This window comes from Paenibacillus sp. 05T425, assembly GCF_056396205.1.
This window is the reverse complement of record NZ_JBFTLA010000006.1, coordinates 286,225-733,491: the sequence shown is the minus strand read 5'-3', so window position 1 is coordinate 733,491 and position 447,267 is coordinate 286,225. Positions and strand designations below refer to the sequence as shown.

The window sequence follows — 447,267 nt, the reverse complement described above, 5'->3', positions numbered from 1 at the left end:
GTAGGCAAGAAATATATTGAAATGACCGAGTACCACGAGTGGCGAAAGAAAACACCAAAGACAACCGAAAAACCTACTCGCGACGAGTAGGCTTTCTGTTCGAGGATTTTACACACAACTTTGGACTTGACCCTAATATAGTTGTTTTATTCGAAAAATCGTACAAAGTTGAACGCTCCTGCTGTGTATTGCGATTATTTGTATGAAAAGTCGTATAAACGAGAATGTAGCTTAGGTTGGCCTTTGCATTTGTATGAAAAATCACACAAAATGTTCATGAGACTATAGTACGGAAATAATACTTATTGCTGCTTGGCTTTAAATGAATTATTATGGTTTTACTTAAATATGGTTTGGCGAAGAACGCCTCGGTATCCCTTCTAATGTAAGGGAAGTCGAGGCGTTTTATTTTTTGCCAGGGAAGGGTGACACAGTTGAGTTTTGAGATCGAGCATAAGAAGTGGGTAAACGATCACTTGTCCAAACGCCAGGGGGAACGAAAGGATGCTTTGAAAAGAGGGCACGGATTCGGCCTTACTTTGTGGATTTTATTTGGATCATGGGCAGTCTTCGTTATGTATTCGAAGTCATGGATTATGGTTCACATGGCACGGATCGTTCGAAATATCGAATGGATCTAAATAGAGCTTTGTTCTTGCAATCACAAGAATGCCAAGTGATTTCTATACCCTTAGATGAAATGAAAGAAAATCCATTGTTCGTACGAACTATGATTCGCTGCATACTAGCCCCCTATCTAGTGTCAACGGGTGAGAAAAATCAAATGCCTCGTCGCGAATATCAAAAAATCGAACGCCAGTTGATGCGTCTAGCGATTCGGCACAATCGTATCATTAGCCCAGCGAAAGCGGCGATTGAACTGGAGATTCACAAGCAAACGGTCATCAAGTACTGCAGAAGCCTTGTAGAAAGAGGTAAATTCCGAGTAATTCAAACCGGTCCAGCCGGTAAAATATACAAATACGAATACATTGGGTCATTGCAGAGTCCCGACTTATTGTGACTGTAGCAACCTCACACGGGCATTATCTCGTTAAGGCTCCACGGCAATTCAACTAAAAGTATGTTTGTATATCTGTAACTATTTACTATAAAAGTTTAATGGTCTTACCCAAATCCATTTATAGCTTTGAGCATTTCAGTAAACTTTTCAAGTTGTTGATTATCCCATTGTGCTATTCGTTCATAAAAAAAGTTTTCTTTATTCCGCAAAGCTTCAAACGTTTTTTTTCGTCCAAGATCCGTGAGTGTAAGAAGTACCGCTCGACGGTCATTGGGAGAGCCTTCCCTAGTAACATAACCTAGAATCTCTAGTTGTTTGACGAGACGGCTGACCGAGCTACGGTCCATTGCAGTTGAGTCTGCCAATGAAGAGGCGCTAGTTGGTCCGTGGGAGTATAGCCAACGGATGATATGGAAAGCCGCAGGTTGTATTGAGGAATCGAAAAAGGCAGAAGTTCTGACATTTAGCGCATGTGAGGCGCTAATGAGGGCATTAATTTGTTCGCCAAGCCTAAGCTCCAGTTGTCCTCTTACCGTATCTTTGCGTTCAACATTCATTATCGTTACCACCTAACTTAGAATTTTCATAGAGATTCCATTCGTTATATAGTTGACATATATCAATCATCTATCTATAGTTGATATATATCAATTATATAAATCCGGTTATGAGATGTCAAAATGCTAAGCAACACAAGTATCCCATAATAAAGGAGAATGAAGATGACGGTATACGTAAATCCGAAAATAGTAATTACAGGCGCTACAAGTGGTTTGGGGCAACTCGTTGCACTTGAAATGGCTAATCGAGGGGCTCATCTTATCCTAACAGCGAGAAGTAAGAGTCGGGCGGAAGCAACTGAAAAAATGATAAAAGAGCGTGTACCTGCAGCCGAAATGAATTTTTTCTACGGGGACTTGTCCTCAATGAAGGATGTCAGACGATTAGGCCAAGAAATATCTGATGAATTTCCCAAGATAGACGTGTTATTGAACAACGCAGGCCTCCATGCTTTTGAACAGCGGGTAACTACAGACGGATTTGCTGAAATGATGGCTGTGAACTATTTTGCACCATGGTTATTGACTCATTCCTTACGACAATCTCTGCAAAAAGCGGGAAACGCAAAAATTGTTAATGTTGCTTCAGAAGCTTCTCGCCGTCACGGTGTACTTCAACTATCGGAGGATCTACTTGAAACATCTCCTTTTTCACATAGAGGTTCGTCAGAAATATAMGGAAAAACCAAGCTGTTAAATATAATGTTTACTGCCGAACTTGCGCGTCAATGGGAAGGAACGGGAATATCCGTTCATGCCTTGAACCCGGGATTTAACGTTACTGGTCTAGGGAGAGAGCTTTGGTTTGCCTCTCTGCTTGAGCGTTTATTGAATTTCTTCCGTATTGGCGATCCCCGAAGAGGTGCTGATATTATAATTCGTCTAATGACCGATCCGAAGTATGAGGAAAGTTCAGGGGGATATTACAATGTTGGTACCGGTGATCCCATAAAACCCGTGCACCCTGGGGGAGAACTGGCGATGCAAAGTAGATTATGGGAGGACACAAGCAACATTCTTCGGCAGAAAGGCTTTTTGGGCTAGGCGAAGTCGTATTCCCTAAGCCCCATAATGAAAAAGAAGCACTACAACCTTCTGGTTGTGGAGCTTCTTTCCCGTTCCTATTCGGAACCAAAAAGCTTCATCCGATTGGATATCAGCGAGACTGTACTGAGCGGTTGCAACAGTTAGTAATTTCATAGGGCCTCCTCGATCTAGGAACGAATTTGCAACGTATAGATATCCGTCCGACGATCCTTGAACGTAAGGATGTCCGTCGATTTGCGATGCCGTTGCAAAATTTCCATATCCAGCTCAGCCATAATAACCGTTTCCGTGTTCTCGCTGCATTCGCCTGCGATCCCGTCTCGCGGGAAGGAGAAGTCAGCAGGCGTGTATACGCCTGATTGCGCATATTGAATGTCTACGTTATCTACGTGCGTGAGATTTCCAACAGTACCGGAAGTAACCGTAAACACTTGATTTTCTACAGCACGGGCTTGCGCGCAATATTTGACGCGAAGGAAGGCTTGCCTATCTTCCGCACAAAAAGGAACAAATATGATTTGGGCGCCTTCTTCGGCAACGATCCGCGAAATTTCCGGGTACTCGATGTCGCTGCTGAGCTGAATGGATATTTTACCGCAGTCGGTATCGAATACTTCCAGCTCCGATCCGCCGTTAATTCCCCACCATTTCCGCTCGTTCGGCGAAATATGCAGTTTGTACTGCTGCTCAATCGTACCGTCACGGCGGAACAAGTGGCCGACGTTATAAATACGATTGTTTTTTTCCACAAAATGAGAACCGCCGATAATATTTACATTATACTTAACGGCCAGTTCAGTGAACAATTCGATATATTGCTCCGTGAACGTGCTGAGCTTCCGAACGGCAAGGCTGGGCGAACGTTCATCCAGGAAGGAGAGCAGCTGCATGGTCACATTTTCCGGGAACACGGCAAAATCTGATTTGTAATCGGCAGAAACATCGACGTAATGCTCGCATTGCATCGCAAACTCTTCGAAGGAGTCGATTTTTTTCATCATGTACTGGATGACGCAAATTCGCACGGGAAAAGACAGCTTATAGTGTGTCTTGCTGTTGCTGGGTTTATAGTCGATATTGTTCCATTCGAGCAAAGCTGCAAAGTTTTTTGAATCTTTGTCATCGGACAAATAGTTCGTAATAATCCGCTTCAACGTGAAACCGTTCATCATTTGGAAGGTGAGCACAGGATCATAAATGTTCTGCTGCAGCACTTCTTCCGCATACTCTCTTGGCATCATTGCATCGCTATACTTGTGATATCCGGGAATTCGTCCGCCGACGATAATACTGCGCAGGTTCAGCATCTCGGCCAACCGTTTGCGCGCCTCATACAACCGCCTGCCAATTTTCATCCGGCGATAGTCGGGATGAACCATAACCTCCATGCMGTACAGATTCGCCCCGCGCGGATTATGGTTGCGAATGTAGCCTTTGTCCGTAATCTCCGAATACGTATGCTGCTCTAAATAATCGTCAAAATTGACGATAAGGCTGGAGCAAGAGCCAATAATATCGCCATCGAGCTCCACGCAAATTTGTCCTTCAGGGAAAATGCGGACATGGCTTTCCAATTGCTCTATTTTCCAAGGATCCATGTTCGGAAAACAGATATGCTGAAGTGCGATTATTTTCTCGAAATCCTCTGGTTCAATGTTGCGAATGATGACTTTCTTTTCAAATTGCGCTATCTGATTCGAAGTCATGTTTTCCTCTCCCTATTCAAGCCCAGTTTTCTACAGTATAGATGTGGTTAGTATGACCAGTATTATTGGAAAGTAAATGGAATGTAAAAAGTGGTGCGTAATGATTACGCTTACACACTTCTTAAAAATGTTCGCTCGTTTTTAAGTTTTCATCACTATTCATCTTAAAGCTGCGTCTATACAATAAAAATAAGTTCTCCTATTGTTGGCACCGAAGCAAGCTAATCTAGCGAAAGGTATGTTGTCTGCTATTGAAGATCACTCGTATAATAGTTGTAAAACGATTGAAAGCGCTTCAAATGAGGCTGCCGGATGCGAAGGAAGGCCGTTGCAATGAAGAATTTGAGGATCGTACAGAAAATGGCGCTTGGCTACCTGTTGCTCGTACTATTGCCGATTATTGTGTTCGGCGGTTACTTGTACAATCAGTTCTACATGGATGTAATGTCAGAATATTCGGAAGGTAAGCAGAAGCTGGTCATTCAAGCTGGCGATGGGTTCCGGTCAAGTCTGAACCAAGTGGAATCGATTCATGCTCTGTTCCTGAACAACCAGCAGTTGATCGATTATCTTAGCGGCTTTTACCATTCTGAATTGCAACATGTCTATAACTATCTCAAAGATATTCGTCCGCTGTTTATGTATGCGCAATCGCGCGATAACGAGATTTCGTCAATTAAACTGTACAAAACGATGCCCGAGGTCCACTCAGTGGTCGGCGAGCTTGAGGATCTGGACCAACTGGATGATAAGCCGCTAGCTCAACTGAACGAAGTTAACGTAGATGAAGGCGTCTGGCTGCGCCGAAGCGAAGCCGAAACCTCTGCGCTTCCGAACTTGAGCTACTACCAGCGTGTTTACAATAACAGCTATACGAAGCCGCTGGCCGTGCTGGAGATTGTGACGACTGATTCGCTGCTGCGCAATTTTCTCAAGGCGGTCGATGTCAATCACAACATGCTAGTGCTGATTATGCAAGAAGGCGAAGCGGTGTACCATAGCGATGGGATAGAGCTGGACGATGAACAGACGGCAAGCTTGCTGGCTATGGCCGAAGAAAGCGATCGAGGCTACGCCTATTTGCGCAAGCAGAGGACGCTCGTCAACACGTTGTCCATTCCTGAGCTGTCCACGACGTTCTACTTCTTCAGTCAAATGGACGAAGTATTCGTCAACATCCGGACCAAGATGTTCATTCTCGCACTCTCGCTAGTGGTATCGCTGGTCGTGTTGACGGGGGTCTATTACGCGATGGCATCCTCTCTCGTTCGCCGAATTCTTGGTTTGGCAAAACATATGCGACAGGTGGACGAAAGCAAGCTAACCTATTACGAGGTTGGAAAGTCCAACGATGAAATCGACTTTCTGACGCGATCATACAATTCTCTTGTCCATCGCATTGACGAATTGTTGAATACGGTGCATAAAGCCGAGCTAATGAAGAAGGAGGCGGACTATCTTGTGCTGCAAGCTCAGATCAAGCCTCATTTTCTTTACAATACGCTTGAATCGATCCGAATGCTGGCAGAGATCAATAACGATCAGGAAGTGGTCGACGCGACATACACGTTTGGCAGGCTGCTTCGATATACGCTGAACTCAGGAGAAAACGAGACGATGCTGCAGCACGAAATCGATAATGTTCGGCATTATTTGGATATGCATAAGCTGCGCATGTTGGATCGGCTGCAGTTCTCCATTCAAGTTTTGGCGAATATCGACCATATCCGCTGTCCGCGGTTCATTCTGCAGCCGCTCGTGGAGAACTGCATCCAACACGGCATTGGGCGCAGCCGCAAGCGCGGGGTGATCGATATCGTCATCAGACGAGAAGAAGCGGAGCTCGTGATCATGATCGCCGACAACGGCCCTGGCATGCCGGAGGAACGTCTGGCCGTGATTCGAGGAGTGCTTGGAAATGAATTGGATCGTCAAGCTCTGCAGACCGAGAACTCCGGTTATGGCTTATACAATGTCAGCGAACGCATTCGCGCGTTCTACGGCGGTCATACGAGTCTGCATATCGATAGCCGCGAAGGAGAAGGCACGGTATATACCTTGAAGCTTACAGAACCGGAGAGATGAGGTTAGCGGAATCATCGTCCGTGGAGATATCTAATAAAGGAGTGGGAAAAGGGATGGAACAACATCAAAGAAACCTTATACCGGATACGTTAATGCTGGAGGAACGGGCGGCTCATGCGATCAACGCGATAATCGGCATGGCTGACCAGGACCATGGCTATATTCCATTTTTCAGCGCGGACTTGACGCATAAGCCCGCCTATATGGTTCATGGCGATTGGGATTACGGCTCCTCTCACGGGAGAATGGTGGACGGATTGATTCTGGCAAGACATATGTCCGGCGAGACGTTCGGCAAGGAGGTTGAGGAACGGTATCGCGCGAACCTGCTGTCGTTCTTCAAGGAGGACGGCATGAACTACCGGCAAAAGAATCCGAACCATAATTGGGAGCCGAACGCGAATCTGATCGACCAACGTGCCGTTATACTGTCGCTGACGAGCTGGTACATGGAGTCGGGAGATCCGAAGGTGAAGGAAGCGGCGGATAAGCACGTGGCCGCGCTGAAGCAGATCGCTGTGAAGGAACGGGACGTCTGGTATTATCCCGCCTCCGAATACAAGGAGTCGGGCTGGCCGTCGGCGAACGGCGTACAGCTTAGACTGGCGCCGGATCCGGCTGCCTTCTGCGGAAGGCTCGTCATGCCGCTGCTGAAATACTACGAGCTGACGGGCAACGAGGATGCTTATGAGCTTTGTCAGTTCTTCACCGCGCTCATTATGGAGCGGAGCGGCGTCTTCAACGAGGACGGCAGCTTTAACGATTCGCTGGCCTATCGGAGCGGGCACTTCCATACCCGGCTTGGGACGCTGGACGCGATTGCGCGCTTCGGCATGCATTCGGGCAATGCGGCGATGATCGCTTGGGTGAAGAAGTGTTACGATTGGGCGCTAACCAAATGCACGGCGTTCGGCTGGACGCCGGGCGATCTGCACGAGCAGGCCTACGAGCATGAGACGTGCTCGCTTGTCGACTTGATCGCTTGCGGCATTACGCTGGCGAAGAGCGGCTATGTCGAGTATTGGGGTATTGTCGAGCGGTTTCTGCGCAACCATCTTGCTGAATCGCAGCTGCTCGATCTCGACTGGGTAGAGCAGACGGACGATAAGTCGAATGATATTGCTGCGGACAAATCTTTCTATAAAGTGGCCGATCGTACTCGAGGTTCATTCGCGGGTTATTCCGCACCGAATGATTTCGTAAGCGATGTCATCGAAGGACGGGGGCATACGAGCGACCTGCAAATTTGCTGTCTCGGCTCGGGCACGCGCGGCTTGTTCATGGGATGGAGCAACACCATTACGGAGAAGAACGGTACCGTCAGTGTCAACTTTCTGCTGAATCGCGGCTCGAAGTGGCTCGACGTTAGCAGCTATATGCCTCATGAAGGCAAAGTCGTGCTTAACGTTCGTTCAGACATTTCACGTCTTCTGATCCGGATTCCGGAGTGGGCCGGATTTACGAAGATCAGGTACAGTCGCGAGCGGGACGGGGCCGTGACCGAGGGCAAAGGCAGCGAAGCGAGCAGTTGGGTCAACCGTCACTTCCTCGCGCTGGGCCCGGCTGCCGCAGGGGAAACCATTACGGTCACATTCCCTCTGAGCTATCGCAAGACATTGGAGAATGCGGTCGGCCAAACGTTCGAGACGCAGTGGCGCGGCGACGATGTCGTGGGCATAACGCCAACGGGAACGAAGAAGCCTTTGTATAGCGGACGCAAGGTGTTCGAACAGGCGCCGATGCGCGAGGGTGATTATCGTCGATTGGATAAAGAATTCGTATGGTAGATTTGCATGATTATGAAAATTTGAACGTGCTGCAGCTGAATACCGTTCGTGCTAGGGCCGCTGCGATTCCGTTCGAGAATGAACAGGCGGCTTTGGCGAATGATCGTTCAGCCTCCCCCTTTTATCGGAGTCTGAACGGAGACTGGAAGTTTAACTATTCGGAGAACCCATTCGATGCGCCAGAGCGGTTTTACGAAGAAACATTTTCCTGCGAGGCGTGGGATACGCTCCCGGTTCCGTCGAATTGGCAGTTGCACGGCTACGGCGTGCCCTTGTACAGCAGCAGCAAGTATCCGTTCCCGGTTGACCCGCCGTTCATTCCGAAAATGAATCCGACGGGCTGTTATGCGCAATGGTTTCATATCCCGAGCAGTTGGATCGACAGATCCGTTATTCTCGCGTTCGACGGCGTGGATGCCGCTTTTCATTTGTGGGTAAATGGAGCGGAAGTCGGATTCGGTCAAGGCAGCCATAATCGGATGGAATTCGATATTACGCCTTATGTCCGCCCTGGGGAGAACAAGCTGGCGGTTCGCGTTTATCAATGGTCGACAGGCAGCTATCTGGAGGATCAAGACAAATGGCGGCTGAGCGGGATATTCCGGGATGTTTATCTGCTATCCGTTCCCATCGTGCATATGGTAGACGTCCGCATTAGGACCAAGCTCGACGAGACGTACCGAGAAGGGGTGCTTGAGCTTGACATCACCTTAACGAATCGATCCGACCAATTGGGAGAGGATTACGGCCTTCATGCGGTTTTGTTCGGACCGTCGCAGGAACAGCTTGACAGCAGATCGCTTGCCGCCGCATCGCCCGGTCCTCGTGAGGAAGTTGTCGTCCATGCAGAGCTTCCGGTCAGCGCCCCAGAGTTGTGGACGGCTGAGCAGCCTGCTCTTTACTCGCTCCTGCTGACATTGACCGATGCGGAGGGGAAGGTAGCTGAAGTGCATCGTTACACGGTCGGCTTCCGGGACGTGAACGTGAAGGGCGGTCGGCTGCTCGTCAATGGCAAGCCGGTCATCCTTCGCGGAGTGAACCGCAATGAGTTCGATCCTGAGCTCGGCCATGTGACGACGATGGAGGCGATGGTTCGCGACATTACGCTGATGAAGCAGCATAACATTAATACTGTTCGTTGCTCTCATTATCCGAACGACGAGCGCTGGCTCGATCTTTGCGATCAATATGGGCTGTACGTCATCGACGAAGCGGATTTGGAGACGCACGGCTGCGTATTTCTCGGAGAGATCAGCCGCTGGATCAACAATCCCGACGAGAAGACCGCCTACGAAAGCGCTCTGGCTGAGGATCCCGAGTGGAAGGAGGCGTTCCTGGATCGGATGGTTCGGCTGGTGGAGCGGGATAAGAACCACCCTTCCGTCATCGTCTGGTCTCTTGGAAACGAGTCGGGCTATGGGGGCAATCACGACGCCATGGCTGCATGGACGAGAGCGGCGGATCCGACACGTCCGATTCATTACGAACGGGCTAAGGATGCGTCGATTGTCGACATCATCAGCTCCATGTATCCTTCGGTAGATATGCTGGTTGCTGAAGGGGAGAAAGAGGAGACGCGACCGTATCTCATGGTCGAATTCGGGCATGCGATGGGCAATGCTCTCGGCAATCAGAAGGAATACTGGGATACCGTTTACCGTTACCCTCGGCTATGCGGCGGTTTGATTTGGGAATGGACGGATCTCTCGATTCGCCGCCGAGTAAGTGACGGCAGCCTCCAATACGCTTATGGCGGCGACTTCGGAGATATGCCTCATAGCGGCCACTTCTGCATCGACGGCTTGTTGTTCCCTGACCGCAGCCCTAAGCCGGCCTTAATCGAATTCAAGAAGGCGATTGAACCGGTCACCGTTCATCCGGTGCTGCCGGAGCATGGCGTTTTACGGATCGGCAATCGTTACGATATGGTAGCGCTTTCGCATCTTGCCGTCCATTGGCGTATGTATTGCGACGGCATTGCGCTGGAGGAGGGGGAGCTTGCGCCTCTGCATATTCCGGCCGGCGGCGAGGAACTCGTCACGATCCCTTACCGGACGCGGCCGGCGGATGGGTGCGGCGAATATTGGCTGCATGTCAGCTTCATCCTGCGCGAGCGAACGGCTTGGGCGCAGGCAGGCCACGAGGTGGCGTGGGCCGACGTGCCGCTGAACCATTCGGCTTGTTCGGAGTCTGCTGATGCCGATACGCATACACCCGCCGGACTGTTCGCGACGGAGAACGATCGAATTATTCGCGTCGACGGCGATGGCTTCACATTGACGTTCGACAAGCTGATCGGCGAAATAACCGCCTGGAATTATAAAGGCGTATCTGTGCTCGCGCAAGGACCTCGCGTCAATCTGTGGAGGGCGCCGATCGACAACGATGTCCATTTGGCTAAGCAGTGGCGTGATGCAGGTTATCATGAGCTCAACGCCTATGTCCGCAGAGTCGAGTCATGGCCGCTAGAAGACGACTCAGCGGTTCAGATCAAGACGGAGTCCATGCTCGGCGTTCAAGGTTCACGGCCACTATTTCAAGTGGAGCAGCTATATACGATATACAGCAACGGGGAAGTGATGATGGAGAACGAGCTTCAACCTCTGAAGGAAGGGCTGCCGCCTCTGCCGCGAGCCGGTATTCGGTTCACGATGCCGAAGCGATTCGACCGTTTCTCCTGGTTCGGCCGAGGTCCGCATGAATGTTACGCCGACCGCAAAGTCAGCGGGAAGCTTGGCGTGTACGAAGGGACAATCGATGAGCAGTTCGTGCCCTATATCAAGCCGCAAGAGAGCGGAAGCAAGGCTGACGTACGCTGGGCCGCAATCGCGGACGTCGACGGCGTTGGACTGCTTATTGCGGGAGCGGGGATGCCGCTCGGGCAAGTTGGCGCAAACCGATACGGGACCAAAGCCTTGAGCGAGGCCAAACATCATTCTGACCTGATCGATCTGGGCGAAGTGGAAATCAATGCGGATTGGAAACAATCGGGTATTGGCAATCATAGCTGCGGTTATGCTCCGACCTTGCCGTCTTATCTGCTTGCCTCGGAATCGACGGAATTTACGGTTCGACTGAAGCCGTTCCTAGACGACGAGTCTCGAGCGAACGCAATCGGACATCTACATCTTTAATAGAAGAAGGAGGTCAATGTGGCCATGCGAATTACAAATTGTAAAACCGAATACGAACATAATCCAATCGGTATAGATGTGCTGGCTCCCCGCCTTTTCTGGCGGCTGGAATCGGATGAGCGGGGCGCGAAGCAGCAGGCGTATCAAGTGCTGGTCTCGTCCTCCCGCGACAAGCTCGATCGCGGCGAAGCGGATAGGTGGGACAGCGGCAAGGTGGAGTCTCGCAGCTCGGTGCACGTTGTTTACGCCGGACAATCGCTTCAATCGGAGAGAGAGTATTGGTGGAAGGTTCGAGTTTGGGATAACCGGGATCATATATCAGAATGGAGCGAGCCTTCTTACTGGACGATGGGACTGTTGTCTCGCGGGGAGTGGAAGGCGAAGTGGATCGGCAGAAAGCCGCAGCTTGGACCCGGAACTGCGCCGGATTTGCAGCCCTCACCGTTTTTGCGCAAATCATTTGCAATTCGTTCTGCTGTCCGCCGCGCCGTTGTGTATGCTACGGCGCTGGGCGTGTTCCGGCTGACGGTCAACGGAGAGGAAGTTGGACATCTATTCGCTCCGGGTTGGACAGATTACGATACACGTGTTCAAGTTCAGACCTATGATATTACGGACAGCTTGCAACCGGGAGAGAACGCGTTCGGCGTCATCCTCGGTGACGGCTGGTATGCGGGAACCGTCGGATTTCTCGGCAACCGTGTTTATGGCGAGCGGCCGTTTCTTCTCTTGCAGGCAAGCATCGAATATGAGGATGGCAGCAGGGAGCTTGTGGTTTCGGATGGCTCCTGGCAAACGACGGCAGGACCTATCCGCTATTCCGATATGATAATGGGCGAATCGTATGACGCGAGGCTGGAGATGGACGGATGGGATCGGCCGAACTTCAACGCCGCTTCATGGGAGGCTCCGGACATCCGTTCGGGCTACAATGGTCAGCTCACAGCGACGATGGAACCACCGATTCGCATCACACAGACCGTTAAGCCGATATCCGTTCGAAGAACGGAAACCGGTTCGTACATCTTCGATATGGGCCAGAACATGGTCGGCTGGACCGAAGTGAGCGTCCAAGGCGCGCGAGGCACACGAATTACGCTAAGTCATGCGGAGATATTGAATCCGGACGGCACGCTGTATCTGGATAACCTCAGGCTGGCCGTTCAGCAGGATCATTACGTGTTGAAGGGCGAGGGCGAGGAGCGGTACGAACCGCACTTTACATTCCACGGCTTTCGTTACGTAGAGCTGGTCGGCTATCCGGGAGAACCGGATCTGACGACCATCATGGGGAAAGTGATTCACTCCGACACCCCGGTGACGGGAAGTTTGGAAACGTCCGACCCTATGGTCAACCAGCTGTATTCTAATATTACTTGGGGGCAGCGCGGTAATTTTCTATCCGTTCCGACGGATTGCCCGCAGCGGGACGAAAGGCTTGGCTGGACCGGAGATGCCCAAATATTCGCTAGGACGGCCTCTTATAACATGGACGTATCACGTTTCTTCACGAAATTCATGTGGGATATGATCGACTGCCAGCAGCCGTCGGGCGCTTTCACGGACGTTGCCCCCGATGCCGGATGGATTCGCCATAAGATGTGGAACACGCGGCTGAACTGGTTTGCGCCGGACAACGCCGGCTGGGGCGACGCGGGAGTGATCATCCCATGGACGCTGTACCTCATGTACGGGGATATGCGTATTCTTGAAACTCACTACGATGCGATGGCGCGATGGGTGGACTATCTGAAGCATAACAGCAATGAATTGATTCGTCCCGATTACGCCAACTATGGGGATTGGTTGTCGATCCAGGCGGATACGCCGAACGAGGTGCTAGCGACTGCTTATTTTGCATACAGCACGAAGCTGATGGGGTTGATCGCCGGAACGCTTAACAAAACCGAGGATCAACTTCGTTACGAATCATTGTTCGGCGATATCGCGGTGGCATTCCGTAACGCGTTCGTGTCGAATGAAGGAGTTATCAAGGGAGATACGCAGACCGTTTATGTGCTTGCGCTTCAGTTCGGCTTGTTGACGGAAGAGTTGAAGGCCAAAGCGATACGCCGTCTGACTGACAATATCAGCGAGCGGGGAGACCGCTTGTCCACCGGCTTTCTCGGCGTAGGTTACCTGCTGCCGGCACTTACCGACAGCGGAGAGCTTGGCGTCGCCTATAAGCTGCTTACTCAAGAGGCGTTCCCGTCATGGATGTATTCGATCAAGCACGGCGCGACAACGATCTGGGAACGTTGGGATGGTTGGACGGAGGATAATGGTTTCCAGACGCCTTCGATGAATTCATTCAATCACTATTCGCTCGGCTCGGTGGGGGAGTGGATGTTCCGTTACATGGCGGGCATCGAAGCGGATAGGACGGAGCCGGGCTTCCGCCATATGTTAATCAAGCCTAGACCGGGCGGACAGCTGACGCATGTCAAAGCCTCCTATGAGTCAATTTACGGCATCATACATGTCGGTTGGGAGCTAATAGACGGAGCAGAGCTGCGTCTAGAGATCGAAGTGCCTGCGAATACGACCGCGACCGTTCACGTTCCGGGAAGCAGTGCGCGCGTAGACGGCAACGATCCATCAGCTTTAGCCCCGGGTGAAGGCTGCGAATTACTTGGAGAGCAAGCCGAAGGCTTCCAGTTCCGCGTCGGCTCCGGCCGATTCGTATTTACAAGCGCATTCATTCCCCTTGCAGCAGGTGTTTAGTAGAATTTCTTTCATTATGAAGACGGGAGTGAAACCGTATGGATCAACAGCGTGTTACTGCAACATATATGGTAGAAACGCCATTTCCATTGGAACAAGCTGCGATGATCATTGCAGGCGAGCAATCCACGGGAACTTTCACGCATGTACCGGGCGAAACGGATCGTTTGAAGAAAGAGCATGGCGCCATCGTAGAGCATATTGAATGGCTGGAAGACCATGACACGCCGGGCTTGCCGGGAGTGGTGCTGCCTTCCAATCATAACGGCAACTATCATCGCGGACGTATTGTTATTTCATTTCCGCTTCATAACTTCGGACCGTCCATTCCTAATTTAATGTCGGCGATCGCGGGCAACTTGTATGAATTGCAGCAACTGTCCGGATTGCGCTTGCTTGACATCCAATTGCCGGAAGCGTTCGCAACACGTTATGCGGGACCCAAATTCGGCATAGAAGGAACGCGCAGGCTGCTCGATGTGTACGATCGTCCGATTCTAGGCACCATTGTGAAGCCTAGCATCGGGTTGACTATCGAAGAGCTGGCGCAAATGGTAGAGAATCTTGCTAGAGCAGGATTGGACTTCATCAAAGACGATGAGCTTAACGCCGATCCGCCATATGCTCCGCTCCGCCAGAAAGTTGCAGCCGTGACGGCAGCGATCGAGCGGGCGGCAGATGCGACAGGCAAGAAGCTCATGTACGCCTTCAATATTACAGGCGACTGGGATGAGCTTCGCAGGAATCATGATCTTGTCGTCGGGTGCGGCGGCAATTGCGTGATGGTCAGCATATTGAGTGTAGGCCTGGCCGGTCTCGCTCATCTGAACAGCTACAGCGAGGTGCCGATTCACGGACACCGCAACCAGTGGGGAATGATGACCCGCTCGCCGCATCTGGGCATGGAATTCACAGCATACCAGAAGCTATGCCGCCTGGCGGGCGCTGATCATCTTCATGTGAACGGCCTGGATGGCAAGTTCTACGAAAGCAACGAATCGGTCACGCGCTCGATCAAGGCTTGCACTGCGCCGCTTCTAGGCGGGTACAAGGCGATGCCGGTCATTTCTTCAGGGCAATGGGCGGGAACGGCTCATGCTACTTATGACGCTACAAGAACGGTGGACGTGATGCATTTGGCCGGGGGCGGAATGCTGGCACATCCGGATGGCGCGGCTGCAGGCTTCGAGAGCATGAAGCTGGCATGGGAAGCGGCTGTGGCCAATGTACCATTGGAACAATGCGCGGAGCAGCACCAAGTCGTGCAGCGGGCAATCGACAAATTCGGAAGAGCAGGTCAATAAGCGCATGAAGCAGCGATCGGAACGCAGACCTTTACTTAGCTATTACGGCGACGATTTCACAGGCTCGACGGACGTGCTGGAAACGCTGTTTCAAGCAGGTGTCGATGCCGGTTTATTTTTACTCCCTCCGACTTCAGAGCAGCTTAATGGCCAGTTTTCGGATTTGGCCGCATTTGGGGTAGCCGGAATCAGCAGATCGTTGTCGCCGGAGGAAATGGAACTTCAATTAACTCCCATCTTCAAGCAGCTTCATGCCGCCAACACGGCTATTGTCCATTACAAAATATGTTCCACATTTGATTCATCTCCCCAAATAGGAAGCATCGGCAAGGCGGCCGAGCTTGGCCGCGGCCTATTCGGAGGACGTTTTATTCCACTGCTTGCTGGGGCTCCGCATTTGCGGCGTTTCACTCTATTCGGCCATCATTTCGCTGCGGCCCGAGAGCAGATTCACCGGCTTGACCGCCATCCAACGATGTCGAGGCATCCGGTTACACCAATGGAGGAATCCGATCTGCGCTTGCATCTGCAGAAGCAGACCTCGCTTCGGATATCGCTGATGGATATTGTAGCGCTTGAAGGTTCCTATGAAACGGTGCGTACGAATTTGGAGCAGCTGCTTCGGGAGGAGCGGCCGGATATTATTATATTCGACGCGTTTGATGCCAAGCGGATGGAAACCGTCGGTCGCCTTATTTGGGAAGAAGCCGAAGCATCGGAAGAGCCGCTGTTCGTCATAGGCTCATCCGGGGTGGAGCAGGCTCTTGCCGCGCATTGGCAAACAGCCGGAATCGTGAAGACTGAACAGGATACGCAATATGAAGCACAGGATGCAGAAGGACAAGGACAAGTGCTTGTCCTGTCGGGAAGCTGCTCGCCCGTGACTGCCAAGCAATTAAGCTATGCGTTTGCACACGGTTTTTGCGGAATTCGTCTGCCTGTATCCCAGCTTATCGATCCTTCTTCGGGCGAGACTGCGATCGCCGCMGTGCGTGAACAGGCAATGAATCTGCTGAAAACGGGAAAAAGCGTGATTATGTATACGGCGAGCGGACCCGACGATCCGGATGTAGCCAGTACGAGGGAGAGACTCGCTCAGCTCGGCATCAAGTCGGAAGAAAGCAGCAGAAGGCTCGGACCTGTGCTGGGCATGCTGGCCACCTGGCTTATCGAAGCCTGTGGTTTGAACAAGCTGGTCATTGCCGGCGGCGATRCATCCGGTTATATCGTGAAGGAGCTTGATGTGGATGCGCTGGGATGCGACTCCTTGTTCGAGACAGGCAGTCCAATATGCCAAGTTCATGCCAAAGGCCGGGCAATAGACGGGCTGAAGCTTATATTAAAAGGCGGTCAAGTGGGCGGGGAATCGTACTTTGTCCGCGCGCAGCACGAAATTTGAACCCGAGAGCTACCAGTAAAAATAGGATGAGGCAGGTCATGCATAATGGATATCGCCACTTGTTTGACACCGTACAAATGGAAGAAGCCCGTGCTAGTCGGATCAGGTGCGGAAGGCGCATTTGACAGCCGCGCGGTAGATTGCCCGTTCGTATTCAGGCACAATGACCTTTTTTACATGATGTATGTCGGCTTTGATGGAAAGGGATATCAGACGGCACTCGCTACAAGCGACGACCTGTTGAATTGGCAGCATCTGTCGACGATATTGACTAGAGATGAGGAAGGAAACGCCTGGGATTCGCGCAATATTGCCGGTACATGGATGTTGCGCGACAATGATTTGCATGGTCCAGGCCATCTGAAGAAATGGAACGGCAAGTACTGGTTGGCCTATCATTCCTATCCGGGTGACGGTTATGAAGCAGGATCTGCCAAAATCGGGCTTGCCTGGACAGAAGATGAAAGCCTGAGAAGCTGGAATCGCCTGGAGAATCCGATTCTCGTGCCTGAGGATGGCGGGGAATGGGAGAAAGGCGGGCTGTATAAAGAATGTTTGGTGGAGCATGAAGGCACTTTTTATTTGTTTTACAATGCGAAGGATAAAGATGAAGGCCGTTGGATCGAGCAGACTGGCCTAGCGACTTCGAAGGATCTTGTACAATGGACGCGGCATGAGCAAAATCCGGTTGTTCAAGTGACGCCGGACGCATGGGACAGCGGGTTCGTCAGCGATCCTTGCGTGCTGCGGGACGGCGCTCGCTGGGCGATGTTTTATTTTGGCTTTAACTATAAAGCGGCTCAGGAAGGGATTGCGCTCTCGGATAATTTGCTGGACTGGCGCAAATATGAAGAGCCGATTATTACGATTGGCGAAAGCAATATGATCGATTCCGTTTTTGCCCATAAACCGTCGGTTATTACGCATAACGGGATATTGTATCACTTCTATACAGCATGCAGGCGTCCGATGGAAGGCGACGCGACATGCAATGTCTTTCCCGAGTTCCGCACGATTGCGGTCGCGACGTCCTTGCCGATCGCGATCGGTTCGCTGCGGGCGGAAGGCAGGCCTCGTCCGATCGGCCTTGATGAGACGACTCCCCGTCTCAGCTGGTCGTTTCTTGATCAATTGCCGCCGGGGTTTCGCCAAAAGGCTTATCGGATTCAGGTTGCAACAAGCTATGAGCGACTGCTGGAGGGAAATGCGGATACATGGGACAGCGGATTCGTCGCTAGCTGCGATCATACGGCCATTCTTTATTCCGGCGTCCCGCTGCAGCCAAGGCAGCGGTATTATTGGAAGGTTACCATCCAAGATGAACAGGGCACGTTTTATAACAGCGTGGCAGCTTGGTGGGAAATGGGACAGCTGAACAGCGCTGGCTGGCAAGGAAAGTGGATCGCGCATCCTGACGCGAAGAAGGAATCGAAACGAGCGTTCCGCTTCCGTCGCCGTTTCGATGCTAGGCATGAGGTCACGCGCGCGAGAGTGTATATTAGCGGGCTTGGCCATTATGAATTGCGGCTGAACGGCGAGAAGGTTGGCGATCATGAGCTTGATCCCGGCTGGACGGACTATGATAAGACGGTTCTGTATACGACTTATGACATTACGTCGCAGCTGGGGTACGGTGAGCATATCGTTCATATTGAGCTGGGCAACGGCTTCTACCACGTGCCGGGCGGCAAATATACGAAGTTTAAGAATTCTTACGGTACGCCTACATGCTTGGCCGATATCGTTATTGAATATGCCAACGGTACGCGCGAAACGATCGGTACCGACAGCAATTGGCAAGCCGGAGAAAGCCCGTTGCTCTTCAATTGCATATATGGGGGCGAAGAGTACGACGCAACAAGAGAAGATGAGAAAGCTGCTTCGTGGCGTCCTGCCGTAGAGATCGAGGGCCCTTCCGGCAAACTTACGGCGGCATCGGCCCCGCCGGTTAAGGTGATGCGCACATTCGGCACCAAGTCCATCATGAATCCGAAGCCCGGAATATACGTGGCGGATCTAGGTCAAAACTTCTCGGGTTGGCCGAAGATTAGCGTCAGCGGGGCTGCTGGCTCGAGGGTTGTATTGACTTGTGCGGAGCTGCTGACGGAAGAGGGCTTGGTCAATCAGAAGTGGACAGGGTCTCCGAGCGAGTTCTGTTATACATTAAACGGCAAGGGCATAGAGGAATGGCGTCCAAAATTCACGTATACCGGCTTCCGCTACGTGATGATCGAAGGAGCAGTTCCTGAAGCGTTCACCGCTGGAGCACAATCTTCCTTGCCGGTGCTGCATGGTATCGAAGGGCAGATGCTGTACCCTGAGCTGGAAACCGCAGGCGGATTCAAGTGCTCCAATCCGCTGCTTAATCGGATCCACGAAATCATCAATGGGGCGATTCTAAGCAATACGAAGAGCGTATTCACGGATTGCCCGCATCGGGAAAAGCTTGGCTGGCTGGAGCAGGTTCATCTGATGGGACCTTCGATTATGTTCAATTACGATGTGGAGGCGATGCTGCGGAAGGTGCTTCAAGACATCTCTGATGCCCAATTACGGGACGGCATGGTGCCGACGACGGCGCCGKAGTATGTCGTGTTCGACGATACCCTGCGAATATTCCGCGACGCTACGGCTTGGGGCGGAACGTATATATTAACCGCATGGGAAGTCGTGCAGCGATACGGCAACATGAATTTGATTCGGAAACACTATGCAGGCATGAAACGATATATGTCGTATCTCACCGAGAAGTCGGACGGATACATCATAACGGAAGGGCTTGGCGACTGGTATGACATCGGTCCGGCAGGGCCTGGATATTCGCAAAATACGCCTGTTCCATTCACGGAAACAGCGATCTATTACGGCCTGTCCGTCGTCATGCGAAAAATAGCGGCATTGCTGAACGAGCAAGCGGATGTGCAGCAGTATGAGCAATTAAGCGCATCCATCCAATCGGCGTTTCATCTGAAATACTGGGACGAACAAGCAACCAGCTACGCAACGGGAAGTGATACCGCGCTTGCTATGCCGATCGTGATTGGACTTGCCCCGAAGCAGTATTACGGTGTGCTAATCGAGAAGCTCGTGCGGCAAATTGCCGAACGCGGCTACCAGACGACAGCCGGCGATGTAGGCTATCGTTATCTGCTGCTTGCTCTTAGCCGGGCCGGCAGATCGGATGTCATTTACCGTATGTCGCAAATTACGGATAAGCCAAGCTACGGGTATCAAATCGAGCATGGGGCCACGACGCTTACCGAAGCCTGGGACGGCCCGACAGTCGGAAAGTCGCAAAACCACTTCATGCTGGGACATCTGGAGGAATGGCTGTATCAAGGTTTGGCGGGCATGGATTACCGCTATGATACGGAAACGGATCGTTACAACATCATGATTAAGCCTTATATGCCGGAGGACATGAAATGGGCTGAAGCATGGCAGCAGCTGCGTCCGGGTTATGCGAGAGTGCGCTGGGAGAGAGACGAGGAGGGTAAGCCCTCGATGAACATAACGATACCGCCCAATGCTAAGGGGATCGTATACGTACCTCGAACCGTCTGCGGGCAAGAGGAGAATGAGGCATTGCCGACAGGAATCAGGAAACGGCATGACGAAAAGGACTATATTATTTTTGAGACGGAATCAGGAAGCTTTACATTTTGCCGGCAAAAAGTGACTGTTGAAGTGTGACGATATGAACATGATCGCCAGTATTGAAGGAACTCCCTTCGATACTGGCGATCTGCTTTTGTAATCATTTACATCTAAATATTAAGCAAATAAGTTAAGAATAATCACTTCTTGGTTTTGATAATGATTGCGCTTTCAAAAACCTTAAAATTGATCGCTGCATTTTAAGTTTTCAACACTATTCATGTCATGCTATCGACTATACAATTTAGTCATATTCTCCAAACGGCAGCTTGAGCCTAAGGGAAGAGGGAGGAATGAGGAAAGCTTGGAACAGCAAACGAAGATAAGCACATTACAACGGACGCAGCAGCTCCCAGCGGTAAAACGATCCATCTGGCGTGAAATTATAAAACAGAAATATGCGCATGTGTTCGTGTTAACGGGAATGCTGATCGTCTTCGTCTTCCATTATTTGCCGATGTTCGGCATTTTGATGGCGTTTAAAGATTATTCCATATCGAGCGGCATTAAAGGGATCTTTACCAGCGATTGGGTAGGGCTCAAATATTTCGAAGAATTTGTCGGCGCTTACAATTTCAAGCTTCTTGTAACGAATACGCTGGCAATCAGTCTTTTGAAGTTGTTCTTTACCTTCCCGATGCCGATTTTATTGGCCATTATGTTTAACGAGGTACGGCATCAGCTCTTCAAGCGTTTCGCTCAGACCGTCAGCTACTTTCCTCATTTTATTTCGTGGATCGTGGTTTCCGGGTTGCTCGTTATCTTCTTGTCAAGCAATGCTGGAATCGTAAACGATTTCTTAAAGGGAATAGGCATTATTGACAAGTCGCTTCCTTTCCTGTCTAGTAAAAATTATTTCTGGGGACTAGCCGTTTCGACGGCCATGTGGAAAGAGGCAGGCTGGTGGGCCATTATATTCCTCGCAGCGATCAGCGGACTCAGTCCGACGCTGTATGATGCGGCCGAGATGGATGGCGCCGGTCGATTGCGCCGTATCTGGCATATCACTTTGCCTGGCATCCGCGGCACGATCGTAGTCGTACTCATTCTGGCAGTCGGAAGCCTGCTCGGCGGTGGTCTAGTTGGATCCAACTTCGAGCAATCGTACTTGCTCGGTAACGCGATGAATAACGAACGCTCGGAGATTTTGCAAACGTATGCGTTTAAGATGGGCTTGGCTCAGGGCCGATACGCCTATGCGACGGCAATTGACTTGCTTCAGTCGATTATCGCGATCATCCTTGTATTCGGAAGCAACTTCTTGTCCAAAAAAATAACGAAAAACGGCTTGTTCTAACAGCGGAAAGGAGTCCATTATGCATCGCAGAACCGTCGAGGACCGCATCGTGGATACGGTAAATATTAGTTTGCTTATCATCATAGCGCTGGCTACGATGTACCCCTTTTACTACTTGCTCATTGTTTCGTTCAATAACGGGCTTGACACTTCGCTAGGCGGCATCTATTTTTGGCCGAGGGATTTTACCTTTAACAATTACGCGAAGTTTCTGAGCGATCCGAAGTGGCTAATTTCCTTTGGTGTCTCAGGGCTAAGGACAGTTGTCGGAGCGGCTGTAACGATCTTCTTTACGTGTTTGACAGCGTATGGTCTAGCGTATCGCAATCTAGTGTTTCATAAGTTCTACTTCTCGTTTTTCATCATTGCCATGTACACGTCGGGCGGACTTATCCCATACTACGTTGTACTGCGCAGCTTAGGATTGCTCAATACCTTTTGGGTCTATATTGTACCGGGTTCGGTGACGATCTTCTTCCTCATTATTGCGGTCTCGTTCTTCCGTGAAATACCGGCGGAGATGGAGGAATCGGCACGAATAGACGGGGCTTCAGATTTAACCATTTTCATCAAAATGATCATACCGGTATCCAAACCATTGATTGCGGCAATGGGATTGTTCATAGGCGTAGGCCAATGGAACTCTTGGATGGACTCGGCCTACTTCGTCAATAAAGATTCGCTGCGAACTTTAACCTACCGTATGATGGAGGTAATCAATCAAGGCATGATTCCGGTCGACATGGCTTCCGCGGAACGGGCTGCAGCCGTTACTGGCGTAACAACCTTCTCGATACAGGTCACGGCAATGGTTATCGCGGTTATACCGATCCTTCTCGTCTATCCTTTTTTACAAAAGTATTTTGTGCAAGGAATTATGATAGGCTCTGTAAAAGGTTAAGCAGCAGCGGTTGGACAACATGCGTATAACGTTGGTGGATCGCGGAATAAAGCGGAAGTGACAGAAGTTTTATTCCGTTTTCTCATATAAGCAATGCGGCAACATAAAAAAGGAGGCAATTTCAATGGGTAAGGTTTTTAAATCGACAGGTTTGATAACGCTTGCATTGATGCTGTTGCTGACGGCCTGTTCCGGCGGCAATAAAGGCAACAACGAGGCTACCAACGCACCGACAGAGAACAGCGTGGAGCCGACCGATGCGAGTGCGGCAACCGATGCGCCTGCAGAGAAAGAGATCGTAGAGCTTGACTTATTCGTCAATATGTCATGGTGGCCGCTGAAAGACTGGACCGGCAAAGTGCCGGAAGAAATCACTAAGAAAACCGGCGTTAAGCTGAACATCCAGGTTGCCGCCGATGACAAGCAGCTTCCGCTTTTGATCGCCTCAGGCGACTTGCCTGATTTGGTGTATACGGCTACCGATCTGACGCGTATGGCGGATAGCGATGTTTCCTATCCGTTGAACGAATTGATCGAGAAGTATGCTCCTGATTTCAAAATCAGTCAAGAACGTATTGGCGTCAACATGATGCCCGACGGCAACTTCTATACGGTGCGCAATGCTTTCTCCACGGAGCAAGAGTGGAAAGATAATCCGAAGGCGATACCAGGCGCGAACGGCATGACTTTGCGCAAAGATATTATGGAGGAGCTTGGCAACCCGGCGCTCAACAACCTGGATGATTTCCTTTCGATTTTGGGTCAAGTGAAAACGAAGTATCCGGATATGGTGCCGCTCGTTTGGGATAAAGATCAAATCGGCCAAAATCTGCGCATCAATTACGGTCTGAAGAAAAGCAAAGGCTTCGTGGACATCGACGGTGCTGCGCGTTTCTACCTGAAAGACGAGAACTACTTAAATTACTACCTATACATGAACCGTCTGTACCGTGAAGGCTTCATGATCGCCGAGAACTTCACCTTCAAGGATGCGCAGCAAGACGATCAATACGTATTAAACGGTCAAGCCTTTGCTCACGGCGCCGGCAACGCGGATTCCACGAACCCGCAATTAAAAGAGCTTGGAAAGCCATTCGAAATGACGCAAGTGACGAAGCTGCTTAGCGATCAAGCGGGTATTCCGATGGGCGGTTCCGGCTGGGCAGGCATGTACATTACGAAAAACAACAAAAATGCGGAAGCAGCAATTAAATTCCTGCAATACATGTACAGCGAAGAAGGTCAAAAGCTCGGACTTTACGGGCTTGAAGGCGAAGATTGGGAATGGAATGAAGCAGAGAAATATCCGGTTATGAAATATGACTTCAACAATACGGAAGTTCAAACGCAAATGGGTGTCGTTTGGTGGGGCCTGATCGGCAGCAGCGGCGTTAACGAAGCATTGCAGCGCTATGCCCCTGAATCACAAATGACGCAATGGGGTCTGGCTGCCAGGGAGGTGCTTGAGTTCAACCCGGCACTCGGTCTCGTTTCGACTGAACCGGATACAGAGGAGCAAACGATTGAAGCTCAAATTCAGAACATGGTCACGACCGAGGAACTGAAAATTTATATGGCTGCTTCCGAAGAAGAAGCAAAAGCGGAATACGAAGCATTGCTGAAGAAAGCCGAAAGCCTTGGACTGGCGAAGCTGGAAGACTGGGCTACTGCGAAGTACAAGGAATATCAGAAAAACTTTTAATCGTACCTTGATGTAAACCCCACAAAAGTGGATGAACATAAGCGTGGCCGAAATGCTTATGCATTTCGGCTATTGCGTCATCTATAACCGCAGGCTCCGCTCTTAGCTGCGGCCAAGTTCGCCGGCTGCGGCGGTTATCCCCTATCAAGCTCAAATTCCAGGAGGAAACTTACATGAATTTCAACAATCTGCGAGAGAAGTTTGCTTCTCCGGATCCGGATTTCGGTCCTGTGCCATTCTGGTGGTGGAGTGCGGAGGAAATAACGGCGGATCGCGTACGCTGGCAATTGCAGAAATTTCGCAGCGGAGGCCTGCGCAATATCGGCATCATCAATATTGCGCCGACTGGTCCGCAATACGGAAGCGTTGCGGATGATCCGCCATACTTTAGCGAGCGCTGGTGGTCTATGTTCGAGGTGGCTCTGCGTGAAGCGGAGAGACTGGGCATGCGCATTTTCTTCTATGACCAAATCGGCTTTTCGGGAACGAACTTCCCCGCGCATCTTGTCGCGGAGCAGCCGGAATTGGCCGGCTACCAGCTTCGCAGGCTTAAGCATGGCGAGGAGCTGCCGGAAGGCGCGGAGTTGTTAATAGAAACTGGCGACTACCTTTATATAACCATTAGGCAAGGGTTCAACTGGCTCGACAAGCGCGCGACAGAGCAACTGTATGACCGAATTTATGGGGAGTTCGAGCGGCGTTTTCCGAATGATCTGGGCCGAACGATCGCCGGCAGCTTCCAGGATGAGCTTCCTTCGATGCCGTTATGGACCGATGGCCTACCTGAGTTGTATGCGAAGCGCCATGGAGAGAACTTGATCGCAGCATTGCCGGCTCTGTTCGAGGATACGGAGGGAGCTTCGCTCGTCCGCAGGCGCGTGTATGAGCTGTCGACCGAGCTGGCGGAGGAAGCGGTGTTCAAGCTGCAATATGAATGGCATAAGCGCTATAATATGCTGCAATGCTGCGACCAGGCCGGCCCTGCGCGCCGCGTCGAACTCCACGGCGCGCAACGGCTTTACCTGGATTACATGCGCACGCATCGCTGGTATAATGCGGCCGGCAGCGATATGGACGGCGAGATCAAGCCGCATGCTTCAATGGTTCATTTGCACGGGGGCAAACGCGTGTTTCTGGAGTCGTTCCATACGAGCGGCTGGGGCGGAACGCTGGAGGAGACGATGCACTGGCTGGTGCCTTGGCTGCAGGCTGGCGTGACGCTTTACAGTCCTCACTCCGTCTACTACAGCACGCGCGGCGGTTGGTGGGAGTGGGCGCCGCCCGACACAGGCTGGCGCCAGCCGTATTATGAGCATTACGGCGTGTTCGCCGATACGGTCAGCCGCGCATGCTGGCTGTTAACGCAAGGAACGCATGTCGCCGATGTCGCGGTTCATTATCCTTCGCATGCGGCATGCGGCTGGATGTCGCTGTCCGATGGAGGACCATTAGACCATCCGATGCTCGTCGCCAATAGGATGCCGCATGAGCGTCTTGCACATGTGCAAGAGGTTTACCAATCGTTGACGGGCCGCTGGAATCGCAAGGAGCGCAACAAACCGGGTGCGCTTCGCTCCGCCAGCATCGACTTTGACGTGACGGACGATTCCGCTTTGGAGATTGCGGAGCTGTCGGACGGCAGGCTTCGAATCGGCGAGGAATCGTTCTCTGCATTGCTATTGTGCGGCACCACCATTATGGATGATGCTGCTTTGGCGAAGGTGAATTCCTGGATCGCAGCCGGCGGTTTGGTTATCGCCGTACATTGCGGTGAGGATGATCCGGTGCTGGAGGGGGCTATGTATGTCAGCTCTTCCGGCGAAGCATTAGAGCTTCTTAAATCGAGGATGCAGGGAAGGGCCGAAGGACCGAATATGCCGCTTATGCGCAGAACAGAGGACGCAGATATTTTTTTGTTGCTGCCGGAAGCGGGAGAGCTGCTTCCGATGCACGAACCTTCGAGCGAGACGACGCGGCCGCCGCGGAGCGCGCGTTATCGGCTTCGCACCGCTGGGCATCCGCAGCTTTGGGATCCTGTGAGCGGGCGGGTCTACCCGCTATCCTATAGCAGGGACGGTGAGTGGGTCACGCTGGAGGTGACGTTCGACAGCTGGCCGGCGGCATTCGTCGTATGCCCGTGGAATCATGTAGAGGCTGACGTGTTCAGCACATCCCCGCTCGCGTTAGACGGTCTGGCGCAGCCGGCGGAAGTACCCGTCCTTCGGGCCGAGCAAGATTCGGTGGCCGAGCTTAACGAATGGAAGGTATTAGCTGTACCGACGCTAGATAACCGATATGGCGATTTTGATCTGCATGGCGGTCAAACGGCTTTTGCGCCGATCGAGCGCCGCGAGCTGCTAGTTGCGCGAGAGGAGAGCGAAGCGGACGGCGTTGCCGCTAACTGGCATGCGAGCGTCCTTGACGATTCGGAATGGATGAAGCGGCTGTGGAGCGAGGCTGCATACTGGGAAGCGTCCCGGGATCAGAGGTTTGAAGAAGGCAGCGTATGGCCTGTCGTCTATAGCAACACGCTGGGGGACCTGTCGTTTAAGACATGGGCCGGCCGGATGGGCCGAGTTCCGCGCAAATTTTTGAATTTGGGAATGGCGGGTCTTGGCGATAAGGTATGGGCGAGGACGAATGTGGCAGCCCCGGAGGCCGGGACTTACTGGGTGCGCACGGAAAGCAATGCGGCAATAGGTCTGTGGGTGAATGGAGAACGGATCGTATGGAATGGAGGTCCGGAGGAGCAGATTGCTTCCGTGAACCTGAAGGCCGGAGCCAATTCGCTGCTGTTGCGTGCGGAGGCGCTGGCCGAAGGGATGATCCGTATTGGGATTACAGTGTGCGCGGAAGAACAGGAGCAGCTACCGAAGTGGATTTATTCCCCGAGCCCCAATCTGAAAACCCGGCTGTCGTATACGATACCTGAGCAGGAGAGCATTGACGTCAGTCGCGTACGCGTCATCTTCTGCGCGAAGGAGCGCGTGGCGCTCTATGTGAACGGCAAACCTATGACCGAGCACGGCGATTTCAATCCGTATATTCGGCAAGGTCAAGAAGAGATTGATCTGACCCCGTATTGGCAGGGCGGCGACAATACCATCGAGCTTGTCATGCCGGAGGGTGAAGGCGTGGCAATGGTGGACGGCGTGATCGAGCGTGTGGATGGAAGCAGCCAAATGTTCTGCACCGGCCCATCGTGGTTGAATGAACAGGGACAGCGCTCAGAGGTGCTTCATGAAGCGGTGCTGCAGTTCGCCGAGACGGAGACGATGTGGCTTCCCGGCCGCACGCATCCGCTGCCGAATATCGACTGGCTTATGCCGGATGCCAAGCCAAAGTCCCAGCCGCTGCCGTTCGTTCGCGATGCGTCTCAGCCTGGAAAGCCGATTTGGCTGCGCTTTCCGCTACCGGCGGGTGCCACGGCGCTTCAGGTCGTCAGCGCGGGCGAATGTGAATGCTGGATAGACGGCCAGAGGCAGCTAATGCGTGACGGCCAAGCCGGCTTCGATCCGCAGCCGGCGGGGACAGTGGCTGCGCTTCGCATCGTGCCAAGCGATATGAGCACGGAAACGGACGTCCTGCTTGCGCCGATCCGGTTCGAGGTGGCGAAGGTAGAAGGCAAACTTGGCGATTGGAGATCTGCGCTGGGTTTGCCGCATCATAGCGGCGTTGTCGAATATGAATCGATGGCCGAATGGAAAGAAGACAATGGCGCGGTGCTTGAGCTGGGGCATGTTCGCGGCACGGCCGAGGTATGGCTGAACGGAAGGCCGCTCGGTGTGCGCGCATGGGGCCCGTATCGGTTCAAGCTTGATGTCGGCCCGGGAACACATCATCTTCGTATTCGGGTGACGAACACGCTGGGTACCCATTATGAAGTCGGCCGCCCTTCTAGCAATGTCGGAGGATCCACGAATCCGAAGGTGTCTTACTGGCAGCCGAATACAATGCCTGAGCATTGGGAGACGGCGTTCGCGGCTGGCGGCCTGTATGGTCCCGTTCGGTTATATGCCGCCGGCGGGGCTGTAGACACCAAGACATATTGATGGAATTTTCAGTATAATGATATGATTGTATAGATCGTATGAAATAACAAACATGGATGAAATGCTTTCATGCAGGATGCCTAATGCGAAGAAAGGCCGATGCGATGAAAACGATGCGTATTGTTCAGAAAATGGCATTAGGTTATCTCATGCTAGTGCTGCTGCCGATTCTTGTGTTTGGCGTCTACTTGTACAATCAATTCTATATGGATGTCATTTCCGAGTTCTCGGAAGGCAAGCAGGAGCTGGTCGTGCAAGCGGGTGAAGGATTTCGGGCGAGACTGAAGCAAATCGAGTCTATCCATTCGCAGTTTCAGTATAATCAGCAGCTAATCGACTACCTTGGCGGAATGTATCCATCGGAGCTCAATCAGGTGTACACCTATCTAAAAGATATCCGGCCGATTTATGTTTATGCGATAACGGGCAATAAGGAAGTTGCGTCCATTAAATTGTACAAGAACCACCAATCCGTTCAATCGGTTGCCGGTGAGCTGGAGGATTTGAGCCGGATTGATGCGAAAGCAATCGAGCTGTTGAACGCTGTAAATGTGGATAAAGGCGTATGGTTGAACGCTTCGTATCCCGCCAGCAAAGAAGGCGCAGGGCTCCCGTACTTAAGCTATTACCAGCGAATCTTTAATAACAGCTATACGCAGTCATTAGCCGCAATGGAGATCATTGTCGACGATTCCTTGGTCAGAAATTTATTGAAAGCGATCGATGTCGATCAAAATATACATGTACAGATCATTTATAACGGTGAGACTGTTTACCGCGACGGGTATGATTTGAGCGATGAGCAAACAATCGAGTTGCAAGCGCTTGCAGAAGAGAGCGGAAAAGGCTTCGCCTATAAGCGCAGTCAGAAGCTGCTCGTGAATTCACTTTCCGTGCCGGAGCTGTCGACAAGCTTCTACTTCTACAGCCAGATGGACGATGTGTTTGTCGATATTCGCAAGAAAGCCGTTTTTCTCGGGATCTCGCTGCTCTTATCGCTTCTTATCCTTACAGGCATTTATTATGCGACAGCCTCCACGATTGTCAGGCGTATTCTTGGATTGGCGAAGCATATGCGAAAGGTCGACGAGAACAAATTGACTTATTACGAGGGAGGCGGCTCCCGAGACGAGATCGATTTCCTAACCCGATCCTATAATTCTCTTATTCGCCGAATCGATGAACTGCTGACTAATGTCCATAAGGCCGAGCTGATGAAGAAGGAGGCTGATTACCTCGTGCTTCAAGCGCAAATCAAGCCTCACTTTTTGTACAATACGCTGGAATCGATTCGTATGCTGGCGGAAATCAATGACGATCAGGAGGTCGTTGACGCGACGTTCACGTTCGGCAAGCTGTTGCGTTATACGCTAACTTCCAAAGACAACGAGACGATGCTGCAGCATGAACTAACGAATGTCCAGCATTACTTGGATATGCATAAGCTGCGCTTGCTGGATAGATTCCACTACTCGATTGAAGTATTAACTCCTATCGAACATGTAAGCTGTCCTCGGTTTATTTTGCAGCCATTGGTGGAAAATTGCATTCATCATGGCGTTGGACGCAGCCGCAGAAACGGCCGAATCGATATTGTCGTCAAACGGGAGAACGATGCGTTGATCATTGTAATAGCCGATAATGGTCCGGGCATACCGCCAGAACGCCTTGATGTCATTCGCGGCGTACTCGGCAACGTGCTCGACCGGCAAGAGCTGCAGAAGGAGAATTCAGGTCAAGGGCTATACAATGTCAGCGAACGCATCCGTATCTTTTATGGCGATCACTCGGCTCTTATGGTAGAAAGCCAGGCGGGGGAAGGCACGATGTTCACACTAAAGCTCAAAGTTCAAGGAGGGGTTTAGCATGCTTAACCTGATGATCGTAGATGACGAGCCCTTCATGCTGAAGGGGCTGATTAATATCATTGAGAAAGGGCAGACCCCATGCTCGGAGATCGTCAGTGCGCATGATGGATTCGATGCGCTTGAGAAGCTGGAGAACTTCCGTCCCGATTTGCTTATTACGGATATTCAGATGCCGGAGATGAACGGGCTGGAACTGATTCGAAAAGTGCGCGAGCGAGGATTGTGCAACCGCTTTATCATTTTGACCGGATACGATGATCCCACCTATCTGCATCAAGCGATACGCTGCAAAGTGATCGATTATCTGTTGAAGCCGATCAATAAGACAGAGCTTTACGATGTGATGTCGAATTTGTCGCTTGAGCTGCTGGGCGGCGATGATGAGGATTCCTCTCAAGCTTCGTCAGATTGGGAGGACTCTGTCCCGGGCGTCGACTACGATCAAATGTCCAGAAACGTCAAAAAAATTATTCGGCATATCGAAACGCATTATAGGGAAAATATTTCACTCGATCAAATTGCCGAGCATGTATACTTGCATCCGAATTATATCAGCTCGCTCTTTCGGAAGGAGACAGGACTGACTCTGATCCATTATTTGCATCTTTATCGCATTAAGAAAGCGAAGGTATTGATATTAGGCGATTCAGATGATTCCTTGCATCGCATATCCGAGCAAGTCGGGTACGAAAGCGTCCGACACTTCTTCAGCGTTTTCAAAAAATATTGCGGCGTCACGCCGAGCGAATACCGGCAACACTACAAAATGCATTAGGCATGAAGTGAGAGCTTGAGCGTAATTGCGCGTCAAGCTTTTGTTTGTATGCAATGAAACGGGAGGGAATAGGAATGAGTAATGCAATGCCTTGGGATAATGGAAAACTTATTGTTTCGGAGAACGGACGATATTTGCAGCATGCTGACGGCACTCCGTTTTTTTGGCTTGGAGACACGGCATGGCTGCTTCTAAAGCGGACGACGAGGGAAGAGGCTCTAACCTATCTGCATGACCGGAAAAACAAGGGGTACAACGTCATCCAGATTATGCTTGTGCATGATCTGACTACTCCAAACGCTTACGGGAGAACGCCGTTCCGGGATCTCGATCTGGACKAGCCCGATGCGGAACAATCGGCTGAGTATACAAGCTATTGGTCATTTGCCGACGAGGTGATTGGCATGGCGGAGCGCGAAGGGCTGTAYGTCGCGCTTGTCCCCGTATGGGGCAGCGTTGTGGAGTATTATCGGACCGATGCCGAGACAGCGGAGCGTTACGGCGATTGGCTCGGCAACCGCTACAAGGATCGTCCGAACGTGATCTGGCTGAACGGTGGCGATATCCGCGGAAGTGACAATACGGATGTATGGCTCAAGATGGGCCGAGCGTTACGCAAGGCTGCTCCGGAGCACCTGATGACGTTCCATCCATACGGACGGACACAATCGTCGAAGTGGTTCCATAACGAAGATTGGCTCGACTTTAATATGTTCCAGTCGGGGCATCGCAGCTATGACCAGATGGAGGAGACCAATCCGGACACGTTAGTCGGTGAAGACAACTGGCGTTTTGTGAATACGGATTGGGCCAAAGTGCCGGCGAAGCCGACGATAGATGGCGAGCCTTCATACGAGGATATTCCACATGGCTTGCATAATCTGGACGCTCCAAGATGGAAGGCGGATGATGTGAGGCGTTATGCCTATTGGGCGGTGTTCGCAGGCGCGTTCGGACATACTTATGGACATAATGCGGTCATGCAGTTTCATACAGAGGATCGGGGCGTCGGGGCGTACGGATGCACGCGGAGTTGGACCGATGCGCTCAATGATGACGGCGCGAAGCAGATGGTCCATTTGAAACATCTGATTCTATCAAGGCCTTTTGATGAGCGGACGCCTGACGAGAAGGCGATTTGCGGCGATCCGGGATACCGTTACGATCGTTTATTCGTGAACCTGGGTAGAAGCTACATGATGGCGTACACCTATACGGGCCGGGCGATCACTTTGCGGCTGGGTCAATTCTCTGGGAAACGGGCCGCGATTTGGTGGTTCAATCCGCGAACAGGCGAAAGTGAATTCGTCGGCGAGATGGACAACGAGGGAACGCATGAGTTCGTTCCTCCAGCGGCGAGCGCGCCGGGCACCGACTGGGTACTGGTGCTTGACGATGCCGATCAAGGATTTGCGGCGCCGGGTCTCCCTCTTTTGCGCTAATCCAGTAGTAGTTGGTCCATAATTTAAAGCAATTTCATTAATATTGAACGCTGTATTGTGGCAGGTCAATGACTACAATGAATAGAAAAGACAGCGCTTACCTTGCATTTACTAAGGGGGAACTAGGAAATGGATACAGTCGTTGCGGTATATACAGGCCAAGGGCTAGCTGAACCGCTCAAGAAGCAATTCGATGAGCTGCTGCCGGGCGTTAGGCTTGTCAACATTATCGATGACAGTTTGATCGCCGAGGTTGTGCGCGAGGGAGAAGTGACTCCAGGCGTGAAGCGGCGTCTAATGCAATATTATCAGAACGGCGCCGACCTGGGCGCGTCGATTATTCTCAATACTTGCTCTTCCGTTGGCGAAGTTGCTACTGATGCAAGGCCTTTTTTCAACATTCCGCTTGTCAAAATCGATGAGAGCATGGCCGTGGAGGCGGTAGAGTCGTACGGCGCAATCGGCGTATTGGCGACGCTGCCAACGACTCTACAGCCGACGATGCGGCTGTTGCAGCAGCAAGCGAAGTTGCGCGGCAAGTCGGTGCGGTTGATCGACGGCCTTGCTGCGGGAGCCTATGACGCTCTCGTTAGCGGCCGCCCCGATGAGCATGATCGCATCCTTATGGAGACCGCGATCCGAGTCGCGGAGCACGCCGATGCGCTCGTGCTTGCACAGGGCTCGATGGCGCGCATGGAAGCGCAGCTTGCGGATCGGATCGGCAAGCCTGTTCTGTCGAGTCCGCGCCGCAGCGTGATGGAAATTAAGAAGTTGCTTGAAGGCATGAGGGCGAACAGCTGATGTTTACGGACAACTTGCCGAAAATATTGTACGGAGGAGACTATAACCCGGAGCAATGGCCGCGCGAGATATGGGATGAGGATATGCGGATGTTCCAGATCGCCGGCGTTGATATTGCCACGATCAACGTATTCTCGTGGGCGCTTAATCAGCCGGATGAGAACACGTACTGCTTCGACTGGCTGGACGAGATGATGGATTTGCTTCATGAACAAGGGATCAAGGTTTGCCTTGGCACGTCGACGGCAGCTCATCCAGCATGGATGGCGACGCGCTATCCAGATGTCACTTTGGTTGAATATGACGGCCGCAAGCGCAAGTTCGGGCGCAGGCATAATTCTTGCCCGAACAGCCCGACTTTCCGGCTCTATTCGGAGCGGATGGCGCGCAAGCTCGCGGAGCGCTACAACGATCATCCTGCATTGCTGCTATGGCATGTCAATAATGAATACGGTTTGAGATGTTATTGCGACAACTGCGAGAAGGCGTTTCGCGTTTGGCTGCAAGATCGTTACGGCACACTCCAGGAGCTGAACCGCGCCTGGTATACAAGGTTCTGGGGCCATACGTTCTACGCTTGGAACGAAATCGTGCTGCCGAGCGCGCTCAGCGAGCACATAAGCTCGAGCAATCCGGATGATACCGCCTTCCAAGGCATCTCGCTCGACTATGACCGCTTTAATTCGGATTCCATTCTAGCATGCTACAAGCTGGAGCGTGACGCCATCAAGGACGTAACTCCGGATGCGGTAGTGACTACGAACTTTCAAAGCAACGGGACCTATAAGCCGCTTGATTACTTCAAGTGGGCAAAGGAACTGGATGTCGTTGCGCTCGATATGTATCCCGCAGACGATATGACCCCGAGCCAAGTGGCGATGCGCTATGACTTGATGCGCGGCTTGAAAGGGGGAGACCCGTTCATGCTGATGGAATCGTGCCCTACCCAGCTTAACTGGCGTCCTCGCAATGCGCTGAAGCGTCCCGGCGTAAACCGTCTATGGAGTTATCATGCAATCGCCCGCGGCGCCGATGCGGTTATGTACTTCCAGCTGCGGCGCTCGCTCGGCGCATTCGAGAAGTTCCACGGAGCCCTGATCGATCATGCCGGCCATGAGAACACTCGAGTCTTCCGGGAATGCGCCCAGATCGGCAGCGATCTTCAGCAGCTAGGCGATACTTTGCTTGGCGCGCGATCAGATGCGCGGGCGGCGATCGTGTTCGACTGGGATAACTGGTGGGCGATAGAGCATTCCAGCGGGCTTACCGTGGATCTGCGCTATGTCAAGGAAGTTGAGAAGTATTATGAGGCCTTCTACAGCCGGAATATTCCGGTTGATATGATCGGCGTGGAAGCCGATCTGGCTGATTACGACATTGTGGTTGCACCGGTTCTGTATTTGCTCCATCCGGGCTATGCAGCACGGTTGGAGCATTTCGTAGAGCAGGGCGGCACGCTTGTGTCCACGACGTTCAGCGGTATCGTAGGCGAGTCGGATCTGGTTACGCCTGGCGGTTATCCGGGCGAGCTTCGCGAGCTGCTTGGCATATGGGTGGAGGAGATCGACGCGCCGATGGCGCATCAAAGAAATCGAGTCGTCATGACAGCGCAGCTTGGAGAGCTGGAAGGCGCGTACGATTGCGGCGTGCTGTGCGATGTCGTTCATTCCGAAGGAGCAGAGCCGTTCGCCGTATTCGAACGCGACTTCTACCAAGGCTTCCCTGCGCTTACGCGCAACCGACGCGGATTAGGCGAGGCATGGTACGTAGCGACCTCGCCGGAGCCGTCCATGCTTAGCGGACTGATCGGTTATTTGTGTGACAAATGCGGTATACGGCCATTGCTGGATACGCCTTCCGGCGTAGAAGTGTCCGTTCGAGTCAAAGACGGCAAAGCTTTCCTGTTCTTGTTAAATCATAACGAAGCTGCGGCGGAAGTTCAGCTAGGTGAGGACGCCTATGTCGACTTGCTAAGCGGCACGACGTACGAAGGCAGTCTGGCGCTTGCCGCGCTGGATGTCCGAATTTTGGCTGCCGTTAATGGGTAAAGCACGAATGGTTGATCAAATACAACAACAGGGGAGCTGAACCAATGAAAGACAATACAGGCGGCAAACCTATGAAGCTGTGGTACCGCAAGCCGGCTGATGAATGGGTCGAGGCGCTGCCGGTCGGTAACGGCCGCTTGGGCGGCATGATCTATGGCGGCATCAAGCGCGAGCGGATTGCGCTCAACGAGGACACGCTGTGGTCTGGCACGAAGCGGGGCGCGGAGCGCGAGGAGCCGTTGCGGTATTTGGAGGAGAGCCGCAGTCTTATCTTCGCAGGCCGCTTCAGCGATGCTCAAGCGGTGATCGAAGAGCATATGCTGGGGCCGGCGGGCCATGCGTTCCAGGCTATGGGCGATCTGGAACTGGAGATGAGCCATCCCTCCACAGCGGAAAAATACCGGTGCGAGCTTGATCTTCGCACGGGACTGTTCCGGACGGAATATGTATCAGGCGGCATGCGCGTAACACGGGAGGTGTTCGTGTCGGCAGTCGATCAGGTGATGGTCGTGCGAATCGAAGCCGATCGACCAGGGGCAATCGGACTGGAGGCGGCGCTAACCAGCCGTCTTAATTACGGTGTAAATAAATCCGGAAACGATCGCATTATTCTGACTGGCGCAGCGCCAAGCCAGCTGGATCACGAGAAAGAGCAATCGGAAGATACGGTCGTTTACGAGGAAAATAAAGGAATCCGGTTTCAGATTCATCTTCAGGCACTCCCTGAGGGTGGTATTGTCGAGACGCATGGAGGAAGGCTTGTCGTAAAAGGGGCGGATGCGGTAACGCTGCTGCTAACCGCTGCGACCAGCTTTAATGGTTTCGATCATGATCCCGCACTAGAAGGGCTGGACCCTCGGCCGCGTTGCGATGCATGGCTGAACGATGCGGCGAAGCTGAGCTACGCCGAGCTGCGTGAACGCCATATAGCTGACATCACGCCTTACTTCGATCGCGTGACACTGGAGCTTGATTCGCCATTCCGCGATGACATCCCGACCGACGAACGGATTGCGGCAGTACGGGCCGGCCAAGCGGACGAGCGGCTCGTTGAGCTGTTTTTCCAGTTCGGCCGATATCTGATGATAAGCGCTTCCCGTCCGGGGACGCAGGCGACGACGCTGCAGGGCATTTGGAATAACATGACGAAGCCGCCATGGTCTTGCAACTATACGACAAATATCAATACTCAGATGAACTATTGGCCGGCTGAGGTGTGCAATCTTGCGGAGTTTCATGAACCGCTATTCGATTTGCTGGAAGATCTGCGAATCGCCGGAGCGCGTATGGCAGAGGCTTACTATAGTTGTCGGGGCTGGGCTTCGCATCACAACGTCGATTTGTGGCGCAATACGAGTCCTTCCCAAGGCTCGGCAAGCTGGGCTTACTGGCCGATGGGCGGCGTATGGCTGTGCCAGCATTTGTGGGAGCACTACGCATACGGCGGCGATCAGAACTTCCTACAGGACAAGGCATATCCAATTATGAGAGAAGCGGCGCTGTTCTGCCTCGACTACTTGGTGTCGGATGGTGAAGGCAATCTCGTGTCGGTACCGTCGACCTCTCCGGAGAATACATTCCTAACGCCAGATGGACAACGGGCAGCGGTAAGTATGAGTTCAACGATGGATATCGCTCTTATGCGCGAGCTGTTCACGAACTGTATCGAGGCTGCGCGTATTTTGGGAACGGATGCTGAGTTCAGTCAATCGCTTCAGTCTGCTTTGTTGCGGCTGCTACCGCTGCGTATCGGTCGGCACGGTCAATTGCAGGAGTGGTATCGCGACTTCGACGAAGCGGAGCCGGGCCATCGACATACCGCCCATCTGTACCCGTTGCATCCGGGAAATCAGATTACGGTTCGCGGTACGCCAGAACTGGCTAAAGCCGCCCGTGTCAGCCTCGATCGCCGCCGCGTGTACGAAGGCGAGGATACAATCGGCTGGTGCTATTCGTGGAATATTAGCATATATGCGCGCCTAGAGGATGCGGAAATGGCGCACTCCTATTTGACGAAGCTGCTGGGAAATCCATTCCCGAACCTGTTCAATGCGCACCGCCATCCAAAAATTACGTTCTATCCGCTCACAATCGAAGCCAACTTCGCGGCTTCGGCGGGCATTGCCGAATTGCTCATGCAGAGCCATGCCGGCGAACTGCATTTGCTGCCTGCGCTGCCGAAGGCTTGGCCATCCGGCCGGATAATCGGCATCCGCGCCCGCGGCGGCTACGAACTCGATCTAGCCTGGGCAGACGGGAAGCTTCAAAGCGCGGCTATCCGAGCTTCACAATCTGGATGCTGCCGAGTGCGCACCTCAGTGCCGATTGCGGTTGAAGTCGCAGATTGGGAGAAGGTAGAAGAAGGAGTGATCGCGTTCACGGCCGAAGCTGGCCACAGCTACACGATTGTTCAAATCTGATTGAATCCAAATCGACCGATGGATAAATTTTGCATCAAATACATCTTTACAGGACACCATATGGTGTTATATTATGAATTAGGACACTGATTGGTGTCGGATCATAACAGACGAAAAAGGGTGTTGATTCGGTGCATATACTAACCATCGTTCTTCAAAGTTGGCTGCTTTTCTCCATGGCTTTTTTTGGCGGGAGCAAGCTTGCAGGAGCTGCTCATCAGGTCGAACTGTTTGATTCAATTAAACTTCCTCAATGGTTTCGCGTCATTACGGGTTACGTTCAAATTATTGGATGTGTAGGAATCATTATCGGCTACTGGTACCCGGAGATTGCCGCATGGGCAGCAATAATGATAGGCATTAAGATGCTCTTCGCGTTACTCTCGCATCTTAGAGTTAAACATGCGATTGGAAAAATGATACCGGCTTTATTGAACCTCGTGATTTCTATTGCAGTAGTCATCTTATATGCAGATGAACTGTCCTATCTTTTTGGGTAAGCTCATAGCTAAGGTGTGAGAATACCACGTCCGCTGGACGTGGTATTTTATTTTTTAATCGAGATTGCTGTGGCCGTTATCCTAGCTTAGCAAAAGGTTCAATAAGCGGGACTACAATCAACCGCTCAATGCGAAGCACCCGACGATCGTCGCGGTCACAGAGTGCGACTTGATCCGATCTCGACGACGGTGGAGAAGCGGGACGCAACTTTCAAAATTGTATATTGAATAAGTGATGCGACAAGCCCCCGATCTCCGAGGTGGCGATCGGGGGCTTGTTTACTGAGCTGCTACTTGCGCTTACCGCCAGGTTTCCATACCGATAGAATAAACATCGCAAGCAATGAAAGGGTTTGTATCGCTATCCCGATCCATAACCAGGTGTGATTCACTGTAAAACCAGGCTCAGCCCATGCATGAATTCCCGAAGTCTCGGTTAGCATAACGCCCTTCAACGTCCATTCGTAGATCCCGATCAAGCCAATTCCGATCGACAAGAGCGTTAGCAGTTGTTTGGTTATGAGCCAATAGTAGCGGAATAATCCCCAAGATGTAAGGACCGATAAGAGAATGCCGGTTACGGTTGTGCCGATCGTAGAAGCTCGAACGCTTGAATCAGCAAGTAGATGCATAATGGTGTAACAGGCCTGCAGCACGGAAGCTGTGTCAGTTACGGAAGCCGTTAGAGCCAGAATGATGAATGTCGCTTGGCCTCCCAGCATGATGGAGGCAAATATAAGATGGAGCAGCAACAGTATTTTTCTTTGTTTTGCGTTTAGTTTCTTCATGCGTGATAGAACCTCCTGAAGTGCTGCTGAATTAGAGATTGAATCGATAGCCGATACCCCATATCGTCTCGACGTATTGCGGCCTGGAAGGGTCGCGTTCAATCTTCTCCCGAAGCTTGCTGATATGTACCGTAACGGTTGCATAATCACCGAGCGCGTCCATGCCCCATAGCCGTTCGAATAATTCCTCTTTGCGGAATACCCGGTTCGGATTCGTCATGAGGAAGAGGAGCAGCTCGAATTCTTTGGCCGTAAAAGGAACTTCAACATCGTTCACGAATACTCTGCGCGATTGCCGATCGATGCGTATACCGTGGAGCTGAAGTTCGTCCCTGCGCCATTCGCCGCTTCCCACGAGCCGGTCGTAACGTGCAAGATGAGCTTTCACCCTGGCGACAAGCTCGCCAAGCCCGAATGGTTTCAAGATGTAGTCATCGGCTCCGAGCCCAAAGCCGCGAATTTTATCAATTTCCTCATTCTTTGCCGAGACGATCAGTATGGGCACGTTGCTCGCTTCCCGCACACGCCGGCAAATTTCGTAGCCGTCCGTACCTGGGAGCATCAAGTCCAGCAGAATGAGATCGTATGGATGCTGAAGCGCCATCTTAAGGCCGATCTCGCCCTCGCTAGCTATATCCGATATGAAGCCGCTCGCATCTAGATAGTCCTTCTGCACTTCGGCAATAACCGGATCATCCTCGACAATCAATATCCGTTTCATAGCTGGACTCCTTTCTTAGTTGATGCGGATTGCAGAGCCGGAAACGTCATCACAATCGACGTTCCCGCGATTGGCGTGCTAAGCGCGATAACCGAACCGCCGTGACCTTCAACAATTTGCTTCACGATGGCGAGCCCTAAACCGCTGCTGCCTGCTTCCGAACGGCGCGCCGTCTCCGCTCGGAAAAATTGATCGAACACATAGGGGAGCGCAGCTTCAGGAATGCCTGACCCGTTATCTGTCACTCGGATCGTGACAGCTCCGCTTGAGTCATTTGTGAGTTCAAAATGAAGCATCCCCGGTTGAATTACCATATGTTTGAGGCTGTTATCAACAATGTTGAGCATCGCGCGATGCAGCTTCTCTCGATCTGCTTGAATGAGCAGATGTTCATTGCTGCTCCCAACGCTACTCGAACTTCTGCTGTAAGAAACATCAACGCCGCTCATGCGGGGGTTATGCCGCAGCTCGTATACAATTTGCTGCAAGAATGCCGCAATGTCCATTGTTACGAAGTGGAATGGCAGTTTCCCTATATCCAGCGTGGAGTATAGAAGCAGCTCTTCGATCATCCGGTTCATGTCGGTTGTTTTATTTGCAATCATCGTAACGTACTTCTGCCGCTTCTCCTCCGAGTCCGCGATTCCATCCTGCAGACATTCAACGCAGCCTTGGATCGCCGTAATTGGTGTTTTCAAATCATGGGAGATGTTCGCTAGCAGCTCCTTGCGATTCGTCTCCAACTGCACCTGATCGCCAATGGAATCCTTCAGGCGGATGCGCATCTCTTCGAATGCAAGGCCGAGCTGCCCGATCTCATCCTGCCGCCGCAGATGAACCGGTCGGTCCAAATGGCCTTCACGGATTTGTCCTGCTGCTGCCTTAAGCGCGTAAAGCGGCTTGATAAAGCTGCGCGAGACAAAATACGTCAAGACGCCGTTGGTCAGCACAAGCGCCCCAAACAGCGTGATCAGAACGGTTGGCATAAACCTTCGGAAGAAGCGGGCTACCGGCTCCATATCCGATACGATGACAAGTGTGCCGGATTCACCACTTGGGTCTATGTACGAAATGCGGTCCAAGCTGTGATTGAATCCGCMGCTAGACGGGCCAGGGTGACGGATTGCTGTCTGATATTGTTTGCTCCCTTTATTCAGTTGTGCCACAATGTCAGCTTCCGATAACCCGGGGGAGATATAGTTCACGTGCGAATCACCGGAGAGCAGCAGGATACCCGCATCGACTTTCGCAAGCTCGGATTCCGTCTCCTTAATAAATGCGGGTTCGCTGAACAGGCGAGGATCATGCTTCGCGATAAACCGCAAGCCGGAGGCGAGTTCATTGCGTCCACCGAACAGGTCGCGCAGCGCAATGAACGGAATTGAACGCTGCTGCGACGTTTCTTCAACCGAGCCAGGCGTTAAGTCTCGCATGTAAGCTCCATAGGCTAGCGCGGCCGTAACGCCAATCAACACAACGGGTACGACAATCATCGCTATATAGGATAAAAGCAATTTGGTTCGAATCAACATGTGGCATAACTCCTTTCCATCCCATTGTAATCGTTAACCGTTAACCATTCATAAACCAATTCTAAAATAAGTCTAAAATGATTCGTGCGGGTAAAGGTATGTCCCCAAAAGAAAAAGCCCCAAACGGGGCTTTTTCTTTTGTACGTTTATGATTCTAATCCAGCCATACTCTTTTCCCGTTGCTTGGTTGAAGAGAGTCTCTGGATGAACTCCGTGTCCACCGTGATCTTTGTCTTGATCTGATCTTTGGAGCCGATGGATTGAACGAGCAAGTCGACTGCCAAGTAAGCGAGTCGTTCCTTGGCGACATGGACGGTTGTCAGCTCCGGCATGACGATCCGCGCTTCCGAAATATTGTCGAAGCCGACGATGGACACGTCCTCTGGAATGCGATAGCCTAGCTCGGTGAGCGTCTTAATCGCGCTTATGGCAATATAGTCGCATTCGCAGAAGAAGGCAGTCGGCAGCGGATTGCCAGCGGCTAAATAAGATGTAAGCTGCTGCTGCAGCGCCTCTTGCGATGAGAGAATCGTCGGAGCAACGGAGAAGATGCACGGGTCATTAACGTTAAGCCCTCTCTCTCTCAGGGCGTCGTCGAACCCCTTCTTTCTCTCATCGAAATTTTGTATCCGTACATTGGATGCGATATAACCGATATTTGTATGACCTTGCTCGCATAGGTGCAAGCCCGCTTGATAAGCCCCCATCACATTATTAATGCTGACAAAATGGACAGGAAGCGTCTCGAAGCAGTTATCCAGAACGACAAGCGGAATGGAAAGGCCTTCAGCGATCGCAGCTATTTGGGGTTGATTCAGATTGGTTCCGAGCAGGATCACTCCGTCACTTCTCTTCTCGTCCTCCAATGCTTTGATTTTGTCCATATATTGCTCTTGTTCCACGGAAGTGTAGATAAGCGAGAAGCCGCTTTGCCGGCATCTCTCCTCGATAAAGTGAATGAGCTCGCGAAAGAAGGGCTGCTGATAGTACTCCTCAAGCACGATTCCTGAGTTGGCAAAGGCCAAGAAAGTTAAGGCATGCTGAGCAGGGTCTGCTTCCGCAGATTTGGCTTTATGTTTATAGCCGTGTTCCTCCGCAATTTGCATAATACGCTCGCGCGTTTCTTCGCTTATTCCGTGTTTGCCGTTCAAAGCAAGCGATACAGCTGCTTTCGATACGCCTGCAAGCTTAGCGATGTCCTCCATCTTCATAGCAATCTATCTCCAATCATCAAATTAACGGATGTGTTTAGTTCAGTTTAGTTTACACGAAAGTGTTCGGTTAAGCAATATAACGACTTGATTTAACTAAACTATTTAGTGATATGACTAAAATTTTCACTAAAAATCAATTAAACTCGTTGACCATATAACAGAATGATGATAAATTTAGTTTGTAGTTAATGATCTTTAACTAAACTTTATTTAACTAATTAGTCATATTTCATTATTGGTTAAGTTATTTTAAGGAGAGTGCAGCAGTGGAGAAACTTAAGCTGGGCTATGCGCCGACAAGACGTTTTGTATTCAGCGCAGAGGATGCCTACAAGTATAAGGTGTTGATCAAACAGAAGATCGAAAGCTTCGGTATGGACATCGATATCGTCGACCTTGAAGGGATCAATCAGGAGGGCTTGCTGTACGACGACAATATTAATGCAGATCTGATCATTGACCGCTTTAAACAAGAAAAAGTAGATGCCGTTATTTTCCCGCATTGCAATTTCGGCACAGAAGATACAGTTGCTAGAGTAGGCAAAGCGCTGGGCAAGCCGGTATTGCTGTGGGGGCCAAGAGATGAATCGCCTCTAGAGGACGGAATGAGGCTTCGAGATACACAGTGCGGACTGTTCGCAACGGGCAAAGTGCTCCGCCGTTTCAACGTTCCATTCACATATGTAACGAATACACGAGTGGATGATCCCGTATTTCAGCGTGGGTTTACGAACTTCATTGCCGCATCGAATGTGGTGAAGCAATTTAGGAAGCTGCGTATTTTGCAGATCGGGCCGCGCCCGGCATCCTTTTGGACGATGATGTGCAATGAGGGAGAATTGTTAGAGCGGTTCGGCATCGAGATTCATCCGATTACGCTCGTGGACATTCAATCGGAAACGAAACGGATCGAGAAAGGCAATAGCTCTGAGCTTGCAGCATGTATGGATTATATAAAAGAAAAGCTGGATTGGTCAGAAGTGACTGAGGCAGATGTGAGAAGGATAGCGGCTTTGAAAGTAGCAATGAAAAATTATGCGAAAAGAACGGGCAGCTCGGCTATTGCGATTCAATGCTGGTCGTCGCTCCAGGACGCCATGGGAATCATGCCTTGTCTAGCTAATGCGATTCTAACGGACGAGCAAATTCCAGTCACTTGCGAGACCGATATTCACGGAGCGATTACTTCTGTCATGGTGCAGGCTGCAACCATGAATCAGCACCCGACCTTCTTCGCGGATCTAACGGTTCGCCATCCCGAGWATGCGAACGGAGAGCTTCTATTCCATTGCGGCAACTTCMCGGTGTCGTTATCGGTCGAGAATCAGCCGAAGCTTCGCAAACATTTTTTATTCGATGACCATTCCCCTGGAACGCATGAAGGCGAGATTAAAGGCGGGAATATGACGCTTGCTCGTTTCGATGGAGATCATGGCGAATACCAGCTTTTCCTGGGTAAAGCACGCGGCATTCAAGGTCCTTATACTCGCGGTTCGTATGTGTGGGTTGAAGTGAACGACTGGCCGTTATGGGAAGAAAAGCTTGTGAAAGGTCCTTATGTTCATCATTCTGTCGGTATACATGCCAATGCCATTCCAGCTCTATATGAGGCTTGCAATTACATTCCTGGACTGACGCCGGATCCGGTTGACCCTACGGAACAGGAAATTCAGTCATGGCTTCGCGGCAAAGGACTATAGAGTGAAGGAGGAAGTTAGGGTGGAAATAGCAGCTCTTAAAGGAAAAGCGGCGCAAATTCGGATGGATCTTCTGCGCATGATCCATGGTGCCAAGACCGGACATACGGGCGGCTCGCTAAGCAACACCGATATATTAACCGCCTTGTATTACCGCGTGATGTTGGTGGATCCCAAGGATCCGAAGTGGGCTGTGAGGGACCGCTTCATCGCCAGCAAAGGCCACTCGGTGGAGTCGCTGTGGTGCATATTAGCCGATCTTGGTTTTTTTCCGAAAGCGGAATTGGATACGTTCAGCCGGTTCGGCACGCGATTAATCGGCCACCCGAACAACAAAGTGCCGGGCATCGAGATGAATACGGGCGCGCTCGGTCACGGTCTCGCTATCTCGGTTGGCATGGCGCTAGCTTCCAAACGCGATGGATTAGGTTATCGGGTATTCTGCCTCATGGGCGATGGAGAGCAGGCAGAAGGCTCGGTATGGGAAGCGGCGATGGCAGGGGCACACTTTAAGCTTGATAATTTGGTAGGCATTATCGACCGCAACCGACTGCAAATCAGCGGATCAACCGAAGAAGTGATGGGACTTGATCCTCTTGATGACAAGTGGGCGGCATTCGGCTGGAATGTCGTTTCTATAGACGGCAATGACATGGATGCACTGGTGAGGACATTCGATGCTATACCTGCCGTTTCGGGAAAACCGACGTTGATTATGGCGAATACGGTGAAGGGCAAAGGCGTTTCTTTTGCGGAAAACGTACCGCACTGGCATCATCATGTACCGAATGACGAGCAGCTGGCCATGGCGCTTGCCGAGTTGGCGGCATCGCTGGAATCCTATAAGCAGGAAGGGAAGGTGTAACGCGTATGAGCAACAGTATACCGAACAGACAAGTGATCTGCGAGACGCTTCTCGATCTGGCCAAAGAGGATAAAGATATTTTGGTGCTTACCAGTGATTCCAGAGGATCGGCTGCGATGGCTCCTTTTGCAAACGCATACCCGGATCAATTCGTCGAGGTTGGCATCGCGGAGCAAAACATCGTCGGTATTTCGGCAGGTCTTGCGCATAGCGGCAAAAAGCCGTTCGTTGCTTCTCCTGCTTGCTTCCTGAGCATGCGGAGCATCGAGCAGATCAAAGTCGATGTCGCTTATTCGGCTACGAACGTCAAGTTGGTAGGGATAAGCGGTGGGGTTAGCTACGGAGCATTAGGCATGTCGCATCATTCCTTACAGGACTTGGCGGTTATGCGCGCTATTCCGGGGCTAGCTGTCGTTATGCCGGCTGATCGGCACGAAACGAAGAAAATGACGGAGGCGCTCGTAGCGTATGAGGGCGGCGCATACATCCGAATTGGCCGAAACGCCGTAGAGGATGTGTACGATTCCGATGATTACGAGTTCACGATCGGCAAAGCTGTAACGCTGCGAGATGGATCGGATGTAACGATCATTGCGTCCGGTGAAACGGTGCGCGTTGCGTTAGATACGGCAGCCGCGCTCCAAGAGGAAGGCGTCTCGGCTAGAGTCATTAACATGCATACGATTAAGCCGCTCGATGAGGAAGCGATAAAACGAGCCGCGCGCGAGACCGGCAAGATCATTACGGTCGAAGAGCATAGCATTCATGGCGGATTAGGCGCTGCCGTTGCAGAGGTCGTCGTTCAGCATCATCCCGTTCCTGTGCGCATCGTTGGCATTCCGGATGAACCGGCTATCGCGGGAAAGACATCGGAAGTGTTCCGCCACTACGGCATCCATGTCGACCACTTGAAACAAATCGCCTTCGATTTGCTGGGCAGATAGAGGATTGGTGAGCATGGATAACTATATATTAGCCATTGATCAAAGCACGACCGCGACGAAAGCGCTGCTCGTGAATCGGGATGGAACGGTGGTCGGCAAAAGCTCGTTCGAGCATCAGCCATTTTACCCGAGATCGGGTTGGGTGGAGCATGATCCTCTCGAAATTTATGAGAATGTGAAACGCGCTGTTATCGATGTCATGCAGCATACTCAAATAAAGGCAATCGAGCTGGCGGCAATTACCATTACGAATCAACGAGAAACAGCGGTCATGTGGGATCGAATTACTGGCGAGCCTATCTATCACGCAATCGTATGGCAATGCCAACGCACGGCAGAGCACTGCGCTGCTTTGAAGGGGGAGGGGCAAGAACCGTTCGTTACCCTGAAGACCGGGCTAATGATCGATCCCTATTTCTCTGCAACGAAATGGAGCTGGATGTTAAACCATGTACAGGACGCGAAATCCAAGCTGACCGAAGGCAGGCTGATGGCAGGCACGATCGATAGCTGGCTGATCTGGAAGCTGACTGGCGGGGGCGTGCATGCTACCGATTTCACGAATGCCAGTCGAACCTCCTTATTCAATATCCATACGCTGCAATGGGATGAAGAGCTGTGCAATCTGTTCGGCGTTCCGTCTTCGCTGCTTCCGGCGGTGAAGTATTCCGACGAGGTGTTCGGGTACACCGAAGAGAATGATTGGTTGGGCGCTCGCGTGCCGATTTCCGGCATTATCGGAGATTCCCAGGGGGCGTTGTTCGGTCAATTATGCTTTAATGAAGGTATGGCCAAAGCTACGTACGGAACGGGAACTTCCGTGCTAATGAATGTGGGAACGCAGCCCGCCGCTTCGGGCAATGGGCTCGTTCAGACGATAGCATGGGGCTCCCAGGGAAAAGTGACTTATGCGCTTGAAGCTATTATTCGTTCTTCCGGCGACAGCATCAAATGGATTCGCGATAATTTAGGCTTATTCGATAGCTTCGAGGAGATGGACCGGTTGCTGCAGGACGCGCCTTCTAATGAAGGCGTATATCTCGTGCCTGCCTTTGTCGGCCTAGGCGCCCCGCATTGGCGGCCGAATGCGAGAGCGGCTATTACAGGAATGAATCGTGCAACGGGAAAGGGACATATCGTCAGAGCTGCTTTAGAAAGTATTGCGTATCAGGTATACGATGCGTTGGAGCAGCTTCAGAAGATTTCCGGCGTAGCGATGGGCGAGCTTCGAGCAGACGGCGGGGCAGCCGGAAATCCTTTGCTGATGCAGTTCCAATCCGATTTATTAAATAAAAAAGTCGTCCAATCGGACGTTATGGAGCTTTCTGCTTTAGGCTCCGTCTATTTAGGCGGTTTGGCAGTAGGCGTGTGGGGCTCTATGGCGGAGATAGAATCTAGCGTCCGGGGCTATCTAGTATATACGCCGCAGATGGATGCGGCAGCTAGGGACAAATGCTTGGCAGGCTGGCGGCATGCGGTGTCCACTTTGCTTCAAGGCGCAGGCTGAACGGAAAGTTGAAGCAGTAAGGGCAAAGGGGAGCGAGTCTCCTTTGCCTTTCGTTTTTCCATTAAGGAGGGTGTATACGATGAAGTATTCTAATCTTGTTGAACGATGGTGCGTGTTCGAGATTGAATTGCAATCTTCCAAAACTTTCGCTAGACCGTTTCACGATGTAAGGCTGGAAGCTTATTTTCGCAAAGGTCAAACGAGCAAAAAGGTTTTTGGCTTCTATGACGGCGGATCGACTTGGAAAATCAGATTCATGCCCGAGGAGGAAGGGACATACAGCTTCAAGCTTTCCTCCAATCAGGAGGAATTCAACGGGTTAACAGGGACTTTCGAAAGTACGAAAGCACAGAAAGGCAATCACGGCCCGGTCCAAATTAACGGGAAGCACTTCAACTATGCGGATGAAACACCGTTTTTTGTTATGGGAACGACGGCGTACGCTTGGACCTACAGACCCGAGGAGATTCGGCAGCAGACGCTGGAGTCGTTCTCCAAATACGGATTCAACAAGATCCGAATGCTCGTGTTTCCCAAGTACTACAGAGGCGGCGTTAACGACGTGAATGTGTCCTATGATCCGCCTGTTTTTCCTTTCGCCGGACAATCGAACGACTTTGATTTCCAAACCCTTGTTCCTGAGTACTTTCAAAATTACGAGGAGCGCGTAAAGGATCTATTGCGGCTTGGCATTGAGGCGGATGTCATCCTATTCCACCCTTATGATACTTGGGGGATTGATCGTGGCATGCAGCAAGAGGATGAGCTTCAGTACGTCAAATACATGATTGCAAGACTAGCTGCTTTTCGCAACGTATGGTGGTCGTTGGCTAATGAATTTGACATATCCGAAACGGCGGATGGTAAGTTTTGTATCGGGATGGATCATAAAGATTGGGACTTGATCGGCACGTACATCCATACGAACGATCCTCACAATCACCCGAGATCGAATCATAATATTCCTTTGGGATCGGCTTACCCGAAACGGGATTGGATGACCCATGTGTCCTATCAGCACCCGGATACGTATACCTTATTGCTGGAATTAATGAATGACTACAACATGCCCGTCATCAATGACGAGTACCAATATGAAGGGAATATCAAGGATGATTGGGGCAACAGCGACGCGGCAACGACCGTGTTCCGTCACTGGCTCTCGGCAATGGCCGGAGGATATGCGTCCCATGGCGAGGTGTTCAAGATCGAGGGGAATGACCAAGACTTGTTCTGGTCATACGGCGGGACGTTGGTTGGAGAAAGCGGGCCGCGTCTGAAATTCATGAAGCAAATCCTCGAGTCCTGCTCGTATCAGGAAATGGCAAGAGACAGACGCAATACGGAAGGCCATCATTATTTCGCCCTGCACAAAGGCATTGATGAATATCTGTTTTTGTTCCGTTACGATTTACCAGGCAAAGGCTTATGGTACGGGCCGTATGACGGTACCGAGTCTGAGTACGAAGCTAAAATTTACGATGTGTGGAATTGCGAATTAATCGAGGAGAATATCGTAAAGCAAGCACATCGCTTCCCTATTAAGGAATGGACGGCGGTTCACTTAAAGAGAATTCACGTTGATTTGTCCAATTAGATAGAAGGGAGTATCAACCATAATGCTGGAGCAAGCAATCGTTCAACAACTTCGCCGGATTGTAGGCATACAGAACTTTCGGGATGATCGCGAAGCGTTAATTGCTCATTCCTATGATGGAACGCCAATGCTCCAAAGTATACCGGATGGCGTTATTTATCCGGAGAGCACGCAGCAAGTGTCGGATATTATGAAGGTGCTCGCCGCACATCGCATACCGGTCGTATCCCGCGGTTCTGGTTCCAATCTGTGCGGAGGAACGGTTCCTGTCCACGGCGGCATCGTGATGGTCATGCACCGCATGAATGAAATCATAGAGGTTGATCAGGAAAATCTAACGGCGACGGTTCAGCCGGGGATCATTACGGGTGAGTTCATATCGCATATTGAATCGCTCGGACTATTTTATCCGCCGGATCCAAGCAGCATGAGAATATCAACGATTGGCGGAAATATTGCCGAGTGCTCCGGCGGGCTTCGCGGTTTGAAATACGGTACGACGAAGGACTATGTCATCGGGCTTGAAGCGGTCCTTGCGAACGGGGATATTATGCGGACCGGCGGGAAGCTGATGAAGGATGTCGCCGGCTATGACTTGACGAAGCTGCTGGTCGGATCGGAAGGGACGCTTGCCATTATCACCGAGGCAACCTTGAAGCTGGTGCCGCCGCCAAAGACGAAGAAGACGATGCTTGCCATGTATAAGGATCTCTATGGAGCGGCGAGAACCGTATCACGTATTATTGAAGCGAAGATTATCCCGGCAACGCTGGAGTTTATGGATAATCCAACGATTCAGGTCGTGGATGATTTTGCCAAACTCGGTCTGCCTAGAGATATGGAAGCGATTCTACTTATCGAGCAGGATGGCGATCCGGAGGCGGTAGAGCGTGATATGGAGCGAATACAAGAGATCTGCAAGTCGGAGCTTGCGGATCGGGTAGAGGTGGCGCAGAGCCGCGAAGAGGCGGAGAAGCTGCTGACGGCACGGCGCAGCGCTTTCACCGCACTGGCGCGTCTGCGCCCGACTACCATACTGGAGGACGCTACGGTACCTCGATCCAAAATTGCGGAGATGGTGTTGCGGATCAACGAAATTGCTAGAAAACATAATGTAATGATCGCCACCTTCGGACATGCGGGAGATGGCAATTTACATCCGACTGCTACGACAGACGCAAGAGATCAAGACGAAGTGCACCGGGTGGAGCAGGCTTTCGAAGAGATATTCGAAGCGGCTATCGAACTGGGTGGAACCATTACCGGAGAGCATGGCGTTGGCTTGGTGAAAGCCCCGTACCTCGAGTGGAAGATCGGTAAACCCGGAATAGAAATGATGCGAGGGATCAAGCATGCGTTCGACCCGCATAACCTGCTTAATCCGGGTAAAATTTTCGCCAAAGAGACGAGAAAAAGAGTGGTGATATCCCGTGGGTGATACGAGTCCAACGACAATTCCCAAGAAGCCAAATGTAAAGCTCAACGATCCTATGGCCCAGACGCTTCATTTGAAGCTGGACTATGATCAACTGACGAATTGCATGCGATGCGGATTTTGTTTGCCGGCTTGCCCGACTTTTCGGGAAACCGGATTGGAGCAGGAATCTCCTCGCGGTCGACTCGCTCTGATGAAAGCGGTTGTAGACGGCATGATGGAAGCAGATCAACCGTTTCAAGACCAAATGAGCCATTGTCTGGGCTGTAGAGCTTGTGAACCGGCGTGTCCCGCCGATGTCAAATATGGACAGTTAATCGAGCAGGCTCGAGATGCAATTGAGGACCATGCAGAACATAGCATTCCTGTTAACGGTCTGCGTAAAGTGATGCTTCAGGGGATGTTGCCGCACCAGGGACGGATGAAGTGGCTTGGACGTTCTCTCGCAGCCTATCAGAAATCAGGCCTGCGTAAGTTGGCAAGAGGTACGGGCATCATGCATCTATTCCCGAAACATCTTCGTGAAATGGAGCAAATCCTTCCCAATGCAACGGGAAAAGGCGTGGTAGAGAGGATTGGCACCGTCTATCCGGCTAAAGGAAAAACGATTGCCCGTGTTGCCTTGTTCAGGGGTTGTATCATGGATGTGCTGTTCGCAGAAACCAATGTGAATACCGTAAAGCTGCTGTCGGAAGCGGGATTTGAAGTCGTCATTCCGCATGAGCAGGTGTGCTGCGGTGCGCTTCACGCGCATAGTGGTGAGCTGGATTTGGCGAAAGGTTTAGCTCGTACGAATCTTACCGTCTTTAAGGAAGCGGGAGTCGACTATATCGTGTCTAACGCAGGGGGATGCGGAGCTTTGCTAGTGGAGTACGACCACCTCTTGCATGATGACTCCGAATATCAATCTCTTGCAGAATGGTTTGCTTCCAAAGTTATTGATGTGAGCAAGCTGCTCATCGACTATGGAAGACTCCCGGCATTTGCAGATTCGAGCGCTTGTGCCGACGGTCCCATTACGATTACCTATCAGGACTCTTGTCATTTGCGAAATGTCATGAAGAGCGCAAGTGCTCCAAGGCAACTGATGAGGCAAATTTCCAATGTCCAATATGTCGAGATGAAGGAAGCGGATCGATGCTGCGGCTCTGCAGGCATTTATAACGTCACGCAGCCCGAGATGGCAGGCGAAATCCTAGAGCATAAGATGGCGCATGCGAACCGGACAGAAGCACGCTACCTCCTCAGCAGTAACCCAGGATGTATTCTCCAGATGAAGCTGGGGGTAAAGAAGCATGGTGACAGCAGCCGGATGGAAGTAAAACATATAGTTGATTTCCTTTACGAGAGAGTTGTTGAAATAAGTGAAGACGAAAGATTTTCTTGGGGGGAAGTGACCTGACAAGACAATTAGCCAGAATAGTTTGATATGAATGAAGAAAACAACACGTAGTGTGGTATACACTCGTGTTGCTCTCGTGTTTTAATATCCAAATTTCTATTTCATACATGTTGTTATTAGATTTAGTTTATGCGCAGTAAAATTCTTCCGCGTCCATATCTTGCTTCGCTTTTCTCCAGTGCTTTATTAGCTTGGTTTAGCGGGAATATGGAATCAATCGCTGCTTTAATCGTACCGTCGGCAATTAATTCCGTTAAGGTCTGTAGATTCGGGTATGTTGGGAATTTGGTGTTAAATTTAGCTGTAACGCCATGCTTTTGAGCATTCTCTTGAGATGGAGCCTGAGTCAAAGAGACAAGAATTCCCCCCTTCTTCAAAAGGGCCCATGATCGATTCTCAGTCTCGCCTCCAACGGAATCGACGATCAAATCGACTTCTTTGATGACGTCTTCGAAAGCCGTCATGGTATAATCGATGACTTGATCCGCACCCAAAGACTTGACGAAGTCTATGTTAGAGGTTGATGCCGTAGCGATTACGGTCGCTCCCTTCCATTTGGCAGCTGAACGGCAAACTGTCCAACGCCGCCCGCTGCAGCATGTATGAGAAAGGTTTGGCCAGATTGCCATATTCTGAATAGGCTCCTCTAATACTACCAAAAATGCGATCACCGGGCTTGAAATCCGTTACACCTTCTCCTATTTCTTCGACAACTCCGGAAGCGTAAAATCCAGGAATGTAGGGGAAGGTTACAGGAAAAACTTCTTGAAGCCAACCGTTACGGATTTTATAGTCTAGCGGAATAATCGTAGCATATACGATACGAACAAACACTTCGTCCGTTTGCGGTTGGGGGCGTTCAACTGTTTCTATCTTTAAGACATTCGGACCACCGTATTCATTGACCAGAATGGCTTGAATCGACTTATTAGACATGCTTATCTCTCCTTTATTCCCTCATCTTTTTTTAAAAATTACAGTTAAGCTTCTAAAGAAACGGCTATTTTTTTTGCCAGAGCTACAAACTGTATTTTTTCTTCGTCATTGAGAACTTTCGTTGTGATCTCATCCAGCTTGCTCCAAGCCTGAATCACTCTGGGTTCAACTTCACGCCCTTTTTGAGTGAGAGATACGATGGTTACGCGTTTATCTTCATGGGAGCGACTGCAGGTGACCAGCCCCGCATCTTCCAAACGACGAACGGATTTAGCTATTGTCGAGTGATCAAGGCGCAGCGACCTTGAAAGACTATTCTGCGATTGGCTGTTTTGATGCCACAGCTTCATCATTTCGCTCCTAACGGAGAACTTTAGTTCAATAAGATCTAGGAGCAGGTGCCACGGCATTTGCTCTTTTTTTTAAATATAGGAAAGCATTTTGCACATACTTTCTCTATACGTTTCGACGAAACGTTGGCGTCTATAGATAGGAGGCCATCAGGCGGTTCTGCTTATTAAGCTAAAGGGGAAAAAGTGCAACTTTCCAGTATTTGGTTTCGTTTAATAATTGAAACAGACGGGCCAATTGCTAAAGAGTGAACACCTTTATTGCTGTGTATCATGTTGGAGCAAAGAATAAAAAGTATGTTTAAGTGTTGCTCTAACGGTGGGAATAGCATTGTTAATGTAGGAGGACTTTGGATGAAAAAAGTGATTTTACTGGTGTCGCTGCTACTGGGAGCTGCATTGTTGTTATATTTCTATTTATTGTTCACCGATTCTCCTAATGTGGATACCGATTCCACATTGTCTGCTTCGCTGGAACAGCACCAAGAAACGCGAGCTAGCTCGACCCGCGCACCTGAAAAGACTGAACCAATCAAGAGTTCAGTCTTTGATGCAAGCAAAGCGATATATCTTGGTGAAACTGACAGCGGGGTCGTTTATGAATCCTATGGCAAGCTTTTTTCTGTAGACACGCTTGGGGAAGTCATTGAGATGGGAGATCCCGCCATCGAAAAAAGAGGAGCTGTCCTCTCTCCTTCAGGAGACACCCTAATTTACCAGTTTTCCGATACGTCCATCATCACAAGTCCTACAAAATTGGCTTTGCTTCATTTACGAGATAACAAGGAAAATGCTGTCATTGAGCTTGAAACCAGCAATAGGATTGAAGTGATCGGTCCGTACTTCTGGTCAGGCCAAAATGTATTTGTGCAGACAGCACTTGCAACCGATTCGCCGAATTTCCTAATTTTTAATGGTATAACGGGAGCAATGGACGGTTCCGGCAAGCTCTTTCAAACTCTATATGTAAACAATAAATTGACGAAACTGTTAAGGCTCGATCCCTTAAACGAAGTAGACTCCGATAACGGTTTAGGGGCAGTAATTAGGGTTGCGGCATTAACGGAGGATGGTGTTTTGCACGAACTGCTTGAAGAAATGTTTTACGAAACAATGTTTCTGGATATTCAAATATCCGATGACCTAACCGCAATCGCCGTATGGACTCATCTGGTACCGGAGGGCACTTCCACCCTTAGGGTATCGGCCCTGGATCACGCAAATTGGCAAACGAATGATTGGCAAAAGTATGATACTGCTCCCGTAACAGAAGGCTTTATTCGATTTGATATCGACCTCAGAAAAGTGTTACTGAGCAACGGAGAGACGGTCGAGATGCCTCAAGTAGAAGGAGTTGGGCACTAAATACGAGTTGTGAAGTGACGGTTATTTAATATTAAACATTCGTACCAAAGGACCCAGCGTTGTTAGATGTGGTGGAGTATAACTGGGGAGGAGTTTATATTTATACCTTGAATTGGGACCGGAAGGTATAATGCAGGAGGATTGACGCCAACGGAATTATTCACGGGAGAGCGTGGAATGGCGAAGTAATTATTTCGATTGATAAATCAGAGAATGATGAGGGGTACAGCCAATATATTACCAAAAGCGTCTTTTTTGAGGAGAGCGGACATGTCGGTTATGGATATACGTTTAATGCGGATGAAGTTCACACCGCGTTTGGTGATATCCCGTTGCATGAAGAGCAATCGGTCTCGCCCGAAGAGGGCGAGGTGGCAATCTGGGGGTTACAAGCTACCAATCTGAAAACTCTGCACACGATGGATTATTCACCTGAGCAGCTAAAGCTGACTGATTGGGCGGTGATTTTCAAATTAGCGGCCATCGAAACGGATGCGTTAAACGGGGAGCAATAGCATAGATTTCACAGCTACGCCACTTTTCATTAAGCTAGCAATCGCACAATTGAATTATGGTGTAAATGCCGAGGAAACGCTTTGAAGGAGCAAAATGAAATATGAAAAAATGGTTCTTTGCATTGGTACCGTTGTTGCTGTTAACTGCGTGCTCAGTGGCGCCAACACTCATCACGAATTCAGACACTAATTTAGATAATACAACCGCAAGTCCAATCCCAACCTCCCTTACTTTCGATTCCAACGCAATCCTTGTAACGGGACCGCTCACATTGTCTAGGAACGATCTATTTCAGCTTACAAAAAAACATGAATACTTGAGTGTGGTTCTTACTAACGGAAAGTATTACGAAGACTGGACCCCTGGGCCTTTGATGGGTCGCAACTGGGTGGGTGAATTCCAAATTCAGCTTTCCAATGAAAGCGACGAGGTACAAAGCGCCGTCGATTTAAACGGTTATTTTAAGGATGAAATGGTGTTCAACTCGTTCTTTGACATCGATTTCGATGATTATAATGGGGATGGGAATATCGATTTTACGATTGGTCAATATGCATCGAGCAATGGCGGTATATATAAGCTCTTTACGGTTGATGATTCTGGACGCATTAAAGAGTTGCCTATTAAAGGGCATCCAGAAATATTCGTGAGCAGTACAGGGCGTTACTCCACCAAGTTGGCTAAATCTAAATTTGGCTTTTCAAGCACGTTTTATGACAACAGTATCGGAAAAGAAGTCACACAATCCTTCGGTTGGAACGGGAAAGAATTTGTAAGTGAAACGAAATTCGATCAACCTATCGCGGCCACAGAATACGATGTTTCCAATCTGGAATTTCCGCTGCCGAAGGGATGGAACTTGAGTGCCAATGACCGCTTTGGCGCATCCATCACCGACGAGAACGGAATCAATATGGGGAGTGTTGTCACGTACCCGTATACAGACGATTTTGACTTTAGATCTTATAAGCCCAACCATAGTGAAATGACAAATGAAGAAGCAATTGATACTCCTATCGGAAGTGGTAAACTATATACACTCGATGCTGACAACGGAACAGCCGCATCTGGACTAACTGGTACACATGACGTCTATTTTGCCGCTATTCCGATACAAGACAGCATTATTTACGTACTTGAATTTACAAAGCATGATAAAGAAGATGCATCTAAAAAGCAATTCATCGCTCTATTTAACGGTTTGCGGCTAAAAAAGTGAAGGCGGTGCAGTCTTGAACTATATGATCATAGCTTTTTCATTAATCGTTTCAACGATACTATCTATTTTTATAATGAAGAACAGAAGAAGCAAATGGTTTAGCATTATTTCCGTATTCGTTATCAATGGGATAATGTTGGGATCAGCATATGGGTTCCTGTACAACTTAGATGAGGAATCGACGTTGTTTGGCATAGATTTTCAACAACGTTACATATTGATACTTTCCATCCCAGCAGTAAGTTGGATTAACTACATTATTCTTTCTCTTGTCAGCAGAAGGGAATTGAGGGTTTTCGGTGATAAGCTGAATGTACATAGATAGGTATTAAAAAAGATGATTCCTGTTCAAACCAGGAATCATCTTTTTTGGCATTGTTTATCTCAATTAAATGATTATTTCAAGTCGAAACGATCCGCATTCATGACTTTGACCCATGCGGCGATAAAGTCACGCACAAACTTCTCTTTGTTATCGTCTTGAGCATAAACTTCGGCAATGGCACGCAGAACGGAGTTTGAACCGAATGCTAAGTCAACTCTAGAAGCAGTACGTACGACTTCGCCTGTTTTGCGATCGCGTCCTTCGTATACGGTTCCGCTAATAGGCGTCCACGCAACGTTCATGTCGAGCAGGTTAACAAAGAAGTCGTTCGTGAGCGTGCCTGCACGATCCGTGAACACGCCATGTTGTGTACCGCCATAGTTCGTACCTAGAACACGCATGCCGCCTACAAGAACAGTCATTTCCGGTGCCGTAAGGTTCAGCAATTGCGCTTTGTCTACCAGGAGCTCTTCCGCACTTACACTGTAATACTTCTTCAGATAGTTGCGGAAGCCGTCAGCGACAGGCTCAAGCACAGCGAAGCTTTCCACATCCGTTTGTTCTTGGGTAGCATCGCCGCGTCCCGAAGCGAATGGAACAGTGACATTAAAGCCTGCATCTTGTGCAGCTTTCTCAACTGCGGCACTGCCGCCTAGAACAATCAAATCGGCCAAGCTTACTTTCTTATCCAGATCTTCTTGAATGCCTTCTAGAATAGTAAGGACTTTGGTAAGCTGCTGCGGCTGATTGACTTGCCAATCCTTCTGTGGAGCAAGAGCGATGCGGGCACCATTGGCGCCGCCGCGCATATCAGAGCCGCGGAAGGTGCTGGCCGAAGCCCAGGCCGTTGTTACCAGCTCGCTTACTGTAAGTCCCGAGTCTAGAATTTTTATTTTAAGTTCGTTTACTTCCGCATCTGTTAACGTATAATCAACAGCCGGTACAGCATCTTGCCAGATCAGAACTTCATTTGGAACTTCAGGGCCTAAATATCTTGCAAGAGGACCCATGTCACGGTGTGTGAGCTTGAACCAAGCGCGAGCAAACGCGTCCGCGAACTCTTCAGGATTCTCATGGTAACGACGGGAAATCTTCTCGTACGCTGGATCCACGCGCAATGCCATATCCGCAGTAGTCATCATCGTCGGAACTCGAACGGATGCATCCTCTGCATCTGGGGCAAGATGCTCTTCAGCTTGATCTATAGCAGCCCATATATGAGCGCCTGCCGGGCTCTTCGTAAGCTCCCACTCATACCCGAACAGAAGATCGAAGAAACCATTATCCCATTTAGTCGGATTAGCGGTCCAAGCACCTTCAACGCCGCTCGTGATCGTATCGCGTCCTTTGCCGGACCCGTGTGTGCTTAGCCAGCCCAAGCCTTGTGCTTCGATAGGAGCAGCCTCAGGGTCTGGACCGACAAGAGCAGCATCGCCTGCGCCATGTGCTTTGCCAAACGTATGGCCGCCGGCAACGAGCGCAACGGTTTCTTCATCGTTCATTCCCATACGTCCGAACGTTTCGCGAATGTCGCGAGCGCTTCCAAGCGGATCCGGATTGCCGTTAGGACCTTCCGGGTTGACGTAGATAAGACCCATTTGAACGGCAGCAAGCGGATTTTCAAGCTCACGATCGCCTGTGTAACGCTTATCTCCCAGCCATTCCTTCTCATTACCCCAATAGATATCTTCTTCCGGATGCCAAACGTCCGCGCGTCCTCCGCCAAAACCAAACGTCTTGCCGCCCATAGATTCAATCGCGACGTTGCCTGTCAGAATCATCAGGTCGGCCCAAGAAATTTTGTTGCCATACTTTTGCTTAATCGGCCACAGCAGCCTGCGTGCTTTATCAAGGTTGCCATTGTCCGGCCAGCTATTCAGCGGAGCGAAACGTTGTGTGCCGCTTCCAGCACCGCCGCGCCCGTCGCCTGTACGATATGTACCTGCAGAGTGCCAAGCCATACGAATAAAGAACGGGCCGTAATGTCCGAAGTCAGCCGGCCACCATTCTTGACTATTAGTCATTAGATCGACTAGATCTTGTTTAAGAGCATGATAGTCTAACTTTTGGAACTCTTCCGCATAATCAAAGTCTTCTCCCAAAGGATTAGATTTTCTGTCATGCTGATGGAGAATATTCAGGTTTAACTGGTTAGGCCACCAATCACGATTCGAAGTCCCGCTTGATTTGAAGCTAGTAGCGCCTCCGTGCATAACTGGGCACTTTCCTGCTTGAGAAGAAACTGTAGCGTCCACATAATCATCTCCTATTCGTATAATGAAGTAGCAAATCAAAATTAGTACATATTCTCTTTATAAAGCTATATACAAATGAATACAATAGCAGATTTAAAAGTTCATCCAATCTTCACTCAACTCTGATAATTTACGGGTGTTGCGCCTTGTATGACGATCGTCACTTATCATATGACGGTCTTTTTATATATATTTATTTTCGAAATTGACAATGCCTTAGAAGGAGTGGGATGGGTGGATAGAGAAATGGAAACAAATCAATACAGTGTAAGGAAATTTTTGGGGTTTTTGGCTTTGGTCGCGTTGCCGATGGCTTTTTTCGATTCGTCTTGCTGCCCATTCTTGTACCGATCGTCCCTTTTCACCCGGGTATTCTCTATTGGATACTAATGATTGTAGGAATGATCTGGCAGTTTGTACTATCTGTCATAATCTTGAAGAGAGAACTTGGCGATATAAGCTGGGAGAAGCTGAAGAAAAGACTATGGATGAATCATCCTATACATTCGAAAACGCTGCCTCGCTCATCTCCCTTCAGGAGTATGTCATGATCAACTCCATCAAGGAATCGATCACCAATGCCCTAAAGCACGGCAAAGCGAGCATGGTCGACATTAGTATCGTAGAGCAACAAGATACGATTCATATGACGGTAAAGGACAATGGAACAGGCAGCGATTCGGTCATTTACGGCTTCGGTCTAAAAACGATGGAGAAAAGAATCGAGGCCATCGGAGGTCAAATGAGTGTGCGAAGCGAGCCGAACAATGGTCTCACGCTCCAAGTCCGAATGCCTATCGCAAGGGGGGAGGAGTGGTGAATATCGCTCGCAAAATCAGCATCATGCTTGTGGATGATCATGACCGGGCTAAAGCGGTTTTGTTATTAAATAGTTATTTATCGTCATGAGGATGCGACGGCTATGAAACGACCTAGGAGGGTAACGATGAGTATAACGAAAGTAGAAGCAAACGGAGCAAATATTGCCGTTGTAGGCGGCAGTGAGATCGTAATAGAGGATGTTCAATCCGCATTGGATCTAATGGCTACCATTAAATACGAAACAGACTGCGAGCGTTTTGTGATAAGTAAAGAACTGGTCAGCGAAAGCTTTTTCGATTTGAAAACAGGTCTGGCCGGCGAAATTCTTCAGAAGTTCATCAATTACCATGCGAAGGTTGCTTTCGTTGGGGATTTTTCGATATATCCAAGTAAAAGCCTTCGCGATTTTATCTATGAATGCAATAATGGGACAGATTTCTTCTTCTTGCCGTCCGAACAACAAGCGATTGAAAAGTTAAGTTTGTTGAAGTGAAGTTGGAACGGGAGCTACATACGTGTCGGAAGTAAGGCACAGTTATGCTGAATATCGAATGCTGATCATTCCAGCAGGTGAAGTTGTGTATAAACATTGATGCGAGGTGATAAGATGAGCAATCAACATGCTGACAACGATAAGCCTGTTGGCAAGACGGCATCCGTTGGCTTCCAGATTGGCGTTCGGAGAACGTTGCCGATTACGCCTGAACAAGCCTGGTCTTTCTTGACTTCACCGGAAGGGCTGCGATTATGGATAGGTACCGTATCGGGCTTGTCCTTCAAAGAGGGAGAGACGTTTACTTCCGAGGAGGGCATTACAGGTCAATTCAGAGTAGTGAAGCCTGAGAAGCAATTGCGCTTGAAGTGGGGAAGGAATGACTGGGAGAAGCTTTCGACATTACAAATCCGACTGATCCCCATTAAACCCGACCGAACTACCATTAGCTTTCATCAAGAAAACCTGGATCATTCGGGCACGCGAGATCAAATGAAGCAGTTCTGGGAAAATGCGCTGAACGAAATGATCGAATGGAGGGCACATTGATKAAATCGAGAATAACCGTACTCACGTTAGGGGTAGCCGATTTGGAAAGATCGCTTACGTTCTATCGGGACGGATTAGGATTTCCAACGGAAGGCATTATCGGGACCGAATTCGAGCATGGCGCAGTTGCTTTCTTCGACTTGCAGGCAGGAGTGAAGCTCGCGATATGGAGGCGTGAAGATCTAGCGCTTGAAGCGAAGGTTCCTCTGTCGCCTCCCAGCTCTACGGAGATGACAATCGGTCACAATGTAGCGAGCAAAGAGGAAGTAGATGCAATTATGACGCAGGCTGAGCGTGCTGGAGGCGTTATTACGGATCCCGCGCATGTTGCCTTCTGGGGTGGTTATTCCGGGCATTTCCTCGATCCAGATGGCCATCTGTGGGAGATTGTCTGGAATCCGGCATGGGAGTTAGAGACGTAAGCCAGTTCGAGAAACAATGAGAAGAAGTCCACGATGAAGGTCGTGGACTTCTTTTTATTGTCCTATCATTTTGTCTACGTATTCCTTGGCTTCTCTCAGCCCCAGATCGGTTACTTCCCGAAGTTCTTTGATCGCTTGAATTCGTTTGCCCGATGCAACCAGTATACGCAATCTATCGTCAAGATTTGCCGGCACGCTGCCGGAGGCCGATCCGGGTGATGAATAAGGCAATCTTTCATTCCCTTGAAGATCGGATTTGATTTCATTAAGCTGCCGCTGCAGGTTGAACACTTTCAACAGCAGCACAAGTGACAAAATTAAGGCACTGAGCGCTATCCATTCGACGGATTCCATTATGAACCACTCCCATTCATCGGATAGTTCATTATACCATTGAAATATTTTTTGATAATGAGAATGATTCTTACTATAATGAAAGAGTTGGTAAATGTGAACAGACATGGATGGTGAACATGATGACGTTGCAGGATCAATTACCATTATGGAATCATGCAGCTATAAGAGTGCTTGATGTTCGTCGGTCTAAGTTGCAATTGAGCGAGAGTATGAAGGGCTTCCGATTGCCGGCTAGCGCATTCCTGCTGGCAGTAAAGGGAGCAGCCACGATCCTTATTGATGGAACCGAGCATAACGTAGATCGCTGTTATGTATGCCATGCCGGCAAAGGCGCGACCATAGACATTGTTCAAGTGGCAGAACAAATCGATTATTATTTCATTTTCTATAAAGCGGTTCTCGTATTGCCAAGCCGAAAGGAACTTTTGAACGTATATCGAGATCATAATCCGTTCCAAATGCAGTATGGCTTCGCTCCTGCTCATCCTCTTGGTCTCTTATCGAAGATAGAGAGTATGCATTCTTCTTGGCTGCTTGGCGCTCAATTAGAGAAATTTCATGTAAGGGCATCATTTCATCAATTCGTATATGACATCCTGCAGCAGCTTCACGCGCTTGAGGGAGCAGCGATGAGCCAGCCGGATCTCGTAAGCCAAACGATTCGTTTTATGGAGGAACGTTACATAGATCCGATAAGTCTGACGCAATTGGCGGATGCCCTTCACTGCACCGAGAGAAAGCTGCAGCGATTATTCAAATCGAAGCTTGGTTTAGGACCGATGGAATATCTTATTCAAATCCGCATGAATCATGCGCAGGCGATGTTATCGAATACGAATGTATCGCTTAAAGTTATCGCAGAATCCGTAGGTTACGGGGATAGTTATTATTTTAGCAAGGCGTTTAAGAAGTATAGCGGCGTCTCCCCTCTCCATTTTCGTCAAAACCGTCGGAAAAGTACATCATCGATGTCGCGTTATTCCATTGGCGCGAATCAACTCCTCTCCTATAATAATGATTGTGATAATCATTATCAATATACCGACGGGGGAGTAAAAGGAATGAATCGGAGCAAGAGATCAGTATTGGCGGTAAGTTTGATGTTGAGTTTGATTTTATTGTTGAGCGCATGCTCGGCAGGGAGTAACGGAGGTAACAATACCAATGGAGCGAGTCCAACGGCCTCGCCTTCTAATACGGCTGCAACAAGCACGAATGCGCCGCAAGCAGCGCAGCAAGCGTATCCGGTCGTTATTAAGCATGCGAAGGGCGAATTAACGCTGGAGCAGCATCCGGTGAAGATTGCAGTGCTTGATACGAAGTTCGTCGATCAGCTGGTAACTTTAGAAGAGCAGCCTTCGGGCAGCGTGAAGGCAGCCGCGGACAATTCCGATTTCCCTGCTTACTTGGTTAACAAGCTGACGGACGTGAAGGTGCTTGGAACGAGGGATGAGCCTAATCTGGAAGCTATCGTCGCCATGGAACCGGACTTGATCATTTGTACCGAATTTCAAGATAAAGTGTATGACAGCTTGACTAAGATTGCTCCTACCATCATGCTCGACTTCAATGAAGACTGGCGCGATACGTTGGTCACGATTGGCAAAATCGTAGGCAAGTCGGAAGAAGCGAACGCGGTCCTGGAATCCTATAAGGAGAAAACAGCAAAGCTGAAAGAGGAGCTGAAGGCTAAGCTCGGAGATCAGACGGTAGCGTTGATAAGACCGCGGGATGAAGGCATTCGAGTTCATACAGCAGGCCACCGCGCGGCTGCGATCCTATACAATGATCTTGGCTTGTCCGCCCCGCAGCAGGTACAGGAGCAGCAGGACAGCGCCTATGAAATTTCGCTCGAAGCATTGCCGGAAGTAGGAGCAGACCATTACTTCCTTGTTCAGGACGATATGTTCAAGAAAGTCGTCGAGGAGATCCAGCAGTCCGAGGTTTGGAAAAGTATCGATGCCGTGAAAAATAATCAAGTGTATGACGTTGATTCGAACGTATGGATTGCTTATTATGGTCCGATCGCTATTAATATGGTTGTAGACAGAGTCGCGGAAGTGTTCCTTGGAACTCCATAATATACCGAAGCAGCTGTCAAAGTCGGAGTGGGGAGATTTGAAAGGAAGATTTAAACTCACTTTTGAAAATGAAGCTTCTCACACAGCCCTATCTATTGACTCTGGCGATTTGTTGGATAGGGGAAAATGTGAAATCTACTTGGACGGTTTAGCCGCTCAGATCGGCTCGCCATCGAGACGCGCAACAGCGTCGATGCTTGCAAAGCGGTACGCTTATCTTGTCATAGTGCCTGTCTTGTATGCGATGACCGTATACAATAAGGGCTTGCAGTTGACGCCGGATCAATGTCGATTGGCTGCGCCTGACGACAATGAATATAAAGCCAGCAACTCCAAATTTCCTAATCTGAGGATTAGGGAGCTTCGTGTAACGGAACCGGAAGCGGGCAAACGGGAAGAATGGCGGATTCAAGTAGTACATGAGCTGTTTGGAAATCACATTACCCCGTTATTTCGTTCATTATCGGTGTTTGGCCGAGTGCCCATGCCGATCTTATGGGAGAATGCGGTTGTTCGTATTGTTCCGTTGTACGAGGATGGATTAGAAGATGAAGAAGATCCGGCAGTATGGCAACGATATAAGGATGACTATACGTTTATATCTCAGACTGCGCCCGCTAGCCTCTTCGGAGAACGCCGCAATCCGCTAACAAAGTTCATTACCGCAGCGCAGGGTGGAGTCGCCGGCGAGCTGGCTCCCTACATGCGTCAGACATGCTGCTTCTACTACGAGATGTCTCCTGAATATTGCAGAGCTTGCCCGAAGTCGCCTTGTCCCGTTTAGGGGCAAGGCGGCTTTTCTCTGCGCTTTTTTTTTGGACGGTTGATTACAAGTTGATTATATTTTATTGCTGTCTTCTTGCTGCGAATATGCCCTGAACCTTCGCTACCGTACCGCCGTCAACACGGATGTCGGTGCCGGTAATATAGGAGCTGTCGCTGCTGCATAGGAATGCAATGGCGCCAGCGATTTCACTTGCTTCACCCTCGCGTCCTAGCGGGGTATTGTCAAGCAGCATCTTCATGCTTTGACTTTCTTCCGCTTCTTGTCTGCCCATTGGCGTGTTGATCGAACCCGGAGAAACGGAGACGATGCGAGCGCCCTTTTGTCCCCAATCCCAAGCCTGCTCTTCTACGATCAATTGAACGCCAAGCTTCGAGAAGCCATAGGAAGTATCCGACTTGCCTTGCGTAACTTGTTCGATTCGATCCAAGAAGTCTGGAGCAAGCGGGTTCTTTAGAAGATCATTGTATGCCTCGTTGCGTGGGAAGAAAAACGCCGACATCGACGCGATACAGACGGCAACGGAACCGGGAACGGCTAAAGGCAAGAAAGATTTCAGAATCAGTCCAGTCCCAACCATATTGACTTCCATAATTCTGCGACCGTTCGACATCGTCGGCGACAAGCCTGCGGTGTGAACAATTGCCCCCAGCTCGCCTAACTTAGCCGCGGAAGCGGCAAGCTCATCGACTTGCTGTTCGTTCGTAATATCGACAGTCTGGATGTAGACATCCGTAATGCCTTCTGCAGCGAGTTCTGCGATGGCTTGATTCAGGCGCTCTTCGCTTACATCTGCAAGGAGCAATGTTCCTGCTTTGCCGAGACGGCGAGCAGTCGCCTTCCCTATTCCACCGGATCCGCCGGTAATTACATATACTTTGCTCATTGTTTTTGCCTCCTATTAGGTTTGCTGGTATCATGAAGTAGAACTTATTTCTAGCATAGGCTAGATCGAATTTGTTCTTCAACTTACAATCGCATAGCAAATGTCCATTTATATAAGGAGGCGTATCTGATGAGCGTAACTGACAGAAACGTGATATCCGCACGTTGGCTCATTATGGAGGCCTTTACCTTACTATTGGCCGTACTTCCGTTCGAGAAAATTTCGGTACATGCCATCGTCCATAAAGCCGGTATTAGCAGGTCAACGTTCTACTCGCATTTTCAAGATAAATTCGATTTGCTTGAGCAGGTGACTGATGAAATCACGAGCAAGCTTCTCGACATTTACGAAGGAAAAACCAGCGAGGAACATATGCGGATCATGGAATCGTATACGGACCAAATTCCGATTCCGGCTACGTTCGTCATATGCGAGCATATACGTTCCTACGAGAGTTTCTATCGTAACCGCTTTCATGATTCGCATTTCTTAAGCTGGTTGAATGAGAAGCTTCGGGAACGGCTTCAACTCATCTATGGCAATGAAGCTCAAGCAACCTTCGCCGCTGGCGGAACAGTTGGCTTTATTGGCCGCTGGTTGCTTAACGGGCTGCCGGGCACTTCGTTTGAAAATGCGCTCCAACTGAGCGAACTAGCTACGTTCTCGCTGTCCCAAGGGAATACAGGGAAGAGGCAATGAGCCAAATTGGAGGAGATAGAATGAAATTTCAAGCAGTTGTTTTGTTAGCCAAAAAGTCAGCCACGGGAATCGAAGTTCCCGAACACGTTGTTGAAGGCCTGAGCGCTGGGAAGAAGCCTGCAGTTAAAGTGATGATCGGGGATTATAGTTATCGTAGCACCATAGCATCGATGGGAGGTAAATATATGCTACCGCTAAGCGCAGAGCATCGTGCCGGTGCTGGCGCTCAAGCAGGCGATACGGTAGATGTCGAGATCGAGCTGGACACCGAGCCTCGAGAGGTGACGCTGCCAGCCGATTTTTCGGAGGAGCTTGATCGTAATCCGAATGCAAGAGCTTTTTTCGAAACGCTGTCCTACAGCAATAAACGTCGGTTTCTATTAAATATTGAGGGAGCCAAGACGCCAGAAACACGTGCGCGCAGATTGGAGAAATCGATCGCGGCTTTGAATGAAGGACGGCTTCAGTAGAGGTTAGCTAGCGTATTTCTGGCGGGAGCGGGAGATGAAGACTAAGCAGTGCAAATAGCTGCTCGACCATCTCCTCCGCAGGATAGGGCATCGATTGAATAATCCACCATTCCACGAGACCGACAGCAGCCGAAGTTAGAAATTGAACAGTAATATCTCTATTCATCCCTCGCTTCATGCCGTAAACGTCTATTTGCTCCTCGAATCCTCGTGCCATAATGGTCATCAGCCGTTCTCTGAATGCCGGAATTCCTTTTCGGGTCACTAATATTTTATAGATGTAGGCGTTCTGCTCCAAATATTGAAATGTGAGAAGAAGCGACGCCTTGGCGTTCAACGGGAGCGTGTCGCTGTTAGGCATACAGCTTTCGTACAATTGCTGCAAGTATGTTTCGATACATTGATCAAGCAGATCGTATTTGTCTGCGTAATGCAAGTAAACCGTGCCGCGGTTGACATTGGCGCGGTCGGCAATGTCATTGATCGTTATTTGATCCAAATCCCGCACTCCCAGCAGTTCGACGAAAGCGTCGATTATAGCTTTACGCGTCTTGAGTACTCGTCTGTCCATCTGTTTTCCTCCAGCTCTATTAGACAATTTGGGATCATTCGTTGATTATTCAACAATAACGGATTTATTAAGCATTGAAGCGTAACTACGCGTTTGCTAAGCTTATTTTATTCAACGTTTGTTGATAAATCAACGTTTATCTATAAAATACGAGATAGAGGGATGCCGAATGAACATTTTAGTGTACGGTGCAGGCGTATTAGGCAGTTATCTTGCGCATGCTTTGAAGCGCGGAGGCAATGACGTAACTGTTCTTGCCAGAGGGAAGCGGGCCGAGGAGCTGGAGAGGAACGGAGTCGTTGTTCGTCATTATTTTCAACTTCGAACGACCGTGGACCGAGTGCGCGTCATCCGAACGCTCGAAGCCGACGATCAATACGATCTTATTTTCGTCGTGATGAAATATAGCGACTTTCCGTCTGTCCTTCCGATTCTAGCAGCCAATCAAAGCAGACATATCGTTATCGTAGGCAACAATGCGGATGCTAGGCAGATGCAATCTTATATTGAGGAAAACAGTCGGACGAAGAAGCACGTTGCGTTCGGCTTCCAGCTAAGCGGAGGGCGCAGATACGAGGACGGACGCATACTGGCTGTACGCGGAGGCGGACAAATGGTGTTAGGAGGGCTGGACGGCCCGATTCCGTTCCAACTTTTACTGGATAACGCATTCAAGAAGGCTAGCTACAAGCTGGACTATCATGATGATATAGATGCTTGGCTGAAAAGCCATATTATTGCTATTCTTGTGTTGAATACGGTCAGCTTCTCCCCAGAGGGCGGAATGAAGAAGCTGGACGGCGACAAGAGGCTGCTGCTCGAATTGATCGAAGCTATGGATGAGGGCTTTCGCGTACTGGAAGCGATGGACATCACGATTACGCCGGCTGGGCAAGTTAAGTTTATCCGCGAGCGGAAGCGGTTGGTTTATTATTTCTTGAAGCTGTACAGCATAATCCCCATTTATAAATTAATTGACGGAACTATCTCCGAGATGGAAGCGTTAAGCAGCGAATTCGCCCAATGGAAGCGGGCAACGAATAGTTCGACACCTTCCATGGATAAGTTGGCTAACCAGTTTTTTCCTCATCCATAAGTCGCGCATACAGAAATAAATAAGGATCAGCGGATATGTTAAATATCCGCTGATTTTTTTGTTAATAATAGGTAGGGCTTATGTTTAGTTTTAGTTATCGATATTAAGTATTCGTTATTTCGTACAGGATCAGGATCAAGTATCGTTAAGGTTGCTGTAGCAATATCATTTCAGGAGGTAATGGCATGAGGCGATCCGGGGCGGCGCTTATACTTGCAGCTTTAGCGGCAACCGGATGCGGGAACAGCAATAATAATCTTTCCGCTGGGGATAAGAGCACGGCAAACAAGCCTTTAGCCGGACAATCGATCACATTAGTGACGGGTTCTCACCCATGGGTCGATGCCATTAGGCCGCTTCTGCCGCAGTTCGAAGCCGAAACGGGAATGAGCGTTAGCGTGCAAAGTTTTTTTGAGGATCAATTGACTCAGAAGCTGACCGTTCAATTCACTTCGCGCTCCGAAACGCCTGATGTATTCATGTATCGGCCTCTTCAGGAGGGCAAGTTGTTTTTTCGAAATGGCTGGTTAGAGCCGCTTGATGACTTTGTTAAGCGGACAGCGGATTACGATTATGAGGATTTTACGGCTCAATCAATCGGTTCGTCGATCGTGGATGGCAAACTTTCGGGAGTCCCGATAATTATCGAGCAAGCTATATTGTATTATCGCAAAGACCTGCTTCATGAAGCCGGTATACCCGTTCCGCAGACGATCGAGCAATTAGCGGAAGCCGCGTCCCGATTGCATGACCCGGATAACGGGGTGTACGGATTCGTTGCACGCGGCGGGCGCAGCCCGCTTGTCACACAAGTATCTTCCTACCTTTATTCGGAGGGAGGAGACTTTACTTTTGGCAATAAAGCAACGATCAATACGCCTGAGGCAATCAAGGCATTCACGATGTACGGCACGCTCCTTCGAGATTACGGTCCATCAGATGCGATTAATATGTCATGGCCGCAAGCGAGCGCTTTTTTCGCGGAGGGTAAGGCGGCGCTGTATACGGATGCCAATTCGATCTACAAGATGACGATGGATCCAGACTATCCTGATGTTGCAGGTAATGTGGGCTTCGCGACCTTTCCGGCGGGGGCGAAGGGGTCAAGGCCATATAACATCACTTCGTGGGGGCTGGCCATTAACCCGAAATCGGCACATAAAGAAGCGGCATGGACATTTATTGAATGGGCGACCAGCAAGGAGATTACGATGCTGATTCAACAAAAAGGGATTCCAGGGCCGAGATCCTCCGTATGGGATCAGGAAGAAGGAACGGCAGGATTTCCAGTTGAGCTCGTAAAGGTATTCAAGAAATCGGTAAATGGCGGAGTCGACCATGACCGACCGACAACGATCAATGTGGCGGAAGCCCGTGAGACGGTCGGTGAAATCGTGCAAAAGGTTATAACTGGCGAAACGAATATACAGGAGACGGCAGATCATGCGAACGCTGCCTTGCAGGCGATTCTCGATAAAGAAGCGGAGTAAGAAGGTGTAACGAGTGCGGAACAGATTATCTATTTTCAGCAAAATTGTCGTTACGACTGTTCTCTTGCTCATCCCGATCTTGCTTCTGTACAGCTATTCCAATCGCATAGCAAGCAGCGTGGTAGAGAAGCAGGTCCGATCATCCAATTTGAATCAGCTTACTTTCCTGATGAATCAAATGGATTCAATCATCGAGAACTTGTCGGTATTCCCTGTGATCATTAGCTACGATCCTTACATCCGTGAATTTATTAGCGGAACAGGCGAATCGTTGAAAGCGCAAGCTCGCGTGACCGAGAAGCTAAGTCTGCAGAGTGTGTCCAGCGCTTGGTCGAATGATCTTACCATCGAGCTGCCAATTGCGAAGAAGATTCTCTCTTCTAATATTTACGTGAATGGAGCGGCAACAAGGCCGGAAGAGCGACCCATACGTACAACATGGACGTATGACCAGGACAGATCGCGGGGATATCCGGTTGGAACTTTCATTCGGGAAATAACCGAACCAGCTAACGCGAACGCATACAACGATTTAACTGCGATGTTTCAAGTGCGTTTTCCCGTGCAAAATATGAGCGATATGCTTGATATCCACAAAAAAGAAAATAGAAGCGATCCTTTTTTCTATCATCCGAATGAGGAGACGATCCCGAACAGCACGCTTTCTTCAGCAACGGCTGAATCCATTATCCGAGCTGTACTGAACGATGCTTCCGGTAGTTCGGGGCAACAGACGATTAGCATCGACCGCGAAAAGTACCTGGTCAGCTATGTGAAATCTCGTCAGCTTGGATGGTATCTCGTCGATTACGTTCCTGTTGAGCGCATCGTATCGCCAATCATGACCGCGCGTAATTGGTTTTATTGTTCCATTGCGTTACTGCTTATGATGAGCATTGTGGCTGCCTTCCTGTTGTATCGCAACGTTCAGATTCCGCTCCACAAAATGATCCGCGGCGTCCAGCGAATGAAGGATGGCGATCTTTCATGGCGGATTAACTACAAAGCCAAGAGCGAATTCGATGATCTGATTCGTCATTACAATGAGATGGCTGAGCAGATTCAGCGTTTAATCGAAGATGTGTATACCGAGAAGCTGCGTTCGCGGGATGCGACATTAAAGCAGCTGCAGTCTCAAATTAATCCGCATTTCTTATATAATTCGCTGTTCTTCATTATCAATTCAGCGATGATGGACGATCGGGAAGCGGTTATCTCCATGACGGAAAATTTGGCGGAATTTTATCGGTACACGACGAAGGTCGAGAATCAACAGGTCACGGTTGCAGATGAGTTGAATTTAGTGAGGCATTATCTGGCTATCCATCATCTGCGAATGGGACGTCTGGCTTACATCATTAACGTATCTGAAACCATGTTAAGCGAGCCGATATCTCGTCTTATCCTTCAGCCGCTTGTCGAGAATGCCATCGTTCACGGCATCGAGCCGCGTATAGGCGGAGGCATGATCGGCATCACGGGTGAGCAGGGTTATCAATATAATCGGATTCACGTAACGGATAACGGTGTCGGGATGAAGGATGCTGAGTTAGATCAATTGCGAGAACGGTTAGCGCAAAAAGACTCTAGTACGGATGAGTTGGGAAGCGGAATACGAAATGTGCACCAGCGTCTGCGTTATCAATACGGCGAAGGTTCCGGTCTAAGCTTCCGCAACGCGCCAGACGGCGGTCTAATCGTTACCGCAACCTGGACTCGCAATTGCGGCGGCGTTGATTCGGAATAGGAGGACGGGATGCGATGGCACAGCTATTGTTAGTGGACGATGAAGCACATGTAGTGGATCGTTTTGCGACGACTATCGATTGGAAGTCAATAAACATTGAGCAGGTATATCGCGCTTATTCCAGTCTAGAGGCACTTGAGCTGCTAAGGCAGTTCTCCATTGATATCGTCATCACTGATATTAAGATGCCGGGCATGTCGGGGCTTCAGTTGATCGCCGAAATCCGCCGTCTTTGGCCGAAAACCAAATGCATCCTCTTGTCCGGCTATTCCGATTTCGACTTTGCCAAGCAGGCTATTCTGTATCAGACGGAGGATTACTTGCTGAAGCCGGTCAAAGATGTCGAACTGCTGGCAACGGTGAAGCGGGTGTTAATCAAGCTTGAGCAGGATTGGGAAGAAGTGCTTTCCAGCCAGCGAATGAGCTATACGCTCAAAGAAAATATGCCGCTTCTTCGGGCGAATCTCCTTCAAGAGCTGCTTCAGGGCAAGAAGTGGAGCGCAGAGCTGCTTCAAGAGAAGATGGCCAGGCTTGAGATGGGAAGTCACGCTTGGTCAACCATTTCGTTAATGGTTATTCGGCTGGACGAGTCTTTCCTGCAATACGAACTTGAAGATTTGGCATGGAAAGAATATGCCGTAAGCAACATGGTCGAGGAATTGTTCGGTACAAGGTATGCCATTTGGCATACCAAGGACGCTCATGATTATTTAGTGTTTGTGATGACGGCGAAGCAGGATGAACCTGACCAAGATGATACAGTCTGGTTCGAACGGACAGCGGCCTCGCTGCAATCTGCCGTATGTACGTATCTGAAAAGTAAAATATCCATTTTGGTGAGTAATAAAGGGAAGTTTCCGAGCGATGTTGCAGCGTACTACAACCGTGCGATTTCTTCATTCCGGAAGCGGATCGGGAACGAGCGAGAGCTCTTCATGCGCCTTGAAGACGAGCCTAAATCGGAGCCGCCCATCTATTCCTTGCAAAGTCTTTACAACCCGCCAACCTTGATTCATTTGCTTGAGGCAGCGCGGTGGGAGGTCATCGAGGAGAAGCTTCGCTATATTTTTGAATCGATGGAGCAAGGCGATGATCCTTCACAGGAGCATCTGCTCGAGATCTATTTCACGATTGCATCAGCCTACACGTATATAACCCACAAGAACGGACGGCACTTAGCCGACTTAATTGGCAGCCACTTCGATCGGATGTCGGAAGGCATACCTTTTCGGTCTTTGAATCACCTGCGGGAATGGTCGTTCCGCACGCTGCGGCATATTAGGGACGACATGGAACGAGAAACGAAAGATTCCAGATCTAAGCTCATACGGGATATTCAAACCTTTATTGAAGAGAACGTGACGCGCGATATTTCACTGCAAAAGATTGCCGAGAACGTATTTCTCCACCCGGTCTATGTCTCGAAAGTATATAAGCTGGAAACCGGGGAAAATATGAGTGATTATGTGCAGCGCGTCAAAATGAAAAAAGCGGAATATTTGCTGAAGCAGAGCAACGAGAAGATCTATGAGATTGCTGCTCTGCTTGGCTATCAGAGGCCGCACTCCTTCATCTACGCGTTTAAGAAGATGTACGGAATGACACCTCAGGATTATCGAGATCGTTGATCGTTAAATCACATACACAAACGGAGGGAACACACATCATGTTGTTATTTATCGTTCTTGCAGCGATCGTCGTGCTGCTATTGTTGATTACCGTTGTGAAGCTCAATCCTTTCGTCGCTCTGATTATCACCGCAATCGGTGCAGGGCTTGCTGCAGGAATGCCGCTTCTGACAACGGAAGACTCGCCCGGAATCATCGATTCCATTAAGACAGGCATGGGCAATACGCTCGGATTCCTCGCTATCGTCTTGGCGCTTGGCACTATGCTTGGCAAAATGATGGCGGAGTCCGGCGGTGCGGAGCGCATCGCCCGTACCCTTATCAAATTGTTTGGTGAACGCAACGTTCATTGGGCGATGATGTGCGTCGCGTTTATCGTTGGCATTCCGGTGTTCTTCCAAGTCGGATTTGTTCTTCTCATTCCGCTCGTATTCACGATTGCCAGACAAACAGGCCTCTCGTTAGTGAAGATCGGCGTTCCGCTCGTTGCCGGCTTGTCCGTCGTTCACGGCCTGGTGCCTCCTCATCCGGCGGCAATGGCAGCCGTTGGAATCTTTAATGCCGATATCGGCAAGACGATTCTGTACTCCATCATCGTCGGTTTGCCGACCGCTATCGTTGCAGGTCCGCTGTACGGGAACTGGATCGGTAAGCGAATCCATAAGGAAGTTCCGAAGGAAATGGGCGATCAGCTCACGGAAAATGCGGAAACAAAGCAGCTTCCCGGTTTCTTTAACACGTTGTTTACGATATTAGTGCCTGTATTTCTAATGCTCATTGCCACCGTCGCTGATCTGTTCTTAGAGAACGGGACGCTTGCGAGCGGGGACTTCCTCTACCAAGCGGCCAAGTTTGTCGGCGATCCAGTCGTAGCCTTACTGATTGCAACGGTATACTCGTTCTTCAGCCTTGGCTTCTTCAGAGGCTTAAGCCGCGAAACGGTACTGAAATTTACGAATGACTGCTTGGCGCCTACGGCAACCATTCTTCTCGTAATCGGCGCAGGCGGCGCGTTCAACCGCGTATTGCTGGATTCGGGCATCGGCGACTATATCGCTGAGCTTGCTACCGCGTCGAATGTATCGCCGATTCTGCTGGGCTGGGGAATTGCGGCAATGATCCGCGTGGCGACAGGTTCTGCAACCGTATCGATGATGACGGCAGCTGGAATCGTTGCTCCAATCGCAATGGCGATGCCGGGAACGAATGTCGAGCTGCTCGTGCTTGCGACGGGCGCTGGCTCGCTCATCCTCTCGCATGTGAATGACTCGGGCTTCTGGCTGATCAAAGAATATTTTGGCATGAGCGTGAAAGAGACGCTTCTAACGTGGACGGCGCTCGAGACGATCATTTCGGTCGTAGCGCTTGCTTTGATCCTCGTCTTGAACACGGTTGTCTAACCGCGATTCGAGGATAGTGGAAGAAAGGAGTGGAGGTAAGATGGCTTCCTCTTATGTAATTGGCGTTGATATTGGAACAACTAGCACGAAGTCCGTTCTGTTCGATACGAAAGGCGTGCTTCAAGCAAGCCATACCATAGAGTATCCTTTATACTCGCCTAAGCCGGATGTTGCGGAACAGAATCCGGATGAAATCTTTCGCGCGGTTATCGGCACGATCAAGCATGTCGTGCAAGATAGCGGCGTTAATCCAACAAGCGTATTGTGCGTGTCGTTCAGCTCAGCCATGCATAGCGTCATTGCGGTTGACGTTGACGGCAACCCGCTCACCAAATGCATCACCTGGGCGGATAACCGCAGTGCCTTCTGGACGGAACGAATTAAGAACGAGATGAACGGTCATCAAATTTATTTGCGCACGGGAACTCCGCTGCATCCGATGGCCCCGCTATCCAAGCTCACTTGGCTTAGACATGCGGAGCCKGATTTGTTCGCACGAACGCATAAGTTTATTTCCATCAAAGAATATGTGTTCTTTAAGCTGTTCAACCAATATGTGATCGACTATTCCATCGCGTCAGCAACGGGCATGTTTAATTTGACGAAGCTGGCTTGGGATGGGGAGGCACTGGAGGTAGCGGGCGTTACCGCCGAGCGATTGTCTGAGCCGGTGCCGACGACCTATAGCTTGACCGGCCTTGCTTCCGAATGGGCGGCCGAGCTGGGCTTGCCGGCTTCGACGCCTTTTGTCGTAGGCGCAAGTGACGGCGTACTGTCCAATCTCGGGGTGAATGCGATCGATCCGGGAACGGTTGCCGTGACGATCGGGACGAGCGGAGCGATCCGTACCGTCACCGATCGCCCGATCACCGATCCGAAGGGAAGAATTTTCTGTTATGCGCTAACCGAGGATATGTGGGTAATCGGCGGACCGGTCAATAACGGCGGGATGATATTCCGGTGGCTTCGAGACCAGTTATGCTCAGCGGAGGTCGAGACGGCGCTACGGCTTGGCAAGGACCCTTACGAGGTGCTCACCGAAATCGCTGCCCGCGTTCCGGCAGGGGCCGACGGTTTGCTGTTCCACCCTTATCTGGCAGGAGAGCGGGCGCCGCTATGGGATGCGAATGCAAGAGGCTCGTTCTTCGGCCTTGGCCTTCACCATAAGAAGCAGCATATGATTCGAGCTGTTCTGGAAGGCGTTATTTTCAACTTATTTACCGTATTTATGGCGCTCGAAGAATTGATCGGCCAACCGAAGAAAATACAGGCGACAGGCGGCTTCGCACGGTCAGAGCTATGGCGTCAGATGATGGCCGATATATTCGACCAAGAGGTGCAAGTGCCTGAGAGCTTCGAAAGCTCCTGCCTAGGGGCCGCCATTCTAGGGATGTACAGCATCGGCGAGGTCGATTCGCTGCATGTCGTATCGACGATGATGGGCTCGTCGCATAAGCATCTGCCAAATCAAGAGAATGTGGTGAAATACAAAGAGCTGAGCCGCATCTTCGTGCGGATGTCCAGACTTCTGACTGATGAGTACCAGGAAATCGCAGCTTATCAGAAAAAGTGGATGTAATTGGATCAGAGAAGCGTGCTCCCATTTAATGGGGGCATGCTTTTTTTCTGCGACGCCTCAATGAACCACCGTATCCACTCAGTAAGAGCATATATGCACTTACAGGCGCGAACGCAAACCCAGCCTCACTCTTAAGGACGTATATGCTTTTACAAGGTGTTCTTACAAGGGGAGGGGCGGCAGCGATGTCACAAAAGTCGACTCCATATCGTTATACAAGAAATCGAGTCTATGGGAGTGATCGTAATGAAAACATTAACTTGCGTCGTTATTGGGGCTGGATACGCAGGCATACATGCCATGAATGAAATTCGTAAAACCTTGCAGCGACAAGAGGGCAGCCAATCCGTCAAGTTCGTTCTCATCGATAAAAATAAATATCATTTTCGCAAGGTGAAGTTGTTTAAGCCTGCGGTAACGGACGAAGATATTCGAGTGCCGCTCACGCAGCTGTTTCCTGAGGGCATATCGCTCATTCAGGGAACTGTCACGGAGGTTATAACGTCAACGAAAAAAGTACGACTGACAGACGCTTCGGGCGCCTTGCAAAGCTTGGATTATGATATTCTTGTTGTAGCGGCTGGCAGCATCGTTCGGCGGCCTGAGCCAAGTGCAGGGGGGCAACCGCTAGGCAACCTGGATGATGCCCTTCGGATAAGGGAAATATGGCTTGCCAATCTACGCAAGGCTGCCATCGAACGGAATCCGCATGAGCGCAAACGCTTGTTGACGATTGCGGTAGCGGGAGCGGGCATAAGCGGCATTGAGACGGCGGCGGAGCTGGCCTATTATGTCCGGGAGGAAGCCCGGAAGCTCGACATCGAGACGAATGAAGTTGATATTCGCTTGTATAATGCGCATGATCGTCTCTTTACTGACGGACCGGACGGCGTGTCCCGGAAATTGGAGCATTTTTTAAGAGATTGCGGCGTAAAGGTTGTCCATGCAAACCGAGTGCTTCGGGAAAATGCAGGTATCGTTTACTTATCCGACGGCGAGAAGCTGCCTGCAGGCTTATGCGTGTGGACATTGGGACTATTGCCAAGTCCTGCGCTCGAACAATTCGGCCTGCCGGTTACTTCGGACGGGTATGTGAAGGTTGATGCCAGCTACCGGGTACAAGCTGCTCCCGGCGTATACAGTATCGGCGATTGCGCCAAAGTCATCGATCCGCTTAACGGCCGTTCCGACGGGATGACTTGTAAGGAAGCCATCCCTCAAGCGAGTAGATTGGCGAAAGTCCTTGCAGCTGATCTAGCAGGTAAACCGGCACCTGTGCATACCAGCTATATGGACAGCTTCAGTATTGGCTTGGGTCCTGATAAAGGTCTCACATGGGTGCGCAAATGGGGAATTGATTTCATAATTACCGGCAAAATGGGTTATCGGATTAAACATTTTACTTGGAACTTGGCCAGTACAATCAAATAATAGGATATACACATTGTGATGGAGGCGTAGGAATGGAGCAAATGTATATAAAATATAAAGGTTTGCTGCTTTCTCTAGCTTACCAGTTGACCGGCTCATTCTCCGATGCGGAGGACATCGTTCAAGATGTCTTCCTGAAGGCATATGACGGAAACCCGCTAGGTTTGGCGGAAGCGCCGCAAGCGTATTTATGCAAAATGGTGACGAATCGTTGCCGGGATTTGCACAAGTCGGCGCGCAAACGCAAGGAGCAATATTTTGGCGAATGGTTGCCCGAGCCCGTTCCTACCTCTGATGACGAAAATTTCGAAATGATCGCTCGATCCGAATTATTATCCTATGCCATGCTGGTTATGCTGGAAAGGTTGTCGCCCGCGGAGCGGGCGGTGTTTGTCCTTCGCGAAGCGCTTGGTTTTGAATACGCGGGTATAGCAGCCATTATCGACAAGAACGAGGCCAATACCCGCAAGCTGTTCAGCCGTGCGAAAGCGAAAATGAGAGAGGCTGGCAACGCGGCTGCCTTACCCTTCACGAATGAAAATGCAGCATGGGTTCGCCAGTTTTTGAACATGCTTGAACAAGACCGGGTCGACGAAGTGATGGCGATGCTAGCCCAAGATGTCGTGTTGATTTCCGATGGAGGCGGAAAAGTTGTCTCCGCGGTTCATCCGATCGTGAGCAGGTCATTTGTTTCCCGTTTCTTGCTCGGTATCATGCGCAAAAGTGCCAGCGACGGTGTTTCCTCGTCATTCCGAGTAAGTGAAATTAATGGTCAGATCGGCATCTCGATTTACTCCGAGCAGGGCATAGAGGCCGTTACTTTATTTCAAATCGAAGGCCATCTTCTTCGTAACATTTACTTGGTCAGAAATCCGGATAAGCTGAAGCTGTTCCAGAGCATTTGAACCAAGGTTTTGGAATCTGAACCACGTCGTTATGACGTGGTTTTTTTTATCTACTGAGAGCCATGGACATTCACTCAACGATGCAATAGGTTCTGGGATCTTCTCCATTGCGTAGGCGTCGTGCCAACGAAACGCTTGAATACGGTCGCAAAATGCTGGCTTGATTGATACCCTAACTGGAAAGAGATGTCCGTTATCGATGCATCCGATTCCATAAGATGACGACATGCCGCTTTCACGCGAAGCCGCTCGACGAACGTCATTGGCGGCTCTCCGGTAAAGTCCTGAAACGTTCGGTAGCTGACGCCCGCGACAGCTGCAAGCTCATTTACGGAGGGGCGCCATTCCGGCTGTTTGTTCATTCTGGCAATAAGTTCATGAATGGCATGAATCAAATCGGATGCGATATCATTCGTTCCGGAGCGAGGCCCTATAAAGGCAAGAATGATTTCAATTAAAGCGGAACGTACAGCGGTGCTTTGACTAGGGCTATCCTTCACTAACGACAATCTTAATTTCTTGAAAACTTCAACGGCCGGCAGTCCAAGATGGAAATGGTGCGGCAATTGCAACAATGCTTCTTCGATGACTAAGCTCTCTGAAGGCGGCAAGCATAACCAACCTTTATGATGAGGCGCTTCGGGATAATCAACCACCAAAACTTGCAGGGCTCGATCACATTGAAGCCCCCTCTATGCTTCTCGCCGGGACGCGAATGGAATAGATCACCTGTCAATGTCTCATAAAATTGCCCTTCAAGCACCCAGCTTGCTTTTCCTTGCTCAATTAGAACAAATTCATAACATCCGGGATGCTCATGCTCATGCAGCGGCACTGCCTTACGCAATTCATCGCTGCCAAGCATGACGAATTCCGGTACGCTGCGGATAGGCGGATTGCTGTCGGTATCGTATGTCCAGCGTTTGTTCATGAAAGGGGGAGGCTCCTTCGTTCGTTCGTTTGTTTGAGTATGTACTCTATGTTTCTCATCCTACTTCGTACGAACTTGAACGTCAATCGCTATTCGTTCAGGTTAAGATGATGTCAATCGCAAATAAGGAGGAACATAGATGACCTTACAAGCTGAAAGACAGTACAAAATTACGCAACAGGATAAAGAAACATTTAACCGCGATGGCTATTGGATTAGCCCCAAGCTCTTTGATGACGAGCAGATCGAACGGTTGCGCGAGGCGCATCGCCGGATATGGTCGGGCGATTACGATGGCGACGGGGTACCAATGAATCATTTTCGGCTTAGCGACAACCCTGGCGCGCTTCGCAAGCTGGATAACGGCTGGTGGATCAATGACGAGGTGAAGAAGGCGGTATTGGATCCGTTCATTGGAGAGCTGTCCGCCGATTTGTTGGACACGGATGAAATTCGACTTTGGCATGATCAGGTTATTTATAAGCCCGGTATCGGCAGTGAAGTTTCCGATGCAGGCAACGTGGGCTGGCATCAAGACTACGGTTACTGGCAATGCTCGGATACGCCCGATATGATAACCGTTTGGATTGCACTGCAGGACACGGATTTATCGAACGGCGGCATGATGACGATACTCGGCTCTCACAAGTGGGGATTGGTACCTGACAGCGACTCCTTCTTTAACCAGAACATGGAGGAACTGAAGCATAAATATTCGGATGGCCGAAGCTGGATAGAGGAGCCGTGCATTCTGAAGGCGGGACAAGCAAGCTTTCATCACGGTCTTACCTTCCATGGATCGGGACCGAATCGGACGAATGATCCGCGGTTATCGGTTGTATCTCATGTGATGAAAGGCGGTACCAGCTATCGATCGGGTATCCAGCGTCACGACAACATTCGACTGTTGGGGCCGCGTCCGGTTCAAGGTCAGCCGTTCGCTAACGATTATTTCCCGATTCTTTTCAAGAGATAATCATACATGTAGACAAACGAACAGCCCTGCTCTCCCAATGGAGAAGCAGGGCTGTTCTTACTCATTCGGTATTAGTGATTAAGCACTTGTTTTCTTTGTTTATCGAAAGAGACGATTACGGCGAACAGCAGAAGAATGAAGCCCGTGAACATAAAACCTCCGATGGTATCGAAGGGCAGCCAGCCGAGTACGCTGGAACCGGCAACGACACCGAGCGAGAAGAAGGCGTAGAAGTAACCATAGGCTTTGCCTCGCAGATCGGCCGGTGTTGCTTGGATAAGCATTGTATTAATAGATGGGAATAGGAGTGCGAAGCCTACTCCGTATAGACCTAGTACAACATAAAGCGACAGTGTCGTATTCGACTGACTAATCAATAGCTGGCTTGCTCCCATTAGCCCCATGCCGATGGCCATTGTTCTTGACGGAGCGACACGGTCGAATATGCGATTCGTCGGAAGTACAAACAACAGGACGGCAATGATGCCAAACGTGCTCATTAACGTGCCGCTTAACCTTGAATCATAACCGAGCGACTGCACATGGAGAGGCAGTAAGTAAGCAATTACGCCTTGCGAGAACATTAAGAAAAATGCGCCGCCGTAAGCCTTTATTACACCTGCTTGGAAGAGCGAGCCAGCCGATTGTGCTTTAGCTTCAGCCTTCTCGTTTTTTATGATTTTATATTTCCTGAGAAAAATAGCAGATAGGACGGCGAGCAGCAAACCGAGTACGGCTACGCAAGTAAAGACGAACGGCACGGACGTTCTGCTTGCCATTATACCGCTGAAAGCAGGGCCGATAATGGCGGCAAGTCCGACGAACGTACCCGTGAAGGCGACTTTCTTCCCTTGCTCGTTACTCATCGTCGTATTCGCGGAGTAGGTGAACGCTGCCGGAACGATCAGCCCGGCGACGAAGCCGTGCAGGATTCGAACGATAATGAGCAAAGTCGGTTCTTCGACGAAATGATAGAGCAGCAATGCGCCGCTGGATAAGACCATTCCGGCCATCAAGATCCGGAAGGGGCCAACCTTATCCGTCATGATGCCGGACAATATGTTGCCAAGCGTATTGGCCAGCGAGTACAGAGCGATAACGAAACCAACAATAAAAGAGCTGGCGCCGACAGATGCCGCGAAGGTGCTCATGACGGGCAATTGCGCGAACAAATCGAAGAAAGAGAAGAACACGATTGCGTACACAAGCACGGAAATGTTAATCTGGCGCAATTCGTATTTGTTTTTCGCTTTCTTAAGCTGCCAATCGAGCACGAAGTTGCCGAACGGGACGAAGGCCGCAATGACGGCCGCGGCAGGCCAGAGAAGATTCCACTTCACTCGAATAGCTGCGTAGGCAATAGCCGCCGCATAGAGACAGAAGATGCCGCCGTGTATGCTGCCTACTATCGTGACTGCTTCCTCGATTCCACCCTTATACTTCAAAGGCATCGCAATGCCTAATAATACGATCAATGATATACCATCTAGAATGCCTGTTAGGCGTAAAAGGTTAATGGGATGTGCCCGCACTTGATTTGCTCCTAATCGCGTAATAATTGCTTCCTCTATTCTAGCATGCCGTTAAGCGTGTAACACGCAAACAATTGGACATTGTTTAAACTCCGTTTAAATTGGCGCGTTATGATCCTTTTATTCAGTTTTGTATAGGAGGAGTTTCAATGAGTCATGTATACAGAAAAGAAACCGGAGAGTGGGCTGTTGAAGCACAAGGGCTGGTCAAAATTTTCGGTGACAATCGGGCTGTAGACGGTGTGGATCTGAAAGTGCCTACAGGTTCGATCTATGGCGTGCTTGGTCCGAATGGAGCGGGGAAAACAACGACCATCCGCATGCTGGCAACGCTGCTGAGACCGGATGCTGGATCGGCTAAAATATTTGGGCATGATGTGGTGAAGGAATCTCAGATCGTAAGGCAATTGATTGGCGTGACCGGGCAGTATGCTTCGGTCGACGAGTCGCTTAGCGCTACCGAGAACTTAATTATATTTTCCCGCCTGCTGGGTCTAGGAAGAGCGGAGTCGAAGCGCAAGGCGGAGGAGCTGCTGGAGGAATTCGGCCTCACGGAGGCTGCGAAGCGGCCGCTACGCAACTTCTCTGGCGGCATGCGTCGCCGGCTGGATCTTGCGGCCAGTCTGATCGCGCAGCCGCCGCTCCTATTCCTTGACGAGCCGACGACCGGACTCGATCCGCGTACCCGCTCGCAGATGTGGGACACGATTCGCCGTCTGGTGAATACCGGTTCAACCGTTTTGCTTACGACCCAATATCTAGAAGAAGCGGATCAGCTTGCCGACAGAGTAGCGGTTATCGATCGCGGTCTCGTCGTCGCCGAAGGTACCGTAGATGAATTGAAAGCGTCGGTTGGAACGTCGTCCCTGCATTTGCGAGTAGCCGATGCAGAGTACATCGGTCAGGCGCGCCGAATCGTCGAGCAGGTGCTGCGCGTACAGACGAGCGTATCTTCAGAAGCTGCGAAAATTACGGCACCAATGGCGGATGCCGACTTAGTGACCGATCTATTGATCGCGCTTCGCTCGTCAGGTATTCATTTGGCAGAGCTTAGCGTACAAAAGCCGACGCTTGATGAAGTATTTCTAACGATTACAGGACATGGCGTTAAGGAGGAAGTAACCGTATGAACCACACAACTACAAAATCAACAGTCTATAGCGAGCTGAGAAACCGCACGAGCTTCAGACAATCGGTGCGCAACTCGTTCACGATGGCGTACCGGGGCTTGCTCAAAATTAAGCGTACGCCTGAGCAATTATTTGACGTAACGCTGCAGCCGATTATATTCACTCTTATGTTCACTTATATTTTCGGCGGAGCGATTTCCGGCGATGTCATCAGCTACTTGCCTGTCATTATTCCCGGCATTCTCGTTCAAACCGTTATCACGACCTCCGTCGTTACAGGTGTTCAATTGCGCGAGGATATGGACAAAGGCGTATTTGACCGATTCAAGTCGCTGCCGATCGCCCGTATTGCACCGCTTGCCGGAGCGTTGCTGGCAGATACGGTCCGGTACAGCATTGCAACAGTGCTTACCTTCTCCATGGGTTACGTAATGGGCTACCATCCCGAAGGCGGCTTAGGCAGCGTTGCGCTTGCCGCGCTGCTCGTCATCTTCTGCTCGTGGGCGATTAGCTGGATTTTTGCTTTCTTCGGCGTTATTGCGCGTACAGCGTCAAGCGTGCAAGGCATTTCGATGCTCGTGCTGTTCCCGCTTACGTTCCTGTCCAATGCCTTCGTACCGGTCGATACGATGCCGAACTGGCTGCAATGGTTTGTGAAGATCAATCCAATTTCGCATCTCGTTACAGCCGTCCGCGAGCTTACCAATTCAGGCACGGTTGGCATGGATCTTGTTATCTCGCTTATCGGCGCTGCGGTCATCGTAGCGGTCTTCGCACCGATTACGGTCAAAGCGTACATGCGCCGGACATAAGCAAAAACATTGTTAATAATATGTGCCAAACAGTCTTGCTTTATAGCGAGACTGTTTTTTGTTTATATAGGTAATGATTTTTATGCTTTACTAGCGTTTTAAGCTATAGGAAGATCCTATCATTTTGGAATCAAATAAGAGGTGAATGACAGCTAAGAAGCGCGTATAATGGTGCACATGCACTTCTAGAAATTTATCGCAGAATGGATGATTCAAGTTGCAGCTCAAGTTATCGTCGGTCTACTTGCTCTTTTACATGGGGCTTGGCGCATATGCGCCGTATTTAAGCTTGTATTTGCATGATAGGGGAATTAGCGGCTCTCAGATGGGGCTCATACTAGCGCTAGGCTCGCTGGCGGGTATTGTGTCTCAGCCGTTATTCGGACTATTAAACGACCGTTCGAAAGATTATCGCTCGATATTGAGATGGATCTCGCTGCTGTCAGCGGTTGTCGTATTGGCGCTTGTTCCCGACCAAGGATTAACTGCGCTGATTATTACCTTCGTGCTGTTCTCGTTCATTAGTTCGCCTGCTTCGCCGCTAATTGATGCGATTGCCGTTCAGAACGGAACGGGGCACGGTTTTTCCTTCGGTGAAGTCCGGGTATGGGGCGCTATCGGCTTTTCTGTCATTACGGTTTTTGCAGGTTATCTTTTTGAGGATATCGGTTATAAGTATATTTTTACGGCGTATTCGCTGTTTGCGCTGCTGTTGTTTCTCTTCCTCTTCTGGCTGCCTGCTGTTCCAAGAGCCAAGCCGAAGCACCGGATAGAGAAAGGCGCCCTCCGGCAGCTTGTCACTAACTGGCGTTTTGTATGCTTTATTGCCATCAGCATCCTCGTATCGGTAAGTATGACGATGAATTTTAATTACTTATCGATCTTCCTTCAAAGACTCGACTATCCGGTGGAGCTTGTCGGGTGGAGCTTCACGGTTGCCGCCGTCGTCGAAATTCCGTTATTTTGGCTCTCATACAAGGTCATACGCCGGCTCGGCTTGTTCCCGCTGCTCATCGGCAGCGTGCTCATGTACGCCTTGAAGTATCTCGCGCTTAGCTTCGCTCCGCCGACTTACGTCGTTCTATTATTGCAGGCGGTAGACGGCATCGCGCTCGTCTTTTACTTCAGCACGGCTGTTGAGATCGTCAACCTGATGGCGCCGGACAACGGCAAAGCGACCGCGCAGACGATGTTCGCTGCCGCAGGCGGCATTGCCGGAATTGCAGCCAATGCAGCAGCCGGCTGGATCGTAGACCACCAAGGCCCGCAATTTCTGTTCGGCATGATGGGGGCCATGGGAATAACGGCGACGGTATCGTTCCTTTTATTCTACGTTAAAGGCGATAATCGGAAGCAGCTTGCAAACGTCGATCAATAGGACACTTATCTTAATCACGTAGCTTAATGAGCCATGCCCTTCGAGGCATGGCTTTTTTTGTGGGATCATAATTTAGTCAGCTATGTTTAAAATACAGGGAATTTATCCATTTATTTACTAGGAAATACGCCAAGCAGATTAGAATAACGTGATTTCCTCCTGTTAAATTCACCGATATCGCTTAGTCTACTCGTAAACGGAGTTATTAACGGGAGAAAATCCCTCTATATCATAAAAATGAACAGGGGATAGTCGTAATAACGGGAGAAATTCCAGTTATCTCGTTATACAGATAATTGACGGATATTGCTGGTTCACTCTCTCATAAAAAAAGCGCTTGCATAGGAAGTTATTGTCATGGTATATTCTTCTCGACAAAAAATCTAAACGTTTAAATACGGAGGTGCAGTCGTGTCCAGCATAAGCATTAAAGACATCGCCGCAAAGGCTAAAGTATCCACAGCGACCGTATCCTATGTATTGAACGGCACCCGCAACGTCAAGCAGCAAACGCGAGAACGCGTCCTGCAAGTTATTGATGAAATGAATTATAAGCCGAATAACGCCGCCCAAAGTTTGAAGCGCAGACGCACGAATACGATCGGTGTTATTGCGGAGGACGTCACCGTGTTCAACGTACCGGAAATTATCGACGGCATTAACGATTGCGCCGATCGGCTGGACATGCATATTTTGTTGACTAACTTGCGGCTGGATAAGAGAATCGGGCGCAGCTTCGACAATGTCGACGCATACCGGCATTTTGCGGAAAACGCGGTTTCCGAGCTGCTCAGCAAGCAAGTGGAAGGCATTATTTATATTGGCGTGCATCCCCGCGATCTGACGGGACTGTGCGATACTTTGGGCAAGCCGATTGTGTATACATACTGTTACACGCAAAGCGACCTGTCGATTCAATACGATGATGAGCAAGCAGCCTACGAGGCAATGGAATATTTGGTGAACAAAGGCCATTCCCGCATTGCCATTATTAGCGGCGCTATGGATTCGATTCCTTCGCGGCTGCGGTTTAACGGGTTTTATAAGGCGGTTACAGAGTTTGAATTGCCTTTCGATCCGCTCCTAATCAAGATGGGAGACTGGGAGGCGGAATCAGGCTACCGCTTAACGAAGGAGCTTCTGTCACAAGCAGTTCCACCGACGGCAATAATGTCTATGAATGACGTCATGGCGGTTGGGATTCTGCAAGCGGCCCGCGAGATGGGGGTTGCGATTCCCGGAGCGCTTTCGGTCATCGGCTTCGATAACCGGGAATTCAGTGAGTATTTAACACCGCGGCTCACAACAATKGGTTTGCCGCTGCACGAGATTGGCTATAAGGCGATGGATGCATTATCCCGCATCCTTCAAGGCGAAGAACCAGATGTCAATTCGAAGCCGATATGCAAGCTGATTGAAAGAGATTCCGTAGCTTCACCTTAAAAGGCGATCGCCTTTTTTTAATGAAAAATCTAAACGTTTAGATTTTGAATGAAAGCGCTAACTCTAGCATTGGCTATGATCCGAGAGGATTGAGCATATAACAAATCAGTTAAAGGGGATGACGGAATGCGAAAGGCAAGTATGGCTTTAACTGCACTTATCTTCATTTTATCCATGGTATTGTCTGGATGCGGTGGCAACAACAATAACAACAAAGGAACGGAGGAAAGCCCGACTGCAGCGCCGGCGGAGACGAATAAAGCAACCGACGAGGCGCCGCCTTCGGCAGAGCCGACGAAGCTGACGTTATGGACCTTCGTTCAGCAGCATGCAGACTTCTACAAATTCATGGCTGATGAATGGAATAAAGCAAATCCCGATCAGACGATCGAATTGGATGCGCAGAACATTCCTTATGACGATATGCATACACGTTTGCTGCTTGCCTTCCAGTCCGGAGAAGGCGCACCGGATTTGGTCGATATCGAGCAAAGCAAATTCCCGAATTTCATGAAAGGCGACGTGCAACTGGTTGAGCTTAACGACGTCGTCGATCCTGAGATCCCGAACATCGTCAAATCGCGTGTCGACATCTACAGCAAGGACGGCAAATATTATGGCGTTGATATGCACGTAGGCGCGACAGTCATGTACTACAACAAAGAAATTATGGATAAAGCAGGCGTCAATCCAGATGACATTAAGTTGTGGAGCGACGTTGAAACCTACGGCAAAACAGTCGTTGAAAAAACAGGCGTACCGTTCATCACGTTCGAAGGCGCCGGCAACTGGTCTTGGTGGCCCGCCATCAACCAATTGAAGTCCGATCAAGTGGGACCAAATGGAGAAATCACGGTTGACGACCCGCGCAATATTCAAGCGATGACGTACTTTAAGAAGCTGGTCGACGAGAAGATTGCTGCTATATCTCCAGGCGTCGGGCATGATACACCGGAATACAAAGCGTTCATGAACGCAGGCGGCGCAGCAGCCGTATTCATGCCATTCTGGTTCATGAACCGGTTCACCGACGAAATGCCGGATCTGAAGGGTAAAATGATCATTCGTCCAATGCCTGCTTGGGAAGAAGGCGGCAACCGTTCTGCCGGTATGGGCGGAACAGGCTTGTCGATTACGAAGCAGTCGAAAGCGTTGGATATTTCCAAAAAGTTCTTGGCATACGCCAAGCTGTCGAAGGAAGGCAATATTCAAGTATGGAAGCAGCTGGGTATGGACCCGATCCGCACGGAAGTTTGGAACGATCCGGCAATGGCGGAACCGAACAAATTCACGGATTATTTCGGTACGGATATCTTCGTGACGTTGAATGAGGTTAAGGACGAGATCTATCCGGTTAACATCCGTGAAACGTCCCCGAAAGTGTTCGACGCGGTTCGCAACGAGATCGTTCCGAAGATCTTCCAATTCGGCGAAGATCCTGAGACGGTAATCACCAAAGCAGCGGAAGCGCTGCGCAAAGAAACGGGTCAATAAGAACATCCATTAACAAGGCCGCCGGCGAAGCAGTTCACAAAAGCCGTGCCCAGCAACGCCGGCGGCCGATTTATTTTTACAGCAGATTGCTTAGGGGTGAGACGTACATGAATGCCGACAATCGAGTCTCCTATAGGCGGAAGGACAATGCGAAGGCTAGCAGGTTCAACGGTCAGAAGCTGGCTCCTTATCTTTTTATTTTGCCTTTTCTATTATCCTTTGTCATTTTCTTCTCCTACCCGCTCGTGAGTGCCGTCATCATGAGCTTTCAACGGGTACTGCCAGGAGATGTCGCCTTTATTGGACTGGACAATTACAAACGGCTATTCAATCCTGATTTCTACAAAGCGTTGTGGAACAGCACTCGCTATACGTTTTGGACGCTGATCGTACTCGTCCCGTTGCCGCTGCTGCTCGCGGTTCTGCTTAACGCGAAGGTGATGCGTGCCCGCAACTTGTTCAGGGCAAGCTTGTTTATTCCCGCATTGACTTCGATCGTTGTTGCGGGCATCATCTTCCGGCTCATCTTTAGCGAGCTGGACGGAGCTATTATGAATTCCTTCATTAAGCTGTTCGGCTTTGACAGTCAGAAATGGCTGCTGAGTTCATCGCTCAGCATGTTTGCTCTCGTCGTGCTTGCGACATGGCGTTGGGCGGGAATTAACATCTTATACTTTCTATCGGCGCTGCAAAGCATTCCAAGAGAACTGTATGAATCGGCAGATATCGACGGAGCGGGTACGCTAGGCAAGTTTTTCAAAATTACGGTTCCGTTATTAAAGCCAATATCCATTTACGTGTTCACGATATCGATATACGGCGGCTACGCGATGTTTACCGAAAGCTTTATGCTGTGGGGGAGCAGAGGATCACCGCAAAATATCGGTCTTACGATGGTGGGCTACATTTATCAGCAGGGCTTCCAATATTTCGATCTGGGCTTCGGCTCGACAATCGGCATCACGCTTCTGGTGATAACGCTGCTGGTCAGCATGCTGCAGTTGAACGTGCTCGGATTTTTCAAGAAGGAGGACTAACATGACAGGAGCGAAGCGGGTCGGGATTATTCCCTCCTTATTGTTGATTGTGTTGTTCACGGTGCTGGCCATTATTGCGCTGTTTCCATTATTCGCACTGTTTCTGGCGTCAGTGAAACCGGCTTCGGAGCTCTTCCGTTTCGGTCTCAATGTACGGCTGGATTTTGATGTCATGACTTTGGCTAACTATAAGGCCATCTTCGCAGGCAAGGGCGGTTCGCAGAACTTTTTCGACTGGTATAGCAACAGCTTAATCATTACCGCTGTTTTCACGGTTATATGCTTGTTCTTGTCCTCGATGGTCGGTTACGGGCTTGCTATGTATAAATTCAAGGGCAGGACGTTCGTCTTTACGCTCGTGTTAGCCGTGATGATGATTCCGATGGAAATTATAATTTTGCCGCTATACAAGCTATCGATTGATTTGCTAATTATTGATTCGATATGGGGCGTCATATTACCCTTTGTTGTCGCTCCGCTACCGATCTTCTTCTTCCGTCAGTTCGCATCGGGATTGCCGAAGGACTTCATGGATGCAGGGAGAATCGACGGTTGCTCGGAAATGGGTATCTTCTTGCGGATCATGGTGCCGCTGCTTCTACCCGCTTACGGGGCGATGACGATTTTGCAGGCGCTGTCCAGCTGGAACAACTTCCTCTGGCCTGTCATCGTGCTGCGAACGACCGAGAAGTTTACACTGCCGATCGGCCTGGCCGGCCTGCTGTCGCCGACGAGCAACAACTATGAAGTTCTTCTAGCAGGCGCCATTCTAACCATATTACCTATTCTTTTGCTATTCCTATTCTTTCAGCGATTCTTTATTGAAGGCTTAACGGTAGGCGGCGTGAAGGGATAACGATAGAGAGAAAAGGAGAGATCGCCACTATGAAAGCGCAGCATTCAGATCCGGTTCAACCGGGCGTACGCAAAGTAACGATACAGGACAGCTTCTGGTCCGACTATATACAGCTTGTTCGAAGCGTGGTTGTGCCCTATCAATGGGAGGTATTGAATGATCGCGTCGCGGAGGCTGAGCCCAGCCATGCGATCCGGAATTTCAAGATCGCCGCAGGCTTGGAGAAGGGCGAGTTCTATGGAATGGTGTTCCAAGACAGTGATGTGGCGAAGTGGCTGGAGGCTGTATCCTATTTGTTGGAAAGTGAACCTGATTCGGAATTGGAGTCTCTAGCGGATGCCGTCGTTGAGCTGATTGTACGGGCACAGCAGCCTGACGGCTACGTGAATACTTACTTTACGATAAAAGAAAAGGACCAACGCTGGAGCAACCTGGCCGAATGCCATGAGCTCTACTGCGCGGGCCATCTCATAGAAGCAGCCGTCGCGTATTCGAATGCGACGGGCAAACGGGCGATCCTCGATGTGGCTTGCAGGTTCGCCGATTATATTGGCAACGTGTTCGGAGACGAGCCTGGCAAGCTGAACGGATATGACGGCCATCAGGAAATCGAGCTGGCGCTCGTCAAGCTCTATCATGCAACGGGACGGCAGTCTTACTTGGAGCTTAGCCGGTACTTTCTGAATCAGCGCGGGGCGAAGCCGAACTTCTATAACGAGCAATGGGAAGAGCGCGGCCGGACGGTTCACTTTCCGCAGCTGCAAATGTCTCACGATCTGGAATACAGCCAATCCCATCTCCCGGTCAAGGAGCAAGATCATGCGGTCGGTCATGCTGTGCGTCTCGTCTATATGTGCACGGCGATGGCCGATATTGCGGCGGAGACCGGCGACGAAGAACTTCTTGCCGCCTGCAAAAGGCTGTGGGCGAGCATCGTTGCGAAGCGCATGTATTTAACGGGAGCGATCGGCTCTATGGCGCATGGCGAGTCGTTTACGCAGGATTACGATTTGCCGAGCGATACCGCTTACGCCGAGACATGCGCGTCTATCGGACTCATTTTCTTCGCGCAGCGGATGCTGCAAATCGAGCCGAGCAGCGAATACGCGAACGTGATGGAACGGGCGCTGTACAACACGGTCGTCAGCGGGATGTCCAGGGACGGCAAGCAGTTTTTTTATGTGAATCCGCTTGAGGTGTATCCGCCCGTGCTTGGCAAAAACAAAAATTACGATCATGTGCAGCCACGCAGGCAAGGCTGGTTTGGCTGTGCGTGCTGTCCTCCTAATATTGCAAGACTACTGGCTTCGCTCGGCCAATACGTCTACACCGTCAAGGATGAGACGATCTATACGCATTTATACATCGGCGGTATAGCGCAATTCGAGCTAGGCACTTGTGCTGTGACGCTAGAGCAACGCTCCGACTATGCATGGGATGGAGCAGCATCGTTTCACTTTACGGTGCCGCGTGCAACAGCATTCACGCTCGCGCTGCGCATCCCGGATTGGAGCGGGGGAATTAAGCATCTGCGGGTGAACGGCTCCGAATACCTCTATGACGCGAAGGAAATAGAGAAAGGTTATATTCGATTGAACCGATTATGGAGTATCGGCGATACGGTCGAAGTCTCGTTCGAAATGCCCGTTCTCCGCATGCAAGGTCATCCGCTCATCCGTCAGACGGCAGGTAAGGTGGCGCTGCAGCGCGGGCCGTTCGTCTATTGTCTGGAAGAAGCGGATAACGGCGGGCAGCTCTATCAATTATCGTTGCCGGCAACCAGCGAACCTGCTGTTTACTTCGAAGAAGAGCTGTTAGGCGGCATGCAGGTCATTAAGGCACAGGGCGAACGGCGCAGTTCGACGCCGTGGCAGGAAGAGCTCTATCGTCCGGACGCGCAATGGTTGCAGGAGAAGACCGAGCTGACCTTTATCCCTTATTACGCCTGGGCGAACAGAGAGCCTGGCGAGATGACCGTATGGACGAATCATTCCGCTAATTGATACGTCACCATGAATAACGACACCCCCTATTTCCGGCAGCAGGCAATCGACATGCTTAAGCTCTGAGAGGTAGGGGGTTTTTTGTAAGCCCAAAAAAGCCATGAGAGGGGGTGATACGGTCAGCCATTGTCATTAGGAGGAGGTGACGTGTATGGCATTGCGCATGCAATCGCCAGATGGAAACGATAGCCAGACACCATGATGTGGACAAATGCTGCACAAAAAATCCGATATACAGGAGGCTCTATTTATGTGGAATCAAGCCCTGCCCTTTCACCGGAGATGGATGTTACTTGCAGCGTCATTTTTTGTAACCGCTTCATTTATCGTTATTTATCCTCAAATCGCTTCTGCCTACACGCTAACCGACAGCAACTTCAATATTACGACGGGAACGCATGGCGAGATTAACTCCTTAAGACTCGTCGGCGACACATTCAACACCCAATACGTCATGAATCCGACCGTAACGCCGAACCAGAATACGGCAGACCATCAATGGCTGGGCGAGCTGATTTTCAAATACCGCCTCGGCAATGGGGCTTGGCAAACGGCGATGACCCAAAGCTCCGCCGATGCCAGAACGCAGGCCCAAAGCGGCAATACCGCAACCATTACGTATCAAAATTCAACAAACGCGAACGGGATCAAAAACTTCAAGCTCGTTAATAAGTACTCTCTTGTTAGCGACTATTTCCTATGGGAATTCGAAATGACGAACACGAGCACGCAAACGATCGAATTCGGCGATGTTGGACTACCGCTTCCGTTTAACGAATTCTGGACGGGCGGAAGCAACGAGCAAATCTACGAATCGAGGGTACTGACGCATTCCTTCGTGGGCAATAACAGCTCCTACATTACGGTCGGACGTCCAAGCGGTATCGGTCCTTCGCTGCTCATGGTGCCTGATGCCAGCACGGGTGCAGGCTTCGAGTATCAGGATCGCTGGAGAGTCGAAGAGCATCCGGGCAGCATGTGGGCGATGGACCAAGGCGGCTGGATCGAAGGGCTGAACGTATTCTATATCCACTCCAATGTCATCAAGAGCACGAACCGCGGCTATTTGCCGAATACGAGCCTGACGCTCCCGCCGGGCGCAAGCAAGAAATACGCGTTCAAGTTTTTTAAGGTGACCGGCGAGAACCAGGTAAAGGATCGCCTATACAGCGAAGGCCTCATTGACGTGACGGTCGTGCCGGGTATGATGGTTCCTACGGACCAAACGGCGAAGTTCGACCTGCACACGACGAAGACGATTAACTCGATAGTCGCGCAATATCCGTCCGAGACGACAATCACCTCGTTAGGGACGACCGGAACGAATCACAAAATTTATTCCATCCAGATGAACAGGCTCGGTCCAAACAACGTAACGGTGAACTATGGCAATGGGGAGAAAACGGTGCTGCAGTTCTACGCGATCGAACCGATCGGCGATGCTCTTCAGCGGCACTCGACGTTCATGGTCAACAGCACGCAATGGAATGTTCCAGGCGATCTTAGGGATAAAGTGTTCGACGACTGGATGATGAATACGAATTCCAAGCGCAACGTGTTCAATGGCTATTGGGGTTGGGGTGATGACTGGGGCTTGACTCACGGCCAGTTCCTAGCGGAGAAAAACGTTCAGACACCTGTAGCTTCCGAGGTTCAGGCCGTCGACGACTATTTAACGGTAGCGATCTGGCAGAACCTGATGGGCGAGCACCAAACGGACTATCTCATTCACGACTTCCTCATGCCGGATCCGAACGATACGCCTACGTATCGCGGTTATGCCTATCCTCATATTTACAATACCTACTTCAGCATGTACAAGATCGCGAAGCTCTACCCGGATCTGATCACGTACGACAATCCGCGAAATACGTACCTGCTTCGGGCTTATAACATATTTAACGCTCTCTATGGATCGGGGGTCGCCTACAACTGGAATACGGGGCTTATGGGCGAGCTGACGACGCCGGAAATCATCAAGGCGCTTCAGGATGAAGGCTACACGACGCAAGCGAACAGCATCATTACCAAAATGGCTACCAAATACAACAACTTCGCCAATACGACCTATCCGTACGGCTCCGAATACAACTACGACAACACCGGCGAAGAAGCCGTGTATACCCTCGCCAAGATGAACAACAACACTACAATGAAGAGCAAAATCAATACGAAGACGCGCGCGGCTCGCGGACAGATGCCGATCTGGTACTACTACACTTCGCCGGTGACGATTACGGGCGAGAACTGGTGGAACTTCCAGTACACCGTTTCATTGGCCGGTTACGCGATGGACGATTGGATTCGCTTCCACTCCACGACTCCCGAGGTGGAGCAGCGATTGTCCTATGCGGCCAAGATCGCGAACATCGGCGCGATCAATTCGGGTCAGATCAGCTCCGACCCGGCAGATATCGGCGCCGTAGCCTGGACTTACCAAGCGGAGAAAGGCAATTACAATGCGCTAGGTCACGGCGGCGGTCCGCTGCAGAACGGCTGGAGAGGCATGTCCGGCGAGGCTGACCTCGGTTTGTTCGGCGCAATCAAGATTCTAAGCTCCGACGTTGCGGTCGATCCGATATTCGGTCTGTACTGCTACGGCTGCGAAGTAGCGAACACCAGCACAACCTACACAGTCGTGCCGAAGGATGGCGTATTCCAACGCTTGAACCTCATTACCGAGAAATTCGGTATGGAGCTGGAGCGGGACAAATATACGACGGCAACGGTTGCGAAGGCGAAAAATGCGGTTAATTTCACGCTCAAGAGCTCGACGCCGGGCACAGCCCACTCGACAAAAGTGACCTTTAGAGGTCTCGCTGCAGGCAGCTATAATATTTTAGTTAATAACGTTGCTGTTGGTTCCGTCAATGCGGTCAATAACGTCAATGCGACGATTACCCTGAATATCGGCACTGCGGCAACGTACAACATTTCGCTGCAGCAAGGCACGCCGCTTCCGAATACGGCGCCTGTCGTTGATGCCGGCTCGAATGGCACTTTCACGCTGCCGTCAACGGTTGCTCTTGCCGGAACGGTGAGCGACGATGGATTGCCGAGCGGCACGGTCGCAACGACTTGGACGCTGGTAAGCGGACCTGGAACGGCTGCCATCGCGAACAGCGCGGCGTTGAATACAACGGCTACCGTAACGGCAGCGGGAACCTATGTCTTCCAGCTGAGCGCAAGCGATGGAAGCTTGTCAGCTAACGACACCGTTACGCATACGGTTAATCCGGCTGCTCCGGTGCCGGAGGTTATCGCAAGCTACGCCTTTAATGAAACGAGCGGCACCGCAGCCAGCGATTCTTCCGGCAACGGCAAGCATGCGACGCTAACGGGCGGAACAGCTTGGTCGGCGGGCAAGACGGGCAACGGGCTAGAATTGAACGGCAGCAACGCCTATGCCAGTCTGCCAGCGGGTATCGTCAGCAACTTGAACGATTTCACGATTGCGACATGGGTGAAGGTGGATACTTTGAGCGATTGGTCGCGCATCTTCGACTTTGGCACGGGGACAACGAATTATATGTTCCTAGCGCCTAGAGCAGGCGGATCGGGACTGCGATTCGGCATTACGACAGGAGGGAACGGATCGGAGCAGCAGCTTAACGCGCCTGCTTTGCCGACTGGCGTCTGGAAGCATGTTGCCGTTACGCTCACGGGCACGACAGGACGTCTGTATGTTGACGGAGCGCTTGCCGCAACGAATACGGGCATGACCTTGAAGCCTTCAAGTCTTGGCAGCACGACCGCGAACTACATCGGCAAATCGCAATTTTCGGATCCGTATTTGGACGGCATGGTCGACGACTTCAACATTTACAGCCGGGCGCTCAGCGGTACGGAGATCAGCACCTTATTCAGCGGCTCGCCGTCAGCCGCCGACATTGCGCCGCTTGGAGTCGCTACGACCTCCTTTGTATCGACTTGGGAAAGCCTTGCCGGTTTGAATGACGGCTATGCGCCGACAAGTTCGGCAGATCGCGGCCATCCGGTATACGGCAACTGGAACAATCCGAATACGACGCAGTGGGTGCAATACGATTTCTCGCAAAATTACACGATATCCGGCATTCAAGTCTATTGGTTCGACGACAATGGGGGGATCGACCTGCCGGCATCGTATACGATCCAATACTGGGACGGTACGGCTTGGGTGAACGTCTCAAGCCCGTCGGGGCTTGGCGTTCTTGCGGACCAGTACAACGCAACGACGTTCACGCCGGTATCGACGAACAAGATCCGGATCAACGTAACGGCGAAAGCGACGACATCGACAGGTATTTCATCTTGGAAAGTATTAGGGTATTAAAGTGAAAGAGGGGCTTTCCCGAGGGGTCAGATTGTCGACCTCTACGGAAAGCCCTTTTTTTCGATTAACCTTTATTGGATCCGGACGTCAGTCCATCGACAAAGTAGCGCTGCAAGTACATGAACAGCAGCGTGATCGGAATCGCGATAAGCACGGCCCCAGCCGCGAACAGCGTAAAATAGGCGTTTTGGTATGAATTGACCATATCGTACAGCCCGACGGCAACCGTCCATTTTTCCTTGGATCGCAGCACGAGGCTGGCGAATATAAAGTCTACCCATGCGCCGGTAAAGGCGGTCAATGCGACGAATACCAGCATCGGCTTGGACAGGGGCAGCATAATGCTCGTGAACACACGCAGATTGCTGGCGCCGTCGATGCGGGCAGCCTCCTCGATGCCTTTCGGCAGCGTATCAAAGAAACCTTTGGCCACGAACAGATTGAAGATGACCGATCCGAACGAATAGACGATGACCAGCGCCGTATGGGTATTCAGCAGACCTACCTGCATAAGCAGAATATAAACGGCTACCATGCTCATAAATCCAGGGAACATGCCGAGGATGAGCATCAAGGTTAAGGAGGCTTTCCTGAACGGGAAACGGAATCTAGACAAAGCATAAGCAGAGACCGTGACGAGAAGCGTGCTGAAGATCATGCTGAACACGGCCACTTTGAAAGTGTTGAAATACCAGGTTGCGAACATCAGGCTCTCGGAATGGAACAATTCCGCATAATGGCCAAGCGTCAAGCTTTTCGGAATAAACGTTTCGCTGTAGAGCGATTTGCCGGGCTTGAAGGAGGAGATGACGACCCACGCGGCGGGATACAAGCTCCAGCAGACGACGGCGAGCAGAAAAGCATAGCTTGCGTATACGCGTATTTTGGTCGCTGCTTTCATGCTCATTGAATCATCTCCTCATCCTTGAACGATTTCGTTTGTCTATAGTTCCATATGGAAAAGCCGGCGATGATGATGAACAAAATGATGCCGATCGCCGAAGCGATATTGTAAATGTTGTTGTTAAGAGTTAGCTTGTATAGCCAAGTAATCAACAGATCGGTATGACCCGCGTATTGGTACTGCGGATTCGACGGACCGCCGTTCGTAAGCAAATAAATGACGTTGAAGTTGTTGAAATTGCCCGCGGTTTGGATGATCATAATCGGTGCAATCGCGAACAGCAGAATCGGGAACGTCACGATTTTTCCCTGCTGCCAGCGTCCGGCGCCTTCGACCTTCGCGGCTTCGTACAAATCGGCCGGAATCGTCGACAGAACGCTGCTGACGAGAAGGAAGGACAACGGCATCCCGATCCATATGTTAACGATGATGACCGTGAGCTTAGCCCAATAGGGATCGGTCAGCCAAGGCAGCTGTCCCAACCCGAAGTAAGACAGATACTGGTTAATGGGGCCGAACTTGCCGTTAAACATCATTTTCATCGCCAGCAAAGAGATCATTTGGGGAATGGCGTACGGTATGATGACAGCCGTTCTCCATGCCCCTTTCAGCCTGATTTCCTTCTGCGAAAGGACGAGCGCGACGATCAAGCCGCTTGCGAACGTCGTTACGGTCGCGACCGCAGCCCATATTACCGTCCAGCCAAGCACGCCGACGAACGTACTGCTCCAGCTTTTCAACCGAAAAAGCTGCACGAACGAGTCGAACCCGACCCAATCCACTAGATTGCCCGGCGGAATATGGTGCGGCGAGGAATAGTTGGTGAAAGCGAGCAGAATCATGAACACGATCGGCAATATCGTAATGAATAGAATGCCCGCTGCCGGAACGAACAGCAGCAGCTGCGCGAACTTGAAGTCGTGAATAAACGTTAGCGTTTGCCTGAAGCCGGACGGGGAGCATCCGTTATCGCGTAGACGACCGGTACGATAAGCGTCCCTAATCGAGCTGGCGTATAGGAACAGGGCCAGCATGAAAAGAAAGAGCACGATCAAGCTTTCGATCATTAAGTTAATCGAATGGTCGCCGGCGATATGCTGCGATTTGCCGTTGACCTCGACGAGGCGGGAAGGGGCTTCCCCGAGCGTGGAGATTCCCCAGACCGCATGCCCCAAGGTGCTGCCGAAGTAAATTGCCGCCGCCGCGCTTACGGCGACGAGCAACATTCCTTTTATCCATTGCCGGTTGTACAATTGCCCGATGCCTGGTGTCAGTGCCGAGAGGAGGGCTGCGGCCAGCCGATGTTTGCTGTTCGGTTGCATGTTAGAATGGAGCCTCCGGCGATTGTTCCGGCTGCTGGGCGTTAAGCGCAATGGCATCCTTGATTTGCTTTACGGCCCGGTCCAGCGTTTGCTTGATGTCCTTGCCCTCCCAAATTTCGACCATGGCAGCATCCATCGGAACCCAAACGCCGCTAACCTCGGGAACGGACGGGGCCGGGTGCGAGCCGCTGAACTGCTTGTAAAATGCGCTCGTTACTTCGTCGGCTTGAATAACGGGGTTGGCAGCAGCTTCCTTGTGCGTAGGAACGGCGCCCGTAAGCTCATAATTAAGCAGTTGAGCCGATTGGGTGGAAGCGAATCTCGCGAATAGTTTGGCTGCGTTCGGGTATTTGCTATAAGCGCTTACATACCACGAGTTGACTTGGGAAAGCGTAACGGATTCGTTGCCCGCGATTGCCGGAATCGGTGCAACGCCGAAGTTGACGCCAGCTTGCCGGAACGTATCGATAAACCAGGAGCCGGTAACGTTCATGGCTACGCTGCCTTCGCTGAACAACGTTGTTTTGATATCGCTGGCGATATCGCCTGCCGTTACGGGAAGCACCTCCTTGCGCAGCGACGCGAACGTTTCCATGCCTTTTATGGCGCCGTCGTTGTTAAGACCGATGTCTCCCGCGTCGGTGCCGTTTTTGCCGAATATATAGCCGCCGGTAGAGCCGATGAACGGGTAGCTGAAGTAGAAGAAGGGCGCATCGAACATGAACGCGTATTTATTTTTTGCGGTATCGTTGAACGTTTTGGCATACTCGATTACCTCTTCCATCGTAGCCGGAGGTTCGCTAATCAAGTCCTTGTTATAGAACATCGCGTAAGTCATGACCTTAATGGGATAGCCGTACAGCTTATCCTTATAGGATGCGGTCGCGATCGCGACTTCCTCGTGCTCGGCTTTCGTTACCGCTTCGAATTCGTCGTTAGGCAAAATAAGTCCGGCGCTTGCCGCTTTGCCAAGATGATCCTGCGAGGTCGTAATGACGTCGGCGGCCAGGCCGGCTGGGCCATCCAACTCGAACTTGCCGATCTGATCCATGGTGCCGAGCTCCTGCATCGTCACTTCCACGCCGTAAATTTCCGTGAATTGTTTCATAATCGCTTCTACGAACGGCCTTGCTTCCTTGCTCTCCCAGACTAACAGCTTCGCGCCGGGTTCGGGCGTCAGCTCCGTATCCAGCTTCTCGAATTTCAGATCGAACTGGCCTTGCGGCGCATCGTTATTGGATTTCGAGCGTTCCTGCCCGGTTTGATTGGAGCATGCGGCAGTAAGGACGAGAGATAACGATAAGCTGCAAAGCGCGAGCCTTGCTCCCGTGCGGGCCGATAGATTCCACTTCATGGTCATTCCTCCGATTGTTTTTGTCTTATAGGGTATTTCCTTGAACCCAGCCTTTCACTTCGTACCGGATCTTCAGATTTTCATTCGCAATGAATCTGCGCTTCGGCAATTCGGCGCCTCCGGCATCCGTCTCCTGCATACCCGAATAATCGCAGATACGGAATGAATATCCCGTGCCTCTAGGAAGGGAGAAGCGTCTTCTATAGATTTGACGGCCGGTTCTCTGGAGCTCAACTCCGGCATGAATCTTGGCGCCTTGTGGAGTGTCCGCCGGTACGACGACCTTAAGCTCCACTGTTACTTGCGGAGGCAGCTCGTCGATCACCGCAAGGAGATGCTCGCTCTTTAGGCCGAATCGGCGGTACTCCACGTGATAACGGCCTGTTTTGGCAGCGAGAATGGTTCCCTGGGGAGTAATTCGGACACCTTCTCTCGGTATGACGCTGAATGCTGCATGAAGATCGACGATATTTAAACCGCTTTCATATTGAACGATCGGATACAGACAGCTCTTTGCCCCGCTGAGGGCTGCAAGCTCGTCGCCAATCAATAGGACGGCCGCGGGGGCGCCTTTGTCGCCGAAGAAACCAATCAAAGGGCCGTGGACTCTTGATTCCCATGCGGCTTCGTTATGCTCTGCGGTCGGCTCGTAACAGAAGTGCAAGTCGTCTCCCGAACGGTATCCGAGCTGGATGAAATGTTCCGCCATGCTTCTTACATGGGCAGCCAGCACGGTCATCCCTTCCATGCCGCCGACATCGATCCAAAGCTTAAGCGGCTGTTTCTTCTCGAATCGCAGCGCGATGGGGCTATGCTGCATCTTCTCTTCGTCGTATTGGGCGAAATAAGGAGAGAGCATGGCCAGCATGCCGAACACGTCGGGACGGCGAAAGCCGATATGATACGTGACGAGTCCTCCTCTGGACGAGCCCATGAGCGCCGTATGCCGGCTTTCCCGTTTCGTCCGGTACGTACGGTCGATATAGGGCTTTAACTCCTCGACCAAGAAACGTTCATACAATTCGCCGCAGCATGGATAGTCCAGCTCGGCGGCGAACGGTCCGTTGTGTGCAAATTCGCTGTTTCTGGCAATGCCCATGTTGGATACCGCGACGACGACCAGCTTCTCGATACGCCGCTCGGAAATCAATTGGTCGCATATAACGCGAAGATTCCACGTCTGCCCGTTGAACGCTTTGGCAAATACGTTCTGTCCGTCATGCACGTACATAACCGGATACGATGCTTCCGGTTCCTGGTCGTAGCCCGGAGGCAAATAAACGAAAACATCTCTATCGTTGTTTAAGCAAACGGAATGGAAGGAGGTGATCGTCTCTATTCGAGAATGTACGTTCATCATTATTGCTCCTTTCCTATGTTGACGGGGTTTAAGTCTATCCAGTTATTGACGGTATAGCTGACTTTTTTGTCGGCGTCCGCTACGAGCCGTCTATACGGAATCGGCCTGAACTCCTCATCGACTTCTTCTTTCTCGTACCCCCTCGTGATGAGGAAGTCGAAAACCAGATTTCGCGGCAACCGGATCGCCCCTCCGTATAAGCCCTTCTCAAGCTTGGGGATTCCGAAGGTCGCAAAGATTTCTGCGTCTTCCGGCGTGGAAGGCGGTACGCGAACTTCCAACTCAATCGTTACGGTTTCCGATAATTGTTCCGTTACGGTATACGGCTTGGATGTTTGTAAGCCGTCGTACTCGTATACGACCGTCGCGCTCCCCGGTTGTTTGGGCAGCAGCCGCCCATTGGGAGCAACGTCCATGATTTGAGGCTGCAACGAGCGATAGCGGCCGGACAAGTCGCTGAACCGCAGCCCGCTACCCAGCGTAACCACCGCATTGGCATAGGTAGTCGGGCCGACAATGCCAACAAGATCAGGACCCTCAAGCGCCACGCTTGTGGCAACGCCTTTGCCGCCGAAGAAATGAAGCAGCGGCATATGCGCCCTCCGGCCCCAGTCCCATTCGGAATGGGCGGCTTCCTTGTCTTGGAAGTAATAAAGCTCCTCGCCCTGCTTCCAGCCCTCGTTCAGCATAGCCTCGGCTGCCGCCTGAACATGGACAGGCATGAAGAAACCTTCCGCGCCGCCGATATCCAACCATAATTTTTGTCCTTCGTTGTACGGATACAACCGATATTGCGGATTTTCCTTCAGCGTACTCGGTTCAACTTGAATGAAGAAAGGGGACAGGATGCCAAGCAGGCCGAATACGTTCGGATTGCGCAGGCCGATATTGTAAGTCGCGATACCGGCTGCGGAAGATCCCATCAGCGCGGTATGGGCAGCGTCGGTTAACGTTCGGAAACGGCCGTCTATCATTGGCTTGAGTTCTTTCACCAGAAAGTGCTCGTATTGCTTCCCTGTGCAGCGAATCGGATATGCGCAAAGGTCATGGAAATATTCGCTTGTTCCATCTTCGAATTTATGCTCGACGGCAACGATGATGATCGGCCGGATCAAGCCGTCGGCGATCAAGCGATCCGCAATCCGGTGCATCGCCCAGGATTCGCCGGATTGCTTCCGCGGCTCGAACACATGCTGTCCGACGTGCATGTACAGCACGGGATAACGGGCGTCCGCCTTTTCTTCATATCCGGCGGGCAAATAAACGTAAATTTCTCTTTCGTTGCCTAGACGGGAAGCACGGATCCCCGGAAGAACAATCAATTGCGACGTTTGAACGGAATTAGACATGCGTTACGTCCTTTCTATTGCGATTATAGCGTGATTCGATTGTTACTTAACCGGTTAAGTTAAGCTTAGTATAGGGGAAGCCCAATTGACTGTCAACTGCTCGAATTGACATTTTTCCAATGCGGGATTTATGATTAGCTGAGCTTATAATTCGGATAAGGCGGTTCTAATACGATGAAAAAAACGACGTTGAGGGACGTTGCCAAAGAAGCGGGCGTCTCTGTCGCTACGGTCAGTTACGTTCTTAACAATGTAAGCAAGCAAACGATTCCCGAAGAAACGAGACAGCGGGTATTCCAAGCCGCCAGCAAGTTGAAGTACGTTCAGAACCTGACGGCCAAGGCGCTATCACTCGGCAAAACGAACGTCCTCGGCGTCCTCATCGTCAGTCCTAACGATGCCATCGTTCCGAAGACGGTCAGCTACGGGGCATATCTCGACCGGCTGGAGCGGAGATGCAGGGAGAAAGGTTACCATCTGCTTGTATCGCAGCTCGATCCGTCTGAGCCGAGCCTTGATATAATCGCGGAGAGAAAGCTGGACGGTGTGTTTCTAATCGATGCCGTCGCGCATTCGTTTCATGCGATCTCCAGCCATCTTCAATACGGGTCGCCTTTGGTGCTCGTCGATGGCCGGATCAACGACCCTTTGTTTCGCGAAGTGATGCCGGATCTGCAAGGAATATCGGAGATCCTGAATAATCGAATGCTGCCCGGGGAGCCCTTAGCCCTCATACATGAGCAGCTTTMGAATGTACCCTATGAACAGTCGCTCCGTGATGCATTCGGGCTGGATGATTCAAGCATGCTCTTGGCAACGAGCGAGGAGGAAGTGTTGCGGTCCTTTATCGAGCGGCATTCGGACAAGTCTCTTGTCGTATTCAACGAATTCGTCGCGTTGCGGGCGTTACGCTATCGCAGCCCTGACAGCATCGTCGTCGTCTGCACGTCCGAGTGCCCGGAACTTCTGCCGGCGAAGATGAGAAAGCTTGTTCCGCTGCGCTCCAAGGCAGACGCCAGCTTCGACTTGATGAGCGATCTGCTGGTCTCGCCGTTCGGCTCGTCCGCTGAGGGGCGAATCGAGTACCGGGCGGAAGGTTTCGAAACATAATGGAAAAGGTTGCATACGTTCCCCAGCTGATGAGCTCGTCGGCAGGGGATTTTTTTGTGAAAAATTCGTTAAGCGAACCGAATAGCGATATTTCCAAGTAGAATAAGGAAAGGGAAATAAATCCAATGCAAGACGGACGACTATTAGGGGGAAACGCGACGATGTGGAGACGGGTAAGGAGTATAGCTTTATATGGAATAGCTCTACTATTTCTATTAGCAGTAGTTGGAGCCGTATATCAAAGGTACGGAGAACGGCATGATCGGTCGGATTATTCGCCTACGGGCAACGTGTACGACGTGTTCAATCGTCGGATGCACCTTTATGCGGATGGAGCGGGGGATACGACGGTCGTATTCGCCTCGGGCTGGGGGACGGCGAATCCGTACTCCGACTTCTATCCGCTCTACGAAGGACTTCGCGGCCATGTCCAACTCGCCGTATACGACAGGTTCGGCTACGGATATAGCGACACGACGGGCAGGAAAAGGGACATTGACAGCATAACGGACGAAATGCACGAGGTGCTGAGACAGTCCGGACAACAGCCTCCTTATGTGCTGGTCGGCCATTCACTCGGCGCACTGGAGATCATCCGTTACGCACAGCGATTCCCAGACGAAGTAAAAGGGATCGTGATGATCGACAGCGGCAGTCCGGAATATTACAAGGCAAGCTCTGCCTTAACCATCATTCCTATCGTCCAGCGCCTCGCTCTCAAGACCGGACTCATTCGTGCGTTGTATAGGTTCGATCGTTTCCAAGACAATGCCAACGACCAGCGCAACGCATTGAAGCTGCTCCCGCAGGAACTGACAGAGTTGGATCGCAAGTCTACCTTGCTGCTGCTGGGGAACCGGGACATGACAGACGAAATTCGTCAAAGCCGTCGGAATGCCGAAACCATTCTAAAGGATAAAGAGACGTTCGACTTTCCGCTTACGGTCTTATCGGCAGACTACTTTGGACAGTTTGCTAACGATAAGCTCTGGATCGATAGCCAAGCGGCATTCCCGGAGTGGTCGTCTGAGGGAAAGCAGATCATCGTGCCGGATTCCTCCCATTATATCCATCATTACAAACCGGATGTTGTTGTTGAGGAAATATTGAAGATTGCTCAGTCAAAATAGAAAACGCAATAGAAGCCATCATGCGTACGGCGGTTATGCCGGCCTCGTCACATCTTGTGACAAGGTCGGCATAACCGCCGTTTTTTTAATTCGTACGATTACTGCAGTAAATCGAATTCTGCTCACATTGTTGGGTGGGATGCCCCGTTCTATACTTAGCTTAAATTAAAAACAAGCCAACACAGGAGGCACAAAATGACAACCGTTCCGCAGCAATCAACCGTCCTTCCACGCAAGTTTTGGAGGTATCTCATCCGCCATCGCGCATTTTACATTATGCTGTTGCCGGGCATCTTGTTCTTCTTGCTTTTCAAATATTTCCCGCTGATGGGGAGCTTCATCGCTTTCCAAGACTACAATATTTTCAAAGGTTACGGGGGAAGCGAGTGGGTAGGGCTTAAGTGGTTCCATCAATTCGTCACGTATCCGAACTTCGGCCGCTTGATGAAGAATACGCTCATTATCAGTTTATATCAGGTCATATTCGCATTTCCGCTTCCGATTCTGCTAGCCGTCATGCTGAATGAAGTCCGTCACATGTTTTATAAGCGATTCGTCCAAACGCTTCTGTACTTGCCGCATTTCTTGTCTTGGACGATCGTATTCGGCCTCACTTATATGCTGCTCTCGCCGACGAACGGATTGGTCAATCAGTTCATTCACTCCCAGACGGGAGAAACGATCGCCTTCCTGCAGCAGCCCGAGTATTTCCGTTCGATCATCATTACATCGGGTATTTGGAAGGAGATGGGGTGGAACGCCATTATCTTCATAGCAGCTCTAGCCGGCATCAATCCTTCCTTATATGAAGCAGCCAAGATGGACGGCGCCAGCAGATGGAAGCAATTCCTTCATATTTCGCTGCCGGGTCTGCTTCCAGCCATTATGATTCTGCTGCTGCTCAAGCTCGGGCATATTATGGATTCGGGATTCGAACAAATCTATCAATTCCTTAATCCGGCGACATTCGAGACAGGAGACGTGCTTGATACTTATACGTACCGGGTCGGAATTTTGCAAGGGCAATACAGCATTACAACGGCAATCGGATTGTTCAAGTCCGTCATCGGATTCATCTTCCTCGTTGTAGCGAACCGGATTAGCAGATGGACAACAGGTGAAGGTATTTACTAGGAGGCCTAACATGAGAATCAGAAGATCAACAGGGGAAATTGTTTTCGATACGTTCAACTATGTATTACTTGCCGTATTTTGCTTGGCTATCGCGATACCGCTCCTACATGTGGTAGCGGGCTCATTAAGCTCCAATGAAGCGATAACGCATTCGGAAGTAAAGCTGTGGCCCGTCGGACTGAATGTGGAGAACTATAAGTTCGTTATCCAAAATAGCGTGTTCTGGAAATCGTTCGGCGTTACCGTTGTTATCGTACTTGTCGGCACGGCATTTAATATGGTGATGACGCTGATCACCTCGTATCCGCTGTCCAAGACATGGCTTGGCGGACGCAAGTACATATTGCTCTTCATTATTTTCACGATGATATTCCAAGCGCCGATGGTACCGATGTACCTGCTGATTAAGGATCTTAACATGCTGAACAGCATTTGGGCATTGATCGTTCCGAGCGCGTTAAGCGCTTTTAATATGATGCTTTGCATCACCTTCATCAGGTCGATACCGGAGGAGCTGTTCGAAGCCGCGAGAGTGGACGGCATGTCCGAATATCGCATTCTATGGCGGATCGTAACGCCGCTGTCGATGCCAATAAATGTGACTTTAATTTTGTTTTACGCTGTAGGACACTGGAATAATTACCTGGGTCCACTGCTCTACATTACCGATCGGGAGAAGCAGCCGCTGCAGCTGTACTTGTACAAGCTTATCTCTCAATTTGATATGGATTCTGCGGGAGGCCAGTCCGTCACGGAGCTGTCGTCGGCGATTACGCCGCAAGGGCTGCAAATGGCTACGATCGTCGTGGCGACGATTCCGATTATCGTCATCTACCCGTTCCTGCAGAAGCATTTCATCAAAGGCGCTTTGCTCGGCTCGGTGAAAGAGTAGCGATAGACGTACATCTCGCCCAGGAGGTGATGCTTGCTAAACGTGCGATGCACAGCCATATTTAAGAATGACACTATTAGGGAGGGTCAACCAAAGTGAAACAATCGAATAAGAGAAAATTACTGGCAGTAGGCATCACCGTATTTACCTTGATCGCTTCAGCATGCGGTAATACGAACAATGACGGCAATAATACGGGAGCTACTGCTTCCCCGAACTCATCGCCTGCGGCGAATACGACGGATGCTCCGTCACAAGCGGCCGATCCGGCTAAGATCAGCATCTTCGTATCGAACCATGCCCGTCAAATTCCGCCAGGCAAGTCGATGGATCTACCGACGGTTAAATATCTTGCAGAGAAGACGAACACGAATCTCGACATTACGTTCCTGCCGCATGAAAATTACATGGAACAGCTGCGCCTTAAGTTCGCTTCCGGCGACCTTCCTGACGTACATATGGTATGGGGCATCGAGAACTCGGAGCTCGTCACGAACGACCTTGCTCTCGATCTTAAGCCGTATCTTGAGAAATACGGACAAAACCTATTGAAAAATACACCGCAATCCGCATGGGATGCCGTGACCCTTAACGGTAAAATCTTGGCCATTCCGCAAGTTGCTCAAGGCAATGCGCCGGCAGAACGCGTCATCTTCGTCCGCAAGGATTGGATGGATAAGCTCGGTCTGCAAGCGCCTAAGACATCCGATGAATTCCTCGACATGCTAAGAGCGTTCCGGGACAAAGATCCGAACGGCAATGGCAAGCAGGACGAGATTCCGTTCTCTAGCCGCGAGAAGTTCGAATGGGCCGACAACATCTTCGGCATGTACGGCGTCAATCTCGATTCGAACACGCTGATTAATGGCGAAGTGATGCCAGGCTTCGTAACGCCGAACATGAAGCAAGCGCTTGGCCTGCTGCGGACCATGTATGAGGAAAAGCTGATCGATGCCGAGTTCCTGACGAATACAAGAGCGGTCTGGGATCAGAAGATTAAGTCCGACCTTGTCGGTTCTTGGAACCACGTTGTCTTCGGGGTATGGGAGCCATGGCAGAAGGAGCTTAACACCTTGCTAGCGGACAAAAACCCGAACGTTGTCGCCATTCCTACGCCGCACGGCGTCGGCTATGACGGAGAAGTCGGCCGCGTAGAGAAGTCGGTGCTGAAAACGTTCGTTGTGAACAAGGATGCGAAAAATCCGGAAGCGATTGTTAGCATGTTCGATTGGCTGATTTCGGAAGAGGGACAATTGTTCTCCGATCTGGGGATCGAAGGTCAGACGTTCACGAAAGAAGGCACGGAGCTTAAGTACGTGGGCGATAAGGAAGATGCCGACCTGCTCTGGAGACAAGATATTTTCACGATGCACGGATTCAATGAAGAAGCGCAGAAGGTCAAGATCAATAATGAAGAAGCGTTTAATAAGCTGATCGAAACGATCGGAATTTCCCGTAACGAAGGCATCACGAATCCTACAGCGGGCATGCCGCCATCCGAGGCGCTAACGAAAAACGCCGAGCTATCATACAAAGGCGGATTGTTCCAAGAGGCTGCAGCCAAAATCATTATCGGCGAGAAACCGCTCGATTACTTCGACGAGTTCGTAGCCAGCTGGAAGAAACAAGGCGGCGATGCTGCCATCAAAGAAATGACGGATTGGTATAACGCTAACCGTAAATAAATAACAAGCAGAGCTCCCTCTTCCTAGGCCGACCGATCAGCAGATCGTCTATGGAAGAGGGGATGTTTGACGCTTGACGGGAAGGATGAGCAGTTTGCGAACACGATCAGTGAAATGGATATCTATTACGTTGATTGCACTCCTATTATGGCTGCCGCTGCAGTCTATTGCTGTATTCGCGCAAGCTTTGACGGAGGAAGAGCTGAGCGAGCTTGACGGCAGCGAAATTCTGATTGACGATCTAGAGCTGGAAGGCGCCGCGCTTAATCCGGAGGCAGCAGCTTACGGTTCACTCGAACCGGTTGAGGTTGAGGGGCAGACCTTCGAGAATGCGCTTCGGTTCACGACTAATGTCCAGCCGCAGGGCACTTATTTGTTCCAATACGTGATGCCGATCGAAGGAAAGATCGAACAGGATGACGTGCTGCTAGCTTCATTTTATGCCAGGACGATCAGCTCAACCCACGAGACGGCTGAGGGACAGCTGGCCGTCGTCATGGAGAAGACGCAGACCTGGGATAAGTCGATTAACGAAACGATTGCAATCCCATCCCAGTGGAAAAAGTTTCTTATCCCAATCAAAGCGGCTCTGCTTATGCCTGCAGGGGAGTTCCCAGCCAATAACGCGCAACTAACGCTGCGTCTGGGCTTTAAGCCGCAGGTCGTCGAGATCGCCGATCTTCAATTAATCAATTATATGAAAGCGATTACATTCGATCAATTGCCGAGCACGCCCGTTACCTATGAGGGTATGGAGGAGGATGCGCCTTGGCGGGCGGAAGCGGATGAGCGAATCGAGCAGTATCGCAAAGGCGACTTCGCGATTACCGTTATCGATGAAGACGGCAAGCCGGTCGAAGGAGCGGACGTTCATCTGAAGATGAAGAACCACGAGTTTAAGTTCGGCACGGCGGTGAACAGCGCACTGGCGCTTGGTACGGATGCCAATTCCGAAATGTACCGGACGAAGCTGAAGGAAAACTTCAATTCGGTCGTGATGGAGAACGATATGAAGTGGTCATGGTGGGAAGGCAATCGCGCCAGAACGGTGCAGCTGTACAATTGGCTGGGCGAGAACGGGTTCGCCGTCCGAGGCCATGCACTGCTATGGGATGGCGCAAGCCGGATGCCGGCCGATATCGGCGAGCTGCTGAACGACCGCGAAGCGCTGGATAAGCGAATCAAGGATCATTTTCACGAGCTGGCCGGTTATTTCCGGGGTCGCCTATTCGATTGGGATGTGCTTAACGAGCCCGTGCTCAATAAGATGATTCGTGGCGTTTACGGCGACGAGATTGCTGCCGATTGGTTCAAATTAGCCAAGGAAGCGGATCCGGACGCCAAGCTGTATCTCAATGAAACGCAAATTTTAGGCGTTGATGCTCCGGTCATCGACAACCTGTCGGATATTCTTCAGACATTGAAGGATAACGAGGCGCCGATTGACGGCATCGGCATTCAAGCGCATTTCGGCAGCACCCCGGTAGCGCCGATGGACTTCTACGATCAACTGACGCATTTCACCCAATATGCGGATGAGATAGCCATTACGGAGTTCGATATGAATTCGCCGCGGCAGGACGTGCAGGCGATGTTCACGAGAGATATATTGATCGCGACGTTCAGCCACCCGAATGTGCAATCGTTCACGATGTGGGGGTTCTGGGATGGCGCGCATTGGCAGAACAATGCTCCGTTATTCCGAAGCGACTGGAGCTTGAAGCCTTCAGGCGAAGAGTGGCGCAAGCTCATCTACGAGACCTGGTGGACGGATTCACAAGGAATAACAAATGCTAGCGGCGTATATGAAGATCGCGGTTTCTATGGGGATTACGACATTATCATCGACTATGAAGGCGTCAGCCAGACGATTGAGCGGTCGTTGTACAAGAACAGCGACATCCGCGTTACGATCGTGCTTGGTCAAGAGGAGGATACAAGCGAGCCATTCATTCCATTGCCTATTCTGCTTCAGAATGCGGAAATAACGTCTCCCGTGTGGCCATACGGCAGTGTGTTCGGGGCATCCGAAGCTTCCGCAACTGCGGTGACGCTGTCTTGGCCCGACGCGCATGACAATGTGGCCGTAGATGGATACCGCATCTATGAGAACGGAAGCTTGCTTCGTGAGGTGGATGCTGCGATTACGGACTTCGATGTGACAGGCTTGAAGCCTGGAACGAGCTATACGTATACCGTGGAAGCGGTCGATGCGCAAGGCAATCGTTCCGTACCGAGCGAGCCGCTTGCTATAACGACATTATCGGATGCTGATGCCGATGCAACAGCGCCTGGCTGGAGCAAAGGCTCGTTCATCACCGTATCCGGGCTAAGAGAAGACGGAGCAATATTGAACTGGCCGGCAGGCGTCGATAATGGGGTCGTAGGCGGCTACCGGATTTACGTGAATGGACGGATCGTTCATGAAACGACAGCGCGAAGCTACGAGCTAACCGATCTGATGGAACAAACATCGTATACCGTTCGCGTCGAATCGAAGGACGCGAACGGCAATCTGTCGCTGGGCGGACCGATAGTCACCTTCAAGACATTAGGCGCCGCCGATCACTCCGCTCCCGTATGGGTAGACGCGAGCTTGACGCCATCGGATGTCGAGGCCGACAGCGTCAAGGTGAGCTGGAGCGGGGCACGGGATGCCGGCGGCGTAACTGCATACCGATTGTTCGACGGCGTCAAAGAACTCGTAACGCTGCCGTCATCCGTCGATTTCTACCAAATTAACGGATTAACAGAGAATCGTACGTATACGTTCAGAGTAGAGGCTGCCGATCATGCCGGCAATTGGACAACGAATGGGCCAGCAGCAACGGTAAGCACGGCTGTCACTCAAGATGCCGTCTTGCCAACGTGGCCAAAGTCGAGAACGCTCCATTACAGCGCTTTGACGGATCGTACCGTCAGCTTGAACTGGACGACTGCGACGGATAACATAGCGGTTGCCGCTTATCGAATCTACCAAGACGATACGGTCCTAGCTGAAGTGGACGGCAATTCGTTTCACTATAATGCTGATGATCTGGAAGCGGGCCAGACTTATGCGTTTCGGGTCGAAGCGGGAGACGCCGCTGGCAACTGGACTTCGACTGGACCTGCGGTTACGGTTCATACCTCGTCCGGCGTCGTTCGGAACCATACTACGCTTTACCCGAGCGACGACGCCTTCATTCAAGCTCMTGCCGTGTTCGGAGGAGACGGCACGACGAACAATATAGCCTATCTGCGGTACAAGAACGCGGCGGGCGCTTCGGCAACGGAGCAGAACAAAAACACGGGCAATAACCGCAGAGCGTACTTGAAATTCCCGCTCGACACGGTAACTGGAAGTGTATATGAAGCTACATTAAACCTTTACGTGTATGCGGTGCAAACGCCGAATTTGGATATTGGCATGGATCTGTATGCAGCGGGCGACAGCTGGTCCGAGACGACGGTTAATTGGAAGAACAAGCCGGTTGACGGCAGCTTGTTAGGCAGCGCGACCGTGCGAAACGCCGGTTATTGGGTGTCGATTCCGGTGACGGATTACGTTCAATCAGAGCTGAATGGCGATGGAATTGTCACCTTCAAGCTGACTGACGACAGATGGCTTGATCAGAATGTCGATATCCACTCCAAGGAGGCGACTGGGACGAACGCTGCCTTGAAGCCTTATCTATCGGTCGGCACGGACGAGATTCCAGCAGATGCAAGCGCACCGGAGTGGGATGCGGCTACGCTGAACGTGAGCGATGTGAAGCCGAACAGGGTCAAGCTTGCTTGGTCAGCGGCTACCGATGACGCAGGTGTGAATGGTTACAAAATCTATCGCGACGGTACTGCAATCGATACGTTGCCGGCAGATGTACGGAGCTATGAAGCAACAGGATTAACAGCGAATACGAGCTATTCATTCAAGGTAGAAGCGCTGGATGCGGTTCATGAAACGACAACAGGACCTGCCGCGCAGGCAACGACAGCGGCAACCGATACGGTTGCTCCATCTTGGCCAGATGGTGCTGCCGTTCAAGCAGTTTGTGTAACGCGCACTGGCGTTATGCTTGAGTGGACACCAGCCGAGGACCAGTACGGCATTGAAGCTTATGCGATTTATAATGGCGGCGTTAAGATTAATGAAGTGGCTGGCGATGTACATGGATATGAGGTTACGGGACTGCAGCCTGGCACAGCTTATTCGTTCAGCGTGAAGGCGCAAGATGGCACGGGCAACGCGGCAAGCAGCGCAGCGATTCCAGTCACAACGTTAGCCGCCGACGACAGCGTGCCGGTATGGGGGGAAGACGACGAGCTAACGGCATCGATTGTGACAACGTCTGGCGTATGGCTTCATTGGCCTCATGCGACGGATGATACAGCTGTAACAAATTATCGCATCTACAAGGGCGACACGATTATCGGTGAAGCAGGCGCGCAGGCAGACAGTTACTTTGCTTCCGGACTAAGCAGCGATATGTCTTATACGTTTCATGTTCGAGCGCTGGATGAAGCGGGCAACCTCTCAGACCCGCTGTCAGCCGAGACGGTAAAGACGCTGCAGCAGGATATGATTACGCCGCAGTGGCCGACCGGCTCGCGGATCAACGCGGTGCTGGAGACAGGCGCGGTTCATGTAGCATGGGATGCAGCGGTAGACAATATTGCGGTTAAGCATTATCAGCTTTATCGGGACGGTGTGCCAATCGCCCTGATAGATGGCGGCTTCACTAGCTATTCGGATATGGCTGGCGATCCAGATGCCGTGTATAAAGTCGAAGCGGTCGATCTCGTCGGCAACTGGACGGTATTCGGGCCGAGCACGACAGATCCCATCATTCCGGTGCCACAAGATACGATGCCTCCAGGCTGGCCGATTGGCAGCAGGCTCTTGGCTAGCGCAGTAAGCCAAACTTCCATACGGTTAACTTGGGATGCGGCGATCGATCAGATCGGCGTAACAGGCTACAAGCTGTTCATTAATGGAAGTGAAGCAGCGACGCCGCCTGGAACGGGCTGGACAGTAACTGACTTAGCGCCGGGCACGGATTATGACTTTAAGGTAGAAGCGGTCGACGAGGCAGGGAACGAGTCCGTCAATGGCCCATCGGTTCGCGCACGTACGAAGACAGCAGGGAATAACACGCTTCCGCCCGTACAGGAGACGGAGGAGCAGCCATTCATCACGGCTAGCGATGGCAAAGTAAGCATCTTGTTCCCCGATTCGTTCGTGACTCCAGGGAGCGGGCCGATTATATTGTCGCTAGAAGGGACGATACTTGCCGAGGCATTCGGCAAGACCGCAACTGATGCGTCAGGAAAAAACGTGATAAGCGTTAAGCTGCCTCCTGCGCCAGATACGACTTCCTATGGCTTGCAAATACCGGCGAGCTATCTGACAAGCAGCGGCAGCAATAGAGTAATTGAGCTTATTACCGACTGGGGAACGTTGACGCTTCCGGGACATATGCTGGCGAACAACGCCGCTGCCAAAGCTGCGGCATTCGTAACCGTCAGCATATCACGAGCTCAACTGCCAGCCGATACGGAGCTAAGCGGAAAAGTCGGCCTTGTATTAGAGTTGTCGGTGTCGTCGCAAGGCTCTGAGCTGCTTTACGATAATAAGGAAGCACCGATCGAGGTTCGTATTCCTTATCAAGCGACAGACTTGGAGCGCCGGCATTCGCAGCATCTGTCGGTCTGGTATGTCGGCGACGATGGAGGAGTGCGTGGCGTGCCGTCTGGACGCTACAATCAAGCAACAGGGGAGATACGCTTCACTACAGATCATTTCAGTAAATATGCCGTCGTCTATAACGACAAAACATTTACTGATCTGGCTGCTGTACCGTGGGCGCGTGAAGCCGTCGAAGCTCTTGCAGCGAGAGGCGTTGTTCGCGGCGTATCCGAGAACGCCTACAACCCCGTTGCTTCGATAACTCGTGCAGACTTCTTGAAGATGCTGGTTGACACTCTCGAATTATCAGCCGATGTGAAGTCATCTTCCTTCGGAGATGTCAAGGATACCGATTACTTCTATGAAGCAGTCGAAGTTGCGCATTCATTTGGCATAACGAGCGGCAAGGGAGGCGGTCTGTTTCAACCAAGAGCGCCAATCACCCGCCAAGAGATGTTCACGCTAATTGCAAGGGCGCTGCCGCTTGCTGGCAAATCATTGCCGGTTGCATCTCCGGAGCAGCAGCTTGCGCCATTCAAGGATCGCAGCGCGATTGCTCCTTATGCGGAATCTGCGATTGCAGCTATGGTGAAGGAAGGGCTTGTACAAGGCAGCGCAGCGCAACTGAATCCAACGAGCCAATCCAACCGTGCAGAAGCTGCTGTGTTAATGTACAGACTATTAAGCTATATCTTCGATTAAACCCAAATATTGGCCGTGGCGAACATTGTCGTTCGCCGCGGTCTACTCTTGTGATTTGCCGAGAGAGTTATTAGAGTTAATAGAGTAGTAATAGAAGTGCATCCGACCTGGCCTGGAGGAAACGAGATTGTTGAAGCCCATCATCAAGTATATGAAAAGATCGCTAAAGTGGAAGCTGATCGCGCTCATCGTAACGATACTCATCTTCACGGTTTCAGCCATCGGTTATTTCAGCTATGTCCAGACGATGCATTCCGTCAGCAAAGATATCGATAAGCTGACGAATCAAGTGCTTACGCAAGCGAATATGAACCTGAATCGTTTCTATTCGGAATACGAAATGATTTTCCTGCTGCTTGGAAGCAGCCTGGAATACCGGGAATGGCTGCATGCCTCGAACGATACGGAACTCTCTTCCGATCTCGTTCGATATTATGAACGAATTAAGGTCAATTACTTGAACCGCATCTTTCTGCAATATCCGGAGGTCATGTCGGTCACGATGTACAACCCGAATGGACGGGAGCAGACTTTTGCCAACGGCTATGTGCTTTCGCTCGATTACAGCGTGCGGGACGAGCCGTTCTTAGGCGGGCTTGGCAACTATGACAAGGTGAAATTCATACCGCGGGTGGCGGACTATTATTTGGATTTCGGCAATCGCAAGTCGGAGAAACCGGTGCTTACCCTTTTCAAAAAATTCAATAACGGTTATGTCAAAATGGACATTTCGCTTACGCCCTCCCAAAACGTCATGGACGAAATCAGCATCGCCGATTCCAGCGTGGCCGCCGTTATAACCGAGGACGGAACGGTCATTCACCATTCCAATCCGGGCGAGGTGTTGAAGCATACGGACGATCGGATCGTTAGACTGCTGGACGGCAAGAGCGAAGGCTCCATCAATGATCGCTCCAGAGAGGAGCTTATCGTATTCCAATCCATTGATCGAACGAATTGGAAAATATTCGCCGTGATCCCTTACGAGAAAATTGCCGGGAGCATTGATTATGTCCGCAATATGACGATTTTCATATCGGTGACGGCGTTGATTATAGCGGTTGTGCTTACCTATTTGGCCACGACCTCCATCGTTAAGCGGATAGCCAAGCTGAGACAGGCTATGGTCATCACGCAAATCAAAAACGACTTCAAATTTCGCGCGCAGGTCGACGGGAATGATGAGGTGACGGATTTAAGCTTATCGTTCAACAGTCTGCTTGGCCATCTGGAGCAATCGGTTAACGATTTAGCCGAGACTCGCGTTCAGCAGCATAAGGCGGTTGTATCCGCTCTGCAATCCCAGATCAATTCTCATTTTTTATACAATACGCTGGAGTCGATTAACTCGATGGCAGTCATCTACAAGCAACCGGACATAGGGAGCATTGCGGTAGCGCTGTCCCATATGCTCAGGTATACGTCGGACTACAAAGAATGGGAAGTCAGTCTTGCGGATGAGGTTCGTTATACGGAAGATTACTTGGCTATTATGAAAATCCGTTACGGCGATGATTTGACTTACTCTATCGATGTTCCGAAGGAAATGACGCACGTTTGTTGCTCTAAAGCGCTGCTCCAGCCAATCGTGGAGAACAGCATCAAGCATACGAGAGAAACGACCGCGGAATCGGTCGATATCCGTATTGCCGCGGAGATCATCAATGCCTCAAGGCTTCGAATAACGGTCCAAGACAACGGTCACGGCTTCTCGCCAGAAGTATTGGCCCGCCTGAGAGCGGAGCTTGCGAGAGACCCGCGTCATCGTTACGACTATACGGGGGTAGGGATATCGAATCTGATCTATCGGCTGCATATGTTCTATGCGGGCGAGGCGGACATCCGCTTTTACAATGATGCCAGCTCGGGCGGAGCTGTCGTGGAAGTCATATTGCCATTGCGATTAAGAGATGTTGGAGATAAAGGGGAGAATGAATTATGAACCGAATCGTAATCGTCGATGACGAGGAGCTGATCCGCAGAAGCTTGTCCATCCGGTTATCCGATATGGAGGGGGTAGTCGTCTCAGCTGCATTAGCGAATGGTCAGAGAGCTCTCGATTGGCTGGAAGGCCACTTTGCCGATATATGCATTACGGACGTCAGGATGCCGCTCGTTGACGGGCTTCAATTAATTGAGACTGTCAATCGGCAGTATCCGTGGATGACCTGCATCGTTATTTCCAGCTATGACGATTTCGAATATGCGAAGCGGAGCATACAGCTTGGGGCTATCGATTACGTGCTTAAGCCGGTAGACCCGGACGTATTGACCGAAGTGCTGGGCAAGGCATGCGCGAGAATTCAGACGCAGCGGCGATATGAAGCGAACCAGCTGCTGTTGCGCAAGCTGCCAAGCTGCAAGGCATTGCTTAATCAATGGATCGAGATGATCACTTCCGTGTACCTGCACGGACAGCCGCTGCTGATCGTAGATACGCTGGCCGTTCTGGAAGAGTGGCTTGACGGACGGCTCGAAATATTGAACGAGCTGGCGATGGCATGGACGCAGCTCCTCATCGAGGAACTGAAAAAGCAGGATATCGTCGTGAATTACGAGGAAGGGGAAGATACCGGACTCGGAGAAGTTACGTTAGCTAATTCGCGCGTGCGGTCTTACTTTCGGTTATGCGCGGTAAGAAGGCTGGAGGAGGCGGCGAACGTGCTAATGGAGGGAGCGAGAAGAAGTAAAAACCTCCAGAAGCAAGGCGCGGTCGATCAAGTGAAACGATATATCGAAGAACATTACGCGGAGAAATGGGGACTGCAGGATGTAGCCGACCATGTCGCGATGAGCCGCTCGCATTTGGCTATTCTGTTCAAAGAGGAGACCGGGATGACCATCTGGACGTATTGCATTAGCGTTCGGATGCGCAAGGCGAGAGATCTTCTGCTGACCACGACGCTGCGAAGCTATGAGATTGCCAACCGCGTCGGCTATGAGAACAGCGTCCACTTCTCTAGAATATTCAAGGAATATCACGGCATCAATCCGATGGAGTACAAGAATAAGCTGGAAAGCGATTAGTTGGAAAATAGACAAAGAAAAAAGCCCGCGAATCCTCTCTGATTCGCGGGCTTTTATAGTTTTACGCCAATCGCGCGCCCATCCGCTTCGCTTGCTCCAGCCACTTCTTCCGATTCTCTGCCGTCGCGTGGGTAACCGGGCCGATATCCGTTACGCGAACGGGCTTGATGCCGCAGAATTGCAGGATGCTTTGCTTCACGACGCGGTGTCCCGCTTGCCCGTAGATCAGCCGGTTGTACCAAGACGGCGTGTCGCTCGTCACGATGAGCCGGGCGGTCTTGCCGGTTAGCAGCTTATCGAAGAACATGGAGTTCTCCTTATACCTGAAGGCAAAGCCCGGCAGCAGGATGCGGTCGAAGAAACCTTTCATTACGGCAGGCATCATGCCCCACCATACGGGGTAGACAAGCACGATATGATCCGCCCATCGGATAAGCTCTTGGGCTTTAAGCAGATCAGCCTCGAGCTCCGTTCTTTGGCGGTAACCGAACTTTAAGTTCGGCTCGAATTCGAGCTCGCCCATATGAAGGGCGCGAACTTGGACCGGCTGCTCTTTGGCGCCTTCGATATAAGCTTGGGACAACGCCGAACAGAAGCTTTCGGTGTCGGGGTGGCCGGTAATGACGAGAATATTTGATTTCATGATCGATCTCCTCCGCAATATTGTTGTAAGATATATACAGCATAATAAAACTGCGGCAAGTGATGAATGACGAGCGGCGCAATAAAAGTGAACAAAAGCGCAAAGGCGGGATTTAGCTTGAAAGATCAACGAATAGCGATTTCGATGGTTTATTCAAAGTGCAGTTCACGCATGAAGCGCCTTTTTCTACGCAGCCTTACGAGTCGGTATTCGGCAGAACGCCCCGATTCGGCGCAGAGGATAACTTTTTGCGAATGAATAAGGAAGTGCTGAATTACCCTGTTCTGTACGCGGACCCGAAGCTGCTTGGCATCTTCGAGAAGCTGGCGGAAGAGACGAAGGAGAGGCTCATACAAGGGAACGCGTTCTCTGACCAAGTGTTTCAGTGGATGATGAAATGTATGCCCGCCTATTTTCCTACGCTGCAGCAGACGGCCGACTATTTCAATATGAGCACTAGAACGCTGTAAAATAAGCTAAATGACGAGCAAACCTCGTACAATTTATTGTCAGCCCGCGTAAGGAAGGAGCTCGCATTCAGTTATTTGGAAATAAAAGCTTATTCGATAGGCGAGATCGCCTATTTGCTTCACTTCTCCGAGCCTAGCGCGTTCCAGAACGCGTTCAAGAAGTGGACCGGCGTTTCTCCTGGACATTACCGAAATACGGGGCTTGGCGTTCATTGAGTCAAGTGAACTGATTCAAAACTATGCATTTGCAAGCTTTGTTCAAATTTATAGAGCTATATGTCTATTCGATGTGATAAAATACCTATAATTCGGCAAATTATGCCATATCATTGGAATGACTCACCGCTTCTAGCGAGAGGAAGGAGACATCATGGCAAACTATCAAATTTGCGACTTTTGTGGTGAGCTATCCGAGAAAACGAGCAAAAACATGTGCAAAAGCTGCGAGGACATGTACCACAAGCTGCGCGACATTGTTGTCGCTTATCCGGATACGATGGTTCTCGATCTTTCGAACCAAACCGGCATTAGCGTAAGTAGAATCCTTTCCTTCGCGAACAGAGGGTATTTCGTTATGAAGGCAGGAACGATCGAGGTAAACGAGTAAGGAATGGACGAAACATGCCTGCTTCCGGCATGTTTTTTTATATACAAATCTATTGATTTATAAGTTTCACAGTGATGACGATATGATAAACTAAGGAAAACGCTTTTACGCAAAGAGAGAGAGGTCGAATTCGAAAATGCCATTAGTAGACAAACCTATTGCAGAGCTTTATAAGTATGAGGGGCGGAATCCGAAACCGTCTGATCATGCCGAGTATTGGGATCGGGCGATTGCCGAAATGAAGGCGGTCGATGCTCAAATTGAGTTGATTCGAAGCGAATTTCAAGTGCCTAACGCGGAATGCTTCGATCTGTATTTTACCGGTGTCAGAGGGGCGCGAATTCATGCTAAATATTTGAAGCCGCTGCATACTGCCGAGCCTCATCCTGCGATCGTGCAATTCCATGGCTATACGGATAATGCGGGCGACTGGCAGGACAAGCTTCAATACGTTGCACTTGGCTTCTCGGTGTTCTCGATGGATTGCCGCGGGCAAGGCGGGCTGTCGGAAGATACGGGCGGCGTGAAGGGGACGACGATGAACGGACATATTGTCCGCGGATTGGACGGCAACCCTGATCATCTGTTATTCCGCCATATTTTCCTGGACACGGCGCAGCTGGCTGGAATTGCGATGTCCATGCCGGAGGTTGACCCTGAGCGCGTAGGCGCGATGGGCGGCTCGCAAGGAGGCGCGCTCACGATTGCTTGTGCCGCCCTCGAGCCTAGAATTAAGCGGTTAGCGGCTGTATTTCCGTTTCTTAGCGATTATCAGCGCGTGTGGGAGATGGACCTCGCTAAGGATGCATATGCCGAGCTTAGGACGTTCTTCCGTCATTTTGATCCGCAGCATGAGCGTGAGGAAGAAATTTTTACGAAGCTGGGCTATATTGATATCCAATATTTGGCTGAACGAATCGAAGGCGACGTGCTGATGGGTGTTGGGTTAAGCGATACGATCTGCCCTCCATCCACGCAATTTGCGGCTTATAATAAGATCAAAGCTCAGAAGCAGGTTGAGCTGTTCCCGGACTTCGGTCACGAACATTTGCCGGGCTTCAACGATAAAGCGATGCAGTTTTTGCTCAAGCTGTAATATAAGGGAGAATTCGAATATGGATGGAAAAAAGCTTGCTGGAGAAAAAGCGGCCGCGTATGTGGAGAACGGGATGGTCGTAGGCCTCGGTACGGGATCGACGGTTTATTGGACGATTATGAAGCTTGGCGAGAGGGTTCGCGAGGGTCTGCAAATCCAAGGCGTACCGACGTCACGGAGAACGGAAGAGCTGGCGCTTGAGCTAGGCATCCCGCTACTGGACTTGGCTGAGGTGGATGAGATCGACTTGACGATTGACGGCGCCGACGAATCGGACGGCGAATTGAGCTTAATTAAGGGCGGCGGCGGCGCTCTGCTCCGCGAGAAGCTGGTTGCTTCCGTATCCCGGCGATTCATCGTCGTTGCCGATGAGTCCAAATGGGTTGAATCATTAGGAAAGTTTCCGCTGCCGGTGGAAGTCGTGCCGTTCGGCTGGGAGCTGACAAGCAGGCAGTTGGGCAAGCTTGGCTGCGATCCGGTCCTTCGAATGGCCGGTGATGAGATTTACCTTACCGATAACGGAAACTACATTATTGATTGCCACTTCGGCGTAATTAAGGATGCAAAGTCCTTAAGCGAAACTTTGAATAAGTGGCCGGGCGTCGTCGAGAACGGGCTGTTCGTGAACATGGCGGAAAGAATCGTCTTAGGTTTTACGGATGGTTCGGTAGGGGAACGATTGCCGGAGTAAATCATTGCTTATAGCTGCCCCATGGTCATAACATGACCATGGGGCAGCTTCGTTATCCCGATATAGAAGATTCCTTGATTCGGAATGCGCTCGGCAGCAGTGCCGCTGTCAACACAACGAACACGAGCATCGCCGGTAGAATGGAGCCGAACGCGTCGGTGGATTTCTCGAACAAATATACGAATGCAGTGCCTGACACTTGACCGCCCAGCAGAATGACGCCTAGAGACATGCCTTCTTGGACGGGATATGCGGTTTCTGAGCCGTGTTGGAACAAAATCGGCGCTACGCCCATGATGGCGAAGCCGGCAATTCCGGCACTGATGATAAGCCATATGACGTTATTGGCAAGGGCAAGCGCAAGATACGTGGGAAGCAGCACGGCGATTGCCGTAATGAAGAAGGGGACTCTTAGCCGGCGTTTATCGGAATACAGGGGCAGCAGAATAGCACCGATAATTCCTGCAACGATGAAGATAGCTCCTATTATGCTTGCTTCGTCTGTCGTTATTCCTCTTGGCAGCATAATATTCTCAAGCAGCGTTAAGATCGTATTGAAAATGCCGATTGAGATGAAGCTAATGAGTAAGATGCGACCGTAAGCCCGATTATTGATCAGCTGTTTCACAGTCGATAGATTCATAGCTGTTGCAGTCGGTAATGCCTCGCCAGTACTGGCGGGTGACTTTACGAAGGCGAATAGAATAGCGATGCATGCCGATACAATGGCGATAATCGCGAACAGCATGAACAATTGCGGAATGCCGGATTGCTCCGCTACGATCGGTGCCACCACCACGGGAACGATGAATCCCACGTATTGAGCAAGCGTCAACAGACCAGCAGCGGTCGATCGTTCGGTTACAGGAAACCAATCCGCGGCTGCTTTGGTAGACAGATTCAGCAGAAATGGCTGTGCGATAGCAATAATGAACTGGGTTATTAAGACGATTGTAAAGTCATCTGCGAAGACGGCTCTAAGCAATCCGAAGATTGCCGTTAATGATGCGCCGATTATCAAGGAGGTCCGGTACCCGTAACGGTCGATTACCCATGATGCCGGAAAGGAGAACAGGATGAACATCAGCATGAAGCTCATTGAGCATAAAGCGATGGACAAGCTGCCCACTCCGTAATAGCTCTCGGCTAAGCTTGAGATCGGCGCTAATGATAACCACATCATTTCAATTGAAACGATGATCGGGATCATGGAAATCAGAACGATCCATCTGTACTTTGAATGTACATTTGATTTTATAACAATTCCACCTTTGGCCATAGGATCGATCTCAAGTCATAGAAGAAAAATCAACTAGAATATACCATGGATTTGCAGGTTCTGCCAAAGCGTATTTTCGGGCATGAGAGGACGGACTAGACTGCCCAAGCGGCAAAATGCTATGATGGTAATGGGTGAAGCAGACGATGAACAATGAGACGAAAAATGCAGACGTCAATGGCAACAACGAGAATCAAGCAAACGATTCCAACGAAAGAATGGTCGAATTGATCAAGGCAGTCTATCATAACGGACTTACGGCATTGAAGATGTACTTCGACGATGTCGAGGGTCAAGTTGTGAATCAAGAACGATACGGCCCGGTATTCCTCTTTCAAGTGAAGGACGAGTCCAAGAACGGTTATGTATGCGGTTTCTTCCTGCAAGAGCTCGTCGCGAAGTTCCAGTCTGGCGGCGATCCTGCGCAGTGGATGTCTTCGTTCTACTTCGAAATGATGAAGCAAGAAGGCGGCAAACCGTTTCCAACCCCTCCGGCTACTGAGGAAGCAGCCAAAGGCATTATCGACAATCAGCTCGTACCGGCTTGCATGGAAGCCATTCGCTCGGAATTCGCACCGGAGAAGGTGCATGTAGGTCTTGATATGCATCCCGAGCAAGGTCCGGTTCTAGAAGCCGGATTCCCGTCCATTATCGACGGCAACAATGTTTGTGCTGTTCCGCTCCATCTTTTGTTTACGCATCTGATGATGAACCGCGATCCTGCGGAATTGCTCATTCAAGGTCTATACAAGATTCGCGAAGAGCATGGCTTAGACTAGCATTTGCGATACGTTTAACTTAAGTCGAACAACCGACACTCCTTCATTTAGAAGGAGTGTTTTCTATTTGTGTGACAAACGAGAGCCCGCTAGGAATGACTTCTTCCTGGCGGGCTCTCGTTTGTCATACAACTAAGTTAAGCGGCTACGTCGCGTTTCGTGAACAACAGCCAAGCGACAAGCTGGAACACGACATAGTAGGCGACGAGCATGATGATCGAGAACGATAGCGTCATTTCCGGTCGCAGCGGCGAAGAGCCGCTCATATATTGCGTCAAATCGATGTTGGAGAACAGCAGGTACTTCACCCAACCGTAACCGCTCAATAGGGCCGAGAGCATGTTGCCGACCAGCATGAACAGCAGGGAGAAGGCGATTGCCATCGAAGAACTGCGGAATGCGGACGATATCATGAAAGCCATCGTGACGTACATGAGCATCGATACGACGGAAAATCCGTATTTCTCCAACGATTGCACGAAATAGGAGCTTTCTTCGATCACGCCTGCTTCGGTTATGGATATACTCGATTGGCTGGTGCCGTCGAAGCCTTCAAGGATGCCGCCGGCCGCAAATGCGCTTGCGAAGCTTAGGATCAGCAGCAGAAGCGCGAAGCCGAGCGTTGCGATATATTTGCTTAACAATATTTTCGAACGCGATGCCGGACCGACAAGCAGAAGCTTAATCGTACCCCAAGTGAATTCGGCGGCAATCATGTCGGCAGCGATAATGACCGTAAGTATCGTCGCCAGTATAATTAAGGAAGCCGAGTTGTTCACATAGGTCCATAACGATAATTCGTTAGGATTTATGTTCTGTTCCAGATAATATTCGTTGAGCTTTATTTCATTCGTGAAATAGGTTTTGTCGCCTTCGGACAGCTCTTTGTTATTTTGAAGCTCTTGCTGATAATAGTTGTTTTGCTCGATCAGGCTATTTTCCCAGTTGACATTGGAATTCTGGCCCGAATCCCATTTCATAATACCGCTCATCAACGCTATTGCCAAAATGAGAAAGGCGATCATGAGCCACGTTCGAGGACGGCGATAAATTTTCATATTTTCATTTCGAATTAGATTAGACAAACTAGACAACCATCTCACCTCCGGTAATTTCAAGGAACTGGTCTTCCAGCGACTTCTGTACGGCGTGAATGCCAAGCACATCTATTTCCGAGCTGACGAGCAGCCTTGTAATATCGGGAATCGCTGCTTTATCTGCGGCAAGCTCAAGCAGATTGCCTTTCACGGTAATGCGCGAAGCATCGAAGATTGAAGCAAGCAGCTGCTGCGCGCCAATATGGTCGCCGACCTCGATTACGATCTTCGATTCGATCGAATCGCGAGCTTCCTGCAGCGAGCGTATATCGATGAGCTTGCCCGCTTGGATGATGGCGACTCTATCGCACATGAGTTCCATCTCGGATAGCAGATGGGAGGAGACGATGACGGAGATGCCTTCTTCTCTCGTCAGCTTGCGCAAATAATCGCGCAGCTCGCGAATGCCTGCCGGATCAAGTCCGTTAGTCGGCTCGTCAAGGATCAGCAGCGAAGGGCGATGCAGAATCGCCTGGGCAACGCCAAGCCGCTGTCTCATGCCGAGCGAGTAGCGCTTAACCTTCTCGTGGATGCGGTTCTGAAGCCCGAGCAGCTGTACGACTTCATTGATTCTTTCTTTCGTGATTCCTTTGTGCCGTCTTGCAAAATGAACGAGGTTCTGATATCCGGTCAAAAATTTATACATTTCCGGATTTTCGACGATTGCCCCGACATGCGTCATGGCCAGCTCGAAGTGCTCGCTGACGGATATTCCCTTTATGAGGGCTTCCCCTTTGGACATTGAGATCAAGCCTACAATCATACGAATCGTTGTTGTTTTACCGGCACCGTTCGGCCCTAGAAATCCGAATACTTCACCTGCGGGTATATCGAAACTCAGATTGTCGACGATCTTGCGTCCGCCAATCGATTTGGTTACGTTGCGAAGCTGCAACACGGCTTCTGTCATGCGAATAAAACCTCCTAGAATTATTGTACATTTGAACTATACTGGAAGTAGTATCGGTATAAAATAGACCTTTGATTAGTATTTTCCCCCTGCTTAGGTCGAGTATAACCAGAGTTGATCCGGCTATTACTGAAATGATTTTGTATGCAGACGCCGCTTTTTGAATATATAATTCGTTTAGAGCTTAGTGAGAGATTCAGAGCGGGAGGCTGGTCGATGGATACGAAGCAAGGGATGGTTATTTTGCTAGTGCTCGCCGTACTTCTCATGTTGTTCGTCGCTTCGTTGTCCTATCGGAAACGGCATTTGCCCGGCGCGAAAACATTGATTGCCATTATGATAGGCGCAGTCCTTTATGCGTCAGGCTACGTTCTTGAACTACTAAGCAGCGATTTGAATACGTTCAAGCTGTCGCTCCAGATCGAATACCTGGGTATCCCTTTCGTCTCCACGCTTTGGCTGCTGCAGGCGATCCAATTTACGGGGACGGCGGCGAAGCTCGGCAGAAGCATGATGTCAGCTCTCTTCATTATTCCCGTTGTTATCTTTTTCCTGCATCTAACGAATGATTGGCATCATCTTATCTACGAGCAATACATATGGCATTCTGACACCTCCATTCCGCTATACACGACGGTTAAGGGATTCGGATACAAAGTACATACGGCTTACAACTACGCCGTCATGCTTTGCGGCATTATGCTGTACCTATCGATGTACTGGCGATCCATGGCGAATGTGCGCAAGCAAATCGCCGTGCTACTGATCGGCGCAGCAGCTCCATTCTTATTCAATATGTTTTTCTGGACAGGCATTAACGTCGATCTGACTCCGTTCGGCTTTGCCGTGTCGGGCGTTGTTTACTTATGGGGCATCTATCGCATTAATCTGCTCCGTCTGACGCCGCTAGCAATGGCCAAAGTATTCGATACKATTCGCGATGGCGCGATACTGCTCGATTATGAGGATCAGATCGTCAGCTTCAATAAAGCGGCCGGCGAAGTGCTTCCGGAGCTTGGCCTGGCGAAGCAATTGCCGATCCCGGCCGTTCAGGTTCTGTCCGATTGTCCGGAGCTTCTGACGTCTGTTATTGCAGCAACGTCCGAAGAGGAACGCTTCTCTTTCCAACGGTTCATGTTGAACCGCAATCGTCACTATGACTGCAGATTATCGTTCATTTACGATACAAGCACGCTCCCGATAGGCAAAATATTGCTGTTCACCGATATTACGGAGATGAAGGAGAACGAGGCGAGGCTGCGTGAGAACGCAAGGCAATTGTCCGAGCTGAACGCATTCAAGGACAAGCTGTTTACCGTCGTCACCCATGATATTCGCGATCCGATCGCCATTCTCGTTAGCTTAACCGAGCTTCTCGGCGAGGAACTGACTGAGGCTGATATGGAGCATGCCGAGTTGTTCCGCGAGCTGAAAGGGCAAATGCAAAATACGTTTCACCTCGTCGAGAACCTGCTTGACTGGTATCGCAGCCAGCGAGGGAAGGTCGTATTCCGGCCATCGGGCTGGAATTTGCAACAGGTTGTCAGGCAAGCTCTGTCCATGGTTAGTACGAAGGCCGGCATGAAGCAAATCCGTATGACAGAACGGATCGATGAGCGGCTCACCGTACGAGCGGACAAAGAGATGTTGGATCTTATTCTGCGGAACCTGCTCTCGAATGCGATCAAATATACAGGAGTGGGCGAATTTATTGAGCTGGAAGCCGTATTGGAAGGGGAGCTTGTCGTTGTATCTGTACGCGATAACGGTGTCGGCATGGATAAGAAGACGACTGAATTGCTGCTTATGGAGGAGCCCCTCCTCGGTCCTCTAGATCAAGAAGACGAACGCGGTGCGATGCGATTCGGTCTCGTGCTGACTCGGGAATTCGTTCGTATTAACGGAGGCAGCCTATGGTTCAGCACCGAAGCAGGCAAGGGGACGACATTCTCGTTCACGCTGCCAGGTTCTCTTGGCGGTCGCGAGGCGTTCGATAGCGAAGGAAGGGAGGCGGAGTTGTATGAAAGTTATACTGGTTGACGACGAACCCGCAATGCATCTTATTTTGCGTAAAATGTTAGCGAAGCTGCCGGGGATTGAAGTTGCAGGCGCGTTTACGGATACGAAGTCCGCCGCTTCCTTCATACGCGACAGCGGGAATATTGAGCTGGCATTCGTCGATATCTCGATACCGGGAGAGAGCGGAATGGAGTTCGCAGTCAGCATGGAAGCTGCGAATGCTGAATTACAGATTGTATTCGTCACGTCGCATAAGGATTATGCGCTTAGAGCCTATGAGCTTGCCGTCGTTGATTACCTCGTAAAGCCGGTTTCTCAAGAACGGCTTGGGCGGACAGTGAACCGTATCCTTGCGAACCGCAGGCAGGCGAGTCCTTCGCGAGAGGTCGAGCCGGGAACTGAGCAGTCGGACAAGACAAGGGTAACGGTGCTTGGCGATGTTTCCGTCAGCAATGAACGAGGAAGGGTGAAGTGGATCTCGCGCAAGTGCGCGGAGCTGTTCGCCTACTTGCTTATCCATCATGGACGGCGAATTCCGCGTTCCAGGCTCGTCGAGGATATATTCGGCGGTATGGTCGTTTCGAATGCGGAGAGCTATCTGAATACGACTGTTTATCAGCTTCGTAAGTCGCTGGAGACGATAGGCCTGCGCGATGTTGTGCGGTCGGAGAATGACGGATACGCGCTGGAATTAAAGGATTCCATAATCGATTATATAGAGTTCGCAAGGCGAGTCGAAGAGATTCGGCCAAACGAAGTGCGTGATATGGAGCGGGCGCTGCAGGTTGAGCGGCTTTATGCGGGCAGGTTATTCGGCGACAAGGCGTATATATGGGCCATTTATGAAACGGAGCGTTACGAGGATTTGTATGCTTCATTCGTTAAGCAGCTCGCTGAGTTGCTTATCTCCATAGGGGATTCGTCGGTAGCCTCGAAGCTATTGCTCAAGCTAAACGAGCGTAATCCGCTAGATGATTCGGTTATTCGCATGCTGATGACGATTCGGGAGATGACAGGGGATAAGAAAGGGTTGACGGTCCTTTATACGGATTTTGCAAGGCTGCTTAGCCGAGAGCTCGGCATTCGTCCTTCGAATGAAATGATTCATCATTATGATTTATTGATTAGCAGATTTGACGATAGCAATAAGAGAAGTACGACATTGGAAAGGAAATGATATTTGTCCATGGCCCATTTTGCCAAAAAAGTAACCTGGCTTGAATTATTTTATGATCTGCTCTTTGTGGCAGCAGTGTCGAAGGCTGGTCATGTGCTTCTGCATGTCGAGCATGACACGATTCCCATTCAATATTTGCTGAAGTTTGTTCTTATTATTGTGCCCGTCTGGTGGGCTTGGGTAGGTCAATCGCTGTTCGTTAACCGGTACGGGGAGGATAGCGTATCCCATCGTGTGTTTCTTATTCTGCAGTTGTTCTTCTCGCTGATTATGACGGCGAGTTTATCCGTTGAGTTCGACGAATATTACTTGACCTTCCTAATCGGTTATGCTGGACTTAGAGCGATGACGGCTATTCAATATTTAGCGGTCAGCAAGCGGGAGAGCGATCATCGCAAGGATACGGCACGATATTTGGGCAGCCGTTTCTGGATCGGTCTAATCATCTCCTCCCTCTCGTTGTTCTTCGATTCATGGGTACGATATGCTGTCCTTTATGCAGGAATAGTCATCGATATGGCTCTGCCGCTTATGGGCAGACGATATTTGGTTAAGACGTCAATCAATACCCATCATTTGCTGGAGCGCTTCGCCTTGTTCACGCTTATTCTGCTTGGGGAAATATTGGTCAGTATACTTGCTGTCTTGCAGTCCAGCGAGTGGACTTGGGAATCCGTTCTATTCGCTGTACTCACCTTCCTGCTTGCTATCGCGGTATGGTGGCAATACTTTGATAATGTCGAGCTGAAGGTGAACAAAAATATAAATACAACGGGACAAATTATTATTTACGGCCATTTGCTTATTTTCATATCACTATGTATGCTGGCGGCGTCCATTCGTCTATTATTTCTAGATCAGCTGGATTACGTCTACATGGTCACGTTCCTGTTCGGTTCGGTGCTGCTTTACTTTTTCTCAACAACGCTTGTATTCCATAAGTATAGACATAGTGATCAGAGACTCGGGACTTCTCATCTTGCTTTATTGCTCGGCGTTCTCGCCGTATTTATTGTCATAAGCTTCATCACGGTATTGCCTAGCTACCTGCTTGTAGGTGAGGTGATGTTGTTCTTCGCCTTGTATGCCAAAGTGACCACGAAATAGAAAGAAAGGGAGAACATCAAACAAATGACGATACATGTTGCGTTACTGCGCGGGATCAATGTCGGAGGCAATAACAAAATGAAGATGGCGGACCTGAGAGCTGCACTTGCCGACCTTGGTTTAGCGAATGTGCAGACGTATATCCAGAGCGGCAATATTTTGTTCGAATCGGTAGAAGACGAAGGTGTATTGCGTGATCGGATTGAGCAGCAGATTCAGAAGGTATTCGGGTTCTCGATCAAGACGATTATTCGAACGGCTGATGAGTTGAGAGCTATCGTTGCGGGCCTTCCGTTCTCGGATGAGCTCATGGCTGAAGCGGAGGCTGGAGAAGGCGAGAGCTTATATGTGACGATGCTGCTTAGCGAGCCGGAGCCGGAGCGTGTCGAAAGACTGCATACATTCGAGACGGACGAAGAGCAATTCGTAATCGCGGGCAAAGACGTCTACTTATTGTTCAAGCAGAGCATTCGCAACTCCAAGCTGGCCGCTCAAGTGGAGAAGCTCGGCGTACTTCCAACGACTCGCAATTGGAAAACAATGAATAAGCTCATCGCGTTAGCCGACGAGATGGCTAATGGGAAGTCGGAATAATTATGGTTTGGGATGAATGAAAGGTTTAATGGTTTCTAGCAGAGAAGTAACCGGTGAGCCAATCAGCCGCTCCATCGCATCCGAGGTTGACGAGGTGTCCAGCTTGCGAAGAAGTCCGTAGATCCAATGCTGGACAGCCGCGTCCTCTCGTACGGTTATGGTTGTTCCCGTCAGCTCGGATAGAGCATTAGCTAGATCGTTGAACTGCCAAGCGGTCGGTACAGTTAACTCGTAGACTCTATTGCTATGAAGCTCGGGCTCGGATAGGACAGAAGCGATCGCCCTTCCCAGATCGAAACGGCTAACGGCATTGAAATGCCAATTCCCCGGGGCAATCACAAGTTCACGGCTTGTTATAGCTGTGTTCAAGTCTAACACGTTAACGAAATCAACGTAGAAGGCATTGCGAAAAAAGGTATACGTCATTCCTGCTGCCAGAATCGTTTGCTCCGTCGCTCTATGCATATGAGCAAGGGAGGCGGTGGACGCTTCCGGATAAGCGAAGCTCGTGTACATCAAATGGCTGATGCCCGCTCTCTTAGCCGCCTCGATGACATGCGAATGCTGACGAATACGAACAAGATCGTCACTATGGGAGCTGGAAATAAGGAGTACATACGTAGCACCTTCGAATGCCTGCGGCAGCGTATCTGGCTGGTCGTAATCGCACCGCTTAACCGTAACTCCTAACTGCTCAAACCGTTTCATCGTACCCGGCTCTCGAACGCAAGCGATCATTTGCTCGGCGGGGAGGCGCGTGAGCAGCTGCTCCATAATGATCATTCCTAATTGGCCATTCGCTCCTGTTATAGCGATTTTCATATCGAATTATCCTTTCTTGTGGGAGATAGTTAATGGCTTAACTAAATGGGCGAGCAAACGACATTACGCTTGGTGCAACTTATGGAGCAACGCGAGCAGTTGATGAAGCTCCTCTTCAGATAACTGTTGCATCTTATTGGAGATAAGTTGCCGATTGTCAGGCAGATGCTGCAGCAATACGCTTTGGCCTTCAGCTGTAATGGAAATAACCGACATGCGTCCGTCGCTGGGATGAGGCTTGCGGCTAATTAAGCCGTCGCTCTCGAGCGGACTGAGCAACAAGCTAATGTTCGATTTGGTTACGCCGATCTTGCGGGCAAGCGTTGAGGGGAGAATCGTGCCGCCCTCCTTCATGATCTCGACGAGAAGACGAATTCGTGCTCCATTCAGCCCTTTGGATTGCCAATATTGCTCCGATACGTCTACTAAGCTGGCAGTTGCCTCTACAAGCGCGAAAAATACTCGGTTGCGCAAGGGCAGATCATGAATAAATTGTTCGAGATCATCCATTCTTTTGTTGCCTCCACATAGTTAAGTGCTTAACTAAATACAGTATATGATTTTATCTCTGGTTTGTAAATAATGGATTTCATAAGTCTTCTGATTTCATTTACAGGTATTGGCAGAGGAGATACAATTACATTCATAAGTTTGGAAGCCGCAGCACGCGTATGAAAGGATGGTGACGATGTACAACTACCGATTACTGGAGAAGCTGTTGTTTTCCTCTGGGGTGCGGCTAAATAGGAGCAGATTGACCGCTGCTCTTCGCAAGAAGACGATTCTGATTACCGGCGCCAGCTCCGGCATTGGGGAACGACTGGCATATAGGCTGGCCGAATTGCCCGTGCATCTGATCCTTGTAGCTAGGCGAGAGGATAAACTGCTCGTTATGAAACAGGAGATGGAGAAGCTGTCTGCACGGGTGAGCATCTATGGCGCTGATCTTCGTGACGCGGACGAACGGGAAGGGCTGCTGTCATTCATTCATCGATTGCCAGACGGACTTGATATCGTTGTAAGCAATGCAGGTTTATCGATTAATCGCTCCATAATGGATTCATTGGATCGAAAACATGATTTTACGAGAACGATGGCGATTAACTATGTTGCCCCAGTAGAGCTTCTGTTGTCGCTCATTTCGCTGCTGAGACGTGCTCAGGGACATATCATCAATATATCGACGATTAATACATCAATCGTTCCTCTCCCGAAATGGGCTGCCTATCAAGCATCCAAATCGGCTTTCGATATATGGCTGCGATCAGCTTCACCTGAGCTGCGCGTATCAGGCATCGCAACAACGTCTATTTACTTGCCGCTCGTACGGACGCCAATGATCGAGCCAACGGCAGCCTATCGCTCCGTGCCTGCGATGAGTCCGGATCATGTTGCGGACATTATTGCAAAATCATTATATACGAGGCGCCGAAGCTGGATGCCTTGGTGGTTGCCGCTTGGTCAGCTTGCTTCGGTTCTATTCAGAGGAACGCTTGAACGATTCGCGGAAAGACGGCTTTGCGGAAAGGAGAGATGATGCTGCCAATGCTGACATTACTGTCGGTATTATACCGAATGAAGCTGCTAACACCCGTCGGCGTGTACCGATTGCTATTCGTTATTTGCAGGTATGGGATCAACCTGATGGCATTGTTGAAGCTTGCTGCCGGCTCGCATCGTCATCGTGTCGCGCTATCAGACGATCATGAGACGTTAACCTATCAGCAGCTGTTGGATCAAGCAGAGTGCCTGGCCGTGCAGCTACGCGAGCAATACGGACTAGGCAACCGCTCGAAGGCAGGTTTGCTTTGCCGCAACCATGCTTCGCTAGTGAAATCGATTTTTGCGTTATCCATGACAGGTACGGATATTTATTTGATGAACGCCGAGATGAGCTCGGATCAGTTCGCGCAACTGCTGGATGCCCATGCGTTCGATTTCCTTATCTATGATGAGGAATTAACAGCGTTCATAAGGCAATCCACCTATAATGGGGCAAGTGTTTTAAGCTATCACGAAAAATTACCCGCCATTAGCAATATGATTCACGGTCCTCTTTCGAGGAGTTCTAGAGGGCAACGCAACTCGAACAGCAAGCTTATGCTGCTCACGGGCGGCACGACGGGAAGAGCGAAGGAGGTCGCCCACAAGCCCTCGTTGTTCCATTACTTGCCGCCTTTCTCGTCGATGCTGGAGAGGCTGCGGCTCTTGCAGTACAAGACGGTCTATATCGCTACTCCGATTTACCACGGATATGGCATTGCTATATTGCTGCTGTTCGTCGCACTTGGGAAGAAGTCGGTCGTTACGAGTATCTTCCAGGCTGAACATGCTTGCCGTCTCGTACGGGAGCATCAGGCAGAAGTGATAACGGTCGTTCCGCTGATGATCGATAAAATGCTCCGAGCAAGCAATTCCGGAGGAGATTTGAAGTCGCTTGCCTGTATCGCGTCAGGAGGGGCGGAGCTCAATCCGAGACTGGCGGAAGAGGTGTCTGCGAAGCTGGGAGAGGTGCTGTACAATCTGTACGGCACATCGGAAGCGGGACTATGTATCATCGCGTCGCCGCAAGATTTGGATGCGGCATCAGGCACGATCGGCAAGCTCATCGAAGGCGTGGGATTGAAAGTGCTGGATGGGAGCATGCATGAAGCAGCGGCTGGCGTGATTGGACAGTTTTGCGTAAAAAGCGGGTCTACTTGGATCAAGACGGGCGATATGGGCTATCGGGATGAGAAAGGTTACTTCTTTCTGAAAGGAAGAGCGGATGATATGATMGTTTCGGCTGGCGAAAATGTGTACCCGAGCGAGCTTGAGCATATTCTGTTCCAGCATCCTTTCATCGAATATGCCGCCGTCGTTGGCGTTCCGGACGAGCAATTCGGCCAGCGGTTGAAGGCGGTCGTTCAGCTTAAGGCAGGCACCGAGCTTAACGCGGAGACGCTTATCGAATGGCTGCGACCGAGAGTCGCGAGATACCAGATGCCAAGAGAGATCGTATTTGTTGATAGAATTGCCTATACTCCGCTGGGCAAGGTTGATCGCAAGCAATTGCATTGAACGAAGTACGATTTTGGCGCAGCCGAGACCTCTTTAGATCCGTCAAACGGCGGTCGTAGAGAGAGATTCGGAAGAGCGCCTTTTATTTTTGTTAGCCATATAGATGATTAGCGCGGAAATTTGTCCAAAGAATAGTTTGAAATTGTCCATTGGCTTATCGTCCAAATACCGTTATAGTATTGAGTATGATAATCATTATCGAAAAAAAGGGTTAACGAGAGGAAGGAATTTACAAATGCTTCGTCGTTTTTTTGAGTATTATCGTCCTTACAAAGGTTTATTTATTTTGGACTTTTCTTGTGCCATATTGGCTGCGCTGCTTGAGCTTGTATTTCCGTTAGCGCTCAATCGGGTTATTGACGATTTGCTGCCAAGCGGCAAGTGGGACACCATCGTCTATGCATGCTTGGGTCTGCTGGGCGTATATGTTATCAGTGCGCTAATGCACTTTGTAGTTACATATTGGGGCCATAAGCTCGGTATCAACATCGAATCGGATATGCGCAAGAAGCTGTTCGACCGAATCCAGAAGCTCAGCTTCGGATTTTTTGATAACAATAAAACCGGTCATCTTGTCTCCCGCATGACCAACGATCTGATGGATATCGGGGAAATCGCCCATCATGGTCCAGAGGATATGTTTATCGCCGTCATGACCCTTATGGGCACGTTCGGAATTATGCTAAGCATCAACTGGCAGCTTGCCGTGTTGACCTTCATCATCATTCCGCTCATAGTTTACTTGTCCTTATATTTCAGCCGCAAAATGTCGCGCGCATTCGATAGTCTGTTCGCGAATATTGCCGATTATAATGCGCAGGTGGAAAACAACGTAAGCGGAATTCGCGTCGTTCAAGCATTCTCGAACGAAAATCACGAAATTAAACGTTTTGCGGTGCAAAACGAAAACTTCCGTCTTAATAAGCTGCTCACTTATCGGATTATGGCATGGAATTCTTCGATAAGCTTTATTTTGATGAAGCTTATTTCTTTATTCGTAATTGTCGTCGGCGCATGGTATGTGATGGAGGACCGTATGTCTTACGGCCAGTTCATCGCCTTTGTCATGCTGTCGAACATGTTCCTTCAGCCGATTAGACAAATCAATTCGTTCATTGAATCGTTCCCGAAAGGGATTGCCGGTTTTAAGCGATACTTAGAACTGCTCGAGACGGAGCCGGACATCGCCGATGCGCCGGATGCCGTAGCGGTGAGCAAAGTGAAGGGCGATATCGCATTCAAAGGCGTCAGCTTCGGCTATGAGGAGCGGCCGGACGTACTGAAAGGCATCGATCTGTCGGTGCGCGCCGGCGAGACGATCGCCTTGGTCGGTCCTTCGGGAGCCGGCAAGACGACGTTATGCAGTCTGCTGCCAAGGTTCTACGAGGTGACGGGCGGAGCAATTACGATTGACGGCATCGATATTCGAAAGATGACGCTGGAGTCTCTGCGCTCGCATATCGGCATTGTACAGCAGGATGTATTCCTGTTCGATGGTACGATTAGAGATAATATCGCGTACGGCAGATTGGGCGCATCCGAAGCGGAATTATGGGAAGCTGCCCGCCGTGCTCAGCTCGAGGAGCTGATCGCCTCCCAGCCAAGCGGGATGGATACGATTATCGGGGAGCGGGGGGTTAAGTTGTCCGGCGGGCAGAAGCAGCGTCTATCCATTGCCCGGATGTTCCTCAAAAATCCTTCCATTCTCATCTTGGACGAAGCGACCTCGGCGCTCGATACGGAGACGGAAGCGGCGATCCAGCTGGCGCTATCGGAATTATCGAACGGACGGACGACGCTTATTATCGCGCATCGTCTGGCAACGATCAAGAACGCCGACCGTATAGTCGTTATAGCCGACCAAGGCGTAGCAGAGCAAGGCAAGCACGAAGAGCTGCTTAGCGTCGGCGGTGCGTATAGCCGCTTGCATCGCGCATAAGGCTTAAGGTAGTATAAGCTCTAACAACGGTGCTGGAATCGGCAATATATAATAACAGGCTGCCTTAGTCTTAGTGACTATAAGGCAGCCTTTTTCATTTCAATCACTGGAGGAACTATAGAACCTTAGATAAGAAAGATTTTGTCCTGTCGTGCATGGGATTATCGAACAGCTGCTCTGGAGTTCCTTCCTCAATGACAACCCCTTGCTCCATGAAAAGAACGCGATCACCGATCTCGCGGGCGAAACCCATCTCATGCGTAACGACGACCATCGTCATTCCCTCGCTTGCAAGCTGCTTCATGACAGTCAGCACTTCGCCGACCATTTCCGGGTCAAGCGCGGAGGTTGGTTCGTCGAACAGCATAATGGACGGCTGCATAGCGAGCGCTCTTGCGATAGCCACTCGCTGCGCTTGTCCCCCTGACAAAGAGAAGGGACGAAACTCAGCCTTGTCCGTCAGGCCCACCTTCTTCAATAGCTCTAGCGCAATCGCACGCGCGGCTTCCTTCGATTGCTTGCGGACCTGGACCTGCGCAAGCATAATATTATCGATGACAGACATATGCGGGAACAAGTTGAATTGCTGGAACACCATGCCGATATTCGCCCGAATGGCAGGCATAGGAACGGTAGGATTGCTAAGCGATTGACCATCGATTCGAACATCGCCGCTTTGCGGCTTCTCCAGACCGTTCAAGCAGCGCAGCAGTGTTGACTTTCCCGAGCCGGAAGGTCCGATGATGACGACGACTTCCTTCGTATTTACATGAACGTTAACATCATGAAGCACCGGATTATTGCCGTACGCCATCGTTAATTTATTCACTTCGATAATCGGATTCAATCTTCCAGCCTCCTTTCTATCGATGCAAGCAGCTTGCTTAACGAATAGGTAAGGATGAGATAGATGAAAGCTGCTGCTAGATAGGGCTCCCATACGCGGATATATTGGCCGCGCATCGCATTGCTCCAGTACATAATTTCCGGCGCCGCGATTAACGCGACAAGCGAGGAATCCTTAATTAGCATAATGAACTCATTGCCGAAGGCGGGAATGGTTCGTTTGATCGCTTGGGGAAGGATGACGAAGCGCATGGCTTGTCGCTTCGTCATGCCAAGCGAATAGGCGGCTTCAGTCTGTCCTTTGTCGATCGACTGAATACCGGCTCTATAGATCTCTGCCGTATACGCGGCTGAATTAAGAGCTAGCGCGGCAACTGCCGAGACGATAGAGTTCGTATGCCCGATAAACAGAGGCACAAGTCCGAAGTGCACCATTAAGATTTGCACATAAAGAGGTGTGCCGCGGAAGAAGTGGATATAACCGCTCATCGGCCAGCTCAAATACCATTGGGAAGACAGTTTGCCAAGCACGACAGTTAGTCCAAGCAGGGAGCCGAGTAAAATAGAAAGAATCGAGATGCCTATCGTAAGCAATGCGCCTTTCAATAGAAGCGGAAGGTAATCGATGATAATATCGAAGCGGAAATCCAAGTGACGCCCTCCTTATGTAGGAACGTATTCATTTGCAGAAGAGGCATGCGCAACATTCCATTTACGCATGCCTCCCTATTATTTCGCATTCAGTACATTATCGATATTCGGCTCATCGCCAAACCACTTTTTATAAATTTCGGTATATGTCCCGTTCTCCAGCACGGTCTTGATGGCCGGGTCCAACTTCTCTTTCAGCTCGCTGCCCTTCGGATAAAGAATGCCGTAGAACTCGGGCGCGAACTGCTCGGGATCGAGAATGCCTTTGAATTTCTTGTCCGGGTTGTTCTTTAGATATTCGCGAACGATGGCGATGTCCGCTACAACGGCGTCAACGCCGCCGCTATCCAGTTCCAACAGGGCAACCGCATTGCTGTCGAACCGCTTCAGATTCGGATTATCGCCGCCCATGATGTCAACCATTAACGTTTCAGCTGTGGTGGACGATTGCACGGCTACTTTTTTGTCTTTCAGATCAAGAGCGCCTTGAATGGGACTGTCCTCTTTGATCATAATCATATTCGTGGATTCAAAGTAAGGGATGGAGTAATCGTACGATTGCTTACGCTCGTCTGTAATCGAAATGCTTGATATGCCTGCGGCATAATTGTCACCGCTCTGGACTTCCGTTAGCATAGGATCCCAGCCCGTATTGTCGAGCTTGTAATCAAGATCTGCTTCCTTCATGACCGCTTCAAGAAAATCAATGTCGAAGCCGGTTATTTTGTCTTTGTCCATGTACTCCATTGGCGCATAAGCCGCATCCGTCGCGAACTTATAAGTCGTTCCGCCGCTGCCGGAGCTGCAGCCTGCCATAATTGACACCAAACATACAGCGAGTAAAGCTACCGTTCTTCTCCCCATAATCCACTCTCCCTAATGGTTTCATTTTCGCTCGCATACAGCTAATTCATGATATGCAGAGCGATAATCTATCATGATTTTAGCAGAAAATAATAGAGCTAGCTATGTCCATGTCAAATAATATTACATAAGGATGTATTCAAATAAGCTTGTTGAAACATCTCTGATTTCCTCAGCGCTAAGGTTCATCAAGCAGGCGAACCAAGTTCGGCTCCAAGCTCGAGCGGCGGTGACGATATTATTGGGAAGCTGGAGAGGCTGGCCAAATTAAGAGAGCAAAATTTGCTTAGCGAAGCAGAGTTTAACGAGCAAAAGAGACGGCTATTGGGATAATCGTAATAGCGCTTATTCATAACTATTTAAGTAAAAGAACGATCTCCAAAGTCGTGTAATAATGACTTTTAGAGATCGTTCTTTTTTGTTGAGTGAAACGCTGTGATATACTGTTTGTGATATAAACTGTTTATAGACATAACGTGACGGGTGCTGGGGGAGTACTGGGTATGAAAAAGGAAGACCAATGGGAAGACGAAAATAGTCCTATACATACATTGCCTCATGGCGTGAAGCTGAGCTGGGGTTATGTCAAGCGGCAGAAGAGAGGACCGAAGGGCGAGCTCAGCATAAAGCAGATCGTCGATACGGCGATTGAAATCGCGGATAAAGACGGTTTATTCGCTTTGTCGATGAACCGGGTGGCCCAATCACTCGGCTACTCTACGATGTCACTGTATCGATATATTACGGCCAAAGAAGATTTGCTTATTTTGATGCAGGAGGCCGTGAGCGATATTGAAATACCTGACGAAAAGGAGGGGGAGGATTGGCGCGAAAGCATGCGTCAATTCGTGCGCGAATTGATGCGCGTGTATCGGAAGCATTCGTGGTTTGTGGACATTCCCATCATGGGAGCTCCTATGACGCCTAACCAATTGCGATTCGTCGATTGGATGCTGCGGGCGATGCGCGATTTTCCGCTGAGCGACGCCGAGAAAATATCAGTTATTTTGCTGATTAGCGGCTATGCGAGGTCGGCAGGCATTCTTCAGCGCGACATGGACAGGATGATTGGTGCAGGCTCAAGCGAGGAAGCATTCAGTGGTCTAGCCTTTACGTCTGCTCTTAAGCAGCTCGTAACACCTGATCAATTTCCATATTTATCGGGTGTTGTCGCTTCAGGCGTTTACACGGGGGAGAGTGGAGACGCAGGTCCGATTGACGATGACTTCGATTTTGGTCTTGAACGTATCCTTGATGGCATTGCGGCCTATCTCGCTCAACAAAATACTAATCGTTGAAAATATTAAGAAGGGCTGCACCGTCATCGGACGGTGCAGCCCTTTGTAATTAAAACGGGTTCTATCTGCGTGCAACTTTGCGATGGAAAGTCCAAAAGCTCCAGCCGATGGCAATGAGCAGAATGAGCATGCTCCATCCGGCTGCGAGCCAGGCGCTGTTGTCGATTGGCGTGCCGGTGAGCAGTCCGCGAATCGTCTCAATGACGGGAGTTATCGGCTGATTGTCGGCAACTCCGCGCATCCACGTCGGCATCGTATCCGTAGGAACGAAAGCGCTGGAGATATAAGGGAGGAACAGCAATATGAAGCCGTATCCACTAGCTGCGGACGGATTGCCGCTGGCAAGCCCGATTGCTGCGAATAGCCAAGTAAAGGCAATAATAAACAATGTGATCATACCTAGCGCGGCGAGCCAATCCTTCGCGTCGGCTGTTGGGCGGAAGCCTACGAGATAGGCGACGGCAATGACGATGGCGGTTGCGATCAGGTTGCGTATAACGCTTGCCACAACATGGCCGGTTATGACGCTAATACTCGGAATCGGCATCGTTCGGAATCGGTCTATAATGCCGTTCGTCATATCTTCGGCAACATTGACCGCAGTCGAAGATGAACCGAAGACGGCGCATAACAGAATAATGCCGGGAACGACATAATTAACATAATTGCCTGTTGTATCGATTGCTCCTCCGAATACGTAAGTGAACAACAGCATGAGCATGACGGGCAGGATGACGGCCATAAGCATCGCTTCGACATTGCGCAGGCTTAGACGAACGCTCCGGCCGATGAATACGACATTCGTAGTGAGGAATGATGCGGATGGAACAGCCTTGTTAGACGTCGTCATAGCGTTACCGCCTCCAATTGTGTTGTCGTAAGCGCAAGGAATACGTCGTCCATGCTCGGCTTGCGCAGACTTAGCTTGGCATTTCCGGAAATCGTCAAGGAGGGATCATTGATCAACTGCCGCAGATGCTGAAGCGTGCCGTCGGTTGGGATGCTCCGAATCAGCGCATCGTTCTCGTCGCGCAGCTCGAGCACTTCCGTACCGACGCGCGACTTCAATTGTCCGGGAGTGCCCGTTGCGACGATGCGGCCACCGGATATGACGGCAACGGTATCTGCCAGCTGATCGGCTTCCTCCAAGTATTGTGTGGTAAGAAAGATCGTAACGCCGCGTTGCTTCAGCGAAAGAATAATCGTCCATAGGGCGCGGCGGCTGGTTGTATCGAGCCCTGTCGTAGGCTCGTCGAGAAACAGAATAGGACGATCGACGACGAGGCTGGTGGCAAGATCAAGCCGACGTCGCATGCCGCCGGAATAGCTCTTGACGCGCTTGCCCGCTGCCGCAGTCAAATCGAAGCTTTCGAGCAGCTCGGCCGCCCTTGCACGGGACTGTGAAGGCGAAAGCCCGGAGAGCCTTCCGATCATGCGTAAATTCTCTTCGCCGGTAAGCATTTCATCGATGGCTGCGAATTGGCCCGTCAGACTAATAGCGCTCTTGACCGCATTTTTGGCATTTGCTACATCGCTGCCGAACACGCGGGCAATGCCTTCATCTGCTGCGACAAGCGTCGTTAAGATATGAATGAGCGTCGTTTTGCCGGCTCCATTCGGGCCAAGTAAGGCAAAGATCGTTCCGGCTGATACGGCAAGCTCGATGCCGTCTAGAACGACCTGCTTGCCGTAGGTTTTGAGCAGTCCTGTTACTTGAACGGCTAATTCACTCATAGAAACACTCCCCTTATTTGTTTTTATTGCGTATTATATAAACAGTATAGTTCGTAAGCAGTAATGGTGCAATACATTACTTTATGCGGCTGTTGGGAAATTATAGCCGCCATCTCAAAAATAATAAGGTATAATAGTGACCAAGATGGGGGCGGCATAACCGTCTCCGTTTTGCTGTGTGATGAACGCCGTACATTTTATAATAAAGGGAGCATGAACGATGGCTAACGTACAGAGCAGGCAAAGAGAGATCGTCTGCCAATTGGCGAGCCGCGCATGGAATGAGCCTCTACTGGGCAGCGGGCTTTGGCGGCATGATGATATTCGCAACAACGTGTATGATGCGTCTTACTTGGCGGTTGCCTCGTCCGATTCAGTATGCAGCGACAAGCTGGGAATCGACCGTCGGGAGGCGATGGCCAAAGCGGCCAGCGTTCTCGAGCGTGTATTAGAGCTTCAGGACAAAAACAGAGCAAGCGATACATTCGGTCATTGGCCTCTTGGTCTCGGCGATAGGCCTGACGAGGCACGGCCTAATCTGCTTCCGGCCGAGCTGATGGGTGTCTTGATCGTTTACTTCCAGCAGCAATACGGGGCGCATCTTCCCGAGTCTCTCAATCAATCGCTGAATGAGGCGATTGAAGCGTTGTACCAAAGTACTTACTATCGCGTACCGCTGAAGGCATTTAATCATCATGAAGCGAAGTATACGGCGACGAAGCTTATTTTCGGATCTCGCTTCAAGGATGAAGAGCTGTTGGAAAAAGGCAGGCTGGATCTGCAGCAAATTTTGGACCGCGTGAGGACGCTAGGTTTACCGGAATACGGCGCACTACCTTGGTTCTGGCATTGGATTCAGGCGTTCACCTGCGCTTATGAAATCGTAGCCGTTCACGACATTCGCGAGGATCTGGCTTCGCTGTTGAATGAGCTATGGAATTACCGGGCGACCTACTATTTGAAGGGGGCTTGGACAGGCGGACGGATGCGCAGCTTAGGGCATGATTTGCCGAGAGACGGCAACGTCGCATTCGATTATGTTCAGTTCGGCGACTTTTCGTTGCCGCAAGCGCTGACGCGAGTCGAATATGCGGGACTAATGTTCTACCCTGCGCCAGAGAGTGCCATACGCACAGCGATGAACAGAGATCTGCCGCAAATCATCGAGCGAGTCATTGCGCCCGCTGGTGAAGAGGTGAAGCGACCGCTGCATAGCTACTTGTACGTGGATAAAGGTTTCGCCATGGGCGGAATCAGAGAACGCGTCAAGGAGTATGACAATGAGCAGCATCGTTGGGGCATTGATTTTCCATTGCGTCAAGACGGAGGCGTGAACCGGCTGTACATCATGCAGCCGGGCGAAGGTTGCAACGATGGCGATCTCCGCCATGCCGGGGAGTCGGGACAACTATTGTTCCATCGCAATGCAATCATCGCTTTATTTCCTTTCGCGGAAGGCGAGGACGGAAGGCTGGTTGGCGTTCTTCCGAAGGGAGAGTGGATGCGTAGACACCATTCGCTCTTTGGACGCATTGATGATGTGTACATCGCTTTGTATTTGCTCCATGACTTCACGCTTGTCGAAGAGGTTGATCGAATCATGCTAACAAGCAGGGGACTTGCTGCTGGCGGCGTAGTCGTAGAAGCGGTAAGCGCTGATACAGCAGCACGCAAACAGCTTAACAGCTTGAAGGACTTTATGTCGGAAATGGTAAACCATAATCCGTTATGGTCAGTTAGTCTACATGAATCGCTGCGAGTGGAATATGCGAACTTGGATGGAGAAATGTTGGCTTTAGCTCTTCACGAGGAGCCGCAACGCACCAGGCGCAGCATGAATGATACAGGAGAGAGCGAAGGTGATGTAAATTGACAAGCTCGGTTGGAACGCGAGAAACCTTGATCGGCTGGTTCGAGGAGCGGCGCTTAACGGGAGCAGCCTTGTACACGAAGGATGGAAAAGCTGTTGATTGGAAGAGGATAGCGAATGATTCTCTCTATGCCGACATGATCAAGGAAATAAAGGATGAGGGAGAACGACTGCTGACAGAACCGATACCGGAACTGACTCAAGAGTTGTATGCGCTGTTCGAAACGACGGGAAATCGACTGTCCTATGAAGGTCTGTACTTCAATCGGAGACGGAGACTAACGACATTTGCGCTGCTGTCTCTTCTGTATTCGGATAATGCTGCGTATAAAAGTGCGCTTGAAAGAATAGTGGAAGCGATTTTGACTGAACCGACCTGGTGTCTGCCCGCGCATATGAAGGGTCACATCATCGGGAGAAATATCGATCTGTTCGCCGCGGAGACCGGCTTTGCATTTTGTGAGATTTTATCGATGGCAGGCKACTTATTGCCGCAGACTCTGCGGGATGAAATGTTGGGGCAAGTGGATCAGCGATTGTTTACCCCTTACTTAGGTTACGGGCCGTATCATTGGGAGACGGCGGATCATAACTGGGCGGCTGTATGCGCAGGATCGATTGCCTCAGCCGCATTGCTTGTAGAACGCGATAATGAGCGACTCGCTCAAATAATTGTGAAAGCGCTAGACACGATGGAGCATTATTTGTCCGGCTTCGGCTCGGACGGGGCTTGCCTGGAAGGTCCGGGTTACTGGAATTACGGCTTCGGCTATTATATTTATTTCGCTGATCTGCTTAATAACGCAACAGGTGGCAGGGCTAGCTTGCTTGATAAGGCGAAGGTCAGAGAGATTGCGATGTTCCAGCAACGCTGCTATTTAACCGGTAATACGCCAGCCAATTTTTCTGATGCGATGCCGACTGTAAGCGTTCACATCGGGTTATCCGATTATTTGGCCGTTTCCTTTGATGAAACGGAGCATCCGCCGCTCTCCATCCGTGCTGCTTTTACCGAGGATCATTGCATGCGTTATGCGCCTGCCTTGCGAAATTTGATCTGGTATCGTCCAGAGGCGGTCAGACAAGCCGATTGGAGTCCGGCGAGCTGGTACTTGCAAGACGCCGAGTGGCTTATATCGCGCAGCCGATCAAGCGAAGGCAGCTTCGGCTTCGCGGCTAAAGGCGGCAACAATAACGAGCCGCATAACCATAACGACGTCGGCCATTTTATTTTGCTGGCGGATGACGATACGGCATTTGCCGCCGATCTAGGCGCTGGGGAATACACGGCACAATATTTTGGTTCTGATAGATACAGCTATGACTGTACTGGCGCGCAAGGGCATTCGCTTCCAGTCGTGGGTGGGCAACTGCAGCAGACGGGAGCCGGCAGTAAGGCCTCCGTGCTTGAGGCGCATACGAGCGCGGAGGAAGATCGGTTGGAGCTTGAACTAGCTAGCTGTTATTCGGATATTGCCGAATTGTCCTCGTTCAAGCGTCGGTTCATCTGGCGCAAGCTTACGCGGCCGGTACTCGAGTTGACGGATTCATTTCGATTCACAGACAAAGCGCAGCCCATCGTGGAGACCGTCATTACACGCTGCAAGCCGTCGTTGCTCGAAGACGGACGCATACGTCTTCAAGGGGCACGACATGACGTTGCCTTCGAGTTCGAAGCTGGACGTTATGACGTAACGATCGATGAAGTAAGCTTTTCCAATCATTTTGGCCAAGTAGAAAGCTATTACCGCATTCAACTGACCGTGAAGGACGTAGGTTCGAGCGAGCCTGTCTATAAATTGCAATTCAAATTTTGATAGATGGATGGGTGAGATAAATTCAAGAGTGACGGATGATTGAGATGACATCGACTGCAGTAGAGTGAACTTGCAGAGTGCGAGCAACGACTGGACGATGTGCTGAACGGTTAGCGAATATGATTAAAAGAAATCTTCCGGTCTACGGCGGCAACAATCAGTTGCGCTGGAGATCGGATTTTTTTGCGGATAAGTATGGAAGTTAGAGTACGGCAAGTACCCTTTGGTAACACATCACCTTCCATAAAGTTTGAACCGATTTGACCGAATGACTTTTAAATGTCGATGCAAATCATGAAGGCAATAACCTATAGTGCGTTCGGTGGACCTGAGGTGTTGAAGCTGGAGCAGCTATCACGTCCGGCGGCCATTACGGGGGAAGTGGTGGTTCGTATCCTCGCAGCAGGCGTATTGCCTGTCGATTGGAAAATTCGCAAAGGATTGTTCCCGATGCCAGTGAAGTTCCCGGCGATTCCCGGAACAGCCTTCTCGGGTATTATTGAGGAGGTCGGACCAGGCGTTGCCGGGTTCAAACGAGGACAGGCGGTGTTCGGCCGAAGTACAGCAGGCACGTATGCGGAATTTACGGCTGTATCAGCAGAGTCCATTGCAATGAAACCGAAGTCTATTAGCTTCGAGGAGGCTGCCTCCATATCGGGCGGAGCAACAACGGCTTGGCGAGCGATCATGGGCGGTCAAGTGAAGAAGGGTGACCGTGTACTCATCCATGGAGCTGCTGGAGGTGTAGGCCTCTTCGCCGTTCAGTTCGCTAAGCTAAGAGGAGCATATGTGATCGGTACTGCAGGATCTGACAACATCGCGTTTATTCAATCACTTGGCGTTGATCAGCCGATCGATTATAGAGCCGTCATGTTCGAGCAAGAGGCGAAGGACATCGATTTTGTCCTGGATACGATTGGCGGAGAGACACTTGAGCGTTCATGGTCGATTGTAAAAAAAGGCGGCCGGCTCATGACCATTACAGGGCAGCCGCCTCTGGAGCGTGGAAAGGCGCTGGGCATTGAAGTGATTCCTTCCTCGTTGGCATCCAGCCGTGATCTCGAGGAGATCGCCGAGCTGCTCGGAAGTCAACAGGTGAAAGCGTTCGTGCAAAGCGTGCACCCTCTCGCTGAAGCGCGCGAAGCCCATATCCGAAGCGAAGCAGGGCATGGCCGCGGCAGAATTGTGCTACATGTTGCGGAAGAGTAAGAATAATCAATGACCGCCGTTATCGTCCTGCTCGATCGAGCAACTGTTGGCGTTTCCTGCAACAATTATCCATTTTCCAGCGTTTTACTATAGGAAGCGTCAGTAACGACTCAGTGAGAGGATGTAAGGCAATGTTGAAGCAAGCGAAGGTGCGTATTCGAATGACAGGTTTGCTAATCATTGCTGGCCTGCTGCTGCTTGCATCATGCTCTGCAACGAAGAATGAGCAACCTGTAAAAGATTCGGGCTCAGCGGATTCGGGATACGTAGCCTCGGAAGCGCCGCCAACCGCAGCGACGGTCAGCAACGAGCCGGATTTTAAGCCAGAGCAATTAGCATTCATTCAAGGTAAAGACATCTATTTGTATAGTCAAGAGTCAGAAGGCGTAACGCTGCAAGTTGGTGACAAGGAGCAGTCGTTTGATTGGATTTATGCGACGCCAAGAGATATTCCCCCGCATATGAAGGCATTGGATTACGATGGAGATGGGGAAGACGAACTTGCAGTGGACTTGTATATGGGTTCCGGAACAGGCGTTTCTGTTGAGCAGCTGCACGTGATAGAACTAAATGATACAGGGCTAGAAAACGGACATTTCTTCAAAGACTATGTCTATATTCCAGACGTATACTTAGGGCAGCTTCATGATGCGGTTGCTTTCAGTTTGTCGAATGACGATGATGCGTTAAGCGGCCAAATCACGATAGGAGATCATTTGTATACCGTTAACTTAGAGCCCTATAAAGCGCCGGATTTAGGACCGATTAATGAGGGATTGGTGTTCGGAAGCATTGTCCGTTTCACCTTAGAGGACAAGGTCATCAAGGCGGAATTCGGAGCTGGCATTACTGCCGGATCAGCGGTTTCTCCCCAATATATTGGCGTAATTCAAGGAGAAGTTCTGTACTCGGATGGACAATTTCAACTCACGAATATACAATTTGCAGAAACAGAAAGTATCCAAATTGAGCATTGAAATTCACCGATCGTTATGATATGATGATGAAAATTTTTGATAACGGCGTTGATGAGAAGGAATACAATGCGCTTCATGTCCAGAGAGCAAGGGGATTGCTGCAACCTTTGCCTTAAGCCTTGTATATCGTCGTCTCTGAGCTATTCGAAGGAAAGCAGAGTGCATCTTCTTCAGATGCATATGGATTGCGAGTAGAATCGAACGGATTGGCACTCGTTACTGTGCTGCAGGCAAACTATTTTGCCTCATGAGACCGAAATGACAACATTTTGGTGAATCAGGGTGGTACCGCGAAAAGTTAACCCCTTTCGTCCCTTTGGCTTTAGCAGCATATGCTGCCGCCATTGGATGGAAGGGGTTTTGTTATTGCTATCTAAACGATATAAAAAGCGATGAAGAGAAGAAGTACAAAGGCTTTATGCCCAGAGAGCAAGGGGAACGCTGCAACCTTTGCCTTAAGGTCCTGTACAAAGTCGTCTCGGAGCTGTTGAAGGAAACCGCGCCTGTCGTTACTCCACCGCGAGGGCTAGCGAGTAGTAGAATCAACCGGATTGGCACACGATATCGTGCTGCAGACAAGTCGTATGTCTTGTCTCATGAGGCTGGAATGGCAACATTTCGGCAAATCAGGGTGGTACCGCGAAATGATAACCTCTTTCGTCCCTTGGCTTCGCAGCTGTATGCTGTCGCCAACGGATGAGAGAGGTTTTTTAACGTATAGGAAAGCATTTTCTCATACTTTCTCTATACGTTTCGACGAAACGCTGGAGTCTATAGAATGGACGCCATCAGGCGTTTCTTCTTATTTGAGTAAGTTTAACCGATAGAAATAAGCGATGAAGAGAAGCGTTTACGAATGCGTTATGTACAGAGAGCAAAGGAAACGGTGCAACCTTTGCCATAAGGCGCGTGAATGGTCGTCTCGGAGCTGTTGAAGGAAAGCCAAGACGGGCAGAAGCAATACGTTGTTCGTCCATATGGCGAGTAGACTTAACCGGATTGGCACACGTTAACGTGCTGCAGACAGATCGAATGATCTTGTCTCATGAGGCCGAAATCGTAATCGCTACAATAACATTTCGGTGAATCAGGGTGGTACCACGAGAAGCTAACCCCTTTCGTCCCTTTGGCTGGCAGCGCATGCATGCTGTCGCCATGGGAGGAAAGGGGTTTTTGATTTGTATAAATACTAAACCAATGGAGGGATTGGAATGAACAAAGGAACAACGGATTATATTAGCGGGTCGGAAGCGCTTTTGCGTTGCCTACAGGCAGAGGGTGTGGATTGCGTATTCGGCTATCCGGGAGGCAGTGCGCTCTATATTTACGATGCAATGGTAGGCAATCCGGACTTTAAGCATATTTTGACTCGGCATGAACAAGGGGCGGTTCACGCAGCCGACGGTTATGCGCGCTCGACGGGCAAGGTTGGCGTATGTCTCGCGACTTCCGGTCCAGGTGCAACGAACCTCGTTACAGGCATTGCCACGGCACATATGGATTCCGTGCCGCTTGTTATTATTACGGCAAATGTGTTCCAGTCGTTGAAGGGCTCGGATGCGTTCCAAGAAGCGGATATTATATCAATCACGATGCCGATTACGAAGCATAGCTATTATGTCAGCGATGCCGAGGAGCTTCCGCGTATCGTTCATGAAGCGTTCTTTCTTGCGAATAGCGGCAGGAAAGGCCCAGTCCTCATCGATATACCGAAGGACGTATCGAATCAGAAGCTGCATTACAAGCCGCACAAGCACAAGGGGCTCGATATCCGGGGGTATAAAGCTTCTCCGTTACTAGATCTTACGCAAGTAGATGAACTGCTTGAAGCGATTGCCGTGGCGGAACGCCCGGTTATTATAGCGGGGGGCGGTGTCATCTATGCAGGCGCAGCAGATGAGCTGCTAGCTTTCGCTGAGTTGACAAGTATGCCTGTAGCGACGACGCTGCTTGGTCTAGGCGCATTCCCAAGCGCGCATGAGCTATGGCTTGGCATGCCTGGCCATCATGGCACGTATACAGCCAATATGGCGATTCAACAGGCTGATCTCGTTCTGTCCATCGGCTCGAGGTTCGACGATCGGGTCACGATGAAGGTAGACGGCTTCGCACCGCAAGCGAAAGTAATTGCCCATATCGATATCGATCCGGCGGAGATCGGCAAAATCGTCAAGACGGATATTGCTTGTGTCGGAGATATTAAAGAAGTGCTGACTCACGCGAATAGGAGCGCTCGCAGTGCCAGGTCGGCGCAATGGATCGAAGAGCTTAAGCTCAGCAGTCTGAAGCATCCGTTGCGCTATGCCGATTCAGAAAAAGTACTGAAGCCGCAATTCGTCATGGAGCTGATAAGCGAAACGACAGGCGGCGAAGCAATCATTACGACTGATGTCGGCCAACATCAAATGTGGGCAGCGCAGTTCTATAAGTTCAAATACCCGCGCTCGCTCGTAACTTCGGGAGGTTTCGGCACGATGGGCTTCGGATTCCCGTCGGCTATCGGAGCTCAGATCGGCAATCCGCACCGGCTTGTCGTTTCCATTAATGGCGATGGTGGCATGCAAATGTGCGCACAGGAGCTGGCGATATGTGCGATTCATCAAATTCCGGTTAAGATCGTCGTAATCAACAACCAGGTGCTCGGCATGGTTAAGCAGCAGCAAGAGCTCATGTACGACAAACGGTTCAGTCAGATCGACCTTGCCGGCAGTCCGGACTTCGTTATGCTTGCCGACGCTTATGGGGTTAAAGGTCTCAGAGCCAGCACGAAAGCGGAAGCTGTGCGCATATGGGAAGAGGCACTGGCAACCCCTGGTCCAGTATTGCTGGAGTTTGTTATCCCGTCGGACGAGAATGTGTATCCAATGGTGCTAGGGGGGACAACGCTCGATCAGATGCTGCTTGGAAGCTTCGACTCGTAATCGCTGCCCTCAGCTTCCGCGATGCCGAAATGTTGATCGAGTTTCTCGGCAATTCCCGGCTGCTCGTAGAATGCGATTTTATTATCAATAAGCTTCAGATGGTTAGCCAAATCGTCAATCTGCTTCAGCACGGCTTGCCGATGCAAAGTCAGCATTTCCTTTCGTGGATGAATCGATCTGCCGCCTTCTTTGGCCCATTCCATATATTGCTTGATTTCCTTGATCGGCATCCCTGTATCTTTTAAGCAGCAGATGAGCGCAACCCAGTCCAGATCGTTATCGGAGAATGATCGGTTGCCCGATGAATTGCGGGAGATAAAGGGGAGAAGGCCCTCCTTGTCATAATATCGGAGCGTATGAGCGGACAGTCCAAACTTCGCGGCAACCTCATTAATCGTGTATGGCATATTTATTTTCATCCTCTCGCTTGACTTCGAGTTAACTCTAAGTGATAGCCTTACTTTAGACCGAATTGCTTCTATAAGCAAGCGGTTAATAAAACAGGTTAGAGGAGAATGCAGAATGGGCAATACGACCAAAATCGCACTAGTAACCGGCGGCAGCCGCGGCTTAGGCAGGAACTCGGCCATTGCGCTGTCCAAGAAAGGCATCGATGTCATTGTGACTTACAATAAAGAGCAGGAGCTCGCAGATTCCGTCGTTCATGAAATTGAAAGCAATGGAGCAAAGGGTTATGCGATGAAGCTTGATGCAGGAGATGTGTCATCTTTCGAAGCATTCAGGTCGCAGCTACAAGCTGTGCTTAAGGAACAATGGAATCGGAATCATATCGATTTTCTAGTCAACAACGCGGGTTTCGGTATAAATGCTCCGATTGCCGATACGACCGTCGAGCAGTTCGACAGCCTGATGAACGTTCACTTTAAAGGGGTATTTTTCCTTACGCAGACGCTGCTGCCGGTTATGAACGATCATGGCGGTATCGTTAATATTTCTACGGGACTGACGCGCTTCTCCATGAAGGGCAGTGCAGCTTATGCGGCAATGAAAGGCGCAATCGAAGTGCTTACGAAGTATATGGCGCAGGAGCTGGGCGAGCGCGGCATCCGCGTTAACGTCGTTGCGCCAGGTGCGATTGCTACCGATTTTGGCGGTGGACGCATTAAGTCGAACCAAAATCTAAGGGACCACATCGGATCGATTACGGCACTCGGACGAGCGGGCGAAGCCGACGATATTGGCGGCGTTGTCGCGGCACTATGCACGCCGGAGCTCGCTTGGGTTAACGCTCAACGTATCGAAGCATCCGGAGGTATGCTGTTGTAAGTTTGCTGCAATAACTAAGAAGAACGCAAGGCCGAGGCTTCTAAAGCCCTCTGCCTTGCGTTCTTTTGGATTAGGATTCGTAAGGAATCGTCTGAATAGTGCCGTCCTCATTGTAATGCAGCTCTGTAAATTTAACGCTCCGCTTGTTGTCTGCACCGCCCGACAGCGAGCTGTCATGATAGAATAAGTACCACTTCTCGTTGAACTGCACGATCGAGTGATGCGTCGTCCAGCCTAAGACCGGTGTAAGAATCGTACCTTGGTATACATAAGGTCCTTGGGGATCCTTGCTGATCGCGTAGACGATCTTATGCGTCGTTCCCGTGGAGTAGGACAAGTAATAGTATCCGTTATACTTATGTACCCATGGGCCTTCGAAGTATCTGCGGTCTTCGTCGCCTGCCGGTATCGGATTGCCATCCTCGTCTACGATCGAGATTTGCTTCGGCTCGCTCTTGAACGTTAGCAAATCATCGCTAAGCTCAGCTACGATTGGACCGAGCGCCGGTTCAGACGCTGCCGGGCCTTCCGCATCTTCTACAAAGGAACCAGTTTGCCATTTCTCAAGCTGACCGCCCCATAATCCGCCGAAATAAATATATGCCTTATCGTCTTCGTCGATGAAGACGGCTGGGTCGATGCTGAAGCTGCCTGGAATGTAGTCCGGCTGCGCCGTGAAAGGTCCCGCAGGCGATGTGCTTGTTGCTACGCCTAGTCGGAAAATATCGTCATGATCTCTAGCCGGGAAAAATAAATAGTACGTATTGTTGCGATAAGCTGCGTCAGGTGCCCACATTTGCTTTTTGGCCCAAGGAACATCCTTAACGTGAAGCGCTTCGCCATGGTCAACACACTCGGAATTAACGTCATCCATCGATAGAACATGGTAATCTTCCATATCGTATTGGTCGCCGTTATCGTTGGACGTCATCTCGTGATCGAGATCGTGGGAAGGATAAATATAAAGCTTGCCATCGAATACATGGGCAGAAGGGTCAGCGGTATAGATATGGGTTACTAAAGGCTTGTTCGGTGTAGTCATCGTATCCTCCTAGTGAGTTCCTATGTTCGCGAAACCGTTTTCCTCCTTATTCTATCAAATAACGCTGCCCATTAAACCCTAACAATGTTTTGTTTTTAGCCCAAAATATTTAGATTTTATCCCAAGCTTCCGTGATTAGCTCGCCGTTAAGGACAGCTGCAGCTAGCGACCCCATAGATGCGGCGGCAATCGCTTGATACATCTCTGTTGCGGCGTCTCCGGCGCTGTAGACACCGGCAACGTTCGTCTTGCCGAAGTTGTCGATGACGACGGTTCCGGAATCGGTCATGTTGCAACCAAGCCTTGCAGGCAGATCGGAGCCGGCAGCGAGCTTTGGAGCGAAGAAAATGCCCGTGCAGCTAATAACGCTCCCGTCTTCCAGCCGTATTTGGTTTACGATGCCGTCGTTTGACTCAATTTGCTGAATCGGCGAAGAATAAACGGCAACATTATGCCGGTTCAGCTCCTCGCGCTGCTCCTCGGACAGCTCGTCGGGCCCATTCGAGCATATAACCGTTTGATTCGTCCAACCGGTGAGCATCTTCGCGAGATGATGCGCTCCTTGCCCCTTCGCAATAATGGCGAGCGGCTGATCGCTCAGTTCCCAGCCGTCGCAATAAGGACAGACGAAAGCGCTCTTGCCATATACTTCTCGCAATCCATTGATCTCTACCGGCAGATCTCGTTTGCCAACGGCGAAGAGCAGCTTCTTGACATAGTATACCGTCCCTTGAGACGTCGTAATCATGAATCTGCCATCCGAACCGGATACGGCTGTCGCCGCTTCGTCGACGAAACGAACGCTAGGATAGGCGCTTATCTCCTCGCGCGCTACCTTCCTGAAGTCGGCGGGCTTAATGCCGTCGCGAGTGAGGTAACCATGAGTTGCATGTGTAACCCGATTGCGAGCCCGTCCCTCATCGATCAAGACAACGGTTTTTCTTGCTCTGCCTAGCACAAGCGCTGCGCTCAAACCGGCTGGACCGCCGCCGATAATACCAACATCCATCAATTGTTCCATTATAATCTCCCTCTCGGATCTTGAATTATAGACTCTATATATCCATTATAGATGTTATTTGTCCATAATTCAATATACATTATCCAATTAAAAGAAGAGGCTGCCCATGCGGGCAGCCTCCGTTCTTTATTCGCCCCTAACATAGGCAAGCAGCTTCTGCAGCCATGTTAGGTTGTTTTGGAGCATTTGATAGGCATGCTCAGAGATAAGCTTGACCGGCACAAGCTTATTCTCCGGAATGTCGTGAAGAAGCTCGGGATCGCTATTTTCGATGAGTTCTATTCGTTTGGCCATACGATTGATCGATTCCTCAATGAGATAAGCCAGCTTGTGCTTATCGACTTTATCGAGAAATAGGAGCGAGGAGTAAAGCGTTGTTATGTTCGTGACGTTCTGGAAGACGGCATAGATGTCATCCTCCAGCGCCTTACGTCCTTTATCCGTTATGCCGTAAGTCGTTTTCTCGGGACGATTATCCGATTGAACGACTTTAATTTTTTTGATTAAGCCTTTTTTGGCAAGTACCTCAAAATGATAATACAGCGTTCCATCATTAATGGATATGGCGCTGTCCAATGATTTGAGCACCTGCTTCTTCAGATCGTAGGGATGGCGCTCACCCTCGCTTAACGTTCCCAATATAAAAATTTGAAGTGTCATTATGGCCTCCTTAGCAACGGCAGACAAAAGGGCTGGCAGGACTATGAAATCGTCTGCCGGCCCTTGAATTCTATAATAGCACATTAGAAAGCGTAACAATTACGTAAACTTTACATCATGATTGGCTGTGGAGCAGGCGGTTGCTGGGTGCCGGTTAGCTCTGAAGCTTCTTGAACGGCCTCCGATTTGCGGCCTTTGATAGCATGAATAACGGTGTTGATAACAAGCGCGCCGACCGCGACAAGAGCAAGCCCGAGCACATAATAGCCTGTTCGGCCTCCGCCGAATAAGTTGTTGTAGACCAATTGAACGTTGTAGAACATTGGCGTAACGTGGCTAACGGCTTTGAAGAAACCCKGCATCATATCTTGCGGCATCACAGCGCCGTTACTGACCGTTTGGCTAAGCAGGATCGGCAGGTTCACCAGCATACCGGCCTGGCCGAGCAAGATGCAGAAGATGCTTGTGAATTCGATAGCTGCGAACATTTCCAGCGACTGAGTAAGCCACATATGAACAAACGTTTCGAAGCCGTAGCCTTGAACGGCAAAATAAATCGATATTCCAATGAGCGGAAGGATAAGCGACAGCAGTACGTTAACGCCCTGCAACGACATGAACGCTTTCCACTTGCCGAGCTTAGTCTTCAGCTCATTCAAAGCGCCAATGCTCATCATGGAGTAGATCATGGCAGCGGCATAGATAGACATCGTTAGAAACATCGGCGCCATCTGATTGTGCATCCCGGCAGGCGGTTGGTTCGTCATAACGATACTAGCCGCAAACTTGTTCTGAATCGCTTCTGTCATTTGTTTTGACTGCTCCTCAGGGACGTTMAGCGATTGCAGCGCACCTTGCGTCGACTGAGCGAGCAGTTGCGAGMTCATTTGATTAGAAATTTGATCGGCTACGCTCTGGACGGTGCTGACGACAGACGCTGGATTGGATTGATTAATGAAAAACGCAAGCTTTGCTTGCTCGCCTTGCTCTGACAGCATCTGTGAGAAATCGGCCGGGATATGAATAAGCAGATGGGAGCTGCGGTCATCAAGTTGTTTCTTAGCATGATCCAATGAGTCATCCAATATGACTTTAAGCGGCAACTGTTCTTGCATTTGCCTTACGAACTCGTCACCGTATTGCGCATCCTCATTCACGATGGAAACGGTAAGCTGGTCTACATTTTTGGGAATAGCGCTGTAACCCGACATGAAAATAACGATCATTACGACTTGATAAAAAACCATCATGAATATGCCTGATGCAATCCCTTTGTGCTTCAAAAAACTTTTCATGGCTCCACTCTCCGCTCTTTATCTACACTCTATATAATGTACTCTAATTAGAGTACTCTGTCTGTAGTTTGTTGTCAAGTTCAATGGCATTGGACCAAGCATGCAGTGCTTGTACGCGAGGCAAGTGCAAAAGTCCAAAAAATGATGCCTCTTATCTAAAAAATGCTACCTATAACGACCGCGCGCCAATTGCTACTATTTAATCGAAGGATAGTTAGACGTCGTAACGAAGCAAAAAAACGATTCGGGAGGTAACATTCGTGAGGAAGATGGCAACCGTATTTATTGTTCTCGTCTTAGTACTGAACGGGTTCGCGACAATGGTTCATGCTGATTCGTCATCTGCGCCAGAAAACTTGAATGGCATAATGACGGTCAATTCTGCTCAGTTGAGCTGGTCAGCCGCTGAAAATGCAATCGCTTACAATATTTACCGGGCACCAAGCAGTTCAGGGCCATACGAGAAGGTGAATGATGCTTCTATTGCAACTGCAAGCTATACGGACAAAGGGTTGGCGACGAATACAACCTATTATTACAAGGTGTCTACGTTAAGGGAGAGCGGAGAATCAAGTCTATCCGCAGAATTTGCGGGCACGACGGTTGTGGCCCTCGGCCCCAATGTGAAAGTCTATGATCCTACGATGGATATAGCGACGATCCAGTCGGAAGTTGATGACATCTTCGCCGAACAGGAGCGGGCGGAGTTCGGTCAAAGCCGTTATTCGCTTCTATTCAAGCCAGGCGTCTATAACAATCTGAACGTGAGAGTCGGCTTTTACACGCAAGTAGCAGGCCTTGGCCAAGACCCGGACGATGTTCTCATTAACGGCGGCGTTACGGCCGATGCCAAGTGGGATAACGGCAATGCGACACGCAATTTTTGGCGTTCGGTGGAAAATTTATCGTTTAAGCCGCTTGACCTGACCAAAAATCCGCCAACACTGACCGATGCGAAGTGGGCGGTGTCGCAGGCCGCACCGATGCGGCGCGTGCATGTGCTCGGGAAGATTAATTTATTCGACTTTACATCAAGCTGGGATGCGGGCTGGGCGAGCGGCGGCTATATCGCGGATTCGATTATCGACGGCACCATACTTCCGGCATCGCAGCAACAATTTTTCTCCCGAAATAATGAGTATACGAGCTGGTTGAACGGCGTATGGAATATGATGTTCGTCGGCGATACGAATCCGCCCGAAGGAACATTCCCGGCACAGCCCTATACAGTCATCGATGAAACGCCGGCGATTAAGGAAAAGCCTTATCTCTATATCGACGATAGCGGCGAATATAACGTTTTTGTACCTTCATTGCAAACCGATAAAGTAGGCGTTAGCTGGAAGGACGGCTCGACTCCCGGCGACTCGCTGCCGATTAGCGATTTTTACATTGCTGATCCCGAGAGCTCGACGGCGGACGATATTAATGCAGCCCTTGATAATGGACTTCATCTATTGTTTACGCCAGGCTTCTATTACTTGGACGATACGATAAGAGTAGAGAATCCGGACACCGTCGTAATGGGTCTTGGATACGCTTCGCTTGTGCCAACAACAGGATTGCCGGCTATGACGGTCGCCGACGTGGATGGAGTAAGCGTGTCTTCGCTCTTCTTTATTGCCGGAGAGGAAATGTCTCCATCGCTCCTAACCGTTGGAACGGAGAATTCGGGCGTGGACCATTCCGATAATCCGATCCTTATTGCGGACCTATTCTTCGGTATTGGCGGATTTCTTCCAGGCAGCGCAGACGTCGGTCTTATCGTGAACAGCGACGACGTCATTGGCGATCACTTCTGGATATGGCGCGCGGACCATGGCGCCGGAGCAAGCTGGGATACGAATATAAGCAATAACGGTATCATCGTGAACGGCGAGGATGTGACGATCTACGGGCTGTTCAACGAGCATCATGAGCAATACCAGACGATCTGGAACGGCAATGGCGGCAGGCTGTACTTCTATCAGTCCGAGATTCCATACGACCCGCCTTCCCAGGAAGCTTGGATGAGCCATGACGGAACCGTTAACGGCTACGCTTCCTATAAGGTTGGCGACGACGTAACGACTCACGAGGCGTGGGGGCTTGGCATCTATTCCTTTTTCCGGGACGCTGACGTTGACTTGGAAAATGCGATGGAGGTTCCGCGAGTAGAGGGGGTTAAGATCCATCATGTGACTGCGATATGGCTGAACGGCGTGGCAGGCAGCGAAATTACGCATATTATTAACGGCACAGGCGGCAAAGTATATGCCAACTCGCCGGCAAGCGCGATGCGCCAGACGGTTACGCATTATACGACAGGCGACAGCGAAGCGCCTACCGAACCGACAGACTTAACGGCGCTCGCGGTGTCCAGCAAGCAGATCGATCTGACCTGGACAGCTGCAACCGACAATATCGGCGTTGAAAGCTATGATATCTATCGCGATGGCGTGAAGGTGGGCACTGAGAACGGCACGTCGTACAGCGATTCCGGACTTAAAGCGAAGAAGGAGTACAGCTATACGGTCGTAGCGCGAGACTCCGCAGGAAATCAATCGGAGGCCAGCAATGAAGCAAGCGCCGTGACGCAAAGAGAATTAACGACTTACAATCAAAGCGGATGGACAGCAACGGCCTCGTCCGGTACTGGCAGCGTCGGCAATCTAATAGACGGCAATACAAGCTCGCGCTGGAGCTCAGGAACGCCGATGGTGCCGGGACAATACTTTACTATCGATATGAAGTCGGCCAAGCAAATTTCACGCTTGTCGATTACGTTGCCGGCAGGCAATAACGACTATGCGCGCGGTTACGAGATCTACATCTCGCAAGACGGCATCGATTGGGGCACGGCGGTCGCCAGCGGAACGGGCAGCGCATCCATAATCGTTGACTTCGAAGAAGCATTAACGGCGCAATTCGTTAAAGTCGTGCAGACGGGCTCAGCCGGTAGCTGGTGGGCCGTCGATGAATTCGGCGTTTACACGGATACGGAGAAATCGCTTGATCGGAAGACATGGACGGCAACAGCTTCGCCGGCAGGCGATTCGACCGCCAATCTGCTGGACGATAAGCCTTCAACCCGCTGGAGCTCAGGCACGACGATGGTTCCCGGCCAATCGATCGTCATCGATATGAAAGCGGAGCAATGGTTTAACAAAATCGTAGTGGACTCAAGAGGAAGCAACAACGATTATTCGCGTTCGTATGAAATCTATATTTCTGATGATGGCGCAGAATGGGGAACGGCGCTCGTTGCGGGAACGGCGAACGGTCCGCTCATTGTATCCGATTTTGCCGATCAAACGGCTCGCTATTTGAAGCTTGTTCAGACGGCAACGAATAGCAGTTGGTGGTCCGTCCATGAGATTACGGTTTACCGTGACGGTACGGTGCCGGTGCCGGTGAGCGGGATTGAAGTAGCGGGCGCTGGCGGAGCGGAAGCGATTACGGCGAAAGGCGGAACCCTCCAAATGACTGCGCAGGCGCTACCGGTCTATGCAGATGATACGGACGTCTTTTGGTCGGTCACGGGAGCAGATGATGAGGAGACAGAGCTCGCGACGATTAGCGTAAGCGGTCTGGTAACCGCACTCGATAACGGTGCAGTAAAGGTAGTTGCAACGGCGGTTGACGGTTCGGGGGTAACAGGGAGTGCGATCATCGAAATTAGCGGTCAACATCCCGTCACTGCAATAATCGTAACGGCTGAAGACGATGCAACATCGATTACAACCGCAGGCGGAGAGCTGCAGCTGTTCGCAGCCGTTTCGCCGGACAATGCTGACGATCCAGGCGTAATCTGGTCCGTGACGGATTCGAGCGGAGAACTGACGACAGCAGCGGAAATTAACGATAACGGCGTATTGACCGCCCTCGATAACGGTACAGTCAAAGCCGTAGCTACGGCCATCGACGGATCGGGGATAACTGGCAGTCTTACGATTGCGATTAGCGGACAACATCCGGTTACAGATATTGAGGTAACAGGAGCAGGCGGTGCGTCAACGATTACGACAAAAGGCGGTACTTTGCAGTTGAATGCCGAGGTTCGGCCGTCAGATGCGGACAATAAAGAGTACGTTTGGTTGGTAACCGGAACGGATAGCTTGCCTACGGCACTGGCAACGATAAGCAGTTCGGGTCTGTTGACCGCGGTCGATAACGGTTCTGTGAACGTTGTGGCGTCTGCAACAGACGGCTCTGGCGTAACGGGTTTTCTAACCGTCGATATTAGCGGACAACATCCCCTAACAAGTATTGCAGTCACAACAGCAGGCGGTGCAACCACGATTACGGCTAAGGGCGGAACGCTGCAATTGAATGCCGAAGTACTGCCAGCCGATGCGGATAATGATGCGGTAGTATGGTCAGTTTCGTCGCCTGACGACAGCCCGACAGATAAAGCAACGATAAGTGTAGACGGATTATTAACGGCCGTGAAGAACGGAGAAATCAAAGCAGTGGCGACAGCATCGGACGGTTCGGGCGTCAAAGGCACTATAATGATTGTCATTAGCGGTCAGAAGTCACAGAATACAAGCAATCCTCCAGTGGATCAGCCAACCCTCCCTGAGCAGTCGAGAGAGGATACCAAGCTTGTGCTGCAAGGCGAGGAAGCGGTAGCGGAGCTGTCTCCGGGGGAGACGGAGGCGCAACTGTCGGTAGACAGTATCAAAGCAGCTGGCAACCATCCCGTTGTCATTCAATCGGATGAAATGTCCATCACGATTCCGAATGCTGTTCTTGCGCAATTGATCGGTTTGCTTCCTGGGGCGATAGATGCTAAGGTCACCGTTCGCGTTCATGGCGCTGCACAGGCAGATACACCTGCCGGTCCGAACCTGACGTTCGGCGGCCAAGTGTTCGAACTCGATCTTTTCCTTACGGATAAGGAAGGTAAGAAAGTGAAGTTATCGTCTTTCCCTGAACCAGTCGTCATTACGCTTCCTATCACTTCTAATAATGTCGATAAAGAGCTGCTCGGCGTTTATTACTACAACGAAGCGACGAAGGCGTGGGAATATGTAGGCGGGACGGTTGATCCGTCAGGGACAGCAGTCGTCGTCGGCTTGCAGCACTTTAGCAAATATGCGGTTATGGCCTATAACAAGTCATTTATTGATGTGCCAATATCCCATTGGGCATATAAGACGATCAAAGTGCTCGCTTCGAAACATATTGCGAATGGCGTGACAGTTGTATCTTTTAATCCTGCCGGACAGACGTCACGCGCGCAATTCGTTACGATGCTTGCTAATGCGCTCGGGCTGACAAGCGATAACGGGGTTACGCCGTTCACGGATGTGGATGCTCAGGATTGGTACGCAGGAAGTATTGCGGCTGCATACAAGGCCGGGTTAGTAACAGGTGTATCGGAGACGAGTTTCGCACCGAATGCGACAATCACAAGAGAGCAGATGGCGATATTGATGGTGCGGGCTTATGAACTAGCGAGCGGCAAGAAGGCATCGGAACAAGCAAGCTTGGCAAGCTTGAAAGACGGGGAGAAAGTTTCCGTCTGGGCTGCGGATGGTGTTGCGAAAGCTATCGAGCTGGGCTTAATGAAGGGCCAATCAGCAGCGTTGTTCGCTCCTCAGGATCAAGCGAGCCGCGCAGAAACGGCGCAAGCGATCTATAATTTATTGAGCAAGTTGCAGTGGATATAAGAATAACGGACGAGAGCAGAGAGGCTGAACCTGAGCAACGGCAGGTTCAGCCTCTCTGTCGTTTTAATTGTGAACATTGTATGCCAGTCCGGATAAACCTTCATTTTGCGCCGATAGGTTGGTATACTTGGGACAAGTAGCAGGACAAGACGCGATGAATGGAGCTATTCCTATGTATAGTAGTTTGGAGCAATGTTTAATTGATCTTGAGAAAAACGGCCATCTCGTTCGAATTAAGGAAGAGGTTGACCCGTATTTAGAGATGGCGGCTATTCATATGAAAGTTTTTGAGGCGGGAGGACCTGCCTTATTGTTCGAAAATGTGAAAGGAACGAAGTTCCGGTCCGTATCGAATCTGTTCGGTACGACGGAGCGGAGCATGTTCATCTTCCGCCAAACATGGGATGCAGTTCAGAAGGTAATGGCTGTTCGCAGCGATCCGATGAGCGCGCTGAAGCGGCCCTTCAGCAATATCGGAACAGGCTTAGCGGCTTGGAATGCGCTCCCCGCGAAGAAGACGCGCAGTCCGCTTGCGCTTCACGAAGTGAACATCTCCGACTTGCCGCTCATCCAGAGCTGGCCGATGGATGGCGGAGCTTTCGTAACGCTGCCGCAAGTGTACTCGGAGGATCCGGATAAGCCGGGCATTATGAATTCCAATCTCGGGATGTACCGCATTCAACTAAGCGGCAACGAATACGAGATGAACAAGGAAGTCGGTCTTCATTATCAGATACATCGGGGCATTGGAATCCATCAGGAGAAGGCCACGAGGAAGGGGCAGCCGCTCAAGGTAAGCATCTTCATCGGCGGCCCTCCCGCGCATACGCTGTCGGCGGTTATGCCGCTGCCCGAGGGCTTAAGCGAAATGACGTTCGCAGGTCTGCTTGCAGGTCGACGCTTCAATTATAGCTATGTCGACGGATATTGCATTAGCAATGATGCCGACTTTGTCATTACGGGAGAGATTCATCCCGGCGAGACGAAGCCGGAAGGCCCGTTCGGCGATCACCTGGGCTATTACAGCTTGACCCATGAGTTCCCGCTCATGAAGGTGCATAAGGTATACGCCAAGCCCGGCGCCATCTGGCCATTCACGGTCGTAGGTCGTCCGCCGCAAGAAGATACGGCATTCGGCAATCTCATTCATGATCTAACGGGAGATGCGATTAAGCAGGAGATTCCTGGCGTGAAGCAGGTTCACGCGGTCGATGCCGCGGGCGTTCATCCTTTGTTGTTCGCTATCGGCAGCGAGCGCTACACGCCATACCAGCAGGTGAAGCAGCCTGCCGAGCTGCTCACGATTGCCAATCGGATTCTTGGTACAGGGCAGCTAAGTCTTGCCAAATATTTGTTCATTACGGCGGAAGAGAAGCAGCCGCTTGATACGCACCGCGAAGCGGATTTCCTGGCTTATATATTGGAACGTCTTGACTTGAGACGCGATATTCATTTCTATACGAATACGACGATCGATACGCTCGACTATTCGGGGACGGGTATAAATAGCGGCAGTAAAGTCGTGTTCGCTGCCTATGGGGATAAGAAGCGCGAGCTCTGCAGCGAGACGCCGGAGCCGCTTAAGCTGCTGAGCGGCTATGACAATCCGCGTATGATTATGCCGGGGATCGCCGTCTTGCAAGGCGCGGCGTTCACCGATTATGACAGCGCAAAGCTGGAGATGGCCAGCCTAAGCGAAGCTATTGCGGAGAGAGGGCCGCTTGAATCATGCCCCATCATTATTGTCGCCGACGACAGCTCGTTCATGAGCGAGACCTTAGGCAATTTCCTGTGGGCTACGTTCACGCGCAGCAATCCGTCGCACGACATGTACGGAGTGAACAGCTTCTATGAGCATAAGCATTGGAGCTGCGATAACGTCATTATTGATGCCAGAGTAAAGCCGCATCAAGCGCCTCCGCTTATTCCCGATCCGAATGTCGAGAAGAGCATCGAGCGGATATTCGTCAAGGGAGCAAGCCTAGGACATTTGAACATTTAATCTGCGCAACGGCCCTGATGGAATTTTTTTCGGGGCTTTCGATTGGATAAGTATTGTCATTTGTTAAACGCTATGGAAAGTCAGACATCAGGGAGAATGACACATGCCGGCATTATCTAAGCTGCAGACGAGCTTATTGCTCGCTTTTTTAATTATCGTATGGGGGATCAATTGGCCTGTGTCCAAATACGCTTTGGATTACATGCCGCCTGTATTGTTCTCAGGCATTAGAACGTTGATCGGCGGTTTACTGCTGCTCGCAGTCGCCATTCCGAGATGGAGTCGGCTTCGGCTCAAGGAAACATGGGTGATCTATGTCGTATCGTCGATCGTCAATGTTATTTTGTACTATGGCTTGCAGACAATCGGATTAAATTACTTGCCTTCGGGGTTGTTCTCGGCAATCGTATTCCTCCAGCCTGTGCTCGTCGGCATCTTTTCGTGGCTGTGGCTCGGCGAATCAATGAATGTCATGAAGATCGGCGGACTATTACTCGGCTTCGCGGGCGTAGGCGTCATATGCAGCGGAGCGGGCGGACTTTCAGGCCATATATCCGTAGAAGGAATACTGCTAGCGCTTGGTTCCGCGTTTAGCTGGGCATTAGGAACGATATATGTGAAGAAGACGAGCGCTCGCGTTGATCCTATCTGGCTCGTGACGAACCAACTGCTGATCGGCGGCTTATTCATGACGGCTGTCGGTTCGGGGGTAGAGAGCTGGTCTGAAGTCGAATGGAGCTTAGGCTTTATAATCGCTTTATTGTTCATATCGATCTTCGTCATTGCGATTGGCTGGATCATCTTCTATAAACTGATGGATTCGGGCGAAGCGAGCAAGGTGGCCTCGTTTACGTTTCTAATCCCGCTCATCGCTATCCTAATCGGGACGCTGTTTCTGGACGAGCCTTTCACGATGTCTTTGCTTGCCGGCCTTGTGCTCATTCTTCTAAGCATTTACTTCGTCAACCGCAGAACCAATGGAAATTAGAAAAAACAAATCCCCTGCTTCACCGCATATGCGGATAGAGGCAGGGGATTCGTTCTGTATGCAACGTCAGACTAATGGTTGATATCGCATTTGTTCAATATAAACGAGATTTGATTTTCAAGTCGATTGATCGTTTCTTGAGATTCCTTATCTTCTGCTTGCTGTCCACGAAGCGCTTCCAGCTCCTGCTTGAGCTGATGAAGATCGTCTCCGGCATTGGCGCAATCATAATTGCTCTCGAGGTTACCTAGCATGTCTAATCCTCCAATCAGTAGGTAGGTGTACCTGACTATTATGGTGGATTTCAAGCAACTTATTCACTTCCCCTAGATTTTCCCCTGTCTTGCCCTCATTGGATTCCCCTTTTTTGTTTTAGTCGATTATTTGAATTTGGGCCGGACGGATTGCCCTTTTATGAGCGTGACATAGATGCGTTCGTTGTCGACGGAGTCGCCGGCTAACATCTTGAGCAACTGCTCGGAGGCTAGAGCTCCCCATTTGCGCATGGAATAATCGATGGTAGCCAATCTAGGCTGGATGAATTGGGCCAGCTCGATGTTGTCGAAGCCGATCAGATGAATATGCTCGCCAATGATAAGCTTGCTATGGTCGCGAACGTATCCATACACGCCGATGGCCATCTCATCGTTCAGGCACAAGACGGCTGCTGGACCGTTATATTGCTCGACGATTCGCTGAGCTGCCGCTGCGCCGCTTGCCTTACTGAAATCCCCCTCAAGCTCGGTCAACTGCGCGCCGGGCGAGCGCTCGGCAACCTGATGAATGGCGCGCAGCCTCTGGTTGGCATCGTAAGAGCCTTTCGGCCCCGTTACCGCATAGATTCGGTCATGACCTTGTTCAAGCAAAAACTCCATAGCGAGAGTGGCCCCTGCTTTATTGTCGAGCAGCACCTGGTTAATAAGAGGATGATGCAATTCGCGGTCAAGCACGACCGCCCTATGCCCTTGCCCCGCGTATTGAAGAAGCTCTTCATTGGAAAAAGTTTCATCGAGAATAATAGCGCCATCGATCATTCCTTCCGGAATGAGGCGGCGGGATTGCGATCCGCTGCATACGAGCAAGTCATAACCCTTGGCGCTCAAATAGTCTTTGACGCCTTGAAGCAAATCGCCATAGAAGCTGCCGCTGAAATCGGTTAAGAAGATGCCGATCAGATTCGATTTTTTCTTCTTCAGCAGTCGAGCGGCGGCGTGAGGAACGTAATTCAGCTCCTCGGCGATCTGCAATATCCGTGCAGCGGTCTCCTTCGTAACCTTGTCGCTTCCGTTAAGCGCGTAGGAAACGGTGGAGATGGACACGCCGGCTTGCTTTGCAATATCTTTGATGCTTGCCAATGGTTTCGTGCCTCCGATATCGTTGGTGAAACGTTTTTATTTATTCTATATTTGACTATATCGCATTAACAATTGTTTATCAATAGGAGGATTTATGTGTATATAAGGTGCAATTAAAGGTTTGACAGCCCGAATAATGCGGAATTATAATCGATTACAGGATCAATCGAAACGTTTCGATTGAAATACAATTTTATTTTGGAGAGGTTGCGACTGCCATGTCAAATCACAATTCAGTTCAAACGCAGCAAGCCCAATCCCGTAAAGACATTGATCTGAACGGACTCATCAAACAAATGACGCTGGACGAAAAAATCGCCCAGTTAATACAACTGGCCGTACCTTTCTATGAAGGCGCCGTCGGCGCTGGACAAATTACGGGACCGATGGAGTCGCTTGGCATTACGGAAGAGACTGTTCACAACTCGGGCTCCGTACTTGGAATGGCAGGCGCCCAGGACGTTATCAACGTGCAGCGCACGCATTTAAGCAACAATCGGCACGGCATTCCGCTGCTTATGATGGCGGACATCGTGCATGGTTTTAAAACGATCTTCCCAGTGCCGCTTGCAATCGGCTGCTCATGGGACATGGAACTGGCTGAGCAAAGCGCTGCCATTGCTGCGAAGGAGGCTGCCGTATCCGGCGTTCATGTGACGTATGCGCCGATGGTCGATCTTGTTCGCGATCCGAGATGGGGGCGCGTCGTGGAATCGACTGGCGAGGATCCATACTTGAATTCGCTGTATGCCCGCGCTTTCGTACGAGGTTTCCAAGGCTCGGATCTGGCTGGAGACATGGATAAGGTCGCAGCATGCGTGAAGCATTTCGCTGCATACGGCGCGGCTGAGGGCGGTCGTGATTACAATACGGTCGATCTGTCCGACCGCCAAATGCGCGAGTTTTATTTGCCGGCTTACAAAGCTGCTTTGGACGAAGGCTGCGAGATGGTCATGACTTCCTTCAACACCGTGGACGGCGTGCCGGCAACCGGCAATTCCAAGCTGATGCGGAAGCTGCTTCGCGAGGAATGGGGCTTCGACGGCATCCTTATTTCCGACTGGGGAGCGGTGAAGGAGCTAATCGCCCACGGCATTGCCGCAGACGAATCCGAAGCAGCGCTGAAAGCGATCAAAGCAGGCGTAGATATTGAGATGATGACCTCCTGCTATGTGAGTCATCTATCCGAACTAGTAGAGAGCAAGGACGTCAATGAAGAGCTTATTGACGAGGCTGTACTGCGAATATTGAAGCTGAAGCAGAAGCTCGGCTTGTTCGACAATCCGTATCGTGCAGCAGATCCGAAGCGGGAGACAGAAGTCGTGTTTTGCGATGAGCATCGCGATACGGCAAGAGAGCTGGCTGTTAAATCATGCGTTTTGTTGAAAAACGATGGGGCACTTCCGCTGTCAGCCGATCGTAAGATCGCGCTTATCGGCCCTTTTGCCAGACACAGCGACGTGCTTGGCCCGTGGTCGTGGACAGGCTCGAAGGATGCCGCGGTAACGATGGAAGCAGGCATGAGAAACAGGCTCGGCGATGCAGCTGAACTGCTTGTCGCGGAAGGTTGCGGCATCGAAACAGCGACGGAGGAGCAGTGGCAGGAGGCGCTTACAACGGCAACGGCCGCCGATATCGTCGTATTGGCGCTCGGCGAGCACTCGGATATGAGCGGCGAAGCCGGCTGCAGAGCGGACATTCGCTTGCCAGGCATTCAGCTTGAATTGATTCGCAAGCTCAAGGCGTTAGGCAAGCAAGTCGTAGCTGTCCTGTTCAACGGACGCCCGCTCGATCTGCATGGCGTATACGAGGAAGCGGACGCGATTCTAGAAGCGTGGTATCCAGGCTCCGAAGCGGGCAGCGCGGTAGCGGCATTGCTGTTCGGCGATGCGAATCCTTCCGGACGGTTGACGATGTCCTTCCCGTATAGCGTCGGTCAAGTTCCGGTTTACTACAACGCGTATAATACGGGCCGTCCGCAAGGCGCGCCGGATGCTCAGGTTCGCTACGTGTCTCAGTATCTCGACATTCCGAATGAGCCTCTGCTGCCGTTCGGGTTTGGGCTTAGCTACAGTGAATTCGCATATAGTGAAGCAAGCTTGTCGTCGGAGACGATGAAGGAGTCCGATCAACTTAAAGTAACGGTAAAGGTAACGAATGCAGGAAACGTTGCTGGCGTGGAAACGGTACAGCTCTACGTGCGTGATCTGTCGGGCGAGGTTGTCCGTCCAGTGAAGGAACTGAAGGATTTCCGCAAGGTGGTGCTTCAGCCAGGGGAGTCCAGTGTAGTGGAATTCGTACTCACGGAGCAGCAGTTGCGGTACTACCATTCCGATCTTGCGCATGAAAGCGATGCAGGCGCATTCATTGCATTCGTAGGACCGAACAGCAAAACCAATGCGGCGCTGCCATTCAAGCTAATCAAATAATTAACGCCCCGCACAATCAAACGCAAGGGGCTGCCGACGGTACCGAACGCCTGCAGCCTCTTTGCTTTTGGAGAACAACCGCGTATATGCTCTTACAGTGCTTCTCTCTACGGATGTGGGACGGCGAGGGTGGCTGTAAGCTCGTATGTGCTCTTACAGCGCAGGAGTAACTGGTTACTCGGTTGTGTAAGAGCATATATGCTCTTACAGATGGAGACTGAGTCGACGAGAGCGTCTAGGCTCTTATTTGCACATATAAAAAGCCGTCCGCACCATGAAGGGCGGACGGCTGAGGTTGAACCTGTTATTCTTTTACCGCACCAATAACGATACCTTTAACGAAGAAACGCTGCAGGAACGGATAGACGAGCAGGATAGGCAAGGCTCCGATAAAGATTTGCGAGGCGCGGAGCGTCCGCTGCGACAGATTGGCGATAACGGCGGGTTCGAAGCTCGTCGTATTCCCTTGCACGATGATCGTCTGCATGAAGCTCGCAAGCGGGAGATTTTCCGATCCCTTCATATAAATAAGTCCGTCGAAGTACGCGTTCCAATGGCCAACCATCGTGAACAAGGCGATCGTGGCGATTGCCGGCAGCGAAATGGGCAGATAGATCGAAATAAAACTTCGAAAATGTCCCGCGCCGTCCATGAACGTCGCTTCCTCCAGCTCCTTAGGCACGGTGCGGAAAAAGTTAAGCAGCAATATAATGTTGTATACGGTGACGAGGACCGGAAGAATGAGCGCAAGCAGGTTGTTAATCAACCCGAGACGCAAGATAAGAATATAACTCGGAATGAGGCCGCCGCTGAACAGCATTGTGACGACGAAATACCAGAGATAGGCGTTGCGGCCGCGGAATACGCGGTTGTCTTTGGACAGCGCATAGGCGGCAAGCGAGTTTACGAGCAGTGCTAGCGCCGTACCGAATACGGTACGCTTGACCGAGATCCATAACGATGCCAAGAAGTTGGCGTTGTCGAATGTCTTGACGTAGGCCTCGACCGTGAAGCCGATCGGCCAGAAGGTGACAAGTCCGGCATTGGCGGGCGCGGTATCGCTGAGCGATACCATCAGCAAGTGGAACAGCGGGAGCAAGCAGCATACAGAGATGACGGTGAGTAAAATATAGTTGAATACGCTGAAAATGCGGTAAGGCAGCGTCTTGTGGTACATAAGCGTTCATCCTTTCAAATCTAGCAGAGTCGGTTTAGAAGATGCGGTAACCGGCGTATTTGTACGCAAGACGGTATGAGATAACGATCAAGACAAGGCTGATCATCGACTTGAACAGGCTGACCGCGGTCGCGAAGCTGAATTGTCCGCTTAACAAGCCTTCCCGGTAGACGAACGTATCGATAATGTCGCCCTGCTGGTAGATCATCGGACTGTATAGATTAAATACTTGGTCGAAGTTCGCGTTCAGCACGTTGCCGAGCGCAAGCGTAGCAACAACGATCAGGATCGGCACGAGCGAAGGAATTGTAATATGCAGCGTCTGCTTCAAGCGTGTAGCACCGTCAACTTCGGCCGCTTCATAGAGCGCAGGGTTAATGCCGGCAAGCGCAGCCAGGAAGATGATGGTGTTGAACCCGAATTCCTTCCATACGTCGCTGAAAATAATCGTTAAGCGGAACCAGGTACCGTCGCCAAGGAAGAAGATCGGCTTTTCCAATCCAAATACATTCGTCAGCAACTGGTTAACGATGCCGGTCTGAGCGAGCAGGTCGATCAGAATGCCGCCGAGCGTAACCCACGACAGGAAGTGGGGCAAATAAACGAGCGACTGAATCGAACGCTTGAAGCCCATATTGCGGACTTCGTTCAACAGCAAAGCGAAGCCGAATGGAATGATTAAGTTCATGATGATTTTGGAGCAGGCGAAGATTAAGGTGTTGCCGGTAATTTTCATAAAATAGTCATTTTCGAACATGTACTGAAAATGCTTCAAGCCGACGAACGGAGAATCGGCAAAGCCAAGCGATGCCTTGTAATCCTGGAAGGCCATAATAATGCCAGACATCGGCAGGTAGGAAAAGACGAAAACGAGCAATACGGCCGGCAGCACCATCAGATGCAGCACCCACGGTACCCGGTAGCCCTTTCTTTTTCCCGTTTTACGGGCGGCCCCGAGGTTAGCGTCTTTCAAAGTCAATTGTTCCATAGCCCTCTCCCGTTCAATAAAAAATTTATTTGTATATGAGGTGTAGCCCTGCTATATATAATATCAACGCGTACGATCAGCGAACTATAAGACATTATTAGGATCGATAGTGTTTTGTTAGGGTTATTTCCTAGGGGGAGAGAAATATGAAGCGGGGTTCAGTCATCGGTTATCTAAGAAAAAGGATGGGAGCCAAGTTCAGCTTGTTCGCGAAAATGAACGGATTGATCGTCATCTTGTTCATTCCGATCACCATTCTTTTTACTTACTCCAATGGAGTTGCGTCAAGCGTCATCGACAAGGAGCTGCAGGCTTCGAACATTAAGCAGCTGTCGTTCCTCGCGAGTCAGATCGATTCGCGGATCAGCCAAACGATGGACTTCGTCCTGACGTTCTCCAGAGATCCGAACGTCCGCAAGTTCAACGGGCTTAACATCTGGGACGATCAATACGACCGGATGCAGACGAAGTATGTCATACAGGAGAAGATGATGCTGCAATCGGGCGTCATGAATATATGGCCGGTCAAGTTCACCGTCTACTCGCAATTGCACAAGGAAGCGATCTCGAACGCGAGCAGCATGGCTGTGTATGACGAGGATTACTTGAAGAGAAACGTAACCGGCAGGTGGAACTACGGCGACGGAAATGACGTCGCTCCTGGAGGGACGAAGGCGTTCCATTGGTTTTATACCGATTCATTCGGTCAGCAGGGCGCGCTCAAAGGGAGCAATTTGGTCGTACAAGCTACCTTCGAGCATGAAAATATTCAAAATATGCTCGATACGTACAAAGCGGGCGGGCAAGGCGATCCTTTGTTTTACCGCAAGGGAGACGCGCCGATCCTTAACCGCAGCGCCGACGAGAAGCTGACGAACGAGCTTGTCCGGAATCTCGATGACAGCACTCTGAAGGATACATGGCAAGAGGTCATCAAGCTGAATGATCAGCGTTATCTGGTCAGCGCCGTGAAATCGCTGAATTTGGATTGGTATTTGGTCGATCTCGTGCCGCTTGAACAAATAACGGGGCCGATCTCGACAAGCCGCAATCTGTTTTATTTGGCGATGGCGATGCTGTTTGTCGTTGGTCTATCGTCTTCCGTCTTGCTTTACCGCAACGTGCAGCGTCCGATCCGCAAGCTCGTCCGCGGTTTGCAGAGCGTTCAGCGGGGCGATTTCTCGATACAGCTAGATTCGAACGTTAATAACGAGTTTTCGTTTTTATTTTACCGGTTCAACGATATGTCCCGGCAAATCCAGAGCTTGATCGAGAACGTGCTGAACGAGAAGCTGCGATCGCGCGAGGCGACGCTGAAGCAGCTTCAAGCACAGATTAATCCGCATTTCCTGTATAACTGCATCGGCTACATGATCAATATGGCGCAAATGAAGGATGACGAAGCTGTCGTATCGATGGGGCATAATTTGAGCGCCTATTACAGGTACATGACACGGCTTGAGAAACCTACCGCATTGTTAGGCGACGAAATCGGCCTGATCAATAATTATTTGGATATACAGAAGCTGCGCAACGGCAGAATTCATTACGATATAGCCATCCCTGAAGAGATGCTGAAACAGCAGGTTCCGCGGCTCCTGCTGCAGCCGATCGTCGAGAACGCCGTCATTCACGGCGTAGGCAAGTCCTATTCCTCGGGCGAGATCCGTATCACCGGCGAAATGGAGAAGGGCTGCTGCAAGCTGTATGTCGACGACGACGGTCCAGGCATGGACATGGAGCAGCTCGAGACGCTAAACCGCAAGATGAAGGGGCCGCTCGAAGAGGATATGGGCTACGGTTTCTGGAATACGAATCAGCGCATTATCCATCTATTCGGGGACAAGTCTTCGCTGAGTTTCGCGCATTCAGAGCTGGGGGGACTGCGTGCCGTTATCGTCTGGGAGCCCGCCCAAGGAGCATTGCAAAGCAAACAAACGAACAACCTAAAAGGAGAACCGCCGCATGCAAATGATCATCGTTGACGACGAAGCCCACTGGGTAGACAGCCTGTACGCAACAAAGCCGTGGCATACGCTCGGCATCGAACAGGTTCATAAAGCTTATTCCGCGCATGAGGCGCTGCAATTATTGGAAACTCACCCGATMGATCTCGTCCTATCGGATGTTCAAATGCCGGAGATGACGGGAATCGAGCTTATAGCCAAAATCCGCGAAAGAGACCCGAAGATCAAATGCATCATCCTCTCCGGGCACTCTGATTTCGAATACGCGCAGGAAGCGCTTCGTCATCAAGCGGTTAATTATTTGCTGAAGCCGCCGACCGATCAAGAGCTGCTCGACGCGGTGTCTGCGGCCATTGGCCAATTGAAGGCGGAGTGGGAGAGCATCAGCTCGAGCGAGCGGACCGAATTCACGCTACGGGAAAACTTGCCGATGCTGCGAGGCCAATTGCTGCTTGGCGCTTTACGCGGAGAGCGGCAGTCCGAAGCCGACTGGAACCGGAAGCTGGACAGCTACGATTTGCCGTTCTCCTTCGGGGAATGCGCGCTTCTTCTCGTTCGGATGGAGGAGGAGTTCGGGCAGTACCGCAACAATGGCCAGCAGCTGATGGAGTACGCCATTATTAACATGGCGGAAGAAATACTTGGCGAATTCGCGAAGGTGTGGGGCGTCAAGGACGACCATGGCTATCTCGTCTTCCTGCTCCAATTCAAAGAGCCGTACGACAGCGCTCTGAAGGATACGATGCTCGAGAAGTCCGCCATGCAGCTCCAATCGAAGGTAAAGCAATTTTTGAGAGGTTCGTTGTCTATCGTGACGACGGAGCCGTTCCTATTTCCCGATAAGCTGTCTGATCGTTACCGGCACGCTGTTGCATATTTCCGCCAAATCGTCGGCGACGAGCGGGAATTCGTCATGCGGGCTGACGATTTGGAGAACCAAGTGTCGCATGGCGCGCTTGATGCGATCCATGCTCCTCCTGCTTTGCGTAACTTACTTGCGGCCGGCCGCTGGGAAGCGGCGGAGCAGAAGCTGGGTGAAGTATTCGCGGAGCTGGACGAGAAATGGTCCGATTCGTGGGAGCACTGCCTGGAGGCGGGATATATCATCGCATCTTCCTATACGCACTATGCCCATCGCAATGGACATACGTTAGCCGGTCTATTGGGCGATCATATCGAACAGCTGCAGAACGGGGAGGCGTTCTCCTCGATCGGCAAGCTGAGGAGCTGGGCGCTGGGCGCCCTGGACCTGCTGGACAAAGGTACGTCCGAAGAAGTGAAGGACATCCGCTCCGTCTATGTGAAGAAGATTCAATCGTTCGTTGAGGCCAATCTGCATCTTGACGTATCGCTTCGCGCGCTTGCGGACCATGTCAATCTGCATCCCACGCATCTCTCGAAGCTATATAAGATCGAGACGGGTGAAGGCATCAGCGATTACGTATCCCGGCTGCGCATGGAGACGGCTTGCCATCTGTTGCGAACGACCGACAAGAAGGTATACGAAATAAGCTCGGAGATCGGTTATTTGGATCCCGCCTACTTCATCAAAGTGTTCAAAAGACAATTCGGATCTACGCCGCAGGAATTCCGCGAAGGAAATTAACAACATGACAGAGTCCTATGGAAACTAACAAAATCCTATAGATGACCTCCTAGTTGCGCCTGTAAAGTAACACTTGTAACCAACTTACACCATAGGGGGAGAATCAAATGGGTAATTTCAAAAAGCTATGGCTGCCTCTCATTGCGATCGTGATGGTCGTATCGGCTTGCAGCGGCAATGCCGGCAACAACAATGAGAACAAAGGCGGAACGAGTTCGGAAAGTCCGGCTGCGACGGATTCGGCGACGAAGTCCGAAGCGGATCTCGCATTCGAAAAAGGTAAATATGATCCGCCGATTGAAATCAGCACGATCATTATGCCGAAGGAATATACAAAAGGCGAGACAAAAGAAAACAACGTGCATGACCGCTGGATGCTGGAGACGCTTGGTATCAAGCACAAGGATACGTGGTATCCGGCAGGCAGCGACCAATACAAGCAACAGCTTCAACTGGCGTTAACGTCGGGAGAGAAGTTGCCAGACTTCGTCATGGTGCCTACGGACGCCGTACTGACGAATCAACTCATCGATTCCGGTCAATTCATCGCGATTGACGAGCTGTTCGAGAATTACGCGAATGAAACGTGGAAAAGCCATGCTGCCGTGCATCCTGAACTGTGGTACCCGTTCACGAAAGACGGCAAGAAATGGAACCTTCCGATCATGGAATACACAGACAACGATGATACGCTTCTATGGCTCCGTGAAGACTGGATGGAGAAGCTGAATCTCGAAGCGCCGAAGACGATCACCGACCTCGAGAATATCATGGATAAATTCAAAAACGAGAATCCGGACGGATTGGCTGCAAAAGACGTATATCCGCTCGCAATCTCGCTCAAAAACAATACAAACACATGGATGGGCGGACTTGACTGGCTGTTCGGCGCTTATGGCAGCGTGCAAGAGCAATGGAACAAGGACGCAAGCGGCAACTTAGAATACGGTTCGGTTAATCCGGGAGCGAAGCAAGCGCTCGCTAAGCTGCAGGAATGGATGGATAAAGGTTATATTCACCCCGATTCCGCACTTTGGGATGAAGGCAAATCGGCTGAAATTTGGACCAAAGGAAACGCGGGCGTATTGCCAGGCGCGAACTGGGTACCGGATTGGCCGGCTCCAGACCTTCTGAAGAACGTAGCTGGTTCGAAATACAAAGCGTATCCGATCCCTGCAGGACCTGATGGCTTGATCGGCACAAAATGGCAAAATTCCGGCGTCAACAGCAGCTTCATGATCAACAAAGACGCGAAGCATCCGGAAGCGATCATTCTTTATTACAACACACTGCTCGACAATCTAGCCAACCCGGCAGTAGGCAGCAAATACGAATATGGCTTCGCTCAAGGCTACGATTGGGATGTAATTGACGGTCAGCCTACGAATGACAAAGAAAAGATCAAAGACTTCTTCGATGCATTCCCTTATATTACAGGTCCTGCACGTATTCCTGATCTGTACATGAAATCGCTCGTGAAGCTGGCAGACGGCGGTACGCCTGAGACGCCTTACGAGAAACAGCTTGCTACGTTCCGCAAACCGGAGAACTGGTATGCCGCGAAGGTCGTTATGTCTCAAATCGATATTCGCAAGCAAAACTATTTCACGGGCGCAGCAACGCCAACGATGATCGAGAAATGGAACTTGCTTCGTCAATCCGAGCTGGAGACGTTCAACAAAATCATCTACGGCAAACTGCCTGTTGATGCATTCGACGAGTTCGTTGCCAACTGGAAAGCGAATGGCGGCGAGCAAGTAACGAAGGAAGTAAATGAGTGGTTCAAGTCGGTATCGCAATAGGAAGTTCGAGTTCGAGAACCCCGTCTCCCAAGTGGAGAAGGGGTTCTTCACATTCTTGAGCTTATTGTCCCGAAATATGCTAAACTCTAGTCGATATTCAATAGACGAGCTTAGTCGAAGAGGAGCGATACAGATGGCCAAAGAGTTATGGCTTAGCCTTCCAGTGAAGGATCTGGCGAAGTCGAGACAGTTTTTCGCCGAGCTCGGATTTTCTTTTCATCCCAGACACGAGGGCAGCGACGCAATGGCGGGGTTGATCATCGGGGACAAGCAAGTGATGGTCATGCTCGTTCCCGAGACGACGTTCAAGCAATTTACGAGCCACGATATCGCTGATACGGAGCGCGGCAGCGAAGTGCTGATCTCTTTCGATGCGGAGAGCAAGGTAGAGGTCGACGAGCTGCTTGCAAAGGTCGAACGCGCAGGCGGCGCGATCTACGGCAAGCCCAGCGATCAAGGCTGGATGTACGGTGCGGGCTTCTCCGACCTCGATGGACATCGGTGGAACGTACTGTATATGGATGAAAGTCAGATGCCGAAGGTCTGAGTTTGACAGAGTTATCGCAATAGTAATAGACGAACACGTCTTTTCTTTCGAGGCGTGTTCTTTTAACTTTTTATAACCGCTTCAGACAATCGTTGCATCCAAATGTCGCTGTAGATATACGGGAATTTAAAACACCCCCATAAAGTTTTCTTTTGCCCCCGTGCAATCCAAAATACAGTCAGTTAGTATGGAGATAAGCTATTCTATAAATAATCCGACTATGTAAATGCATACTAAGGGAAGGTGAGATAATGCTGCGTGCGCTAATTGTGGATGACGAGTTCGAAATCCGCGAAGGTTTGCGTAACCGCTTTCCATGGGAAGCCTACGGCATCGAAGAAGTATTAACGGCTGATGACGGGGATACGGCGCTCATGCTAGCGCTGGATAAGCGGCCTGATCTTATCGTGTCTGACATCAAGATGAATCGAATGTCGGGAATCGAGTTTATACGTTCTTTGCTGCCTGTAGAGGACTATCATCCTGAGGCCATCGTAATAAGCGGCTATGATGATTTTGAGCTTGTAAGGCAGGCGCTGCAGATTGGCGTGCTGGACTATATTTTGAAACCGATTAATATGCAGGAGCTGGAACAGGTCGTTCGCAGGACGATGGAGAAAATTCATCAGAAGAGGATGGATCTGCATAACGAGCAGCTGCTTATTAATCAAGTGAAGTTTGCAATTCCCAAGATGCGCGAGGAACTGCTGAGGGAAATGGTGGAGAAGGAATACGATCCCTATCGCGAATCGAGAAGAATCCATCGATTGAAGTCATTGAATCTCGATTGGATAGCAAGTGGGCAGCTTACGTTAATCGTTATTGAGGCGGATGATTTGAAGGCGATCGAGAATCGCCGCACCAAAGAGAAAGAACTAATATTGTTCGGAATCGGCAATGTCGTTAATCAGACGCTGGAAGAGGAATATCCTTACTCGTCCGCGCTTTGTATGGATGGAAGCAACAGGTGGGTTATCATCTTAGGCTGCTCTCGTCCCGAGCACGCGGAGCTTAGTCCGGGAATCGCGCAGCTATGCATCAAGCGAATCAACGATTATGTGAAGGTAAAGGCGAGCGCCGGTATTCCAACAGCGATTTGCACGTTCGAGCATTTGCATGAGATATATGTTGAATCATTGTCCGTTCTTGAGCAGAAGGCCGTTTATGGCGGCAACCGAGTGTTCACGGTACAGGAGAATTATCCCGAGGTCGAAGGTGCCGATCTGTCGCTTGCCGAGCCGGAGGAGGTGCTTGATCTCGTGAAGTTCGGTTCAGATGAGGAAATTACGATGGCGATGGATCGATTTGAAGCCATGGTACAAGCTTGGCAATTCACTCAATTGCGCGATATTCAGCAAAAAATATTCGAGTGGTTGTTCGAAGTATTCCGCAGAGCCGCAGCAGCGGGAATGCCGAACAAGCATTGGGGAAACAACCCCATCGCGGTATGGGAGCAGCTGGAGCAATACGATACGCTGCAATCGCTTCGCGTGCAGGTGGAAATATTCCTGAAGTCGATAGCGGACGACTTCCGCAAGCTGTCCTCGACGCCTAGCCAGATCGTATATGAGGCGGAGAAAATTTTGCAGCGCGACTATGCGGAAGGGCTAACGCTGCAAAGCGTGGCGACTGCCGTTCATGTTACGCCGGTATGGCTAAGCAAGCTGTTCAAGAAAGAGAAACGCCAGACATTCCTTGAATATTTGACCGATATACGAATCGAGAAAGCGAAGGAAATGCTCGGCGACATTAAGTATAAAGTGTATCAAATCTCGTTCCAGGTCGGCTACAAGGATCCGGTTCACTTCTCCAAGCTGTTCAAGAAACAGGTCGGCTGCACGCCTAAGGAATATCGGCGGCAGAGAGGGATTAACGACGAATAAACAAACCTTAGATCACCCGCACAAAGAAGCAGCCCCCAAGGTTCAATTTGCATGTCCTTGGAGGCTGTTTTTTAATCTATTTTATTTTGAAGGAATGCCGATCGTCACGATTTTGAACCCTTCGACTTGAACGGTGTTCGCAATCTGCTCGGATGGTTTTTCCTCGAGAATATTGCTCACATAGCTGTTGTCGGCGGAGTCAGGATGAATGGCAAGACTCGTCGTGCTGCCGGACAGATTGTACCAGCGCACCATTTGATCGCCGCGTTCCTCGTTGATCTTGAAGCTAGAGAAGGCAAGGCCATCGCCGCTCCACTTCAGGAAATGCTGTTCAATCGGGAGCTCGCCATCATGCATCTTGCTACTAAAGGCAGTCATCGGAATAGGGAAGCGGTAGGCTTCGCGATAAGCAGAGAAACGTTCTTCTGCGCCGCCGTAAGGAATGATCATCCATTCGGCTTCTTGCAGGCCGATGCACTGAGCGTCAGGCGTATGGAATACGCCCCAGTCGCCAAGCTCGCCAACCGAGCGAAGCAGCGTGACCGCAAGCGTATTGCGACCATCCTGCAGTACCTCGTATTCGTTTAGTCCTTTGCCTGCCACAGTCAATCCGCGATTGTTGTCATGCGTATCGATAAACGTCTGCATGTGCTGAGCGTTGCTTGGATTTTCCCATTCCTTCGACGGCACGTTATCACGTTCTGCTACCTCGAAGATCGAGTCTGCGAAGTGAGTTGTCGCCTTTGTATCGGAAGGCAGAAGGACGCGAATGCGGTGGTCCTTCGATTGATTGTGAATGGTCGCATGGACACGGACGCCTTTGCCGGCTTGTTCCAGGCTAATGCGAGTCACGATCCGCAGCGGTGCAAGCTCGCTCGATCTGCCAGCCTTGCGCTGGCGGAATTCGACCATCGCATTGACCTCTTTAGCGAGTTGCTCATCTGCGCTCGCTGGAATGGAGAGCTCATGGACAACCTCGATCGTCGCGCGATAAGGCGTATCTTCAACAATAGCAATAGAAGAGGCTTTAACGCCTTTGGTCGTAATCGCAATATCGCCGTTCGGCTGCTTGAAAATATATTCGTTGCCGATGTCGCCGACGTTCTCGTAATGGCCTAGGTTCGTATATTGCTGCTTGTTCAGCTTGTCATAAAGCGAGTAGCTGCCGTCTTCTTCGACCGTTACCTTAAGGAGGCTGTTCTCGAGCGTTCTATCATCCTTGACTAAGGATGTAGGTTCAAGCTCGCCGGAATGTTCTGATGATATCCAAGCAAACGTCGAATATCCCATTGCCGGCATCGTGCCTGTCTCGAAGGTGAGGCGCATAGCGCGTGCCATGTAAGGCTGACGGAACTTATCGCTTGGCAGCTCATAGCCGAACCTGACGCCAAGATCCTCTGCCGTGCAGGCGAGCCGTTCGCCGGCTGTGTTCACTAGATACCCGCGTCCATGCGTTCTTGCTCTAACGATGCTGGCGATCTCGATTGGATCTTCGCTTTGATTGAAGAAGCGGTGCGACCATTCGACCTCGGTCGTAATGACGCTAGACCCTTCATAGCCGCTCGTGTTGAATACGACAAGCGGAGCTGCCGCTTCACCGTAAGACGCGAAGCTAGACGTATCGATCTTGCCGCTAATGAACCTGGCGCTCTCCGTCGTTAAGGCTTTGCCGACCTCCATGCTTTTCGCGAAGCGGATCTTCATCTCGTGATACACTTCGTCGACGCTGCAGCCGCAGATGCTGTCATGCGGATGGTTCTGCATGAGCGTCTTCCAAGCGTATTGAAGCATGCCATGCGGATACGGCTTGCCTAATTGGTGGGCGATCGCGGCAATCGGTTCTGTTACTTTCTCTAGCAGCGTTTGGTTTTGTGCATTGAGCTGCTTAATATAGACGCGAGCTGACGCCGTATTAACGAGCGAGTACCAGCCGTCTGTCTTCTGACCGCGTAGCTCGCCGCGCGTCAAGCTTAGGTTCTCAGGCAGCTCTGCTTGCACGGCTGCCACGTAATCGTCATAGTTCGAATGGACGAACTCGTATTCAGGGAACAGCTCTCTTGCGACGCGGAGCGCCTCGGACAGGTTCGTCTGTACCGGCTGATGGTCGCAGCCGTTCATGAGCAGCAGATGCGGCGTCGATGCGAACTGCTCCGCTCTTGCCAGCCGGTGCTCCCAGTACCCCTTCGCTTCAGCCGGATCGACGGGAATTTCCATCCCGTTGTTGTACCAGTTCGCGAACAACAATCCGAGTACCGTCGAGCCGTCGGGGGACTGCCAGAGCAGCTCGGAATAAGGCGACTCAAGCGAAGGACCTTCTTCGACCCGATTGTTGAAGCCGGTAGCCTTGACGCCTCTGCCGAATACGGCAGTGCCGATGCCGGCTTGCTGCAGCAGCTGCGCGGCCTGGCCCATGTTGCCGAATGAATCAGGGAAGTAACCGAGCTTCGAGATCGGACCGAACTTCGCTGCGTCGCGGTGTCCGATTTGCAAGTTGCGAACGTTGGCTTCGCTGCTCGTAAGAAATTCGTCCTGGAGAATGTACCAAGGCCCGAGAGAAAGCTTGCCTTCGTCACACAATTTCTGAATGATGTCGCGCTTCTCAGGATACACCTGCAAATAATCGTCCAGCACAATCGTTTGTCCATCTAAATAAAAGCTGCGGAATTCGGGATCGTTCTCGAACGTCTCCAGCAGCGTGTCCATTGTTTCGATCAGCTTCACGTGATGGGCTTCATATGGCATATACCATTCGCGATCCCAATGGGTATGCGATATGACGTGTACAACCCGCTTCGATGCAGTCATTGTTGTTCCTCTTTTCCATGAAGGTTAAGTGTTACGGAACTAGTGTAAATAATCGGCCATCACCGAACAATGAGAGAATAGCAAACTTTAAGGGGGATTGTTGTCGCCTTCCTGTAAGAGAGGAGTGAGCGGATGTATGAATGTGAAAATAAGCTTGCATGAAAGCGTTTGTATGATTAAAATCGAGGACGAGCATGTTCAATCGATTATTGAATGCTAAAGCTACAATGAGGCAAGGAGGCAGGCACTTGTGAAAAAAGTATCGTTCCGATTGGCATCATCGTTTCGTAATCGAATGATCCTTATTTTTCTTGTCATTATCATCGTGCCTTTCCTGCTTTTCGCTTATTACGCTCATATTAAGTCCATAGAGGGCATTTCCAATACGAATACGAAGATGACGATGAGTTATCTCCAGCAAGCGAAGAAAAACTTCGAAATTTACTTAAACAGGCTAAACGAGCAAGTGAATGAGGTTATCGGGGACAAATCCGTTCAGGAATTGCTGGAGCGGGAGCCAATTACCGATAAGGATGAAGAGGCGTTTGCCGTCAATATGGTCAATGCGGTGCACAACGCAACACAAGTCATTGACGGCTTCCGCGTAAAGGTATATCCGATGAATCCGGCCAAATTCCCTAATTACATGAGAACAATCGACGAGTCGAGGCGCATCGGCGACGAGTATTGGTTCCAGCGCTCTCGGGCTACGGTAAGCCCGACCTGGTATTTAACGATGCCAAGGCAAGGGAAATACAGCAGGCCGCTGCTGACTTATGTCAAACGATTTTCCGGATTATACGATCAGAAGTTAAGGGGTATTATTGCAACGGATTTATCCGAAGATTATTTAAAGCGGTTTTTCTCGCCGTCAGACCAGCTTCAGGATCAGAAGATGCTGCTGATTAACGAGAAAGGGGTCGTCCACTATGATTCCTCGGTCAATCAGTGGACGGGAAAGGTGTTTCCTTCGKCCTCGTTTATTGCAAAAATTCAAGGAAGCGAATCGGGTTCAGAGTCGCTTACGATTGAAGGGCAGACGTTTCTCGCAACGTATTTGAACATGGCGAACCATCCTTGGACGATTGTAAGCTTAACGCCGCTGCAAGAGCTCACGAGCACGATCGACGAAATTAATCGGATGCTGGTCTACTTCCTCATCATTTATTTAATTTGCGGATTTAGTGTGGTTGTATACATTACCGCAACGTATACACAGCCGATCGCTCATCTCGTTCGGCTGATGCGAAGACTCGAAGCGGATAATCTTCATTATTTGCTGCCTTGGTCGTCGCGCAAGGATGAGGTCGGGTGGCTGTACAGAGGCGTTGCCAATCTGGTTTCGCGTATCGAAGGGCTCATTAAGGAAGGAGCGCGCGCAGAACGGAACAAGAAGGCGCTCGAATTCCAAGTGCTCAGTCATCAGATCAATCCTCACTTCCTCTATAATACGCTCGAGTCCATTAGATGGAAGGCAGAGAATCATGGTCGCAGCGACATCAGCGAAATGGTGTCGTCGCTTGGCAATCTACTGCGGCTTAGTTTGAATCAAGGCAAAGAAATTACGACGCTGCGGCGCGAGATCGAGCAAGTAAAGGCTTATGTGTCGATTGAGCAAGCCCGGATGGGCAAGACCGTACGTATCTTATACGCATGCGACGATACGATAATGGATTCGCCGTTCCTCAGACTGTTGCTTCAGCCTTTGGTCGAGAACGCGATTCAACATAGCGTTCGTGACGATTTCGATAAGGGCAAGATTATGATTACGGCTGCCAAGGATGATGAGGATCTCGTACTTGTAATCGCCGATAACGGGAAAGGGATCCCGCAGCATGTGCTTGATCAGCTCGAGCAAGAAGAACAGCCTAGCGACCAATACTCGCATGCGCGCAGAGGCGTCGGGCTTCGCAACGTCAATGACCGGTTAAGGCTTTATTTTGGCGATAACTACAAGCTTCGTATCGAGACTGGACCTGAGATCGGCACCAGGATCACGCTTCGCCACCCGATACTGCAAGAAGGCCAGGAACTGGATACAATCGGAAACGGATAGAGCCAATTTCTAAGGAGGCATAGCCTTGAAAAGCAGACAATCAATTGCATATGCGAAGAGCATGCTGCTGCTTGCCATTCTCTCCATCACCCTTACCGCATGTACCTTAGAAGGATGGCCTGGCGTCGATGGCAAGAATGGACGCAAGCCCCCGGACGATCAGCAGACAGTAGAGAGGACACCGGTTGAATTGAAGCTATTAACCTGGTCGGACGAAACGTACCAGGAGCTTTATGACATGTTCAATCGCAAGTATCCATGGATAACAATAAAGCCGATTTATATTACGAATGGAGGAGACCCGGCAATCGTTGCGAAGATTCAGGAGCTGCAGGCCGCGGGAACGCCTGCCGACCTGACCTGGGTCGCTGGCGATTTGCTCCAATACGAGCAACAAGGATTGCTCGAGAATTTGAAGCCTTACATGGATGCGGACGCTTCCTTCCGGGAGAAGGAGCTTCCCGACGGATATTTCAATATGATGGCGTTCTCCGGCCGCAGACTTGCTGTACCGTTCGTCGATGTGCCGATGTGGATCGTCGTGAACAAAGATTTGCTTAAGAAGAACGGCGTTGAGATGCCGCCGAACAACTGGACGTTCGATGACTTCCGGGAAATCGCGAAGAAGGTGACAGACCCGGCAGCCGGTGAATACGGTCTAACGACGAGCGGAGAATTTGTTATGCGGCTGCTGCCGATGAAGTCTGCTGCGGACGGGCATGCTCCGAATTTGTCTTATATGAATGAGCGTCTCAATCAGAGTCTGCTGAACACGCCGGAAGTAATGGCTGACGTTCGTTGGCTGACGGAATTCGTTACCGTGGACGGCTCGATGCAATCGTGGGAGGAAGCGACTAAGCAAGGCGATGTGACGAGAGATTTCCTGAACGGCAAAACAGCATTCGAAGTCGGAGGGGACTGGCTGCTGCCGCGATTGCAGAAAAATGCGAAGTTTGAATGGGACATTCTCCCGTTTCCGCGCGGCAAGCTCAATCAGTATTCGTTCCATATCTATGGACCGCTTGCGCTGCTTAGTGGCTCGAAGCACAAGGACGAGGCGTACAAATGGATTAGCTTCCAGTTCGAGATGGAAGCGCAGAAGTGGAAGATGGAGAAGGGAGCCAACGCTTCCGTCCTGGATCCCGAGCTAACAGCTTATCTTGACAAAGTGCCGCTCTGGCAGGGCAAAAATCTCGAGGCGGTCAAGATGACGAAGGATAACGGCCTCGTTCTGCCTGGCGCAACGATACCATGGTTCTCGGAGTACGATTGGATCAACGTCATTAACGATATCGTTTTTGGCGGATCGGACCCGAATCGGGTCATCGCCTCGACCGATGCGTGGAATAAGAAAACGTTGGAGCTGCGGCAGCAGTGGAAGCAAAACTAAATGAAATACTGCTCAAATACAAGGCCGTTCTCACATGAGGACGGCCTTGTTAACGTCTTCGGAAGAGGAAAGGGACAGAGGATAAATCAATACTACAAAGTATAAGAATGGCTCATGGTATGCGAATTGCCTCTCAACTACAATAAAACTATCACATAAACGAAAGGAAACACGATATGAAAACAAATGGAGTCATTCGGGAACTGCTTAGAAATCGTACGTTGCTGCTTATGTTCTTGCCCGTAGCCGTACTCMTATTTCTATTCAACTACTTGCCGCTTGCCGGACTCGTAATCGCGTTCAAAGATTTCGATTTCCAGAAAGGCATTTTCGGCAGTGATTGGATGGACCCGCTCTTAAACAACTTTGATTATTTGTTCTCGTCCTCGACAGCTTTCCGGGCGATGAGGAACACTATATTGCTTAATGCGTTGTTCATCGCGGTAGGGCTTATATTCGAAGTAGGCTTCGCTTTGCTGCTCAACGAGGTTCGCAACAAATATTTCAAACGCGTTTCCCAGTCGCTCACCTTCCTGCCTTTCTTCATTTCTTGGATCGTCGTAGGCGTGTTCGCTTACAATCTGCTCGACTTCGAGAGCGGTGCGGTTAACCGGGTACTGGAGAGCATRGGCTTCTCGCCGATCGATTTCTACAGCGAAGCGGGATTATGGCCGCTCATCTTAACAATCGCGATTCGGTGGAAGATTACGGGTTATGGAACGATTATTTATCTGGCTGCACTGACATCGGTTGATAATTCGTATTACGAAGCGGCATCCATAGACGGCGCTACGAGATGGCAACAAATTCGGTACATTAGTATTCCGATGCTGCGGCCGACGATTATTATTTTGACGCTGCTCGCGGTGGGCAGAATTATGAATGCGGACTTCGGCATGTTCTATGCCATGGTCGGCGACGCTTCTCTCCTATTCCCGACAACGGATGTTATCGATACCTTCGTTTATCGGAGCTTGCGCAAATCCGGCGACATCGGCATGGCATCCGCGGCAGGCTTCCTGCAATCGCTCATTGCTTTCGTGCTCATCATCGGCAGCAATTATGCGGCTCGCAAAATCGACAAGGATTCCGCGATATTCTAACCATAATAGAATTTACAAATTTCCGAGTTAAACGAAATGACAAATTCTATTTGGCGATAAAAACAACATCTAAACGCGGTCGCTCATCTCGAATGGCTTCGATAGAGGCTTTTCTCACAGGAGGAGGAACAACATAATGGTAGCAAAAAAATTCTCGATCTCGCAAATGATGATCATTATTGTCATCTCCCTGTTCAGCTTGGCTTGTTTGTTCCCATTCATCATGGTTATATCAGGCTCGCTCAGCACGGAGAAAGACATCATGGATTACGGTTACACGCTTTGGCCGAAGACGTTTACTTTCGATTCGTACCGAATCCTGCTGCTTGGCTCCACCCGTATCATCGATGCTTACGGAGTCAGTATTCTCGTAACGGTAGCCGGAACGGTGTTGTCTCTGCTTGTAACGAGCATGGGCGCATACGTTATGGCAAGACGATCGTTCAAGTATAGAAATATTTTGTCCATTTACGTCATTATCACTATGCTTTTCAATGGCGGACTTGTTCCTTGGTACATCATCTGCGTTCGTTATTTGGATCTGAAGGATACGCTGTGGGCACTCATTCTGCCGATGTTGGCGAATGCGTTCAACATGTTCCTGATCCGCAACTTCATGATGTCGATCCCCGAGGATATGAACGAATCTGCGAAAATGGACGGAGCGGGCGAGTTCAAAATTTTTTACGCCCTCATCATGCCGCTTTCGCTGCCGGTACTTGCGACTGTCGGACTTTTCGTAGCGCTGAGCTATTGGAATGATTGGTTCCTCGGGCTCATGTTCGTCGACAAGCAAGAGCTGCAGCCGCTGCAGCTGCTCCTAAGGACGCTCGTATCGAACGTCGAGTTCCTGAAGAGCTCAAGCAACGCATCCGCGATGCAGCGTATCTCGGCGCAGATTCCTTCGGAGTCGATCAAGATGGCGCTCACGGTCATTACGATAGGGCCGATTATATTCCTGTATCCTTTCGTGCAGCGTTTCTTCGTGAAAGGCTTAATGGTAGGCGCAGTCAAAGGTTAATGATTTGAGGCTATACCGGCTTCGGCCGTGTAGTATATAATGACAAGCTAAAGGGAGAGGTCACGATGAAGAAAAGCATCAAGGGATTACCGTTACTGCTTGCCGTCATCATGCTGTTCAGCGTAATTCTAGCAGCATGCAGCGGAGGCAATGGCAACAATGAACCGGCCAATGGCGGCAAAGCTTCCAACAAGCCATCCGACGGCTCGAAGCAAGAGGAAGAAGTTACGCTTAAATTCTACTTCGGCGGCGATAAGAAAGCGGCTACGGACGAGGTTTGGGCTAAAGTCAGCGAATATGTCAAAGCCAAAGGCCTTAATGTCAAATTCGATATTAACTTCATTCCGTTCGGAGACTTCAAAGAAAAAATGCTCGTTATGGCCGCATCCGGCGATAGCTGGGACATGAACTTCGACGGCGACTGGCTGTCGTACAAGCAAATGGCGGCGAAAGGCTCCTATATGGCGCTGAACGACCTGCTGCCTGAGTTTGCGCCTAACTTGTACAAGAAGTATGAGGAACAAGGCACGCTTCAAGCGGCTACGGTAAACGGCGAAATCGTCGGCTTGCCTTGGACGATGAAGATGAACGAGCGTAAGTTMACGGGCTGGCGTTCTGATTTGACGGAAAAAGCTGGTCTTGATTATCCGAACGGCTCGGTCAAAACGATCGAAGACGTAGATAAATTGCTGCGCGATCTGAAGAAAGCTTATCCAAACGAAAGAATTTCCCGTACACCTCCGGTATCGCTTATTATGATCCGCGATGAGTGGGTTGATCTTAACTTCCACGGTCTCGGCTTCTATCTGAGCGACCCTAAAGTAACGGTTCAAGCTGTAGAGCAACAACCGTTCTACCTGGAAGCTGCTAAGCTGGCTAAAGTATGGTACGACGACAACCTGATTAACCGCGATGCGATGATCGACAAATCGGATGAAGCGGCAGAGTGGAGAAACGGCAAGAAACTGTTCACGGTTACTTCCCATGAGTGGGTAAGCGCTGACCCTGGCTTCTCCGATCCGGCATACAAAATGGAATCGTCCGAGCTTTACCCGGACAAACGCTTTATTAACCGTACAGCGCTTGCCAACGTAGTAGCGATCAACCGCAACTCCAAAAATCCAGAGCGCGTTCTACGCCTGTTGGATATGATCGAAACGGACAAAACGTTGTATGACCTTGTCCAATACGGTATCGAAGGCAAAACCTACGTATTGAACGGCGAGACAGCTGAATATCCGGAAGGCATGGAAACGACGACGAGCAACTACATGGAGTGGGGCGGCCAATGGGCGTTCTGGAAACCGCAATTCATGCGTCCGACTATGACTTACGGACCGGACTTCTGGGTGAAAGAGGCTGAATTCGCAAGCGAAGAACGTAACGTTAACTCTCCAATCGACGGCTTGTTCATTGCTGAAGATGCGATGAAGAACGAAATCGCGAAGCGTGATACAGCAAGCGACGAGCTGAACAGACCGATTGAGTTCGGTGTTGTGAAAGACGTTGAAAAAGCAGTATCCGAATATATCGAAACGCAAAAGAAAAACGGCCTTGATAAAATCATCGCTGAAACGCAAAAACAAATCGATGCATTCCTGGCATCCAAAAAATAAGCAGCACGCACCAATTGACGCTTGGATTGATAGCTACAATTTGATGCCTTAATACAAATGAATGAATAAACATGACTGCCCCTCTTAGTCCTAATCTATCGGACCTGGAGGGGCAGTCTTTATTTTTGCGCGCCTCGAAGCTCTCCGCACATTCCTGCCAATTCAGAACATAAGCCTTTCAACGCTTTAGCTAAGTCTCCCGTCTGCTCAGGAAGCCTGCATTTCAAACCTTTTAGCGCACTCTCCCATCAGCTCAGGACGTATAGCGTTTAACATGTATTGCTAACCTATCCACCACCTCAGCAAGCAAGTAGTTCAACGTTATTTGCTCACTCTCCGGTTATTTTTAAAGTCATATCTGAATCGTAACTGCTGTTGATTGTTTCATCAGCCCTGTTACCTGAGCTAGAGGGATAGTGAGCTAAAGCAGAAAAAGGCAGCAGTATCCTGACAGGTAGGCTGGGAGCAGCAATTAGCAGAATCTGATTGATAGTTATTTATAAGATGCTCGTTCAAAGGCTGTACGTTTTAGAAAGAGATTCGCAAATAATTAATACTAGATGTTATTTTCCTGAGTCATGGAGATAGTGAGCAAAAGAAGAAAAAAGCAACAGTACCTGTATGGATAGGCGGAAAGTTGTAATCAGTCGAATAGGATTGATAGAGACTTAAAATGATGCTCGAGCGATGAAGAGGGCTGTGCAATAAGAGATTGGAGATTCGCTATGATGCGAGTAGTTAAGGTGATATAAACGGTGGTGAGAAAAGAGGCCAATATTGGGATAGAAAGTTTAAGTATGTCTTATTTGGGTGCGGGCTCATTCGGCTTACACTATAGGGGACATACAAAAAAGGATGGTGCCGGCATGGCGAAAATAACGGGAATCCAATGCATTCGCACACGCAAAAACGGGACTTGGACAATCGTAAAGGTAATGACGGATCAGGATGGGCTTTACGGGCTGGGGTCAGCCTCGGATGTATATAATCCGGAAGCTGTTGTGCAAGTTATTGAGCAGTTGATGGCGCCACTGCTGATCGGCAAGGATGCCGCGAATATAGAAGACTTGTGGCAGACCATGTACATGAGCGGGTATTGGCGCAACGGCGCGCTTCTGCATACCGCCATAGGCGGGATCGACATGGCGCTGTGGGACATTAAGGGCAAGGAGGCAGGTCTGCCTGTCTACCAATTGCTCGGCGGAGCGAGCCGTGCGGCCGTTCCTTGCTATGGACATGCCGGGGGGCGGGATATTACCGAACTGAAAGAGGACGTGCATCGTTTCAAGGAGGAAGGGTATACGGTCATCCGTGTGCAAATGGGCGGTTACGGCGGTGGCGGCTTTATCGATCGCGACAAGGCGATCTTGCCGGATCATGCTTGGGGCAAGGGACCGGTATTCGACGAGCAAGCTTATTTGCATGCCATACCGTCCATGTTCGAACAGTTGCGGCTTGAGTTCGGTATGGGCGTACAGTTCACACATGACGTGCACGAGCATTTGTCGCCGATTAACGCGATTCAACTTGCGAAGCGGGTAGAGCCCTATAGTCTATTTTTCCTTGAGGATGCGTTAGCACCTGAACAGATTGGATGGTACCGCCAGTTGCGTCAACAAAGCGCCACTCCGCAAGCAGTCGGCGAGTTATTCGTCAATCCTCAGGAATGGACGCAGCTTGTGCAGGAGAGGCTCATTGACTTCATCCGTGTACGCGTCTCCAAGGCTGGAGGGATTAGCGCATGCCGCAAGATCGCGGCATTATGCGAAGCGTTCGGCGTTCGAACCGCATGGCAGGAAGGCGGGGAGAACGATCCTGTCAACCAAGCGGCAGCCGTCCATTTGGACATKGCGATCTGGAATTTCGGCATTCAGGAAGTGAATCATTTCAAGCAAGAAGAGCTGGATGCATTCGAAGGACATATCGTTCGAAAAGGCGGCTATTTATATCCATCCCAGAAGCCGGGGCTCGGTATCGAGCTTGATGAGCTTAAGGCACAGCTGCTCGTTGGGGACAATTGGAACAAAACAACTTATTTCAATCCATATCAGCTTGATCGCAAGGCAGACGGCACGCTTGTCCGTCCATAATGCCATGCGATACAACGGAGGTGCATAACAGATGAAGACGATTGCGGTAACGGGAGGCAGCGGCAAGCTCGGTACGGCTCTTATCAAGGAGCTGCAGCAGCAGGATTACAAAGTTGTTTCGCTTGATCATCAGCTATCCAAGGAGCTTAGATGCAAGCAGATTAAGGTTGATTTGAACGACTTCGGGCAAGTCGTAGCTGCTGTTCATGGTGCGGACGCAATCATCCACTTGGCGGCGATTCCCGCGCCAATTCTGCATCCGAATCCTTATATTTTCGCGAATAACACGGTAGCCGGCTATCATATCCTAGAGGCTGCTTCTATTCTAGGCATACGGAAGGTGGTTATGGGCTCTAGCGAATCATCATACGGCTTCGCGTGGGCACCGACGCCATTCTCGCCGGATTATTTTCCGATCGATGAAGAGCATCCGCAGCAGCCGCAGGAGTGTTATGGACTTTCCAAAGTCGTGAATGAAGTGACTGCCGCCATGTTCGACAGACGAAATGGCATGCAGGTTGTCTCGCTGCGCTTCTCTATGATTACGAAGCCGGAAGACTATAATCACTTATCGATTCGAAAACCTGAAGCATTCAAGCAAATCATGTGGAGCTATATTGATATTCGCGATGCGGTAAGCGCGTGTATCGCTTCCCTTCAAGTCGAAGATCGAGGGGCGATCAGCCTCAATATTACGAGCAATGATACGCTTAGCGATCGGCAGACGTCAGAGCTTCTGAAGTCGTTCTATCCCGAGGTATCCGTGTTGAAGAATGACCTTCCCGGACGAACTGCCGTCGTCAACAACAAGATGGCGCAAGAAGTATTGAATTGGCGTCCGCTTCATTCATGGGCCGATCATATAGTTGAGCAGGCTTAGCGCAATTAGAAAAATATGTGAAAGACCATCCGGTAGGATGGTCTTTTTGTTAACCATTTAACAAAGTATGACTTTAAATATAGCTTGTATAAAGCTTATGAAACGCTTACAAGATAATTTTTGACAAAAAAAGCATATATCCTCTCATATTTACTCGTGTAATGATCGGATAACATTAGAGGTAGTTTAGGGAAACATATTTGTTCTGAGAGGTGAGCATGGGTGGGAAGCATTACGTTTAGCCATGTCTATAAGCACTACAAAGGGGAACAGCGTCCGGCGGTCAACGATTTCCACCTTTCCATTGAGGAGGGGGAGTTCCTCGTACTGGTCGGTCCATCCGGCTGCGGCAAATCGACTACGCTTCGAATGCTGGCTGGCTTAGAGGAGATCACGGAGGGCGAGCTGTATATCGACGACAAATTCGTTAATTACTTATCGCCGAAGGATCGAGACATTGCGATGGTATTTCAGAATTATGCGCTCTACCCGAACTTATCGGTGTACGAGAATATCGCGCTTGGCCTTAAGCTTCGCAAGACAGCCAAGCATGACATTGAGCTTAAAGTGAACCGCGTAGCCAAAATTTTGGAAATATCGCATTTGCTCGATCGCAAGCCTAGTCAGTTGTCTGGCGGTCAGAAACAGCGTGTTGCGCTGGGGCGTGCGATCGCGAGGGAGCCGCAGGTATTCCTGATGGATGAACCGCTGTCCAATCTTGACGCCAAGCTAAGGGCGCAGACGCGCGCGGAACTAATCAAGCTGCAGAGCGATTTGAAACGAACGACGGTATATGTGACGCATGACCAGGTCGAAGCGATGACGATGGGTACGCGGATCGTAGTCATGAAGGACGGCGTTATCCAGCAAGTAGCGCCGCCAAGGCAACTCTATGATGAACCAGCCAATCTGTTCGTTGCCGGATTCATTGGCTCGCCGCAGATGAATTTCCTGGAAGGAAGCATCGTTCGCCAGAATGGCGTTTATTACTTCTTGAACAAGCGGATTAAGTTCCGAATTCCAGAGAAATATTATGGGCAATTCAATGCGAAACCCGGCACGCTTCGTAATTGCGTTCTCGGTGTTCGCCCGGAGCATGTGCAGCTTGGACCTGATAAAGACGAGTTTCCTGAGGACGAATATGTGCGCGGCGTTGTTGAGATGACTGAGGTCACAGGCGCCGATTCTTATGTGTACGTCAAGATCGGGGAGAAAACGGTAATCGGCCGGACGGAGCCTGAGATTGACTACGAGAAGGAAGAGAAGCTGCTCGTAAGCTTCAACATGAACAAGATCCACTTCTTCGACGAGCAGTCCGGCGAGTCACTTGCAGCCGGGGGAGATGAAGGATGATTCGGTTTAAATCGAAGAAATGGCTGGGCAGAGGATTTCGAATTTTGTTAGCGGTTGCATTGATTGTCGTCGCTGTCCGCTGGGTATCCGGCAGCGAACCGACCTTGTACGCGACTACCGTTACCGCCGAGCAGATGCTTTCGTTCGAGAGCAAGCCGGGTGAAATGCCCTACGCGAAACTGATGTTGGAATACCCGGAAGCTTTCGAGTCCGCAGAACAGTTGCAAGCGATTCCAATAACGCCCGCTGATTATGAATCTGCCTCTGAGGAGTCCGTTCTGGGGTCGGATGGAGGCAATGGACTCGTTTGGGAGAACGAGCTTGGCTGGGTCGAATGGAGCTTCGAGGCGCCGCAGGATGGCTGGTACGAGCTGCACTTCGATTACAAAGCGCTTGAAGGAGGAAATGCCTCCGTCGTGCGAGGGGTTCAAATCGACGGAAGCTATCCTTTCGCGGAATCCAGCAGGATTGAGCTTGAACGGTTATGGAAGGATGCGAAGTATCCATATGATCGCAACGAAATCGGTCAACAAATCCGGCCGGGACAGGTAGAGCTGACAGATTGGAACAAGGCAGCCGCATCCGTATATTCCGCTTCTTCCGAGCCTTTGCTCTATAAGCTGGAGCAAGGCGAGCATAAGTTAAAGCTCATTGGAATTAGGGAGGGAGTCACGCTGCGCGGGATTTCGTTCGAGTCGAAGTCGACAATCCCAACCTATGAGGAATACAAAAGCTCTTTAACCGAATCGAAGCCGCAGTCCGAATGGTTCGAGCTCGTCGAGGCTGAACAATTCCAGCGTAAATCCAGCTTGGCTATTCAGACAGACTTTTGGTCTGAGCCTCATATATCGCCAGATCCGAAAGGGCGCATCACCTACAACGTGCTCGGCGGACAGCGATGGAGGCAGCCTGGCGAGTGGGTCGAATGGCAGATCGAAGTGCCGGAGAGCGGCTTGTATGAGCTTGATGTAAAAGCGTTCCAAAACTACCGGAACGGGTTCGAGGCCTATCGCACGATAACGATCGACGGCGAAGTGCCGTTCAAGGAAATGCTGCACTACGGCATTCCGACACGCAAGGAATTCGAGATCGTGACGCTTTCCGATCAAGCGGGGGAGCCTTATAAGTTCCACCTGGAGAAGGGTACGCACACGCTGCGCATGACGGCAGACTCTTCGCTGGTCCAACCAGTCTATCTGGCGTTGACGGATACGCTGAACCAATTGGCCTTATACGATCGCCAAATTAGGCTGTTGACGGGCAATTACAGCAAGTCGGCGTTCGATGCGAATATCGACTCGACGCGAACTTGGGATATGAAGAAGCTAGATCCGGAGGTCGAGCAGAAGATTAACGGCTTCGTTAACCGCTTCGCCGATATCCGCAACTATATTAACGGTTTGAACAAAAAGGATTCCGATCTGTCCGAAGCGATCAAGAGCTCGGTGCATTTGCTCGAGGTGATGCTGGAGGACGTGAACGAGGTTCCGAACAAAATAAATGATTTCTCGACGATTCAGAACAATATCGGAGCTTGGCTAGCTACGCTGACGCATCAGCAATTGTTGGTGGATTATATCGTGGTGCGGACGCCGGAAGCGGAAACAGGGCTGAAAACGGCGAGCGCGATGTCGCGTATCCCTTATTCCGTAGCCGACTTCGGCCGAACGTTCTACCTGGATTACGATACGCGCAAGCATAACCGCGACGGGGCGCTTACTGTATGGGTGCAACGCGGACGCGATTACGTGGAGCTTCTACGCGAGATGGTCGACCAAGACTTTACGCCAAGAACGGGCATTCAGGTCAACATTAACCTAATGCCGAATCCGAACCAGCTTATACTGGGCAACGCCGCTGGCGATGTGCCGGACGTTGCGCTCGGTCTAGGCGAATCGATGCCTGCCGATTATGCAATGCGAGGAGCGGTCGAGGACTTGTCCTCTTATCCGGGCTTCGAGGAAGTACAAGATCGATTCATTCCTGGCGTAAACCGATCGATGTACTACGACGGCGGCGTCTATGGACTGCCGGAGGTGCAGAACTTCCAGGTGCTGTTCTACCGCACCGATGTTTTGGAAGGGCTTGGACTTCAAGTGCCGGATACATGGGATGACGTATTCGATATGCTGCCGACGCTTCAAGAGAACGGGATGACCATGAACTTCCCGAAAGGCGATTTCTCAACGCTCTTCTTCCAGAACAACGCGGAAGTATATTCGCCGGATGGCCTAAAAGGAAATCTCGATAGCGAAGCGGGCCAAGCGGCCTTCAAGCGCTGGACGGAGCTGTACAAGAAATACAATCTTCCGATCGATGTTCCTGCATTCTTCCAGCATTTCCGCGACGGCGACATTCCGATCGGCGTTGCCGACTTCAACACTTACGTGCAGCTTCTCGTAGCTGCGCCGGAAATTACCGGCCACTGGAAGATCGCTCCGTTGCCTGGCATGAAGCAAGCCAGCGGCGAAGTGGCAAGATGGTCGCCGCAAGGCATCTCGGCGGCGATGATGATGGAGAAGAGCGATAAGAAAGACGAGGCGTGGCAGTTCATGCAATGGTGGACGTCCGCAGAGGTACAGTCGCAATACGCGAAGGACATCGAATCGTTCTATGGTATCGAATTCAGATGGAATACGGCCAACGTCGATGCGATGAAGTCGCTCTCCTGGCCATCCGATGATCTGAAGGCGCTTCGCGAGCAGGCGCGCTGGGCGAAAAATATGCCGTACGTGCCCGGATACTACTTCCTCAGCAGGGAAATGGAATTCGCTTGGAACCGCACGGTAATGGAGGGCATACCTGCTCAGGAATCGCTTGAACAGGCGCAGCTCTCGCTGCAAAGGGAGATGAACCGGAGACAAGGTAACTTCGGCATTAAAGCCGGAGATGATCTCGGCATCCCGCAAATCAATCAACCTTACGAATGGGAGGAATAGCACAGATGAATACAGAGCTTACTCCCGGAATAGCAAGGCCAAAGGCTCGACCGGCGATTGGGGCGAAGCTGACTCGCTTCCTGCGCGATATCAAGCGCGACGCGTTCTGCTATTTGTTCCTCGCGCCGTTCCTGATCTGCTTCCTGCTCTTCATCGTTGTGCCGGTCGTCATGGCCGCGACGCTTGGGTTCACGTCGTACGACGGATTTCAGAAGCTGCATTTTATCGGGATCGACAACTATATTAGCTTGTTCACGCAAGATATTATTTTTCTGACCAAAGCGATACCGAATACGTTCCTGTTCGCGCTTATTGTGGGCCCAGGCGGATATGTGCTTTCCTTCCTATTCGCCTGGCTGATCCATCAACTGCCGATCAAGATCAGGGACTATTACACGCTGGCGTTCTATGCGCCTTCGATGGCGGGCGGTGTTGCGCTGTCCGTCGTATGGATCGCGGCGTTCAGCGGCGACCGCGTCGGCTACGTGAACAACTTCCTGCTCGGCATGGGCTGGATCGACAGTCCGGTCATTTGGCTTCAAGATCCGAAGTATTTGCTTAACATTATGATCATCGTATCGCTTTGGGTCAGCTTCAGTGTAGGCTTCCTCGCCATGTTGGCAGGTCTTCAGACCGTCAATCGCGAGCTTTACGAGGCAGGCCGCATCGACGGCATATCGAATCGCCTTCAAGAAGTGTTCTATATTACGGTGCCTTCGATGAAGCCGCAGATGCTGTTCAGCGCCGTGATGTCGATTGTCGGCACGCTAAAGGCAGGCAGCATATCGACGCAATTGACGGGCTTGCCGATCACGCCTTCCTATTCGGGACATTTAATCATTAACCATATCGACGATTACGCTTTTATCCGTTTCGAGCTCGGCTATGCTTCGGCAGTCTCGGTCATGCTGCTGCTTATCAGCTACTTCGCCATGAGATTTGCCTATCGGCTGTTCGGATCCAAGGAGGAGCTGTAAAACCATGATTCGAAAACTTCGCAGCGTGACGCCGTTTCAAGTAGCGCTCGTCACTTTCTTCACCGCGCTGGCCGCGTTCATGTCGCTGCCGATTATTTTCATACTGAACCATGCGTTCAAGCCGCAGAATGAGCTGTTCTTGTTTCCGCCGAGGTTTCTCGTGCAGAATCCAACCATTCGCAACTTCGAATCACTCATTCTGCATGCATCGAACGCGACTGTGCCGTTCACGAGATATTTGTTCAACAGCATTATCGTAGCCGGATTAACGCTTGCATGCGTAATTATCGTCAGCACGATGGCTGGTTACGTCCTTGCGAAATATCAGTTCCATTTCAAGGGACTCATCTTATCGCTCATTACGCTGTCTCTGATGTTCGCGCCGGAGACGGTCGGCATTCCGAGGTATCTCATCATTAGCGGTATCGGCATCAACAACACGTATTTCGGGCATATATTGCCCGCGCTTGCCTCACCGATTGCTGTCTTCATGCTCGTTGGCTTCATCTCGCAAATTCCTAGCGAGCTGCTCGAGGCGGCGAAGATCGACGGAGCAAGCCACTTCGGGATCTTCACGAAAATGGTGCTCCCGCTGTCTGTACCCGCGATCGCCACAATCTCGATCTTCACGTTCCAAGGCGTATGGGGAGACGTCGAGACTTCGACGCTGTTCATGCAGGACGAGACGATGCGAACGCTGCCTTTCTATGTGAACAGTCTGCTCAGCGGGCTTCAGAACAGTGTCGCCGGGCAGAATATGGCAGCCGCAGCAGGCTTGCTCATGTTCGTGCCCAACCTCATCATCTTCCTGCTCTTCCAGCGGAGGGTGCTCGAGACGATGGTTCATTCCGGCATTAAGTAATTCAAATCAGCAAAGGAAGTCGAAACGATGAAGAAATTGTTATTGTTGTTGCTTCTAGCGGCGACCTCCATGCTCGCCGTTCCGGAAGCGATCCACGCGGAGTTGCCGTACCGAACGTTCTACTACGACAGCAATCAAGCGACATTCCTCCGTATTCAGCCGATCTATACGCCGGCAGATATGGACAGCGCGAGGTTCGCCGAGCCAGTCGACTTGCATGTCGGTGCGGACGACAACGTATACGTCATGGACAAAGGGGCGAATCGGGTTGTCGTCCTTGATCCTGAAGGAACGGTTCTGCGAACGATCGGCGCAGATGAGGGAGAGAGCATGCTTAGCGCGCCTGAAGGCCTGTTCGTTACGCCTGAAGGGATAATCTATGTCGCAGACTCTGGCAATCAACGGATTGTCGTGTTCGACAACGAAGGCAACTTTCTCCGTGATTATAAGAAACCCGAGTCCACTTACATGGAGACCGGTCATTTCGTACCGACGAAGATCGTTGTCGACCGCCGGGGCGTCATGTACATCAACCTGAATTCATCCTACGACGGATTGCTTCGCATGAATCAGGACGGGGAGTTCATGGGTTTCTTCGGTGCTAATAAAGCGCAGCAGACGGTGCTGAACTGGCTGAAGAAGCTGATTCTGAACAAGGAGCAGCTGCTCAAAGAAACAGCTAATCTCCCGCGGCCGATTACGAATGTCGCCCTCGACCAGGACGGCTTCATATTCACGGCTACATCGGGCGGATTCGGCCAAGGGGCCATACGCAAGCTGAATGCCGGCGGCGTCGACGCGCTCAAGAACAAGACGCTGGTGAACGGTCACGGTATCGTGGACGTGGCAAGCGATACGGACGGCTTCCTGTATAACGTCGATATGGAATCCGGACGGGTCAATATATACGATCAGAACGGCGAGGCGTTGTTCGCGTTCGGCTATATCGACAACGAGACGCAGCAATACGGCGTGTTAGGCTTTCCAACATCTATCGGCGTTGATTCCAAGAAAGATATATGGATAGCAGACAGCCGGACAGGAACGATCCATAAGTTCGAGCTTACCGAGTTTGGCGGCGACGTTATGAATGCGCTTACGCTGTATCTTGCCGGAAAGTACGAGGAAAGCAAGCCGTACTGGGATAAAGTATACGCTCGCAATGACATGTACAACGGCACGTTCCAAGGACTCGGTAAAGTGTATCTGCACGAGAACAACAACGAAGAGGCGCTCTCTTTCCTGAAGACGGCTTTCGACACGAAGGGTTATTCCAAAGCGTTCTGGCAAGTAAGGCTGAACTGGCTGCAAAATAACTTCTTAATGCTCGCTGCATGCATCATCATCGCATTTTTGCTCATTCGGTACGTGCCGCGCTTGGTACGCAGACAGTTGAAGCGTCACCCGTTGCCGGCATCATGGGATCGTCCAATCAGCGATTTGCGATTGTTATGGTATGTAATGCTTCATCCGTACCACGGGTTCTACAAGCTGAAGGAGGCTCGCGTATCCTCCTGGATACTCATTCTTATATTGGCCGCGACGATTGGAATGAAGCTGCTATCGCTTTATTTCACCGGATTTCTATTCAATCCGATCGAGACTTCGCAGATTAATCTAGTCAGCAGTCTCGGGTTGTTCGTTGTACCGTGGATCACTTGGATAATCGCCAATTATCTCGTGTGCAGCGTGAAGGACGGGGAAGGAAAGTTCAGGGAGGTTATTCAGGGCAGCACGTACGCGCTCGCACCTTACTTGTTCTTCTCGGTGCCGCTTCTGCTGTTGTCGAATCTCGTGACGCTCGACGAGAGAGTGCTCGTCGATTCGATTAATTCGCTGATGTTCATCTGGATCGGCGTCATGCTTATCGTGATGACGCAGGTAATTCACAACTTCGACTTCTTGGAATCGCTGAAGAACATTGCGATTACGGTGTTCACGATCGGTACGATCTGGCTCTTCGCCTTCCTCGTCTTCGGTCTATCTTACAACTTATACGATTTCTTCTATCAGCTTTACAAGGAGGTCACTTTCTATGGTTGAGTTCATCAAGGGAACGTCCCTCCGCGTAAAGCTGACAACCATCGCTTTGCTTGCGCTAGTTATCATCGTGCTCTCGGTCGTTCTGCAAGGAGAGGATCTGACGCCTGCCAAAGCAATGGAACTCGCGGGTATCGAGACTCACCAGTCGGAGACGGCTGAGCTCTATACGGGAACGCCGTGGAAGCCGGAGACGGGAGCCGATGGTTACGCCGAGGCGCTAAGCAACGAGAAGTTCACTCTTTACGTCGATCCGGCCAACACGCAGATTGCGCTGGTCGACAACCGAACCGGTTATCGCTGGCGAAGCAATCCGAGCGAGGAGGAGCTTGCAGCCGAGACGGTTAAGGGCGTGCTGCTCGCGAATCTGAAGTCGCCTTTCGTTCTAACTTACGTGAGAACGCAAGGCAAGGATCAGACGATCAGAGAAATGCTGAACGCAAATGATCCAAAGATGGTGAAGGAGTTAATTCGAACGGATAAAGGTTTGCAAGTCTCTTATYCCTTCCCTGACAAGAAGCTCGGAGTGTCGTTTCAATACGAGCTTACCGACAAAGGGCTGCAGGTTCGCATCCCGACGAAAGGGATCAAGGAGGAAGGCGATTTCAAAATGTTCTCCCTCGACTTGCTGCCTTACTTCGGAGCGGCAGCGGCCGGAGAGGACGGTTACATCTTCGTACCGGACGGTCCGGGCGGCTTGATCCGCTTCGAAAGCGAACGGCCGGGCGTATCGAGAGGTTATATTCATCAGGTGTACGGTCTCGAGCTGACGAATACGGGCAACTGGAGCCGTTCCGGCGAATGGCGGGAAAATATCGCCTATCCGGTATTCGGCATGAAGCGAGGCGACAACGCTTTCGTCGCGGTGCTTAGAGAAGGCGGTGACTCTGCCGATATCGCCGCGCTGCCGCCGGGGCTGAAGTCCACGACGTACAACGTGTTCGCTAGCCAAATCTATCGCGAGGAATACTTGTACCGGATGAGCAGACTGGCTGCCCCGATCAAGGCGATCCAGAAGCAGCGGCTCGATACCGACMGCGTGCTGGAGTACCGTTTCCTGAACGGAGACGACGCCGATTATGTCGGGATGGCGACCTCCTATCGCGATTACCTGACGGAAACGGAGCAGTTAAAGGAGCAGCTGAAGCCTGTCGATCATACGCCGCTTTATTTGAAAATCATGGGCGGCAATTATACGGAAGCGTATAACCAAATCAAGTATGTGACTGCAACGACCTTCCCTCAAGCGACCGAAATTGTTAATGCTTTGCGGAAGCGTGGAGTCGAAAGCATGAACGTCATTTATTACGGTTGGCAAAATCAAGGCGATTACGATTTGTACGATCGTTTCCCGATCGAGAAGTCGCTCGGCGGCGAGGCGGAGGCGAAGAAGTTCGTTTCCAGCATGAAGCAGCAAGGCAACGACGTTCTATTCGAGGATGACATGGTATGGATCGATTCGGATAATTCCAATTTGTCTGGCAAGAAGAACGGCATTCGCAGCATCGACGAAACGGTATTTCTCGATGAGGGCTGGTTCATAAGCAAACCGGCGCGCACGGTTGCGATGGCTTACGAGACAATCGATAAGCTGAAGGATATCGGCATTTCCGGCATTCTGTACAACTGGGTCGGCGAAATGGTGTTCCACGATTACGATCCCGACGGCATAATGACCCGCAAAGACACGATGGACGTGTATAGCGGCATGCTGGATTACACCCGGCAGATGCTTGGAAAGTCCAGCGTCTATCGCGGCAATGATTACGTCATCGGCCACACGGACTTTATTGCGAATTTGCCGCATGAATCAAGCTATGACTTCTTGGTCGATCAGACGGTACCGTTCTATCAGATCGCTCTGCATGGCTACGTCGCTTATTCATTCGGAGACGGCAACCTGCGCGGTGAAGTGGAGGATGAGTTCCTCAAAGCGATTGAGTACGGAGCAGTGCCTTCCTTCTACCTGACTTACGATGAGTCGAGGAAGCTGAAATACACAAACTCAGGTTTCTTGTTCAGCAGTCAATATTCGAAGTGGACCGATCGCATTGAGAAAGAATATAAGGCATTCGACTCGTTGGCCAGTCTGCACTCGCAACGAATCGTCGATCATGAGCAGTTGTCCAAAGACCGGTTCGCTACCGTGTACGAGGATGGTACGCGCGTAATCGTCGATTATAGCAGCAAGACGTTCGAAGTTGAGAAAGGAGCTGGCGCATAGTGCAACCGAAAGCAAAAATACGCGCAGAGCGCCTCTATCACTGGAAACGTTACGGCACTGGCTTCCTGTTCATGCTTCCGTGGATTATCGGCTTTGCCATATTCGTACTGATCCCGATCAGTTGGTCGCTGTTCATGAGCTTTAATAAGGTGCAAGTTGCGGTAGGCKGCTTCCGATACGAATGGCTCGGCATGCAAAACTATCGCGATGCGTTTCTGAAGGATAATATTTTCCCGATTGAGCTGATCACCTACTTCCAGGAAATGCTGCTGATGGTGCCGATTATCGTCATCTTCGCTCTTCTGATCTCGCTTATGCTGAATCAGCGGTTTCCCGGACGCTTCCTGTACCGCGCGTTGTTCTTCCTTCCGGTTATCTTCGCAACCGGGCAGGTGCTGAACGAGCTGTTCGTGCAGGGCGCCGGCGACATCCCGTTCCTGGAGCAGTACAACCTGCAGCCGCTTGTGGAGGAGTACGTCGGCAAGCAGTTCGGCGAGACCGTCATGGAAGTGCTTGGACGGGCGATTCTCATTCTATGGTATTCAGGCGTGCAAATTCTGATCTTCATCGCCGGGTTCCAAACCATCTCTCCTACGATCTATGAAGCGGTCCGCATCGACGGAGCATCACCGTGGGACAGTTTCTGGAAAATTACGCTGCCGGCATGCGTGCCTTTCATCAGCCTTAATGTGCTTTACACGATCATTGACCTGTTCACGTTCCCGCTTAATCCKGTTCTTGAGCATATCAGGGAGAACATGTTCAAGGTCGATACGGGCTACGGCTACGCCAGCGCGCTCGCCTGGATCTATTTCGCCTTCATCTTCCTGCTGATCGCCATCGTGCTGTGGATGTTCAACCGGAGCATGAAGACAAGGAGGATGCATTCATGATTACTGCGATGAAAACCGAGCTGGAGAAGCTGAACGGGCGAGTACGCGGCATCTTCTGGAGCCGCAGGGCGCAGAAAACGAAGATGCTGGTTCTCGGCAGAAGCGTATCGGACGGCTTGCTAGCCAAGCTCATCATCTACATGCTGCTCTCGATCGTCGCTTACCTGTACTTGCAGCCGATTCTGTATATGGTAAGCACGATGTTCAAGACGGTCAGCGACCTGCTTGACCCGACCGTGAAATGGATTCCGCGCGATATGACGTGGGAGAACATTACGAAAGCGTACAAGGGCTTGCAGTATCCGGAAGCGCTGCGGAATACTTCAATAATTGCGCTTAGCTGCTCGCTTGTACAGGTCATTATTTGCGCGATGACCGGTTATGCGCTCGCAAGGCTGGCGCTACCGTTCAAGTGGCTCTTCATGGCGCTGATCATATTGACGTTTTTGATTCCGCCGCAGGTCATCATTATTCCGTTATACGTTATTTTCAGCAAGCTGGGGCTTCTGAACACGCTCTTCGTGTTCCTAATCCCCGCCATATTCGGGCAAGGGCTGAAGGGAGCGCTCTTCATTCTCATCTTCCTGCAGTTCTTTAAGTCGCAGCCGGCAAGTCTAGAGGAGGCGGCTAAGCTCGACGGCGCATCGACGACGAGATTGTTCTTCGGCATTATGCTGMCGCTGGCGAGATCAGCATGCTTGGTTGTGTTCCTGTTCTCCTTTATCTGGTATTGGAACATGTACTACGAGCCGTCCATGTTTTTGGCTAAGGGTTTCACGCCGCTCTCTATCAGACTCAATATGCTTGAGGAAGTGCTGAATCCGGCGCTGCTCGGCAACACGTTCACGATCACCAATCCGATTACGGAAGGAACGAAAATGGCCGCCGCATTTATGATCATTTTGCCGCCGATCGTTATCTTCATGTTCCTGCAGCGCTGGTTCGTAAGCGGTATTGAAAGAACGGGGATCGTGGAATAGTCCATTAACTTGCTGCCAATCTGACTCACCGAGAGGGGTGATGCTCCAGGATCGTTTTCAGCGATGCAAGAAGCAACAACGGTTAGGATCTAAGGGGTAGGCATTTGGGGGCGAACATGGCTCCCGCACAAAAACGAGGAGGTTTGCGAAGTGAAAAGAAAACGCGCGTTGACCCTTGCATTAAGTCTGGTACTTATGTTCTCAATGGTATTAACGGCTTGCTCCGGCAACAATTCGAAAGGCAGCAATGCGGGCGAAGGTACGAATGCGCCTGCCGAGACACAAGCACCTGCGGATGAAGCGACTGCTGCGCCAGAGGTGAAGAAAGACCCGGTTACGCTCAAGCTGATCTCATGGTCTGACTCCTACACCGAATTGTATGAAATGTTCACTAAAGAGTATCCATGGATTACGATCGAACAAATTCCCGTTAACAGCCAACCGATTATGGAGATCATTGCATCGCTCGAAGCGGCTGGTACGCCTGCCGACTTGACTTGGATCGATTCCGATCTAATCACGTTCGACCAAGCAGGACTGCTTGAAGATTTGACGCCTTATATCGAAAAAGATCCTACGTTCCAATCGGTTCAACTTCCTGATGGATTCTACGACACGATGACGTACAAAGGCATGCGTCTTGCTGTTCCTTTCGTCGACGTACCAATGTGGATCTTGGTTAACAAAGATTTGCTCGCTAAGCATGGCGTTGAGATGCCTGCTAACGATTGGACTTATGACGACTTCCGCGAAATCGCCAAAAAAATCACGGATCCAGTGGCTGGCGAATACGGTCTCACGACGCAGCCTGAATTCCAAATGCGCGTGCTTAGCACGAAAGCGATCGCTGACGGCCATGCAGCCAACATTCATTACCTGAATGAAGACTTGACGCAAAGCTTGCTCGCTACGCCTGAAGTTATGAACGACGTAAGATGGCTGTCGGACTTCGTATGGAAAGACGGCTCGATGCAATCCAATGCGAAAGCGGCAGAAACAGGCGACGTAACGAGAGAATTCATCAACGGTAAAACAGGCTTCGCTATCGGCGGAGACTGGGTGCTGCCTAACCTGAAAAACAACGCGAACTTCGAGTGGGATGTATTGCCGTTCCCGAAAGGCAAAGTCAGCCAGCCTGGATACAGCATCTATGGCCCAATGTCCTTGCTTAAAGGCTCGAAGCATAAGGAAGAAGCGTTCCTATGGATCGCCTTCCAATTCTCGAAGGAAGCACAGAAATGGAAGATCGACCAAGGCGCGAACGCTTCGGTTATCGATCCAGAATTGACAGCTTATTATGACGAGACGCCAATGTGGCAAGGTAAAAACAAAGAAGCCGTGAAGATCGCGAAAGAAAACGCGAAAATTCAACCGKGCGTAACGATTCCGGCTTGGGGCGAATACAACTGGAACAATATTTTGAACGAAATCATCTTCGACGGCGCCGACATCAACCGATTGATTCCGGAAACGGAAAAATGGAACAAGCGCACGCTTGAAGTTGCCGAGTCGTTGAAGTAAGAACGCATGACAAAGACGGTTATTCATCAAGCATCCGTAAGCTTGAGAATAGCCGTCTTTTTTGACCTTAAAAACGAATTAACGATAATTCCAGCCGTTGCCGATGACGGGATGATACTGCGGATATGGCGGCTGCTCGTCGCGGTGCAAATAAACCTTTTTGCCTTGACTCGGTACGAATTGGCTTTGCATCGATTGATTCGTATGAGCGACGTTGCCGGCAGCGGCGCCTTGCACTTGATTATTGGCGCAATTGGCAGGAGGGCCGATGACGACGGTGTTCGTAATTGGCGCAAGAGCCTCTTCGACAAGGTCTTCATTTAAGCAATACGTGTGGGCGAGTACGCTGGCTGGAGTAAGGCGCAGCATATCGGAAGCACCGATGAATTCCGGTATCGGAGCATCGAAGATGGCGAGCAGATGAGTATTGTCAACGGTCGCGATCTCATAATGCCACCAGCCCTGAGGGATGTTGGCCACTTGACCCGGTTGAATCGGATAATTAAGCAGCTTGTTCGTGAACGGATTAATGAGCGATACGACGGCTGAACCGGTGATGCAATAGACGAGCTCGGATGCATTTTGGTGCGTATGCGGCTCGACGACATTGCCTGTACTAAGGAAGATGTCCAGAAGCGATACATTTCCTAGAGTATTGAGTTGATTAATCGACAACGTATTGATGTAGTTGCGATTGTCTTTCGTAAACGTATTATTATTACGCAGATCATAAGTAAATTGTACGGTTGGAGAAGTGAAGTCCATATAAGATACAGCCACTTGATTCCCTGCCTTTCGTATGCGCGCAAGCATGTTCGGATTGTAGGCGTATGACCTACCGTATACCATATGTACGCATGACAAAAACCGTTCCGGTGATCGGAAACGGTAACTTAAGCTTTTTATGGCCTTTAGCGAAACTTGCACGCAAGCTGTGCGTACATACCCCGTATGCCTAATAAGTAATCATATGGAAGAAGCACAGGGGAGGATAAGCGGTGCGGCTTATTTTGGATCAAATCGTCAAGACATTCGATGCGAAGCAAGTATTGCAAAGCGTGGAATATTCATTCGAGCAAGGTAAGATATACGGTCTGCTAGGACGCAACGGTGCGGGCAAGACGACGCTTTTCAATTGCTTGAGCCGGGAAATTGCGACGGATGGCGGCAAAACTTGGCTGGAGCAGGATGGCGTGAAGCGGGAGCTGACGGAGACGGATGTCGGTTATGTGTATTCGATGCCGATCCTGCCAGAGTTTCTTACGGGCTATGAATTCGTCCAGTTCTTCCTAGCTGCGAATCCAAGCATGAAGCTTCAGGATGCTAAGATCGACGAATGGTTCGATCGGATGCGCATGAGCCGAGAGGATCGCCATCGTCTGATCAAGGGGTACTCGCACGGCATGAAGAACAAGCTGCAAATGCTGCTGTTCCTCATTGCGAAGCCGCCAGTCATTCTTCTAGATGAGCCGCTGACGTCGTTCGACGTGATTGTAGCGCTAGAAATGAAAAATATGCTGCGTGAAATGAAAAGTGAACATATTCTTATTTTCTCCACCCATATTCTGCAGCTGGCAACCGATCTCTGCGACGAATTGGTTGTGCTGAACAATGGTCAGCTGACATCGGTGCCTTCCGAGCTGATGCACAGTCCGGAATTCGAACGTGAAGTCATTGAGCTGCTGAAGGACGATCCGACCCATGCTTAAGGCGTATCGGCTGCTGCTAGACGTATCGGTCTCTTCCTTCCTCAATCGTACGGTTTATTACTTGCGCCGGTTGCCGCTTGTCGGCCGCGCCATACCGGAGTCGCTATACGGCAGCCTGGAGTGGAAGCGGGCTATCGCTTGGCTCGTTCTTATTGCACAGCTGCTATGGGCGGTCCTTAACAAAGGGATATACCTTGGACTTATGGCGTTCATGCCGGCGATGGCGATAAACGAGCGCAATCCGGAGCTTCATTCGCTAGAGTTGTTTCTAGCCATATTATTGCCGCTTAGCTTCCTGACGGCAAGCATATGGAATGCGCGAGTGCTCGAGCCGAAGCGGGACAAGTATGTTGCCGTGAAGCTGCTTCGTATCTCGGCAACGGCATACATGAAGGTCACGTTAACGATGCGGTATACGCTGTTCTTCTTATCCTTTGCAATCATGCTGTCGTTCTTCATGGCGGTGCTAGGAGGAACGGTGATTGAAGGCGTGCTCGTTGCAGCTGTTATTACGGGCTGGAGGCTGCTTGCCGAGTTGACGCATTTAGTCGTATTCGAACATACGGGCAAAATCATCATTCGAAGCACTCTACTTGTCTGGTCAAGCATTTTTGCTGGCGGTGCGCTGGCCTATGGACTGCCTCTGCTCGGCGTCTCGCCTGCTTATGGAAGGATTTTGCTGTTCCTGCCGCTTGTTTTGCTCGTTATCGCATCGGGCATAGCAGCTGCTCTGCTGCTCGCGCGCTATAAGCGCTACCCGGAGGCGGTAGAGTCGGCGACGAAGCGGGATGATCCACTGCTTAATCTCGGTCAATACATGGCTGATTCGCGGAAGGCAGAGGTAGCGATGAAAACCGATGATCTGACGGAAGAAGAGAGCCTTCGCACCGATGGGGCGGCGCTTCCTCGTGCAGACTCGGACGGCTACGATTACTTGAACCGGCTATTTTTTCGCCGGCATCGTCGTCTCGTTAGGAAGCCGCTATGGAATCGGCTTGCGATCAGCGTTAGCGTGAGCGCGATTGCCGTTTTGGCGCTAGCGTTAATCGGTGACGGAGTAACATTGACCGAGCTGGCGAGGTTCGTTCCGTACTTCGCGTTTAGCGTATTCGTAGGAGAGAAGCTATGCCGCGCTTTATTCTACAACTGCGACATGCCGCTTATGCGTTACGGGTTCTACCGGCAAGCGGCACAGAAGCATTATGTGCTGCGTCTCGCCAGGCTGTCCGGCATGAACCTGCTGCTGTCGGTCGCGGTTGGCGCAGTGCTGACGATTGCGGCAACGTTCACCGGCAGCTTGCCGGATACAAGCGAGCTGATCGCTTTATGGATATTGCTGCTTGCTATGGCGCTGCTAATATCGGTCCATCATATGACGCTTTACTATTTGCTGCAGCCGTATACGACGGAGATGAATGCAAGGAATCCACTGTTCCTAATTGTGAACATGATGCTTTCTGCCGTATGTGCGGTCGCATTCGTCATTAGTCCTCCGATCGCAACACTTGCCATTATCGCACTGACGCTGCTGCTGTTATACTTGGTTATTGCCCTGCTGCTCGTGAGTCGCTTCGGGGCGGTAACATTTAGAATCAAATAAGCTTTCGCGATTTTCATCATTGACACTCTTGGGCGGCTATGTTGCAATCATAGTGCAGTCTAATTTGCGGATAGCGGGTGAGCGGGACGATGACGAGGGTGCGGTTGTACAAAGATTTTTTTCTTCATACGGATATTACGGTTATGTTTGTGCTGCTGCTTGCGCTTGTTGGGGCGCATCTGGCGTTGTTCGGAGCGGGCATTCGAAGTCTGATCTGCTTCGGGGCGGGTCTCGTTGGGTTTATGTTCAGCGAATATATGACGCATCGGTTCTTTTTCCATCTGAAGGCGCCCCGTAACTTAACGTTTCTGAAACTGCTCAAGCGCTTACATTACGATCATCACACACATCCGAGCGACTTGAAGCTGCTGTTCCTGCCGCTCTGGTACAGCTTGCCGAACTTCGTCGTGTTCGTTGGCGTATTCTATCTTATAACAGGTTTGCCAGACGCATCAGCCGCGTTCGCTGCGGGACTAATTACGATGCTGCTTATGTACGAATGGAAGCATTACGTCGCCCACCGTCCGATGCAGCCTAGAACGAGGCTGGGCAAGTGGGTGAAGAAGACGCATCTGCTGCATCACTTCAAGAACGAGAACTATTGGTACGGCGTATCGACGCCGTTCGTGGATGCAATCTTCGGAACGCTAAAGGACGAGAAGCAAGTGCCGACCAGCGCGTTCGTGAAAGATTTGGAAGGGCGCGCAGAGGGGCAATAGTGCGTTGGCGTGAGAAGAGGGGGGCGATTCGCCCCCCTCTTCCTTTATTTTTTCTCGTTTATTTGGCCTGCGGCAAACTCCGCTTCGTAGATGGAGCTGACGAGCTGAAGTACCTTGCTGCCTTGATCTGTGAACTTGAGCTTGGCGGCTTTGCCCCTCACTAGAAAATCGCCTGGCTGCATGCTGCGCGCATGAATGGCTGCCGAATAGAGCAGCGATGCTCCGGCGGTCGGCGGCGGGAAAAACAGTTTAATAATCGGCCTCAAGTAAAACGGAATACCGGAATGCTTACCTGATCGAATCGTATTGTTGCCGCCCGGGTCGACGCTTAACATCGTGATACCTTCCTTGCTGACGGAGGGCGCAAGCTCCTTCGTCCAAAGGGAGAGCGCAAGCTTCGTTGCTGCATAAGGGCCAAGCAGCTTCTTGAAGGAAGCCGGATGCTCAAGCTGGCCGGAATCGAAGTTGGTATACGTTTTGAAGGCATGGGATGACGTATTGATTACAGTCTTCATTGTACCGCGCAGTAACAGCGGCTTCAGTTCCATCCATATGATGTATGGCGCTGCGGTTTGGAGATCGAAATGGAGTTCTCGACCTTGCTTGGATAAGAGAAGCTTAGGCAAGCTGCCGCCAGCATTGTTGAAGAGCAGGTCAATCTTGTCGACTTGTTCTTTTATCGCGTTCAGTGCTGTTCTTAAGCTAACGAAGTCAGCAAGGTCGGCTTTAAATACGCGGAGCCGTCCTTGTCGTTCGCTCTGTATGAACAGGGTATCTTCCCTATTAAAGTCGGAACGGTTAAGCGCAATAACTTGCCAGCCTTCGGATAACAGCTTGCGAGCAAGCTCGCGTCCGATTCCATTGCTCGCGCCGGTAATAAGAGCGACGCGCTCTTCGGTATAAGTTGTCATAATAAAATGGTTCCTCCTTGCATGATGCATTTGGCATCTGCTCGTATTTGTGACCTCAGTCTACAAGCTGGAGTCGGCTCCAAGTCAAGCGCATTCTGAAATAATTTGACTTGGAGTCAGCTCCAGGTTATACAATGATGACAACAGCAATGAGGAGGGAATGAACCATGAACGATATGGACATCTATTCAATTAAGGAAACATCGGAATTGACCGGCATTGCAGTGGATACGCTGCGCTATTATGAGAAAATCAGCCTTTTGCCGCGAGCTGACCGCAAGCCTAACAGCCATCGCATCTATCGAGATGATGATATTCAGACGCTCAAGCTTATTGCTTGCCTGAAAAAAACGGGCATGTCGCTAGATGAGATGAAGCCGTTCCTAAGCTTGACGACACGTTCCGATCTTATGGATTTTCCAGAGCTTCACGATAGGATCGTGAACCATAAGCGGAAGATTGAGAGCCAGATCGCTTCGCTGCAGGAGGTTGTCGAGTTTATCGATTCGAAGCTGATTCATGGCGAGGCAGTGCCGCAGAATTGCACATTAACCGGCGATAGCAGTCGGAAATTGCCTGTTCGTAAACCGTAGGGCAATTAAACGAGTGGAGGAATTGACAGATGAGAAGATGTCTGTTACGTTAAACCTAATAAAACACAGTTAAATAGTTGGGATTAACGTCGTGTGAAACGGTAATGGCAAGGAGAGGTTCGGCATGAATATTGAGAATATTGAAGCGTTCGTATATGTCATTCACTGCGGGAGCTTCAACAAAGCGGCCGAGGCGCTTTATTTGTCCCAACCGTCGGTAACGGCCCGGATCAAATCGTTGGAGCAGGAGCTTGATTGCCGATTATTCGATCGTCAGGGCAAGCAGGCTCAGGTGACTGAGGACGGGAAACGATTTCTGCCTTACGCTCAGCAGCTCCTTATGATTTATCAAAAGGGGAAGCTTCATCTGAATCAGAAGAAGTCGGAGCTTAGCGAGCTGCGGATCGGATGCACCGTATCGGTATCCAACTATATCATTCCAGAGCTGCTTCCGCGGCTTAAGGAACGGTTTCCCGAGACGCATTACAAATTTACGACAGGCACGACCGACGAAATCGTAAGCAAGGTGTTAAGCAGAGAGGTCGACATCGGATTCGTTCGCAACATCTCGCATCCGAATCTGCAGTCGACGAAGTTCTATGAGGATCCCATTCGTCTCTATGCATACGAAGGTCATCCGTTCCTTCATAATCATAATCCGACCATTGAAGAAGTCGCCGAGCAGCCGCTTGTTTTCTTCGAGTGCGGCTCGATGGATTGGCTCCGCATTCATCGGATTTTCGAGCATTTGGAGAAGTCGCCGAATATCCGGATTCATACCGATAATTCGGAGATGGCCAAGAAGCTGGTCATCCGCAAGACGGGAATCGGCTTTCTGCCCGGTCTATGCGCGCAGCAGGAAGTGCGCGAAGGGAAGCTCCATTCAATAAGCGTTCCCGAGGCCGACGGCATATCTCTGCAGACGAATCTGATTGCACAGCACGGCGAGTTTGCCGAAATCATTACTGAAATATTAGATATAGGCAGAAGTTTGTTCGAGGTCAAGCCTAGTCTCTCCGCTATATCTTAATAAGAGTGCGCCCGTTGATCCTACTAGGATTGCGGGCGTTCTGCATATCGGAAACTAAAGATTGAATTGTTGAATCGACATATAGAATATCTCTATTAGCAATAGCATTGACGAGTCGGCGAGCCAGGTGATAAAGTGAATGCAACACTAATCCTTACTTATCCACTAGGAATTATAAGGATAACAAATTAACCATTATTAGGGGGAAAAGAAAATGAAAAAATCATTATTGCTTTTAGCGTCTTCCGTGCTCGTATTAACTTTAGCAGGCTGCGGCGGAAGTAAGGATAACAACGCTGAACCAGCCAGCGCAGACGGCGCCGGCAAAGTGACAAAGATCGTTGTAGGAACGGGAACACAATTCCCTCAAGTATGCTTTATCGATGAAAACGGCAAGCTGACCGGCTTCGACGTGGAGCTGATTCGCGAAATCGACAAACGTCTGGACGAATACGAATTCGATATTCAAACGCTGGAATTTACGAATTTGCTGTTAAGCCTTGAGACGAATAAGATCGATCTCGTAGCGCATGAAATGGAGAAAAATCCGGAGCGCGAAGAGAAGTACCTATTCAACAAAGAACCGTACGCGCACTGGAGAAACAAAATCGTTGTCGCTAAGGACAATAATTCCGTTCAATCGCTCGACGATCTGAAAGGTAAAAAAGTGTTAACGACGGCAACTAGCGCGCAAGCAACGATTCTTGAAAACTACAATAAAGAAAACAACAACGCGCTTGAAATCGTCTACCAGAACGGTGGAGCAAATGATACCGTGCAACAAGTGACATCCGGAAGGGTGGAAGCTTTCCTGGCAGCTGACTTCACCCTGTCACTCGTCGATTCGAAGCAAGAATTGAAGACGGTTGGCCCGGCGCTTAGCGAAGCAGATATTTTGTTCATGTTCCGCAAAAACGACCCTGACCAGCAAAAGCTTTCCGATCGCGTCGACGAAGCGATTAAGGAATTGAAGGCTGACGGGACGCTTGGTAAGCTGAGCTCGGAGTGGCTGGGCGATGACTTCACATCGGAAGAATAGTCTAGTAAAAGAGACTGAAGGAGGGGCACACCATGGGAGAGCCGTTTGACTTTCATTACTTGATTGAATACTTCATAAAGCTGCTGCCTACGTTACAGATGACTCTGCTCATCGTCGTGTGCTCCATCTTGATCGGTCTGGGGATCGGGCTTATCGTAGCCCTTCCCCAGCTTTACAAAATACCGGTATTAAGACGAGTATCTCAAGTCTATCTATCGTTCTTCCGCGGAACACCGATTCTGATCCAGTTGTTCCTATTCTATTACGGCTTGCCGGAAATATTGAAGATGGTTCATGTAGATGTCTCGAGGGTTCCTGCTCTGTACTTCGTTATTCTGACTTATGCGCTTCATAGCGGCGCATACATGTCGGAGATGATAAGAGCGGCGGTTGGCGCAGTCGATCGCGGGCAAGTGGAGGCGGCCTATGCGGTTGGCATGACCGGCTTTCAAGCGTTCACAAAAATCGTGCTGCCGCAAGCGGCTGCCATCGCGTTGCCTGTCTTTTCCAATCTCGTAATCGCCAATCTGAAGGATACATCGCTTGCCTTCTCGCTAGGCATTATGGAGCTGACTGGCAAGTCGCAGACGTTAGCCGTCATGTCGAGACATTTTGTGGAGACGTATATTTCGCTCGCTGTTATCTATTTCATTATTAGCTTTGGGCTTGAGAAGCTGTTCCATCTTGTGGAACGCAGGCTGCTTCGCCATGAACGCCAGATCGTTACGGATGAGAAACCATCCCGTTTCGTGAAATGGAAGCAACGTCGATTCGCTATTACACCGAGCTTCGGCAGAGGGGGGCAAGAGAATGAAGCTTGATTTCGGATTCATCTGGACCGCATTCGTTGCCTTGCTCTCGGCGGTGCCGACAGCGCTTGCGATTACGGCAGTCTCGGTCTTATGCGGACTGATCATCGGAACGGCTGTAGCTGTTGTTCGGCTCTATAAAGTTCCCGTCCTTTATCCGCTGGCCTCTGCATACGTAACCGTAATTCGCGGTACGCCGATGCTCACTCATCTCTTAATTATTTATTTCGGGCTTCCCATGCTTATCGATGGGATAGCGGAGTCGCTGGGTCTAGCATTCCGCTCAGTGTCCATACCAATGATTGGCTTCGCGTACATTTCATTCTCGATTACAGCCGGTGCCTACATGTCCGAAGTCGTTCGTTCAGGCTTGCTGGCGGTTAACCGAGGCCAGATCGAGGCTGCGTATTCGATTGGCATGACGACGCCGCAGGCGATGCGGAGGATTATTCTTCCGCAAGCATTCGCGGCAAGCATGCCGAACCTATCGAATATGGTTATCGGCATGCTTCACGGCTCGACGCTTGCTTTCACCGTGTCGGTCGTCGAGATTAACGCCAAAGCGCAAATAGTCGCAACAACGAACTGGAAGTTTTTCGAGGCATACATCGCGGCAGCGCTCATATTCTGGGGATTAACGTTCCTAATCGAGCGGCTGACTGCATTGGCAGAGAAACGATTTAATCTTTATAACCGAGGCGGTGTCTCATGATTAAGCTAACGCAAATTCGCAAGAGCTTTGGACGAAATGAAGTGCTGAAGGGCATCGACCTAACAGTCGAGAAAGGCGAGGTTGTCGCCATTCTTGGGCCGAGCGGTTCGGGCAAGACGACGCTGCTGCGCTGCATCAATTATTTGGAGAAGCCGAATGACGGTCATATCGTCATCGATGACTTCTCGGTGCAATGCAAGCGGCCGGATAAGAAGGATATTCATACGCTGCGCCAGAAGACGGCGATGGTGTTTCAACAATACAACCTATTCAAGCATAAGACGGCTCTCGAGAACGTAATGGAAGGGCTGGTCGTGGTCAAAAAAGTGCCGAAGGAGCAAGCCCGTAAGCGCAGCGTTGAACTGCTGGAGAAGGTCGGACTTGGCAATAAGCTGGATTCTTATCCGAGCGAGCTGTCCGGCGGACAGCAGCAGCGTGTCGGGATTGCGAGAGCGCTGGCGCTTAATCCCGAAGTTATTTTGTTCGACGAGCCAACATCGGCGCTCGATCCGGAGCTAGTCGGCGAGGTACTGGCTGTAATTCGCAAAATCGCGAAGGAAGGCATCACGATGATAATCGTGACGCATGAAATGGGCTTTGCTCAGGACGTAGCGAGCCACGTCGTCTTCATGGACGAAGGCGTCATTGTCGAGCAAGGCAAGCCGAACGAACTGTTCACGTCTCCGAAGGAGGAGAGGACGAAGCAGTTTCTGAAGCGCATTACGCCTGAGGCGGCCTATTCCATCTAACGAACAGAGGAGAGAGTCAAGATGACACTTACATTTGGCATATTGGATCAAAGCATTGTTTTTCCGGGCCAGACGGCTGCGGAGGCACTTGGCAATACGGTAAAGTTGGCGCAGCAGGCGGAGGCGCTAGGTTATGAGAGGTTTTGGGTTGCGGAGCATCACGATTCGCCGGTGACGGCGGGTTCGTCGCCGGAAGTTCTCATTGCTTTCTTGCTTGCGAACACGAGCTCGATTCGGATCGGATCAGGCGGCGTCATGCTGCAGCATTACAGCCCGTACAAGGTAGCGGAAAACTTTAACGTGCTCGCATCGCTCGCGCCAGGCCGGGTAGAACTCGGCATCGGCCGCGCTCCCGGAGGTCTTCCCCGGTCGACGAAGGCGCTGCAGAAAGGGATCGCCGAACCTGCGACGCTGGATGAGAAGCTGACGGAGCTGGAGGGTTTCCTTCATGGCAAGACAGGTGAAGATCACCCGCTCGCGGGTCTTGAAGCGAGCCCGCTCCCTGTACAGCCTGCCGACGTCTTCTTGCTTGGAACGAGTTTATCAAGCGCGAAGCTCGCTGCCGAACGCGGTTATCCATATGCCTTCGCACTCTTCATTAACAACGATCCGGCATTGGCAAGTCAAGCGCTCGACCTTTATCGCAGCAGCTTCAATACGGAGCATGGCAGGACGCCGAAAGCGATACTGGCGCTTTCTGTCATTGCTTCGGATTCGGAGGAAGAAGCGAATGCAATAGCAGGACAGATGAAGAGCGTAAGGGTGACGCTCGCCAGCGGCAAAACGGTAAACGTCGGCTCATTGGCGCAAGCGGAGGAGTTCGCGAGACAAGCGGGCGAGACTTATACGGTCGAGGAGCGGGAGGCCGACATTACGAGAGGGACGAAGGAAACGGTCCGCAAGCGGCTGCTCGAAATTAAGGAGCAATATGGCGTAGATGAGTTTATTTTCACAACGATAATTCCTGACTTCGCGAAGAGAGTTCGTTCCTTCGAGCTGCTTAAGGAAGCATTCCAAGGAGAGCTTGTATGAGCCGCGAGCAGTTGGTTGCGGAAACATTGCAGGTTCGATTAACCGCAATCCGCAGACAGCTGCATGAGCAGCCGGAGTTGTCGCATGAAGAGTTTGAGACGACAGCATCGATTAAGCGCTGGTTGGAGGAAGCAAGCATACGCGTCATCGATTATGGGTTGAAGACGGGCGTAATTGCCGAGGTTGGTGGTACGCGCGGCGATGGCGGACCGATTGTCGCCGTAAGAGCCGATATCGACGCTTTGCCCATACAGGAGGAGACGGGATTGCCGTTCGCCTCGAAGGTACCGGGTAAGATGCACGCATGCGGGCATGACTTTCATACGGCATCCATTATTGGAACAGCTTTGCTGCTAAAGGAGCGGGAGGCGGAACTTGCCGGAACGGTGCGGTTCTTGTTCCAGCCCGCGGAGGAGAAAGCGAAGGGCGCGCAGCAACTGATTCGGGCCGGTGCGCTAGCCGGCGTCGATGCGGTATTCGGCTTGCACAACAAGCCGGACTTGCCGGTAGGTACGATCGGGATTAAGGGCGGACCGCTCATGGCGGCAGCGGACGGCTTCGTTGTTGAGGTGGAAGGTCGAGGCAGTCATGCCGCCGTACCGGAAGCAGGGCTTGACCCTATCGTAACGGCAGCGCATATGATAACAGCGCTGCAGTCGATCGTCAGCCGCAACGTTAGCGCGCTGGATAGCGCGGTCATCAGCGTGACGAGACTTAACGCCGGAACGGCGTGGAACATCATCTCGGACAAAGCGGTCTTCGACGGCACGCTGCGGACGTTCGGCGATGAAGTGCGAAGTGTGGTGCGAGAGCGGTTCGAGCAGGTTGTGCATGGCGTGGCGGCAGCTTTCGCCACGAAAGCAGCAGTGAAATGGATCGAGGGTCCGCCAGCTGTACGCAATGATCAGAAATGGGCGGAAGCTGCGATTCCGATTGCCGAGAAGCTAGGGTATAAGGTCATAGCGCCAACCCCTTCACCAGCAGGCGAAGATTTCGCTTTCTACTTGAAGGAGACGGAAGGTTTGTTCGTCTTCCTCGGAACGGACGGTCCGCAGGAATGGCATCATCCGGCCTTCGATCTTGATGAGTCTGCGCTGCCAGTAGCGGCTTCGTTCTTTGCAGCGCTTGCGGATGAAGCTCTTCACAAGCTGTCGGCACAGTCCCGTCAAGGAGGATAGACTATGTCTAATGCGTATGACGTCATCATCATTGGAGCCGGTTCGGCAGGGATGAGCGCAGGTTACGAGCTTGCTTCGCGAGGGCACAAGACGCTGATGTTAGATGCCTTCGATCCGCCTCATCAGGAAGGCAGCCACCATGGCGAGCCGCGCCTCATCAGGCATGCTTATCATGGCGGAGACGTATATGTGAAGCTTGCTCTGCGCGCGGATGAGCGATGGCTGGAACTGGAGCAGTTAACCGGGAAGAAGTTGCTGGAGCGGTCAGGCGTTCTGAACATGGCCGATATTAGCTATTACGATTACGCAGGCCGTCTTGACGATGCACAGGCGAATGGCGTTGTAACCGAGTTGCTGGAAGCAGATGAAATCAATCAAAATTTCCGAGGCGTACAAGTACAAGACCGCTTCCGCGGCTTATATGAGCCGAATGCGGGTTACCTGTATAGCGAGCGATGCGTGGCTGCATACAAGCAGTTAGCTATCGCTGCAGGAGCGGAGCTTGTTACGAACACCATCGTGACGAAGATCGTCCCGCAGCAGTCAGGTGTGACGGTGTATACGAAAGATCGCTTTTATACCGCAGAGCAGGTCATTGTCGCTGCGGGTGCAGCGTTCAACCGGTTATTTTCATACGAGGTTGTTCCAGTGAAGGCCGTTCGCAAAGTAGTAGGCTGGTTCGAGACGAGCAGCGGAAACTTCGATGCCGGCATTTTTCCTGGTTTTACATGGGGCGGCGCATCGGGCGGCTATTATGGATTTCCGAGCATTGACGGTGCCGGAGTGAAGATCGGTCGTCATGATGGAGGCTACGAATGGAAGCCGGGAGAGACAATCGCACCTTTCGGGACATACCCCGAGGATGAAGCCGATCTGCGAAGAGCACTCGAATCCTTTATGCCAGGCGCGGCCGGAAAGCTGCTTCGGGGCGTCGTGTGCAAATACGAGATGACGCCGGATGAAGATTTTATAATCGATGCTCATCCCGAGTATCCGAATGTGAGGCTGGCTGGAGGCTTCTCCGGGCATGGCTTCAAATTCGCAAGCGTGATAGGCGAAGTGCTTGCCAATCAGATTGAAGGCGTAGATACCGGCTATGATCTGACTAAGTTCAAGATCGGCCGCTTCAAATCGCATTGAGTAAATTAGAAACGTTCGTAACGACGAGGGGGAGCTTGCATGAGCCAGATAACTGAAAATGTGAAAGCTTATTTGAACGCCTATGATGAAATCGAACAAGAAATTAAGGGATTAACGGAGGAGCAGCTCAAGTGGAAAGCGGCTCCGGAATCATGGAGTGTGACGGAGGTGCTTACCCATCTTGTGGATCACAGCATCGTCGTCTCCTTCCGTATACGCGAGCTGCTATCTGGATCGGAAGCGAAGCTTCCTGCCTTCAATCAAGATGCTTGGGTGAGCGGTCAGCTTGCGAATGAAGAGGATGTGCAACATATCGTGGCGGCAGCTCATGCCTTCGTTTATTACAATAGCTTGTTGTTCAAACGAATACCTGCGTCAGATTGGGATCGCACGGCCGTTAATTTCAAAGGCGAAAGCGTATCGTTATCGACGATTGTTAAGGCATTCGTTACTCACGTTAATGGACATTTAGGGCAAATTCGAAGAATTAAGGCGGCTGAGTCGGCTGCACGCAACATCATATAAGAGGGCAGGTGGCAGTATGAGTCAGCAATCTATTAACATCCGTCATGCGGAAAAAACCGATCGCGCAGCGATCGAAGAGGTGCTGTTAGACGCTTACGGTCAGTATGAATCGGTGCTGCCTTCGCCATATTGGGAGCAATATAAGTCAAATATATTGGAAGCCATCGATGCCGGTACGACAAAAGCAAGATTGGTAGCAGAGCTGGATGGAGAGGTTGTTGGCAGTGTGTTCCTGTTTGATTCCTCGGAGCTTGCTTACGGCAATCCCGAGCTGGATATTCAATCTCCGATCATTCGTTTGCTTGCTGTATCGCGCAAGGCGCGCGGCCATGGCGTGGCTACCGAACTTATCCGCGGCAGCGCTAGATTGGCKCTCGAGTGGGGAGCCGAAACGCTGCATCTCCATACTTCCGATATGATGGATTCGGCCGTCCGCTTGTATGAGCGTCTTGGTTTCGAGCGAGCGTTCGACAAAGATATCGTGAACGGTGCAACGCTTGTGAAGAGTTACCGACTGCAATTGAAGGAGACAGCGTTGTTACAAGCTTGACAATCAGTCAGCAATTTCATGCAAAAATGAATCATATAGGAGGTTGACTGCAATGGCGAAGAAGCGTAAATCGATCAAGTTTGGTGCAATTATTCATGGTGTAGGAGGCAATATATCGGCTTGGAGACATCCTGAAGTGCCTGCCGATGCGAGCGTTAATCTCGATTTCTACAAACGGCAAGCACAAACGGCAGAAGCCGGTAAATTCGATCTCGTATTTATTGCCGATGGACTTTATATTAACGAGAAATCGATTCCTCACTTCTTGAACCGGTTCGAACCGATTACGATCTTATCAGCATTAGCCGCGATTACATCCAAGATCGGGCTAGTCGGTACGTTGTCGAGCTCCTATGCCGAGCCGTTCACGGTCGCTAGACAATTCGGCTCGCTCGATCATATTAGCGGAGGTCGCGCAGGCTGGAACGTCGTTACTTCGCCGCTTGAGGGCTCGGCGAACAATTACAGCAAGAAAGAGCATCCGACGCATGATGAGCGTTACAAAATTGCCGAGGAGTTTCTCGAAGTAACTCGCGGGTTATGGGATTCGTGGGAGGACGACGCTTTCGTAAGGGATAAGGAAGCGGGCGTATTCTTCGATCCATCGAAGATGCACCGTCTCGACCATAAAGGCGAATATTTCTCGGTCCAAGGGCCGCTTAATATTGCACGTTCCAAGCAAGGACATCCCGTCATCTTCCAAGCGGGCTCGTCGGAGAGCGGCAAGCGGCTGGCAGGCAAAGCGGCGGACGCTGTCTTCACTGGCCATGAGAATATTGAGGAAGCAAAAGCTTTCTACAAAGAAGTGAAGGAACGTACCGTTGCCGAAGGTCGATCGGTCGACGACATCGCGATCTTCCCTGGTATTGGTCCGATTATCGGCCGGACAGAAGAGGAAGCGGAGCGCAAGTATCAGGAGCTCGCCGAGCTTGTCTCGATCGAGAACGCGCTGAACTACCTAGGCCGTTTCTTCGAGCACCACGACTTCTCACAGTATCCGCTTGACGAGCCATTCCCGGATCTCGGCGATCTCGGCAGCAATAGCTTCCGCAGCGGCACGGATAAGATTAAGCAGAACGCCAAAGCTCATAATCTGACGCTTCGTCAAGTTGCGCTGCAATCGGCTACTCCGCGCGGCCAGTTCATTGGTACGCCTGAGAAGATTGCTGACCTTATTCAGCAATGGCATGAGGAAGAAGCGGCAGACGGCTTCATTATTCACTCCTCTATCCCTACCGGGCTGAACGACTTCGTCGAGCTGGTCGTTCCTATTTTGCAAGAACGCGGCATCTATCGTACCGAATACGAGTCGGATACGCTGCGCGGCAATCTCGGGCTGCCAATCCCTGAAAACCGTTATGCGAAGCAGAAAGTAAACATCTAATTTTAGAGGTTGTATCTTAAGGCCAATTGGCATCAACTGCCGTTTGGCTTTTTTTTGCTATCTTCCGACCCTGTCTGTTAGTAGAAGTAACGAAGCTGAAACGGCAATTGGAGGAATGCATAGTTAGTTCGATCAATAAATCTTCAATCGCTGCGAATGCGAACAAAACTATATTATTTCTGTGTATGTCCCTTCTCTAAAAATCGCTTTAGCTAACACTCCCAACAGCTCAGGAAACACTCATCGCGATAGCTGAGGAATACATAGATAGGCGAACATTAAGTCGCAAACACAACTTTGATTCCCTGTTTTTTTCAGTAGGTCCACTTCCCAAAACTAAAGTTATCCTCAGCTAAGATTCCCCGCAGCTCAGGAAAGGCTTCTCATAAGAACAGGGGAATAAGATGCAAATCATTTTTGTTTTATTTAGTAGGTATTTTAACGAGACAGCGATCTACTCTTTAGTAGGCTATACAGCTTGTTGATAGTGGTTATTTTGTTGTTGAGACATAGCCTGATCTTGTTTAAGACATATGTTGAGGAGGGTTTCCATGGCATGCAAGGGAGACATATGCTTCGTGTTTTGGCGGAAACAGAATTCATCCAAATATGGCTGTGCAGAGGAGGAAGGAAGGCCGTAGAAGGAAACATTTATCCAATTGAAAGCTGCTTTTGCGAACTGTTTCAATGGTGATTGATCTACCAGCCCAAAAGCAGGACGACGATGGATTACTAGATTGTTGACGTTCTCGTTGACATGAGCAGCCAGAAACTCTTCTTCGGCTTCTTGGGTAAGCAGTTTTCGCGGCTCTTGTTTGCGGGAAGTGAACTTTATTTTGTAATAGGGAACATCAGCGTGGCTCGTCGAACGAGCTACTATGACGGCGCGTTCGGCTTGCTGCTTCTCCACTGTTTGGTAAAGTTTAAGACTGTAGATGGCTGGTTTGACTTCTACTTTGCCAGACAGAAGTATCGTACAATCCATGTCAGAAATAGCACGTCTGATTTTGCCCAGCATGGACCAAGCTGTCTTGTACGATACCGATATAAGCTCGGCGAGCGTAACAGCATTCATCCTCTTCTTGCATGCAGCAACTAAATACATCGTACAAAGCCATTTGTTAAGCGGAGTCTTGCTCTTATCCATAACTGTACCTGAAGTAAGCGAGGTTTGATGCTTGCATCCGGAGCATTCGTACAAGGGCAATCGGCGAGTATTAATCGTGTAAGCGGAGTTGTGATCGCAACGAGGACACCGAAAGCCGGCCGGCCACTTAAGCMGATGCAACAGTTCAATACAAGCTGCTTCATCCGAATATTGTCGTTGAAATAAGACTAATTCATCTTCCATCATTAATCGCCTCCACCAAATTATAAGAACATATGTTCTTATTTAATTTTAACATAGCTTTCACGAAATAACAATGTTTGGATGCTCAAAATTTCTATAATCCGAAATGGAGTAGTAGTAACAAGTCGTATGAAAATCGCATACTGCTGGCTGCTAGTTGCAGGAGAAACAGAGTAAAAAGTAATTTCCTGAGCAGATGGGAGGCCTGTCTAAAGCGTTTTTTTGAGGGATAGGTTCTTAAGTCAAGGAGGAGGAGGAAGCGCCACGATAAATGGGATGGGGGGGTTCGGACTCTGAGGTGTGAACGAACTTTTTTATTGAACTGGAGGGTGAAGGCGTCAAATTGAAGGATCTTGTTTCCTGAGCAGAAGGGAGATGTGTCTAAAGCGTTTTTTTGAGGGATAGGGTCGTACGGTCGAGAATGACGAGGAGGAGAGACCAGCTGGAGATTGGACGTGATTGAATTGTGGAGGCGCCCTGGAGCAGTGAGTAGTAGGTGTTTGCACTTGAAAAGTAATGTGTGSTAGAATCATTTGCTGGATTAGTTGGTTTTTATAGATTGAATTGAGCATGTTTTTCACAGTGAATGTTAGGATGATGAGGAGTCTTACATATGATTTGGATAAAGAGAAAGAATAGCCGCTTCGGCCGTTTTATGGTCACACTTGGCGCTGCTCTAGCAGGGGGAATTCTTTTCAAGCTGCTTCATGTACCAATACCTTGGCTGTTAGGTCCTATGATCGCTACCTTAATCGTATGTAATACGACGAAAGCAAAGCTTGTGTGGCCGGGACAACTGCGGCAAGCGGCTATGATCACGGTCGGATATACGATTGGATTATCGCTGACCGGTTCAGCACTGCGCGAGATGTCGCTGCAGCTTCCTACCATGCTGTTAATGACGGCGTTATTGCTACTATTTTGCGCTTTCATCGCACTTATTATTTCCAAGCTGTCTCATTCGGATTACAAATCGGCGTTGTTAGGAAGCGTGCCGGGCGGACTCTCTCAAGTGATATTGCTGGCAGAAGAGACGAAGGGCACGAATCTTACAATGGTTACGGTGACTCAGGTTATACGGTTGATGGTGATCGTTATCTGCATCCCGCTGCTCGCCTATAGTCCAATGATTAGTCATTATGACGCCGGATCATCTACAACTGCAGAAACTACTGTTACTGCTGTTGTTGAAGCGTCCACTTCATCGGCTGCATTATGGAGCGGCTTGTTTCCTAATCTTATATTGTTCGCGGTAGTAGGTGTAGCGTGCGCATGGATAGGTGACAAAATCAAATTTCCGACCGCGTATTTACTCGGTCCGGCGATCGGAACGGCAGCCCTGCAGTTCGCAGGCGTTCATGGACCGGAACTTCCGTCCTTGTTCGTTAATGCCGCCCAGCTAATGATTGGAGTCTATGTAGGAATGTTGCTTAAGCCGCAGCAATTGGAGCATAAAGTGAGAACGCTGCTTTTGGCTATTGCCAGCGGGCTGCTCATGCTTCTCTGTGCACTTGGTCTCAGCGTCCTGCTCTCAAAGCTTCAATCGGTATCCGAAGCGACCGCTATGCTGAGCCTCGCTCCTGGAGGCATGGATCAGATGGGCATTATCGCCCATGCCATCAATGCCGATCTGTCGATGGTAGCCGGGTATCAGCTTTTCCGCATGCTGTTTATTTTCTTTGTCGTTCCGCCATTAATTAGATTCGTGTTCAAGGTTGTTGACAAACGGCTGAGCAGTGGCATATAATTCAAATAATTTCATCCACAAATGTTACGATTAGAAATAGTAGAAATGTTATGACCTTTCAGAGAGCCGCTGGGTGGTGCGAAGCGGTAACGTCGTTCATTTCGAACTCGTCTATGAACAGCTGCCTGATATGTAGGGTATGCCGGAATTCCACCGTTACAGGGATAGATGGTGACAGCCATCGAAGAAGATCATTTCGCAACGAAATGAATTAGAGTGGTACCGCGAGCTAACGCCTCGTCTCTATACATAGAGACGGGGCTTTTTTGCGTGTTGAATTCCGGGTTCAGCATGCCTCGCTTCACATATAACCGAACAAAATCCCAATACGTAAAGTCCAAGGAGGACATACCTATGAGCCGTAAAATTATTGTATTCGACACCACATTGCGCGACGGAGAACAAGTGCCGGGAGCCAAGCTTAACATACAGCAAAAAATCGAGATCGCTCAGCAGCTCAAGCGGTTGAACGTTGATATCATCGAAGCGGGTTTCCCCGCGTCTTCGCTCGGAGATTTCCAAGCCGTGCAGCAAATCGCCCGCAGCGTTGGCGACAGCGTGTCTATTACAGCGCTTGCGAGAGCAGTCAAAGGCGATATCGACGCCGTCTACGAAAGTATAAAACTGGCGCAAAATCCGTTGATCCACATTGTGCTGGGCACATCCAATATTCACGTGGAGAAGAAGTTCAGCCGCTCCAAGGACGCGGTGCTGCAGATGGGCGTCGACGCCGTCAAATACGCGAAGACGCTGCTGCCGCAGGTGCAATATTCGACCGAGGATGCTTCGCGTTCGGAGTTCGAATATTTGTGGAGCACGATCGAGGCCGTCGTCAAAGCGGGAGCGACGATGATTAACGTGCCGGATACGGTCGGCTACGCGGTACCTGAAGAGTTTGGCGAGCTGATTCGCAGAATCAACGATCGTCTGAAAAATCTTAACGATCAAGTCATTCTTAGCGTTCATTGCCATAACGATCTTGGTCTTGCTACGGCCAATACGCTGAGCGCAATCAAGAACGGTGCCCAGAAGGTCGAAGTTACGATTAACGGTCTTGGCGAGCGGGCAGGCAATGCTTCCTTGGAAGAGGTCGTGATGGGGCTTAAGGTGAGAGAAAACCATTTCGGCTGCTACACGGATATTAATACGAAGGAGCTGCTCAAATCGTCGAGACTCGTTACTTTGTTAACGGGGCTTGATGTGCAGGTGAACAAAGCGATTACGGGAGACAATGCCTTCGCTCACTCGTCGGGCATTCATCAGGACGGTCTGCTGAAGGATAAGCAGGTGTACGAAATTATGTCTCCGGAGGATATCGGAGCCGACAGCATGGAGTTGATCTTGACGGCAAGATCCGGCAGGCACGCATTCAAAAACGCGGTCGAGAAAATGGGCTTCGATACGAGCGATGCGGAAGACTTCGAAGCGTTGTTCGCCAAGTTTCTGACGCTGGCCGATGCGAAGAAGGAAGTATACGACCATGATGTGTTCTATCTCGTGACGAATCACCGTACGATCGATGCAAGCAGCAAGCAGCTGTTCGAGCTGGAGTCGTTCCAGGTCGTCAGCGGCGACGTAAGTCCGTCAGCGTCCGTTACACTGAGAAAAGGCGCGGAATCGGTTCAAGGAAGCTCGGGCGGAGACGGCCCGATCGACGCGCTCTATAGCGTCATCAAGTCATTGGTTGGCCTTGATGTCCAGCTCAAAGACTACAAGATCAACAGTCTATCCAGAGGCATGGAAGCAGTCGGAAGAGTCAATATCCGAATCGATTACGCAGGCAAGACGTATTCGGGCCGCGCGATGGATACCGATATCATTAAAGCGAGCGCGTTAGCTTTCTTGAATGCAATCAATGCTGTATTGTTGGACAGCGCAAATGAAAGCCAAAGCTAGGAGCAAGTACCAAAGAAGGGACGCTGGACATCTATGTTCAGTGTCCTTTTTATTTGGATTGGATGTCCGATTTTTTTGGATCGCGGACATTAGGCTGGCATATGACCTTGTGCAGGGTGCAAGGAAGCAGTTATATTTATGAATACTTACTGATGATCGATCAAGGGGGCGGATATATAGATGAAGCAATGGCTGCACAATCTGTTCGTCCAGATTCGCTTTCGTAAAATTAGAAGCCGTTTCTTCGCCGCCATGATTTTGTTATCCGTTCCGCCGCTGGCGATTCTCGGATATATTTCCTTCAATATTGCCAAAGAGACACTTATGGATACGAACAAGCAGACGACGCAGGATCATCTTCGCACATCGAGTGAGGTAGCAGACTTAATGTTTCGCAATGTCATTAACCTTAATCGATCTGTCATCTTGAACAATGACATCCGCGACGACTTGAGAGCGAGTCGAAATCCGACTGCCGAAGAGCAAAGCCTCATTAAAGATCGTACAATGGATCAATTGCAAAAAATGATAAACAGCAACTTCCTCGATTCTAGGTTTGTCGATTCGATTTGCCTGTACGACCTTCGGTTCGAAGCGTATTGCTTAGGCCGATCGGACGATGCGGGTATTTATAAGGGTGAGAATAAGTACGAGCAAATCGAACAGAGCGACTGGTATCAGAAAGCTTTTAAACGCCAAGGCGGAGTCGTTTTTTTTAGCAGCAATATCTTGGGGGATAAGTCCAATACGTTCTCTACGGTTAAGCTGTTTCGCGACTCTGATACGAATAACGGAGAACCGATCGGGCTGCTCGTTATTAACATATCGAAGTCCATCTTCGATACGATATTTACGAGAAACATTCATTACAGCGGTGAATTCCTCGCTATCGATTCGTCCGACGACAAGGTCCAAGTGATCTATCCGAAGCAATCTAAAATGATAGAACAGCAGACCAATGACAATCTTGAGGCAACGTACCGCAGACTGCAGGATCAGGGTTACTTGAGCGTCAACTACGAGAATGAGACGACGGGATGGATATTCATCCATGTAATCGCCATGCAGGATCTGTTGAAGGAGTCGAACAAGATTGGCTGGGCGACGGCGCTCATTGCTTCTGTAATCGGATTCATTGCGCTGGTCATATCGTTCATTATTTCCGGCAGCATTACGAAGCCGCTATTGCAGCTCAAAAAAATGATGGTGAAATGGACGACGGGCACACGGGATTTCGACGAAACATTCGAGGAGGATGAGGTCGGCGCGATCGGAGAGTCGTTCAAGCGAATGTCGTCTGTTAACGAGGAGCTCAGCGAAAGACTGCTCCATTCGGAACTGAAGGAACGCGATGCCGAGCTTCGCGCTCTCCAAGCTCAGATAAAGCCGCATTTCTTGTACAATACGTTAGATTCGATCTATTGGATGGCGACGCTACAGAATAATCATGATGTTGCCCAGATGGCCATCTCGTTGTCGGAAAGCTTCAAGCTCAGCTTGAACAAAGGCAAGGAAACGATTCCATTGTACAAAGAATTGAAGCATGTCGAGCACTATATGACGATTCAAAATATACGCTATAATAATCGCTTTCAATATATAGAGGATGTGGAGCCTGCTCTAATGGGCATCGAAATTTTGAAATTGCTGCTGCAGCCTTTAGTCGAGAATGCGATTTACCACGGCTTGGAGCCTAAGGTTGGCGAAGGTACGATCAGCTTAAAGGGACGCAGAGACGGCGAGTTCGTGCAGTTCACCGTGGAGGATGACGGAGTCGGTATCGAAGATATGGCAAAGACCGAGCAAGGCTACGGACTTAGCAATGTAAAGGAACGTATTCTGTTGTTCTACGGGGAAACGAGCTCATTCCTTATCGCAAGCGAACCAAACGCTGGCACGAAAATTGAAATACGATTTAAATACCAGGAAGAAGGAGGCGCTGGACATGCTTAAAGCGGTCGTATTCGATGACGAGTATATCGTGCTTAAGGGGTTGCAAGCGATGATCGATTGGACCAGCTTCGGCATCGAGCTGGCGGGTACGGCAAGCGATGGTTACGGTGCGCTTGAGCTGTTCCGAAAGGCGCAGCCTGACATTATCCTGACGGATATACGCATGCCCGGCATGGACGGTCTGCAATTAATCGAGGCGGTCATGAAGGAAGCTCCGAACACGTACTGCATCGTCTTCAGCGGCTTTAATGAATTCGAATACGTTCGGCGAGCTATAGAACTGGGTGTTGCCGATTATTTGGATAAGCCTATTACAATTCAAAGTATCGAAAAGGCGATCCGTAAAATGTTGGTAAAAAAGGAAGAGCAGAAGGAAAACTTGGCGATTAAGCAAAAATGGGAAGAGAGCAAGCAGGAGCTGCTGGAAAAGGCGACGCTGGACTTGCTGCTGACAGGCATAGAATCGATGCCGAAGTGGCGCTCCTGCTTTGGACCGGATGTCGAGCGGATTAAAGGCGTTACGGTTCTGGCCTATAGCGGAAGGTTTGTTTGGACGAAGCACGATCAGGTAGAGGCGGTTGCTGTCAAGCATGGCCAGGAGCATTGGCTTGCGTTATTTCATTATGAGCACCCTACTCATGAATGGTGGGAGTGGCTGGCTTACGATGTTGATCTTAATGACCAAGAAGCGATTGCGATAGGGATTGGCCATACGTATTCGGACCTAGAGCAAGCGTCAACAAGCTGTAAGGAAGCGGTTCGCGCTTTGCGTTCGGCTCGCTTACTGCAGACGAAAGGGATCGTTCGGTTCGAGGAGCTCGGCGAGGCGATGACAACACCTAAGGGGCTGAGCGAGCGGGAAGAAGCAATCGTACTTAGCATCCGTGCGGGCAAAAAGGCTGGATTGCTGGAGCAAATTGATTATTTTATCGCGTGGATCCAAAACGAGAAGGTTGACCCGGAAATCATAGAGCGGGAGATGCTGAAGCTTATTTATATGACGCTGCAGGCTGCTCATGAATCGGGCTTGGACGCTAAGGCGGATGAGTTCCAGCGCCGTTACATGCCTCATGTTGAAATCCGAGAAATGGCTGTCAGCGGACAGCTGCTTCCATGGTTTCGCGAGCAAATCGAGAAGATCGCTGACTTGACAATGGAATCGAGAGAACAAACGAAGCATGCTGCCGTCGAGCAAGCTAGAGCATATATCGAGCTGAACATTTCGCGTGATTTGTCTCTTCAGGAGGTTGCAGGCCATGTCGGCTTGAATGCAACGTATTTGAGCGTGCTGTTCAAGGAAGTGATGGGTGAAACGTATATTAAGTTTTTGACCCGCTATCGGATGGAATATGCGAAGATCCTGCTTGCCAAAGGGTTGAAGGTGAATGAAGCGAGCGAGAAGGTCGGCTATCATACGTATCGGCATTTTTCCGAGGTATTCAAAAAGTATACAGGGTTAACGCCGGGTCAATATAAGGATGAATTAGGGAATCCGTCGTGACTCCCTATTTTTATGTACATATTCATTGGTATCCAAAAAAAACAGACACCAATCGATGAAATGCAGCACTGCAAACGCATACAACATCCGGTTTATAATCATATCAGAGGGTACCCGGGCCCTAACTGCCATATTAATTTCGAAGAATCAGGGGGATTTAAGCATATGACGAATACAAGAAAAGGCTTGATTACTCTTTTTTGCGGGGTACTGATGACAAGCATGCTTGCAGCTTGCGGCAGCAACTCGAACGGAACGAACGACAACCAGGCGCCAGCAGCTAATGACAATGCAACGTCGGCACCGGCAACTAACGATAACGGCGCTTCCGACAAGAAAGTGACGATCTCATTGCTGACTGACAATACGCAGGATGCGGTGAATACGGCCAAAGCAGTTATCGAAGCGTTCGAGGCGAAATTTCCGAACATTACGGTCGAGCATGAAACTCGTCCCAGCGGCGGCGAAGGCGACAACTTCGTCAAAACTCGTCTATCGACCGGCGATATGAACGACGTCTTCTTTTATAACTCCGGATCTCTTATGCAGRCTTTAAATCCGGAACAAAATATGGTGGACCTCACGAACGAGCCGTATATGGCTAATGTTCTTGATACTTTCAAGACGACGGTCGCTTTCGACGGGAAAGTGTACGGCGCGCCTGCAGGAGCGGCAATGGGCGGCGGTTGGTTTTACAACAAAAAGGTGTATGCGGATCTAGGTCTTTCCGTTCCGAAAACATGGGATGAGCTCATGGCAAACAACGAGAAGATCAAAGCAGCAGGCATTACGCCGGTCATCGGCACGTACAAGGACGACTGGACCAGCCAACTGATTCTTCTCGCCGATTACTATAACGTACAAGCGCAAGCGCCGGCTTTCGCTGAGGAGTATACGGCTAATAAAGCCAAATTCGCAACAACGCCAGCTGCCTTGAGAGGCTTCGAGAAGCTGCAAGAAGTGTTCGATAAAGGTTATCTGAACAAGGATTTCAAGGCGACAACCTACGATGCGGGCGTGAAAATGCTGGCAGAGGGCAAAGGCGCGCATTATCCGATGCTGACTTTCGCGGTGCCTGTCTTTGAACAAAACTATCCAGATACGCTTAACGATATCGGTTTCTTCGCTCAGCCTGGCGACAACGCGGACGATAACGGCTTGACGGCTTGGATGCCTGGCGGCGCGTATATTTACAAAAATACGGAGCATCTGGAAGAAGCGAAGAAATTCGTCGAATTCGTCGCTTCGGCAGAGGCAATGGAAGTATGGGCAAAAGTGTCGAAACCGACCGGTCCATATCTGATTAAGGACGCTAAAATGCCGGAAGATACTTCGCAAATCGTCAAGGATATGCTTCCGTACTTCGAGAACAACAAGACGGCTCCTGCGCTTGAGTTCGTATCGCCGCTCAAAGGACCTAGCTTGCCGCAAATCACGACCGAGGTGGGTGCGGGCTTCAGACCAGCTAAGGAAGGCGCTGAGCTGTATGACAAGGACGTAGAGAAGCAAGCGCAGCAGCTTGGAATTGAAGGCTGGTAATAAATAAGGGCAATTGAATAGCGGCACAGTCGGCCCTGATCTTCAATCAGGGCCGACTTTATCGAACAATCGGGAGGGGACAGCATGAACAAGGTATGGAAAAGGAACTATTCGTATACCTTCCTACTGCCTGGAGCTATCATTTATTTCATTATCTTTATATTGCCGACCTTCATGTCCTTTTTCTTCAGCATGACAAGATGGTCGTTGCTCGATTACGAGTTTATCGGCTTTGATAATTTCATTACGTTCTTTCAAGAGCCATCGCTTACGATCGGATTCAAAAATACGTTCATTTACGCACTTGTGACCTGTGTTCTTAAAGTCGTATTAGGTCTGCTGCTAGGTGTGTTCCTCACATCGAAGATCAAGTCCAAAGCGTATCTTCGCTCGGTCGTGTTTTTCCCGACCTTGGTCAGTACGATCGCGATCGGAACGGCCTTCAGCATGATGATGCATCCGACCGAAGGGCTTATCAATTCCGCATTAAGCGCAATCGGAATTGCCGGACCCGACTGGCTCGGCGATACGCGGATGGCGCTGCTGTCCGTCGCTTTTGTTGATGTATGGAAGGGTGTAGGCTTCGCTACCGTTATTTATATTGCAGGCATTATGTCGATTCCGGAAGAGTATTACGAGGCGCTGCAAATAGACGGGGGCAATGCTTTCAATAAGTTCTGGAATATTATCGTTCCCTTGAGCCGACCGGCAACGAACTCGGTCATTACGCTTGCTTTTATAGGCGGCTTGCGTTCTTTCGATCTGATCTGGGCGATGACGAAGGGCGGACCGGGATTCACGACGGACGTGCTTGCATCGGTTATTTACAAGCAATATCAGGGCGGATTCTACGGTTTAGCGACAGCGGGCAACGTTATATTATTTATCTTCGTAACCTTACTCGTATATCCACTCACGGCATATTTGAACAGAAAAGAGGTTGACCTATGATTCGATCCTCCCGCAAGTTCATCGTTGAAATTATCGCAATCCTAGCGTCAATCATTATTTTCTGGGTGCCGTTCTATTTCATCATCGTTAATGCAATGAAGGATGTGAAGGAAGCGTCGCTTATGAACCTCTCATGGCCTTCCCGCATTCATATCTGGGATAATATTGTCGAGGTTATTTCGGTTCGCGATTATATGCTCGTTCGAGCGTTCTACAACAGCACCTTGCTGACGGTTCTATCAATCGTCATAATGGTCGTCGTCTGTGCCATGACCGGCTTCGTCATGCAGCGCCGGAGAGACAGATTCACCCCATGGCTTAGCTTCTTCGTCCTTGCGGGTCTTATTATCCCTCCTGCCATCGTGCCAACTATATGGGTACTTGACGGGATCGGCCTATTCAAGACGATGACCGGTATCGTGCTTGTAGAGGTTGCGCTCGGATTTCCTTTCGGCGTGCTTCTCTATCGCGGTTTTATGAGCGGTATTCCCCGCGAGATCGACGAAGCGGCAACGATTGACGGCGCTGGTGGATACCGATTGTTCTTCCAAATGATTCTTCCGCTGCTGAAGCCAGTCACAGCAACGATTATCGTTACGTCGTCCGTCTCTATCTTTAACGATTTCACGAATCCGCTTTATTTCTTCCCGGGTTCCAAAAACGCGACGGTTCAGCTCACACTCTACAATTTCACGAGCCAGTTCGTGTCGCAGTGGAATTTGTTGTTTACGAACATACTGCTTATTACGATTCCGCCTTTGCTGCTGTTTATTTTCTTCAATAAGAAAATCGTAGCCGGTATGACCGCTGGATCGGTTAAAGGCTAATCAAATATTTGATTCAGTAGGAAAGTGAAGTCCTGTCGGTGGTTGGCAGGACTTTTTTTGCTTTTGTAGGTTGAGTTGACTTTAATAGATCGTTTCGCAATACTTAAAGGAGGAATTTGAGAGGAGCGATAGGCAATGAATGTACTCCTATTCGGCGCATCAGGCATGGTCGGTCAAGGCGCGCTTCGCGAATGTTTGCTTGATCCTGAAGTAACAAACGTGCTGTCAGTTGGGCGAAGCGGGACGGGGAAGCAGCATCCTAAGCTTACGGAGATTATACATAACGATTTACTTGACCTAGCTGCGATCGAGGATCAGCTTACCGGCTATGACGCCTGCATCTTCTGCCTTGGCGTATCCTCTGCCGGCATGTCCGAAGAGAAGTATCGGGCCATTACTTACGATATTACGATGAGTGTAGCGCGTACGCTTGTTAAGCTAAACCCTCAAATGACATTCCTGTATGTGACGGGCACAGGGACGGACAGTACGGAGCAGGGCCGAAGCATGTGGGCAAGAGTGAAGGGCAAGACGGAAAATGATTTGCTGAAGATTCCTTTCAAGGGTGCGTATATGTTCCGTCCCGGCGCGATATTGCCGAAGCATGGCGTAAAGTCCAAGACGAAGCTGTACCAATTTTTCTACGTCATATTGAAGCCGTTATATCCATTGATGGAGCGTATGAAATCGGTCACGACCTCGGATAATTTGGCTTGGGCGATGGTCAAGGTTGCCAAGCATGGCCATGGCAAGGCGATAATCGATAGCGAAGAGATTAATCGGATTGCAGCCGTGCGTTGAGCATTTCTTATCCGCTGCTCCTTATGAGGGAGCAGCTTTTTTATTAGCGCATAAAATGCTTCCTATTGTCGGAAATTGTTCGATCTCCCATTGAGTTGTCCCCGTCCTCCGCTTATAATATAACGAGACTAATAATTGAAGAAAAGGTGTTAATCAATGAGCATATTAAACGTAGAAAGACTAAGCCACGGCTTTGGGGATCGTGCGATCTTCAATAACGTGTCGTTTCGCTTGCTTAAGGGCGAGCATATCGGGCTGATCGGCGCCAACGGCGAAGGCAAGTCCACCTTCATGAACATTATTACAGGCAAGCTGCAACCGGATGACGGCAAGGTCGAGTGGTCGAGAAGGATGCGTGTCGGTTACCTTGACCAGCATGCCGTACTAAGCAAAGGCATGACAATGCGGGATGTATTGAAGGGCGCGTTCCAATACTTGTTCGACTTGGAGCAAGAGATGAACGACAGCTACGCGAGAATGGGCGATGTAACGCCGGAAGAACTTGAGCAGTTGCTTGAGGATGTCGGCACGATTCAAGATACGCTGACGAATCAGGATTTCTATATGATCGATGCGAAGATCGATGAGACGGCTCGAGGTCTTGGACTTACGGACATCGGCCTCGACAAGGACGTTAACGATCTAAGCGGCGGTCAACGCACGAAGGTGCTTCTTGCTAAGCTTCTGCTCGAGAAGCCAGACGTGCTTCTGCTCGATGAGCCTACCAACTACTTGGACGAACAGCATATTGAGTGGCTGAAGCGTTATTTGCAAGAATATGAGAATGCCTTCATTCTTATTTCGCATGATATTCCGTTCCTGGACAGCGTTATTAACCTGATCTACCATATGGAAAACCAAGAGCTGAACCGTTATGTAGGCGACTACAGCCACTTCCAGCAAGTGCATGAAATGAAAAAGCAACAGCTGGAATCGGCTTATAAGCGTCAGCAGCAGGAGATTGCAGACTTGAAGGATTTCGTCGCGCGCAACAAAGCGAGCGTTGCAACACGCAACATGGCGATGTCGAGACAGAAGAAGCTCGACAAGATGGAAGTCATCGAGCTTGCGGCCGAGAAGCCGAAGCCGCAATTCAACTTCAAAGACGCGAGAGCATCAGGCAAACTTATTTTCGAGACGAAAGGTCTCGTTATCGGTTATGACAGCCCGCTCTCCAGGCCGCTCGATCTGCGGATGGAACGCGGACAGAAGATTGCGCTTGTCGGTGCGAACGGTATCGGTAAGACGACGCTTATGCGCAGTATCTTAGGCGAAATCCCTGCTCTTGAAGGAACGGTCGAACGCGGCGAGCACCAGTACATCGGCTATTTCGAGCAAGAGATGAAGGAAGCGAATTACAACACCTGTATCGAAGAGGTATGGAAGGAGTTCCCTTCCTTCTCGCAATTCGAGGTGCGTGCGGCGCTTGCTAAATGCGGACTAACGACTAAACATATTGAGAGCAAGATCGCAGTACTGAGCGGAGGCGAGAAAGCAAAGGTTCGCCTATGCAAGCTTATAAACCGCGAAACGAATCTGCTCGTGCTCGATGAGCCTACGAACCATTTGGACGTGGATGCTAAGGAAGAACTGAAACGAGCGCTTAAAGCCTTCAAAGGCAGCATTCTGCTTATTTCCCACGAACCTGAATTTTATCGGGATGTTGTGACGGAAACTTGGAATTGCGAGTCTTGGACAACAAAAGTATTTTAATATTAATGAATGAATAAGGAAAGCCTGCCTGACTGCTGCAGTCAGGCAGGCTTTCGCATATTTTAGCCGATAAATTCTTGCACCCATTCACCTTTGTAATAAGCGACGCCGATCTTCGTGAAGCTCGACTTAAGAATGTTCGCTCGGTKGCCCGGGCTATTCATCCAGTCGTTCATGACTTGCTGCGGGGTAGGCTGGCCTTTGGCAATATTTTCGCCTGCATATTGATAAGTGATGCCGAATTGACGCATCATATCGAATGGCGACCCGTATGTCRGCGAGTTATGATCGAAGTAGTTGTTGTCGAACATATCCTTTGCTTTGACCATCGCCATATTGGCAAGCTTCGCATCCATGCTCAGCGCACCAAGCCCAGCGCTCTGACGCTGCGCATTAACAAGCTTCAGCACTTCCTGCTCGAAATCGCCCGTACCTTGGCTAGTGCCCGTATTCGGGTTCGCGTTCGGAGCGTTCGTTACGGTTGGAGCCGGTGAATTGGAAGGATTTTGTACATAATTGCCATTTCCGTAGTTGTAATTGCCATCATTCGTAGTACCGCCCGGATAACCGATCTGTATTCTTCCCATCAGCCAGTCAGGCAAGTTAAGCGATCTTGTTCTCATCGTATTGTCCGGCTGTCCGTGTGGATACGTAAGAGAAGAAGAAAAAGTGCCATTCTGCGAGTTGATCTTCATATTGCTGTCGGTATGAGGGATGGTTGTCCGCGTATTGGCATAATTGTTGATCCGCATATGCTCGCCAGTCGATTGTTTTTCAACCGTGTTAGGCGTGGAGGAACAAGCAGTAACAAGCAACAAAGCAGCCAGCGCAACGTATTTCTTCATGAAATTCGATCAGCTCCTCGGCAAAGTATGATGTCGTGCGGGTTCGGCATTATGGTTGCCCGTTCACGCTTCCGCTATCCCGACATTCCGAGTCAAACGATGCCAATTTGCCATTCTTTGATGGCAATGGAGTATATTATTTCAGAATGACGTTGAAACTAGAATGAAATATGCTATCATAAAAATAAGTGATTAATCAAGCAAAAAGAAAAGCTGCTTTGTGGAAGGAGTAGTAACCCTGAACGCCGCAATGAAGATGTTGAAAAAGACAAGCCGTACTTTTTTTATTCCCATTAACCGTTTGAAAGCAGGCTTGAAAGAAGCTGTTAGTTCTGCTTATTTGTGTATGAGAGCGATCGATGAGATTGAGGACCACGAGACTCTCCCCGATGATCTGAAGGTGGAGCTGCTGTTAGCGATCCACGAGGCGTTTCAATCCGAGGATGTCGTTAAGAAGACGCAGGAAGTGCTTGCTCCGCACAGCAAAGTGCTGCCTGAAGTAACGATGATGCTTCATGATTGGGCGTTGTTATGCCCTCCGACGGTTGCGCCGGTTGTGTATCGCTATATTTCCAAAATGTCCAAGCAGATGGCCGATTGGGTGCATACGAGCTGGAATATCGATACGGAAGAGGATCTTGATCGTTATACGTACAGCGTTGCCGGCATGGTTGGCGAAATGCTCTCCGAAATCTGGCTGTGGTTCGACGGTACGAAGAGCGACTTCGCAAAAGCGGTTGCATTCGGCAGAGGTTTGCAGGCGGTTAACATTTTGCGTAATCGCAAGGAAGACTTGGAACGAGGGGTAGACTTTTTCCCTAACGGCTGGGGCTCTGAAGAAATGATAACGTACACTCGCCGCAATCTGAAACTTGCCGATGCTTACATCGTGGAGTTGAAGGGCGGACCGGCACTCGATTTTTGCAAAATACCGCTCACTTTAGCTCATGCAACAGTTAATCTCATTGCCTCCGGCGGCAACAAGCTAACGAGAGATACGGTTTTGAAGCTCGTGAACAGTATTACTTAGCGGAACCGCGCGAACCGACTAAAGTCTAATCTCACTTCGATTGAGTGATGGTTAGGCTTTTTTTTGACGTATAGGAAAGTATATGATATTGCACATACTTTCTCTATCCGTTTCGACGAAACGTTGGCGTCTATAGAAAAGAAGCCGTTAGGCGTTTCTTCTTATGCTTCATTGTAATCGTTTGTCATCTGTTATTCACACTCCGTTCATGTTGCGTTCCTAAACTTGGAGCTATTCGAAGGGAGGAGAAAGCCATGTATCTAGCTCTTAGAGAAATGCGTCACGCCAAGACGAGATATGCTTTAATCATTACGATTATGCTGCTCGTTTCTTTTCTGGTGCTGTTCGTAACGGGGCTTGCGCGAGGGCTGGCCTATGCGAACGGTTCGGTTATCGAGAATATGGAAGCGGACTATATGATCCTGCAGGATGATGCCGATCATCGATTGATGCGATCGGAACTCAGTGCTCACCAGCTGGGGGCTGCCGAAGTCGTATTGGGGAAGGAACGCGTGTCAGCCTTTAACTTGAAAATGACAACATTGTCGCAAGAAAACGGGCAAGGAAAAGCGGACGTCGCGTTAATAGCTATTGATCCCGATAGCTGGATCGCCCCCGTCGTCACCCAAGGCAAAACGTTGACGGGGGATATTGAAGGGGCGATTGTCGTCGATCGCAAGCTAGCGAAGGAAGGTTATACGATTGGTAACGTTGTTGTGGATCACGCTAGCGGTACAAGCTGGACAATAAGCGGTTATACCGACGATCAGTCGTTCAGCCATACGCCGGTCGTGTTCCTGAATCCGCTGGAATGGAGCAAGCTGCAGGCCAAGATGGCACTCGGGAGAGATGCTCGTACCGACATCGGTCAATACAACGCTTTTGCCGTACTAGCATCGGAGGATGAGGCTGACCAGTTACGTACGATAGTAGAGGGAGTCGAAGTGATTTCGAAGGGCGAAGCCGTGTCGGCAATACCGGGTTATAAGGAAGAACAGGGCTCTTTAATGATGATGATCGTATTTTTGTTCGTTATTTCGGCTTTTGTACTGGCGGTATTTTTCTATGTCGTCACGATTCAGAAATCTGGCCAATTCGGCGTACTGAAAGCGATTGGAACGAAAACGGCATATCTTGTAGCCGGTGTCGTCGGACAAGTGCTGGTGCTTTCGGTAGGCAGTTTGACGGTTAGTTTGCTTCTTATATGGGCAGCTGAAGCCGTTCTTCCTAACTCGCTGCCTTTCCAACTGGAGAGCGGAACATTGGCGTTCGTGTGCGGTTCATTCGTCGCCATGTCGCTAGCCGGTTCATTGCTGTCGGTGTATCAGGTTGCCAAGACAGACGCTTTAGAAGCTATCGGGAGGACGACATAATGGCCATTAAGCTGCAATTGGATGATGTAAGCCGTACGTTTCAAGACGGCGGTACAACGCTTACCGTACTGAGCAAGCTGTCGCTCCAAGTGAAGGAAAACGAATTGATCGCGGTAATGGGACCTTCGGGTTCCGGAAAAAGCACGTTTCTGTCTATCGCCGGCGCGTTGCTTACGCCAACGAGCGGGGAAGTATTCATTGGCGGCGAAGAAGTCTCGGGTTTGAAGGCGAAGCAGCTTGCCGATTTAAGGCTCCGCAAGATCGGCTTCGTCTTTCAAAGCGCCAACCTCATCCCCTACTTGAAGGTTGAAGAGCAATTACTGCTGATTGCCAAGCTGGCTGGCCTAAGGAAAGAGGAAGCGCGCATACGTGCCAAGTCACTACTAGAGCGGCTGGGACTGTCGCATAGAAGCCGATTCTATCCAAGCCGTCTGTCAGGTGGGGAAAAGCAGCGAGTCGCTATTGCAAGAGCGCTAATGAACAAGCCCGACGTGCTGTTCGCCGACGAGCCGACGGCGAGTCTCGATGCTGAGCGAGGAGCAGCTGTCGTCAAGATGCTGGCGGAAGAGGTGCGGGCCGAAGGCCGCGCTGCAGTAATGGTAACTCATGATGAACGCGTTTTGTCTTATTGCGATCGTGTGCTTTATTTAGAGAAAGGGGCTCTACGTGAAGCTTAGCCTAATGTAAAGCTATATAGCGGAAGCTGCCTGGGAAAAAGGATCCTAGGCAGCTTCTTTTTTTTTGGTAAAAAAGAAAATTACTTTACAACTAAAGTATTTTGGAGTAGCATACATTTTATCGTTATAAAGAACGAAAAGTCATTATAGAGAAAAAGGTGTGAAGAGAACAATATGAAACAGAACGATCTTAACCATGTACGATTCTGGCCGGTAATGCTTGCGATCTTTATCGGATCCTTTCTGTGCGTGCTTGCATCAGCAAGTATTAACCTTGCATTGGAGCCGCTCAAGGATCATTTCCATACGACCTTAGGCTCGGTGCAGTGGACGCTAACCGGCTTCATGCTTGCAATGGGTACGACAGCGCCTATCGCCGGCTACTTAGGGGAGAAGCTGAGCTATAGACGCTTATACTTGTACTCCTTAATTGGCTTCACGCTTGCGTCCGTATTGTGCGCGGCAGCTTGGAGCGAGGGATCGCTTATCGCGTTCCGCGTTATGCAAGGCGCGTTCAGCGGCTTGATCATTCCGGCTACGATGTCTATTATTTATCAAATTATTCCGAAGGAAAGACAAGCGATGGCTGTAGCCTTCTGGGGCTTGTCCGCGATGCTCGCTCCAGCCTTCGGACCGACGATCAGCGGTTGGGTGCTTGAGAACTTCAATTGGCATTGGCTATTCCTAATGAACATTCCGATTGGACTTATTGCGATCGGCTTTGTATATGCCTATATTCCTTATTACCGTATGAATGTGCCAAAGGCGTTCGACGGTATCGGATTCATTACTGTTATCATAAGCAGCTCATCCTTGCTGTTAGCGTTAGGGCAAGGACATGGCTGGGGATGGAGCTCGATCAAGGTTATTGGCTTGTTCGTAGTTGGCGGTATTTCACTGATCTTGTTCATATGGCGTGAATTGACCGCGGAGACGCCGCTTCTGAATTTGCGCGTGTTCGCGAACGGACGATTTACATTGAATGCGATTATCGCGAACATTATTACAATCAGCTTATATTCGGGTACGCTGCTTACCCCAATATTCCTGCAACGCATCCAGCATGTATCAGCCATGGACACGGGGATGATACTTCTCCCGGCTTCTCTGGCTATGGCGCTGTTGATGCCCGTTGTCGGCAAGCTGTACGGCATTATCGGTCCGCGCTGGTTGATGTCGATCGGCATCGTGCTCTTGTCGGTCGGTACGCTTGCACTTAGCTGGCTTAGCGTAGATGTATCCCATTCCTACGTCATCTGGTGGATGGTCGTTCGAAATCTCGGCATCGCCTTCGTCGTAATGCCGTCGAGCAACGCGGCGATGGAGCAAATTCCGGCGGAGCTGTCCGGACACGCATCAGCGATCACGAACTGGACGCGGAACGTATTCGGCTCGTTCGCGATTGCGATCTTCACGACGATGTTAACGTCAAGGTCGATCGGCCATGCTACGGATTTCGTGAAGGCAGGCGACACCGATCCGCTGCATATTGAAATGATGTCGTTCACGATGAGCGTGAATGACGTGTATGTAGTGGCAACGATTATTGCCATCGTTGCATTGCCGCTAAGCTTGTTCGTCGGCAAGTTAAATCGTGCAACACCGGTGGACAAAGCAACTGCCAAGTCTGCTGATGGTCAATTGACCGCGAAAGTCGCATCGAAATAATAAAGCAAATGGAAGAAGCAGACTGCTCCGCGCAGTTTGCTTCTTTTTGCATTCTTATGCTCAGCGCTCGATCAAGCATAATTCCATATTTAGTCCGCATAGTTCCATTTACTGACGTTGCTCTGCGGATTAGTATGAGAGGGATTGCACATACGACATGCAGCATAAGGAGGAGCTATCGATGATAACCGCACCTTTCTTCAAAGGGATGACTTATGGATGGGGCTCAAAGCACGGAGAGTATCGTCAGCCATACGCCATCGATTCTATGCGCAAGCTGAGAGAGACAGGTAGCGAGTGGATTGCTTTATCATTCTGGACATACCAGGATACGATACATGCTACTCAAATTTATTTTGATTACGGCTATACGGTAACCGATAGAGACATTGAGTTTGCGGTGAAGCAAGCGAAGAGTCTTGGGCTTCGAGTATGTCTGAAGCCGGTCGTCAATTCACGTGACGGCATATGGCGTGCGCATATCGGCTTCCCGAACGATAACGATGCTTCACCGTATTGGGAGAAATGGTTCGAATCCTATTCGAATTTCTTGTGCCATTATGCGGAGCTGGCTGAAGAGCTGGACTGCGAAATGTTATGTATCGGGTGCGAGATGGTGAAGACGGAATCGCGCTCTGCACAGTGGCGCACACTTATTGCCAAGCTCCGCACCATCTATAGCGGACCGATTATTTATAACGCGAATCACGGCAAGGAGGAGGGTGTTGATTGGTTCGATGCGGTAGATTATATCGGTACTAGCGCATATTATCCGGTTGGCGTGAAGCCGGGAGACAGCGCGCAGTCGATGGCAACCAATTGGGAACGGTATAAGCCGCGGCTTGCTGCCTTGTCGGCGAGATTCAATAAGCCAGTCGTATTCATGGAGATTGGCTGCCGAAGCGCGCTTGGCTGCGCGACGATGCCGTGGGACTTCATGCATAAGGAGCTTCCGGCGAGCGAAAGCGAGCAGGCTAACTTCTATCAATCCACGCTACAAGCGTTTTGGGACGAGCCGTGGTTCGCCGGATTTTTCTGGTGGGACTGGAGCGCGAAGCTGTACGCTGCTGAGGATGCTGCATCAAATCGGGGATTTGGTATATACGGGAAACAAGCGGAGCACATATTAAAAGAGTATTATGCGAAAACCGTTGTGAAGCAACGATTGTAATAAGCGGCATAGCTGAGGGGCGTTCGAAGGCGAACGCCCCTTTGTTATGTTGCGCGGATCGGGTTTACTTCTCGTTGAAGCTCAGAGCATCGTTGAATCGCTCGTTAATCGTATCCATGTCGATGTCGCTTATTGGGCCATCGTTATCGCTTAGCGCATACTTGGCTTTCAGCGCCAATATCCGATGGACATGCTCATCGATCTTTTCTTTGCTTAGTTCGCCTGAGGCAGCGCTTGCCTTAAGCGCATTATACACTTTGTTCTGCATTACGTTGTCATGCCCCACTAATACGATATCGGTGCCAGCCTGGATGGAACGAACGGCCGCTTCACCAATATCATGATGGTTAATAATACCGCCCATCGTCATATCATCAGTCATAACGACACCATCGTATCCGAGCTCGTCACGCAGCAAATCGGTGATGATCTCTTTGGACAAGGATGCTGGATTAGTATCATCTATGGACGGAATGAGCAGGTGCGCAACCATTACCGCATCGGCATCATGAGCGATCGCCTCCTTGAAGGGAAGCAGTTCAAACTGTTCCAGCTCGGATAAGCTCTTGCCGACTACAGGCAGCTCTAGATGAGAGTCGACCGATGTATCTCCATGCCCGGGAAAATGCTTCACGACCGCCGCGATATGATTCGACCGCAGTCCTTCCATCGTGCCGATACCATGACGTATGACCGAGTCTGGATTCGAGCCAAAGGCTCGGCTTCCGATAACGGGATTGTTCGGGTTGCTGTTAATATCGAGAACGGGGGCGAAGTCCATATTGAAGCCAAGCGACTTAAGCGCTAGACCGGTTGCCTGGCTAACGGCTTGCGTATAGCTGTCGTTATCCGCTGCGCCGATGGACTTCGCGGTAGGGATGGCAACAAAGGATTTCGGCAGGCGATTCACTTTGCCGCCTTCCTGATCGACGCTCAGCCATAACGGGACTTTGTTCGATTCGTTCTCGGACTTAAGCGCATTCAGCAGGGAGATGATCTGGTCAGCGCTGCTCATGTTGTCTTTGAACAAAATAAAACCGCCAATCTTATTATCTTTAATCATTTTAATGGCTTCCTTATCGGCTTTCGTACCTTCTAATCCGATAATGATCATTTGGCCGATCTTCTCATTAAGGGTCATTTCATCAATCTGCTCCTGTATAGGATCGATAACGGGTTTTGCTGTTTCGGCAGGCGGCGGATCGGTCTGAGCGGCGGTTGTAGCAGTTGGTTCGGGTTCGGTAGATTGGATAGGCGGGGTTTCGTTTGGCACATTCGTATTGTTGGCCTGGTTCGAGCCGCAGCCCGCAACGATTAAGCAAATCATTAGCAGTACAAGAAGATGGAATGACTTTCTGTGCATCATGCATCCCTCCATTATTGAATGGCTGTACCTATCATTGTAATCAATGTCGCGGAGCGATACAAATCGTCTGCATGCATATGAAAAAAATGGCAAACAAAAAGACAAGCCGGCGTTTAAGCCGGCTTGCCTCTCACTCTTATATAAACGACGTTAGTCGGGAATGCTTAGCATTGTTCTTGTTGCGGCTATCGTAGTTGTCCAGCAGCTTCACGGCCTGCAGTTGATCGGTCAGCTCCATGAACCAAGCTTCATCTCTAGTCGCCAAAGCAAGATCGATCATGCTTAACAATTGCTGTGCATTCAGTGGTGCGTCTTCGGGAATTTTTTTGATCCAATGCTCGCGAACGGCGGTAGGTTTGCCTACTGAATCTTCATTGTCCGATTTAATAACCTGCACGGTGACGATTCCTTCAAGAGAATCGATATGCTCGATAAATCCTTGAATTAATTCTCCGTTGCTCGTTCTTCCTTGTACCCAATCGCTTGTTTCAAATCTCATCTTTTCCACCGCCCCTATTCAAATGTGTTTAACTGTAATCAATGTTGTTACTGTAATAATATAATATACAGTTAGAGCTGTCAAGCGGGTAATTGCTTATTTTTTCAAGTGAGATTTAACGCTTGACAGTCTAACTGTATCATAATATAGTACAGTATACAAAATAGTTACAGTTTGAGCTGAAGCTATATATGAAGTATATACAATGAGGAGTGTTGAAATGAAGGAACAATACAAACCACTGTTCGAAAGCTTTACGTTCAAAAGCGGTGTTCAGATAAAAAATAAAATCGTAATGGCTCCAATGACTAACTTTTCTTCCCTTGAGGACGGAACGGTATCTGAGGATGAGCTTCATTATTATGAACGCAGAGCGGGCGGCGTGGGGATGGTTGTAACGGCCTGCATCTACGTATCTCCGAATGGCAAAGGCTTTCCCGGTCAATTCGCGGGCGATCGCGATGAAATGATTCCAAGCATGAGCCGCGTAGCGGCCTCCATTAAGGAAAAGGGCGCTAAAGCAGTGCTTCAAATTTATCATGGAGGCAGATTGTGCCCGGCAGCGTTAGTGCCTGGCGGCGATGTCGTCGGCGCAAGCGCCGTTGCTTCCGAACAAAATGACGGCGTTGTGCCAAGAGCGTTAACGGAGTCAGAGATCGAGTCGATTGTGCGCGATTTCGGCGCAACGACAAGACGGGCTATTGAAGCTGGGTTCGACGGCGTGGAGATTCATGGCGCTAACGGATATTTGCTGCAGCAGTTTTTCTCCGAGCAATCGAATACGAGGGATGACCGTTATGGCGGCGATATCGACAGACGCCTCGTCTTCCCGTTAGCGGTTGTTGATGAAGTGAAACGAGTTGCAGCGCAGCATGCGAAGGAACCGTTCCTCGTTGGATATCGGTTCTCCCCTGAGGAAGCGACGACTCCGGGCATTACGATGGAGCATACATTTAGGCTTGTGGATGAATTGGCAAGGAAGGATCTAGACTACCTGCATATATCGCTCATGGAGGCGGATTCTTTGCCAAAACGCGGAGCTGAGCCTATCAAATCTCGTCTCGAGTGGATTCAAGAGCGCGTAGGGCATCTCGTACCGATTATCGGGGTAGGCTCGATTCGCACGCCTGACGAAGCGCTTCGTACGCTTGAAGTCGTACCGCTTGTCGCGATTGGGCGGGAGCTCATTATGGAGCCTGAATGGGTGGAAAAAGTGGAGAGCGGACAAGAGGAGCAGATTAGAACGAAGCTGTCGAGAAGCGGGCAAGCGGATCTGACCGTGCCAACCCCGTTATGGGAGATGATCGTAAGACCGACGAACTGGTTCCCGGTTGGAGATTAATCTAATATAGTAAGCCGCAACGGCTGCCTGGGTGATGCTTTAGCATCATCCATGGCAGCCGTTTTCTGATCGTTGAAGCTGTAACCGTAGTGTAACGCTCTATTTCGTATACTATATAAATGAAGGATTGCGGGGGAGAGTCGAAGAGTCGGATGAATACGAACACTAATCTTTACTTTAATCGGATTGAGCTTGTAGGCGTACTTACCTACGTCCCTGGGCAGCCCATGCAGACGGGCAAACGTTTAATACATAGCATGAAGATGGAGGCAAAACGGCCTAACGGAGCCGTTGATGAGCTCGATCTTGTATGGTTCGACCGAAAGGATGTTCCATATAAGGCAGGGGATTCGGTACGGCTGGAAGGCGCGGTGATCAGCAGTGTTTATGATAGAAAGGGTTATAACGTAGATAAGCTATATCAAAGTGCAGTAGAGCACTACTATAATTTGTTTCGAGAATATCCGACTACGAGAGTTCCTGTGTCCGGCAAAGGGGAAATCATCGATTGGGATAAGCTCGTAAATCGCGGACTCATCCCTTTTATGCCTCATGATACGTTATTTCAGTCACAAGGGAATAAGCTTCGCGGTGAGGATGCCGAATACTTATACGAAGTTAACGAGCATTTGACGGTTACGAAGAAATCACCGCATACCGCTTGTCAGGTTATGGTGACTGCTATGCAGCCCGTGAAAGCGGATGATAACAGAGTGCAAAAAGGGGTCAATCAAGTCCATATTCAAGGACATATCAATAAAGTGATTTCATACTTTCCAGAACACGGGGCGCGGAAAATTCCATATTTGAACCTTGGGATAACCGTAAATGCACATGGCTTCAAAAGTTATTTGCATTTGACTTGCTGGGGAGAGATAGCTAAACGGAACGCAGATCTGATCGTTGGCGAGTTTGTGCAAATAAGAGGGCATCTGCACAAACGTTTCTATAACGTCAATGTGATGAAGAAGCGCAAAGAACAGCAATATACGAACTTCACTAGAGAGATATATGTCAACGAGCTGACACGGATTCCCAAAGGAGCGCACTAATATGACGGCTGCACGGAAGCAAGTGCAAGGTGCAAAAAGAGGCATCAGACTGTTCTTATCGTCGCCGTTTCTCGATATGGATGCGGAGCGTGACGAGCTGGTCACGAATATTTTTCCCGAATTAAGGAGTATATGCGCAAAGCGCGGTGTCGTGTGGAGCGAAGTAGACCTGCGATGGGGCATCCAAGAGGAGAAGATCCACGCTAAGGAAGTGCTGCCCATCTGTTTAAGTGAGATTGACAGCTGCATTCCGTTCTTCGTCGGTATACTCGGAGAGAGGTACGGCTCGTCGCATTCGTATCCGGAACATATTGTTCATCAATATCCGGAGCTGGCGCCTTATATGGACCGTTCGATAACGGAGATTGAGATTCGCCATGCGCTCTCGCAACCTTCCGTGCTCAGCAACGGCTTCTTCTACTTCCGCGATCCTGCGTTCCTGGAGACGGTTGCCGAAGATGAACTTTATAAATACGTAGAGCAAGTGCGGGGAGATGAAGTGCGCGACCTAGACGAAGCGCGAGCGAAAGAGCTGATGCTGGATCGGCAGAGCAAGCTTGCGCAGCTTAAACAAGATATTAAGGCCAGCGGCGTTACTTGCAGAGACGGCTTCCGAGACAGACAGGAGCTTGGACAATGGGTGAAACGTGATTTCATCCACCTTATTAATAGTTTGTTTCCCGAGGAGAAGCGAGCAGACGATGTAGAACGTGAACGGTACGAGCATGAGGTGAATGCCTTGAATCTCGTAAACGAAACGTTTATCAAAAACTCGCATTATTTCGAGGAGCTTGATCGCCTTGTGCTAGCAGAAGGCAAGTCTATCGTGGTGCACGGCATGTCGGGGCTGGGCAAGTCTGCGCTGCTTAGCAACTGGATGCATGAGAAGCTCGAGGAGCAGGCGGAAGGCAAGAGCTCGCTTCAAGGCATTGCTCATTTCGTCGGTCTCACGAGGAACAGTATGACCGCGCTCGGCACGGTGAAGAGGCTGATCGCCGAGATGAACGGTTTATTTGCGCTGCGCATCGACAATCCCATTCAAGCTGATCTCGTTAGAGATGCATTCTTAAGATGCCTAAATTCCGTCCCGGAGACGGAGAAGCTGCTGATTGTGATCGACGCGATTAACCAATTCGAAGATGCAGCAGACGAGGAGTTTTTCAGCTGGCTGCCGCTTGAAGTGCCGAACAACGTTCTGATCGTCGTTTCCAGTACAACCAATTGCGCGCCGAAGCACGACAAATGGAAGTCTCTCGAGATCGGGCCGCTCAATCGAGAACAGAAGGAACAGATCATTAATCAAGTGCTGACCGTAATGCACGGCAAATCGCTTGAACCGCGGGAGCATAAAGCGATTGTTGAATCGGTGCAAACGAATAATCCGTTGTTTTTGCGGGCTCTTCTGGAAGAAATAAGACTGATCGGAGATTCGCGAAGCAGGCTGCAGAACGAACTGGCTAATTATTTGCAAGCAGAGACGCCTGACGTTCTCTATGAACAAATATTGAGTCGTTTCGAGCGTGTGTATGACGAATGGATCGTTCCGGGCTTCGTAAAAAATACGCTGCTGCTGTTATGGTCTTCGCGTTCCGGCTTGCTTTACAGTGAGCTCAAGCACATATGGAGCCGCATCGGACACAAAATTCCGGATACGATATGGGCAACGTTCATGGTTGCGCTAGAGCCTTACTTGACGCATCGTTCCGGACCGCTTCGCATCTATCATATGTATATGCGGATCGCTGTTCAGAGGCGGTATGGCAGACAATCGCAAGATGTGTCGTATGCTCGAGGACAAATTATAAACTACTTCCAAAGCGAGATCGGGTTAGAAAATAAAGGCCGTCTCATTGACGAACTGCCTTGGCAATACATTCAAGCAAATGAGTGGGAGCTTCTCAAACATCAGTATCAGGATACGGACTTCCTGCTCGCAGCCTGGAACAAAGACGCCTATTATGTGAAGGAAGTATTATCGACGCTGGAGCAGAGGACGCTTCCTTGGGAGAATGCCGGCATCGAACAGGTAAAGCTGCCCTACATGTACAGCAATGTCATGTATAACAAAGCGGATTACGCCAAAGAGATTGTATTGCTTCTTGCAGAGCTTCTCGCCGACAGTTATCCCGATGAATCTCTTGCGTTATATTCGAATGCCGAAGATAGATATAGAGAAAGCAATGAACTGAAAACGTTACAGCACATTTTGTACAAGCAAGCGCTCATTCTGCAAGACCGCGGTAATTTTCCAGCATGTATGGAGAAGCTTGTCCTGCAAAAGGAAATTTGCTTAGCTAATGATTACGTTGACGGTTTGCAAAATTGTCTTGGACTCGAAGCCGGCGTGCTTAGTTCGCAAGGCCGTATGGAGGAAGCATACGAGCTGCTATCGAAGCAGCGGGAGCTTCTTGGCCGACTGGCAACTTTCGAAGGGCGCAAACAATACTTAATTCGCCGTGCGGAGATGAACCGGATTCGCTTTCGTTTGGATGAGGCTGCAGAGCAATTGAAGGAGCTGGAACAGCTCTGCCTGGCGACAGGCAATCGCGATGCGCTGCAGGAGTGTCTTGGCGAGCAAGTGTGGCTGCAGTTTGAAATCATCTATATCGGCAATAAGGAAGGGATCGACGCGGCGCTTCGCTTGCTCGATAGAAGAGAAGCGATTTGTTCTGAAATTGGACATCACCGGGGTTTATTGCAGACCTCGTTAATGCGTTCGGACCTTATGCGGCTGAAAGGCAATTATTATGAGGCAAGATATTCGGAGAAATATCAAATTCATATGAACCGCCAGTTGAAGAACGACTACTTGGAGCAGCAAGCTTATGGCGTTCATGCAGCGATTCTTTTCCACAGCGAGGTGGAGATTGCGAGAACTTCCGGCCGCTTCATACGGCATAATCGATGCAATCGAGCGCTCGAAATGCTTCGCAGCCGCGAGACGATCTGCAAGGAGTTGCAACTGTACGAGGAGCTTCAGGATACGTATGGAATGCAGGCAAGTATTCTATACCGCGGCATGCGCAACAAAGATGGCGTCGTCGAAGAGGCGTTGGAGAAGCGCGAGAAGCAGGAAAGCATATGCCGCAGCATTGGCTACACTATGGGGCTTCAACGAGCGTTGAAAGGCAAAGGCCTAATCTATGAGTATTTGAAAAACTACCCTGAATCGATTCGTACGTTCCAACAACAGATCGAAATTTTGCGCGAGTGCGGCATGGAGAATGGCAACCAGATGCAATATGCGCTGGGCAACTTGTCCAAAGTGTATATCCAGTTTTATAAGCAAGAGCCGGTCAAGGCTTATCTGCAACATGCGATTGCGAATTTGCAGGAGCAGGAAAGGATTAACGCGCTGCTCGATAATGGGAAAGGCGTATTATTCTCGCTCCTAAAGCAAGCGGAAGTGCTGGAGCTGCTGCATCGGCAGGAGGATGCGCTTGTTATTATCGACAGATATTTGCTTCTCTCCGAACAGAATAGGTGGGAGAACGAGCAGCGTACTGGCGAACAGTTCCGCCAGAAGCTGCTTGCGAGGATGAATGGGATAGAAAAAGCAGCTGCAGCGGCCGTCAACATTACCGCCCAAGGTGAGCCTGACGCTTCACCATTGTCGGAGGAAGAAGAAGCTTTGCTGGAGCGGATTGGAAGAACCGGACATTCAAGAGGGCGGAAACTTTATTCGGGAGAAGTAGAGTGGCATGTTATGCTTAAGCAGCTCAAGCTGCTAGAGAAGCGAGGACTTGTTTTGATCCATGTGAACAAGTACCAATCTATGCATACGAAGGGCGAATATAGGCATCTACTCTTCCAATTGACGGATATGGGGAGAGCGATATATTCGGAGAGATGGAGGCTGATTCCAGCCGACTCCGAATACGACCAGCTTGCAAGCAGTCCTTACGGAATTAAGTACCGGTATTTGCTGGCGGAGACAAAGGATAATTTGACTGCGTTAGGCTATGAACTGGATGTTTCAAAAGATGACAGGCTGATCCAACTTAACAAGGAGGATACCGGGTCGTTGCTATACATTGCGCTTGAGTCGGATACAGAGGCGGTTATGTTCCATTTGTTCGAGGATTGGTCGATGCGAGGAAGTAAACAGCCTCATTCTCTGCACGTGCTAAGTACGAATGATGAATTCATTTATAACCAAGTGATGCCTAGATTTTATAAGTGGCTCTTCAACAAATACGGACAATTGCGCGAACTCCAGGAGCAGTATATCGTGCAGATTATCCCCGTATCGTTCTCAATGAATCCAAGGCCGGAGAAGCTGCATACGCATGACGTACTAATACATGCCCATATGGAATAGGAGTAAGAAGAATGAATACGAGTGAGCTAACACCGCTATTGTTCGGAGTCAGCGGACATATTGATTTGTTCGAAGAGCATAAGCAGTTGCTAAGGGCAACCATAAGAGAACAACTGAGGCAATACCTCGAGAAGTATCCGCATACGCCGATCATTATGCTATCGCCGCTGGCTGCCGGAGCCGATCAGATCGCAGCCGAAGCGGCCATCGAGTTGCGGGACAGCGGACAGCCGGTGAAGCTGTATGTTCCGCTTCCGATGGCAGAAGCGTCCTATTTGGAGCTGTTTCAGGAGGAGCAATCCCGCGCAAGCTACTATTCGCTGCGGGACAAGGCCGACTATGTATACGTGCTGGACGAGCCTGCGATTAGCGCTGGAATGACGCTGCAGCCGGAGGATTATTACGGGCAGGTGTCGGACCATATTACGAAGTACTGCCATGTGCTGCTAGCACTCTGGGATGGCGTCGAGAGAGACGATCTGAAGGCGGGAACCTCTTATTCGGTTCGTAATATGCGCTACGGAATCGAGTCGGAGATAGCTGGCGCGAACAAGCTGCTCGATCCGGTAACGAGCGGGATCGTCATTCATATCCGCACGCCGCGTAAGTCCAATGGCAGCGTAAACGATAAAATAGCCGAGCCTGTTCCCATCTATCCGGCTAATTTTCAGGATGCGCAAATGACATTCGACCGCATCTTAACGAACATCGAAACATTCAACGAAGACATTCATTTGAAAGTGGCTCCCGATTCGGATGTTCGTGAAGCCATAGACAATCTATGTCCTGCAGGTCGCGTGCTCCCACCGATATTGGAATCGTTGGCGCTGAAGTATGCCGCTAGCGACAAAATGGCTGTCAGATTAAAAAATATGCGCAAAAAAGTATTCAAGATGCTTCTTATAACGGGGGTTCTGCTAGTCGCTTCCTATGAGCTGATGAGCCAGCTGCCTATTATCGTTATTGCGTACATCATATTGTTGGCTTGGGCCGGCTACAAGTATAAAGTAGGAAGGAAACGGGAGTATCATCGCAAGTATCTGGATTACCGCGCTTTATCCGAAGGTCTTCGCGTGCAGCTATTCTGGTATTTGGTAGGCGTCGATCAGGATGTATCGGACGTCTACTTGACGCAGCAGAGAAGCGAGATTGAATGGATATGCAGCGTTATACGGACGCAAAATTATTTGATCAAGGTACAGAAGGCGAGCAATCGGATCAAGGAATTTGAATGGGTGAAGGTTAAGTGGATCGAGGATCAGATCAGCTATTTCAATGGGTCCAAGGAAACGAAGAAGCGGGAGGGGAAGAGAGCCGCTCTGCAATCCGATTGGCTGTTTCTATCCGGCGTTGTGCTGATCGCATTGGTCTACATATGGAATGTGTTCGAAAGCCCGTTGGCGATGGAGACATGGGCGTCATGGCTAATGGTCCCCGCAGCTGTACTAGTAGCCGCCGGAATCGTGAGAACGGATTTCGATTCGCAAATGTCGGACAACTCGCTGTCGGGCGAGCATGCGCGGATGCATGTGCTTTTCACCTACGGCCTCAACAAGACGGAGCAATATTTGAATCCGAAGGACGGTTCATCGGCTAATGAAGCATCCGCCAGAGAAGTCATCTATAAGCTCGGCCAGGAATTACTTGACGAGAACGGCTCGTGGATTTATGTGAATCGGGAGAGAGACGTCAGATTGCCTATCGGCTTGAAATAGGAGTCGTTTAGAAGCATTTAGCAGGAGAGCGAGAGTGAATGACAGCGTGTCGAATACAATCATAGAGGGATCGACGTCCGCGAGTGAGCGATCAGAGCGATTCGAGGCAGCCTTCAATAAAATTCATCTGAAGCTGAAGCAGCTATGCGCCATGGACGGCAGTTTCGTTGAGCTCGTTGGCCGGGCTCAGCCTCGATATGCCATTATCCGCCAATATGCGGACGCATTACGCTCATTCGCGAAGCTTCGGAACGTCATTGTTCATGAGAAAATAAAACCTAACTATTATATAGCCGAGCCGCATGTGGAAATCGTACAACAGATCGAGAAAATATGCGATCAGCTCTGCGATCCGCCGGTAGCGATAAATATCGCATCGCGCAACGTCGTCGCTTTCGATGCAACCGACCCGCTCTCCCTTGTACTCGCAGAGATAAGCGATACTTCGTATTCGCAATATCCGGTTTACAAGGATTTCAAATTTTGCAAGCTTATTACCGCTGACGGAATCTTGAAATGGATGCATGCTGTCGTCGTTGACGGGTTGCTGGATCTGAATGGGGTAAAGCTCGATCATATTATGCCCTATGAGCTAAAACAGAATTGTCGGTTCGTTAGCAGAAGGACGAGCGTGTTCGAGCTGGAGGAGTTGTTCGAGGACTGTTACCACAGCGGAAACAAGATCGATGCGGTACTCGTAACCGAGAATGGACGAGAGCAAGAGGGGGTTCTTGGGATCGTGACGGCGTGGGATCTCATAAAGATCGATGAAGATTATTTGGACAAACGGTTGGCTGGCTATTAATATGGAGAAAATATGAATAGCAGTTTGCGAGCTTTGGAGGTTGAGAGAATTCATGGGATATAATCCGAAACCGATTGATACAAGCGGAGTAGAGCTGGGCGACGACATATTGGAACTGACGGAGAAGCTGGCTGAGAATACGCATGATGAGTGGGCTCTGCAGCGCATGTCGGACGGTTGGACGTTAGGCGCACAGCGAGACGACGTCAACAAGCTGCATCCAAGCCTTATTCCTTATGCAGATCTGACCGAGAGCGAGAAGGAATACGATCGTATTACAGCGTTAAAGACGCTGAAGGCGCTTATCGCCCTCGGTTATTCAATCCAGAAGAAGTAGCGGGAAGTTATAGTGAGAAGCGAACCGTATCCGCCTGGGATACGGTTTTTTTGTGCGCTTTCGCTGCGAAAAATTAGTTCTAATCGGGCGCGCAAACCGCTATAACTAAATAACATGGAGTAAAGCAGCGGCAATTGAAGGCAAGCGTGGCAACGTTGTTTTGGGGAAGGGAGAGAGGAGGAGTAGTTCTGGAGGACATTCGGAATTTGAACGATTTCCTTGCCGTGTTCGGGCTTCCTATCGCGATGAGTCTTATCGGGGGATTGATCGGACATTTTGTTAAAAATGGGATAGTCGAACTGCCGAAGTTCGTCATAGAATATGACGAGGAAGGGGCTAACTTCTCCAGCAGCAAGCTGATCCGCGCTGTACAGCGGCCGCTTCGCTTCCTCTTCTTTATGATTGGATACCGCAATGGCGGCAGCGCCAAAAAAAATATATTTTTTGACCTCGGCTTCCTTGGTGACCTGCTTATAGCCATCGGCACGGGCATCGTGGCGAAAAGCACGCTGGCCATGGCCAACACGGACAATATATATGCCGTTGTCAGCAGCTCCCTGCTGGCCGGCTATGCGGGATTGTCTTACTTGAAGGCGAAGCAAAGCAAGGAGATCGCCGATACGGTAATCGAGCAATTGGAAGTGGATCATAAGGGAAAGGAGGAGGGCGCGCGTGGCGAGAGCAACAGCTAAAGTAACGCCGGACGAGATGAAGCAGCTTAAGATGCTGGCCGAAATTGTGAAGAACCCTCAACTTCCAATGTCCGACAGAAGAATAGCGAAATCGCAATACGAGACAATTATCAAAAATGCGAAAGGTTTAAAACGCGGTATCATATCCTCATTTTCAATTTAATAGCTATGTAAGTCGTAAGCCGCTCCCTGGTGGGGCGGCTTTTTGCATGTTCTTTATTGACGCACGAACCTATGTTGGATTCTGGCAGTAACTTTCTGCAGTTTGGGTCATATTGGGAAGCTATAATGGACAATTGCAATAACTTTATCCTCCATGGCTTGGAATTAGCTCGTTTTGATCAAAGTTAGTGCTGATATCCAAGATAGCCTTCTAAACCTTTTCTATCGAACGAAGTTAATGCAGATATCCAATTTAGCTTATTCTACAAGTTCGGAAAAACCAATATTCAAAGGTATAAAAAGGAAATAAAATTTATGATCATACCTTCTGACAGTGATTCAGTCATTTCAGATATCGTGGATGAAATCATTGTTGCGCGTCTATGAAGTGGTGAGACAACTTTTATTAATAAAACGCTATATTTTTGAACCCCGCCCTGGCKGGGTTATTTTTTTGCGCAGCCAAACGAATCTCGTTCAACGCTCGTTCAAAAAACTTTCGAAATATGCCAGTTGTCTTAGTACTAAAATTGTTGTAAGATACATGGATAGGTAGGTAACCTAACTATTTAGTGGTAGTAATTTTACTGCTAAAGGGTAATATTAAATTATAAAAGCAAGGAGAGTAAACTTCATGGAGCAATTATCACAGAAGAAAAAAGTTACGATCATGATTGCGCTAATGGCCGCGATGTTCTTCGCCGCGATTAACCAAACGATCGTTAGTACGGCGATGCCGCGCATTATTGCGATGCTTGGCGGCATTGAGCACTATTCTTGGGTTATTACGATTTACATGCTTACCTCTACGATCGCAACCGTTCTGGTCGGCAAGCTATCCGATATTTATGGACGAAAACCGTTTCTGTTATTCGGTATCGTCATCTTTATGATCGGGGCATTTTTATCAGGAACGTCTACATCCATATTCCAAATGATTACTTACCGCGGTATTCAAGGTCTTGGCGGCGGTATTCTAATGTCCGCAACCGTAACTGCAGTCGGCGACTTGTTCGCACCGCGCGAACGTGCAAAATGGACCGGCATCATGATGGCCATCTTCGGCTTCTCCAGCGTTATTGGCCCGACTTTAGGCGGTTTCATGGTCGATCATATGGACTGGGAATGGATCTTCTGGATCTTCCTTCCGCTTGGTTTAGTCGCTTTCGTCATGATTATGAGAATGTTCCCTAAGACGGTACGGAAAACAACCGAACCGATCGACTATTGGGGCTCGCTCTTCTTGACTCTAATGATCGTTGCCTTGCTGCTTGGTTTCTCATGGGCAGGAACGAAATACGATTGGGGTTCGTTCGAAATTATCGGCTTAATGTCGTTGGCAGCTGTATTTCTCGTTATTCTGCTGCTTATTGAGCGTAAAGCGAAAAGCCCAGTCCTTCCGCTTGGAATGTTCAAGAACAGTATCGTAACCGTATCGAACGTCATCGGCTTCTTGATGAACGCAGGTATGATGGGCGCTATGATGTACCTGCCGTTCTTTACGCAAGGCGTTCTCGGCTATTCGCCGACCACTTCCGGCTTTATCAATATGCCGATGTCGGTTGCGATGATCGTGCTTAGTACATTGTCCGGCCGCTGGATTTCCAAATCCGGCAAATACAAACGTTTTGCAATCGCCGGTATGCCATTCATGGTAGTTGGCATGCTGCTGATGGCGTACATGACGAACGTATGGATGGCTGTCGGAGCAATGGTCGTCTTCGGTATCGGCCTTGGCATCTCGATGCCGGTCTTCACGCTGACGGTTCAGAACGCGGTGGAACCAAGCCAGCTCGGGGTTGCTACAGGTACGGCTACGCTGTTCCGTAACATGGGCGGCACCATCGGTATCGCAGTGCTCGGCACTGTTATGAATTCGACAATGGCAGGTAAGCTGAAGGATGCCCTTGCTGCGGGCGAAGGTCCGGATCTGTCCAAAGTCGACCCTGAAGTGGCGAAAGAAATGGGAAGCTTCATGAACCCGCAATTGCTGCTTAATCAGCCGAAGCTGAAGGAGCTGCAACAATCGCTTCCGACAGAGGTTCACGATCTGTTCAATCAGACGATTGATTTTATTCGTAATGTTCTTAGCGATTCGCTAACTGTCGTCTTTTTATTCGGGATGTCACTGCTTATCGTTGCACTCGTTGCGGTGTTCTTCTTGAAGGAGATCCCTCTTCGTACATCGAATAACATGAAGGCCGCAGCAGCACCATCCGATGATAAAGCCAAAGATTTAACAAAAAAAGAGCCAGCTATTCAATAACTTGAATTAGCTGACTCATGAGGGGGGATTTCGAGTCGGCCAACGTGCCTATTCGAAATCCCTTTTTTCTCATTTGTATATTTTCCCTAGTTTTCCTGATGTCTGACTAGATCCAAATATTCGAAGACGTCATTCAGCAATCCGATTAATTGATCGCTTTGCTCCTTGCCGAGATGATCAATCAGACCAATAAACATTTCATGATATCGTTTTTTGGCTTCAACCGCGAGCAGCTCGCCCTTCTCGGTAAGCATGATTTCGGTAATCCGTCGATCATTATTGTCTGATTTACGGTAGACGTAGCCGCTTTCAATAAGGCTGTTCACCATTTGGGTAACGGTTGGCGAGGTTACTTGAAGACGTTTGCTTATATATTTAACGGTTGTCCCTCTGGAACCATTGACTGAACCATGCTTAACGCAGAGCAATACCCGCATTTCGCTCGCTTTGAGACCTAAAATCGTCTTCTTGCGCCAGTCGGCCTTGCCGAAGCGTTGAAATATATCGATTAATTTTTCGACATTTTCGTATTTATCGATACTCATTACAATCACCTCGGATGATGGAATATAGAAAGGCTAACAAGAACGTTGCCAAGGTCATTATAGATATTTTGTGCCAAAATAGTCAACAAAACTTAATCCTCGTTACGGCATTTGAGTGTTAAAATAAATAAGTGAGGTGTAATAATGAGCAATTATGAAGAGTGGTTGTCACTATCGCCCTTATTGAAGAGCACGTACAAGAAGCTAAAAGCCGAATGGTATAAAGGCGTTGATGATTCGTTTTCCATAAGCCAAATTCGGATGATGCAGCATTTGAGCAGGACGAGTCCAATAAAATCGACGGATTTAGCTGAGATGCTGTGTGTGACCGCAGGCGCAGTAACGCTAATGGGAGACAAGCTCTATGAACGCGGTCTAATTGACCGATATCGAGGCGAGCAGGATCGAAGAGTTGTTTATATTGCTATAACGGAGCAAGGCAAGCAATACATTTCCTCCTTCCGGGCCAATGACGAGCAGCTTATTAAGATTATAGCGGAACGTATAACGGAGAAGGATATGCATGAGCTTAAGCGAATCATCTTGCTGTTGAACGAAAGTTTGGAAGGGGATTATCAGTAGGATGGACCAAATGCTAATGATTAAAGACTTGAAGACACAAATGACTCGGTTCATGATGATGTATAAGTTCGCGCTTAGCGAGCTGGAGACAAGAATTGAAATTTTGCAGGAAGAATTCCATTTGCTTCATGAATATAATCCGATTGAGAATACAAAATCGCGGCTGAAGTCTCCAAAAAGTATTTTCGAGAAGCTGTATCGGAAGCAGACAGGGCTGAGCTTAACTAGCATTCGCAACAGTATTCGGGATATTGCCGGCATGCGCATTACATGCTCGTTTATCTCCGATATCTATCGGATCAGCGATATGCTTCGTAATCAGTCGGACCTGAATATCGTTGAGGTCAAGGACTATATTAAGGAACCAAAGCCGAATGGCTACCAAAGCTTGCATTTGATCATTGAAGTGCCTGTATACATTTCGGACCGCCGAGAAAATGTGTTCGTCGAGGTACAGATTCGCACGATTGCGATGGACTTCTGGGCAAGTTTGGAGCACAAAATTTTTTATAAATATAATCAGGAAATTCCCGAGCGCCTGTTGAACGAGCTTCGCGAAGCGGCTGTCTCCGCCTCGGCTCTCGATCATAAGATGGAACGTCTGCATGATGAGATCGAGGCAATCAAGGAAGAGCAGGACAATGATTTCAGCGACGAGCTACTTCAACTGCTGATGAATAATAACAAGCAATTAGGCCAGATCGGCTTGCCTAACGTGCTTGCGGAATTCCTCGACGACCAGTTTACGAAGTAGTCGGCTGCTAGCCGTTTAGCTATTGTCGGGACGGAAGCTGTCGATAAAATATTGCGCGCGCTTCGGAAGGTAGCGATCGTTCAGCCATAAGATGCCTACACCGGATTGGAAGTCTGCATCCTCGATCCGAAGCATAGTAACGACATCGGACGGGAAGGAAGACAAGACAGACTTCGGAAATACAGTTGCGCCGATACCGGTGGCGATTAGTGACATAATAATAGCGACGCTGGAGCATTCGCATATAATATTAGGCTCGAAGCCATGGCGTCGGCATTCATTGACGACCTGCTCGTGCATTCGAAGCGTTTTGTCCGTCTTGAKGGTCAGGAACGGGAACTGGGCAATCTCCGCCATGTTGATCGATCTGCGGCTCGCGAGCGACGTCCAAGCGCTTGGAATGACGACTACGAACGGATCTGAAGGGAGCGGGAGAACGGTATAATCGCTCACGATCGACTGTGCTTCGAACGGCAGACGCGCAACGATTAGATCAATCGCACCTTTCTCAAGCTGCTCGCCAAGGTAGAAGTGATCGCCCTCGAGTATTTTGTAGGTCACTTGGGGGTAGCGTTCCCGATAACGCTCGATCTGCTTCGGCAGCAGCGAGATGCAGGATACGACGGAGCCGATGGACAAGACGCCGCGAGCGCCTTCCTCCGTTTCTTGCACTTCGCGGATCGCGCCGTCGAATTGGAGCAAGAGCGATTCCGCTTTTTCCAGCAGCAGCTGCCCGGCGTCGGTGAGCTTAAGTCCTTTGCCGCTGCGGTCGAACAGCGTTACGCCAAGCTCTTCTTCGATGAGCTTAAGCTGGCGGCTAAGAGGAGGCTGCTCCATATTAAGCCTTTTGGCGGCGCGCGTAATTTGCCCTTCTTCGGCAATCGCAACGAAATATTTGAGCTGGCGCATATCCATGGGGCATCCCTCACTGTCTCATACCTTTAAGGTATGGGGTTTGTATAAAATAGATATTTTAAATATATCGCATGAAGTGTTAGCATTCAATTAACAGCCCTAAAAAAAAGGAGAGTTGCATGATGTTAGAAGGTTTGCAAATCGAGCGCACAACGACAAAGAAGGCTAAGCCTCCGGAGTCAAAGCTAGGATTCGGCAATTATTATACAGATCATATGTTTATCATGAATTACGAAGAGGGCAAAGGGTGGTTCAACCCGCGCGTAGTACCTTACCAACCGATCGTACTTGATCCGGCAGCGAAGGTGTTCCACTATGGCCAGACGATATTCGAAGGTTTGAAAGCGTACCGTACGAAGGACGGCCGCGTGCAATTGTTCAGACCGCACAACAACTTCCTGCGGATGAACCGTTCCAACGAGCGTCTGAGCGTTCCCGAGATTAATCCGGATGTTGCTGTTGAAGCGCTTAAACAGTTGATCCAAGTCGATATAGACTGGATTCCTTTCGAGGAAGGCAATTCGCTCTATATTCGTCCGTACGTAATTGCTACGCAAGCTCAGCTAGGAGTTGCACCATCGACTGAATATCAATTCCTGATCATCATGTCGCCGGTAGGGGCGTATTATCCGGAGGGCGTGAACCCGGTTAAGATCTACGTTGAGTCTGATTACGTTCGCTCGGTGAAGGGCGGCGTCGGTGAAGCGAAGACGGCAGGCAACTATGCGGCTGGCCTTAAAGCGCAAGAGATCGCTAAGGAGAAAGGTTATACGCAAGTGCTTTGGCTGGACGGCGTTCACCGTAAGTATATCGAGGAAGTAGGCAGTATGAACGTCTTCTTCAAGATCGATGGCGTTATTCATACACCAGCGCTTAGCGGCAGTATCCTAGACGGTATTACGCGCAACTCGATTATTCACCTGCTGAGACATTGGGGTTATGAGGTTCAAGAACGCGCGATTGAAATCGGCGAGCTGTACGAAGCGAGCAAGCAAGGCAAGCTGGAGGAAGCGTTCGGTACAGGTACGGCTGCTGTTATTTCTCCAATCGGAGAGCTGAACTGGCAGGACGAAGTGCTTGTCATTAATAACGGCAAGACGGGCGAGCTTTCGCAGAAGCTGTACGATACGCTAACAGGAATCCAAAAGGGCGAGCTTGAAGATCCGTTCGGGTGGATGATCGAAGCAGCTGTATTCGATTCGCAATTGGCGAAATAATATAAAGAAAAACAAGAAAGGCTTTCCTACGGGTCGGAGATCAAGCGACCTTGCAGGAAAGCCTTTTTGTTATGCGGCGGCGTTGGGCTGTAAGTGCAAATATGCGCTTACATGCCGAACAGCTGTCGATAAGCCGTCGGCGTCATGCCCTCATGCTCGATGAAGCGTTTGTTGAAATAGCTGACGCTCGGGTAGCCTGCATCTTGGGCGATTTGGCCGATGTTCGCCTCTTTGCGGTCGAGCAGCCATTGTTTGGCCATCTGCAGGCGGCACCTCGTTATGAAGTCCATCGGAGTCATCTTCATCGTGCTCTTGAACAGCTTGCAGAAGTAATGCGGCGTAACGCCGGCTCTCACGGCCCATTCTTCCAAGATGAACGGACGCATGGCTTCCTCCTGCATATACGGAAGCAGCTCCAATATCCGGTTGCCGGCCGAGCTCGCTTTGTTGCTGCCCGTCAGCGGCACCGCCTGCTCGGCGAACAGCGCGAGCAGCGTATAGGTCAATGTCGACAAGCGGATCGGATGCAGCATCCGATGTGTCTCCGCCTCCACGAGCAGCTCCATATGCGCCTGCTCCCAGCCCTTCGTCTGCCGCAGCGTCCATAGCTGGCTCTTGTGAAGTCCGCGTTCCAAGAAATAATCATGCACGCCGCTTCCGTAGAAGTGAACCCATCGTACGTCCCAAGGTTCATCTTTGCTGCTGTAATAATGCTGAGATTGCATCGGAAAGTAGAGGACGGCATCTCCTTGCGTGAGCTGATGCGTTTTTCCTTCCCATTCAACATACCCTTTGCCAGAGGCGACATAGTGAATATTGAAGGTGTTGTGCGCATCCGCCGCACGAATCGTATGATGCTCGGGATATTCACTGTATGCGCCTACCGATTCTGGCAGGCAAAAGTAAGGCGTCTGCGAAAGCGTAAGCAGATGGCTMTGGCGTTGCATGGTTATCAATCACCCCGATGACAATATTGTTTCAATTGCGTACAAAATAATATCATTTTAATTTTGATTTGATCGTCATATAATCACAATATAGTCGTAGTAAATATTCGATGAGGTGATTATAGCATGACCAGCAAAAAGTTAAAATGGGGTATCATGGGCTGTGCGGGGATTGCGAAACGCGCTGTCATTCCGGGATTGCAATTATCCGTTCTGAATGAAGCGGCGGCAATCGCTAGCCGTGATCTAGACAATGCGAAGCGGACTGCCGAAGAGCTGAACATACCTACCGCTTACGGCAGCTACGAGGAACTGCTCGCTGACGATTCGCTCGACGTTATCTACATTCCATTGCCGAACCATCTGCACCGTGAATGGACGATCCGCGCAGCGGAAGCGGGCAAGCATATCTTGTGCGAGAAGCCGCTCGCACTGAATGAGAAGGAAGCGGCAGAGATGGCGGAAGCTTGCGCCAAGGCCGGCGTGCTGTTGTCGGAAGCATTCATGTACCGTTATCACCCTCGTTATGCGATGATCAAAGACATTATCGCATCAAGCCAGATCGGCGAAGTAAGAGCGATTCGCAGCGCCTTCACCTTCAACAATGCCGGCGACAAGAAGAACGTGAGATACCGTAAGGATTGGGGCGGCGGCTCGATCTATGATGTGGGCTGTTATCCGATCAATGCAGCAAGGCTGCTGCTCGGCCAAGAGCCGCAAGCGGTTACAGTACAAGCTTTGTTCTCACAGGAGCATGACGATGTCGATATGATGGCGTCCGGCCTCATTGAATTCGACAACGCGGTATCGCTTAGCTTTGATTGCGGCATGTGGGCAGCGTTCCGCAATCCGCTGGAAGTGCTCGGCTCGGAAGGCATTATCGAGGTGCCAAGCGCCTACGTTACGCCTAACCCGGGAAGCGGCAATTTCTTCGTCACTGCTCAAGGCGAACGCAAAGAAATCGAGGTTCCTCATGTAAATGCTTACACGGAACAGGCGGATCACTTGGCACGCGCAATTGCTGGAGATTCTGCGATGCGCTTCGATACAGTGGACGCTCTTGCGAATATGAGAGTCATTGATGCTTGCCTAGAATCAGCGCGTACGCGCTCTAGAATTACTATCTAATGAAGAGAGAGGATGGAGATATAGATGGAATACATTACAATTCAAGGCGCTAAGAAGCCGGTCTCGCGGCTTATGAAAGGCTCGGACTACTTCTTCCATCATTCATATGAGAAGGCGGCTGCCAACTTAGACGCTTATCTGGCTATCGGCGGCAACTCGATTGATACGGCGCATATTTATTGCGGCGGACAGAGCGAGGAAGTCATTGGCCGTTATATGAGCGAACGCGGTAATCGGGAGCAGATCGTCGTATTGACGAAAGGCGCCCATCATGATCAATCCGGCCCGCGCGTTAGCAAGGAAGCGATCGCCGCAGATCTGAAGGATAGCTTGAGAAAGCTGCAAACGGACTACATCGACTTGTATGCCCTGCATCGAGATGACCCGTCTATTCCTGTCAGCGTCATTATCGACGCGTTGAACGAGCATGTTGCCGCAGGCGTAGTACAAGCAATCGGCGTATCGAACTGGACTTGGCAGCGTATTGAGGAAGCAAACCGCTACGCAGCGGATCGCGGACTAGTAGGGTTCACGTTCAGCAGTCCTAATCTAAGCCTTGCCAAAGCGAACGAGCCGTTCTGGTCGGGCTGCGTATCGGCAGATGAGGAAACTTGCGCATGGCACGAAGCTAATCAGTTGCCTTTGCTATCGTGGTCGTCGCAAGCCAGAGGGTTCTTCACGGGCAGATTCTCTCCGGAAGTGCGTGACAATGCCGATCTAGTAAGGGTGTTCTACAGCGACGACAACTGGGAGCGGCTTGAGCGCGCGAAGCAGCTTGCAGCAGACAAGGGCGTTAGTGCGATTCAGATCGCCCTCGCTTACGTGCTTAATCAATCGTTCCCGACCTGCGCCTTGATCGGCGCTCAATCGACGGAAGAACTGCAATCCTGTGACGAAGGTTCGCTTATTAAGCTGACGAAGGCTGAGATGGACTGGCTGGATCTGACGAAACAGACGGTATAACAGGCTGCAAGACTAAAGATTAAACCATTCAGAACGTTTCTTTTGACTTCATTATTCATGGAGTCAAGAGGAACGTTCTTTATTTTACAACGAAGCAGGTTTGACGGTATTCAATAACTTATGTATGATTACTTACATAAAGTAACTGCGTTAGCGGGCTTGATGAAAGCTGCATAAATAGGGAAATATAGAACGTTGAACACTATTAGGGGGAAAGGCAGATGCTCAGTCACGAGAAGGTAAAGGCAAATAATGGGACAGATTTCGAATTCGGTATATATACATTAGGAGATTTGGCTGCTGATCCTCATACGGGCAGGTCACTATCCGCAGCACAGAGGATCAAGGAGGTGCTTGCAGCGGCTAAGCTAGCCGATGATGCAGGGCTCGACGTATTTGGCGTTGGAGAGCATCATAGGCTTGATTTTGCGATTACGTCGCCGCCCGTATTGTTGGCAGCTATTGCGCAGGCTACCAAACGCATTCGTCTGACCAGCGCAACGACAGTGCTTGGGACTGCGGACCCTGTAAGAGTATTCGAAGACTTCGCCACGCTTGATCTATTGTCGGAGGGACGTGCAGAGATMATTGCAGGACGAGGAGCATACGTGGAATCATTTCCATTGTTTGGTTATGAACTGGATGACTATAAAGAGTTGTTCACGGAGAAAATGGACCTGTTGTTGGAGCTCGGCGAGCATGAGCGAATTACGTGGAACGGCGAGCTTCGATCTTCGCTGGATGACGCCGAGATTGCACCGAGGCCCTTCCAGCCGAAGATGCCGATATGGATAGGCGTTGGCGGAACGCCTTCGAGCGCGCAGACGGCTGGCAAGCTGGGCGTAGGGATGGCACTAGCTATATTGGGCGGCGATCCGCAGCGTTTCCAGCATCTCGTTACAGCGTATAGGGAAGCTGCGCTTGAAGCGAAGTTTTCTGCGAAACACGCTAAAGTAGCGATAACGAGCCACGGTTTCATTGCTAAGACGTCCGAGCAGGCTATAGCTGATTATTATCCGTATTACGCGAATTATGTATATGAATTCATGGGCGGCCGCGAACGCGGAGAGAAAATAACGAAGCAGCAGTTCGAGCTGATGGCGGGACCAGATACGGCTCTAGCTGTAGGCAGTCCACAGCAGATCGTCGAGAAAATATTGGCGCAGCACGAGCTGTTCGGACATAACCGATATATGGTGCAGTTCGATATCGGCGGCCAGCCTTACGCGAAGGTTGCTGAAGCGATTGAGCTGCTGGCGACAGACGTTATGCCGGTTGTACGGAGAGAGCTCGGAAAGAAGCAGGGCTAGAACAAGCATTACAACATATAAGCTGCTTATGAAGGTCGCAGGACTTTTCATGAGCAGCTTATTTGTTGTGTATGTCATTTACTCATTGCAAGTAACCAACAAACCAAGGAGTGGTCACCAGCGTAACGAAAGCGGTCAGCATCATGGCAATTGTCGCAACGGAGCCGGATATGGGATCGTATTCCATTGCTTTCGTAATTCCGGCTGAGTGGGCGCTGGTGCCGAACAAAACGCCTCTGGCAATCGGGTTGTCGATTCTGCACCATTTGACGATTAGCGGCCCTACAATCATGCTCAGCAACCCAGTGACGAGCGTTGCAACAGCTGTAATCGTCGGCAGCCCGCCGATGCTGGCAGAGATGGATATCGCGATAGGCGTTGTGGCGGAACGCGGGGCCAAGCTGTCGATGATAGCGATCGGCAGTCCGAACATATAGGCGATGCTGGCGGAGGTGACGATCGCTAACGCAGCGCCGCAGCTAGCGCTAATCGTAATGATGGCGGCATCTTTTTTGAATACGGCAGCATTCTTGTACAAAATGACGGCAAGCGCGATCGTTGCAGGCTCAATCAGCTTTGTCAGCAGACCGGCCCCTGCGTTATACGATCGAAAGGATACACCGCTCCAATGCAGGGCGGCAATGACGATGATCGGCGTAATGAGGAGCGGGGTTAAAAGGATTTTACCTGTTTTGGAATAGACAAGCTTTGAAAACCAGAAAACGGCGATCGTGATACATAACCAGCCAATCGGCTCTAACAGCTTCATCATTGCCGGCCACCTGCTCTCCGTCTGCTTATGTATTGCCCGAGCAGTCCGCTGCACAGCATGACGGCGATGAGGCTCAACAGGATCGTCAACAAGATAGGTATGCCGCTTCGCGCAATCAAACTTCCGTAATCAATAATGCCGACTGTCGAAGGGATGAAGAACAGCAGCATTTGGGCGAGCAGCCAGGTAGCGCCTTGATCGATCCAATGCAATCGAATAACCCCGAGTTGGAGCAAAGCGAATAGGAAGATAATGCCGACAATCGTGCCAGGGATCGGAATATGCAGCCATGCAACGAAGGCGTCCGATCCTTGGGCGAGCAGGACGAAAAAGATAATCTGAGCAATGGTGCGCAATATGGATTTCACTTTCATCAGTCCGAACCTCGCTTTCATTCCATTAAGTATACGCAGTGCCCTCTTATGAGTAAAATGAATATATTGAATTGTTTTCATTCCATTTGGTTATGTAAAGAGGTGATCGTATCGACGTTCGGCAATTGCAGGTTGTATCGGAAATTGTACGGCAAGGCAGCTTTACGAAGGCTGCAGAGACTCTCCATGTCACGCAGCCTACGATTAGCAAAATAATTAAGAGCATAGAGGATGAACTGCAAATGGAACTGTTCGCGCGCGAAGGGAGAGCCTTCAAGCTGACAGATGCAGGTCATGCGATTCTACAGCATGCAGGCCCGATTTTGCAGGCCTTCGACAATCTGATGCAGGAATTAAACGATCTGTCCTACTTGAATAAAGGGAGTATCCGCTTCGGCGTGCCGCCGATGGCGGGCGCGCGTTTCTTCCCGGAAGTCATCAAGCAATTTCAAGAAAATTACCCGGGCATCACGCTCGGCATGCTGGAGGACGGCGCGAGGAAGATTGAAGAGAGCGTTGCGGACGGCACGTTGGATGCCGGGGTAGTCCTATGGCCGGCCGATGAGGCGATGTTCAATTCCATCCCCATTGTGAAAGACCGGCTAAAAGTGATCGTGCCGGCGAATCATCCCTTCGCGGAGCGTCAGCGGATCAGCCTGAGAGAGCTTGCAGCAGAAAGCTTTATTTTGTTCAATAGCGACTTTGCGCTTCACGGACGGATTATTAACGAATGCCGACAAGCGGGCTTCGATCCTCGCATCGTTCATGAAAGCTCGCAGTGGGATTTCATTGGCGGGATGGTCGGTGCGGGCTTGGGGGTTGCCATGCTGCCCGGAGCCGTATGCAATCTTCTTGATGAGGAGAAGACGAGGGCAATCGAGCTTGATGATCCGATCATTCCTTGGGAGCCGGTGCTCGTATGGCGAAGGGAAGGTTATCTGTCCCGCGCAGCAAGGGAATGGGTACAGTTTATGACGGACTATTTCAGAGAAAAGCAGACTAAATTGCACGAGCAATCGGGGATGATTGGCGAAAACGGTTGACATAGCAGCCTATTGTAACTATTATAGTTACAGGAAGTGTAATTGTGATAGTTACAATAAATCGGGAGGTCATTTATGATGAAAATAGCAGTTATCGGTGCAAGCGGCAAAGCAGGGAACTTAATCTTGAAGGAAGCGGCTGCTAGAGGCCATGAAGTTACAGCGATCGTTCGCAACGCAGCCAAAGTTAACGAAGAAGGCGTGAACGTCATAGAGAAGGATTTATTCAATCTGACTTCGGCAGACTTGAAATCATTTGATGCGGTTGTTAACGCATATGCGGCACCTCACGGCGAAGAGCATCTGCATGTGGAGGCTGGACAAGTGCTTATTCATGCACTCCAGGATGCTCCGAACACTCGATTGCTCGTCGTGGGCGGAGCAGGAAGCCTGTTCGTCGATGAAGCGAAGACGGTCAGACTAGTTGAAACACCGGAATTCCCTGACTTGTATAAGCCGACTGCGCTTAACCAAGCGAAGAACCTGAACGACTTGGAACAGTCGACAGGCGTTCAATGGACGTTCATTAGTCCTGCCGCATTCTTCGATGCAGAAGGCAAGCGGACGGGCGCTTATCAGGTAGGCGCGGATAACCTGCTCGTTAACGCAAAGGGCGACAGTTATGTCAGCTACGCTGACTATGCAATCGCAGTGGTTGACGAAATCGAGCAGCCGAAGCATCTGAACAAACGGTTCACGCTTGTATCCGAAGGTCAATAAATCGATTACCACAGCACACAAAAAAACCGGCCGCAGCTCACGCTGCTTGGCCGGTTTATTGCGTTCCGTTGCAATTTATACTACAACTGAAGCTTCTAGTCGATCAGACCTGCATACTGCAGCCCTTTGCGAATGCCGCCTTCGTCGACGTGAGCAGTCACATAGTCCGCATAAGGCTTCACTTCTTCATGGGAGTTGCCCATCGCGATGCCGAGGCCGACAACGGACAACATCTCTACGTCATTGAGTCCATCCCCGAAGGCCACCGCTTCGGATACGGATAGATTGAGGTGCTTCAGCAGCGCCTCAATGCCTTGCGCCTTCGATCCATCGGATGGCAGTACGTCGAGCGCAGTCTTATGCCAACGGATGTAGCGCAGCGCAGGTACGGCTTCGTTATACAGATGCTCTTCATGCTCCTCGCAATGAAGGAACACTTGATAGATGCTGTCGTTCTTCCAGAAGTCAGGGTCGTAACCCGGCAAGTCGACTCGAAGCGACTTGACGGCATCCACCATATGCGGATGGCTTTCCTCGCTCGCATAGAACTCGCTGTGTCCTTCGAACACGAGTGAATGGTTATGCTTGGCCGCATGGCCTACGAGCGCTTCAAGATGCTCGCGCGGAATTGCTTTCTCGAAGATCGGTTTTCCTTTGTAAACCACATATGCGCCGTTCAGGCTGACGAAGCTGTCGATGCCGAGCTGCTCGGCGATCGGCCGGAAGAAATATGGAGCTCTGCCGGTTGCGATAACGGCTTCCACACCGCGGCTCTGCAGCGCGCGTATGGCGTCGATCGTATCCTGCGGAATTTGCTTCCGCTCATTTACTAACGTTCCGTCAATGTCAAAAAAAGCAATTTTGTAGCTCATCCCAATATGATCTCCTATCCATAAATCTTCTATTTGATTCATTGCGTTGTATATTGTGGTAATATAACATCAGATGCCGTTATTAGGCAATCCAAAAACCATTTCCAATCGGACAAGGAGTCGTTGATTACATATGAAAATCGCAGCGCTTGTCGGCAGCAGCCGCAAAGGTTCGTTCAACAAACAAATTGCTGAGTTTATGGTGAAGCGTTATGCCGGTAACGGCAAGCTGACCATCGAGTTTGTGACTATCTCGGACCTTCCGCTCTACAACCAAGATAATGAATTGACACCGCCGCCGTCTGTTATTGAAGCCAAACGAATTGTCGCTGAGTGCGAAGGCGTACTTATTGTAACGCCTGAATATAATCATTCCGTGCCGACCCTGCTTAAGAACGCATTAGACTGGTTCTCCCGCGTCGACAAGGTGCTTGTAGGCAAGCCGGTATTCATCGTTGGCGCATCGCCAGGCGTGTTAGGCACGGCAAGAGCCCAAATACATCTCCGCCAAATTCTTAATTCGCCGGGCATTGCAGCCCTCACGCTGCCGGGTAATGAAGTATTCATTAATGGAGTCAGCGAGAAATTGAACGCCGATGGCGAGCTTATACATGAATCGACGGTTCAGCACTTGGACAAGCTGGTCGACAACTTTATCGGCTGGACACAGCGTTTGAAGCAGCAATAATAACCTCGTTATTAACGATAAAGGCCGGTTCGTAAGCTAGCTTATGAGCCGGTTTTTTTGCGTCTTGATGAAAGCGCTCCATAAAAGTTGAGGTTGACAGCGAACAAATATTCTGGTTTTATTATGTAGACCGATCGTTATAATGAAGAGGGTGATCCGGTGTCAGAGAAGCAAAATGCTAAGCAATCGATTGTGGAAACAGCCTCCAAGCTATTCGTTACGCAAGGCTATCATGCGACGGGACTTAGTCAAATTATTAAGGAAAGCGACTGTCCCAAAGGCTCTGTATATTATTACTTTCCGAAAGGGAAAGAGGAGCTGGCGATTGCTTCCATCGAATGTACGAAGCAAGAGGTGCTTGCGAAGTGGCATGATTGCTTCGATAGAAACGAACATCCCGCTGACGCAATTGCGATGTGCATCAACGAGCTGGCCGAAGACGTCGCCAAGAACGAGTATGAAGGTTATGTGCCGTTCAGCTTCTGGTTGGCTGCCGAGACATCATCGGTCAGCGACAAGCTGCGGGAAGCATGCCAATCCGTATTCGCCGCATGGCAAAATGTCATTTCCAGCCGATTGATGGTGACGGGGATCGGACAAGCTAAGGCTGCCGAGCTCGGCATGGTCATCGTATCCCTGCTCGAGGGGGCGTTGCTGCTCGCCATCACCAACCGCGATACGACACCGCTTTTAAGCGCTGCGAAATACGTGCCCTATCTGATCACGAAATGCCCTTCTTTATAAGGTGAAAACGTCATGCATACATCAAGACCTGATATAGGAGGAGAGAAATTTGCAAGCTACAATGACAGCAGGCATGCAAGATACGGGAGTGAAATACAAAGTGCTCCCGATTATGATTTCATTATTATTAAGCGGCTTTATCGGCATGTTCAGCGAAACGGCCCTAAATGTCGCGCTTAGCGATCTCATTCAAGTATTTCAAATTACGCCGGCAACGGTTCAATGGCTGACGACGGGGTACTTGCTTACTTTGGGCATTTTAGTGCCGATATCCGGCTTATTGCTTCAATGGTTTACGACGAGGCAGCTGTTTATTGCAGCGGTTAGCTTCTCGATTCTCGGAACGTTCATCGCGGCGATGGCGCCGAGCTTCGAAATGCTGATGACCGCACGCGTCGTGCAAGCAGTCGGCACAGCGCTGCTGCTGCCGCTTATGTTCAATACGATCCTTATTATTTTCCCAGCGGAAAAAAGAGGCGCGGCCATGGGCATTATCGGCCTAGTCATTATGGTTGCTCCGGCGGTCGGACCAACGATTGCCGGTCTGCTCATCGATAAGCTGAGCTGGAACTGGATTTTCTGGCTTTCGCTGCCTTTCCTTGTTATTGCTCTTATCTTCGGTATGTTCTTCATGCAGAACGTTTCGGAAATTACGAAGCCGCGAATCGACTTGTTCTCGATCCTGTTCTCGACGCTTGGCTTTGGCGGCGTCGTGTTCGGCTTCAGCAGCGCCGGTGAAGGTGATCATGGCTGGAGCAGCACGAAAGTGATCGTCTCGATGGTTGTGGGCATCATTGCCCTCATTATTTTCGCAATACGCCAATTACGCATGAAAGAACCGATGATGAATCTTCGCGCGTTCAAGAAGCCGATGTTCGTAGTCGGAACGTTAATGGTATTCATTTGCATGATGGTTATTCTGTCTTCGATGCTCGTCTTGCCGATGTTCCTGATATCCGGGCTAGGTCTTAGCGCGCTGACAGCAGGCTTGGTGTTGCTGCCGGGCGGCTTGATCAACGGTATTATGTCTCCGATCATGGGCGGCCTGTTCGATAAATTCGGACCCAAATGGCTCGTTATTCCTGGTCTAGTCATCGTTGCTGCCGTACTTTGGTTCTTCTCCGGCATTACAACGGCATCAACGCTCGCGCTCATTATCGTGCTTCATTCCTGCCTGATGATCGGCATTTCGATGGTATGGATGCCGGCGCAAACGAACGGCCTGAACCAATTGCCGCGCGAGCTGTACCCGGATGGCACGGCGATCATGAATACGCTGCAGCAGGTAGCCGGTGCGATCGGCACAGCGCTTGCGGTAAGCATTATGACGGCGGGCAGCAAGACGTTTATGGAAGGCGTGGACAACGCAGCCGACCCGGCGAACATTCCGCTAGCCTTGACGGCAGGCATCCAGAACGCCTTCATCTTCGCGATGGTTGTCGCGGTTATCGGCCTTGTCGTTGCGTTCTTCATCAAGCGCGTGAAGGTAGACAAAGCGAATCAGCATTAAACTTTATACTTGGCGGCTAAGTGCACACTCGTGCAGTTAGCCGCCTTTTTTTTCGTTATCGGAAATTCAAAACATGTTTAAAAAAAGCACACGGAACTAAAAAAACTTGCATACGCGCAGCGAACCTCCTGTGCTAGTCTGATTAACATAGGCTAAGTATCATTATTATTGGAGGAACGCGTATGCAGTCATCTAATCTAACCATTCAAAATCCGATTCTCCCCGGCTTTCAGCCCGATCCTTCTTTTGTCCGAGCGGGAGAAGACTATTATATCGCCACTTCGACGTTTGAGTGGTTTCCCGGCGTGCAGATCCATCATTCGCGAGATTTGATTCATTGGGAGCTCCTGCCTCAGCCGTTAACCCGCCCAGAGCAATTGGATCTTCGAGGCATACCGAGCTCAGGCGGCGTATGGGCGCCGGCGCTCTCTTATCATGACGGCATGTTCTATTTGCTCTACACAAATGTAGCTGCCCGCAAGAGCGTCTACAAGGACTTGCGCAATTATTTGGTGACGGCCGAGAGCATAGAAGGACCATGGTCCGATCCGGTCTTCCTGAACGGCAGCGGCTTCGACCCTTACTTATTCCATGACAAGGACGGCACGAAGTGGGTGCTCAATATGCAGTGGGATTTCCGAGATGACCACAAGCGGTTCCGCGGCATCGTCATGCAGCAATATGATCCTCGGCAGCAGAAGCTTATCGGTCCTGTTAAGACCATATACAATGGAACGGATATTGGCGTTACTGAAGGGCCGCAGCTATTCCATCGGGATGGATACTACTACTTGCTCGTAGCCGAAGGCGGTACAGGAGTTAATCATGCGGCAACCCTTTCACGCTCGCGCCATATCGAAGGTCCCTATGAGACGGATCCTGAGTATCCGATCATGACAACGAGAAGCAATCCGGACTTCCCGCTGCAAAATGCGGGCCACGGCTCGCTCGTCGAGACGCATACGGGCGAGTGGTATATGGCCCATATTTGCAGTCGTCCATTCGAAGGGACGAAGCTTAATCCGCTTGGCAGGGAGACGTCGATCCAGCGCTGCCGCTGGACGGAGGACGGCTGGCTGCGCCTCGACCACGAGGGTCGGCTTCCGGCCTTGACCGTGCCTGCGCCGCAGTTCGCTTCCGAAGCGGCAACAGCCATTCAGGCGATAATGGAGAAGGACGACTTCGATGCGGCTGAGCTTCATCGCGGCTTCCAGACGCTTCGGGTGCCTGCCGACCCGTCGTGGCTCACTTTGACGGAGCGTCCGGGTTATTTGCGTTTGCGCGGGAGAGAGTCGCTGTTATCGTGGCACCGGCAGAGTATGGCCGCGCGCAGGCTTCAGCATTTTAGATGCTCGGTCGAGACCCGGATGGAATATAATCCAGATCATTTTATGCAGATGGCCGGTCTCGTCTTCTATTATGATGAAGCGGATTATTATTATTTGCGAGTGACGCAGGACAGCGAGAAGGGCCGTGTGTTAGGCGTCGTGATGAGCAAGGCTGGCAAGTATGAGGAATGCAGAGGGCAGGAAATCAACGTGGATACATGGGACAGCTTCTATTTGCGAGCTGTCGTTCGGGATAGGGAGCTTTGCTTCTTCGCTTCGCCTGACGGGGATCTTTGGCAGGCGGTCAGCGATACGCTCGACATCGGCAGTTTATCCGATGAATATGGCGGCAAGCTTGGCTTCACGGGCACGATGATAGGCTTATGCGCGCAAGATTTGAACGGAGAGCTTAAGCATGCAGACTTTGATTATTTTAGTTATCGCCCCTTTTTGCATTAGCCGAGCCTATGCGGGCATGGTAAAGTTATGAAGGGGAGGGATGCCGATGTTCAGCGTGTGGCAGCAAAAGCGGCGAAGCATGTTCGTCAAGTTTTCGGCAGCTTTCATTCTCGTTGGTTTGATTCCGTTGCTTGCGCTCAGCTATTATTCCGTCCAGACGTTTACGGGCCATGTGGAGCGGTATACGTCTAACAATTTGAATCAAATGATGCTCTACATGAGCTATAACCTCAATTCGGTGTTCAAAGATTACGACGATGTGTCTCAGCTCATGTATACAGGGAGATATGACGGTTTCTACGAAGGCTCGAACGACAATCAGAGCTATAACGTCAATGAGCTGGAGCAAATCAATTCCATGCCGATCGACGGTTTTTTGAAGACGATCATCTTTAGCGATTCCTATATTCGGACAGCCTATTTCGTAAGGTCCTCGGATAGCAAGCTTTTTTACCAGTACAAAGAAAATCAAGTATTTCAGCCCGAGCTGCTTCCGATCGAGGAATGGGGCAGAAGCTTCGACGAGAAGAAAAACAAAATCGCGATATTTCCGATGCACAAAGAAAGCTACTATAAAAATTCGGATGTGAACGTAATAACGGTCGGCCGTAATTTGATCGACGTATCGGGCACGCTTACAAGCGAGCCGAAGGTGCTCGGAACGCTTTACTTCGATGTCGATATCGCCGTGTTCGATCAGTTTTTCAAAGAGCTGAGCATCGGGAAGGACGACGAGCTTTACGTGCTGGACAGTGAAAACAACGTGTTCTTCAGCAATATGGACATCATGGGTAAGAAAGAGCAGCTGCTGCGGGCTTCTAACGATGATACTCTTGTGTTAACGGAGACCATACCGTATTTGAAAGGGCAAGTGACCGCCTTATTCGTGAAAGAGGACCTGTACGAGCAGTTGGTGACCACGCGTCTTGCCGTCTATATCGCGATCTTCGTCAGCGCGGTCGTTCTTATCGTCATGGGCGCATGGTTCTCGCGCAGGTTGGCAGCTCCGATCAGCAGTTTGATCAAGCAGATGATCAAGGTCGAGTCTGGCAACTTGGATGCCCAGGTCGAAATCAAAGGCAATGATGAAATGGGCAGGCTCGGCCATGGCTTCAACCGTATGGTCGAACGCTTGGGGATATTTATCAACGATGCCTATGTAGCGGAAATCAAGCAGAAGCAGGCGGAGCTTAATGCGCTTAAGAGCCAAATCCGGCCGCATTATTTATACAACACGCTGGAGGTTATCCGTATGAACGCGGTTCATAATGACGCTGACGAGGTGGGCGATATGATTTTATCGTTGTCCAATCAGCTGAAGTACGTCATTGATTACGGTGAGGATTGGGTAACGCTACAGAAAGAGCTTGATCATCTTCGGGACTATTTTTATATCATCCAAGTGCGTTATGAGAACCGCTTCGAGCTGCGCGTTCATCTTTCCGAGCAGGTAGATCCTAACTGGCCCGTGCTGAAGCTGTCGCTGCAACCGATCGTGGAGAATGCGATCCAGCATGGCGTGCGGCCCAAAGGCAAAGGGACGGTAGGCATATCCGTCGAAGCGGCGGATGGACAACTTGCGATTACGGTATACGACGACGGCGTTGGCATGGAGAAGGAGCAGCTTCAGCGCTTGAACGAAATGTTATCCGATCCGAACACCCCCTCTAAGCATGTCGGTATCAAAAACGTCCATGAACGAATCAAAACGGTATGCGGCAGCGAGTACGGGCTAACCATCAGCAGCCGCCAGCATGTCGGTACATCGGTTCATTTGGCTATGCCGATCAAGGAGGGCTATGGACATGATTAAGGTTATACTTGCCGACGATGAGCCGCTTATTATCAAAGGGTTGCGCAAGCTCATCAATTGGGAGTCGATGGGCCTCGACATTGTAGGCCAAGCCTACGACGGCAACGAGCTGCTCGAATTAATCGAGACCAGCCAACCGGACATTATCATCAGCGATATTAGCATGCCGCATCGAACGGGAATCGAGATCATCAAAGAACTGAAGCGAAGAAACCATCCCGCCAAGGTGATATTCATTAGCGCTTATCAAGAGTTTTCCTACGCGAGAGATGCTGTTACGTACGGCGCTGCCGACTATTTGGTCAAACCCGTCGTGAAGCAGCAGTTGGAAGACGTGCTGCTTGGCGTGCTGTCGTCTATTACAGAGCAGCAGGAGGAGTTAAAGCGGAAGAGCAAGCTCCAGCTCTTGGAGAAGAAGAACAGGCATGAAGAGCTGCAGGAGTGGCTGCATCAATTGACGGACGGCACGCTAACGCCGCATTCGGAGGCTTACCGGCTGCTGGCTGCGGAACTGCCCGGTCCCCTGTATTCCGTTGCCATTATCGAGATCGATCAGTTCAAGGACGGTTCGGACCGTTGGTCGGAGAAGGAAGGACGTCTCATTGAATTTGCGATTGGCAACATCGTGCAGGAAATCGTCGTTGCCTCGCATAACGGGTTCGCTTTTCTAAAGGATCATAAATTCGTAGCCGTTATCAGCCACACGGATCGTAATGGGGCTGCTGCGATAGCGGACAACATCGTACACAATATCATGGTTTATTTGAAATTAAGCGTTTCTGCGGGAGTGAGCGAGCCCGTCGACGGAACGGATCGACTGGAGCACGCTTATCGATATGCGGAGCAGGCGCTGCAGATGAACTATTTTCTCGGGCGCGGCAAGGTCATCGCTTATGAGGCTCAAGAATCCAAGCAGCCGTTCGATAAAGAGCTGTACGGCATGCAAATGGAGGTTGTACGCAGTCTGACGGCGAATGCGTGGCCGGATGCCGTCCAAGCTCTGATCAAGCTGCTAGCGATCGTTAGAACGGGCGCCTACGGCAACCGAACGCTCGCCGTATCGACGAGTCTTTCTTCCGTCCTATTTATTTTGCAGGAAATGACCAAAAATGGCGTTCAACTGCCGGACGGCGCGATCGACATGCATGAGCTGCAGAGCAGGCTCGGCTCCTGCGAGACGTTCGAGCGATTGCAGGATGAAACGATCCGCGCGATCGAGCAAATTTACACCATGGTGGACGTCGATTCCGGGAATAAGGACAAAATATTGTTAGCCAAAATCAAGCAATATATCGAGAAGAACTATGCGCAAGAAATTACGCTCGAGTCGGTCGCCGGCATTGCGTTCATGAATCCTTATTACTTCAGCAGCTTCTTCAAAAAACATACGAAGCAGAACTTCAAGCAATACGTTACCGAGGTTAGAATGAAGCACGCGATCAGGCTGCTCCTTCATACAGATGGGATGGTATACGAAATAGCGGAGCAGGTCGGGTACAACAACGCCCGGCATTTCAGCGATATGTTCAAGAAGCAATTCGGCCAGCTGCCGAACGATTACCGCCAGGAACGGAAAAAAAGCGAATGACCGGGCTTCCGGTCATTTTCGTTTTAAGGGAAGCGTCAGAACGTGTCAACGATCTTAAATTAACCGCATACGCGGCTTAAAAAAGTTCATTCTAACGGTTTTCGAACGATGTTACTCTATGTACAGGGAAAGCGTATACACTCGATGCTGCGCACATCGACGACCCAATCCCGGAACATGCATATCAAAGGGGAGGCTTATACACATATGAACAAAAAATCATGGACTCAGCTTGCATCAGTAGCCATTGCTACTTCGCTCGTATTGACGGCATGCGGAGGAAACAATAACGGCGGCAATACGAACAACACCGGCGGGACGAATGAAGKGACGGCAACGAACGCGCCGGGCAAGGAAGAGGCGAAAGAAGTCAGCTTCTCGATCGGTTACGCAACCGGCGATCCGGCAGGCAAAAAAGCGATCGGCGATGCGATCAAAGCGTTCACCGAAGCAAATCCTAACATTAAGATCGTCGACATAAGCGAAGGTACGTCATCCTCTTACTTGGATTGGCTCAAAACGAAGGATGCCGTAGGCGAGTTTCCCGATCTAGTGGAAATGCGCGATACGGAGCTGTTCGCTAATGCCGGCAAGATCGTCGAGCTGCCGTCGGAGCTTCTTGACTTGTTCGGAGAAGTACCGATGGTCGGCGGCAAAGTATACAACGCGCCGCTGACGCTGAACGCGCCCCAAGGCATTATTTATAGTAAAAAAGCTTACGCGGATGCAGGCATTGCCGAGCTTCCGAAAACATACGACGAATTTCTTGCCGCGCAAGAAAAGCTGAAAGCAACAGGCATTACGCCGATCGTCGTTGGCGGCAAAGATATTTTCCATATGGGCTTCTGGCTTAACAAGTTCCTGATTGACGATGTCTATTCCAAGGATGCGGACTGGAACTCCAAGCGCACAGCGAAAACGGTTAGCTTCACGGACGAAGGTCCCGTGCAAGCAATGACGGATTACAAAGAGCTGTTCTCGAAATACGTCGACAAAGGCTGGCTCAGCACGGCCGACAACCAAACGGCATCGATTCTCGTATCGGGCAAAGCGGCGCAGCTGTTCTCCGGTCCGTGGATGTTCACGCAGATCGCCGAAGCCGATCCGAACTTCGAGTTTGGCTATTATCCGCTGCCTGATAGAACGGGCGCCATCAACGTCATCGGCCTGCCGTCGCCTGCTGGTTGGACATTGTCCGCCGAAGCGGCCAAAGATGCGGATAAAGCCGAAGCAATCAAAACGTTTATCAAGTTTTTCTTCAGCAAGGAGCAGTACTCGCAATTTTTGAAAGCGTCAAACGGCATCCCTTCGACGAAGGAACAGATTACGTACGAGTCGACGCCGCAAATGCAAGACGTGCTCAAAGTGATGGCTGATCCTAACGTGAAAAAGTCGCTGGCAATCAATAACTGGTGGGGCGAGAACCAAATTCCTCCGCAATTCCGCAACTGGTTCTACAAGCTGATGCAGGATCTGGTGCTTAAGGATGCGGACGTAAAAGAGTACATGTCCAAAGCGGACGCGGAGTACGATACGCAGGTTAAKGCAAACCAGCAGTAATAGAATGAAGTCGGATGGACCCGAGGCCTTTGCACATTGCAAGGGCCTCCGTTAATCCGGCGTTTAATCGGAGGAGGAGAGCACCATGGCCATGCCGCTTGCAAACAAAAAGAAAAAGAAAAAATGGCAGATCTATGCGGTTTTGTTCATCTTGCCGTCTTTCTTATTGTATACGCTGTTCGTTATCGTACCGACGATCAGCAGCATGTACTTAAGCTTAACGTCGTGGGATGGCGTTAGCAGCGATATACGGTTTATCGGACTAAGCAACTTCGTGGAAATTTGGAATAGCGAACGGGTTCATAACGCGCTGAAAAATACGTTGCTTATGGCGGTAGTGTTGGTTTTGTTGGAAAATATCGTCGCCATGGCGCTTGCGATTTTCGTCGATCAAGTGAGATGGTTCCGCAATTTGTTTCGCAGCGTGTTCTACTTCCCGGTGCTGCTAAGCGGCATCGTTATGGGTTTCGTATGGACGATTATCCTAAATTACAACTTCGGCGTATTGAATCAACTGCTGGACGTCGTTGGACTGGGCGAGCTTAAGGCGGATTGGCTCGGAAATCCCGATTATGCCCTTATTTCGATCATTCTGTCGACGGTTTGGAAATCGGCGGGCTACTACATGATTATTTATTTGGCCGGATTGCAGAGCATTCCGCAGGATCTGTCGGAAGCGGCAAGCATCGACGGAGCGAACAGATGGCAGCAGTTCCGCCATATTACGTTCCCGCTGCTTGCGGGCGCTATGACGGTATGCATCGTGCTCTCCATGATCAGCGCGCTCAAAATTTTCGACCAAATCGCGGTCATGACCGACGGCGGCCCTGGATTCGAGACCGAGACATTGACGTATATCATTTACAAAGTAGGCTTCGGCGAGCTGCGTCAAGGCTTCGGTACGGCGCTTGCGCAAGTGCTTTTCGTCCTCATCATGATCGTTACGGTTATTCAGGTTAAATTTTTGCGGAAGCGGGAGGTGCAGCTCTAAGATGCAGAAGAGAAGAAAGCTTAACGACATCCTGTTGTTTGCAGGGACGCTGCTGCTCGCTCTCGTGTTTTTCTTCCCTATTTTGTTCAATATCATGTCGGCGTTCAAAAGCAATGCGGAAATTATGAAAGACGCCATCGCTTTTCCGAAAGGCTTGTATCTGGACAGCTTCAAATATTTGCTGATGGAGACGGAGTATCCTCGGGCGATCTTGAACAGCCTGATCCTAACGGCTATCTCGATTTTGTTCATGATATTGCTCATCCCGATGGCGGGTTATGCCATTGAGCGCCATGACAAGAGATGGACGCGTGCCGTATTCGTCTTCTTTCTTGCAGGCATGATGATTCCGTTCCAAGCGTACATGATACCTTTGTTCAAGGAATTGAAAATGCTGGGGCTGTACGGTAATCTGGCGGGACCTGTTATGATCTATATTTCCGGGTCAGTCGGCTTTGGCAGCTTACTGTATACGAGCTTCCTGAAGGGCATTCCGAAGGAGATCGAGGAATCCGCTGAAATCGATGGCTGCTCGAAGTACGGTATATTCTGGCGCATCGTCTTTCCGCTGCTCGGACCATGTACGGCTACACTGGTTGTACTGAACGGCCTTGGGATATGGAACGATTTCCTTATGCCGATGCTTGTCCTGCCTTCGGGCCAAACGAAAACGATGATTGTCGAGATCTTCTACTATGTCGGCGAGTTTTCGTCCCGTTGGGACATGATCTTCGCTGGAACGACGATGTCGATTATCCCGATTCTGATCGTATTCCTGTCGCTGCAGAGGTACTTCGTGAAGGGTATCGCTTCGGGTGCTATTAAAGGGTAATTTATAGGTAAGTAGAGAGACAGCGCTTAAAGGTGAGTTCTTCGCCTTTAAGCGCTGTCTCTTTGCAATGTGCGGAGTCGGACGTTAGTTATTTGCACGTATACCTTAGTTTCATCCAATGTTATGGGATGTAATCGTTTTTATAATAGTAGTGAACAATGGAATCCCTTATGGAGTGTGATGAGGCGCAGCGCGGTACTCGGTAGGCGAAAGGCTCGTTTCTTTGCGGAAAAACTTCGTAAAATGGCTTGTATCCTGAAAGCCTATCTGATCGGCTATTTCCTTGATGCTCAGCGGTGTTGTGGTCAGCAGAAGCTTGGCGCGCTCGACGCGCTTAAGGCCTACGTATTTCATTGGCGGTACGCCGAGGTGCTTCTTGAAATAGGCGATAAAGTAGTTAGGGTGCAGATGGACAGCCTCGGCCATTTGCTCAACGGTGATGCTTGTGTTCAGATGTGAGGCGACATATTGCTGAATCACGGCAAGCCGGCTTATTTCATCCGAACGATGCTGCAATACACGTACCCGCACGTCATCGAGGTAAAGCGCGACAAGCTCTAGCAGCATCGCTTTCTCCCGCAGGCGAGCGGCTATCGTATGCTTCCATTTGGCATCCACCATAGCTTGGAAAAGCGTCGTTATGCGGTTCGAATCTTGCGCATCGATACATAGCGGCATGCCGATCCATTGAAACAGATCGAACGGTCCGGCCGTAATCGAGAAATGGCACCAATATTTCAAGAAGGGACGGCGGCCGTTAACGGTGCCGAAGGATATCGGAGCATGTGCCGGCGCAATGAACAGCTGACCAGCCTTCGGGGTATATTCGGTATCGCCGACCCGTATCCAGCCTTCGCCTTCGCATATGTAATACAGCTTATTGTAAGGCGGATGAGTGACATCTTCGCCCCACTCATTGGATACTTGCGTGTAATCGGCAGCATGAATTTGCAACTGAATCGATTGCAGCAGATCGGACAAAGTCTGTTGTTCGTCAAGAAATAACATAAGTTCACCTGCAGTCGGCATGAATGGTCGTACAAATTCTATATTAAAGCAATCTTAGCGTAATTCATAGAACCATTCCAAACGGAGGTTATTAAATGACGAATCAGCTTGAAAAACGTATCTGGTACAAGCAGCCAGCTGGCGCATGGGAAGAAGCGCTGCCGATCGGCAACGGAAAGTTAGGAGGCATGGTGTTCGGCGATCCAAAGCGCGAACGAATCGCGCTTAATGAGGACAGCGTATGGTACGGAGGCCCGCGGGATCGGAACAATCCAAGTGCGCTGCCTAACCTTCCTAAGATTCGCAGTCTGCTTAGTGAAGGCAAGCTTCGCGAAGCAGAGGAGCTCAGCGTGATGGCGCTGTCCGGCGTCCCCGAATCGCAGCGCCACTACTTGCCGCTAGGCGATCTTGCTTTGCAATTCCGGTACGAGAATAACGAAGTATCGGAGTATACGCGCGAGCTGGATGTCTTCAGCGGCATTGCCGCCGTATCGTATCAGATGGGAAGCATCAAGTATTTAAGAGAAAGCTTCGCAAGTTTTCCGGACGAGTCGATCGTTACGCGTATAACAGCTGACCAGCCGGGAAGCATTAGCTTCACCGCGAGGCTGCTTCGCGGTCCCGGCAACCGTTTTTATGATGAGCTCGTGAATGCCAATGATGCAGGGAATACGCTGCTTATGCGGGGCAACTGCGGCGGGGCTGGAGGCATGGAGTTCCGAATGGCGCTGAAGGCTGTCGCCGAAGGCGGCAGCGTTAAGATTATAGGCGAGCATCTTATCGTCGACAAGGCTAACAGCGTTACGTTATTGCTAACCGCTGCAACCGAGTTTCGGCATGAAGATCCAGAATGGTATGTGCTGCATTCGGCTGACATGGCAGGGACATACTCCTATGAGGAGCTTCGATCAAGACATGTGCAGGATATAAGCCGTCTTACCGAGCGTGTGACACTGAAGCTTGGCGGAGAAGAGCTATTCGCCCAATTAACAACGGATGAGCGGCTCAAGCGGGTACAGCAGGGCGAAGAGGATAGCGGTCTTATGGCGCTGTATTATCATTTTGGACGTTATTTGTTATGTGCCAGCAGCCGTCCCGGCTCTTTGCCGGCGAATCTGCAGGGGATATGGAACGATAAGATGCTTCCGCCTTGGGACAGCAAATATACGATTAACATCAATGCGCAAATGAACTATTGGCCAGCGGAATCGGGCAATTTGGCAGAATGCCATGAGCCGTTGTTCGACCTGATCGAGCGGATGCGCGAACCGGGCCGTCATACGGCTCGCGTGATGTATAATTGCGGCGGCTTCGTTGCTCATCACAATACCGATATATGGGGCGATACGGCGCCTCAGGATCTTTATTTGCCGGCGACCTATTGGCAGATGGGCGCCGCTTGGCTTTGCTTGCATCTATGGGAGCATTATGAATACAGCTTAGACAGAAGCTTCTTGGGGAAGGCCTATCCGACGCTGAAGGAAGCAGCTCAGTTCTTCGTTGAATTTTTGATTGAGACAAACAACGGCTTGCTCGTTGCGTCGCCGTCGGTATCGCCTGAGAATACGTATATTTTGCCGAGTGGACAATCAGGTGTTCTATGCGTTGGCTCGTCGATGGACAGCCAAATTTTATATGAGCTGTTTGGTGCCTGTATCGAAGCGTCGCGAACGCTTGCGGTAGACGAGACGGAGAGGGCGCAATGGCACGGAATCGTGGAGCGCTTGCCGCAGCCTAAGATCGGCAAGCATGGACAAATCCAGGAATGGCTGGAAGATTACGAGGAGGCCGAGCCGGGACATCGGCATATTTCGCATTTGTTCGCCCTTCATCCTGGCAAGCGATTCACCGTACGCGGAACGCCGGAATGGGCGGAAGCGGCCAAGGTAACGCTGGAGCGCCGATTGGCGAGCGGAGGCGGTCATACCGGCTGGAGCAGAGCATGGATCATCAACTTCTGGGCTAGACTTGAGGAAGGCGAAAAAGCTTATGACAATGTGCATGCGCTTCTCAGCCATTCGACGCTGCCGAATTTGTTCGACAATCATCCTCCGTTCCAAATCGACGGCAACTTCGGCGGTTCGGCAGGCATCGCCGAAATGCTTGTGCAAAGCCATGAAGGCGAGATTCATCTGCTTCCTGCGCTGCCAAAGGCATGGGCCAACAATGGAGAGTTAGCAGGTATTCGTGCCAGAGGCGGTTATTCGGTCGACCTTCGTTGGGCAGACGGCCGGTTAACGGATGCAACGATTCGCTCGCAAGCAGGAGGAAGCTGCATTGTCCGGGCTGCTGGACTAACAGGCGTAGAGGAAGAGGGCGAATCATCAGTTGCTTATCGTATATCGGAAAACGGCGTTGGGAGCTGGGAAGCAGCGGCTGGCAGCAGCTACCGCTTGAGGTTTAACAATTAAAAGATGCGTTCATATATGAATTGGTTGTTCCAAATGTATTCGCGCGACATGGGACGTCCTAATTAATTCTCGAAGGGCCTCTAAATTCCTCTACAAAGTGGAACTTGGAGGCCCTTTTTTCATGTCAGGGGGATGGATGGATTAAACTTCGTGGATGAATTAGCCACTTTTGTATGATAAAACGTATAAGTTTTGACTAGTTACATCGGTTTTATCAGATCTTATCTGAAAAATCATATAAATTGAGATCTAGATCGTATCTAATTGGTTAACAGTTAATAAGCTTTTTACGATAGTTATACGATAACCGACAACTCCAAATAACGTCACAAAAAACTCAGCATTATCGCCTAATATAAGTGCATGGTATAGTATAATCTATAGGAGCTTGGATTACTTGCGAAGGAGGAGTTAGAATGGGTGTACCGGTTGGCGTGTGGATAGCCGCAGCTATTATCGTTGTTTTATTATGCTGGATGACGTTCTGGGTAACTAACAAGGCGTACTCCAAGAAGTGGGATGACCAAGAGGAAGACAAAATATAAAGCGTGGGATGCTTAGGCGCGCTGTCTGGAGTTATAAATATGGATGAGCTTGAACAGGTGCAGGAGACGGTTCGTCCAAGCACGCAAAAAAAATGCTCGCACTGCGGGCAGAGCAAGCCGCTTGCGGAGTTTCTGCGAAGGACGGGCAGGCGCTCCGGTCCCGGATCTAGACGCGGCGCATGCAAAGATTGCCGCAAGCTTCGGGCATCTGCTGCCGAACCTTCAGAGACGGCTGCCCGCGCCTCGACGGGCAAAGCTCGGACAACGTTAGAGCAAGCATTGCCTGTAACAACAGCACCAGCGCCAGCGCCAGCACCAGTAACACCTGAAGTTTCTGCCAAAGGCGAGATTGTTCTTAGACCAACGCGCAAAGGGTTCATATGGATGCGAGGGTTGACGGATAAAGGCCGGAGATGGCATCAGGAGATCGAGCTGGCGCTGGCGAGTTTGCTTGTGAAGGAAGGGATGGCTGTTGTTGTCAACCGCCATACGATTCGCCGGCTCTATAGCAACAAGTCTTTCCGTCAATATATACTTGCTAGAGACCATCATACCTGTTATTTCTGCGGTGAATATGGCGATACGATCGACCATAAGCTTCCGCGCGCGAAGGGCGGCMACACGACACCTGTCAACTGTGTATGCGCTTGCAATTCTTGCAATCAATCGAAGGCTGACCAAGACGTTGAGTCGTTTATGAACCTATAATTCAGACAGTTTCAGCCGATTTCTCCGAAAAATCAGCCCTTTATCGAGAAGGGCAACCCCTTATTTCTCCACAAAAGGAGCCAAATCCTTGACTAGGCTGCTGCGGAATTGCCGCGGAGATAAGCCTTTCGTTTTTTTGAAAATTTTCGAAAATAATAGCGGATCATCATATCCGACGGACCTGGATATGTCGCCGATCGATAGCTCGCTATGCTCGATGAGCTCGCAAGCCTTATTAATGCGATACAGGATCAAATAATCCTGTATGCTGAAGTGAACGTTCGCCTTGAATATCGAGCATAAATAACTGCGATCAAGCCCGATCATCGAGGCAATGCGGGATACGCTTATTTTGCTGGCGTAATTGTGCTCGATGAAGTCGATCACTTGCTTAACGTATTGCTTCTTGCGGTTCTCCCTCTTATCGGTTGCCTGTTCAGCCGTCCCCGTTTCAACGAGCAGTGAGAGCAGCATATATAGCAGTCCGGTCAATCTCAGATCGCGCGAGCGATTCAGGTTTTTAGACTGGATGATCTGCTCCATATAGCGATAGAGCAAGTCGTCCTTGTCGTAGGTGAAAATAGGCGAGGCCGATGTCAAATTGGCCTGAATGAGAAACGATTCCGCCTGAGCCCCGTGAAAGCCGAGCCAACAGTAATGCCATGGATTGGATGTATCCGCTTCATAATAGCTGATCTCATCCGGACAGATCAGAAATCCTTGTCCTCTTCGCAACCGATATGTATGTCCTCCCGATTCGAATATTCCCTCACCCTCAAGCACGTAATGCAGCAGATAATGATCGCGTGTTGCCGGTCCGAAATAGTGTCCAGGCAAGCATTGTTCGATACCGTACTGATTCAATTGAAGATCGGTATGCTTCACATTTCGAGAAAGAAATTCAATGATATCGCATCACCTCGCAAGAACTTCATCTCTGATAATGACGTCGGCTTGAATCAATATTTTCTCATAGACGGCCTCCGGATTCAGGATTCGCCATAGCAATTGATCAACTGCTCGCTTGCCCAACTGTTCCATATCGATATTAACGGTCGCCCAAATCGGATGATTGGGATGCGTGTTGTCATAGCCGGTAAGGATTAAGCTGTCGGGAACCGTGATATTCATCTGTTTGAACTGGTACAAGATATGGTCTACAACAATGTCGTTTATACAAATGAATGCTTCCGGCAGTCCATGTTGCCTTATTGCGATCGGGAACGTTTCATGGAATTTTTCATGTTCATTCTCTGGACCAATAAGCGATGGAATTTGCTTGAGCTCTATGTCATGATCCTCAAGTGCTGCGCGAAAGCCCAGATACCGTTCGTAGAAGCTAGGAGCATCCTTGATGTTGCCGACGAACTGAAAGTTCCGATAGCCTTTGCGTATCGCCGCTGTCGTAATTATCCGCATGTTGGACAGATTATCCGTAAAGATGGCATCGCTCTTGAAAGCGGGATCATTATGGTMAACCATCATGACAGGTATACCAAGGCGCTTGATCTCAAGCAGGATCGACGTCGAAATACAGCCAACCGTAAGGATACCCATGATCGCTTCTGGATTGAGCAGCGAAAACACGGAATCGTCCTTTGGCTCAGTCAGCGTAAGGATATTAATCCCCTTCTGATCAAGATGAGTAGAGATTCCGTTTATAATAGGACCCCAATAAAGCGATTCCGTATTCTGATAGCGAACGTTCGGGAACAGCACGAGTACGGTACCCGACCATTCACGCGTATTTAGATCGGTTAGTTCGTTCGATACAGGCGCATTCGGAGATTCCTTGAAATAACCGAGATGCGCGGCAGCTTTCAATATACTTTCGCGAGTCTGGGGACTGACTCCGGATTTGCCGGATAATCCGCGGGAAACGGCGAATTTGGATAACCCTGTATAGTCAGCTATAGCTTGAATAGTTACTTTACCTTTCACGATATCATCCTACTTTGGTTAGTTTAGTGGGTAGCTTTTGGCATATTAACCTTAATATTAACTGATTGGACGAGCGAGTAAAACCATTCTTTTCATACATCGTGTGACTTTGTTCCTATGTTTGGTTAATGGAGCTAGTAAATAAAAAATGTTAGCATCATTAACAAAAAACAAACATAATAACTTTTGTTTTGTTATTTTTGTTATGTTATTAAAGATAGCATCATTTGGCATAACGCACAAGGGGGTAAATGCTATAAGAATAAGTATATTAGGCGCTTTTTCATGTAGAACCAATAGAATAACATAAAAAACAATTGACCGATTTGGAAAACGATGCTAGAGTTTGTTATGTGATATAAAACGTTTTACATAACAAAAGAAAGGTTGATGCCCTAACAACAAATAACCATATTCGCGTTTTTATTTTTTAGATCAGCCTTGCAAGCGCTTTATTTCTAGGGATTTCGCTTGTTCGAACGCTGGTGAGTACCAACTGATGAACAATAAAATTGGGAGGTTCTGCTATGAGAAAGATGAAAGGGTTTACAATTTTGGTGTTGGGTCTAATGCTTCTATTAACGGCTTGCGGCGGAGGAAATAACGGCAACAACGAGGCGACAACGCCTCCGGCAAACGATGCGACGAACGCTCCGGCGGTGGAAGCTACGGAAGCTCCGACAGCTGAACCGATTGATATGGGCGGACGCGTCATTAAGGCAGCGGCTTGGTGGGACTTGAAGCCAGCGGGCAACACGGCTTCGGAGAAAGCTCGTCTCGACAAAATCGCGGAAGTTGAGAAAAAATACAATGTCAAATTCGAATTCGTAAACGTACCTTTTGAAGAATATATGCCTAAATTCACAGCATCCGTGCTGGGCGGCGAACCGTTCGCCGACATCGTCCAAATGGAGTACAAATCTGCACTGCCTGCCATTCTGAAAGGTCAGCTGCTTAAAGTAAGCGAGTTCACGACGGCAGCTAACAATATTAACAATGAAGCGAACCTGCTCTGGAAAACAGCGCCGATCGCTGGCGAAGAGTACGGCTTCGACAATCCGAACACGGGCGGCGTAGGCTTGCACTACAACCGCGACCTGTTCCAAAAGCTTGGCCTTCCTGATCCGAAAGAGCTGTATGAAAGTGGTCAATGGAACTGGGATAAATTCCTGGAAGTTGCGAAGCAAGCGACAAAAGACAATGACAATGACGGTAAAATCGACACTTACGGGTTCTCCGGTTGGGCGCTGGACGTGTTCCGCAACTTCACTTACGCGAACGGCGGATTCGTCGTTGACGAAAGCGCTAAGACGCAAGGGTTCACGGATCCAAAAACGATCGAAGCGGCTGAGTTCGTTAACCGCATGTATAACGTAGACAAAGTTGTTCGAATCAAGGGCAGCAACAAAACGGCATGGGATGAATACAACACGTTCAAAGACGGCGACGTTGCTATGTTCATCACGGCTGCTTGGAACCTTGGCGGCTTTACGTTTGACCTTGGCGTTGTTCCAATGCCAACAGGACCGCAAGGCGATCCATCCATTACCTTTGCCGACAATGCTGCATCAGGCAAATTTATTCCAAAAGGCGTCAAAGATGCGCAATTGGTATACCAAGCTTGGGAAGAAACGTTCGACATCCCGCAAACGGAAGATTTCCCAAGCCAAGAATGGCTTGAAGGCATCTATACGCATGAGGATGACATCTTGATCACGCGCGATCATATTAACGGAACTGGCAGAGTACTGCTTGACGATTCGTTCCCTGAATTCCCTACTGGCTTGTTCGTAGAGGACATTATCGTGGGCAATCAATCGGTTACGGCGACTGCCGAGAAGGTTAAGCCTCTCGCGGAAGCCTCCATCGGGAAGCTCGGTCAATAATAGAAGCAATTAATAGGGCATAACGGTTGGGGGATGTCGGGTGCGACCTCCCCCAACTTCATGAATAAAGCCTAAGGAGGACCTCTGGTGATAAGCAATATGCGGCTTACTCATTTAGCTGGAAAGATAGTGCTCGCTGTAATGGCATTAATCATCGTGCTGCCGATCGGAACAACCTTGCACGCGGATGCAAGCCCAGACGCCGCATCATCAGATGAACAGCAAGGCAGCAGCGCAGCCAAACAGTCGGCTTACAACGAACAAAGATATGCGCAATATTTGTCMGAATTCGAAGGAGAGGCTAGGCCAGAGCAAGAGATTGTGTTGGAAGCGGCTGATCATAGCCGCATCGAAGGGGAAGGCTTCCAGAAGCTGGAGCAATATGAGGGGATGGATGGAACCTCGCTGCTGACCGGTGAATCAGGCAGCGTAGAGTGGACGTTCCAAGTTGCCGAAGCAGGGCTGTACAACCTGTCGCTGCTCTATTATCCGGTAGAAGGGAAGAGCTCGGCGATTGAAAGATCGCTAACGATCGACGGCGAGCGCCCATTCCGCGAAGCGGCATTCCTGCAGTTCGACCGCATCTGGAGCAATCTGAAGGAAGAAGTAGTAAGGGATAATCAAGGCAATGAGCTGCGTCCGAAGCAGATCGAGAAGCCAAGATGGAGCGAGAAGCTGTTCCAAGATTCCGACGGCTATGAGAACGAGCCCTTTTTATTTTACTTATCGCAAGGAACGCATACGATTGCCCTGGATTCGACTCGCGAGCCGATGGTCGTAAAGCAGTTGAAAATTTTGCAGCAGCGGACGCCTTTATCTTATGAAGATAGGGTTAAGCAGTATGACACAGAAGGTGTTAAACCGACTACTGGCAAGCTGATAACAATTGAAGGGGAAGCGTCGACTGCCAAATCTTCGCCTACCTTGTATCCTTTGAGCGAACGTTCAAGTGCTGCGGTGTATCCATACAGTGCTTCAAAAATAAAAATCAACACAATCGGCGGCTTCAACTGGCGTCTACCCGGTCAATGGATGGAATGGGAAGTCGAGGTGCCGGAGACGGGCCTGTATAAGATTGCCTTTAAGTCGCAGCAAAACTTCGTCAGAGGTATTTACTCCACACGCAGGTTGACCATTGACGGCGAGGTGCCTTTCAAAGAGATGGAGAAAGTAGCCTTCCGTTATAAAGGCGGCTATCGAATGGATGTTATGGGCGGCGACGAGCCTTACCTGTACAGCCTGGAGAAGGGCAAGCATACGATTCGGATGGAAGTCAGCTTGGGCGAATTCGCCCCGCTTATCCGCGAGGTGGAAGAAAGTCTTTATAGCCTGAACGACATGTATCGCAAAATATTGATGATCACGGGCACGAAGCCGGATGAATTCCGCGATTATCAGCTCGATAAGAAAATTCCTGATCTGTTAGAAGTGTTCAGTGCTGAAAGCGACCGACTGAAGCGTATATCGAAGCAATTAGTAACGCTGTCCGGTCAATCGAGCGATCAGGAGGCGTTGCTTAAAACGATGGCGCTGCAGCTCGACGAGATGATCGACAAGCCTGAGAGCGTATCGAAGCGACTGTCCGCTTATAAGACGAATACAGGCGGTCTCGGCACTTGGGTGCAGCAGGCTAGACAACAGCCGCTCGAATTCGATGCGATCTATATTGCTTCGCCGGACAAAAAGTTTCCGAAGAAGGGCATGAGCTTCTTCTCGAAGATGAAGCATGAAGCATCGACCTTCATGTATTCCTTCTTCACCGATTACAATCAGATCGGCAACGTAACGGACAAGGCGGATCAACGTTCCGTAACGGTATGGATCGGAAGCGGCCGCGACCAAGCGAATACGATCAAAGCGATGATCGACGAGACGTTCACTTCGGCAACCGGCATTAACGTGAATCTGAAGCTCGTCAATATGGGTACGCTGCTCCCGGCGACATTGGCCGGTCAAGGTCCTGACGTAGCGATGCAGATCGAGAACGATATTCCGGTCAACTACGCGATGAGGAATGCGTCGGTCGACCTGTCGCAATTCGCCGACTTTAATGAAGTGAAGGAACGGTTCCGCTCAAGCGCACTCGTACCGTACAGCTACCAAAGCGGTGTGTATGCGCTGCCGGAGACACAGACGTTCAACATGCTCTTCTACCGCAAGGACGTGCTTGAGGAGCTGGAGCTTGAAGTTCCGGAGACATGGGATGACGTATCCAATCTTCTAGCTGTACTTAGCAAAAACCATATGCAATTCGGCTTGCCGGTCGTTGCCCAAGCAGCCGTTCAAGGACAGAACATCCCGCCGAACTCGATGTACGCGACACTGCTCTATCAGAATGGCGGCCAGTTCTATCGCAACGATGGCAAAGAGTCGGATCTGGATTCGCGAGTCGGCATCGAGACATTCAAGCAATGGACCGAGTTCTATACCGACTATAAGCTGGAACGAGAATACGACTTTGCCAACCGGTTCCGTACCGGTCAGATGCCGATCGGCATTGCCGACTATACGACGTATAACCAGCTCTCCGTATTTGCTCCGGAAATCCGCGGCATGTGGGGCTTCGCTCCTGTTCCGGGAACGGTTAAAGAGGACGGCACGCTCGATCGTACCGTGCCAAGCGGAGGCAGCGGCGTCGTAATGATGAATGCGGCGGAAGACAAGGAAGCGGCGTGGGAATTCATGAAATGGTGGACGGACGAAGCGACACAGACGACTTTCGGCCGCGAGATGGAAGGTCTTATGGGCGCGGCGGCGCGCTATCCGACTGCTAATATTAAGGCGCTCGACAGCCTGCCATGGCCGGTTGCCGACTATGAGAACTTGAAAGAGCAGTTCGATGCCGTGAAAGGCGTGCCGGAGGTGCCTGGCGGTTACTTCACAGGCCGTCATTTGTTCAACGCATTCTACAAGTCGGTCGTTGGCGCCGTTGAAGCGCGCGAGTCGATTATGGATTACGTCCAATACATGCAAGATGAGATTCGAACGAAACGAAAAGAGTTCGGATTACCGCAATAATGGGGGGGTTAAGCGTGCAAAACTGGTTGAGCCTGAAGTTGCGGGAAGCGAAAGCGGCTAAGCATTCGTACATTTTGCTGGCTCCGTACATGCTGTTGTTCACCGTATTTACGGTATTGCCGGTGTTAATATCGATTGTACTGAGCTTTACGTACTTTAATATGTTGGAATTTCCGAAATTTATCGGCTGGCAGAACTATACGCGGCTGTTTCTAGAAGATGACGTCTTCTTGATCGCGATCAAAAATACGATTCTGTTCGCCGTTATTACCGGACCGATCAGTTATATCGCCTGCTTCGTGTTTGCCTGGATTATCAATGAGCTGTCGCCGAAGCTGAGAGCCGTAATGACGCTCGTATTCTACGCGCCGTCGATCTCCGGCAACGTGTTCTTCATTTGGCTGATGATCTTCTCCGGCGACCGTTACGGAATCGCGAACGGCTTGCTTATCAAGCTTGGCATTATACTCGAGCCGCTGCAATGGCTGAAGACCGAAGCTTACGTATTGCCGATCATTATTCTTGTACAGCTGTGGCTCAGTCTAGGTACAGGCTTCCTGGCCTTCATCGCCGGCTTGCAGACGGTTGACGGCACGCTGTACGAGGCCGGTGCGGTTGACGGAATTAAGAACCGTTGGCAGGAGCTATGGTATATAACGCTGCCTTCGATGCGTCCTCAGCTCATGTTCGGCGCGGTTATTCAGTTGACCTCGGCGTTCGCCGTTGCCGACGTATCCATCGCGCTCGCGGGATTCCCGAGCGTCAACTATGCGGCAGAGACGATCGTTACGCATCTGATCGATTACGGGACGACAAGGTTCGAGATGGGCTACGCTTCTTCCATCGCGACGGTGCTGTTCATGATTATGGTCGGAACGAACATCCTTGTACAAAAACTTCTTCGTAAGGTAGGTGAATGAGCTGATGACGTTCTCGTTTCGACTTCGCAAGAAGCGGGTCAACCGCTCGTTCTGGGGCAGCTTCTCGCTATTTGCACTGTTGACCTTATTCGGCGCATTCATGATTCTGCCGCTTATCTATGCGATCAACAACGCATTCAAGCCGCTGGATGAAATCTTTATGTTCCCGCCGACGTTGTTCGTCCGCAATCCGACGATGAACAACTTCGTGGACTTAATCAACCTGCTCGGCAATTCCTGGGTACCTTTCTCTAGATATATTTTTAACACCGTATTTATTACGGGCATGGGCATTATCGGCCATGTGCTGCTGGCGTCGGCAGCGGCTTACCCGCTTGCCAAGCATCGGTTCCCGGGCAAAGGCTTCATGTTCACGATTGTCGTCCTGTCGCTGATGTTCACGCCGGCCGTAACGGCCATTCCGACTTATATGATTATGTCGTGGATCGGTCTTATCGATACGTACTGGGCGGTAATTATACCGGCGTTCGCGTATTCGCTTGGCTTATATCTAATGAAGCAATTCATGGAGCAAATTCCGGATGTGCTGCTGGAAGCGGCCAAGATCGACGGCGCGAGCGAATATCGCATCTTCTGGACCATCGTTATGCCGAACGTGAAGCCCGCTTGGTTAACGCTCATTATTTTGCTGTTCCAGATTTTGTGGGGCAGCGACGGCAACGGCTTCATCTACAGCGAGCAGCTTAAATCGCTGCACTTCGCGGCGAATCAGATCGTGCAGGGCGGTATCGCCCGTGCCGGCGCGGCGGCGGCAGTGGCGCTCATTCTGATGAGCGTGCCGATTACGCTGTTCGTATTCTCGCAGAGCCGCATTATCGAGACTATGGCTACTTCAGGAATGAAGGATTAAGGAGGGACAGCACTTGACAGCGAAAAAATGGTTTCTCGTAGTCGCGGCGGCTTCCCTACTGTTCATTAATGCAGCGCCGGCGCCGGCGTACGCTTCATCTACGCCTTATGAGAGCTACAACTACAATTACTGGGAAGAATCCGTTCCCGCACCTGCGTCTTACGTGCCGGGTCGCGTCGTCTCCGGCAAGGATCTCGGCGTAGGCGACTTCATCGAGCCGGCCGATATGGTCGTAGACGATAAAGGTCTCATCTATGTGGTCGACAGCGGCAACAACCGAATTGTACGCATCGACGAGGAGTGGCGCGTGCAAGACATCATAACGAGCTTCGTGAAAGACGGCAAGGAGGACGGCTTCAAGAATCCGTCCGGCATGTACGTCGACGGTGACGGCATGATGTACATTGCCGATACGGACAATGGGCGGGTCGTCGTCCTAGATACGGACGGCAGCTTTATTCGCTTACTCGAGCAGCCGAAGTCCGATATATTGGCGAGCGACTTCAAGTTCGCGCCGATCAAGGTAACGGTTGACAAAGCGAAGCGTATATTCGTCATCGCTCAAGGGATGTTCGAGGGGATTATGCAATTCGATCCGGACGGCGAGTTCATCGGCTTCGTAGGCACGAATAAAGTGCAGCGCGATTACACGGAGTTTTTCTGGAGACTGTTCTCCACGAAAGCTCAGAAGGCGCAGATGATGTTATTCATCCCGACCGAATTTTCCAATATTGACATCGATGCCAAAGGGTTCGTATATGCCACTAATATCGACCCTGGATCCCAGGAGCCTGTAAAGCGGCTTAATCCTTCGGGCGAGGACGTGCTGAAACGTTACGGCTACTTCGATGTAAAGGGCGACATTCGGTACCGTCTGTCGGTTGGACCTTCGAAGCTGATCGACGTGAAGGTGCAAGAGGGCGGCATGTACAGCGTACTCGACTCCAATCAGGGTCGAATATTCACGTACAACGACGAAGGCGATCTGCTCTATGTCTACGGCGGCAAGAGCAACCAGGCAGGCACGTTCAAGACGCCGGTAGCGATCGAGAGCATCGGCGACGATCGGCTTGTACTCGACAGGGGCAAAAGCAATATCATCGTCTTTAAACCGACGAAGTTCGGATTGAAGATTAATGAGGCGGTCGCGCTTCACCATAACGGCGATGACAAGCTGGCTGTACCGGTGTGGGAAGAGGTGCTGCGTCTGAATTCCAACTACGATATTGCTTATATCGGCATCGGCAAGTCGCTGCTCATGGAGAAGCGGAACAAAGAAGCAATCAAATATTTCAAGCTCGGCATGGATCGTGATAGTTATTCGGTCGCCTACAAGCGTTATCGCCGAGAATATATGAAGGAACATTTCGGAACGTTATTGTCGGTCATCGTCGCGCTTGCGGCAGTATGGCTAGCGTTCAAGCTTTACCGCGTCATCAGCCGCTATCGTAAGGTTAAGCTGAAGTTGAATCAATCGACAGGGGAGGGCAAAGCGCTATGAAGCAAGATTTCATTAAATTTCCGCTGCATTTGATCGTACATCCGTTCGACGGTTTCTGGGATATGAAATATGACGGCAAAGGCAAGGTGCGCGTCGCTTTGTTCATTCTGGCTTTGGTCGTCCTGTCGGTTATTCTGCAAAATCAGTTCGCGGGATTCCTCGTCAACTATAACGATCCGCGGTATCTGAACAGCTTGACGCAGCTTATAACAATCGTATTCCCGTTTTTCTTATGGTGCGTATCGAACTGGGCGATTACGACGCTTATGGACGGCGAAGGAAAGTTCAAGGAAATTGTTATGGCCACGGGTTATGCGCTTCTGCCGCTCGTGCTCATCTATGTACCGTTTACGGTTGCCAGCCGCTTCATGGTGCAGGAAGAAACGGCATTCTACTATTTGTTTAATTCAATCTCGACGATATGGTTCATCGGCTTGCTGTTCGTCGGCACGATGACCGTACACCAATATTCAGCGATGAAGACGATTGTAACGATGATCCTTACGGTGATCGTTATGGGCATTATCGTGTTTCTTGGCACGCTTGTCATGAGTATGATGCAGCAAATCTATGAATTCATCGTCAACATTTATCGGGAACTTATTTTCCGTACGTAAAGGAGGCCGCATCAAGTGAAAAACAGAAAGATTCTCGTTGCGGCGCTTTCTTGTGTCGCAGCAATTATCGTCATTGCCGCCGTGCTTATACTCGTTATTGACCGCGGCGTGAAGGCTGTGGACACAGCCTCTTACACGGAGACGACTGCGGAGCTTGCGGCCGGAAGCGAATTGAAGGCTCTGCCGGATTCGTCGCAAGGCGTACCGGGGATGAAGCTCGTAGCGGATAATGAAGAGGTGTCGCTGTATTTCAATCCGGAGACGACGGAAGTCGCCGTTAAGGATAAACGCGAGAACCGGATATGGTACAGCAATCCGGAGAAGCGCGCTGAAGATACGATCGCATCGCCATACGAGAAGGAAGTTATGTCGTCGCAGGTGTCCGTCAGCTATCGCGATTCGGTAGGGACGCTGAATACGTTCACGAACTTCGCGAAGAGCATCAGCTCGAAGCAGTTTACAGTGGAAAGCATCGCCAGCGGCGTGCGCATTACTTATACGCTTGGTGATATGTCGCTTGGCGTCGATGCACTGCCGAAGTATATTAGCAAGGCGCGAATGGAAGAAAAGCTGATCTCGAAGCTCGATGCATCGCAAGCGAGATACGTCTCGACGCGATATTATCCGAAGGAAGGCAGCGACGATATATTGGAACGTCTCGACGAGCAAGTATCGAAGCAGCTCGTCCTTAACAAGATGATCGCGGCTTTCCAGGCGGCGGGTTATACCGAAGAGGATCTTGCCTTCGACAACGCGGAGAACGGCGTCTCGGGCGGCGGCGCAAGCGACAAGCCGACCTTCACGATCCCGCTGGAATATCGTCTGGACGGCGGCGAGCTGCTCGTATCCGTACCTGTCAGCCAGATCAAGGAAAGCGGTCCCTTTAAGATCGGCACGATCGAACTGCTTAACTTCTTCGGAGCGGCAGACATGGGCACGGACGGCTACATCTTCGTGCCTGACGGTTCAGGCAGTCTTATTAATCTGAACAACGGCAAAGTGAAGGAAGAGCAGTACGTACAGAAGGTGTACGGCTTCGACCCGAATGACAACAGCTGGCGGCGCGGACAAGTGACGGAGAGCGCTAGATTGCCGGTATTCGGTATGAAGGCGGGCGAAGCGGCTTGGTTCGCGGTTATTGAGAAAGGCGACGCGATCGCAAGCATCGCGGCCGATATTAGCGGTCGCAAAAATTCATACAACTACGCTTATACGACATTTGCTCTTCGCGGAGAAGATGAGCTGGAGCTGTATACGGGAGCTAACATTCAAGAAATTCAATTGCTCGGCGAGCAAATCTATACCGGCGATATTCAGATTCGATACAGCTTTCTCCCAAGCGAGCAAGCAAGCTATTCCGGTATGGCCGAGCTATATAGAGAGAAGCTTGTGAAGGAACAATCGCTTCAGCCGCTTAGCGGCGACAAGCAATTGCCGTTCTATCTGACGATCACGGGTTCCGTTGACAAAAGAAAATCGATGCTTGGCGTGCCTTATGACGCCGTCATCTCGATGACTAGCTTCAAGGAGGCATCGCAGATTGCATCGGAGCTGAAGCAGGACGGCGTTGACCGGCTGATGATGCGTTATGCCGGTTGGTTCGGCAAAGGCGTCAACCATAAGACGCCGGTTAAGCTTAAGACGGACGGCGTGCTTGGCAGCAAGAAAGAGCTGAGCGCTCTGGCGAAGCAGCTCGAGGAAGCGGGAGGCATGCTTTTCCCGGATGTGGCATTCCAACAAATGTACCATGACGACAGCGCCTTCTCTCCTTCATCCGATGCGTCGAGGTTCGTCACTCGCGAGGAAGCGGAGCTGTATCCTTACAACCGGGCTTTAAACCGAATGGATATGACACTAGGCACTTATTATTTGTTGTCGCCGGCAAAGCTGCCGTATTATGTCGATAAGTTCATCAATCAATACGATAAGCTTGGCATGGAGGGTCTATCCTTGCGTGATCTTGGCGGGATGCTGACGTCTGATTATCGGGTTAGCCGGGTCGTACAGCGCGAGACAGCGAAGGAAATCGTCAAGGAGCAGCTCGGCAAGCTGGACGAGAGCATCGGCGAGACGATGCTCGCCGGCGGCAATTCGTACGCACTCCCGTATGCTGATCATTTGATTGATGTACCAACTGCTTCCAGCGGCTTCCTAATTACGGATGCAGAGGTGCCGTTCTACGAAATGGTCGTGCACGGATTCATCGATTATGCAGGCAAAGCGATCAATCTTAGCGATGAGCAAGATACGAAGCAGCAATTGCTGAAGGCGATCGAGCTAGGCGCGGCTCCTTACTTCTCATGGACGTATGAACCGTCCTCGAAGCTGAAGTTCACGCATTTTGACACAAGCTTCTCTACTTATTACAAGGATTGGTATGATGAAGCGTTAGCTATGTACAAAGAAACGAATGCCGCGCTTGCGCCTCTCCGAAACGAGAAGATGGTGGAGCATATCCGCCATCAAGAAGGTGTTGTCGAAGTGAAGTACAGCAATGGCAGCTCGATCATCGTCAATTATACGGATCAAGCGGTGAACGTTGGCGGCGTTACGGTTGAACCACAACATTATTCGATAGGCGGTGAACAGCCATGAATGGAACGAAGCTTACATTAGCCCACAAACGCTCATTGCTCGGAATCGCCTTCATCTTGCCTTGGTTGATCGGTTTCATTCTGCTGTTCGCGGCGCCGCTCTTCCAATCGCTGCAATTCAGCTTCAGCAAGCTGACTGTCGGAATTAACGGCTTCGAGCTGGAGGGAGCCGGCTGGAGCAACTTCAATAACGCTTTGTTCGTCGATGCGACGTTCAACCGGATATTGACCCAGTCGGTATCGGAGATGCTGCTTAACGTGCCTATGATCTTGTTTTTCAGCTTATTCTCCGCAACGCTGCTGAACCAGAAGTTCCGGGGAAGAACGCTCGCGCGGGCGATCTTCTTCCTTCCGGTCATTCTGGCATCGAACGCGATTGCTTCGGCCGAGTCGGCAGGTCTTATCAACCTTGTCGGCGATGCCAGCGTCGTGAATGAAATGGGCGGCTCGACATCGCAATACAACATCATGTCGATGGTTATGATCTTAAGCGATATCGGCCTTCCGATCTCATTCGTCGACTATATCGTCAGCGCCATTATGCGCATTTACGAGATTATTACGAGCTCCGGCGTTCAAATTCTGATTTTCCTGGCGGCACTGCAATCCGTGCCCGGCTCGATGTATGAAGTAGCTAAGATGGAAGGCGCAACGGCTTACGAATCGTTCTGGAAAATTACGTTTCCGATGGTTAGCCCGCTCATCTTGACGAACATCATCTATACGGTTATCGATTCGTTCGCGGGAAGCGCGGTAACCGACATCATCTTCACGACCGCATTCAAAACGCAAAATTTCGGGCTTAGCTCAGCCATGTCATGGATTTATACGCTTATCGTCAGCTTGATACTCGTCATTATCGGATGGGTGCTGGCTAAGAGAATCCATTACAACTAAGCGCCAGCCATAGCGAAGGAGGAAACAAGATGGAAGCTCAAGCTTCTGAGGCGGTCCGCAGTGAAGCGAACAAATACAAGCTCCAAAAGGCGAGAAACAAAACGGTTGATATTCTTTTCTCGATCTTCCGTTATCTGCTCGTCATCGGCATCTCGTTCATTATCATTTATCCGTTGCTGATGAAGTTCTCGACCGCATTCAAGGACAAAGTCGATATTTACAATCCGACGATCTATATGGTCCCTGTCCACTTTACGCTCGACAACCTGAAGCTGGCGATGGAAATATTGGATTACTTCCCGCTGCTTAGCAACACGATGCTGTTCGTCGTCATTACGACGCTGCTGACAGCCGCGTCTTGCGCGCTCGCCGGCTACGGATTCGCCCGGTTCAACTTCCCGGGCAGCAATATTTTGTTCGCGCTCGTTATTTTAACGATTCTTGTGCCGACCAGCACGCTGCTCGTCCCGATGTACCTGCACTTTAGAAGCTTCGATGTGCTTGGACTGATCTCCTTATTCACCGGCAAGGAAGGCGTTAATCTGTTGAACACGTATTGGCCGTCGATAATTACGTCGGCTACGGCAATGGGGCTGAAGGCCGGGTTGTTCATCTACATTTTCCGCCAGTTTTTCAAAGGGATGCCGAAGGAAATCGAAGAGGCGGCGCTTATCGACGGCGCTGGCGGCGTTAAGACGTTTTTGCGCATTATGCTGCCTAACGCTATACCGCCAATCATTACCGTCATCTTGTTCTGCTTCGTATGGCAATACAACGATACGATCTATACGTCGCTGTTCATGAGCGAGACTTCGCTTATGCCGATCAAGATCGCTTCGCTGCCGGCTCAGGCGAACGCGCTTATTCCAGTATTGACGGGTGTAGGAAGCGGAACGAATGTGAAGGCCGACCCGAACCATGTCGCGCTCATTATCGATACGGGAATTTTGCTTGCTATTATTCCGCTCATTATCTTGTACTTGATCGTACAGCGCTATTTCGTAGAGAGCGTTGAGCGTTCCGGTATTATCGGTTGATAAATGAAAAAGTCATGAATAGGAGAAGCCGCTAATGATAAACACGAACGATCAAGCCACATTTCAAGTAGAGCCGACGCTAATTAATCCGAATGCGGAAGATAATGCGAAGCGGCTCATGACCTACTTATGCGACATGTATGGAAAGCGGATTTTGACGGGACAGCAGATTGGCGTCGTTACTTCTCCGGAGGTAGAAATCATTTACGAAACGACTGGCAAATATCCAGCGGTATACGGTTTCGACTTTATGAACTACTCGCCTTCGCGAACGGAGCGAGGTTCCACATGCAGCGATACCGACATCGCGATCGACTGGTGGAATAAGGGCGGAATCGTCACTTTTTGCTGGCATTGGAACGCGCCGAAGGACCTTATCGACGAGTTGCCGGATCGCAACTGGGACAGAGGCTTCTATACGAACGCCACAACGTTCGACATCGAGAAAGCGATGGCCGACGAGGCGTCCGACGAATATTTGCTGCTTATTAGGGATATCGACGCGATTACGATTCAGTTGAAGCGGCTGCAGGAGGCAGGCGTTCCCGTACTTTGGAGACCGCTGCATGAAGCGTCTGGCGGTTGGTTCTGGTGGGGGGCGAAGGGCGCCGAGCCTTGCCTGAAGCTGTGGAAGCTGATGTACGAGCGGATGACGAACGTACACAAGCTGAATCATCTCATCTGGGTATGGAACGGGCAGCATGCCGATTGGTATCCGGGTGACGAGTACGTCGATATTATCGGTGAAGATATTTATCCGCCTGCGCAGACGTATGAGTCGCAGTCCGAGCGGTTCCAACAAGCTCGGTCCTACACGAAAGCGAGCAAAATTATCGCTTTGTCCGAGAACGGCCCGATTCCGGATCCGGATCTGATGCTTCGCGATCAAGCACCGTGGGCATGGAATTGTACGTGGTATGGCAACTTTGTCTTTACGGAGAAGGATGGCGTTAGGGAGTATTCAGGCGACTATACGGAGCTTCAGCAGTTGCTCAAGTTCTATCATCATCCATTCTCGGTAACAAGAGACGAGATTCCCGATCTGAAGAGCTATCCATTGCGCTAACTTGTTAGGTAAAGTAGGATAAAAAGAGAGATATAATTATAACTAAAAGTGTGGTAGGACGACAGAAGTTACAGTGGATACACACAACAGGAGGATATGATGAGAGAAACATTTACGCTAACAAACAATTGGAATTTTAAGTCCGTCGAGGAGGAGAAGTGGCTCCCGGCCGTCGTACCAGGCTGCGTTCATACCGATTTACTGAAAAATGGTGTCATCAAAGATCCGTTCTATGCGACGAATGAGCATGATTTGCAATGGATCGACAAAATAGACTGGGAATACGAATCTACCTTCGACGTGCCTCTCAGCTTACTGGCTTTATCGTCTATCGAGCTCGTATTCGACGGACTTGATACGTATGCCGAGGTTTATGTGAATGGTACACATGTGTTGTCTGCAAACAATATGTTCCGTTCTTGGCGCGCGGATGTGAAGGAATATGTGAAAGAGCAAGGCAACAGCCTTCATATTGTGTTCCGCTCGCCGATACGCGAGGATCTGCCTAAGATCGAGGCGCTCGGCTATAATTTGCCGGCTTCGAACGACCAGTCCGAGCTTGGCGGGTTAGGCGACGATAAAGTTAGTATCTTTGCGCGCAAAGCGCCTTATCATTATGGCTGGGACTGGGGCCCGCGCTTCGTTACGAGCGGGATATGGAGAGAGGCTCGGCTGGAAGGCTGGTCCGAAAGCGTCATCTCTGATCTGTATGTAGAGCAGAACGAGGTGTCCGCTTCCGAAGCCAAGCTTACCGTTCATGTCGAGCTGGAATCCGAACAGGATTGGAGCGGGACGCTTCACCTTTCCGCAGATGGCTTGACTTGGGAAAGCGAAGTAAGCGTGAAGGCGGGTAAACAAACGCTCGCCGTTCCGGTTGTCATCGAGGATCCGAAGTTATGGTGGAGCAGAGGTCTGGGCGAAGCTCATCTGTACTGCTTCTCGGCTAAGCTGCTTGCGGGCGATAAGGTCGTTGCCGATAAATCGGTTCGTACCGGCTTGCGCAAGGTAAAGCTTGTAAGGGAAAAGGATGCCGTCGGCGCAAGTTTCTACTTCGAGCTGAACGGCGTGCCCGTATTCGCGAAAGGCGCGAACCATATTCCGAATGACAGCTTCATTACGGAAGTGACGGCTGAGCGATACAGACATGAGATCGCATCGGCTGCGGAGTCGAACATGAACATGCTGCGTATTTGGGGCGGCGGCATTTATGAGCAGTCGGTCTTCTATGAGCTGTGCGACGAATACGGCATTCTCGTTTGGCAGGACTTCATGTTCGCATGCAGCATGTATCCGGGCGATGAGGCGTTCCTTGCCAATGTGAGAGCGGAAGCGGAACAGAACGTGAAGCGTCTGCGCAATCATCCGTCCGTCGCATTATGGTGCGGCAACAATGAGATTGATTCCGCTTGGGCGCAATACGACGAGACCGGCGGCTGGGGCTGGAAGAAGAATTATACGGCCGAACAGCGCGAGAAGATCTGGGCGGACTATGAAGCGATCTTCCATAGCATCTTGCCTGAAGTAGTGGAGAGCTATGCTCCAGGCATCGATTATTGGCCGTCCTCGCCGATCGTATCGGTATCCGGCGACATTAACCAGCATGCGCATCCGCTCACGACGGAAGGGGACGTCCATTATTGGGGCGTATGGCATGCGGTTGAGCCTTTCGAGAACTACAATGTGAAGATTGGCCGCTTCATGAGCGAATACGGCTTCCAGTCGTTCCCTGAGTACGATACGGTCATGACATTCGCGACCGAGCAGGATCTGGCGCTGGACTCGAAGGTGATGCGCGCCCATCAGAAAAATGGCGACGGCAATCGTCTCATCAAGCAGTATATGGACATCTATATGAACGAGCCGAAAGATTTCCCGTCGTTCCTGTATATGAGCCAGGTGCTGCAAGCGGAAGCGATGAAGATGGCTATCGAAGCGCATCGCCGCCGGATGCCATATTGCATGGGCACGCTATATTGGCAGATGAATGATTGCTGGCCGGTCGCTTCATGGGCGGGCATTGATTATTACGGCAAGTGGAAAGCGATGCAATATTACGCGAAACATAGCTTCGAAGATACGATTCTTTCATTCGACCGTTCGGAAGACGGACATGTGCGCGTTCATTTGGTTACGGATAAGCTTGAAGATGTCGAAGGAAATCTTACGCTGAAACTGTACGATTTCTCAGGTAGGCTGGTAAGAGAAGCGACTGCCCCAGTAGCTATGCAAGGCAATAGCGCTGCGGTCATCTATTCGCTGAACGAAAGCGAATGGCTTGGCGGACGCGAAGCGGGTTCCATTGTGCTGCATGCGGAGTTCGCTGCTGCCGGGGGTAGTGAAGCTTCTGCGATCAGCAAGCTATTCTACTTCGCTAGCGCGAAGGAGCTTCGGCTAGAGGCGGCGACGATTACAGTGAAGGAAGTATCGGGCAGCGATGGAACGGCGTATGAGCTTTCGACGGATAAGCTGGCGAAGCAAGTATGGCTGAAGACGGAGCGCGCGGGCCGCTTCACCGATAACTTCTTCGATCTGATCCCAGGCGTAACGAAGGTCGTTCTATTCGTGAATCGCGAGGAAGGCGAAGCAGTAAGCAAACCAACCGCTACTAACGCAATTACAGTAAGCTCGATGATTGATTACTTGGCTGAAAGTCAGGTTAAAGTCGTATAAAAAGATTTGAACAAAGGCTGGGGACGGGCAAGAAGGTTCTCCAGCCTTTTGTTCGAAATTCAGCAATGAATATAGTGAGTTTGTTTCGTCTGTAGATGCTGTTTGACTGTACGAATTCCACTCAAATCTAGACAGGAATTGAAATAGAGAGCGTTCTTAGTAGGGGGCCGATATGTTAAAAAGAAAACAGTGGTTCATGGCGGGTGCGTCACTTTTCGTCATCATTTTGGCGGTAGTCGTTGTATGGCAGATTAACGATAATGGCAATTCTGATGCTGTTCAAGCGCCAATCCTTGTTTTGCAAGACCCGGACGGTGATGCAGGGCCTGTGATTACTTCTATTGAAGCAAAAGCAGGGGCTGAAGCTGTAGAAGAGGGAGAAAGTCCGAAGCCGGTCACGCTGTTAACCTATGACAAGCTTGAACTTGCGCTTGACATGAAAGCCGAATACGTTAATCCGTACGATCCGGAGGAGATTGACGTTCGGGCCGTTTTCCTTGCGCCTAGCGGCAAGGAGTGGCGGATCAACGGCTTTTATAACGGAGCAGCATGGCGGCTGCGGTTCGCGCCTAATGAGAGTGGAAAGTGGCGGTATAAGGTGGCCGTGACGGATAAGTCGGGAACCTCGGTTAGCGAGGAAGCGGAGTTCGTTGCGGAGCAAGGCGCGAATAAAGGCTGGATACGCGTGTCCGATACGAATAAACGTTTCTTCGAATACGACGATGGTTCTTCCTTCTATGGGGTTGGTGTCGCATATCCGTGGGGAATAACAGAGAGCAACTTGACGAAGATCGCAGACAACGGCGGCAATCTGGTTACGTATTGGAATGGCAACTACGACAACGCGGGCATGGGCGGCGGCAAGGAGCAGCTGGAATCATCTGCTTCCGGAATCGGCAGCTACGATATGCTGAAGGGCTTCCGCATAGATGAGCTGGTCGATTGGTTCGGTGCGCGCGATCTTCATATGAATTTTGTTATTTGGCCGCATGATTCCTTGGCTGATGAAATCGAGAACTGGCCGGCGACCTGGAAGCGCAGCGCTTATTCGTCGCTCGGATCGGCGGAAAATTTCTATAGCAGCGAAGAAATGTGGAAATACCAGGAGAAGCTGTACCGCTATATAATCGCTCGGTGGGGTTATAGCTCCTCTATCGGCATATGGAACTTGATTACCGAGATTAACGGAACGGACGGTTGGGCGTTCGGCCGCCAAGACGAGGCGAACGCTTGGGTAACGAAGGTGCATAACTATTTCAAGGGGAACGATCCTTACGGACATCCAACGATGGGCTCAATGGCCGGCGGAGGAGAGGACTTCTKGGATCATGGCTACAAGACGCTCGATATTGCGGATCGCGAGAACTATTACGATCTAAACTTTGGCGCGTACGCGGAAGATATCGGGTTGAGATGGAAGCAATACGAGAAGCCGGTTATGACCGGAGAGACCGGCAATGTAACGGACGCCGTTGTCCATCATAACTCGATGTGGTCTTCGCTAGCGAACGGCGCAGCATCCGGTCCTATCTGGTGGGCGCTTGAGAGCTATAACGATGAGATGTATAAGCAAATGAACGTCTTCGCTTCATTCGTTCGGACGATCGACTTCAACGAGCAGCGGCAGCCGGTTACGATGGATACACCTAAGGTGAATCAGCAATTAGCGCATGAGGTGATGCTTGAGGATGGATCCGATGCGGCGAATTGGTTGATGCCAGACTGGCCGGAAGCGAATAAGGATGCGACAGGTTCGCTGTTTAAGCCGGAAGCGACAGGCGGTGCGATACAGACGTCGATGCGGTTCGCAACGGGAAGTTTTGCGCAAGGCTTCCTTCAGCAAGTTGGCGGTAAGTCAGACTGGCAAGGCTATGACGAGCTGCTCATAGACGTATATGCCGACTATGAAGGTGCAGAGCCGCTTAAAGCTAGACCGGTGCTGATGCCTAACGGTAATTGGACAGAGGGTGACGATGCCAGCGACATCGTGTTGCAAAGCGGGGAATGGACGACACTGCGTGTTCCGCTAACGGATGTACCAGCCGGCTATTGGCGGGAAGGCAAGCTGATTACGGGCGAGCAGCTTAACCAAATTAGCGGCTGGGGCGTTAAAGTCTATGCGTCTAGCACGGATAAAGCAGCGGGAGCGGCCGTAGTGAAACTGCGCAATCCGCGACTTAGCGCTGCCGAACCGCCATCCATAGAGATACATGATAGCGAGGGCTGGACGATGGTTGGAGCAAAAACGTCCTATGGTTGGCTTGTCAGCGAGAATGGCACAATCGGAGGAAAGACGGCAACGATTAACGGATTCGGGGAAGGCGAGGCTAAGGTGACGTGGTTTGATGCGTGGACGGGAGAAGAGGCCGGAACGTCCGTTGTCCTACCGGAGAATGGCGCGCTTAAGCTGACGGCTCCTGCAAGCGAAAGATCGGATATGGCATTTCTCATTACACGTTAAGGCAAGCTGCTCTTATTCGTATTCAGGAAAGGGGACAGGTGGGATGAGGAAACTCAACTTGTCTACGATTGCGATTGCTATTGTATGCGTTGCCATTGTGTTGGCAGGGATAGGCATGTCGGCACAGCCGCTTTACGCGGATAAGAAGAAGGAGGGAAATGAAATGAATATGCAGGCTTACGTAGATGCGATGCAGCCAGGTTGGAATTTGGGCAATACATTCGATGCTACCGGTTCGGAGACGTCATGGGGCAATCCGGCTACATCGAAGGAATTAATTGAGAGTCTGGCCGGTCAAGGCTATCGAAGCATTCGTATTCCGATTACGTGGAAGCACAGAATGGGCGACGCGCCCGATTACCGTATTGATGATGCATTCATGGATCGCATTCAGGAGGTTGTGGATTGGTCGCTTGATGCGGGAATGTACGTCATGATTAACCTCCATCACGATTCGCATTGGATATTCGATATGGAATCGAATCATGACGACGTATTAGGCAGATATAAGTCGGCATGGGTACAAATTGCGGACCGCTTCAAGGATTATCCGATGGAGCTGATGTTCGAGGGCATTAATGAGCCCCGTTTCTCGGAAGATTGGGGCAGAGATACGGAGACTTACTTTGTTATGCTGGATGAATTGAACACTTCTTTCCATTCGATTGTTCGCGGATCGGGCGGATCGAATAAGCTGAGACCAATCGTGCTTTCAACGCTGACGGCATCGTCCTCGCAGAAACGATTGAATGAGTTGGATAAAACAATCGCCAAGCTGGATGACAAACGGATTATTGCCACGGTTCATTATTACGGCTTCTATCCGTTCAGCGTTAATCTAGGTGGAGTTACGACGTTTAACGAAGAGGCGCGCAATGATCTTGTACAAACGTTCGATCGCGTTCATGAAACGTTCGTAGCCAAGGGCATTCCGGTCATTATCGGGGAATTCGGTCTGCTTGGCTTCGATAAATCGGTTGACACGATCGAGCAAGGCGAGAAGCTCAAATATTTCGAGTATTTGGGTTATTACGCGAAGCAGAAGCAGCTCACTACGATGCTGTGGGACAACGGGCAGCACTTTGACAGACGAGCTCTCGAATGGAAGGATCCTGAGCTGTTCGCCGTTATGAAAGCTTCTGCTGGTGGGCGATCATCGACTGCGTCTACCGATCAGCTATTCGTGAAGAAGGATGCAGAAGCAGCGGATCAGAACGTTACGCTTCAATTAAACGGCAATACGTTAAGCGAGCTTCGGCAAGGAGACAAAGTGCTTGCCCGGGGAGTCGATTACGAGCTGACCGGTGATACGCTCACGATCAGTGCTAATTTGATTAAGTCGTTGCTAATGGATGATTACGGCATACAGGCAGTTCTAACTGCCGTATTCTCCGCAGGCGCGGACTGGCATATTCATATTATTCATTACAATACCCCGATACTTAAAAATACGGAAGGAACTAGCGGCGGATTGTCTATTCCGACGGCTTTCAAGGGCGATCGGCTTGCGACGATGGAGGCGGTGTACGCAGACGGACGAAACACGGACCCTAATGATTGGACGCCATTTAAAGAAATGGCGCACTCCTATAAGCCGGCGTATGACCTCAGCGCGATTATATTGACGAAAGAATTTCTAGAACAGCTTAATGATGGCGACATTAAGCTGCGGATGCATTTCTGGAGCGGTGAAGTCATCGACTATAAGCTTGCGAAGTCGGGGACTGCGATCGTAGGCGTTTCGTCTAATGATCCGGAGGCAACGGCAGAGCAGGTTCAACCGGAGGCAGACGGCGATGAGCCATCGCAGCCGGGCGGCTCAACTGTTGCGATAGAAGGCGAGCCATCACAGGAGGTTGCCGCTGCTGCGGAGGACGACGGAGAATCTGATTCTGCAAATGGAAGGATGGCTGCAGGCGCAATTGGTCTCGTAGCGGTAATAGCAGCGGGAGTACTAGCGGGCATTCTGATGCATAATCGCAATCGGAGAAAACATAAATAAGCGGAGGCGAACAAACAATGACGCTACAGGTGTGGAAGCATCGAGGCTCTTTGAAGCATACGAAGGCAAAAATTATAGAGGGAAAATTGACCGTCGGCTTTATAGGCGGTTCGATTACGGATGCCAGACCAAGGCATAACTGGCCAGAGCCGGTTATTGGCTGGCTGGCGGAGCAGTTCCCGAATACCCGTATTGCTGTGGAAAACGCGGCGATCGGGGCGACAGGCAGCGATTTGGCAGCGTTCCGCGCGAAGCGGGACTTGATCGATCGCGGCTGTGATCTCGTATTCGTCGAATATGCGGTTAACGACGAAGGTACAGCGTCTGAGCAGCGGGGGCGTTCTCGCGAAGGGTTAATCCGTCAACTGCTTGCAGACGGAGTGCGGGATATCGTTCTTGTATATACGTATTCCTCCGGCATGTATGAAGCGATGTCAAGTGGCGAAGTACCGGACACGATCGGTGAATTCGAACGTATTKCCGACCATTACAGCATCAGCTCCGTATGGATGGGCTTGCATGCATTCGAGGAAGTGAAGCGGGGACTCATGCGCTTCGAGGAATGGCTGCCTGACGGCTTGCATCCAACGAGCAGAGGAAGTCTAAGCTACGGGGCGAGCGTCATCCACTATTTGCGCCAGCGGCTTGATAAGGCGGCTTTATTCGACTCAGACAGCTGCGTAGATGAAGCTTCTGAGCATGCAGCTCCCACGGAGCTGCCGGCGCCGCTCGATGCGAAATGCTGGGACGATGTGTATGAGCTGCCCTTGGAGAGCATTCATACGACTGGACCATGGACGATTCGTAGATGGCCTTATTATGAATGGATTGATCGTGTATTGGAGACGGCAGCGATAGACGCCCGGCTTTCTTTCGAATTCGAAGGGAGGGGGCTGGCGCTTGGCTTCGACTTTGGCAAGAATTCCGCGGAATTCCGTTATCGCATTGATGGGGGAGAGTGGCAGACGGAGAAGCGCGATCGGCCTGACTGGGTAGGTGCAGACGGCTGGTATCGCTTGAGCTAGCTCTGATGAGCTCCAGCGCTTCTTCGTTTATAGCAGCCTAACGAAGGTTCGGAATATCTACTTCCGGATTCGTATCCGCTTCGTAATCGATGCCGTCGGTTTCAAAGCCGAACAACTGGAAGAACTCGCGGCGGTAGCCGGCCAGATCAGAAAGATCGTATACGTTCTCCGTCGTCAATTGCTCCCATACGGTTGCAACGGCAGCTTGAATTTCCGGTTTCATCTCGAGATCGTCGACTCGGATGAGCCCTTTCTCGTCAACGGCCGTCTCGCCCGGTCCGTACAGACGCTCGGAGAACAGACGGTACATTTGCTCGATGCAGCCTTCATGCGTGCCGTTTTCCTTCATTATTTTGTAAAGGGCGGAGATGTATAGAGGAACAACGGGAATGGCAGAGCTGGATTGCGTTACAAGTGCTTTGTTGACCGAGACGTACGCACGGCCGCCGCTTGTGCTCAGCTGCTCATGAAGACGCTTAGCTGTTGCTTCTAGGTCGTTCTTCGCCGCGCCGATCGTTCCATCGCGGTAGACAGCATGTGTAATAGCTGGTCCGATATAAGAGTATGCGACCGTTGTAGCGTCTTCAGCTAGAACGCCGGCAGCTTGAAGCTGGTCGATCCACATTTGCCAATCTTCGCCGCCCATTACGGCGATCGTCTGACGAAGCTCGTCCTCTGTAGCCGGCTCGATCGTCGCTTCCGTCACTTCGCCGTTGTGGAAGTTGACCGTTTTGTTCGTGTACGTGCCGCCCAACGGCTTAATGACCGAGGAGAACGTCTCGCCCGTTACCGGGTGTGTGCGTCGCGGCGATGCTACGCTGTAGACGACAAGATCGATCTGGCCAAGCTCCGTACGGATCAGGTCGATGGTTTTGGCTTTAATCTCGTCTGAGAAAGCGTCACCAACAATGCTGTACGACTTTACTCCTGCTTCTGCTGCGGCTTGCTCGAATGCGGCAGAATTGTACCAGCCAGCGGAAGCGGTGCGTGCGCCTTCTGCTGCTTTGTCAAAATAAATGCCAATCGTGTTCGCGCCTGCGCCGAACGAGGATACGATTCGCGATGCAAGGCCGTAGCCTGTGGAAGCGCCTACGACTAACACATTGCGCGGTCCCTCAATTGCCGGTTTGGACTTTACGTAATCGACTTGACGCTGCACTTGGCTAGCGCAGCCCTCTGGATGTGCAGTGGTGCAAATAAAGCCGCGGGATTTTGGCTGAATAATCATAGTAGGGTATTCCTTTCTCCAAATAAAAATGGCATAGCGTATGTAACAGGACAACTCTATTCTATTTTACCGATAATTCGGGTTAAAGGGAAGTTTGGCTTTCGCTAAAAATAAAAAAGAGAGCGCTATTGGCGCTCTCGGTGTTGCACGAAATATAAGAAAGTATAAAATGTCACTCTTATACTAGGCTTATATTTCATCCGCGAAACGGTAGCTTACGCCGCCAAAGGACGGCGATAGCCGTTTACGCTTGGCTCGCATTAGAAGCGTCCAGCGAGCTGCTGTTCGGCGATTTGAACGAGACGGCGTGTTATGTATCCGCCAATGGAGCCCATGTCGCGCGTGGTCATGTTGCCATAATAACCGTCGGCTGGAAGTTGAATGCCCAGCTCTTGCGCGATTTCGTACTTCATTTGCTCAAGCGCTGCCCGAGCTCCCGGTACGACAAGTGTTTGGTTTGCCATTTATTATCAGCCTCCTTCTAGTCAGTATTATGTGAAGGCTTTCAAAGGATTATTCGCTAATTTCACCTTTATTTACCGACTAATTTTTGAATGCTTCCATGCTAATATAGATGTACGGGAGGGGACGGCTATGTTTTTGAAACCGATGCAGATGACGGAGCGCAAGCTGCCGTTTGACGATGATCGTTACTTGTTCGAGCCGTTGATTGACGGACACCGCCTGCAGCTTTCTTTTATTAGAAACACGGCAAAGCTATATACAAGGCATCATAATGATGTGTCTAAGCAATATCCTGAGCTGCTTAATGTGCCAGCTGTACAACCGGCCGACTTCGTGCTGGATGGAGAAGTGGCCTATATTAATCCGACGACAGGTGAAGCTGAATTCAAGACGCTGATCGACGAGCGATTCAAGCTGAGTAAAGAGCCGGCCATTCGCGATGCAAAACGATTATTGCCCGTTCATTTCTATGTATTCGATGTGCTTTATTACAACGGTGTCGATATGCGGAATAAGCCGCTTGCTGAACGAAAGCAGCTGCTGGGGCAAATTGTTGAAAATAACGCCTATTACGAACAGCTGCCTTACGTCGATGGCGCAGGCAAAGCGCTGTACGAATTCGTGAAGCAATCAGGACTGGAAGGGATCGCTTGCAAACGGAAGGATAGCTTGTACGCGGCAGAAGACAGTGGAAGCTGGATCAAAGTAAGGAATCCGTATTACAAAGATTTACATATGTCAGATGCGCCTAAGGATCGAAGCAGCAATGCGTTCGCAGATGGCATATGTCGACAGTTGAGTTGCGTTTAGTGTTCTCCATATCGTCCTGTACTATTCGAATATCATTACAATATCATTACATGATCTAAGGCTCTGCGTTTTCGCGCAGAGCCTTATTTTGTTTTTTTGGAATTCATTCAATTAAAAGCAGGAGATCGGATCGGAATGATCGAATATAATCGTTTCCAATAATCGAAGTCATTTTATTTTTAACAGAAAGAGGAAAATAATGAGTTATTTTCAACAGGAAGATATACGAATTCATTACCAAATCTATGAATCAAATGTTCGAAGCTGCGATACGATCGTTTTGTTGCATGGCGTAGGACTTAGCGCAGCCTCATGGAACTGGATTATCCCTTATCTAACGAGCCATTCCCGTGTTGTCGCACTTGATCTGCGGGGGCATGGACTATCGGAGCGCGGCACGAAGCCAATTAGCTGGCGGCTATTCGTCGATGATTTGCGGGCATTGCTCTTGCACCTGAATATTGGACGTGTTCATCTTATGGGACACGGCTTCGGCGCCAATGTTGCGCTCAAATACAGCATGAATTACATACAAGACGTAAGCAGCTTAATATTAATTGCCATACCGATCATGTACCCGAAGAAGACGGCCCAGAAGCTTCTTTCGAACCGGAAGCAGTTAACTGCAGATGGCTCGATGAGCAAGCTTGCCTATCGAATGGCGCAGAGCATTACGTTGCTTGATGAGGGGAGTCCCATTTTCCAAGCAATCATTGCAGATTACAGCCTCGTTGAGCCGAAGACGTATTTGGATATTATTGAGTTATATGCAAACCATCCGCCTAGAGACGATCTCAAATTTACGCAGAGCCCGATATTGCTGCTTGCTGGCGATCGAGACCCTGTGTATCTCGCTTCGATGCACATTTCTTCACAGATGTTGATGAATAAGAGGCTGCTCATCGTACCGGAAGCCTCGAACGCCATTTTCATAGATCAACCGGAAGCAACGGCGAAGTGGGTAAATAAGTTCATAGCGCAACCGATAATGGATAATTACCGGCATGTATTAATGAATGAAGCGAGCGCCGCGGAAGTGTTCGGTGCGTTCGAGGAAATGATTGAAGCCGGCGTCAAGCAGGTGGATGAAGAGAATACGCTGCACGTTGACTTTCTTGATTCGTTTCGAGTGCGGGTGAATGGGGCGGAGGTTGTTGAGGGCTGGAACAAAAGGTATGCCAAGAACCTGCTAATATACCTTGTGCTGCATCCGACTTCCACTAGAGAGCAGCTATGCGATGCGTTATTCCCCGATCGTCCGCTCCGGCAGGCGCTTAACAATCTGAAGGTCTATCTGCATTATCTGAAAGGGCTATTAACGCCAAGCGAAACAGATAAGCCATTATTGTATATGGATAAGCAATATGTTGCGCTTCAAGGCGCTATAAAGTCAGATGTTCTTTCTCTCATTCAGAAACTAGTCGATGTTGCGAATGAAACGGAGACGATAGCGAAGCAACAAGCGGCAGGTCGGCTGCTTGCAGCTCTTCCAACCGTGCTTATGCCTGGTGTCTACGACGATTGGATCATCCCGTTAAGAGAGTCTCTTGAGAATCAGACATCCGAGCTTGCAAAGTATGAGTGGCTTTGTGTAACGAAAGTGTAACCGAACATTTGGTACAATATGGATCGTGTTGCTAAAACAGTTGAGGAGGATCATGATTTTGAACAGATTATCAAAAATGATGTTGGCATTAGCGCTCGTATTTACCGTATTCGCATCAGCCGGACAGGTTAATGCCGCGTCTTCGACGACGGCAGTGAATGTTACGATTGACGGGGTGAAACAAAGCTATAAGCAGCCAGCGGTATTATCTAACGGATCGGTGCTTGTGCCGCTCCGCCCGATCTTCGAATCGCTGGGTGCACAACTTCACTGGGATGCGAACGAGAAAGTAGCGACGGCTTATAAAGACAATCAAATCGTGTCGCTGCGGATCGGCAGCAGCGAAGCAAGAATCGGCGATAGCTATGTAGGGCTTAACCAACCTGCACAAATCATTAATGGAAATACGCTTGTCCCTGTTCGATTTGTCAGCGAAGGGCTTGGGGCGGAAGTGAAATGGAACAGTGCGACGAAGACGGTAGAAATTAAAAAACGCGATGCGTCGCCGGACAAGCAAGTGTACGGCTATACAATGAACGTTACGCAGGACTTATTGCAATCGATATCCGTATACGGCGTTTCCCATATCGGCAACATCGCCTCGTCTACACCGCTGTTAGCCGGCAGAGAGTTCTATTATTACTTCGACGATCTGGTAGGCGAAGGCGACAAAGTAGACTTCCCGTTCGCTCGCATTCGTACGTTCAATGGAGATGCCGCGGCGTTCGAGCAGGCAGATCATGAGGATTTTACTTATTTAGCTACTGCGAACGGTATAACTTTCGCCTATGATCTGATGTTTGATTCGGCAGATCAGGTTCGCGAGTTGATCTACGAAGATTATAACTATTATGGCGAGGAGCTGTCGGATGCTGGCTATAACCGTGTAGCCAAAGCGTTCGAGCAGTTTCCAGCGGCAATTCAATCGTTCCAAATGGTAACGCAAAAGCCTGCGGTCACGACGCTTACGAACTCCCGCAGCTACGAAGGCTTGTGGACGGGAGCAGATAATGGTTCGATATCCCTTACATTCATTTCAGACCAGGAAGCCATTCTGAAGTATAGCGAATATGGCGTCGATACGGTCGTCTCGTTCTTCTCGGACAATACATTGAACTATCACTTCTACGATAAGTTCATCATTGCAGAGGACGGCAAGCTGTCGCTTGAACGACCGATTGTCATCGACGGTATGTTCGACGGTGAATATGAAACGATTGCGTTTACGAAATAACGAACGATAATGGAGCGAATGAGACAGCCACGGGCGGCAAGCCTGGCTGTCTTTCTTTTTTGCAGCCTTTTCAAATCGGTCAATTGTTGCCATACTAGAATTTGCAGTCATCGCATCATCATGAACAAGCAGGAGGCGTTATGCACTTTCTATTCGAACCTGTTCGTTTCGACGACAAGCATCTGAGCTGGAGCGGCCGGACACGATCCGTTAAGGATTATCCGGGCTTTTATCATTGGCATCAATGCACGGAAATATTGTTTGTCCATCAAGGGGTTGGCTACATAATCGTCAATCAGCGCACCTATGAGCTGCGGCGGGGGATGCTGTTCGTATTCCAACCGTTTCAATTGCACAAAATTTTCGCCGATGTCGCGCAGGATAAGCCGTTTGAGCGTACGATCCTGTACGTTGACCCGTCACAAACGGAAGAAGCGCTGCGCCCGTTTCCGAAGCGCCATGCTCTCTTTCATAAGCTATGGAAAGATCAGGGAATCCGAACGGTGTTCGATATGCAGGAGGAGACAGGACGATTGGAAGCGTTATTTGAGAGCTATGGGTTGCTTGAAGCTCGAAGCCGAGAGTATGATCAAGAAGAGATCACCTTGCTGCTGCTGCAATTAATGGGGAGCATTGCTTCGGTGCGAKACGAGGAAGAGATGCAGGCATCTGTGCATAGCTTTGAACGAAAGCCGCGTTATTCGGAGCAAATGATGCAATGGATTGAAGCCCATTACGCGGAGGAAGTTACGTTGGAGCGGCTGGCGGAGCAGCTTCATTTGTCCAAATATTATATTTCACGGGTCTTTCATGAGGAAACAGGAAGCCAGATTACCGAATATTTGACGGCGAGGCGCATTAAGCAGGCGTGCAGGCTGCTGCAGACGACGGTCTACTCGGTCGAGCGAATCGGGATTGATGTCGGCTATCCTAACGTTTCCTATTTCATCAACATGTTCAAGAGAGTTGTCGGAACGACGCCGCTTAAGTACCGCCAGCGCCATATGGGGCTGTAAATGGCGGCTTATAAGAGAAAAGGGCTAACCACTTGTCACCGTAGGTGATTCGTGATAGCCCTTTGTGTTTAAATATAACTATAGAACGCGACGTGCAGTAACGTAGTACTTCTTCCAGTAGCTGCTGTTCAGATCGGAGAGCGTAACGCCCTGGCTGCTGGAGCTGTGAACGATCTTATTGTTGCCGGCGTAGATGGCAACGTGGCTGATTGTTTTCCCGTTCGTCTTAAAGAAGACGAGATCTCCCATGCTGAGCGAACCTTTCGCGACTTTCTCGCCTTCGGTTGCTTGCGCTGTCGAGGTGCGAGGCAGGCTGACATCGAATGCTTTGAAGATGAATTGGGTGAAAGACGAGCAATCGAACGCGTATGTAACGCCAGCTGGTGCGCCGTACTTATAAGGTGTTCCGATGAAAGTTTTGCTTTCGGAAATGAGTTTGATTGATTCGGTCGTTGCTGCGTGAGCGTGTTGCGTGTTCGAACCAAAAGTAAATGCCGACAGGACGATGGCGGCGCAAATGCCCGCTTTAGCAACCGTTTTAAATACGTTTGTTTTTCTCATGATGTCAGGATATCCCTTCGTGTTTCGTTTTATGAGTTTACTATAACACACTCAAAAACCGGCATTTTGCCCGTATGAGAGAGCAAAAGCGCTTATTTCGGGGATTATGAGCATTTATGAGAAAAAGATGAAAAATTATTAATGTTTGCGGCGTATAGTTGCCGCTTAAGGCATTACAGCTCCTCGTGCCGATACATACAGCTCGTTCCATTGCTCTCTAGTCATTCGTTCGGCTTGCTGGATAGCGTCCTTGCAGGCGATGATGCGCTCCGGATTAGCGCTTCCGATAACAGGCTGAATGCGCGACGGATGACGCATAAGCCAACCAAGCGAAATCGCCTCCGGTGTCGTTTCGTTCTGTTTCGCAAGCTTAGCGATCAGCTCGGTTGTAGCAAGCTCTGCCGCGGATGGGTTATCCGAAGGTTTGCCTGTAAATCTGCCGCGGGCGAGCGGGCCCCAGGCTTGAATTTGCATATTCTCGGTTTGCATGTATTCCATTAATCCATCAGCGAAGTTGGAGGCGAGCCCTGCTTGCTGGTTCACATGGATGCCTTGATTGAGCCAGTCTAGCCGTGCAAAGTTCATCTCCAGTTGATTAACGACAAGCTCGTCTTGAAGCTCGCGCTGGATGAACCGAATTTGTCCGGGGCTCATATTGGAGACGCCGAAGTGACGAACCTTGCCTGCTTGCTTCAAAATATGGAATGCTTCCGCGATTTCCTCGGGTTCCATGAGCGGATCAGGACGATGCAGGAGAAGGACGTCCAAGTATTCGACTCCAAGACGTTCCAATGTGCCGTCGACGGACTTTAGAATATGCTCTTTGGAGAAGTCGAAGCGGGTTAACTTGCCGCCTTCGGCGAGCACGATTCCACATTTCGATTGAATAACGATTTTGTCGCGAAGGTCGGGCTGCTGCTTCAATACTTGTCCGAAAACAGCTTCGGCTTTGCCCATAGTATAAATGTCTGCATGATCGTACATCGTGATACCAATCGAAAGAGCTGCTTCAACGGCAGCTTGCCCTTGCTTAATATGTTCGGTTGAATACGGTTCGCGATTCCAGCCTCCACCGAAGCTCATACAGCCAAGCACAAGGCGGCTGTCGGAAATTCCACGTTTCTCTAGCGGCATTTTTCTCATCTTAAACGATACCTCCATTTGGATAAATGATATGACGGTGTCTATTATACCTTCATGCAGGCATTCGCATAAGCACTGAAAAAAAGTTCACTAACTAAACTTCGAGCGCAGCGTCATCATGTGAGTATGGTAATAGTTGCAACCGCTTTATTTTGCTGATACATTACTAGTGAACTTATGAACTCATTCTAGCAGGCTTCATATACGGGAGGGATTCGCGTTGGCTTTAATTACTTGTCACTTTTTCTCGGAATCGCTAGGTCTTAGCACATCTATGACCGTCATATTGCCGCAGGAGACCACGGGGCAGATTGGTCTTCGTAATGTCGGCTCGCGCAAAAAGTTTCCGACGCTTTATTTGCTGCACGGCTTGTCGGACGACGATACGATCTGGCTGCGGAGAACTTCGATCGAACGATATGTTGCGGAGCTCGGCCTTGCAGTCGTGATGCCGAATGTACATCGGAGCTTCTATACAGATATGAAGTATGGCAACCAATATTGGACATTCCTGACGGAGGAGCTGCCAGCCGTAGCGCGCTCGTTCTTCCCGCTGTCGGAGGAGCGTGAGGATAACTTTGTGGCCGGGCTGTCGATGGGCGGTTATGGCGCATTTAAGTGGGCGCTTCGCCATCCGGACCGCTTCGCCGCAGCAGGCAGTCTCTCAGGAGCAGTCGATCTCGTAAAACATATCGAGAGCGGCAAGAGCCCGATTGCCGGCATTGAGCAGCTCTTCGAGCAAATATTCGGCCAGGAGTCGATTCGCGGTACGGATAATGACCTTATACATGTTATGCAGCAGCAATCCGGATCATCGGCAGAGAGGCCGCTCCTGTATCAATGCTGCGGAACGGAGGATTTCCTCTACGAGGATAACGTATCGTTCCGCGAAGCCTGCTTGGAAGCAGGTTATGAGCTGATATACGAGGAAGGCCCGGGCAGTCATGACTGGGGTTATTGGGATGAGCATATTCAACGTTTCTTGAAGCTCCTTCCTTTGAAGTAGATGAGTGAATAGAGAGCAGCAAACGATTTCGTGCTTAGAATCAAGAGCATGAAGCGTTTGCTGTTTTTTTTCTTTTTCCTATAGAATATGGGGTTGCAAAATAGAGGTAACCGCTATATCATTTGTTTAGGATTAATAAATTAGTAATAGAAATAACATTTTTATTAATTCAATGAAAAACATAACCTACATTAACATTAAAAGTGAGGGAAATTCGATGAGCAATCGCATCACAATCAATGCCGATGTGGCAGCAGGCACAATCAACCGCAATATTTACGGACATTTCTCCGAGCATCTCGGTCGTTGTATTTACGAAGGAATTTGGGTTGGAGAGGATTCCCCGATTCCGAATACGAACGGCATTCGCAACGACGTCGTGGAAGCGCTTAAGAAAATCAAAATTCCAGTCCTTCGTTGGCCGGGCGGCTGCTTCGCTGACGAATATCACTGGAAGGACGGCATAGGTCCGCGCGAAGGCCGCAAACGGATGATTAACACGCATTGGGGCGGCGTACTGGAGAATAACCATTTCGGCACGCATGAGTTTCTGATGCTGTGCGAAATGTTGGAGTGCGAGCCTTACATTTCCGGCAACGTAGGCAGCGGCACGGTACAGGAAATGTCCGAATGGGTCGAGTATATGACGTTCGACGGCGTGTCTCCGATGGCAGACTGGCGCAAAGAGAACGGCCGCGAGAAGCCTTGGAACGTGAAGTACTTCGGCGTGGGCAACGAGAACTGGGGCTGCGGCGGCAACATGCGACCTGAGTATTATGCCGACCTGTATAGAAGATACCAGACGTTCGTGCGCAATTACGGCGACAACAAAATTTACAAGATCGCATGCGGCCCTAACGTAGATGACTACCGTTGGATGGATGTCGTTATGCGTGAGGCGCACAATCATATGGACGCGATTTCGCTTCATTACTACACCGTTCCGGGCGAGTGGACGAACAAAGGTCCGGCAACAGGATTCACGGAAGACGAATGGTACACGACGATGAAAAAGGCGCTATGGATGGAGGAGCTTATTACTCGTCATGAGACGATTATGGACCGTTACGATCCGAAGAAGCGCGTAGGCATGATCGTCGATGAGTGGGGAACATGGTTCGACGTAGAGCCGGGCACGAACCCAGGCTTCCTCTATCAGCAGAATACAATTCGCGATGCAATCGTGGCAGGACTTACGCTTAACATTTTCCACGATCATTGCGACCGTGTCGTTATGGCGAACATTGCGCAAGTGATTAACGTGCTGCAAGCCGTCATTCTTACGGAGGGCGAGAAAATGGTTCTGACGCCGACCTACCACGTATTCGATATGTACAAGGTGCACCAAGATGCGACGGCGCTGACGACTTCGATCAGCGGCGATGAGTACAAACGCGGCAGCCAAGCGATTCCGCAAGTATCCGTGTCCGCTTCCAAGGATGCGGAAGGCCGCATTCACGTCAGCCTGTGCAATCTCGATAACGAGAACGCTGCGGACGTGGACATCGATCTTCGCGGACTAGCCGCTGCAGCCATTAAGGTAACGGGCACGGAACTTACGGCTTCCGTTAAGGATGCGCACAATACGTTCGAACAGCCGGATACGGTTGCTCCTGCGGCTTACAGCGCGTTCTCGGTCGAAGGTTCGGCTATTCGCGCGAAGCTGTCTCCGATGTCGGTTACGGTGCTTGAAGTTATCGCCGAGTAGGTGCGAGACATGGCCAGCAGCGCGGGGCAGTGCAAAGGCTGCCGAGACGATTACCGTGTAACCGATGCGCAGATAGACCGCATATTGTCTGCGCCGATGTTCCAATCCGACATTTGCGTTCCGGACGATGTGTATGCGGAGCGGCTTGAGGCATGCAGCAAATGTGAGAAGTTCCAATACGGCACGACCTGTGCCGTATGCGGATGCTTCGTACGTATCGCGGCCAAGTACAAGGACCGCGCCTGCCCGAAGGCCGGCGACAGCCGCTGGGCGAAGCATGTGTCATAAGCTTGTGTTACTTATTTCTACGACAAGCCTCCCGTGAGTGAGCGGAGCTGTTTTTTTACTGCTTGTGAAATAGATAAGATGGAATCTTCAGCTTAATGTAAGTACATTAGTCAAAATGATCGAATTAGGATGGGAAATCCATCCTATCCCGGTTTGTGAGCCAAGATGGACGATCAACAAGCCTAGCTTTTGTACTATAGGATGGGAAATTCATCTTATTGAACGTTATAATAACGAGCTACTTAATAATAGGATGGAAAAGCCCGCTTATCGCAAAACAGCAAACGAATGTTAGCTGCTTATTAGCCGACCGGCGGCGAAAAAAGAGGCAGTGCCGAACATCTCGGCACTGCCTCTTATTCGTATTTTACTTATAGCTCGGCAGCCAAGTGCCGTGCGCTTCGATCAGATCGTCGCAGAGCGAGACGATGTCGTCCATCGACAGCTCGGCGGACGTATGCGGATCGAGCAGTGCCGCATGGTAGATATGATCGCGCTTGCCGGTGATGGCAGCTTCGATCGTCAGCAATTGAGTGTTGATGTTGGTACGATTCAGAGCCGCAAGCTGCGGCGGCAAGTCTCCGACGTACGTTGGCGTTACGCCGTTCGCATCGACGAGACAAGGTACTTCCACGCAAGCTTCCTTCGGCAAGTTGGTGATGAGTCCTGTATTCATAACGTTAGCACCGATTTTGAACGGTTTGTTCGTCTCAATAGCCTCGAAAATATAAGATGCATATTCATGACTGCGGCAGTGCTCGAGATTGCTGTCATTAACGAGCGACTCGCGCATCGACTTCCAGCCCTCGATTTGATTGACGCAGCGGCGCGGATATTCGTCGAGTGGGATGTTGAAGCGCTCCACAAGCTCAGGGTAACTTTTCTTAATGAAGTACGGGTGATACTCGGCATTATGCTCGGACGATTCGGTAATATAGTAGCCGAACTTAAGCATAAGCTCGAAGCGAACCATATCGTGATGCTTTTCCTTCTGCTTCTCCGCAGCGCGGCGTTTAATTTCCGGATACAGATCGACGCCGTCTTTGCTTGCTTCGAGCAGCCAAGCCATATGATTGATGCCGGCAATATTCCATTTGACGCCGGTCGGGTCCATATCCAGGTGCTTGAACAGGTCGGGTACGCATACTTGCACGCTATGGCATAGACCGACCGTGCGCACGCCGCCGTACGTATTCATGACATTCGTAAGGACGGCCATTGGGTTCGTGTAGTTGAGGAATAAGGCGTCCGGGCATACCTCGTTGATGTCGCGGGCGAAGTCAAGCATAACCGGAATCGTACGAAGGTTGCGGAAAATGCCCCCAATGCCGACCGTATCGGCGATCGTCTGACGCAAGCCGTATTTCTTCGGAATTTCGAAGTCGGTAATCGTACAAGGATCATAGCCGCCTACTTGGATCGCATTCACGACGTACTTCGCGCCGCGAAGAGCTTCCTTACGATCTGTATACGCTTTCACGACACAGCTGCTTCCACTCGTTTGCTTCAGGTTGAGCAGCATTTTCTCGGAATCGCTAAGACGAACGGCGTCGATATCGAATAACGCGATTTCGAAGCCTTGAAGTGCGGGAGTATGCATAACGTCACCCAAAATGTTTTTGGCGAAGACCGTACTGCCTGCCCCGATAAAAGTAACTTTCGACATAATCAATAATGACCTCCTGGATTAGTATAGTATGGTGTTGCTGAATTTGAAGTTGCTTGAATCGATGCGTTATTCACAACTTCAGTATAACGAGAAGGCAATGAAATTAATATGGAATTAACGATTTTATATATGGAGTAATGTTGCATCATTTAGTATGATGTAAGCAGTTCGAATTCAGGGGGCAATCAGATGGAAACGCATCATCAATTTGCGGTATCAGTCAATTCGGCGCCTATGAAAGGCGAGATGTCCGTATTATTCAGCGGCCGAGGCAAGCCTGTCGGCGGGCATTACATTGGCCCTGCCGTACATGATCATTATTTGATCCATGTCGTGTTGGCAGGTGAGGGCGTATTTGAAACGTTAGGCGAATCTTATGTGTGCAAGGCAGGTGATGTATTCATCATTTTCCCGGACATATTGGTTAGATATGAAGCGGATAAGGTGAATCCGTGGCAATATATGTGGGTAGCTTTCACGGGCGATATTGCAGATGCTTCATTGTCGGCCATCGGGATAACGCCTGATCGGGCCGTCATTCGCGATTGCTCGCTGCAGGCGATGAAGAAGCTGTTCCGCAGCGTTAGGAGCAGTATTGAGCGGGAAAGCTTCGCCTCGCTCGGCAATATGGAGGCGTCGGGCTGGCTTAGACTTATTTTGCATGAAATAGCGAGTAAGGGGGAGGGAGCGGCAGAGCATTCGGAGTCTGCTGCCGGGCAATCACGTTCTTACCGTCAAGTCGATCAGGCGATTCGCCTATTGACACTTCAATATGGGCAACCCCTGTCGATCGAGAGCCTCGCTCATCAACTAGGCTACCACCGGGCGCATCTGAATAAACTGTTCAAGGAGGCGACGGGGCTGTCGCCAATGCAATATTTATTCAAGGTACGAATGAAGAAGGCTGAGGAGCTGCTGGGAGGCGACTTAACGATTGCCCAGATTGCGTCATCCGTAGGCTACAACGACCCGCTCTTCTTTACGAAGCAGTTCCGAAAGTGGAGCGGGCGCACGCCAACCGATTATAGACGAGGAATTGAAGCTGACAGGCGTCCATAATGACACTCTATTTTCATTAGGTTTCGGCGTCCATCGTCTGTACAGAACGCCGGATGATGAGGTCGGCAGGGAGGACGATTTTTTTCCAAGGAAGAACCGCTTCCTTTTCTTGAATGCGCTCGATGAGCATTTGCGTGCCCATGTAGCCGAACTGATACGCTTGCTGGGCGGCAACGGTCAGGAACGGCTCCGCTTCCGAATAGGGGCCAAGATCGTCGAAGCAAACGAGCGATAGATCGTCGGGAACGCGCACGCCGCGTCCGCGCAGCATTCTAAGCGTCTCCACGGCAAGTACGTTATTGCCCGCCACGATAGCGGTCGGTTTCGGATCCAACTGCTGAAACCATTGCTCCATATCGGATAGGTCGCTAACAGGGCCGAAGCTCGTTTCGAACAAATAACTCGCATCATAGCTTAGATCGCTTAGCTTAAGTCCGTCCTGGTAGCCTTGCAGCCGAAGTCTGGCGCTGGACACCGAGGGCGAGCCATTGACCATAGCGATATGGCGGTGACCGGCGACGACGAGATGCGAGACCAGCTGTCTCGCGCCTTCCTTGCTGTCTCCGAGCACAATGTCGCATTCGATGCCGGGCACTTCACGGTCAAGCAGCACGAACGGCACGTTGTGCTTTCGGAGCGTCTCAAGATGCGGCAGCGACGGATCGCCGGCAGGAGCGACGAGCACGCCGTCCACGCGCGCGGTCAGTATCGTCGTAATATAGTCCGCTTCCTTCTCGAGGCTTTCATCGCTGTTGCCGAACAGCAGCCGATAGCCGAACTTTTTGGCAGCATCCTCCGCACCGCGCGATAGCGTCGTGTAGAACGGATTCATGATGTCCGTAATAAGCAGGAACAGCAGCTTGGTTTGCTGAAGGACGAGGCTGCGAGCCGTTTGGTTCGGCACATAGTTCATTTCCTCCATTACACGCTTTACCTTTGCCCGTGTCTTCTCACTGATTTTCCCCGTGTTATTGATAACTCTAGAAACGGTCATTGCCGATACATTCGCTTTGGCCGCTATATCATAGATCGTAACCATCTCATTAACCCCTTAACGTTAGCTTCCGCATGTTCTTTGATTTCTCTTACGTTCTATCATAACGAAAACTAGTCGTTGACAGCAACCGTTTTGCTTGTTATTTTAAGGTTATCGGTAACATTATTTTGATCCTATGGAGGTTGTTCTGACATGACAGAAGCAAATAATCGGTTTCAAAGCGGTTTTCCGAAGATCGGCATTCGCCCGACTATTGACGGCAGACGCAAAGGGGTAAGGGAATCGCTGGAGCAGCAGACGATGAACATGGCGATCGCAACGGCCGAGCTTTTGTCGGCTAATCTGCGTTATCCGAACGGCGAGCCAGTGGAATGCGTGATAGCGGATACATGCATCGGCGGAGTTGCAGAGGCGGCTGCTTGCGCGGATAAGTTCCTCAAAGTAGGCGTAGGGGTATCGATAACCGTAACGCCTTGCTGGTGTTATGGAACGGAAACGATGGATATGGATCCGTCCATCCCGAAAGCAGTATGGGGCTTCAACGGAACGGAGCGTCCGGGCGCCGTGTATCTCGCTGCTGTATTGTCCGGTTATGCGCAAAAAGGTCTTCCGGCATTCGGCATTTATGGCGAGCATGTGCAAGATGCGGGCGATACATCGATTCCTTATGACGTGAAGGATAAGCTGATCGGCTTCGCAAAAGCGGGTCTGGCAGTTGCTATTATGCGCGGCAAATCGTATTTGTCGATGGGCTCGGTATCAATGGGTATTGCCGGCTCGATCGTAAACGATGCTTTCTTCCAAGAATACCTCGGCATGCGCACCGAATATATCGATATGAGCGAGTTCGTAAGACGTATGGAAGAAAATATATATGACGGCGTGGAATTTGAGAAAGCGCTTACGTGGGTGAAAGAGAATTGTATCGAGGGTAAGGACAACAATCCCGACCATTTGCAGACATCCCGCGAGCGTAAGGATAGAGACTGGGAAACGGTTGTAAAAATGACGCAAATCGCGCGCGACCTCATGGTTGGCAATCCTCGCCTAGCAGAGCTTGGCTTCGGGGAAGAGGCTATGGGACATAATGCGATCGTCTCCGGCTTCCAAGGGCAGCGGCAATGGACGGACCATTTTCCAAACGGCGACTTCATGGAGGCTATGCTGAATTCTTCGTTCGACTGGAATGGCATTCGCGCTCCGTATATGGTGGCGACGGAGAACGACAGCCTGAACGGCGCCGTTATGCTGTTCGGTTATCTGCTTACGAATACGGCGCAAATCTTCGCGGACGTGCGCACCTACTGGAGTCCGGAATCGGTTGAACGCGTTACTGGCTACAAGCTGACAGGAGAAGCGGCAGGCGGCCTGCTGCATCTAATCAACTCCGGACCTGCGGCGCTTGACGGAACGGGTCAACAATCGAAGGACGGCAAGCCGGCGCTGAAGCCATTCTGGGAGATTAGCTCCGAGGAAGCGCAGGCGTGTCTGGATGCGACTTCATGGCGTCCGGCATCGGTCGAATATTTCCGCGGCGGCGGCTATTCCTCCGACTTCCTGACAAAGGGCGGCATGCCTATGACGATGTCCCGCATCAATCTCGTGAAAGGGATCGGACCTGTGCTCCAAATCTCAGAAGGTTATTCGGTCGAGCTGCCTGACCTTGTTCACGATACGCTTGATGTACGGACGGACTCGACTTGGCCGACGACTTGGTTCGCCCCTATCGTAACAGGCGAAGGTGCGTTTAAGTCGGTATATGAAGTCATGAACAATTGGGGAGCTAATCACGGCTCGATCAGCTACGGACATATCGGCGGCGATCTCATTACGCTGGCGTCGATGCTGCGTATTCCAGTGAATATGCATAACGTGCCGGAGGATCGACAATTCCGTCCGCGCGCCTGGGGTCTGTTCGGCACGGCCGATTCGGAAGGCGCCGACTACCGCGCTTGCAACAACTTCGGACCGCTTTATAAATAATACAAACGATCTACTGATGGAGGGTATCAAATGAGCAGCTTAGCCATTCGCGAAGAATTATGCAAGTATGCCCGCAAGACGGTCACGAATAAGCTCGTTGTCGGACCAGGCGGCAATATTAGCGCAAGGCATGAAGGTAAAATGTATTTGTCCCCAAGCGGCTTCGCTTTGGATGAGGTCGAGCCTGAGCAATGGGTCGAGGTCGATATCGAGTCGGGCGAAATAACGGATATCGGTCTGCGTCCATCCTCGGAGGTGCTCATGCATCTGTATGCGTATCGGGCCAATCCGAATATGGGCGCAATCGTGCATACGCATCCTCCATATTGTATCGCCTTCACGCTTGTCGAGCAGGAGCTGCCGATTATGTTCCCAGACCAGGCTGCATTAGTGGGCAAAACGTTGTACGTCCCTTATGTGTTGCCCACGACCCACAAGCTGGCCGACGCCTACGTTGAGGTCGCGGGTCAAGCAAGCTCGGTCTTGCTTGGCAATCACGGTCTCGTGACGTCGGGGCGCAACCTGCGCGAGGCGTATTATCGGACAGAGGTCGTGGAGGAGAGCGCGAAAATTTTCTTAATCGCCAAAGCGATCCGCGAGCCGAAAGAGCTCACGAAAGAAGAGTTCGAAGAAATCGCTTCGCTGGAGAGCGAAGCTTACCGCATCCAATTGCTGCAAAAGATGAAATGACGGTCAGGAGGTCGAAAGGATGAATAAGCTGGCATCCGTGCTCGCATTCGACCTTGGCGCGAGCAGCGGCAGAGCGTTGATTGGCGAGCTTATCTCGGGAGATGGCGATGGCGGGCCGAAGCTTAAGGTTACCGAAATTCATCGTTTTCCGAATGATGCGATTGCGGTAGGCGACCATCTGCATTGGGATATATTACGACTGCTGCAAGAGTTGAAGTCGGCGATTCGCCGGGCTTTCCAGGACGGCTTCGAGCCGCAAACGTTCGGCATCGACACATGGGGCGTCGACTTCGGGCTGCTGGATTCGAACGGCGAGCTTCTCGGCAATCCGTATCATTACCGTGATCCGCAGACCGAAGGTATCGTAGAAGAGCTCGCAGCGCTTATCGGCAAGGAAAACCTTTATGAGCAGGGCGGACTGCAATTCATGCCGTTCAATACGATTAATCAGATTTATGCGATGAAAAAAGCAGGTTCGCCTAAGCTTGAGGCGGCGCACACCCTGCTCCTTACTCCGGATTTGCTGACCTACTTCCTTACGGGAGCGAAGGTAAACGAGTTCACGATGGCGACGACGACGCAGCTGTTGCTGCCTCAGACGCAAGCTTGGAACGTCGAACTCATGGAGCAATTAGGAATTCCAAGCAGGCTGTTCCAAGCTTTGGTTAAGCCTGGAACGCGTATTGCTCCGCTAACTTCAGCGGTATGCTCCGAGCTCGATGTTCCGCCAATCGAGGCGGTTGCCGTCGGAACGCATGATACAGAGTCTGCCGTTGCGGCCATTCCGGCTACCAAGGTTGAACCGTTCGCTTATATTGTAAGCGGCACATGGTCGCTGCTTGGCAGCGAGCTGCAGCATCCCGTCGTCACGCCGGAAGCGATGGCGCTTGACTTCTCGAATGAAGGCGGCGCTTGCGATACGTATCAGCTGATCAAAAATATTATGGGTCTCTGGATTGTGCAGGAGTGCAAGCGCGAATGGGAGGAGCAGGGTTCTACGCTTGACTTCGGCGAGCTTGTTGAGCTGGCCAAGGAAGAGTTGCCTTTCCGCAGCCTGATACAGCCCGATAACCATTTGTTCTATGCGCCTGGAGGCATGATTGCTAGAATTCAAAGCTATTGCGAACATTCCGGTCAGCCTGTTCCGCAGACGAAAGGTCAAATCATGCGTTGCGTCATTGAAAGTCTCGCATTGCGTTATCGGCAAGTGCTTGGACAATTGGAGTCCTTGACGGGTCATACGTTCGGCGGGCTGCATATGGTAGGCGGCGGCATTCAAAATGAGCTGCTTTGCCAATTCACGGCCGATGCGATCGGCAGGCCGGTATGGACCGGCCCGGTTGAAGCGAGCGCGATTGGCAATATGCTCATGCAGCTTGTGTCGCTAGGACATTGTGCCGACTTGATGGAGGCGCGAATAGTTGTCTCCAGATCTTTCCCTGGGGGAGTCTATTTACCCTCGGAGGAATCAACCGATATCCAAGGCTTGGAAACGGCATATGAGCGGTTCATGCAGTTGCACTTATAAGGAGAGGAGCTTGCAACGATGTTAATCGGAATATCCAAACTCATTTCTCCTGAGCTGCTTAAAGTGCTTATGGAGATGGGGCATAGCGATGAGATCGTGCTTGCGGACGGTAATTTCCCGGCAGCAAGCCATGCTCAGCGGCTCATACGCGCAGACGGGCATCATGTGCCCGAGCTGCTGGATGCGATCCTTCAGCTGTTCCCGCTGGACCAATACGTCGATAAGCCGGCGGCTCTTATGCAGGTCGTTCCCGGCGACACGGTTGAAACGCCGATTTGGGCCAATTATGGTTCAATCATTGCGAAGCATACGGGGCTGGACTCTCCATTCGAGGAAGTGGAGCGATTCGCATTCTACGAACGGGCGAAGAAGGCGTATGCCATTATTGCCACCGGCGAGAGCGCATTGTATGCGAATTTGATATTGAAGAAAGGCGTCATCGCCGCTGAGAACTGAATATTAATAATTGAAGCAATCGCGATTAATTTAAGCCGTCTGCAGGACATGATCCTGCTGACGGCTTTTTGTCATGGATAATTTTGCATGGCCGCGCAAATGCTACTAATAATGTCCGAACTGCAATAGAGCCCCGGCGGAGAAGGAGATGAGCAATTGCCTATTTTTCATGGAACGAAAAAAAAGAAGCATGTTTATAATTCGACGGATACGCCACCCAGTCAATTTCTTGCAAGCCATAAGGATGATTTGATCAATGGGAGCCTTGAGGATACGATTGCTTTCATTTCGAAGCTGATCGGGACGAATACGGATCTGACTACACGGCGTTTTCGTATCTTCGGCCAGCATGAAGCAGCGTTGTTTTATTATACGAACCTCGTCAACCATACGAACATTAACGTAGATATCATGAAACCGCTCATGTATAAGCCGATCCATCTGACGGACAGAACGATCGCGGTCGATGAGCTGCAAGACATTCTAATCAATGATACGTTATACCAGAGCGAGGCGCTGCTGGAAAACAAAGTCGCTTTGCTTGTGGATGCAATCCTGCGCGGCGGAACGGTTGTCGCTATCGAAGGCGTCGATCAGGCGTTCGTGATCGGAACGCGCCAGATCGAGTCGCGAAGCATTGACCAGCCCGCAACAGAGCAAGTTATTCGCGGTCCGCGCGAAGGCTTTGTCGAGCTGCTCGGCACGAATATATCGCTGATTCGCTACAGGCTTCAATCACCGGATTTACGCATCGAATCGACGGAGATCGGGCAGAGGACCAAATCCAAGGTCGCCGTATGTTATATGGACGGGATCACGAATTCCGATCTGGTTAAGGAAGTGAACAGCCGGCTGTCGAAAATCGATATTGACGGCGTGCTCGATTCGGGTTATCTGGAACAGTTCATAGAAGACAATCATATGTCCCCGTTTCCCCAGGTTCAATATACAGAGCGGCCGGATAAGATCGTCGCCAATCTGTTGGAAGGCAGAGTTGCCATTCTCGTGGACGGCTCGCCGCTTGCGCTTGTCGTTCCAACGGTATTCAATCAGTTCTATCAGACGGTTGAGGATTATACGGAACGATATTTGCTGATGAGCGCCATTCGGCTGGCGAGGTTGGTCGCGCTAATGTTTTCGCTCATATTCCCGTCCTTGTACGTGGCGATCATTTCCTTCAATCCGGAGCTTATCCCGACGGAATTTGCGGTAGCGGTAGCGGGGGGGCGCGCGGGCGTTCCGTTTCCGGCTGTAATAGAGGTGTTGATCATCGAAACCTCGATGGAGGTACTGCGAGAAGCTACAATTAGGCTGCCGCAGCAGGTCGGCGGGGCGCTTTCCATTGTAGGCGTGCTCGTTATCGGACAAGCGGCAGTAGCGGCTGGTTTTTCCAGTCCGATTACGGTCGTTACCATCGCGTTAACGACAATTGGCTCATTCGCCACGCCGGCATACAATGCGGCACTCGCTTTGCGCCTGCTGCGTTTTCCTTTAATCATTATGGCCGGAATATTCGGGCTATACGGCATTATGATCGGATTGATCCTGATTGCCAACCATCTACTGTCGCTAAGATCGTTCGGCGTTCCTTACTTAAGCCCGCTCGTGCCAGGAAGCTATTCGGGCATGAAGGATTTAATTATCCGGGGGCCGCTGTCGTGGTTAAAAGAAAGGCCGTTCTTTCTTCAAACGGCTAATAAAACAAGATTCGCCGAACAGCCACAGCAGCCCTCGCCATCAGGGCGCGAGCCGGAGCTGCTGCAACCAGCCATAAACGATAACGAAGGAGAGTCGGAGCAATGAATCAATCCCGCCAAATAACAGCGATGCAGGCAGGTGCTATTATGGGCAGTACGGTCATAGGCGTAGGCGTATTGCCGTTGCCTCTGTTTGCCGTCCGCGCGGCTGATTCTGCGGCGCCTTTAGTTACGCTAATCGGCTTGTTGCTCGGATCGATAGGACTTTCGTTAGTTATTTGGCTTGGCATCCGGTTTCCCCGGAAGTCGATCATACAATATAGCGAGGATTTAATCGGCAGATGGCTGGCCTCGATTKGAAGTATTTCTATAATCGGATTTTTCGCTGTGTTGACGTCTCTGGCGGCACGTGAATTCGGCGAGGTGGTCGTAACCTCAGTCTTGAAATCGACGCCCGTGGAGATAACGGTAATCGTCATGCTTCTGCTTTCTGCCATTGCGACGAGAAACGGGATTACGACTTTCGCATATATGCATTATTTTTATTTTCCTCTATTGCTTGTTCCGGGGCTGTTAATCGTAGCGCTCTCTCTGAAGAACGCGGAGGTAATCAATCTTTACCCGATTATGATTCAGAAGCCTCAAGGCGTCATGCAAGGCGTGCTGACGATCGCTGCTTTATTTCAGGGAAATTTCATCATGACGTTGGTTATTCCTTACATGCTTGCACCGCGCAAAGCGATCAAGTCTGGGCTGTGGGGGATGATGATCGGGGGCGGCCTGTACGTTGTTATCGTTGCGGCAGCCGTCGGCGTCTTTGGTGCGGAAGAGATTAAAAATTTGCTCTGGCCGACGCTGGAGCTTGCGAAAGCGACTTCGCTGCCGGCTAACGTATTGGAACGGCTTGACGCCGCTTTTCTGGCCGTCTGGGTGACGGCCGTGTTTACGACTTTGCTGACGAGCTACTTTTTGACACTTTATGCGATGCGGCAGCTATTCCGATTAGGCGATCATAAGATGCTTTCCTTCTTCATGCTTCCTTTCGTCTTCGCAATGGCCATGATGCCGCAGAATATCGTCCAAATGTATAACATCGTTGAACTGGTGGGCCGAGTTGGCTTATGTATTACGATTGGATATCCAGCCTTGCTCATCATGATATCGCTCATGCGCAAGAAGAGAGGGAAGCCTGTTGCGGACCAATAGGATATGGAAACACATTCATATCGTTAGTATGCTTCTACTTTCCTCCATTCTGTTAAGCGGCTGCTGGGATCGCGTCGAGATCGACGAACGTGCGGTCGTGCTCGGTGTATCGATCGATACGGCGAGCGAAGAAGAGGAAGAGGTTGAGAGTGAGGTGACTCACGTGCAAGGCTCGCTGCCGGCTCCCGGCAAAGATATGGTCCACGTTGCGATCCAGATTGCACTGCCGGGCAGAATTCCGCTGGGACCAGGCGAAGGAGGCGGAGCAAGCGGAAATCCGGAGCAAACGCTGTGGGTGGTTGACGTCTTCGGACACTCTATCGACGATGCGTTCATGAATTTGCAGCAGCAGGTTTCGAGCAAGCTTTTTTTTGGGCATCTTCGAGTCATCGTTATCTCCGAGGAAGTCGCTAAACGGGGACTCGCCAACATCAACGATTTTTTTCGCCGGAACTCAGAGGTTCGAAGAATGGCTTGGTTAATGGTGTCCAAGGGAAAAGCGATTGAGCTAATGAAAGCCTCGCCGAAACTAGAACGAATCCCGACGTTATATTTGATGTCCACCTTGGATGAAGGCATAAGAATGGGGAAGTTTCCTAAGGATTATATCGGAATATTTTGGAGTAACATGTCCAAGAAGGGACAAGAGGGGTTCCTGCCGTATGTCGAGCTCAAAAAAAGCGACAACGTCGAGATAAAAGGGTTAGCTTATTTCAGAGGACAGAAAATGGTAGGCACCACTAAACCTCTCGAAATTGCCGGCTACCTGGGACTTCGCGGCGTGAATCCGGCCGGATATCGCGCAGTCATTAAGTTGGACAGTCCGACCGGTACCGTCATTACGAACGTCGCTCATCGCAGCTCGAAGATCAAGGTCAGTATCAATAGCGGCACGCCTCATTTTGTAATCGACGTCATGCTCGAGGTGAATGTGGAAGAAGTAATCGGGGGCGAAAGCTTATCGCTGGACAATCCCGGCATATTAACGCAGATTGAACAGAAACAGGGAGAGGCATCGGTCAAATTTTATGAAAACATCATTCGAAAAACACAGGAGAAGAAATCCGATATATTCGGTTTTGGGGAATACGTGAGAGCCAAAGAGCCGGGTTATTGGATGCGGCAAATCGGGACGAAGGAGAAATGGGAACGGATGTATCCGGACGCAACCTTCGAGGTCCATGTCGTTACGAAAATCCGCCGGATCGGCATGAAGGCAAAATAAAGGGCTGCGAAGCGGGCTTGGAGGCGTATGGCGACGATGATAGGCAGCGGATATACGACGAGTTATCTCATTTACGCGATATTTTTAACTCTGGCCTGCGGCGTTCTTATTTTGCAGGTCGACGTTAAAGGTTTTAAGAAAAACAACATGCACAAGGAGGGGAAGGTCTCGAACGTGTTCGGGTGGCTGCTGATCGTTCTGGGAGTAACCTTGTATGTTGTGGATTTGTTCCTGAAATAAGTATTTCACGTCGCCGGATTTTGTAGTAGCATTTAGATAACCTTGATCTTCCAAGGATTGGACGACGTGATGGAAGGAGCAGATATCGGTATGGGAAAACAATTCGATTCCATGCTGCCGCAGCATGAAGGGTTTATCGCCAAGCAGCATATTTTTTTCGTAGGCTCGGCCCCTTTATCGGAGGAGGGGAATGTTAATCTTTCTCCTAAAGGACATGATGCTTTACGCGTGTTATCGCCCAATCGGGTTGCCTATTTGGACATGACGGGAAGCGGCAATGAAACGAGCGCTCATATTATGGAGAACGGAAGAGTTACCATTATGTTCTGTGCGTTCGAGGGGGCACCGCTGATTTTGCGCTTATACGGAAAAGGCACGGTTATATTGCCGGGAACGGAGCAGTGGGAGCAGCTATATCCGTTGTTTAATCCGCTTCCGGGCGCGAGGCAGATCGTGACGATCGATATCCATAAGGTTCAGACGTCTTGCGGCTTCGCCGTACCGTTCATGGAATATACGAGTGACCGGGATACGCTGAAGCGCTGGGCGGAGCAGAAAGGGACTGAAGGGATAGAAGATTATTGGCAGGAGAAAAACATGCGGAGCATCGATGGGCTGCCGACGCATTTGGCGCTTCGCGATTGAATGAATAAGGGCAATGCAGAGGACGTCAGCCGTCAGCCTGCATTGCCCTTTTTTATGAACTTAGAAGCATGTGAACGACTCTACGAGATTCAGGTCGTAACCTGCATACATCCAGAAAAATCCGTTCCATCTAAAGCCGGCAACCGAATTGCGGCCTACGAAGACCGGGAAATACCAGAACTGATTGCCGTTTCTGAGCCATATATACGTATTGCGGAACAAGCATCTGCGAATGGCTCCCGGATCAACGGCGAATGCAGTAGCCTGCGGCCGAGGCGGAACGAATTGGGGCGGCGGCGCAGTAGGTGCCTGCGATCCCGACGGACCTGGAGGACCCGGAGGACCTGGAGGACCTGGCGGAGGCGATGGAGGACCGAATGGCGGAGGCGGCGGCCCCGGCGGTCCGAACGGCGGCAGTCCGCCGCCTTGCGAACCCGGCGGTCCGAATGGCGGCAGTCCGCCGCCTTGCGAACCCGGTGGTCCGAATGGAGGAAATATTGACATGTTGATTCACTCCTTATTAGTAGGCGCATTCCATTGTTCTTCATGAGCAAGACAATCGTCTATGCATAAAGCTGGTGTATTGTATGCAAATTGCCTTTATGGAGTGATTCTTTCGTATAGAAGTCGTGCTCATGGTGTCATTGCCGATTGTTACGGACCGAGTGGACTCTAAATGGTGGAAAGTAGGCAAGTTGTACGAGCTACGGACACAGCTGCCCCTAACGGAGAGATTGAGCCTCCGTTTTGTTTATTTTTGATTAGTTAGAGTCAACTCGGTCCGCAACTTCACGTTTTCCCTCCAATATGGCGTAATACGTGCATCTGAGTCCGTAACGGAAGTGGGAGTGTAGGTGTAGGTGTAGGTGTAGGTGTAGGTGTAGGTGTGTTGGAGGTAACTAGGCTTGGTTTTAACACATTTTCTTTACGTTACTGACTGTTGAGGACCGAGTGGACTCTAAATGGTGGAAAGTAGGCAAATTGTACGAGTTACGGACACAGCTGTCCCTAACGGAGGAGTTGAGCCTCCGTTTTGTTTGCTTTTGATTAGTTAGAGTTATCTCAGTCCGCAACTTCATGCTTTCCCTCCAATATGGCCTAATACGTGCATCTGAGTCCGTAACGGAAGTGGATAGTTACATTTTTATCATAAAAGTTTTTAAGCGTCGCTGGCCGTTGGCGATAATAATGAGCTGCAGCTCCACCAAGGAGTTCAATATACGTCTTGCATGACGAACCGTGACACGGAGGTGGGCGGTAAGTTCGGCGGGTGTGAATGGTCGCAGCAAACGTCTCGCGAATCGAAGTGTTTCAGCTTCTAACCAGTTAAGTTCCGAAGCGACATTAGTGGAAATAAACTTCCCGATAAAAGCTAGCACAAGTTGTTGGCATTGCTGCGGTTCATCCATTATCGATGGATAAGCGATTGAAAGAAATGTCCAACCATCGAGCGATAACAAGCTGTGCCTTCTGCATAAATCTTTGAACCGCCTGACATCAAGGTCTCTGGCATGCGAGCCATCCCTCCCTTTGCACCTCCCGGCATATAAGCGAGATCGAGATAACGATAGCCGCTGCCGAAGTCGCGAACTTCCCACTCAGGAAACAAATGATCGAGGTTGCCCACCGCTGGAAGCCAAACATATCGCAGAAACTCTACCGTACCGTGTCCGAGCCCTTTACACAACAATTCTTTCCTTCGAGGATTGCTTTCTGCTTCAATATTTGCTTGCAACCATTGATCGTATTTCAACTGAAATCTAGTCATACTTATCACACTCCTCTAGCTTGTATAAAATGAAACACGCCGCTATGATGCAAGCACTCCCATAAGGGGGCTCATATCGTAGCGGCGTGTTCTTCACGACCTATGGTGACAGTATATCTCTTACTTCTTAAATCAGCAAGAGTGTGTGTCAGTTGGTTGATTGGCAAAGGTTGAACTTGCGGACTGAAAAGACCTTAATTGGTGTTTTTAGGTTTATTTGTGTGCGTTGCGGACTCAGAAGCACTTAGCTATTAAGTTCTGTACCTAATTAATGCTCAAACGATAGGTTATTAAGTAAATAGAGTCAAGCGTGTCCGCAATGAACCCTAATAATACAAAATAGAGTGATAAGCGGCATCTGTGTCCGTAACGAAATAAATACTTCTAATCTTAGGTTGACTGGAAGCTGTATTGACATAGTACTTGGGAATGCGACAAACTACTTCCGCCGCGTCTGCGAAGGGGTTGTTCCTTTGTACTGCTTGTACAGCTTTGTAAAATAGTTCGGGTTGTCGCAGCCGACCTTGCCCGCTATCTCGGTGACGGATAGATCGGTGTCGCGCAGCAGGCGCTCCGCTTCATTCATGCGGCTGACGTTGACGTACTCGATGAAGGTGCGGCCTGTTAGTTTCTTGAACAGCTTGCAGAAGTGATACGGATTCAAGTTGACCTTAGCTGCTGCCTGCTCGACCGACAGCTTGGATTCGAAGTTTGTCTCGATGACACGAATCAGTCCCTTGAACCGATCGCGGTTCGCCGAATAGGGCTCGTTCCCTTTTCCGGCAGTTTGCTGTGGGAGGAACATTCGCGAGAGCAGCGTGAACAAAGCATGCAGCTGCGACTTGGCGATCAGTTGGTAGGCTGGACGTTTTGCATTAATTTCATCGATTACCTGCTGCAGCATGGGATAGTAAGCCTGGAACTGTTCGTCGTGCTCGACAGGTTTAACCGGAAACTGGGATCGTCCTTCCAAATAAGGGGCTACGTATTGCGTATGCACAGGGTCATGCACCCAGTCGTTGAACAATGAAGCGTTGAACACAAGGCAATCAAATATGACCTCTTCGTAACGAAGCGCATAACCGACATGCAATCCTCCGCCTGGAATAATCAGCACATCTCCGGCATTTGCCACATACGGTCGGCTATCAATATGGAACAAAGCGCTGCCTTGGCGCATGACGATAATTTCGAAGTGTTCATGCCAGTGTAGATAGAGAATACAGTCATTAGGCTTCACGTCGCCGGATCGGTTGCGGAACAGCTGAACCGGGTGCGTTTTATGCTCGATATGCGTATTTTCCCATAGTTCCTTCGGATAGCTCATCATTTACCCTCCAACACAAGATCCGACTAGTAATGCACAAGATTATATAGAGTAATCGAAAAATGACAGCGCTATAATAAGGGTGTTCATTCAACTATAAGCCAATATTGGAGTGGTATTCAAGATGGTAAATAAATTGCGCATTGGAACCTTAGTAGGCGGCGGGGATGCGGTTAGAGTCATTCCGCAAATCGTAGGTCACGGCTTTGAATCGTTTAGCTTAACTTTCTGGCAATCAACGGGCCAGACGGATCTTGTAGAAACCGCGAAGCGGGTCAGAGAGCTTGCGGAGGAACATGATTTTGTTATATCGACGGTTGGCGTATTCGGCAATCCGCTGACGGGAACGAACGGCAACGAAGATACGCTTGCTAGCTGGGAGAGACTGATCGATCACGCGCATCTATTCGGGGCAGACATCGTATCCGGCTTCACAGGACGTTTGACGGGCGAGTCTATCGATGCCTCGATTCCTAAGTTCGAGCAAGTGTTCGGCGAGTTGTCGCGCAGAGCGGCTGACCGCGGCGTTCGAATCGCTTTCGAGAACTGCGATATGGGCGGCACGTGGGCGAGCGGCGATTGGAACATCGCACATAATCCGACGGCATGGGAAAAGATGTTTAACGCCGTGCCTGCAGACAACCTCGGATTGGAATGGGAGCCATGCCATCAAATGGTTAGCTTGATCGATCCGATTCCGCAGTTGCGCAAATGGGTAGATAAAGTGTTCCATGTGCATGGCAAAGATGCGACGATCGCATGGGATGTCGTAAAAGAACACGGTATCCACGGACCAAAACCATTCGTATGGCATCGCACGCCGGGTTTCGGCGATACGAACTGGGCGGATATTATTACGATCCTTCGCCAAGCGAACTACCAAGGTCAAATCAATATCGAGGGCTGGCATGATCCGGTATACAAAGATGAACTGGAAATGACAGGACAAGTGCATGCGCTGAATTATTTGAAACGTTGCCGCGGCGGTGATTTTGTACCGAACCCGGTTTAGATTCGAAAGGCAAACCAATTAAAGGAAGAGAGGTAACGGTAAATGACAGTATCTAATACAATTAAGCATCGAATCGTCGTAGCTGGCTGCGGAGGCATGGCGAATACTTGGGTTTCCTATGCAAAAGAACGCGAGGATGCCGAGATTGTCGGTCTCGTAGATATAAAGCAAGAATTCGCGCAAGCGATGGCGGATCGACATGGGCTTGCTTGTCCGACCTTCACAGATCTACATGAAGCGTTAACGGCTACGGAAGCGAATATGGTATTCGATGTAACGATTCCCGCAAGCCATTATGCGATTGCGACAACGGCTCTGAAGCACGGCTGCCATGTATTTGGCGAGAAGCCGCTAGCGGAGTCGATTTCCGAATGTAACGATATCGTTGTTCTTAGCGAATCAATGGGACGTACTCATGCCGTTATGCAAAACCGACGTTTCGATCCGCGCATCCGCGCTTTCCACGAGATCGTAACTGGCGGTGCGATCGGCAAGCCAGGTTTCGTCGGTGCCGACTTCTTTATCGGCGCACACTTCGGCGGCTTCCGCGATGCGATGGAAAGTCCGCTGCTGCTGGACATGGCAATCCATACGTTCGACCAAGCGCGTTATATTATCGGCGCGAATCCGGTGTCCGTTTATTGCCATGAGTTCAACCCGGCCGGTTCTTGGTATGAKGGCAACGCGAACGCTATTTGTATTTTTGAAATGTCGGATGGCTCGGTATTCAATTACCGCGGCTCGTGGTGCGCGGAAGGCGCGCAAACGTCATGGGAAGCTTCGTGGCGAGTAACCGGCGAGCGAGGTACTGCGATTTGGGACGGACATGGCGAACCGTATGCGGAAGTTGTAGCGGCAGGCGACCAAACGGGTAAATTCATTCGCGATTTTGAGCGGGTGACGGTTGCATTGCCGGAGATGAACCATACATTCCATCAGGGCTGCCTTGACGATATGTTCGCATCCCTTGAGGAGAACCGCAAGGCGGAGACGGATTGCAGCGACAATATTTACAGTATGGCCATGGTTCTAGCTTCATTAGAGAGCGCTAAGACAGGTGCAAGAGTGAACATTGCTGATTTCATGAATCGTCCTTCCAATTATTAAAGGTAAGTGTAAGAACAGGGGGTAAACACGGGATTTCATTCTGTGTTTACTCTTTTTTTATTGGATAAAACTCTTGAAAATTAACTTTAGTTAATCGTATTAACTCGGTTGTTCCTGCTATAATCCATATGAAAATTCGTGACTCAATAGATTATGGAACGAAGGTGGCAACTATGATGAAACGCATGGGGAGAAAAATAAGGCAACGATCGATAAAGCTGCTTATTATTGTATCGATGCTGGCCGTATACGGCTTTGGATTTACAGAGGGCAGGGCTAATGCGGAAGCTTCGCTGCTGAAGGATATATCCAACTCGTACTCGCAGAAAGAAATAGAGGCATTAGTTGAGGCTGGCATTCTGTCGGGTTATGGCGATGGGAGCTTCAAGCCTGAAAAAATGATAACAAGAGCCGAAATTGCCGCGGTGATTGCCAAGCTGCTCGATTTGCCGATGATGCCGAATAAAGCGGCCGTATTTGCAGACGTAGAACCTTCCGCTTGGTACAGCGGCTATATAGGCGCTCTTGTGAGTGCAGGAATTACAAGCGGAACCGCATCCGATCGTTATGATCCTCGGACATTTATCACAAGGGAGGAACTGGCTGTCATAGTGATTCGGGCTCTAGGTCTTGGCGAAACGGCTCTGAAAATGGATTTGCAAAACGTATTCACCGATTCGGAGCTTGTATCGAATTGGGCAAAACCATACCTTTCTCTCGCGTTCCGGATCGGACTCATTCGCGGAATCGAAGATGCGAACGGAAACGTTATGATCCAACCAAAGCATAAGGCAGAGCGGCAAGCGGCGGCCAGGCTTGCTTACGAGTTAATGAAGAATAAAGAGTTCTATTGGAATGAGGCTCAGCGATTAGTGCTGCCGTCGACAAGTCCGAGCCCAGTACCGTCGGCTGTTTCTTCCGCTACACCGACAAGCGTACCAACGTCGACAAACGCGCCGACTTCACCTCCAACGGTGTCGCCGACACCGACACCGACACCGACAGCAACACCAACACCAACACCAACACCGACGGCAACGCCAATTCCAACGCCTGAACCGCCGATCGGTTTGAACGCAGTCGGCGGAGATACCGTTGTTACATTGAACTGGGAAGCTTCGGTGAATGCGGCGTCTTATACGGTTTACCAATCTACCGTATCAGGTACAACATTCACGGAAGCTGCAAGCAATCTTACGGCAACTAACGCTGCCATAACGGGATTAACAAATGGAACGCCGTATTACTTTATTGTTAAGGCGGTCAACGAGAGCGGTGAAAGCGAAGCTTCAGCCGAAGTTTCCGCGACACCACAAGTCGCAGCGCCAGCCGCTCCCGTATTAAATGGAGCAGTATCCGGAGACATGCAAGTCACTCTCTCTTGGACTTCAGTTCCTAAGGCAACGAGCTACATTATTTATAAGTCGACGACGCAAGGCACGGACTATGTTGAGGCAACCAGCGGAATAACGGATACATCTGCGACGATTACGGGACTCGKAAACGGAACAACCTATTATTTTGTTGTTAGAGCCGTTAATGCCGGGGGGGGAAGTTCGGTTTCCAATGAAAGGGCAGCCACGCCTGTTATGCCGCCTCCAACTGCGCCGACCAACATACGGGTGACGAACGGGTATCAACAAACGACTGTGCAGTGGAATGCATCGACCAGAGCAGCAAGCTATAACGTGTATATGGGGACCGTTTCCGGAGGCGAATACGATCTTATTGCTTCGAATGTAATAGGGTTAACATACACCGTAACCGGCTTGACGACTGGCGTTCAGTATTTCGTTGTCATAAAGGCGGTTAACGCTTCGGGAGAGAGCGCAGCCTCTTCCGAAGCGAGCGCTGCGTCGTATCTCCAGACGCCATACGGCTTCTCCCATTATAATTACTCCAGCGATATTATGTTATATTGGACAAAGCCTGCAAATGCAACAAGAGTAAAAATATTTTGGGCCACATCGAGCGATGGTGTATACACTGAATATTACCCGCAGTTTACGTTAACTAGTAGTGTTTCTTTCAGGCCGGTAACGAGCGGAACGACTTATTATTTTAGGTATAAAGCGGTTTATCCCGACGGGGAGAGCGACTTCTCCTCTACTTATAACGTTACTTTTAACTAAATCTTATACGAATGCCGTGGACGCACTTGTCCGCGGCATTGTTCGTTCAACTAACAGTTGAATGAAGTCACCGCTTCACTCTACTACTATTCGATACCAACTAATGGAAGTATGCATTACAATCAAATCAAGCACTAAAGTTGACATTTGATCGAGGCGGGGGAATGGGCGTGGATTACTCAAAAAATATTAGCGAGCGGATTAGCAAGCTTCGCAAGCAAAATGGCATGACGCAGGAGCAATTGGCGCAGCGGATGGGGGTTACGTATCAAGCGGTCAGCAAATGGGAGAACGGGTTATCCTGCCCTGATGTCTCGTTGCTGCCGCAGCTCTCAGACGCATTCAAGGTCTCGCTTGATGAGTTGTTCGGCCGCAGCTTCCGGAATGCGGATCTGCGCAAAGGGCTGATCGCGGAGTATTTGTTCCAAGGATATGCAAAGGACAGCAGTGGTCAAGGTCGGCACGCCATCGTGAAAGGAGCGACATTGTGCGAGGATCGGTTCGGAAGGCCGAATAACGCGTATGCGTTCGATGGCAAGGATGATTATATCGTTGCCCAGCCGGCGCCTCTTTTGAATGAAGAGGGATTCTCGCTGTCGGTATGGTGCAGCTTTGGATCAACCACAAAGTTCGAAGGCTGGCATAGCGCGATCGTGTCGCAGGATGGCCATCATGCACGCCGGGTATTCCAGCTTAGCACGCTTGATGCGAGCATTACTTTTCACCGCTTCATGTCCTATCCCGAGCCGTATGCGGAAGGTCCGATTCATTGCAACTTCTGGTATCATCTAGCTATAACGTATGACGGCAGCCATTTCAGATTATATCGCAACGGACAACTTGTCAGCGAAGAGCAGGGCAGGCTGAAGCCGGATGGCGAAGAGGCGTTATACATCGGAAGAAAATCGACCGATGAGCCGTATTTCTTTTTCCAAGGCAAGATCGACGACTTAAGGATGTACGACAGGCCGCTGACACCTGACGAAGTGAATGAGCTATTGTTGGAGAACGGCTGGGAACCGGCAGAGACGCCGGAGCTGCTGGATGATGAGCTGCAGGAGCAGAGAGTACTCGAGTACTTGGAAGACATACAGATGATCGTTCAGCGGAATCGTATTCATGAGGCGGCTGAGTGGTATATCAACAACCTTGGATTCAAGAAACATGCAGGCGGTCCTGATGAGAACTTCTATATATTAAGCTTATACAAAGGGCCTGATCTGATTATGTCGGCAGGTGAGGAGGTTGAGGATTATGCGTGGCAAGTATCGCCGGTATTCTACCGAACCAAAATGGATTTGGAAAAGCTGAAACAACGCCTTGAGTCTGCTGGCGCTGAGACAGGTGCGGTGCGTGATGAAGGCTTTGCGTATTTCCTCGACCTGAAGGACCCGTTCGGCAATGCTTTGATACTTTCCAAGCACAAGCGATAATAATAGAAGAAGAGCRGCTGCGCTTCCCTGGCGGCCGCTCTTCTTTTGTTCAATTGCGTTTAGAAGTTAAAGTTGTCCGGATCAGGGCCGAAGCGTTGATTGCGGTTCAATTCGTTAATTAGGGCCATATCGTCAGCCGACAGCTCGAAGTCGAAGATAGCCGCGTTCTCTTGCATGCGCACCGGGTTCGTCGATTTCGGGATCGTAACGACTTTGTTCTGAAGATCCCAGCGAAGCACGATTTGAGCTGCCGATTTGCCATGTTTTGCGCCGAGGTCGGCTAGCACGCTTTGATCAAGATTGCCTTGCATAAGCGGGCTCCAAGCTTCAAGCTGTATGCCTTTGCTCTCACAGTAGGCGCGAAGCTCGGTTTGGCTAAGCAGCGGATGGTATTCGACTTGATTGACCATCGGCGTTATGGAGCCTGAAGCTTCGATGTCTTTCAAATGATGAATTTGGAAGTTGCTGACGCCGATTGCGCGAACCGCACCGTCGTTGTACAGCTTCTCAAGCGCGCGCCATGTTTCTGTATATTTGCCTTTAACCGGCCAGTGGATCAGAAGCAGGTCGATGACTTCAAGCCCCAGCTTGCGACGGCTTTCCTCGAAAGCGGCTAACGTCGTGTCATACCCTTGATTAGCATTCCAAATCTTCGTCGTTACAAAAATCTCGTCGCGTGCAATGTCGCTGTTGCGGATCGCGGCGCCAACACCTTCTTCATTATTATAGGCAGCTGCGGTATCGATACTTCTGTATCCAAGCTCGAGTGCCGAGGCGACTGTTCTTTCTGCTTCGCCGTCATCCTTAACTTTCCAAACGCCTAAACCGAGCCATGGCATTGTCACACCGTTGCTAAGTGTTGTTGATTGTGTAAATGGTTGCGTCATTTGTGTTTCCTCCCGTACTTGGAATAATGAAAAGGTTAGGTCTAATTAAAGCGACAAGGCCAGAATGGCGCGCACATCGTCTTTGCCAAGCGACTTAAATGAACCAATATTGCCGTATTGTACGGCTTCCTCTGCCATGCGGTCGAGATTTTCTTCGCCGATACCAAAGTCAGCAAGTCTTGACTCCGCGCCGATCTGCGTAAAGAAATCGCGAGTCGCCTGAATACCCGCAAGCGCGATTTCATCGTCGGTCATTCCTTCGCCCGTAATGCCCCAAATGCGCTGAGCGTATTGTACGAAACKGTCGACACGCTGCTTATACACGTACTTCATCCAGTTAGGGAAAATAACCGCAAGCCCTGCGCCATGCGGAATGTCATAGATCGCGCTCACTTCATGCTCGATGCCGTGCGACGCCCAGTCATTCGCCATGCCGACGCTGATCTGCCCGCCGTTAAGCGCCATCGTGCCGCACCACATTAAGTTCGCGCGAGCGGCTGCATCATCGGGTTTCTCAATAGCGATCTGGACATTCTCGATAACCGTCTGCAAAATCGATTCGCAGAAGCGCTCTTGGAGAGGCGTGTTCGGCGTTAAGCTGAAGTATTGCTCGAATACATGCGACATAATATCAACCGATCCATATACGGTATGATTACGCGGCACGGTATACGTCAGCGTAGGATCAAGGATGGAAAACTTCGGATATGTATGCGGGCTCACGAACGATTGCTTCTGCTTTTCTTCCCAATTGGTCACGACCGTACCGCCGTTCATCTCTGATCCGGTTGCGGAGAGTGTTAGAATCGTACCTAGCGGAAGAGCTTGCTGCACGACGGCTTTGCGCGTGTAGAAGTCCCAAACGTCGCCTTCGTAAAGCGTGCCTGCCGCAATTGCTTTAGCTGCATCAATGACGCTGCCGCCGCCTACGGCAAGAATGAAATCAACGCCGTGCTCGCGGCAGATGGAGATACCTTTGTTCACCGTTGTAAGTCGCGGGTTCGGCTCGATATTCGGCAGTTCGTGTACCGTAATGCCTGCTTCGGCCAAGCTCCCTAACGTCCGGTCAAGCAAGCCCGTCTTCTTAACGCTGCCAGATCCATACACAAGCAGTACCGTCTTGCCGTAGCGAGCCGTAAGTTCGCCTACACGGTCCGCCGTGCCTTCACCGAAAACGATGTGCGTCGGATTATAAAATTGGAATGCGTTCATGGTTTACCTCCAATAGTCAAATAGATAACTTTAAAAGCAACTAATTATCGTGAAAGTTATGTTTACGCCGTTTATTTTAGTATAGCGCGTGAAACAATGTCAAGTGAGCCGAAAGAAGCTATTGATACGTTAACTTTAAAGTTATATAATGAGAGCCGAATACTGCTCGAGCAGCTTAACGTAAAAAGGGGATCAGCGGCTATGGAAATCGAAGTAAGCAGCCGAAATATGAAGTTTCTTGAATGTTTCTCATCGCATACGCGAGTAAAAATGATCGAGCTGCTTGGCGTGCAGCCCATGAATATTAAGAGCTTGTCGGAGGCGCTAGACATAAAGTCTCCTATCGTAACGAGACATATTCATATGCTGGAGGAAGCAGGGATCGTTGGCTGCGAGACGGCGGCGGGCAAGCGGGGGATGCAGAAGATTTGTTATTTGCAGCTATCGCATGCGATGCTGCTTTTCCCGGGAGCGCCAGCCCAGCTTCAGCCCGTTCAGAGCAACCGTTATTTTGTTTCGCTTCCGGTTGGCCATTACTCTTCCTATCAGATCAAGCCAACCTGCGGACTAGCCTCCGATACGTCCATGATTGGAATGTGCGACGACCCGCGTTATTTTGCAGATCCGGAGCATGTGCAGGCGAAAGTGATCTGGTTCGGCTCGGGGTTTGTTGAATATCGCATACCTAATTATATGGTTAATACGGAAACGCCCGAATCGCTGGAAATCGCGATGGAAATTTGCTCGGAGACTCCGTGCACGGTCAACCACCTGCCGTCGGATATATATTTTACGATTAACGGAATTGGAATTGGAACGTGGACGTATCCGGGCGACTTCGGTAATTCGAGAGGGCTGTACACACCGGAATGGTGGCATAAGAACATTCAGCATGGGCTCATGAAAACGATTCGCATTAATAAGCAAGGGTCGTTCATCGACGGGGTTCAGGTATCGAACGTAACGATCGAGCAACTTGCGCTTGCTTATGATAAGGAAATCTTGTTCCGCATCTCCTGCAGCGAAACGGCCAAAAACTGCGGCGGCGTCACGCTGTTCGGCAAAGGCTTCGGCAATTACAATCAAGACATTGAAGTTACGCTCCGCTGCTAAGGGGGCGTTTTTTCTATTTTAAAATAGGCTTGGAAAAACATATCGATTGAGACTGTTGACAAATACATTAAATTAAAGTATCTTTAAATCAAGATAAATGAAATTGAGAAATTAAATGAATGAGGTGAGTAAGATGAGCACAACAAAAAACGAATCTCTTGACCTCTACATTGCTCTTTCAAGAGCGAGCGAGTGGGTGAACGCACATGCCGATCGTGATATTAGAAGCCACGGATTGAACCGGACGGAGTTCGGCGTTCTGGAGCTGCTGTATCATAAAGGCGCTCAGCCCATTCAGCAGATCGGCACCAAAGTATTAATGAGCAGCGGCAACATCACCTATGTGGTTGATAAGCTCGAGAAGAAGCAGTTCGTGAAACGCAACCCCTCGCCGAGGGATCGCCGGCTCATTCTTGCGGAAATAACGGATGCGGGCAGAACGTTCATGGAAGAGGTTTTTCCTCAGCATACGAAGGTGATCGAGCAAGCGGTAGCCGGTTTGACGGAGGAAGAGAAGAAAGCTGCGGGTCAATTATTGAAGAAGCTTGGGAAGTACGCGCAGGATGGCTTCAAGTAGTCGTTGCTCGTAAGCGAAAGCGATGGCTGCTTTTCTCTCATAGCAATATCTTAATTTTAAGACATCGAAAATATAGGCATGAACAAGTTAATTATAATTTTATATAAACCAAGGAGATGGATGACAATGACAAACCAACAAACAGCAGGTATTCACCATGTAACAGCTTTCGTACGCAGCGCGCAAGAAACGGTAGATTTTTATGCGGGTATTCTCGGACTTCGTCTGGTCAAAAAAACGATCAACTTCGATGCGCCGGAAGTGTACCATCTGTACTTCGGCAATGAATCAGGCGGACCGGGCACGATCATTACGTTCTTCCCATCCGAAAACTCGCGCAAAGGACGTGTCGGAGGCGGCCAAGTCGGATTCACGACTTATGCGGTGCCTGTAGGCAGCTTATCCTTTTGGTCGGACCGTCTATCGCAATTCAGCGTACCGTTCGAGACAACGCAGCGCTTCGGCGAAACGTACCTCAGATTCGAAGACCGCGACGGTCTGAAAATCGAAATCGTAGAGCGCGCGGAAGGCGCGAAAAGCACTTGGGCTTTCGGCGGCGTGTCGGTAGATAACGCGATCAAAGGCTTCGGCGGTGCCGTCCTATTCAGTACGGCTCCTGACAAAACCGCACAACTGCTGGAGCAAGTGATGGGGCTTGAGAAAATCGGGCAAGAGGGCGCATATGCACGGTTCAAATCATATGGCGATATCGGCAACATTATTGATGTGAACGTGACTCCGATGGATTACGGCGCCGGCGGCGCAGGTACGGTCCACCATATCGCATGGCGCGCGAAAGACGACGCCGAGCATGCGGCTTGGAGAAGCCACGTTGAAGCAAGCGGCTACCGTCCAACACCGATCGTCGACCGTCAATACTTCAATGCGATCTACTTCCGCGAAGAAGGCGGCATCTTGTTCGAGATTGCAACGGATCCTCCAGGCTTCGCTCGTGACGAAGCGCCAGAGGTTTTGGGCGAAAAAATTATGCTTCCTGAATGGTTCGAGGAGCACCGCGAGCTTATCGAGCAAAACCTGCCTCCAATTCAAGTAAGGGTGTTGGAAGCTGATCAACAATAATAATTAGTGGTTGGGCCCTCGTCATAGACGAGGGCTTTTTTTTCTTTTTTCTTTATACAGGTATTTCTTGTCTCTCACTATTGAACATAGCACCATACGTTGGCGCGGTGAGGTAGCGGCTGGCTGAGATTGTAAGTAAGAAGTAGCTTAGGTAATATGCTGTCGGATCCAGTGGGTGACGATGGAAACAAAGAAAAAGAGGTTTCTGTTTTTGTTTGAAATAGGTGTATTCAAAAACAAACAAATATGATATTATCAAAACAAACAAAAACAAAACATTATTCGGAGGTATATCCATGGTACAAAGTTTGTGGGATTCAGCAGAAGCTTCGAAGTTTGAAAGCGGACTTGATCAACTCGTTTATCGCTCCAACATTATCGGCGCGGATCGCCGCGTATGCAATTATGGCGGCGGCAATACGTCGACGAAAACAATCGTTAAGGACTTCCGCGGACGCGAAGTAGAAGTCATGTACGTGAAGGGCAGCGGCTCTGACCTTGCAACGATGAAAGCGGGCAATTTCACAGGTCTTCGCATGGACGATATTCGTCCGTTGTTCGAGCGCTCCGAAATGCCGGATGAGGAAATGGTCGCTTATCTCGTTAATTGCATGATCGATTCTAAACATCCACGCGCTTCGATCGAGACTTTGCTGCACGCATTCCTGCCTTTCAAACATGTCGATCATACGCATCCGGATTCGATTATCAGCCTATGCTGCGCGGATAACGGCAAGGAGCTTGCTAAGGAAATTTTCGGCGACCGTTTTGTATGGGTTCCTTATGTTCGTCCAGGCTTCAACCTGTCGAAAATGATCGCGGAAGGCGTCCTTGCCAACCCGAACGCCGAGCTCGTGCTTATGGAGAAGCATGGTCTTGTTACTTGGGGCGAAACGTCGGAAGAGTGTTATGCACAGACGATCAAGATCATCTCCGAAGCGGAAGCATTCATTGAAGCACGCGTAAATGAAGCGAAGTTGTTCGGCGGCGCGAAGCATGAAGTGCTAGCAGCCGAAGTTCGCCGCAGCGTTGCAGCTAGTGTAATGCCAACGATTCGCGGTGCGGTAAGCGACGCTAAGAAAATGATCCTGTCGTACGACGACGAAGCGGACGTGCTGGCATTCGTTAGCGGCGAAGCTTCGCCGAAGCTGTCCCAAGTAGGCGCAGCTTGCCCGGATCACCTTGTTCATACGAAGGTTGTTCCGCTCTTCATCGACTGGACGCCTAACGCGGACGATATCGAAGGACTGAAAGCGAAGCTGATCGAAGGCATCGCTTCCTATAAAGAGCAATACCAAGCTTACTTCGAACGGAACAAAAACGAAGGCGACGTCATGTTCGAAGCAGCGCCGCGCGTTATTCTCATTCCAGGTATCGGGATGATCAACACAGGCAAGAGCTGGGCCATGTCCAAAGTCAGCGGTGCTCTTTACCACCGTGCGATTGCGGTTATGCGCGGAGCAACTGCACTTGGGGACTTCGTATCGCTTAGCGAGAACGAGTCTTACAACGTGGAGTACTGGCCGCTTGAGCTTTATAAGCTGTCGCTTGCTCCGGCAGAAGCCGAATTCTCCCGCAAGGTTGCTTTCATTACTGGCGGTGCTGGCGGCATCGGCAGCGAGACAGCTCGCCGTCTCGTATCTGAAGGCGCCCATGTGGTGCTTGCCGACCTTAACCTTGAAGGAGCTCAGAAGGTTGCTGACGAGATTAACGCCAAGTATGGTGAGAACCGTGCGATTGCGGTTAAAATGGATGTAACGAGCGAGGAGCAGGTTACTGCGGCTTACGCGGAAACGGCGATTGCTTACGGCGGCGTTGACATTATCGTCAATAATGCAGGGCTTGCAACTTCCAGTCCGTTCGACGAAACGTCGCTTAAGGAATGGAATTTGAATATGAACGTGCTTGGCACGGGCTACTTCCTTGTTGCCCGCGAAGCGTTCAAGCTAATGAAACAGCAGGCAATCGGCGGCAACATGGTATTCATCGGTTCGAAAAACTCGGTTTATGCAGGCAAAAACGCTTCGGCGTACAGCGCGGCCAAAGCGCTTGAAGCGCATCTTGCGCGCTGCATCGCAGCGGAAGGCGGCGAGTTCGGCATTCGCGTCAACACGATTCTGCCGGATGCGATCCTGCAAGGCTCGGCGATCTGGAACGGAAGCTGGCGCAATGAGCGGGCTGCCGCTTACGGCATCGAGCCTGATCAGTTGGAAGAATACTACCGCAAGCGCACGACATTGCTTGTGAATATCTACCCGCGTGATATTGCGGAAGGCATCGCGTTCTTCGCTTCATCCAAAGCGGACAAAACGACGGGCTGCATGCTGACAATCGACGGCGGCGTACCTGCAGCGTTCACGCGTTAATCCAATAGGGAAAGCATAAACAGGGCAGCAGAGAAGAGCGTCGCCTTCGGCGGCGGCGCTTGCTGTTTGCTGCTTCAAGGAGGGCACTTTAACCATGTATCAAGCGCGTGGAGAGAAGCATTGGTTCATACCTGACGGATTCATACCGCCGGACAGCACGGGTGCGCTTACGAGCCACGAATCGGTGTGCGTCCTGAATTGCTCCTCGGAAGAGGCGCTTATCCGGTTTACGATATTTTTCGAAGACCGCGAACCTATTGAAGACATCCTGGTCGTCGTGCCAGGCAGACGTACGAAGCATATTCGTACGAGCTCATTAGTGAAGAACGATGAGGGTATCCCMGTTGGCGTTCCATACGCGATCGAGGTTCTAAGCGATATTCCAATCATTGTCCAATACAGCAGACTCGATTCGACGCAAGCGGAGAACACGCTTATGTCGACGATTGCTTATCCTTTGAAGTCATAAATCACTATATTTTATATTGAAAGGGTGTTCACCATGTCCGATCGTGCATATGCACTATTTGCAGAGCAACAGCAAGCTAGAGGAATTAACCTGGAGGACGTAAAGTCCAAATTGAAAGCGCTCAAAATCGAGACGCCATCTTGGGGGTACGGAGATTCGGGTACGCGGTTCAAAAACTTCCAAAAAGTCGGCGTTCCCCGCAATCCGTTCGAGAAGTTCGACGACGCCGCACAGGTTCATAAACTGACAGGTCTTGCTCCATCGGTTGCCATCCATATTCCTTGGGATAAGGTTGATGATTACAGCAAGCTGAGAAGCCATGCGGAGAGCCTCGGCCTTAAAATTGGTGCCATCAATCCGAACTTGTTCCAAGAAGACGACTACATGCTTGGCAGCGTAACGAATGCCGACCCGGCTATCCGTCGCAAAGCAACGAACCACTTGCTCGAATGCGTTGATATTGCGAAAGAAACGGGCTCGCGCGATATTAGCCTATGGTTCGCTGACGGCACGAACTACCCAGGCCAAGGCGACATTCGCAAGCGCAAAGGCTGGATGTACGAAGCGCTTGCCGAAATGTACGGCGCAATGACGCCAGAGATGCGCATGCTGATCGAATACAAATGCTTCGAGCCTGCATTCTACCATACCGATCTTGCGGATTGGGGCATGGCGTACAACATGGCGCTTAAGCTTGGACCTCAAGCGGAAGTACTCGTCGATACGGGCCACCATCTGCCTGGCGCGAACATTGAACATATCGTGGCTTACTTGCTGGACGAGAAACGTCTTGGCGGTTTCCACTTCAACAGCCGCAAATACGCGGACGATGATCTGATCGTCGGCACGGTCAATCCATACGAGCTGTTCTTGATCTTCTATCAAATCTTGAATGCAGCAGGCGACGATGATGCGGCTATTCGCAGCAACGTAGAGAATATCGCGTACATGATCGACCAGTCGCATAACATCGAGCAGAAGATCCCGGCTATGCTGCGTTCCGTGCTCAATGTTCAGACGAACTTCGCCAAAGCGCTGCTTATTAACCATGAAGAAGTGGCTGCTGCTGCTAACAGCAACGATGTGCTCGGCGCGGAAGATGCCGTTCGCAAAGCGTTCGAATTCGACGTTACGCCGCTGCTTCACGCGATTCGCGAAGAGCAAGGCTTGCCGCTTGATCCGATGAAGGCTTATCTTGCCAGCAGCTACGGCAAAGACATTCTTGCTAGAGGCAAGGGCGGTGCGAGCTGGTGACCATACTCGCATTCGATCTTGGCGCGAGCAGCGGCAGAGCGCTGCTCGGCCGCTTGCAGGATGGCAAGATCGAGGTCGAAGAGCTGCACCGGTTCAGCAATGATCCGGTGCAGGTAGGCGACCGGCTGCAGTGGGATATTTTGCGCCTGCTGCATGAGTTGAAACAAAGCTTGCTGCTTGTGAAGCATCGCGGCATTAAGCTGGACAGCATTGCGATCGATTCATGGGCGGTCGACTTCGGACTGATCGGCGAGAACGGCGAGCTGCTTGGCAATCCGTATCACTATCGCGATTCGCATACGAACGGCGTGATGGAGAAGGTTCGCGAGGAGCTAAGCGATTCGGAGATATTCGGACGTACAGGCATTCAGTTTTTGCCTTTTAATACGATTTATCAGCTTGCCGCGCTTAAGCAAGCTCATTCGCCGTTATTGCGGGAAGCGAAACATTTCTTGATGATCCCGGATCTGCTCCGTTATTTCCTGACTGGCGAAATGTACAATGAGTTCTCCAATGCGACGACGACGCAGTTGTACAACCCGTTAACTGGAGGCTGGGATGAGACGCTTATTCGTGCCATTGGATTGTCGCCGGATCTGTTTGGTGAGGTTGTACAGCCTGGAACAGGCGTTGGCATGCTGCGCCCATCCTTGTGCGAGGAGCTCGGCATTGATCCGGTTCCGGTTATTGCGGTCGCTGAGCACGACACGGGTTCGGCTGTTGCAGCCGTTCCGGCGTTCGATCGCTCATTCGCTTACTTAAGCTGCGGAACATGGTCGCTCATGGGTACGGAAGTGGGAGAGCCGGTCATTAACGAGCTGTCGGAGCAACTGAACTTCACGAACGAAGGCGGTGCGTATGGCACGTATCGTTTGTTGAAGAACATTATGGGCCTATGGATTTTGCAGGAATGCAGAAGAGCGTGGGAACGTGCAGGAAAATCGTTCTCCTTCCCCGAATTAGTTAAGTTGGCCGGCGAAGCAGAACCGTTCGCGGCTTTCGTTGATCCTGACGATCCCGTATTTATGCCTCCTGGCGATATGCCTGCACGCGTCGTTGAATACTGCAAGCGTACGGGGCAGCAAGCACCTGAGAGCGTAGGCGCGATTACGCGCTGCGTGCTGGAGAGCTTGGCGCTGAAATATCGCTTTGTGTTGGAGCTGACGGAGAAGCTGTCGGGCAATCGATTCGGCGGGCTGCATATGGTTGGCGGCGGCATTCAGAATCAATTGCTTTGCCAATGGACCGCTAACGCGATCGGCAAGCCGGTATGGGCCGGTCCGGTCGAAGGCAGCGCCATCGGCAACATGATCGTACAGTGGATTGCCGGCGGCAAGCTGACCGATATTTGGGAAGCGCGCAAGGTAATTCGCGATTCGTTCCCTGTGGACGAATACGAGCCGGAGCAGTCGGAAGCTTGGGAACGGGCTTATGAAGCTTTTGTTGTGAAGACAGGGGTCGCTTAAACAACTGTTTGGGCTGCCATCAAATATAGGTTAGAAAGAGGTACGGTATGCTGGTCGCGGAACGCTACGATAAAATTGTACAGCTAGTGAATGAAAGAGGAAGCATTCGAGTGACGGAGCTAAGCGAGCTCTGTCAGGTGACGGAGGAAACGATCCGCCGCGACCTTGATCGTTTGGAGCAAGCCGGCAGGCTCCGCCGTTCTCATGGCGGTGCGGTAAGCGTGAAGGATCAGCAGCCGGAGATACCTTTTTTTGAACGAGAGATTACGCATGCCGATGAGAAGCGGCTAATTGCCGAGGCAGCGGTGAAGCTAATCCAGCCGAAGGATCGCATATTGCTAGATGCGAGCTCGACAGCTTGGTACATGGCTGCCAGCATGCCGGATATTCCGCTCACGGTATTGACGAATTCGATCAAGGTAGCGATGGAGCTGAGCGGCAAGGAGAAGATCGAGGTCATTTCGACGGGCGGAATTCTTGCCTCCCGCTCGCTCTCTTATGTGGGACCGTTAGCCGAGCGCTCGCTTGATGCATACCATGTGGATAAGGCATTTATTTCGTGCAAGGGCGTCCATCTGGAGCGCGGCGTCAGCGAATCGAATGAGCTGCAGGCTCGGATCAAGCAGAAGATGGTCGGCATGGCCGATCAGGTCATTTTGCTTGCCGACTCTAGCAAGTTCGGCGTCATCGCCTTCACGAACGTCGCCGAGCTTGGCGATATTGACACCATCGTTACCGATAAGCGGTTGTCAGGCGAGCTGCTCAGTCAGCTCGAAGAACGGCAGATCGCTGTAACGATTGTGTAGCAGCGTAGAGTCACGCCGCAACTATTCCATTTGCCGTCTACGGACGGCTCATTTTTATATTCAACATGTCTGACAACCTGATATAATGACATTATTAGATGTGAAGAGAGGGGTGCCGGAATGAAGGTTTCCTTATTTATTACTTGCTTAAGCGATGCGATTTATCCGCGCGTTGGGGAAGCGATGGTGCGGCTGCTTGCGAAGTACGGCGTATCGCTGCAGTTTCCGACCGTACAGACCTGCTGCGGGCAGCCGGCTTTCAACAGCGGCTATTGGAAGGAAGCGAGAGAATCAGCGAAGACGATTTTGGATGCTTTTGAGGATAGCGACTTCGTTATTTCGCCATCAGGCTCGTGCACAGGCATGATTCATMATTATCCGAAGCTGTTCGAGAATGATCCTGTGATGCTGAAGCGTGCGAAGTCCTTGGAGAGCAAGTCCTATGAATTCACGCAGTTTCTCGTGCAGGTGCTTGGGGTTACGGACGTAGGTGCCGCTTTCCCGCATAAAGTTACGTATCATCCGTCGTGTCACGGCAGCCGGATACTCGGCGTGAAGGATGAGCCGATGGCGCTTATGAAACAAGTGAAGGGCCTTGAGCTTGTGCCGCTTCCATTCGCGGAAGATTGCTGCGGATTCGGCGGAACGTTCGCGGTTAAGATGGCGGACATTTCCGGTGCGATGGTTACGGAGAAGGCTGATCACGTACTTGAGACGGAAGCAGAGGTGCTTGTCGGCCTCGACATGGCATGCCTTATGAACATTGCTGGCAACTTGAGATATCGAAACGAGCCGGTGCGGGTCATGCATCTCGCCGAGCTGCTGTACGAAGGGGTGAAGGAAGCATGAGCGGAGCACATCAAGCGGGGGCAACGGTAAAGGCAAGGGCGGAGCTGGCGCTGAATGACGAGTTTCTGCGCAAAGCGGTGAAGTTCACGACCGAACGACTGCGCAACGGGAAGAAAAAAGCGTCAGAGGAGCATGGCAACTGGGAAGAGTGGCGTGAGCGCGGCAAACAGATTCGGCTGCATACGATCGCGCATCTCGACTATTATTTGAACCTGTTCGTCAACAACGCCCGCGCGAACGGCGTTCATGTGCACTTTGCGAATACGACGGAGGAAGCGGTCAAGCTGACACTGGACATCGCCGAACATGCGAACGCAAAGTCGGTCGTGAAGTCCAAGTCGATGGTTACCGAGGAGCTGCATCTGAACCATGCGCTGGAATCGATCGGCGTCGAAGCGATTGAGACCGACCTTGGCGAATATATTATCCAATTGGCGGGCGAGATGCCGTCGCATATCGTTATTCCGGCGATTCATAAGAATAGATACCAAATTGCCGATCTTCTCTCCAAGGAAGCGGGGTACACGCTGCCGCCGGATACAACGGCGCTGGCGGGCTTCGTGCGCAAGAAGCTGCGCGAGAAGTTTCTCGAAGCAGACATCGGCATGACCGGCTGCAACTTCGCCATTGCCGAGACCGGCTCGATGGTTCTGTTCGAGAACGAAGGAAATGCCCGTATGGTAAGTACGGTTCCGAAGACACAGATTACGCTAATGGGCATGGAGCGTATTATTCCATCCTGGGAAGACCTTGAAGTGATGGCGACGCTGCTTCCTCGCTCGGCTACGGGACAGAAGCTGACGATGTACATGTCCGGCATTACGGGTCCGCGCCGCGAGGAAGATGCCGACGGTCCGGATGAAATGCACATAATTATCGTCGATAACGGACGCTCGCTGCAGCTCGGCGACCCTGAGTTCCAAGAGCTGCTGAACTGCATTCGCTGCGGCGCTTGCTTGAACGCTTGTCCCGTGTATCGCCATATCGGCGGGCACGCATACGGAAGCACGTACAGCGGGCCGATCGGTGCGGTCCTTACCCCGTCGCTCAACAAAAATATCGCGGAATGGGACGACATCGCGAACGCATCCAGCTTATGCGGCGCTTGCTATGAAGCCTGCCCTGTGAAGATTCCGCTGCATGATATGCTCGTCTACCTGCGGCGTCGCAAGGTCGAGAGCGGCAACGGCAGCAAGCTGGAGTCGATCGGGATGCAAGGATTTGCAACCGTAATGGGCAACTCGTCCCGCCTTGGCGGCGTATTGCGCTTAGGAAAGCTGGGGCAGAAGCTTGTCGTTCGCAGCGGCGTCATCAAGACGAAGCTTGGTCCGCTCAAAGGCTGGAATACCTATCGTGTGACGCCGAGCTTGCCGAAGGAATCGTTCCGCGACCGCTTCGATACGCTTGATCAGGAATTGAAGCAAGGTTTGAAGGCGATGGATCCAGCGATGCAGAGCCGTATGGAGAAACTGGTACAGCAGCGCAAGGACAACGAGAAGAACGGCGGAGGAGGACATGGTCATGGCTAATACGGATACATCGGCACATAAGGAATGGCTCGCCAAGCTGGAAGCGCAATCGAAGACGAAGCAGGAGCAATTCATGAACGGCATTTCGCAGCGGCTCGGACATCCCCGCATGACCGAGAAGCCTCAGCATCCGTTCCGCGGCGCGCCGGACTTCTGGAAGGCGTTCGAGTGGAGCGAAGAAGAGCGTATTAAGGCGTTCACGGACAACTTCGTTTCGGTTGGCGGACATGTGGCAAGGCTCGAGACAATGAATGACGCGAAACAGTTCATCGCTGACAAGGCGCAGGAGATGAGCGCGAAGTACGTCATTCGCCAGAACCAGCCGGAGCTGGATGCGCTGGATCTCGAAGGCGAGCTTGCGGATGCGAAGGTGTCGGTATGGAATTCCGATCCTGAACAATATTGGCGGGCACGGGCGGCAGAAGCCGACTTCGGCGTCGTTATCGCCGACCATGCCGTCGCGTATACGGGGTCCGTAACCGTATTGTCCGCGCCGAATAAAGGACGTTCCGTCAGCCTGCTGCCGACCGTGCTTGTCATTATTATTCCAATAGAGCGCTTGAAGACGAAGCTGGGCGAAGTGTTGAAGACCTTCGATGAGGCAGGGCGCGAGAAGCTTCCTGCCGGCATTCATTTCATTACCGGTCCTAGCCGATCGTCAGATATCGAGAATGATCTGACGATCGGTGTCCATGGTCCGGGAATCGTTTACGCGCTATTAGTCGGTTAAGAAACAGGAGGTAGGCGCATGTCGTCGCTGGATGTCGTGAAGTTGTCCAAACGCAATCATTACGAGGAAATAACGGAGCAAATCAAGGGACTCATTATGGACGGAAAGCTGAAGGTTGGCGACAAGCTGCCTTCAACGAAAACGATGTCGGAGCAATTCGGCGTCGGACGCTCGACAACGCGCGAAGCGCTTAGCGCGCTCAAAGCGATGGGCATGATCGAGATTCGGCAAGGGGGCGGCTGCCGCGTCATTCGCAGCGCGCCTGCGTAGGTAGAGCTTCCTGAGCTCCTGTCACTGCGGATGAACCGCGAGACGGTGCTGGAGCTGCTCGAAGCGCGCGAGTCGCTTGAAGTGTCGAACGCAGCCATTGCCGCTAAGAAACGCACAAATCACGATCTTGAGGCGTTAGCCGGCATCATTCATCAGATGGAGACGACGGTGGGCAATGACGCGGAAGGTGAGCGGCTTGATCTGCTCTTCCATCTGACGCTTGCGAAGGCCACGCATAATACGATTATGGCGCGGTTGTTCGAATCGATCATGGGCAAGATCGAAACAGCGATCCACGATATTCGCCGCGTCGAGCTGTATGCGAACGAGCAGGTCGCCGGAAGGCTGTACGAGGAACATTCCGCTATCTATGAAGCCGTCAAGGAGCAGCAAGCCGAACTTGCCGCCGAGCGGATGGAGCGCCATCTGCAGCATATTGAGTCTATCGTGCTGAAGCATATCGGATCCTAACTACTTGCATTTTCACACTAGGATAGACGAAGAGAAGAGGCTGCACCTGCATCGCCATGACGCGGGTACAGCCTCTTTCTCATGGATGGTCATACCGTTACTTAACCGTCCCCAAATACTTCTTAATAAATTGCAGCGCCTTGTCCGGGTTCTTCGCATTGACGCGAATGCCGACGATCATATCCTGCTTGTAGAGCGGCAGGTCCGTTACGAGCGAACTTGCGCTTAGATCGATGCCGTAAATCCGTTCGGTAGTATCTTCCTCTGTCTTGAGCTTTTGTGCTAGGCCGTCCTTGAGCAACGGCTTCAGTTCCCCTTCAGCTGCATCGTCAAGCGGCAACAACACCCCTTGAACGCCTACCCATTGGAAAATATTTTTGTCCATCACATAGACATCCGGATTTTCGGTTGCCAGCATGAGAACAGCTTTTTGCATATACGCATATTGGTTCGCTTCGTCCGCAGGCACAGGAGTCAGCATCGTCTTGAAACGCTTCCRTTCCGGAAAAGCAGCCAGCAGCGCTTTCTCAAGAGGCTCTTCTTTCTCCGCGGTATCATTCAAGTAGTAGTTGCCCATGAACGATACTTCAAGATCGACGGGAGGCAGACTTGCCAGGTAGGCTTTCTCTTCGCGATAGTTAACAAAGCTGATAACACCATAAATAATGAGTGCGACGGCTACGACGGCGCCGAGCGTATGGAACTTATAATACCGCCAAAAATGGTCCATCTTCTGGGCTTTGTCAGCCATGCCCTTGTACTTGCCGTATTCCTGTTCATTGAACGCATCGGTCGTCTTGCGGTCCTCGTATTCGAGGATGAATCGATACGCCCCAGTGATAAGCGCGAACTCATCATTGCCGCTGCTTCCCGTACCGCTATCCTGCTGCTGCGCTCGCGAGCGTTCTCTGCGCATCAATGTCGTGTAGCGCTTCTCTACTTCTTCTCTCGGAGCTAATTCCGGCAACCCCAAGCGTTCATATGCTTGCTTCAAATCGTCCACTTCGTCACCCCAATTAGTAAAATAGCTCTTGTATGCATCCTATCTATAAGTATACGGAATTCCGCGCCCAACGCAAACTTTGGGAGAAGAAAGAGAGTCATGTCGATTATAGGCGCAAATAAAGCTTGATAGCCTAGCTTTGCCGCCATTTTTTGCGGTAGACGAGCGGCGTTTGCTCCACACGGTCTTTGAACAGCGATATAAAATGGCTGACATTGTCGATGCCAATCTGCACGGCGATCTCGGCGATCGGCATATCGGAATATTTGAGCAGCTCCTTCGCTCTCGTAATCCGAGTATTAATGAGGTACTCATTCGGCGAGAAGCCGGTATAACGCTTGAATTGTTTGGCCAGATAGTATTTGCTGACCGCATGCTCCGCTGCCAGCTCGGTTAGCGACATCCTTTMCGCGAAATGCTCATCCATCCACTGCGTGATCTCGCCGATGTAGCTTGGGATATCCGCATAAGGAAGCTCAAGCTGTTGAGCGGTCAAGACCAGCTCGGTCAATAGCTCCGTAATCAGCTGCGAGCCGACTAGCTCGGTTCGGAAGCTTTTGCGAGCATGCAGCTCTAGCAATTGACGAAGCAGCGCAGGCACTGGTGTGTCAGGCTGGAGCTTCAGTACAGGCTCTGAGCTTAATGCGAATTGCTCGTAGTAGGCACGGACTGCGCTGCCATTGAAGTGCACCCATAACATGTCCCAGGACTGGCCTTGCTCGGTTGCATAGTGCTGATAATCCATACAATCGATGAAGAACAGCTGCTTGGCCATTAACGGGTATGTCGTGCCCCGGTAGGTCAATCGCCCGCTTCCGGCTAGGGTGTATACAAGAAGATACGATTCAAGCTGTTCCCTTTCTGTAAAATAACGTTCGAGCGTCTCGAAATATCCGATCTCCTGCACATAGAACAACGATTCCTTGGCGAAGGCCGACGGTGTAGCGAACAGCCGGACGGAGTTATCCGACCAGGCGGGATAACTTCTTTCGCTATATGCGCACATGATAGGAGTTCACCTCGCAAGATTGTGTTATTTTTGACCAAGATGATCTGATGTTATTGGTATTGAAAGCCGTTACAATGTGGATATAAAGCTATTATTTCATAAAATGACGAGGTGGTAAAGCTGACGTTACTATCTGCTATTAAACCAAGCAAGAGAGCACGGATCGGTCTTTATTCTGTTGGCTTGAGAGCATATTGGGAGCAATTTCCTGGTCTGCGTGAGCGGTTGATTGAATACGGGACATTCATCGAGAAGCGGATGTCCGCTTGGGGAGACGTATACAACTACGGACTTGTGGATACGGAAGGGGAAGGACGAAAGGCAGGGGAGTGGCTGAACGAGCAGCAGGTGGACTTGGTGTTCTGCCATGCTGCTACGTATTCGACGAGCTCAACCGTGCTGCCCGTTCATCTGATTAATAAAGCGCCGGTCGTATTTCTTAATCTGCAGCCGACGGAGCGCATTAGTTACGACCGGACGACAACCGGCGAATGGCTGGCGCATTGCGGAGCGTGTCCGGTACCCGAATTCGCCAACACGTTCAATCGCGCAGCGATCCCGTTCCGCGTCGTTAACGGGCTGCTCGGCTTGGACTATACGCCCGCTATTTCACTAACGAACGAAATTACAGCCCAGCGCAAGGAAGCGGTGCGCGCTTGGCGGGAGATTGAGGAATGGGTGCGCGCGGCCGCCGTACCGCGCAACCTGCAGCACAGCCGTTTCGGCTTCTTAGGAAATACGTACAGCGGCATGCTGGATATGTACAGCGACTTCACGATGATTGCGGCGCAGACTGGACTTCATGTCGAAGTGCTCGAGATGTGCGATCTCGATCGGCATTTGCGGCAAGTTACGCCCCAGGAAGTGAAGGCGAAGCTGGATGAGGTGCATGAGATGTTCCAGATTAGCGGCGATTCGCCGTCCGATCCGATTGCAAGGAAGCCGACAGAAGAACAGCTCGAATGGTCGTGCAAGGTGGCGGCGGCGCAGGAGCGTCTCGTTCGCGAGTATGATTTGGATGCGCTAACCTACTACTATCATGGCGCTCCGGGCGGTGAATACGAGACACTGCAATCGGGCTTCATTGTCGGTCATTCCTTGCTGACGGCTCGCGGCATTCCATGCTCGGGCGAAGGCGATCTCAAGACGGCCGTTGCGATGAAAATATGCGATCTGCTTGGAACGGGAGGCAGCTTCTCCGAAATCGTTGTCGTTGATTATGTAGACGATACGATTCTGCTCGGACATGACGGACCGTTCCATATTGCGATCTCGGAAGGCAAGCCTGTACTGAGGGGGATGGGGCTGTATCACGGCAAGCAGGGTACGGGCGTATCCGTCGAGGCGAAGGTTCGCGCGGGGGCCGTAACGACGCTGAACGTCACGCAGACCGGAGACGGAAAGCTGAAGCTGATCGCAAGCGAAGGGGAGTCGACGAACGGTCCGATTATGCGCATCGGCAATACGCAGACGCCTATCAAGTTCCGCCTTGCGCCGGATGATTATATGACGAGCTGGTTCGCTGAAGCGCCGACGCATCATTGCGCATTATCCATCGGTCATAATGCCTCGTTGTTCGCTAAGGTTGGCGAGCTGATGAAAGTGAAGCATGTGACGCTATAGCATCATCGCAACATATCGGAATATTGAACAAAATGATCCGTTATTTGCTACCTTTATAAGCAGCTATTCTGCTATTCTATCATTAATGATACTTGATGATAGGATGGTGCAAAGTGGCTACAACTTATCGATTCGATTTCGGCATTGGCGATTCGCCGCAGCCAGGTACAGAATATATTCAAATCCTGCCGGATACGGCGTATACCGATGAACAGGGTTACGGCTTTGAATCCTGTGAGCGTGTGAGCTCGCGCGATCGCGGCGAAGGCGACCGGCTGCGCAGCGCCTTCTGCATTCCTCTAGATTCTGCGTTCATCGTGAAGCTGCCTAATGGTCTGTACACGATTACAGTAACGATGGGCGACGCAATAGCGCCTACCGTTACTAGCTTGAAATACGGGGTCGGCCGAATGGTGCTGAACAAGATAGTGACGTCGGCGGGGCAATACGCGGTGCACAGCTTCACGGTGAAAGTGACGGACGGCAAGCTGCGGCTTGCCTTCTCCGGCGTAGCGCCGCGTATTAATGCGCTTGATATTGCGGAAGCGAAGCAAGCGACGACGATCTTCCTTGCCGGCGATTCCACGGTGACCGATCAGGACGTCTTCCCTTATGCGGGTTGGGGACAGATGCTGCCGCTGTACTTCAAGACCGATGTAGCGATCGACAATCATGCAAAGTCGGGACGCAGCTCGAAGAGCTTCATCTCTGAAGGGCGCTTGAAGCCAATATTGGACGAAATCAAGTCCGGCGATTATTTATGGATTCAGTTCGGCCATAACGACGAGAAGCAGGATGAGGAGCGGGCAACCGAGCCTTTTGGCTCCTACAAGGAGAAGCTGGCAATTTATGTGGAGGAAGCAAGCGCAAGAGGGGCAATTCCTGTCCTCATAACGCCGATGCATCGCCGCAAGTTCGATTCGCAAGGCCGCATTATCGATACGCATGGCGATTACTTGCTGGGCATGAAGGAGCTTGCGAGCGAGCTCGACGTTCCGCTTATCGATTTGGCAGCGAAGAGCAAGACGCTGTACGAGGGGCTTGGAGACGAGCCTTCCAAAGCGCTGTTCATGTGGGCGTATCCAGGCGAGTTCATTCATTTTCCGGATGGGGCGCAGGACGATACGCATTTCCAGGAGCTTGGCGCGATCCGTGTTGCCGGATTGGTAGTCGAAGGGGTGCGCGAGCTGGGGCTTGCGCCGCTGAACTTGTATTTGCGATAAAGGCTGTCGATTTTTTTAGATAATTGAACTAGAATAGATGGATCAACGTTATAGATCGCGAGGTATGCGGGTGTTTGATCCAACGGTGTTMGAAAATGTAAAAGTCGCGCTCGAGAATCATTTTTACGATTTAGACAATCTGGATCGGCTGATCGATATCGTGGGCCGGAATGACCGGATGGAAATGGCGGTTATGGCGCGCGAGTTCGGACTGCGATTCACGCTTGCGGGGCAGTCCGGAGTGTCGGCCGAAGTTAGGCTGGCGTCCTCGCTCCGGCAGCTTGCGGCCGAGCTGATGGACCAAGACGGCGATGCGGCGGCGGCCGGAGCCGGATGCTCGTTATCGTTGCGTTTCCGAGTCGCGATAAGCGAACCGGCCGACCAGTGTCGTCAGATTGAAGGCATTATGAGAACGATATGGGGCGACGATATGCCCTTTACTCAGACGATCAGCTATGTGCATGGGCAGGATTCTCCGCCACAGGCCGTTTTTTATACGAACAAAATTGAACTAAAGTTCAATCGAACGATCGGCGAGGAGCAAATGGAGGATATTCCCGAGCTGGCGGAACATATGCTGCAGACGTTAAGAGAACTGAAAGCCGTAGCTATTTAGCTCGAACTGGCAGTATCCAATCGGGAACGGTTGTGCTATAGTACTCCTATACAACTGAAGAAGAAATTCCGGCGCCGTTGGCGGCCGGGAGAGGTTCGCGAACTCCCTCTATAAAAAACTATGCAAAACGAAGGCTTCTCACGAGAGCCTCGTCTTTTTGCGTTCGGCGCGAAGCGGCAGTACCCGCTTCGCGCCGTTTCTTTGGAATCGGAACGCAAGCAGCATAAGGATGGAACTAGGGCGATCTCTTTCTTCTCCGATCAATGATCTATAAAGCGAGAGGAAGATGGAGCATGAAGCAAGGTAAAGCAGTCGTCGTATTCAGCGGCGGTCAAGACAGCACGACATGCCTATTCTGGGCAATGGAGCGGTTCAATGAAGTAGAGGCGATTACGTTCGATTACGGACAGCGCCATAAGCTGGAGCTTGAGGTTGCCGCTCAGATTACGAAAGACTTAAACGTGAAGCATCATATTTTGGATATGTCGCTCCTGAATCAGTTAGCGCCTAACGCGCTGACTCGCGACGATATCGAGATTGAACATAAAGAAGGCGAGCTGCCTACGACATTCGTTGACGGACGCAATATGTTGTTTCTAACGTTCGCTGCTGTGCTCGCGAAGCAGATTGGCGCTGCACATATTGTTACCGGCGTATGCGAGACGGACTTCAGCGGATATCCCGATTGCAGGGATGTATTCGTGAAGTCGCTTAACGTAACGCTTAATTTATCGATGGATTATCCTTTCGTTATCGATACGCCGCTGATGTGGCTGAACAAAGCAGAGACGTGGGCGCTTGCCGACGAGCTTGGAGCCTTCGATTATGTGCGGGAGCGGACGTTGACCTGTTATAACGGCATTCCATCGGACGGCTGCGGACATTGTCCGGCCTGTCTGCTTCGTCAGAAAGGGCTTGATGATTACTTGGAGGCTAAGGGCGACAAGGAGGAGGTTAATTGATGCTTCAACAAATTTATCCTTCGGTCGCGCATGATTATAGTTATGAGCTGAACAAAGACTTTCATTTCGCCGCAGCGCACTTTGTCCCTTCGGAAGATGCAGGCAAGTGCCGCCAAACGCACGGACATACGTATTATGCGAACGTGACGGTAGCGGCCGACGAGCTCGACCAGTCCGGCTTTCTCGTGAATTTCGCGATTATTAAGCGGCTGATCCATGATCGGTTCGATCATACGCTGCTTAATGACGATACGGAGAGCTTCAGCGACGAGCAGCCGGAGCGATATCCGACGACGGAAGTCGTGGCGCGCACGATCGCTGAGCTCGTGCAGAATTATCTGGACGCTACTGCCAATCAGCCGCGCGTCTTGCAGGTGTTTCTTCGCGAGACGCCTACAAGCTATTGCGTATATCGGCCGAAGCGAAAGGCGGCGGCAGTCGATGAGCGCTAATTCGAAGCTTATTCCTGTATTGGAGCTGTTCGGCCCGACTGTTCAAGGCGAGGGAATGGTCATCGGACGCAAGACGATGTTCGTCCGCACAGCCGGCTGCGATTATCGGTGCAGCTGGTGCGATTCCGCCTTCACCTGGGACGGCACCGGCAAGGACGATATCCGAATGCTCGCAGCGAATGAAATTATAGGGAAGTTGCGGGCGCTGGGCGGAGACTGCTTTGATCATGTGACGATCTCAGGCGGCAATCCTGCTCTGCTGCCCGCCCTCGGCGAGTTAATTGATGGGCTGCACGAGCGGGGGATTCGTTCTGCGCTTGAGACGCAGGGAAGCCGATGGCAGGACTGGTTCTTGGACATTGACGATCTGACGCTGTCGCCGAAGCCGCCGAGCTCCGGCATGACGACGGACTGGGCCGTACTTGACGATATTGTGGGCAAGCTGCAAAGCAAGTCGCGCAGCTTCTGCTTGAAAACGGTCGTATTCGATGAGCTGGATTTGGAATATGCGACATTCGTCCATCTCCGTTATCCAGGCGTACCGTTCTATGTACAGGCGGGCAATGCGAATCTGCGAGAGACGGAGCCTACGCGAATGCTGCCTTATTTGGTAGAGCGCTATGAATGGCTCATCGAGCAAGTAATGCACAATTCGGAGCTGCGCAGCGTACATGTGCTGCCGCAATTGCATACATGGGTTTGGGGCAATAAGAAAGGCGTTTAGAGCATGAACCATTTTAAAACAAAGTTGGAGGGTATCGGTTATGGAAGGAAGAAGCAAAGAAGAGCTGAACGGCGTGACGCTGCTTGGCAATCAAGGAACGAACTATATTTTTGAATATGCGCCTCAAATATTAGAGACGTTCGATAATAAGCACCCGAATAGGGACTACTTCGTCAAGTTCAATTGTCCTGAATTCACGAGCTTGTGCCCGATGACGGGGCAGCCGGATTTCGCGACGATCTATATTTCTTATATTCCCGATGTGAAAATGGTCGAGAGCAAGTCGTTAAAGCTGTATTTGTTCAGCTTCCGCAATCATGGCGATTTCCACGAGGATTGCATGAACATCATTATGAACGACTTGATTGCGCTCATGAATCCGCGTTACATTGAAGTATGGGGTAAATTTACGCCAAGAGGCGGCATTTCTATCGATCCGTATTGCAATTGGGGCCAGCCAGGCACCAAATACGAGCAAATGGCAGATTTCCGCCTTATGAATCATGATCTCTATCCGGAGAAAGTAGACAATCGCTAACGATAGCTGTACCCGGAGGAGACGAAACCGAATAGGAGATTAAGAAGTTGTCTATGGATCACAACAAGCTGCGCGAGGCAGCGATGGCGGTTACGGTAATTCCGCCCGGCTACCTCCTTGTGATGGAGGACAGCATCCCTAAGGATGATGCGCGGGAACGCGGCTATATTTGGGAGCATCCAGAGCATTCTGAAGAGCGCATTGAGATCGCGCTTGATCTGGACACTGCTGCGCTGCTCGAATTGCGAATCGAATCCGCGAGTCAGCCGGCCGGGCCGCGCAAGTGTCCTCTGGAGGATGTAAAGGCGGTTACGGATGCTTTTCTAACGAAACATGCAGTTGATCCTTCTCGACTAACATGGGTGCATGTAGAAGAAGGACAAAGCTGCACGTATATGACGTTCAGGGAAGAGGTCGGCGGTGTTGCACTGCCGGATACCGGCTGCGAGCTGACGCTTGACGCCGAGCTGAACGTGATCAGATATCGGAATTGCTATGGCGCTGACATGCCTGCAAGGCCGGAATGGCCGAAGGAAATAACGACTGCCGATACGATCAAATCACGGCTTCTGCGGGAGCTTCGTATGGAGCTTGCGATAGTTGCCATGCACCCTGCTGTCCATGAAGGTTATGCCGTCGATGCGGATACGAATGATGATTACGACGCATACAGGCTCGTCTATGTTCCTACTGATGCATGGCGTATGCTTGATGCGGCTACCGGCCTTGATCTCTACGAACCCGATCACTACCGTATGCCGCCTAGCTTCCCTATCTTGAGAAGAGAAGGAGACATGCGGGCTCCCCTTCGGTATGCGGATGCCGACCGAGCCGAGATCGAAACGAAGCTAGGCGTGGATAGCCGGGCGTATAGGCTTGATCGCAGCCATGACGATGGCGAATTCATTACGCTGATTTATAGGCACAAGGATGAGAAACAGCCAAGCACAGAGGCGGAAGCTCTGTCGGTTGACGGTTATATGGAGCGGAGATGGGGCGAGCAACTGCGCAACATGAGTGCTTCGCATAGACTTCGGTTCGAGAAGTCGACCGGACGTCTTATCGAGTACAGCTGTTATAGCCGCCGAGTAAGTGCTGCACGTACGGAGGGTTCGAAGACGCCGCTAAGCCGTCCCGAATGCTGGCGCCGTGCGAAGCAATTTATGGAGCTTGTGTTTCCCGAGTACGATCGCTACCTCCAGTTGCAAGAAGCGCACGGCTCTGAGGATGGAGAAGCCGAAGCCGTTGAGCGGGAGTTCTTTTATTTGCCTGTCTATATCAGTGACGTGCCTCTTCATCTGGAGCGTGTCACGATCAGCGTCAGCACAGCAACCGGAGAGGTGCTGCTCTATAGCGGAGTATCCGCGTATCTGCTCCATAAGCTTGAGCAGCATAAGCTTGAGCCGTCACTTACAGCTGAAGATGCGTTGAAGCCATATTTGGCCTACAATCGGCTGCGATTAAGATGGTACTTAGATCAAAATCAAGATCAAGATAAGCCGCCGTCCGCCTATCGGCTTATTTATGAATCCATTGCCTCCGAGGACGAGCTGCCCTTTGAGGGAAGTCACAGCAGAACTTTACGTTATATCGATGCGGTTAGCGGCGATCTTATTTGGGATAAGGTCACAAAACGCAAATAATGAGCTGAACCGAGCTTCAGCCTGACGTGCATGGAATGCCGGATCGATGGCAAACTTAAGGTTAATAATGGTACTATGGATTCAAATGCAAAGCTAAAGGATCAAATAAGAGCGAGCAGCGAGCCATGTGAGAAGGCGCGGGCTGGGTGGMTGGTTAGCTGGCAATCMAAGGTGAAATGAGCGGACGCATATGAACGGAATCGTAGTCGTAATCGGGATCATTTTATTAGTGCTTATCGTGATAGCCGTGCTGGCTGTCATTAGTGTTTACTTCTATAACCTCGCGATCAAGCGCGGGTCCAAAGATTTTCTTAGCAGCAGCGGAGATCTGGTTCAGAACGACGGGGGCGGCGAGAAAGAATCGGCGATCGACCTTGGGTTGCAGGAGGAGGATGTGCCCGCCGCGCTCGAGCTGGACGGCGTACAATGGGTAGACAGCCAAAACCCTCAGATTTGGCATATTACGACGAAGGATGGTCTTAAGCTTCAGGGCTATTATTTGCCGGCCAAATCGCCTACTGCGAATACGGTTATCTTGGCACACGGTTATTCGTCGAAAGGCAAGGATCTAGGGCTTATCGCTCGTTTCTATTACGAGCAGTTCGGTTATAACGTGCTGATGCCGGATGACCGGGGACATGGAGAGAGCGAAGGGAACTACATCGGCTTCGGATGGGTTGATCGGAATGATTATTTGCAGTGGATTCGGAAGACGGTGGATACCGTCGGGGAAGAAGCACGGATCGTCCTGCACGGCATATCCATGGGCGGAGCGACCGTCATGATGGTTAGCGGAGAACCGCTTCCGAAGCAAGTCAAAGCCATTATCGAGGATTGCGGCTATACGTCGGTGCGCGACCAATTGGCGTACCAGCTTAATCGGCTGTACAAGCTGCCGGCTTTCCCTATTCTGCAGGCTACCAGCTTATTGACGAAGCTAAAGGCCGGTTACAGCTTTGCCGAAGCGTCGGCGCTGCGCCAATTGGCGCGCAACAAGCTGCCGATGCTGTTCATTCACGGCAGCGACGATACGTTCGTGCCGACGGAGATGGTTTACCGGCTGTATGACGCTTGCCATACGGAGAAGGAGCTGTACGTCGCGGAAGGGGCTGGGCACGGACTCGCTTATAGCACGAATAAAGCTGTCTATGAACGCAAAGTCCATGATTTTATTGCCCGCTACGTCGTATAGCGATGCTTGCAACGTTGGTAGGAGGTTTCCTAATTACGATTAGCCTGTATTTCATACAGTCTAATTGGGCTAATCGCCTATTAAGTGACTCTTGAGTGGAAAACATACAGTCAAAACCGGCATTTGAGTCCTCATTGGCCATCCTCCGTCCATTTGACTGTACAAAATCCACTCATGAAGCTCAAAACAAATGAACACCCCTTCAACAGGGGGCTGCGATAAGCCGCCTCTAAGAAGGGGTGTTTTTTAATCCAACTGCCCGTAACGTTCAAGCGCCATATTGGCTGTGTTCAGCATTCGGCTCTTTAAGTAATCGCCGTCTACGAGTCTAACCCGCTTGCCTAGAAAACGAAGCTTGGAGAGCACATATTCCTGCTCTTCGCCGGGGAATGTCAGCTGAATCGTGTACACATGGGCAACGGCATCGTATTCGACTTTCTTATCGAAGCAGGAGAAAGCGTAAAGGATACGCGACAGCTCTTCGTTGTATTGCTGTACGACCTCGATCGCCACGGTCATATTGCGTCTGTCAATTAACCGGCGAATAGAACTTTGAAGCTGCTCATACTGCGAAGGCGGCAGTTCCATTTCCTGTACATCGACTATTTTGTTCAGCCTTGTCGTAAGCAGCTTGCGGCGGCTTAGGTGAAACCATAGCAGGTACCATTCCCGCTTCACCATCGAATATTCGAGCTTATAGGGAACAGCGCTCTGGCGAGCGTTAAGGCTGCCGTCCTTCGTCAGGAAGCTTAGCGTGATCCCGCTTCGATTCATAATGGCTCGCCGCAGTTGACGCAGCAGCGGATGGTACACATGGACGACTTTACTGCGTGCCTTCTCGCTGAGTCGGTCGTCCGTTCGCAGCACGGGATCAGCCTCCAGCATCGTCAGCAGCTTGTTCAGCGTCTCCGGAGTGAATGCGTGCTGCGAGGCAGCTTCGGACAGCATCGTCTTCAGCCAGCTTCTCTCGTGAGCGGTGGCCAGGAATGTCCCGGAGTCGTCGAGCTTCGAGATGACTTGATAATTGAAAATTTTCTCAAACGGATTCATAATACGACTTCAGCTCCTTCCATTCTTCGATCATTTCCCGCCGCAGCTGGGCTGGCTCCAGCACCTCGCAGCTTGAACCGAAGCTGCGTATCCAAGGCTTAATCTCCAACGTGCCGTTCACTTCAATCTCGTATAGAAAGGAGGTTTCATCCTCCTGAAAAATGACTCCCCATTGCCCTTGATGAAGCACGCGCTCCTTCACGAAATTACGCGAGCCGTCGCCGGGATTGAAGAACCGCAGCCGAACCGTAACGCGCCTTCCCGTATCGATTAGCCAGGAATAAGCGATCTTCTCCTCCAGCTCGGCAAGCTTCTGCCCGAACAGCTCGGCAGGAGCAGATACCCCGTCATCCGCATTTTGGGTGACGCCCTCCAACCGGTATTTGCGAATGTTATGCCGCGCATGGTAGGCGAGCAAGTACCAACGGCCGTATTGATGATCGTATACGACCTTCAGCGGCAGGGCCCGCTCCAATACGCCATCGGAATCTCGTTCGAATAGCGGGTTCGTGTTCTGCGAAGCATAGCTCTTCTTTTTTTTCGGCGAGAAGTAGAGAAACGTAACGTATTTGCGCTGCTCAATGGCGGCTAGCAGGCTGAACAGATGAGCCTCATCCAGCAGGCGGGAGTAGTAATGATATTTATATAAAAAAGCGCCTAGCGCCTCTTGCTCCACGTTGCTGCGCAACAGCTGTTTCTTCAAGCTGTCGCGCAGCAGATAGCCTTGGAGCGAAGGGACCTGCGTATTCGCCATAACGTCTACAAAATCGTACAGATCCAGCCATTCATCCTCTGTCAGCGCTGTCAGCCAATCGTTATGAAGGCGGTAGCGGGATGGGCGCGGACCGGGAGCTTTGCGAATGACGCCGACCTGCTCTAAGTATTTAAGGTCGGATCGAATCGTCTTCTCATCGGGCAGAGCCTGCTCCTCCGGTAGACTTGCGTAACAAATATCGAGCAGCTCCATCGCCGTCCGCGCTTGGTCGCTCATCGCCGCGAGCAGCAGAGATATGCGTTCGCTCTCCGACTCTTTGAGCGACTTGGCGCGGAATAGGAAGAGCAGCATCGGATCGGCCCTGTCGAAGTAATTGAACCGGATCGTCTCCGCCAGCTCCTTGCTCTGCTCCGCGGGAAGCTGCTGGTGAACCGAGCTTACGATTTCTTTAAGCCGCTTCAGCGTTTTATCGAAGGTATGTACCGAAATGCCGAGCCTGTCGGCGAACTGCTGACGGCTGTAAGCGCCGCTCGTTAGCGCCAGCATCCGCAAAAACTGAATTTCCTTATCGAAGCTTTCTCTTGCCATGTTCGTTTTGCTCCTCTCCAGGGGCGTCCTCATTTATCCATTGTATCATCGAATTTCTGATTTGATTATGCTTTGTAATACTTTCGCCATGTTCGCAGCTAACGAAATGAGTCATGATAGAACTCGTAAGACGCCTTAACCTACAACATTCGAATCAGACACTAACGATACACGGACATAGAGTCAGGAGGAATGACAATGGAGCTTCAATGGAACCATTCTTACAAAAACCACGGCGGTAATCACTACGAGCTAGAGCTTGCGAGCGGCAAGCTTCATCTGTTCGCCAACGAGGAAGTGCTCGCTTCTTTCGAACCGAAGGTGTTCGAGATGGCGAACAACAATCTGCAAATTCCGCGCAACGTCTATATGAGCTATACGCCGGACGCGCATGTCGGAGTAGGAACATGCATTGGCACGACGGCGGTATGGAGCATGAAGGACGGCTGCGTGTCGCCCTCGATCGTAGGCTCGGATATCGGCTGCGGCATGCGCGTTCATACAACGCCGCTGCATAAGCGCGATATACAAAATAAAGAGATTCGCCGAAGCCTCATTGGGGCAATCGAAAAATATGTCCCGACGAACGAGCGTACGAATACGAATTACAATGACATCGATATTATGAGCGTCGTAAGAAACGGCCTCAAGGGCTTGCCGGATAAATATATTCCGAATAAGCAATGGCTTACCCACGTGGAGCTACGTTCCCATATGATCACGCTTATCTCGAGCAGCTGCCTCCCAAGATTCGCAAGCATGCGCATGGCCAATTAGGGTCGCTGGGCAGCGGCAACCATTTTATCGAGATTCAGTACTTGGAAATTAACGAGGAGTACGAGGCGGTAGCGGCAAAATGGGGCTTATTCGACGGGCAAGTCGTCGTCATGATCCACTCCGGTTCCCGTTCTTGGGGAGCAATGGTAGGGCGCGAGCATAACAACGTCATTAAGGAAGCGATGAGTCAATGGGGCGTCAGCAATCCCGACCCGCAGCTGATCTACGCGCCAATCGCGAGCCGCGAAGGGCAGACGTACCTGAATCTGATGTACTCCGCGCTTAACTTTGCGGTAAGCAACCGCCATATGATTGCTTACGGCGTACGCGAAGCGTTCAAGGAAGTGTTCGGCGAGGGGATGGAGCTGCCGGTGCTGTATGACTTGATGCATAATTACGCGCTCAAGGAATTCCACCGCAATCAACCGATGCTCGTTCATCGCAAGGGCGCGACGCGCGCGTTGCCGCCAGGCCATTTTTTGAACACGGCGGCATACAAGGAGACGGGGCATCCGGCGTTGATCCCCGGTTCGATGGGAACGTCCTCCTACATTATGGTTGGCCGCGAGGAAGGAATGAAAAACTTTTATTCCATCTGCCATGGAGCGGGGCGGGCGAGATCGCGCAAAGCGACGAAGCTGCTCGTCACGGTCGACCAATTCGAGCAATCGATGAAGGTCGGCACGGACGATGAGGTGCTCGTGAATCACCGCTCGCTGCAGAGCATTCTGGATGAATGCCCGCAAGCCTACAAGGACGTCGATCAAATTATCGACAGCGTTGTCGGCGCGTCGTTAGCCGGCGTCGTCGCCAAATGCAAGCCGATGGCTGCGATCAAGGGCATCTAGTTTTTTTACGCTTACCAATGCGCTATTAAAGATAACATCAATAATAGATGAGGTTAGCGGCAGGGGTGGCATACCTTGGCTGGGATTTCATAGAGTCCCGCAGTGCTTGCGCATGTTATGCGCTTGTATGCTGTATCGCGCATCGCCTCGCTAATCTCCCACATGTAGTATGAAGCAGGGGTTCGATTCCCCACGTGCCTTTCACGCACGCTCATGGTAGAGCACTCGACTTTTAATCGAGAGAACCTAATCCTATTAACGACCAGCCTCGGCAATTTTCACGGAGGGCTTACATAGACTCCGACTGAAGATGGACTAAGCAGCCGTGCGGATACCGCTTAAGGAACGCATGCTCCATCGCTCACGCCTGACATACCGCGGTGCAAGCGGCAAGCGAGCTTGTCGCCGCTTATGGATGACTGCGCGCATGAGGCACGCCGCCCTTCCTCTTAAGCCCGGTTCCGTCTCATCGACAGGAAAATTGCCGTCCAGGCCAGGTCACCCATCAACCGAAATGAAACGACATGTAAAGAGGTGTTGATATGTTTACTAAAGTAACGATCAAAGACGACGAGCGCGGCTTGCTGTTCAAGAAAGGCAGCTATGTGAAGCATTTGCCGCCAGGCGTCTATCGCTATACGAAGTTTTCCGAGGAGTCGATCGTCGTGCTGAATGCAGCGAAACGATTCGATGTGCCGAATAAAGATTTGAATCTTTTTTTGAAGGATGCGGAGCTGCTTTCGGAACTGACCGTCATTGACGTGCAAGACTATGAATACGCGCTCCATTACCGGGACGGCAAGTTCGTCTCGCTGTTAACGGCCGGCACATACGCATACTGGAATGTTCTGCATAAGCATACGTTCGTGACCGTTGACTTCCGAAATCCGGAGATAAGCTCCGATGTTAGCCTGATCGCCTTGAACAAGCTGCAGGGCTATTATCAAATGTCGGAGGTCGCAAACCATGAGACGGGCTTGCTGTTCTATAACAATATGCTTAAGCGGGAGCTCCGTCCGGGCAAATATTATTTTTGGAAAAGCCCAACGTCCGTGCTGGTGAAAACATTCGACCTGCGTCAGCAGCAGCTCGACATGACGGGCCAAGAGATAATGACGGAGGATAAGGTAACGCTTAGGCTTAACTTCGTCTGCCAATATAAGATTGTCGATCCGCTCAAGGCGTTCGCGATCAAGTCGTTCGAGGATCAAGTGTATATCCTGCTCCAGCTCATATTGCGAGAGTATGTCGGCACGATGAAGCTTGACGATCTGCTGCGCATGAAGCAGGAAATCGCGGCGTTCGTCCTATCGCGCCTGAACGAGAAGAGCGACAGCTATGGCGTGGAATTCGTATCGGCAGGTCTTAAGGATATTATCTTGCCAGGCGAGATTAAGGACATTCTTAACACGGTGCTGCTCGCGGAGAAGAAGGCGCAAGCCAACATCATTACCCGCCGCGAAGAAACGGCCTCGACTCGGAGCCTGCTGAACACGGCGAAGCTGATGGACGAGAACGTTACGCTGTACCGGCTCAAGGAGCTTGAGTTTCTGGAGAAAATATGCGAGAAGATCGGCACGATCTCGCTTACCGGCGGCGGCAACGTGTTGGAGCAGCTAGGCTCGCTGCTTAGCGTGAAGGGCGCGGACAAATGATGAAGCCCAGACGAAGAGGCTGTCTATCGGTGCTGTTGAACCGTTGTGACAGCCTCTTCGCATCGTTCCGCCTCATTATGATATAGTAGGGTAATAGAGAAACAGGCGACATACGAAGAAGGCGTGAATGTATGAAAAACTTGCTAGTAACGGGATACCGGGCGCATGAGCTGCAAATTTTCAACCAGAAGCATAAAGGGATCGGTTATATTCAGAAGGCGCTGACGAACAAGCTCATTCCTATTATCGAGGATGGACTGGAATGGGTCATTACGCCGGGTCAATACGGCGTTGATCTATGGGCGTGCGAAGCTGTCATTGCGCTCAAGGAGACGTATCCGCATCTGAAGCTGTCTATTATTGCGGCGTACAGCAATCCCGAGGAGAACTGGAAGGACGATAAGAAGGAGTACTTTCAGCAGTTGCTGAAGGGCGTCGACTACTATTCCTCCGTCAGCAATCAGCCTTATAGCGGCGTATGGCAACTGACGGCGAGAGATGATCTGCTATTCCGCAAAACCGACGGCATCCTGCTCGTCTATGACGACGATGCGGCCGAGGGAAGTCCGCGCTATATGAAGCAGAAGGCGCTCAAGAAACACGACGCTGACGGATACGGTTATTACACGTTAACCTCCGAGGAAATTCAGGATGCGGCGAATGAAGAGAGCTATTCGTTTATGGATGATGATCGAACCGCTACAATGGATGAAGATACCGGCGATCCGTATGGACCAAACGATAATGGACGAGGAGAGTTGCCGGAATGGTGAACAAATGCGCCGCGGCGTTTGAGGCTTGGCTGAGAGAGCATGCCGATCCGGAGCAGGCTGCGCCGATGGAGGCGTATATGCGCAATCAGTTTCTGTTTCTAGGCATTCGCAATCCAGAGCGGCAGGCGCTCACGCGCGAGTTCTGGAAAGCGAATCCGTTGCCGAAAGGGGACGAGCTGCGCGAGACGGCCCTTCAGCTGTGGAGCTTGCCGGAGCGCGAGTTTCATTATACGGCGATGAGTCTGCTGGAGAAATACGGGAAGCATGCAAGCGAGCGGCATATCGATGTGCTGGAAACGCTTGTGACGCAGCATTCCTGGTGGGATACGGTTGATTTCATCGCGTCCCATCTCATTGGCAGGCAGCTGTCGGCGTATCCGCAGCTAGTGACGGACTATCCCGATCGCTGGATAAAGGGCGACAATATGTGGCTGCGACGGTCGGCGATATTGTACCAGCTGAAATATAAGCATAGCACCGACTTCGACCGTTTGACGGACTATATCGAGCGCTGCAAGGACGACAGCGAGTTCTTCATCCGCAAGGCGATCGGCTGGGCGCTTCGCGAATATGCGAAGACGGATGCGGGAGCGGTGAGCCGCTACGTTGCGACAGCCGGTTTATCGCCGCTGAGCGAGAAGGAAGCGATGAAGCATTTGCGGTAGAAAAAAGCAGGCAGCCCCGAAGGTCGGTGAAGACCTTCGGGGCTGCCTGCTTTTTGTTAGATTAGCGCACGGTGTAGAAGATCGTCTCTACGACGGGCTGCTGGCCGTTCAGATCAAGCAGCGACTCTGCGCCTTGGGAGGAGAACTTAACGCCCACGACCGTACCGACAGAGGTCGTCGGCAGCTTAAGCGTGACGACGTTGCCTTGCAGCGTCGTTGTGGTCGGGCTCAGCTTCTTGCCGCTTGCCGTTACGATCTCGAAGGCGCCGGCAGGATTGCCTTTGACCGTTTCGCTCAGCGTAATATACAATCCCGTCGACCAACCGTCGACGGCTGTAATATACGGCCTGGCATTATCGCGATCGGAGCCGCTGAAATGAACGGCGGCATCTTGCTCGATGAGCTTGCCTTGGAGATCGGCGATATCCTCGTCGTCCGCCTCATAGGACAGCTTGTAGCTTCTGTCTTGGCGAAGCGGGCCTGCATTCTCGGCATTCAGATGAACAGTCACTTTCTGCCGGTCAGCTGACAGCTCGTAGAGCGCATAACCGTCGTCCGTAATGCGGACGTTTGTTTTATCCGATTCGTTGTAGAGCGAATAGACGTCGTTGTCCGCTCCTGTAACGGGCTCGCTGAATATAATTTCGAAATTGTATCGATCCTTCACGGTAACCCCTTGAATCGTGGGCGCTCCGTTCTGCTGGTCGATGCCTTGGAAGGAGACGACATACGGCGAGTCGCCCTGCTTCGTAACGAGGCCGTTCCAGCCGGCCGCATCCGTGACGCCGGAGACGAAGCTCATGCGGTAGGTTTTGCCGTTAGCTAATCGATCGCCCAGGTTTAGCGTTACTTCGGTAACGATTCGATTGCGGTCGTTCAACTGGTCTCCGTTAATGCGCACCGAATCGTCTCTGTCGTTCGTCAGACGGAAGCTGTCGGCACTTACGTTTTTGACCGGCTCGCTGAAGTAGACGGTAACGGCAGTTGCGTTGACCGGTACGATTTTTGTCACATAAGGCGCGCCATTAGCCTCATCGATACCTGCGAAGCGCGCGCTGTTCGCGTTGTTTGCCGTTTCGAGACCCGGCAGTCCAGTCACCTTCGCCACGTAGACGTGGCCTTGCTTGAACAAGGAAGGATTGCCGTTATCTCTCGTTGCGAATTGGACGCGGATGATCGTGTCGTCACCTGGCTTTAGCGACGTATAGACGCGCCAGCCGGACATCGATACGGTATTACCGTTATCCGTCACGATGTCGATGTCGATGGAGCTTAAGGAAATGCCGGCAAGCGAGCGGGTGAAATCGACTTCAACGGTGTTCTCGTTCAAGGCGATGATTGATTGCAGGCTGACCGCAGGCGATTCGTAGCTGCCTTCTCCAGCGAAGACGAGCTTCGTGTTCGCGGCGATGGCATTGCCTGCCTTATCTTTGACGCCATTGATCGTAAGCGTATATTTTTTGCCTCTCGTCTGATTCGTCGTCGTGAGCGTTACCGTCTTGTCATCTTCGTTGTAGGTTGCCCTTGTCGGATTGTCTAGTCCGCCGTCAATATCATAGTTGTCTTCGTCATTCGCTGTTCCGCTATCGAGCGCTTCGCTGAACGTAATAACGATCTTATTGCCCTGCTGCGTGAACTTGGTTACGGCCGGGGCAGTTCTGTCGACTACGGCGCCGAAGTACAGATCGCTGCGGGAATCCATCGTATTTCCGGCAAGGTCTTTAATATTTTTGACCGTCAGCGTATAGACTGTTCCGGACTCCTGCTTCTCGGTCGTGATCGTAACCTTCTTGCGGTCTGAAGACAGGTCGATGCCCGTAATATCGAGATTGTTGCTAAAACGGTAGTTGGACCAGTTCTCGGCGGAGCTTTCCGTAACCTGCTCGCTGAATACGAGCTCAATCTTCGCCTCGCTCGTGATTTTGCTGGATGTGATGCGCGGTTTAGTCGTATCTCTCGGCGGTTCTGGATCGCTCTCGTACACTTTGTAGCTCCAAGTATCGCCGTCGACGGTAAGCCGGTACGTCTTGCCGCTTGTTTGCTTGTCGGTCGTCAAGGTGACGAGCGTTCCGAAATCGCTTAGCGAAGCGCGTTGAATGCGGACATCTCTGCCGTAATCGTCTCTCAGCTTGAACTGGTCAAGCGATATTTCCTTGACGGACTTGCGAAGATCGACGAGCAGCACGTTGTTCGATATGGAGACGATTGAGTTCACCTCGAGCTTCTCGCGCTCCGGATCTTTGTCTGGATTCATATCGATATAGACGGAGTAAGCCGCCTGTACAAGCTGCGATCGCAATGCGTTCGTGCGGTAGTCGGATTGGGGCGTGATCCAGCCTTTGTTCAGCGCGACGCCGACATCGCGTTTCGCCCATGCGGAGACGCTGCCGTATACGGTGTTGGAAGCATCGCCGGATGCGCCGTAGCCGCGTACGAGAACAGCTGCCAGTTGTTCAATGGTTACGTTCGACGTTGGCGAGAACTTTCCTTTGCCGACGCCTTGCATAAGGCCTGCTCTGGATACGGCTTGTATTTCGCCATAAGACCATCTTGTCTTAAGTACGTCGGTATAAATCGCTTTGGATGAGTCCTCGGTCAGATCCCACAGTCTTAACAGCACAGTCGCGAATTGCTCACGCGTCATGGTCGTATAGAGCTGCGAGCTTCCGTCTGCAAAGCCGGTGAATATGCCTTCATTGACTAAGAATCGGTACTTCTCCTCCGTGCTTAAATCATCGGCTGCCGTAGCGGCAGCAGGCATGACTGCAAACAACAAAATGGCGGACAGTAGAACTAACAATAATTTTCGGATAGCTCATTCCTCCTTTAAAATAGCTGCAGCGTACGTTTCCACCTATTGGCTTAAATTCCTTGATTAGTCTCTAAAACGAAGGAATGATACAAAATGTTTCAAGCAATAGATGGCAACGCAAACTTTTTTTTGCATGCCGGCGGACGCCCTCTGCTCCTTGCGCTTGAAACTATATGTATTCATCCTGGAGTCGATTCATTACGGCATCGTTCGCGCTCTGCGCGCCTCTTTCGCAAAATGCGCCGGCAGCATATAATGATAGAGAGCACGTATATTTAAGCCTAGGAGGCAATGACAATGGCTATAAGCAAAGCAAGGAAAGCTAGAGAGAAGATGGCTAAGCAAGGACGTATCGCGCCTGATCTGCTCAGAGGAAGCTGGCAGGGGGTTAACCCGTTGACCAAACGAAGCGAGACATTGAAGGAGAAACAGCATAAGCTGCAAAGCAAACATAAGAGGAATCTCGCCGGGTACAGCGATGATTCCTTTTATTTTTGGCGGGCTATATGTCATGAACGGGTAGGGAGCAAGCAGTCAGGATGAGAAATGCATCTTATATCCGATAAAAGTGGCATTGGCGGATGATAGGCCGAGAAACCAGGCTTATTATTGAAGGAAGGAGGCGGGAATGTCTATCCGAACAAGAGGTTGGACGAAATAGGATGTATTGTTCGGCTTATGAGGAGCCATTGTTGGTGTTTGGCTGACAATAGGCTGGGAAATTCGGCTTATGCTGGAGGAAGCAGGCGGGTGGAGAAGCTGCAATTGGGCAAGAGGGGCGCGGGGGAGAGATAGCTGGAGAAAACACCGGCCCTCTCGCATGTAGAGGTGTTGGTGATTCTCCAGCTGCTTTAAGCCGGTTACATCAGGAACGTGCCGATGACGATCGATACGCCGATGATGATCGAGCGCAGCAGCTGCGCGACGGCCATATTGCCCTGAGCAATCTGATCGCATACTTTGAAGCGCGGCGTCAGGAAGTCGAAGATGATATAAACGAGACAAAGAATGACGATGCCGATACCCGACCAAATGAGCATCGATACCCAAGAGTCCGAGCTGAAAGAAACCATGCCGACGATAATGCAGAGGCCGAGAAGCTTACTGCCCATGTACAAGCCGGCCGCTTCGTTGCCCTTCTCAATTTCCTTGGCATCGTCGTAGCGCGTCAGCTTGCTGAATACGAATGCGCCAACGACGAGAATAACAAAAATAATAACGAGTCCGATACCGACGTTACCCGCATTTTCCAAAAAATCATTCATCGTTAAAACCTCCTTAAAGTTTTGCGAAGCAAAACTGCTTCGTAAGCATCATCTTAGATATGTAAAACAAATCTGCTTCTAACCGTAACTCCGCTCCGATATCGACCTACTCGTCCTGCTGCACGACGGCGGGGCAGAAGTAAGCCATATCGCCGGTAATGATGCCGCCGATACGCGGCAACAGGCCCGCGAAGCGTCCGCCTATGACATATGCGCCTGTAAGCAGATAGCCTTCGTATATTCCGGTCTCTGTCTGTACGGAGGCATTCTCCATCGGGACACGCTGCTGATACACCTTCGGCTGCCCGCTGTAATATTGCTTTGTTTCGTCGGCTTCCTCTGCATCCTCCTGATTGCCCCACTCATCTTGTTCCATCAATCCGTCCGCGCCGTACAGCGCCGTTCCTTTGCCTTCGCGCCCCCAGTAGCCTTTGGCCACGAAGGGAATATGCTCCTGCAAGAAGACGGTGTTCTCAAAATAGGTAGGAAGCAGGTAGGCGCGAATCGCCTCAAGCTCACCGGCGTCAAACAGCGGATGTCCCAGAACGTCGCACGACAGCTCGTTCCTTTCATACAAAGCCCAGATCAGCGCCATAAAACCTTTGCTTTGCGTAATCGCGCTTTGCGGCGGATTGATTAGACCGAGCTTCCCTTCCGCAACGAGCTCAATCAAGGCTTCGCCGACCTTGAATCCGCTGTCTGCGTCGGTATCATGGATCAAATATTCAAGCGGATACAGCCGGTACAAAATACCGATACGTTTGCCGTCGGCGTATAGGCCGTCTCCAGGAATAATCTCAAGCTGATCGAGCGGTACATAGATCGCTTCATTACCAAGCTCTTGGATGACGTCCACCACATATTCGGTATTGCATTTGTCCTCCAGATGCCAATCATAGCTGCTGCAGGCGATGATGCCGTCCAGTCCCGCTTCGCGATAATGGCGGATCAACCCGCCGAAGGCTTCCAGCATGCAATCGCGCATTCCCGTCGCGGCCGAGCGGTAAGGCGTATAGCGACCGGCAACGATGTTGCCAAGATAAGCAGCTTCCGGTACGCCCGACGGCGTATCGGTATTGTTCTCGATACATTTCATACCGTCAGCGCTTAGGATCCAATCTTGTCTGGAGAGTCCATGTGCAGGCGTCTCAATTCGCGCTGTATCGACCAAAGAAGGGTGAATGCCCAGTTGCACCGATAAAAACTGGTCCGGCAGGCAGCGCTGGGCGAACCGAAGCGCTTTCCAATAAATGCGGTCCACAAGCTCGGAAGCGTTTCGAAGTTCCTCGTATTCATCGCGCGCATACAAGGTTACGGAAGGGAGGCAATATTGCTTGCCGTACATCCGGTGATAAGGAAGGCGCTCTGCAAGCTCGCCTTGGAACAGCTCTTCCGCCGTAAGGCCCAGCGGGATAACTCGCTGCATGGCGTTATCCTCCGCTGCTGAAGCCGGAGCTGCCGAACCCTTTGGAGGAGCTGGTGCTGGACTTGATGCTGGACGATTTTTTTATTTTTTTGCCGCTGCCTATAACCGTAGTGCCGTCATCGTCGCAATAATTGTTGTTGTTGAAATCATCGCAATCGTAGCTGCTTGCGGTATTGCAGCCGCTTAACGCGACTGGAACGGTAAGCATGAGGGCGAAGGCGAGCGCCTTCTGGCTGTTCGATCGCCATTTCGCAGGACGGGAAGGCTCGCTGCTCTGCGAGGCCATCTTCATTATGTGCTCGTCTTTCATTTACAGATTGACTCCTTTCAAAAATACGACGATTTTGCTGCGGTCCATATCATAAATGGTATACACCGTTTCGTAGGTGCTCCGCTCTGAGACAATGTAATGGTCCAGTAGCAACTGTGCGAAGTCTAGCTGACCGGCCAGCGGCCTCATTGCGAGCACGCATGGGTTGAACCGATAGCCGTTCCATAGCAGAAACTCAGCTTCCAGATAAGGAGAAACGCTGCAATTTTCGTAGAGAGCGGTTCGTATCGCCGTTCCATAGATGGAATCGTCGAATTCGCTGTACGGCTTCATATAAATAAGATGCTGCTGCCCGTCCTCGGATTCATTGGCCGTGTGCTCATACAGACCGTTGCGCACGGCGGTTGCGTTGACGAGCTTGCGGACGAATAGCTCCCCTTGCGATACGGTTGCTTCGGCAATCGTGCGCAGGACGCGTTGCTCGTATTCGGACCACTCCACATAGGATAGAGGGCTGGACATAAGTTAGGACCGCCTTTCGGATCGGATCTTCTGAATCGTATCTTCGTTGGAAATGACGAACAAGCGAGCGTCTGCCGGAATTGTCGTATCCAGCTTGCGGTTGATGCTCATATCCGTTCGGTCTGCGATAAGCGTCGCTCCTTGGCGAAGAAGCGCGGCGAAAGCGTCGCCATAAGTTTGCCAGGCAGGGTCAGGATTGATGTCGAATACGTCCTCGCCGTATTGCTTGCTCAGCAGCTGTGTGAACAGATCGACGCTGCCTTCCTTCAGGGCGGAGCGTACGGCGAGCCTCGATACGGCATCATGAGATAAAATAAAATCATTTACTTGTACGTGGCGGAAATTGAGAATATGCTTCTCAATCACGATTTCTACCGTCGTATGAACGGCCGGCGCCGCTTGCTCGATACTGGAGACGATCAAGAGCGACTTGCCGTCGATCAGCGATGCGTCGTCGATGCGCGGATCGGCGAAAATAATAGCGGAGCGGGCCGCATGAATATTCGCCATCGCCAGCACTTCGATCGAGGTTGGATCGCCGCTGACGAATTGCACGTTCGGCCGATCATAAGGATGTTTCTCAGCGTTATCGATAATGACAATATGTATGCCGGGTTCGGAGCTGAGCAGTTCTTCGATGGCTAGCTGCGCTTTTTTGCTCCAATTAATGACGATAATATGATTGCTTTCCTGCACCTTCAATGTGCCGCTCTCCCTTCTCCTATGGAAACTGGCGACCCCGTCGATGATTTTGCCGATCAACAAGCTCAGCAGCCCGATGCCGAATACGTATAGAAACATTGCGAGCACTTTGCCGGGCACCGTCTTCGGAAAATAATCGCCGTAGCCGACGGTCGGGACCGTCGTCATTACCCACCATACCGCATTAAACCACGTCCCGAACGTCTCGGGCTCGATCACATAAGCGAGAGCAGAGCTGATTGCCACGAGCGCCAGCGTAAGCGCGGCAATCAAATAATGGTTCAAACGCACGAGCTTGAAGGCAAGTTTCATTATGAGCTGCATCGTAGCCCCTCTTTCCTATTTCCTTCTCTATTAACGCAAAATAGGTTATGCCCGTTTCATAGATAGTAAGGGAATATTTGAGACTTGTCACGGACAACCTTGATGCCCGAAGCATAGTATATAGCAAATTTATTTGAATATGGGGTGACAAAATATGCCGTTAGTCTTACTATGCTCAATTTGCGGAATACTAGGATCGATCGTTACCTTTGCTTTTGGCTCATGGATTGAATCCCTTACTCTATTAGTAGTGGCGATGGGAGTTGATTATGTTACCGGCGTAACGGCATCGATCAAGGAAGGAAGAGGGCTTAACAGCGCATTCGGCGCTTGGGGGCTTGCACGCAAAGGGTTAATGCTGCTCGTTATTTTGCTTGCGCACCGCATCGATATTTTATTGGATTTGCATGATGTGACGATGGGTGCGGCAATCTACTTTTATATCGCGAACGAGCTCATATCCATAACGGAAAATTACGGCCGAATGGGGCTGCCGATGCCTGATCGCCTGCGCGAGCTTATCGAGGTGCTTAAGCGTAAGAAATAAGCGCCTTGGCGGACAGGGCTAAGGCTGCGATTGGCAGCAGGAAGTTTTTTCTCTATTGCATGAACAAGCTGTCATTGGATATAATGAGAACAGATGTTCTTATCATGCGGCTGTGCAAGGAGGGAAAGCTATGGCCGTAAGCAAGGAAGAAGGACGCAGCGAGGCGAAGGCGGCTTCGCATCCACCCGTTCAGACCGACGAGGAGCTGGAGCTGGTGAAGCGGTATGAGCTGCTTGGCATCGTCATGCGGATATTGGATCATGACATTCGGGTGATCGGGACGGCCTCGATCAAGCTGCCAAGGCTCTATGAGTCGATGCTGCGCGGGGTGCAGGATCGGGTGTTGCTCGATTTGTCCGCCATTAGGCGGCAATTCCGCGAAACCGGCATTAAAGTATATGAAGAGAAGCAGGAGGCGGACGGATTAAGCGCGCATTACATGTGCCGGGGCTACCATCACCGCTTCTTCATGCTGTGGGGCTTCGTGAAGGCCGAGTCCGAAAGGGTACTCAAGCAGTATTTGTCACGTTAATTCACGAATTGTTCATGGTTTTGTCAAAAAAACAAAAAAACTTTTCCTCTTTGCTCAGTTTAAGGTTGAGAACTTCGGACGATCTTATGTAATATAAGAGGTAGACATTATGATCGCAAAGGGGAGCACGTAGCAATGCACAAATGGATTATGTTCGTACTTTTTACAGCGGCGTCGTTGCTGGGCGTTTATATGCTCACATTCGGCTTGCCGGCTAAGCCTGTTGACGAGGCTGCCTCGTTGCCAGAAGGCGTATCGCTTCTGAAGCTTGTGGCATCGAATGACTTCACGTTCGACCAAGAAACGTACACGGTGAAGGTTGGCGACAAAGTTAAGATGAAGCTTGAGAATAAGAGCGGCATTCACGGCGTTCACATTAAAGATCTGCAAGTTGAGCTTGACAACGACCACCCGGAAACAGACCTAGAGTTCGATAAGCCGGGCGAATATTTGATCGAATGCTCGATCCCTTGCGGACAAGGTCATACGACAATGCATGCGAAGCTGGTAGTAGAAGCTGCATAAGCAGCTAATGCGATAATGAACAATGGAAAAGGAGCCGAAAGGCTCCTTTTTCAAAGTTATTAGCTTGCACTGCGGCGACGGCCGCTTTCTCGGCCCGAGAAGATGATCTTGTCGGCGATAAAGCCGAGCAAAGCCCAAGTCAGCACCGTCAAGACGTACATAAGCAGGACGCTCACCTCATGAATATCGACGAGTAAATCGACGACCCATGCCGGTGGGCTGAACATAAAGAAGATCATGTTGTGCGGGTCGTAGCCCGTGTAATTGAACAGGCAGATCGCAAGTCCGATCAGCGTTGCCGCTAAAGTAACGGGATAGCGCATTCTAGTATCAAGCTCCTTCGCCGTAAAGTTGCAGAGATTGCCCTTATACGGATGCATAGGGTATGATGTGTCTTAGGTTATTATGCGACAAATGATTCGATGTCATGCGAATGCGAACCCATTCAGAGCAGCAATTAGAGGAGGAACAGCCGATGCTTACACACATCGTTTTTTTCAAACTAAAGGACGGAAGCGCTGAGAACGTAGCTAACACTGCACAGGTGCTAAGAGATATGGAAGGCAAGATCGAGGTGCTTAAGTCGATTGAGGTTGGTATTGACGTCCTTCATTCGGAGAGATCGTACCACATTGCCTTAATTACGAAATTCGACTCCTTGGAGGCGCTTGACGAATACCAAGTGCATCCTGTCCATAAAAAAGTAATCGAGCATATGACGCAAGTGCGCGAAGCTTCCGTCAGCATCGACTTCATAAGCTGAAAGGCGGGCTGTACGTAACATGGAAGAACAGATCAGCATGGGCGATGTATATGAAATTATGACTTATTTGCTCGTTATTATATTGAGCAGCATTATTATGGTGGCATGGCTTAAACGGAAAGCAAAGAAAAAAAAGCAAGGCTGAAGGCAGGCGACGACAATTGTATTATGTAAATCGCGAGCAAATTGAGGTCAGGCTGCAAGCAGTGCCCGAGATCGCAGCGGCACTGCATGACGTTGCATCGAACTGGCAAGCGACATTATTGCAGGGACTTGCGCAGGAGCGCGCGCTGCATCTGGCAATCGAGACGGTAACGGATGTTGGAAGCTATCTGATTGACGGTTTTATTATGCGCGATGCGAGCAGTTATGAGGATATTATAGAGATTACGGGCGAGGAAGGCGTTTTTCCGGCGGACATGCTGGGGACGTTAATTGAATTGGTCAGGCTTCGTCGGCCGCTCGTCCAAGAGTATTTCGTATGGCCGCGCAGCGAGCTGCATCCGTTGTCGGAGCGCATCGCGAAGCTGCTGCCGGAATATAAGTTAGCGGTGGAGCAATATTTGGATCGCGAGCTATAGCGTGTAAATTGTTGGCCGTTTGCATTTGTTAACACTTGCAAAACGGCCAATTTGCGTTACAATGACGCTAATAGATGTGCAAGGGCGGTGAAGGTTTGAAGCGCAACGATACGAATCGCGCAGCAAGACGGACAGTAGACAATAACAATGACACTTCAACGCGAGAGCGTCTATTGCTGCTGCTTCGGACGAAGGGACGGATGAGTGCTGGCGAGCTGTCGGTGGAGGTTGGGCTGACGGAAATGGCGATACGCCGCCATATGTACGCCCTTGAGACGGAAGGCAGCATTCATATTGTCTCCGTACGTCAAGCGATGGGCAGGCCGCTGCACGCATATGAACTGACGAGGCAAGCCGATGAGCTGTTTCCGAAAAATTATCACCTGCTCGCTCTCGATTTGCTCGATGAGTTGGCTGATAACCCGGATACGGCTGGGCTCATTGATGTGATGTTCGAAGGCAGGAAGCAGAAGCTGCTTGAGAGGTATGAGCCGAAGATGGCAGGAAAGAGTCTCGAGCATCGGGTTATCGAGCTAGCGGCCATTCAAAGCGCCGGAGGGTATATGGCGGAGCTGGAGCCGCAGGGTAACGGAGCGTATATGCTTAATGAATATAATTGCCCGATTGCGAAGGTGGCAGGCAAGTATCAGCAAGCGTGCAGTTGCGAGCTTGCGTTGTTCCAAGCGCTGCTGGATGCGCCTGTCGAGCGAACGGAATGTTTGGCTAAGGGCGGCGGCAAGTGCAGTTATAAGATTGGCTAAAGTTAAGTGTAGAATAAGAGGTCGTTCTTTGGAATCGTGTGCGGATTCCAGGGAGCGGCCTTTTTTGCATACGCCTGTGTCAAGACAAGCCCATTCTGCTTATACTGTCATTACGCAAGTGGGCATTCGTCTATATGGCATACGCACGGTGAGGAGGAGAGAGGAGCATGATCGTAACATGGAGCGCAGCGGTTGCCGCAGGCGCATTCGTCATTCTAGTGGCGGGCTTACTTGTCGGCATGCGAATATTGCTTGGCAGGCTTGCACAGGTACAGCAATCTGCTGAAGCGATGCAGCGTGAAGTAGCCCGTCTAGGGGAAGAGCTGCGCGGTCTCGTACCGCCGGCCGAGGAGACGATTCGGACCGCGAATCGGCAGCTAACCAACGTGAATCGATTATTCGAAGCGGCTGGCGAGGTCGGAGGCGCGATTAAGCATACGACATCGGCCGTACAGAGCGTAACGGCTGTACTTGCGGATTCGGCGGCAAGGCATGCCGAACGAGCTGCAACGAAGCGCCAGGTCGGCGAAGCGTTCGAATGGGCGGAGCTGGGCATTGCAGCCTGGCAGCTATGGCAATCGAAGCGCAGCACAGCGGCGTCGGCGTCGGCTGACGAAGCCGGGCATCATGCACATGTTACCGCTGCTTTCTCCGAATCGACAGGCAGAGACGAAGGGCACGCTAAGAACGAAAGGAGCGAATCATGATGACAACTCGTAAAGGGACTAAAGGATTTTTGCTGGGGGCATTAGCTGGAGGTGTCGTTGGTTCTGTGACAGCATTGTTGCTGGCGCCAAAAGCCGGCAAGGAGCTGCGCCAGGATATTTCGACAGGTGCTCAGAAGGTTGGCCAAACGACGGTTAAGGTTGCCGGTCAAGTTGGCGAATCAACAGGACGTTTTGCTAAGCAAATCGGCGATCAAGCGGTGCAGCTTGCTGACCGTACGAAGCAGGCAGCTGGCAATTTCGTAAGCACGGTCAAAGGCAAAAACTTGATCGACGCTGACGAAGCAGCAGCTGCACTGAACGCTGGTGACGGCGAGCAGCAAGTCGCTATCGCGCTTGAATCGGTGGAAGCAGGCGAGTCCGAAGCCGCAGTAACGAAAGAACTGTAATGCCGCATAAGAAGGCGCCGGTCATGGATTCGATTATGAATCATGAGCCGGCGCCTTCTGCTAAAATATAGGATAGTATATCGTTTCACTACTATACTGACGCCTATATTTCTCCGGAATGAAACGCGCTGCGCCGCCGAGGACGGCGTCAGCCGTATTACCTTGTGCGTATGAGGTTACATATGATTAAGCTGCGGCTCGCTTGCCGCTGCTACAGCTTCCTTGTCTTCCTTCGCTGGCTGAATGAGCTTCATGTTGCGAACGAACAGCGCTAGCACAGTGCCAATAGCAATGAAGAGCAGGCCGACCCAAAAGACGGCGTGCAGCGAACCGATTAACGTTGACTTCACAACGGGCACCAGCTTGTCGGTAAGCTCCTTCGGCAGCTGAGACAACACTGACGGATCAAGCAAGCTGGAATATACAGCCTGCGGATTCGATTCAATCGTGCTTGCTGTTTGGTCGGCCAGCTGCTTCGCTTCCTCAGGAAGCTGCCCAAGCATAGGTGTCAGCTTCTCCTTGAGCGCGCTGCTTGATTGCAGGTTCATGACCGCTCCCAGCAGCGTCATCCCGAACGTAGCTCCGATCTGACGGAAGAATGTACTGGACGAGGTGACGACGCCAAGCTGCGATTTCGGATATGAATCCTGCAGTACGAGCGTGAGCAGCGGCATGACGAGGCCGATGCCTGTTCCAAGCACGACCATGTAGCTCGATGCCACGAGCCTTGTCGTAGATCCGTCCAGCAGCGTAAGGAGGAAGAAAGCGGCGGCAATAATGAGCATGCCGATCATTAATTGCGCCCGAACGCCAAGCTTATAGACAATCTGTCCGCCAATTATGCTGAACAGCATCATCGATACCATCATCGGAATCATAATTGAGCCGGAAGCCGTAGCGGAGATGCCTACGATCCATTGCATGAAGAGCGGCACGAACATCGTTGCACCGAACATGCCAAGGCTCATGAAGAAGCCAACGCTGTTAATCAAAGTAAAGGTTTTGTCCTTGAACAGCTTGACGGGAAGAACGGGCTCCTCGGCTTTAGCTTCCACGAATACGAATACGGTCAAGGCCGCGATGGCCAATACAAGCATTCCGATGATCTGCCAGGACAGCCATTTGAATTCATTGCCGCCCAGCGACATCGCAAGCAACAAGCTGACGACGCCGACGACCATAGTGAAGATGCCGGCCCAGTCGAATTTCACTTTGCCTTCGGACTTCTTGCCGCTTAACGATACGGCGATGAAGATCGTTGCGATTACGCCGACAGGCAAGTTAATATAGAACACCCAGCGCCAGTCCCAAGCGTCGACGATCCAGCCGCCGATTTGCKGACCTAGGACGGAGGAAAGGCCGAACACGGCGGCGAATATCCCCTGCMACTTCGCGCGCTGCTTGCCTGTGAAAAGGTCGCCGACAATGATCATGGCCATCGGCATCATGATCCCGCCGCCAAGGCCTTGAATCGCGCGGTAAATGATAAGCTGCTCGATGTTGCCTGCAACACCGCAGAGCGCCGAGCCGATTATAAAAATAAGGAGACCCGATACATATACGATCTTGCGTCCGAATAAGTCGGAAAGCTTGCCGGCGATAGGAACAATTGTTGTAGAGGTCAGCATATAGGCGGTTGTCACCCAAGCCATCAGCTCCAAGCCGCCCATCTCAAGAATGATGGTCGGCATCGCCGTACCGACGATCGTGCCGTCAAGCGCCGCGAACAGCATGGCGATGAGCAAGCCGATAATTAGCAAGCCGCGTTTGTTGCCGGAATTAACGTCGTTCTCTTGCGCTGCGGATTTCGTTTGTTCCGTCATAGTAGGCTAACTCCTGTCTATAGATGTATATAACCTAGCCGGGGTTTAGGACAGAATAGTTAAATCAATTAAATATTAAGCGATACATATTTTTACTGTCAATATAAGGTTAGAAGGCCGATTTTCATTGGTTTTCATTTGTTGAAGCTTGTCTGTTTTTGCGATAAGTTGTAGGTACGTTTTTTTGCCAGTATTCATATGCTATTGTGTCATTCTATTTGACGATCATGTTCAAGGAAAGCGGTGTGTTCGTGCAGCAACCGATTGCGATACTTGATTCAGGCGTAGGCGGTCTTACCGTTGCCAAAGAAGTGATGCGCCAACTGCCGCGAGAAAAAATCGTTTATTTCGGAGATACAGCCAGGACGCCTTACGGTCCTCGCTCCTCAGAGGAAATCATTCGCTTCACGAGAGAAATTGTGGATTACTTAATTCAATTCAGTCCCAAAATGATTGTTATAGCATGCAACACCGCAACGGCAGCGGCGCTTGGCGATATTCGCGCAAGAGTTGCTGTGCCAGTAGTCGGCGTGATCAACCCCGGTGCAAGAGCTGCTATCGGCCGCTCTGCAACCGGTTGTATTGGTGTTATCGGTACGGAAGGGACGATCAAGAGCCGTGCATACGACAGCGCTTTGCGTGAACTTTCGCCGCATGTGGAGGTCATAAGCGAAGCTTGCCCGTTATTCGTACCGCTCGTGGAGAAAGGCAATTTTCGATCGCCGGAAACGTATGAGGCTGTACGCAAGTCAATCGGACATTTGCGCATGTATCCGATCGATTGTCTCATTCTTGGCTGTACGCATTATCCGTTTCTGACCGACACGATTGCAGAGGTAATGGGTCAAGGCGTGGCGCTCATTAATTCGGCCGATGAGACGGCGAGAGAGGTAAGCATTATTTTGCGGGATCAAAAAAGACTTGCGCTCAGAGACGACGTACCGGTGCACCAGTTTTTCTGCAGCGGAGATTCGCTTCTGTTCAAGGCCATTGCGCAGCAATGGCTGGGCGAGCAGATTGAATTGACGCCAGTCGTTTGGCAGGTTCCGAATATCGTTTGAACCTTGCCCGAAGACGGGCGTAACGAAGAAGCCGAAGATCTCATCTGCTTGCAGACGGGTATCGGCTTCTTTGTTTTGTAAGTGGGCTGCGGTTAGCTAGATAACATAGGGCAAGCTTGAGCGGCATAGCATGGTCATGGTAGGAATGATAAGGGCTGACGCTCGCTGGAGGCGATATTGCGATGAACGAGAAGGACACATACCGTTATCATGATATGCTGGAGGGCTGCAGACAGCTTGCCAGCCGCTATTCCTTCGTTACCGTCTATGAGATTGGGCGCAGCGTTCTCGGCAGGCCGATTATCGCGCTGCGCTGCGGACGAGGTTCAAGAAATATTCATATTAACGCTTCATTCCATGCTAATGAGTGGATTACATCGGCACTGTTAATGCGTTTTGTTGGCGACTTGTCCGCCTCGTACGCAAATGATGAGCTGCTAAGAGGACAGGAGGTAGCGGAGCTATGCAGAGAGGTGACGCTCTGGGCTGTCCCGATGGTTAATCCCGACGGCGTCGAGCTAGCCCAATGCGGGGTAACTAAGTCCAATCCCTTATACGAACAGTTGATTGCCTGGAACGGCGGCTCGAACAACTTCAGCGGCTGGAAGGCGAATGCGAGAGGCGTTGATCTTAACGATCAGTTCCCGGCGCATTGGGAAGACGAGTGCAAGCGCCGCGGAGTGGAAGGACCAGGTCCGCGCGATTACCCCGGGCCGCAGCCGCTAAGCGAGCCCGAAGCGCTTGCAATGGCAAGCCTTACGGAAAACATCGGGTTCGATGCGGTTATTGCCCTTCATACGCAAGGGCGGGAGATTTATTGGAACTATCGCGATTACGAGCCTATCGAGGCTGAGATGATTGCAAAGCGGCTTGGCCAAGCAAGCGGCTACAAGCCGGTGAAGCTGTCAGGCAGCGATGCGGGGTATAAGGACTGGTTCATTCAGTACTATCGCAAGCCGGGCTTCACGGTAGAGGCCGGGTACGGCGAGAATCCGCTCCCGTTCCAAAATTTCGATCACATCTATATGGAATTGCAGCCCCTATTGGTGGAGGCGCTGCAAATCGGCAGACATCGTCCTTCGTAGATGATGTCTGCTTTGTTATTTATGATATACTAGTCGTAAATGCAATCAAGGTGGGACATCCTATGCGTAAATTGTTTTCGCTTCGCCATTGGAAAGGGACGTTCGGTCTTATTTTCAAGCTCCTGAAGTCACGGGACGTAGAGGTAAAGGACAAGCTGATATTCGGCGTGCCCGTATTGCTTTATTGGGTTTTGCCMGATGTGCTGCCGATGATGCCGATCGACGATATTGCGGTAACGATGATTGTTTCAGAATGGTTTGCCCGCAGAATGCAGACGAAGTATAATATAAAATAGTAAAACCTGCCGAAGGGCATAACGATAAGAGGAGCTGGATAACGATGAACTGCAAAATTTCCAAAAACGCTGCGAAAATGTTGAAGGTAGAGCTGGACAAGCCAGAGAATGAAGGCAAGAAGCTTCGCGTATACGTAACACACGCGCACGGCGATCATGCGCATTACGGCATGGCGATTGATGAGCCTACCGATAAGGACGTCGTTGTATCGACGGACAAAGATATTGATGTTATTTTGGAAGATGGCAACGAGTTTCTAGATGGCGTTCGCATTGATTACTTCTACGTGCCGGAGGAAGGCTTTGCCGTTACGAATCCAACTAAAGGCAACCACGGCGACCACTAAGCTTCGCAGGCTGCCGGAGCAAGATAGGAAGATGTTGAATGGCTAACGATATACGCATATGCGACAAATGCAAGCATATGAAGATGAAGACGTCCATTGCCAAGCTGCAGAAGCTGGCCCCTAATGACGAGATCGGCGTAGTAAGCTGCAAGTCTTACTGCGGCCCTTGTGCAAGGTATGCGTTCGTCTTCATTAATGGACGGTATGTGAAGGGCGCTTCCGAGGACGATGCGATCGAGAAGGCTAGCCAATATATTAAGAAATAAATGCCGCCTTCAAACGCTCGATTGAAATTGAACTTCATAGAATACTTACACATCAGGACCCAACGGCAAAGCTTCCGTTGGGTTCTCGCTCGTTGTGGATACATGCGCATAATAAAAAACAAAGAAACAGGAATCTAACGGCGAAGAGGTCTGCTGGATGACTATAAAATCGAGGCTTAGAAATAGAAATCATCGGAACTATTATGTTGTCGGATTTGTCGTTGCATTAAGTTATTTGATTTTTGCCGAATTGATATGGCTTCCTGCTCCGCTTAAGACAGCCGGGGGCATGCAATGGATCGAGATGATCGATTGGCTGCTTATGCTGCTTGCGCTGCCTCCGTTGCTATGGGCGGCGGGAGCTTTGCTTGGTAGCATTAAGCTCCGTAGAGTATATCTAAGCGCTGGCACAGACGTGCGCCGCAGCAAGCTTTCGTATGTTGTGATGCATGTACTGAAGTTGGCAGTCGCAGTCGTCAGCCTATATGCTGCTGCCGTTGCTCTAATCACTCCAACTAAGCTGATGCTTATACTCCTGCTTATCGGCGCATCAGCACTGCTTGTTGGCATTGATATGCTCCTTAGCGAGCTAATGGGTTGGGAGGCGGAAAACGGCAAGCTGCGATTCCCGAAACGCACACTGCTGTTATGGATGGGAATTGCGATTGTAATGGCACTGCTTGTTACTCCTACAGGCTATAATGTCACTTATCCGGGAATGACGCTAAATATGAACCGTTATGCGCATGTGGAGAGCGGAGCGGCGGGAGGATCCATTAACGGTGTACTCGTATTCGAACGGCCGGCTGTGCCGATGGATTGGGTATACGGAAAGCTGTTCCCGGAATACCGCTTCGACCCCATTCCTGAGGACGAGCCTCCGCTTACGGAGTCATACTCCCAGGTTGTCATGATGAAGACGAATGCCAATCAAGTAGCAGAGGCTGTTGCGATGGAGAAAGCCGGGATCGGCAAGGGCGTCACTGCGGATGGGGTGTTCGTCGTGGCGATTGTAACGGGTAGCCCGGTTGAAGGGCAACTTCAGGCTGGCGACATTATTCGTGGCTTGAACGATCGAGCGGTACAGTCGTTGGAAGATATGACTGGTTATATGGGTGAGGCAATCAAGCCAGGCGACACTGTGTCGCTAACGATTGACAGGGGTAAGGAGTCATTGCGGATCAATGCGCCCACACGCGCTGCGGATGACGATAAGAACCGAGCGGTGTTCGGCATTTCTGTGCGGACGAATCCGAAGCTCGATACTCCGCGAGCGGTGGACTACAAACCGTATATCGCGCATATAGGAGGTCCGTCTCATGGAGCTATGTTGACGCTGGCGATCATCGATCAGCTGACGCCAGGCGGTGTAACAGGGGGCTTGCAGGTTGCGGGTACAGGAACTATCGAGGTCGACGGCAGTGTCGGACTTGTCGGAGGCATTCCTCAGAAGGCTTATGCGGTAAGTCGCACCGATGCGGATGTCTTCTTCGTACCGGCCGCTTCCGTAGAAGCTGCGAGATCGGCCGCGCCTTCGCTTAATATTGTGCCAGTCCAGACGATTGACGATGTGCTCGGCTGGTTGAAGGAACATGGTCATTAGTGTTAGTTATATCATTCGAGCTAAGAATAGGGCAGGTGGTTCAGATTAATGCTGAAATTCTGCTTAATTGTAAATATAGGGAGGATAAGTTTCACTCATATCCTTACGCCTATATTTCACTGCGAAACGAAGGCTGTAAGCTGCGTATCTTTTTCTAATGGACACTACGAACGCTTAGCGATCAATTATCGCTCTGTTCATTTTCTAATGGACATCACAGATCGTTACAGGCACTTAATTAACAAAACCAGTCTTTATATACCATCTTAGCGTCACATTTGTCCATTAGCACCCCAAAATCAGTCGAAAGTTAGTTTAAGTGGCTATTTTGTCCGTTATCTGTTATCGGTTATTGATTAACTGAAAGGTCAGCTAGCCCATAGATGCGGTATTGTTGTTTATCTCCAATGCTCAGTCCCCGTCATCTGAAAATAGAAAAGTCTCCAGCGCATTTTTATTCAGCGAGCCGTACAACAGGCGATTGATTATATGGAGACGCTGAGGCGAGTATATGTGCTGTTGAGAAACCGCGTTCCGATGGATAGTGATAAAAAGGGGGTGTCCCAAAAGCCATAGGCCTTTGGGACACCCCCTTCACAGATATAATTCGTTTACTTAGCAGAAGCAAGGGCGTCGGCGTCTTCTTCCGTGCTGCCCGCTCGTGCTTCGGTAGCGTCTTGCTTCTTGTAATCGGCGATGAGATCGTTCTCGATGATCTGATCGGACATCGCCAGCTCCGTGCTCGCTTCCTCAATGCCTGACAAACAGCCATTGATATCGCCGACTGCATTATCGGCTATATTCCAGCACTTGCCGTTCTCCGGAATACCGTCAGCGGAAGGCATGAAGAAGACGGTTCCGTCTGTCCAATACCCGTTGCGAAGAACAACCTTGTGACCTGCAACCGGCTGTTCGGTAATGAGCGGCATGCCAATCATATACTTGTCTGCCGTCGAGATACCAAGCAGGTGCATGACCGTTGGCGTAATGTCAATCTGACCTCCAACGTTTGTATACTCACCGGCATGCTCGCCGCGAGGCAAATGGACGATGAGCGGTACCTGCTTCATAATCATCATTTGCTCGGCCTCGGACAATGACTTGCCAAGGAACGTTTCAAACAGCTTCATATCCTTGATCGAGTTATCATGATCACCGTACATCAGAAGGATCGTATTGTCCCATAGGCCCTCGGCTTTCATACGTTCAACCAATTCGCCGATTGCGGCATCTACGTAATGGGTTGCTTGCAAATAATCGCCCATAATCGTACCGTCGAGTTCTCCGACATTCAGCGTTTGTACGTCTTCCTTCAACGTATAAGGATGATGGCTGGACAATGTAATCAGGAACGAATAGAAAGGTTGTTTTTGATCCGAAATGACATCGAGCGATTGTCGGAAGAACGACTTGTCGCCTAGCGACCAACCGACTTTTTCGTCCAATGTGAAATGCTTACGGCTGTAAAATTTATCGTATTCCATATTGTTGTACATCGTATTCCGATTCCAGAAACCGCCCTCATACGCATGGAAGACGTTGGCCGTGTAGCCTTCTTGCTTCAGCGTCTGAGGCATGCATTCAAATTCGTGGTTTGCGAATTGGATAAATACAGAGCCGTTGCCGACAGGCTGCATCGAGCAGTTCGCCGCGAAATCGGCGTCAGACGTACGGCCTTGCGCAGTCTGGTGGTAGAAATCGTTGAAATAGGCGCTTTCTTTGATGAGCTTGTTCATATTCGGCGTTATTTCCTCGCCGCCGATCGATTGGCCGATCATGAAGTTTTGGAAAGCTTCCATCTGGATCATCAGCACGTTGCTGCCTTTGTAGGCGCCGAACAGCGCATCGCTTTCCAACTCCTTGCGATCTTCACCGCGCTCGGCAATCCAAGCTTTCGATTCGGAAGCTTGCTCCGCCGAAACGTTGGACGTGTCGAACCAGTTCTGCTTCGCATAACGGTATATATCGAACCCGTGGAAGCCGATTTCACCGGTTACGTTGTAGATGGACAGATTCCACCATGCCCCGACGAAAATACCTTGCGCCCACGTCCGCTTCGCCTCTTCCACGTTCGTAAAGACGAGGTTCGAGCCCAGCATGAACACGGCGACGCTAATGATGATGCGGGCAACAGTTTTGCGCCACAACGGTGCGGACTTGATGCCGGCTTGTTCGTTCGCTCTGCGAAGATCGCCGCGGCCTTTCCAAATGACATACACGAGGAATGGAACGATAACAATCCAATCAACGAAGAAAACAATGTCATTCCAAGACAAAAGCGTATTAATACTTTCGCCGAGCGAGTCAACTTGGTTCATCTGCATAAGCACGGGAACCGTAATTAAATCTTGAAAATAACGATAGTAAATAAGATCGGCATACATGACGAAAGATAAAATGAGATTAATAATGATGAGTGCAATAATACGGCCGCGCGGAGGCAGCCATATGGTCCAAAAGACGGTAAGCAAAAGCGCTCCCAGCTCGATGAAAAAATCCTCGCCGTTCATTCTCATTTTGGACATGCCGATAACGTCGGAAAAAATATATAGCTTAGCCATCAAGACGACCGTAAACAGAAAAAAATCTACAGTCTTGAGACGAGTCAGCCATACGAGCACACTGCTCATGCATCGTCGTACAATATTGTAATTATTCGAATACATAATGAGCTTGTCCTTCCTTTCTTTCTAGTTCCGGCCGCCGCGCGGAGGCAATGGTCCGAAAAATTGGTAATAGTTGCATTCGATTCGGCCATTGAACAGCTTGCGTTTTTTATCTGCCGGGCGGCCGAAATAGGTCTCAATCGTAGTTGACGGACTTATTGCGAAATAGGACCATGTCGGGTAATGAAGCGCTGTAAGTCCGAATTGGCGCAATGCCATTTCGGCTTCGCGATCATCGCCAAGCCGCTCGCCGTAAGGAGGGTTCGTAATGATTACGCCGTATTCGCCCTCAGGCTTCGCCTTAGCGACCGGAAGGACGTTAAGCTTGATTTCTTTGCCGAAGCCGGCTTTCTTGACGGCCGCCTCCGCAATCTCGATCGCGTTCGGATCGATGTCCGAGCCGGCGATTTGAAGCGGAATGTCGTCCTTGACGGCATCGTACGCTTCTTCGCGGGCTGCATCCCACAACTCATCGGGCAGGAGCGGCCAGCCTTCACTGTTGAACGATCTGCGAAGTCCTGGCGCGATATTCCAGCCAATCATCGCTGCTTCTATTAGAATAGTGCCTGAACCGCAGAACGGGTCATAGAGCGGGCGATCCGGCTGCCAGCGGCTAAGCTGGATGAGCGCTGCTGCCATCGTTTCGCGAATCGGTGCTTCCGTCGATACTTTGCGATAGCCGCGTTTGTGCAGGCCGGCGCCTGTCGTATCGAGTGTCAGCATCGCTTTGTCGTTAAGCAGCGTCACCTCAATGACGTAGCGGCCGCCATCCTCCGGAAACCATTCCGTGTGATAACGTTCCTTCATTTTCTCGACAACCGCTTTTTTCACGATGCCTTGGCAGGCAGGAACGCTCGTTAATTGCGATTTTTGGGAGCGACCGTCAACTGGGAATTCTCCATCCTCAGGAATCCAAGTTGGCCAGTCAAGCGCTTTCGTACCTTCGAACAGCTCATCGAACGTCGTCGCGCGGAACTCTCCCATTTTGATCAAAATTCGGCCTGCGGAACGAAGCCATAGATTCGTCCGGCATATGTCGGCGGGACCGCCCGTAAAGTTGACTCTGCCGTTCTCGACCTGCAAGTCCGTGTAACCGAGGTCTTTAAGCTCTCGGGCAACAACCGCCTCAAGCCCCATCGGCGAGGTTGCGATTAATTGTAGCTTTTCCATCTAACACTCTCTTTTCATTAGTTCTGCGAGTCCTGTCGACTGATGTCCGGAGCTGCGCTTGTATCCCTGCTAAGAAGAAACGCCAGATGGCGTCCTTGGCAGCATAAGCTTTCGTTTCGCGGTGAAATATAGGCGTAAGGATAAAAGTAAAACTTATCCTTTCCTATATTTGAACAAAAACATACAATCAAGTATAGGACAAACTAGGTTGTTTTTACAAATTGTAAAAATGGAGAGAGATGAATAATGTTTCTGAATGAGCAATATGTGGATGATTTATATGCAAAAGATGCCGATCTTGAACATGTGAAAGCGGTGCTTGCGGAACGCGGAATGCCTGATATTTCGGTAGCTGACGGGTATGGAAGGCTATTGACGATGCTTGTGAAGCTGAAGGGAGCAAGCAGCGTTCTGGAGATAGGAGCGCTTGGCGGTTATAGCGGCATCTGTCTCGCCCGGGGCATGGGAGAAGCGGGGAAGCTAGTATCGTTGGAACTGCTGCAGCATTACGCGGACGTCGCTAAGGCTAATATGGAAGCTGCGGGACTTGGCGATAAAGTGGAGTATGTTGTCGGAGATGCTAAGGCGAGCTTAGCGCAGCTAGCATCCGAAGGAAGAAAGTTCGATTTCTTCTTTATTGATGCGGACAAGGAAGGATATCCGATCTACTTGGACTTTGCGCTAGAGATGGCCAATCCAGGAGCGCTGATCGTTGGCGACAATATTTTCTTGCGCGGGCGGACGGTCGATGAAACGAAGCAAGGTCCGGCTGTGCGCGCCGTGCGTTCTTTTAATGAACGCATCGCGACCGACGAGCGGCTCATGAGCACCGTCATACCGGGTTATGACGGTCTCGCGATTGCTATTGTGAAGTAAGTAGTTTACATGAACTTGTATAGGTATGGAGGACGAATCTCTACAAACTGTGTGTGGGATTGCGCAATAGTGTCATTCTCTGCAACTAAATAGTCTTGTGCATGGCGCTCTGCCTGTTTAGTTCGATTTGAGGCAACTAAACGGGCGGGTTTGGTGTTTTGGGCGTGAATCGGAGAATTAGTTTGATGAAATGCAACTAATGAGCATGTAACCGCGTGGCAGATGAAATTAGTTCGACGAAACGCAACTAATGAGCAATATACCCGTTGGTGATTACCTCCACGGCATGTTGCAGAACTCTCCAAAGCTAGCTAATACCGCAATAGTGTCATTCTGGGAAACTAATTAGTTTTGTACGAGGAACCCCGCCTGTTTAGTTCGATATTGGGCAACTAAACGGGCGGGTTTGGTGTTTTGGCGCGTGAATCGGCGAATTAGTTCGATGAAACGCAATTAATGGGCTCATAACTGCGCGGCAGATGAAATTAGTTCGATGAAATGCAACTAATGAGCAATATACCCGTTGGTGTCAGGCTGTTAGCATCAAAGCCATACGTGCTTCACTACAGCACGTATGGCTTTGATGCTGAAGAGGGGGCCAAACGCCAGGAGTGGATACGTTTGGTTCCCCGGCCTGCGGTTTGCAACCAGCCCTTCTGCTCCAACTCAAGCAGCAGGTTGCGTTGCGTGCTGTTCTGTAGCCGCATCCAAGTAAATTCCGGACATCGATCAATTGCACGGGCCGATCAAGATGGCGTACGAGCCGGATAATGTCCCGTTCTTCTGCGATCAGCTCTGCTCTCCATTCAGATTCCCGAACAATCTCCCCATCATTTGCTGCAAAAGCTGCTGCCACAGTCTGGGGCGCTGTTCAATATCGTCATATGAAATACGGACAATGATCCACCTGTCGTTTGTAAGATGCATCTGGCGCACCCATTGATCGCTGAACTGCCTCCTCGAGATATTTCGCACATGAGGGCCGTAACCATCCACCTCGATTGCAATTCGAACATGATTTTTAACGAATGCAAAGTCTAAGTAGCGAAATCCTTCGCTAAAGTCTTTCACCTCAAACTCGGGATGCAAGTTGGTAAAATGGCCAAAAGCAGGCCACCACACATTACGAACAAACTTTTGCTCGGCATGGGCATGTCCTTTTTTAAGTCTGCGCAAACGCTCACCTTTCCTCTGCTTAAGATGCTGCTCAAGCCAATGCATATGTGCTTCCTCGAATAAAGTCATATTCATCTGCAAGATCCTCTCCTTAATTAAAATGAAAAACGCCGTTTAATCCGGTTCATCCCGGATCAAACGGCGCATGCTTTACGACGCATTAAGTGAAGTTACGCATCCATATTAGCATGGATGAAGCAGTTCAGCCAATCATTTGATAACTGATCGTCCACGCAGCAAAGAATGCCAAACCCATGCCGCATTGAGCATCATCATGACGGCAGACAGTACGAATAAACCTTTAATGCCGATGTAGCCGGACAATGCGCCGCCTGTAATTGGACCGATCATGTTGCCGATGGCAAGCGAGCTTGTATTGAAGCTGTATGAGCGGCTTTCCATTCCGTCAGGTGTGTACTTGCGAATCAGAGTATTCACCGCGGGTATAAGGCCGCCGAGGAAAATACCGAGCATGAATCTTGCGAGCAGCAGTTGCCATACCGTTCCCGCGAGAGCTTGCGGGATGAAGGAGATCGCCGCGCCGATTAGTGCGACGCCGAGAATTTTCTCGCCGCCGATCCGATCGGCGAGCTTGCCGAGTAGCGGCGATGCAACAAGATTAGAGAGTCCCGTCACAGAGCCGACGAACCCCGCCCAGAATGCCAAGTTAGCCGCTGTTCCATGCAATTCCTGCACATAAAGCGGGATCAGCGTCATCGGGCTCATCATCGCGAACTGGATGAGGAAGGTGACCGCGAACAGCGAAGTCAGCTGCGGAATGCGGGCAAGCTTCTTCAGCCCCTCGACGACGGAAGCCTGCACGCGCGCCGCTGCTTTCGCGCGGTCGAACGGTTCCTTAACGACAATGAGGGCAAGCAGCGATGCGCCGAATAATAATGCGCCGGTCAGATAGAAGATCGGCCGGTAGCCAACCGTATCGGCAAGCAGACCGCCGAACAGCGGCCCGAGAATCGTGCCGGCAATGCCGCCCGATTGAATGGTACCCATAGCGAAGCCCATACGTTCCTTAGGCGTTGTAGCTGAGATTAGCGCTATAGAGGCCGGATTGAAGCCGGATATTGTTCCGTTCAGCATTCGTAAGAAAAGCAGATGCCATGGGTTCGTAGCGAAGCCCATCAGCACCATGACGACGGCCATGCCGAAGCCTGAGCGCAGCAGCATGATTTTGCGGCCATAGCGGTCAGCGAACTTCCCCCATATCGGCTGGAAGATGAAGGAGGTGACGAAGTTGCCTGCGAATATAACGCCCGCCCAAACGCCGATCTCATGTGTATCGCTAAGGCCTAGATCGAATTGCAAATAAAGCGACAAAAAAGGGATGATCATCGTCATCCCCGCCATCACAAGAAACTGACCAAACCACAGGACGATTAGATTTTTTTTCCACTGTTCCATAGCTATAAGTATAACATAAGAGGGCGGCATGCGATAAATGGGAGGTAAGGGCAAACTTTCATACCTTCTTCATGCAAAGTGACATCGATTGTCATACTATTGTCATAGGAACGCATTTGAGAGCGGTTGTTAGGGTAGAGGAAAAAGGGCATAATGGATACAGATGACACTACATAGAAATGGGGAACGGGAATGTCTTATAACGACCGTTTCATTCGGGCGTGCATGAAGCAAGAAGTAGACCGCGTGCCGGTATGGTACATGAGGCAGGCAGGTCGCTACGATCCGGATTATCGCAAAATAAAAGAGAAATATTCACTGCTTGAAATATGCAAGCAGCCGGAGCTAGCTGCGGAAGTGACGATGATGCCGGTGAAAAAGCTCGGCGTCGACGCAGCGATTCTGTACTCGGACATTATGAATCCTGTCGCTTCGATAGGGATTGACTTTGATATTGTCGGCGGCATCGGGCCGGTCATTGCGAACCCGATCAAGACGGCGGCGGACGTAGAACGGCTGAAACCGATTGACGTGGAAGGCGATCTCGGCCATGTGCTGGAGACGATTCGGATATTGAACCGCGAGCTGGATGTGCCGCTTATTACGTTTGCCGGCGCGCCGTTCACGATTGCTAGTTACTTAATAGAAGGAAGACCTTCGAAAAACTATTTGCGCACGAAAGAAATGATGTACAGCCAGCCGAAAGTGTGGCATGAGCTAATGCGAAAGCTTGGCGATATGGTTATCGCTTATTTGCGCGCCCATATGGCGGCCGGCGGCAAGGCGTTCCAGCTGTTCGACAGCTGGGTTGKAGCGCTTGCTCCAGCGGACTTCCGCACGTATGTGCTGCCGACGATTGAACGTATATTCGACGAGCTTAGCGATTTGCCGCAGCCGAAAATTTATTTTCCTGGCGTCAGCTCAGGTGAACTATTGCCAGAGCTTGGCGGCGTGAAGGCAGACGTGTTCGGTCTGGATTGGCGCGTGTCGATCCCAGAAGGACGCCGTCGCTTGAATAACGGCGCAGCGGTGCAAGGCAATCTCGATCCAACGGTGCTAACGGCGCCAATCGGCGTCATTGAATCGTATGCGAAGGAAATTATCGATCAAGGGATCGAGCAGGACGGATTCATTTTTAACCTTGGACACGGCTTGTTCCCGGAAGCGTCGCTGGAGAAGCTGGCTGAATTGACGGCGTTCGTACATGCCTATTCGACCAAAGCGATTCGTGAACGCAAGGGGAAGGAGACTAGCCATGTCTGATCATAATCAAAAGATCGGCGTACTTGTCATGTCTTACGGAACGCCGGAATCATTAGATGACGTCGAAACGTACTATACGCATATTCGCCGCGGACATGCTCCGACACCGGAGCTGCTTGCCGAGCTGAAGGGTCGTTACGAAGCGATCGTAGGCGGGGTATTCCCGCTTCGCGAGAATACGAATGGGCAAGTGGCAGGCTTGCAGGATAAGCTGGAGCAGCTTGCTCCTGGCAAGTATGCTTGCTACCAGGGTCTTAAGCATGCGAAGCCTTATATCGAGGATGGCGTAGAGCAGATGGCTGCAGACGGCATCAAGCAGGCAGTCGGCATCGTGCTCGCGCCGCATTTCTCGACGATGAGCGTAGGCAGCTATATGAAGCGCGCTCAAGAAAAGGCGGATGAGCTGGGCATTAAGCTGGCAGTTGTGGAGCAATACCATATGCATCCTAAGCTGTTGCAGGCCCTTACGGAACGCGTGCAGGACGGCTTGCGACGCCTAGCGGAGCAGACGGACGGCAAACCAGTAAAAGTATTGTTCAGCGCGCATAGCTTGCCGGAGAAGATTCGCGAGCTTGGCGATCCCTACGAGCAGCAGTTGCTGGAGACTTCAGCGGCGGTTGCCGAAGCGGCCGGCGTTACGGATTGGCAGTTCACTTGGCAAAGCGCTGGTCGGACGAGAGATCCTTGGCTTGGTCCGGACATTCTCGAGACGCTACCTGTGCTCAGGGAAGAAGGCGTTAAGGCGGTGCTAGTCGCACCTGTGGGCTTTGTGTCCGACCATCTAGAGGTGCTTTATGACCTCGATATCGAGGCGAAGGCAGCGGCCAAAGAGCTGGATATGGCACTTGATCGAATTGCGATGCTGAATCGCGATCCGTTATATATGGAGACATTGGCAGAATCGGTCATACAAGCACTGGCAAGCGAGAGAGAGGAATGAATGAGATGCGGAGAATCGGAGAACCTGATCGAATTGTCGTCATTGGCGGAGGGATCAGCGGACTGAGCTCCGCTTTTTATTTGCAGCGGGAAGCGGAGCGGCTAGGCAAGGAAATCCATCTGACGATTGTTGATGGAGCTCCTGTGCTTGGCGGTAAAATCAATACGCTGCAGCGTGACGGCTTCGTCATTGAGAAAGGGCCGGATTCGTTCCTTGCGCGCAAGCTGGCCATTATCGATTTGGCAATGGAGCTTGGGTTGACGGATGAATTAACGACGACGAACCCAGGGGCGAAGAAAACTTATATTTTGCATCAGAAAAAGCTGCATCCCATGCCGGCCGGACTCGTGCTTGGCGTGCCGACGGAAATTAAGCCGTTTCTTAAGACGGGGCTTGTATCTTGGGGTGGGAAGCTTCGCGCTTTAATGGATTTTGCGCTGCCTGCGCGCAAGGTGAAGGGTGACGAGTCGCTTGGCGGATTCCTGGAGCGCCGTGTCGGTCCGCAAATCATGACGCAGATCGCCGAGCCGCTGCTGGCCGGCATCTATGCGGGAGATCTTAGAAAGCTTAGCATTCAAGCGACTTTCCCGCAGTTCGCGGCATCGGAGCAGAAGCACGGCAGCCTGATCCGCGGCATGCAGCATAACCGCAAAGCGGGATCGGCTGCTCTTCCCGCGGTGGCGAAGGGCGGAACCTTCCTAACGTTCAAGGGCGGATTGACGACTGTCGTAAATGCGCTGGATAAGGCGTTAAGCAGCGCGGAGCGCAGGCTTGGCGTGAAGGTGGCAGAAATTCGCGACGAACAGCGGGCAGCTGCGAAAGAAAAAGAGCGAGAACGGGAGATCGGACAAGCCCGCTATACCGTTGTATTGGAAAATGGCGAGCAACTGCTAGCGGACCGCATCGTGATGACCGCGCCTGCTTACAACGCGGCCGATCTGCTCGAGCCGCTAACCAACGTGAGCGAGCTGCGAGCGATTCATTACGTATCGGTAGCGAATGTGGTGATGGCTTTCGATAAGGCGACATTCGGACTCGAATTCGATGGCTCCGGCTTCTTAGTTCCGCGTTCGGAAGGACTTAGCATTACGGCATGCACATGGACATCGAGCAAGTGGCTTCATACGAGTCCGGACGATAAGGTGCTGCTTCGCTGCTATGTAGGACGAGCAGGCGACGAGGAAAAGGCGAAGCTGCCGGACGCCGAGCTGATTGCTGCAGTTCGCAGCGACATCAAGACGACGATGGGCATAACGGCAGAGCCTCTTTTTACAGAGATTACAAGACTGTATCGCTCTATGCCGCAGTATCCGGTCGGACATCTCGACAATGTGAAGAGGCTGCGCGCAAGGCTGGCGGAAGAGCTTCCAGGTGTATGGATTACAGGCGCGGCCTTCGACGGCGTCGGTCTTCCCGACTGCATACGGCAAGGGAAGGAAGCGGCGAAAGCCATTCTAGCAGAGTCGTAATATTTGTTGACCATGAAGCTCCTATCATTGATATAATGGAAAAGTCTTGATAGACAAACTTCCAATTATATCAACGAAGGAGCTTATTTTCATATGAACGTATCCCGGTCTGAGACGCGTCAGCATGAGAAGAGAATGCGCAAGAGAAGAATGAGGCGGCTTATGATCCTTAATGTGACATTGCTGACCATTATTGCTGCAGTGATTGCCGTCTGGTTAATTGGTTTGAATATGAATGCGGATAAGGAAGCGGCCAGTTCGAATAGGGGCGAGGACAGCGGGGACAATCAGCCGATCGAACAGAAGCAGCCCGATGATTCTAATGGAGCTGAGACTTCTACCGAGGAAGAAACAGCCCCAAATAACAACGAGGGCAATACGGAGGCCGTAGATTCGGGCAGCACGGATGGCGAAGAAGGAGAAAAGATCAGTCTTTCTTTTGTAGGCGATGTGTTGTTAGCCCCTTATGTGGAAGGTGTCATGAAGAAGAACGGGTACGATTTTCCATATCGGGAATCGTTGCTGTACCTAAGCGAGCCTGATGTAACGGCGGCAAATTTTGAATATCCAGTCACGTTACGCGAAGCTCCTGCAGAAAATAAACAGTATGTGTATAAAGGACCGCCTGATTCGCTGCCTGCATTCCGGGACGCGGGGTTCGATGTCGTCAACCTGGCGAACAACCACACGATGGATCACGGGGTAGAAGGTTTGCTCGATACGATGGACTATTTGGACAAAGCGGGCATTGCGCATATGGGGGCGGGCAAAAACGATACGGAGGCTTTTGCCCCAAGCATTCATGAGGTGCGCGGTGTAAAGGTTGCGTATGTCGGACTTAGCCGAGTCGTCCCTGAAGTGTCGTGGAAGGCGGACAAAAATACGCCCGGTGTGGCGGAAACGTATGATACGAGACGGGCGGTAGAAGCGATTACCAAAGCGAAGGATATGGCTGACATTGTAGTCGTCATGGTACACTGGGGAACAGAGCGGACGACGGTTCTGGAAGATTATCAGAAGCAGTTCGCAAGGCAATATATCGATGCAGGCGCGGATCTGGTTATTGGAAGCCATCCGCATGTGCTGCAAGGATTCGAAATGTATAACGGCAAATGGATTGCATACAGTTTAGGGAACTTTATTTTTGGCATGAACCCGAAAGGTGAGGAGAAGGATACCGGCGTGCTTGACGCGGTATGCTCGAAGAACGGCGATTGTGATCTGACTTTCCATCCGATGGTTTCGGTGAATTCGCAGCCGATTCCGTTAGAAGGCGACGAAGCGAAGACGCTTCTGGATCGAATGACGTCGATTTCTCTAGGAGTTGCCCTGCGGGAAGACGGAAGACTGGAAGCGCAATAGAGCTGGCAGTCCGAAAGGATGAGTGCATAATGAGAAATCCGTGCGTAGCGCATCGAGGCTGGTCGGGCCGCGCGCCGGAAAATACGATGGCTGCGATTCGATTGGCAATCGCCGAGCCGGACATTGAATGGATTGAAATCGATGTACAGCTTTCGAAGGATTATGTGCCGGTTGTTATCCACGATTATAAGCTAAGACGTACGACGAACGGCAAAGGCGATGTGAAGGATTGGACGGCAGCGGAGCTGGCGCAGCTGGATGCCGGACACTGGTTCTCGCAAAAATATCAAGGAGAACCGATTCCGACGCTCGATGACGTGCTTCGTGAATCAATCGGACATTGCAAGCTCAATATCGAGCTTAAGACGGACGGTATTCGGTATCCGATGCTGGAGGAGAAAGTGCTGGAGCGTATCTATGCTTTCGACGCAGTAAAAGAGGTTGTATTGACTTCGTTCCATGAAGGTACGTTGTACAATGCGCGTAAATTTAGCGGCGAGGTTAGGACTGGACTTATTCTAGACGCATGGCGGAATTCGCTTCCGAAAGAGCTGGAGGAGCTTGGCGCTGATTTTTTATCCATCGGCTACTCGCGGCTTAATAAGGAGCGCATGGCGCTATTGAATGAATCAGGCATACAGACGATGGCATGGACGGCAAATGATGAGCGGACGATCCGCAAGCTGACTGAGCTTGATCCGAATCTGATGATATGCACGAATTATCCGGAAAGGTGGCGCGAGGCATTGCATCGCAAAACGAGATTGTCCAGCGTTTCGCAGTGGCTGCAATGGTAGGTCTGGTGGATGAATGGTGGTTAAGGCTGCTCGTTGGCTTCTTATGCAGCAGCCTTGCTGCTGCCGCGGCATATAAGGCGCGATCATTATCCCTTTCAGGGGCATGGTCGGCGCTCGTGATGGGGACAGGCTTCGTGACGCTTGGCGAGCCCATATGGTTCGGTGTTCTGATTGCTTTCTTCATATCGTCATCGGCGCTGTCGAAATATAAGCGCAAGCATCGGGCGAAAGCGGAGGCGGAAGCGAAGTATGAGAAGACCGGCAGGCGCGACGCCGGACAAGTGTGGGCGAACGGCGGAGCGGGGCTGTTGCTGTGCGCGGCCCATTACATATGGCCGCATGAGGGCTGGCTGTTCGCGTACGTCGGCGTCATGGCCGCCGTGAACGCGGATACGTGGGCGACGGAAATCGGCGCCCTCAGCCGCAGCGCGCCGCGCATGATCGTGAGCGGCAAGCGCGTAGCGGCTGGCACGAGCGGCGGAGTCACGCCGCTCGGCAGCGCAGCAGCGCTCGCAGGCGCCGTGTTCATCGGCGCCGTTGCCGCACTGCTGCTGGCGGCCACGCAGCAGCCTGCGCATGCTGCTGCGGGCACGCTCTTCGGCGCCGCCGCGGCATACATCGCCGCCGCGGCCGCCGCAGGCCTGGCAGGGGCCTTCGCCGACTCTCTGCTCGGCGCCACCGGCCAGGCCATGTACCGCTGCCGGACCTGCGGCAGCGTAACCGAGCGCGCCGCCCATTGCGGCGGCGCGGCCGAGCTCGTGCGCGGCTTCGCCTGGCTGAACAACGACAGGGTGAACCTCCTGTCGTCCTTGTTCGCCGGCTTGCTCGGCTTCATGCTCGGCGCGGCGCTTCTCTAGCCGCCGCGCCCGCAACAAAACAAAGGGACTATCCGGTAGACGCCTTGCGGCTCTCGGATAGTCCCTTTTTATGCCCAATCAATGTTACTTCGTCAACTGCTCCATCTGTCCGATCAGCTCTTCGAACACGCTCATCGCTTGCTCGATCGGCTCTGGCGAAGACATGTCTACGCCGGCTTTCTTCAAGATGTTGATCGAGAAGTCGCTGCCCCCGCTCTTCAGGAAGCCGAGGTAACGATCGACGGCAGGTAACCCTTCTTCAAGAATTTGCTTCGAGAAGCTCGTCGCCGCGGAGAAGCCCGTCGCGTATTTGTACACATAGAAGCTGTTGTAGAAATGCGGAATTCGCGCCCATTCCATCTCGATATCTTTGTCAATGACCATTCCCGGTCCGTAATAGTGGACGTTCAGGTCGTAATAGATTTTGTTCAGCTCTTGCGGGGTCAGCGACTCGCCTTGCTCGACGCGCTCGTGAACGATTTTCTCGAACTCGGCGAACATCGTCTGGCGGAACACCGTCGTACGGAATTGATCCGCATAATACGTAAGCAGGTACATTTTTTCCTTCGGATCGGTCGATTTCTTCAACATATAGTCCATCAGCAGCGCTTCGTTCAGCGTGGATGCCACTTCTGCTAGAAAGATCGTATATTGCGCATCCCGATAGTTCTGATTGTTGTCAGAGTAATAGGAATGAAGCGCATGGCCCATCTCATGGGTGAGCGTGAACATGCTGTTCAAGTTGTCGTTATGGTTCAACAATACGTAAGGATGCGTGCCGAAAGCTCCCCAGCTGTAAGCGCCGCTGCGCTTGCCTTCGTTCTCATACACGTCGATCCAGCCGTTATCGAAGCCGTCTTGCAGCACGTTCAGGTAATCCTCGCCCAGAGGTTTCAAGCTTTCTTTGATCGTTTTCTTCGCTTCGTCATACGTAATGTCCATCTTGAACTCCTCAACGAGCGGAGCAAACAGATCGTACATATGAAGCTCTTCAAGGCCTAACAGCTTCTTGCGAAGGTCCATATAGCGGTGCATCAGCGGGAGATGCTTATGGATCGTATCAATGAGATTCGTATAGACGGACTGCGGGATGTTGTCGCCATAGAGAGACATATCGAGTGCAGAATCGTATTTACGCGCTTTGGCATAAAAAATATTTTTGGTTACGTTAGCGCCCAAAGTAGAAGCGAGCGTGTTTTTCAGCTTGCCGTACGTATCGTACATTGCTTTGAACKCATCACGTCTAACGTCTTGATTTTTGCTTTCGAGAAACTGTATGTAACGGCCATGCGTCAGCTCGACTTCTTCGCCGTCCTCGTTTTTCACTTTAGGGAATTTTAAGTCCGCATTGTTCAGCATGCCGAAGATCGTGCCGGGAGCGGAGCTGACGTTGCCCACTTGAGCAAGCAGCGCTTCCTCGTTCTTCGATAGCACATGCGCTTTCTGACGGCGCATTTCTTCCAGCGTATGACGGAACTTCGCAAGCGACTCGTTGCCAATCATCGCTTCAAGATCATTATCGGATAACCCAAGCACCTCAGGTGTAATGTAGGACAGCGCTTCGCCGGTTTCGACGCTAAGCTTCTTCGATTTGTCGGAGAGAGCTTGGTACACAGGCTCTGCCGTATCCTCGTGATGCTTCATATTCGCGTATACGTACAGGCGTTCAACATGCAGCGACAATTCATCCTCTAGCTCGAAGCAAGCTTTGAGCTGAGCAGGGTCGGCAAGCTTGCCTTCGAAAGCGGCTGCTTTCTTAATCAAACTCTTCGCTTCCGCGAACTCGCTATCCCATGCTGCTTGATTCGCGAAGAGATCCTCCAGCTTCCATGTTGTTTCTGGCGCGGATTCGGAACGTTTCGGAACGTGATTCATCGAACTCCTCCTTGGTATCGAAAAAGTAGATTGCGGCTTGGCTTCGGAGTTTGGCTTCGTGCTCGCATATGCGTGAGCTGCTCCGTTGCCGGGTATTAAGCTTAAAGCTACAAGCAATGGGAGCCATTTCACCCGTTAATCACCTCAGGCACAGTTTTCCATTAACATGCCCGGGCGCCCCCGTGAATATGTAACAACCGCTTAGATTAAGCGGAGCCCATTGTAAAGAACGCATACACAATAAGGAAAAAAGCGAATGCGATGAAAATAATCGAGAAGATGGCCATGCCGCGGCGCAAACCAGGCGACAATGTATCCTTCTTCAAGACAACAAGGCCCCCAAGGACAAAGGAAGCAATGATGAAAATAATAGTAGCTGTTGGATCCATCCCGAAGCTGCTCCTCCTCTATTCAAGCGACAAGCATCATGATGCGGTGCGCAAATCGAAGCTTGCTTGTGCTTTATCGTTACCTATGCGGACGCTTGTAACGTTATGTTCGCCGCATAGGACATTTTTTCCTGCTGCTGATTAATCCTTTAACTTACACTTCTTTGAATGCAGCCATAATAGCGGCAAGCTCGTCTTCCTTGCCGACGAAGTCGGAAGGACGGAAGCGGTTCTCGGCCCAATGCAGCATTTCCGGGCGGCTGACGAATGTATGGCAGTCCTCACCCCATTGGTCGGAAATTTCTCTGACGATCAATGTTTTGCCTTGAACCTCGACAGTCAGCATATTGTATTTGTCTGTTTTGTAAATTTCGTGCTTTTTGAACATAAATTTTCCACCTTCGAATAGTTAATTATGGTATAGTTAACATCATGCCAAATCACAAGCTATAAAGCAACATCGTTAAGCAATAATACGGTGTCAGCGATTAGACGACTGGCATGAGATGAGTTCAGATGAGAAGAGATTAGATGAGACGAGACGAGGAGAGTGTCAAGATGAGTCAAGTAAAGTATGAGCAGATTGGGGTCGCTATGACCTGCAGAGGATATGAGGAATATATCCGAATGTTCGATCTGAATGAGAGTGACCTTGCATGCGGTCCTGTACTGGATGTTGCGGCAGGGGGTTCCTCTTTCACGGCAGAGGCTAAAGCAAGAGGTTATGAGGCATGCGCGGTTGATCCGCGATATGGGAACGACGTGACGAGATGGGTCGAAGAGGCCAGAGAAGAGATTGGCACTTCTACTGCAAAGCTTGCCAAACTCGCTGATATATTCGATTGGAGCTATTACGGCTCGATCGATCAGCATCGTGCCGGACGAGAGGCATCGTTATTGAAGTTCGAAACGGATGTGAATGACCCGAGTGGACAATCCTCCTATGTGTCAGGCAAACTTCCGAATCTGCCTTTCGCGGATGGAACATTTTCGCTTGTGCTGTGCAGCCATTTCTTATTTTTATATGCGGAGCAATTCGGCCTTGAGTTCCATAAGCAGGCGATTGCCGAGTTAATGCGTGTTACGAAGAAAGGCGGCCAGATTCGCATCTATCCGTTGCAAGCGCTGAACTGGGAGCCATTCGCCCAATTAGATGAGCTATTGACCTTTACCCGGGCGAACGGAGGCAACGTACAATTATTGCCCTCCAAGCTTCCTTTTATACCTAAAAAAAGCGATTTTATACGGATTTCACATTAATTGCAATCGCCTAAAGTTATCGCTATAATGATTCTACTCGCCGTTAATAACGGCGGTCATCTTTAGGAGGTTGTTCAATTGAAAGGTACAGTTAAATGGTTTAATGCAGAGAAGGGTTACGGCTTTATCCAAGTCGACAATGGAGAAGATGTATTCGTACATTACTCCGCCATTCAAAGCGAAGGGTTCAAGGCGCTTGAAGAAGGTCAAGCGGTCGAGTTTGACATTACTGAGGGTAACCGCGGGGCTCAAGCGGCCAACGTCATTAAATTATAAGATCGACGCTTCTTATAATAGGGTATGACCGTGTTACATCTGTAAGGTATAACAAAGAAGCGGCTGAACGTGGGGACTTATCCCTCGCTCAGCCGCTTTTTCTTATTATGGCAGTAACCCGCTACCGCTCATCACTATAATAATATTTCGCAAAGAACCCTACCGCCGCGACCATCGCAATGATGGAGCCCATTCGGAAGAAGCTTTCCCTGCCGAACTGCTCGTAGATGAATCCTCCGAAGAAGCCGCTAATTGCGCCGGCAAGTCCTGTCCATACGACGGCATATACCGCTTGACCAGATGCGCGGAATTCGTCGGGGATAATTCTAGAAATGTAACGAAGCGCCGTCGAGAAATAAATGCCGAACGTGATGCTGTGCATCGCTTGAGCTGCAAGCGCCCATCTCGGATCTTGAATATCGCTTACGAACCATAAGCGGACCGCATACATAATCGAAGCAATCATAAGGAGCGGAAGTTCCTTGAACTTATGACCATATTTGCCGAGCAGGAACAGAACCGGAATCTCGCTTAGCGAGGACATAAGCCATGACAGGCCAACTAAGGAGTCGCTTGCCCCTAAGTGCCTCATCGTTACAGCCAAGAAGCCCTCATTCATTCGGTGAGGAATCGAGATCGCCAAGACGAGCAGAAAGAAGATAACGATATTACGCTGCCGCAGCAGCTTGAAGAAACCGGAAAAATCCATTTTGCGTGAAGTCGCCTGGTAGTCCTTCAGTCCAAAAACAAGACAAAGCGTAATCGCAATCGTCAACAATGCGAGGGGCATCGTCCAGTTTGACCCAATTTGCTTCAATATGAGTCCAAGTGAATAGGCAGTTGCTGCAAAACCAAGTGAACCGAATATACGAATAAGAGCATAAGGTTTGCCGGTATATTGACTGGATAACAGGATAAGGCTGTCTGTCAGCGGGTTAATTGGCGTCTGAAAAAAATAAAAACCCATCATAACGAGGCAGACGACCGCAAAATGTTCAACTGGAAGCAGGATCGATATCATGACGAGCTGGCCGAACAGGAGCAGTATGAGCAGCTTCTTAATCGTTCTCAGCTTGTCGCTCGCCATGCCGAATAAAATGTTGGCGAAGATCGACATAAGCGGGCCGATCGCATAAATAATGCCGATCTGCTGCTCCGAGTAACCGCGCTCTAAAAAATACAGCGGTATGAAGGACACGATCATCGCGGCTGTCGAATAGGAGAAAAACGTATACGTTCGCAGTGCAAAAATTTCTTTGCGGGCTGTGGCTGAGGTTGCCGGTCTATCAGCCTCGGAAGTTCCGGAAGTTTCCATTGGTGTAAGTCTCACTCCATCTCTATACGATTGCTTAATCGTCATTAATTATAGCATGGCTCTGGAAACCGACCAATTTGATTTTTGAAGCTGGATTATTGTGTATCGAAATGGTACATTTAGATGTGGAGGTTTACAATGGGGGAGTATCGATTTGATTGGAACGAACGGCTTCGCATTAGCCTTCCCATCCTTGAGAGGGATTGGGAGCAATACGAAGTATCCGAGCAAATGAAAATCATTGAGCAATGGGAGTCGATAAGGGGAACGATTCCGGATCGCGTCATCGAATTCGAACGATTGATTAACGGGAAGCAGGCAGAGCTGTTCGAGGAGCATGATTTTGATAAATGCTGCGAATTGAACTATGAAATTGCCGAATATGCAAGCCGGATTAACGAATTGCATATATGGTACCGAATTAATCAAGAGATGGAATCTCGTTGGCATTCATGAAATGGAGTTCGAGGAGGATCCCATCTTGCGTGTAACGACTCTTTCAAGCGGACGCGTGCCCCAGAGCCCGATAAAGCTCATGCATCGCGTATACAAATATGTGCTGCCAGGTGTTGAGAAGGAGCTGAAGCTGCTTCGCGCTCGCGCAGAGGCTATCCCCGACGAGGAGCTTAGGAGTCAGGCTCTAAGCAGTATGGAAAGCAAAAAGTTTCATTGCCAAGGCGGCGCCGTATATGCAATCGTAAGTCTGGAGCATCGACATATTTTGATTCCGCTAATTGTATCACTCCAGACGATTAGCGATTATTTGGACAATCTATGCGACCGAAGCACATCGCTTGATCCTGATGACTTCCGTCAGCTTCATCAATCGATGCTGGATGCGGTTAATCCCGCAGCTCCGCTTCAAGATTATTACAAGTATCGTAAAGAAAACAACGACGGCGGTTATCTGCATCATTTGGTGCTAACCTGCCAACGAATGGCGTCTAGCTTGCCTTCCTATTCGAGCGTCGAGCCTTATGTTACCGAGCTTGTTGCGCTTTATAGCGACTTGCAAGTCTATAAGCATATTCGTAAGGATGAACGTGAGCCGATGCTGCTGAGTTGGTGGGAGAAGCAGATGAGCAGTTGCCCGGACCTGAAGTGGAATGAGTTTGCCGCTGCTACAGGCTCCACGCTTGGGATGTTCATGCTGTTCCTGGCGGCGACAGAGGACAAGTTGTCCTCTGTCGATGCTGCCGCGATTAAGAGCGGTTATTTCCCGCACGTTTGTGCTCTGCATATTTTGCTTGATTACCTGATTGATCAGGAAGAAGATCAAGAGGGCGGCGATCTAAACTTTTGCAACTATTATGATAATGATAGTCTGCTCGTTGATCGGTTAAGCATGATTGTTGCTAGAGCGCGTGAGGATGTGAAGGGGCTGCCCGCTTCGCGCTTTCATCGCCTGATTATTGAAGGGCTGCTTGCGCTGTACTTATCGGATCCGAAGGTGCGGCATCAGCCGCCGGTGAGAGACATCTCGCGCAGGCTAATGAAGAACAGTCCGCTTACACGCCTGTTTTTCCTTGTCAACAGCATTTGGATTAGGAAAAAACAAGCTTGATATTATAACCAATACAATTACACAGTGAAAGTGGAGGAATGAAACATGTCTGCAGTCAAATCAATCGCTGTACTGACAAGTGGAGGAGATTCTCAAGGAATGAACGCGGCTGTCCGTGCTGTCGTGCGGAGCGCGCTGTTCCATGGGCTAGACGTATACGGTGTACAACGGGGTTACCAAGGGTTGCTTAACGACGATTTGCGCCAAATGGATTTACGCAGCGTAGGCGATATTATTCAACGCGGCGGCACGATTCTGCAAACGGCTCGCTGCAAGGAGTTTATGACGGCGGAAGGTCAGCAACGCGGCGCGGAAGTGCTTCGGGCAAGAGGAATTGACGGTCTTGTCGTTATCGGCGGAGACGGCTCATACCAAGGCGCGAACAAGCTGAGCAAGCTCGGCATTAAGACGATGGGTTTGCCGGGAACGATCGATAATGACATTCCGTTCACGGATATGACGATTGGTTTCGATACGGCTGTAAGCATCGTTGTCGATGCTATTAACAAAATCCGCGATACGATGTCTTCGCACGAGCGTTCATCGATTGTCGAGGTTATGGGACGCCATTGCGGCGATATTGCTTTGCACGCTGGTCTTGCTAGCGGTGCGGAGACGATTCTTGTTCCTGAAGTTCCGTTCGATCTGAACGAGGTTGCAGATCGTATGAAAACAAACTTTGCCAAAGGCAAACGCCACAGTATTATCGTTGTTGCGGAAGGCGCTGGCAAAGGGGAGGACGTGTCGCAGAAAATTACCGATTGTTGCGGCATCGAGCCCCGTGTTACGGTACTTGGACATATTCAGCGCGGCGGCACGCCAACCGCTGTTGATCGTATTCTTGCAAGCCGCTTAGGCGACTTTGCCGTTAGCCAGCTGATGGCTGGCATATCTGGCAAAGCATGCGGCGTCGTTCGCGGCGAGCTTGTGACGACAGACATCGATACTGTCGTCAATTCCAAGAAGCCTTTCAACATGGACATGTACGAGCTGGCGCTTCGTCTATCGCAATAAGAGCTTTGTTCACACAGCATAAAAGGCTGCACTCAACATCCGGAGGATGAAGAGTGCAGCCTTTTTGGTTTGGTTCATTTGTAATCGACGTTCGGCGAATACTTATTGCCTGCATTCCACAGCAGGTACTCGTTAACGTTCGAGTCGTGCAATGCCTTGATTTGCGCTTCGACCTCCGCTTTGCCATATTTCATGAATTGGCCTTTGCCGAGCCAGCTAGCAGTGAAGTCTTGAATCCATGGCCGAATGATCGGTTTCAGCTCCGCCGTGCCTTCAAGCTTCTTATGCGTATCCTCCATAGCGCCCTTGATAACGGCGTAGGGGCTTAGATCGGGATACTTCTGCTTGAACCAGCCTGTACTGTAATGGCTCGGGTAGATCATCGGCGAGATGACATGCACGTCATTCGATATTTTCACGAAGTCTTGTCCGATTCCTTCCGCTGCCGATACGGAGGCCGCATACCCGAAGATATCGACCGATACGCGAACGCCGAGCGGCTCGAGCTGTTCTCTTGCGTATTTGACGAAGCCGGCGACTGCGTCAACGCGGCTAAGTTCCGACTTCGTAAAGGTGAGTGAATCCGCCTTCTTATCGAAGCCTTCAGGGAAACGCACATAATCGAACTGTATTTCCTTGAAGCCGAGTCGGGCCGCTTCCTTGGCGACCGTAACGTTGTAGTCCCACACTTCCTTGCGGTAAGGATTCACGAAGCTCTCGCCTTTATTATTTTTCCATATTGTTCCGTCCTGGTGGAGGAATGACAGCTCTGGCTTCTTGCGGGCGAGCACCGTATCCTTGAACACAACGATCCGGGCAATCGGATAAATTTCATGTTTCTTCAGGCTTGCCATTAAATTTCCGATATTGCCGATGAACCGCTGAGGGGTTCCAACCTCGAGCAGCTCGGGGGTTGTTGTCGGATAGGTAATATAGCCGTTATCGTCCTTAATGTCGATGACCATGCTGTTAAGCTCGGTGCTGTCGACAAGCTTAATCAGCGACTCCATTCGTGCTCCGCCTGCGCTGTGCGCGGTTACGTAAATGCCCTTAATGGCCGGCGCCTCAGGCTGCGGATCTTGTTTCACGGCTGCGATGCCGCCTGTTCCGCCGGGAAGCCCGCTTAGGCCGGGAGAGTCGGGTTGTATAATCGTCTGACCTGCGGCAGCGTTTATGTATGCGGCGGCGAGCTGCTTAGCCGCCATGCTTTCTTCGCCGGAGCCGGTTAGCAAATTGTACAGCAGCAGTAAAGTTGATAGAATGATATCCACTATGTTCTCTCCCCGTTAGCTCTTCTGTACCCAAATTATAAAGCAGATTCCGCGGCTGGGTCATCATTTATTTTCCTAATAAGACAAAAAAACCTGCCGAGAGCGTTCTCGACAGGCGCATGGGTAATCTGTATATCCCGTATTGTCATTGCAGGAAAGCTTCTCTTTGATGCTCGCAAATACTGTGTTGCACGATTTCCATCGCGTCTGACGGCTCAAGTACAGCAAGTCCGTCCCGCAGCACAATGCTGATGTCCATCTCGCGTTCCGTGAGAAAAGGACTAAGCTCAGGTGCAAGCTTCTCCACAATTTGAGACAGTTTTACCGTTTCCAAATCCACCTTAGCATCACCCTTTCGTCGATCGATTGTTCAAAGATAGGGGAAATCCTATGGGAAAAGAAACCTAAACTACGGGTTACACACATTATAGCAGGATCATTTTCAAAAACATAGGGATACTCCATAAAATCCATATTCGCGTATATACTTAATCCTTCGGCTTGGAGAAGTCGCCGATTACGCCTACGGTTTCCACTATGTTAATGAAAGCATGCGGGTCGATGGAACGTATGGTTTTGCTTAGATCAGACAATTCGTACCTTGTTCTGACGGTCATCAGCATATCGCGCTCAGCCGCAGAGTAAGCTCCTTTCGTCTTAATAATGGTAATTCCGCGAGGATGGGTCAGCAGTCTCGCCAGAAGCTCCTCGGTTTTCGTCGTAATAATAAAGGCGGTAACTTTAATGTGACGAACGTGGATGATGTCGACAATCTTGCCTGCCGTATAGATGGATACGAGCGAGTATAGAGCTAAATCCCAATTTTTTGTGAAAAAAACCAGGATGGCGATGACGAGGCTATTGAGTACGAATATGATCATGCCAACCGGAAAGTCCCGTCTCCGCGTTACGATCGAAGCGATAATGTCGAACCCGCCGGACGATCCGCCGTAACGAAGCGAAAGTCCGCTCCCGAATCCGACGATAATGCCTCCGAAGACGGAGCCAAGCACGATATCTTCGGCGATTTTGACTACAGGCAAGATTTGGAGGAACAAGGTAGACGCAATGACCATATAAATGCTCCAAATGATAAATCGGTGGCCGACAGCGAACCAACCCCAAAGCAGTACGGGCAGATTGAGCAAGAAGTATAACAAGCCGATATTGCCTCCGGTAAGGTAGCCGATCATCATGGATATGCCAGATAAACCGCCGCTTAGCAGTTGATGCGGAATAAGGAATAAGTTGAAGCCTGCTGCAACGAGCAGCGCTCCGATCGTCATGACTGGAACGTTGTATAGATGCTGCAAAATTTGACGATTCAAGTCAGGACGCCTCCCTTGAAACAGACTAGACAAGCCGTTTTTTGTCGTATGTAGTATGGCTTTAATTGGTTTACTGGTATTCACAATTGTTTCTGTGCTATAATGATTTGGATATTCTTAAGTAGGCTGTAGATAGAAGGAGTTTGAGAAAAGTTTGAAAACATTTGCTGAATTTGGCTTGGAACCTAAGGTGTTGCAAGCAATTACTGAACTTGGATTTGAGGAATCAACCCCGATTCAAGACAAAGCGATCCCTATCGCACTGGCAGGAACCGATCTTATCGGCCAAGCACAAACAGGAACAGGGAAGACAGCGGCATTCGGAATACCGCTCATTAACAAAATTCCGACAAGCGAGGAACGCATTGTCGCATTAATAATGACGCCAACCCGTGAACTCGCTATTCAGGTGGCTGACGAGATCGGGAAGTTGACTCGATACAAAGGTCTTCGCTCATTGCCGATTTACGGCGGTCAAGAAATCGGTCGCCAAATCCGTGCATTGAAGAAGAAGCCACAAATCATTATCGGTACGCCGGGACGTTTGCTCGACCATATCAACCGCAAGACGATTCGTCTCGAAGACGTTCAAACGGTTATTTTGGACGAAGCGGACGAAATGCTGGACATGGGCTTCATGGAAGACATTCAGTCGATCCTGAAGCAAGTACCGGAAGAGCGTCATACGATGTTGTTCTCGGCAACAATGCCGGCTAACATCCAGAAGCTTGCACAACAATTTCTGAAGAATCCGGAGCATGTCTCGGTAATCCCGAAACAAATTACGGCTCCATCGATCGAGCAAGCTTACATTGAAGTGCATGAGCGTCAGAAGTTCGAAGCGCTTAGCCGCCTGCTCGATATGGAATCGCCTGAGCTTGCCATCATCTTCGGCCGTACGAAACGCCGGGTAGATGAGCTGAGCGAAGCGCTTCAGAAGCGTGGCTATTCCGCTGACGGCTTGCATGGCGACTTGTCGCAGAACCAACGTGACAGCGTTATGCGTAAGTTCCGTGACGGAAGCATTGACGTGCTTGTTGCAACAGACGTTGCGGCACGCGGTCTCGACGTATCCGGCGTAACGCATGTAATCAACTTTGACCTTCCGCAAGATCCGGAGAGCTATGTTCACCGTATCGGCCGTACTGGCCGCGCAGGCAAAGAAGGAACAGCATGGTCGTTCGTAACGCCGCGCGAGACGGATCACCTTCACTTCATCGAGAAAATCACTCGTCAGAAGATGAACCGCAAGCCGCTTCCTAGCATTGCAGAAGCAATCGAAGGCAAGCAACGCGTAACAGCGGAGCGTTTGCTCGAAATCATCAACAACGATGATTTCAATGAGTACAAAGCCATCTCGATCCAACTTCTCGAGCAATACGATTCGGTTCACCTGCTTGCAGCTGCAATTAAATTGCTGACTGGCGAGAAGAAGAACGTCGATATCGAATTGACGCCGGAAGAACCGCTTCGCGCTAAGAAGCGTAGACCGGATGTTCGTTCCAACGGCCGTCCATTCAATCGCAGCGGCTCCTCCTCCTCTTATGGCGGCAACCGCAGCGGTGGTACAGGCGGAAGCAGCGGCGGCGGTTATCGCGGACGCGATGACAGACGCAGCAGCGCTGGAAGCAGCAGCGGTAGCAGCAGCTCGCGCGGCGGTTATGAGAGCCGTGGCGGAAGCGGCGGTTATGGCGGCAAGCGCAGCAGCGAAGGCCGCAGCGACAGCCGTCGTCCGAAGAGCAGCAGCGAAGGTTTCGTCAACAATTAATTGTGTCTAAGCTATGAGCTGCGCTAAGACAAAGGCAGCCAGCGCTTCGCGGTCATTGAAACCGGGGAAGTCCGTTATGCCCGGCGGGCATTCGGGTTTCCCTGGTTTTTTATTTCGCAAAACGTTGCTTTACGTCGCTTTATAGGACGAGTTAGCCGTTTCACCTTGCATTCTTAAGAATGGACTTATCTGGAGGCAGATCAAATGGAACCAAGAGGACTAATGGGGGGATTTTACCGAATCTCCGAATGGATTATGCGTTTAGCGGTAATTAATGTATTATGGTTGGTCTGCTCAATACCATTTGTGTTTTTTGCCTGGACACTCCTTATTGCTGGAACGGGTACGGAAGCCGAAATGCTTAGCCAAGTGTATATGACACTTATATTCATGGCTGTCGTTGCGCCGTTCACGTTGTTCCCTGCTACTGCAGCGATGTTCGCCGTCGCGCGTAAGTGGGTTACGGGTGAAGTGGATGTTGCGTTGTTCAAAACCTATTTCCGCAGCTATAAGGAAAATTACAAGCAGAGTATGTTGGGCGGTATTATCTACACGCTGCTGCTCACTATTATGATTGTCGATTTTATCGTGTACCGCGAACAATTAAATCTATTGTCGTACATTTTCGTCGCATTTCTTATTTTGCTCGTCGTATCGCTGTTCAACTTCTTCTCGATGCTCGTCCATTATCATATGAAAACGTTTCAATTGCTGAAGAACGCCGTATTGATCACGATCGGAAGACCATTCCGTTCCTTGTCCACGGCGATTATGGCCGGAGCTGTCCTGTACTTCAGCACGAGATTTACGTTTCTTATTCCGTTCTTCATGGGGAGCATCATCGCGTACTTATCGTATTGGAACTTCAACTTGATTTACCAGAAGCTCCAAGACCAAGCCGAGAAAGCAAGGCTTGCTGAGGAAGAAGCGGCAGAGGAAGCGGCAGAACTTGATCGAGTCGATCTGATTAAGCATGATTCGGACAACTCCAACAAATAACAACCTGTCAGCGTTTACTTTTGCATCGCATACGTCTATAATAACAATACATCCTGCGATGTTCGTTTCGGCTTTTCGTTGTTTTGAACCAATGGCTGTTTCACGGGAGACCTAGATTGGAACGCGGCTGACAAGCCCTCGAAAGGGGATCTCAAAAGCGTTTCTGCGGACACCCACCTGCGAGAGCAGGGTTCAGAAACATGTAAGTCGGACGGCATAGGCGGGTTTCTTATTCAACCAAAGGGAGCTTTTGCCGGAGAGATCCGGTGAATGCTCTTTTTTCATACGAAACATGAGTAAATGCCAGCGAGCATAGCGTATATCGTTTACGCTTAAATTCTAAGTTAATAACGGATGCCTCGTTATTATTGGCTTAGAATTTTCCGCGAAACGTAAGCTAACGCCGCAATGACGGCGTCTGCCGTTTACGCTCGGGACAAATCATGGTATCATAGAGAGTAATGTACATAGATTTCGGAGGGGGAGATCGTTGTTGTTGAAGCGGACCTTTATCGGGCTGCTGCGCAGTCATGAACAGACAGGCGACAGAGCCAAGGATCCAATGCTGAAATCTCATTTCTACAAGCTCTCGAAGGAGAAGGCTTGGGAGGAAGTTATATCGACTCTTAAGAAGATGCAGGGCTACAAGGTATTACATGAGGTGCAATCTGTAGGAGAGATCGTACTGGAGAAGCGTACAGCATTCGGCAGAACGATGGACATTACCGTTTCCGTCATCAGCGTTAATCCGCTTACCTCGGCTGTCGACATCTATTCGGCATCGCGCGGCTCGCTGGGCGACCTCGGATCGAATTATAGGGTTATTATAGACCTCTATCGGACGCTGGACAAAAAACTTTCGGCGTTCAAAGTATCAAGCTAACGAACATACATGTTTTAATTAAAAAATCAAAAACAAAGCGAGGAAGGATGTCCTTCACTCGCTTTGTTTGCGGTCATGCGCCTATTGCGTTATGGATGAATATCGCTTGTCTTATAGAAGGGCTTTGACAGCGCTAATCGCTTGCTCGTAGTTCGGGTGCTCTGTCATTTCTGGCAAGTACTCAACATATTGGATCGTATCGTTCGCATCGATTACGAAGATCGAACGCATATCGAGACCCAATTCTTTAATGTATACGCCGTAAGCTTCGCCGAAGCTGTGCGCTTTGTAGTCCGAGAGCAGAACGACTTTGTCAACGCCGGACGCGCCGCACCAGCGCGACTGAGCGAATGGCAAGTCTACGCTTACCGTTAGAATAGCGACGTTCTCGCCCAAGGAAGCTGCTTCAACATTGAAGCGGCGCGTCTGTGCATCGCATACGCCTGTGTCGATCGAAGGAACAACGCTGATTAGCTTTACTTTGCCTGCGTAGTCAGCAAGCGATGCATTTTCAACCAAGTTTTTGTTAATGGAGAAGTCTGGAGCTTTGTCTCCAACTTTAAGTTCCGGGCCGATAAGTGTAATTGGGTTGCCCTTGAATGTTGCAACGCCTGTACGTTCCTGTGACATGTGTAATGTCCTCCTCGATTTGAATGGTCAATACCAAATTCATTATAATCGTAATGAAACAACATTGTCCAATTCATGGATGGAAAAAAGGGGCTGAAATAATGATTTTTTTGCGGTATGAGAGTTTTCGCGAGTACTTGAAGCAATTTCCGGTTACGGCAACGATTATTGCGCTTAATATCTTATATTTTATTGTCATCGCAATCAATGGCAATCCGAACAATGCAAGCCATGCCTATGATTATGGAGCGTTTGTAACCATACCTGGGGTTGATCCGTATGGTATGCAAGAGCCTTGGCGATATTTGACCTCCATGTTCATGCATTCAGGTGTAGAGCATTTGCTCTACAATATGTTTTCGCTGCTCATCTTCGCTCCGCCGCTTGAAAGACTGCTTCGATCGTCGAGGTACATCTTTTTCTATCTTCTATGCGGTATTGGAGGCGACGTCATGAGTGCTTGGGTGCACGCGTTGCAGAATGATGGCGCACATATTGCGGTAGGGGCATCAGGTGCGATTTATGGCGTGTTCGGTGCGTTTCTATATTTATCGTTATTCCGAAGAGCAAGGATGGATGAAAGCTCAAGGAAGACGGTCTACATGATACTTATATTTGGGGTCATCTATTCGTTCCTCATCCCAAGGGTTGATCTTTGGGGGCATGTTGGCGGAGGAGTAACGGGGTTTCTTCTCTACAATTTGTTCGACCGCAGCATGCTGCGCAAGAAGCGCGTTGGGTGATAGGTAAGAGGAGTGTAGGAAGGACAACAATCAAATTAAAGGTCCTTGACAGGAGAGAGAAAAACCTAGATGGAACTTCGTCAGCTTTATTATTTTGTAAAAGTAGCAAAAAAAGAACATGTAACGCAAGCGGCGGAAGAACTGCACGTTGCGCAATCGGCTGTTAGCCGTCAAATCCACCAGCTGGAAGAGGAGCTTGGGGTCAAGCTGTTCGTTCAGAAAGGCAGAAATCTGCAGTTGACCCAGGTCGGCCAGTTATTTCTAAAGCGTGCTGAAGCGATACTCGTCGATTTGGAACGGGCGGTTGTGGAAATTCATGAGTTTCTGGATCCGGAGAAAGGTGAGATCAGGCTTGGTTTTCCGCATAGCTTGGGCATTTCTTTGATTCCACAGGTCGTTGCGGCATTCCGCAAGCTGTATCCGAACGTGAAGTTTCGCTTCAAGCAAGGAATGTATCCGTCACTCATTCGCGATATGATCAAGGGAGAGATTGATTTGGCCTTTATATCGCCATTTCCTGACGATCATGAATTCGTATGCGGCGAGGTGTTGCTGACAGAGGAACTGTACGCTATTCTGCCTCCGGGTCACCCGCTGTCGGATGAACCGGCAATCGAGCTTAAACAGCTGGAGCATGAGACATTCGTGCTGTTCAGTGAAGGTTATTCCCTTCGGCCGATTGTATGGGAAGCGTGCCAGCAGGCTGGATTCACGCCGAATATCGGGTTCGAAGGCGAAGAGACGGATACGATTCGCGGGCTCGTCGCCGCCGGTATGGGAGTAAGCTTGCTGCCTGAATTGGCGCTCCATTATACAGGACCGCTTCAACCGGCTAAGGTGCGGATCAGCCACCCGCAGGTGACGAGGACAATTGGACTTATTCGCCGTTCGAATGAGAAGCTTCCGCTTGTTGCCAAAGTATTTCATGGCTTTCTTATTCGGTATTTTAATGATCGCAAGAACAATTCCTAATCATATAGGAAAGGCTTCCTGGGTTGCTTGTTGCCCTAGGAAGCCTTTTTTGTTATTCATCGCGCCTAGATGTGAAGATCATAATATATTTGAGCAGCTCCAGTAAGGAGATAAGCGCTGCCGCTACATAAGTAAGCGCCGCCGCGTTCAGCACCTTAGCTGTACCGCGTTCCTCTTCGTTCGTAATGATGCCCTCTGCAATCATTAGATCGCGCGCTCGGCTGCTGGCATTGAACTCGACTGGCAGCGTAATGAGCTGGAAAGCAACGGCAACCGAGAAGAAAGCAATACCGATACCAATAAGAGTAGGGGCGGTGAACAATAGTCCTGCCAGAAACAGGAACGGAGCTGTGCCGGATGCGAAGTTAACGACTGGGAAGATGCGATGACGGATAACAAGCATGGGGTAATGAACGGAATGTTGAATGGCATGTCCGATTTCATGACAAGCGACGGAAACGGCGGATATGGATCTTTCGTAATAGACGGGCTCCGATAAACGTACAATACGATGTACCGGATCGTAATGGTCGGTCAGGGAGCCCCTGACAGGCTCTATAGGAACACTCGACAGTCCGTTACTGTCGAGCAGCAGTCTAGCCGCCTCGTAGCCGGTGAGGCCTCTCGCGGCAGGTATGCGCGACCATTTGTTGAACGTGGCCTTAACACGGAATTGAGCCCAGATGCTGACCGCTAAAGCGATTAGGATGACTGAATCCATCGGGTGAAATAGCAGCATAGATGCATTCCTCCATAGGTGACTGACATCGGCGCAAGCAAGCTTGGATTTCGGAATTACATGAAAGGTCCTTTATTAATGAGCAGCATAAGCGCCTCGATGCACGCGGCGGTCTGAGGGACGAGACGAGTATAGAGCTGATTGGCTTGCTTAGGCTTAAGCTTCTTAATATCGGGCTCCAATTCCTTCACTTGACGCTCCAGTTGGCTTAATTGATGCTGCAAGTCGGTGAGCCGCTGCGATACATGCTCTTCAGGCGTTACTTTGCTCCAGGTCTTTAGATTTACTTTAATCTCGTCTAATGTATATTTATCTTTTTTCAATTGTTCAATACGCTCCAAGCGGAGCAGCGTCTCGTGGGCATACAGTCGATAATTTTTGGCAGAACGCTCCGCTGGCTCGATTAAGCCGATCGAAGTGTAATAATCAAGCGTTCTCTGACTAATTTGCGCAAGCTTGGATAATTCTCCAATCCGGTATAAAGCTGCACCTTGCATAACAACACCTTCCTTCATTAGACGAATACTCTGATCTATATTAAATATGATAATAGGAAGTATCCGCGCAGTCAAACCTGACATGCGACTTTACAACTAGATGTCAGATACACGATCTTATAGAGCTGTCTATTCTATTAATAGAGGCTAAACGCGAAGAATGAGATGCCCTCACAACCCTTTTTGGAGATGAATTGTAAAAAAACTTAACGTTCGTGTTAGATTTTATGCCGAACGTTAGATTTTTTTTCGAAAATAGAAGAAAGCGTATTGTCAAATTGAGTACTTCTGACTATAATGACATTAAGTCTTTCCTCACATGTTAGGAAACATTACATTAAGGGAGTGGTCGTATTGATTAAGAAAACGGTGTTAGCTTTTGGTGCTTTAACTCTTTTATTCCCGGCAATGGCTTTTGCTGAGGACCCATCCGGCGGCACGCTGAACATGGGATTGAACGCTCTATGGGTTATGCTATCATTCATCCTCGTATTATTGATGCAAGGCGGCTTCATCCTTCTTGAAACGGGTTCGACTCGAATGAAAAACGCTGGTCACGTTGCCGGCAAGACGATTTTCACGACAGGCCTTGCGGCAATTATTTATTGGGCGTTTGGTTACGGCTTCGCATTCGGCGGAGACAGCAGCGTCAGCGCGATATTCGGATGGGGCGACTTCTTCTTCGATCCGTCGAAGGCAAGCGTAGAGAACGCATTGCCAAGCACGATCTTCTTCTTGTTCCAACTCGCATTCGCGGCTGTATCGCTTTCGATCGCATGGGGCGGCTTCGCAGAACGCGCTAAGCTTTCATCTTATGTTGTATTTACAGTATTCTTCATTGCCATCATTTATCCAACGGTTGCTCACTGGATCTGGGGCGGCGGCTGGCTTGCAAAAGACGGCGCGCAAGACTTCGCGGGTTCGACCGTCGTTCACTTAACGGGTGCTCTAGCGGCATTCGCAGCTACAGTATTACTTAAACCTCGTATCGGCAAGTTCAACAAAGACGGCTCGGCGAACGAAATTTTGGGACATAACCAAGTATTCACTGCACTATCCGTATTGCTTCTCTGGGTGGGCTGGTTCGGCTTCAATGCCGGCTCGACAGTAGCGATCGGCGACGGCTTCTTCGGCTTCGTAGCATTCAACACAATGCTGGGCGCTGGCGCCGGCGGTGTGGCAGCACTTCTCATTTCATGGGCAGTTACCGGAAAAGCTGACATCACAACAATGCTTAACGGTACGCTTGCAGGTCTAGTAGCCATTACGGCATCTTGCGCATTCGTAGATCCTTGGGCGGCAGTAGTTATCGGTTTGGTAGCTGGCGTACTCGTATTCTACAGCGTGAAATTTTTCGAGAAAATCAAAGTTGACGATCCAATCTACGCTCTTTCGGTTCACGGCGCTGCTGGTATCTGGGGTACGCTTGCTAACGGTATCTTCGCTACGCAAGAATTGGCTGAGAAAGTGGCCGTTGGTGAAGGCGGTCTGATTGATACAGGCAACTGGCACCAATTGTGGGTTCAATTCGAATCGGTAGTCGTAGTTGGCGCATTCGTACTTGCTGCTTCGTTCCTTGTTCTTGGCGTAATGAAACTTATCATGGGCTTCCGCGTAACAGAAGAGCAAGAAATTATCGGTCTTGACCTTAGTGAGCACGGTGCTTACGGTTACCCTGAGCAAATGAAAAAAGCTGACAAAACGATTCAAGGGTAATCATTAATTGGCTATCATGAGGGACTGACCGAAGGGAGAGGCATCAGATGGTTGATCCGGTGTGGGCGCAGCTGCTTGCACGGATCGGTTCAGCCGATCATGTGGAAGAGCTGCGAAGCTTGCGGGATCATGTACACGAGCAGATGGAGGCTCTTCTCTGGGCGCGCCCAGTCGAACAATTTAATGAATATCTGAATGAGATGCACGACGCGGTTATTAGCCGCGCCGTTGCTCTCGCAGAGACGCAGATGGCACGGATGGGGATGGGTTCTCCTCCCGTGCCTTATGCGTATTTATTGTTTGGCAGCGGCGGTCGGAAAGAGCAGACATTGTCTAGCGATCAAGACAGCGGTGTTGTCTACGAGGATCCAGTGTCTGATTCGGCGAAAGTAAAGCAATATTTCAAGCAATTGACTGACATTGTTGTCGGTTATCTTCAGACAAGCGGTTATCCGCCATGCGAAGGCAATGTGCTTAGCAGTAATTCGGAATGGTGTCTCTCGTTATCCGAATGGCGGGCGAAGCTCGATCATTGGTTCGAGGAGCCAGCTTGGGAATCGGTTCGTTATTTGCTCATCATTGCGGACGGTCGGGGCGTTTATGGCAATCAAGACTTAGTGGATTCGCTCAAGGATTGTTTTTTTACCGATATGCTTAATCATCCGATCATCGTTAGGCGTATGCTTGAGAATACGATGCGGCACAAAGTGCTTCTCGGTGTATTCGGTCATCTGCTTAAGGAACGTTACGGGGAAGATGCGGGCAGCCTCGATATCAAATACGGCGCCTACATACCGATGGTCAATTCCATTAGGCTGATGTCCATTCATCGAGGGATTAGGGAGACGGCAACGCTCGAGCGCATTAAGAGGCTTGCGCAGACTGGCTTACTGCAGGAATCGGATGCTCGTCAATATGAGCAGGCGTTTCGTTTCTTCCTGCGCCTGAGGCTCATGACGACAGAACAGATGGAAGACGGGTATTATGCCAACAATGGCAAGATTTCGAGCAGGAAACTGACGAGGGAAATGACGGATGAGCTGAAGAGCAGTCTGCGACTAGGCAAGAAGCTGCAGCGTTTGGTGATGAAGCAGACAATGGGAAGGCTAACGTAGGGCGGTGGAGATGTTATGAAGGAACAAAAAGGCGTCGGTCGCATGTGGAACCTATACAAAATGGGAGGATTTACGCCTGCCATCGCTTCTATGTTAGGCTCTCAGAATGCACAGCAAATGGCGTTTATTCGATCGGTGAATAAGGAGCAGCGCAAGCAGTCGATGCTGGACACTCCTCTTCGGGAGCTGGAGGTCGTTATATTCGACTTGGAGACGACAGGCTTCTATCCGAACAATGGCGATGAGATTATATCGTTTGGTGCGGTGCTCATGCAAGGGGTTGAAGTGCATGAGTCGAATACGTTTTACAGTCTCGTTAATCCGAAGCGAAAGATACCGAAATCGATAATCGAGCTGACCGGCATTACGAATGAGATGGCGCAGGATGCCCCTGATCTGATGCAGGTGCTCCATGATTTCATGGAGTTCGTTGGCAAAAGGCTGCTTGTCGCTCATGCGGCAGGGCATGACAAACAGTTTTTAAATGCAGCATTATGGCGTACGTCGAAGGTGAATTTGAATCATCGTGTGCTGGATACGATGATGGTTGCCAAGTGGCTTGAACCGAAACGTGACAGCTACGCCCTTGATGATCTGCTGGAAAGCTGCAACATCGAGATCGTAGACCGTCATCACGCGCTGCAGGATTCGTTAATGACAGCGAAGCTATGGCAGAACTATTTGACCCGTGTACTAGAACGGAATATTACGACGCTTGGCGATTTGTACGCTTATTTAAGCAAACACTAGCTCGAGCGGCTCGAACCGGGCATTCGTTCGGCGATAAGGTTGAATGTACGGTGCACTGCGGTCGGCAAGCGATATGATCCAATAAGAAACAGATGAGGCGGGCCAGAAGCCGGCTTGATCCAGGCTTGATGGGATAGCCTCGGTAGTAGGATGGGAGTGGAACAAGCCGACAAGCGATTGTCGGTTTGTTTGCATGGTATAATAAGCAGCCGTCCATTCAGCAGGATCGAATGTGAACGCTTTACGCGGATCGTTATGTATGTTGCGAATAGGGATAACGGTATCTATAGGAGCTTGTTCACCGCCATGAACGGCTATTCCGCTGGCAACAATCCCGCAAGCTTCCTCAGGCAGCCTGCTTATGCAAATGCTAAGCAATTGATCATAGGCCTGCTTAGTGATTCGTCCAACCTCATGATGCGGTATCGAATGCAATTGTTCCATTTACGAAACCTCCTTCTCAGCGTAAGTCTTACATTCATTATAACATCTCAAGGATGGACCAGCGGCTAATAATTAGCCGCTGTTTGCTGCTTGCTCCTTCGGATGGATGAAGCGAAAGACGAGCCATAAGGAAGCAGCGGCTAATAGGACAAGAATAATGAATAGCATCGTTACTGACTTATCGGCAATATAGCTGAACAAGGGAGGACCGGCAGCTACGCCAAGAAAGCGCAGGCTGCTGTAGAACGATGTGACCGTCCCTCGATAAGCTCTTTCGGCACAGCCGGTTATCATCGTATTTAAGCAAGGAAGCAGCAGACCCGTTCCAATACTGCTGATCGTTACAAATGCGATTAATGCAATTAGACTTCGGTGCCATATAGCCGCAGCTCCCAAGGATAAAACAATTACGCTCAAACCGGCAATCATAAGCTTGCGCATGAGCGTTTGCTTCTTTTTGATGATTCGACCAGTCGTATAGGCAGTCAAGACGAGTCCCAGCAGAGGGATGGCAAGCAAGCCCCCTTTGGCAACTCCGTCAATTGAATAGGGCGGCTTCTCGACCATATCGGATAAGTAGAACAGCACGCCGAATAGGATGAACAGGCCTAACGCCCCTGAGGCGTAGGCTGTAAGCAGCCAGGCTAGGTTTTTAGCATAGATAGCTTTAATTTCGACGATATATTTCTTGAATGGCAATGGCTTCTCCTTTTGTTTAGGTTCTTTGATAAGAAAAATGACAGCAATAAGCGAACCTGCGCAGAAAAAAGGAAAAGCAAAAAAAGGCGCATACCAAGACCACAGTCCGAGCAGAGATCCGATAATCGGACTGATGACTTTGCCCGCGCCGTTCGATGCTTCAATTAAGCCCAGCGCTTCGCTTTCTTCTCCATCCTTGTACATGTCGCCAACGAGTGCCATTGCAATCGGCGCCGTGCCGGCCGCTGCAAGTCCTTGTACGCTTCGCATGGCAATGAGAAGGGGGTAGGAGTTCCATACGGCTGCCATGCCAGCCATGATCCCTGCAGCGCCGTATAGGGCCAGTGCGGGCACTATAACGGTTTTACGGCGGATACGATCGGATAAATACCCGATGAAAGGTATGAACAGACCGGCACTAACCGAGAATAACGTTATAACGAGGCTGGATTGCAGCTCGGAGAGCTTCATATGCTTAGCCATATCGGGCAGCACGGGGACGAGCATAGAGTTGCCCAGCACGAGCACAAGAGGAACGGTTGCGAATGCGGAGAACTGAATCCACTTGGACTTCGATTGGGCCATTAGCGTATCTCCATTTCTAATTCGTGACGTATTTATGGCTAATATGCCCTTCGTCTTGAGCTTCCATGCGGTGCATGTTACGATGTAGGCAGTTTGTATAGGTTGGTTAGAAACCATTTTTAAGAAAGAAGGGCGTGCAGCATGAAACGCGTGATTGCTTTGTTTACGATCGCTTTTGTTTTTGCGGGATTAGCGGTATATCAATATATAAATCGAGGAAACGAGCAAGTATCGCTTGCGGCTTCCGCGGAAGGCTTTAAGCCGAAAGCGGGATTCGAGGCTGCTTCCTTCGAGCTGCCGGCGCTCGATGAACAATCCTATGCTGTCGGAGGCAAGCGCGAAAAGCTGACATTCGTTAACTTCTGGGCTTCTTGGTGCGGTCCTTGCGAACTTGAAGCGCCTGATCTGCAGAAGCTGCATGAGACATACGGCGATGCTATCACGTTATACGGCGTCAATGCGACGAAATATGATAAGGAGCGGGCAGCGCGCGAGTTTGTCGCCGATCATGAATTCACATTTCCGATTCTGATGGACAGAGAAGGGGATGTAACGAAGAAATACAAAGTGGATACGTTCCCGACAACCTTCCTCATCGACAGCAATGGCGTCATCCGTGAACGAATTAATGGCGTCATTACATTCGCAGAATGGGAACGTTTGATTGAGAAGTGGACATAGGAAGGGATAGGAAGAAGAAGAGGCGATTGGACATCATCATGTATGATGTTCGATCGCCTCTTCTTTCGTTGCGGACTGTAAGCGCTATCTGAGACCCTTACCATACGAATGGAAGTCAGAAGGAAGAAAAAAACTGCCCTCCAAAAGCTTTGGTCTAGGGCAGTCTCATTAAAATTTAAGTCAATTAGTGGTTCACGAGACCGATTCTGTCCGTATGCTCATGAGAAGGCGATTCAACCTTCACCATGCCGAGTAGCGCATAGCGAATGCTGTCGACTAGCGCTTCCCAGCTTGCCTCGATGACATTGTTGGAGACGCCGACCGTGCTCCACGTATTGTCGAGGCCGGTTGACTCGATTAGTACGCGTACCTTTGCTGCTGTCGCGTCCTTCTCGTCGATGACACGCACTTTATAGTCGGACAGGTGAATTTGTTCGATCTTCGGATAAAATTGCACAAGCGCCTTACGAAGCGCGTTATCAAGCGCATTGACCGGACCGTTGCCTTCCGCGGCGGTGTACACCTGCTCGCCGTCCACGTTGATTTTGACAATCGCTTCCGACAGCATTTGACCGTTCGTTTTCTCTACGAGCATTTTGAACGATTCAATCTTGAACAATTCCTTCGATTCGCCGCCAAATGCATCACGCAGCAGAAGTTCAAGCGAGGCGTCCGCGCCCTCGAACTGATAGCCCTGATGCTCCAGCTCTTTAATTTGATCCATAATCTGCTTCGTCTTCTCGTTGTTGGCGTTGACGTCCAGGCCAAGCTCCTGAGCTTTCGAGATAATATTGCTTTGACCGGCAAGCTCGGAGACGAGAATACGCTGCTTATTGCCTACAAGCTCCGGCTGAATATGCTCATAGGTTTTGGAATCCTTCATAATAGCGGATACGTGAATGCCGCCTTTGTGGGCGAATGCCGCATTGCCGACATAAGCTTGGCCGACAGGCATATGCACATTGGCAATCTCGCTGACATAACGCGCCGTGTTCGTAAGCGTGCGGAGCTTGTCTTCCGGCAAGCAGTCGTATCCGAGCTTAAGCTGCAAATTCGGAATGATGGAGCACAAGTTAGCGTTGCCGCAACGCTCGCCATAGCCGTTGATGGTTCCTTGCACCTGTCTAGCGCCCGCTTGAACGGCAGCCAAAGTGTTCGCAACAGCCAGCTCGCAATCGTTATGCGTGTGAATACCGATCTCGGCGCTAAGCTCCTGACGGACGCGAGATACGATTTCCGTAATTTCACCTGGCAGCGTGCCGCCGTTCGTATCGCATAGTACGAGCCAGTCAGCTCCGGCGTCTTGTGCTTTCTTCAAGGCGGCAAGCGCATATTCCGGGTTATGCTTGTAGCCGTCGAAGAAGTGCTCGGCGTCGTACATCGCTTCGACACCGCTGCGCTTCAGGAAAGCGAACGAGTCGTAGATCATCGCCAAATTTTCTTCCAGCGTCGTCTGCAGCGCAGTATGAACGTGGAAGTCCCATGCTTTGCCGACGAGCGTCGCCGCCGGTACGCCTGATTCTACGATCCGCAGCAGGCTGGCGTCTTGCTCCGCTAAGCTGTTCTTGCGGCGCGTACTGCCGAAAGCCGTTATTTTTGCTCGCAAATTCAAAGATTTGACACGTTGAAAAAATTCAATATCCTTGCTGTTGCTTCCTGGATTGCCGCCTTCAATATAATGAACACCCAGTGCGTCAAGCTTCTGAGCGATTTTCAATTTATCATCCGCCGACAGGCTGATCCCTTCGCCTTGCGTTCCATCGCGCAGCGTCGTATCAAAGATTGAGATGATTGTTGTCATTATCGGGACGCCTCCTTCACTGATAGCCTTTTCAAATCATAATGTACTATTATAACACTTGTTCAGTTGATTGTAGAGAGGAGGAAACGTTTTTTTCTTGTTCGTAGCCAAATGGACAGCAATATCCACTTCGCTTCAGTTGACTAGAATATGTACCAATCGTATATTAAGGATATTCGAAAGTTTGGGAACATATGTTTTGTAATTATGGAGGTGAATCCGATCATGCCAGTGTCCGATACGAATGAGCACTATCCCGCCAAGGGACGCGTAATTATTCATTTGGATATGAATGCCTTCTATTGCTCTGTGCATGAAGCGGAGCAACCTGAGAATTATAAGGATAAGCCAACTGCTGTAGCCGGCAGTGTCGAGCTTCGCAAAGGCATTGTCGTTACTTGCTCCTATGAGGCAAGACGTATGGGCGTGAAGACGGGGATGACGGTCAGGCAAGCGATGAAGTTATGTCCATCGCTAATCCTTATCCGACCCGACTTTGACCTGTACCGCAAATACTCCAGAGGTTTTATGGCGATTGCAAGGCAGTACACGCCGCTTGTGGAGTCCGTATCGATTGACGAATGTTATATGGATATAACGGGATCCAAGTTGTTCGGAACGCCGCTCGAGATTGCCGATTCGCTGCAGAAGCGCATACAGACGGAATGGTCGCTGCCATGCTCTATTGGACTGGCACCCAACAAGCTGCTTGCCAAGATGGCATCCGATATGAAGAAGCCAAACGGTTTAACGGTCCTTCGCATTAGAGACGTCCCGCAATTGTTATGGGATAAGCCATGCGATACGCTGTTCGGTATCGGCAGGAAAACAGCGGAGAAGCTGACGAAGATGAATATTCGCACGATTGGACAATTGGCTCACACTGACGAGCAGTTGCTCATCAAGCAATTTGGCGTAATGGGTTCCTGGATGAAGACGGCTGCGCACGGAATTGATCATTCAGCCGTGAATGGGAATCGAGAGCTTAACAAATCGATTGGCCATACGACCACGCTGCCCAGCGACATCGTAGCCAAAGAGGATGCTCATCGCGTGCTGCTTAACCTATCCGATCAGACGTGCCGCCGCTTGCGCCGCCAGAAGCTAGTCGCTCTAACCGTTCAGATTACCGTTCGCAGACAGGATATGACGACGATCAATCGATCGCATACGCTAGCCGTTCCGACGGACACAACGGACATTGTCTATCGTGAGGCTTGCCGGTTATTCGACCTTCATTGGAGTCATGGGGAACCGGTACGCTTGCTTGGTGTTGCGCTACAGAATCTGTCGTTAGTCGATGAGACGGCGATGCAGCTTGATCTGTTCAGCTATGAGGAGCAGCCCAAGAAGGAAGCGCTGACGAAAGCGATGGATCGGCTCCGGGATAAGTTCGGCGAGGATGCCGTGTTGACGGCAGGCATGCTGGGGGATGATCCGTCAGCCTTAATTAGGAATAAACGAATTCGCGGGACATCCTTGCAAAGGGACGATGGTTTGTTATATATTGATGAGTGAGGGTTTACGGCATGTATACTAGAGATTATACCGTACATTTATAGGAGGGAATTTTCCATGGGTAAATTTACTTGGGTAGAGAAAGACACTTGCATCGCTTGTGGAGCTTGCGGAGCAACTGCTCCTGACATTTATGATTACGACGATGAAGGCTTAGCTGAAGTTATTTATAAAGCAGACGGAAACAAAGGCAATACTGAAATTCCAGAAGATCTTTACGACGATCTGCAAGACGCAGCTGACGGCTGCCCTACTGATTCCATCAAGATTGCAGATGAGCCGTTTAACTACTAATACAATCATCTCATACATCTAGACAGAAGCTCTCTATCGTCCTTATGGACGGTGGGGAGCTTTTTTTTGCCAGGCAAATCATGACATACTGTTGTCATAGTTGTTCGTGTATGGTTGGAGTATCAAACACAAACATACTGAGGAGAGAATTGGCTATGAACAAAAAAATAGACTACAAAAAAGACTATAAAAAGATTTATCTCCCCCCTGTGGAGCCCGTTATTATTGATGTGGACGCGATGCCGTATATGATGATTAGCGGTGAAGGCAATCCGAACGGTGAGGAATATGTCAAAAAGGTCGAAGCGCTGTATCGATTAAGCTACGCGGTTAAGATGTCATATAAGAGCGTTGAAGTACCTCCGGGGTACTATGAATACACCGTTTTTCCTCTTGAGGGCATATGGGACTTGATCGATACGTCTAAACCCGCAACGGACCTTGATAATTTAAAATATACGATAATGATAAGGCAGCCCGACTTTCTGACAGAGGAGCTGTTCAATAAGCTGGTAGATCAGACTAACAAGAAGAAGCCGATGCCTGTACTTAATGACGTTGTGTACGGGGAGATGACGGACGGGCTAAGCTGCCAAATGATGCACATTGGACGTTATGCGGATGAACCGGCCAGCTTCGCCAAGATGGAAGCTTACTGTAACGAGCATGGATACGAACGTTCTGCGCTTATTCATCGTGAAATTTATATATCTGACCCTCGTAAGACGGAAGCAGACAAGCTGAAAACGGTATTGCGATTCAATGTAAATAAACGAAACTGAGCAATGAATTTCGTCATATGAGCCTCCTGGGCATAACCCTTTAAACTCTTTTAGACATAAAATACTCTATTGTTCCTTCATAGATTGCAACGAACGCAGCAATTAGCCGATATAGGGTATATACATGTTAATGGAGGGATTAGGGATGGAATCGCCGGAGGACATATTCTATTTGAAGCAATTTGTGAAGCAGCATCCCGACAACCAAATGGGCTGGTACTTGCTCGGCAAGCAATATTTGCTCGCTGGCAAGGAAGGAAAAGCAAACTATTGTTTTATACAGGCAGGCGAAATATATGATGCATTCGAGCGTGAGAGTCATCCGCTAGCCGAGCATCAGTTGCAATTCTTGAAGGAATGGAGTCAAAAACAGAAGAAAAAACGGACTGCCAGGCGTTTAGCCCTCGTTGCTATTGTGCTTATGGGGGTTGTCTTAAGCTTGCCCGCCGGCCGGGAGTTGAATCATGAAGAGGCTGTATCGCCGATTATTGGCTCGCAGCAGACGGTTTCCAAGGTCGGCGTCATCTTAGTTCCTCAGAAGGAGCTTCGTCCGGTAGGTTATGCTTGGGAAGGGCTGATGAATGCTGGCCAATCGGCACCTCTTAAGACGATCGCGGCCAAGCTGGAAGAGGACAAAGGCTGGCGTAAATGGACGGGACGCGCTACGATTGTGATGGCGGTAGAAGTGAAGCAGTCTGATGAAGAGGACGATACGAGTGCGGAAGGAAGCCGCGGCGTGCGAACGTCTGACGGCAATGAGTTGGGTGCGACGATGTTCGACTCCAATACATGCAACTGCATTCCTGCGGAGTCGTCCGGCATCTATATAGAGTACCGCGATTGGCAGACGAAGCAGGAGCTTCATTGGACGGTTGGCAGCGCGGTCACGCAATATAAGAAGCTGTATGGAAATTGGCCGGACAAGCTGGAGGATCTCGTAAGGCCTTATCCGAACAATGTGCTTGCAGGCGAGAAGGAAGGCATGAGAGAAGTATTCCGCGAAGTGCTTGAGCGTTTGAAAACGAAGGACCAGTCTGGTCAGAGCGGCGAGAAGGGAACGGAAGCATCGAGAGGTTCGAATGGCAACGGCAACGAGATTCGGACGGCCTCATCTGTCGGGTCGAATGGCTATTTGGAGCCGAATTGGAGCAAGCCGCTGGAGATTGTAGTCGATAAGTCTACCCACCGGTTGGCTGTCGTACAGGGGAATATCATCGTTCGCAGCTATAAGGTTGGCTTAGGAGCGGATCGCACGCCGGAAGGCAACTTCTACATAAGCGAGAAGGTGAAAAATCCGAACGGGAGCGATAACGGAACGTTCGGCAGCAGAGGCATGACCTTGTCGAATACGCTTTACGCGATTCACGGAACGGATGAGCCGGACAGCATCGGCAAGGACGAATCGCTAGGATGCATCCGCATGGGCAAAGCCGATGTTGAGGAGCTGTACGATCTTGTGCCGCTTGGAACGCCTGTGAAAGTGAAAAACGGGACGCTTCCATCTGATTCGAAGCCAGCAGCCGTTAGATTCAAGCTGGAACCGAAGCAGGATGAAACCAATCCCGTCAAAGTGTATGAATGGTTGAACTAGGCTAGCAAGCGCAATACTAGGATACGATAAGAAGAACGGCGACCGCGATTACAACTACAGCAGCGATGGAGCCGATCCAGATCAGAGCTTTCTTGTTTACTTCTTCCTTCGGCTTTGTTTTCATAACGGGCGGTTTTCTTTTGGTTGTGCTCATCGACAATCAACCTTTCTATCTCTTAATGAAAATAGCTGTTTTCATTGTAATCGTTTTCTTCCAAAGCCGCAACCATGCTAGCGTTTTCAAATKGTTGCAGCTCTTTTCTTTTTGTCGCAAAAAAGATAAACTGTTCCGTAGAACATACATCTTGGAACGGAGTGGTAAGTTGCTTTATTCTTCTATACTCAAACCGATTTTTTTCAAAATGGATCCAGAAAAGGCGCATCATCTCGTCATTGACGGGTTAGCAACAGGCGGGCGTATTCCCGGCATGACAGGTATGATGCACGCGATGTACGGAGTTGCCCCTTCGCCGGAGCTGAAGATGGACCTGTTCGGACTTCATTTTCCCCATCCAGTCGGTCTTGCGGCTGGACTTGATAAGAACGGCAAGGCGGCTGACGGCTTCTCCAGCATCGGCTTCGGCTTCGCCGAGGTAGGCACAGTTACGCCGAAGGGACAAGCTGGCAATGAGCTACCGAGGTTGTTCCGTCTTCCGCCGGATGAAGCGCTTATTAATCGAATGGGCTTCAACAATGAAGGGACGGAAGCGATGGCAGGCCGCCTGGCGCGTCGCAAAATCAACCGAATCMCGATCGCGGTCAACATCGGCAAAAATAAAGTAACGCCTAATGAGCAGGCTCATGAAGACTACGAGGCTTGCATTCGTACGTTATATAACTACGGTGATTTCTTCGTCGTTAACATTAGCTCTCCGAATACGCAAGGGTTGCGCGATCTGCAGCATGGCGACGAGCTGCGCAAGCTGCTTGCCGCCGTTATGGAGGAGATGAGCCGTCAAGGAGCGAAGTCGGGACAGAAGACAAAGCCGATTCTCGTCAAGATTGCTCCCGACATGACGGGCGACGAGCTTGAGCATACGGTCAATACCATTGTGGAGAGCGGCGTATCCGGTATTATTGCGACCAATACGACATTATCGCGCGAAGGGCTTCGCCATCACAATGCCGGCGAGTCTGGCGGGCTTAGCGGCAAGCCGCTTCGCGACCGTTCGACTGAGGTAATCCGCGCTGTTTACCGCCAGACTGGCGGACAATTGCCTATTATTGGCTCAGGCGGCATTTTTACAGCTCAAGATGCATACGATAAAATCCGCGCAGGAGCGTCGCTGGTTGAAATATACACCGCGCTCATCTATAAAGGGCCAGGATTGCTTCGCGAATTAACGAACGGACTGAAGGAATGCTTGCGCAAGGATGGCTATCGGAATATTGCCGAAGCAATTGGCGCAGATCATCGTTAGGAACAGGAGGCGGCCGGATGGACGGTAGAGATTGGAGTCTTTTTTTACAGCCTTATGAACAAGCGGTCGAAGAACTGAAAGTGAAGTTTAAGACGATGCGAGTTGAATTAAAGATTCGAGAGGCGTATGCGCCAATAGAGTTTGTCACCGGCCGAGTGAAACGGATATCCAGCATTCTCGAGAAGGCGAAGCGGCTTAACGTTCCGGCAGATAAGCTGGATACGGGAATTGAGGATATAGCGGGAATACGAATTATGTGTCAGTTCGTAGACGATATTATCCGCGTGGCAAGCTTAATTCGCAGCCGGAAGGACTTGACGCTCGTTTACGAGAAGGACTATATTACAAACTTCAAGGACAGCGGTTATCGCAGCTACCATATGATCGTGGAGTATCCGGTTCAGACGGCGCTCGGGTATACGAAAGTGCTCGCAGAAATTCAGATACGGACGTTGGCCATGAATTTTTGGGCGACGATCGAGCATTCGCTTAATTATAAATTTAAGGAAAGCTTGCCCGAAGATGTGCGCGCGCGTTTGAAGAAAGCGTCAGAGGCGGCATTCCTGCTTGATAACGAGATGACGAGCATTCGTAAAGAAATTCTCGATGCTCAGACGGAATTCGAGGAGCAGTCGAATGTCGTATCGAAGGTGCTGAAGGGCATCCAAGATTTATATTACTTCCATCGCGTGCGCGAAGCGGCTCAATACCAGATGAAGTTCAACGAGCTGTTCGAGAAAGAAGATTATCAAGGTCTCAGTCAGTTATCGTCCGATATACAGCTTGCAATCAGCAAAGCGAAGAAGGCAAGCCAATCCTAATTGCGCCACATCATAAAACAAAACCTCCAGCGCAATGTGCGGCTGGAGGTTTTGTTGATTCTTTGTTATTAGCTGGCTTTATTCGGTTTGAACGCCTCGTCAATTGCGGCATGGACTTCGTCTGGTGTCTTACCCTGCTTAGTCAAGTCGATGACCATCTCCATCTCCTTCTTGCATATCCCGCAGCTCGTGCTGTGATCGGTCCATGTGACGCCGTCTTCGCCGGCAGGATGCTCTGCCAAGTAACAGCGAAGCAAGGAGTCATGAGGCGTCTCTACGGCCAAACCGTCCATACAGCCGCAGTAGCAATTCATTTGGGCCATAATGTCCGCATGCTGATGAACAGCACGATAGAGATCGCTCGTATGCTCGGTATGATTGGATAGGAAATCGGGAAGAACGTCAGGAGAGGCCGTTGTCTGCCACGTTTCCGAACCGTGCTGATGCTCGGCGCCCTTCTGCTTGTCGTCATCGGATAAGCCGCATGCCGTAAGCAGCGTAATGAAGGCGAAGGCGAGCAGCATTCCGTACATAATGCCCCGGGCGCTGCTGCCCCTTCCGCTTGTCTTGGGAGCATGAACACCAACTGCAGGCGTTTGATCATGCTCTATCATTGGGCAGCTTCTCCCGAATACTTATTGAAAAATTGTTTGAAATCGTCCAACGTATAGCCTTGAGTTGTTCCTTCGGCGGCAATGCCGCCTTCCATGCGCTCGACTTCAACGCCGTCTTTGAAATAAGCGAGCGTAGGCGTGTATTCAACCTTCAAGCTCTTGAAGTATGAATCGAATTCACGCAGGTTGAACTGCGGAAGGTCGATTCCAAGCTCCTTGACCAGCGGCATAAGCTCAGGTGTCGTTTGGCGGCAAAAACCGCAGTCGGAAGCGAACAGATAGACGAAGAAATCTTCCTTATCGGCGATCTTCTTATCCAATTCAGCCGGCAATATGATATTCTGATAGTTAGGGTCGTCAAGCAGTTCACGCGTAGCCGGATTCAGCTTGGAGGCAGGCTTGTCGTACAAAGCGTTAATTGTCTCGTTATTATTAAGATAAATGATTGCGCCGAACAAGACGACTATGATACCGATGTAGACATAAAACATTTTGAACTTTTTTTTCTTTTTCATGAAAGTATTCAGCCTCCAACTCTTTATTGAACGGACAAGCAATTATGCTCTTGCAGGTCTTGTCCACATTATATTCTATTATACAACATAGCCGATTGCGTTTGTACATCAGACCGCAACCTAGACAATTAGCAGGAGGAGACCGTATGATCGGCCATTTGCCTACAAAATTCACGCAAAAGATGGAAAAGCTGCTTGGCAGCGAATATGACAATTTTATGGCATCTTATGCTGCGCCGCGTGTATACGGGCTTAGAATAAATGCATTGAAGCTGACAATCGGCGACTGGAAGAAGCTGTCCCCGATGGGCGATCGCGTCCGTCCAATTCCATGGACCCAGGATGGACTATATTACGCCGAGGAAGACAGGCCGGGCAAGCACCCGCATTATTATGCAGGGCTGTATTATATCCAAGAGCCCAGCGCGATGGCGCCGGTGGAACTGCTTGATGTGAAGCCGGGTCATAAAGTGCTTGATCTATGCGCTGCGCCAGGAGGCAAGTCCACGCAAATTGCGGCCAAGCTTCAAGGTAAAGGCGTACTCGTTACGAACGACAATGCGCAGGAGCGGACGAAAGCGCTGACCAAAAATATCGAACGGGTAGGCGTTCGCAATGCCGTTATTCTGAACGAAGAGCCGGCAGCTCTTGCTCCGGTTTTCGCGGAATGGTTCGATCGTATCCTTATTGATGCGCCATGCTCGGGTGAAGGGATGTTCCGCAAGGACGAATCGATGATTGCCGATTGGGAGAAGCATTCCGTCGAGCGATGCGCGGCGATGCAGCGGGATATATTGCGCCATGCTGCTGGGATGCTTGCCCCAGGAGGAATACTCGTCTATTCGACATGTACCTTCTCGCCTGAAGAAGATGAATGGCAGATCGCTGAATTGCTGGCTAATCATAGCGACTTTGAAGTTGTTCCGGTAGCGCATCGTTATGGCTGGGCGGAAGGAAGAGCAGACCTTGCGGCGGCATCGTCAGCCGCCGCTGAGCTTGACGAGAAGCGATTGCGCAGCATAGAGGGCACTGTTCGGCTCTGGCCTCATCGGATCGAAGGAGAGGGCCATTACGCGGCTGTATTAAGGAGACGTGAAGCGGTGCCTGTAGTAATGGGCAGCGAGACGATTGTTGTTCCTGAGGAACGTGCTTTGGCATCCGCAGAAGCTCCTCTTCCTCCTTCCCGGCATGCGAAGGATAAGCTGCTGAGAGCAGCCGATACTCGCGGAGGACGTGATTCCGGACGTCATTCCCAGCAAAGGGACAAGCGCGGCGCCAAAGCAGCCGCAGATCGCGGACGTGCTGCCGGCGGAAGGAAGGACGTACAGGACGATCAAGATCCGATCAGCTTGTGGAAGGCATATGCAAGTCAATTCGTAAACGGTGCGGAAGCATGGGAAGGCAAACCAATCGCCTACGGTTCAAGGGTTTATTTGCAGCCTGAGGGTGTACCGTCGCTTAATGGGCTCAAAGTCGTTAGGGCAGGCTGGTTCGTCGGCGAGGCTGACCGAGGCAAGTTTGTTCCCTCACAGCCGTTAGCAATGGGCTTGGCGGCGCAAGAAGCCGTAAGAGCGATTAGCTTCCGATCGGATGATCCGCAGACGCAGCGGTATTTGCGCGGGGAGACGTTGTTTGCGGAGGATGGGGATATTGTTAGACAAAGCGATGTTATCGCGAAAGGGTATGTGCTCGTATGCACAGACGGTTATCCGCTCGGCTGGGCGAAGTATGCGGGCGGCATGATTAAAAATGAGCTTCCAGCAGGATGGAGATGGATATAAAATGGCGAAGCGAATCAGAATCGATAAGCTGCTGTCTCATATGGGAATCGGTACGCGAAGCGAGATTAAGAAGGCGGTCAAGCAAGGGAAAGTGGCAGTAGACGGCAAGCCGGTGAAGGATAGCGGCCTCATTGTCGATCCGGATGTGCATAAGGTTTCTTTCGAGGGTGAGATCGTCGCCTATAAGGAGGTCGTCTATCTCATGCTGAATAAGCCCCCCGGCGTTATTTCCGCAACAGAGGACGGCAGGGAGCGAACGGTCATCGATCTGCTGGCGCCTGAGGATCGTGTACTGTCGCCTTTTCCAGTGGGAAGGCTCGATAAGGATACGGTAGGGCTGCTGCTGCTTACGAATGACGGTCAACTCGCGCACGAGCTGCTGTCGCCGCGCAAGCATGTGGACAAAACCTACGTAGCGCATGTTCTAGGAGACGTCGATGAACAGGATCGGCAGCAATTCGCCTCTGGAGTAACGCTCGACGACGGTTATGTGACGATGCCTGCCGAGCTTAGTATCGATAGCAAGGAGCAGCGCGGCGAAGATGTGATCTCAATAATCACCCTCACCATTAAAGAGGGCAAGTTCCATCAGGTAAAGCGTATGTTCGAGTCGGTCGGGAAACAAGTGATATTTTTGAAGAGAGTGTCAATGGGACCGCTTCAGTTGGACAATCATTTGCCGGAGGGTGAATATCGCGAACTATTGGAAGAGGAAGTAGAGCTCTTGCGCACATACAAACGAACGTAATGGTTTGCAAATAACTCATAGAGATAGAGACAAAGTGGGTAGTACCGCTACAACAGGATGGGAGAGATAGAGATGGCTTTGAATTACGACTTAATTGCACTGGATGTAGACGGAACCTTGCTAACCGACGACCATGTTTTAACCGATGAAGTGCKGGAAGCAGTTCAGGAGGCGGCTGCCAAAGGCGCTCAGATCGTATTATGTTCGGGACGCGGACCGTCTGGCGTTTTGCCGATCATGGAGCAGTTGGAGCTTGCAGGAACACTCATCTCGCATAACGGCGCCGCGACAGTAAGCTCGTATGACCTGGCGGTTGTTCATCAATACGAGATTATCCCGGAATACCTTGCCCCCTATATCGCTTATTGCAAAGAGAACGGCGTTCATTTTGATTTAAATACTGCGTTTGACATGATGGTCGAGCGAATGACGCCTGAAGCGGAAGTGATGTATGCGCGCTTCCACGCGAAACCTTCTGTATTTGACTTTGCAGCTGGATTGCCGTCAGGGCTATTGAAATTCACGATATTCGGAAGCAAAGAGCAGATGGATGTCGTACAATCCGATTGGGAGCAATGGCCAAGACAGCTTCAATCGATCCGGAGCGGGGATTTCTTCATCGATGTGCAGCATGCGGATGCGAACAAAGGGAAAGCGCTTAGGCAGTTGGCTCTAAGCCGGGGGATCGATCGGGAACGGATATTGGCTATCGGCAATTATTATAACGATATTTCGATGCTTGAGTTCGCGGGGTTAGGCATTGCGATGGACAACTCACCAGAGCTTGTTAAGCAGTCAGCGGGCGCAGTCACGCTATCTAACCATGAGGACGGCGTTGCTGCTGCACTGCGGAAATATGTATCTTAGATGAAGTACGGGCAGCAGAGGACGGCGGCACATATAAAATAGAGGCAAGCACGAAGCAGATAGCTCTGCTCAGTGCTTGCCTCTTACCCTTGTTTATTATCTGCCGCGACCGCCAGGTCCGCCCGGTCTGCCAGAGGATCTGCCGCCGCCGGAGGACTTGCCGCCTCTAGGCTGTCCGGACTTGCTGCCTGAGCCGCCCGACATGTTGCCGCGTGCTGCGCCACGGCTGCGGTTAGCGCTGCCGCGACCGCCTTGGCCGCTTGGTTTCGATTCTCCTCGCAGCGCCGTCCATGGATTGTTGACCGCATCCATCTCGCGTCCCGCTACGTGAGCACCGTCTCTTACGCGCTCCAGGCTTCCGCCACCGCTGGCGCGACCGCCGCGCTTACCGGCAGACACACCGTCGTTTCCAGCACGGCTTCCACGTCCGCGGTCAGCGCCGCGAGGTGCTGAAGAATCACGTTCCGCGAAGCGTTCCGCACCGCGTCCAGCGGCGCGGGGAACGTCCCAGCCTGGCTTCTCCGTGTTTGCGCTTGCGCTCCGTTCAGTGCTTCTGCCGCCGCGTCTGCCTTCATTCTTCTGCTCGCGACCGCCGCTTCGGCCAGCAGACTTAAAGCTGCTTGAACCTTCGCTCCGTTGTCGTCCACGGCCTTTGCCTTTAGCATCGCGTGACCGGTCACTGCCGCCGGCGCTAACTGGCTTGCCAGTTCTGCCGCGTCCAGCCCCGCGCTCGCTGCCTTGCTCGTTAGATGCTGACAAGACGCCTTCGTTATCGATCTTACGGCGCTCAAGCTTCGCATTAATGCTTTGCTCGATAAGCAATAGATTGTTTTTGTCGTAAGGAGTAGCAAGAGTAATCGCCATACCGTTATGACCCGCGCGTCCGGTTCTGCCGATCCGATGGATATACAGCTCGCCATCTTGCGGGACATCGTAATTGTATACATGCGTAACGCCGTCAACATCAAGTCCGCGCGCCGCTACGTCCGTAGCGACAAGCACCTGTAGACGTGCGTCTCTGAAACGCTTCATCACTTGCTCGCGCTTAGCTTGCGTCAAGTCGCCGTGCAGCTCATCGGACTCGATGTCCAGATCCTGCAGCGCCTCGTTCAGCTTCTTCGCACGCACCTTCGTGCGGCAGAAGATAACAGCCAAGTAAGGCTGATGAAGCTGCAGCAGGTGTACAAGCGCGTCTTGCTTGGTACGGTCCGTTGTGTCGATGACTAGCTGCTTAATATTATCAAGCGTCACGTTCGCGCTGCGGATTCGAACATCCGATGGCGTCTTCATATATTCTGCGGCTAGGCGTCTGATCGCATCCGGCATAGTAGCCGAGAACAGCATCGTCTGACGAGCGCGTGGCGTTTGGGTGACAATGCTCTCCACCTCGGGCAGGAAGCCCATGTGCAACATTTGGTCAGCCTCGTCGAGCACAAGCATCTGCAGCTTGCCGAGATTGATCGTTTGCCGCTTCATATGGTCGATTAATCGGCCTGGCGTTGCGACAACGATATGCGGCGCACGCTTCAGCTTATGAATCTGAGCCTCTACGTCTTGACCGCCGTAAGCGGCCAGCACGCTGGCTCCGACGATAGGCGCAAGCTTCTTGAGCTCGCTCGTTATTTGGATTGCAAGCTCGCGGGTAGGCGTTAGAATTAGCGCCTGCACCTGCTCCTTCTCCGTGTTGATCCGTTGGAGAATCGGAAGCGCGAACGCCATCGTCTTGCCTGTTCCGGTCTGCGCTTGCGCAATGACGTCCTGTCCCTCGAGCAGCATCGGTATCGTCTGCTTCTGTACCGGGGTTGGGTCGGTTATTCCGTTCTTTTGGAGCAAATCGCTTAATTCGGGGCTGATCCCCAAAGCTTTAAAAGCGTTAGACATTCGTATATTTCCTCATTTCATTTCGATCGTTTGAAGACTAGTATAACAGTTGTCCACTTAATGTGCATCTTTACATTACATATGTTATGCTGATTTTCATCGAAGATTAGCAGAGGAATGATAAAAAAATGAATGGCACAATCAGATCGGCGATTAAAGCGGGGCTAACGGTTGATATTGTCCTCAAACAGGATCAACGTACAGGCAAGCTTACGCGAGGCATCGTCAAAGATATACTTACTAACTCGCCGAACCACCCGCATGGCATTAAAGTGCGTCTGACGGATGGTCAGGTCGGCAGAGTCAAACAAATCGTAAATGAATCGCAAGCATAGAAGGATAGTTGAACCTTTCTGTTAGGCTGTGATGACGAGGGAAAGGAGGAACGGCTCAACATGGCTTTTGGAATAACGCGAGCGGAGATGGAGAGTTGGAAAACGGCGGTTGCGGGGGGCGATATCGCCTTTCTGACCCATTACTGGCTTGATCCGAGATTTCCGGATATGCGAACCGTAACGAAGGTCGGCTGCTCCGATCTGGCGAAGCTGTCACGTTGGTGTCTCGATAATGGATTGAACCCGCGATATATTCACAATCGAGATCCATTTCCTCATTTTGATCTTCTTGGAGCGAAGCAGCGCGAGTTGCTTCTAAAGGAGAACAAGCATGACCAGCTGGAGAGATTCGGACTACTATAACCATATCGCAGCAGCTGCCGAATCGGCGGCTTTTTTTTACCACATAAGAATGTTTAAGTGCTTTACAGCGATAAAGCGTGAAGGAGATCATTCAGATTGGCGATAAAAACTTCCGCTTAAACGCKGTCGCTCATCCTCGAAGTACTCMGGTAGGAGTTTTTCTCATTGTGGCGGTATCCTTCAAGTGATAGAATCTATGAAAATCGGATTTGACTACACGAGGTTAACACTTATTGGGAGGACGGGGTATGAGTATGGAGCAGCAGTCAAGAGCGCAATTGCTAGAGCAATTCGTTTCATGGAATACATTCATCCATCATATCGAGCGGCTTGGAGAGCAGCTGTKGAATCAGAACATTGCGGAAGGTAAATGGTCGGTTCGCGAAGTTGTGGCCCATATCGCGCGTTGGGACGATTATTTCTTTGAGGAAGCAGTTGCCAAAGCTGCCAGAATGGAATCTCTAACGGTCAAGCACTTGGATTATGATACATTTAACGAAATCTCCAAGGCTTACGGAACTTCGACGGA

At 50.6% G+C, this 447,267-nt stretch carries 376 protein-coding genes, 1 other RNA gene, 2 pseudogenes, 1 riboswitch and 1 other annotated feature (1 of these 381 only partly in view); of the genes and pseudogenes, 278 read left to right on the top strand and 101 right to left on the bottom strand.

The genetic code is table 11. The features are described from left to right. The first annotated feature begins 460 nt into the window (after positions 1-460). Positions 461-1,024 (top strand): hypothetical protein, encoded by a 564-nt coding sequence (locus AC1DF0_RS17275; protein WP_442053580.1) that lies wholly within the window; start codon positions 461-463, stop codon positions 1,022-1,024. Positions 1,025-1,128: 104 nt separating this feature from the next. Here AC1DF0_RS17275 and AC1DF0_RS17270 read toward each other — a convergent pair whose 3' ends face one another. Beyond that, positions 1,129-1,581 carry a MarR family winged helix-turn-helix transcriptional regulator gene (locus AC1DF0_RS17270; protein WP_477574757.1) on the bottom strand — a complete coding sequence of 151 codons (453 nt, stop codon included), beginning with the start codon at positions 1,579-1,581 and terminating at the stop codon, positions 1,129-1,131. Between the two features lie 165 nt (positions 1,582-1,746). On the opposite strand from AC1DF0_RS17270, the gene AC1DF0_RS17265 reads away from it, so the two are divergent. After that, entirely contained in the window at positions 1,747-2,628 is an 882-nt protein-coding gene (locus AC1DF0_RS17265) for an SDR family NAD(P)-dependent oxidoreductase (protein WP_477574756.1), read from the top strand. 170 nt (positions 2,629-2,798) lie between these two features. On the opposite strand, the gene AC1DF0_RS17260 is transcribed toward AC1DF0_RS17265, so the two are convergent. Continuing rightward, positions 2,799-4,337 carry a GNAT family N-acetyltransferase gene (locus AC1DF0_RS17260; RefSeq protein WP_477574755.1) on the bottom strand — a complete coding sequence of 513 codons (1,539 nt, stop codon included), beginning with the start codon at positions 4,335-4,337 and terminating at the stop codon, positions 2,799-2,801. A gap of 333 nt (positions 4,338-4,670) precedes the next feature. On the opposite strand from AC1DF0_RS17260, the gene AC1DF0_RS17255 reads away from it, so the two are divergent. From AC1DF0_RS17255 to AC1DF0_RS17170, 18 genes are all read left to right on the top strand, one after another. Continuing rightward, positions 4,671-6,422 carry a sensor histidine kinase gene (locus AC1DF0_RS17255; RefSeq protein ID WP_477574754.1) on the top strand — a complete coding sequence of 584 codons (1,752 nt, stop codon included), beginning with the start codon at positions 4,671-4,673 and terminating at the stop codon, positions 6,420-6,422. A 53-nt stretch (positions 6,423-6,475) separates the two neighbouring features. Then, positions 6,476-8,209 (top strand): glycoside hydrolase family protein, encoded by a 1,734-nt coding sequence (locus AC1DF0_RS17250; protein ID WP_442052105.1) that lies wholly within the window; start codon positions 6,476-6,478, stop codon positions 8,207-8,209. Next, positions 8,203-11,343 (top strand): glycoside hydrolase family 2 TIM barrel-domain containing protein, encoded by a 3,141-nt coding sequence (locus AC1DF0_RS17245; RefSeq protein WP_477574753.1) that lies wholly within the window; start codon positions 8,203-8,205, stop codon positions 11,341-11,343. The genes AC1DF0_RS17250 and AC1DF0_RS17245 overlap by 7 nt, the downstream gene beginning before the upstream one ends. A gap of 24 nt (positions 11,344-11,367) precedes the next feature. Further along, positions 11,368-14,067: a family 78 glycoside hydrolase catalytic domain gene (locus AC1DF0_RS17240; RefSeq protein ID WP_477574752.1), complete on the top strand. Its 2,700-nt coding sequence runs from the start codon at positions 11,368-11,370 to the stop codon at positions 14,065-14,067. A 38-nt stretch (positions 14,068-14,105) separates the two neighbouring features. Beyond that, positions 14,106-15,371, top strand: coding sequence for a ribulose-bisphosphate carboxylase large subunit family protein (locus AC1DF0_RS17235; RefSeq protein WP_442052108.1), 1,266 nt, complete (start codon positions 14,106-14,108; stop codon positions 15,369-15,371). Next, positions 15,292-16,770 carry a four-carbon acid sugar kinase family protein gene (locus AC1DF0_RS17230; protein WP_477574751.1) on the top strand — a complete coding sequence of 493 codons (1,479 nt, stop codon included), beginning with the start codon at positions 15,292-15,294 and terminating at the stop codon, positions 16,768-16,770. Before AC1DF0_RS17235 ends, AC1DF0_RS17230 begins: the two co-directional genes overlap by 80 nt. A 45-nt stretch (positions 16,771-16,815) precedes the next feature. Next, positions 16,816-20,463, top strand: a complete 3,648-nt coding sequence (locus tag AC1DF0_RS17225) for a family 78 glycoside hydrolase catalytic domain (RefSeq protein ID WP_477574750.1) — start codon at positions 16,816-16,818, stop codon at positions 20,461-20,463. A gap of 268 nt (positions 20,464-20,731) precedes the next feature. Continuing rightward, positions 20,732-21,724, top strand: coding sequence for an ABC transporter permease (locus AC1DF0_RS17220; protein ID WP_442052111.1), 993 nt, complete (start codon positions 20,732-20,734; stop codon positions 21,722-21,724). Between the two features lie 19 nt (positions 21,725-21,743). Beyond that, positions 21,744-22,625, top strand: a complete 882-nt coding sequence (locus AC1DF0_RS17215) for a carbohydrate ABC transporter permease (protein ID WP_442052112.1) — start codon at positions 21,744-21,746, stop codon at positions 22,623-22,625. Positions 22,626-22,749: 124 nt separating this feature from the next. Beyond that, positions 22,750-24,327: an extracellular solute-binding protein gene (locus tag AC1DF0_RS17210; protein WP_477574749.1), complete on the top strand. Its 1,578-nt coding sequence runs from the start codon at positions 22,750-22,752 to the stop codon at positions 24,325-24,327. A gap of 173 nt (positions 24,328-24,500) precedes the next feature. Next, positions 24,501-28,379, top strand: coding sequence for a hypothetical protein (locus tag AC1DF0_RS17205; RefSeq protein WP_477574748.1), 3,879 nt, complete (start codon positions 24,501-24,503; stop codon positions 28,377-28,379). Positions 28,380-28,462: 83 nt separating this feature from the next. Then, a complete protein-coding gene (locus AC1DF0_RS17200; RefSeq protein ID WP_477574747.1) occupies positions 28,463-30,244 on the top strand; it encodes a sensor histidine kinase in 1,782 nt (593 codons plus the stop codon). A 1-nt stretch (position 30,245) separates the two neighbouring features. Next, positions 30,246-31,022, top strand: coding sequence for a response regulator transcription factor (locus tag AC1DF0_RS17195; protein WP_442052116.1), 777 nt, complete (start codon positions 30,246-30,248; stop codon positions 31,020-31,022). 74 nt (positions 31,023-31,096) lie between these two features. Then, positions 31,097-32,464, top strand: coding sequence for a glycoside hydrolase family 140 protein (locus AC1DF0_RS17190; RefSeq protein WP_477574746.1), 1,368 nt, complete (start codon positions 31,097-31,099; stop codon positions 32,462-32,464). Between the two features lie 129 nt (positions 32,465-32,593). Continuing rightward, complete coding sequence (locus AC1DF0_RS17185) at positions 32,594-33,265, top strand: aspartate/glutamate racemase family protein (protein ID WP_442052118.1); 672 nt, start codon at positions 32,594-32,596, stop codon at positions 33,263-33,265. Next, complete coding sequence (locus AC1DF0_RS17180) at positions 33,265-35,313, top strand: beta-galactosidase (RefSeq protein WP_477574745.1); 2,049 nt, start codon at positions 33,265-33,267, stop codon at positions 35,311-35,313. Before AC1DF0_RS17185 ends, AC1DF0_RS17180 begins: the two co-directional genes overlap by 1 nt. Positions 35,314-35,357: 44 nt before the next feature. Then, complete coding sequence (locus tag AC1DF0_RS17175; protein ID WP_477574744.1) at positions 35,358-37,733, top strand: glycoside hydrolase family 95 protein; 2,376 nt, start codon at positions 35,358-35,360, stop codon at positions 37,731-37,733. A 131-nt stretch (positions 37,734-37,864) separates the two neighbouring features. Continuing rightward, positions 37,865-38,233: a DoxX family protein gene (locus tag AC1DF0_RS17170; protein ID WP_477574743.1), complete on the top strand. Its 369-nt coding sequence runs from the start codon at positions 37,865-37,867 to the stop codon at positions 38,231-38,233. A 290-nt stretch (positions 38,234-38,523) separates the two neighbouring features. On the opposite strand, the gene AC1DF0_RS17165 is transcribed toward AC1DF0_RS17170, so the two are convergent. The 4 genes from AC1DF0_RS17165 to AC1DF0_RS17150 form a co-directional block, all read right to left on the bottom strand. Beyond that, entirely contained in the window at positions 38,524-39,021 is a 498-nt protein-coding gene (locus AC1DF0_RS17165) for a hypothetical protein (protein ID WP_477574742.1), read from the bottom strand. Positions 39,022-39,052: 31 nt separating this feature from the next. Beyond that, positions 39,053-39,742, bottom strand: coding sequence for a response regulator transcription factor (locus tag AC1DF0_RS17160; RefSeq protein WP_442052123.1), 690 nt, complete (start codon positions 39,740-39,742; stop codon positions 39,053-39,055). Continuing rightward, positions 39,739-41,274, bottom strand: a complete 1,536-nt coding sequence (locus AC1DF0_RS17155) for a sensor histidine kinase (protein ID WP_477574741.1) — start codon at positions 41,272-41,274, stop codon at positions 39,739-39,741. Before AC1DF0_RS17155 ends, AC1DF0_RS17160 begins: the two co-directional genes overlap by 4 nt. Before the next feature lie 146 nt (positions 41,275-41,420). Continuing rightward, on the bottom strand, positions 41,421-42,485 hold the full coding sequence (locus AC1DF0_RS17150) for a LacI family DNA-binding transcriptional regulator (RefSeq protein ID WP_477574740.1): 1,065 nt from the start codon (positions 42,483-42,485) through the stop codon (positions 41,421-41,423). A 269-nt stretch (positions 42,486-42,754) separates the two neighbouring features. On the opposite strand from AC1DF0_RS17150, the gene AC1DF0_RS17145 reads away from it, so the two are divergent. The 7 genes from AC1DF0_RS17145 to AC1DF0_RS17115 all read left to right on the top strand — a co-directional run bounded on the left by AC1DF0_RS17145 (position 42,755) and on the right by AC1DF0_RS17115 (position 51,935). After that, a complete protein-coding gene (locus AC1DF0_RS17145; protein WP_477574739.1) occupies positions 42,755-44,188 on the top strand; it encodes an L-fucose/L-arabinose isomerase family protein in 1,434 nt (477 codons plus the stop codon). A 19-nt stretch (positions 44,189-44,207) separates the two neighbouring features. Then, positions 44,208-45,050: a transketolase gene (locus tag AC1DF0_RS17140; protein ID WP_442053067.1), complete on the top strand. Its 843-nt coding sequence runs from the start codon at positions 44,208-44,210 to the stop codon at positions 45,048-45,050. 5 nt (positions 45,051-45,055) lie between these two features. Then, positions 45,056-45,994 (top strand): transketolase family protein, encoded by a 939-nt coding sequence (locus AC1DF0_RS17135; protein WP_477574738.1) that lies wholly within the window; start codon positions 45,056-45,058, stop codon positions 45,992-45,994. A gap of 13 nt (positions 45,995-46,007) precedes the next feature. Further along, on the top strand, positions 46,008-47,501 hold the full coding sequence (glpK, locus tag AC1DF0_RS17130) for a glycerol kinase GlpK (RefSeq protein ID WP_477574737.1): 1,494 nt from the start codon (positions 46,008-46,010) through the stop codon (positions 47,499-47,501). A gap of 79 nt (positions 47,502-47,580) precedes the next feature. After that, the gene (locus tag AC1DF0_RS17125) at positions 47,581-49,098 is read left to right on the top strand and encodes a DUF5060 domain-containing protein (RefSeq protein WP_477574736.1); all 1,518 of its coding nucleotides are present in this window, start codon (positions 47,581-47,583) and stop codon (positions 49,096-49,098) included. Between the two features lie 22 nt (positions 49,099-49,120). After that, positions 49,121-50,536 (top strand): FAD-binding oxidoreductase, encoded by a 1,416-nt coding sequence (locus AC1DF0_RS17120; protein WP_477574735.1) that lies wholly within the window; start codon positions 49,121-49,123, stop codon positions 50,534-50,536. Between the two features lie 52 nt (positions 50,537-50,588). After that, positions 50,589-51,935, top strand: a complete 1,347-nt coding sequence (locus AC1DF0_RS17115) for a (Fe-S)-binding protein (protein WP_477574772.1) — start codon at positions 50,589-50,591, stop codon at positions 51,933-51,935. A 122-nt stretch (positions 51,936-52,057) separates the two neighbouring features. On the opposite strand, the gene AC1DF0_RS17110 is transcribed toward AC1DF0_RS17115, so the two are convergent. From AC1DF0_RS17110 to AC1DF0_RS17100, 3 genes are read right to left on the bottom strand one after another with little or no spacing between them, the layout of a single operon-like run. After that, positions 52,058-52,564: a zinc-binding dehydrogenase gene (locus AC1DF0_RS17110; protein WP_442053061.1), complete on the bottom strand. Its 507-nt coding sequence runs from the start codon at positions 52,562-52,564 to the stop codon at positions 52,058-52,060. Then, positions 52,449-52,871: an alcohol dehydrogenase catalytic domain-containing protein gene (locus AC1DF0_RS17105; RefSeq protein ID WP_477574734.1), complete on the bottom strand. Its 423-nt coding sequence runs from the start codon at positions 52,869-52,871 to the stop codon at positions 52,449-52,451. Before AC1DF0_RS17105 ends, AC1DF0_RS17110 begins: the two co-directional genes overlap by 116 nt. Before the next feature lie 44 nt (positions 52,872-52,915). After that, positions 52,916-53,221, bottom strand: a complete 306-nt coding sequence (locus AC1DF0_RS17100) for a MarR family winged helix-turn-helix transcriptional regulator (protein WP_477574733.1) — start codon at positions 53,219-53,221, stop codon at positions 52,916-52,918. Positions 53,222-53,575: 354 nt separating this feature from the next. On the opposite strand from AC1DF0_RS17100, the gene AC1DF0_RS17095 reads away from it, so the two are divergent. From AC1DF0_RS17095 to AC1DF0_RS17085, 3 genes are all read left to right on the top strand, one after another. Then, on the top strand, positions 53,576-54,586 hold the full coding sequence (locus AC1DF0_RS17095) for a hypothetical protein (protein ID WP_477574732.1): 1,011 nt from the start codon (positions 53,576-53,578) through the stop codon (positions 54,584-54,586). A 332-nt stretch (positions 54,587-54,918) separates the two neighbouring features. Next, a complete protein-coding gene (locus AC1DF0_RS17090; RefSeq protein ID WP_442053057.1) occupies positions 54,919-55,101 on the top strand; it encodes a hypothetical protein in 183 nt (60 codons plus the stop codon). 101 nt (positions 55,102-55,202) lie between these two features. After that, positions 55,203-56,321 (top strand): putative periplasmic lipoprotein, encoded by a 1,119-nt coding sequence (locus AC1DF0_RS17085; protein WP_477574731.1) that lies wholly within the window; start codon positions 55,203-55,205, stop codon positions 56,319-56,321. A gap of 396 nt (positions 56,322-56,717) precedes the next feature. Here the strand turns inward: AC1DF0_RS17085 and katG are convergent, their stop codons facing one another. Continuing rightward, positions 56,718-58,901, bottom strand: coding sequence for a catalase/peroxidase HPI (gene katG, locus AC1DF0_RS17080; RefSeq protein ID WP_477574730.1), 2,184 nt, complete (start codon positions 58,899-58,901; stop codon positions 56,718-56,720). Between the two features lie 484 nt (positions 58,902-59,385). Between katG and AC1DF0_RS17075 the strand changes: the two genes are divergently transcribed. The 4 genes from AC1DF0_RS17075 to AC1DF0_RS17060 all read left to right on the top strand — a co-directional run bounded on the left by AC1DF0_RS17075 (position 59,386) and on the right by AC1DF0_RS17060 (position 61,187). After that, on the top strand, positions 59,386-59,721 hold the full coding sequence (locus AC1DF0_RS17075) for a sensor histidine kinase (protein WP_442052401.1): 336 nt from the start codon (positions 59,386-59,388) through the stop codon (positions 59,719-59,721). A gap of 126 nt (positions 59,722-59,847) precedes the next feature. Continuing rightward, positions 59,848-60,216: a DUF4180 domain-containing protein gene (locus AC1DF0_RS17070; protein ID WP_442052402.1), complete on the top strand. Its 369-nt coding sequence runs from the start codon at positions 59,848-59,850 to the stop codon at positions 60,214-60,216. A 114-nt stretch (positions 60,217-60,330) separates the two neighbouring features. After that, complete coding sequence (locus tag AC1DF0_RS17065) at positions 60,331-60,765, top strand: SRPBCC family protein (RefSeq protein WP_477574729.1); 435 nt, start codon at positions 60,331-60,333, stop codon at positions 60,763-60,765. Next, positions 60,765-61,187 carry a VOC family protein gene (locus tag AC1DF0_RS17060; RefSeq protein WP_477574771.1) on the top strand — a complete coding sequence of 141 codons (423 nt, stop codon included), beginning with the start codon at positions 60,765-60,767 and terminating at the stop codon, positions 61,185-61,187. The genes AC1DF0_RS17065 and AC1DF0_RS17060 overlap by 1 nt, the downstream gene beginning before the upstream one ends. A 54-nt stretch (positions 61,188-61,241) precedes the next feature. On the opposite strand, the gene AC1DF0_RS17055 is transcribed toward AC1DF0_RS17060, so the two are convergent. Then, entirely contained in the window at positions 61,242-61,541 is a 300-nt protein-coding gene (locus AC1DF0_RS17055) for a ribosomal protein L7/L12 (protein ID WP_442052405.1), read from the bottom strand. A gap of 119 nt (positions 61,542-61,660) precedes the next feature. Here AC1DF0_RS17055 and AC1DF0_RS17050 point away from each other — a divergent pair, with 119 nt between their 5' ends. Both AC1DF0_RS17050 and AC1DF0_RS17045 read left to right on the top strand, forming a co-directional pair. Then, positions 61,661-63,625, top strand: a complete 1,965-nt coding sequence (locus AC1DF0_RS17050) for an ABC transporter substrate-binding protein (protein ID WP_477574728.1) — start codon at positions 61,661-61,663, stop codon at positions 63,623-63,625. A 139-nt stretch (positions 63,626-63,764) separates the two neighbouring features. Next, on the top strand, positions 63,765-64,409 hold the full coding sequence (locus tag AC1DF0_RS17045) for an IucA/IucC family C-terminal-domain containing protein (RefSeq protein ID WP_442052407.1): 645 nt from the start codon (positions 63,765-63,767) through the stop codon (positions 64,407-64,409). Positions 64,410-64,470: 61 nt separating this feature from the next. Here the strand turns inward: AC1DF0_RS17045 and AC1DF0_RS17040 are convergent, their stop codons facing one another. Continuing rightward, complete coding sequence (locus AC1DF0_RS17040) at positions 64,471-65,295, bottom strand: SDR family oxidoreductase (protein WP_477574727.1); 825 nt, start codon at positions 65,293-65,295, stop codon at positions 64,471-64,473. Between the two features lie 129 nt (positions 65,296-65,424). On the opposite strand from AC1DF0_RS17040, the gene AC1DF0_RS17035 reads away from it, so the two are divergent. Further along, positions 65,425-65,994, top strand: a complete 570-nt coding sequence (locus tag AC1DF0_RS17035; RefSeq protein ID WP_442052409.1) for a TetR/AcrR family transcriptional regulator — start codon at positions 65,425-65,427, stop codon at positions 65,992-65,994. A 20-nt stretch (positions 65,995-66,014) separates the two neighbouring features. After that, a complete protein-coding gene (locus tag AC1DF0_RS17030; RefSeq protein WP_477574726.1) occupies positions 66,015-66,464 on the top strand; it encodes a YdeI/OmpD-associated family protein in 450 nt (149 codons plus the stop codon). 7 nt (positions 66,465-66,471) lie between these two features. Here the strand turns inward: AC1DF0_RS17030 and AC1DF0_RS17025 are convergent, their stop codons facing one another. After that, on the bottom strand, positions 66,472-67,035 hold the full coding sequence (locus AC1DF0_RS17025) for a TetR/AcrR family transcriptional regulator (protein ID WP_442052411.1): 564 nt from the start codon (positions 67,033-67,035) through the stop codon (positions 66,472-66,474). A 169-nt stretch (positions 67,036-67,204) separates the two neighbouring features. On the opposite strand from AC1DF0_RS17025, the gene AC1DF0_RS17020 reads away from it, so the two are divergent. The 8 genes from AC1DF0_RS17020 (at position 67,205) to sigJ (ending at position 78,311) form a co-directional block, all read left to right on the top strand. After that, entirely contained in the window at positions 67,205-68,131 is a 927-nt protein-coding gene (locus tag AC1DF0_RS17020; RefSeq protein WP_477574725.1) for a ketopantoate reductase family protein, read from the top strand. A gap of 185 nt (positions 68,132-68,316) precedes the next feature. Beyond that, positions 68,317-69,621 carry an ABC transporter substrate-binding protein gene (locus AC1DF0_RS17015; RefSeq protein ID WP_442052413.1) on the top strand — a complete coding sequence of 435 codons (1,305 nt, stop codon included), beginning with the start codon at positions 68,317-68,319 and terminating at the stop codon, positions 69,619-69,621. A gap of 13 nt (positions 69,622-69,634) precedes the next feature. Beyond that, entirely contained in the window at positions 69,635-71,368 is a 1,734-nt protein-coding gene (locus tag AC1DF0_RS17010) for a sensor histidine kinase (protein ID WP_477574724.1), read from the top strand. A gap of 14 nt (positions 71,369-71,382) precedes the next feature. Further along, the gene (locus AC1DF0_RS17005) at positions 71,383-72,996 is read left to right on the top strand and encodes a response regulator transcription factor (protein ID WP_477574723.1); all 1,614 of its coding nucleotides are present in this window, start codon (positions 71,383-71,385) and stop codon (positions 72,994-72,996) included. 38 nt (positions 72,997-73,034) lie between these two features. Then, complete coding sequence (locus AC1DF0_RS17000; RefSeq protein WP_442052416.1) at positions 73,035-74,396, top strand: GntP family permease; 1,362 nt, start codon at positions 73,035-73,037, stop codon at positions 74,394-74,396. 40 nt (positions 74,397-74,436) lie between these two features. Further along, entirely contained in the window at positions 74,437-75,975 is a 1,539-nt protein-coding gene (gntK, locus tag AC1DF0_RS16995) for a gluconokinase (RefSeq protein WP_477574722.1), read from the top strand. Between the two features lie 246 nt (positions 75,976-76,221). Then, positions 76,222-77,406: an NAD(P)/FAD-dependent oxidoreductase gene (locus AC1DF0_RS16990; RefSeq protein ID WP_477574721.1), complete on the top strand. Its 1,185-nt coding sequence runs from the start codon at positions 76,222-76,224 to the stop codon at positions 77,404-77,406. Between the two features lie 32 nt (positions 77,407-77,438). Then, positions 77,439-78,311, top strand: coding sequence for an RNA polymerase sigma factor SigJ (gene sigJ, locus AC1DF0_RS16985; protein ID WP_442052419.1), 873 nt, complete (start codon positions 77,439-77,441; stop codon positions 78,309-78,311). Between the two features lie 74 nt (positions 78,312-78,385). On the opposite strand, the gene AC1DF0_RS16980 is transcribed toward sigJ, so the two are convergent. Next, positions 78,386-78,922, bottom strand: a complete 537-nt coding sequence (locus AC1DF0_RS16980) for a helix-turn-helix domain-containing protein (protein ID WP_477574720.1) — start codon at positions 78,920-78,922, stop codon at positions 78,386-78,388. Next, positions 78,901-79,242: a cupin domain-containing protein gene (locus AC1DF0_RS16975; RefSeq protein ID WP_477574719.1), complete on the bottom strand. Its 342-nt coding sequence runs from the start codon at positions 79,240-79,242 to the stop codon at positions 78,901-78,903. The genes AC1DF0_RS16980 and AC1DF0_RS16975 overlap by 22 nt, the downstream gene beginning before the upstream one ends. Positions 79,243-79,381: 139 nt before the next feature. Between AC1DF0_RS16975 and AC1DF0_RS16970 the strand changes: the two genes are divergently transcribed. Continuing rightward, a complete protein-coding gene (locus AC1DF0_RS16970; protein WP_477574718.1) occupies positions 79,382-80,218 on the top strand; it encodes a phytanoyl-CoA dioxygenase family protein in 837 nt (278 codons plus the stop codon). Positions 80,219-80,289: 71 nt separating this feature from the next. Here the strand turns inward: AC1DF0_RS16970 and AC1DF0_RS16965 are convergent, their stop codons facing one another. Then, positions 80,290-81,750 (bottom strand): MFS transporter, encoded by a 1,461-nt coding sequence (locus AC1DF0_RS16965; RefSeq protein ID WP_442052422.1) that lies wholly within the window; start codon positions 81,748-81,750, stop codon positions 80,290-80,292. Positions 81,751-81,899: 149 nt separating this feature from the next. Between AC1DF0_RS16965 and AC1DF0_RS16960 the strand changes: the two genes are divergently transcribed. From AC1DF0_RS16960 to AC1DF0_RS16920, 9 genes are all read left to right on the top strand, one after another. Next, on the top strand, positions 81,900-82,880 hold the full coding sequence (locus AC1DF0_RS16960) for an ATP-binding cassette domain-containing protein (protein WP_337099186.1): 981 nt from the start codon (positions 81,900-81,902) through the stop codon (positions 82,878-82,880). Continuing rightward, positions 82,877-83,692, top strand: a complete 816-nt coding sequence (locus tag AC1DF0_RS16955; RefSeq protein ID WP_442052424.1) for an ABC transporter permease — start codon at positions 82,877-82,879, stop codon at positions 83,690-83,692. Before AC1DF0_RS16960 ends, AC1DF0_RS16955 begins: the two co-directional genes overlap by 4 nt. 217 nt (positions 83,693-83,909) lie before the next feature. Next, positions 83,910-85,070 (top strand): MFS transporter, encoded by a 1,161-nt coding sequence (locus AC1DF0_RS16950; protein ID WP_477574717.1) that lies wholly within the window; start codon positions 83,910-83,912, stop codon positions 85,068-85,070. Positions 85,071-85,481: 411 nt separating this feature from the next. After that, positions 85,482-86,513 carry a LacI family DNA-binding transcriptional regulator gene (locus AC1DF0_RS16945; RefSeq protein ID WP_477574716.1) on the top strand — a complete coding sequence of 344 codons (1,032 nt, stop codon included), beginning with the start codon at positions 85,482-85,484 and terminating at the stop codon, positions 86,511-86,513. Positions 86,514-86,639: 126 nt separating this feature from the next. Continuing rightward, positions 86,640-88,007, top strand: coding sequence for an ABC transporter substrate-binding protein (locus AC1DF0_RS16940; RefSeq protein WP_477574715.1), 1,368 nt, complete (start codon positions 86,640-86,642; stop codon positions 88,005-88,007). Positions 88,008-88,114: 107 nt separating this feature from the next. Continuing rightward, positions 88,115-89,044: a carbohydrate ABC transporter permease gene (locus AC1DF0_RS16935; RefSeq protein WP_477574714.1), complete on the top strand. Its 930-nt coding sequence runs from the start codon at positions 88,115-88,117 to the stop codon at positions 89,042-89,044. Position 89,045: 1 nt separating this feature from the next. Next, entirely contained in the window at positions 89,046-89,900 is an 855-nt protein-coding gene (locus AC1DF0_RS16930) for a carbohydrate ABC transporter permease (protein WP_477574713.1), read from the top strand. 29 nt (positions 89,901-89,929) lie between these two features. After that, positions 89,930-91,903 (top strand): glycoside hydrolase family 127 protein, encoded by a 1,974-nt coding sequence (locus AC1DF0_RS16925; RefSeq protein WP_442051957.1) that lies wholly within the window; start codon positions 89,930-89,932, stop codon positions 91,901-91,903. A gap of 250 nt (positions 91,904-92,153) precedes the next feature. Then, positions 92,154-96,218 carry a DUF5695 domain-containing protein gene (locus AC1DF0_RS16920; RefSeq protein ID WP_477574712.1) on the top strand — a complete coding sequence of 1,355 codons (4,065 nt, stop codon included), beginning with the start codon at positions 92,154-92,156 and terminating at the stop codon, positions 96,216-96,218. A gap of 64 nt (positions 96,219-96,282) precedes the next feature. On the opposite strand, the gene AC1DF0_RS16915 is transcribed toward AC1DF0_RS16920, so the two are convergent. The 5 genes from AC1DF0_RS16915 to AC1DF0_RS16895 are packed head-to-tail and all read right to left on the bottom strand — an operon-like array spanning position 96,283 to position 102,507. Next, the gene (locus AC1DF0_RS16915; RefSeq protein ID WP_442051955.1) at positions 96,283-97,125 is read right to left on the bottom strand and encodes a sugar ABC transporter permease; all 843 of its coding nucleotides are present in this window, start codon (positions 97,123-97,125) and stop codon (positions 96,283-96,285) included. Next, entirely contained in the window at positions 97,122-98,444 is a 1,323-nt protein-coding gene (locus AC1DF0_RS16910; protein WP_442051954.1) for a carbohydrate ABC transporter permease, read from the bottom strand. The genes AC1DF0_RS16915 and AC1DF0_RS16910 overlap by 4 nt, the downstream gene beginning before the upstream one ends. 1 nt (position 98,445) lies before the next feature. Next, positions 98,446-99,798, bottom strand: coding sequence for a sugar ABC transporter substrate-binding protein (locus AC1DF0_RS16905; protein WP_477574711.1), 1,353 nt, complete (start codon positions 99,796-99,798; stop codon positions 98,446-98,448). A gap of 25 nt (positions 99,799-99,823) precedes the next feature. Beyond that, a complete protein-coding gene (locus AC1DF0_RS16900) occupies positions 99,824-101,158 on the bottom strand; it encodes an alpha/beta hydrolase (RefSeq protein ID WP_477574710.1) in 1,335 nt (444 codons plus the stop codon). Further along, positions 101,158-102,507 carry an alpha/beta hydrolase gene (locus tag AC1DF0_RS16895; protein ID WP_477574709.1) on the bottom strand — a complete coding sequence of 450 codons (1,350 nt, stop codon included), beginning with the start codon at positions 102,505-102,507 and terminating at the stop codon, positions 101,158-101,160. Before AC1DF0_RS16895 ends, AC1DF0_RS16900 begins: the two co-directional genes overlap by 1 nt. Before the next feature lie 174 nt (positions 102,508-102,681). Here AC1DF0_RS16895 and AC1DF0_RS16890 point away from each other — a divergent pair, with 174 nt between their 5' ends. The 8 genes from AC1DF0_RS16890 to AC1DF0_RS16855 all read left to right on the top strand — a co-directional run bounded on the left by AC1DF0_RS16890 (position 102,682) and on the right by AC1DF0_RS16855 (position 117,855). Continuing rightward, positions 102,682-103,617, top strand: coding sequence for a LacI family DNA-binding transcriptional regulator (locus AC1DF0_RS16890; protein WP_477574708.1), 936 nt, complete (start codon positions 102,682-102,684; stop codon positions 103,615-103,617). A 161-nt stretch (positions 103,618-103,778) separates the two neighbouring features. Next, a complete protein-coding gene (locus AC1DF0_RS16885; protein ID WP_477574707.1) occupies positions 103,779-104,747 on the top strand; it encodes an alpha/beta fold hydrolase in 969 nt (322 codons plus the stop codon). A 195-nt stretch (positions 104,748-104,942) separates the two neighbouring features. After that, on the top strand, positions 104,943-105,881 hold the full coding sequence (locus AC1DF0_RS16880; RefSeq protein WP_477574706.1) for an ABC transporter permease: 939 nt from the start codon (positions 104,943-104,945) through the stop codon (positions 105,879-105,881). A gap of 10 nt (positions 105,882-105,891) precedes the next feature. Continuing rightward, the gene (locus AC1DF0_RS16875; RefSeq protein WP_477574705.1) at positions 105,892-106,773 is read left to right on the top strand and encodes a carbohydrate ABC transporter permease; all 882 of its coding nucleotides are present in this window, start codon (positions 105,892-105,894) and stop codon (positions 106,771-106,773) included. 95 nt (positions 106,774-106,868) lie between these two features. Next, positions 106,869-108,458: an extracellular solute-binding protein gene (locus tag AC1DF0_RS16870; RefSeq protein WP_477574704.1), complete on the top strand. Its 1,590-nt coding sequence runs from the start codon at positions 106,869-106,871 to the stop codon at positions 108,456-108,458. Between the two features lie 94 nt (positions 108,459-108,552). Further along, entirely contained in the window at positions 108,553-114,828 is a 6,276-nt protein-coding gene (locus tag AC1DF0_RS16865) for a fibronectin type III domain-containing protein (protein WP_477574703.1), read from the top strand. 127 nt (positions 114,829-114,955) lie between these two features. Further along, the gene (locus AC1DF0_RS16860) at positions 114,956-116,770 is read left to right on the top strand and encodes a cache domain-containing sensor histidine kinase (RefSeq protein WP_477574702.1); all 1,815 of its coding nucleotides are present in this window, start codon (positions 114,956-114,958) and stop codon (positions 116,768-116,770) included. Beyond that, positions 116,767-117,855 carry a response regulator transcription factor gene (locus AC1DF0_RS16855; RefSeq protein WP_477574701.1) on the top strand — a complete coding sequence of 363 codons (1,089 nt, stop codon included), beginning with the start codon at positions 116,767-116,769 and terminating at the stop codon, positions 117,853-117,855. Before AC1DF0_RS16860 ends, AC1DF0_RS16855 begins: the two co-directional genes overlap by 4 nt. Positions 117,856-117,916: 61 nt before the next feature. Here AC1DF0_RS16855 and AC1DF0_RS16850 read toward each other — a convergent pair whose 3' ends face one another. Next, on the bottom strand, positions 117,917-118,498 hold the full coding sequence (locus AC1DF0_RS16850) for an NAD(P)H-dependent oxidoreductase (protein ID WP_477574700.1): 582 nt from the start codon (positions 118,496-118,498) through the stop codon (positions 117,917-117,919). 158 nt (positions 118,499-118,656) lie between these two features. Between AC1DF0_RS16850 and AC1DF0_RS16845 the strand changes: the two genes are divergently transcribed. The 5 genes from AC1DF0_RS16845 to rpiA all read left to right on the top strand — a co-directional run bounded on the left by AC1DF0_RS16845 (position 118,657) and on the right by rpiA (position 121,362). Then, a complete protein-coding gene (locus tag AC1DF0_RS16845) occupies positions 118,657-118,968 on the top strand; it encodes an AraC family transcriptional regulator ligand-binding domain-containing protein (RefSeq protein ID WP_442051941.1) in 312 nt (103 codons plus the stop codon). A gap of 36 nt (positions 118,969-119,004) precedes the next feature. Further along, on the top strand, positions 119,005-119,184 hold the full coding sequence (locus tag AC1DF0_RS16840; RefSeq protein WP_442051940.1) for a helix-turn-helix domain-containing protein: 180 nt from the start codon (positions 119,005-119,007) through the stop codon (positions 119,182-119,184). 154 nt (positions 119,185-119,338) lie between these two features. Continuing rightward, positions 119,339-119,575 carry a hypothetical protein gene (locus tag AC1DF0_RS16835; protein WP_442051939.1) on the top strand — a complete coding sequence of 79 codons (237 nt, stop codon included), beginning with the start codon at positions 119,339-119,341 and terminating at the stop codon, positions 119,573-119,575. A 136-nt stretch (positions 119,576-119,711) separates the two neighbouring features. Further along, positions 119,712-120,671 carry an acetylxylan esterase gene (locus AC1DF0_RS16830; RefSeq protein WP_477574699.1) on the top strand — a complete coding sequence of 320 codons (960 nt, stop codon included), beginning with the start codon at positions 119,712-119,714 and terminating at the stop codon, positions 120,669-120,671. Positions 120,672-120,690: 19 nt separating this feature from the next. Next, complete coding sequence (gene rpiA, locus AC1DF0_RS16825; RefSeq protein WP_477574698.1) at positions 120,691-121,362, top strand: ribose-5-phosphate isomerase RpiA; 672 nt, start codon at positions 120,691-120,693, stop codon at positions 121,360-121,362. 52 nt (positions 121,363-121,414) lie between these two features. Here the strand turns inward: rpiA and AC1DF0_RS16820 are convergent, their stop codons facing one another. Then, complete coding sequence (locus AC1DF0_RS16820) at positions 121,415-122,572, bottom strand: MFS transporter (protein WP_477574697.1); 1,158 nt, start codon at positions 122,570-122,572, stop codon at positions 121,415-121,417. A gap of 215 nt (positions 122,573-122,787) precedes the next feature. Here AC1DF0_RS16820 and AC1DF0_RS16815 point away from each other — a divergent pair, with 215 nt between their 5' ends. Further along, a complete protein-coding gene (locus tag AC1DF0_RS16815; protein WP_337099209.1) occupies positions 122,788-123,420 on the top strand; it encodes a hypothetical protein in 633 nt (210 codons plus the stop codon). Positions 123,421-123,557: 137 nt separating this feature from the next. Here the strand turns inward: AC1DF0_RS16815 and AC1DF0_RS16810 are convergent, their stop codons facing one another. Together AC1DF0_RS16810 and AC1DF0_RS16805 are read right to left on the bottom strand one after the other, a co-directional pair. Continuing rightward, positions 123,558-124,523, bottom strand: coding sequence for an ABC transporter permease (locus tag AC1DF0_RS16810; protein ID WP_477574770.1), 966 nt, complete (start codon positions 124,521-124,523; stop codon positions 123,558-123,560). Then, complete coding sequence (locus tag AC1DF0_RS16805; RefSeq protein ID WP_477574696.1) at positions 124,507-125,427, bottom strand: ABC transporter ATP-binding protein; 921 nt, start codon at positions 125,425-125,427, stop codon at positions 124,507-124,509. The genes AC1DF0_RS16810 and AC1DF0_RS16805 overlap by 17 nt, the downstream gene beginning before the upstream one ends. Positions 125,428-125,643: 216 nt before the next feature. Here AC1DF0_RS16805 and AC1DF0_RS16800 point away from each other — a divergent pair, with 216 nt between their 5' ends. The 4 genes from AC1DF0_RS16800 to AC1DF0_RS16785 are packed head-to-tail and all read left to right on the top strand — an operon-like array spanning position 125,644 to position 130,324. After that, the gene (locus AC1DF0_RS16800) at positions 125,644-127,467 is read left to right on the top strand and encodes a sensor histidine kinase (RefSeq protein ID WP_477574695.1); all 1,824 of its coding nucleotides are present in this window, start codon (positions 125,644-125,646) and stop codon (positions 127,465-127,467) included. Continuing rightward, positions 127,448-128,623, top strand: a complete 1,176-nt coding sequence (locus AC1DF0_RS16795) for a response regulator (protein WP_442051933.1) — start codon at positions 127,448-127,450, stop codon at positions 128,621-128,623. Before AC1DF0_RS16800 ends, AC1DF0_RS16795 begins: the two co-directional genes overlap by 20 nt. Positions 128,624-128,632: 9 nt before the next feature. Beyond that, positions 128,633-129,730, top strand: coding sequence for a low temperature requirement protein A (locus AC1DF0_RS16790; RefSeq protein ID WP_442051932.1), 1,098 nt, complete (start codon positions 128,633-128,635; stop codon positions 129,728-129,730). Between the two features lie 24 nt (positions 129,731-129,754). Continuing rightward, complete coding sequence (locus tag AC1DF0_RS16785) at positions 129,755-130,324, top strand: DUF1697 domain-containing protein (protein ID WP_477574694.1); 570 nt, start codon at positions 129,755-129,757, stop codon at positions 130,322-130,324. On the opposite strand, the gene AC1DF0_RS16780 is transcribed toward AC1DF0_RS16785, so the two are convergent. Together AC1DF0_RS16780 and AC1DF0_RS16775 are read right to left on the bottom strand one after the other, a co-directional pair. After that, a complete protein-coding gene (locus AC1DF0_RS16780; RefSeq protein WP_477574693.1) occupies positions 130,325-131,146 on the bottom strand; it encodes an NmrA family NAD(P)-binding protein in 822 nt (273 codons plus the stop codon). It lies immediately after the preceding gene. A gap of 63 nt (positions 131,147-131,209) precedes the next feature. Then, entirely contained in the window at positions 131,210-131,656 is a 447-nt protein-coding gene (locus tag AC1DF0_RS16775) for a MarR family winged helix-turn-helix transcriptional regulator (protein WP_442051929.1), read from the bottom strand. Positions 131,657-131,834: 178 nt separating this feature from the next. Between AC1DF0_RS16775 and AC1DF0_RS16770 the strand changes: the two genes are divergently transcribed. From AC1DF0_RS16770 to AC1DF0_RS16760, 3 genes are all read left to right on the top strand, one after another. Next, positions 131,835-132,683 carry an SDR family NAD(P)-dependent oxidoreductase gene (locus AC1DF0_RS16770; RefSeq protein ID WP_477574692.1) on the top strand — a complete coding sequence of 283 codons (849 nt, stop codon included), beginning with the start codon at positions 131,835-131,837 and terminating at the stop codon, positions 132,681-132,683. An 8-nt stretch (positions 132,684-132,691) separates the two neighbouring features. Further along, entirely contained in the window at positions 132,692-134,206 is a 1,515-nt protein-coding gene (locus AC1DF0_RS16765) for an AMP-binding protein (RefSeq protein ID WP_477574691.1), read from the top strand. A 235-nt stretch (positions 134,207-134,441) separates the two neighbouring features. Next, on the top strand, positions 134,442-136,145 hold the full coding sequence (locus AC1DF0_RS16760; RefSeq protein WP_477574690.1) for an ABC transporter ATP-binding protein: 1,704 nt from the start codon (positions 134,442-134,444) through the stop codon (positions 136,143-136,145). Between the two features lie 115 nt (positions 136,146-136,260). Here the strand turns inward: AC1DF0_RS16760 and AC1DF0_RS16755 are convergent, their stop codons facing one another. From AC1DF0_RS16755 to AC1DF0_RS16745, 3 genes are all read right to left on the bottom strand, one after another. Beyond that, a complete protein-coding gene (locus AC1DF0_RS16755) occupies positions 136,261-136,983 on the bottom strand; it encodes an amino acid ABC transporter ATP-binding protein (protein WP_442051258.1) in 723 nt (240 codons plus the stop codon). 5 nt (positions 136,984-136,988) lie between these two features. Then, positions 136,989-137,642 (bottom strand): amino acid ABC transporter permease, encoded by a 654-nt coding sequence (locus AC1DF0_RS16750; RefSeq protein ID WP_442051223.1) that lies wholly within the window; start codon positions 137,640-137,642, stop codon positions 136,989-136,991. A gap of 78 nt (positions 137,643-137,720) precedes the next feature. Beyond that, positions 137,721-138,506, bottom strand: a complete 786-nt coding sequence (locus AC1DF0_RS16745; RefSeq protein ID WP_477574689.1) for a basic amino acid ABC transporter substrate-binding protein — start codon at positions 138,504-138,506, stop codon at positions 137,721-137,723. Positions 138,507-139,009: 503 nt separating this feature from the next. Between AC1DF0_RS16745 and AC1DF0_RS16740 the strand changes: the two genes are divergently transcribed. After that, on the top strand, positions 139,010-139,804 hold the full coding sequence (locus AC1DF0_RS16740) for a TetR/AcrR family transcriptional regulator (protein WP_477574688.1): 795 nt from the start codon (positions 139,010-139,012) through the stop codon (positions 139,802-139,804). 61 nt (positions 139,805-139,865) lie between these two features. Here AC1DF0_RS16740 and AC1DF0_RS16735 read toward each other — a convergent pair whose 3' ends face one another. After that, positions 139,866-140,654 (bottom strand): ABC transporter permease, encoded by a 789-nt coding sequence (locus AC1DF0_RS16735; RefSeq protein WP_477574687.1) that lies wholly within the window; start codon positions 140,652-140,654, stop codon positions 139,866-139,868. Beyond that, entirely contained in the window at positions 140,651-141,538 is an 888-nt protein-coding gene (locus AC1DF0_RS16730; protein WP_477574686.1) for an ATP-binding cassette domain-containing protein, read from the bottom strand. The genes AC1DF0_RS16735 and AC1DF0_RS16730 overlap by 4 nt, the downstream gene beginning before the upstream one ends. 220 nt (positions 141,539-141,758) lie before the next feature. On the opposite strand from AC1DF0_RS16730, the gene AC1DF0_RS16725 reads away from it, so the two are divergent. The 5 genes from AC1DF0_RS16725 to ilvB all read left to right on the top strand — a co-directional run bounded on the left by AC1DF0_RS16725 (position 141,759) and on the right by ilvB (position 150,332). Then, positions 141,759-143,411: a hypothetical protein gene (locus AC1DF0_RS16725; RefSeq protein WP_477574685.1), complete on the top strand. Its 1,653-nt coding sequence runs from the start codon at positions 141,759-141,761 to the stop codon at positions 143,409-143,411. Then, positions 143,408-145,225 (top strand): hypothetical protein, encoded by a 1,818-nt coding sequence (locus AC1DF0_RS16720; protein WP_477574684.1) that lies wholly within the window; start codon positions 143,408-143,410, stop codon positions 145,223-145,225. Before AC1DF0_RS16725 ends, AC1DF0_RS16720 begins: the two co-directional genes overlap by 4 nt. A 279-nt stretch (positions 145,226-145,504) precedes the next feature. Beyond that, entirely contained in the window at positions 145,505-146,434 is a 930-nt protein-coding gene (locus AC1DF0_RS16715; protein ID WP_477574683.1) for an NADP-dependent oxidoreductase, read from the top strand. A gap of 131 nt (positions 146,435-146,565) precedes the next feature. Continuing rightward, positions 146,566-147,411: a hypothetical protein gene (locus tag AC1DF0_RS16710; protein ID WP_477574682.1), complete on the top strand. Its 846-nt coding sequence runs from the start codon at positions 146,566-146,568 to the stop codon at positions 147,409-147,411. A 1,211-nt stretch (positions 147,412-148,622) separates the two neighbouring features. Further along, positions 148,623-150,332 (top strand): biosynthetic-type acetolactate synthase large subunit, encoded by a 1,710-nt coding sequence (gene ilvB / locus AC1DF0_RS16705; protein ID WP_477574681.1) that lies wholly within the window; start codon positions 148,623-148,625, stop codon positions 150,330-150,332. Here ilvB and AC1DF0_RS16700 read toward each other — a convergent pair. Further along, the gene (locus AC1DF0_RS16700) at positions 150,302-150,739 is read right to left on the bottom strand and encodes a MerR family transcriptional regulator (protein WP_477574680.1); all 438 of its coding nucleotides are present in this window, start codon (positions 150,737-150,739) and stop codon (positions 150,302-150,304) included. The genes ilvB and AC1DF0_RS16700 overlap by 31 nt on opposite strands. Before the next feature lie 115 nt (positions 150,740-150,854). Here AC1DF0_RS16700 and AC1DF0_RS16695 point away from each other — a divergent pair, with 115 nt between their 5' ends. Beyond that, complete coding sequence (locus AC1DF0_RS16695; RefSeq protein ID WP_477574679.1) at positions 150,855-151,619, top strand: SDR family NAD(P)-dependent oxidoreductase; 765 nt, start codon at positions 150,855-150,857, stop codon at positions 151,617-151,619. A 70-nt stretch (positions 151,620-151,689) separates the two neighbouring features. Here the strand turns inward: AC1DF0_RS16695 and AC1DF0_RS16690 are convergent, their stop codons facing one another. From AC1DF0_RS16690 to AC1DF0_RS16675, 4 genes are all read right to left on the bottom strand, one after another. After that, the gene (locus tag AC1DF0_RS16690) at positions 151,690-152,661 is read right to left on the bottom strand and encodes a glycoside hydrolase family 43 protein (protein WP_442051235.1); all 972 of its coding nucleotides are present in this window, start codon (positions 152,659-152,661) and stop codon (positions 151,690-151,692) included. Between the two features lie 109 nt (positions 152,662-152,770). Continuing rightward, on the bottom strand, positions 152,771-153,682 hold the full coding sequence (locus AC1DF0_RS16685; RefSeq protein WP_477574678.1) for an NAD(P)/FAD-dependent oxidoreductase: 912 nt from the start codon (positions 153,680-153,682) through the stop codon (positions 152,771-152,773). Positions 153,683-153,808: 126 nt separating this feature from the next. Then, positions 153,809-154,342, bottom strand: coding sequence for a PadR family transcriptional regulator (locus tag AC1DF0_RS16680; protein WP_477574677.1), 534 nt, complete (start codon positions 154,340-154,342; stop codon positions 153,809-153,811). A gap of 110 nt (positions 154,343-154,452) precedes the next feature. Then, positions 154,453-155,637, bottom strand: coding sequence for a YhgE/Pip domain-containing protein (locus tag AC1DF0_RS16675; protein ID WP_477574676.1), 1,185 nt, complete (start codon positions 155,635-155,637; stop codon positions 154,453-154,455). 269 nt (positions 155,638-155,906) lie between these two features. Between AC1DF0_RS16675 and AC1DF0_RS16670 the strand changes: the two genes are divergently transcribed. The 3 genes from AC1DF0_RS16670 to AC1DF0_RS16660 all read left to right on the top strand — a co-directional run bounded on the left by AC1DF0_RS16670 (position 155,907) and on the right by AC1DF0_RS16660 (position 164,284). Then, positions 155,907-161,294 carry a discoidin domain-containing protein gene (locus AC1DF0_RS16670; protein WP_477574769.1) on the top strand — a complete coding sequence of 1,796 codons (5,388 nt, stop codon included), beginning with the start codon at positions 155,907-155,909 and terminating at the stop codon, positions 161,292-161,294. 172 nt (positions 161,295-161,466) lie between these two features. Beyond that, entirely contained in the window at positions 161,467-163,296 is a 1,830-nt protein-coding gene (locus tag AC1DF0_RS16665; protein WP_477574675.1) for a UbiD family decarboxylase, read from the top strand. Between the two features lie 103 nt (positions 163,297-163,399). Then, positions 163,400-164,284, top strand: a complete 885-nt coding sequence (locus tag AC1DF0_RS16660) for a DMT family transporter (protein ID WP_442051240.1) — start codon at positions 163,400-163,402, stop codon at positions 164,282-164,284. Positions 164,285-164,355: 71 nt separating this feature from the next. On the opposite strand, the gene AC1DF0_RS16655 is transcribed toward AC1DF0_RS16660, so the two are convergent. Both AC1DF0_RS16655 and AC1DF0_RS16650 read right to left on the bottom strand, forming a co-directional pair. Continuing rightward, a complete protein-coding gene (locus tag AC1DF0_RS16655; protein ID WP_442051241.1) occupies positions 164,356-164,538 on the bottom strand; it encodes a DUF2524 domain-containing protein in 183 nt (60 codons plus the stop codon). Between the two features lie 126 nt (positions 164,539-164,664). Continuing rightward, positions 164,665-165,639: a LacI family DNA-binding transcriptional regulator gene (locus AC1DF0_RS16650; RefSeq protein ID WP_477574674.1), complete on the bottom strand. Its 975-nt coding sequence runs from the start codon at positions 165,637-165,639 to the stop codon at positions 164,665-164,667. A gap of 218 nt (positions 165,640-165,857) precedes the next feature. Between AC1DF0_RS16650 and bglX the strand changes: the two genes are divergently transcribed. Further along, positions 165,858-168,068 carry a beta-glucosidase BglX gene (gene bglX / locus AC1DF0_RS16645; RefSeq protein WP_477574673.1) on the top strand — a complete coding sequence of 737 codons (2,211 nt, stop codon included), beginning with the start codon at positions 165,858-165,860 and terminating at the stop codon, positions 168,066-168,068. A gap of 304 nt (positions 168,069-168,372) precedes the next feature. On the opposite strand, the gene AC1DF0_RS16640 is transcribed toward bglX, so the two are convergent. Further along, positions 168,373-169,245, bottom strand: a complete 873-nt coding sequence (locus AC1DF0_RS16640; RefSeq protein ID WP_477574672.1) for a carbohydrate ABC transporter permease — start codon at positions 169,243-169,245, stop codon at positions 168,373-168,375. A 34-nt stretch (positions 169,246-169,279) separates the two neighbouring features. Then, positions 169,280-170,233: an ABC transporter permease gene (locus AC1DF0_RS16635; protein WP_442051245.1), complete on the bottom strand. Its 954-nt coding sequence runs from the start codon at positions 170,231-170,233 to the stop codon at positions 169,280-169,282. A gap of 146 nt (positions 170,234-170,379) precedes the next feature. On the opposite strand from AC1DF0_RS16635, the gene AC1DF0_RS16630 reads away from it, so the two are divergent. The 5 genes from AC1DF0_RS16630 to AC1DF0_RS16610 all read left to right on the top strand — a co-directional run bounded on the left by AC1DF0_RS16630 (position 170,380) and on the right by AC1DF0_RS16610 (position 178,038). After that, positions 170,380-172,218, top strand: a complete 1,839-nt coding sequence (locus tag AC1DF0_RS16630) for a sensor histidine kinase (protein ID WP_477574671.1) — start codon at positions 170,380-170,382, stop codon at positions 172,216-172,218. After that, positions 172,199-173,806 carry a response regulator transcription factor gene (locus AC1DF0_RS16625; RefSeq protein ID WP_477574670.1) on the top strand — a complete coding sequence of 536 codons (1,608 nt, stop codon included), beginning with the start codon at positions 172,199-172,201 and terminating at the stop codon, positions 173,804-173,806. Before AC1DF0_RS16630 ends, AC1DF0_RS16625 begins: the two co-directional genes overlap by 20 nt. A gap of 107 nt (positions 173,807-173,913) precedes the next feature. Beyond that, entirely contained in the window at positions 173,914-175,608 is a 1,695-nt protein-coding gene (locus tag AC1DF0_RS16620) for a type 2 periplasmic-binding domain-containing protein (protein ID WP_477574669.1), read from the top strand. Positions 175,609-175,741: 133 nt separating this feature from the next. Continuing rightward, entirely contained in the window at positions 175,742-176,155 is a 414-nt protein-coding gene (locus tag AC1DF0_RS16615) for a VOC family protein (protein WP_442051249.1), read from the top strand. A gap of 251 nt (positions 176,156-176,406) precedes the next feature. Beyond that, a complete protein-coding gene (locus tag AC1DF0_RS16610) occupies positions 176,407-178,038 on the top strand; it encodes a response regulator transcription factor (RefSeq protein WP_442051250.1) in 1,632 nt (543 codons plus the stop codon). Between the two features lie 81 nt (positions 178,039-178,119). Here AC1DF0_RS16610 and AC1DF0_RS16605 read toward each other — a convergent pair whose 3' ends face one another. After that, positions 178,120-180,843: an alpha-mannosidase gene (locus tag AC1DF0_RS16605; protein WP_477574668.1), complete on the bottom strand. Its 2,724-nt coding sequence runs from the start codon at positions 180,841-180,843 to the stop codon at positions 178,120-178,122. 250 nt (positions 180,844-181,093) lie between these two features. Here AC1DF0_RS16605 and AC1DF0_RS16600 point away from each other — a divergent pair, with 250 nt between their 5' ends. From AC1DF0_RS16600 to AC1DF0_RS16525, 16 genes are all read left to right on the top strand, one after another. Continuing rightward, positions 181,094-182,899, top strand: a complete 1,806-nt coding sequence (locus tag AC1DF0_RS16600) for a sensor histidine kinase (protein ID WP_477574667.1) — start codon at positions 181,094-181,096, stop codon at positions 182,897-182,899. Between the two features lie 25 nt (positions 182,900-182,924). Then, on the top strand, positions 182,925-184,289 hold the full coding sequence (locus AC1DF0_RS16595) for an ABC transporter substrate-binding protein (protein WP_477574666.1): 1,365 nt from the start codon (positions 182,925-182,927) through the stop codon (positions 184,287-184,289). A 176-nt stretch (positions 184,290-184,465) separates the two neighbouring features. Further along, complete coding sequence (locus AC1DF0_RS16590; protein WP_477574665.1) at positions 184,466-185,392, top strand: ABC transporter permease; 927 nt, start codon at positions 184,466-184,468, stop codon at positions 185,390-185,392. Between the two features lie 136 nt (positions 185,393-185,528). Beyond that, on the top strand, positions 185,529-186,413 hold the full coding sequence (locus tag AC1DF0_RS16585) for a carbohydrate ABC transporter permease (RefSeq protein ID WP_442051254.1): 885 nt from the start codon (positions 185,529-185,531) through the stop codon (positions 186,411-186,413). A gap of 65 nt (positions 186,414-186,478) precedes the next feature. Beyond that, the gene (locus tag AC1DF0_RS16580) at positions 186,479-188,029 is read left to right on the top strand and encodes an extracellular solute-binding protein (RefSeq protein ID WP_477574664.1); all 1,551 of its coding nucleotides are present in this window, start codon (positions 186,479-186,481) and stop codon (positions 188,027-188,029) included. An 866-nt stretch (positions 188,030-188,895) separates the two neighbouring features. Next, positions 188,896-190,119 carry an enolase C-terminal domain-like protein gene (locus AC1DF0_RS16575; RefSeq protein WP_477574663.1) on the top strand — a complete coding sequence of 408 codons (1,224 nt, stop codon included), beginning with the start codon at positions 188,896-188,898 and terminating at the stop codon, positions 190,117-190,119. Positions 190,120-190,150: 31 nt separating this feature from the next. Then, on the top strand, positions 190,151-190,999 hold the full coding sequence (locus tag AC1DF0_RS16570) for an NAD-dependent epimerase/dehydratase family protein (RefSeq protein ID WP_477574662.1): 849 nt from the start codon (positions 190,151-190,153) through the stop codon (positions 190,997-190,999). Positions 191,000-191,221: 222 nt separating this feature from the next. Beyond that, positions 191,222-192,352, top strand: coding sequence for an ABC transporter ATP-binding protein (locus AC1DF0_RS16565; RefSeq protein WP_477574661.1), 1,131 nt, complete (start codon positions 191,222-191,224; stop codon positions 192,350-192,352). Next, a complete protein-coding gene (locus AC1DF0_RS16560; RefSeq protein WP_477574660.1) occupies positions 192,349-195,291 on the top strand; it encodes an extracellular solute-binding protein in 2,943 nt (980 codons plus the stop codon). Before AC1DF0_RS16565 ends, AC1DF0_RS16560 begins: the two co-directional genes overlap by 4 nt. Before the next feature lie 5 nt (positions 195,292-195,296). Further along, on the top strand, positions 195,297-196,268 hold the full coding sequence (locus AC1DF0_RS16555; protein WP_442049327.1) for a carbohydrate ABC transporter permease: 972 nt from the start codon (positions 195,297-195,299) through the stop codon (positions 196,266-196,268). A 4-nt stretch (positions 196,269-196,272) separates the two neighbouring features. Beyond that, on the top strand, positions 196,273-197,130 hold the full coding sequence (locus AC1DF0_RS16550; protein ID WP_442049326.1) for a carbohydrate ABC transporter permease: 858 nt from the start codon (positions 196,273-196,275) through the stop codon (positions 197,128-197,130). Between the two features lie 27 nt (positions 197,131-197,157). Then, positions 197,158-199,173, top strand: a complete 2,016-nt coding sequence (locus AC1DF0_RS16545; RefSeq protein ID WP_477574659.1) for a YIP1 family protein — start codon at positions 197,158-197,160, stop codon at positions 199,171-199,173. Beyond that, the gene (locus tag AC1DF0_RS16540) at positions 199,166-201,394 is read left to right on the top strand and encodes a DUF5696 domain-containing protein (protein WP_477574658.1); all 2,229 of its coding nucleotides are present in this window, start codon (positions 199,166-199,168) and stop codon (positions 201,392-201,394) included. Before AC1DF0_RS16545 ends, AC1DF0_RS16540 begins: the two co-directional genes overlap by 8 nt. After that, entirely contained in the window at positions 201,394-202,287 is an 894-nt protein-coding gene (locus AC1DF0_RS16535; protein WP_477574657.1) for a carbohydrate ABC transporter permease, read from the top strand. The genes AC1DF0_RS16540 and AC1DF0_RS16535 overlap by 1 nt, the downstream gene beginning before the upstream one ends. Next, complete coding sequence (locus AC1DF0_RS16530) at positions 202,284-203,267, top strand: carbohydrate ABC transporter permease (RefSeq protein WP_477574656.1); 984 nt, start codon at positions 202,284-202,286, stop codon at positions 203,265-203,267. The genes AC1DF0_RS16535 and AC1DF0_RS16530 overlap by 4 nt, the downstream gene beginning before the upstream one ends. 150 nt (positions 203,268-203,417) lie before the next feature. Continuing rightward, entirely contained in the window at positions 203,418-204,788 is a 1,371-nt protein-coding gene (locus AC1DF0_RS16525) for an ABC transporter substrate-binding protein (protein ID WP_477574655.1), read from the top strand. Between the two features lie 78 nt (positions 204,789-204,866). On the opposite strand, the gene AC1DF0_RS16520 is transcribed toward AC1DF0_RS16525, so the two are convergent. Beyond that, positions 204,867-205,568, bottom strand: a complete 702-nt coding sequence (locus tag AC1DF0_RS16520; RefSeq protein ID WP_477574654.1) for a cupin domain-containing protein — start codon at positions 205,566-205,568, stop codon at positions 204,867-204,869. A gap of 218 nt (positions 205,569-205,786) precedes the next feature. Between AC1DF0_RS16520 and AC1DF0_RS16515 the strand changes: the two genes are divergently transcribed. From AC1DF0_RS16515 to AC1DF0_RS16505, 3 genes are all read left to right on the top strand, one after another. Continuing rightward, positions 205,787-206,497, top strand: coding sequence for an ABC transporter ATP-binding protein (locus tag AC1DF0_RS16515; protein WP_477574653.1), 711 nt, complete (start codon positions 205,787-205,789; stop codon positions 206,495-206,497). After that, positions 206,490-208,097, top strand: coding sequence for a hypothetical protein (locus AC1DF0_RS16510; protein ID WP_477574652.1), 1,608 nt, complete (start codon positions 206,490-206,492; stop codon positions 208,095-208,097). The genes AC1DF0_RS16515 and AC1DF0_RS16510 overlap by 8 nt, the downstream gene beginning before the upstream one ends. A gap of 89 nt (positions 208,098-208,186) precedes the next feature. Continuing rightward, positions 208,187-208,816 carry a sterol desaturase family protein gene (locus AC1DF0_RS16505; RefSeq protein WP_477574651.1) on the top strand — a complete coding sequence of 210 codons (630 nt, stop codon included), beginning with the start codon at positions 208,187-208,189 and terminating at the stop codon, positions 208,814-208,816. Between the two features lie 44 nt (positions 208,817-208,860). Here the strand turns inward: AC1DF0_RS16505 and AC1DF0_RS16500 are convergent, their stop codons facing one another. Beyond that, on the bottom strand, positions 208,861-209,727 hold the full coding sequence (locus AC1DF0_RS16500; RefSeq protein WP_477574650.1) for an SDR family NAD(P)-dependent oxidoreductase: 867 nt from the start codon (positions 209,725-209,727) through the stop codon (positions 208,861-208,863). 167 nt (positions 209,728-209,894) lie between these two features. Between AC1DF0_RS16500 and AC1DF0_RS16495 the strand changes: the two genes are divergently transcribed. From AC1DF0_RS16495 to AC1DF0_RS16440, 12 genes are all read left to right on the top strand, one after another. Further along, positions 209,895-210,320: a MerR family transcriptional regulator gene (locus AC1DF0_RS16495; RefSeq protein ID WP_477574649.1), complete on the top strand. Its 426-nt coding sequence runs from the start codon at positions 209,895-209,897 to the stop codon at positions 210,318-210,320. Between the two features lie 124 nt (positions 210,321-210,444). Then, entirely contained in the window at positions 210,445-211,350 is a 906-nt protein-coding gene (locus tag AC1DF0_RS16490; protein WP_477574648.1) for a LysR family transcriptional regulator, read from the top strand. A gap of 214 nt (positions 211,351-211,564) precedes the next feature. Further along, positions 211,565-212,389: a transporter substrate-binding domain-containing protein gene (locus AC1DF0_RS16485; protein WP_442049317.1), complete on the top strand. Its 825-nt coding sequence runs from the start codon at positions 211,565-211,567 to the stop codon at positions 212,387-212,389. Between the two features lie 32 nt (positions 212,390-212,421). Then, the gene (locus AC1DF0_RS16480; RefSeq protein WP_477574647.1) at positions 212,422-213,210 is read left to right on the top strand and encodes an amino acid ABC transporter permease; all 789 of its coding nucleotides are present in this window, start codon (positions 212,422-212,424) and stop codon (positions 213,208-213,210) included. Beyond that, a complete protein-coding gene (locus AC1DF0_RS16475) occupies positions 213,200-213,910 on the top strand; it encodes an amino acid ABC transporter permease (RefSeq protein WP_477574646.1) in 711 nt (236 codons plus the stop codon). The genes AC1DF0_RS16480 and AC1DF0_RS16475 overlap by 11 nt, the downstream gene beginning before the upstream one ends. Beyond that, the gene (locus AC1DF0_RS16470) at positions 213,907-214,659 is read left to right on the top strand and encodes an amino acid ABC transporter ATP-binding protein (protein ID WP_337099277.1); all 753 of its coding nucleotides are present in this window, start codon (positions 213,907-213,909) and stop codon (positions 214,657-214,659) included. The genes AC1DF0_RS16475 and AC1DF0_RS16470 overlap by 4 nt, the downstream gene beginning before the upstream one ends. A 21-nt stretch (positions 214,660-214,680) precedes the next feature. Then, positions 214,681-215,691, top strand: coding sequence for an LLM class flavin-dependent oxidoreductase (locus AC1DF0_RS16465; protein WP_477574645.1), 1,011 nt, complete (start codon positions 214,681-214,683; stop codon positions 215,689-215,691). Beyond that, positions 215,688-216,869 (top strand): amidohydrolase, encoded by a 1,182-nt coding sequence (locus tag AC1DF0_RS16460; RefSeq protein ID WP_477574644.1) that lies wholly within the window; start codon positions 215,688-215,690, stop codon positions 216,867-216,869. The genes AC1DF0_RS16465 and AC1DF0_RS16460 overlap by 4 nt, the downstream gene beginning before the upstream one ends. Before the next feature lie 3 nt (positions 216,870-216,872). Further along, positions 216,873-218,009, top strand: a complete 1,137-nt coding sequence (solA, locus tag AC1DF0_RS16455) for an N-methyl-L-tryptophan oxidase (RefSeq protein WP_477574643.1) — start codon at positions 216,873-216,875, stop codon at positions 218,007-218,009. 39 nt (positions 218,010-218,048) lie between these two features. Continuing rightward, complete coding sequence (locus tag AC1DF0_RS16450; protein ID WP_477574642.1) at positions 218,049-218,534, top strand: DinB family protein; 486 nt, start codon at positions 218,049-218,051, stop codon at positions 218,532-218,534. A gap of 16 nt (positions 218,535-218,550) precedes the next feature. After that, positions 218,551-219,084: a GNAT family N-acetyltransferase gene (locus tag AC1DF0_RS16445; protein ID WP_477574641.1), complete on the top strand. Its 534-nt coding sequence runs from the start codon at positions 218,551-218,553 to the stop codon at positions 219,082-219,084. Positions 219,085-219,136: 52 nt separating this feature from the next. After that, positions 219,137-220,468 (top strand): LLM class flavin-dependent oxidoreductase, encoded by a 1,332-nt coding sequence (locus AC1DF0_RS16440; protein WP_477574640.1) that lies wholly within the window; start codon positions 219,137-219,139, stop codon positions 220,466-220,468. A 469-nt stretch (positions 220,469-220,937) separates the two neighbouring features. Here AC1DF0_RS16440 and AC1DF0_RS16435 read toward each other — a convergent pair whose 3' ends face one another. Beyond that, positions 220,938-221,822, bottom strand: a complete 885-nt coding sequence (locus AC1DF0_RS16435) for an IS1595 family transposase (RefSeq protein ID WP_477574639.1) — start codon at positions 221,820-221,822, stop codon at positions 220,938-220,940. Between the two features lie 610 nt (positions 221,823-222,432). Here AC1DF0_RS16435 and AC1DF0_RS16430 point away from each other — a divergent pair. From AC1DF0_RS16430 to AC1DF0_RS16390, 9 genes are all read left to right on the top strand, one after another. Next, positions 222,433-223,566 carry an AbrB family transcriptional regulator gene (locus AC1DF0_RS16430; protein WP_477574638.1) on the top strand — a complete coding sequence of 378 codons (1,134 nt, stop codon included), beginning with the start codon at positions 222,433-222,435 and terminating at the stop codon, positions 223,564-223,566. Between the two features lie 17 nt (positions 223,567-223,583). Beyond that, positions 223,584-223,814: a binding site (T-box leader), on the top strand. Positions 223,815-223,920: 106 nt separating this feature from the next. Further along, entirely contained in the window at positions 223,921-225,462 is a 1,542-nt protein-coding gene (locus tag AC1DF0_RS16425) for a 2-isopropylmalate synthase (RefSeq protein WP_442049307.1), read from the top strand. Between the two features lie 180 nt (positions 225,463-225,642). Then, a complete protein-coding gene (locus AC1DF0_RS16420; RefSeq protein WP_477574637.1) occupies positions 225,643-227,415 on the top strand; it encodes a cache domain-containing sensor histidine kinase in 1,773 nt (590 codons plus the stop codon). Next, positions 227,408-228,916, top strand: a complete 1,509-nt coding sequence (locus AC1DF0_RS16415) for a response regulator transcription factor (RefSeq protein WP_477574636.1) — start codon at positions 227,408-227,410, stop codon at positions 228,914-228,916. Before AC1DF0_RS16420 ends, AC1DF0_RS16415 begins: the two co-directional genes overlap by 8 nt. Before the next feature lie 165 nt (positions 228,917-229,081). Beyond that, the gene (locus AC1DF0_RS16410; protein WP_477574635.1) at positions 229,082-230,455 is read left to right on the top strand and encodes an ABC transporter substrate-binding protein; all 1,374 of its coding nucleotides are present in this window, start codon (positions 229,082-229,084) and stop codon (positions 230,453-230,455) included. Positions 230,456-230,539: 84 nt separating this feature from the next. After that, positions 230,540-231,406 carry a carbohydrate ABC transporter permease gene (locus AC1DF0_RS16405; protein ID WP_442049303.1) on the top strand — a complete coding sequence of 289 codons (867 nt, stop codon included), beginning with the start codon at positions 230,540-230,542 and terminating at the stop codon, positions 231,404-231,406. Continuing rightward, entirely contained in the window at positions 231,403-232,233 is an 831-nt protein-coding gene (locus tag AC1DF0_RS16400; protein WP_477574634.1) for a carbohydrate ABC transporter permease, read from the top strand. The genes AC1DF0_RS16405 and AC1DF0_RS16400 overlap by 4 nt, the downstream gene beginning before the upstream one ends. A 135-nt stretch (positions 232,234-232,368) precedes the next feature. Continuing rightward, positions 232,369-233,034: an NAD-dependent epimerase/dehydratase family protein gene (locus AC1DF0_RS16395; RefSeq protein WP_477574633.1), complete on the top strand. Its 666-nt coding sequence runs from the start codon at positions 232,369-232,371 to the stop codon at positions 233,032-233,034. A gap of 156 nt (positions 233,035-233,190) precedes the next feature. Further along, positions 233,191-234,747 carry an ABC-F family ATP-binding cassette domain-containing protein gene (locus tag AC1DF0_RS16390; RefSeq protein ID WP_442049300.1) on the top strand — a complete coding sequence of 519 codons (1,557 nt, stop codon included), beginning with the start codon at positions 233,191-233,193 and terminating at the stop codon, positions 234,745-234,747. Positions 234,748-234,809: 62 nt separating this feature from the next. On the opposite strand, the gene AC1DF0_RS16385 is transcribed toward AC1DF0_RS16390, so the two are convergent. Further along, the gene (locus AC1DF0_RS16385; protein WP_477574632.1) at positions 234,810-235,592 is read right to left on the bottom strand and encodes a CAP domain-containing protein; all 783 of its coding nucleotides are present in this window, start codon (positions 235,590-235,592) and stop codon (positions 234,810-234,812) included. A 250-nt stretch (positions 235,593-235,842) separates the two neighbouring features. Between AC1DF0_RS16385 and AC1DF0_RS16380 the strand changes: the two genes are divergently transcribed. The 5 genes from AC1DF0_RS16380 (at position 235,843) to AC1DF0_RS16360 (ending at position 241,511) form a co-directional block, all read left to right on the top strand. Next, positions 235,843-236,622 carry a phytoene/squalene synthase family protein gene (locus tag AC1DF0_RS16380; RefSeq protein WP_337099300.1) on the top strand — a complete coding sequence of 260 codons (780 nt, stop codon included), beginning with the start codon at positions 235,843-235,845 and terminating at the stop codon, positions 236,620-236,622. 254 nt (positions 236,623-236,876) lie between these two features. Further along, on the top strand, positions 236,877-237,995 hold the full coding sequence (locus AC1DF0_RS16375; protein WP_477574631.1) for an ABC transporter permease: 1,119 nt from the start codon (positions 236,877-236,879) through the stop codon (positions 237,993-237,995). Beyond that, positions 237,995-238,672: an ABC transporter ATP-binding protein gene (locus AC1DF0_RS16370; protein WP_442049297.1), complete on the top strand. Its 678-nt coding sequence runs from the start codon at positions 237,995-237,997 to the stop codon at positions 238,670-238,672. The genes AC1DF0_RS16375 and AC1DF0_RS16370 overlap by 1 nt, the downstream gene beginning before the upstream one ends. 174 nt (positions 238,673-238,846) lie before the next feature. Continuing rightward, entirely contained in the window at positions 238,847-240,340 is a 1,494-nt protein-coding gene (locus AC1DF0_RS16365) for a DHA2 family efflux MFS transporter permease subunit (protein ID WP_477574630.1), read from the top strand. 181 nt (positions 240,341-240,521) lie between these two features. Continuing rightward, positions 240,522-241,511, top strand: coding sequence for a glycoside hydrolase family 113 (locus AC1DF0_RS16360; protein ID WP_477574629.1), 990 nt, complete (start codon positions 240,522-240,524; stop codon positions 241,509-241,511). 64 nt (positions 241,512-241,575) lie between these two features. On the opposite strand, the gene nagZ is transcribed toward AC1DF0_RS16360, so the two are convergent. Together nagZ and AC1DF0_RS16350 are read right to left on the bottom strand one after the other, a co-directional pair. Continuing rightward, positions 241,576-242,877 (bottom strand): beta-N-acetylhexosaminidase, encoded by a 1,302-nt coding sequence (nagZ, locus tag AC1DF0_RS16355; RefSeq protein ID WP_477574628.1) that lies wholly within the window; start codon positions 242,875-242,877, stop codon positions 241,576-241,578. A gap of 136 nt (positions 242,878-243,013) precedes the next feature. Next, positions 243,014-243,376: an IDEAL domain-containing protein gene (locus tag AC1DF0_RS16350; RefSeq protein ID WP_477574627.1), complete on the bottom strand. Its 363-nt coding sequence runs from the start codon at positions 243,374-243,376 to the stop codon at positions 243,014-243,016. 220 nt (positions 243,377-243,596) lie between these two features. Between AC1DF0_RS16350 and AC1DF0_RS16345 the strand changes: the two genes are divergently transcribed. The 9 genes from AC1DF0_RS16345 (at position 243,597) to AC1DF0_RS16305 (ending at position 256,068) form a co-directional block, all read left to right on the top strand. Then, a complete protein-coding gene (locus AC1DF0_RS16345; RefSeq protein ID WP_442049292.1) occupies positions 243,597-244,718 on the top strand; it encodes an NADH-dependent flavin oxidoreductase in 1,122 nt (373 codons plus the stop codon). Between the two features lie 152 nt (positions 244,719-244,870). After that, positions 244,871-245,770 (top strand): hypothetical protein, encoded by a 900-nt coding sequence (locus tag AC1DF0_RS16340; RefSeq protein ID WP_442049291.1) that lies wholly within the window; start codon positions 244,871-244,873, stop codon positions 245,768-245,770. Between the two features lies 1 nt (position 245,771). Then, positions 245,772-250,091, top strand: coding sequence for a DUF4062 domain-containing protein (locus tag AC1DF0_RS16335; RefSeq protein WP_477574626.1), 4,320 nt, complete (start codon positions 245,772-245,774; stop codon positions 250,089-250,091). An 11-nt stretch (positions 250,092-250,102) separates the two neighbouring features. Next, complete coding sequence (locus AC1DF0_RS16330; RefSeq protein ID WP_477574625.1) at positions 250,103-251,806, top strand: hypothetical protein; 1,704 nt, start codon at positions 250,103-250,105, stop codon at positions 251,804-251,806. Positions 251,807-251,840: 34 nt separating this feature from the next. After that, positions 251,841-252,611, top strand: coding sequence for a CBS domain-containing protein (locus AC1DF0_RS16325; protein ID WP_477574624.1), 771 nt, complete (start codon positions 251,841-251,843; stop codon positions 252,609-252,611). Positions 252,612-252,663: 52 nt separating this feature from the next. Continuing rightward, complete coding sequence (locus AC1DF0_RS16320; RefSeq protein ID WP_442049287.1) at positions 252,664-252,948, top strand: RyR domain-containing protein; 285 nt, start codon at positions 252,664-252,666, stop codon at positions 252,946-252,948. Between the two features lie 206 nt (positions 252,949-253,154). Then, the gene (locus AC1DF0_RS16315) at positions 253,155-253,640 is read left to right on the top strand and encodes a hypothetical protein (protein WP_477574623.1); all 486 of its coding nucleotides are present in this window, start codon (positions 253,155-253,157) and stop codon (positions 253,638-253,640) included. After that, on the top strand, positions 253,621-253,803 hold the full coding sequence (locus AC1DF0_RS16310; RefSeq protein ID WP_337099311.1) for a hypothetical protein: 183 nt from the start codon (positions 253,621-253,623) through the stop codon (positions 253,801-253,803). Before AC1DF0_RS16315 ends, AC1DF0_RS16310 begins: the two co-directional genes overlap by 20 nt. Positions 253,804-254,436: 633 nt before the next feature. Further along, a complete protein-coding gene (locus tag AC1DF0_RS16305) occupies positions 254,437-256,068 on the top strand; it encodes a DHA2 family efflux MFS transporter permease subunit (protein WP_475821275.1) in 1,632 nt (543 codons plus the stop codon). A gap of 86 nt (positions 256,069-256,154) precedes the next feature. On the opposite strand, the gene AC1DF0_RS16300 is transcribed toward AC1DF0_RS16305, so the two are convergent. Further along, positions 256,155-256,613 (bottom strand): MarR family winged helix-turn-helix transcriptional regulator, encoded by a 459-nt coding sequence (locus AC1DF0_RS16300; RefSeq protein ID WP_442049283.1) that lies wholly within the window; start codon positions 256,611-256,613, stop codon positions 256,155-256,157. A gap of 144 nt (positions 256,614-256,757) precedes the next feature. Between AC1DF0_RS16300 and AC1DF0_RS16295 the strand changes: the two genes are divergently transcribed. Both AC1DF0_RS16295 and AC1DF0_RS16290 read left to right on the top strand, forming a co-directional pair. Further along, entirely contained in the window at positions 256,758-257,195 is a 438-nt protein-coding gene (locus AC1DF0_RS16295) for a MarR family winged helix-turn-helix transcriptional regulator (RefSeq protein ID WP_442049282.1), read from the top strand. 1 nt (position 257,196) lies between these two features. Beyond that, positions 257,197-257,949, top strand: a complete 753-nt coding sequence (locus tag AC1DF0_RS16290) for a GTP pyrophosphokinase (RefSeq protein ID WP_477574622.1) — start codon at positions 257,197-257,199, stop codon at positions 257,947-257,949. 15 nt (positions 257,950-257,964) lie between these two features. On the opposite strand, the gene AC1DF0_RS16285 is transcribed toward AC1DF0_RS16290, so the two are convergent. After that, complete coding sequence (locus AC1DF0_RS16285) at positions 257,965-258,864, bottom strand: LysR family transcriptional regulator (protein WP_477574621.1); 900 nt, start codon at positions 258,862-258,864, stop codon at positions 257,965-257,967. A 122-nt stretch (positions 258,865-258,986) separates the two neighbouring features. Between AC1DF0_RS16285 and AC1DF0_RS16280 the strand changes: the two genes are divergently transcribed. Next, on the top strand, positions 258,987-260,081 hold the full coding sequence (locus tag AC1DF0_RS16280) for a branched-chain amino acid aminotransferase (protein WP_442049333.1): 1,095 nt from the start codon (positions 258,987-258,989) through the stop codon (positions 260,079-260,081). A 107-nt stretch (positions 260,082-260,188) separates the two neighbouring features. Here the strand turns inward: AC1DF0_RS16280 and AC1DF0_RS16275 are convergent, their stop codons facing one another. Then, on the bottom strand, positions 260,189-261,028 hold the full coding sequence (locus AC1DF0_RS16275) for a helix-turn-helix transcriptional regulator (RefSeq protein WP_477574620.1): 840 nt from the start codon (positions 261,026-261,028) through the stop codon (positions 260,189-260,191). Positions 261,029-261,154: 126 nt separating this feature from the next. On the opposite strand from AC1DF0_RS16275, the gene AC1DF0_RS16270 reads away from it, so the two are divergent. From AC1DF0_RS16270 to AC1DF0_RS16260, 3 genes are all read left to right on the top strand, one after another. Further along, positions 261,155-262,156 carry a Gfo/Idh/MocA family protein gene (locus AC1DF0_RS16270; RefSeq protein ID WP_477574619.1) on the top strand — a complete coding sequence of 334 codons (1,002 nt, stop codon included), beginning with the start codon at positions 261,155-261,157 and terminating at the stop codon, positions 262,154-262,156. Between the two features lie 24 nt (positions 262,157-262,180). Beyond that, entirely contained in the window at positions 262,181-263,119 is a 939-nt protein-coding gene (locus AC1DF0_RS16265; RefSeq protein ID WP_442049277.1) for an aldo/keto reductase, read from the top strand. Between the two features lie 221 nt (positions 263,120-263,340). Next, positions 263,341-264,429, top strand: coding sequence for an LLM class flavin-dependent oxidoreductase (locus AC1DF0_RS16260; protein ID WP_477574618.1), 1,089 nt, complete (start codon positions 263,341-263,343; stop codon positions 264,427-264,429). An 82-nt stretch (positions 264,430-264,511) separates the two neighbouring features. On the opposite strand, the gene AC1DF0_RS16255 is transcribed toward AC1DF0_RS16260, so the two are convergent. Next, entirely contained in the window at positions 264,512-265,201 is a 690-nt protein-coding gene (locus AC1DF0_RS16255; protein WP_442049275.1) for an LrgB family protein, read from the bottom strand. After that, the gene (locus AC1DF0_RS16250) at positions 265,198-265,575 is read right to left on the bottom strand and encodes a CidA/LrgA family protein (protein WP_442049274.1); all 378 of its coding nucleotides are present in this window, start codon (positions 265,573-265,575) and stop codon (positions 265,198-265,200) included. Before AC1DF0_RS16250 ends, AC1DF0_RS16255 begins: the two co-directional genes overlap by 4 nt. Before the next feature lie 110 nt (positions 265,576-265,685). On the opposite strand from AC1DF0_RS16250, the gene AC1DF0_RS16245 reads away from it, so the two are divergent. Then, positions 265,686-266,618 carry a LysR family transcriptional regulator gene (locus AC1DF0_RS16245; RefSeq protein ID WP_477574768.1) on the top strand — a complete coding sequence of 311 codons (933 nt, stop codon included), beginning with the start codon at positions 265,686-265,688 and terminating at the stop codon, positions 266,616-266,618. Positions 266,619-266,696: 78 nt separating this feature from the next. Further along, complete coding sequence (locus tag AC1DF0_RS16240) at positions 266,697-267,338, top strand: NAD(P)-dependent oxidoreductase (protein ID WP_477574767.1); 642 nt, start codon at positions 266,697-266,699, stop codon at positions 267,336-267,338. A 95-nt stretch (positions 267,339-267,433) separates the two neighbouring features. Here the strand turns inward: AC1DF0_RS16240 and AC1DF0_RS16235 are convergent, their stop codons facing one another. Then, the gene (locus tag AC1DF0_RS16235) at positions 267,434-268,210 is read right to left on the bottom strand and encodes a Cof-type HAD-IIB family hydrolase (protein ID WP_477574617.1); all 777 of its coding nucleotides are present in this window, start codon (positions 268,208-268,210) and stop codon (positions 267,434-267,436) included. Between the two features lie 133 nt (positions 268,211-268,343). Between AC1DF0_RS16235 and AC1DF0_RS16230 the strand changes: the two genes are divergently transcribed. From AC1DF0_RS16230 to AC1DF0_RS16190, 9 genes are all read left to right on the top strand, one after another. Further along, positions 268,344-268,898, top strand: coding sequence for an NADPH-dependent FMN reductase (locus AC1DF0_RS16230; protein ID WP_442049272.1), 555 nt, complete (start codon positions 268,344-268,346; stop codon positions 268,896-268,898). 159 nt (positions 268,899-269,057) lie between these two features. Next, positions 269,058-269,642, top strand: coding sequence for a TetR/AcrR family transcriptional regulator (locus tag AC1DF0_RS16225; protein WP_442049271.1), 585 nt, complete (start codon positions 269,058-269,060; stop codon positions 269,640-269,642). Between the two features lie 61 nt (positions 269,643-269,703). Beyond that, the gene (locus AC1DF0_RS16220) at positions 269,704-271,152 is read left to right on the top strand and encodes a DHA2 family efflux MFS transporter permease subunit (RefSeq protein WP_442049330.1); all 1,449 of its coding nucleotides are present in this window, start codon (positions 269,704-269,706) and stop codon (positions 271,150-271,152) included. Positions 271,153-271,334: 182 nt separating this feature from the next. After that, a complete protein-coding gene (locus AC1DF0_RS16215) occupies positions 271,335-272,939 on the top strand; it encodes a glycoside hydrolase family 43 protein (protein ID WP_442049270.1) in 1,605 nt (534 codons plus the stop codon). Positions 272,940-272,985: 46 nt separating this feature from the next. Continuing rightward, complete coding sequence (locus AC1DF0_RS16210) at positions 272,986-274,752, top strand: sensor histidine kinase (protein WP_477574616.1); 1,767 nt, start codon at positions 272,986-272,988, stop codon at positions 274,750-274,752. Then, complete coding sequence (locus AC1DF0_RS16205; protein ID WP_442049268.1) at positions 274,745-276,340, top strand: response regulator; 1,596 nt, start codon at positions 274,745-274,747, stop codon at positions 276,338-276,340. Before AC1DF0_RS16210 ends, AC1DF0_RS16205 begins: the two co-directional genes overlap by 8 nt. 207 nt (positions 276,341-276,547) lie before the next feature. Next, positions 276,548-277,900, top strand: a complete 1,353-nt coding sequence (locus AC1DF0_RS16200; RefSeq protein ID WP_477574615.1) for an ABC transporter substrate-binding protein — start codon at positions 276,548-276,550, stop codon at positions 277,898-277,900. Between the two features lie 85 nt (positions 277,901-277,985). Beyond that, positions 277,986-278,891, top strand: a complete 906-nt coding sequence (locus AC1DF0_RS16195; RefSeq protein ID WP_477574614.1) for a carbohydrate ABC transporter permease — start codon at positions 277,986-277,988, stop codon at positions 278,889-278,891. Between the two features lies 1 nt (position 278,892). Beyond that, positions 278,893-279,723, top strand: coding sequence for a carbohydrate ABC transporter permease (locus AC1DF0_RS16190; protein ID WP_477574613.1), 831 nt, complete (start codon positions 278,893-278,895; stop codon positions 279,721-279,723). Between the two features lie 168 nt (positions 279,724-279,891). On the opposite strand, the gene AC1DF0_RS16185 is transcribed toward AC1DF0_RS16190, so the two are convergent. Further along, positions 279,892-280,731: a helix-turn-helix domain-containing protein gene (locus AC1DF0_RS16185; protein ID WP_477574612.1), complete on the bottom strand. Its 840-nt coding sequence runs from the start codon at positions 280,729-280,731 to the stop codon at positions 279,892-279,894. A 95-nt stretch (positions 280,732-280,826) separates the two neighbouring features. On the opposite strand from AC1DF0_RS16185, the gene AC1DF0_RS16180 reads away from it, so the two are divergent. The 3 genes from AC1DF0_RS16180 (at position 280,827) to AC1DF0_RS16170 (ending at position 284,395) form a co-directional block, all read left to right on the top strand. Then, positions 280,827-283,142 (top strand): glycoside hydrolase family 95 protein, encoded by a 2,316-nt coding sequence (locus tag AC1DF0_RS16180; RefSeq protein ID WP_477574611.1) that lies wholly within the window; start codon positions 280,827-280,829, stop codon positions 283,140-283,142. Between the two features lie 416 nt (positions 283,143-283,558). After that, positions 283,559-283,687, top strand: coding sequence for a hypothetical protein (locus tag AC1DF0_RS16175; RefSeq protein ID WP_442049262.1), 129 nt, complete (start codon positions 283,559-283,561; stop codon positions 283,685-283,687). Between the two features lie 39 nt (positions 283,688-283,726). Continuing rightward, the gene (locus AC1DF0_RS16170) at positions 283,727-284,395 is read left to right on the top strand and encodes an HNH endonuclease (protein ID WP_477574610.1); all 669 of its coding nucleotides are present in this window, start codon (positions 283,727-283,729) and stop codon (positions 284,393-284,395) included. A gap of 60 nt (positions 284,396-284,455) precedes the next feature. On the opposite strand, the gene AC1DF0_RS16165 is transcribed toward AC1DF0_RS16170, so the two are convergent. Both AC1DF0_RS16165 and AC1DF0_RS16160 read right to left on the bottom strand, forming a co-directional pair. Next, positions 284,456-285,280 carry an AraC family transcriptional regulator gene (locus AC1DF0_RS16165; RefSeq protein ID WP_477574609.1) on the bottom strand — a complete coding sequence of 275 codons (825 nt, stop codon included), beginning with the start codon at positions 285,278-285,280 and terminating at the stop codon, positions 284,456-284,458. A 30-nt stretch (positions 285,281-285,310) separates the two neighbouring features. Further along, a complete protein-coding gene (locus tag AC1DF0_RS16160; RefSeq protein ID WP_477574608.1) occupies positions 285,311-286,336 on the bottom strand; it encodes a substrate-binding domain-containing protein in 1,026 nt (341 codons plus the stop codon). A 527-nt stretch (positions 286,337-286,863) separates the two neighbouring features. Between AC1DF0_RS16160 and AC1DF0_RS16155 the strand changes: the two genes are divergently transcribed. From AC1DF0_RS16155 to AC1DF0_RS16090, 14 genes are all read left to right on the top strand, one after another. Further along, positions 286,864-288,222 carry an ABC transporter substrate-binding protein gene (locus tag AC1DF0_RS16155; RefSeq protein ID WP_477574607.1) on the top strand — a complete coding sequence of 453 codons (1,359 nt, stop codon included), beginning with the start codon at positions 286,864-286,866 and terminating at the stop codon, positions 288,220-288,222. A gap of 141 nt (positions 288,223-288,363) precedes the next feature. Next, the gene (locus AC1DF0_RS16150; RefSeq protein WP_477574766.1) at positions 288,364-291,240 is read left to right on the top strand and encodes an extracellular solute-binding protein; all 2,877 of its coding nucleotides are present in this window, start codon (positions 288,364-288,366) and stop codon (positions 291,238-291,240) included. A 14-nt stretch (positions 291,241-291,254) separates the two neighbouring features. Beyond that, positions 291,255-292,160 carry a carbohydrate ABC transporter permease gene (locus AC1DF0_RS16145; RefSeq protein ID WP_442049257.1) on the top strand — a complete coding sequence of 302 codons (906 nt, stop codon included), beginning with the start codon at positions 291,255-291,257 and terminating at the stop codon, positions 292,158-292,160. A gap of 4 nt (positions 292,161-292,164) precedes the next feature. After that, positions 292,165-293,031 carry a carbohydrate ABC transporter permease gene (locus AC1DF0_RS16140; protein WP_337099383.1) on the top strand — a complete coding sequence of 289 codons (867 nt, stop codon included), beginning with the start codon at positions 292,165-292,167 and terminating at the stop codon, positions 293,029-293,031. Between the two features lie 13 nt (positions 293,032-293,044). Continuing rightward, positions 293,045-294,532, top strand: a complete 1,488-nt coding sequence (locus AC1DF0_RS16135; RefSeq protein WP_442049256.1) for an NHL repeat-containing protein — start codon at positions 293,045-293,047, stop codon at positions 294,530-294,532. After that, positions 294,529-295,149, top strand: a complete 621-nt coding sequence (locus AC1DF0_RS16130; RefSeq protein WP_442049255.1) for a Yip1 family protein — start codon at positions 294,529-294,531, stop codon at positions 295,147-295,149. Before AC1DF0_RS16135 ends, AC1DF0_RS16130 begins: the two co-directional genes overlap by 4 nt. Positions 295,150-295,164: 15 nt before the next feature. Next, positions 295,165-297,744, top strand: a complete 2,580-nt coding sequence (locus AC1DF0_RS16125) for a DUF5696 domain-containing protein (protein ID WP_477574606.1) — start codon at positions 295,165-295,167, stop codon at positions 297,742-297,744. Further along, complete coding sequence (locus AC1DF0_RS16120; protein ID WP_475821302.1) at positions 297,741-298,640, top strand: ABC transporter permease subunit; 900 nt, start codon at positions 297,741-297,743, stop codon at positions 298,638-298,640. Before AC1DF0_RS16125 ends, AC1DF0_RS16120 begins: the two co-directional genes overlap by 4 nt. A 29-nt stretch (positions 298,641-298,669) precedes the next feature. Continuing rightward, entirely contained in the window at positions 298,670-299,677 is a 1,008-nt protein-coding gene (locus AC1DF0_RS16115; RefSeq protein ID WP_477574605.1) for a carbohydrate ABC transporter permease, read from the top strand. Positions 299,678-299,711: 34 nt separating this feature from the next. Further along, positions 299,712-300,743, top strand: coding sequence for a glycosyl hydrolase (locus AC1DF0_RS16110; protein WP_442049251.1), 1,032 nt, complete (start codon positions 299,712-299,714; stop codon positions 300,741-300,743). 99 nt (positions 300,744-300,842) lie between these two features. Continuing rightward, the gene (locus AC1DF0_RS16105; protein ID WP_477574765.1) at positions 300,843-303,413 is read left to right on the top strand and encodes a beta-mannosidase; all 2,571 of its coding nucleotides are present in this window, start codon (positions 300,843-300,845) and stop codon (positions 303,411-303,413) included. 172 nt (positions 303,414-303,585) lie between these two features. Beyond that, entirely contained in the window at positions 303,586-305,874 is a 2,289-nt protein-coding gene (locus AC1DF0_RS16100) for a DUF5060 domain-containing protein (protein ID WP_477574604.1), read from the top strand. A gap of 43 nt (positions 305,875-305,917) precedes the next feature. Beyond that, positions 305,918-307,876, top strand: a complete 1,959-nt coding sequence (locus tag AC1DF0_RS16095) for a cellulase family glycosylhydrolase (RefSeq protein ID WP_442049248.1) — start codon at positions 305,918-305,920, stop codon at positions 307,874-307,876. 17 nt (positions 307,877-307,893) lie between these two features. Continuing rightward, complete coding sequence (locus AC1DF0_RS16090) at positions 307,894-308,901, top strand: SGNH/GDSL hydrolase family protein (RefSeq protein WP_477574603.1); 1,008 nt, start codon at positions 307,894-307,896, stop codon at positions 308,899-308,901. 37 nt (positions 308,902-308,938) lie between these two features. Here AC1DF0_RS16090 and fabV read toward each other — a convergent pair whose 3' ends face one another. Both fabV and AC1DF0_RS16080 read right to left on the bottom strand, forming a co-directional pair. Continuing rightward, the gene (gene fabV, locus AC1DF0_RS16085; RefSeq protein WP_442049246.1) at positions 308,939-310,129 is read right to left on the bottom strand and encodes an enoyl-ACP reductase FabV; all 1,191 of its coding nucleotides are present in this window, start codon (positions 310,127-310,129) and stop codon (positions 308,939-308,941) included. A gap of 260 nt (positions 310,130-310,389) precedes the next feature. Then, positions 310,390-310,593 (bottom strand): alpha/beta-type small acid-soluble spore protein, encoded by a 204-nt coding sequence (locus AC1DF0_RS16080; protein WP_337104319.1) that lies wholly within the window; start codon positions 310,591-310,593, stop codon positions 310,390-310,392. Positions 310,594-310,723: 130 nt separating this feature from the next. Here AC1DF0_RS16080 and AC1DF0_RS16075 point away from each other — a divergent pair, with 130 nt between their 5' ends. From AC1DF0_RS16075 to AC1DF0_RS16060, 4 genes are all read left to right on the top strand, one after another. Further along, on the top strand, positions 310,724-311,404 hold the full coding sequence (locus AC1DF0_RS16075) for an ATP-dependent DNA ligase (RefSeq protein ID WP_442049245.1): 681 nt from the start codon (positions 310,724-310,726) through the stop codon (positions 311,402-311,404). Between the two features lie 199 nt (positions 311,405-311,603). Next, entirely contained in the window at positions 311,604-313,010 is a 1,407-nt protein-coding gene (locus AC1DF0_RS16070) for an alpha/beta fold hydrolase (protein WP_477574602.1), read from the top strand. Positions 313,011-313,068: 58 nt separating this feature from the next. Next, the gene (locus AC1DF0_RS16065; protein ID WP_477574601.1) at positions 313,069-314,244 is read left to right on the top strand and encodes a copper amine oxidase N-terminal domain-containing protein; all 1,176 of its coding nucleotides are present in this window, start codon (positions 313,069-313,071) and stop codon (positions 314,242-314,244) included. A gap of 140 nt (positions 314,245-314,384) precedes the next feature. Further along, positions 314,385-315,260, top strand: coding sequence for a helix-turn-helix domain-containing protein (locus AC1DF0_RS16060; RefSeq protein WP_477574600.1), 876 nt, complete (start codon positions 314,385-314,387; stop codon positions 315,258-315,260). 78 nt (positions 315,261-315,338) lie between these two features. Here AC1DF0_RS16060 and AC1DF0_RS16055 read toward each other — a convergent pair whose 3' ends face one another. Then, the gene (locus AC1DF0_RS16055) at positions 315,339-315,821 is read right to left on the bottom strand and encodes a C40 family peptidase (protein WP_442053198.1); all 483 of its coding nucleotides are present in this window, start codon (positions 315,819-315,821) and stop codon (positions 315,339-315,341) included. A 165-nt stretch (positions 315,822-315,986) separates the two neighbouring features. Then, on the bottom strand, positions 315,987-316,964 hold the full coding sequence (locus AC1DF0_RS16050; protein WP_477574599.1) for an aldo/keto reductase: 978 nt from the start codon (positions 316,962-316,964) through the stop codon (positions 315,987-315,989). Between the two features lie 220 nt (positions 316,965-317,184). Here AC1DF0_RS16050 and AC1DF0_RS16045 point away from each other — a divergent pair, with 220 nt between their 5' ends. From AC1DF0_RS16045 to AC1DF0_RS16035, 3 genes are all read left to right on the top strand, one after another. Then, complete coding sequence (locus AC1DF0_RS16045; RefSeq protein WP_442053200.1) at positions 317,185-317,970, top strand: alpha/beta hydrolase; 786 nt, start codon at positions 317,185-317,187, stop codon at positions 317,968-317,970. Positions 317,971-318,187: 217 nt separating this feature from the next. Further along, positions 318,188-319,678 carry an alpha-N-arabinofuranosidase gene (locus tag AC1DF0_RS16040; RefSeq protein ID WP_442053201.1) on the top strand — a complete coding sequence of 497 codons (1,491 nt, stop codon included), beginning with the start codon at positions 318,188-318,190 and terminating at the stop codon, positions 319,676-319,678. A 9-nt stretch (positions 319,679-319,687) separates the two neighbouring features. Beyond that, positions 319,688-319,966, top strand: coding sequence for a DUF6171 family protein (locus AC1DF0_RS16035; protein ID WP_442053202.1), 279 nt, complete (start codon positions 319,688-319,690; stop codon positions 319,964-319,966). 367 nt (positions 319,967-320,333) lie between these two features. Here AC1DF0_RS16035 and melA read toward each other — a convergent pair whose 3' ends face one another. Then, complete coding sequence (gene melA / locus AC1DF0_RS16030) at positions 320,334-321,632, bottom strand: alpha-galactosidase (protein ID WP_477574598.1); 1,299 nt, start codon at positions 321,630-321,632, stop codon at positions 320,334-320,336. Positions 321,633-321,824: 192 nt separating this feature from the next. Between melA and AC1DF0_RS16025 the strand changes: the two genes are divergently transcribed. Then, complete coding sequence (locus AC1DF0_RS16025; protein WP_442053204.1) at positions 321,825-322,694, top strand: AraC family transcriptional regulator; 870 nt, start codon at positions 321,825-321,827, stop codon at positions 322,692-322,694. A 16-nt stretch (positions 322,695-322,710) separates the two neighbouring features. Here the strand turns inward: AC1DF0_RS16025 and AC1DF0_RS16020 are convergent, their stop codons facing one another. Beyond that, entirely contained in the window at positions 322,711-323,733 is a 1,023-nt protein-coding gene (locus AC1DF0_RS16020; protein ID WP_477574597.1) for a LacI family DNA-binding transcriptional regulator, read from the bottom strand. 150 nt (positions 323,734-323,883) lie between these two features. On the opposite strand from AC1DF0_RS16020, the gene AC1DF0_RS16015 reads away from it, so the two are divergent. The 9 genes from AC1DF0_RS16015 (at position 323,884) to AC1DF0_RS15975 (ending at position 333,361) form a co-directional block, all read left to right on the top strand. Next, positions 323,884-325,674, top strand: a complete 1,791-nt coding sequence (locus AC1DF0_RS16015) for an L-fucose isomerase (protein ID WP_477574596.1) — start codon at positions 323,884-323,886, stop codon at positions 325,672-325,674. A 30-nt stretch (positions 325,675-325,704) separates the two neighbouring features. Next, positions 325,705-326,364, top strand: a complete 660-nt coding sequence (locus AC1DF0_RS16010; RefSeq protein ID WP_477574595.1) for a class II aldolase/adducin family protein — start codon at positions 325,705-325,707, stop codon at positions 326,362-326,364. Between the two features lie 19 nt (positions 326,365-326,383). Beyond that, a complete protein-coding gene (locus AC1DF0_RS16005) occupies positions 326,384-327,892 on the top strand; it encodes a rhamnulokinase (RefSeq protein ID WP_477574594.1) in 1,509 nt (502 codons plus the stop codon). A gap of 18 nt (positions 327,893-327,910) precedes the next feature. Continuing rightward, positions 327,911-328,348 (top strand): L-fucose mutarotase, encoded by a 438-nt coding sequence (gene fucU, locus AC1DF0_RS16000; RefSeq protein ID WP_442052868.1) that lies wholly within the window; start codon positions 327,911-327,913, stop codon positions 328,346-328,348. A 249-nt stretch (positions 328,349-328,597) separates the two neighbouring features. Further along, positions 328,598-330,151 (top strand): spore germination protein, encoded by a 1,554-nt coding sequence (locus AC1DF0_RS15995; protein WP_442052872.1) that lies wholly within the window; start codon positions 328,598-328,600, stop codon positions 330,149-330,151. Next, a complete protein-coding gene (locus AC1DF0_RS15990) occupies positions 330,148-331,251 on the top strand; it encodes a GerAB/ArcD/ProY family transporter (protein ID WP_477574593.1) in 1,104 nt (367 codons plus the stop codon). Before AC1DF0_RS15995 ends, AC1DF0_RS15990 begins: the two co-directional genes overlap by 4 nt. Further along, the gene (locus tag AC1DF0_RS15985) at positions 331,238-332,476 is read left to right on the top strand and encodes a Ger(x)C family spore germination protein (RefSeq protein WP_477574592.1); all 1,239 of its coding nucleotides are present in this window, start codon (positions 331,238-331,240) and stop codon (positions 332,474-332,476) included. The genes AC1DF0_RS15990 and AC1DF0_RS15985 overlap by 14 nt, the downstream gene beginning before the upstream one ends. Before the next feature lie 27 nt (positions 332,477-332,503). After that, the gene (locus AC1DF0_RS15980) at positions 332,504-332,716 is read left to right on the top strand and encodes a CLC_0170 family protein (protein WP_477574591.1); all 213 of its coding nucleotides are present in this window, start codon (positions 332,504-332,506) and stop codon (positions 332,714-332,716) included. A 90-nt stretch (positions 332,717-332,806) separates the two neighbouring features. Beyond that, entirely contained in the window at positions 332,807-333,361 is a 555-nt protein-coding gene (locus AC1DF0_RS15975; RefSeq protein WP_477574590.1) for a pyridoxamine 5'-phosphate oxidase family protein, read from the top strand. Between the two features lie 60 nt (positions 333,362-333,421). Here the strand turns inward: AC1DF0_RS15975 and AC1DF0_RS15970 are convergent, their stop codons facing one another. The 3 genes and pseudogenes from AC1DF0_RS15970 to AC1DF0_RS15960 all read right to left on the bottom strand — a co-directional run bounded on the left by AC1DF0_RS15970 (position 333,422) and on the right by AC1DF0_RS15960 (position 336,459). After that, positions 333,422-333,865 (bottom strand): collagen-like protein, encoded by a 444-nt coding sequence (locus tag AC1DF0_RS15970; protein WP_477574589.1) that lies wholly within the window; start codon positions 333,863-333,865, stop codon positions 333,422-333,424. 632 nt (positions 333,866-334,497) lie between these two features. Continuing rightward, positions 334,498-335,129: pseudogene (locus AC1DF0_RS15965) on the bottom strand (transcriptional regulator). 439 nt (positions 335,130-335,568) lie between these two features. Further along, positions 335,569-336,459 carry a helix-turn-helix transcriptional regulator gene (locus AC1DF0_RS15960; RefSeq protein ID WP_477574588.1) on the bottom strand — a complete coding sequence of 297 codons (891 nt, stop codon included), beginning with the start codon at positions 336,457-336,459 and terminating at the stop codon, positions 335,569-335,571. A 121-nt stretch (positions 336,460-336,580) separates the two neighbouring features. On the opposite strand from AC1DF0_RS15960, the gene AC1DF0_RS15955 reads away from it, so the two are divergent. The 4 genes from AC1DF0_RS15955 to AC1DF0_RS15940 all read left to right on the top strand — a co-directional run bounded on the left by AC1DF0_RS15955 (position 336,581) and on the right by AC1DF0_RS15940 (position 342,140). Then, positions 336,581-337,468 carry a sugar phosphate isomerase/epimerase family protein gene (locus AC1DF0_RS15955; protein WP_477574587.1) on the top strand — a complete coding sequence of 296 codons (888 nt, stop codon included), beginning with the start codon at positions 336,581-336,583 and terminating at the stop codon, positions 337,466-337,468. Positions 337,469-337,510: 42 nt separating this feature from the next. Further along, a complete protein-coding gene (locus AC1DF0_RS15950) occupies positions 337,511-338,575 on the top strand; it encodes a Gfo/Idh/MocA family protein (RefSeq protein WP_477574586.1) in 1,065 nt (354 codons plus the stop codon). Positions 338,576-338,748: 173 nt separating this feature from the next. Beyond that, positions 338,749-340,707 (top strand): S-layer homology domain-containing protein, encoded by a 1,959-nt coding sequence (locus AC1DF0_RS15945; RefSeq protein ID WP_477574585.1) that lies wholly within the window; start codon positions 338,749-338,751, stop codon positions 340,705-340,707. A gap of 170 nt (positions 340,708-340,877) precedes the next feature. Further along, entirely contained in the window at positions 340,878-342,140 is a 1,263-nt protein-coding gene (locus tag AC1DF0_RS15940; RefSeq protein ID WP_477574584.1) for a LamG-like jellyroll fold domain-containing protein, read from the top strand. A gap of 59 nt (positions 342,141-342,199) precedes the next feature. Here the strand turns inward: AC1DF0_RS15940 and AC1DF0_RS15935 are convergent, their stop codons facing one another. Beyond that, positions 342,200-343,027, bottom strand: a complete 828-nt coding sequence (locus AC1DF0_RS15935; protein WP_477574583.1) for an aldo/keto reductase — start codon at positions 343,025-343,027, stop codon at positions 342,200-342,202. Between the two features lie 45 nt (positions 343,028-343,072). Next, a complete protein-coding gene (locus tag AC1DF0_RS15930) occupies positions 343,073-344,239 on the bottom strand; it encodes an iron-containing alcohol dehydrogenase (RefSeq protein ID WP_477574582.1) in 1,167 nt (388 codons plus the stop codon). A gap of 201 nt (positions 344,240-344,440) precedes the next feature. Between AC1DF0_RS15930 and AC1DF0_RS15925 the strand changes: the two genes are divergently transcribed. The 13 genes from AC1DF0_RS15925 (at position 344,441) to AC1DF0_RS15865 (ending at position 357,219) form a co-directional block, all read left to right on the top strand. Beyond that, positions 344,441-345,352, top strand: coding sequence for an ArsR/SmtB family transcription factor (locus AC1DF0_RS15925; protein WP_477574581.1), 912 nt, complete (start codon positions 344,441-344,443; stop codon positions 345,350-345,352). Positions 345,353-345,485: 133 nt separating this feature from the next. Beyond that, positions 345,486-345,929: a MarR family winged helix-turn-helix transcriptional regulator gene (locus tag AC1DF0_RS15920; RefSeq protein WP_442050595.1), complete on the top strand. Its 444-nt coding sequence runs from the start codon at positions 345,486-345,488 to the stop codon at positions 345,927-345,929. Positions 345,930-346,055: 126 nt separating this feature from the next. Further along, positions 346,056-347,009, top strand: a complete 954-nt coding sequence (locus AC1DF0_RS15915; RefSeq protein WP_477574580.1) for a ring-cleaving dioxygenase — start codon at positions 346,056-346,058, stop codon at positions 347,007-347,009. Positions 347,010-347,305: 296 nt separating this feature from the next. Beyond that, positions 347,306-349,375 (top strand): bifunctional aldolase/short-chain dehydrogenase, encoded by a 2,070-nt coding sequence (locus AC1DF0_RS15910; RefSeq protein ID WP_477574579.1) that lies wholly within the window; start codon positions 347,306-347,308, stop codon positions 349,373-349,375. A 94-nt stretch (positions 349,376-349,469) separates the two neighbouring features. Beyond that, entirely contained in the window at positions 349,470-349,844 is a 375-nt protein-coding gene (locus AC1DF0_RS15905; RefSeq protein ID WP_442050592.1) for a sensory rhodopsin transducer, read from the top strand. Between the two features lie 33 nt (positions 349,845-349,877). After that, on the top strand, positions 349,878-351,098 hold the full coding sequence (gene rhaI / locus AC1DF0_RS15900) for an L-rhamnose isomerase (RefSeq protein ID WP_442050591.1): 1,221 nt from the start codon (positions 349,878-349,880) through the stop codon (positions 351,096-351,098). Further along, positions 351,095-352,564, top strand: a complete 1,470-nt coding sequence (locus AC1DF0_RS15895; protein ID WP_442050590.1) for a rhamnulokinase — start codon at positions 351,095-351,097, stop codon at positions 352,562-352,564. Before rhaI ends, AC1DF0_RS15895 begins: the two co-directional genes overlap by 4 nt. A gap of 47 nt (positions 352,565-352,611) precedes the next feature. Continuing rightward, positions 352,612-353,370, top strand: a complete 759-nt coding sequence (locus tag AC1DF0_RS15890; protein WP_475821341.1) for a DeoR family transcriptional regulator — start codon at positions 352,612-352,614, stop codon at positions 353,368-353,370. A gap of 120 nt (positions 353,371-353,490) precedes the next feature. Further along, a complete protein-coding gene (locus tag AC1DF0_RS15885; RefSeq protein ID WP_477574578.1) occupies positions 353,491-354,219 on the top strand; it encodes a (Fe-S)-binding protein in 729 nt (242 codons plus the stop codon). Beyond that, on the top strand, positions 354,216-355,748 hold the full coding sequence (locus AC1DF0_RS15880; protein WP_477574577.1) for a LutB/LldF family L-lactate oxidation iron-sulfur protein: 1,533 nt from the start codon (positions 354,216-354,218) through the stop codon (positions 355,746-355,748). The genes AC1DF0_RS15885 and AC1DF0_RS15880 overlap by 4 nt, the downstream gene beginning before the upstream one ends. After that, positions 355,741-356,478: a LutC/YkgG family protein gene (locus AC1DF0_RS15875; protein WP_477574576.1), complete on the top strand. Its 738-nt coding sequence runs from the start codon at positions 355,741-355,743 to the stop codon at positions 356,476-356,478. The genes AC1DF0_RS15880 and AC1DF0_RS15875 overlap by 8 nt, the downstream gene beginning before the upstream one ends. Positions 356,479-356,496: 18 nt before the next feature. Continuing rightward, positions 356,497-356,748, top strand: a complete 252-nt coding sequence (locus AC1DF0_RS15870) for a FadR/GntR family transcriptional regulator (protein WP_477574575.1) — start codon at positions 356,497-356,499, stop codon at positions 356,746-356,748. A gap of 30 nt (positions 356,749-356,778) precedes the next feature. Further along, a complete protein-coding gene (locus AC1DF0_RS15865; protein WP_477574574.1) occupies positions 356,779-357,219 on the top strand; it encodes a FadR/GntR family transcriptional regulator in 441 nt (146 codons plus the stop codon). 97 nt (positions 357,220-357,316) lie between these two features. Here AC1DF0_RS15865 and AC1DF0_RS15860 read toward each other — a convergent pair whose 3' ends face one another. Then, the gene (locus AC1DF0_RS15860) at positions 357,317-358,222 is read right to left on the bottom strand and encodes a J domain-containing protein (RefSeq protein WP_477574573.1); all 906 of its coding nucleotides are present in this window, start codon (positions 358,220-358,222) and stop codon (positions 357,317-357,319) included. 133 nt (positions 358,223-358,355) lie between these two features. Then, positions 358,356-359,228, bottom strand: coding sequence for a helix-turn-helix domain-containing protein (locus tag AC1DF0_RS15855; RefSeq protein WP_477574572.1), 873 nt, complete (start codon positions 359,226-359,228; stop codon positions 358,356-358,358). Between the two features lie 186 nt (positions 359,229-359,414). Here AC1DF0_RS15855 and AC1DF0_RS15850 point away from each other — a divergent pair, with 186 nt between their 5' ends. The 9 genes from AC1DF0_RS15850 to AC1DF0_RS15810 all read left to right on the top strand — a co-directional run bounded on the left by AC1DF0_RS15850 (position 359,415) and on the right by AC1DF0_RS15810 (position 368,204). Further along, complete coding sequence (locus AC1DF0_RS15850) at positions 359,415-360,854, top strand: L-fucose/L-arabinose isomerase family protein (protein WP_477574571.1); 1,440 nt, start codon at positions 359,415-359,417, stop codon at positions 360,852-360,854. A 113-nt stretch (positions 360,855-360,967) separates the two neighbouring features. Then, positions 360,968-362,077, top strand: coding sequence for a rhamnogalacturonan acetylesterase (locus AC1DF0_RS15845; protein ID WP_477574570.1), 1,110 nt, complete (start codon positions 360,968-360,970; stop codon positions 362,075-362,077). A gap of 70 nt (positions 362,078-362,147) precedes the next feature. Continuing rightward, positions 362,148-362,693 (top strand): hypothetical protein, encoded by a 546-nt coding sequence (locus AC1DF0_RS15840; protein ID WP_477574569.1) that lies wholly within the window; start codon positions 362,148-362,150, stop codon positions 362,691-362,693. Positions 362,694-362,777: 84 nt separating this feature from the next. Then, a riboswitch (PreQ1 riboswitch) is annotated at positions 362,778-362,821 on the top strand. A 165-nt stretch (positions 362,822-362,986) separates the two neighbouring features. Further along, the gene (queC, locus tag AC1DF0_RS15835; protein ID WP_477574568.1) at positions 362,987-363,655 is read left to right on the top strand and encodes a 7-cyano-7-deazaguanine synthase QueC; all 669 of its coding nucleotides are present in this window, start codon (positions 362,987-362,989) and stop codon (positions 363,653-363,655) included. Further along, positions 363,655-364,107 carry a 6-pyruvoyl trahydropterin synthase family protein gene (locus tag AC1DF0_RS15830; protein WP_477574567.1) on the top strand — a complete coding sequence of 151 codons (453 nt, stop codon included), beginning with the start codon at positions 363,655-363,657 and terminating at the stop codon, positions 364,105-364,107. Before queC ends, AC1DF0_RS15830 begins: the two co-directional genes overlap by 1 nt. Then, positions 364,097-364,831 (top strand): 7-carboxy-7-deazaguanine synthase QueE, encoded by a 735-nt coding sequence (gene queE, locus AC1DF0_RS15825; protein WP_477574566.1) that lies wholly within the window; start codon positions 364,097-364,099, stop codon positions 364,829-364,831. The genes AC1DF0_RS15830 and queE overlap by 11 nt, the downstream gene beginning before the upstream one ends. A 40-nt stretch (positions 364,832-364,871) precedes the next feature. Further along, positions 364,872-365,369: a preQ(1) synthase gene (gene queF, locus AC1DF0_RS15820; RefSeq protein WP_337103747.1), complete on the top strand. Its 498-nt coding sequence runs from the start codon at positions 364,872-364,874 to the stop codon at positions 365,367-365,369. 53 nt (positions 365,370-365,422) lie between these two features. Further along, the gene (locus AC1DF0_RS15815; RefSeq protein ID WP_477574764.1) at positions 365,423-367,012 is read left to right on the top strand and encodes a YcdB/YcdC domain-containing protein; all 1,590 of its coding nucleotides are present in this window, start codon (positions 365,423-365,425) and stop codon (positions 367,010-367,012) included. A 190-nt stretch (positions 367,013-367,202) separates the two neighbouring features. Further along, a complete protein-coding gene (locus AC1DF0_RS15810; protein WP_477574565.1) occupies positions 367,203-368,204 on the top strand; it encodes an alpha/beta hydrolase in 1,002 nt (333 codons plus the stop codon). Between the two features lie 246 nt (positions 368,205-368,450). Here AC1DF0_RS15810 and AC1DF0_RS15805 read toward each other — a convergent pair whose 3' ends face one another. Together AC1DF0_RS15805 and AC1DF0_RS15800 are read right to left on the bottom strand one after the other, a co-directional pair. Further along, positions 368,451-369,254: a WYL domain-containing protein gene (locus tag AC1DF0_RS15805; protein ID WP_477574564.1), complete on the bottom strand. Its 804-nt coding sequence runs from the start codon at positions 369,252-369,254 to the stop codon at positions 368,451-368,453. Further along, complete coding sequence (locus tag AC1DF0_RS15800; RefSeq protein WP_477574563.1) at positions 369,241-370,557, bottom strand: helix-turn-helix transcriptional regulator; 1,317 nt, start codon at positions 370,555-370,557, stop codon at positions 369,241-369,243. The genes AC1DF0_RS15805 and AC1DF0_RS15800 overlap by 14 nt, the downstream gene beginning before the upstream one ends. Positions 370,558-370,755: 198 nt before the next feature. Between AC1DF0_RS15800 and AC1DF0_RS15795 the strand changes: the two are divergent. The 4 genes and pseudogenes from AC1DF0_RS15795 to AC1DF0_RS15780 all read left to right on the top strand — a co-directional run bounded on the left by AC1DF0_RS15795 (position 370,756) and on the right by AC1DF0_RS15780 (position 375,275). Next, positions 370,756-372,182, top strand: a pseudogene (locus tag AC1DF0_RS15795) (RtcB family protein). Positions 372,183-372,724: 542 nt separating this feature from the next. Beyond that, positions 372,725-373,837, top strand: coding sequence for a slipin family protein (locus tag AC1DF0_RS15790; protein ID WP_477574562.1), 1,113 nt, complete (start codon positions 372,725-372,727; stop codon positions 373,835-373,837). Between the two features lie 131 nt (positions 373,838-373,968). Continuing rightward, positions 373,969-374,610, top strand: a complete 642-nt coding sequence (locus AC1DF0_RS15785; RefSeq protein WP_477574561.1) for an SLOG family protein — start codon at positions 373,969-373,971, stop codon at positions 374,608-374,610. Then, positions 374,604-375,275, top strand: coding sequence for a DNA alkylation repair protein (locus AC1DF0_RS15780; RefSeq protein WP_477574560.1), 672 nt, complete (start codon positions 374,604-374,606; stop codon positions 375,273-375,275). Before AC1DF0_RS15785 ends, AC1DF0_RS15780 begins: the two co-directional genes overlap by 7 nt. Positions 375,276-375,336: 61 nt before the next feature. Here the strand turns inward: AC1DF0_RS15780 and AC1DF0_RS15775 are convergent, their stop codons facing one another. Further along, positions 375,337-378,075, bottom strand: coding sequence for an Ig-like domain-containing protein (locus AC1DF0_RS15775; protein WP_477574559.1), 2,739 nt, complete (start codon positions 378,073-378,075; stop codon positions 375,337-375,339). Between the two features lie 309 nt (positions 378,076-378,384). On the opposite strand from AC1DF0_RS15775, the gene AC1DF0_RS15770 reads away from it, so the two are divergent. Beyond that, positions 378,385-378,630, top strand: coding sequence for a hypothetical protein (locus tag AC1DF0_RS15770; protein ID WP_442050568.1), 246 nt, complete (start codon positions 378,385-378,387; stop codon positions 378,628-378,630). Between the two features lie 317 nt (positions 378,631-378,947). Here AC1DF0_RS15770 and AC1DF0_RS15765 read toward each other — a convergent pair whose 3' ends face one another. From AC1DF0_RS15765 to AC1DF0_RS15745, 5 genes are all read right to left on the bottom strand, one after another. Next, the gene (locus AC1DF0_RS15765) at positions 378,948-379,352 is read right to left on the bottom strand and encodes a DUF350 domain-containing protein (RefSeq protein ID WP_442050567.1); all 405 of its coding nucleotides are present in this window, start codon (positions 379,350-379,352) and stop codon (positions 378,948-378,950) included. Positions 379,353-379,458: 106 nt separating this feature from the next. After that, complete coding sequence (locus AC1DF0_RS15760) at positions 379,459-380,778, bottom strand: glutathionylspermidine synthase family protein (RefSeq protein ID WP_477574558.1); 1,320 nt, start codon at positions 380,776-380,778, stop codon at positions 379,459-379,461. 4 nt (positions 380,779-380,782) lie between these two features. After that, on the bottom strand, positions 380,783-381,088 hold the full coding sequence (locus AC1DF0_RS15755) for a hypothetical protein (protein WP_442050565.1): 306 nt from the start codon (positions 381,086-381,088) through the stop codon (positions 380,783-380,785). Then, a complete protein-coding gene (locus AC1DF0_RS15750) occupies positions 381,089-381,571 on the bottom strand; it encodes a hypothetical protein (protein ID WP_477574557.1) in 483 nt (160 codons plus the stop codon). Between the two features lie 3 nt (positions 381,572-381,574). Then, complete coding sequence (locus AC1DF0_RS15745) at positions 381,575-382,597, bottom strand: potassium channel family protein (protein ID WP_477574556.1); 1,023 nt, start codon at positions 382,595-382,597, stop codon at positions 381,575-381,577. A gap of 154 nt (positions 382,598-382,751) precedes the next feature. On the opposite strand from AC1DF0_RS15745, the gene AC1DF0_RS15740 reads away from it, so the two are divergent. The 3 genes from AC1DF0_RS15740 (at position 382,752) to AC1DF0_RS15730 (ending at position 384,201) form a co-directional block, all read left to right on the top strand. Beyond that, on the top strand, positions 382,752-383,144 hold the full coding sequence (locus AC1DF0_RS15740) for a phage holin family protein (RefSeq protein ID WP_442050562.1): 393 nt from the start codon (positions 382,752-382,754) through the stop codon (positions 383,142-383,144). Between the two features lie 130 nt (positions 383,145-383,274). Beyond that, positions 383,275-383,676: a YhjD family protein gene (locus AC1DF0_RS15735; protein ID WP_337103728.1), complete on the top strand. Its 402-nt coding sequence runs from the start codon at positions 383,275-383,277 to the stop codon at positions 383,674-383,676. Between the two features lie 135 nt (positions 383,677-383,811). Continuing rightward, positions 383,812-384,201 carry a cupredoxin domain-containing protein gene (locus AC1DF0_RS15730; RefSeq protein WP_442050561.1) on the top strand — a complete coding sequence of 130 codons (390 nt, stop codon included), beginning with the start codon at positions 383,812-383,814 and terminating at the stop codon, positions 384,199-384,201. 59 nt (positions 384,202-384,260) lie between these two features. On the opposite strand, the gene AC1DF0_RS15725 is transcribed toward AC1DF0_RS15730, so the two are convergent. Then, positions 384,261-384,524, bottom strand: coding sequence for a hypothetical protein (locus tag AC1DF0_RS15725; RefSeq protein WP_477574555.1), 264 nt, complete (start codon positions 384,522-384,524; stop codon positions 384,261-384,263). Between the two features lie 152 nt (positions 384,525-384,676). On the opposite strand from AC1DF0_RS15725, the gene AC1DF0_RS15720 reads away from it, so the two are divergent. From AC1DF0_RS15720 to AC1DF0_RS15695, 6 genes are all read left to right on the top strand, one after another. Next, positions 384,677-384,964 carry a Dabb family protein gene (locus tag AC1DF0_RS15720; RefSeq protein ID WP_337103725.1) on the top strand — a complete coding sequence of 96 codons (288 nt, stop codon included), beginning with the start codon at positions 384,677-384,679 and terminating at the stop codon, positions 384,962-384,964. A gap of 19 nt (positions 384,965-384,983) precedes the next feature. Further along, positions 384,984-385,109, top strand: coding sequence for a hypothetical protein (locus AC1DF0_RS15715; RefSeq protein WP_475821368.1), 126 nt, complete (start codon positions 384,984-384,986; stop codon positions 385,107-385,109). Between the two features lie 16 nt (positions 385,110-385,125). Continuing rightward, complete coding sequence (locus AC1DF0_RS15710; protein ID WP_442050558.1) at positions 385,126-385,545, top strand: DUF86 domain-containing protein; 420 nt, start codon at positions 385,126-385,128, stop codon at positions 385,543-385,545. A 95-nt stretch (positions 385,546-385,640) separates the two neighbouring features. Further along, entirely contained in the window at positions 385,641-386,306 is a 666-nt protein-coding gene (locus AC1DF0_RS15705) for a helix-turn-helix transcriptional regulator (protein WP_477574554.1), read from the top strand. 167 nt (positions 386,307-386,473) lie between these two features. After that, positions 386,474-387,013: a DUF948 domain-containing protein gene (locus AC1DF0_RS15700; protein ID WP_442050556.1), complete on the top strand. Its 540-nt coding sequence runs from the start codon at positions 386,474-386,476 to the stop codon at positions 387,011-387,013. Next, complete coding sequence (locus AC1DF0_RS15695; protein ID WP_477574553.1) at positions 387,010-387,420, top strand: YtxH domain-containing protein; 411 nt, start codon at positions 387,010-387,012, stop codon at positions 387,418-387,420. Before AC1DF0_RS15700 ends, AC1DF0_RS15695 begins: the two co-directional genes overlap by 4 nt. 176 nt (positions 387,421-387,596) lie before the next feature. Here AC1DF0_RS15695 and AC1DF0_RS15690 read toward each other — a convergent pair whose 3' ends face one another. Further along, the gene (locus AC1DF0_RS15690; protein ID WP_477574552.1) at positions 387,597-389,243 is read right to left on the bottom strand and encodes an MDR family MFS transporter; all 1,647 of its coding nucleotides are present in this window, start codon (positions 389,241-389,243) and stop codon (positions 387,597-387,599) included. A 251-nt stretch (positions 389,244-389,494) separates the two neighbouring features. Between AC1DF0_RS15690 and racE the strand changes: the two genes are divergently transcribed. The 6 genes from racE (at position 389,495) to AC1DF0_RS15660 (ending at position 393,901) form a co-directional block, all read left to right on the top strand. Then, positions 389,495-390,304 carry a glutamate racemase gene (gene racE / locus AC1DF0_RS15685; RefSeq protein ID WP_477574551.1) on the top strand — a complete coding sequence of 270 codons (810 nt, stop codon included), beginning with the start codon at positions 389,495-389,497 and terminating at the stop codon, positions 390,302-390,304. A gap of 182 nt (positions 390,305-390,486) precedes the next feature. Beyond that, a complete protein-coding gene (locus AC1DF0_RS15680; RefSeq protein ID WP_477574550.1) occupies positions 390,487-391,389 on the top strand; it encodes a M14 family metallopeptidase in 903 nt (300 codons plus the stop codon). A gap of 62 nt (positions 391,390-391,451) precedes the next feature. Next, positions 391,452-391,685, top strand: coding sequence for a hypothetical protein (locus AC1DF0_RS15675; RefSeq protein WP_442050552.1), 234 nt, complete (start codon positions 391,452-391,454; stop codon positions 391,683-391,685). A 44-nt stretch (positions 391,686-391,729) separates the two neighbouring features. Beyond that, positions 391,730-392,032, top strand: a complete 303-nt coding sequence (locus tag AC1DF0_RS15670; protein WP_477574549.1) for an iron-sulfur cluster assembly accessory protein — start codon at positions 391,730-391,732, stop codon at positions 392,030-392,032. A gap of 38 nt (positions 392,033-392,070) precedes the next feature. Beyond that, positions 392,071-392,298 carry a YuzB family protein gene (locus AC1DF0_RS15665; RefSeq protein ID WP_337103715.1) on the top strand — a complete coding sequence of 76 codons (228 nt, stop codon included), beginning with the start codon at positions 392,071-392,073 and terminating at the stop codon, positions 392,296-392,298. Between the two features lie 157 nt (positions 392,299-392,455). Next, positions 392,456-393,901, top strand: a complete 1,446-nt coding sequence (locus tag AC1DF0_RS15660; RefSeq protein ID WP_477574548.1) for a PDZ domain-containing protein — start codon at positions 392,456-392,458, stop codon at positions 393,899-393,901. Between the two features lie 611 nt (positions 393,902-394,512). Here the strand turns inward: AC1DF0_RS15660 and AC1DF0_RS15655 are convergent. Further along, on the bottom strand, positions 394,513-396,567 hold the full coding sequence (locus tag AC1DF0_RS15655; RefSeq protein ID WP_477574547.1) for an LTA synthase family protein: 2,055 nt from the start codon (positions 396,565-396,567) through the stop codon (positions 394,513-394,515). 24 nt (positions 396,568-396,591) lie between these two features. Continuing rightward, a complete protein-coding gene (locus AC1DF0_RS15650; RefSeq protein WP_442050548.1) occupies positions 396,592-397,737 on the bottom strand; it encodes a THUMP domain-containing class I SAM-dependent RNA methyltransferase in 1,146 nt (381 codons plus the stop codon). 246 nt (positions 397,738-397,983) lie between these two features. Between AC1DF0_RS15650 and AC1DF0_RS15645 the strand changes: the two genes are divergently transcribed. Beyond that, entirely contained in the window at positions 397,984-398,613 is a 630-nt protein-coding gene (locus tag AC1DF0_RS15645; RefSeq protein WP_477574546.1) for an O-methyltransferase, read from the top strand. A gap of 789 nt (positions 398,614-399,402) precedes the next feature. On the opposite strand, the gene AC1DF0_RS15640 is transcribed toward AC1DF0_RS15645, so the two are convergent. Further along, the gene (locus AC1DF0_RS15640; protein ID WP_477574545.1) at positions 399,403-399,864 is read right to left on the bottom strand and encodes a hypothetical protein; all 462 of its coding nucleotides are present in this window, start codon (positions 399,862-399,864) and stop codon (positions 399,403-399,405) included. Positions 399,865-399,999: 135 nt separating this feature from the next. Further along, positions 400,000-401,205 carry an MFS transporter gene (locus AC1DF0_RS15635; RefSeq protein ID WP_477574544.1) on the bottom strand — a complete coding sequence of 402 codons (1,206 nt, stop codon included), beginning with the start codon at positions 401,203-401,205 and terminating at the stop codon, positions 400,000-400,002. A 192-nt stretch (positions 401,206-401,397) separates the two neighbouring features. On the opposite strand from AC1DF0_RS15635, the gene hemE reads away from it, so the two are divergent. The 6 genes from hemE (at position 401,398) to AC1DF0_RS15605 (ending at position 407,893) form a co-directional block, all read left to right on the top strand. Next, positions 401,398-402,468 (top strand): uroporphyrinogen decarboxylase, encoded by a 1,071-nt coding sequence (hemE, locus tag AC1DF0_RS15630; RefSeq protein ID WP_477574543.1) that lies wholly within the window; start codon positions 401,398-401,400, stop codon positions 402,466-402,468. Then, a complete protein-coding gene (gene hemH / locus AC1DF0_RS15625; protein ID WP_477574542.1) occupies positions 402,461-403,408 on the top strand; it encodes a ferrochelatase in 948 nt (315 codons plus the stop codon). Before hemE ends, hemH begins: the two co-directional genes overlap by 8 nt. Positions 403,409-403,413: 5 nt before the next feature. Beyond that, positions 403,414-404,877, top strand: a complete 1,464-nt coding sequence (gene hemG / locus AC1DF0_RS15620; RefSeq protein ID WP_477574541.1) for a protoporphyrinogen oxidase — start codon at positions 403,414-403,416, stop codon at positions 404,875-404,877. Between the two features lie 93 nt (positions 404,878-404,970). Beyond that, positions 404,971-406,239: a CapA family protein gene (locus AC1DF0_RS15615; RefSeq protein ID WP_477574540.1), complete on the top strand. Its 1,269-nt coding sequence runs from the start codon at positions 404,971-404,973 to the stop codon at positions 406,237-406,239. 29 nt (positions 406,240-406,268) lie between these two features. Next, on the top strand, positions 406,269-407,036 hold the full coding sequence (locus tag AC1DF0_RS15610) for a glycerophosphodiester phosphodiesterase (protein ID WP_477574539.1): 768 nt from the start codon (positions 406,269-406,271) through the stop codon (positions 407,034-407,036). After that, positions 407,030-407,893 (top strand): DUF92 domain-containing protein, encoded by an 864-nt coding sequence (locus tag AC1DF0_RS15605; protein WP_477574538.1) that lies wholly within the window; start codon positions 407,030-407,032, stop codon positions 407,891-407,893. Before AC1DF0_RS15610 ends, AC1DF0_RS15605 begins: the two co-directional genes overlap by 7 nt. An 84-nt stretch (positions 407,894-407,977) precedes the next feature. Here AC1DF0_RS15605 and pepF read toward each other — a convergent pair whose 3' ends face one another. The 3 genes from pepF to AC1DF0_RS15590 form a co-directional block, all read right to left on the bottom strand. Beyond that, complete coding sequence (pepF, locus tag AC1DF0_RS15600; protein ID WP_477574537.1) at positions 407,978-409,768, bottom strand: oligoendopeptidase F; 1,791 nt, start codon at positions 409,766-409,768, stop codon at positions 407,978-407,980. A gap of 206 nt (positions 409,769-409,974) precedes the next feature. Beyond that, positions 409,975-410,157: a hypothetical protein gene (locus tag AC1DF0_RS15595; RefSeq protein WP_442050537.1), complete on the bottom strand. Its 183-nt coding sequence runs from the start codon at positions 410,155-410,157 to the stop codon at positions 409,975-409,977. A 154-nt stretch (positions 410,158-410,311) separates the two neighbouring features. Continuing rightward, on the bottom strand, positions 410,312-410,545 hold the full coding sequence (locus AC1DF0_RS15590; protein ID WP_307202023.1) for a hypothetical protein: 234 nt from the start codon (positions 410,543-410,545) through the stop codon (positions 410,312-410,314). Between the two features lie 170 nt (positions 410,546-410,715). Here AC1DF0_RS15590 and AC1DF0_RS15585 point away from each other — a divergent pair, with 170 nt between their 5' ends. Together AC1DF0_RS15585 and AC1DF0_RS15580 are read left to right on the top strand one after the other, a co-directional pair. Continuing rightward, positions 410,716-411,417 (top strand): methyltransferase domain-containing protein, encoded by a 702-nt coding sequence (locus AC1DF0_RS15585; protein WP_442050535.1) that lies wholly within the window; start codon positions 410,716-410,718, stop codon positions 411,415-411,417. 78 nt (positions 411,418-411,495) lie between these two features. Then, positions 411,496-411,693, top strand: coding sequence for a cold-shock protein (locus AC1DF0_RS15580; RefSeq protein WP_307202019.1), 198 nt, complete (start codon positions 411,496-411,498; stop codon positions 411,691-411,693). Between the two features lie 121 nt (positions 411,694-411,814). Here the strand turns inward: AC1DF0_RS15580 and AC1DF0_RS15575 are convergent, their stop codons facing one another. Next, entirely contained in the window at positions 411,815-413,008 is a 1,194-nt protein-coding gene (locus AC1DF0_RS15575; protein ID WP_477574536.1) for an MFS transporter, read from the bottom strand. Between the two features lie 138 nt (positions 413,009-413,146). Here AC1DF0_RS15575 and AC1DF0_RS15570 point away from each other — a divergent pair, with 138 nt between their 5' ends. The 3 genes from AC1DF0_RS15570 to pfkA all read left to right on the top strand — a co-directional run bounded on the left by AC1DF0_RS15570 (position 413,147) and on the right by pfkA (position 415,586). Beyond that, the gene (locus AC1DF0_RS15570; protein WP_337101513.1) at positions 413,147-413,464 is read left to right on the top strand and encodes a hypothetical protein; all 318 of its coding nucleotides are present in this window, start codon (positions 413,147-413,149) and stop codon (positions 413,462-413,464) included. 79 nt (positions 413,465-413,543) lie between these two features. Next, complete coding sequence (locus AC1DF0_RS15565; RefSeq protein WP_477574763.1) at positions 413,544-414,572, top strand: tetraprenyl-beta-curcumene synthase family protein; 1,029 nt, start codon at positions 413,544-413,546, stop codon at positions 414,570-414,572. Positions 414,573-414,617: 45 nt separating this feature from the next. Then, entirely contained in the window at positions 414,618-415,586 is a 969-nt protein-coding gene (gene pfkA / locus AC1DF0_RS15560) for a 6-phosphofructokinase (RefSeq protein ID WP_337101514.1), read from the top strand. Between the two features lie 74 nt (positions 415,587-415,660). Here pfkA and AC1DF0_RS15555 read toward each other — a convergent pair whose 3' ends face one another. The 3 genes from AC1DF0_RS15555 to AC1DF0_RS15545 all read right to left on the bottom strand — a co-directional run bounded on the left by AC1DF0_RS15555 (position 415,661) and on the right by AC1DF0_RS15545 (position 418,143). Then, a complete protein-coding gene (locus AC1DF0_RS15555) occupies positions 415,661-416,857 on the bottom strand; it encodes a putative glycoside hydrolase (RefSeq protein ID WP_442050533.1) in 1,197 nt (398 codons plus the stop codon). 145 nt (positions 416,858-417,002) lie between these two features. After that, entirely contained in the window at positions 417,003-417,197 is a 195-nt protein-coding gene (locus AC1DF0_RS15550) for a hypothetical protein (protein ID WP_337101516.1), read from the bottom strand. Between the two features lie 148 nt (positions 417,198-417,345). Further along, the gene (locus tag AC1DF0_RS15545) at positions 417,346-418,143 is read right to left on the bottom strand and encodes a YitT family protein (RefSeq protein WP_442050596.1); all 798 of its coding nucleotides are present in this window, start codon (positions 418,141-418,143) and stop codon (positions 417,346-417,348) included. A gap of 196 nt (positions 418,144-418,339) precedes the next feature. Here AC1DF0_RS15545 and cshA point away from each other — a divergent pair, with 196 nt between their 5' ends. The 4 genes from cshA to AC1DF0_RS15525 all read left to right on the top strand — a co-directional run bounded on the left by cshA (position 418,340) and on the right by AC1DF0_RS15525 (position 421,835). After that, positions 418,340-419,953, top strand: coding sequence for a degradosome RNA helicase CshA (gene cshA / locus AC1DF0_RS15540; RefSeq protein WP_477574535.1), 1,614 nt, complete (start codon positions 418,340-418,342; stop codon positions 419,951-419,953). Between the two features lie 204 nt (positions 419,954-420,157). After that, on the top strand, positions 420,158-420,952 hold the full coding sequence (locus AC1DF0_RS15535) for a DUF624 domain-containing protein (protein WP_475821393.1): 795 nt from the start codon (positions 420,158-420,160) through the stop codon (positions 420,950-420,952). 47 nt (positions 420,953-420,999) lie between these two features. Beyond that, positions 421,000-421,183, top strand: a non-coding RNA gene (gene ssrS / locus AC1DF0_RS15530) — 6S RNA. Between the two features lie 262 nt (positions 421,184-421,445). Next, positions 421,446-421,835: a DUF1499 domain-containing protein gene (locus AC1DF0_RS15525; RefSeq protein ID WP_337101519.1), complete on the top strand. Its 390-nt coding sequence runs from the start codon at positions 421,446-421,448 to the stop codon at positions 421,833-421,835. Between the two features lie 111 nt (positions 421,836-421,946). Here AC1DF0_RS15525 and tpx read toward each other — a convergent pair whose 3' ends face one another. After that, a complete protein-coding gene (gene tpx, locus AC1DF0_RS15520; protein ID WP_442050531.1) occupies positions 421,947-422,465 on the bottom strand; it encodes a thiol peroxidase in 519 nt (172 codons plus the stop codon). 101 nt (positions 422,466-422,566) lie between these two features. Here tpx and AC1DF0_RS15515 point away from each other — a divergent pair, with 101 nt between their 5' ends. Together AC1DF0_RS15515 and gltC are read left to right on the top strand one after the other, a co-directional pair. Next, the gene (locus AC1DF0_RS15515) at positions 422,567-423,208 is read left to right on the top strand and encodes a rhomboid family intramembrane serine protease (RefSeq protein ID WP_477574534.1); all 642 of its coding nucleotides are present in this window, start codon (positions 422,567-422,569) and stop codon (positions 423,206-423,208) included. 69 nt (positions 423,209-423,277) lie between these two features. Next, positions 423,278-424,180, top strand: coding sequence for a glutamate biosynthesis transcriptional regulator GltC (gene gltC / locus AC1DF0_RS15510; RefSeq protein ID WP_442050529.1), 903 nt, complete (start codon positions 423,278-423,280; stop codon positions 424,178-424,180). 52 nt (positions 424,181-424,232) lie between these two features. Here gltC and AC1DF0_RS15505 read toward each other — a convergent pair whose 3' ends face one another. Both AC1DF0_RS15505 and AC1DF0_RS15500 read right to left on the bottom strand, forming a co-directional pair. Next, positions 424,233-424,919, bottom strand: a complete 687-nt coding sequence (locus AC1DF0_RS15505; protein WP_442050528.1) for a zinc metallopeptidase — start codon at positions 424,917-424,919, stop codon at positions 424,233-424,235. A 56-nt stretch (positions 424,920-424,975) separates the two neighbouring features. After that, positions 424,976-425,416 (bottom strand): MerR family transcriptional regulator, encoded by a 441-nt coding sequence (locus AC1DF0_RS15500; protein ID WP_475821396.1) that lies wholly within the window; start codon positions 425,414-425,416, stop codon positions 424,976-424,978. Positions 425,417-425,770: 354 nt separating this feature from the next. Between AC1DF0_RS15500 and AC1DF0_RS15495 the strand changes: the two genes are divergently transcribed. From AC1DF0_RS15495 to AC1DF0_RS15485, 3 genes are read left to right on the top strand one after another with little or no spacing between them, the layout of a single operon-like run. Then, the gene (locus AC1DF0_RS15495) at positions 425,771-427,132 is read left to right on the top strand and encodes an ammonium transporter (RefSeq protein ID WP_477574533.1); all 1,362 of its coding nucleotides are present in this window, start codon (positions 425,771-425,773) and stop codon (positions 427,130-427,132) included. Between the two features lie 47 nt (positions 427,133-427,179). Continuing rightward, positions 427,180-428,247 (top strand): DUF294 nucleotidyltransferase-like domain-containing protein, encoded by a 1,068-nt coding sequence (locus AC1DF0_RS15490; RefSeq protein WP_442051791.1) that lies wholly within the window; start codon positions 427,180-427,182, stop codon positions 428,245-428,247. A 15-nt stretch (positions 428,248-428,262) separates the two neighbouring features. After that, positions 428,263-428,997, top strand: coding sequence for a 3'-5' exonuclease (locus AC1DF0_RS15485; RefSeq protein ID WP_442051790.1), 735 nt, complete (start codon positions 428,263-428,265; stop codon positions 428,995-428,997). Here the strand turns inward: AC1DF0_RS15485 and AC1DF0_RS15480 are convergent. After that, positions 428,983-429,441, bottom strand: coding sequence for a M67 family metallopeptidase (locus AC1DF0_RS15480; RefSeq protein ID WP_442051789.1), 459 nt, complete (start codon positions 429,439-429,441; stop codon positions 428,983-428,985). The two genes, AC1DF0_RS15485 and AC1DF0_RS15480, sit on opposite strands and share 15 nt — an antisense overlap. Positions 429,442-429,513: 72 nt before the next feature. After that, the gene (locus tag AC1DF0_RS15475) at positions 429,514-430,725 is read right to left on the bottom strand and encodes an MFS transporter (RefSeq protein WP_442051788.1); all 1,212 of its coding nucleotides are present in this window, start codon (positions 430,723-430,725) and stop codon (positions 429,514-429,516) included. A 141-nt stretch (positions 430,726-430,866) separates the two neighbouring features. On the opposite strand from AC1DF0_RS15475, the gene AC1DF0_RS15470 reads away from it, so the two are divergent. Next, positions 430,867-431,406, top strand: coding sequence for a TlpA family protein disulfide reductase (locus AC1DF0_RS15470; protein WP_477574532.1), 540 nt, complete (start codon positions 430,867-430,869; stop codon positions 431,404-431,406). Between the two features lie 184 nt (positions 431,407-431,590). On the opposite strand, the gene cimA is transcribed toward AC1DF0_RS15470, so the two are convergent. After that, the gene (gene cimA, locus AC1DF0_RS15465) at positions 431,591-433,207 is read right to left on the bottom strand and encodes a citramalate synthase (RefSeq protein ID WP_475821402.1); all 1,617 of its coding nucleotides are present in this window, start codon (positions 433,205-433,207) and stop codon (positions 431,591-431,593) included. Between the two features lie 225 nt (positions 433,208-433,432). Here cimA and AC1DF0_RS15460 point away from each other — a divergent pair, with 225 nt between their 5' ends. From AC1DF0_RS15460 to AC1DF0_RS15445, 4 genes are all read left to right on the top strand, one after another. Then, the gene (locus AC1DF0_RS15460) at positions 433,433-434,725 is read left to right on the top strand and encodes a DNA polymerase IV (RefSeq protein ID WP_477574531.1); all 1,293 of its coding nucleotides are present in this window, start codon (positions 433,433-433,435) and stop codon (positions 434,723-434,725) included. Between the two features lie 57 nt (positions 434,726-434,782). Further along, the gene (locus tag AC1DF0_RS15455; protein WP_307201979.1) at positions 434,783-435,019 is read left to right on the top strand and encodes a ferredoxin; all 237 of its coding nucleotides are present in this window, start codon (positions 434,783-434,785) and stop codon (positions 435,017-435,019) included. A 155-nt stretch (positions 435,020-435,174) separates the two neighbouring features. After that, positions 435,175-435,801 (top strand): GyrI-like domain-containing protein, encoded by a 627-nt coding sequence (locus tag AC1DF0_RS15450; RefSeq protein WP_442051784.1) that lies wholly within the window; start codon positions 435,175-435,177, stop codon positions 435,799-435,801. A 145-nt stretch (positions 435,802-435,946) separates the two neighbouring features. Further along, the gene (locus AC1DF0_RS15445) at positions 435,947-437,392 is read left to right on the top strand and encodes a L,D-transpeptidase (RefSeq protein ID WP_477574530.1); all 1,446 of its coding nucleotides are present in this window, start codon (positions 435,947-435,949) and stop codon (positions 437,390-437,392) included. A gap of 16 nt (positions 437,393-437,408) precedes the next feature. Here the strand turns inward: AC1DF0_RS15445 and AC1DF0_RS15440 are convergent, their stop codons facing one another. After that, entirely contained in the window at positions 437,409-437,546 is a 138-nt protein-coding gene (locus AC1DF0_RS15440; RefSeq protein WP_337101536.1) for a hypothetical protein, read from the bottom strand. A gap of 169 nt (positions 437,547-437,715) precedes the next feature. Here AC1DF0_RS15440 and AC1DF0_RS15435 point away from each other — a divergent pair, with 169 nt between their 5' ends. Both AC1DF0_RS15435 and yjbM read left to right on the top strand, forming a co-directional pair. Further along, positions 437,716-438,813 (top strand): quinone-dependent dihydroorotate dehydrogenase, encoded by a 1,098-nt coding sequence (locus tag AC1DF0_RS15435; protein ID WP_477574529.1) that lies wholly within the window; start codon positions 437,716-437,718, stop codon positions 438,811-438,813. 17 nt (positions 438,814-438,830) lie between these two features. Continuing rightward, the gene (gene yjbM / locus AC1DF0_RS15430) at positions 438,831-439,634 is read left to right on the top strand and encodes a GTP diphosphokinase (RefSeq protein ID WP_337101538.1); all 804 of its coding nucleotides are present in this window, start codon (positions 438,831-438,833) and stop codon (positions 439,632-439,634) included. A 68-nt stretch (positions 439,635-439,702) separates the two neighbouring features. Here yjbM and AC1DF0_RS15425 read toward each other — a convergent pair whose 3' ends face one another. Further along, positions 439,703-440,248, bottom strand: a complete 546-nt coding sequence (locus tag AC1DF0_RS15425) for a PCYCGC motif-containing (lipo)protein (protein ID WP_442051780.1) — start codon at positions 440,246-440,248, stop codon at positions 439,703-439,705. Further along, positions 440,245-440,763: a thioredoxin domain-containing protein gene (locus AC1DF0_RS15420; protein WP_475821408.1), complete on the bottom strand. Its 519-nt coding sequence runs from the start codon at positions 440,761-440,763 to the stop codon at positions 440,245-440,247. Before AC1DF0_RS15420 ends, AC1DF0_RS15425 begins: the two co-directional genes overlap by 4 nt. A 146-nt stretch (positions 440,764-440,909) precedes the next feature. On the opposite strand from AC1DF0_RS15420, the gene AC1DF0_RS15415 reads away from it, so the two are divergent. The 3 genes from AC1DF0_RS15415 (at position 440,910) to AC1DF0_RS15405 (ending at position 444,159) form a co-directional block, all read left to right on the top strand. Beyond that, positions 440,910-442,544, top strand: a complete 1,635-nt coding sequence (locus AC1DF0_RS15415) for an RsmB/NOP family class I SAM-dependent RNA methyltransferase (protein ID WP_442051778.1) — start codon at positions 440,910-440,912, stop codon at positions 442,542-442,544. 1 nt (position 442,545) lies between these two features. Next, positions 442,546-443,292: a pseudouridine synthase gene (locus AC1DF0_RS15410; protein ID WP_442051777.1), complete on the top strand. Its 747-nt coding sequence runs from the start codon at positions 442,546-442,548 to the stop codon at positions 443,290-443,292. Positions 443,293-443,364: 72 nt separating this feature from the next. After that, a complete protein-coding gene (locus tag AC1DF0_RS15405) occupies positions 443,365-444,159 on the top strand; it encodes a Cof-type HAD-IIB family hydrolase (protein ID WP_477574528.1) in 795 nt (264 codons plus the stop codon). A gap of 96 nt (positions 444,160-444,255) precedes the next feature. On the opposite strand, the gene AC1DF0_RS15400 is transcribed toward AC1DF0_RS15405, so the two are convergent. Then, complete coding sequence (locus tag AC1DF0_RS15400) at positions 444,256-446,040, bottom strand: DEAD/DEAH box helicase (RefSeq protein WP_442051775.1); 1,785 nt, start codon at positions 446,038-446,040, stop codon at positions 444,256-444,258. Positions 446,041-446,168: 128 nt separating this feature from the next. Here AC1DF0_RS15400 and AC1DF0_RS15395 point away from each other — a divergent pair, with 128 nt between their 5' ends. From AC1DF0_RS15395 to AC1DF0_RS15385, 3 genes are all read left to right on the top strand, one after another. Further along, a complete protein-coding gene (locus tag AC1DF0_RS15395; RefSeq protein ID WP_442051774.1) occupies positions 446,169-446,375 on the top strand; it encodes a YwbE family protein in 207 nt (68 codons plus the stop codon). A gap of 60 nt (positions 446,376-446,435) precedes the next feature. Further along, positions 446,436-446,738: a hypothetical protein gene (locus AC1DF0_RS15390; protein WP_442051773.1), complete on the top strand. Its 303-nt coding sequence runs from the start codon at positions 446,436-446,438 to the stop codon at positions 446,736-446,738. 248 nt (positions 446,739-446,986) lie between these two features. Then, on the top strand, positions 446,987-447,267 hold the start of the coding sequence (locus AC1DF0_RS15385) for a GNAT family N-acetyltransferase (protein ID WP_477574527.1). It continues 937 nt past the right edge of the window; only the first 281 of its 1,218 coding nucleotides appear in the window; it begins with the start codon at positions 446,987-446,989; the stop codon falls past the right edge of the window.

What these genes read in the sequence shown, in the direction of transcription:
- AC1DF0_RS17270 (WP_477574757.1), bottom strand. Translation starts at nt 1,581, where the DNA reads ATGAATGTTGAACGCAAAGATACGGTAAGAGGACAACTGGAGCTTAGG.
- AC1DF0_RS17255 (WP_477574754.1), top strand. Translation starts at nt 4,671, where the DNA reads ATGAAGAATTTGAGGATCGTACAGAAAATGGCGCTTGGCTACCTGTTG.
- AC1DF0_RS17250 (WP_442052105.1), top strand. Translation starts at nt 6,476, where the DNA reads ATGGAACAACATCAAAGAAACCTTATACCGGATACGTTAATGCTGGAG.
- AC1DF0_RS17245 (WP_477574753.1), top strand. Translation starts at nt 8,203, where the DNA reads ATGGTAGATTTGCATGATTATGAAAATTTGAACGTGCTGCAGCTGAAT.
- AC1DF0_RS17240 (WP_477574752.1), top strand. Translation starts at nt 11,368, where the DNA reads ATGCGAATTACAAATTGTAAAACCGAATACGAACATAATCCAATCGGT.
- AC1DF0_RS17235 (WP_442052108.1), top strand. Translation starts at nt 14,106, where the DNA reads ATGGATCAACAGCGTGTTACTGCAACATATATGGTAGAAACGCCATTT.
- AC1DF0_RS17215 (WP_442052112.1), top strand. Translation starts at nt 21,744, where the DNA reads ATGCATCGCAGAACCGTCGAGGACCGCATCGTGGATACGGTAAATATT.
- AC1DF0_RS17210 (WP_477574749.1), top strand. Translation starts at nt 22,750, where the DNA reads ATGGGTAAGGTTTTTAAATCGACAGGTTTGATAACGCTTGCATTGATG.
- AC1DF0_RS17205 (WP_477574748.1), top strand. Translation starts at nt 24,501, where the DNA reads ATGAATTTCAACAATCTGCGAGAGAAGTTTGCTTCTCCGGATCCGGAT.
- AC1DF0_RS17200 (WP_477574747.1), top strand. Translation starts at nt 28,463, where the DNA reads ATGCGAAGAAAGGCCGATGCGATGAAAACGATGCGTATTGTTCAGAAA.
- AC1DF0_RS17195 (WP_442052116.1), top strand. Translation starts at nt 30,246, where the DNA reads ATGCTTAACCTGATGATCGTAGATGACGAGCCCTTCATGCTGAAGGGG.
- AC1DF0_RS17185 (WP_442052118.1), top strand. Translation starts at nt 32,594, where the DNA reads ATGGATACAGTCGTTGCGGTATATACAGGCCAAGGGCTAGCTGAACCG.
- AC1DF0_RS17180 (WP_477574745.1), top strand. Translation starts at nt 33,265, where the DNA reads ATGTTTACGGACAACTTGCCGAAAATATTGTACGGAGGAGACTATAAC.
- AC1DF0_RS17175 (WP_477574744.1), top strand. Translation starts at nt 35,358, where the DNA reads ATGAAAGACAATACAGGCGGCAAACCTATGAAGCTGTGGTACCGCAAG.
- AC1DF0_RS17165 (WP_477574742.1), bottom strand. Translation starts at nt 39,021, where the DNA reads ATGAAGAAACTAAACGCAAAACAAAGAAAAATACTGTTGCTGCTCCAT.
- AC1DF0_RS17160 (WP_442052123.1), bottom strand. Translation starts at nt 39,742, where the DNA reads ATGAAACGGATATTGATTGTCGAGGATGATCCGGTTATTGCCGAAGTG.
- AC1DF0_RS17150 (WP_477574740.1), bottom strand. Translation starts at nt 42,485, where the DNA reads ATGAAGATGGAGGACATCGCTAAGCTTGCAGGCGTATCGAAAGCAGCT.
- AC1DF0_RS17135 (WP_477574738.1), top strand. Translation starts at nt 45,056, where the DNA reads ATGAGCAACAGTATACCGAACAGACAAGTGATCTGCGAGACGCTTCTC.
- glpK (WP_477574737.1), top strand. Translation starts at nt 46,008, where the DNA reads ATGGATAACTATATATTAGCCATTGATCAAAGCACGACCGCGACGAAA.
- AC1DF0_RS17125 (WP_477574736.1), top strand. Translation starts at nt 47,581, where the DNA reads ATGAAGTATTCTAATCTTGTTGAACGATGGTGCGTGTTCGAGATTGAA.
- AC1DF0_RS17120 (WP_477574735.1), top strand. Translation starts at nt 49,121, where the DNA reads ATGCTGGAGCAAGCAATCGTTCAACAACTTCGCCGGATTGTAGGCATA.
- AC1DF0_RS17115 (WP_477574772.1), top strand. Translation starts at nt 50,589, where the DNA reads ATGGCCCAGACGCTTCATTTGAAGCTGGACTATGATCAACTGACGAAT.
- AC1DF0_RS17110 (WP_442053061.1), bottom strand. Translation starts at nt 52,564, where the DNA reads ATGGCAATCTGGCCAAACCTTTCTCATACATGCTGCAGCGGGCGGCGT.
- AC1DF0_RS17105 (WP_477574734.1), bottom strand. Translation starts at nt 52,871, where the DNA reads ATGTCTAATAAGTCGATTCAAGCCATTCTGGTCAATGAATACGGTGGT.
- AC1DF0_RS17100 (WP_477574733.1), bottom strand. Translation starts at nt 53,221, where the DNA reads ATGAAGCTGTGGCATCAAAACAGCCAATCGCAGAATAGTCTTTCAAGG.
- AC1DF0_RS17095 (WP_477574732.1), top strand. Translation starts at nt 53,576, where the DNA reads ATGAAAAAAGTGATTTTACTGGTGTCGCTGCTACTGGGAGCTGCATTG.
- AC1DF0_RS17085 (WP_477574731.1), top strand. Translation starts at nt 55,203, where the DNA reads ATGAAAAAATGGTTCTTTGCATTGGTACCGTTGTTGCTGTTAACTGCG.
- AC1DF0_RS17075 (WP_442052401.1), top strand. Translation starts at nt 59,386, where the DNA reads ATGGATGAATCATCCTATACATTCGAAAACGCTGCCTCGCTCATCTCC.
- AC1DF0_RS17070 (WP_442052402.1), top strand. Translation starts at nt 59,848, where the DNA reads ATGAGTATAACGAAAGTAGAAGCAAACGGAGCAAATATTGCCGTTGTA.
- AC1DF0_RS17065 (WP_477574729.1), top strand. Translation starts at nt 60,331, where the DNA reads ATGAGCAATCAACATGCTGACAACGATAAGCCTGTTGGCAAGACGGCA.
- AC1DF0_RS17055 (WP_442052405.1), bottom strand. Translation starts at nt 61,541, where the DNA reads ATGGAATCCGTCGAATGGATAGCGCTCAGTGCCTTAATTTTGTCACTT.
- AC1DF0_RS17050 (WP_477574728.1), top strand. Translation starts at nt 61,661, where the DNA reads ATGATGACGTTGCAGGATCAATTACCATTATGGAATCATGCAGCTATA.
- AC1DF0_RS17040 (WP_477574727.1), bottom strand. Translation starts at nt 65,295, where the DNA reads ATGAGCAAAGTATATGTAATTACCGGCGGATCCGGTGGAATAGGGAAG.
- AC1DF0_RS17035 (WP_442052409.1), top strand. Translation starts at nt 65,425, where the DNA reads ATGAGCGTAACTGACAGAAACGTGATATCCGCACGTTGGCTCATTATG.
- AC1DF0_RS17030 (WP_477574726.1), top strand. Translation starts at nt 66,015, where the DNA reads ATGAAATTTCAAGCAGTTGTTTTGTTAGCCAAAAAGTCAGCCACGGGA.
- AC1DF0_RS17025 (WP_442052411.1), bottom strand. Translation starts at nt 67,035, where the DNA reads ATGGACAGACGAGTACTCAAGACGCGTAAAGCTATAATCGACGCTTTC.
- AC1DF0_RS17020 (WP_477574725.1), top strand. Translation starts at nt 67,205, where the DNA reads ATGAACATTTTAGTGTACGGTGCAGGCGTATTAGGCAGTTATCTTGCG.
- AC1DF0_RS17015 (WP_442052413.1), top strand. Translation starts at nt 68,317, where the DNA reads ATGAGGCGATCCGGGGCGGCGCTTATACTTGCAGCTTTAGCGGCAACC.
- AC1DF0_RS17005 (WP_477574723.1), top strand. Translation starts at nt 71,383, where the DNA reads ATGGCACAGCTATTGTTAGTGGACGATGAAGCACATGTAGTGGATCGT.
- AC1DF0_RS17000 (WP_442052416.1), top strand. Translation starts at nt 73,035, where the DNA reads ATGTTGTTATTTATCGTTCTTGCAGCGATCGTCGTGCTGCTATTGTTG.
- AC1DF0_RS16990 (WP_477574721.1), top strand. Translation starts at nt 76,222, where the DNA reads ATGAAAACATTAACTTGCGTCGTTATTGGGGCTGGATACGCAGGCATA.
- sigJ (WP_442052419.1), top strand. Translation starts at nt 77,439, where the DNA reads ATGGAGCAAATGTATATAAAATATAAAGGTTTGCTGCTTTCTCTAGCT.
- AC1DF0_RS16975 (WP_477574719.1), bottom strand. Translation starts at nt 79,242, where the DNA reads ATGAACAAACGCTGGACATACGATACCGACAGCAATCCGCCTATCCGC.
- AC1DF0_RS16970 (WP_477574718.1), top strand. Translation starts at nt 79,382, where the DNA reads ATGACCTTACAAGCTGAAAGACAGTACAAAATTACGCAACAGGATAAA.
- AC1DF0_RS16960 (WP_337099186.1), top strand. Translation starts at nt 81,900, where the DNA reads ATGAGTCATGTATACAGAAAAGAAACCGGAGAGTGGGCTGTTGAAGCA.
- AC1DF0_RS16955 (WP_442052424.1), top strand. Translation starts at nt 82,877, where the DNA reads ATGAACCACACAACTACAAAATCAACAGTCTATAGCGAGCTGAGAAAC.
- AC1DF0_RS16940 (WP_477574715.1), top strand. Translation starts at nt 86,640, where the DNA reads ATGCGAAAGGCAAGTATGGCTTTAACTGCACTTATCTTCATTTTATCC.
- AC1DF0_RS16935 (WP_477574714.1), top strand. Translation starts at nt 88,115, where the DNA reads ATGAATGCCGACAATCGAGTCTCCTATAGGCGGAAGGACAATGCGAAG.
- AC1DF0_RS16930 (WP_477574713.1), top strand. Translation starts at nt 89,046, where the DNA reads ATGACAGGAGCGAAGCGGGTCGGGATTATTCCCTCCTTATTGTTGATT.
- AC1DF0_RS16925 (WP_442051957.1), top strand. Translation starts at nt 89,930, where the DNA reads ATGAAAGCGCAGCATTCAGATCCGGTTCAACCGGGCGTACGCAAAGTA.
- AC1DF0_RS16920 (WP_477574712.1), top strand. Translation starts at nt 92,154, where the DNA reads ATGTGGAATCAAGCCCTGCCCTTTCACCGGAGATGGATGTTACTTGCA.
- AC1DF0_RS16915 (WP_442051955.1), bottom strand. Translation starts at nt 97,125, where the DNA reads ATGAGCATGAAAGCAGCGACCAAAATACGCGTATACGCAAGCTATGCT.
- AC1DF0_RS16910 (WP_442051954.1), bottom strand. Translation starts at nt 98,444, where the DNA reads ATGCAACCGAACAGCAAACATCGGCTGGCCGCAGCCCTCCTCTCGGCA.
- AC1DF0_RS16905 (WP_477574711.1), bottom strand. Translation starts at nt 99,798, where the DNA reads ATGAAGTGGAATCTATCGGCCCGCACGGGAGCAAGGCTCGCGCTTTGC.
- AC1DF0_RS16900 (WP_477574710.1), bottom strand. Translation starts at nt 101,158, where the DNA reads ATGATGAACGTACATTCTCGAATAGAGACGATCACCTCCTTCCATTCC.
- AC1DF0_RS16895 (WP_477574709.1), bottom strand. Translation starts at nt 102,507, where the DNA reads ATGTCTAATTCCGTTCAAACGTCGCAATTGATTGTTCTTCCGGGGATC.
- AC1DF0_RS16885 (WP_477574707.1), top strand. Translation starts at nt 103,779, where the DNA reads ATGTGGAGACGGGTAAGGAGTATAGCTTTATATGGAATAGCTCTACTA.
- AC1DF0_RS16880 (WP_477574706.1), top strand. Translation starts at nt 104,943, where the DNA reads ATGACAACCGTTCCGCAGCAATCAACCGTCCTTCCACGCAAGTTTTGG.
- AC1DF0_RS16875 (WP_477574705.1), top strand. Translation starts at nt 105,892, where the DNA reads ATGAGAATCAGAAGATCAACAGGGGAAATTGTTTTCGATACGTTCAAC.
- AC1DF0_RS16855 (WP_477574701.1), top strand. Translation starts at nt 116,767, where the DNA reads ATGAACCGAATCGTAATCGTCGATGACGAGGAGCTGATCCGCAGAAGC.
- AC1DF0_RS16850 (WP_477574700.1), bottom strand. Translation starts at nt 118,498, where the DNA reads ATGAAATCAAATATTCTCGTCATTACCGGCCACCCCGACACCGAAAGC.
- AC1DF0_RS16835 (WP_442051939.1), top strand. Translation starts at nt 119,339, where the DNA reads ATGGCAAACTATCAAATTTGCGACTTTTGTGGTGAGCTATCCGAGAAA.
- AC1DF0_RS16830 (WP_477574699.1), top strand. Translation starts at nt 119,712, where the DNA reads ATGCCATTAGTAGACAAACCTATTGCAGAGCTTTATAAGTATGAGGGG.
- rpiA (WP_477574698.1), top strand. Translation starts at nt 120,691, where the DNA reads ATGGATGGAAAAAAGCTTGCTGGAGAAAAAGCGGCCGCGTATGTGGAG.
- AC1DF0_RS16820 (WP_477574697.1), bottom strand. Translation starts at nt 122,572, where the DNA reads ATGATCCCGATCATCGTTTCAATTGAAATGATGTGGTTATCATTAGCG.
- AC1DF0_RS16815 (WP_337099209.1), top strand. Translation starts at nt 122,788, where the DNA reads ATGAACAATGAGACGAAAAATGCAGACGTCAATGGCAACAACGAGAAT.
- AC1DF0_RS16805 (WP_477574696.1), bottom strand. Translation starts at nt 125,427, where the DNA reads ATGACAGAAGCCGTGTTGCAGCTTCGCAACGTAACCAAATCGATTGGC.
- AC1DF0_RS16795 (WP_442051933.1), top strand. Translation starts at nt 127,448, where the DNA reads ATGAAAGTTATACTGGTTGACGACGAACCCGCAATGCATCTTATTTTG.
- AC1DF0_RS16790 (WP_442051932.1), top strand. Translation starts at nt 128,633, where the DNA reads ATGGCCCATTTTGCCAAAAAAGTAACCTGGCTTGAATTATTTTATGAT.
- AC1DF0_RS16785 (WP_477574694.1), top strand. Translation starts at nt 129,755, where the DNA reads ATGACGATACATGTTGCGTTACTGCGCGGGATCAATGTCGGAGGCAAT.
- AC1DF0_RS16780 (WP_477574693.1), bottom strand. Translation starts at nt 131,146, where the DNA reads ATGAAAATCGCTATAACAGGAGCGAATGGCCAATTAGGAATGATCATT.
- AC1DF0_RS16775 (WP_442051929.1), bottom strand. Translation starts at nt 131,656, where the DNA reads ATGGATGATCTCGAACAATTTATTCATGATCTGCCCTTGCGCAACCGA.
- AC1DF0_RS16770 (WP_477574692.1), top strand. Translation starts at nt 131,835, where the DNA reads ATGTACAACTACCGATTACTGGAGAAGCTGTTGTTTTCCTCTGGGGTG.
- AC1DF0_RS16760 (WP_477574690.1), top strand. Translation starts at nt 134,442, where the DNA reads ATGCTTCGTCGTTTTTTTGAGTATTATCGTCCTTACAAAGGTTTATTT.
- AC1DF0_RS16745 (WP_477574689.1), bottom strand. Translation starts at nt 138,506, where the DNA reads ATGGGGAGAAGAACGGTAGCTTTACTCGCTGTATGTTTGGTGTCAATT.
- AC1DF0_RS16740 (WP_477574688.1), top strand. Translation starts at nt 139,010, where the DNA reads ATGAAAAAGGAAGACCAATGGGAAGACGAAAATAGTCCTATACATACA.
- AC1DF0_RS16735 (WP_477574687.1), bottom strand. Translation starts at nt 140,654, where the DNA reads ATGACGACGTCTAACAAGGCTGTTCCATCCGCATCATTCCTCACTACG.
- AC1DF0_RS16730 (WP_477574686.1), bottom strand. Translation starts at nt 141,538, where the DNA reads ATGAGTGAATTAGCCGTTCAAGTAACAGGACTGCTCAAAACCTACGGC.
- AC1DF0_RS16725 (WP_477574685.1), top strand. Translation starts at nt 141,759, where the DNA reads ATGGCTAACGTACAGAGCAGGCAAAGAGAGATCGTCTGCCAATTGGCG.
- AC1DF0_RS16715 (WP_477574683.1), top strand. Translation starts at nt 145,505, where the DNA reads ATGTCGATGCAAATCATGAAGGCAATAACCTATAGTGCGTTCGGTGGA.
- AC1DF0_RS16710 (WP_477574682.1), top strand. Translation starts at nt 146,566, where the DNA reads ATGTTGAAGCAAGCGAAGGTGCGTATTCGAATGACAGGTTTGCTAATC.
- ilvB (WP_477574681.1), top strand. Translation starts at nt 148,623, where the DNA reads ATGAACAAAGGAACAACGGATTATATTAGCGGGTCGGAAGCGCTTTTG.
- AC1DF0_RS16700 (WP_477574680.1), bottom strand. Translation starts at nt 150,739, where the DNA reads ATGCCATACACGATTAATGAGGTTGCCGCGAAGTTTGGACTGTCCGCT.
- AC1DF0_RS16695 (WP_477574679.1), top strand. Translation starts at nt 150,855, where the DNA reads ATGGGCAATACGACCAAAATCGCACTAGTAACCGGCGGCAGCCGCGGC.
- AC1DF0_RS16690 (WP_442051235.1), bottom strand. Translation starts at nt 152,661, where the DNA reads ATGACTACACCGAACAAGCCTTTAGTAACCCATATCTATACCGCTGAC.
- AC1DF0_RS16685 (WP_477574678.1), bottom strand. Translation starts at nt 153,682, where the DNA reads ATGGAACAATTGATGGATGTTGGTATTATCGGCGGCGGTCCAGCCGGT.
- AC1DF0_RS16680 (WP_477574677.1), bottom strand. Translation starts at nt 154,342, where the DNA reads ATGACACTTCAAATTTTTATATTGGGAACGTTAAGCGAGGGTGAGCGC.
- AC1DF0_RS16670 (WP_477574769.1), top strand. Translation starts at nt 155,907, where the DNA reads ATGGCAACCGTATTTATTGTTCTCGTCTTAGTACTGAACGGGTTCGCG.
- AC1DF0_RS16665 (WP_477574675.1), top strand. Translation starts at nt 161,467, where the DNA reads ATGTATAGTAGTTTGGAGCAATGTTTAATTGATCTTGAGAAAAACGGC.
- AC1DF0_RS16660 (WP_442051240.1), top strand. Translation starts at nt 163,400, where the DNA reads ATGCCGGCATTATCTAAGCTGCAGACGAGCTTATTGCTCGCTTTTTTA.
- AC1DF0_RS16655 (WP_442051241.1), bottom strand. Translation starts at nt 164,538, where the DNA reads ATGCTAGGTAACCTCGAGAGCAATTATGATTGCGCCAATGCCGGAGAC.
- bglX (WP_477574673.1), top strand. Translation starts at nt 165,858, where the DNA reads ATGTCAAATCACAATTCAGTTCAAACGCAGCAAGCCCAATCCCGTAAA.
- AC1DF0_RS16640 (WP_477574672.1), bottom strand. Translation starts at nt 169,245, where the DNA reads ATGTACCACAAGACGCTGCCTTACCGCATTTTCAGCGTATTCAACTAT.
- AC1DF0_RS16635 (WP_442051245.1), bottom strand. Translation starts at nt 170,233, where the DNA reads ATGGAACAATTGACTTTGAAAGACGCTAACCTCGGGGCCGCCCGTAAA.
- AC1DF0_RS16630 (WP_477574671.1), top strand. Translation starts at nt 170,380, where the DNA reads ATGAAGCGGGGTTCAGTCATCGGTTATCTAAGAAAAAGGATGGGAGCC.
- AC1DF0_RS16620 (WP_477574669.1), top strand. Translation starts at nt 173,914, where the DNA reads ATGGGTAATTTCAAAAAGCTATGGCTGCCTCTCATTGCGATCGTGATG.
- AC1DF0_RS16615 (WP_442051249.1), top strand. Translation starts at nt 175,742, where the DNA reads ATGGCCAAAGAGTTATGGCTTAGCCTTCCAGTGAAGGATCTGGCGAAG.
- AC1DF0_RS16610 (WP_442051250.1), top strand. Translation starts at nt 176,407, where the DNA reads ATGCTGCGTGCGCTAATTGTGGATGACGAGTTCGAAATCCGCGAAGGT.
- AC1DF0_RS16605 (WP_477574668.1), bottom strand. Translation starts at nt 180,843, where the DNA reads ATGACTGCATCGAAGCGGGTTGTACACGTCATATCGCATACCCATTGG.
- AC1DF0_RS16585 (WP_442051254.1), top strand. Translation starts at nt 185,529, where the DNA reads ATGGTAGCAAAAAAATTCTCGATCTCGCAAATGATGATCATTATTGTC.
- AC1DF0_RS16570 (WP_477574662.1), top strand. Translation starts at nt 190,151, where the DNA reads ATGAAGACGATTGCGGTAACGGGAGGCAGCGGCAAGCTCGGTACGGCT.
- AC1DF0_RS16560 (WP_477574660.1), top strand. Translation starts at nt 192,349, where the DNA reads ATGATTCGGTTTAAATCGAAGAAATGGCTGGGCAGAGGATTTCGAATT.
- AC1DF0_RS16555 (WP_442049327.1), top strand. Translation starts at nt 195,297, where the DNA reads ATGAATACAGAGCTTACTCCCGGAATAGCAAGGCCAAAGGCTCGACCG.
- AC1DF0_RS16550 (WP_442049326.1), top strand. Translation starts at nt 196,273, where the DNA reads ATGATTCGAAAACTTCGCAGCGTGACGCCGTTTCAAGTAGCGCTCGTC.
- AC1DF0_RS16545 (WP_477574659.1), top strand. Translation starts at nt 197,158, where the DNA reads ATGAAGAAATTGTTATTGTTGTTGCTTCTAGCGGCGACCTCCATGCTC.
- AC1DF0_RS16510 (WP_477574652.1), top strand. Translation starts at nt 206,490, where the DNA reads ATGCTTAAGGCGTATCGGCTGCTGCTAGACGTATCGGTCTCTTCCTTC.
- AC1DF0_RS16505 (WP_477574651.1), top strand. Translation starts at nt 208,187, where the DNA reads ATGACGAGGGTGCGGTTGTACAAAGATTTTTTTCTTCATACGGATATT.
- AC1DF0_RS16500 (WP_477574650.1), bottom strand. Translation starts at nt 209,727, where the DNA reads ATGACAACTTATACCGAAGAGCGCGTCGCTCTTATTACCGGCGCGAGC.
- AC1DF0_RS16495 (WP_477574649.1), top strand. Translation starts at nt 209,895, where the DNA reads ATGAACGATATGGACATCTATTCAATTAAGGAAACATCGGAATTGACC.
- AC1DF0_RS16490 (WP_477574648.1), top strand. Translation starts at nt 210,445, where the DNA reads ATGAATATTGAGAATATTGAAGCGTTCGTATATGTCATTCACTGCGGG.
- AC1DF0_RS16485 (WP_442049317.1), top strand. Translation starts at nt 211,565, where the DNA reads ATGAAAAAATCATTATTGCTTTTAGCGTCTTCCGTGCTCGTATTAACT.
- AC1DF0_RS16480 (WP_477574647.1), top strand. Translation starts at nt 212,422, where the DNA reads ATGGGAGAGCCGTTTGACTTTCATTACTTGATTGAATACTTCATAAAG.
- AC1DF0_RS16475 (WP_477574646.1), top strand. Translation starts at nt 213,200, where the DNA reads ATGAAGCTTGATTTCGGATTCATCTGGACCGCATTCGTTGCCTTGCTC.
- AC1DF0_RS16470 (WP_337099277.1), top strand. Translation starts at nt 213,907, where the DNA reads ATGATTAAGCTAACGCAAATTCGCAAGAGCTTTGGACGAAATGAAGTG.
- AC1DF0_RS16465 (WP_477574645.1), top strand. Translation starts at nt 214,681, where the DNA reads ATGACACTTACATTTGGCATATTGGATCAAAGCATTGTTTTTCCGGGC.
- AC1DF0_RS16460 (WP_477574644.1), top strand. Translation starts at nt 215,688, where the DNA reads ATGAGCCGCGAGCAGTTGGTTGCGGAAACATTGCAGGTTCGATTAACC.
- solA (WP_477574643.1), top strand. Translation starts at nt 216,873, where the DNA reads ATGTCTAATGCGTATGACGTCATCATCATTGGAGCCGGTTCGGCAGGG.
- AC1DF0_RS16450 (WP_477574642.1), top strand. Translation starts at nt 218,049, where the DNA reads ATGAGCCAGATAACTGAAAATGTGAAAGCTTATTTGAACGCCTATGAT.
- AC1DF0_RS16440 (WP_477574640.1), top strand. Translation starts at nt 219,137, where the DNA reads ATGGCGAAGAAGCGTAAATCGATCAAGTTTGGTGCAATTATTCATGGT.
- AC1DF0_RS16430 (WP_477574638.1), top strand. Translation starts at nt 222,433, where the DNA reads ATGATTTGGATAAAGAGAAAGAATAGCCGCTTCGGCCGTTTTATGGTC.
- AC1DF0_RS16425 (WP_442049307.1), top strand. Translation starts at nt 223,921, where the DNA reads ATGAGCCGTAAAATTATTGTATTCGACACCACATTGCGCGACGGAGAA.
- AC1DF0_RS16420 (WP_477574637.1), top strand. Translation starts at nt 225,643, where the DNA reads ATGAAGCAATGGCTGCACAATCTGTTCGTCCAGATTCGCTTTCGTAAA.
- AC1DF0_RS16415 (WP_477574636.1), top strand. Translation starts at nt 227,408, where the DNA reads ATGCTTAAAGCGGTCGTATTCGATGACGAGTATATCGTGCTTAAGGGG.
- AC1DF0_RS16405 (WP_442049303.1), top strand. Translation starts at nt 230,540, where the DNA reads ATGAACAAGGTATGGAAAAGGAACTATTCGTATACCTTCCTACTGCCT.
- AC1DF0_RS16400 (WP_477574634.1), top strand. Translation starts at nt 231,403, where the DNA reads ATGATTCGATCCTCCCGCAAGTTCATCGTTGAAATTATCGCAATCCTA.
- AC1DF0_RS16395 (WP_477574633.1), top strand. Translation starts at nt 232,369, where the DNA reads ATGAATGTACTCCTATTCGGCGCATCAGGCATGGTCGGTCAAGGCGCG.
- AC1DF0_RS16390 (WP_442049300.1), top strand. Translation starts at nt 233,191, where the DNA reads ATGAGCATATTAAACGTAGAAAGACTAAGCCACGGCTTTGGGGATCGT.
- AC1DF0_RS16380 (WP_337099300.1), top strand. Translation starts at nt 235,843, where the DNA reads ATGAAGATGTTGAAAAAGACAAGCCGTACTTTTTTTATTCCCATTAAC.
- AC1DF0_RS16375 (WP_477574631.1), top strand. Translation starts at nt 236,877, where the DNA reads ATGTATCTAGCTCTTAGAGAAATGCGTCACGCCAAGACGAGATATGCT.
- AC1DF0_RS16370 (WP_442049297.1), top strand. Translation starts at nt 237,995, where the DNA reads ATGGCCATTAAGCTGCAATTGGATGATGTAAGCCGTACGTTTCAAGAC.
- AC1DF0_RS16365 (WP_477574630.1), top strand. Translation starts at nt 238,847, where the DNA reads ATGAAACAGAACGATCTTAACCATGTACGATTCTGGCCGGTAATGCTT.
- AC1DF0_RS16360 (WP_477574629.1), top strand. Translation starts at nt 240,522, where the DNA reads ATGATAACCGCACCTTTCTTCAAAGGGATGACTTATGGATGGGGCTCA.
- nagZ (WP_477574628.1), bottom strand. Translation starts at nt 242,877, where the DNA reads ATGATGCACAGAAAGTCATTCCATCTTCTTGTACTGCTAATGATTTGC.
- AC1DF0_RS16350 (WP_477574627.1), bottom strand. Translation starts at nt 243,376, where the DNA reads ATGAGATTTGAAACAAGCGATTGGGTACAAGGAAGAACGAGCAACGGA.
- AC1DF0_RS16345 (WP_442049292.1), top strand. Translation starts at nt 243,597, where the DNA reads ATGAAGGAACAATACAAACCACTGTTCGAAAGCTTTACGTTCAAAAGC.
- AC1DF0_RS16340 (WP_442049291.1), top strand. Translation starts at nt 244,871, where the DNA reads ATGAATACGAACACTAATCTTTACTTTAATCGGATTGAGCTTGTAGGC.
- AC1DF0_RS16335 (WP_477574626.1), top strand. Translation starts at nt 245,772, where the DNA reads ATGACGGCTGCACGGAAGCAAGTGCAAGGTGCAAAAAGAGGCATCAGA.
- AC1DF0_RS16330 (WP_477574625.1), top strand. Translation starts at nt 250,103, where the DNA reads ATGAATACGAGTGAGCTAACACCGCTATTGTTCGGAGTCAGCGGACAT.
- AC1DF0_RS16320 (WP_442049287.1), top strand. Translation starts at nt 252,664, where the DNA reads ATGGGATATAATCCGAAACCGATTGATACAAGCGGAGTAGAGCTGGGC.
- AC1DF0_RS16305 (WP_475821275.1), top strand. Translation starts at nt 254,437, where the DNA reads ATGGAGCAATTATCACAGAAGAAAAAAGTTACGATCATGATTGCGCTA.
- AC1DF0_RS16300 (WP_442049283.1), bottom strand. Translation starts at nt 256,613, where the DNA reads ATGAGTATCGATAAATACGAAAATGTCGAAAAATTAATCGATATATTT.
- AC1DF0_RS16295 (WP_442049282.1), top strand. Translation starts at nt 256,758, where the DNA reads ATGAGCAATTATGAAGAGTGGTTGTCACTATCGCCCTTATTGAAGAGC.
- AC1DF0_RS16290 (WP_477574622.1), top strand. Translation starts at nt 257,197, where the DNA reads ATGGACCAAATGCTAATGATTAAAGACTTGAAGACACAAATGACTCGG.
- AC1DF0_RS16280 (WP_442049333.1), top strand. Translation starts at nt 258,987, where the DNA reads ATGTTAGAAGGTTTGCAAATCGAGCGCACAACGACAAAGAAGGCTAAG.
- AC1DF0_RS16270 (WP_477574619.1), top strand. Translation starts at nt 261,155, where the DNA reads ATGACCAGCAAAAAGTTAAAATGGGGTATCATGGGCTGTGCGGGGATT.
- AC1DF0_RS16265 (WP_442049277.1), top strand. Translation starts at nt 262,181, where the DNA reads ATGGAATACATTACAATTCAAGGCGCTAAGAAGCCGGTCTCGCGGCTT.
- AC1DF0_RS16255 (WP_442049275.1), bottom strand. Translation starts at nt 265,201, where the DNA reads ATGATGAAGCTGTTAGAGCCGATTGGCTGGTTATGTATCACGATCGCC.
- AC1DF0_RS16250 (WP_442049274.1), bottom strand. Translation starts at nt 265,575, where the DNA reads ATGAAAGTGAAATCCATATTGCGCACCATTGCTCAGATTATCTTTTTC.
- AC1DF0_RS16240 (WP_477574767.1), top strand. Translation starts at nt 266,697, where the DNA reads ATGAAAATAGCAGTTATCGGTGCAAGCGGCAAAGCAGGGAACTTAATC.
- AC1DF0_RS16235 (WP_477574617.1), bottom strand. Translation starts at nt 268,210, where the DNA reads ATGAGCTACAAAATTGCTTTTTTTGACATTGACGGAACGTTAGTAAAT.
- AC1DF0_RS16230 (WP_442049272.1), top strand. Translation starts at nt 268,344, where the DNA reads ATGAAAATCGCAGCGCTTGTCGGCAGCAGCCGCAAAGGTTCGTTCAAC.
- AC1DF0_RS16220 (WP_442049330.1), top strand. Translation starts at nt 269,704, where the DNA reads ATGACAGCAGGCATGCAAGATACGGGAGTGAAATACAAAGTGCTCCCG.
- AC1DF0_RS16215 (WP_442049270.1), top strand. Translation starts at nt 271,335, where the DNA reads ATGCAGTCATCTAATCTAACCATTCAAAATCCGATTCTCCCCGGCTTT.
- AC1DF0_RS16210 (WP_477574616.1), top strand. Translation starts at nt 272,986, where the DNA reads ATGTTCAGCGTGTGGCAGCAAAAGCGGCGAAGCATGTTCGTCAAGTTT.
- AC1DF0_RS16205 (WP_442049268.1), top strand. Translation starts at nt 274,745, where the DNA reads ATGATTAAGGTTATACTTGCCGACGATGAGCCGCTTATTATCAAAGGG.
- AC1DF0_RS16195 (WP_477574614.1), top strand. Translation starts at nt 277,986, where the DNA reads ATGGCCATGCCGCTTGCAAACAAAAAGAAAAAGAAAAAATGGCAGATC.
- AC1DF0_RS16190 (WP_477574613.1), top strand. Translation starts at nt 278,893, where the DNA reads ATGCAGAAGAGAAGAAAGCTTAACGACATCCTGTTGTTTGCAGGGACG.
- AC1DF0_RS16185 (WP_477574612.1), bottom strand. Translation starts at nt 280,731, where the DNA reads ATGTTATTTCTTGACGAACAACAGACTTTGTCCGATCTGCTGCAATCG.
- AC1DF0_RS16180 (WP_477574611.1), top strand. Translation starts at nt 280,827, where the DNA reads ATGACGAATCAGCTTGAAAAACGTATCTGGTACAAGCAGCCAGCTGGC.
- AC1DF0_RS16175 (WP_442049262.1), top strand. Translation starts at nt 283,559, where the DNA reads ATGGGTGTACCGGTTGGCGTGTGGATAGCCGCAGCTATTATCGTTGTT.
- AC1DF0_RS16155 (WP_477574607.1), top strand. Translation starts at nt 286,864, where the DNA reads ATGAGAAAGATGAAAGGGTTTACAATTTTGGTGTTGGGTCTAATGCTT.
- AC1DF0_RS16140 (WP_337099383.1), top strand. Translation starts at nt 292,165, where the DNA reads ATGACGTTCTCGTTTCGACTTCGCAAGAAGCGGGTCAACCGCTCGTTC.
- AC1DF0_RS16130 (WP_442049255.1), top strand. Translation starts at nt 294,529, where the DNA reads ATGAAGCAAGATTTCATTAAATTTCCGCTGCATTTGATCGTACATCCG.
- AC1DF0_RS16120 (WP_475821302.1), top strand. Translation starts at nt 297,741, where the DNA reads ATGAATGGAACGAAGCTTACATTAGCCCACAAACGCTCATTGCTCGGA.
- AC1DF0_RS16115 (WP_477574605.1), top strand. Translation starts at nt 298,670, where the DNA reads ATGGAAGCTCAAGCTTCTGAGGCGGTCCGCAGTGAAGCGAACAAATAC.
- AC1DF0_RS16110 (WP_442049251.1), top strand. Translation starts at nt 299,712, where the DNA reads ATGATAAACACGAACGATCAAGCCACATTTCAAGTAGAGCCGACGCTA.
- AC1DF0_RS16105 (WP_477574765.1), top strand. Translation starts at nt 300,843, where the DNA reads ATGAGAGAAACATTTACGCTAACAAACAATTGGAATTTTAAGTCCGTC.
- AC1DF0_RS16095 (WP_442049248.1), top strand. Translation starts at nt 305,918, where the DNA reads ATGAGGAAACTCAACTTGTCTACGATTGCGATTGCTATTGTATGCGTT.
- fabV (WP_442049246.1), bottom strand. Translation starts at nt 310,129, where the DNA reads ATGATTATTCAGCCAAAATCCCGCGGCTTTATTTGCACCACTGCACAT.
- AC1DF0_RS16080 (WP_337104319.1), bottom strand. Translation starts at nt 310,593, where the DNA reads ATGGCAAACCAAACACTTGTCGTACCGGGAGCTCGGGCAGCGCTTGAG.
- AC1DF0_RS16075 (WP_442049245.1), top strand. Translation starts at nt 310,724, where the DNA reads ATGTTTTTGAAACCGATGCAGATGACGGAGCGCAAGCTGCCGTTTGAC.
- AC1DF0_RS16070 (WP_477574602.1), top strand. Translation starts at nt 311,604, where the DNA reads ATGAGTTATTTTCAACAGGAAGATATACGAATTCATTACCAAATCTAT.
- AC1DF0_RS16055 (WP_442053198.1), bottom strand. Translation starts at nt 315,821, where the DNA reads ATGAGAAAAACAAACGTATTTAAAACGGTTGCTAAAGCGGGCATTTGC.
- AC1DF0_RS16050 (WP_477574599.1), bottom strand. Translation starts at nt 316,964, where the DNA reads ATGAGAAAAATGCCGCTAGAGAAACGTGGAATTTCCGACAGCCGCCTT.
- AC1DF0_RS16040 (WP_442053201.1), top strand. Translation starts at nt 318,188, where the DNA reads ATGAGCAATCGCATCACAATCAATGCCGATGTGGCAGCAGGCACAATC.
- AC1DF0_RS16035 (WP_442053202.1), top strand. Translation starts at nt 319,688, where the DNA reads ATGGCCAGCAGCGCGGGGCAGTGCAAAGGCTGCCGAGACGATTACCGT.
- melA (WP_477574598.1), bottom strand. Translation starts at nt 321,632, where the DNA reads ATGTCGAAAGTTACTTTTATCGGGGCAGGCAGTACGGTCTTCGCCAAA.
- AC1DF0_RS16025 (WP_442053204.1), top strand. Translation starts at nt 321,825, where the DNA reads ATGGAAACGCATCATCAATTTGCGGTATCAGTCAATTCGGCGCCTATG.
- AC1DF0_RS16020 (WP_477574597.1), bottom strand. Translation starts at nt 323,733, where the DNA reads ATGGTTACGATCTATGATATAGCGGCCAAAGCGAATGTATCGGCAATG.
- AC1DF0_RS16015 (WP_477574596.1), top strand. Translation starts at nt 323,884, where the DNA reads ATGACAGAAGCAAATAATCGGTTTCAAAGCGGTTTTCCGAAGATCGGC.
- AC1DF0_RS16010 (WP_477574595.1), top strand. Translation starts at nt 325,705, where the DNA reads ATGAGCAGCTTAGCCATTCGCGAAGAATTATGCAAGTATGCCCGCAAG.
- AC1DF0_RS16005 (WP_477574594.1), top strand. Translation starts at nt 326,384, where the DNA reads ATGAATAAGCTGGCATCCGTGCTCGCATTCGACCTTGGCGCGAGCAGC.
- fucU (WP_442052868.1), top strand. Translation starts at nt 327,911, where the DNA reads ATGTTAATCGGAATATCCAAACTCATTTCTCCTGAGCTGCTTAAAGTG.
- AC1DF0_RS15980 (WP_477574591.1), top strand. Translation starts at nt 332,504, where the DNA reads ATGGCGACGATGATAGGCAGCGGATATACGACGAGTTATCTCATTTAC.
- AC1DF0_RS15975 (WP_477574590.1), top strand. Translation starts at nt 332,807, where the DNA reads ATGGGAAAACAATTCGATTCCATGCTGCCGCAGCATGAAGGGTTTATC.
- AC1DF0_RS15970 (WP_477574589.1), bottom strand. Translation starts at nt 333,865, where the DNA reads ATGTCAATATTTCCTCCATTCGGACCACCGGGTTCGCAAGGCGGCGGA.
- AC1DF0_RS15960 (WP_477574588.1), bottom strand. Translation starts at nt 336,459, where the DNA reads ATGATGAGCTATCCGAAGGAACTATGGGAAAATACGCATATCGAGCAT.
- AC1DF0_RS15955 (WP_477574587.1), top strand. Translation starts at nt 336,581, where the DNA reads ATGGTAAATAAATTGCGCATTGGAACCTTAGTAGGCGGCGGGGATGCG.
- AC1DF0_RS15935 (WP_477574583.1), bottom strand. Translation starts at nt 343,027, where the DNA reads ATGACGCAACCATTTACACAATCAACAACACTTAGCAACGGTGTGACA.
- AC1DF0_RS15925 (WP_477574581.1), top strand. Translation starts at nt 344,441, where the DNA reads ATGGAAATCGAAGTAAGCAGCCGAAATATGAAGTTTCTTGAATGTTTC.
- AC1DF0_RS15920 (WP_442050595.1), top strand. Translation starts at nt 345,486, where the DNA reads ATGAGCACAACAAAAAACGAATCTCTTGACCTCTACATTGCTCTTTCA.
- AC1DF0_RS15915 (WP_477574580.1), top strand. Translation starts at nt 346,056, where the DNA reads ATGACAAACCAACAAACAGCAGGTATTCACCATGTAACAGCTTTCGTA.
- AC1DF0_RS15910 (WP_477574579.1), top strand. Translation starts at nt 347,306, where the DNA reads ATGGTACAAAGTTTGTGGGATTCAGCAGAAGCTTCGAAGTTTGAAAGC.
- rhaI (WP_442050591.1), top strand. Translation starts at nt 349,878, where the DNA reads ATGTCCGATCGTGCATATGCACTATTTGCAGAGCAACAGCAAGCTAGA.
- AC1DF0_RS15890 (WP_475821341.1), top strand. Translation starts at nt 352,612, where the DNA reads ATGCTGGTCGCGGAACGCTACGATAAAATTGTACAGCTAGTGAATGAA.
- AC1DF0_RS15880 (WP_477574577.1), top strand. Translation starts at nt 354,216, where the DNA reads ATGAGCGGAGCACATCAAGCGGGGGCAACGGTAAAGGCAAGGGCGGAG.
- AC1DF0_RS15875 (WP_477574576.1), top strand. Translation starts at nt 355,741, where the DNA reads ATGGCTAATACGGATACATCGGCACATAAGGAATGGCTCGCCAAGCTG.
- AC1DF0_RS15870 (WP_477574575.1), top strand. Translation starts at nt 356,497, where the DNA reads ATGTCGTCGCTGGATGTCGTGAAGTTGTCCAAACGCAATCATTACGAG.
- AC1DF0_RS15865 (WP_477574574.1), top strand. Translation starts at nt 356,779, where the DNA reads ATGAACCGCGAGACGGTGCTGGAGCTGCTCGAAGCGCGCGAGTCGCTT.
- queC (WP_477574568.1), top strand. Translation starts at nt 362,987, where the DNA reads ATGAAGCAAGGTAAAGCAGTCGTCGTATTCAGCGGCGGTCAAGACAGC.
- AC1DF0_RS15830 (WP_477574567.1), top strand. Translation starts at nt 363,655, where the DNA reads ATGCTTCAACAAATTTATCCTTCGGTCGCGCATGATTATAGTTATGAG.
- queE (WP_477574566.1), top strand. Translation starts at nt 364,097, where the DNA reads ATGAGCGCTAATTCGAAGCTTATTCCTGTATTGGAGCTGTTCGGCCCG.
- queF (WP_337103747.1), top strand. Translation starts at nt 364,872, where the DNA reads ATGGAAGGAAGAAGCAAAGAAGAGCTGAACGGCGTGACGCTGCTTGGC.
- AC1DF0_RS15815 (WP_477574764.1), top strand. Translation starts at nt 365,423, where the DNA reads ATGGATCACAACAAGCTGCGCGAGGCAGCGATGGCGGTTACGGTAATT.
- AC1DF0_RS15810 (WP_477574565.1), top strand. Translation starts at nt 367,203, where the DNA reads ATGAACGGAATCGTAGTCGTAATCGGGATCATTTTATTAGTGCTTATC.
- AC1DF0_RS15805 (WP_477574564.1), bottom strand. Translation starts at nt 369,254, where the DNA reads ATGAATCCGTTTGAGAAAATTTTCAATTATCAAGTCATCTCGAAGCTC.
- AC1DF0_RS15800 (WP_477574563.1), bottom strand. Translation starts at nt 370,557, where the DNA reads ATGGCAAGAGAAAGCTTCGATAAGGAAATTCAGTTTTTGCGGATGCTG.
- AC1DF0_RS15790 (WP_477574562.1), top strand. Translation starts at nt 372,725, where the DNA reads ATGTTTACTAAAGTAACGATCAAAGACGACGAGCGCGGCTTGCTGTTC.
- AC1DF0_RS15785 (WP_477574561.1), top strand. Translation starts at nt 373,969, where the DNA reads ATGAAAAACTTGCTAGTAACGGGATACCGGGCGCATGAGCTGCAAATT.
- AC1DF0_RS15780 (WP_477574560.1), top strand. Translation starts at nt 374,604, where the DNA reads ATGGTGAACAAATGCGCCGCGGCGTTTGAGGCTTGGCTGAGAGAGCAT.
- AC1DF0_RS15770 (WP_442050568.1), top strand. Translation starts at nt 378,385, where the DNA reads ATGGCTATAAGCAAAGCAAGGAAAGCTAGAGAGAAGATGGCTAAGCAA.
- AC1DF0_RS15765 (WP_442050567.1), bottom strand. Translation starts at nt 379,352, where the DNA reads ATGAATGATTTTTTGGAAAATGCGGGTAACGTCGGTATCGGACTCGTT.
- AC1DF0_RS15760 (WP_477574558.1), bottom strand. Translation starts at nt 380,778, where the DNA reads ATGCAGCGAGTTATCCCGCTGGGCCTTACGGCGGAAGAGCTGTTCCAA.
- AC1DF0_RS15755 (WP_442050565.1), bottom strand. Translation starts at nt 381,088, where the DNA reads ATGAAAGACGAGCACATAATGAAGATGGCCTCGCAGAGCAGCGAGCCT.
- AC1DF0_RS15750 (WP_477574557.1), bottom strand. Translation starts at nt 381,571, where the DNA reads ATGTCCAGCCCTCTATCCTATGTGGAGTGGTCCGAATACGAGCAACGC.
- AC1DF0_RS15745 (WP_477574556.1), bottom strand. Translation starts at nt 382,597, where the DNA reads ATGCAGCTCATAATGAAACTTGCCTTCAAGCTCGTGCGTTTGAACCAT.
- AC1DF0_RS15740 (WP_442050562.1), top strand. Translation starts at nt 382,752, where the DNA reads ATGCCGTTAGTCTTACTATGCTCAATTTGCGGAATACTAGGATCGATC.
- AC1DF0_RS15735 (WP_337103728.1), top strand. Translation starts at nt 383,275, where the DNA reads ATGGCCGTAAGCAAGGAAGAAGGACGCAGCGAGGCGAAGGCGGCTTCG.
- AC1DF0_RS15730 (WP_442050561.1), top strand. Translation starts at nt 383,812, where the DNA reads ATGCACAAATGGATTATGTTCGTACTTTTTACAGCGGCGTCGTTGCTG.
- AC1DF0_RS15725 (WP_477574555.1), bottom strand. Translation starts at nt 384,524, where the DNA reads ATGCGCTATCCCGTTACTTTAGCGGCAACGCTGATCGGACTTGCGATC.
- AC1DF0_RS15720 (WP_337103725.1), top strand. Translation starts at nt 384,677, where the DNA reads ATGCTTACACACATCGTTTTTTTCAAACTAAAGGACGGAAGCGCTGAG.
- AC1DF0_RS15715 (WP_475821368.1), top strand. Translation starts at nt 384,984, where the DNA reads ATGGAAGAACAGATCAGCATGGGCGATGTATATGAAATTATGACTTAT.
- AC1DF0_RS15700 (WP_442050556.1), top strand. Translation starts at nt 386,474, where the DNA reads ATGATCGTAACATGGAGCGCAGCGGTTGCCGCAGGCGCATTCGTCATT.
- AC1DF0_RS15695 (WP_477574553.1), top strand. Translation starts at nt 387,010, where the DNA reads ATGATGACAACTCGTAAAGGGACTAAAGGATTTTTGCTGGGGGCATTA.
- AC1DF0_RS15680 (WP_477574550.1), top strand. Translation starts at nt 390,487, where the DNA reads ATGAACGAGAAGGACACATACCGTTATCATGATATGCTGGAGGGCTGC.
- AC1DF0_RS15670 (WP_477574549.1), top strand. Translation starts at nt 391,730, where the DNA reads ATGAACTGCAAAATTTCCAAAAACGCTGCGAAAATGTTGAAGGTAGAG.
- AC1DF0_RS15665 (WP_337103715.1), top strand. Translation starts at nt 392,071, where the DNA reads ATGGCTAACGATATACGCATATGCGACAAATGCAAGCATATGAAGATG.
- AC1DF0_RS15660 (WP_477574548.1), top strand. Translation starts at nt 392,456, where the DNA reads ATGACTATAAAATCGAGGCTTAGAAATAGAAATCATCGGAACTATTAT.
- AC1DF0_RS15655 (WP_477574547.1), bottom strand. Translation starts at nt 396,567, where the DNA reads ATGTATTCGAATAATTACAATATTGTACGACGATGCATGAGCAGTGTG.
- AC1DF0_RS15650 (WP_442050548.1), bottom strand. Translation starts at nt 397,737, where the DNA reads ATGGAAAAGCTACAATTAATCGCAACCTCGCCGATGGGGCTTGAGGCG.
- AC1DF0_RS15645 (WP_477574546.1), top strand. Translation starts at nt 397,984, where the DNA reads ATGTTTCTGAATGAGCAATATGTGGATGATTTATATGCAAAAGATGCC.
- AC1DF0_RS15640 (WP_477574545.1), bottom strand. Translation starts at nt 399,864, where the DNA reads ATGAATATGACTTTATTCGAGGAAGCACATATGCATTGGCTTGAGCAG.
- AC1DF0_RS15635 (WP_477574544.1), bottom strand. Translation starts at nt 401,205, where the DNA reads ATGGAACAGTGGAAAAAAAATCTAATCGTCCTGTGGTTTGGTCAGTTT.
- hemH (WP_477574542.1), top strand. Translation starts at nt 402,461, where the DNA reads ATGTCTGATCATAATCAAAAGATCGGCGTACTTGTCATGTCTTACGGA.
- hemG (WP_477574541.1), top strand. Translation starts at nt 403,414, where the DNA reads ATGCGGAGAATCGGAGAACCTGATCGAATTGTCGTCATTGGCGGAGGG.
- AC1DF0_RS15615 (WP_477574540.1), top strand. Translation starts at nt 404,971, where the DNA reads ATGAACGTATCCCGGTCTGAGACGCGTCAGCATGAGAAGAGAATGCGC.
- AC1DF0_RS15610 (WP_477574539.1), top strand. Translation starts at nt 406,269, where the DNA reads ATGAGAAATCCGTGCGTAGCGCATCGAGGCTGGTCGGGCCGCGCGCCG.
- AC1DF0_RS15605 (WP_477574538.1), top strand. Translation starts at nt 407,030, where the DNA reads ATGGTAGGTCTGGTGGATGAATGGTGGTTAAGGCTGCTCGTTGGCTTC.
- AC1DF0_RS15595 (WP_442050537.1), bottom strand. Translation starts at nt 410,157, where the DNA reads ATGGATCCAACAGCTACTATTATTTTCATCATTGCTTCCTTTGTCCTT.
- AC1DF0_RS15590 (WP_307202023.1), bottom strand. Translation starts at nt 410,545, where the DNA reads ATGTTCAAAAAGCACGAAATTTACAAAACAGACAAATACAATATGCTG.
- AC1DF0_RS15585 (WP_442050535.1), top strand. Translation starts at nt 410,716, where the DNA reads ATGAGTCAAGTAAAGTATGAGCAGATTGGGGTCGCTATGACCTGCAGA.
- AC1DF0_RS15575 (WP_477574536.1), bottom strand. Translation starts at nt 413,008, where the DNA reads ATGGAAACTTCCGGAACTTCCGAGGCTGATAGACCGGCAACCTCAGCC.
- AC1DF0_RS15570 (WP_337101513.1), top strand. Translation starts at nt 413,147, where the DNA reads ATGGGGGAGTATCGATTTGATTGGAACGAACGGCTTCGCATTAGCCTT.
- AC1DF0_RS15565 (WP_477574763.1), top strand. Translation starts at nt 413,544, where the DNA reads ATGCATCGCGTATACAAATATGTGCTGCCAGGTGTTGAGAAGGAGCTG.
- pfkA (WP_337101514.1), top strand. Translation starts at nt 414,618, where the DNA reads ATGTCTGCAGTCAAATCAATCGCTGTACTGACAAGTGGAGGAGATTCT.
- AC1DF0_RS15545 (WP_442050596.1), bottom strand. Translation starts at nt 418,143, where the DNA reads ATGACGATCGGAGCGCTGCTCGTTGCAGCAGGCTTCAACTTATTCCTT.
- AC1DF0_RS15535 (WP_475821393.1), top strand. Translation starts at nt 420,158, where the DNA reads ATGGAACCAAGAGGACTAATGGGGGGATTTTACCGAATCTCCGAATGG.
- tpx (WP_442050531.1), bottom strand. Translation starts at nt 422,465, where the DNA reads ATGTCACAGGAACGTACAGGCGTTGCAACATTCAAGGGCAACCCAATT.
- AC1DF0_RS15515 (WP_477574534.1), top strand. Translation starts at nt 422,567, where the DNA reads ATGATTTTTTTGCGGTATGAGAGTTTTCGCGAGTACTTGAAGCAATTT.
- gltC (WP_442050529.1), top strand. Translation starts at nt 423,278, where the DNA reads ATGGAACTTCGTCAGCTTTATTATTTTGTAAAAGTAGCAAAAAAAGAA.
- AC1DF0_RS15505 (WP_442050528.1), bottom strand. Translation starts at nt 424,919, where the DNA reads ATGCTGCTATTTCACCCGATGGATTCAGTCATCCTAATCGCTTTAGCG.
- AC1DF0_RS15500 (WP_475821396.1), bottom strand. Translation starts at nt 425,416, where the DNA reads ATGCAAGGTGCAGCTTTATACCGGATTGGAGAATTATCCAAGCTTGCG.
- AC1DF0_RS15490 (WP_442051791.1), top strand. Translation starts at nt 427,180, where the DNA reads ATGGTTGATCCGGTGTGGGCGCAGCTGCTTGCACGGATCGGTTCAGCC.
- AC1DF0_RS15485 (WP_442051790.1), top strand. Translation starts at nt 428,263, where the DNA reads ATGAAGGAACAAAAAGGCGTCGGTCGCATGTGGAACCTATACAAAATG.
- AC1DF0_RS15480 (WP_442051789.1), bottom strand. Translation starts at nt 429,441, where the DNA reads ATGGAACAATTGCATTCGATACCGCATCATGAGGTTGGACGAATCACT.
- AC1DF0_RS15475 (WP_442051788.1), bottom strand. Translation starts at nt 430,725, where the DNA reads ATGGCCCAATCGAAGTCCAAGTGGATTCAGTTCTCCGCATTCGCAACC.
- AC1DF0_RS15470 (WP_477574532.1), top strand. Translation starts at nt 430,867, where the DNA reads ATGAAACGCGTGATTGCTTTGTTTACGATCGCTTTTGTTTTTGCGGGA.
- cimA (WP_475821402.1), bottom strand. Translation starts at nt 433,207, where the DNA reads ATGACAACAATCATCTCAATCTTTGATACGACGCTGCGCGATGGAACG.
- AC1DF0_RS15460 (WP_477574531.1), top strand. Translation starts at nt 433,433, where the DNA reads ATGCCAGTGTCCGATACGAATGAGCACTATCCCGCCAAGGGACGCGTA.
- AC1DF0_RS15455 (WP_307201979.1), top strand. Translation starts at nt 434,783, where the DNA reads ATGGGTAAATTTACTTGGGTAGAGAAAGACACTTGCATCGCTTGTGGA.
- AC1DF0_RS15450 (WP_442051784.1), top strand. Translation starts at nt 435,175, where the DNA reads ATGAACAAAAAAATAGACTACAAAAAAGACTATAAAAAGATTTATCTC.
- AC1DF0_RS15445 (WP_477574530.1), top strand. Translation starts at nt 435,947, where the DNA reads ATGGAATCGCCGGAGGACATATTCTATTTGAAGCAATTTGTGAAGCAG.
- AC1DF0_RS15440 (WP_337101536.1), bottom strand. Translation starts at nt 437,546, where the DNA reads ATGAGCACAACCAAAAGAAAACCGCCCGTTATGAAAACAAAGCCGAAG.
- yjbM (WP_337101538.1), top strand. Translation starts at nt 438,831, where the DNA reads ATGGACGGTAGAGATTGGAGTCTTTTTTTACAGCCTTATGAACAAGCG.
- AC1DF0_RS15425 (WP_442051780.1), bottom strand. Translation starts at nt 440,248, where the DNA reads ATGATAGAGCATGATCAAACGCCTGCAGTTGGTGTTCATGCTCCCAAG.
- AC1DF0_RS15420 (WP_475821408.1), bottom strand. Translation starts at nt 440,763, where the DNA reads ATGAAAAAGAAAAAAAAGTTCAAAATGTTTTATGTCTACATCGGTATC.
- AC1DF0_RS15415 (WP_442051778.1), top strand. Translation starts at nt 440,910, where the DNA reads ATGATCGGCCATTTGCCTACAAAATTCACGCAAAAGATGGAAAAGCTG.
- AC1DF0_RS15410 (WP_442051777.1), top strand. Translation starts at nt 442,546, where the DNA reads ATGGCGAAGCGAATCAGAATCGATAAGCTGCTGTCTCATATGGGAATC.
- AC1DF0_RS15400 (WP_442051775.1), bottom strand. Translation starts at nt 446,040, where the DNA reads ATGTCTAACGCTTTTAAAGCTTTGGGGATCAGCCCCGAATTAAGCGAT.
- AC1DF0_RS15395 (WP_442051774.1), top strand. Translation starts at nt 446,169, where the DNA reads ATGAATGGCACAATCAGATCGGCGATTAAAGCGGGGCTAACGGTTGAT.
- AC1DF0_RS15390 (WP_442051773.1), top strand. Translation starts at nt 446,436, where the DNA reads ATGGCTTTTGGAATAACGCGAGCGGAGATGGAGAGTTGGAAAACGGCG.